The sequence below is a fragment of the Fretibacterium fastidiosum genome (assembly GCF_964642095.1).
In the GTDB taxonomy this organism is placed as follows: Bacteria; Synergistota; Synergistia; order Synergistales; family Aminobacteriaceae; genus Fretibacterium; species Fretibacterium fastidiosum.
In genome coordinates, this window is sequence record NZ_OZ209244.1 from 1,376,859 (window position 1) to 1,829,115 (window position 452,257).

The window sequence follows — 452,257 nt, forward strand, 5'->3', positions numbered from 1 at the left end:
CGATGGAGAGGTTCATCTGGGACGCGCGGACCTTGCCCATCAGCACCGTGCTCTCCTGGGTGGGGATGACGCCCAGGAAGTTCAGGTCCTTGCCGTGGCGCGCGTAGAGGGCCGCCACGATGGGGTTGTGCACGTGGTGCCACGTGGTGTTCTTATCGCAGGCGGAGACGCAGTTGCCGGAAACCATCGCGCCGTCCAGCACCTCGTTGGGGTGCAGCAGCGTCGGAAGGGCGGGGCGGATGTCCGCACCGTAGACGTAGGTGTCGTGCAGAAGCCCCTGGGTGATGTTCATGCAGACGTAGATCACCTTCGGCAAGTTCGGGTGCTTCTCCTTCTCCTCCGGGACGGTGCCCTTCTCGAAGACATCAACGACGTCCGGCTTGGCGTCGCGGCACTTGTCCGCCAGGTACACGCCGAGCTTCAGTCCCGCCTCCCGCAGGACCTGCTCGTACTGATGCTGCTCCAGGTCCTTGATGGGCTCCACCACCAACACCACGTTCTGCGTGGCGGAGAAGGGCGTGTAGACCGCGCCCGGGCCGCTCATGTCGATGAAGCCCTCCTGGAAGGCCACGATGGGCCCGCAGGTCACCACGGCTGCGCCGTCCAACACGAGGGTCCTGCCCTCGCCGCAGCGGGCCATGGCGGTGTTGTTGAAGCCGGGGTAGTAGCCCTTGCGGTCCAGCTTCACGCGGGGCTCCACCACGTCCTTCACGGGGATGATGCGCGTGCTCTCGCCGGGGCGCGCCAGTTCGAGGTCCACCCTGGCGAAGCGGTCCTCCTCGGCGATCAGGGCCTTCGCCTCCTCCTTGTTCACGTAGAGGACGCCGTCCTTGACGCACGTCGCGCTGCCCCACTGGACGTCCTTCACCTTCACCTTGTGCAGTTCCAGTCTCATGCTGCAAGCTTCCTCCTTTTTCTGTTTTGCCGCCCCCCGCCCCGATGGCCGGCGCGATGCGCCGACGCCCGGCTTTCGTGAGGGGTGTGGGCGGGAGGGAACAGGAATCCCTGTGGCTCATGAAACCTATGATAAATTTAGAGGCATCGGGGGGCATTATTCGATGGAATATAAATGGGCGGGATATAGAAAATTTTTTTGTTCTGTTGCATAATATCGCTTGTATGAGACGCCGCTGTGGAGCGGCAGAGAATCGCACGGAGGAGGGGTTCGGGTGCGCAGAAAGACGGCGCAGGCCATCGCGGAGATGACGAGCGAGGTGCTGGGGTACGGCGTGCTGGTGACGGACGAGGATGGGGTCATCATCGGATGCAGCGAGGTCGCCCGTGTGGGGAAGCTCCACGCGCCCTCCCTGCCCGTGCTGGCCAGCGGGATGCCGAACCTGACGTCGAAGGAGGAGGCGCAGACGATGGGGGTGAAGCCGGGCTACACGGCGCCCATCATGCTGTCCGGCCGCGTGGCGGGGACGGTGTCCATCGCCGGGCTGCCCCGCGACGTGGAGCGCTACGGCCGCCTCGTCAAACGTCAGGCGGAGGTGCTCCTGATGGAGCAGGCGTTCCTGGAAAGGCGCCTCAGGCGGCAGTGGGCGGTGCAGGAGCTGGCGGAGAGCATCATGCTCTACCGGCCCGAGGACGGAGGGGGCGAGGCCCTGTTGCAGCGGGGGCAGGACCTGGGCTTTGACCTGGGGGGCTGCCGCATCGCCGTCGTGCTGAACGTCCGGAGTCCGGAGGATCGCCCTTCCGCCGGAGGGGAGAACGCCTTTCGGGAGATGGTCCTGAACCGCATCGTCAACTTCTTCGGCGGTCCGGAGCACCTCGTCTCCCCGCTGAGCAGCCAGCAGATCGTGGCCTTCCTCAGCCTCTCCTGCGGGCGGGGGATGGAGGAGACGGCCCTTCGCCTCTGCGAGGAGCTCGTGGCGCAGCTCCGGGAGGCGGGGGTCGAGGCGGAGGCGGGCATCGGACGTGGGGCGGAGGGGCTGCCGCGCCTGGCGGAGTCCGCCCACCTGGCGCGGGAAGCCCTCTCCACGGGGCGTGCGCTGGGGCTGACGGTCTGCGCCGCGCGGGACCTGAGCGCGGAGATGCTGCTGTCCTACCTCCCGGCCTGGCGCAAGCGTCAGCACATCGAACACGTGCTGGGGGACGGCATGGACGCGACGCTGACGGAGACCTTCCTGGCCTGGTGCCGCAACCCCTTCTCCGCCAACAGGGTGGCGCGGGAGCTGTCCATCCACCGCAACACCCTGCAGTACCGGCTGAAGAAGATCCGGGAGGTCCTGGGGCTCGACCCCTGGAACTTCCACGACGGCTTCGCCGTCTGGTCGGCCCTGATCCTTCGGAAGTTCAGCCGTTCCTTCAGAGCGGAGGGGGCGGGGCGCGCCCCGGAGCCCTGAGCGCGGTATAATAGTTGGCGGAAGCGAATCGAATTATTGAAGCAAACTTTTTATAAGGAAGGGAAGTGAACGCCATGATTCAGAACGTGACGCGGGACGAGGTCGTCGCCCTGCTGCCCCGCAGGAGGCCGGACATGCACAAGGGGGAGCGCGGCCGTCTGCTGGCGGCGGGGGGCTCGGCCCGCTACCCCGGTGCGCCGTCGCTCTCCGCACAGGGCGCGCTGCGGTGTGGCTGCGGCCTGGTGTCGCTGCTCTCCCTGCCCTCCGTCTGCGCCGCCTGCGTTGCGCGCCTGCCGGAGGCCGTGTGCTGGCCCCTGGAGGACCCGGACGAATGGCTTGACGTGGCCCTGTCGGAGGCCTCCTCCTTCGGGGCAGCCCTCCTGGGGCCGGGGCTGGGCCGGATGGAGGCCGCGATGCGCTTTGTGGCGGGGATGTGGGGCCGGTGGCCCGGTCCGCTCCTGGTGGACGGCGACGGCCTCTACGCGCTGGCCCTTCAGGGTGCAAACTGTCGCCTGCGGGAGGACGTGGTGCTGACGCCCCACGAGGGCGAGGCCGCGCGCCTCCTGGGGACGACGCCCGACGCGGTGCGGGAGGACCGGGAGGGCGCGGCGCGGCGCCTGGCGGAGCGCTGGGGCTGCGTCCTCCTGAAGGGTCACGGCAGCCTGCTGGCCTGTCGGGGGCGCTCGACGGTGCAGCGGCTGACCTGGGGCGGCCCGGAGCTGGCCGTTCCGGGGTCGGGGGACGTGCTGTCTGGGGCTATCGGGGCCTTCATGGCCGGCGGGATGGCCCCGCGGGACGCGGCGCTCCTGGGCGGCGCGGTACACGGCATGGCGGGGGAGTGGCTGGCTGCGGGCGGTGTCGACGGCGTCCTGGCCAGCGAGATCGCGGACGCGATGCGCCTCGTGCTGGGGGAGCTCCGGTCGTGAGCTACCGCCATCGCCGGCGCGTGGACTGGGCCGAGGAGATCCGCAAGACGGAGCGCATCCGGCGGCGGGGCCTCTTCACGAGCCTTTTGAGCTTTGCCGTGGCCGCGGCGGTCCTCATCGGGGTGAACCGCACGGGCGGCGTGGACATCAGCGTCCCCCGCCGGGTGATCTCCATCGCCTGCATCGTCGTGGCCTGCTTCGTGCTGCGCGTCACGATGCGCCACCGCGCCCGCGTGGTGCGCGAGCGGCAGGAGAGGGCGCTTCAGGAACGCATCGAGAAGGAGAGGGAGGAATGACGACTCTGGCCCTGAGGTCGTCCTCCGAGGGGGCGACCCGGAACCTGGGCCGGCTCCTGGGCCGCGCCCTGAGGCCGGGGGTCGCGGTGCTCCTTCGGGGGGACCTGGGCGCGGGCAAGACCGTGCTGGTCCGCGGCGTGGGCGACGAGCTGGGGGCGAAGGGCGTTCGCAGCCCCTCCTTCACGCTGGTCAACGAGTATCGGACGCCGGCCCTGCTCCTGGTCCACGCGGACCTCTACCGCCTGGACGCCGGGGGCGCGGACGCCCTGGGGCTGGAGGAGTACGCGGGGCTGCCGGACGCGGCGCTCCTGGTGGAGTGGCCGGACCGCTGGTCCTTCCCCCCGCGGGAGGACGTCCTGGACGTCCGCATCGAGGCGCTGGACGAGGGCACCCGGCGGCTGTCCCTCAGCGCGGCGGGCGCGGGCGCGGAGGGGGTGCTCCGGGCCCTCGCGGAGGCGGCGCGGACCGGGTGTCCGGGCGTCGAGGCCGCGGGTTGGGAGGGGAATCGATGAGGGGCCGCGTGTTGGCGCTGGACTGCAGCCTGAGGCTGACGGGGGTGGCGCTGGGCGAGGAGGGGCGGGAGGTCGCCTCGGAGGCGCTGGACTTGGGCCGGTGCCAGGCGGCGGAGCTGCCACTCATGGCGGCCCGCCTCCTGGAGGGGGCTGGCTGGGCGGTGCAGGACCTGGACCTCGTGGCCGTGACCAGTGGACCGGGCTACTTCACGGGCATCCGCGTGGGGGCGGCCTACGCGGCGGCGCTGGCCTTCGGCCTGGGCGTGGGGCTGGTGCCCGTTCCCTCATTGGAGATGCTGGCCTTGTCCTGCCCGGACCGCACGGCGGTGCTGGCCCTGGTCTACGCCGGACGCGGCTTCGTCTACGCGGCGTCCCACGGCGTGTCGGAGGGCTGTCCCGCGGGGGAGTACGGAGGGGAGTTCATCGCGGAGTGGATGGCCTGCCACCCCGGGGTCCAGGCCATATCGGACGATCCGCAGCGCGCGGCCCGTGCGGCGGACTTGACCTTCCCCATCCGGGCGGTGCGGCCCGACGTCCGGGTGCTGACCCAGGTGGCCTGGGCCCGCCGGGATCGGGCCATTGACCCGAAGGAGCTGAAGGTGGCCTACTGCCGCGCTCCCCAGGGGATGGAGTGAAGGTGGCTCGCCCCCAGCGGGGCCGACGGGCTTTGAATCGAGTTTTTGAAATTGAATCTTAAGGGAGGAAACGCGATCGTGGCGACGGTGGAGATCACGAAGGCGAATTTTGACGACGAGGTCATGAAGTCGGAGAAGCCGGTGCTCCTCGACTTCTGGGCGGAGTGGTGCGGCCCGTGCCGGGCGCTGGCCCCTGTGGTCGAGGAGGTCGCGGTGGAGGCGGAAGCGGTCAAGGTCGGGAAGGTCAACGTGGAGCGGGAGATGGAGCTGGCGCGGCGTTTTGGCGTGAGCAGCATCCCGACGCTCATCCTGTTCAAGGGCGGGGAGGCGGTGGAGCGCACCGTGGGCGTGCAGCCCAAGGCGGCCATCCTCAGGATGCTGGGCCTGTAGGCGAAGAACGACGATCGGGCGGGGCCGTCCCTCCGGGGGCGGCCCCGCTTCACCACGGCGTCCCGGCCCGCGCTCCAGTTCCCCTCTCATAACTCCAATGACCCCCATAACCCTCCATAACTTTCGATAACAAACCTCATCCCCTGCGGGCTGGTATAATAGTCGCGGTCATGGGCCCATAAGGCCCGTGCGAGGACCGAGTTGAGGTTTAGAGGGAGGTCGTCTTAATTATGAGACGTTCTTTGTGCGCGCTGGCCCTGGTGCTGGTCGTGGCGGTCGCGGCCTTCGCCGCGCGGCAGGACTTCCAGCGCTTTTCGGTGGACGTTCCCGATGGGTGGTCGGCGCGGGATATGGGCAACGGCACGGTGGCGATCCTGGCCGACGACCGGTCCGCTGCGGTCAGCGTGACGGTCAACAGCCTGGGGACCTCCACGCTGGAGGAGACGGCCCAGGCCATGGCGAAGGCCCTGGGCGGGACGGACCCGACGGTGGACGAGGACGGAGACTGCCGCTTCACCTTCTGGAACGGGGGCGTGGAGACGCAGGCGTACCTGACGGGCGGGGAGGACGAGTACATGATGCTGGCCGTCACGGGGCAGAGCGACGCCCTGGCGGGCATCCTGGGGACCATCGAGCTCCACTGAGCCGTTCGGGGCGCGTTGCCGGCCGGGGAGGCCTGCGGATTTGGGTTCCCCCCAAATCCGCGGGCAAAATTTTTAACGTGCGTCAGAAACCGGTTTTATGCGTTTTTTGCCTCACCTGACGGGTGAAAGATCAGAATCGGCTTAACCTGTGCTACGACGGGCTTGAGCCTCGATAAAGCCATCGCAACCCGTGGATTTGGGTTCCCGTTCCTCTCTGACTTTTTCTTGATTTTGTGCGACGATTGTGCGTGCGTCTTTGCGTTTGTCTGTTGATCTGAAAAGTGACAGCTCGGAAGCGGATCAGTCGAACAAGTTTGAACAAAAAAGCCCCTCCCGCCCGGAGTGCAGAGCGCAGGGTGGGGAGGGGCTTTTTTTATGTTCCCGGCGCAGGAGGGGGATATTCCGGGCAAAAAGAGGCTGTTTCAGGAAGCTTTTAGGGGGTTGCGCGGCGCAAACGGAAAAAGGAGGGAACGCGATTGAGAAGGGTGAGTTGGCTTGTTGCGTTGTTTTGGGTGTTCAGTTGCGCGGGCGGGGCGTTTGCCTGGGGGCAAAGCGCGCCCCTCTCCCCGGAGTTCCTGCGCTGGCGGGAGGAAGCCGCGCGGGGAAGAGACCGTGCCTCCGGTCCCGCCGGCGAGAGGCCTACGGGTTACGTTCCGTCCCCCGTGGACCTCTCGCACCTGGATGGAGTGGACTACTCCCGCTTCCCGGGCCGGCGATCGAACCGCGGCGATGCGACGCTGCCCGCGTCCTGCGACCTCCGCGCGGAGGGGCGGGTGACGCCGGCGCGAGATCAAGGCTCCTTTGGAACCTGCTGGAGCTTCGCCGCCATCGGGGCGGCCGAGTCGTCGTATCTCACGCAGGGGCTCGGCAGAACCTCGGAGGACCTCGACCTCTCGGAGATGCACCTGGCCTGGTTCACCTACATGGAGCCAGGGAAGGGGTTTACGGGTAGGGCTGGAAATGTCCTTTCCTCTCCGACCTCCGCCGATGTCCTGGGACAGGAAGGAAATAATTTCAAGTCGACGGCGACCCTGGCACGCTGGACGGGGGCGGTCTCCGAGGACAGTCTGCCCTATGGGACGGAACCCGACCAGCCGGCCTCGGACTACCCCAACCGGCTGCACCTGCGGGATGTCTTCTATCTGGGACGTGACCGAAAAAAGCCGGATGACATGGTCTGGAAGACGCTGATCCGGAGGTACGGGGCCATCTCCATTGCCTATTGCAGTGACCCGCAGTATTACACGAGGGGCGGCGTCTCCTTCTACAACAGCAACAGCGACGACGGCGCGAACCATGAGGTGCTGGCCGTGGGCTGGGACGACAATTATCCCAAGGAGAACTTCCGATCCGACCAGCCCCGACCCGCGAGGGACGGCGCCTGGCTGGTCAAGAACAGCTGGGGGCCGGGATTTGGCGAGGACGGCTACTTCTGGATATCCTACGAGGACAAGACCCTGGAGGACGGCGCCGTCTACCGGGTGGTCCCGGCGGATCCCTCGATGCGCCAATACGGGTACGACGACCTGGGGTGGTGCAGATCCTGTTATTTGGGCATGTCCGGACAAGGCTGGATGGGTAACGTCTTCACGGCGGTGGAGGACGAGACGCTGAGGTCGGTCTCCTTCTACACCACGGCGGCGAACGCGCGCTACAGGCTGCGCGTCTATCGCCTGGGAACGGCGTCGGGAACGCCCGTCTCCGGGACGCTCGTCTACGCGGTCGACGGAGCGCTCCCGTTCGCGGGCTACCACACGGTGGACCTGACGGCTCCTGTGCCGTTGGAGGCGGGGGAGCGTTTCTCCGTGGTGCTCCGCATGGAGACCCCCGACTACAGATTTCCCCTGGCTGTGGAGGTAAAGATCAAGGGCTACTCGGACAACGCCGTCTGCAACCCGGAGGAGAGCTATTTTTCCGGGGACGGGGTGAACTGGGAGGACGGTTCTATAAAGGGTATCAACGCCTGCATCAAGGCCTTTACAAAAGTGGCAGCGCCCGCGCTGGAGGCGGAGATCGAGCCCCATACCTTTGATCCAGGCCTGCCTTATCAGGGGACGGTGCGCGTGAAGGGCGTCGCGTCCGTGGATCTGGTGAGCGCGGATGTCACCGCGAAAACGTCCGGCCACTGGTCGACAGGGCCTGCGGCTCGCATCAGCGGCGATGCGGTTGTCCTGTCCGGGACGGTCTCCAGGGATGTCCCGACGACCGGGGTGACCGTGAGCGTCACGCTTGGCGGAGGGGTGGTGCTCTCCGCGGACTATACGCTGATGAAAACGCTGGCGTTTGTCCTGCCCGAGACGATCGAGCCCCCGACCGAGATTGCAGGCGGTGCGCCCTACAGCGGGCTTTTGACGGTGCGGAACCTGGTCTCGTCGGATGTCGCCTCCGTCGATGTCGTCTCGTTCCAGGGGGTCTGGGAGGGCTTGACGGCCTCTTTGAGGGATTCCACGGCGTTCCGGGACACGGATGTGGCGGTGCGGGGGACGCCCAGGGCCGGGTTCCAGTCCTCCATCCTGACGGTGACGGTGACGCTGAAGGACGGGCGTTCTGCGCGAAAAGCCTACACGGTGACGGAGAAGGTCGTGCCTCCGACACCGACGCCAACCCCGACGCCAACTCCGAGGCCGACACCAACGCCGACGCCGAGGCCGACGCCTACACCCGGAACAACACCTGGACCAACGCCTGGACCAACTCCGACGCCCGAGCAAAAGCCTGTCGTGTCGGCCCGCCCCACGGACTGGGTGATCGTGACGGAGGCCGCGGACGCGGAGGGGCGTGTTCCTGTGACGCTTTCTACTGCGGTGACCCTGTACGCGGCCCCGAAGACCCTGTCCGTGGAGGTTGAGGGGTTCATCGAGGGTTCGCTGCGGTACGGCCTGTACGACGGCGGGACGCGGATTCTCTCCGCTGCCTCCCTGTCCGAAAGCGGCCGCACCCATGAACTGCGGATAACGGGTAAGGTCGGTCGGGATGCCCTGAGCAGCGCCGCGGTGACGAAGGTTGTGATCGACGGGAACGCCGCGTCCCTGCCGTCGGGAGGATTGAAACTCTCCGAGATGACCCCGAAGACGGAGCCAAATCCCGGTTCTACCGGGAAATCGAGCGGCGGTGGATGCGACGCCGGGGCAGGCGCTCTTGCGCTGCTCCTCGCGGCATCGCTGGGGCTGAAAAAGAAAGTGTAGGCTCGCAGAGCGAACCCGATCTCTTTTGGACACACCTCAGGGCGGTCCCCAACAGGGCCGCCCTGAGGTGCGTTTTATACCAATTCGCGTTTAATATGGATTGCCTCCCCTGATGAAGCCCCTAAGTTCGACGACGCAAATCAAAGATTTGCTGTCTCACTTATGAAAGGGGAGGTGGTTCGCGTCAGCGAACCGGAGTTCTGCATGCGGAGCCTGCCTACGGGCTGCCTGCTGCGCGGTCTCTGACGGAGCGGAGAAATTTGAAGGAGAAAGGGCTTTAGAGAGAAGGTTCGGGGACGAAGCGGGGCCGGAGTCCACGAAAGACTCCGGCCCCGCTGAGACTTCCCTGCTTTGTATCGCGGAAGATACTGGGGTGAAAGGGCATGAATGCCCTGATATTCCATTGTAAAGATGGCCTGGGGTGAAGCCTTTTCTCGTCATTCCATCGGCTGGCAGAAGATTCTCCGCATTGCGCTGCCCCTCCGGGGATCCATGAAGAAAAGCGCCTCGTTGGCGAGAGACCCGTCATTCCGATACCGCGCAGGGATGAACGAGCCGTCTGCGGTCAGCCACAACGGCTTCCCGTCCCTGCAGGTTTGGGGGCGCCGCCGCGTCCTTGACAGCCGCTTGGTTAAGGGGGTATACTGCCCTTAACATTCAAATAAATATTTGAATGATTAAACGAGCCGCAGGCTCCTGGGGGAGGCGTTGAGCGATGAGGAAGAGCTACAGGATCGAAGTGGACTGTCCGAACTGCGCGAACGAGATGGAGGAGGCGGCGCGGAGGACGCCGGGCGTGAAGGACGTCTCCGTGAACTTCATGGCGCTCAAGATGAGCGTGGACTTCGAGGAGGGGCGGGACCCTGCGGACGTGATGGAGGAGGTTCGGCGGAACTGCAAGAGGGTCGAGGACGACTGCGAGATCTTCGTTGATTAGCGGCGGCGCGGGCTGCCGGGGGGTGGGCTTATGAGTGGAAAACAGAGGAGAAACCTGATCCGCATCCTCGTCGCCTCGGCCATGATGGTCGCGCTCCACTTCGCGCCGGTGCAGGGCCTCCTGCGCTTTGCGCTGTACCTCGTGCCGTACCTCGTGGTGGGGTACGACATCCTCGTCAAGGCGGTGAAGGGCCTCGTCCGCCGCCGGCCCTTCGACGAGTGCCTGCTGATGGCCGTGGCCACGACGGGCGCCATGGCGCTTGCCGTGTACGAGGACGGGGACTACGCGGAGGGCATCGCGGTCATGCTGTTCTACCAGGTGGGCGAGTGGTTCCAGAGCTACGCTGTGGGCAAGAGCCGCCGCAGCGTCAGCGCCCTGATGGACATCCGCCCTGACCACGCGAACGTCGAGCGTGACGGCCGGCTGGAGCGGGTGGACCCGGAGGACGTGCCCGTTGGGACGGTCATCACGGTGCTTGCGGGGGAGCGCGTGCCCATCGACGGCGTGGTGGTCGAGGGCAGCTCCAGCCTCAACGCCAGCGCCCTGACGGGCGAGAGCCTCCCGCGGGACGTCGCGCCGGGGGACGGGGTCGTGAGCGGCTGCGTCAACGGAGGTGGGGTGCTGCGCGTCCGGACGACGAAGGAGTTCGGGCGGTCCACCGTGTCCCGCATCCTGGAGCTGGTGGAGGACGCAGGCTCCCGAAAGTCGCGGTCCGAGGCGTTCATCTCGCGCTTCGCGCGGGTCTACACGCCAGCGGTCGTGATCAGCGCCCTGCTCCTGGCCCTCTTGCCGCCCCTCGTCCGCGCGGCGGCCATGGGACTTGAGCCAGCCTGGGGCAGCTGGGTCTACCGCGCCCTGACCTTCCTCGTCGTCAGCTGTCCCTGTGCTTTGGTCATCAGCATCCCGCTCTCCTTCTTCGCGGGCATCGGCGGCGCGGGGCGCGAGGGCGTGCTCGTCAAGGGCTCAAACCACCTTGAGGCGCTGTCCCGGACGCGGACCGTGGTGTTCGACAAGACGGGCACGCTGACGAAGGGCGTCTTTGAGGTGACGGCCGTCCATCCGGAGAGTCTGGACGAGAGGGGCCTGCTGCACCTGGCAGCCCACGTGGAGCGCTACTCCACGCACCCCGTCGGGAACTCCCTGCGTCGGGCGTACCCCGACGAGGCGGACGACTGCAGCGTGGAGGACGTGCAGGAGGTGCCGGGCCAGGGGGTCCGGGCGCGGGTGAACGGGCGGACGGTCTGCGTCGGGAACCCGGCGATGATGGAGTCCGTGGGCGCGGCGTGGCACCCCTGCAACAGGCACGGCACGATCATCCACGTGGCCATCGACGGGGAGTACGCCGGTCACGTCGTGATCGCGGACGTCGTGAAGCCCAGCGCGCGGGAGGCCGTCGCCGAGCTGCGCCGGGCCGGGGTGAGGCGCACGGTCATGCTGACCGGGGACGATCGGGGGACGGCGGACCTCGTGGCGCGGGAGCTGGGCCTGGACGAGGCTTGGGGCGGGCTCCTGCCCGCGGACAAGGTGGCGCGAGTCGAGGCCCTCATCGAGGAGGGGCGCGGCGGAAAGCTGGCCTTCGTGGGCGACGGCATCAACGACGCGCCGGTTCTGGCGCGGGCGGACGTCGGCATCGCCATGGGGGCCATGGGGTCGGATGCGGCCATCGAGGCAGCCGACGTCGTGTTGATGGACGACGACCCGCTGAAGATCGCAAAGGCCATTCGGATCTCGCGCCGGTGCCTCGGCATCGTCCGCCAGAACATCGCGTTCGCCATCGGCGTCAAGCTCCTGTGCCTGGCGCTGGGCGCGCTGGGGTACGCCAATATGTGGTTCGCCGTCTTTGCGGACGTGGGTGTCATGGTGCTGGCGGTGCTGAACGCCATGCGGGCGCTCTTCGTGAGGAACCTTTAGGCGCGCGGCGCGCTCGGCCCTTCGGGGACCTCTGTCGGGGGTCCCCTTTTTTCTTGAGAAATTCGGCGCAAAATAAGGTAGAATAATGAGACACGCGGATGGTTGGCGCGTCCTGCCGCCCGTGGGGAGCTTAAAATTTCTGGCGGCGGCGGCCGTCCGAGGCGGGGAGTGACCCTTGTCCCATGAGGATACGCAGTGTTTGGAGGGCCGGAGCGGTCCTTCTGGTCCTGTTGACGTTAGTTCTCTCCCCGGCCCGCCGCGGCGCGGCCGCGCCGGAGCCGCGCACCGTCAGCGTGGTGATCTTCCCCACGCTGAACACGACGGGCCTTGAGGTGTGGGAGAGCAAGTACTACCCCTACAACGTGCTGGAGCGGCGGATGTCGGAGTACCTGGAGACGCTCTACAAGCGTTCGCCCCTCATCGAGGCGAGGATCCTGGACGAGTCGGGGGTCAACCAGTGGCTGGCCGGGCCGCGGAGGGGCGACGACATGGCGGTGCAGATGGAGCTCTGCGAGGCGGTCCTGAAGGAGCGGCGCGCGGTGGGCAACGTCGAGACGGGGCGGGTGCAGCTGCGCCTGCGGGTCTACGACTCCGCCCACGTCAAGCAGGTTGCCGTGCGCAGCACGGAGGGCGCCGACCGGCGCTTCACGTTGGACTCGCCGGAGGGGGCTTTCTGGCTGGACGCGGCGGCGGTGTCCCTGTTCGTCCCCTTCAAGAACGGTCTGGACCTCTTCGGCCTCACCGGGGGACAGGACCGGGGGCAGCGGATGAGCCGCCCCACTTGGGATCAGTTCCGCTCCACCTCCCATTGGCAGGCCGTCAAGAACGCCATCGACGAGGCCTATCGCCAGTCCCTGGCTCAGATGATGAACGTCATTCACAGCAACGAGCCGCAGTCCGCCAGCATGGCGAACGACACCTTCTCCCCCGCCTTCTCTACCGTCGGCCGCATCCTGGCCCCCACGGCCCGCTCCACGCGCCGGCGGCGCGAGTACATCATCTCGCTGGGCGGCATGGCCCAGGGCTCGCAGGACTCCGTGAGGGTGGGGGAGGTTCTGGACGTGGTCCGCAGCGACACCTACGTCACCGTGGACCCGGAGCACCCCGTGGCGGTCCTGCCGGAGGTCATCGGAAAGGTGAAGGTGATCCGCGTGTACGATCTGAATGCGGTGGTCCGCGTCATCAAGGACAATAAAAAGGAACCCATCGCCCTCAAGGATATGGTGATCAAGAGGACCGGGGTTTCGGGGAGGCGCTGATGGCCGTGATGTGGAAACTGTTTTCGTTGAACGGCAGGCCGTTCCGCTGCGCGGCGGGAGCGGCGCTGCTTCTGGCGGGGGCGCTGTGCGTCGCGCCCGCCCCGGTTTGGGCCAACGGCAACGCGTCAGCGGACGCCCCGGCGCCGGTCGCCGAGCCCGCCCCGAAGGGGACGGAGGCGCCCGTCCGGAAGTCCGTGCGCAAGGCCCCTCTGAAGAAGGCGAAGCCTGCGCCCAGGGCGCGCAAGGCGGTGCGGAAGGCGACGGCCCTCAGGCCGGCGGTCAGCGCGCTGCAGCAGGGCATCGCCCTCATGGAGCAGGACCGCTGCTCCGCGGCCCTGCCGTGGCTGCGCCGGGCCCTTCAGGAGGACCGCCGGAGCGCTGCGGCGTGGTACTGGTACGGCCTGTGTCACGAGCGGACGGGGCAGTTCTACGAGGCGCAGTACTTCTACACGAAGGCCCTGGAGTGCGACCCGGCCTTTGAACCCCTGTCGCGCGTCGTCGTCTACCCCGGCGACGGGTCGAGAACCCCCCTATGGGACCCCAAACGCCCTGCGCGGGTCTACTCCGTCCCCACGAACGCCCAGGGCATGGCCACGATCCCGCCGGATGCCCCCCAGGCGCGGAAGCTGCCCACCCGTCCGCCCCTCGACCCGCAGCTGCCCAAGGTCCCGCTGTACGTGCCGCCGGAGCCGGGCGCTCAGCCCGCGGACGGCGATGCGTGGCAGCCCTCCCTGTACGTGCCCCCGACGAGGGGCAGCGCGCTGGAGGCGGGGGACGCGCAGCCCGCGTACCTCCCGCCCTCTGCGGGAGCCCTGCCGGGCACGGTGGAAGAGCCTGCCTCGATCGTGCCCCTGCCGGACGTCCAGCCCGTCTATCAGCCGGGCCTGGGCGTGACGCAGGTCCCGGTCGCTGCGGCGCCGCAGGTCCAGGGGGGCGGCGCTCCGGTCTACCAGCCGCCCCAGCCCGAGCCGGAACAACCGAAGCCCGCTCCGCAAAAGCCCCGGCCGAAGAGGAAGCCGGCGTCCAAAAAACAGGCTCCGGTGAAGACCCCGGCCAAGGCTGAGGCCGAGGTGGCCCCCCTCAAGGCCGCGAATGCGCCGAAGGAGGAGCCCGCGGTGCGGAAGGCCCCGGAGCTTCCTGCGCCGGAACCCGTGGCGATCCTGCCCCGGGCGGCGTCCGCGGATCGGGTGCCCCAGGCGGCTGCAGCGGAACCGTCGGCCCCGGCGTCGCCGGAGTCCCTGCCGCCGGTGGGGCAGAGGGCCGAGGGGGCTCAGCCGCTTCCCCCCGTGGGGCAGAAGGCCCCGGCCGAGGATTCCGAGATTCGGTAGCGGTCGAGGAACTAAGGAAACACTGATTAAGTCGTTGAGAACTGTCAACCGTATGGGCTCCCTTCAGTGGCTGAAACTTTATCAGGCCGCGCGAAGCGCGTGGGGATTGGGGCGTAGCCCCATTTTAAAATTATAGGGAAGCGCTGAAGGATACCCCTTGTTTGATGCTCCTTGATTGCTCTCAACAATTTTTGAAGATTAATCAGCGCTTCCCTAAAAAAAAGGAGTGACGATCGGTGAAAGACCTGAGAAGGGAGTTTTGCGCGATCCTCGCGCTGGCGCTCGCCCTGACGGCCCTGTCCGCCGGTTCCGCGTCGGCGGCCCCGGTGGGGGCGATTCTGGTCCATCAGCCCGCCTACGACGGGATGAGCTTTTACGTCTATCAGCCCGTCGGCATCCCGGGCGGCTGGTACGTGACCTACGACAGCTATCCCGTCTGCAGAGGCCGGGACGGCGTCTGGCTCTACGGCGCCGTGAACGGGACCGTCATCACCCCCACCGCCTGCGTGGTGGGCTCCGTGCTCCCCTCGGCGGTGGGGCTCGTCCCCTGGGGGGGCGTCGTGCCGACGGCGGCCGTCATGCTGCCCTCGCCTTGCGCCCCCGCCGCGGTGATCCCCGGCCCCTTCGCGGCCATGGCGGGCGTGCCGGTGCCGGCGGTCGTCCCTCAGCCCGTTGTGGCGCCGGTCTGTGAGCCGGCGCACCCCGTGCCGGCGACCTTCCTGGCCATCGGAGGGTGGCGCGGGAGCGTGGACCGCGTGGGCGTCCTGAGGAAGCCGGCCATCCCCGTGGCGTGGCTGGGCAGGCGCCCGCAGGTCATCTACGCCTGGACGGGCCTTGCGTGGCGTCAGCTGAACGTGAGGGAGGGCGACAGCCCCCTCGCCGTCCTGCGCAATAACGCCTACGACCTGGCGCGGGCTGCGAACCGGGAGGGGGCCGGCTGGAACAACTCGGACACGGCCCTCCTGATCCGCTGCGCTGCGGCGTGGGGCTACGGCTGGATGGGCCAGATCCCGCTGGAGAGGTTTTGAAGGGGCCATGCGGTCGCGTTTAGGGCGCTTTGTCCCCGGCGGGGCGCTTCTGGCCCTCTTCCTGACGGCCCTGCCCCCCGCGGAGGCGAAGGTGTACGTGACGGAGCCCCTGCTGGTGGCCCAGCCCTCCTACGCGGGGATGCAGTTCTACGTCTTCCGGCCCTACAACATGCCGAAGGACTGGTACGTGACCTTCGACGGCTTCCCCGTCCGGAAGAACCCGGACGGCGTTTGGGTCTATGGGACGTCCAACGGGCCGAACCTCACACCGACGAACTACATCGTGGGCTCCGTCGTGCCCTCCATGGCGGGCATCACCCCCTGGGTGCAGCCCGCGCAGATATCCGAGCTGCGCAAGCTCCCGACCCCCGAGATGATCGCCGTGCGGCAGTCCGCCCCGCCCGCCTCGAAGCTGGCCGCCGGGCAGGCCCACTCCACCTGGATACCGGACTGGACCTACAACTCGCGCTTCATGGCGGTGGGGAACTGGAAGGGCAGCGTGGACCGCATGGGAGTGCTGCACAACCCCGCCGTGCCCATCGCCTGGCGCGGGACGTACCCGAAGGTCATCTACGCCTGGACGGGGTGCAGCTGGTATCAGATCAAGCCGAAGGAGTATCAGAGTCCGCTGGGGGCGCTGAAGGCGGAGCTCTACAGTCTGGTGCGGATGGTGAAGCACAACCGGTTCACCTGGTACGAGGAGGACATGCCCGTCCTGGCCCAGCAGGCCACCGCGTGGGGGTACTACTGGATGGGGGAGGTCGTCCCGGAGCGATGAGGGCCAAAGGGATGAAGATTGCCCTCCTGTCGGCGGCTCTGGCGACGGCGTCGGTGCGGGCCCTCGTCCCCTACGCGCCCCCCGCGGTGATCAACGAGTCGGACTGCCCCAGCGCCTTTGCGATGGACGTGCGCCCCAGGCGCAACCCCGGCTCCGTGGGGTCCGTGACCGCGGACGGGTATCCCGTGCTGCTCCGCCCCTCCGGGGCGGCGTGGTACGTCATGCCGCACGGGATGCCCCTTCCGGACCCCGTCGTCCTGCGGGGGTACCCCGGCGCGGACTTCTCTCCGGGCCCCGGTCCCGCCGCGGCGCCCCTTCCGGCGCCGGCCTATTAGGGAAGCGCTGATTAATTTTCAAAAGTTGTTGAAAGCAATCAAGGATCATCAAACAAAGAGTATCCTTTAGCGCTTCCCTGAAATTTTAAAATGGGGCTACGCCCCAAGCCCCACGCGCTTCGCGCGGCCTGATGAAGTTTCAGGCACTGAAGGGAGCCCATACGGTTGACAGTTCTCAACGACTTAATTCAGTGTTTCCTTAGAATGGGCCGGAAGGTTGCGGACGCGATCTTTTCTCGTCATTAAGAAGCAATGAAAGGCGGTGATCTTTAATGCTGGGTGCGATCGTCGGCGACGTCGTGGGGAGCCCCTACGAGTTCGATCGCAACAACGTCAAAACGACGGACTTCCCCCTCTTCTCCCCCCGTTCGAGGTTCACGGACGACACGGTGATGACCCTTGCCGTGGCGCAGGCCCTGATGGACGCCATGCCGGGCAGGGGAAAAGAGACGGACGAGGCGGTGCTGGAGGCAGCTCTGGTGCGGCGGATGCGCGAGTTCGGCAACCGCTTCCCCCACGCGGGGTACGGCTCTCGCTTCGCGATGTGGCTCACCATGCCGGACCCGAAGCCCTACAACAGCTTCGGCAACGGTTCCGCCATGCGGGTTTCCCCCGTGGCGTGGGCGTTCGACGACCTGAGGGACGTGGAGCGCTATGCGGAGGTCACAGCGCGGGTGTCCCACAACCACCCCGAGGGCATCAAGGGCGCCAAGGCGACGGCCGCGGCCGTTCTGCTGGCGCGTTACGACTGTTCTCGCGATACGCTTCGGAAGTACGCGGCGGTCTGGTACGGCTACGACATGAGCCGCACCACGGACGAGATCCGTCCGGACTATCACCATAAGGAGTCCTGCCAGGGGACGGTGCCCGAAGCCCTGACGGCCTTCCTCGAGGCCAGGGGCTTCGAGGAGGCCCTGCGCCTGGCCGTGTCCCTGGGGGGCGACAGCGATACCCTGGCGGCCATCACCTGCTCCATGGCGGAGGCCGCGTGGGACGTGCCGCCGGAGATCGCCGACCGGACGGCCGACCTCCTGGACCCCTTCCTGCGGGACGTGCTGGACCGGTGGGAGGGGTGGCGCGCCGGCGCCCTGCGGAGTCGTTCCCTGGAGTTTTGAGGACCGCCGGGGCAGGCCGTCCGTGCGTTTAAAGTTGTTGATTGGTGAAGCAGATGCGCCTTCGGGCGCGCAGGCAAATTCAGGAAAGGAAAAGGATGTCGTATGGCAAAAAAAGGTGCCGTGTTTCAGTTGACCGCGGAGGAGCGGGACCCCTATTCCTTTGAGTTCACCGTGGGGCGTCACAAGCTCCTGATGAGCCGCACGATGAAGTCGGAGGACCTGCCGGTGTCGGGCTTCTGTCCCGTGGACTTTCTGATGGCCGGCATTGCGGGCTGCGTGGGGATGACGATCCGCGACAGGCTGGAGGCCCGCGGCATCGCCTTCAGCGGGCTGCGGCTCGAGGCGGCGGGAACGCGAACGGAGGATTGGGAGAAGAACGGCCTGAACAGCGTCAGGACGAAGGTGTTCGTCACGACGGACGCCCCGCTGGAGGAGGTGGAGGCGGCCGTGGCGGACGCGGAGGCCTCCTGCACGGTGCGCAGCACCATCGCGGACCCCCCGGCCTTCGAGACGGAGGTCGTCCTGGAGAAGCCGGAGGCGTGAGCGTCATGAGTGCGATCAAAAGGAAGATCGGTCCCCTCGCGCTGGCCCTGTCGCTGGCGGTCGCCCTGCTGGCGCTCCCCGCCGCGGCGGCCTGGGACGCCGGAGGCCGTTGGCTGATCAAGGGCACGGGGTACGGCGAGAAGTCGTCCGTGCGCCTCAGGCTTGCGCTGAACGGCTACATGGACATCAAAACGGCGACGAGCGGCGACGTGCGCTTCATGACGGGCTACGACCTCAACATGAGGCTGGATACGTCCCAGGTTGGGGTCAAGACCTGGACGGAGGAGATTCACGAGACGCTGCGCGTCCCGGTCCTCCTGCCGTCCCTCGACCCCACGGTGAACGAGCCGTTCAGGCTGCCTGCCGTGAGGGCGGAGGGGCTCACCTACGTCGTCACGCTGACGTCCGCCACGTCGGGGACGGTGGACATCTACGGGACGATCGACCTGGACGTCCTGGGCCGGACGGAGGTCAACTCCAAGAGCGCCGTCTGGAAGGAGGGCACCAGTCGGCCGGACCTGGACGAAGACCTTGAGAGCGGCTGCAGCGCGGGGACGCCGTTCCTCGCCCTGGTGCTTCTGGCACCGCTCGCGGGCGTCCTCCGCAGGCGGCGGTAGATCGACGAGTGGGGCGCACGTCCCCGCGGCCTTCGGCCGCGACCGGACGTGCGCCCCGTATTTTTTTGGCGTTTTTCGGCCCTTTCGTGTACAATTATCGAGATATGGCCTGAATATCATCGTGATGAGCGCGTCCTCATCCTCCTCGTCGCATTGCCGCGGAGGGTGAGGGCGGCCCTTGAGGAGGAGAGGTCGGGGTGGCGGAGACGGCGGCGGAACACTCCATGCTGAAGAAGGTCTTGAACTACTCGGACGTGGGCGTTGCCCTGCTGATGGTCCTGGTCGTCGTCATGATGGTCATCCCCCTCCCGACCTGGCTCATCGACGTCCTGCTCTCCGCCAACATCACGCTTGGCGTCGTCACCCTGCTGGTGACCTTCTACGTCAAGCGGGCGCTCGACCTCTCCGTGTTCCCGACGCTGCTCCTGATCGTCACCCTGTTCCGCCTGGCCCTGAACGTCTCCACCACGCGCCTCATCCTGCTGAACGGCTACGCGGGAGAGTTGATCCTGGCCTTCGGAAACTTCGTGGTGGGGGGCAACTACGTCGTGGGCGTCGTCATGTTCCTGATCCTCGTGATCATTCAGATGCTGGTCATCACCAAGGGCGCGGAGCGCGTGGCGGAGGTGGCGGCCCGCTTCACCCTGGACGCCATGCCGGGCAAGCAGATGTCCATCGACGCGGACCTGAACTCCGGCCTGATCGACGAGCAGGGCGCCCGGACCCGTCGCCAGGAGATTCAGAAGGAGGCGGACTTCTACGGGGCCATGGACGGCGCCTCGAAGTTCGTCAAGGGGGACGCCGTGGCGGGGCTGATCATCACGATGATCAACATCGTGGGGGGGCTGTCCATCGGCGTCTTCATGCGGGACATGCCCGTCGAGCGCGCCGCCCAGGCCTACAGCCTCATGACGGTGGGGGACGGGCTGGTGGGGCAGATCCCGGCGCTGCTCTTCTCGACGGCCATGGGCGTCATCGTGACCCGGGCGGCCGCGGCCTCGGAGCTGGGGCCGGACATCGTCCAGGCCTTCACGCGCTACACCCGGCCCCTCTACCTGGGGTCTGCGATGCTCTTCGCCCTGGCCATGATCCCCGGCCTGCCGACGGCGCCCTTCCTGATGCTGGCCCTGCTGACGGGGATCACGGGCTACATGGTGGGGCGCGAGGAGACGGCCTCCGCCGTGGAGGCCTCCTCCCCCTCCGGTGAGCCGGGCGCGCCCGCTCCGGGCGCCGGCGCTCCGGCCGGAACGGGCACGGGGGCACCCGCCGCCGCGGCGGAACCCAAGGCCCCCCCCGCCTCCCCGGAGGAGGTCATGAAGCTCCTCACGGTGGAGCCCATGGAGGCGGAGATCGGCTACGCCATCATCCCCCTCATCGACCCCGCCCAGGGCGGCGACATGCTGGACCGGATCGGGACCATCCGTAAGCAGATGGCCGTGGAGATGGGCATCGTCGTCCCCCCGATCCGCATCCGGGACAACATTCAGATCAAACCCACGGAGTACATCCTGCGCGTCAAGGGCGCGGAGGTGGGGCGCGGCGAGCTCCTGCCGGATCACTACCTGGCCATGAACACCGGAGGCGTCGAGGAGGACCTGATCGGCGTTCCGACGAAGGAGCCCGCCTTCGGCCTGCCGGCCCTCTGGATATCCCCGGACCTCCGCGACAAGGCCGAGGCCATGGGCTACACCGTCGTGGACGCCCCCTCCGTGCTGGCGACGCACCTCTCCGAGGTCATCCGCAAGAACGGGGCGGACCTGCTGACGCGGCAGGAGGTCAAGAAGCTGACGGACATGGTGAAGGAGTCGGCCCCCGCCGTCGTGGAGGAGCTCCTGGCCTCCCTGTCCCTCGGCGAGATTCAGAAGGTGCTTCAGAACCTCATCCGGGAGCAGGTCCCCATCCGGGACCTGGTGACGATCTTCGAGGCGCTGGCGGACTACGGCAAGGCGTCCCGTAGCGTGGACTTCCTGACGGAGCGGGCGCGCGAGGCTTTGTCGCGACTGATCTCCCTCAAGATACAGGGGCCGGACGGCGTCATCACCGCCGCGACGCTCTCCCCCAACTGGGAGCAGCGGATCATGGCGGGAGTGGACGGCGACCTGGCGCGGGGCTGGCAGCTCAACATGGACCCCCGCGACGTGCAGAAGATGATTGCCGCGATCTCCCGCGCGGCGGATGACATGGTGATCAAGAACCTGCCCCCGGTGCTTCTGGTCCACCCGGACGTGCGCCTCATCGTCCGCCGGCTGATCGAGGGGTCGATATCGAACGTTTTTGTGGTATCGTACAATGAGATCGTGCACGGCGTGCAGATCAAGACGATGGGCATGGTGGAGTAGGCCGGGAGGACGGGGGCGCCGGCGCGGCGGTCAACTCGAAGATTGCAGGGGTGGGGACGGACGATGCGGGTGGTCAATCAGATTACTTTCGAGGCGAAGGACGACGCCGACGCGATGCGCCTGGCCGTGGAGCGGCTGGGGCCGAACGCGGTGATCTTCTCCACGCGCACGGTGAGGACCGGAGGCGTGCTGGGCTTCTTTCAGCGCACGGCGCTTTTGGTCACCGCCGGGATCATCGAGGACAACGCGGAGGAGGGCAGGGCGAAGCCCAGGCCCCGGACGAAGGAGGCGCGCGACGACGGCACGACGAGGCGGGAGAACCTGATCGCCTTTCAGAAGCTCATGGAGTTCAGGGACAGGACGTCGGGCGGCGCGGCCAGGGCTCCGGTGGGGGAGGAGGGGTACCGCCCCCATGGCGCGGACGGCAACTCGCCGGAGGGCGACCGGGTGCAGATATCCCAGGAGGGGCTGCGCAGCGCCTATGGGCTGAGGCAGCCGGATGCCGCATCGCCCTCGTCTCCCGCTCCGGCTCCCTCCGCGCCGTCCCTCTCCGCGGGGGACGCGAAGAAGTTGATGGACGAGGTGGGGGCCCTCTCTCAGCGCGTGGAGGCCCTCTTCGCGCGGTTGGCCGCGGACGAGGGGCAGGCCCGGCCTCGGGTCGAGGAGGCTGCGGCTCCGGAGCCTCCGTCGTTTCATGCAGGGCTTCCGACGGCTCCCGTCGCGGAAGAAGCCGGGCTGAGCGCCGAGGACCGGGAGATCGAGCAGCGCCTGCGGGCCTCGGAGGTGGACGAGAAGTACGTCCGGAAGCTCCTGGCCGGCTATGGCGCCACCGACCGCTCCCAGCCCTTCACGGACTGGCTGGCCTTGCAGATCGCCTGCTCCGGGGACGGCGGCGGGGACGCCGTGGGAGGGCGCAAGGTGATGCTGCTGGGGTCCACGGGGGTCGGCAAGACCACGACCATCGCCAAGCTGGCGGCCATTCAGGCGCTTCTGGAGCACCGCAGCGTCCTGCTCCTCACGAGCGACACCTACCGCATTGCCGCGGTGGACCAGCTGCGCACCTATGCTAAGATATTGGGGGTGCCCATCGAGGTCGTCTTCGAGGCGGAGGCGCTGGAGTCCATCCTGAGCGGGCACGAGGGCGCCGACCTCGTGCTGCTGGACACGGCGGGGCGCGCCCAGAGGGACGCGAAGACCCTTGAGGTCTTCGAGTCCCTCTACGAGGCGTTTCAGCCGGATGCGGTGCATCTGGTGCTGGCGGCGAACATGAAGTACCGGGACATGCTGGACGTGACGAGGCGCCTGCCCGACATCCCGATCTCCCACCTGCTCTTCACCAAGCTGGACGAGACGGTCAGCTATGGAGCCATCTTCAACGTTCAGCAGGAGATGGGGCTTCCGGTGTCCTTCCTGACGGCGGGACAGAACGTGCCGAAGGACATCGAGGTGGCCACGGGCGCCCGCATCGCGGATTTCCTGATGACGCCGGAAGGGGAGCGCCTGACGGCATGAACGCCGCCGGGGATCAGGCCGGGGAGCTTCGCCGCCTCGTCAAGGAGAAGCGTCAGGCGGCCCGCCGGCGGGGCCGTCTGCGGACCGTCGCCGTCCTCAGCGGCAAGGGGGGCGTGGGAAAGAGCAACCTGGCGCTGTCCCTGGCCTGCGCCATGGCGGATCGCGACAAGCGGGTCGTCATCATGGACGCGGACCTCGGCCTGGCGAACCTGGACCTCCTCTGTGGGGTCAGCCCGCGGCACGACCTGTCGCACCTGGTGGAGGGCAGCCGCGGCCTGACGGAGGTGCTGACGCCCGTCCCACGGGAGGAGCGCGTGACGCTGCTGTCGGGGGGCGTGGGGCTGAAGGCCATGGCGGACCTCGACGACGACGCGCTGCAGCGGGTGTTCGGTGCACTGGAGGACCTCGAATCCCGTGCGGACCTGCTGATCCTGGACACGGGGGCGGGCATCCACCACGGGGTGCTGGCTTTCGCCCATGCGGCGGACCTGACGCTCCTGGTCACGACGCCGGAGCCCACCTCGGTGCGGGACGCCTACGGGGTCATCAAGTCCCTGGGGTCTGCGGAAGAAGGGGGGGAGCTCCTGCTGGTCGTCAACATGGCGGGCAGCAGGGCGGAGGCGCTGGATGTGGCGGACCGTATCCGCAGGGCGGCTGCGCGGTTTCTGGGGCGCTCTCCCTCCTACCTGGGCTGTGTGCTGCGGGATGCGTGCGTCGAGCGGGCGGTGCGCGGTCGGGGGATATTTTACCGCGCCTCGCCCTCCTCGTCGGCGTCGCGCTGCGTCGGGGAGCTGGCGGATGCGCTGCTTCAATGGGGGGAGGAAGGGCCGGTGCCACGCGAGGCGAGGGGGCTGAGGTCCTTTTTTCTGAGGCTGGCACGGGGCTTTTTTATGGAGAAATGACGATGGCGACAGAACAGGATCACGACAAGAACCTAAAGTTGATCAACTCCCTCATCGGCGCCAAGGCGGAGTTGACCTTCTCGACCGGCCTCTACAAGGGGAAGTACGCCTCGAGGCTCGAGGACGTCAAGTCGGCGAAGGAGGACGAGGGGCCGCTCCTGGGGATGGCGCACCCCATGTTCAAGGGGGCGCTCCTCCCCGTGGCCCGCAGCCTCGAACTCTCGCTGCGCCTCGAGGGCAACGCCTGCTTCTACCAGAGCCCGGCGGAGATCGTGCGCACGGTCGTCAACGTTCCGATCCCCCTGGTGTGGCTTCGACTCGACGCGCCGCTCGAGAGGGTGCAGCGGCGCATGTTCGTCCGCGTGCCCTGCGGGATCAAGGCGCGAGCCTACCTCCTGGAAGTGAACTCGGAGTATGAGGCCGCCGAGGCCGAGAGGCGGGGGGCGCCACTGCCGACCCCGCCGCAGGCCTGGTTCCCGCTCCTCCTGAACGACATCAGCCTGGGGGGCGTGGGCGCTCTGATCCAGAAGGAGCAGGCGGACATGTGCCGCCTTAAGGCGCGCTACCTCCTGCAGATGGCCGTCTCCGGGACGGAGTTCTTCGTCATCTGCGACGTGGTGACGGCCCAGAAGGACGAGGCGGGGCGGCTCTCGGCGGGCCTGTCCTACGAGGGGCTTCCCGCCTTCACGGAGAAGCTGATGGGCGCTTTTATCCGGCAGCAGGAATTGAACGGGCGAGGTTCGTAAGATGACGTCTTCTATTGACAGGAACGGGAGTGGCCGAAGGATCAGGGTGCTGGTGGTGGACGACTCGGCCCTGATGCGGCAGATGTTGGGCGACATCCTGAAATCGGACCCCCGCATCGAGGTGGTCGGGACGGCGCGGGACGGCGTGGAAGCCCTGGCGAAGATCGGAGAGCTCAAGCCGGACATTGTGACGATGGACGTCGAGATGCCCAACATGGGTGGCCTGGAGGCCCTGGAGCGGATCATGAAGACGACGCCGCTTCCGGTCATCATGGTCAGCAGCCTGACCCAGGAGGGCGCGGAGACCACGATGAAGGCGCTGGCCCTCGGGTGCGTCGACTTCGTGGGCAAGCCGTCGGGCTCCATCTCGCTGAACATCCGCAGCGTCGGCTCGGAGCTGATCGAAAAGGTGGTGGCGGCCAGCACGGCCTCCGTCCGCTCGCTGGCGCGGGGAGCGGGCGGAGCGGGGGCGATGCGGCAGCAGCCCCGCCCTCTTTTGGAGTCGCTGGCTGCGGCGCCCCAAGTTCCACGTCCCTCTACCCGGCGGCGGGAGATCGTGGCGATCGCCTCCTCCACGGGAGGGCCCATGGCGCTGTCCGAGCTGATCCCGAAGCTGCCGGGGAACTTTCCCGTCCCCATCGTCGTCACGCAGCACATGCCGCCGGGCTTCACGGCCTCCTTCGCCAAGCGGCTGGACGGGACCTCGGCGCTGAAGGTGGCGGAGGGGGCGGATGGCCTGGCGCTCAAGCCGGGGCTGGTGGTCATCGCGCCGGGCGGGAGCCACCTCGTCTTCAGGCGCAGGAGCGGCGCGGTGGTGTGCGAGCTCATGGATGCGCCTCCGGTGTTGTCTGTCAAGCCTGCAGCGAATATAATGTTCATGAGCGTGGCGGACGAGTTCGGCGGAAACGCCGTCTGTGTCGTCCTGACGGGGATGGGGCGCGATGGGACGGATGGGGCAACGATCCTGCACCGCAAGGGCGCCTGGGTGATCGCGGAGTCGCAGAAGACCTGCGTGGTGTACGGGATGCCGAAGGCGGCGGCGGAGGCGGGCATCGTGGACGAGGTGCTCCCGTTGAACGAGATCCCCGACGCCCTGATCAGAGCGGTGAAATGACGGTCCAGGAGACGGACGTTGCGCTTAAAAACGTGTCGGCGTTCCGGCACAGGGTTTTTGGATATCACGAGTTTGGGGATGGTAGATCATGACGGATATGGACATGAGCCAGTACCTTGGCGCTTTCCTGGATGAGACGGACGACAACCTTCAGAAGCTGGACGACCTCCTGCTGGCCCTGGAGAAGAACATGGTCGATATGGACGTCATCAACGAGATTTTCCGTGCCGCCCACACGTTGAAGGGGATGGCGGGGACCATGGGCTTCAACCAGATGATGGGGCTGACCCATGCGATGGAGGATCGTCTGGATGCGGCGCGCAAGGGGACGAAGCCCCTCGCGGAGGCGGACATCAACCTTCTGTTCTCCGGCCTGGACACGCTGCAGAACATGGTGGACTCCATCCGGAACGGCGGAAACGACGCGCACATCGACGTCTCGCAGATGGTGGCGAAGCTCCGCGGCGAGGCCCCCATGCCGTCCGAGGAACCTGCCGCGCCCGCCGCAGCCGCCGAACCCGCAGCCGCTGCCGCCTCGGAGCTCTCCCAGCAGGAGGCGGAGTGGGTCATGGAGGCCAAAGACTTGAAGATGACGGCGTTCAGCGTTCACGTCACGCTGAAGGAGAACTGCCTCCTGAAGGCGGCCCGCGCCTACATGGCTGTCAACCGCCTCGAGGAGCTGGGCAACCTCTTCAAGACGGAGCCCTCCGTCGAGGGCCTCGAGAACGAGCAGTTCGACCTCGACTTCATGGTCTACCTCGCCTCCTCCGAGTCCGCGGAGGATATCAAGAAGGCGGTGGAGAAGATCAGCGACATCGCCTCCGCCGACGTGAAGGAGATCAAGGCGGCGCCGGCCCCTGCCGCACCGACTGAAGCCGCTGCTGCACCCGCCCCTGCTGCGGTAGCCCCGGCTGCGCCCGCTGCCGCCGCTCCTGCGCCCTCCGCGGCCCCCGCGGCTGCGGCCCCGGCCGGCGCCACGGCTCAGAAGAAGGAGAACGCAGCGAAGAAGGCCAGCCAGACGGTGCGCGTGGACATCGGCCGGCTGGACAAGCTGATGAACCTGGTGGGCGAGCTTGTGATCAGCCGGGCCCGCATCGAGCGCCTGGTGCAGGAGGCGCGGCTCAGGGAGTTCGACGAGCCGCTGTCCCAGCTGGGCCGCATATCGGGCGACATCCAGGAGCTGGTGACGAAGCTGCGCATGGTCCCCGTGTCCTTCACCTTCGACCGCTTCCCGCGCCTGATCCGCGACCTCTCGAAGCAGCTGCAGAAGAACGTGGAGCTGGTGCTCGAGGGCGAGGAGACGGAGCTTGACCGCACCGTGATCGACGAGATCGGGGACCCGATGGTCCACCTGATCCGAAACTCCATGGACCACGGCATCGAGCGCCCCGCCGACCGCAAGGCGCTGGGCAAGCCCGAAAAGGGCACCCTGAAGATCTCCGCCTATCAGGAGGGCAGCGGCGTCGTCATCGAGGTGTCGGACGACGGCGCGGGCATCGATCCGAACCGAGTGAAGGCCAAGGCCGTCGAGCGCGGCATCATCACGCCGGAGCAGGCCGCCTCCATGAGTGACGAGGAGGCCGTCCAGATCGTGCTCCTTCCGGGCTTCAGCCTCTCCAAGGAGGTGACGGACCTCTCCGGGCGCGGCGTGGGAATGGACGCCGTCAAGAGCAAGGTGGAGGCACTGAACGGACAGTTCGACCTCGTGACGAAGCAGAACGAGGGGACCCACGTCTACATCCGCCTGCCCCTGACGCTGGCCATCGTCCTCTCCCTGCTCATCAAGGTGGGGGAGGAGACCTACGCCATCTCCCTCGAGAACGTGGAGGAGACGATCCTGGTCAGGAAGGAGAACATCAAGACGGTGCACGGCGCGCCGGCCACCATCCTGCGGGGCGAGGTCCTCTCCCTGAGCGACCTGGGCGAAGTTTTGGGCGCGGACGGCATCGAGCGGGACCGCGAGGAGTACCCCGTCGTGGTGGTGAAGATCGGCAAGAACAAGATCGGCTTCATCGTCAGCGAGCTGATCGGCCAGCAGGAGATCGTCATCAAATCCCTTGGCAGCTTCCTGTCGAAGATCGACGGGATCACGGGCGGAACGATCCTGGGCGACGGAAACGTGGCGCTGATCCTGGACGTGGCCTCCTTCTACTCCACCAAGGGCTAGTGTGGTGAACGGCCATGCTTGACCTGAGCTCTTTCAACAACATGCAGCTGGACGCCATCCGGGAGGTCGGCAACATCGGCACCGGAAACGCGGCGACGGCGCTCTCCAAGCTCCTCTCGTGCATGATCGACATGGACGTGCCGAAGGCGGAGCTGGTTTCCATCTATGACCTTGCCGGCCACTACGGGGACCCCAACCAGCAGATGGCCGCGGTCTTCGTCCGCTCCCTGGGGGAGTTCAGCTGCAGCCTCATCTTCATCCAGAAGGAGGAGGACGCGGACCTGATGGTGAACCTCCTCCTGAAGCAGCAGTTCGGGGCGGACAACATTCCAAAGGAGCTTCCGCAGGAGATGAGCGACAGCGCCCTGACGGAGGTGGGAAACATCATCCTGAGCTCCTTCCTGAACGCCATCAACCTCCTGATCGGGACGCAGCATCAGATATCCGTTCCGGGCGTGGCCCACGACATGCTCTCGTCCATCCTGGACGTCGTGGCCTCCATCTTCGGCCAGATGGGCGAGACGGCCCTGATGGTCAACACGGAGCTGAAGGTCGAGGAGACGGGGGACAAGCCGATCTCCGGAAACATCATCATGCTCCCGGACCCGGAGGCCCTTGAGCTGCTTTTGAGAAAGCTGCAGGTGCTCTAATTATGGAGAACAGCTACCTGCTTGGAATGGCCGACCTGGTGGTCGCCAACGCGCCTGCAAAGCTGGTGACCCTTGGCCTCGGCTCCTGCATCGGCCTCGTGGTCTTCGACACCGTCGCCAAGGTCGCTGGGATGGCCCACATCATGCTCCCCAACAGCCGCGGGGCTCAGGGCCTCGAAAAGGTTGGAAAGTTCGCGGACACGGCCGTGCCGGCGATCATCGACGAGATGATCCGGAAGGGCGCTTCGAAGTCCCGAATCAAGGCGAAGATCGCGGGCGGCGCTCAGATGTTTGCGCTCCCCGGCGCTCCGGCCGCCTTTCTGTCCGTCGGCGCCCAGAACGTCAAGGAGACGACCGCGGCGCTTTCGAAGATGGGCATCGTGCTGGTCGCCTCGGACACGGGGGGCAACAAGGGGCGGACGGTGGAGTTCTCGACGGAGAACTGGATGCTGAAGATCAAGACCCTGGGGAAGGGCGTCACGGATATCTGAGGAGCCGAGCTCTGATGCCAGCGCCCGGTTCCCGCGTTTTATGGTGGAGGTGACGCCTTGCGTCCGGAGGCCGCCGATGCGGCATTGTGGAAGGAGTACGCTGAGACCCGCTCCGAGGGGTGCCGGGAACGGATCGTGAAGCGCTATCTGCCCCTGATTCGGTACGTGGTGGGCCGGATGGTGGTGACGCCGCCGTCCGGCTTGGACTACGAGGATCTTTTGAGCTTCGGAATCTTTGGCCTCCTCGACGCGATCGAGCGCTTCGACCTGTCAAAGGGCTTCTCCTTCCAGACCTTTGCCGTGCCGCGCATTCGGGGTGCCGTGCTGGATGAGCTGCGCAAGTGCGACTGGTTTTCCCGAACGGGCCGGGAGAAGGTGCAGCGCCTCAACCGGGCGATGGAGAGGGTGCTGAGGGACCGTGGGCACCTGCGGGACGACTGGGTCATGCAGGAGATGGGCGTCGATGAGCGGACGTACCTCGAGGCCCAGGAGCTTGCCAGCCGGAGCTACATCGCCTCCCTCGACGAGGTCTCCATCCTCGAGGACGGAGAGGTCTCCATCGAGGCCACGCTGGCCGACGACCGGGAGGGGGCGCAGGAGCGCCTCGAGTCCGAGAGCGACCGGGAACAGCTCGTCGCTGCGATGAAGCGGCTCACGGAGAGGGAGCGGCAGGTCCTGTCCCTTTACTATTACGAAGGGCTTGCGCTGAAGGAAATCGGGCGCGTGCTGGGCGTGACGGAGTCGCGCGTCTCCCAGATCCATGGGCGCGCGTTGAGCGCGCTGCGGGCGGCGCTTCAGAGCGCGGAACCCAGGAGGGGCGTCCGGCGGCCTTGACCCGGCGCTGCCGGGGCCTCGAAGGCCGGCGTCCGGGGAGTGCGGCAAGGAGGGTGTGCAGTGGGAGATGCGAAAGCGAAGCTGAAGTTGGAGGCGAACGAGCAGGGGGTCTGGCTCTCCGCCTCCGGGGGGGACTTCACGCAGAACGACGTGGCCGGCCTCCTGAGGAACCAGGGGGTGCGCAAGTACGACCTGAAGGCCGTCGAGGCCTTTATCCGCACCAAGGGCGAGAAGCCCTGCAGGATCGCGCCGCGGGACCCCCTGGCGGAGCGGGACGCGGAGGTGATCGTGAAGCTCTCGCAGGACAACATGACCGCCTTCGTCCTGCTGGAGCCGCCCTTCTTCACGAAGCCCTGGCCCACGGCGGAGGGCGTTCGCCGTGCGCTGGAGGCCAGGAACGTGAGCTTCGGGATCGACGATGCCGCCATCCAGGACCTCGTGAGCCGGCGCTTTACGGACGACTACGTGGCGGTGGCCCGCGGCGTCCCTCCCGTGGAGGGCAAGAACGCCCGGATCGAATTGATCCTGGACCCGGACAGGCCGCCTGAGATCCGGGAGGGGGAGAAGATCGACTTCTGGAGCCGCAGCGCGCTGATCAACGTCCATCCGGGCGAGGTGGTGGCGGTGAAGCGCGCGGCGGTCCCCGGCCGGAACGGCTCCACGGTCGTCGGCATGACGCTTGCTGCCGCGGAGGTGAAGGACGCGGATTTTTCCTTCGGAGAGGGGCTGGCGCCGTCGGAGGACGACCCCCTGTCCCTCGTGGCGACGACGGAGGGGCAGCTGAAGAACCAGGGCGGCAAGCTGGTGGTGCTGCCGGAGCTTGAGGTTCGGGGCGACGTGGACTTCAGCGTGGGGAGCATCGACTTCACCGGCGCGGTCCGCATCAGCGGGTCGGTGCGGGAGGGCTTTCACGTCATCGCCAAGGGCAACATCGACGTGCGGGAGATGGTGGAGGGCGCGGAGGTGTACAGCGAGTCCTCCGTGACCATCAACGCGGGGGTCCGGGGCATGGGGAAGGCCACCATTCGGGCCGAGGGCGACGTGAATATCGGCTTTGCGGACCAGGCGACGATCCGCAGCGGCGGGACGATCACGGTGAAGAACGCCCTCCTGCACAGCCGCGTCTACGCGAAGCAGTCGGTCATCGTCCTCGGCGGCCAGAAGTCCCAGGTGGCCGGAGGCCGCATCGAGTGCGGCATGGAGTTCTCCTGTCAGGTGCTGGGCAGCGAGATGGGGACCAGGACGGAAGTCGTCGTGGGCTTTCCGCCGACCCTGATGGAGCGGAGGCGCGTCCTCCTGGCCGAGGTGGACCGCTGCAACGAGAACCTGGAGAAGATCGAGCCGAACCTGCTCTTCCTGAAGAAGCTGGAGGCGTCGGGCCAGATGGACAGCCAGAAGCGGGGTATGCTGATGAGCCTGATGAAGATGAAGTTTCAGCTTCAGGCTGCCGTGGAGAGCATGAGCGTGGAGATCAGGGACATCCAGCACGAGCTGGACGTCCTGAGCGAGAGCGGGATCGTCCGCGTCCGGGATATCTGCTATCCGGGGGTTCAGATCATCATTCGCGGCCTCACGTACCTGGTGCGGGAGAACTGCCGCTACACGGCCTTCGTCGCGGAGGAGGGCGCCGTGACGCTCAAGCCCTTCGACTACCGGCCCGCCGGGAAGGTCCAAAAGAGCTGACTGATATCGCTCTGTCCATACCTTTGAATGAATAGCGCGGGGCCGCCATCGGCGTCCTCCGGCGGAGGCCTCGCGCGCCCAAAGCCTTAGGGGGTGCTTGCATGGTCCAGCCGATCAGCCTTTTGATGTCGCAGTTTAACGTTGAGAACAGCGCACAGTTGACGCGGAGTGCCCTCGCGGCCGCCCAGGAGACAGGGCAGGGGCAGGAGGTGGTCCGCGACAGCCTGAGGCGCACCCAGATGGTGCAGGCCAACGAGGCCGCCGCCGGGGTTCGTAAGGTGCGCCGCCGTACCGACGAGGAGGAGCGCGAGGGCCGCAGGCGCGACGCTCGGGACTCCTTCGGGCGCTCCGAACCGAAGGGGGACGCGGAGGCCGGAGCGGTCCATGAGGCAGCCGCCGCGAAGGTCCAGGGCAAGGGCTTTGACTTCTATGCCTGAGGCGGCACAGCGGGGCACGGGGGCGAAGGAGCTGGAGGTGGGGTTTGCGTGACGGCATCGAATAACGGCCTTGGCTACATCGTGGTCGACGGCGAGGAGGGCCAGTTCCGTGGCGCGTCGTTGGTGGTGGACCTTCGGGGGATCCCCGTGGACTTTCGATACACGGACCCGATCCGCCCGACGAAGCTGGAGCGCATCCTCTACGGCAGCGCGCTGGACGTCTACCTCAGGGAGGAGCTGATCCTGCAGAGCCTGCTGGGGGCGGTGGAGACGAAGCCGCAGGTCTGGATCTGCGACGCGGAGGAGCTTCTGGCGCCGCTCAGGACGCTGGAGAAGGCGAAGTGCGTCATGCTCTCCGCCTCGACCCACTCGCCCCTCGAAAACGTCGGCAGCGTGGAGCCCATGGGGGACTCGAACGTCGTGCTGCTCCAGGCGGACGCGGTGAGCGCGCCCCTGCGCGCCGCGTTTTCCAGTGGCGTGCGGCAGGACGAGGTGCAGCAGACCGCCTCCCTATTGACGGATGCGGCGAAGACCATGGAGCTCCTGGAGCCATTCAGCCGGATCCGCAAGGCGCTGACCTCCCTGGGTGAGGAGTAGGGCGGTGGCGCTGGAGGAGATACGAAGCTATTTCGCCCGTCACGTCCTCGGCCGCCTGAGGGTGCGCTGCGGCACGCCGGCCATGGAGCCCCCCGCGGTGGGGACGCTGCGGCGCTCGGCGGAGGTCCATCCGATGCGCACCCGGATGCAGGTGAAGGCCCCTGCCCTCCTGTCCTTCCACGGCGGGATCGAGTGCTCGAGCCGGGGCTTTCGCTTCTCGCGGGAGCTGGTGCGTGTGCGTGGGGAGAAGGTGCGGCGGCGAGTCCCCACGGTGGCCGCGGTCCAGGCGTCCCTAGTCCGCGGCGCCCGGCCCAGGGACGGGCTGCGGCGGGCCCTGGCCCTCCCCCAGGAGCGGGTCAACCGCCTCACCGCGCGGACTCCCAGGCCCAACCTGCCGGGCGTGGCGGTGCTGGCGTGGTACGGTCCCCTGATCGAGGGAGCTGTGGTAAAATTGGCCCTGAACCGGCAGCGGGGAACGCTGTTTATCTGGTATAATCCTCGCAGCAGGCATTTCAAACCGGCGGGGCTGTTCCTCTGCAGACGCCTCGGCGCCGGGGCGAAGCCGGAGTGGCTCTGGGTGTGACGGGCGGGCCTGTCGCCCGATATTTTGAACTCACTAAATGGGGGTTTGTGTTGCAAATGAGCGAGGAGAAGAGGGAGGATACTTCTTCGGTCAGGGTGGGCGACCTGGTGGACTGCGTCGTGTCGCAGATCATGCCCTACGGGGCGTTCGTCAACCTGACAGAGTCCGGGAAGCGGGGGATGATCCACATCTCTGAACTGTCCTTTAACTTCGTCAAGAAGGTTGAGGACGTCCTCTCCCTGCAGCAGAACGTCAAGGCAAAAGTCATCAAGATCGACGACAAGGGACGCATCGACCTCTCCCTGAAAAAGGCGGAGGAACGTCCCATGGTGCAGGTGCCGCTCTCTCGCGACGAGAAGGACAGCTTCGAGAAGAAGATGGCCTCCTTCCTGAAGGTGAGCGAGGCCAAGATCGCGGACCTGAACAGCAAGTCGAGCAAGTCGGGCGCCCCTAGGTCCGGCCGCAGGAAGCCGGGCGGCGGGCGACCGCGCGGCTGAGGCGCGGTTTTTGCGGTGAAGGTCTATTTCGACCCTGTGGGGAGGCGGACGCCTCCCCTTTTTTACGCGCCTTTGACGGAGTCGGAACTGGAGCGGGTGTGCCGCCAGATGGCCGGGCATCGGTTTGATCCCTCGGTCGTTCTGGGGGGGGCCGCGCCCTGTCCGTTGGGCGGCTTCCGCGTGCTGGTCTGTGCGCCCCTCTCCAGGGCGGGCGGGGTGCTGAAGCCCTTCCCCACGACCTTCTGGCTGACCTGCCCGCACCTGAACCGCCGGGTGGGTACGGTGGAGTCCGCCGGAGGGGTGAGCGCGCTGGAGGCGTGGCTGACGGAGCGCGTGCCGGAGGCGTGGCTGCGTTACAGCCACCTCCACGCCCTGCTGCGACTGGGGTTGCTGGGAGTCAGGGGCCTGAAGGCCCTGCGGGCGTCGTGCCCCCCCATGCTGGAGGCCCTGGCCCGCGGGGGCGTCGGCGGGGTGCGGGGCGGTGGCTCGGTCCGCGTCAAGTGTCTGCACCTGCAGGTGGCCTCGTGGCTGGCGCTGGGGCACCATCCAGGCGCGGAGTGGCTTCAGGAACAGGGGCTGGGCAACCCCTGCGACGGCCGGATCGGGTGCGCGCTGCGGGCACCTCGCACAAAATACGGGATTTCCCCCCAAATCCACGGGCAAAGTTTTTAACGTGCGTCGGGGTCAAGTTTGCACATTTTTTACTGCACCTGATGGGTGCAAGGCTAGAGTCGGCTTAATCTGTACTACGACGAGCTTGATACCTGATAAGGTTGTCGCAACCTGCGGATTTGGGTTCCCCCCCAACCCACAGGCAAAGTTTTTAACGTGCGTCAGAAAGCGGTTTTATGCGTTTTTTGCTGCACCTGACGGGTGAGAGGTCAGAGTCAGGTTAACCTGTGCTATGACGGGCTTGATCCTTGATAAAACTGCTGCAACCTGTGGATTTGGGTTCCCCCCCAACCCGCGGGCAAAAAAACAGCACCTTGCAGGGACTGTTTGCAAAAACAGTGTTAAGCTTAAGTCACCAAACAATAAGCCATCACCTGCGAGGTGCGAAGACCATTATGCCATACAGACGACCAAAAATCGAGGTTAAGACGACAGACAAGATGCAGGACATCACCCCTTTTGCCGGCCTTTTCCCCGTTATCGAACTTTGGAATCGGCTCCATCTTGACGAAGTCATCGATACTTTCATAGGAATCAGGAAGGACAAAGGGTACCGGGACTCCGAGCAGCTTCTGTCGATGGTCCTGCTGAACCTCAGCGGCGGCAGAGCCGTGGAACACCTGAAGTTTTTGAAGGAGCAGGCGGGGCTGAAGAAAGTCTCCCTGCCGTTTCCATCTCCGACGTCGGCCCGGGACTACGCCAGCTGTTTTCATAACGAATCGGAGGACCGGGAGCGGGGTCATGGTCGTTCCTTTATCCCGGCATCGAATGAGGCGCTGAGGGGATTTGAGGAGGTGCACCGCCATCTTCTGAGGTGCGCGTTCGAGGCGTCCGTGCAGGAGGAGTTGACGCTGGACCAGGACGCGACGTTCATCGAGACGGAGACGAGCGGGGCGTTGTACAACTACCAGGGGAAACGGAGTTACGAGGCGTTGAACGTGTACTGTCCGGAGTACGACCTGCCTGTGGCGACGGAATACCGGGACGGGAATGTGAAGCCTGGGCACGGACAGCTGGAGCAGTTGCAGGGGGTATTGGCGCATCTTCCTGCGGGAGTGAGGAAGGTGAGGTACCGTTCGGACAGTGCGGGTTACCAGACGCGTCTTTTGCGCTATCTGGCGGAGGGTCAGGATGCGCGTTTCGGGGTGATCGAGTTTGCGATCTCGTGTCCTGTATACAGGGATTTCAGGGAGGCGGTGGAGGCAGTTTGTGAGAAGGATTGGCGCCCTTTGGGCAACGGCCAGGAATGGGCGGAGGTCGTCTATGCGCCACAGTCTTTGAGTCTCGACAAGAAAGGTCCGACGTACCGTTTTCTTGCCATTCGCGAGGCATTCGAGTTGGAGGGATCGGGAAAGAAGCTTCGACTGTCTCAGGAGCTGCAGGACTCACGGCAGCTGTTCATACCGGAGCTGATCGACGACCTGGAGTCTGAGAACGCCAAGGTGAAGAAGCTGCATCTGACGGAGCTTGGCGGCCACGTATACAAGGTGTTTGGTATCGTGACGAACCTGTTGGATTGGGAGGGAGGAGCGGTAATCCGGTGGTATCGTGAGCGGTGCGGCAAGTCAGAGGAAGTGCACCGTATCCTGAAGGAGGACCTGGGCGGCGGGCACGTCATCTCGCACCGATTTGGGTCGAACGCGTTCTGGTGGAATGTGTCGGTGCTGTCTCTGTCGCTGCACAGTTTGTTAAAGCGTCTGCTTCTGCCTGAAGCGTTGAGGAGTTACCGTCCCAGGACGCTGCGATTTTTGTTTTACACGAGCATAGGGCGTATGGTGCGCCATGCGCGCCGCATGGTGCTGCAGGTGAAAGGGGGAGTTGTGGGGAGTTGGTTTCTGGGAGCGTACCGGAAGCTTGAGAAATTGGCTATCTCGCTGGAATGAGCAGGAGAACGCCGGGCCAATAGCCGAGAGGGGGTGTGGGTGCGAGCCCACGCTGACGGGGTTATTGTGAGAACGGGAAGATATTTCCGTATTTAAAGGCAGCGGAGGGGTGAACAGCCCATTTTTTAAAACTTTTCCTCTGCCTGGCCCTTTACTTTGCCCGCACTTTGCGTTCCCGTGGATTTGGGGTTTTCCCCAACCCGCGGGCAAAAAAACAGCACCTTGCAGGGACTGTTTGTAAAAACAGTGTTAAGCTTAAGTCACCAAACAATAAGCCATCACCTGCGAGGTGCGAAGACCATTATGCCATACAAACGACCAAAAATCGAGGTTAAGACGACGGACAAGATGCAGGACATCACCCCTTTTGCCGGCCTTTTCCCCGTTATCGAACTTTGGAATCGGCTCCATCTTGACGAAGTCATCGATACTTTCATAGGAATCAGGAAGGACAAAGGGTACCGGGACTCCGAGCAGCTTCTGTCGATGGTCCTGCTGAACCTCAGCGGCGGCAGAGCCGTGGAACACCTGAAGTTTTTGAAGGAGCAGGCGGGGCTGAAGAAACTCCCCCTGCCGTTTCCATCTCCAACGTCGGCCCGGGACTACGCCAGCTGTTTTCACAACGAATCGGAGGACCGGGAGCGGGGTCATGGCCGTTCCTTTGTCCCGGCATCGAATGAGGCGCTGAGGGGGTTTGAGGAGGTGCACCGCCATCTTCTGAGGTGCGCGTTCGAGGCGTCCGTGCAGGAGGAGTTGACGCTGGACCAGGACGCGACGTTCATCGAGACGAAGACGAGCGGGGCGTTGTACAACTACCAGGGGAAACGGAGTTATGAGGCGTTGAACGTGTACTGTCCGGAGTACGACCTGCCTGTGGCGACGGAATACCGGGACGGGAATGTGAAGCCTGGGCACGGACAGCTGGAGCAGCTGCAGGGGGTACTGGCGCATCTTCCTGCGGGAGTGAGGAAGGTGAGGTACCGTTCGGACAGTGCGGGTTACCAGACGCGCCTTTTGCGCTATCTGGCGGAGGGTCAGGATGCGCGTTTCGGGGTGATCGAGTTTGCGATCTCGTGTCCTGTATACAGGGATTTCAGGGAGGCGGTGGAGGCAGTTTGTGAGAAGGATTGGCGCCCTTTGGGCAACGGCCAGGAATGGGCGGAGGTCGTCTATGCGCCACAGTCTTTGAGTCTCGACAAGAAAGGTCCGACGTACCGTTTTCTTGCCATTCGCGAGGCATTCGAGTTGGAGGGATCGGGAAAGAAGCTTCGACTGTCTCAGGAGCTGCAGGACTCACGGCAGCTGTTCATACCGGAGCTGATCGACGACCTGGAGTCTGAGAACGCCAGGGTGAAGAAGCTGCATCTGACGGAGCTTGGCGGCCACGTATACAAGGTGTTTGGTATCGTGACGAACCTGTTGGATTGGGAGGGAGGAGCGGTAATCCGGTGGTATCGTGAGCGGTGCGGCAAGTCAGAGGAAGTGCACCGCATCCTGAAGGAGGACCTGGCCGGCGGGCACGTCATCTCGCACCGATTTGGGTCGAACGCGTTCTGGTGGAATGTGTCGGTGCTGTCTCTGTCGCTGCACAGTTTGTTAAAGCGTCTGCTTCTGCCTGTCAAGCGACATGCAAAATTGACCCATGGGCGACATCGAAAACTGACCCCCCTTGAGCCCTGTTCATTGTCCTGCGATATCCTGCTCCTTTCGCATTAAGCCCGAACGGCGCTTTTCAAGCAGCCGATAACTGCCCCCCCGAAGCGTCACCACCGTCGAGTGGTGCAGCAGGCGGTCTAAAGTTGCAGTGGCCACGACGTTGTCTCCAAACACGTCCCCCCATTCCGATACGCTCCGGTTACTCGTCAGAAGAAGGCTGCCCCTCTCGTATCTCCTGGACACAAGCTGAAAAAACAGGTGCGCGCTTTCGCGCTCAAGGGGAAGGTAACCCAGCTCGTCTACTATCAGCAGCTTCGGCTTGCTGAAAAAGGACAACCGCTCCTCAAGACGAAGCTCATTCTTGCTCTTGCTCAGACTCGCCAGCAAGGCAACCGCCGTGGTGAACAGAACCGAGTAGCCCCGCTCTATCGACGCTCTGCCCAGAGCTATAGCCAGATGCGTTTTACCCACTCCGGGCGGTCCCAGAAAAAGCAAACTGTCCCCATTCGCCACCCACCGACAGTGACTCAGCTCCTCAAGCTGACGACGGTCCGCTGAACTCGATCCCCAATCGAAACCATCAAGCGTCCTCACACACGGGAAGTGGGCGATCCTCAGCCCCATCTGGATTCGACGGATGTCCTTATGCCGCGCCTCCTCGCAGCAAAGACGGTACAAAACCTCGCGGTAGCTCAGCCCCTCCTTGGACGCTGCGTCCAACAAAGTATCCAGATTCTCTCGATGTCAGGCGACAGTATAAACTGACCCATAGGCGACAGAGGAAACTGACCCACCCTCAGAGGAAAGATGAGGGGAGGGGTTTTGTATGGTTCAGCGTTCTGCCAAACTGTTGAGTGGAACAACCCTACAGTTGGCAGGTGAGGGAGCTATCAAACATCAGGACGAAGTTTCAGCCATGCTGCGGCTTCATTCTCAGGGATGGAGCATCCACAAATTATCGAGGGAGTTCTCCATGAGCCGGGTTACGGTTCGTAAATACCTCCGCAACGGCGGAGTTGTGAAGTACAACCTTACGGACAAGCGTGTTTTTCAGGGAGCCCTTCGGGGTCACGAGGACTGGCTCCACGAGAAATTTTTTCAGCACGGCGGTAATGCCGACGTTATCCGGCAGGAGTTGGAGTCGGAGAAGGGGATAGCCGTTTCGCTGCGTACGGTAGAGCGTGCAGTGCAGGCGCATCGTGAGGTTTTAGGCCGGGAGGCTTTAGCAACCGTTCGCTTTGAGACGCCCCCAGGCCATCAAATGCAGATAGACTTTGGAGAGAAGAGAGTCCTGATAGGGGGGACTGAGGTCAAGGTGTACTTTTTTGTCTCGAAGCTTGGGTACTCCCGTCGTCTCTACGTTAAAGCCTTCGAGCATGAGAACCAACAGGCTTGGTTTCAGGGGATGGAGGATTCCTTTGCGTATTTTGGAGGAGTTCCTGCGGAGGTTTTGACGGACAATCCCCGGGCTTTGGTCACAGAGCACAACCCCAGGACACGAGAGCTTTTGCTGAACGAGAAGTTCAAAGCGTTTGCAGATTATTGGGGCTTCACCCCACGGGCTTGCGCGCCCTTCCGGGCCCGCACGAAGGGAAAGGTGGAGAACGGGGTCCGTTACGTGAAGCGGAACTGCATCGCGGGTCGGGAGTTCTCAAGCTGGTCGGATATGGAACGGCATATTGCGAACTGGCTTCGTACGGAGTCGGACGGGCGGGTGTTGACAGATGCCTCGGACACGCCGTTGTGCCGTTTTGAGTCGACGGAGAGAGCAGCGCTCCGGCCCGCTCATGGCAGAGCCCCGTTTGTCCAGGTCCGGGAGTATGTGAGGAAGGTGCCCTCGGACGCCCATGTGGTTGTGGACACGAACCGTTACAGTGTGCCGTGGTCGGCCATCGGCAAACGTGTCCAGGTGCAGGTTACAGAAGCGGAGGTCGTGATTTACCAGTCTGACGGTACGGAGTTGGCGCGGCATGTCCTGCAGCCCGGCACGCACCAGAAGAGCACGGACAAGGAGCACCTTAGAGGAATTATGTATTGTGGTGGGGAGGGGGAAAGCTCCTCTTTGCGCGTGGTCACGACAGATTCCTTGAGCCGTCCGCTGAGTGAGTACGAAGAAGCAGTGCAGGCGTCATGAGCAAGGTTATTGACGAGGAGCATTTCATGAGTCTGCTGGGTCGTCTGAAGCTGACTGGCATTCGAGAGAATCTGGATACTTTGTTGGACGCAGCGTCCAAGGAGGGGCTGAGCTACCGCGAGGTTTTGTACCGTCTTTGCTGCGAGGAGGCGCGGCATAAGGACATCCGTCGAATCCAGATGGGGCTGAGGATCGCCCACTTCCCGTGTGTGAGGACGCTTGATGGTTTCGATTGGGGATCGAGTTCAGCGGACCGTCGTCAGCTTGAGGAGCTGAGTCACTGTCGGTGGGTGGCGAATGGGGACAGTTTGCTTTTTCTGGGACCGCCCGGAGTGGGTAAAACGCATCTGGCTATAGCTCTGGGCAGAGCGTCGATAGAGCGGGGCTACTCGGTTCTGTTCACCACGGCGGTTGCCTTGCTGACGAGTCTGAGCAAGAGCAAGAATGAGCTTCGTCTTGAGGAGCGGTTGTCCTTTTTCAGCAAGCCGAAGCTGCTGATAGTAGACGAGCTGGGTTACCTTCCCCTTGAGCGCGAAAGCGCGCACCTGTTTTTTCAGCTTGTGTCCAGGAGATACGAGAGGGGCAGCCTTCTTCTGACGAGTAACCGGAGCGTATCGGAATGGGGGGACGTGTTTGGAGACAACGTCGTGGCCACTGCAACTTTAGACCGCCTGCTGCACCACTCGACGGTGGTGACGCTTCGGGGGGACAGTTATCGGCTGCTTGAAAAGCGCCGTTCGGGCTTAATGCGAAAGGAGCAGGATATCGCAGGACAATGAACAGGGCTCAAGGGGGGTCAGTTTTCGATGTCGCCCATGGGTCAATTTTGCATGTCGCTTGACACTCGAATGCCAGTCAGCTTCAGACGACCCAGCAGACTCATGAAATGCTCCTCGTCAATAACCTTGCTCATGACGCCTGCACTGCTTCTTCGTACTCACTCAGCGGACGGCTCAAGGAATCTGTCGTGACCACGCGCAAAGAGGAGCTTTCCCCCTCCCCACCACAATACATAATTCCTCTAAGGTGCTCCTTGTCCGTGCTCTTCTGGTGCGTGCCGGGCTGCAGGACATGCCGCGCCAACTCCGTACCGTCAGACTGGTAAATCACGACCTCCGCTTCTGTAACCTGCACCTGGACACGTTTGCCGATGGCCGACCACGGCACACTGTAACGGTTCGTGTCCACAACCACATGGGCGTCCGAGGGCACCTTCCTCACATACTCCCGGACCTGGACAAACGGGGCTCTGCCATGAGCGGGCCGGAGCGCTGCTCTCTCCGTCGACTCAAAACGGCACAACGGCGTGTCCGAGGCATCTGTCAACACCCGCCCGTCCGACTCCGTACGAAGCCAGTTCGCAATATGCCGTTCCATATCCGACCAGCTTGAGAACTCCCGACCCGCGATGCAGTTCCGCTTCACGTAACGGACCCCGTTCTCCACCTTTCCCTTCGTGCGGGCCCGGAAGGGCGCGCAAGCCCGTGGGGTGAAGCCCCAATAATCTGCAAACGCTTTGAACTTCTCGTTCAGCAAAAGCTCTCGTGTCCTGGGGTTGTGCTCTGTGACCAAAGCCCGGGGATTGTCCGTCAAAACCTCCGCAGGAACTCCTCCAAAATACGCAAAGGAATCCTCCATCCCCTGAAACCAAGCCTGTTGGTTCTCATGCTCGAAGGCTTTAACGTAGAGACGACGGGAGTACCCAAGCTTCGAGACAAAAAAGTACACCTTGACCTCAGTCCCCCCTATCAGGACTCTCTTCTCTCCAAAGTCTATCTGCATTTGATGGCCTGGGGGCGTCTCAAAGCGAACGGTTGCTAAAGCCTCCCGGCCTAAAACCTCACGATGCGCCTGCACTGCACGCTCTACCGTACGCAGCGAAACGGCTATCCCCTTCTCCGACTCCAACTCCTGCCGGATAACGTCGGCATTACCGCCGTGCTGAAAAAATTTCTCGTGGAGCCAGTCCTCGTGACCCCGAAGGGCTCCCTGAAAAACACGCTTGTCCGTAAGGTTGTACTTCACAACTCCGCCGTTGCGGAGGTATTTACGAACCGTAACCCGGCTCATGGAGAACTCCCTCGATAATTTGTGGATGCTCCATCCCTGAGAATGAAGCCGCAGCATGGCTGAAACTTCGTCCTGATGTTTGATAGCTCCCTCACCTGCCAACTGTAGGGTTGTTCCACTCAACAGTTTGGCAGAACGCTGAACCATACAAAACCCCTCCCCTCATCTTTCCTCTGAGGGTGGGTCAGTTTCCTCTGTCGCCTATGGGTCAGTTTATACTGTCGCCTGACATGCGTTGCGTTTCAGCGTCGCCATAAGGTCCATGACGTTACGACTGGTCAAAATTAATCAATCTTTTTAAGCGCCATTCTGGCTGGGGAATATGCTGATCTTTGCAGCGGGTTTCCCCGTGGTGTATGGCAAGCGGATACTGTACTTCCTGGATAAGAGCTTTTCCGAACGCTCCAAGATCAATGCACCGGAGAAGAGCGACGCTCTGGCAGGCTCCCACGAATAGGTTCTTGAGGATGCGCCGAAATTTCCCCATTGTAGTGCAATGTCTTGTCTTTTGTTATATAATCAGCATAAAAAGTTAAACGTTAGGGGGAGATTGAATGTTGCTCACAAGCCGTGTACATAAAGTGGGAGGTTCGCTGATGATGCCCATCCCATCCAAGATAACGCGAGCACTGTCCTTGACGCCCGCAACGGAAATGCGATTGGAAGTCCAGAAGGGGCGGATCATCGTTACTCCCTGTAAAAGACCGCCGGAATACTCGCTCCAGCAGCTTGTTTCCATGACTGATTTCAGTGATCGTGACGCTGTCTGGCTGGATGGCGAGGCGGAGGGGGCCGAGTTGGTTTGAAACGCGGCGATATCTGTCGGGTGTGCCTGAATCCCGTCTCGGGGCATGAACAACAGGGAATGGCAAGGCCGGTTTTGGTCGTTTCTTCTTCCGTCTTCAATAACGCTGCTAACGTTGCTGTTGTAGTACCTGTTACTCAAGGGGCTGGCGGAAGCGCCTTCTCACAGAACCTGGGCTTTGCTGTACCGCTTTCTTCTCAGGATGTGAGCGGTGATGAAGCGATCTCCGGTATCATTCGGTGTGACCAACCGAGGGTTTTTGATTTAAAATCTCGTGGAGGCAGGAAGGTTGCTGAGGTTTCAGTTCCAGTCATGGAAGAAGTCCTGGCTCGAATTGTGACGCTCTTCGACCCCTCCGACCCGGATTGAGTGGATTCCGAATCTCCAGGCGGACCTGCAAGTTTTCTTCCGTTGCGATTAGTCAAAGTTAGTCAACTCTTTTCCGCACTATTCTGAGAGGGGAGGGTTGTGGTACCATAGTTAACGATAAAAGCATCACTTATCGATAACTATTTCAACTCGCTTTCGTACCCACTGCGGGGGCTGGAGGGAGGAGGACCTGATGGAAGATACGAAGAACGTCCCGGCCGTCTACGAGGGCAGGGGAGACCTGATCGGCAGCTTACCCGCCTACCAGGAGCGGGTACGGCACCTCCTGCGCGCCTCCGTCGCTCCGGAACCCCGCCGAGCCTACGCCTCGCGCCTGAAACGCTTCTTCGCCTGGTGCGAAACCGAAGGTCTCTCAACCGTCTTCCCGACGCCCCAGGAGGTCCTCGCCGCCTACGTGGCCAGCCTGGCCGACAATGGGGCCGCCCCCGCGACGGTCGAGCAAACCCTCGCCGCCATCGCCGCAGCGCATCGAGCAGAGGGGACACCGTCCCCCACCGATTCCCTCCTCGTGAAGAAGACCCTGAAAGGCTATCGCCGGGAACACGGCACCGCCCCCTACAAGAAAGACGCGGCCACCGTCGAGGTCGTGCGGCTGCTCCTGGCCGCAACGGCACGGGACAATTCCCCGAAGAACATCCGGGACGCCGCCATCATCTCCCTGGGTTTCGCCGGGGCCTTCCGGCGGTCGGAGCTCTCCGCCCTAGACATCGAGAACCTGAGGTGGACCGTCCGCGGTGGTGAGGAGGTCTTAGTCATCGACGTTCGGCGGTCAAAGACGGACCCGGAGGGAAGGGGCATGCAGAAGGCGATCTTTCCCGGCCGGGACGAGGCTACTTCCCCGACATCGCTCCTGAAAAGGTGGCTGGCTCTCGTGGAGCCTCGGGAAGGCCCGTTGTTCCGGCGGATCCTCAAAAGTGGCCAGATAACGGGTGACCGCCTGAGTGCCCAAAGCATCAGGCTCGTCGTCCTGCGGGCGGCATCTGCGGCTAGGCTGTCCCTCGATCTCTCCGCCCACTCCCTGCGCATCGGATTCGTCACGACGGCGATCCGGCAGGGAAAGACGGAACGATCCATCATGAACCAGACGGGGCACAGATCTGTCCAGACCTTGCGGGAGTATTTCCACCGTGAGGATGCCATAGAGGACAATGCCGCAAGAGAACTGATGTGAGGCACTCTCAAGCGCTATAATGTCTGAAAAAGACCCTCCCGGAGAAGGCCGGGTTGATTCGGAGTGGATGGCACGTGGCAGATGAGATCAAGTATGCTTTAGGCGGCTTGTTTTTCACATGGGACGACGAGAAGGCCGTAGCGAATTGGCGTAAGCATAAAGTGACATTTGAGCTTGCTGCTGAAGTGTTTTTTGATGAGAACGCTATGGACCTGCCCGATGAGCTTCATGACGGCTTGGAGCCGCGCCGTAGAATAACGGGATTCATCGCTGATTTCTCAAAGGCACTGTTTGTCGTATACGTCGAACGTGAAGATTGGAATGGCATTGAGCTGATTCGTATCATCTCTGCCCGAGTTGCGGAAAGAAAGGAGAGGGAAGCCTATGAGCGACAATTATCCAAGTGACTATCCTCGCAGCCGGGCGAAAGCCATCGCGGCCTTGCGCACGGTTCGGGATGAGGACATCGACTTTTCCGAGATTCCTGAAACAACAAACTTCTCGAATTGGACGCCCGTTGGTGAGAAGTTCAAAAAGGCCGCGGAGCACAACTTGACAGTACTCAATGAGAAAATACGAGCTGGTTGATGGTATAATACGAAGTGAAGTCCCGCCCAGGAGAGGTTGGACGGGGTTGTTTCTTGGGCTGCCGAAGTGAGGCCGATTTCCCCACCTCGGACTTACGCCCTAACGTGAGGGATTACGCTTTGAAAAGCCGAAGAAGTTCGGCGATGGCTGCTATGAGCTTCGCAAGAGCTTGTAGCAGCTTTGTTATTCTCTCCACGCTATCACCCCCTTTCGGGGGGATGCCCCAAGCAGCTTCGCTCGATGTCCTGAGCGCCTCTCCTACCTTCTATTTTACCGTACTATGACCCTCTAAAGGAGGCGTGTGCTCATATTCTCTCCAGGCTTCACCTCAAAAGGGACAAGCAGCCATTTGTTGAGTGTTTCTCTTGTTTTATAGTATCTATACGATACTGTTTATAATATCCTCTTTATGAGATATTATAAACAGTAAGGACTTGTTAAATAGCATTTATTAGATAGTATCTATTTAGAGCGTGTTCACTCAAAAACATTGTCAAAAGGGTGAAGGTATGTCAAAATAGTTGCATGATGGAGATCAGCCAGGTGCAATACGAGCGTATAGCAGATTGTTTCCCTGTCCACCGAGGTAATGTCGCTTACGACAACCTTAGAGTGCTCAATGCCATTCTGTATGTCATGGAAAACGGGTGCAAATGGAGGAGGCTCCCGAAGGTTTGGAAACTGGCATACAATCTACGTGCGCATGAGCCGATGGTACAAGTCCGGTGTTCTGGATAAGGTTTTTGAACGCCTGCAGCACGAGCGACTTCTCCGCATGAGACTTGAAGCGGTATGTTTGGACAGTTCCTGCGTCAAAGTTCATCCTGATGGGACGGGAGCTCTAAAAAAGGGGGGCCTCAATCTATCGGCAAGTCTCGTGGAGGATGGACCACCAAGATTCATCTGGTTGCCGCGGGTCCCGATTGTCCGTTGATTTTTCATCTCTCGCCCGGCAATGCTCATGACGGTCCGGAAGGCCGCAAGTTGATAGAGCGGCTGAAGGAGTTGCTAGCGCCGGGATGCAAATTGTTGATGGATAAGGCCTATTGTGGAGTGGCGACACGTCGTCTTGTGGAAGAATGTGGGTTGGAGCCGGTCGTTCCGCCCAAGAGCAACGCGAAGAAACCCTGGCCGTATGATGTGGAGCTTTACAAGAGACGAAACGAGGTCGAACGTCTTTTCTGCAGGGTCAAAAGGTTTCGTCGCATTGCTACGCGGTACGATAAGTTGGATGTCATTTTCCTGGGCTTCCTGCTTTTTGCTTTTGTTGTCGACTTCTTGCTCTTGTGTTAACACGACCTAATACTATATTTACGGCACAAAAAAGCTGAACAAAACTATAGAGGGGCAGCCGCTTCACAGCGGAGCTGCCTAAATATTAACTGACCCCGGCCGCCTTATGGCGTGTCGGGGCCGCCCGCAGGGCGTGTTTTTGAAATACTGCTTAACAGATAGTATTTTATTAATACTACCTAAATAGAACGTTACCTGTTGCCCCACGTCAAGATCGGCTTCACCTTGTGGCATTGCTCTCGTTTCGCAGGCCCCAGATAGCGGGAATCGAATCCTCGCGGGGAATCGCTAAGGAGCCAGACTTCATCGGAAGCAAGACGAACAGGCAGCGGAAACGTGCTTAAAGGACGACCGGCCTTGTCGAATGACAGAGGGGCACTGTTTTTAATGACTTTCCCTGCCACACGCAGCAGTCCGGATGAGTCGGGTTCAACAAGGTCACCAGATAAACCGGCAACGTGTTTCAGAAAGTCCCGGCTTTCTCCCCAACCGTTTTTGCGCCAGTACCGCTCAGGCATCCAGCCCGTAGACTTGAAGGCTGCGATGGGAACGCGTACGGTATCGCCGCACTGTAGCGTTTCATCCACACGCCACCACAAGCCAACTGGAACGGAGTACGTCATGTTAAGAACCAGTCGGCCAGAACAGAACAGGGCGGCAAGCGCCGCCCCGGAAAAGATGAGGCAGATAGCAATGATGCGAATTCGTATTATCATTTAAACCCAAATGATATACTCGTGCGCTCATCAATAACGTTCCAATAGAGCATATTTCCGCCGTCATAAGGCTCATATTCCCCGTCCTTAAGTTCCATGCTCTTGTACCCGTGATTTTTCACGTCAAAATTTTTGATCATCTCCGTACGCACCTCTTGAGGGATTCCCTCAAGATTGTAGCCAATCCAGCAGGTCTTATTATTGCCATAGAACGACCAGCGTCCATTAGAAAAATCAACCGTAACTTTATCCTTTTCCAGGTAGGGTTTAAAAACCTCCGCCATATGTTCAGGAGTGTCAAGGACGGTTTCCAGCTTCTTTCCATCTCTGTGATCATTGAAATATCCGCTGAAGCCGTTAGAGAGAATACGTGCTATTCTCTGAATGGGTCTGAGAATAGCAGCAAGCTCTTCTGAGGGGACAAGGGAACTGAGCGTTAGATAATATGAAGTGCCCCGCGATTGCAGCGACGTGGATTTACCCATAAACTGCAAGAGCTGACAAAGGACGCAGCAGAGGGAATTACCATAATGCAATAGGGGGCACTTCACATGAAGAGGATAGTCTATATTGGCATGGATGTCCATAGTACGAATTTCACCCAAATCCACGGGCAAAGTTTTTAACGTGCGTCGGAAACCGGTTTTGCACGTTCGCCGCTGCACTTGGCGGACGCAAAAGGGGAATTGTTTCAATCTATGCAACAACGCATTTTATCCTTCATAAAGGCCATCGCAACCTGTGGATTTGGGTTTCACGTTTTGTTCTCTTGAGCCGAAGCTCGGGGGTGAGGATAAGGTTTTCGGCTGCATGCAGAGCGAGGCGGATGTCAAGAACGTGCTCAAGTACATCGAGGGTTTGAAGAAAGAACTTGGGGACGACGTCGAGTTTCTCTGCGGTTACGAGGCCGGCTGTTTAGGTTTTTCGCTGTACCAGCAACTGAAAAAGCAAGGCGTTGAATGTGTCATTCTTGCTCCATCCACGATGATGGCAAGCAAGGGTAAGCGAATCAAGACGGATGCGCGGGACGCAAAGCGGATAGCTCAATGCCTTGCCTATGGGACCTACCGCAGCGTTCATATCCCTTCCAGCGATGACGACGCCGTCAAGGAGTACATCCGTATGCGGGACGATCACAAGATAGCGCTGAAGAAGCTCAAGCAGCAGATCAATGCACTCTGCCTGCGTAACGGGCGTCAGTACACCAGGACCAAGTGGACGCTGGCCCACTTGAGATGGCTGCGTGAAACGGACTGGCAGGAGGCCGTGTTGAAGGAGACGCTGCAAGAATATCTTATGACCTTCGAGCAAATGACGAATAAGCTGGAGGCCTTGGACAGAAGGATCGAGGAACTGGCCCAGGGAGAGAAGTACAAGGAAAAGGTGAAAAAGCTGGTCTGCCTCCTTGGAGTAAAGATGAGAACGGCTCTGGCGAGCATTGTGGAAGTTGGAGATTTTTGTCGGTTCGAGAAGGGCAGCACCTACGCCGCGTACCTTGGGCTGACGCCCGGAGAAAGCTCCAGTGGAGATACCGTGCGCCGGGGAGGGCTCAGCAAGGCAGGGAACGCACACCTTCGTACCTTGTATATCGAGGCAGCACAAGGGATCTGCAAAGGGAGGATTGGACATAAGTCAAAGGAGTTGAAAGCCCGTCAGGCGGGGAGCAGTCAAGAGGTTATAGCCTATGCCGACCAGGCGAACGAACGGCTTCGCCGCAAATATTGTCGTCTTACCCATCGAGAGAAGAAGAGAAATGTGGCGGTAGCCGCCATAGCGCGAGAGCTGGCCTGCTTCATCTGGGGCCTGATGACCAACCACACAGAGCGGAGGGTTGCGTGACATCGAGTAAAGGAGCAGAGGACGAGTCCAAGGAAGGGCTTGCCCAGACCACGGGAAGTGCAGCTCAGAGAGGAGAGGCGGAACGAATCGGGTAACAATATTCCAGTATAAGAGTTGAAAAATTCATTCCCGACGGTATCCGAAAAGAAGTACCGTCTGCTTGAAGGTTCGAGCCATCTGCGATGCAAACTATGTCGGCACAGAAAAATCCTGTGATCCACGCACTTAGACAGCAGGGGTCAAGCGACATGCAAAATTGACCCATGGGCGACATCGAAAACTGACCCCCCTTGAGCCCTGTTCATTGTCCTGCGATATCCTGCTCCTTTCGCATTAAGCCCGAACGGCGCTTTTCAAGCAGCCGATAACTGTCCCCCCGAAGCGTCACCACCGTCGAGTGGTGCAGCAGGCGGTCTAAAGTTGCAGTGGCCACGACGTTGTCTCCAAACACGTCCCCCCATTCCGATACGCTCCGGTTACTCGTCAGAAGAAGGCTGCCCCTCTCGTATCTCCTGGACACAAGCTGAAAAAACAGGTGCGCGCTTTCGCGCTCAAGGGGAAGGTAACCCAGCTCGTCTACTATCAGCAGCTTCGGCTTGCTGAAAAAGGACAACCGCTCCTCAAGACGAAGCTCATTCTTGCTCTTGCTCAGACTCGTCAGCAAGGCAACCGCCGTGGTGAACAGAACCGAGTAGCCCCGCTCTATCGACGCTCTGCCCAGAGCTATAGCCAGATGCGTTTTACCCACTCCGGGCGGTCCCAGAAAAAGCAAACTGTCCCCATTCGCCACCCACCGACAGTGACTCAGCTCCTCAAGCTGACGACGGTCCGCTGAACTCGATCCCCAATCGAAACCATCAAGCGTCCTCACACACGGGAAGTGGGCGATCCTCAGCCCCATCTGGATTCGACGGATGTCCTTATGCCGCGCCTCCTCGCAGCAAAGACGGTACAAAACCTCGCGGTAGCTCAGCCCCTCCTTGGACGCTGCGTCCAACAAAGTATCCAGATTCTCTCGAATGCCAGTCAGCTTCAGACGACCCAGCAGACTCATGAAATGCTCCTCGTCAATAACCTTGCTCATGACGCCTGCACTGCTTCTTCGTACTCACTCAGCGGACGGCTCAAGGAATCTGTCGTGACCACGCGCAAAGAGGAGCTTTCCCCCTCCCCACCACAATACATAATTCCTCTAAGGTGCTCCTTGTCCGTGCTCTTCTGGTGCGTGCCGGGCTGCAGGACATGCCGCGCCAACTCCGTACCGTCAGACTGGTAAATCACGACCTCCGCTTCTGTAACCTGCACCTGGACACGTTTGCCGATGGCCGACCACGGCACACTGTAACGGTTCGTGTCCACAACCACATGGGCGTCCGAGGGCACCTTCCTCACATACTCCCGGACCTGGACAAACGGGGCTCTGCCATGAGCGGGCCGGAGCGCTGCTCTCTCCGTCGACTCAAAACGGCACAACGGCGTGTCCGAGGCATCTGTCAACACCCGCCCGTCCGACTCCGTACGAAGCCAGTTCGCAATATGCCGTTCCATATCCGACCAGCTTGAGAACTCCCGACCCGCGATGCAGTTCCGCTTCACGTAACGGACCCCGTTCTCCACCTTTCCCTTCGTGCGGGCCCGGAAGGGCGCGCAAGCCCGTGGGGTGAAGCCCCAATAATCTGCAAACGCTTTGAACTTCTCGTTCAGCAAAAGCTCTCGTGTCCTGGGGTTGTGCTCTGTGACCAAAGCCCGGGGATTGTCCGTCAAAACCTCCGCAGGAACTCCTCCAAAATACGCAAAGGAATCCTCCATCCCCTGAAACCAAGCCTGTTGGTTCTCATGCTCGAAGGCTTTAACGTAGAGACGACGGGAGTACCCAAGCTTCGAGACAAAAAAGTACACCTTGACCTCAGTCCCCCCTATCAGGACTCTCTTCTCTCCAAAGTCTATCTGCATTTGATGGCCTGGGGGCGTCTCAAAGCGAACGGTTGCTAAAGCCTCCCGGCCTAAAACCTCACGATGCGCCTGCACTGCACGCTCTACCGTACGCAGCGAAACGGCTATCCCCTTCTCCGACTCCAACTCCTGCCGGATAACGTCGGCATTACCGCCGTGCTGAAAAAATTTCTCGTGGAGCCAGTCCTCGTGACCCCGAAGGGCTCCCTGAAAAACACGCTTGTCCGTAAGGTTGTACTTCACAACTCCGCCGTTGCGGAGGTATTTACGAACCGTAACCCGGCTCATGGAGAACTCCCTCGATAATTTGTGGATGCTCCATCCCTGAGAATGAAGCCGCAGCATGGCTGAAACTTCGTCCTGATGTTTGATAGCTCCCTCACCTGCCAACTGTAGGGTTGTTCCACTCAACAGTTTGGCAGAACGCTGAACCATACAAAACCCCTCCCCCTCATCTTTCCTCTGAGGGTGGGTCAGTTTCCTCTGTCGCCTATGGGTCAGTTTATACTGTCGCCTGACACAGGGCTCACGGCGGACCATTAGCCTGTAGGCAGGAGCAATCCTGATCCACGAATAACAGAGTGGCCAATGCCGGAACTTGCAAGTCGGGGCTTTTCCAGGGTGCCGTCAGGAATGAAATAACGTGCCGCTTGTTAAGTTCTTTTTCCCTCTTTCCCTCTTGACTTCGGGCACTTCATAACAGTTTGTGGCTCTGAATACCGAGTTTCTCAAGCGTCTGCTCGTTCTCCTCAGCGTAATACTGTGTCAGCCAGTGCATTTCCTTCCTCTGCTCTGCCTGAAGTTCCTCAAAGACAGTTCGTGCCTCGCGTACACGGGCTTTCAGCTCAATGTTAGCTGCGGCCGGGTCCTCCGGTAGAGGCGCATCTTTTCTGTCTTTGCAGTATTTTTCAACCCACATGTTCGCAGACTTCGAGCCACCAGCGGCTATCATCTGCAACTCCATCGAAGCATCATGAGCCTGCTTCGTCAGCATCTCATTCTCCGCGGCGAGCTCCTCCGGCGTCATCGAGGCAATGGCCGGCGTGTTGATGGACGAGCCGCCGCTGCCTATCAGGGAATACACTCCGGCAGCTAAAATGCCCAGCACCAGGACAAAAACCGCTATATCCTTTCCGCGAAACTTCTGCATGAGTACGATCTCCTCTCTTGCTAATGCTGTTTTTTGAACACGGGTTTTCCGCCGTCGTCGTCCGCGGTCGCACGGCACGTCGGGTAGTTGCCGCAGCCCCAGAAGGGACCGTTCTTCCCGTTCCTCAAGACCATCTTTGCTCCACACTTTGGGCACTTCACGTCGCCTTTTCCGGCCTTGGGAGCCGTCTTCTTCGTGGCCTTTACAGGCTTCTTCTCCCCACTGCCCTGCACAGAAACGGAGCCCGCCTGGGCAATGCTCTCCCGAATCGTCGTCGCCATCTGCTCCATCATGTCCTCAATGGAGAGCGTCCCTTCCTTAATGGCACGAAACTTCGTCTCCCAGAGCGCGGTGAGGTCCGGCAGAGTTATCGCCTCCGGCAAAGCCTGAATCAGGCTGCGGGCAGCGGGAGTGGAGATCAGTTGCTTCTTCTGCTTTTGAAGCTGGCCGAACGTGATGAGGTCCTTCAGGATGCCCGCCTGCGTCGCCGCCGTCCCGATCCCGTCCGTTTCGCGGAGAATCTTCTTGACCTTCGGATCGGCGACAAACTTGTGGACCTCGTTCATCGCCCTGAGCAGGCTGGCCTCAGTAAACCGTGCCGGAGCCTTCGTCTGCTTCTCCTGGAGCTTCGTATCGCGACATTCTCCCTTCTCCCCTTCGCTCACGACCGGAAGGGCAGCCTGCTCTTCCTCTCGGTCCTCCTTGTCATCATTCTTTTCCGGCTCGTCGTTCCTCTCAACTGCCTTCCAGCCCTCCGCCAGCACCCGGCGGCCGGAAGCGACGAACGTCTCTCCCTCCACCTCAGCAGTGATGCTGGTCTGCATATACTCATGGTCGGGCATGAAAAAGACGAGGTAGCGACGGGCGACAAGCTCAAAGATCAGGGGCTCGTCCCCCTCCAGCGGTTTCGACGCCCTGCAGGACGCGGAAGGGATGATTGCGTGGTGCTCCTCCACCTTCTTGCCGTTAAAGACGGGTGTCTTCCGGGCCGTGTTAAGCTCATCAGGGCGCTTCAGGGAGGACAGGGCATCGATCACCGCCAAGACCTTCTCCGCTTCGTCCTGGTGCCCCTCCGGCAGGTACTCGCAGTCGGAGCGCGGATACGTGAGGACCCCCTGCTCGTAGAGCTTCTGGCAGACCTCCAGGACACGGGAGGGGGACAGGTCGTGTTTCCTCGAAGCCGCCATCTGGAGCTTCGGCAGCGAGTACCCCAGCGGCGGCTTAACGCTCTGCTTTTTGCTCTCGTACTTCGTTATAACAGCCGGCTTGCCCTTGAGCCGCGACGCCAGTTCCTCGCCTGTCGCCTTATCGACCAGGCGTCCTTCCTCATCAAGGCCGGTCTGCTCCTCCTTCGGCCTCCAGCCTGCCCAGAAGGCTCCTTCCTTAACCTGTATTTGCGCCTGAAGGGTCCAATAAGGCTTGGGGACAAAGGACTCAATCTCAAGGTCACGGCGCACCACCAGCGCCGTGACGGGCGTCTTGACCCGACCTATCCGGAGCGGACCTCCATCGTAGCCGTTCTTCTCCGCGAGCTTGGTGTAGAGCCGCGTCATGTTCATGCCGTGCAGCCAGTCTGCCTGACTGCGCGCCCGTGCGGCGTCGCGGTCACCTCGGAAGTCTTCGTTGGGCTTGAGCTCGGCCAGGGCCTTTTTCACGGCATCCGGGTTCGTGTCGCTGATGAGGATGCGCTGCACGGGGCCTTTGTACTTGCAGTGCTCCAGAATCTCGTCGATGAGCAGTTGCCCTTCACGGTCGCAATCCCCCGCGTTGACGACAGAATCCGCCTTCTTGAGCAGGGTCTTGAGGTTGTCGAAGAGGTCCCTGCTCTCCTTCTTGACCAGCATCTTCCATTCCTCCGGAATGATGGGCAGGTCAGCCAGGTTCCAGCGCTTGTACTTCTCGTCGTATTGCTCTGGCATCGCCTGTTCCAGGAGATGACCTGCAGCCCATGCCACGACGTCGTTTCCGGCCTCAATGTAGAGCCTTGAGGCCCTCTGCGGTTGAGGCAGCACGGCGGCGATCGCACGGGCCAGGCTCGGTTTCTCCGCTATGAAAAGACGCATCAATATCTCCCCTGTCTCTATCGGTGCAGCGACCTGGACTGCTTCTGTACAATGGGGTCCAGCTTTGCCTTAGCACCGTCCTTGGAGTAGGTGATCTTCAGGTCCTGCCCCTGTTCCGGCACTGTTTCCAGCTTCTCAAGCCTGTGAACGGTGAAGAGCCTGGAGGCGGTTTGCTGGATACACCTGCCGTGTGCTGCGTCTGTGTGAATGATCTTGCCGGTGAACCACTGGCCTTTGGTGTAGGGATGGAGGTTTATCGTTGGCTCCTGGACGCCGGTGTCCTCCGTGATCATACCGGCAAGCTCGCTGGACACGGCTTCGGGCATCAATGCCTCGCGTTGGCGTTCTCGGCAGATGAGGATGACGGCACGAAGGTTCTCCTGCCGTGCCGCAAAAAAGTCCTTCTCCTCTGGCTCGCTGAAGCCGTTTTTCGCACTGCCGAGGTACTTGATCTGCCGGTTGCAGTTGGTCTCAAAGGGCTCGCCTTTAGGCAGGTTATCCGGGTTTACGCCTAGAACTTTAAGGCGCTCGAAGTGGGCCTGATATCCCTTTACGTCCAAGATGTCGTCCAGAGAACCGCGAATGGCCATATTCTCGACGATCTGCTTGTCGTACCGTGCCTCATCGTCCGGCGTGTTTGCGTAGAGCGCCTTTTCGAGGTTGATGCAGAGCTGTTCGGCATCCAACATATCGGAGACGTTGCCGAAACCGGCAACGTCTCGCAATGTGGTGGTGGTGTTCTGAAGCGCGGCAATGGTGAACTTCTTGCGAGGAGTGCGATCCAGTCGCTCTTTTGCCTCTGAAAAATTCGATATGGCCTGATACAGCTTGTTAAGCTCACCCATTCAACCACCCCTCACCGAACAGCTTCACAGCGTCATTGAGGTTAAACCCCAAATCCTTTAGTTTTTGTATGCCCCCCACTTTCTTCATTCCATCTGCCAAAATAGGATTCATAGGTATGGTATTTCTCAAGCAATTAGCAGCTTCCTTCTCCCCACGCTCATCCAGAGCATCCGCTTCATCCATGATCTTGTCCTTGTCCTCATCCGACATCGTGGACACGAAATCCTTCGGCAACAACATTTGTGCATTCCTCCGTTTCAAAGGGCTACTCTCAGTACTATTCTACCGCCACGCTGCTGGGAAAAGGATATCCCTCTGAACAAAGATCATAAAGCGGTAGCCTGGCTTTATCTTAATGGTCGGCTGCCGGTTGACCTCCCGCTGAATGATCTGAGACATAGCCTCTGCAACGGCACTGGCCGCGTTCTCCGCCAGGATGGAGCGCGGGTCTTCCTTGTCGCGGTCACCATTGCTCGTAGGGGCGGCAATCTCAACACCGGCTCCCAAGAGCGACACCAACAACGCCGACGAAATAATGCTGCCCCAGTGCCGGTTCACTACACCTTTGAACCCGGAGTAGCCCGACTGGTCCGCACCGCCCAGGTTGTCCAGGACCAGCGTGGAACCGTGACAGCTCCCCACGGCTAAAGCCTGGGGCTTCCTGCTTCGCAGACCACAGCCTTTCGCAGTTGAAAGGTCTTACACAATCTCCACAGGCGTAGGAGTTCTGCAACTCCGGTTTGGGCGCGTCCCGCCCTACCAGCTCAAATTTTATACTGCCGACAGGAGGCGACAGCCCTCTAATCAGAATATTTCCCCAACCCGCGGGCAAAAAAATAGCACCTTGCAGGGACTGTTTGCAAAAACAGTGTTAAGCTTAAGTCACCAAACAATAAGCCATCACCTGCGAGGTGCGAAGACCATTATGCCATACAGACGACCAAAAATCGAGGTTAAGACGACGGACAAGATGCAGGACATCACCCCTTTTGCCGGCCTTTTCCCCGTTATCGAACTTTGGAATCGGCTCCATCTTGACGAAGTCATCGATACTTTCATAGGAATCAGGAAGGACAAAGGGTACCGGGACTCCGAGCAGCTTCTGTCGATGGTCCTGCTGAACCTCAGCGGCGGCAGAGCCGTGGAACACCTGAAGTTTTTGAAGGAGCAGGCGGGGCTGAAGAAACTCCCCCTGCCGTTTCCATCTCCGACGTCGGCCCGGGACTACGCCAGCTGTTTTCACAACGAATCGGAGGACTGGGAGCGGGGCCATGGCCGTTCCTTTGTCCCGGCATCGAATGAGGCGCTGAGGGGATTTGAGGAGGTGCACCGCCATCTTCTGAGGTGCGCGTTCGAGGCGTCTGCGCAGGAGGAGTTGACGCTGGACCAGGACGCGACGTTCATCGAGACGGAGACGAGCGGGGCGTTGTACAACTACCAGGGGAAACGGAGTTATGAGGCGTTGAACGTGTACTGTCCGGAGTACGACCTGCCTGTGGCGACGGAATACCGGGACGGGAATGTGAAGCCTGGGCACGGACAGCTGGAGCAGCTGCAGGGGGTACTGGCGCATCTTCCTGCGGGAGTGAGGAAGGTGAGGTACCGTTCGGACAGTGCGGGTTACCAGACGCGTCTTTTGCGCTATCTGGCAGAGGGTCAGGATGCGCGTTTCGGGGTGATCGAGTTTGCGATCTCGTGTCCTGTATACAGGGATTTCAGGGAGGCGGTGGAGGCAGTTTGTGAGAAGGATTGGCGCCCTTTGGGCAACGGCCAGGAATGGGCGGAGGTCGTCTATGCGCCACAGTCTTTGAGTCTCGACAAGAAAGGTCCGACGTACCGTTTTCTTGCCATTCGCGAGGCATTCGAGTTGGAGGGATCGGGAAAGAAGCTTCGACTGTCTCAGGAGCTGCAGGACTCACGGCAGCTGTTCATACCGGAGCTGATCGACGATCTGGAGTCTGAGAACGCCAAGGTGAAGAAGCTGCATCTGACGGAGCTTAGCGGCCACGTATACAAGGTGTTTGGTATCGTGACGAACCTGTTGGATTGGGAGGGAGGAGCGGTAATCCGGTGGTATCGTGAGCGGTGCGGCAAGTCAGAGGAAGTGCACCGTATCCTGAAGGAGGACCTGGGCGGCGGGCACGTCATCTCGCACCGATTTGGGTCGAACGCGTTCTGGTGGAATGTGTCGGTGCTGTCTCTGTCGCTGCACAGTTTGTTAAAGCGTCTGCTTCTGCCTGAAGCGTTGAGGAGTTACCGTCCCAGGACGCTGCGATTTTTGTTTTACACGAGCATAGGGCGTATGGTGCGCCATGCGCGCCGCATGGTGCTGCAGGTGAAAGGGGGAGTTGTGGGGAGTTGGTTTCTGGGAGCGTACCGGAAGCTTGAGAAATTGGCTATCTCGCTGGAATGAGCGGGAGAACGCCGGGCCAATAGGCGAGAGGGGGTGTGGGTGCGAGCTCACGCTGACGGGGTTATTGTGAGAACGGGAAGATATTTCCGTATTTGAAGGCAGCGGAGGGGTGAACAGCCCATTTTTTAAAACTTTTCCTCTGCCTGGCCCTTTACTTTGCCCGCGCTTTGCGTTCCCGTGGATTGGGGTTCCCCTTCCGGGCTTGACAGGCACTGCGAGAATGTCTATACTAACAGCAATTAGTTTTAAGTAACTTATGTGTTGTTTGTCGATGCTTTTTGAGAACGATCGAACGGGATACGACGATCGTCCAATTTCGGGAGGTAACATTTTTAGTGTTTAGCAGAGGCGGTGTTTGCTCATTTTCTTCCGCATCTGACGGAGGGAAGATTAGATGCCAGCTTAACCTGTGCAACGAGGGCTTGAGCTCTGATAAAGCCTTTTATAATCCGCAGTGAAAGGTTCGGTAACCGGCCTGACAGGGCGAGAAGAGCTTGTTGCAGGGCTGGGAATTGTTGTGGGCTGTTAAGAGACAAAAGGCTGTTTGTCGTCTTTTTAGATAAACCAGTTGAGCACAAGCGGCAAAGATTTTTATTGATTCTATCATTTTAACGCATTAATGCGAGGGTTTTCTGTGCGCTTGAAATAATATCGAGGAAACAATGTCGTGCAACGGTGGCACGTTACGACAGTGCAACGAGAAAGCCCGCGACTAAAGTCGCGGGCTGAAAGTTACAACGCCGCCAACTTGTCGGCGTTCGCCTTTGCTTTTGTTTCTCTGAATATACTGTATTTGGTAACTGGTAACGTGGGGTGAAATCCCGTGCCAACCTGTCCCCTTTTGGGGGTACAACGTATCTTGAAAACTCGATATATCGGGTTGTTTGGGGAAGTTCCAAACGTAAAATATCCAACGCCCAAGAACAAACTCAGAATACTTGGGGCAAAGAGTGGGGCATCCACTCTTTAAGGGAGAAGACGTAAGACCGGCTTCGGTCGGCTGTCTTTGTCGATCTTAGAATCCCACGAGTTTATTCGTGGGAGTATGTCAAGACAAGCGAGTTGCTGATTTTCCCGGGTGTTATTTGTATTTGATGCCGCTGTAATCCGGCTTAATTGATGACGTGCCCTGGAAGGAGGGGTAGGTGTGTTTCCCTTGCATGTGGCTCCGGTCAATACGAAGCTGAAGGTCATGAAGGCCGGGAGCAATCCAGGGATGTCCAAACGCCTTGAGAGCCTTGGGTTGGGGGAGGGGAGTATCCTCACTCTGCTGCAGGATCGGGACGGGGATGTCATCGTCAAGGTGATGGAGGGCGAGAGCTGCCTGGCTCTGGACCACGAGATCGCGATGACTCTCCTGGTCGGGGAGGCTTAGAGACGGACATTTGGATGTGGAATGGGCACTGGCTGTCAGGACTGGCCCGACTTGGCGGAACGCCTCCGGGTCGGGTGTTTTGACGTCACGTTTTGAATTCTAGCGCAGATTGGGTGGGAACGATGAGCGAAGTGACGCTTGCGGAGCTTGCCCCGGGTGAGTCGGGGATGGTCGTGGGGATTAAGGGCAGGGGGATGTTGGCCCAGAGGCTGGTTGATATGGGGCTCTATCCCGGAGTCGCAGCCAGGGTCGTTCGAAGGGCGCCCTTGGGAGATCCCATTGAGGTTGACGCCGAGGGTGCACTCGTCAACCTGCGCTATGAGGAAGCTCATTTCGTGAAGATGAAGAAGCTTAATAATGGGCAAGATGAATAAAATGGGCAAAAAGATTGTGGCCCTTGCGGGGCAGCCGAACTGCGGAAAATCCACCGTTTTCAACAGTCTGACGGGCGCAAGACAGTTTGTGGCCAACTACCCCGGGGTGACCGTCGATAAGATGATGGGCTGGTACAGGAGGGACGGAGAGTCGGTGGAAGTGGTTGACCTTCCGGGGACCTACAGCCTGACGTCCTATTCGCCAGAGGAGCGTGTCTCTCGCGGCGTCCTTCTGGGCGAGCCGCTTTCAGCGGTCGTGAACGTCATGGATGCCGCGAACCTCAAGCGCAGCCTGTACCTGACAATTCAGCTTCTGGAGATGGAAATCCCCCTCGTGCTTGACCTCAACATGATGGACGTAGCCGAGAACCTGGGGATCACGGTGGACGCCGCAGGGCTCTCAAAGGAGCTGGGCGTCCCCGTCATTGGGACAGCCATCACCCAGGGGCGCGGACGGGAGGACCTGCTCAGAGCGATTGCCGACATGTCCCGCTCCAGTGCGCGGACGAGTCTGGCCACAGCCGAGCTCTACCCCGACCTTAAGGACGCCCTGCGGGAGCTGGAGGCCCTGCTGGCCGGCGCGTCCCTCGGGGAGACCTTCCCCCTTCCCTGGATTGCCGTCAAGTTGATGGAGGCCGACCCCGAGGTCGCGGCCTTGGTGCGCGAGAAGGCCGAGGGCAGGGCTCAGGAGGTCCTTTTGAAGGCGGAGGCCCTCCGGGAGCACTTTGAGCGGGAGAAGGGTATGAGTGCCGACCTCTACGTCTCCGGCCAGCGCAGCCGGAGGGCCGCGGCGATCGCAGGCCGCCATGTGGTCAAGAAGGACGCAGAGAAGGTGCATATCTCCGAGCGGATCGACCGGGCCGTCTGCAACAAGTTCTTCGGCCCCGTCTTCCTGCTGGTCGTCATTTACGGGTTCTACTACCTCTCGTTCATCCAGGGCTACAACCTCACACACTACACCTGGCCCGTCCTTGCGGGATTCCGAAGTCTGGCCGAGAGCGTCCTGCCGCAACCGGGGCTCATTGAGCTGCCCCTGTTGCGGGAGTTCGTCCTCTGGATTGTCGATAATCTGAATGCGCTCTTCAACTACATCCCGATCTTCTTCATCCTCTTCGCGCTGATCGCGGTGCTGGAGGACAGCGGTTACATGCCGCGGATCGCGTTTGTCCTGGACCGCATCCTGAGCCGGTTCGGTCTGCACGGGCAGTCCACCCTCCCGATGATCCTGGGTGGCGTCGTCCTGGGGGGCTGTGCTGTCCCTGCGGTCATGGCCACCAAGGGCATTCCGGATGAGAAGTCGAAGCTGGCGACGATCCTGACGTTGCCCATGCTCAACTGTCAGGCCAAGCTGCCGCTCTACTTCCTTCTTATCGGCATCTACTTCAACGAAACGGTGCGCCTGCCCCTGTTTGGAGAAGTCAACCAGCAGAACATCGTCATCGTTTTTATTCAGACGATCAGCCTGCTCTTCGTGCTTCCCATCGCCAAGATTCTGTCCATGACGGCGCTGAAACACAAGGAGACAGCCCCCTTTATCATGGAGATGCCGCCCTACCACATCCCCTCCCTGCGGGGGGTTCTGGGGCGCGCAATCGAGCGGATATGGCTCTACATTCGCAAGATCACGACCGTCGTCGCGGCCGTGGCCGTCGTCCTCTTTGTCCTGCTCCAGTTTCCCGGACTGACCCCGGAGCGAAAGGCCCACTACGAGGCTGAGAAGGACCGGGCCGTCCAGGCCTTCCTCGACAGGGCGAAAGATAAGAAACTGGGCTCCGGGCTCAGGAGCGAGGACGACGTGCTCCGCCTCATCCTCTACCAACAGGGCTACAAGGAACTGCTCAAGTCCGGGGCATCCGCGGAGAAGAAGAAGGCCTACGGGCTCAAGAACCCCGACTTCTTTGAGATCATCCAGAACAAGAAGGACCCGGAGGCGAAGGCGCTGGAGAAGGAGCTTAAGAAGCTGGTCCTCTTCCGGACCAATACCCTGACGGCTATCCGCAGAGAGCGCATCGACAACAGCCTTCTGGGAAAGATCGGCCGAGCCCTTGAGCCCGCCTCGAGGTACGCGGGCTTCAACTGGCGCGTCAACGTCGCCGTACTCAGTACGCTTGCGGCCAAAGAGAACAGCGTCTCCACCTTGGGGGCCCTCTACATCAAGGAGCCGGGGGAGGCCGGGGGTGCAGGCAAGAATACTGATACCTTGGAACAACGCATGAAGCAGCAGGAGGGGGACCTGACGCCTCTGCACGCGATGGCCCTGATGCTCTTCATGGTCCTCTGCCCGCCCTGTCTGCCGACGATCATGGCCATCCGGGTCCAGACGGGCTCCACTAGGTGGATGCTCTTCGCTTTCTTCATGCCTCTGCTCCTGGGGCTGCTCACCGCGGTGCTGGTGTTCACCGGCGGGTCCGCTCTTGGCCTGAGCGGCTTCCAGGCGATGTGGATGTTCTACCTGATCCCCCTGACCCTGACGGTTCTCCTGGGGCTGATCAAGACGAAGCGGACCTACAGCTGAGCCATGAGTTATGTGCTGCCTTCAGGGAGCCTGCTTTCGGCAGGATCGCGATCCTCAGGGACCGCGTGACTGGCATACATCACAATTATTTTATGTTATGGAGGTTTTCAGAGATGAACAGAAGGTTGTTGTCTTGCGTATTGGCGGCAGTCCTTGTCGTAGCCTTTGCCGGAGTCGCTCTGGCTCACACCCCGCTCTTCTCCTGCTGGGACAATGGTGATGGGACGCTCTCCTGTGAGGGCGGGTTCTCCGACGGCTCCTCGGCCGCGAACATCCCCATCCGGGTGACCAACGAGAAGGAGGAGGTCGTCTTCGAGGGCAAGCTGGATGAGCAGGGTGAGCTGACCTTCCCGAAGCCAGAGGGCGTCTTCTCCGTTACCTTCGACGGTGGCCCCGGCCACACCATCACCTTGAAGGACAGCGAGATTAAGTAGGGTTCGTGAGGCTTGGTTCGTCCGGGGCCTGTACCCCGGACGACGGAAGATCAGGAAATAAAGGAGTGTTCCTTTAGATGAAAAAAATCGTTGTACTCTCCCTGTTCGCGCTGTTTGCCGCGGCGCTTCCCGCGTCTGCCCACTTCCAGATGCTCTACACCCCCGAGACGATCCTGGACAAGGGGGGCGAGGTGCCCCTGAAGCTGGTTTTCACGCATCCCTTCGAGGCAGGGCACACCATGGATATGGGCAAGCCGCAGGAGTTCTTCGTCGTGAACAAGGAGAAGAAGACCGACCTGCTTGATACCCTGAAACCCATCACCTGGACCAGCCTGGAGAACAAGGGCAGGGCCTTCGAGACCTCCTTCAAGCTGAAGGGCATGGGTGACTACGTCTTCTGCCTGGTGCCTGCTCCCTACTACGAGCAGAGTGAGGAGACGTACATCCAGCAGATCACGAAGGTGATCGTGAACAACGGCAGCCTGCCCACGGATTGGGATGCCGAGATCGGGCTGAAGGCTGAGATCGTCCCGTTGGATAAGCCCTACGCGCTCTGGGCTGGTGGGGTCTTCCGAGGTGTTGTGAAGGGCGACGGCAAGCCGGTTCCCTTTGCAGAGATCGAGGTCGAGTACATGAACCACAAGCCCGACATGAAGAAGAACAGCTTTGAAAAGAAGGCAACTGTTGAAGCGCCGCACGATGCCTTCGTAACCCTGACGATCAAAGCCGACGCCAACGGGACCTTCACCTTCGCCATGCCCAAGGCGGGCTGGTGGGGCTTTGCCGCGCTGGGTGCGGGCCCCGACAAGGAGTTTGAGGGCAGGGAGCTTTCTCAGGACGCGGTGATCTGGGTCCAGGCGACCAAGATGTAAAACCCGGTTCAGACCCACGCCGGGAGCGAACGAGGAGAGGGGGCTTGAGAGTCATGGGCGTAGAGGAACTTGCCATTGTCCTGATCGCCCTTGCAGCCGCAGGGTACCTGATTCGCGGCTGGGTCGTCTCCGCTAAGCGAGGGGGCTGTGGTGGGTGCGGCTGTGGATGCGGGGATAAGTGCCCATCCAAAAAAGACTAGTGAGAAGGATTAGCCAGAACCGGCGGGCGGGTCTCTCGCGCTCCGGCATGGTGCGTTGTGTTGTTTGGGAAGTTATTTTTGGAGAAGGAAATTGAAGGAGGAAGATGTCTATGCGCAAGTTCTTTTCCGTGATGGTGGCCGGAGCGCTCTTTGCGGCTTTCCTGGGCGCGACGGCAGAGGCTCATGAGTTCTGGGTGAACGCGGACTACAAGGACGGCCTGCTCAAGGCCGACCTGGGCTACGGGCACGAGTTCCCCGATCCCGAGGTCATCCCCGACGAACGCACGCACCTCTTTGAGCCCCTGAAGCTGATCACGCCGGAGGGCGCGACGGAGATGGCGCTGGCGGGCGACAAGAACTACCACTACGAGGTCAAGGCGGACCTGAAGAAGGGCGACTACCTGGTGATCGGCAACTACAAGCCCACCTTCTGGGCCAAGGGGTCCGAGGGCTGGAAGCAGGCGGACAAGGCCAAGTACAAGGAGATGACGAAGGCCGATGCCACCTACGCCGAGGAGGCGGCGATGTACGCCAAGCTCGTCATGAACCTGGACGGCGCCGACGGCACGGACCTCATCACCAAGCCGGTGGGGCAGCGCCTGGAGCTGGTGCCCCAGGTCAACCCCGCGACGGTGAAGCCGGGGCAGCGCTTCCCCGTGCTGGTGCTGCTCGACGGCAAGCCTGCCAAGACGGCGGAGGTAAAGGCTGTGTACGCAGGTTTTACCGGTGGAGCGAAGGACGGCGACCCCGCCAACGAGTACAAGTGCTTCTGGGGGCGCACCGGCCTCGATGGCATCATCAACATCATCCCGGTGAAGGCCGGCTACTGGAACGCTTTCGTTCAGGTCAAGATCCCCTATGCGGACACGGCCGTGGCCGACGAGACCGTTCTGGTTTCTCGCCTGACCTTCACGATCGCAGAGTAACGGAGTAAAGAACGCTCGAAGGTCAAACGTCGTTTGGCTCCCGCTCCTTTTTGGGGCGGGAGCTTTTGTGTTCAGCCGCTCTTTAGAGGCCGCAGCCTCACAGCCCAAGGACGCCGAACAGGAGGACCCCCATCGCGGCGCTCAGGCCGATCACCTTCGGGATGCTGACCTTGAACTTCATCAGAAGGAGGGAGTCCAGCGCGCCCAGCCCCAGGGAGGGGAGGTGTGCCGCGCCTCCCTCGGCGTAGTTCGTCATGGCCAGGGTGAGCGCCACCCCGGCGATCAGGCCGATGCAGGCCGGCCGCACGCCCACCATGACCTGCTCCAGGCGGCGGCTGCTCTTGAAGCGCTCGAAGAAGATGGCTGCGACGGCCCCCAGCGTGAAGGTGGGGGTCAGCGCGCCGAGGTTGGCCGCGATGGCCCCAGGCAGCCAGGCCGCCCTCATGCCGGCGAACGTGGCGCAGTTCAGCCCCAACGGCCCCGGCGTCATCTCCGCGATGGCGACGAGGTCGGATATCTCCTCGGCCGTCATCCAATGGTGGGCGCTCATCTCGCTCGAGATGAGCGGGATCATGGAGAAACCTCCGAAGCTCGTGAAGCCTATCTTCACGAAGCTCCAGTAGAGCTCAAGCAGGCCGGCCGGTCCCACGCCGGTCCACCCCCTTCCGCTCGTACCCTTCGCAGATCAGGAGCCCGCAGACCGCGCCCAGGAGCACCAGCCAGACGCTGCTGACGCCAGGGAAGGCGTAGAGGGCGAACGTCACCGGGGCCACCGCCGCGCAGGGCGGGAAGCGAAACGCCCCGCGCACCATGGCGGCCAGCGCGCTCAGGATGATGGGGACGACGGCGGCCCTCACGCCCCGCATGGCCGCCAGGACCCAGACGTTGCCCTGCAGCGCGGCGTAGGCGCAGGTGACGCCCATCAGGATAAGGGTCGGGGGCAGGACCATCCCCAGCACGCAGGCCGCGCCGCCCGGAAGCCCCGCGCGCCGGTAGCCGTAGAACATGGCGATGTTGCCGATCATCGTGCCGGGAAGGCTGCGTCCGATGCTGGTGAGGTCCAGAAGGTCCTCGTTCGTCAGCGTGCCCTCCTTCTCGACGTATCGCTCGCGCATCTGTGCCACGATGCTCCACCCGCCGCCAAAGGTGAAACAGCCGAACCGGAAAAACTGAACGAAGAGCTTCCACGCCTCTGCGGCTCCCCCCATCGCTGCACTTCCTCTCAACAGGCCGCCGCCTCGTGCTTCTGGAGGTCGATGACGACGACGGCGGAGGTGACGGCGCGCCGGTCTGCGTCGAAGGGCTTAGCGTAGCCCTTCTCCTCGATCTGCTTCCGCCCCTCGTCCCGAAGCCTCGCGATCTCTCCCGCGCTCCGGGCCAGCTTGAACTCCAGCACGACAACGCGATGGGGAAAGAGGACCAGGACGTCGCTTCGCCCCCGGTTCGTGGGGACCTCCCCGTGGGCCGTGATGCCCGCCCCGCGCAGGAGCATCAGGAACAGGGAGCGGTACAGGGACTCGTCCCGCCGCGCGAGGTCCTGGTAGGGGATGGAGGCCAGGGCCGTGTTGTAGAGCCGGATGGCCTCGGTGACCTCCCCGTTGCTGAGCGCCTTCCACAGTTGTGCGCCGATGGAGCTGTACCCCTCCACGTTGTAGACGTGCTCCAGGTACATGCCGGCGATGGAGTCCAGGACCTCCCGGTTGGGGTAGTCCAGGGTCAGGGACTGCTCCTCCCACTTCTCGATGGTCAGGTAGCCCGCCTGGTAGAGGAAGCTCTCCGGTCGGGCCCGCTCGATCTCCTGGGAGCTTGCGAAGCTCTCCTTGACGACGAGGTGTCGGTACGCCTCCGGGTCCAATATCTCGTGTCGCTTCATGTAGGCGACGATGAAGGAGGGGGAGCCGGATTCGTACCAGTAGTTGGAGAACCGGCCGTTGAAGAAGAAGTTGAGGATGGAGAAGGGGTTGTAGAGGCGGGTTGTGCCGTCGAAGCAGAAGCCGTCGTAGTAGTCCTTCATCCGCATCAGGAGCTCCTGGCGGGAGAGGCGCATCTTGCCGGCTGTGTCGTCGATCCAGTCCGCGAAGTCCCGTTCAAGCTCCTCCTGCGTGTAACCAACAACGTCGCCGAAGCTCTCCGTCATGGAGATGTCCATCAGGTTGTTCATGGCGGAGAAGACGCCGGTCTTCGTGAACCTGGAGATGCCGGTCAGCATGACGAAGCGCAGGTACTCGTCGCAGCCCTTGAGGACGGTGTAGAGGGTGCGGAGCGAGTCGCGCATGGCCTCCGCCGCCTCCAGATTGCCGATCTTGTCCAGGATGGGCTTGTCGTACTCGTCGATCAGGACGACGACAGGGCCGCCCTGCCTGTGGAGGGCGCGGATAAGCTCTTGAAACTTATCGCTGGGCTGTTGGCTGGAGAGCGTCACGCCCGCATCTTCTGCCCTCCAGGTCAACGCGCTGTTAAGGGACCCTTCAAATTGAGCGACGTCACTGACGTTCATCATGCTCATGTCGAGCCGCAGCACGGGCGCGGGGTGTTTTGCCTGCTCTATGGCCCACGCCTCGGCGGCGAGGCCGCGGAACAGCTCTGCCTTGCCGCCGAACAGGGCGTCGAGCGTCGAGAGGGTCAGGGACTTGCCGAACCGCCGAGGGCGGGAGAGGAAGTACCATGCCCCCGCCTCGACGAGTTTCACCAGCCGCGCCGTCTTGTCCACGTAAACGCAGTTCATCCGCCTCAGTTTCTCAAAGTTGTACGTCCCGATGGGCAGCGTCTTTAAATTTCTTTTCATCGCTCCTTCACCTCGCCTTGTCTTGGGGCCGGCCCTTGCCGGACGCCCGTTGTTTTTAATATTATAGCTTTAATCCCGTGAAGAAAAACGTAAGGCGAAGGCGAAGCCAGGACGGTCGTCCGGATCAGGCGGGGAAGCGGAGTGCGCTATAATAGGACAAAATGAGAGGACTTTCCGCGGGGCCGCAGTCGACGGAGAGTTGGCGTATGGTTGGCGTATAATGAATTGAATAGTAATGGATGTTGAAGTCAATCGTTGCAGGTCGAGGAGGTTCACACGATGAAGAAGGTGGGTTTTCCCCTGCGCGTCGCTGCGGTTGTCGTCCTGGCGGCGTCGCTTGCCGCGGAGGGGACGGCTGCGCCGCAGGACGCCGAAACAGCGCTTCCCGCTTCGGGCGACGAGGCCGTCATGGAGGTCGCCGAGCCTGCGCCTGTCGGTGTGCCGGAGCCGAAGCCGTCCGCAGTGGGCTTCGAGATCATGGGCCCGAACGGGGAGCGCACCGTCGTTCCCCTGGACCGACTGGAGGTGCGGGAGGCGACGGGCTCTCTGGAGGGCCTGGACGGAGGGCAGCTTACGCTGGCCGTGGGGGGGCGGAGGTACGTCTGCCCGCTGCTGGCGGAGTGTGCCTTTGCGGACGAGAAGGGCCAGCCGATGAATCGCGCGGCGTTCGCCCAGCGCTTCCTGCGGCGCTACGTCAGGGTGGAGATGGAGAGGACGACGGGGACGGTCCTGTCGTGCCGGGCCATGTGATCGTCCGAGACGACGACGGTCCCATATGCTGAGAAGGAGGCTGTGTTTTGAGGAAACTGCGACCGATTTTGATCTCCGTGCTGGCGCTTGTTGCGCTGTTTGCCCTGACGGGAGCCGCGGCGGCCCGCTGCGTTCCGGGGGAGGTCCTGGCGGTCTTTAAGGGCGAGGGGGAAAGGGTGTCGGCCTCGTCCGTGCGCGCGGGGCGCGAGGCGTTCCGCGCGGCCTCCATTGCCGCCGCCGTGGGCGCGCGCGTGGAGGAGACCTACCCAAACCTCTCCGAGGCGGGAAACGGCGTCTTCGTGCGATTGAGCGGCGCCACCTCCGGGGAGGACCTGGTGCGGAATCTGCTCCAACGGGACGACGTGCTGGCCGCGTCGCTCAACTACGTCGTGCAGGCGTCCGCCAGGGAGCCGAACGACCCCGGCTTCCCCGCCCTGTGGGGGCTGAAGGCCATCAGGGCGCCTGAGGCCTGGGACCTCGCGACGGGGAGCGACGACGTCTACGTGGCCGTGATGGACTCGGGTATCGACACGACCGCGCAGCGCGTCGAGCTGGCGAACGTGGACGGGACCCTGAGCAGGAGTTTCGTGCCGCGCAAGCCCTCGTGGCAGGACGAGGACGGCCACGGCACCCACGTGGCGGGGACCATCGGCGCCAAGGGGAACAACGGCACGGGCGTCGTGGGCGTGAACTGGAACGTGAGGCTGATCTCCCTCCGCACCATGAACGAGAAGGGGCTGGGCTGGACCGGATGGATGATCAGGGGCGTCGAGTACCTGATCGGATTGTTGAAGGACCGGCCGAACCTGAAGCTGGCGGCCGTGAACGCCTCGCTGGGATGGTACGCTCCCGTCCTGAAGCCGGAAGAGCAGGGGAGGGATGTGATGTGGCAGGTGCTCAAGGCCCTGGATAATACGAACAGGGTCGTCCTCGTCGTCGCTGCCGGAAACGAGAGGACGGAGGTTGGTGCCCCGGCGCCACGGGATGGCCCGATGCTTCCTGGGACCGGAGAACCCCTGTACAAGAAGGGGGAGTGCGCCTACCCCGCCTCCTACCGGGGACTGCACAACATGATCGCGGTGGGGGCCGTGAGCACTGACCTCACCTTCGCTGCCGACTTCAGCAACTACAGCGGCGCCTACGTGGACGTCGCGGCGCCGGGCGTGAACATCCTCAGCACGACCTGTGCGGCGAAGGGTTGGCTGTTGTCCAACGATATCCGGGTAGCCGGGATGGCCGGCACCTCCATGGCGGCCCCCCACGTGACGGGGGCGGCGGCCCTGCTGAAGGCCGCGGACCCGACGCGCACGGCGTACCAGATACGGACGGCCCTGATCGAGGGGGCGGCGAAGAACCGGCCCGCCCTCGTCGGGAAGGTGGCGGGCGGTCGCCTGCTGGACGTCAGGGGCGCGCTGGACTACCAGATGGCGCATGGGGATCTGCCGTCGGCCCCGAACCAGCCGTCCATCCCCGACCAGCCGTCGAGCCCTGACCAGCCGCCGAGCCCCGGCCAGCCGGAAACTCCGGGCGGCCCCGACGACGCTCCCGGCTCCAGCATCTCCGCGAGCTACATCCAGCTCGATTCGGACCGCGTCGCCAACGGCGTGGACCTGTCCTTCACCCTGGTGGGGTGCCGCTACGACGAGGCGGCGAAGAGGGCGCAGATCAAGGACCCGCAGGGGAACTACGTGGGGGTTTGGGACCCGGAGGTCCTGATCGACGACACGCCCGTTCAGCACGAGTTCCGCTACGGCGGAGACTCGGCGCGCGTTCGGGTGCCCGCCGTGGAGGTTCCGAAGGACAGGGTCATCAGCCTGCGCGTGCGAGCGCAGATCGTGAGCGGGGACGCCTTGCTGACCACGAGGTATAAGAGCGTGAAGGTGGAGGGCGGCCAGGGGAGCGGCGGCAGCTCCGGCGGCGGGTGCGACGTGGGGCTGGGCGCTTTGGCGTTGGCCCTGCCGCTTCTGGCCCTCTCCGCGCGGCGTCGGGGTTAGCGGGCTGTACCTGCCCGCGAGGGGCAGACGGGGCGGCGGGCCTGAGCCTCAGGCCCGCCCGTTCTGCATCTGGCCGCGCCGCCTCGCGGTGGCTTCGTGGCGTTTGGAGTTTGGACCGAGCAGTTGGGGGGAATACGATGAGAACGAAATTGCCGACGTTTCCTGGAGGGGTGCATCCGCCGGAGGGCAAGGCGCTGACCGAGGAGAAGGCGATTCAGCAGCTGGCGCCGAAGGGCGAGCTGGTCTACCCGCTGTCCCAGCACATCGGGGCACCCTGCGCGCCCCTGGTGGCGAAGGGGGATCGCGTGCTGGTGGGCCAGAGGATCGCGGACACGGATGCCTTCGTCTCCGCGCCGATCTTTTCCTGCGTCTCCGGCACCGTGAAGGAGGTTGCGCCGCGCATGACGATCCCAGGCAGCGTGGCGCCGTGCATCGTCGTCGAGAACGACGGCATGGACGAGCACGCACCGACGCTGTTTGAGGAACTGGGGCACCGGCCGAAGCCGGAGGAGTACGTCAAGCTCATCCGGGCGGCGGGCATCGTGGGCATGGGAGGCGCCTGCTTTCCGACCCACGTCAAGCTCTCGCCGCCCAAAGACCGGGTCATCCGGTGGGTGATCGTGAACGGCGCGGAGTGCGAGCCCTACCTGAACTGCGACAACCGCCTGATGATGGAGCGCCCGGAGCCCATCATCGAGGGGCTGGAGATGTGCCTCAGCCTCTTTTCCGAGGCAAAGGGCGTCATCGCCATCGAGGCGAACAAGCCGGAGGCCATCCGCCGCATGGAGGGCGAGCTCTCGGAGCACGACCACACGCGCATCCGCGTGATGCCCCACAGGGTGAAGTACCCCCAGGGCGCGGAGAAGATGCTGATCGAATCCGTCACGGGGCAGGAGATCCCTCCGGGGGCGCTGCCCGCGGACGTGGGCTGCATCATCCTGAACGCCCGGACGGTGTGGCAGATATGGCTTGCCCTGACCGAGGGGCTCCCCGTGACGGACCGCGTCATCTCCGTGACGGGGGACGCCATTGCGGAGCCGAAGAACCTGCTGGTGCCCCTTGGCATCTCCGTCCGCGAGCTGATCGACGCGGCGGGCGGCTTCTGCGAGCCCCCCGTGAAGGTGCTGGCGGGCGGCCCCATGATGGGCATGTCCATGCGCTCCCTCGACGTGCCCGTGGTGAAGGGGACCTCCGGCATCGTGGCCCTGACGGCCAGGACGGCCCACGTCGAACCTGAATCCAGCTGCCTGCGCTGCGGGCGCTGCGTCGAGGCCTGTCCCGTCCACCTCGTGCCTTCCACGCTGGATCGCCTGGTGCGCCGGCGCGACTACGGCGTCTTTGAGGCCGAGGGCGGCATGAACTGCATCGAGTGCGGCTGCTGCACCTACGCCTGTCCAGCGTCGCGGGCCCTGACCCAGAGCTGCCGAGACGGAAAGGCCGCGGTGACGGCAGAGCGCCGGCGCGCAGCGGCGGCCCAGCAGAAAGCGGAGGCGAAGAGATGACTGCAATGACGGAACGAGACTTGAAGCTGGTGGTGGCGAGTTCACCTCACGTCCATTCGCCGCTCTCCACCCAGAAGATCATGGGCCTGGTGATCGCCGCTCTGCTCCCGGCGGGGGCGGCGGGCGTTCACTTCATGGGCTGGAGGGCCCTGGTCGTGATCGCCGTCTGCGTGGCCGCCAGCGTGGCTGCGGAGTACCTCTGGCAGCGCGCGACGGGGCAGAGGGTGACGGTGTCGGACCTGTCCGCCGTCGTCACGGGGCTCCTGCTGGCCTACAACCTTCCCCCCTCCGTCCCCCTTTGGATGGCCGCCTGCGGGGCCGTGTTCGCCATCATCGTGGTGAAGCAGTTCTTTGGCGGCATCGGGGGGAACGTCATGAACCCGGCCCTGGCCGCGCGCGCCATGATGCTGATCTCCTGGCCCGTCGCCATGACCGACTGGTCCCTGGACGGCGTCAGTACGGCGACGCCCCTGGCCGCGATGAAGGCCCTGAGCGGCGCCGGGGCATCCGCCGCGCCCGGCCCGTCCTGCTCCACGGCGGACCTGCTGCTGGGGAACGTGGGGGGCTGCATCGGCGAGACGTCCGCGGCGCTCCTGCTGCTGGGGGGTGCGTTTCTGGTGTGGCAGGAGGTCATCTCCTGGCGCATTCCCGTGATCTACACCCTCACCGCGGCCCTGCTGGCCGCGCTCTTCCGGCACGGCGGAGGCATGATGCCGCTGCAGGAGGCGCTGACAGGGGGCCTCCTCCTGGGGGCCATCTTCATGGCGACGGACTACACCACGTCCCCCATGACGGCGCGGGGGCAGGTGGTCTTCGCCGTGGGCTGCGGGGTCTTGACGGCCCTCATCCGCCGCTTTGGGGGCTACCCGGAGGGCGTGTCCTATTCCATCCTGATCATGAACGCGACGGTGCCCCTGATCGACAGGGTGACGAAGCCCAGGATTCTGGGGGAGGTTCGGAGATGAACGCGGCAGCTGAGGAGACGAGCCTGCACAAGGCCCTGCGCCTCGGCGGGACGCTGTTCCTCGTCACCGCCGTCACGGGGCTGGTCCTTGGCGGCGTGGAGCGGGGCACCCGAACGGCCATCCTCAAGGCGCGCATGGCGGACCAGGCCGACGCCCTGAGGAACGTCATGCCGGACGCGGAGACGTTCAAGGCCGTGGACGTCGCACCGGAGGACGGGACCGTCGTCGTGACCGGCGCTCAGGAGGCGCTGAAGGGGGACGCGCGCGTGGGGTACTGCCTCACGGTCTCCACCAAGGGCTACGGCGGCCCCATCTCCATGGTGGTGGGGCTGAAGGAGGATGGCTCCGTCAGCGCCATCCGCATCCTGACCCACGCGGAGACGCCGGGCCTCGGCGCGCGCTCCGCGGAGCCGGCCTTCTACCGGCAGTTCGACGGCCGGACGGCCCTGCCCCTGAAGGTGGTGAAGGGCGCCGCGGGGGCGGGGGACGAGATCTCCGCCATATCGGGCGCCACCATCACCTCGACCGCTGTCACGGCGGGGGTGAACGCCGCCGAGGACTACTGGAGCAGGAACTTAAAGGGAGGCGAGAGCAGATGAGCCGGAATCCCATCAGCATCATCAAGAACGGAATCCTGACCGAAAACCCGACCTTCGTCCAGTGCATCGGCCTGTGCCCCACCATCGCCGTCACCTCGAGCGTCGAGAACGGCATCGGCATGGGGCTGGCGGCGACCTTCGTGCTGATCGCCTCCAACGCCGTCATCTCCATGCTGCGGAAGCTGGTGCCGGACGAGATACGCATCCCGATCTTCATCGTGGTCATCGCGGCCTTCGTCACGGTGATCCAGTTTCTGATGGAGGGCTACGCGCCGGCGCTGAACCGGGCGCTGGGCATCTTCATCCCCCTCATCGTGGTGAACTGCATCATCCTGGCGCGGGCGGAGGCCTTCGCCTCCCGGAACGGCGTCATCGCCTCCATCTTCGACGGGCTGGGCATGGGCCTGGGCTTCACGGCCGCCCTGACCGTCCTGGGCGCGGTGCGCGAGGTCCTGGGGGCCGGCACGATCCTGGGCCTGCCCGTCGTCCCCGCGGGCTATCAGCCGGCACTGCTGGTGATCCTGGCTCCGGGCGGGTTTCTGATGCTGGGCATCTTCATGGCCCTGTTCCGCGCCGTTCAGGCGCGCCTTGCGGCCCGGCGCGGGGAGCCGGCTCCGGAGGCCCCTGCGGGCTGCGCCGCCTGCGCCATGAGCGGCAGCTGCCCCGGCGCCCGGATCGAGAAGGAGGATCAAAGATGACGGAACTCTTTCTGCTCTTCGTGAGCTCCATCTTCGTCAACAACATCCTGTTGACCCGCTTCCTGGGCTGCTGCCCCTTCATGGGTGTGTCAAGCCGGCTCAAGACGGCGGTGGGCATGGGGGCTGCGGTCGTGTTCGTCATCGTGCTGGCCTCGCTCATGACCTGGCTGACCTACAACTTCCTGCTGGCGCCCCTGGGCCTGGAGTACCTCTACACCCTGGCCTTCATCCTGGTGATCGCGGCGCTGGTGCAGTTCGTGGAGCTGGTGCTGAAGAAGCTGAACCCGACGCTCTACAAGGCCCTGGGCATCTTCCTGCCCCTCATCACGACGAACTGCGCCGTGCTGGGCGTGGCGGTGCTGAACATGAGCGAGAGGTACACGCTCACCCAGTCCCTCGTCAACGCCCTGGGGTCCTCCCTGGGCTTCCTGTTGGCCATAGCACTGATGGCGGGCATCCGGGAGCGCGTGGAGACGAATGAGGGCATTCCGGCCTGCCTCCAGGGCCTGCCCCTGACGCTGATCACCGCCGGGCTGATGTCCATCGCCTTCATGGGCTTCACCGGAATGGGCAAGTAGGGGAGGGAAGGCCATGAACTTCATGCACGATCTGATCGTTCCCCTGGTCCTGATGGGGGTCATGGGCGCTGTGTTCGGGGCGCTTTTGGCCATCGCCTCCGTGGTCTTTCGCGTGCGGCAGGACGAGCGGGTGGGCAAGATCCGCGCCGTGCTGCCGGGCGCCAACTGTGGCGGCTGCGGGTACCCCGGATGCGACAGCTACGCCGACGGGGTGGTGAACGAGGGCGCCGGGACCAACCTCTGCGTCGTGGGCGGAAGCGCCGTGAGCGCCAGGGTGGCGGAGATCATGGGGGTGAAGGCGGAGGAGACCGTCCCCATGCGCGCCTTCGTCCGCTGTCTGGGCTCCGCCGCACGCTCTCCGCGCAAGGTCCTCTACAGCGGTATCGCGGACTGCCGTTCGGCGGTCATGGTGCCCGGCGGGTCCCCCAACGAGTGTCCCTTCGGCTGCATCGGCTTCGGCACCTGCACGAAGGTCTGCAACTTCGACGCGATCTTCATGGGGCCGGACGGCCTGCCCGTGGTGGACCGGGAGCAGTGCGTCGGGTGCGGCGCCTGCGTCTCGGCCTGTCCCAAGGACGTGTTGACGCTCATCCCGCAGACGTCGGACGTCGTCGTGGCCTGCGGCTCCCACTGGAAGGGCCCTGCGGTGCGTCGGGTGTGTTCCATCGGCTGCATCGGCTGCGGCCTCTGCGCCAGGGTCTGCCCGGCGGGGGCCATCACCATGGACCGGGACCTGGCGGTGATCGACCCCGCGAAGTGTACGAACTGCGGCCTCTGCGCGCAGAAGTGCCCCGCCAAGTGCATCGAGACGGGCCAGTCCCTGGCCGCCTGCGCCAAGACGGCCTAGAGGCGGCAGGGAGGACGCGCCCTGACGGGGTTGCGGCGCTGCGGGCCGGGACCGGAAACTGAACGCACCACTTCAAACACAACCCCTCCGCCTCACTTCGTTCGGCACCTCCCCTTTCAGGAGAGGCAAAAAGAAGAGGCGTGTTTTTCAGGCCCCCCTGGAAGGGGGGCTGGCGAGCCCTGCAAGGGCGAGACTGACGGCCCGTGAGCGGTAGCGAACGGCAGCCGGAAGGCTCCCCGAAGGGGGTGTAGGAGCAGCGAGTGTTTTTCATAAGACGCGCCTGTCTGACATTCCCCGCCAACGCCTCCACAAGGCAATCCATTGCCTTGCTTCGGCACAGCCGACCGACGCAGCGCCGCAATCGCTGACGCGATTGCATAAGCTGCGTCGTCTGGCCGAGCTACGGAAGTCCCCCGGACTTCCTTCGCCCTCAGCCGACCGACCGGCCGCCGCAATCCTCCCGAAAGATCGGCTTGCGTGAGGCCGGTCGTCTGGCTGAAGCGGCCCCGGTCCCCCCTACGGGTTGTTTTTCTTGCCTTTTGCGGCGAAGTGTGCTATGTTCGGGGCGGCGAAGGGGGTGAGCGGAGGCATGGCGGAGGATGGAGCCGAGGTGCGGACGTTCCCTGTGAACCCGCTGAACGACATCCTTTTCAAGTACCTGTTTGCGGCGAAGGAGAACCGGGCGAACCTTCTTCGCCTGCTGAACGACGTTCTGGGGCCGAAGCGGAGGGTGTCGGGCGTGGAGTGTCTGGACCGGGAGAGCGACCCGCCGCGGTTCGGCGGGCACACGTCGTTTCTGGACGTTCTGGCTCGTTCCCGGGACGGACGAATCTTTCACGTTGAGGTCCAGCTTGCGAACGAGGAGAATTTTTTTGAGCGTGTGACGTATTACGCGGCGTGCAGCCTGAGCGACCAGCTGTCGCGCGGGGAGGGATACGATTGCCTGCGGCCCGTGGTGTTCGTGTCGATTCTGAAGCACGGTCTTTTCAAGGAGCGATCGCTGAAGTGGCGCTCCGTGCACCGCATTCTGGACGTGGAGGACCACCGTTGCCGCAGCGACCTGTTGGAGTTTCAATTTTTTGAGCTGGGGAAGCTGCGTCGACTGTACGAGTCGGGTGGGATGGAGCGAGGGGCGGAGACGGGGTTGGAGCGTCTGTTGCGGTACCTTGGACGAATAGGAGGGGAAGCGGAGATGGAACGTCTTGCGGAGCGGGACGCCGGGATCGAGCGTCTGAGGCGTGGTGAGCGGTTGTTTTTCCGTACGCCTGGGAACCTTGCGTTGTACCGAATGCACGAGCGGGAGGAGACGGACTACCACAACACGTTCAGGCTGGCAGAGCGAAAGGCGGAAGCGAAGGGCATGACGAAGGGCATGGCGAAGGGCCGGGTAAAGGGCCTTGCCGAAGGGCTTGCCGAGGGGCTTGCCGAGGGCGAGGCCTTGGGGGAGGCCAGAGGGCTGGCAAAGGGCCTGAACGAGGGGCGGGCGGATGGTATCGCCGCTACGGCGCGGCGGATGCTGAGCATGAGCTTCACGTCCGAGCAGATATCCCAGGCGACCGGTCTTTCCCCTGACGAGGTCGAGGCGCTGCGGTCTGGGACCGGAAACTGAATGTACCCTTCAAAAGCGACCCCTCCGGTCCTTCGGACCACCTCCCCTTGCAGGGGAGGCAAGTAAACGGCGCACTTTAGGCTCCCGGTTTATTAGGCTCCCCTGGAAGGGGAGCTGGCGAGCCCTGCAAGGGCGAGACTGACGGCCCGTGAGCGGTAGCGAACGGCAAGCCGGAAGGCTCCACGAAGGGGAGGCGCTCCTCCCCTGTTCAAACGCCCTTGAACTTTGCTTTATGTGGATTTAGGACGACGACACTCCATTTGCTTTTTAAAACGGTCAGTGTTATACTTTAAAAAGTAAAAATGGAGGGAGTGTTTTTCTATGTCAAAAACTCTTACATCCATAAAAGATCAAATCATTTCCTACAAGGGGCGGCGGGTGCGCTGCCGCATGTCCAAGGGCCGCAACAGGGTGGAGGAGACGGAAGGGATTTTGACGGACGTCTATCCGAAGCTTTTCACGCTGTACAACAACTCGACGGCGAGCACCATCTCCTTCAGCTACGCTGAGGTCCTGACCCATGAGGTGGAGCTTGAGGTCGTCGGCTGAACATCCTGCCAGATGAGGCCCCCGGTTTTCCGAACCGGGGGCCTTTGCGCTTTTTGGGCCGTCGTGGGTGACGATCTCCCTTGAAATTTCAAAGGCGTCGGGTGATATGAACAAAACAGTCCTTCGAGGGCTGCATATTGAGTTCGCCTGTGCTAATATAATCGCTGTCATCGTACTGTAGTCTTTTGCTTTTATATCGAGGGAAGGGAGATTGCGATGAACACGATCGGTCTGGCGTACTTCAGCAATACCGGCAACACGAAGGCCCTCGCGGAGGCCTTCAAGAGCGCGGTCGAGGCGAAGGGCGGTTCGCTCTATTTCTCGGAGGCCGCTGGCGTGGACAAGGCGGCCTTCGCCGCGGCGGACGTCTGGGCGTTCGGCTCTCCGGCCTCGGGCACGGAGGAGATCAACGACACGGAGGTCCTTCCGCTCATCGAAGCGTTGAAGGACCACTTGAAGGGCAAGAAGGTCTTTCTGTTCGGGTCCTACGGCTGGGGCGGAGGCGCGTTCATGGATGCGTGGAAGCAGGACATGGAGGGCAGGGGGGCCGTCATTGCGGCCGAACCCGTAACCTGCCTTGAGGCCCCGGACGGCGCGGCGGAGAGCGCGATGCGGCAGGCAGCGGAGGCCCTGTTGGGCTGAGGCGCGGCGGGAGCAGGCTTTTCAAAATTTCACGACGGGAGAGGGTCCTTGTGAAGGAAGAGAAGGTTTTGTTTGCGGAGGCCCACTGCGACGGGCCCTGCGGCGTGTACGATCCTGCGGCGGCGCGGATCGCGGCGGAGGCGGTGCTCTCCATGACGAAGAAGCTGATCGCGCTGGAGTGCCCCGACCCCAAGGACAAGGCGGCCTTCACCGCGTACCTGAACTCCTTCAGCCGCTATGACACCATCAAGGAGGAGCAGGCCCAGATCGCCAAGGCCGAGCTGCTCATCCTCTGGACGGATTACTTCAAGGCGCCGCACCTGGAGAAATTTCCTCAGCTGCACGACCTGTTCTGGAAGGCGGCGAAGCTCTGCTCCGCCTGCAAGGTCGAGGTGTGCCTGAGCCACGCCGAGGAGCTGATGGACTGCATCAAGGAAGTTCACCGAATCTTCTGGGCCACGAAGGGGCGGGAGGTTGCCTGGTATACAGCCAGCTGAGGCGCCGGCAGAGCTGACGGTCGTCGTCCGGGGGCACAGCATGTACCCCACCCTGAGGGACGGGGAAGCGGTCGTGGTGGACCGGAACGCCTACCGGCAGGAAATCCCGGACGTGGGGGACGTCGTCCTGGCCTCGCATCCTTTCATGAGGGGTGTGTGGATGATCAAGCGCGTCGTCGGCTTTGCCGGTGAAGACCGCTGCGTCCTCCAGGGCGATAATGCCATGGAGAGCAGCGACAGCCGGAGCTTCGGCCCGATCCCCCTTCGGAGCATCCGGGGGAGGGCGACGCGCAAGGCGGACGGCTCGCCTCTGTCCCCGCCTCCGACGCGAGGCGATGCGCTTTGAAGGTTTCGCAAGATGAAACTCGAAGGTCAGGCCGGCGGCGTCAGCCGTCGGCCTGACCGCCCTATGGAGGTCGATGCGTCATGAGTGCAAGAGAACTGAAACAACCGGCCACAGCGTTTGCCTCGCCTCGTTTCTGCAACGTCGGCAATTTTATGCGGATGGAGCGGGTTGCGGACCCCGACGGACTGGACTTCGCCGTCTACGGCATCCCCTTCGACACCGCCTGTTCCTATCGTTCCGGAGCCCGCTTCGGGCCGCAGGGCATCCGGAACATCTCCGTCATGATGAAGACGAACCATCCGGTGCATGAGGTCAATATCTTCGACTACCTGAAGGGGGCGGATATGGGAGACGTCAACGTAGTGCCTGGCTACATCCATCCGACCTATGCCGCCATCGAGGCGTTCGCGTCCGGGATACTGGATGCGGGAGCCCTGCCGATCGCCCTGGGAGGGGACCATTCCATCACCCTGGCGGAGCTGAGGGCGGTGGCCGGAAAACACGGTCCGGTGAGCCTCATCCACTTCGATTCCCACGCCGACATCAACGACGAGGTCTTCGGCGAGAAGTACAATCACGGAACGCCCTTCCGGCGCGCCATCGAGGAGGGCCTGATCGATCCCCACACGTCCATTCAGGTCGGCATGAGGGGGTCCCTGTACGACGCGGGGGAGTTCAAGCTGGCCGCGGACCTGGGGCTGAAGCTGATCCCGACCCACAGGGTGCGCGAGATGGGGATTCCGGCGGTCCTGGACGAGATCAGGAGGAGGGTGGGGGAAAATAAGGCCTTCCTCACGTTCGACATCGACTTCATCGACCCTGCCTATGCGCCGGCCACGGGGACGCCGGAGGTGGGAGGGTACTCCACTTTTGAAGCCATCAGCTTTATTCGCGGCCTGACGGACGTCAACTTCGCGGGGTTCGACGTCGTCGAGGTGGCGCCGCCCTACGACGTTGCCGAGATCACCTCCCTCGCGGCCTGCAACATCGTCTTCGAGTTCCTGTCCGTGCTGGCGCTTCAGAAAAAGGAGGGCAGGAGGACATGACGAGGCGCGAGTGTGGGAAGCGATGAGCGCCTGGCGAACAATTTGAAAATGGAACGACGGGGGCACGAGCCACCGTCGGCTTAACCCGTGCGGCAGCAGGATTACCCCCGACAAGATCGTCTCGGCCCGTGGATTTGGAGGGCCGGGCCGTATGTTCAGACCGCGGGAGGTGTGTTAAAATCCAAGTTCAGCGGACGTTCTCCTGGGGGGCCGTGCGCAGCGGGGCGTTTTTTGAAGCTCCGAGTGATTTCAATTTCTAAGGGGCGATGTTTGGGATGCTGAAGAACCTGAGGACGCACATGAAGTGGATCATGATCACGATCGTGGTGGCCTTCCTGCTCTCCACGTTTTTGATGTACGAGGGGCGCAGCGGACGCCGCGGGCCAAGCCGCAGCGCGGATGGGACCATGACGGACTACGAGGTGGCGGCGGTCGACGGCCGGCCGCTGATGCGCTCCGAGCTCGAGAACCGCCTGCGTGCCTACCTGGAGAACTCCGGCCTGCGCAACGCGGCCTCGCTGGACCTGCCGGCGGTCTATCAGGCGGTCCTGGATCAGTACGTCCTGGAGCGGCAGCTGGAGAGCGAGGTGAAGAAGGCGGATATCGCCATCTCCGACGCCGACGCGGAGCAGGCCATGAAGGCGTACGCCGACTCGGCGTTCCCGACCCGCGAGGCCTTCTACGCGGCGCTGGAGCGACAGGGGATCAGCAGCGCGGAGTACAAGAAAAGCCTGGCCCGCCAGCTGGCCGTGCAGCAGCTGCTGCACATGGCCGTGGGGGACGTCACGGTGAGCGAGGACGAGGCCGTCAAGTTCTACGACTCCATCAAGGACCAGCTCTTCCGCACGCCGGCGGGGGTCAACCTCCAGGTGGCCCGCTTCGGGGCCAGCGCCGACGCCGAGGCGCTGAGGGCCAAACTGCAGGCGGGAACGGACTGGGTCCAGGCGACCTCCGGGGACGCGCTGGCCTCGATGGACGTCCTCAGCGTTACGCGGGAGCCCCTCTTCCTTCCGGAATCGGCCTTCGAGAGCGGCGTCCTGGCGGAGTTGGCCTCCCTGGACGTGGGCGCCGTCAGCCCCGTGTTCTCCCCGGCCAGCGGGGACTTTTCCGTCGCCGTCAAGACGGAGCGCGTCTCGGAGTCCGTCCGTCCCTACGAGGACGTCAGCAGCGACGTCCGGGCCTTCCTGCGCAGCCAGGAGGAGCGCCGTAAGCTGAACGACTACGAGGCGGCGCTCATGGCGAAGGCCGAAGTCGTGATCTACGACGCGTCGCTCTTCCCGGCCTCGGCGGACACAACGGCCAGCGCCGAACCCCAAGCAGTGTCAACCGACGCATCGGCCAGCGCCGACGTCGAGCCGGCCTCTGACGACGCGGCGAAGTAGGCGCCCGGCACAAAACGCGAGAGCTCCCGTCCTCCGGGCGGGAGCTCTTTTTGATGTGAATCAGCGCTTTCCTGGGTTCCCGTCCGCGATCAACTTCCTGACAATTCGCTCTATTTTCCCCGTTTTTTGTTATAATAGGGGCGGTCCTTGGGGCCGTTCCCGGTTCTCTCATCTCATTTCGATCCAATGTAAAATTGGATTAAGGAGGCGTTTTTGGTGAAGTTGAAGTCTGTGTTGTTGGCTTTGCTGGTTTGTGGACTGTTCGCCCTTCCCGCCCTGGCTGCGGAAGCCGATTTCCACATCGGGATCATGACGGGGACCGTGTCCCAGAGCGAGGACGACCTGCGCGGCGCCGAGCTGATGATCCAGAAGTACGGCGACACCGCACAGGGTGGCATGATCACCCACATCACCTACCCCGACAGCTTCATGACGGAACAGGAGACGACGATCGGCCAGATCGTGGGCCTGGCGGACGACCCCAAGATGAAGGTGATCGTGGTCAACCAGGGCATTCCCGGCACGACGGAGGGCTTCCGCCGCGTCCGCGAGAAGCGTCCGGACATCATCCTCCTGATCGGTGAGGGGCACGAGGACCCCAGCGTCACCACCGTGGCCGCGGACCTGGTGGCCCAGGGCGACATCATCAGCCGCGGCTACCTGATCCCCCACACGGCGAAGGAGCTGGGGGTGGACACCTTCGTTCACATCTCCTTCCCGCGCCACATGAGCTACGAGACGCTGGGCCGGCGCCGCGCCATCATGGAGGAGGCCTGCAAGGACCTGGGCATCAAGTTCGTGTTCGAGACGGCTCCGGACCCCACCAGCGACGTGGGCGTGGCCGGCGCGCAGCAGTTCATCCTCGAGAAGATGCCGGCATGGATCGAGAAGTACGGCAAGAACACGGCGTTCTTCTGCACGAACGACGCCCACACGGAGCCCCTGTTGAAGCGCATCGCGGAGCTGGGCGGCTACTTCATCGAGGCCGACATTCCCTCCCCGCTGATGGGGTATCCCGGCGCCTTCGGGATCGACTTCGCCAAGGAGAAGGGCGACTGGCCGGCGATCCTGAAGAAGCTCGAGGATGCGGTGGTCGCCGCCGGAGGCGGCGGGCGCATGGGGACCTGGGCCTTCTCTATGGGCTACACCCACACCGCGGCACTGGCCGAGTTCGGCAAGCGCGTCGTGGAGGGGCAGGCCAAGCTGGACAGCCTGAAGGACCTGATCGCGTGCTACAACGATATCACGCCGGGCGCGACCTGGAACGCGGGCTACTACGTGGACGCTGGGACGGGGGTCCGCAACAAGAAGATGGTCCTCGTGTACCAGGACACCTATATGCTGGGCAAGGGCTTCATGGGGGCGACCTCGGTGGAAGTCCCTGAGAAGTACTACAGCGTCAACAAGTAGCGTGCCGCTCCGCCGACCTCGCACGTTCTCCTGCGAGGTCGGTTTTTTTATGGGAGGACGCCGGGCCCTGACCGGGCGGGGCAATCCTCCCCCACGACCAACCTGACGACTCGCTGCACTCCCCTGTTTTTTTGTTGCGTTATGAGGGGGTCTGGGAGCCGTTTTCGATTCTCCCGTCTCGATTCGATGCAAAATTGACCCAGACAAGGAGGCGTTTTTGGTGAAGTTGAAGTCTGTGTTGTTGGCTTTGCTGGTTTGCGGACTGTTCGCTCTTCCCGCCCCGGCTGCGGAAGCCGATTTCCACATCGGGATCATGACGGGGACCGTGTCCCAGAGCGAGGACGACCTGCGCGGCGCCGAGCTGATGATCCAGAAGTACGGCGACACCGCACAGGGCGGCATGATCACCCACATCACCTACCCCGACAGCTTCATGACGGAACAGGAGACGACGATCGGCCAGATCGTGGGCCTGGCGGACGACCCCAGGATGAAGGTGATCGTGGTCAACCAGGGCGTTCCCGGCACGACGGAGGGCTTCCGCCGCGTCCGCGAGAAGCGTCCGGACATCGTCCTCCTGATCGGCGAGGGGCACGAGGACCCCAACGTGAACACCGCGGCTGCGGACCTGGTGGCCCATGGCGATTTCATCGGCCGCGGCTACCTGATCCCCCACACGGCGAAGGAGCTGGGCGTGGACACTATCGTCCACATCTCCTTCCCGCGCCACATGAGCTACGAGACGCTGGGCCGGCGCCGCGCCATCATGGAGGAGGCCTGCAGAGACCTGGGCATCAAGTTCGTGTTCGAGACGGCTCCGGACCCCACCAGCGACGTGGGTGTGGCGGGTGCGCAGCAGTTCATCCTCGAGAAGGTGCCGGCCTGGATCGAGAAGTACGGCAAGAACGCGGCGTTCTTCTGCACGAACGCCGCCCACACGGAGCCCCTGCTGAAGCGCATCGCGGAGCTGGGCGGCTACTTCATCGAGGCGGATATGCCCTCCCCGTTGAAGGGGTATCCCGGCGCCTTGGGGATCGACTTCGCCAAGGAGAAGGGCGACTGGCCGGCGATTTTGAAGAAGCTCGAGGATGCGGTGGTCGCCGCCGGAGGCGGCGGGCGCATGGGGACCTGGGCCTTCTCTCTGGGCTACACCCACACCGCGGCGCTGGCCGAGTTCGGCAAGCGCGTCGTGGAGGGTCAGGCCAAGCTGGACAGCCTGAAGGACCTGATCGCGTGCTACAACGATATCACGCCGGGCGCGACCTGGAACGCAAGCTACTTTGTCGATGCCGGGACGGGGGTCCGCAACAGGAAGATGGTCCTTCTGTACCAGGACACCTATATGCTGGGCAGGGGCTTCATGGGAACGACCTCGGTGGAGGTCCCCGAGAAGTACTACAACGTCAACAAGTAGTGTGCCGCTCCGCCGACCCCGCACGTTCTCCCGCGGGATCGGCGTTTCATGGGAGAACGACGGGCCCTGACGAGGCTGAGGAGGGGGGATGCCCCTTCTCTCTTCGGCCCCGTCGGGGCTTAATTCTGCGTTTAGAGGTGATTCGTTTGTCCGATACACTCCTCCTGGAATTGCAGAACATCGGGAAAGAATACTACGGGAACCGGGTGCTCTCCAACGTGAGCTTCTCGCTCAGGGCCGGGGAGATCCTGGGGCTCGTGGGAGAGAACGGCGCGGGGAAGTCCACGCTGATGAACATCCTGTTCGGTATGCCGGTCATTGCGCAGACGGGCGGATACGAGGGGACGGTGCTCATGGACGGCAGGCCCGTTCGCTTCGCCTCGCCTCACGAGGCGCTCGAGGCGGGGATCGGCATGGTCCATCAGGAGTTCTCCCTGATCCCAGGCTTCACGGCCACGGAGAACATCCTGCTCAACCGCGAGGTGCTGAACCCCTCCCTGCTGGAGTACGTCTTCAGCAGCCGCATGGCGACGCTGGATCGAGGCAGGATGCGGGGCCGTGCGGAGACGGCCATCCGCACGCTGGGCGTCGACATCAGCCCGGACATGAGCGTTGCGGAGATGCCCGTCGGCTACAAGCAGTTCATCGAGATCGCCAGGGAGATCGACCGCAGCAAGACCCGCCTCCTGTTCCTGGACGAGCCCACGGCCGTGTTGACGGAGTCCGAGGCGGAGATCCTGCTGACGGCGCTCAGGGCGCTGGCGGAGAAGGGGATCGCCATCGTGTTCATCTCCCACCGGCTGCACGAGGTGAAGGACCTGTGCGACCGCATCGTCGTGCTTCGGGACGGGGCGGTGATCCGGGACGCGGACGCCAGGACGGCGACGATTCGGGAGATCGCCTCCTGGATGGTGGGCCGCCACGTGGAGACGGCGGGGGAGGGGGCCTCCGGCCGCCGCCCCGTCCCCCAGACGGAGCCCGTCCTGAAGGTGGAGCACCTGTGGGTGGACATGCCGGGCGAGACGGTGCGCGACGTCTCCTTCGAGGTGCGGAAGGGGGAGATCTTCGGCATCGGCGGCCTGGCAGGGCACGGAAAGCTGGGCATCCCGAACGGCATTATGGGGCTTTATCCGGCGGGCGGGCGCGTGGAGTTTCTTGGGAAGCGCGTCCCCCTGAATCGGCCGCGCCGCGCTCTGGACCGCCGCATGGCCTTCGTGTCGGAGGACCGCCGGGGCGTGGGGCTCCTGCTGGACGAGCGCATCGACTGGAACATCACCTTTACGGCGATGCAGGTCCAGGGTCGCTTCCTCAAGGGGATCCCCCACCTTCTTCAGCTGCGGGACGACCGGGCCATGACGGAGGAGGCGGAGAGGTTCATCCAGGCCCTCGACATCAAGTGTACGGGGCCGAACCAGCGCGCCGGGGAGCTGTCGGGAGGAAACCAGCAGAAGATCTGTCTGGCCAAGGCGTTTGCCCTGCGGCCGGACCTCCTCCTGGTCTGCGAGCCCACGCGCGGCATCGACGTCGGCGCAAAGGAGCTGGTGCTGAACACCCTGAGAAACTACAACGAGGAGCACGGCATCACCATCATCGTCGCGTCGTCGGAGCTCGAGGAGCTGCGCTCCATCTGCGACCGGATCGCCGTCGTGGGCGAGGGCCGCATTGCGGGCGTCCTGCCGGCCTCGAGGCCGGCGGAGGACTTCGGCCTCCTGATGATGGGGCAGAGCGTTGAGGAGGCGGCGGTATGATCAGAAGGTTTATCGAGAACGTGGGCTGGCCGCGCTTCATCATCGGACTCTTCCTGTTGAGCCTCTTCATCGCGGCGCCCTTCGTCGGGGTGCGCGTGGACACGTCGCTCTCGGACGTCCTGGTGCGGTTCGGCATGAACGGGGTGATGGTCCTGGCCATGATCCCGATGGTGCAGTCGGGCTGCGGCCTCAACTTTGGGCTGCCGCTGGGGATCATCGCGGGGCTTTTGGGGGCCACGCTCTCCATCGAGTTCAACCAGGGCGTCCTGGCGTTCGCGGCGGACCTGGCCGCGGGCCGGCCGTGGCTCGCGTTCCTGGCCTCGGAGGCCGCCCGCGCGCCCTTGAGCTTCGCCTCGGCCATCGTCATCGCGGTGCCGATCGCGGCGGTGCTGGGCTTCTTCTACGGCAAGCTGCTGAACCGCGTCAAGGGCGACGAGATGATGATCGCTACCTACGTGGGCTTCTCCTCCGTGGCCTTCATGTGCATCGCCTGGCTCCTCATGCCCTACAGGAGCCCCACCATGATCTGGGGCTACGGGGGCAGCGGGCTGCGCACCACCATCAGCGTGAACGGCTACTGGCTCCACGTGCTGAACGACCTCTTGTCCTTTCAGCAGGGGCACCTCTTCGTGCCGACGGGGACCTTCCTGTTCTTCGCCGTCCTCGCCCTGCTGATGTGGGTCTTCATGAGGAGCAAGACGGGCACCGCCATGACGGCCGTCGGCTCGAACCCGGACTTCGCCAGGGCCTCCGGCGTGAACGTGGACCGCATGAGGACGATCTCGGTGGTGCTCTCCACGATCCTGGGGGCCGTGGGCATCCTGGTCTACGAGCAGAGCTTCGGCTTCATCCAGCTCTACATGGGGCCCTTCTACATGGCCCTTCCCGCCGTTGCGTCCGTCCTGCTGGGCGGCGCGTCGGTGAATAAGGCCGGCATCGTGAACGTCATCGTGGGAACGTTCCTGTTCCAGGGCATCCTGACCATGACGCCGTCCGTCATCAACAGCGTGCTTCAGACGGACATGTCCGAGGTCATCCGCATCATCGTCAGCAACGGGATGATCCTCTACGCCCTGACGAGAAAGGTGAGGGTGAAACGATGAGCAAAGCAGGCAAAAACTGGAACCCCCTGACGTTCCTGGCGGACAACGCGGTCCCCATCGTCTTCATTGCGATCTCCGCCGTGGCCATTCCTCTGTCCGGCTTCTCGTTCAGCCACCTGGTCCAGGAGCTCCTGATCCGGATTGGCCGAAACTCGTTTTTGATCCTGTCCCTCCTGATCCCCATCATGGCGGGCATGGGGCTGAACTTCGGCATGGTGCTGGGGGCCATGGCCGGGCAGATCGGGCTGATCCTGATCTCCGACTGGGCCATCGTGGGCATTCCCGGCATGGCGCTGGCCATGCTGGTGGGGACCCCCATCGCCATCCTGCTGGGGATCCTCTGCGGCAACGTGCTGAACCGGGCCAAGGGGCAGGAGATGGTGACGTCCTACATCCTGGGCTTCTTCATCAACGGGCTCTACCAGCTGGTGGTGCTGTACTTCATGGGCTGGCTCATCCCCATCTCGAACCCCGTCATCCTCCTCTCCCGCCGCTACGGCGTGCGGAACACGGTGAACCTGCAGGGCATCCGCGGCGTGCTGGACAACCTGGTCCCCGTCTCCTTCCCCTTCTTCGGGGGGACGGTGCGCGTGCCCCTGGCCACCCTTCTCGTGATCGCCGTCTTCTGCCTCTTCATCGTGTGGTTCCGCCGCACGAAGCTGGGACAGGACATGCGCGCCATCGGGCAGAGCCAGTCCGTCGCCGACAGCGCGGGCATCGCGGTGAACCGGACGCGCATCATCGCGATCGTGATCTCCACCGTCCTGGCCTGCTACGGACAGGTCATTTACCTGCAGAACATGGGGACCCTCAACACCTACAACAGCCATGAGCAGGTGGGCATGTTCTCCATCGCGGCCCTGCTCATCGGGGGGGCCAGCGTCTCCCGCGCCAGCATCGCCAACGTCTTCGCGGGCGTGGTCCTGTTCCACCTGATGTTCATCGTGGCGCCCATGGCGGGCAAGAACCTGATGGGGCAGGCCCAGATCGGAGAGTACTTCCGCGTCTTCGTCTCCTATGGGATCATCGCCATCGCCCTGGTGCTCCATGCGTGGAAGCGCAACCGGGACCGGGAGGCGTCCCGCCGGAGCCTGCGCGGCCCCGCGGAAGGGAGGGAGGAGGCATGATGCGCTTCCTTCAGAGGGCGCTGGCCCTGATCCTCCTCGTCGCCCTTGGGGTGTGGCTGTTCTACGTCGGGCGCGAGCACCAGGTCCTCCTGGACAACAAGACGATCGAGCTGGAGGGCAGGACCTTCAAGGCCCTTCAAGAGGTCCGCGTCAGCGTGAACGGCGCCGAGCCCGTGGAACTCTACCCCCGCGACCGCGACATGGTGAAGGTCGTGGGCCCCGCGTTCTCCCTGAGGGTGGAGATCGAGGACCCCGGAAGCGACGTGGAACTCGTGGAGCGCGAGGTGCGGGTGGGCTTCGGCAAGGACCTGATGCTGAGCTTCCCCCTGATGGCCGCGAGCCGGGACTTCGTCCTGCCGCCGCCGACCTCGCAGCAGGCCCCAGCCCCGGAGGCGGTCGCCTCGGAGGACGCTTTGGCGTCCGGCGTGGGGGAGGAGGTCCCCGCTGCGCCGACAAACCCCTGACCTGGACGGGACGGCCCCTGCGGGCCGCCCCGTTTTTTGCGTTGCGCGCGGGGCCGGGGCAAAAAACGATTTTCGTCTGGAAACGGGGCCCTTTCTGTGGTATTCTGATTGCGGTTTTCTGGAAGAGAGTATGCGATCATGCAGCCGACGCGGACGTCGAACCAGGGACGTCCATGATCAAGACCCCTGCTCTGAGCAGGGCTTCTTTTAAGGAGGACGTTGTCGGAGATGGGATTTCGCAGCATGGAGGAGCTCTGCGAGGAGCTCAGGGAGAAGCGCGCAGCCGCCTTCAACGGGGGCGGGGAGAAGGCCATTGCCAAGCAGAAGGAGAAGGGGAAGGGGACGGCCCGCGAGCGGATCGATCAGCTGCTGGACCCCGGCTCCTTCGTGGAGATCGATGAATTCGTGACCCATCGCTGCACGAACTTCGGCCTGGAGAAGACCAGGCCCCTTGGCGACGGCGTCGTGACCGGGTGGGGCACCATCGACGGCCGAAAGGTCGTCGTCTTCAGCCAGGACTTCACCGTTCTGGGCGGCTCCCTGGGCGAGATGCACGCGGACAAGATCTGCAAGGTCATGGACCTGGCGATGGAGATGGGCTGCCCGGTGATCGGCCTGAACGATTCGGGGGGCGCCCGCATCCAGGAGGCCATCGACGCCCTGAACGGGTACGGAAAGATCTTCTTCCGCAACACCCACGCGAGCGGCGTCATCCCGCAGTTCTCCGTCATCATGGGCCCCACGGCGGGCGGCGCGGTCTACAGCCCCGCCCTTACGGACTTCATCTTTATGGTGAACAAGACGGGCGTCATGCACATCACGGGCCCCGCGGTCATCAAGGCCGTGACGGGCGAGGAGGTCACCAGCGAGGCCCTGGGCGGTGCCGCCACCCACAACAACATCAGCGGCAACGCGCACTTCATGGCGGCCGACGAGCGGGAGTGCTTCGCCCAGATCCGTAAGGTGCTCTCCTACCTGCCTCTCAACAACCTGGACGATGCGCCCGATAAGCCCACGAACGACGCCGTGGACCGCGCGGACCCCTCGCTCCGGGAGACCGTCCCGACGAACCCCAACGTCGGCTACGACGTCCACGAGGTCCTGCGCAAGGTGCTGGACGACGGCGAGTTCACCGAGGTCCAGGCCGGCTGGGCCCAGAACATCCTGACGGGCTACGGCCACATCGGCGGACGCTCCGTCGGCATCATCGCCAACCAGGCCAGGGTGATGGCCGGCTGCCTCGACATCAACGCCTCCGACAAGGCCAGCCGCTTCATCCGCCACTGCGACGCCTTCAACCTGCCAATTTTGACCTTCGTTGACGTTCCCGGCTACCTGCCTGGGGTGACCCAGGAGCACAACGGGATCATTCGCCACGGCGCGAAGCTGCTCTACGCCTACAGCGAGGCCACCGTCCCCCTGATCACCGTCATCCTGCGCAAGGCCTACGGCGGCGCCTACCTGGCCATGGCCAGCAAGTCGCTGGGCGCCGACGTCGTCCTCGCGTGGCCCCAGGCGGAGATCGCGGTGATGGGCGCCGAGGGCGCCGCGAACATCGTCTTCCGCAAGGAGATCGCCGAGGCCGGCAACCCGGAGGAGACCCGCGCCGAGAAGATCGACGAGTACCGCAAGGCCTTCGCCAACCCCTACGTGGCGGCGGAGCGCGGCCTCGTGGACCGCGTGATCCTGCCGGAGGAGACGCGGCTCTCCATCTGGCAGGCCCTGAACGCGCTCGAGAGCAAGCGCGTCTCGCGGCCCGACAAGAAGCACGGCGTCATCCCTCACTGAGCCGTCGGGAGGTGCAACCCATGAACGCCATGCATTTTGATGGGCTGTCCGGCGCGGCCTACGTCAGCCTCGTGGCCTTTTCCATCGTGTTCATCGTCCTGCTTGGATTGACGCTGGTGATCTTCGCCATGCGCTTCTTTGCCGCCGGCGAGAGGCCGAAGCCGGACGACGGCGCCACGGCGCCCCAGAGGCCCCAGAGCGCTTCCGCCGCCCCCGCAGCCCGGGCCGAGGGCGCTCAGGCCAGGGTGGTGGCGGCCATCACGGCAGCCATCCTGGCCGCCACGGGAGGGATGGGGCGGGTCGTCTCCATCGCGCCTGAGACGGTTGACGCTGTCCAAAAGGGCGCCCGGTGGACCAGGGCCTGGAGGGCGTCGGGCGTCCTGAACCTGATCTCGCGCTCCGTGGACCGGGGCTGGAAGCACTGACCCCGCGCCCGAAAGGGCGCCGTTGGCCCAAAGTCGAGACAAGAGCGAACCTGTGCCCTCGCGAGGGCGCGTCTGCACATTTTGAAGGGAGTTGTATCGGCAGTGAACAAGTATAGAGTTGTCGTGGATGGTACCGCATATAACGTGGAGGTGGAGGAGCTGGGGGCCTGCGCCGCTCCTGCCCCCGTTCCGGCCCCGGCGCCCGTAGCGCCCGCTCCGGCGGCGGCTCCTGCTTCGGCGCCCGCTGCGGCCCCTGCCGCACCGGCTCCGGCTCCCGCCCCTGCGGCCGGCGGCGCTGCCGTGACGGCTCCCATGCCCGGCAAGGTCCTGAGCGTCAAGGTGAACGTGGGCGACCCCGTGAAGAACGGGGACCTGGTCCTGATCCTCGAGGCCATGAAGATGGAGAACGAGATCTTTGCGACCTCCGACGGCACGGTTTCCGAGGTCCGCGTCGGCAGCGGCGCCTCGGTCAACACGGGCGACGTCCTGGTCGTCATCGCCTGATCCGAAAAGGAACGGCGGGGTGGGCCTGCGCGACGCGGAGGGCCTCACCCTCCCGCTTGACCTGGATTGACGCAGGGAGAGGCCCCCTCCCCGATCCCCTGAGGGGATCGGGGAGGGGGCCTCGTCAATTTCTGCGCCGCCGAGACGGGCGGGGATTCCCTCCGGCCTGCAACTCGCGCTATTACGTGCTATCATTAGTGAGGTTCATGAACGGGGGTTCGGTTGGGCCGGCCCTGCCCCGCCCTCGGAGCGGCAGAGCGTCCCCGCCCCGCCGAGGGCTTCCGCAGGATACTTTGTGGAGGTGTTTTATCGATGAAGGCAGCTGTTGGGTGTGATCACGCCGGTTTCGTCTTGAAGCGGGCCGTGCTGGACTTCCTGAAGGAGAGGGGGATCGAGGTTCAGGACTTCGGAACCTTCTCGGAGGACAGGGTGGACTATCCGGACTTCGCCCTGGAGGTCGCCCGTGCGGTCTCGCTGGGGGACGCCGACTGCGGCGTCCTGCTCTGTGGGACGGGGATCGGCATGGCCGTTGCGGCGAACAAGGTGAGCGGGGTCCGCGCCTCGGCCTGCAACGACGTCGAGAGCGCCAGGATGGCGAAGGCCCACAACGACTTGAACGTCATCACGCTCGGCGGGCGCTTCATCAAGCCGGAACAGGTCCGCGGGATCCTGGACGCCTGGCTCGCGACGCCCTTCGAGGGAGGGCGTCACGTGCAGCGCCTCAACAAGATCGCCATGGCGGAGCAAACGACCCTCAGCGTCGGCAGCTCAGGGGAGGGGCGCGTCGCCATCTTCAACCATCCGCTGGTCCAGCACAAGGTGGGCATCATCCGGGACAAGGACACCAACGTCAAGGAGTTTCGGGCGCTGGTCCAGGAGATCGCGGGCCTGATGGTCTACGAGATCACGCGGAACCTCCCCCTCCAGGAGATCGAGGTGGAGACGCCCGTGGCCCGGACGAAGGCCCAGACCCTCGCGGGCAAGACGATCGCCGTCGTGCCCGTGCTGCGGGCGGGACTCGGCATGGTGGACGGCATCCTTCAGCTGATCCCCAACGCGAAGGTGGGGCACATCGGCCTGTACCGCGACCCGGACACGCTGGTCCCCGTGGAGTACTACTGCAAGCTGCCGCAGGACGTGGAGGAGCGCGACGTCTTCGTCCTGGACCCCATGCTGGCCACCGGAGGGTCCGCGTCGGCCGCCATCTCCCTGATCAAGGAGCGGGGCGGGAAAAAGGTCTCGCTGGTCTGTCTGATCGCCGCCCCGGAGGGCATCGAGCGCGTCCACAGGGAGCACCCGGACGTGGACGTCTTCATCGCCTCCCTGGACTCCCACCTGAACGATCACGGCTACATCGTCCCCGGCCTGGGGGACGCGGGCGACCGCCTGTTCGGGACGAAGTAGGGGCGCGCCCTTGCTCGACGTCAGGCTCTTGCTCCTGGGGCTGGGGGGGTTCTTCTGGGGCGGCATGATGACGCCCTTCTCCATCCGCCTGGCGGAGCGGTACGGGATCCTGGACGTTCCGGACCCCCGAAAGCTCCACACGAGGCAGATGCCGCGAGGGGCCGGCCTGGGCCTCTGGTTCGGCTATCTGCTCCTCGCCCTCTGCCTCGTGGGGCGCATGCCCACACTGCGCTGCTCGTCCCTGGGGGCGACGCTGATCTTCCTCTGCGGCTATCGGGACGACATGCACTCCCTGAGCCCGTTCCTGCGCCTGGCGCTCCACTTCGTCGCCTCCGCCCTGGCGGTCCTTCCGCTGCACCTGCCGTTTCTGACCTCGATCCTCGCCCTGGTGTGGGTGGCGGGGGTCACGAGCGCCTACAACCTCATCGACGGGGTGAACGGCCTCTGCATCTCCCTCTTCATGGCGTCCATGGCGGCGCTGTGCTTTCTGGAGGCGGCCCCCGTGGCCGTCTGCATGGGGGCGATGTCGCTTGGCGTCCTGTGCTGGAACTTCCCGGAGGCGCAGACGTTCCTCGGAGATGGCGGAAGCACGCTCCTGGGCTACCTGTTCGCCGTCCACTTCGCGGCCTCGGCGCTGCCCAGGGTGCCGGGGGCCGGGCTGCACGAGTCGATCCTGCTCCTCCTGCTCTTCGGGGGAGTCCCCGTCCTGGACACGATGGCCGCCTTCAGCCGCCGCATCCTGATGGGGCGCTCCCCCTTCTTTCCGGACCGGGGCCACCTGCACCACCTTCTGATGGCCCTGACGGGGTCCCCCCTGTGGTCGGTGGTCGTCCTCCTGGCCCTTCAGGCCCTCTCCCTGCTGGGGGGACTTGCCGTGTACGCACGGCTGCTGTAACGCTGAACGGTGAAAAAATGCGGGGTGCGGTAATGCATAAAGTGACGTGTGTGGTTGGAACAAGGCCTGAGGCCATCAAGATGGCCCCGGTGATTCGCGTTCTTCGCGAGAACGGAAATTTTGACGTGACGGTGCTGGCGACGGGACAGCATACCGACATGCTGGTTCAGGCGCTGTCACACTTCTGCATCAAGGCGGACGTGAACCTCAACATCATGAGGCGCCGCCAGTCGCTGGACCACATCACCTCCTCGGTGCTGACGGGGGTGGGAAGCTTTCTGGACGGCGCGCCCCAGGACATGATCCTGGTGCACGGGGACACCTCCACGACCCTGGCGGCGGCCCTGGCGGCCTTCTACCGCCACATCCCCATCGGCCACGTGGAGGCGGGCCTGCGAAGCCACAACATGGCCCTCCCCTTCCCCGAGGAGGCGAACCGGGTTTTGACGGACCGCCTGGCTTCCCTCTACTTCACGCCCACCGAGAGCGACGCGGAGAACCTGCGGCGCGAGGGCGTGGACCCCAGGAGGATTCACGTGACGGGGAACACGGTGATCGACGCGCTGTTCTGGACCCTGGAGAACCTGGCGCAGCCGGAGGTCCTGCGCGAGCTGCCCCCCGAAACGCCCCTCGTCCTCATGACGGCGCACCGCAGGGAGTCCTGGGGCGAGCCCCTGATGCGCATCTGCAGCGCGGTCTCCGAATTGATTCAGCAGAGGCCCTACGTTCGGGTCCTGGTCCCGCTCCACAAGAACCCGGAGGTCCGGGACCGCATCCAGGAGCGGCTGGGCATGTACCCTCAGATGCTCTTCACGGAGCCCCTCTCCTACCCGGACTTCGTCTCCGCCATGAACCGGAGCCTCTTCATCCTCACCGACAGCGGGGGGATTCAGGAGGAGGCCACCGCGCTGCGCAAGCCCGTCCTGATCATGCGCACCCTGTCGGAGCGTCCGGAGGCGGTCACCCTGGGCACGGGGGTGCTGGTGGGCACGGAGCGCGAGACGATCCTCCGCGAATCCCTGCGCCTCCTGGACGACGCGGCCTATCGCCGCTCCTTCTCGGACCGGGGGATGCCCTTTGGGGACGGCACCGCGTCCCCCAGGATACGGGACGTCATCGGGCGCTTCTTCAACAGCGGCACCGACGAGGACTGGGAGATCGATTTGAAATGAACGTGATGAGGATAGAGGGGGGGCGGCCCCTTCAGGGGACGGTCCGCACTCAGGGGGCCAAGAACGCCGCGCTTCCCGTCATGGCGGCCTGCCTGCTCCTGAAGGGGGGGGCGCTGACGCTCGCCAACGTCCCGGAGCTCTACGACGTGAGCACGATGATGGAGCTGCTGACGGCGCTGGGCGTCACGGCGCGGCGGGAGGGCAAGGAGGTGACCCTCGGCGTCGCCGACGAGGTGTCCTGGGAGGCGCCGGAGTCCCTGGTCCGCAAGATGCGGGCCTCGTCCCTGGTGCTGGGGCCCCTCCTGGCCCGCTGCGGGCGGGCCGCCCTGCCCCTGCCCGGCGGCTGTTCCATCGGCAGCCGGCCCATCGACCTGCACCTCAAGGGGCTCGTCCAGATGGGGGCGAAGATCGAGATACGGAACGGCGTCGTCTGCGCTCAGGCGGACCGCCTGCGGGGCCGGCGCATCTACCTGGACTTTCCGTCGGTGGGGGCCACGGAGAACCTGATGATGGCCGCGGCGTTGGCACAGGGGGAGACGATCATCGAGAACATAGCGCGGGAGCCGGAGATCGACAACCTGGCGGCCGTCCTGCGCAGCATGGGCGTGCCCATCGACATGGAGGGGACGGGCTGCGTCCGCATCAAGGGTGTGGAGGAGGTGCGGTCCTGCCGGGAGCGGGTCATCCCCGACCGCATCGAGGCCTGCACCTACCTCCTGGCCGGGGTGATGACGGGTGGCAGGGTCACGGTGGAGGACGCCATCCCGGCCCACATCGATTCCCTCCTGGCGAAGCTGGAGGAGGCCGGGGTGCGGTTTGCGGTCAACGGCAGCGCCGTGACCGTCTTCCCCGCGGACCGGCTGCAGTCCGTCTCCCTCAAGACGATGCCCTTTCCGGGCTTCCCCACGGACCTCCAGCCCCAGATGGCCGCCGCTCTCTCCCTCGCAGAGGGGACCAGCGTCATCGAGGAGAGCGTCTTTCAGGCGCGCTTCCTCTACGCGGCGGAGCTCAACCGCATGGGGGCGGACATCCGCGTCAAGGGGGACACCGCCGTGATCAGCGGCGTGGAGCGGCTGAGCGGCGCCAACGTCAAGGCGACGGACCTCCGGGCGGGGGCGGCGCTCATCATCGCGGGCCTCGCCGCTCAGGGGCGAACCCAGGTGGAGGACATGGTCCACGTCTGGCGCGGCTACGAGGCCATCGACGTCAAGCTGCGCTCCCTGGGCGCGCAGGTGGAGCTGGCGGAGGACGTGAGGTGATGGAGGTCCCCCGCTCCGACGCCCATGGGGGGCAGCCGGAGGGCGAAACGCCGCGCCGTGGCCTCTCGGCGATCGAGGTCTACGCCTTCGTGGGGCCGGCGGGCACGGGCAAGAGCCAGCGCGCCTCCCACGTGGCGCGCCAGTACGGCATCGACCTGATCATCGACGACGGCCTGGTCGTCGCCAGGGGCCGCATCATGGCGGGGCGCAGCGCCAAGTCGGAGACGAACATGGTGCGGGCCATCCGGCGGGCGATCTTCGACTACGCGCCGCACCGCGAGGAGGTCCTGAAGTACCTGTCGGCCCGCGCGCTCCGCGCCCCCTGCCGGCTGATGATCCTGGCCACGTCGGAGGGCATGGTCCGCAAGATCACCGCCAAGCTGGGGCTCAACGACCCCGTGGCGTTCATCGACATCCACGACGTGGCCACGCCGGAGGAGATATCCCTCGCGCTGCGGGAGCGGCGGGAGAAGAAGCAGCACGTCGTCCCCGTGGCGCGGGCGCAGATCCAGCGCAACTTCGCGGGGAAGCTGGTGAGCCAGATCCGCGGCCTCTTCAAGAGCAGGGACCGCGACGAGGCCCGCAACACCGTGGTCAAGCCGCCCTTCAGCTTCGACGGGAAGGTGACGATCGAGAAGGACGCGATCCAGGCCATGTGCCGGCACCTGCTGGAGCTGGGGGAGCACGTGCAGAAGATCCACGAGCTTGAGATTCAGGCCGACGACGACAGCCTGGAGATCAACGTGGTGCTGGACCTGAGGCTTCGGGACCGAAGCGCCCTCAGCATCGCCCGCCTCCTCCAGAAGAAGACGAGCACGGGCCTGAGCTACTTCACGGGCATGGACGTCCGGCGGGTCAACATCAAGATCAACGAGGTGTCCTTTTAGGGAAGCAGGGGGGTGAACGCATGGACGACAAGGAGCGGGACGCGGCGTGGGAGGCCGCATGGGAAGACCTGCGGGGCCGCGTGGCCGCCTGCAGGCGCTGCGGCCTGTGCGAGGCGCGGACGAACACGGTCTTTGGCCAGGGGGCGGTCCGCACCCCCATCGTGATGGTGGGCGAGGGGCCCGGCGCCGACGAGGACGCTCAGGGGCTGGCCTTCGTGGGACGGGCGGGCCAGCTTTTGACGAAGATCCTGAGCGCCGCGGGGATCGACCGGGAGTCCGTGTTCATCACGAACGTCGTGAAGTGCCGTCCCCCCAACAACCGCACCCCAACTCAGGAGGAGATGCTGAAGTGCGCGGACTTCCTGGAGGCCCAGCTCCTGCTGCTGAGGCCCCGGATTTTGGTGTGCCTGGGGAACACGCCGCTGAAGTGGCTCCTTCGGACGTCGGAGGGCATCACGGCTCTGCGGGGCCGCTGGTTCGATTGGCGGGGCGTTCAGCTCTTCCCGATGTTCCATCCGAGCTACCTGCTGCGCAACGACTCGCGGCAAAAGGGGAGCCCCAAGGACCTGACGTGGCAGGACGTGCAGAACCTCAAGGCGCGCCTGGACGAGATCACAAAGAGGAAAGGAACGGAGGCCAATTGAGCGAGAAGAGAGTGCCGGAACACCTGGCGATCATCCTGGACGGCAACGGAAGGTGGGCCAGGCGCCGCGGGCTGCCGCGGCTCATGGGGCACCGGGCCGGCCTGCGCAAGCTGGAGGAGATGGTTCACCTCGTCAAAAAGGCGGGGATCCGCTACTTCTCGGTCTATGCGTTCTCGACGGAGAACTGGAGCCGTCCGGAGATGGAGGTCGCGGGCCTGATGAGCCTGTTCCGCTACTACATCCGGCGCAAGGTGGAGGCCATCAAGGCGGAGGGGGCCCGCATACGCTTCGCGGGGCGGCGCGACCGCCTGCCCCCGGACCTGCTGGAGCTGATGCGCCACGCGGAGGAGCGGACGAAGGACGAGAGCGTCCTGGATTTCATCCTGTGCATCAACTACGGCGGACGTCCGGAGGTCCTGGATGCCGTCAACGCGCTTTACGCGAGCGGGCACCGCGGGACGGTGACGGAGGCGGACCTGCGGCGCTTCCTCTACCTTCCGGACGTTCCGGACCCGGACCTCGTGATCCGCACCAGCGGTGAGCTGCGGCTGAGCAACTTCTGGCTTTGGGAAGCCGCCTACAGCGAGCTCTACTTCACGGAGGCCTATTGGCCGGACTTCGACGAGGCCGCCCTCAGGGCGGCGCTCGAGGACTATGCGGGGCGGGAGAGGCGCTATGGCGGGCTTAAGGCCTAGCGGCGAGCTTCAGCTGCGCACGGTGAGCGCCCTCGTGATCGCGGCGGGCGTGATCGCGGGGATCTACTTCGGCGGCTGGGCCTGGCTTGGGATATCGCTGGCTCTGGCGCTGCTCTCCCTGGGCGAGTACTACCGTATGCTGTCCAAGCGCATGAAGCTTTCGCGGGGCATCGGCTACATCTGCGCCCTGGCCGTGATGCTGTCGAGCGCCGAGGGCGTGCAGCCCGTCTCCATCACCATGACGCTCTCCCTCAGCGCCTACGTGATCTTCATGATCGAGATGATGCGCCGTCAGGCCACGGGGCAGAGCTTTGCGGTGAACAACGTGGGCGGCACCCTGTCCGGCGTCGTCTTCATCGTGGTGCCCTGGACGTGCATCGTGCTGCTCCGGAGGCTGCCGACGGGCTCCCTCGTCCTGTTCACGCTCTTCGCCTGCACCTGGGGCTGCGACGTCATGGCCTACTTCGTCGGAAGTCGCTGGGGGCGCAGCAGCCTCTGCGAGTACATCAGTCCCCGAAAGACCGTCGAGGGCTTCATCGGCGGCGCCATGGGCAGCCTGCTGACCTGTGCCCTCGTCATCTTTTTGATGGAGCAGCCGCCCTATCCGCTCTTCATCATCGGGGTCATCTGCGGCATCGCGGGACAGCTGGGGGACCTGGCCGAGTCCCTGGTGAAGCGCGAGCTTGGGGAGAAGGATTCGGGGGCGCTGATCCCCGGACACGGAGGCGTCCTGGACCGCTTCGACAGCATCCTGCTGAACGGCCTGCTGACGTACCTCGTCTTCGGCCTGCTCCTGTGAGGACGACCATGACGACGGGCGGGACGGGACGAAAGCGCGTGGCCGTGATCGGCGCGACGGGAAGCGTCGGCAGCGCCATCCTCTCCGTGTGCCGCGCGCACCCGGACGAGGTCGAGGTGCGGGCCCTGGCGGCCCGCAGGCCTTCCGAAAAACTGAGGATGCTCTCGCGGGAGTTTGAGGCTACAATGCTCTGTGCCCATGACGCGCCGCGGGGGACGGAGGGGTTCCTCACGGGCCCGGAGGGGCTGGTGGCCATCGCGGAGAGCCCGGAGGTCGATCAGGTGCTCTTCGCCTCGTCGGGGACGGCGGCCATACCGGCGCTGCAGGCCGCGCTTCGGGCGGGCAAGGAGGTCTCCCTGGCCAACAAGGAGAGCATCGTGGTGGCGGGCCCTTGGGTCATACCCCTCGTCTCCCGGCCCGACCAGCTGCGCCCGCTGGACAGCGAGCACAACGCGATCTGGCAGTGCCTGCACGGCGAGGGAGAGGGACGCGCCGTGAGGTCCATACGCCTCACGGCCTCGGGCGGCCCCTTCAGGACCTGGACGGCGGAGGAGCTGAAGACGGTGACGCCCGATATGGCCCTGAAGCACCCTGTCTGGGCCATGGGGGCGAAGATCACGATCGACAGCGCGACGCTGATGAACAAGGGCATCGAGCTGATCGAGGCGATGTTCCTCTTCGGCCTCGAACCGGCTCAGGTGGACGCGCTGGTGTCGCCGGGTTCCTTTGTCCATGGCCTCGTGGAGTTCACGGACGGCAGCGTCAAGCTCCTGGCCGCGACGCCCGACATGCGTCTGCCCGCGGCCTCCTGCATCTTCTGGCCGGAACGCCGATTTCCCGCGCCGGACTTTGCGCCGCCGCTTCTGGTGCCCCGCACGATCTCCTTTGAGGCACCGGACCCGGTGCGCTTCCCCGCGATGCGGATAGCGCGGACGGCGATGGAGCGGCGCGGCGCGTACCCGGCCCTTCTGGTCGGTTCGGACGAGGTGGCGGTGGATCGCTTTCTGAAGGGGCAGATCGGCTTTACGGACATCGCCGCGGTGGTTGAGGAAACGCTGGAGTCCTGTCCGCTCCCCGCGCCGGGGTCCCTTGAGGAGGCGCTCTTTGCGCTGGAGGAGGGCCGGCGCCGCGCCGCGGCCGTCTGCGACGGCCTGTCGAGGTGCAGGGCGTAAGAGGTCGCCGCCCGTTGGGTTAAAACTTTTGGAGGTTTCGATACCATGTTGATCAGTTTCGTTTCGTTCGTTATCGTCATCGCCGTCTGCGTGGTCGTCCACGAGTTCGGCCACTTCATCACGGCGCGCTGTCTCGGCGTGCAGGTCCACGAGTTCGCCTTTGGCATGGGGCCGGCGCTCTGGCAGCGCAAGAGCACCGGCCCGGAGCCCATGCTGTGGTCGGTGCGGGCGTTCCCCGTCGGGGGTTCCTGCCGCCTGGCGGGCATGGGAGAGGAGGAGAGGGAGGAGGCCGTCCTGCCCGGCAAGGGCTTTAACGAGCAGCCCGGCTGGAAGCGCTTCCTCATCCTGCTGAATGGCTCCCTCTTCAACGTCCTCCTGGCCCTTCTGCTGACGGCGGTCTTCCTCTGGGGTCACGGCGCGCTGGACATGGAGCACACCCGGATCGGCGAGGTCATGCCGGGCTTCCCCGCGGAAGCCGCCGGCATTCAGGTAGGGGACAGCATCACGGCCGTGAACGGCCGTTCCGTTCAGGAGTGGCGCGAGATGTCGGAGGCGCTGCGGGAGGAGGCAGAGCGGGGCGGGGACGTGAGGGTCGAAGTTCGACGCGGTGAGGAAGTCCTCACGATCTCGACGCCCATCCCCATGAGCGAGGAACACGGACGCCCCATGCTGGGGATCACGCCGGCTCTGGTGCGCTACTCCCCGAAAGATGCGGTCCTGAACGCGGGGCAGTACACGTGGCGGATGACGACGCTGATGCTGAGGGGCATCACCGACTGGATCCTGCGCCGGCAGGAGGTGGACGTCACGGGTCCCGTGGGCATCGCCTCCATGTCGGGGCAAGCCATGCGGGCGGGGTGGTGGGCCTTCGTGACGTTCGTCGCCCTCATCAGCCTGAACCTCGGCCTGCTGAACCTGTTCCCCATCCCGGCGCTGGACGGCGGGCGTATCCTTTTCGTGCTGCTGGAGATGGTCTTTCGCCGCCGACTGCCGGAGAGGGTGGAGAACTGGATCCACACGGCGGGCTTCGTCCTGCTCATCCTGCTGATGCTGGCCATCACCTGTCAGGATGTCTATCACCTCTTCTGGACGAAGTGAGCGGGCCGTCGAGGTGAAGCGAAGCGTTCAGATCGGGGCCCTCCGCATCGGCGGGGGGGCCCCCGTTCGCGTCGAGAGCATGCTCAAGGTCCCCCTGTCGAACCGGGAGGCCTGTGCTGCGCAGTGCGCCAGCCTGCTGCGGGTGGGCTGTGAGATGGCGCGGGTGGCCCTGCCGCGTCCAGAACTGGCCCCGGACCTGAAGTGGCTCGTGTCGAACACGGACCTGACCCTGATGGCGGACATCCACTTCGACCCGACCCTGGCCGTGCTGGCCATGGAGGCGGGTTGCCGGGCCATCCGCATCAACCCCGGCAACATGCCCCTCAATCGCCTGAACGACGTCATCCGGACCGCCCAAACCCTTGGGGTGACGATCCGAATCGGGGCCAACGGTGGATCGGTGTCGGGCAGACAGCTGGAGGCCGCGGGGGGCGATCGGGCGGCGGCGCTGTGCATCGCGGTGCGGGAGCAGGCGGAGCTCCTGCTGGGAGCGGGCTTCGAGGACCTGATCCTCTCGGCGAAGTCCTCCTCTGTGCCGGAGTGCGTGCGGGCCAACGTCCTGATCGCGCGCGAGTACCCGGACTTTCCCTTCCACGTGGGGCTGACGGAGGCGGGGCCTGGGGACGGCGGCATCGTGAAGGGCGCGGCGGGCATCTCCGCTCTCCTGGCTCAGGGGATCGGGGACACCATCCGCGTGTCCCTGACGGACGCGCCGGAGCGCGAGGTTCGGGTGGGCTACGAGATCCTGAAGGCCCTGGAGCTCCGGACCCGCGGCGTGAACCTCATCAGCTGTCCCACCTGCGGCCGGCGCCGCGCGGACGTCATGGAGCTGACGAAGTTGATCGAGCCCATGCTGGCGAGCCTGCCGGACGGGACCACCGTGGCGGTGATGGGCTGTGAGGTCAACGGCCCGAAGGAGGCAAGGCACGCCCAGATGGGGATCGCGGGGACGCCGTCGGGCGCGGTGCTGTTCCGGGAGGGCCGCGTGGTGGGGGAGTACCCCTTCGAGACCCTCCCGAACGTTCTGCCCCGCTTCTTCGCGGGGGAGCCCCTGGAGCGGGGCGGCGCGGGACAGGGTGTGGGGCACTGAGGCCCTGGCCGCGGGAACTGGGACGGGACCCCTCGAGACTCCCGCAACGATAAAGAGACGAATTGAAAAAGAGATGAATTGAAGGAGGACATGGACATGGCGGCTGCGGAAAAGCGCGTTTTCAAGTGTGCCTCGTGCGGGCACGTCTTTGAGGAGGGCGCGTCGATGCGCTGCCCCGAGTGTCGGGGCAGGACGCTGATCCTCGAGGCCGGCCCCACCCTGAAGGGGAGGGGCTGCGGGGGGAACTGCGGCGGCGGATGCAGCTGCGGCTGCCACCACTGAGGGGGCCGAAGTCATGGCCACAGGCAAGCAGGAACACACGACGCACCTCCTTGGCGCGGAGGTCGTCGGCAAGACGCACCCGCGCATCGAGTTGCGCGGACGGCTGGACGAGTTGAACGCTCGAATCATTCTGATGCAGGCGCGGGCGCGGGCTGCGGGGGAGCGTCAGCTGGAGGCGGACCTGGAGGAAGTGCGGGTCAAGGCCGTCCGCGAGGCCATGATGGCCGAGGTGACCGACGCGCCCTGCGGCGAGTTGGCCCTGTGGGGACTGACGGAGGAGGAAATCCACCAGCGGTCCCACACGCCGGCGCGCTTCTACGGAAAGGGACACCTCGACCTTCACGCGGACATGGGGCTCTGGGCGGCGGAGATCAACCTGCTGCGCACGCTGGTGCGGGAGACGGAACTCGTCGCGTGCCGCGCCTTCGACGACGGGGCGGGCGGCGTGACGAGGCCGGATGTCGTCAAGATGTTGAACCGCCTCAGCAGCGCGCTCTACATCCTGATCTACAACTACCTGCCTGAGGGGTTCACCCGCTTCTACGGGCGGATCGGGCAGAGGTAAAACCTTAACAAAATCGTGACCGAGGGCCGGTGCGCGCCGGCCCTCGGTTGTTCCCTGGATTATAATACCAATTCGCGTTTAATATGGATTGCCTCCCCTAAGGGGAGGTGGTTCGCGTCAGCGAACCGGAGGGGTTCAGCCAGACGACACGACTTACGGACGCCGACAGGCGGTCGGCGTCGTGTCGGTCGGCTGAGGGCGAAGGAAGTCCGGGGGACTTCCGCAGCTCGGCCAGACGACGCAGCTTATGCAATCGCGTCAGCGATTGCAGCGCTGCGTTGGTCGGCTGTGCCGAAGCAAGGCAATGGATTGCCTTGTGGAGGCGTTGGCGGGGAATGTCAGACAGGCGCGTCTTATGAAAAACACCCCTCCCCTTCGGGGAGCCTTCCGGCTGCCGTTCGCTACCGCTCACGGGCCGTCAGTCCCAGCCCCTTCGGGGCAGCCCCCCTTGCATAAGCAGACGACCGGCGAGGTACGAGCCGTGTCGGTCGCTTAGGTTTTTCATCAGGGGGGCCTTTCTTTCCCTTTAGACGCAAATTGGTATAACTCCGGGTTTGTTTTCCTCAATTTTGTCCGGCCTTTTTCTTAAATTCCGGATTATGCCCTGGTACCACGACCAGTATTGACCGTGTGTGGACGTCTGCCTATAGTAATTACGAAAATATGTGTCTTAACACAAAAATCCGTAATCATCATTCCCGGAGGGCGCATGGAGATCGGGCGGGATTCCTATCTCAACAAACTGACGGACCGCATGGGAAACGGTCTGGTCAAGATTCTCACGGGCGTAAGGCGGAGTACCTGACGCGCCTCCTTGAGAACGTCTACCTGTCCGATATCGTCGAGCGCCGCAGGGGCCGGCAGGAGCAGAACTCCCTTCTGCGCATCGGCGACTCCTTCAGGAAGATCATCATCATCGTCCGAGATAACATCCGCCCGCGGCACGATGAGGCAGGCATTACGACGATCGGCATCTGGAACTTTTTGCTGGATGCGGACAGCCTTGACCTGTAAAATCCGAATCTATAGACAAAGTTTTAATATGCGTCGGGAACCGGTTTTATGTGTTTCCGCCTCACCGGACGGATGAAAGGTCAGAATCAGGTTAACCTGTGCGATGACGGGCTTGATCCTCGATAAAATCATCGCAACCTGTGGATTTGAGTTTTTTCAAGGGGCTTGACGGGAAGTGCAGGAATAGTGTATCATCTTTGGTATACCAGCTGGTATACCAAAGATTCCTTTTTTAAAGAAACACAAACGCTGAATAGATGGAGTTGTCAGTCCCCGTGTGGAGAACGACCGGGCGCACTGCGAAGAGAGAGTGAGTTTTGATGCGGGAGGGCCGCTTGGCTTTCGATGTCTACAAAAAAATAAAAGAAGGCATCCTCTCCCTGGCCTACCCCCCGGGCGCGACATTGCAGGAACGCCAAATTGCAGAGCAGTTCGGCGTCAGCCGAACACCTGTACGCGAGGCCATTCAGTGCCTTGCGCAGGAGGGGTGGCTCGTCATCAGCGCAAGACGATACATTCAAGTGCGCGACGCTTCAACGCTCAATCTTCGCAAGCTTTTTGATGCCCGTCGCCTCTTGGCTGATGACGTCGTGGATATTCTTTTTTCAGGGCGAATGCACGCCGCAGTTTCAAAACGTATGCGGGCCGCCATTGCGGCCATGAACGACGCGAGGGAAAACCTCTTCGCGTTCATCACGGTGGACCAGGCCTTTCACTCGATTGCCTTTGAGGTCCTGGAGAACGAATATCTGCAAAAGTTTTGGCAGAGCGTCAGCGAGGACATGATCTGGTTCGGAATGCTTGCCATGGATGAGCATCGCTATGGGAGTGTTCTGCAGGAGCATGAGGAGATTGTAAGGGCAATGGAGCAGGGGCAGAAGGATGCGGTGAAAGCTGCCGTGACGGCCCACCTGGATTCGACAGAAGCTATCCTGTTCGGCAAGATGTACGACGGCGGAAGCTGCGGCAGAATTTCCCCGCAGGCCCTTGGGTTTAGAAGGGATCTAAAGAAAGGAGTGGCGGTCAGGACATGCGAATGAAATCAGTTGCTCTGCGTAAGGATGGAAGCTCGCATGAGGTTTCATTGCTGTGGGACGCCTGTGTTGCAGCAGGATATACGGGGCGCGATCAAGCTGGTGTCCGTGCACACGTGGAGGAGCTAAAGAAGATCGGCGTCCCATCTCCTGAACGAGTTCCCTCTATGTACTGGATCGAGCCGGAGCGCATCAGTGCTGCATCCTCCGTCTGGGTTGTAGGGAACAAAACGTCAGGCGAGGGCGAGGTCTTTCTGGCCCGCTGCAGCCAGGGGAATTTGCATGTGACCGTTGCCAGCGACCACACGGACAGGGCGCTTGAGACGGTGTCCGTTTCCAAGGCAAAACAGATTGCGACCAAGCTTGTCGGTGCGATCTTCTGGCGTGTGGATGATGTGCGCGACCATTGGGATGAGATCGAGCTGCGGGTCTGGAACGACGGAAAAATCTATCAGGAGGGGACGCTGGGGCAAATGTTGCCTCCTGAAGCACTGTTGGAGCTTGCCGAGGAGGATTCACCGGTTAAGGGTGGGCGCATTTCGCTCTTTAGCGGGACGCTCCCTGTCATTGGCGGAGGCTTAGTTTATGGCAGCCGCTACGTGCTCTCTTTGAGGGACCCCGTTCTGAATCGGGAGCTGTGGCACGAGTATGCGGTCCAGGTCCTTCCGGACCGCAATTAGGAGTAGAGCGACATGAAACTACGCGTTGGTGTCCTGCAATTTGACGTAGTCCTGGGCGATCGGACGAAAAATAGGGCGACGCTTCAGAGATGGCTGAAGTCAGCCTTGGTGCCGTCCGACCTTACGACGGTGCTCGTGATTCCGGAAATCTGGGATGTGGGTTACGCTCTTCCCCGCGCGAAGGAGCTGGCTGACCCTGAAGGGAAGGGGGCGGCGGAGTTTCTTGGCGCCCTTGCCAGACAGTACGGCGTCTGGTTTGCGGGGGGGACGGTGCTTGCTTCCACGCCTGAGGGGTTCGCAAACCGAGGACAGGTTGTCAATCCTCGTGGCGAGCTCGTTGAGTATTACGACAAAGTGCACCTCATCCGCCTTATGGAGGAAGATAAGTACTTTGTTCCAGGGAGGAAAGAGTGCCTCTTTGATGTGGACGGCATCCGCGCTGGCTGCGTGACGTGCTACGACATCCGTTTTTGCGAGTGGGTGCGGACTTATGCGCTGGATGGCGTGCAAGTGCTCTTCGTCGGTGCGGAGTGGCCCATGTCTCGAATTGATCACTGGGAGGCGTTGCTTCGGAGCCGTGCTATTGAAAACCAGATGTATGTCGTCGCCTGCAACCGGTGCGGCGAGTCCGAGGATACGCTCTTTGGAGGACGTTCCATGATCCTTGGGCCAAAAGGCGAGGTACTCTTCCAGGCCGGCGCCGGCGAGGAGGCAGGCTTTGTCATCCTCGATATGGATGAGGTGGAAAAAACGCGCGGGTTCCTGACGGTCTTTAACGATCGAGTGCCGGGAATATACAAGGTGGAGCGATAATGCCGGATTGACTTTAATTTGGGTGAGCACGATTCCTGAAATCCAAGAGGGGAGCGAATGAAGATGAAACGAAGAATGTTGTTGAGCGTTGTTGCGTTGTTGTGCGTAGGTTTTTGGACGAAAGCAGCCTTTGCGGCAGCTGTCAACATCAAGTTGGCGCATGGTGGCAGTTTGGAGCATCAGTACCACATTGGGGCAATGGAATTCAAGCGCCTTGTTGAGGAGGCTTCAAACAAGGAAATTGAGGTTACGATCTTCCCACAGGGGCAGCTTGGGGGGGAGCGCGAACTGGCAGAGAGCGTTCGCATGGGGACTGTCGAGATTGGCGAGTTGGCGGCCAGCAACATGGCAGGGTTTGTGCCGGAGTTGCAGGTGTTTGGCATCCCCTTCCTCTTCACGGGCAAGAATGCCGTCTACTCTGTTTTGGACGGGGAGATTGGCGCCGAGTTGAACGGCTATATGCTGAATAAGGGCTTCGTCAACCTTGGTTATTGGGAAGTGGGCTTCCGCAATATGACGAACAATGTTCGCCCGATCAAGAAGCCGGAGGATGCTAAGGGGCTCAAGATTCGAGTTCAGGAGTCCAAGATATGGATTGAATTCATGAAGGCGCTGGGAGCCGTCGCGACGCCGATCCCCTTTGGTGAGCTTTATTCAGCGCTGCAGCAAAAGGTGACGGATGGCGAAGAAAATCCTATCGCTACGATCTACTCCATGAAGTATTACGAGGTGCAGAAGTACGTTTCCATGACAGCCCACACCTACGAACCCGCACTGGTTATCGTGAACCAGCAGTGGTTTGAGGGACTGGATCCAAAGTATCAGGCGATTTTGAAGGATGCCGCAATCAAGACGGCCACGTTGCAGCGTGTCAAGTTGGCGGAGCTCGAAAAAGAACGTCTGGAGATCATCAGAAAAGCGGGGGTAGAAATCGAGGAAAATCCGGACCACGCCGCTTTTGCCGAATTGACAAAGGACCTCTATAAGGTGATCTCGGACACTGTGCCCGAAGAACTGGTCATGAGAATTCGGGACGCGATTGCCAAGGCCCAATAACAAACGAAACATTTGTTGCTCGCCTTGTGATAAGGGGGGTGTTGCCCCCCTTTTTTCGTTTGGAACTGTCTGTAGAGGAGTGAGTGCGTTGCAGAAGATGCGATGGCTTTTTGCGACTGCATCGGGAATTTGCCTGGCTGTCGTTTTCCTGGTGACATTGGGCCAGGTCGTTCAGCGCTACGTTTTCCATATGCCCATGCCATGGGCGACAGATGTCACAAGAATATCTTTTATCTATTCCGTGTTTTTTGGCATGGGCGTCGGGGTATTTAATAAATCCCATCTCAACATCGACGTCTTGGTAAGACTGCTTCCCAAGCGTATTCAGCCGTGGTTTGCCCTGCTTTCTAACATCATTGTGATGATTTTTCTTGGTGCTGTCTTTCGCTTCAGTATTCCCTTTGCTCAGGCAAATGCCGATCAAGTGACCCCTTATCTTCTCCTGCCTATGGCCTGGATATATTATGTCATTCCCATCACAGTCACCTTTATGCTCATCTTCCTACTGATCGATACCGTTAAACTCTTGCGCAGCATGGCTATGACCCAATCCGTGGATGGAAGGTGACGCTGATGCTCTGGATCGTTGCGCTGTTTGCAGTGTTTCTTCTTGGCGTTCCGATTAGCTTTTCTCTTGGAATTGTCACGCTGGCAGGTTTGGTCGGTTCGGGACTGCCGTTACAGGTGGTCGTCCAGCGTATGTTCACCGGGGCGGATAACTTTGCCTTTGTGGCCATTCCTCTTTTTATTTTAGCGGGCAACTTGATGGCCGTTGGCGGAATTTCAAAGCGTATTACTTCGTTTGCCGATATGTTGGTCGGACATTGGCCGGGCGGCCTGGGGATGGTGGCCATAGTAGCCTCCATGATATTTGCTGCAGTCACGGGATCGGCCATTGCGGCCACGGCAGCAATCGGCGCTATACTCATCAGCGAGATGATTGTGAAAGGCTATTCACGACCCTACGCTGCGGCATTGGTGGCCACGGCTGGCTCCATTGGTCCCATCATCCCCCCAAGCATTCCGCTTGTAGTTTATGGCGTCATCGTCAGTAGCTCCATTGCAAAGCTTTTCATGGGAGGGGTCATCCCCGGCATCCTGATGGGAGTTTTCCTCATGATCGCTAACTGGCGTATCAGCAAGGTTAGGGGATACGTGGGGCGGGAAAAGAAGGCCAAATGGTCTGAGATCCGTCAAGGACTTCGTGACGCGGTGTTAGCCCTTTTAATGCCCATAATCATCATTGGCGGCATCGTAGGCGGCATCTTCACGCCGACGGAATCTGCGGCCATCGCGGTAGCCTACGCCTTGGTGCTGGGTGGGTTGATCTACCGCGAGCTCTCTTGGCGTTCACTCGCCAAGGCTTTCGTTGATGCAGCAGTGACCACAGGGGTCATCCTTACGGTGCTGATGACGGCAAACTTGTTTATCTGGTTTATGACCGTGAAAATGATTCCCCAGTCCATCGCTCAAAGCCTGCTCTCGGTAATCAGCTCAAAGTGGGGCGCGCTTATGGTGATGAACATTATCCTGCTTATTGCGGGAACATTTATTGACACAACAAGTGCAATCACGATTTTTGTGCCGCTTTTTCTGCCTCTAGTGCAGACGTTTGGCATTGATCTTATTCATTTTGGCGTCATGGTGGCGGTCAACCTGACGATTGGCATGTGTACTCCACCGCTTGGAGTCTGTCTCTTCGTCGCTTGCGAGATTGCGGATACCACTTTGACGAAAATGTTTAAGGACCTCATCCTTATGCTCATCCCGCTTCTCATCCTGCTGGCCCTCATTACCTACATTCCAGCCACTGTTCTTTGGCTGCCCAATGTTCTTGGGCTTTAGGAATGGCTAATGCTGGTCCTCACTGTGAGGAGCAGCATGGTATTCGTTTCCTTCAATTTCCTCAGCGCTTGCCTGCCCCCTGAAGAGCGTGAGCAACAATAGAGACAACGAGACGAACCCTAAAACGCTGCGAGTGAGTAAAGTAGACTTCTTCACCAACGTGCTCCTCTCCCTTCCAGTTTTGTTACACCGTGCCGCCGCCTGCGTTTTCAATCCAGCGGCCTCAGCAAACTCGTGAACGAAGGGCCTGCATCGGCCCTTCGTTTGCCCTTCATTTTCTTCAATTTTGTCCGGCCTTTTCCTCCAGCAGCTTCAACGCCCCTGTGGCCTTGAGTTTTTCATTCATTCTTGCGTAGTCGAGGGCCGTTTTGCCCTCGTCGTTCTTTGCCTTTGCGTCCGCTCCCGCCTCCAGCAGCGCCGTCAGGGCTTTGGGGTTGGGGTTGTGTTGGGCCGCGAGCATCAAAGGAGTCCAACCCTCTTTGTTTTTGGCGTTGACGTCCGCTCCAGCCTTGATCAAGGCCCTCAGAACTTCCGGGGTGTTCTCGATCGCAGCAGCCATCAACGACGTCGCACCATATTTGTTTTTGGCGTTGACGTCCGCTCCGGCCTCCATCAAGACCCTCAGGGCTTCCGGGTTTGAGTTGTATCGGGCCGCAACCATCAACGGCGTCCACTCATCTTTCTGTTTGGTGTTGACATCTGCCCCCGCGTCCAGCAGCGCCGTCAGGATTTCCGGGTTTGAGTTGTTGTACGCAGCAAGCATCAAAGGCGTCAAATCAAATTTGTTTTTGGCGTTGACGTCTGCCCCCGCGTCCAGCAGCACCCTCAGGGCTTCCGGGTTCGAGTTGTATTGGGCCGCAAGCATCAACGGCGTCAAGCCATCTGTGCCTTTAACGTTGACCTCCGCTCCCGCGTCCAGCAGCGCCGTCAGGGTTGCCAGGTTTGAGTTGTTGTACGCAGCAAGCATCAAAGGCGTCCACCCATATTCGTTCTTCGCGTTGACGTCCGCTCCGTCTTGAATCAGCTGCCGCACCTTTTCGGGCCCTGCTTTGCCGGCTACCTCCAGGAGCTCTTCCGTCGTTCCGGCGCCTGCCTGCCCCCTGAAAAGCGTGAGCAGCAAGAGAGACAACGAGACAAACCCCAAAACGCTGCGAACGAGTGAAGTGGACTTTTTCCCCAAAGCGCCCTTCTCCCTTCTCCTTTTTCAGCGTCCGGCCTTTTCCGTCAGCAGCTTCAAGGCCCCTGTGTCCTTGAGTTTTTCGTTCTCCCCCGCGCAGTCGAGGGCGTTTTACCCCAAATGGTTTCAATCTTTTTGTTGCGTCTGGCCTGACAATCTGGCAAGTATTATAAACCGTATTCTAACGATGTTGGAAGGTATGGACCACGGCACTGGTTTATGACGGTGAAAAGGATACCCCAGTCCATCGCTCAAGTGCGGAGAAAGTTAACGGAGAACCTTGAGGAGTCCCATCGTCAGCACGGGGAAATAGGTAAAGAGCAAAAGACAGGCCACCATGGCGCAGAAAACTGGCACGATCTCGCGTGAGATGCTTTCTATATTCTCTCCTGAGATGGCTGAGGCGACGAAAAGATTGATGCCGTAGGGAGGAGAGATGAACCCGCAGGCGAGGTTCACGGTGATGATGAGCCCGAAGTGTATGGGGTCAATGCCAATGCTACGCACAACGGGCAGGAGAATAGGCGTCAGGATGATGACTGCGGCGATGTTATCCACAAAACAGCCGAGGACCAACAGGAAAAAGTTGATGATGATCATCAAGAGGAAAGGGCTTTCAGCGAAGCTTGTGAACCACTGGGCGATGTGCGCCGGTATCTGCGCCATGGCAAGATAGTTGGCGAACGCCATGGAGAGTCCAATGAGGAAGGACGTGGCACCGTTGATGAGTGCCGTGCTCTTAAGACAGTCATAGAGCGTTGCCATGGTCAGCTCACGGTAGACGAACTTGCCTATAAAGACGGAATAGGCCACGGCAACGACAGCAGCCTCTGTTGGGGTAAAGACGCCACCGTAGATGCCGCCAAGGATGATGACAGGGACCAGCAACGCCCAGAACGCCTCACGAAAGGCCTTGGCGACGGAGCTAAACTTCGGACGCTCGGCCATGCTGAGATAATGCCGCTTACGCGCCGTGAAGTAGCATACGAGCATTAGAGCAATGCCGATAATAATACCCGGCACAATTCCGGCAATGAACATATCGCCAATGGATGCCTTAGCGACGATGCCGTAGATGACGAAAGGGATACTCGGCGGGATGATGACGCCAATGGTCCCTGCCGCAGCGGTGATGGCCGCCGCAAACCCTGCGTCGTACCTGCGCTCCTTCATGGCTGGAATCATAAAGGAGCCGATGGCGGAAACCGTCGCGGGACCCGATCCAGATATCGCTGCAAAGAACATGCACGCCAGCACCGTCACCATGGCAAGCCCGCCGACGATCCAACCCACGAGGCTCTCGGCAAGGGTGACAAGGCGGCGTGAGATGCCCCCGCTGCACATCAGCGAACCCGCGAGGATGAAGAATGGTATGGCCAAAAGGGGGAAGGAGTCTAAGCCTGTAAACGCCTTCTGCGCAATCATAACCATCGGGATGTTGGACGTAAACAGCATCATGATCCAAGTTGAAAGTCCCAGTGTGATGCCGATGGGGATGCTGAATGCGATGGTGACGATGAGGATGGAGAATATCAGAATGGCCTCCATGTCACTTGCCTCCCTCTAACGGTTCTGTCGTGTCGCCGGATGGCTTCAGCTCCGTCGCCCTGACCTCGCCACTCTCAGCGTGTGAAAGGCCGTTTTTGTGGAGCTTCCATATTTCGACGATGAGGCGCACACACATCAACGCGCACCCTGCCGGGACGGCGGCGTAGGGCCACGTCATGGGCATGCGCATAGCGGCCGAAACCTGTCCTGCACCACGGATGAAGAGGACGAGTTTTGTACCGTACCATGTCAGAAAAAAGCTAAAGGCAAACCAGATCAGAAGGACAAGGTACTCGATCCATATTCGGGATGCCCCCTTGAACAGGTCCACGAGCATCTCCACCCGAAAATGGCTTCTTTCGCGCACGGCGTAGCTGGCGCCAACCCAGGAGAACCATAAAAATATGAAGCGAGCCAACTCCTCGCTCCACGAGAGCGAGTTTGCAAAGACGTAGCGCATCACAACCTGCACAAAAACGACGATGGTCATGATGGCAAGCGTCCAGACGCAGAAGTACTCCTCAAAGTTGTTGAGAAATTTTTTTAACGTCATGAAAAATAACCGTTCCTTTCACCGCGGAATCACCGGAATAAAAAGGCGCCCCCAGGGGGACGGGGGCGCCAATGGAACACGGGGAGCGCCTACTTCTGCACTTGCTTGATGATTTCCATCAAATCCTGTCCCAGCTCATCGGCGAACTGCGGATAGACCTCCGCCGTTGCCGCCACAAAGGGTTTTTTCTCTTCAGCCGTCAACTCGTTGGCGGTCATCCCGGCTTCGGTGACCTTTTTCTTGAAACTTTCCTCCTCTTCGGCCATGGCCTTGCGTTGCGCTTCCGTCGCATCTTTTGCGGCCTTCAACACCAAATCCCGCAGGGCCTCCGGCAGGCCGTCAATGAACGCTTTGTTGGCAATCAACACCTCGAAGGAAAAGACGTGGCCCGTTTCGGAAACGTACTTCTGGACCTCGTAAAACTTTCCGTCATCGATCATCGCATAAGGATTTTCCTGTGCATCCACAGTGCCTTGCTGCAGGGCCGTGTAAAGCTCTCCCCAACTCATGGGTGTGGGGTTGGCGCCGAGCGCCTTGAAGAACGCGATGTGCATCGGGTTCTCCATCGTGCGGATCTTCAGGCCCTTCATGTCGTCCGGCGTGTGAATGGGGTTACGGTTGTTGGTAACGTGACGGAAGCCATTCTCCTGGTAGCCCAGGATCAAGATGCCCTTCTCTGCCGTCAGCCCGTTCAGTTTCTCTCCAAGCACGCCGTCCACTGCGGCAAATGCGGCCTCGCGCGTCGTGAAGAGGTATGGCAGATCAAGCACCTGAATGCGCTTTTCAAAACCGGCCAGGACGGAAGAGGAGGGGATGGCCATTTGAATGGCGCCAAGCTGCACGCCTTCGCACAGCTCACGGTCCCCGCCAAGCTGGCCGTTAGGATAGAGTTCCACCTTAATTTTCCCCGCCGAGCCTTCTTCGATCTGCTTTGCGAAGACATCCTTCATCACCGTCATCGTCGGATGGGATTCAGAGCCGATGTACCCCAGCTTGATCGTATAATCTGCTGCCTGGACCCCTGAGGCTGCAATCAACACCAGAAGCGCCGCGCCAAGAAATTTTTTCATCGTATTTTTCCTCCTCAGTTATAAAATATATAAAGACGTTTTAAGAAGCGAAATCGATTCTTTCTTTGTTAAACTGATCCTTGCGCAATATTTTGTAAAGCTCTTAAGAAAGGCGCTCCAGCTTTTTGTTTCCCTCCACGCAGGGGAGAAGCGCCTCCGACACCTCAATGGTTTCCAAGTTTAACGTGTTTTTAATCCTCACGATTTTGAGGTTTGCCCGGTCCACCCCCCTTGCAAGCTGAAGGGCAAAGCGCACGGCCTCCTCCTCGGATTCCGCCGTGATGGGTATTTTGACGTCCTCAGGCGCCTTAACGGCCAGTGCGTTGGCGTACATGGACGGAAGGTCCAATTTCTCGAGGACGCGGCGCGTGATCACGTCAAAGAGTCCGACACCGATGGCGTTGCCGTGGGACGGGGCTGTGACATCCAGAAGGATCATACGCTTAATTTTCGGCACGGGAAGCACGAACTTCTTGAGGAGAGAACTGCGGCCCAGAACGTTGGGGTCGAACCCGGCGCCGGATATGTCCTTGCCGATCTCCTCGACGACCAACACGTCGATGTCGGGGAGCATCAACGTGGGCATGAGCCCCTTCGCCGTTTGCAGAAGCTCCTTCTCTCGTTCGACGATGTCCTCCACAGGCACAGCCTCGATCATGGCTGTTTCGTCATATGCGTTCTCAAGGATTGCGACGCCGAACCCAACAGGCGCACGAGCCATGACGATGCGCGCTGCCTCGATCAAGGTTTCCGCAAAACCCTCGAAGCTCGCTTCGTGTAAAGCCGAGCATCCCACGTGGTTGCCAAGCCCTATCGTCAACATCTTGCAAAGGCCGCTCTGGATGTCGCCGACGAAATCCGTGTGCAGTTTGACGCGGTTGATGGGCACGATGAGGTCTGCCTCAAGCGCCGCGGAATCGACCCACACCTCCAGCCCGCTTTTTGTCTTTCCGACGCGCGTCGCGTCTGGAGCCGTGATGATGGGAATGCCCATGGCGTTCTCCGTGATGCCGTAAGAATTCAGGATATGAAGTTGGCCCTCCTGAGTTCCCCCTCCGTGGCTTCCCATGGCGGAGACGATAAAGGGGTTGCCGCCCCAGCGCTGAATCTGCACCAACACCTCCTTCACGATCCGTGCAAGGTTTTTGATGCCGCGGCTCCCCACCGCTACGGCCACCCTTGCGCCCGGCTTAATCCTGTCCGCGATGCAGGCTTTTTCAAACTCGCGCCTGATTTGAGCCTCAAGGTCGTCAAGCCTCGGCCTTGAAAAGTGCTGCCGGACGCGGTGCATTTTGGGAAGAGGATAACGATAGGATTCATCGAGCAGTACGGGCATTTTCTCTGAGTCCTTTTCTCTCGTCCCCGCGCAGTGTGGGAGCGCTATTTTCCACTTTTCTGCACGCGGACTTCACCGGCATCCGCGTCAACTTCCACGTAATCACCATCCTGAATGACGCTGAATGGGTCCGCCTCTAGCCTATCGACCATTGTGCAGCCCACCATAACAGCGGCGGAAACGATGACGGGCTCCGTCTCTTTAATGATGATTGCGGACGGGAGATTGTGCTTCCCCCAGAGTTGATAGAACCCATCTACCTGCACCACGGAGCTGCCCTTGCCGGATTTGAGCGCTAAAATTTTGTTTGCGATGCATTTACCTTGAATCGCATGGTTGCGCTCTATGACGTTTCCCGTGATTGGGTCCGTAAGGTAGAAGCACATGGCGTCCCGAGAGACAATAGCTTCTCCCGCCGCTTTTCCTTTAACAATACCGCGGCATTTGTAGACCTTTATCTCGTCAGCCATCATACGAGCCTCCCCTTTATCGCGGCTTCAACGCACTCCGAGAGCCTGCGGATAGCAAAAGGCTGGCCGCGGCGCTCGCGGTAATAGGCACACTTCGGTGAGTCCGTAAGTCCCAGACTCCCCTCGAAGGACTTCCAACATGGCTCGTCGATGCAAGTATTCCCCACCATACGCACGCCAAGAAGCTCCAAGTGCTCGCGAAGGTGCGAGCGTTCCGCCAACTCTACAGCACCCGATTCTGCCAGTATCCAGAAAGCTGTATTATGATTAACTTTTCGCCCATTAAAGAGGCGTTCTACCTCAAGAAGCTGGCTGTAGGTGTAGTGCGGGCAACCTAACATGACGAGATTAATATCGCCTACAGCTGGTGTAAGCCTGTCCTCCTCTGCCTCAAGGTCCTTGTTTGTAAGGACGACCTCTGCTGCAGGAACCTTTCTTCCGCCGAAAGCCGACTCGACATCCGGCGCTTCCGGCGTGATTTTGACCATGTGGTACATCGCTACGGAGCCGCTGGTCGCGGCTTCGGCGCCGAAGTACAGGAAGTCCTCCGGTCCCGGCCTGACTTCTTTTTTAAATTTCAACACGGGAATGCGGGTGCCGGCTATGGGACCGACACAATGCCCTAGCATGCCCCAGTCGTAATGGTCCTTCATCTCAGCCTCGACCTCAATTAAGAAATCCCCGCGTCGGTTTTCGTCGATGTGGTATCCATAATAGGGCGTTTCACCGATTACCGCTGCAGCCAGAGCGCTGATGGAGGACTCTCGATTGGACCGGGCTCCTAGCGCTCCATTGACGTAGGGTGTCGCACTCGATTCGGAAAAGGCAACGTGTTCGCCGAAAAAGGGGACATTGGAGCAGACGCCGGGAGCACAATGGTATGTAAGTTTGGCACCTATCCTCCGGTAGGCATCACCCGTCCGGTTTGCAAGGTCCAACTCTTCCTTCGTGACGTCGTAGAACTTCGTGAGATAATCCGTATCCCAGTAGGGGTTGGTCGTGGGGGGCACGGCGCAGGTCGCCCCTCCATCGGCCAGAAGCTCACACCAGTAAGTGTCCCCCTCCTGTCCGCTGAGCGCCACATGGGCGCGCTTGATTGAAATAAGCTTCTCTGCGTCAAAGGTAAGGGCGAGCGCATAGAGCATTTCCATCGCTTTCTGCTTCCCGACGCCTTCAGCTCCGTCGAGTATTCGCTTTTCTTCGTCAGTAAGACGCATGATCAACTACCTTTCTCCATCTGTTAAACCTACTGTCTGCTTTCAGAACAGAACGGCCTCATAAATCTCCACCTCTTGGGGCGGGGGAACGTTCCGCTTCAAGTAGCAGCACCTTTCTTCGTGGAAAACCTGCTTAGGCAAAAAATAAATTGCCGTTATGCTCATTGACCACTGTTTTTGTTGCGAGTTTTATCGTAGAATCAGTTTAATTAATAATATTAAAATTGTCAAGCCACGTGTCGTTGCCCAAATCCACGGGAACGCAAAGCGCGGGCAAAGTAAAGGGCCAGGCAGAGGAAAAGTTTTAAAAAATGGGCTCTGTACCCCTCCGCTGCCTTCAAATACGGAAATATCTTCCCGTTCTCACAATAACCCCGTCAGCGTGAGCTCGCACCCACACCCCCTCTCGGCTATTGGCCCAGCGTTCTCCTGCTCATTCCAGCGAGATAGCCAATTTCTCAAGCTTCCGGTACGCTCCCAGAAACCAACTCCCGACAACTCCCCCTTTCACCTGCAGCACCATGCGGCGCGCATGGCGCACCATACGCCCTATGCTCGTGTAAAACACAAATCGCAGCGTCCTGGGACGGTAACTCCTCAACGCTTCAGGCAGAAGCAGACGCTTTAACAAACTGTGCAGCGACAGAGACAGCACCGACACATTCCACCAGAACGCGTTCGACCCAAATCGGTGCGAGATGACGTGCCCGCCGGCCAGGTCCTCCTTCAGGATGCGGTGCACTTCCTCTGACTTGCCGCACCGCTCACGATACCAACGGATTACCGCTCCTCCCTCCCAATCCAACAGGTTCGTCACGATACCAAACACCTTGTATACGTGGCCGCCAAGCTCCGTCAGATGCAGCTTCTTCACCTTGGCGTTCTCAGACTCCAGGTCGTCGATCAGCTCCGGTATGAACAGCTGCCGTGAGTCCTGCAGCTCCTGAGACAGTCGAAGCTTCTTTCCCGATCCCTCCAACTCGAATGCCTCGCGAATGGCAAGAAAACGGTACGTCGGACCGTTCTTGTCGAGACTCAAAGACTGTGGCGCATAGATGACCTCCGCCCATTCCTGACCGTTGCCCAAAGGGCGCCAATCCTTCTCACAAACTGCCTCCACCGCCTCCCTGAAATCCCTGTATACAGGACACGAGATCGCAAACTCGATCACCCCGAAACGCGCATCCTGACCCTCCGCCAGATAGCGCAAAAGACGCGTCTGGTAACCCGCACTGTCCGAACGGTACCTCACCTTCCTCACTCCCGCAGGAAGATGCGCCAGTACCCCCTGCAGCTGCTCCAGCTGTCCGTGCCCAGGCTTCACATTCCCGTCCCGGTATTCCGTCGCCACAGGCAGGTCGTACTCCGGACAGTACACGTTCAACGCCTCGTAACTCCGTTTCCCCTGGTAGTTGTACAACGCCCCGCTCGTCTCCGTCTCGATGAACGTCGCGTCCTGGTCCAGCGTCAACTCCTCCTGCGCAGACGCCTCGAACGCGCACCTCAGAAGATGGCGGTGCACCTCCTCAAATCCCCTCAGCGCCTCATTCGATGCCGGGACAAAGGAACGACCATGACCCCGCTCCCGGTCCTCCGATTCGTTATGAAAACAGCTGGCGTAGTCCCGGGCCGACGTCGGAGATGGAAACGGCAGGGAGACTTTCTTCAGCCCCGCCTGCTCCTTCAAAAACTTCAGGTGTTCCACGGCTCTGCCGCCGCTGAGGTTCAGCAGGACCATCGACAGAAGCTGCTCGGAGTCCCGGTACCCTTTGTCCTTCCTGATTCCTATGAAAGTATCGATGACTTAGTCAAGATGGAGCCGATTCCAAAGTTCGATAACGGGGAAAAGGCCGGCAAAAGGGGTGATGTCCTGCATCTTGTCCGTCGTCTTAACCTCGATTTTTGGTCGTCTGTATGGCATAATGGTCTTCGCACCTCGCAGGTGATGGCTTATTGTTTGGTGACTTAAGCTTAACACTGTTTTTACAAACAGTCCCTGCAAGGTGCTGTTTTTTTCCCCGCGGGTTGGGGCAAAGTTTGTGTCGTTGATCAGTGATCATGTCACCCTATAAGTAGTCAGAGAAAATGTCACCCTCCGCCGCGGCAGGCAGGTCTTTTGGTGATACTTAGGTATGAAGCAGAAGCGAGTGGCATTGCCACAAAAAGAGATCAAGCGTATCAAGGTCATGGTCTACATATCGAAGCGATAAACCATCTGCGTCGAGACGCGGCAACGATGCCGCGTCCCGACATAAGCGACCGGCACAGCATCTGCGGCTTACAGCCGCAGAGAGCTGGCCGTCTGCTTATGAGCCTCTGTCGGAGGCAGATCATCAAGCTCAGGAAAAAGTACGCGGCCCAGGGCGAAATGGGCCGTGTTCACGGTAATCGGGACAGACATCCCCCGCACAGGATAGTCATCGGTATCTGGCTCGCGAAGGGCGAGAGCACCTCAAACGATGTGGTGGCATGGCCTGCCTGCGGATATCTATAGACAGGACCCTTTCCCTCCTGGTGGTGTGGGTTGGAGAGCAGCGGCCAGCAGCCTAAGCCTTGACGGCCGCAAGCTGCCCGCAGGCGGCCATGATGTCCGCGCCGCGCTCCTTCCGGACCTCGAACTCGATGTGCAGCTCGGACAGCGCGGCACAGAACGCCTTGACGCGCCCTTCCGGAGAGCGGCGAAGGTCCGGCCGCATGGGGATAGGGTTGTAGGGGATCAGGTTGACGTAAGGGTCCAGGCCGTCCAACAGCGCCGCCATCTCGTAGGCCATCTGAGGGGCGTCGTTGACCCCGTCGATCATCGCGTACTCGATCGTGATGCGCTCCCCCGTACGGCGGCGGTAGAGGCGCAGCGCCTCCACCAGGCGGCTCAGGGGGTACTTTCGGTTGATGGGCATGAGCCGGGACCGCAGCTCGTCGTTCGGCGCGTGCAGGGAGATCGAGAGCCTCAGCGGAATCTCGAAGTCCGCCAGGTCCTCGATGCCGGGCACGATGCCGGAGGTGGAGATCGTGATGTGCCGGGCCCCCAGGTTCCTCATCTTCGGGTGGTTGAGGGCGCGGATGCTCTCAAAGACGTTCCGCTCGTTCAGCAGGGGCTCCCCCATCCCCATGAAGACGACGTTGTTGATCCCCGGCCCCAACCCCGCGTCCAGGACGCGCCGTTCCATCATAAGAAACTGCCCGACGATCTCTCCGGGCGTCAGGTTCCTCGCGAAGCCCAGGGTCCCCGTCGCGCAGAAGGTGCAGGCGAGGGGGCAGCCGACCTGGCTTGAGATGCAGGCCGTCCTGTGCCCTCCGTGGTCCAGCAGCACGGACTCGACGCGCGAACCGTCCGCCATCTGCCACAGGTACTTCCGCGTGCCGTCCCTCGATCGCCGGTCTTGAATCAGGATGGGCAGGGTCATCAGGACCGTCCCGCACAGCCGCTCCCGCAGGGACTTCGAGAGGCTGCTCATCTCGTGGTAGTCGAAGACCTTGTGACCGTAGATCCACTGGCAGATTTGATCCGCTCGAAAGCGCGGCTCGCCCAGCCCCTCCATCACCCTCCTCCAGGCATCGCAGCTCAGGGAGAGGGCGTCATCCTCCGCCGTCAACAAATTATCCGCAGGGCTCTCAGGGTTCTTCATGATTTCCTCGCGATGACGTGTCCTCGCGCCGCTCCTTTTCAAAAAAATTTCTCAAGCGTTGTCTTGAGCGTCCATTATCGTTTATTATAATAACGACAACAAAGTCCCGGACGCCCCACGGGGACGTCCGCCAATTCACCCGGCGCAGACCAGAGGAGGCCATACCATGCCGACGCCATTCGAGGAAAACGGGCTTCAGGCTCCGCCGCAGCGCGGGGCCACGCTTCAGATCATATCCCGGCTCTGTTCTTTGGCCGCCGTATTCCTGGCGGCGTTCCTCGTCGTCTACTACGGCAACGCCCTCCTGTTGAGGCTTCACGGACATCTCCTCGACAGGCAGGGCAACGTCACGACGCTCTCCTTCGCCCTCTCCAGGGTTTTGATCCACGGGCTGCAGAACATGCTGATCGTCGTCGCCTGGCAGGCCGTCGCCCGAAGGCTCTCGCACCGCACGGCGCATTTTGCGGACGCGGTCAACATCGTGGTCCCTCCTGTAGCCTTCATGGCAACCGCGTGGCTCCTGCCGCACCTCTCCCCGAACCTGACGCTCTCCTTTTCCATGAGCCCCGTCCTGGCCTTCCTCCTGCTGTGCCTGTTCCACGCCCTCACCCTGCGCGTGGAAAACGTGCTGGACCGCAGCCTGGCCCTCATCCTCTGGCTCTTCGCCTCCCACAGCCTGGAGATGATCACGGGGGTGCCCTTCCCCCAGTCCGCCCTGCCGGAGGCCGACGCCGCCTTCGTCAGCATGACGGGCTTTACGCTCTTCTTCTGCTTCCTGGCCGGCGCCATGTCCTCGTCCTGGCTGCTGGTCAAGTACTCCATCCGCCTGAGCGTCCTGAAGAACTCCTGGATCGGCGCGGAGCTGAAGCGCGGCGAGACGAGCGTCAGCGGGATCAACATGCTGGACGTCAACAACCTCGTGCACGACATGAAGAACGTCATCGCCGTCATCAAGGGCACGGCAAGGATGATGGACAAAAAGGAGCCCTCCGAGAGAACGGCGCTCCTCCTGAAGGCCGCGGACTACATGGGAACCATGACCCAGGAGCTCCTGTCGGGGGACGAGAAGCACGACCTTGCCCTAAGCGAGCTCTTCCGCACGATCGAGCGCCACAGCAGCGCCTTCCCGTGGAAGGACGAGGTTTCGATGCACGCCGCCCCGGAGGTCGAGGGAGCGCACATCATGGCGAACAAGCTGCGCCTCATCCGGGCCATCTTCAACATCCTGGACAACGCCTGGCGCGGCAACGCGCTGGTGGGCGCCCACGGCATCCTGCTGCAGGTGCGGCTGGACATCCACGGACGCATGGCGGAGTTCGAGATCATCGACAACGGCCCCGGCTACAGCGGAACTCAGGCGGCGGGACAGTCCGGCTGGGGCTCCACGGGGCTGGGCCTGGCCTTCACGCGGCGGGTGATCTCGCTGCACGGGGGCTCCTTGGCGATCACCAGCCGAAAGGACCAAAAGCGCGGGGCCAGGGTGGTTATTTACCTCCCAATCCTCCAGGGCCCGCGGCCTTCGACGCCCGACGCCTGAGGCACAGCCACGCGGCGTAGCCCGCGGCGATGAGGAGCGCCACGCCGACGCAGCCCAGGCTGATGACGTGCAGGTAGCGCCCCAGCCCCTCCTGGTGCCCCCCCAGAAGGTAGCCCACGAGCGTCAGGGCCACGACCCACCCCCCGGCGCCCAGCGCCGTGAAGGCCGTGAAGGTTCCGAGCGGCATTCGGGCGATGCCGGCAGGAAGCGAGATGTACTGGCGGATGACGGGCACCAGCCGGCCGACGAGGGTGCTGACGTGCCCGTGCCGGATGAAGAACCCCTCCGCCTTCGACACGGACTCCTCCGACACCAGGAAGTACCTGCCGTACTTCAGGAGCAGCGGGCGCCCCAGGCGGACCGCCACCCAATAGTTGAAGAGCGCGCCGAGGACGCTGCCCACGATGCCGGCGGCGATGGCTCCCCAGAGGGACATCTCGCCACGCCACGCCAAATACCCCGCGGGGGGCATCACCACCTCGCTGGGGAAGGGGAAGAACGAGGATTCCAGGAACATCAGGGCCGCTATCCCCGCGTAGCCCAGGCGCCCGATCGTCTCCACCAGCCAGGTGACGAAGCCGCCAAAGGCGTCCCGAAGCGGCGCGGCAAAGGCCAGGGCCGCGCAGCAGAGGGCGCCGCACAGCGCCGCGAGAAGGACCAGTTTCTTCCAATGTACGAGCATCTCTTTTCAGCTTCCTCCCGAAACTCGGCAAATTCGACAACCCGGCGGTTATTTTACGCGACCCCTGCGCCGGTCGCCAGAGGCGGACGGCGTATCCCGCCCTCCGGACTTGGGGGGCTGCCGAATATAAGGTGGAGGATTTTTGCCTTTCCCCAAAAGAGCGATTAAGCCGGGGCGCTGCCCCCGATCATCCGGAGGAAGTCCTCCTCGCTGACGATGGGGACCCCTAGCTCCTCCGCCCGCCTCCGCTTGCTCCCTCCGCCCGCGCCCGCCACGAGGAAGCTGGTCTTCGAGCTGACGCTGCCGGAGGCGCTGCCGCCGTGGGCCCTGACCAGCGCCTCCGCCTCGGCGCGCTTCATGGAGGAGAGCTCTCCCGTGAAGACGAAGGACTTCCCTTCAAGCTCCGTGCCCTCGTGCCCGGCGGCATCCCCTGAGGAGAAGTTCAGCCCGCGCTCCCTCAGGCGCTCCACGAGCGCCAGGTTCGCCTCATCGCGGAAGAACGCTTCGACGGATGAGGCGATGACCGGCCCCACGCCCTCGACGTCCGCGATCTCCGCCTCCGAGGCCGCCGACAGGGCGTCCATGCTGCCGAAACGTTCCGCCAGGAGCTCCGCCACGCGCCTGCCCACGAAGCGGATGCCAAGCGCCGCGATGAGCGCGGAGAGCGGACGGTCCTTCGAGGCCTCGAGCGCACCCATCAGGTTCCTGGCGGACTTCTCTCCCATGCGGTCCAGCGAGGCCCAGTCCTCCTCCGGCAGGTCGTAGACGTCGGAGAGCGTCTTGACCCGGCCGCTGTCGATCAGCTGCTCCGCCAGGCGCTCCCCCAGCCCCCGTATGTCGAGCCCCGCGCGGGAGGCGAAGTAGCGCAGGCCCTCCTTCAGCTGCGCGGGGCAGGAGGCGCGGTTCGGGCAGCGCAGCACCGCCTCGTCCGGCAGGCGCACCGCCTCGGACCCGCAGGCGGGGCAGCGCTCCGGCATCTCGAAGGGCCGCTCCGCGCCCGTGCGGCACTCCTTCTCCACGGCCACGACCTCCGGGATGATCTCAGCCGCCTTGCGGACGCGCACCACGTCGCCCACGCGAACGTCCTTGCGCCGAATCTCGTCCTCGTTGTGCAGGCCCGCGCGCTGCACGACGGTGCCCGCCAGCCGCACCGGCTCCAGGTTGGCCACCGGCGTCAGGGCTCCCGTGCGTCCCACGGAGACGTCGATGCTCAAGATCCTCGTCCGCGCCTCCTCCGGCGGGTACTTGTAGGCCACCGCCCAGCGCGGCGCGTGGGCCGTGGCCCCCAGGCCGTCCCAAAGCGTCAGGTCGTCCAGCTTCACCACGGCGCCGTCCGTCACGTAGGGCAGGGAAAAGCGCCTCTCCTGCCATTCGACGATGAACGCCTCCGCCTCGGCCAGCGACGCGCAGCGCCGCCACGCCGGCTGGATGGGCAGGCCGCGCTCCGCCAGCCACTCCAGGGCGTCCCCCTGACGCGTCACGCCGAGGGACGGGGCGTCAACGAGGTAGTAGAGGAAGGCGTCCAGGCCGCGCTCCGCGACGATGCGCGAGTCCAACTGGCGCATCGTGCCCGCGGCGGCGTTTCGCGGATTGGCGAAGGGTGGCTCGCCCAGTTCCTCTCGACGCTCATTCAGCGCATTGAAGCGGTCCCACGTCATCAGCACCTCGCCGCGCACCTCCACGCGCCCCGCCGGAGCGCCCTTCAGGCGCATGGGGAGGGTCCGCAGGGTGCGCAGGTTCTCCGTCACGTCCTCCCCGACGCGGCCGTCCCCCCGCGTGGCCCCCCGGACGAACCGACCGTCCTCGTAGAGCAGCGAGACGGCCAGGCCGTCGATCTTCATCTCGCAGGTGAAGGTCCAGTCGTCCTCCGGGACGTCCCCCCGGATGCGCTCCAGGAACGACGACAGCTCCCCGGCGCTGAACACGTTGTCCAGGGACAGCATGGGGCGTTCGTGGCGCACCTTCTCGAACCCCTCCAGCACCGTGCCGCCCACGCGGCGCGTCGGCGAATCCGGCCGCACCCGGTCCGGGTGTGCGCGCTCGAGCTCCGCCAGCTCCCGAACCAGCGCGTCGTATTCCGCGTCGGGAATCTCCGGCGCGTCCTCGTCGTAGTAGAGGCGCGCATGGTGCGCCAGCTCCTCGTAGAGCTCCGCCATGCGCGCCGCATCGTCCTGCCCGCGCTCCAGTCCGCGGTCAACCCCGCCCACGTCGTTCATGAAAACCTCCCCCAGGGATAAGACGCCACGACGCCCTCGCGCGGCCCTTCTGCCGCCCAGGCCGTCGCCTTGATCCGGCAGGCTGCCGGCTTGTCGTGAGCGACGGTCACTCGCTCAATCGATCCTTTCCGTTGAAAGCCCCGCCGCCGACACGGCTTTCCTCAGCAGGGCGTCGTCAACCGTCCCCTCCGGCGGCATGTAGACCTCTATCCATCGTTTATCCGGCCGAACGAGGACCCCTTCGACGCCCTCCAGGGCCTCCAACGCCGCCTTCGCCTCGACCTCCCTCGCCGCATCTTCAGCCCCCGCCAGCCTGACGACTTTGTAATCCTGGCGCTCGATCTTGAAGACGACCGGCCTCGTTCCGTCGTTGCAGCAGGCGATCATCATCCTCTCGTCGTTGGTCCAGTGCCTCATGATGCTGCCGCCCTGCAGGGCGGTGTAGATGTAGCGGCTGATGCAGTCCCATGCCTCCCCGCACTGACTGCCCCTTCCCATGGTCCAGAAAGTGTCTTCGTCGGCGTATCGGTAGAAGATGAACTCGTCACCGACGTGATAGAAGGGGCAGGGGCCGGATTTTGGGTCGGCTAAGTACTTCTCCTGATATTCCGGAAAACATCTCTTGTCAATCACCGTGACCTTGCATCGATGTTGCATCGCATCCACCCCCCGAATGGCTTTCGAAACGACGGCCCTGATGCCGCGCTTTTCCGCTGAAACGCGGAGTGAAAAAGCTCCGGCCATTGCCGCCGCTGGCTCGTCCCTTGTACAGAAATCCACATCATAAATTATTATACGCGGCAGGGCCGATGGGGCAAAGGGGGCCCGGACCTTCTCAGACAGGGTCGAGGACCGGCGCAGCGGCCCCGCGGCGTCACGCCCCGTCCGGGGCGTCGGGGTGCGGGCGTCGACGCCAGAGTCAGTTTAACCTGTGCAAGGACTGGCTTGATCCTCGATAAAATCGTCGTGATCTGTGGATTGGGGAGCCGAGGCCCCTTCCTCGAAGCCGTGTTATGTCCTATACTTGTCTGTATTCACTGTAATGCCGAAGGGGGTTTGGGTATGGATGAGTTGCGAGCCTATGCCGTCCTTGGAGTACCTGGAGACTCACCGTTCACTGCTGTCCATCAGGCCTATTGCCTTTTGTGCTGTCTCTACAGCGCTGAAAACGACCCGTCCCCTGAGGCTGCAATGAAGTATCAGGAGGTGAGGACGGCCTACGCGGTCCTGAAGGAGAAATTCGAGAACAAGTCTATTTCGACACAACGGAATCACGACGTTTCGGTGCCGCAAGGGAGCTTTTCGGCGGACGCCATAGCGAATTTGATCTTCTTCGAGGCGAGGCGCGAGAAGGAGGAGAAGCGCCGCCGCAGGATCCGGTTACTGGGAGCCGTAGGGGGTTCTCTGCTGTTCCCGATTCTCAGCGGAAGCGGAATGTATCTTCTGTTCGGGCTCCTTTCGATCCCCGCGACATACCTCTTGTGCTCCTTTCTGGAGCAAAACGACATCCTCTCCCAAAGGGGAACGGACGAGGCCTTCTTCTCCCTGCCCTGTCTGAGCTGGTTCCTGTGGCATCTCTTCGTCTCTTTTGAAGCCTACCGTGGCGACGCATCCTTTCTTCTCGTCGTCAAACTCATCGGCAGACAGACCTATTTTATTATGATCGCTTATTTTCTGAGTTTGTGGCTCCGGAGAGGCTGAAAACCGGCTCTTCCTCGGATGGCGGTTTCAGCCGGGGAAGAGCTCATACCAAGTCACGTTTAAAGAAAAGCAGGAAAGGCCCTCCTGCAAGGGGCTGCCCCACAGGGGGGAGGGGCGGCGAGTGTTTTTCGTAAGACGCGCCTGTCTGACATTCCCGCCAACGCCTCCACAAGGCAATCCATTGCCTTGCTTCGGCACAGCCGACCGACACGACGCCGGCCGCCTGTCGGCGTCCGTAAGTCGTGTCGTCTGGCTGAACCCCTCCGCCGCCCCTGGCGGCACCTCCCCTTCCAGGGGAGGCGATCCACGTCGTTAAACGCGAATTGGTGTCAGGTCCAGGTCCCCCTCGCGAATAGCGTAACGGGTCGACTCGGCTATGCTGTTGCAGCCCACGCCCCATGCTGAAGGACAAAACGTGAGCGGTGCCGGACCCGTCGTTTCCCTCTACGGGATGGCCTGGCCGCCGGACAGAACCAGGAGCGTATTGACGAAGGCCTTGAGCTCGGGACACTGCCCGATTGCGATCAATAAATCGTTGTCCCGCAGTATGGCCTTGGCGTCGCGGGGCTTGACGTAACTTTTTTTGCGTTTCCCCGCCTCGAAGATTTCCTTGATATGACAGGCCGGAGGTTTCCCGTGATCGATGGTCTCCGGTTGTCCTTGAGGGGCGGCTTTGTCGTGAAGCGCCAGCTTTTGGATCGTCGTCCAGTAGGGCAACAGCCAGGCCTCGAAGTCATGCTGTGCCGCGTGTGGATGGAACCTCGGCTCGTTCCCGACCCACTGACGCATCTTGGCTTTGGCGTCTGCGGCATCGTTGAAGTCGGGCGGTTGGGTCCCCGTGTAGACGTCCGTCAGAGCGATGACGTGATCCGAGCTCCCTGCAACAAGTTATGCACCAAACGTTTCAGTTTTTCTGCCTTTGGAATGCGGCCGTCCTGAGGAAGGAAATCCAGCCTGGGCATTCGGGAAATTCTTGAGCGCAGAAAAGCGGTGAGGGCTTCCTTGAAAGCGGTCTCCGTCCTGCCCTCCACGATGATCGAGAGCTTCATGCCCGCCCTCCCATGCGCCCCATCCGCCAGACCTCGTCCAGGGAATATTCGTCGAGCCAACGGGCGAGATCCAGGGTATCCGCGGGCGTGATCGTCGCCTCCCCCTCCTCGCCGACATCCATCACGTAGACCTCGTCGGGTTTCAAGAAACGGACGAACCGATCGGAGTGGGTCGTGACGATCAACTGAGTCCTGGCGGAGGCCTCCCGCATCAACTGGGCCAACAGGTCCAGAAGCTCGGGGTGCAGGCTGACCTCCGGCTCGTCGATCATCGTCACCGTCGAGAGCTCGGGGCTCTGCAGCAGGGCCGTCAACCAGAGGAAGCGCAGGGTCCCCTCCGAAAGCTCATCGGCGTATATCGGGCTCTCAAACTTTTTGTCCTTCCAGGACAAAGCCAGCATCCCTGCGGCTGCGGGCGGAAAAGTCAGCTCCTCGAAATCCGGGTAAGCCGCCCTCAGGGCGTCCGTTACCGCATCGAAGCGGGGCCGGTCGCTCTCCCTCAGGGAGTACAGAAACGGGAGAAGGGCCTCACCATTTGCCCCCGGCAGGTCAGCCGGTTTTACGGGTTGAGGCAGTTTGATCGGAGCTCTCGATCCCACGTCCAGGGTATGATACTGCGTTGCGGTCGCCAGGACGCGGCGCAGGGCCTCCGGCTGACGAAACATCCTGGGGACCTGGGAGAGGGCCGTCTCCCCTGGGTTGTAGTCCCAGTCCGGGACGTCCAGGCGCTTCGTCTCCGTGTTGTAGTACTCGACCCTCCCATGGTGGGCGTCGATGTAAAAAAAAGGCCTGGGACGATCCGACTTCTGCTGCGACAGCGTCTCCTGGGTTATGGAAGAGCCGGCTCCCCTGGGCTCCATTTGAAGCCGATACCTCAGAGGCTCGTAACCGGGCACCTCCATATCGACGGCCAACGCCATTTCTTCGCATTTGCCACGAGTCAACAGCTTTGCGACCCCTCCGAATCGGGACAGGGTTTCGCCCAACCTCCCAGCGGCCGAGGCGGAGAGGAGCGTAAGGGCGTCCAAAAAGGAGGTCTTCCCCACCCCGTTCGCACCGATCAGGACCATGAAGGGCCTCACTGGAATATCCAGCGATCGCAGCCTCCGAAATCCCTCTATGGCAATTCTCCTGATCTTGTAGGTCCCGAACGCCGCCTGCTCGTTCATGGCTCTCTCCTTTCATCCGAAGAAAATCCGATCCGCCCCAGGCGCCTTTCGCGGGGGCTCCCGCGACCCGATACATCGCGATGGGGTCAAAGACCCGCTCAAAGAAGACCCGATACGAAAATCCGTCGTTCGTCGTTTTCATCGCCCCCTCTCGTCGTCTCCGGCCCCCTCACTCCCTGCCGAAGCGCCTCAGGAGCTCCTCCGGCCCTAGGACCAGCATCGTGGGCCTGCCGTGGGGGCAGTGGAAGGGCTGAACGCACCGGTGGAGGTCGCGCCACAGCGCGAGGGCCTCCGCGGGGGCCAGAGCGGTGGTGAGCTTCACGGCCGCCTTGCAGGCCATGGTCGCCCATGTGCGCCACAAAAGCTCCTTCGCGTCGCCGTCCCGGTCCGCCTTCAGCGCAGCCAGGGACGCCCTCAGCAGGGCCTCCGGCTCCGGCGCGCCGTCGGGCAGCGCGGGGACGGCGGCGAGGCGCAGGCCGCCCTCGTGGCTCTCCAGGCTGAAGCCCGCCGCTTCGAGGGCGGCGCGGTACTCCTCCGCCTCCAGGGCCAGCGTCGGCGGCAGCGGCGTCGGGAGCAGGAGCTTCTGGACCGCCGCCTCTCCCATCGCCCGATCGCGGATCCGTTCGTAGCCCACCCGCTCGTGCGCCGCATGGGGGTCCATCAGCACCAGCCCATCCGGCGCGTCGAAGACCAGATAGCCCTGGGAGGTCTGGCCCATGTAGACCGGAGCCTCCACCGCCGGAACGCCCTCCGGCTTCGGGCTCGGCTCGCTTTCCTCCCTCCACGGCGCCGGTGCCGTGGGGGGCTCCGCCTCGGGCCGGTCGGCTCCGCCGAAGTCGGGCGGCTCGACGCGGCTGAAGGGGGGCAGGGGAGGGGAGGAGGCAGGGGGCGGGGCAGGACGGGGGGCCGCAGGGCGGGGCGCAGGGCCCTCCCGGAAGCTCCAGCCGCGCTCCATGACGGCGGCGCGGGACCCCGCGCCCAACGCCGGCGCGCCCGCCGGCGGGAACGTCAGAGGGGCCGGGGCGCCCAGCTTCCCCGCCGCCTCCCGCACGGCCTCGAACACCTCCCCCGCGTAGCGGAAGCGCACCTCCGCTTTGGCCGGGTGGATGTTGACGTCCACCAGCGACGGGTCCAGGGACAGGAACAGGGCCCAGTTCCCCGTCAGCTCCCGCGCGGCTGCAGTCACCGCCCCCTTGACGACGGGGTCGTTCACGGCGCGCCCGTTGACGAAGGCCATGACATCGCTGCGGCCCTGCCGCGACTGCAGCCAGGCGACGAGGGACAGGTGTCCGGCCTCGGCCTCCGCCGTCTGAACGGGGGGCTCCGCGCCCCACAACCGCTCCAGGACGCGCCGGCGGTCCCCCGCCCCGTCCGTGGCGAGGACCTCGCGCCCGTCGTGCTCCAGGGCGAAGCTCACGTCCGGCCGGGCCACGGCGTACTCCCGCATGACGGAGGCCGCGCGGCGCAGCTCCCCCGCCGCGCTCTTCATGAACTTGCGCCGCGCGGGGAGCTCCTTGAACAGCTCGTCCGCCTGGACGCGCGTCCCCGGCGCGCAGGCTGCGGCGACGTGCTCCGTCACGTGCCCTCCCGAAGCTCGGATCAGGCCGCCCGCCCCGCCCTCCGGACGGCTGCGGATCTCGAGGTCCGCCACCGCGACAAGGCTGGCCAGCGCCTCGCCCCGATAGCCCAAGGTGCGGATGCTCTCAAGGTCCTCGATGCCCCGGAGCTTGCTGGTGGCGTGCGGCAGAAGCGCCAGGGGCAGGTCCTCAAAGCCGATGCCGCAGCCGTCGTCCTCCACCACGATGCGCAGCCGCCCTCCGTCCCACAGGCGCACCCGCACCCGGCGCGCGCCCGCGTCCAGCGCGTTCTCCACCAGTTCCTTGACGGCCGAGGCCGGACGCTCCACCACCTCGCCCGCCGCGATGCGGGTCCAGACTCCCTCCGGCAGCTCCCGAATCTCAGGCATGGCTCAACGCCCTCACGCTCTTCTCCTTCAGGCGGCGAAGGGCCTCCAGCGCCTGATCCGGCGTCAGGTCCGTCACGTCCAGCTCCGCCAGCTCCTCCACCACGGCGTCCGTCTCCGGCGAGAACAGGAGAAGCTGGCGCCTCAGCGCCTTCTGGGGCAGGGGAGGGGGGACGTCCGCACGCTCAAAGCCCTCGCGCTCGAAGAGCTCCAGGAGCTCGAAGGCTCGGCGCAGCACGGAGGGGGGCAGGCCCGCAAGCCGCGCAACCTCGATGCCGTAGGAGCGGTCCGCCGGGCCGGGCGTCACCTGGTGGAGGAACAGGATCCCCGTCTTCCCCTCGGCCACGGCCATGCTGAGGTTTTTCACGCCTGGAAGCCGGTCCTCTAGGTGGGTCAGCTCGTGGTAGTGCGTGGCGAAGAGCACGCGCGCCCGGGTCTCCGCCTGCAGGTGCTCCAGCACGGCCCAGGCGATGCTCATCCCGTCCCAGGTGGCCGTCCCCCGCCCCACCTCGTCCAGGATCACGAGGCTTCGATCCGTGACGTTGTTCAGGATGTTGGCCGTCTCCAGCATCTCCACCATGAAGGTGCTGCTGCCCCGCACTAGGTCGTCCCGCGCGCCGATGCGCGTGAACACCCGGTCCACGAGGCCTATGACGGCGCTCTCCGCCGGGAGCCAGAGGCCCGCCTGGGCCATGATGGAGAGGAGCGCCGTCATGCGCAGCCAGGTGGACTTGCCCGCCATGTTGGGACCGGTCAGGATGACGACGCGGGCGTCGTCTTTCCCCAGCGTCACGTCGTTGGGGACGAAGGCCGCGTCCGCCATGGCCGCCTCCAGCACCGGGTGACGGCCCCCCCGGACGGAGAACTCTGCGGACTCGTTCACCGTGGGGCGGACGAAGTTTCGCTCCCGCGCCACGACGGCCTCGGAAGCCAGACAATCCAGCACGCCCAGGAGGCGCCCCGTCACCTGCAGGTCGGCGCCGGCCTGCACCACGCACTCCGTCACCTGCCGGTAGAGCTCCCCCTCGACGCGCGCGATCTCCCCCTCGCTGCGCAGCATCCGGTCCTGAAACTCCCTTAGCTCCGCCGTGACGAAGCGCTCCGCGTTGACCAGGGTCTGCCGGCGCTCGAAGTGGGGCGGCACCGTGGTCAGGCCCGTGCGCCCGACCTCTAGGTAATAGCCGAAGGCCCGGTTGTAGCCGACCTTCAGCCGCGGCGTGGCGCAGGCCGCGCGCTCGCGCTCCAGGTAGTCCTCCAGCCAGGCCTCCCCCTTCCCCGCAGCGTCGCGCCAGGAGGCCAGCTCGGGGCTGAAGGAGGACCGGATCACGGGCCCCTGTCCCAGCGCCCGCGGCAGGTCGTCCTCGAGGGCTTCCTCAAGGTATTGGCGAAGAGCCGAGGCGTCGGGGAAGGAGCGGAACAGGCCCGCCAGGGGCTCCGGGAACTCCACGGCGAGGAGGTCCGGCAGGAGGCGCAGGGTGTCGCGGACCGCGGCCAGGTCCCGCGGCGTCCCCTCGCCCAGGGCGAGGCGCGACAGGGCACGCTCCACGTCCCGCATCCCGGCCAGGAGGTCCTGGAGGCGGGAGGACGCGGGCGCGTCGTCTGCGATGAGGCCGATGCAGGCCTGGCGGCGCTCGATGGCGGCGACGTCCATCAGCGGGCGCAGCAGCCAGCCCCGCAGCGTGCGGCGTCCCATGGGGGTGCGGCAGCGGTCCAGGCAGGAGAACAGCGAGGCACCTCCCGCCGCCGTCTCCGGGATCAGCTCCAGGTTGCGCTGGGCGGCCTCGTCGATGACCATGCGCCCCTTCACGAAGAGCGGCGTCACGCGCAGCACGTGGCGCACCGCGCTGAACTGCGTCGCGGAGAGGTAGTCCAGCACGGCCCAGGCCGGCCCCACGCAGGGGTCCTCCTCCTCGACGCCGAAGGACGCGAGGCGCGAGCCGCCCAGGGCGGAGGAGAGCCTGCGGGCCGCGTTCGCCGTCTTGAAGGCCTCCGGGGCGGCGGGGCGCAGGGGCCGCCCCTCCAGAAAGTCCGGCAGGGCGCCTTCCAGGTTGGAGGGGAAGAGCACCTCCCCCGGCGCGAAGGCCGAGAGCAGCGCCGCGGCCTCCTCCTCCGGCAGCGTGCCGGCCTCGAGGCTGCCCGTCTCCACGGCCAGGAGCGCCAGCGCCGCGCGTCCGTTCCGCAGGGGCAGGAGGGCGGCCAGGTGCCCCGCCTCCGTCCCCTCCTCGGGCACGTAGGTGCCGGGTGTCACGACGCGCACCACGCGCCGCTCCACCACGCCCTTCGACGGGACCGCGCCGACCTGCTCGCAGATGGCGGCGCGGTAGCCGGCCTTGATCAGCCGGCCGAGGTAGAGGGAGAGCGCGTGGTGCGGCACGCCGGCCATGGGGATCTTCTTCTCGCTGTCCCGCGCGGTCAGCGCGATGTCCAGCACGGACGCGGCGACGCGGGCGTCATCGAAGAAGAGCTCGTAGAAATCCCCCATCCGAAACAGCAGGAGCGCGTCCGGGTACCGCTCCTTGAAGGCCTTGTACTGATCCAGCCAGGGTGTCATCCTGACGTCTCCGGGGACCGCTTCCTCCCTCGCCACGGTCAGGCCCCCTCCTTCCATGCGTCCTGACCGCTCAGGCGCTCCAGCGCGTTGAGCAGCTTGCCGTTCAGGTCGGGCACGTCGGCCCGAAGGTCGGACAGGAGGGCGCGCACGCGCTGCCGCTCCGTGTGCCCGGCCCAGGGGCAGGCCGCGTGAGCCAGCACCGGCAGGGCCAGGCGCCGCGCCTCGTCGACGATCGCGGGCTCCGTGGAGAGCACCAGGGGGCGGATCACCGTGACGCCGGCCCTCGACATGTGGACGACGGGCAGGAAGCTCCGCGCCCTCCCGGCCTGGAGCAGGTTCATGAAGAACGTCTCCGCGGCGTCGTCCAGGGTGTGTCCCAGCGCCAGCCTGTTGAAGCCGTGCTGAGCGGCCCAGGAGCTCAGGACCCCGCGGCGCATGTTGGCGCAGAAGCTGCAGGGGGAGCGCTCCTGGCGCTCCTGAATGATCTCGACGATGGGTTGGGGCGCCACGGCGTAGGGCACGCCGCGGGCCGCGCAGTAGGCCGCGAGCCCCCTCGTGTCCATGCCCGTCAGGCCCACGGTGCAGGCGGCCAGCTCGAAGGGAACCGGACTGCACCCCCGGAGGTCCGACAGGGCGTGGAGCAGGACGAGGCTGTCCTTGCCCCCCGACAGGCCCACCAACACCCGGTCCCCCGGCTCGATCATGCGCCAGCGCGCCAGCGCGCGTCCGACACGCCTCCGCAGGGCGTGGCACAGCGGCGTGCCCCAGGCCTCCTGCGCGGCCTCCCCGGCCAAAGCTTCACGGTCCAGCTCCAAACGGCAGCAGCTCCTTCTTTTTTAAAGCGAAACTCCCCCAGCGAAACTATGATAACACAGGTGGATTAGAGCCTCGTGGAGCGATACGCGGCGCGCTCCTCCTCCGGCACCATGCTGCCGCCGGTGCTCCAGACGACGTGGACGGAGCGCTTCAGTTGCTCCTCCGTGAAGCGGCGGCAGTACGCCCGCCCCGCTTCGGTCCCGAAGACGGCCTCCAGCGCGGCGTAAGCGGCGCAGGCGCTCGGCTCCATGAACAGGCCCTCGGTCCCCTCCAGCAGGCGCAGGTAATCGTAGAGCCGGCCGTCGCTGACGGTGGCGATGCCGTCCAGCATGTCCCTCATCACCCGCCCCACGAAGCCGGAGGGTCGTCCCACGGCCAGCCCGTCGGCCTGGGTGCGTCCCGTCAGGCCGACGTCCTGAACGGAGATGCCGTTCCCCTTGCCTGTGGCCATGCCCAGCAGCATACAGGGAGCCTGAACGGGCTCGGCGAAGAAGGCGTGCACGCCGTCGCCGAAGAGCTGTTTGAAGCCGAAGGTCACGCCCCCCGGCGCGCCGCCGACGCCGCAGGGAACGTAGAGGAACAGGGGACGGTCCGCCCCCGGCGCGATGCCCAGCTCCTCCAGCTGGACCCTGGTGCGCCCCCCCGCCACGGCGTAGCCGAGGAAGAGCATCCGCGAGCTCTCGTCGTCCACAAAGAAGCTCTTCGGGTCCTCGTCGGAGAGCCGTCGTCCCTCCCGCACCGCAGCGCTGTAATCGCCGTCGTACTCCTTGACCGTGACCCCGTGGCGGCGCAGCAGGTCCTTCTTCCAGCGGCGTGCGTCCGACGACATGTGGACGATGGCCTGGTAGCCAATGGCCGCGGACATGATGCCGATGCTCAGGCCAAGGTTCCCCGTGGAGCCCACCTGCATCTTGTACTGGGCGAAAAAGTCCCGGTGGTCCGCCAGGACGGAGTAGTCGTCGGTCGGGCGCAGGATGCCGGCCTTCAGGGCGAGTTCCTCGGTGCGGCAGAGCACCTCGTAGATGCCGCCGCGCGCCTTGACGGACCCCGCGATGGGCAGGTCGCCGTCCCGCTTCAGGAACAGGCGGCCCGGTACGGGTGCGGAGAGCGCCGCCTGCATCCGGGGCGTCTCCGTGAGGGGAGACTCGATGATGCCGTCCCCCGTCTCCGGGAAGCGGCGTTTCAGGAACGGGGCGAAGCGGAGAAGCCGCGCCGCCGCGTCCTCCACCATGGCCCCGTCCAGCGGGAAGCCGGGATCGGCCTCCGCGAAGGGCTTGACGTCCGGGTTCAGCCACAGAAAATCCCGCGCCTCAACGAGTTCGGATGGAACGTTACGCATTCTGACGACCTCCTCATGGGATTCTGACGACCCCGTCATCGCGGCCGGGCTGCGCGCGCCGGGAGAACGCCCCCTCGCCGGCCCTTCCGCCTCCCCGGTCGGCGGCAGGCAAAATCCGCTTCGGTCGGGGCCTCCGTTTCGACGGGTCGACGGGCCTTTTGGGAAGATCATAGCACATGGACGCCGCGCGGAGGAATCGAGGAGGGCCGCACGGCGCAAGACGGCGGAGCGGCGGGTTATGGCCTTTCCCGCCGCGCTATAGTACAATGCCTCCTGAAGGGTGTCGGCGCAACCCGTTTTCGGCGTTCCATCGCAGCCGACGGACGGGGCCGCTCCTTCGAGGCCGGGCGGTTGGGTGTCTCAATTTCGTTATGGAGAGAAGGGGGATCACAAATGAACGAAGTGCTGCAACGGATCGCGGACGTCGGCGTCATACCCGTCGTCACCGTGGACAACCCGAACCACGCGCTGCCCCTCGGCACGGCCCTGCTGGAGGGGGACCTGCCTGTGGCGGAGGTCACCTTCCGCACCAACGCGGCGGAGGAATCCATCCGCGTCCTGGCCTCGGAGCTGCCGGACCTCCTCGTGGGGGCGGGCACCGTGCTGACCGTGGAACAGGCCCGAAAGGCCGTCTCCGCCGGCGCGAAGTTCATCACCAGCGCGGGCTTCAACCCGGATTTGGTGGGGTACTGCATGGACAACGGAATCCTCGTCGTCCCCGGAGCCAACACGCCGACGCAGGTGGAGCAGGGGCTTCGGGCGGGACTCTCCCTGATGCGCTTCTTCCCCGCGGAACAGTCCGGCGGGCCGGCCATGCTGCGCGCCCTCTCGGCCCCCTACCACGCCATGCATTACATTCCCTCCGGGGGCGTGAACGCCGCGAACCTTCAGGGCTACCTGGCCCTGCCCTGCGTCCTGGCCGCGGCGGGCAGCTGGATGGCGCCGCCCGACCTCATCGCCGCGGAGAGGTTCGACGACGTCGCGCGGCTCTCGCGCCAGGCCGTCATCCAGGCCGTGGGCTTCGAGCTGGACCACGTGGGCATCAACGAGCCGGATGCGGGCACAGCCCAGGACGAGTCCGAGCTCATGTGCGACCTCTTCGGCTTCCCGCTTCGGCAGGGCAACAAGAGCTTCTTCGTGGGCGACGGCTTCGAGTTCATGAAGACGCCCTTCCTCGGAATGCACGGACACATCGCGCTCTCCGTCCTCAGCATGACGCGCGCCCTGGCCTTCCTCGCCCGCAAGGGCATGGGGACGCGCAGCGAGACGGAGCGGCACGATGAGCGGGGGCGGCTGACCTTCGTCTACCTGGACCGCGAGATCGGGGGCTTCGCCATCCACCTGATGCAGCGATGAGGCCGCCGGGCGGATGGCCTCACCGCCCGCTCAATCCGCCACCTTCGCCCGCCCCGCGCGCTTCAGGAGCTGCGTGACGCTCGTCTCGAACAGCGGCATCGGATCGACGTACTGTCCCGCGAGGCACAGGCCATAGTGCAGGTGCGGGCCCGTGACGCGGCCCGAACGCCCGCTGCGCCCGACGACCTGCCCGCGCGCGACGCGCTGCCCCACCTTCACAAGGCTCTCGTTCAGGTGAAAGAAGACGCTCACCACCCCGTTCCCCGAATCCACGTAGACGCTGCCTCCCGCGTAGTAGTGGTCGCCCACCAGGACGACCGTCCCGGCAAAGGGCGCGCGCACCGCCGTGCCCACCGCGGAGCGCAGGTCCGTCCCCGCGTGGTAGCCGCGCGGCGTGCCGTTGTAGACGCGCTGAAAGCCGTAGCTGCTGGTGACCTTCATCATGTCGAGGGGCTTTTGGGCCGGCGTCGTCCATTTGCGCTGCACCGTCATGGTCCCCTTGGCCCGCGCGGCCAGCGCGGCCTCGCGCTTGATGCGGGCCAGCTCCCCCTTCGGCGGGCTCACCATCTTCGGGCTGACCCTCAGCCGCTCCTGGGGGTACTTCCGGGCCCGCAGCGCCACCTTGCCCTTCACGTGAAAGCGCTGCTCCCCCTGGGTGAACTCGAACAGGATGGGGTACTCTCCCGGCTTGACGTCGCGCACGTAGGAGCCCAGCAGCGCGTAGGAGATGCGCCCGTCGCCTCCCGGCTCCACGTCCAGCGATACCGTCCGCTTGAGCCACGTGACCGTCGGGGCGTCGTAGTCGGCGTCCGACGTGATCGACACGGCGAAGGCCTGCCCCACGTCCCAGCTGGTGGGGAAGGAGACGAAAGCGGCCCCCCAGGCGGGGCCTCCCCAAAGCGAGGCCGCAAGGCAGAAAAGCGCGGCGCACCTCGCCAGGGCCCGCCACCCCGCCCCGCAGGCCGCCTCCCTCGAGGAGCCGTCCGACGCGGCCCCGCTGTTTTTTTCCGACCCCAACGCGCTCATTCTGCCTTGTTGTCCTCCCGATTGAGCTCCCGCATCAGCCCGCGGATGATCGCCGTCAGAGGATACGCGGACTCGGCCATGACGGACAGGACCTCGCTCTCCGTCAGCGGCTTCTCCGACAGGCCCGCGGCCTTGTTCGCGACGCAGGAGAGCACCGCGGTCTCGAGCCCCATGGAGTTGGCCACGATGACCTCCGGCACCGTGGACATGCCCACAAGGTCTGCCCCCATCATGCGGGCCATGCGGATCTCCGCCGGCGTCTCGTAGGACGGTCCCTTGAAGGCGGCGTAGACGCCGCGTTGCAGCTGCACGCCCGCCTCGTCCGCCGCCCGGTCCAGCAGCTTCAGGAGGCGCGGGCTGTAGGCGTGGGTCAGGTCCGGAAACTGGGTGTCCCAGCGCAGGTCGAGGGGCCCGGCCAGGGGGTTGTCCCCCATCAGGTTGATGTGGTCCTCCACCGCCGCAATGGTGCCCGGCTCCATCTGCGCACTGATCCCTCCGGAGGCGTTCGTCGCCACGTACTGGCGCACGCCCATCATCCTCGCCACGCGCGCCGGAAACGCCGCCCTGCGTATGGAATGGCCCTCATAGCAGTGTATGCGCCCCTGCATCACCACCACGGGCCGACCCTCCAGCTTCCCCAGCACCACGCACCCCGCGTGTCCCGGCGCGGTGGGCACCGGCCAGTGCGGGATGTCCTCCACGTCTACCGTGCATGGGTCCTCCACCGCCTCCGCAACGGCTCCCAGCCCCGACCCCAGCACCACGGCGGTCAGCGGCTCACAATATACCCTCTGCCTTTGAAGGATGTAGAGGGCGGCGTCAAACGCGCACTCATAGGAGCTCTTGTCATCTCGACCCATTCCATTACCTCCTCGTTGTCCAGAAAAGAAGCCCGCAATCCGTCAGGCGCGGGGGTGAAAGCGATCGTATTCGTCCCGCATCTCGCGGTCGAAGTGGGCGTAGACCTGCGTCGTCATGATGGAAGAGTGTCCCAGCATCTCCTGCAGCGTACGCATGTCCATGCCGCGGGCCAGAAGGTGTGTGGCGAAGCTGTGTCGCAGGATGTGGGGGTATAGGCGGGCGCGTGCGATCCCCGCCATCTCGCCGCGCCGCCGGAGGATGCGCCAGAGGTCCACGCGGCTCAGCCGGCGTCCCCGGCAGGACAGGAACACGAAGGGCAGCCCCCGCCCGTTCAGCTGCGGCCGGGCCGTCTCCAGGTACGTCCGCACGCTGCGGGCGGCGCCCCCAAGGAAGGGGACGACGCGCTCCTTGTCCCCCTTGCCCACCGTCCGCAGCAGGCGGGACTCGAAGTCCAGGTCCAACACCCTCAGACCGCAGATCTCGCTGGCCCGCAGGCCGCAGCCGTACCCCACCTCGACGAGGGCGGCGTCGCGCACGTCCAGGGGCTTTGTCCCCCGGCAGGCCTCGAACAGCCGCTCGACCTCCGCCTCGTTCAGGACGCGGGGCTCCAGTTGAGTTTTTTTAGGCAGCTCCGGGAGGGGAAACTCCCCGTCCTCCCCGCGCTCCATCTCCACGTAACGCCCCCAGGACCTCAACGCCGCGATGGCCCGCTGCTGGGTGGAGCGCGCCTTTCCCTCCGCCTCCAGGCTGCGGCGGAACGCGGAGACGGCGGGTTCCGCCATGGGGTAGGGGGGCAGGGCCGCCTCCTGGCAGAAGCGCAGCCAGTGGCGCAGGTCGGAGGCGTAGCTCTCCGCCGTCAGGCGGCTGCGCCCGCGCTCCGCCTCGAGGTAGGTAAGGAAAGCGTCCACCAGTGCGTCGGCCTCGCGAAAGTCCATGACGTCCCTCCAGCGCGCCCGTTTGGCGCGCGTTTCAATTATACAACGCGGGCCAGGGGACGCCGCACGCTTCGGGGCCTGAACGCAGGACGGACGGGGGATCGATTATTTGGAAGAGCACATCGCTTTTGGTAGGGAAGGCCTCCGCGAAAGCTTTTTCACCTTGCGATGACGGCCGATCCGCAGAAGTCCGGAAGGCAGACGTAGCCGGCATGGGTTTCGGTGCAGAACTCCCTGACCGCCTGACGGACGCCAGGGTACTCCCTGTTGTTGAAATCGTGGATCATGAGGTACCCGCCGGGCGACAGTCGGGGGTAAAAGAACCGAAGCCCCGCCAGGGTCGGTTGATACAGGTCAACGTCGAGGCTGGCGAAGCAGAAGCTCTCATCGATGCCGTCCGCCGTTTCAGGGAACCATCCTTTTTTGACGATGCAGTTTTCTCCGTGTTCCATTTTCTCCAGGACCAACTGAACGGACGTCTGGGAGAAGTCCTGCGATCCCGCTGAAAAATTTTTCTTCTGGTCGACGGCCGTATCGCGTCCGTCAAAGCCCTCAAAGGTGTCGAAGAGGTAGAGCTTTTTGTCGGGGAAAAAGTGGTTGATCCTCCTGGCAAAATCTCCGCGGTAGACGCCCAGCTCGGCTGTGGCCCCTCTGGTCGAGTAACGATAGACCTCCCGCGATATCAGCTCCAGGGCTGCCGCGCGCGGTTCGTAGTCATGAAGCGGTTCGTAGAAGCTGTCGCTCTTGAGCGTGGTGTAAACGGCGTTCCCAAATTTGTCCGCGATCAACTTGTGGAAGAAAAGCGAGGCATCGAACAGCTTACGCTTCCAGGTCATCCGGTGGTCAACTCCTTCGTCGGCACCTTTCGCAATTTTAATGCGACGGCATAAAAATAAACCCGTTCCCTCTGTGCTCTCACACCGGAAGGAACGGGAATGATCGTTGGCGGCCCCAACGAGGTTCGAACTCGTGTTTTAGCCTTGAGAGGGCTACGACCTGGACCACTAGTCGATGGGGCCTTAAACGCTCCGCAGCTTAAAAACGTGTCGCCGCAACAGCGGAGAAAATAATACCACAGGGGGTGCGATAGCGCAAGGGGGAATTTTCATCCGCGGTTGGGAACGAGGCGCTTTTTTCGTTCGGGCTTGCGGGGCGGCGGAAACACGGCGACAAAAAAATGCAGAGACAAGTCCGCCTTGGGGGGGTAAACGAAACTTGTCTCTGCATATCTGATAAGGGCCTTCAGGGGGAGCGGCCTTCGCCGCAGTTGAGATGAAACTTAATCCACACCCAGGCCTCCGGTATCAGCAAATTGAAGCGCCCAGCTCCTTGCAGGCCTCCAGCCCCTCAGCGTTCGGGGCCTCGTTGCAGGTCACGCTCGGCGCGGCGAGGGCAATGCCCGCCGCCTTGCAATCGCTCTCCCAGCTCTCCATCCACTCGCCGCTGCCCCAACCATAGGAGCCGAACAGGGCGACCTTCTTGCCGGCGCACTTGTCCTTCACGCCGTCGAACATCGGCTGGAACTCGGACTCCTCCAACACCTCGGAGCCCATGGCGGGACACCCAAACGCAATGCCGCTGTAGCCGGCCGCCTTGTCCGCGGAGAACTCGCCGCACGTCAGGACGTCAACCTCCGCGCCCTTCGCCTTTGCGCCCTCCGCGACGGCCTTGGCCATTGCCTCCGTGTTGCCCGTCCCGCTCCAGTAAACCACAGCGACCTTGCTCATGTCAGACCATCCTTCCTCTTGACCAAAATCTTAACCGGCGACGATCATTTGCTCCACCGACCGACCCCTCGAGTAGCACCGGCCGTAGATCTCCGTACACCTTCGATACCTCGCGAAGGCCTTCTGGGCCGCAGCCGCGTCGCCGTATACCTTCCACGTTCCGACGCACTTGCACCCCACGTCGCGATGATCCATAAAACCCCGAACGTCGTCGGGAGGATATCCTAAAAACAACCCTATCTCGTGAGGAAACGCCCCTTCACGCCGCAGCCGGCAGATCAACTCCGCCACGCACGCTCCCGGCGTGATGCGTCGGTATCCCCGTTCCCGAAGGATCTTCACCGCTTCCTCGTCCAGGAGGTCGCGATCCAGACGCGACTTCCTGTAGAGGTAGAGCAACACCCTTCCGTTTTTCTTGCTCATCGGCACGAGGACCAGCCCCTTGGGGGACAACATCCGATTGAGCCTTCTCACGTCCTGCCGAATCTCCTCCTCCGACGTGTGTTTGGAGGTGAACAAACTGCCCGTCTTCAAGCCGGCCAGAGTGGGAGCTGCATAGTCGATCAGTTCCTCCTCCGACACCTCCGCCACCCTCCTCGCACCGGGACGTCATCAACTCAAGTTCTTTTTCGTAAATACTAATTAGTTATTTCAAACTTCGAGAAGAAGTATATATTAGCCCTTTCGGTTTGTCAATACGTTTTTGAAAGAAAATTTTTTCGCCGTCAGCGCTTCAGGGAAACACTGATTCATACCAAATCGCGTCTAATGTGGATTGCCTCCCCTGAAAGGGGAGGTGCCGCCAAGGGCGGCGGAGGGGTTCAGCCAGACGACCAGCCTCACGCAAGCCGATCTTTGGGGAGGATTGCGGCGGCCGGTCGGTCGGCTGAGGGCGAAGGAAGTCCGGGGGACTTCCGCAGCTCAGCCAGACGACCAGCCTCACGCAAGCCGATCTTTGGGGAGGATTGCGGCGGCCGGTCGGTCGGCTGAGGGCGAAGGAAGTCCGGGGGACTTCCGCAGCTCAGCCAGACGACCAGCCTCACGCAAGCCGATCTTTGGGGAGGATTGCGGCGGCCGGTCGGTCGGCTGAGGGCGAAGGAAGTCCGGGGGACTTCCGCAGCTCAGCCAGACGACCAGCCTCACGCAAGCCGATCTTTGGGGAGGATTGCGGCGCTGCGTTGGTCGGCTGTGCCGAAGCAAGGCAATGGATTGTCTTGTGGAGGCGTTGACGGGGAATGTCAGACAGGCACGTCTTATGAAAAACACCCCTCCCCTTCGGGGAGCCTTCCGGCAGCCGTTCGCTGACGCTCACGGGTCGTCAGTCCCAGCCCCTTCGGGGCAGCCCCCCTTGCAGGGGGGGCCTTTCTTGCCCTTCTTTTTGAAGATTAATCAGCGCTTCCCTAGATGTCGTAGTAGAACTGGTAATTCACGCTGGTGAGGCGGCCGCCCTCAACGCTGAGGGTCAGGACCTCCATATCCCCGTGCCGCCACGTCAGCTCCGAATCGCTTCGGCTTTCGGGCTTCTCCAGCGCTTCAACGGCCTCGTCGGCGGTCGCGCCCAAGCGAAGGGCCTTGAAGCGCTTGCTGGTGGCCGTAGCGTTGAGTTCCACGAGCGAGCCGTTCAGGTACCCCGCGCTGTGCTCTTTCCACTCCAGGAAGTCCTTCACGATGGGGCCATCTTCGCCGGAAAGCGTTTCCCCATCCTCCTTCTCCGGGGCGCCGAAGAGGGAGCGGGCCTTCGCCGGCGTGATGCCGAAGGCCTGGTTCATGTTCGTCATGAAGCGCGTCCATGGAGAGTCCTGCTGGTCCTCCGGCGCGCAGGGCGTCAGGTATCGGCCCGATATCCATGCCGTCCCAGCCTTCGTGGGGTGCTCCACCTCATACCATGCATCGCCAGCCAGAGACGTCTCCGACAGCACGACGAGGTGGTCGAACTCCTGGGCCTTCCCGATGACCTTTGTGTCCTGGACGCCGGGGTTGTCCCTGAGGCGGACGTCGTTGCCCGTCACGCTCCCCAGGGTGGGGAAGGTCACGAACCGCTCCATGGGGTCCGCCTGGGCCGTCCCCGCCAGGACCAGAGCCGCCAACAGGGCCGCCGCAAAATGCCCTCTTGTTCCGTGCATCACGGTTATCGCCTCCTAAGCGTCGAGGTAGTGGACGAAGCTCATCGACGCGACGCGCCCGCCCTTTACCTTGAAATACAGGAAGGTCGCCGGGTCGAGCTCCCAGAATTGCCCGTCCTCGTCCTCTCCGTTGGGGTCCCCCAGCAGTTCATGGAGCTTCGTTTCGGGGTCCCCGATGCGGACCTCCCCGAAGGGCATGGTCCCCCCTGTGACGTCAACGCGATGGAGGGTGCCGTCCACGTACTCGGCCCTGTGGGTCGGGTACGTCAGGATGACCCGGACCCGGTTCATGGCGCCCGGTTCGAACCAGAACTTCTCCTCTTTTTTCCCCTTTGGGGCGCCGAAGATGACGCGGGCCCGCGCCGGGGTGAGGCCGAAGCTCTGGGCGACCCGGACATGCATGGCGAAGGCCGGCGTCCCCAGGGCGTCGCCCTTGTATGTATCGACGTACTTGCCGAACACCCAGGCCGTGCCCTTCTTTTCGGGGTGCTCGATCTCGTACCACACCGCGCCGTCCACGGCCGTTTCCCCGACGATGACGAAGCGATCCAGGTCGTTCAATCGCCCCGTGATGTTCGAGTCCGTACTCGTGTCCGGGGCCTGCCGCAGCCGGACGTTTTCGCCCGTACAGATTCCGAACGTCGGGTACTCTTCCCCGCCCTCCGCTCCCGCCGCCAGGAGCAGAGCCGTTGCCAGGGCGCACAAAAACCGTTTCGTGTTCATCGCATGATCCCTCCAGACCGTGATCTTTCGCAGGGGGTGTCCGTGCCTCCTGCACGCCCATTATGCAACGTGAACTTCCTCTGCGGCAACACCCGAAAGAGGTGGTCTTTCCCGCCCCCTTTCAGCCCGCGGGCCGTCAGTCCTCCCCTTCGGGGAGCCTTCCGACTTCCGTTTGCTGGCGCTCACGGGCCGTCAGTCTCCCTTCAGGGGGCCTCCCGATCGTCCGGGGCCTGCGCCTCTCCGGGGGCCTCCACGTGCGTTCGGTCGTCGCCCCGTGGCTCCGTCCCATCGACGAAGAATTCGTCCTTGTGTGCGTTCCACAGCCACAGGGCGGCCCCGGCGAAGGCGAAGCCCAGGGCCAGCCCCCAGCCGACGTAGGCGCCCCGGTACTCGCCGCCGAAGACCCCTCCGCCGTACCCCGCCAGGGCGTAGCCGAAGGCGATGACGCTGAACATGGAGAGCGTTGTGATAAAGAGCCTCATGACATCCGTGACCTCCTCCATAGATGGCGAACCTTTCGGGATAATGTACCATAGGCGGGGGTCCCTGTGTACTGCCCCGCCGGCCGATGACGTTCTAAATGATATGATAGCTCGTCGGGATGGGAGAGGGGCGCCGGCTTGGCCGGCATTTTCTTCGAGGAGATGGTGCGAGTGGAAGTTCGGCTTCCGATTTTGGATTTGACGCGGGCGTTTAAGGACGTCCGCGAGGAGGTACAGGCGGCGGTGGACCGCGTGTTCGACGCGCAGTCCTTCATCCTGGGGCGGGAGGTGCGCGCCTTTGAGGAGCACGTGGAGAGCTACCTGGAGCTGCCGGAGGGCGCGGCGGTGGGCTGCGCCTCGGGGTCGGACGCCCTGCTGCTGGCCCTCATGGCCCTGGGCGTGGGGCCGGGGGATGAGGTTGTGACGACGCCCTACACGTTCTTCGCCACGGCCAGCGCTGTGACGCGCCTTGGTGCGACCCCCGTCTTCGCCGACATCGACCCCGACACCTACAACGTGGACCTGCAGGACGTGCTTCGACGCCTCACGCCGCGGACGAAGGCCTTTCTGCCCGTGCACCTCTTCGGGCAGACGGTGCCGATCGAGGAGATCGCGCCCCTCCTGGAGGAGCGGGGGGTTCTGATCGTCGAGGACGCGGCCCAGGCCTTCGGCGCGTGGCGCCGCGTCGGGGACCAGATCCTGCGGGCGGGTGCGTGGGGGGATCTCGGCTGCTTCTCCTTCTTTCCGACGAAGAACCTGGGCGGCTGCGGGGACGGCGGCATGGTGACGGCGCGGGACCCAAAGACGGTCGCCCGCCTACGGCAGCTGCGCGTACACGGCGAGGGCGCCGCGTACTTTCATCGGGAGGTGGGGCTGAACAGCAGGCTGGACGCGCTGCAGGCGGCCATCCTGGACGTGAAGCTCCCGCACCTGGAGGAGTGGAACGAGGCCCGGCGTCAGGCCGCCGACCGCTGGCGTCTGGCCTTTGAGGTGAGGGGGCTTTCGGACCGCGTGCGGGCGCCGAAGGTGTTGCCGGGGAACGGCCACATCTACCATCAATACGTGGTGCGCGTGCCGCGGCGCGACGCGATGATGGCCTGGCTCGAGGAGCGCGGCTTCGTCACGCGGGTCTACTACCCTCTGCCGCTGCACCTTCAGCCCTGCTTCGCCTTTTTGGGCGGGCGCGAGGGCGACTACCCCGAGGCGGAGCGGCTGTCGCGGGAGGCGCTGGCGCTCCCCATCTTCCCCGGCATCAGGGCGGAAGAGCAGGAGGCGCTGGCCGACGCCGTCGGCGAGTTTTTGAGGGTAGAGGGCGCGCAATAGCGGATTTTCCGCGTGCGCCCTTATGCTATACTGACCGTGACGCGGCCCCGTCGCGCGGGGATCGCCGACTGAAACTGCTTATAAGGAGGATGAAGGCCTGTGTTTCCCTATTATATGGATTCGACGGTGCTCTTGCTGCTCCCGCCGCTCCTGCTCTCCCTGTGGGCTCAGTGGCAGGTGAAGTCCGCCTTTGCCCACTACAGCTGCGTGCACTCGCGGGAGAACGTCACGGCGCGGGAAGTGGCGAGGATGCTGCTCTCGCGCTTCGGGATGGGGGACATGCCCGTCAACCGCGTCGCGGGGAGCCTGACGGACCACTACGACCCCACCTCCCGCACGCTGAGCCTGTCTGAGGACGTCTACGACAGCACGAGCATCGCGGCCATCGGTGTCGCGGCCCACGAGGTGGGGCACGCCATCCAGCACAGCAGGTCCTACGCTCCGCTGATGTTCCGGAACAGCATCGTCCCGGCGGTGAACCTCGTGTCGGGCCTGTCCATGCCCCTCTTTTTGCTGGGGCTCTTCATGGGCAGCCCCATGCTGCTCAACGTCGGCATCCTGCTCTTCTGCGGGGTCGTCGTGTTCCACATGGTGACGCTGCCCGTGGAGTTCGACGCCAGCTCCAGGGCGCTGTGGCTGTTGGCGGAGACGGGCGCGCTGGCCCCGGACGAGCTGGGAGGGGCACGCCGGGTGCTGCGGGCGGCTGCGTTGACCTACGTCGCGGCCGCGCTGATGGCCGTGCTCCAGCTGGTGCGGCTCCTGCTGCTCCGCAACTCGCGGAACCGGTAGGCCGATGGGGTCGGCGGCCGCGGCGTCGTGCGTCGAGACGGATGGAGCGCCTGGGTGCTCCATCCGTTTTTCGAGGTGACGGACCTTGCGGGGGATCGAAGCGGCGCTCCAGGTGCTGGAGCAGGTGCGCGCGGGGCGCTTTGCCTCCGAGGCGCTGAGGAGGATCGGCATGAAGCCCGCGGACGCCGCGCTGGCCTCGTCGCTGGTCTACATCGCCCTGCGGCGTCGGGAGCTGTGGCAGGAGGTCTACGGGGGCTTCCTGAAGGAGGGCGCGAAGGGCGGCCACAAGGGCCTTCCTCCTGCGGTTCAGGACGCCCTGCTGGCGGGGACGGCGGGGCTCCTGGAGCTTCGCCGCTTCGCGGGGGGCGTGCTGGTGAACGCCCTGCTGGACGACCTGAAGGCCCGCTCTCTCAAGCGGTGGGTTCCGTTGGTGAACGCCGTGCTCCACAACGTGGGGGAGGAGGGGGCGAAGCGCGTCGAGGCGCTTCGCCGAAGCCCGGCCCTGGAGGATCGGGCCCTTTGGGCCGGAGTGCCCCGGTGGTCCCTGCCCGCCTGGACCCGAACCTGGCAGCGGGCGGACCTGAACCGCCTGTTCGAGCTCCTGCCCCTCCCCCCGGCGGCGGCGCTCCGGCCCGCTCCGGGCCGGAGGGAGGAGCTTCTGGCGCGGCTGTGGGAGGCCGGCGTGGAGGCGGAGCCCTCGGACCTGTCCGAGGCCGTCCGGCTGAAGGACACCCTCCTGCCGACGGAGGTGCCGGGCTTCGACGAGGGGCTCGCCACGATGCAGACGGAAGGATCCATGCTGGTGGCGGACATGGTGCGGCGCTGCTACAGGGGCGGCCTGATCCTGGACATGTGCTGCGGCCGCGGCGTCAAGGCGGCTCAGATCCTGTCCGCCTGTCCGGAGGCCCGGCTCGAGGGCTGGGAGCTGTCGGAGGGGCGGCATCGAAGCGCCCTCCGGGAGGTGCGGCGGCTCGGCGTGGAGGGCAGAGCCCGGCTGCGGTGCGGCGACGCCCTGAAGCTCGAGCCGGAGGAGGCGCCGTCCCTGATCCTGCTGGACGCGCCCTGTTCGGGCAGCGGCACCTGGAGCCGAAAGCCGGAGGCCAAGTGGCGCCTGACCTGGGAGGAGCTGGACCGGCTTGCGGCCGCTCAGAGGGCGCTTCTGGAACGCGCTTTTGCGCTCTCCGCGCCCCGTGGTATTATACTTTACGTCACGTGCAGCCTCCTGCGGGGAGAGAACGAGAGCGTGATGGCGGACTTTTTTGAGGCCCACCCGGAGTGCGCGGAGCTTCCCGCGCGCCCCGAGGGGCCCCCCTTCCGCCGGGGACGCCCGTGGGGGACGTACATCTGGCCTGAAAACCCCTGGCTGGACGGCTTTTACTGCGCGGCGACGATGAGGCTGTCATGAGGATAAAAGAGGACGGAGGCCTGAGACCTTGGGCAAGATGATCCGCTGGACGTTGCTGTTTGTGGTGCTGATAATTCTGGCGTCGGGGGCCGTCGCCTTCTACACGGTGTTCTTTCGGCCCGCGGGGGAGCTGGTCATTCCGCCCCTGAGGGAGCGGACCGTCGTGGACGCCGTGGCGGAGGCGGAGCGGCTGGGGTTCGTCGTGCAGGTCGAGCCGGTGGCCTCGTCGCTTCCGGAGGGCCGCGTCCTGGGACAGTCCCCGGAGCCGGGGACGAGGGCCCGAAGGAGCCAGGTCGTGGTCCTGCAGGTCAGCCGGGGCGGGGAGCTCCACGCCGTGCCGGACGTCCGCGGCCAGACCCTTGCCGGCGCGCAGGGCCGCCTGAAGGAGGAGGGCTTCTCCCTGGGCGACGTCCTCCGCATCCGGGACGGCAGCCAGCCGGGCGGAACGGTCGTCGCCCAGAGCCCCGCGTCTCCGGCGAACGTCCCCGTGTCCCGGAAGATCGACCTCTTGATGAGCGAGGGGGGGGCGGGACCGGAGGGCACCGTGAGGGTCCCCGACGTCAACCGCCTGGGCGAGGGGGAAGCCCGCGCCCTCCTGGAGGCCAGCGGCCTGAAGGTGGAGGCCGTCGAGAAGGTCTACAGTCCCCTCATGCCGGAGGGGCTGGCCATCGAGACCCGGCCTGGGGCGGGGACGTCCCTGGCGGCGGGGGCCGGCGTCCAGCTGAAGATCGCGACGCTGCGGCGGCCGGCCGGCTACGTGGAGGCGAGTCCGACGCCCGATGACGGCAGGAGGGCCGGCGGCATCGTGCGCCGCGTCGAGGTGCCGCAGGGGCCGGAGTCCGCCGAAAGGCCCGCGGCGTCGGGTCCTGCGCCCCTGGTGGTGAAGGTGCCGGGACAGGGGGACGTGTTCATCGGGGACGGGACCGCCACGCCGACCGACACGCCCATCAGGGAGGCCGACCCGAACCTCAGCGTGTTCGACCAGGAGAGGCGGACGCTGCGCCCCGGCGGGGAGGGCGAGGCGGCGCGTCAGGCTGCGCCGGCCCCGACGCCGCAGCAGCGGACGCCCGCGGGGGGCAAGGTGGCCCGGGTGCGCTATCAGGTGCCGCCCCTCACCAGCCCCATGAGCCTCCGCATCGAGGTCACCGACCCGTCGGGAAGGCGCGACGTCCTGAACCGTCAGGCCAGGAGCGGCGAGAACGTGCAGGTCGAGGCTCCCTACACGGGGGAGTGCGTCGTGAGCGTCTACCTCGGCGACAAGCGCGTCTGGCAGGAGAAGCACAAATAGAAAACGAGCCCCGGCGGCTCCGGTCGTCGGGCAGAGTCTTTTCAGGAAGGTGTTAATTCCCATGGATAAGACTGAGGACGGCAGGAACGCGGGCGGGCAGAGCCGCAGGGGCCGAAGGGTCCTCCTTGCGCCCTCCGTGCTGGGGGCGGACCCCCTGCGCATCGCGGAGTCCGTCGAGTCCCTCGGCGGGCGGCACGACTGGCTGCACCTGGACGTCATGGACGGGCACTTCGTGCGCAACCTGTCCTTCGGCCCGGCCGTCGCCGCCGCGATGCGCCGCCGCTGGCCCGACGCCTTTATCGATGTCCACCTGATGACGGACCGGCTGGACGTGGTTCTGCCGCTGTTCCTGAACGCCGGCGCCTCCCTCGTCACCGTCCACGCGGAGGTCGAGCCTCAGCTCCTGCACGCGGAGCTCTCCTCCATCCGAAGGGCCGGGGTTCGGGCGGGGATCGCCATCGGACCCGCGACGCCCGTGGAGAGGATCCGCCCCGTGCTGGGCATCGTGGACCTGGTGCTGGTGATGTCCGTCACGCCGGGGTTCGGGGGGCAGGGCTTCATCGAGGAATCCCTCGACAGGACGCGGGAGCTGGCCGGCCTCAGGGCCTCCCGCGGCTGGTCCTGGCTGATCGAGATGGACGGGGGCCTCAAGGAGGAGAACGTCGGCAGGGCCGTCCTGGCCGGGTGCGACGTGGTGGTCGCCGGAAGCGCCGTGTTCAACAGCCCGGACCCCGCGGCCTGTCTGGACAGGATGAGATCAAAAGTGAAGGAGGCTCTCTCCAATGCCGGATTTGGAGCGAGATAACGCTTTAAGGGAGTTGGGGCGCATGGCCGCAGAGCGGCGCGAGGAGGCGAACCTCACCATCGAGGACGTCTACGAGCGCACGCGCATCCGCCTCGAGTTTCTCCGCGGCATCGAGGAGGGGAACTACGACGGCTTCCCGGAGCCCATCTACATCAAGGGCTTTATCCGCACCTACCTGAAGACCGTCGGAGGCGCGGACCTCCAGGAGGACTTCATGGCGCAGCTGAAGCGGGTGCAGCCCCACAGGCCGGAGCCCGCGCCGAACTTCCTGGGGAGCAGCGGCTTCCCCAAGGGCTTCAAGCCGGTGTCGCACTTCTGGCTGTTCCTGGTGCTGCTGGCCGCCCTCCTGGGCACGGGCGGCTACGTGTGGTACGCCTGGAGCAGCGGCGACCTCTCGCTGAAGAACCTCCTCTCCGATCCCTTCTGGCGCTTCGCTCAGAACGCCTCGGTGGACGAGCGGGGCAGGGAGGCATCCCTGGACGTCCTCTCCGTCGACGCGCTGTCCCTGGACGTGGCCTCCATGGAGGCCGCACCGGTTTCCGCCGCGCCCGTCAAGGCCGAGAAGCCTGCCCCGCAGCCGAAGCCCTCGCTCGCCATCCGGGCGAAGGCGGACGTCTGGATGCGGGTGACCATCGGGGAGGAGCTGGTCTTCTCCCAGACCCTGAAGCGCGGGAACGTGGTCTCCTGGGACCTTCCGGCCCAGGCCCGCGTGGTCTACGGTCGGCCGAACGCGGCTGAGGTGATCCTGAACGGCAGGGAGCTGGGCCCGGCGAACCCGAAGGGGTCCAAGAAGTCGGAGACGTACCTCTACCTGCCCGACGGGACCGTCCGGAAGTCCGGGGGCAAGTAGGTGTCGCGGAACTTTTGCGGGATGGAGCGCTGACTTGAACGTCTTCCTTTTGACGATGGGGTGCGCCAAGAACGCGGTGGACAGCGAGCGCCTTGGAGGGCGCCTCGTGTCCGCGGGACACCGGATCGTGGCCAGCGCGGACGAGGCAGAGGTGGGCATCATCAACACCTGTGGCTTCATCCAGGACGCGGTGAAGGAGAACGTGGACGCGATCCTGGACCTCGAAGCGATGAAGGGAGCCGGGACGCTGAGGCACATCGTCGTGGCGGGGTGCCTCGTGAACCGCTACGAGGCGGAGCTGCGGAAGGAGCTGCCCAGCGTGGACCTGTTCGCGCGGGCCGAGGACTGGGACCGGATCGTGGACTGGCTTGCCGGAGCGGACAGGGGTGCGGTTCCCGGAAGGGTCCGCCGCCGCGTCGCCCTGGGGGAGGGCGCGCCCTGGACCCGCTACCTCAAGGTGGGGGAGGGCTGCGACACCTTTTGCTCCTACTGCGCGATCCCCCTGATCCGCGGGCGGCTGCGGAGCGCGCCGGTGGAGGACCTCGTCGGGGAGGCCCTGGCGCTCTGCCGCGAAGGCGCGCGGGAGCTCTGCCTCGTGGGGCAGGACCTGACGGCCTACGGGACGGACCTCTACGGCGAGCCGGGCATCCGCCGCCTGCTCACGGCGCTGGACGCCGAGCTGCCGCAGGGGGTGTGGGTGCGCCTGCTCTACATGCACCCGGACCGCATGACGGAGGACCTGGTGGACTTCCTCTGCGGGCGCCGGACCGTCCTGCGCTACCTGGACGTCCCCATCCAGCACGTGGACGACGACGTCCTGGCCCGGATGAACCGCCGCACCACCGGTGAGCACATCCGCCGGATATTCCGCCACGTTCGGGAGAACGACCCTCTCTTCGCCATCCGGACGACGATCATGACGGGCTTTCCTGGGGAGACGGAGCGGCAGTTCGGCCGAGTGCTGGACTTCCTGGAGGAGGCGGAGCTGGACCGGGTGGGTGCCTTCGTCTACTCGCCGGAGGAGGGGACGCCGGCGGCCTCCTTCCCCGACCAGGTCCCCCGCAGCACGGCGGAGGAGCGCTACGCCCGCCTGATGGAGCTCCAGGCGGGCATCACCCAGGCCCGGAGCGAGCTCTTCCTGGGGCGGGACCTGGACGTCCTGGTGGAGGACGCCGAGCCACCGGAGGGGGGCTCCGAAGGCGAGGTCTGGGGGCGGTCCTACCGGGATGCCCCGGAGGTGGACGGCGCGGTCTGCGCCGCGGGCACGGCAGCGCGGGGGGACCTCGTGCGGGTGCGCGTGACGGACTGCGAGGAATGCGACCTCTTCGGGACCCTGGAGGCGCGGCTGTGAGGCGCCCGCTTTCGGTGGAGGCAGCCACCCTCTTCGGACTGGGCTTCCGCGTCTGGAGGAAGGGCGGAGAGCTGGGGTCCGGCGCGGGCACGGCGGGGTCCGCCGCAGCCTGCCTGGTCAGCGCCCTCGTCCCCGTCCCCTGGTGGGGGGTCCTCCTGGTGAGCCTGATCGGCCTGTGGGCCTCGGAGGGGGCCTCGCGGGCGCTGGGCGAGACGGACCCGGCCTGCGTGATCATCGACGAGGTGGCGGGCATGTGGCTGTCGCTCCTCCTGCTGCCGCCCTCCTTCATCCTGCCGGGCTTCTTCCTGTTCCGGATCGTCGACATCCTCAAACCCTTTCCCGTCTCGGCGGCGGAGCGCCTTCCGGGCGGCGTCGGGATCATGGCGGACGACCTCGTCGGCGGCGCCATGGTGAACCTGTTCCTTCAGGCGTTGAACAGCTGTTTTCTGCGGTCTGGATGGCTGTACGGCCTCGTGGTCGAGCTTGGGAGGTGAGGCGAATGAACTCCGCGGTGCTGGTGGCCGTCGGCGATGAGCTTCTCGGCGGGTTGAGGCGGGAGGAAAACTGCGCCTTTCTGGCCCGGCATCTGCACGATGCCGGCTGGACCGTGGAGCGGTTGGAGACGATCCCCGACGGGGATGAGGCGATCCTGGACGTCCTCGGCCGATGGGTGGGGAGGACGGACCTGCTGGTCCTGTCGGGAGGCCTCGGCCCCACCCACGACGACCGAACGCGCTCCGCCCTCGCGCGCTACCTGGGGTGTCCCCTCAGGTCCGATTCGCTGTACGATAAGGTGGTCGGCCGCTGTTTTGGGGAGAGGCGGCTGCTCTTTGAGAGGACCCGCGACACCCAGTCCATGATCCCGGAGGCGGCGCGGGCCGTCTACAACCCGGAGGGCTCCGCCCTGGGCATCGCCTTCAGTCGGGACTCCACCCGCGTGCTGGCCCTTCCGGGCGTCCCCATGGAGTATGCGGCCATGGCGCGGCAGGAGCTGCCGGACCTGTTCGCCGGGTCCTGCCGCTGGGCCTCCGTCATCGTCCTGGGCCTGCCGGAGACCGTCGTCGTCGAGCGGATCCCGGAGGTCGTCGGGGACGGAGAGCTCCACGTCTCCGTCCTGCCCGCCTTCCCGCAGGTGGAGCTGGTGATCCGGGGGGACCCCGTGCGCGTGGCCGACGCCGAGGCCCTGGTGCGGTCCCGCTTCTCCGACGCGCTGCCGCTGGGCTGCCGCTCCCTGGCGGAGGCGGTGCTCTGGGAGGCGCGCCGGCAGGGCAGGACCGTCACGGCGGCGGAGTCCTGTACCGGCGGCCTGCTCCAGGGGGCGCTGACCGAGGTCCCCGGAAGCTCCGAGGTCTTCAGGGGCGGCGTCGTGACCTACAGCGACGAGATGAAGGAGAGGCTCCTGGGGGTGCCGCGGGGGCTCCTGGAGGAGTTCGGCGCGGTGAGCCAGGACTGCGCCGAGGCCATGGCCCGCGGCGGGCTGTGGTTCTGTGGGGTGGACTTCTCCGTCGCCGTGACGGGCGTTGCCGGCCCCGGTGGCGGAACGCCCCTCAAGCCGGTGGGCGGCGTGTGGTTTGGGCTGGCGTCCCGCAGGAAGAACGGTAGGGCGGAGAGCAGAGCCTTCCACTGCCTCTTTCGCGGAGGGCGGGAGGAGGTGCGCCGCTCTGCCGTGAGCTGCGCCATGGCGGAGCTCTGGCGGATGGTCCGGGACGGACGGCCGTCGCTGATGCCGTGTTTCGAGCCCGGCGCCCTGGGGGATGCGACGGCGTAGGGGATAAGGCAAATTTCATGCGAAGGAAGTGAGTTTTTTGGCGAAGAAGAAGGCGCCCCAGACCCGTGAGGAGATACTGGATGAGGCGATCGGCGAGATACGATCGAAGTTCGGGGAAGGGGCCATCATGCGCCTTGGCGATGCCGCGCGAGCCAACGTCAGCGTGATCCCGTCGGGGGTGCTGCCCCTGGACGTCGCCCTCGGCATCGGAGGGTACCCGCGGGGGCGCATCATCGAGATATTCGGGCCGGAGGGCTCCGGAAAGACCACCGTGGCCCTCTACGGCATCGCGGAGGCGCAGAAGGCGGGGGGGATCGCCGCGTTCATCGACGCGGAGCACGCGCTGGACCCGCGCCTTGCCGCGACGCTTGGGGTGAAGGTGGAGGACCTCTACCTCTCTCAGCCGGACAGCGGAGAACAGGCGCTCTTCGTGCTGGACTCGCTGGTCCGAAGCGGCGCGGTAGACCTGGTGGTGGTGGACTCCGTGGCGGCCCTGACGCCTCAGGCGGAGATCGACGGCAAGATCGGCGAGAGCCAGCTGGGGCTTCAGGCGCGCCTGATGTCCTACGCGCTGCGGCGCCTCACCTCGGTGGTCGCGAAGACGAACTGCATCGTCATCTTCATCAACCAGCTGCGCGCCCTCATCTCCACCGGCTACGGGGCGGGCCCGACGGAGACGACGACGGGAGGGCGGGCCCTCAAGTTCTACTCCTCCGTCCGGCTCGAGGTCCGGCGCGGCAGGAAGATCGACAAGGGGGATGTGACCATCGGGCACGACCTCTTCCTGAAGGTGGTCAAGAACAAGCTGGCGCCCCCCTTCCGCACGGGGCACACGAGCCTCATCTACGGGCAGGGCATCCCCATGGGCGTCGCCGTGGTGGACATGGCGGTGGACTACGGCGTCATCCACAAGAAGGGCTCCTGGCTGGCCTACAAGGGCGAGACCCTGGGGCAGGGCAAGGACGCCGTGGCGAAGTTCCTGTCGACGAACCCGGCGCTGCAGGAGGAGATCGTGAAGGAGATCCTGGCCGAGGTGGGCAGGGGCATCGGCTTCAAGCCGGAGGGCGCGGAGGACGACGACGGCCTGCCCGCGGACGAGCCCGATGGCGTGCCCGGCCCCATGCCGGCACTGGAGGACGCAGAGGTGCCGGGCGAGGAAGCGGTGGAGGAGGGAATCCTGGACCTCTCCGACGACGAGAAGTGACGGGGCCGGCGCCGCGCCCCTTTCCCAAACGATCTGGAGATGCGTTATAATAAACGACGAGATTTCCCGCCGGGGCCGGCGCGGAAGAACGGATGCCCTGCGTGCGTCCGTAAGGAGGCGAATGGGTTTTGACTGAACAGCTTTTGACGGAAGGGACCTTGACCGGACAGGTCAGGGCCGGGAGCGTGGCGGAAGCGGCCAACGATCCCAGGCAGGATCCCAAGGACGTCGACGTTGAATCTCTGGGCGAGGAGCACATCAACCTCGTCTTTGCGTTGAGCAGCGAGGACTTTGGCGTGGACGTGAACCTCGTCCGTGAGATCGTCCGGGTCCCCTCGTTCATCACGCGGGTGCCGAACGCCCCCGCCTACATCCGCGGAGTCATCAACCTGAGGGGCACCATCGTGCCGGTCTTCGACATGCAGCTCAAGATCGGGATGCCCTCCACGCCCCTCACGGACGAGGCCCGCATCGTCGTGCTCTCCGTCAACGACGTCATGTTCGGAATCATCGTGAATTCGGTCCGGGAGGTGCGCACCATCTACGACACCCAGCTGGAACCGGCGACGAAGCTCTCCTCGGCCATGGACAAGCGTTATGTCCTCTGGGTGGCCAAGCCCACCGACGACCGCCTGATCCTCCTGCTGGACGTCTCCGCGCTCTTCGAGCTGGATCAGATCCTCCAGGAGGAGAACGAATAGCCCTTGATCCGCGTCAACCTCCACACGCACAGCACCAGTTCCGACGGCGCCTTCAGTCCGTCGGAACTGGTGCGTTTGTTGTCCCTCAATAAGGTCGCCGTCGCTGCCCTGACGGACCACGACACCGTCCTGGGGGTTCCGGCCTTCCTTGCCGGATGCCGCCGGCGGGGCATCCGCGCCGTGTCGGGAGTGGAGCTCTCGTCGCGTTTCGAGAACGGGGACGAGCTGCACATCCTTGGTTACCGCTTCAATTTGGAAGCCCCGGCCCTGACCCGTGCCCTTGACGGCTTCATCCGGACGCGGGAGGCGCGCAACGTGGCCATCTGTTCGCGGCTTCAAGGCCTGGGGGTTCCCGTGACGCTGGCGGACGCCGAGGCACGCGCGGGCGGGGGCGCCGTCGGACGCCCCCACATCGCCCGCGCGCTGGTGGACAGGGGATGCGTCCCCACGGTTCAGGAGGCCTTCGCGCGCTACCTGGGCGAGGGAGGGGCGGCCTTCGTCCCCAGGGAGCTCCTTCCGTCAGAGGAGGCGGTTCGGGTGATCCTCGAGGCCGGAGGGCTCCCCGTCTGGGCGCACCCCCTGGCCTCCCTTTCGGACCCCGACGCCCTGGGCCCGGTGATGGACCGGCTGAAGGGCTGTGGCCTGTGGGGCGTGGAGTGTTGGTCCCGAGGCTCTTCCTCTGCGGACGCCCTCCGCTGCATGATGGAGGCCGGCCACCGTGGCCTTTACAGGACGGCGGGCACGGACTTTCACGGGCGGGCCGGAGACGCGACCGGCGTGGCCGGCCGCCTGGTGGAGGACGACTTCCTCCCCTGGGCCCGCTTTTGCGGCGGCCGCTGATCGGGCCGTCCGACTCGAAACTTCGGAGGTGTTGCTGTTGCAGCCCTGTAAATTGGATGAGCGGTCCTGCGGCAAGGCGCTCCCTTCGGGCCGGGGCGGGAGACGGATTCCCCTGGCTCCCCGCGCGGTCGCCTGCGCGGTGAACGCCGCGGGGGCGTGACATGAGTTTTCGCTCGAGGGCCCTTCTGGCCTGTCTCGTCCTGGCGTTCTGCTGCTCCCTGTCGCCCGCTCCCGCCCTGGCCAGCGCCTCCCTCTATCGGGGGGAGGAGGTCCTGGGCTCCGTCGCCACGACGACGGGTCCGCGGGCGGGGGCCTGGGTGTGCCTGGAGGACGTGGGCGCCCTCCTGGGCTTCACGGGGCTGCGGAGCGGGGAGGAACTCCAGCTGGTCCGCGACGACGTCCGCCTTCGGGTGGTGATGAACGCCGCGGTGGCGTGGCGCGACATCTACCTCGTGCCCCTTTCGGACGCCCCCTTCGAGCGGGACGGTCGATGCTGGCTGGATGCGGGGAGCGCCGCTGCCCTGTTTCAGAGGGCCGCCGGGGAGGGCGAGCGGAACCGCCTGCGCTTTCAGGCGGATCGCAATGCCGCGGTGGAGCCAGAGCCTGCGGGGCCGGAGGAGCCCGCCGCCGTTCGCGCGGACGCCCCTCCGCCGGAGTCGGAAAAGGTTGCGGCAAGCCCGGCCTCCGATCGAGGAGGTGCCCCGGTCGCGCAGCAGCCGGCGCGTCGCCAGGAGCGGTTCGAGACCTTCCGGAAGGACGCCCCCGGCCGACGGCCCGCCCACCCCAGCCTGGACGGAGGGGAGCTGCAGGGGCTGCGCTGGAGCACGTCCTCCGGGCGCATCCGCGTCGTTGCGGACGCCAGCGACGGGGCGGACCCCGAAGTGCGGATGGAGGGTGGCGTCCTCCGCGCCCTCTTCGCCTCTGCCAGAGCGGACCTGGAGGGGCTTCCGTCCCCCTACAGGAACGTGGAGGCGGAGCTGAAGAAGGGCGAGGGGGGCGCAGAGCTGACGTTCACCTCCGACAGCCTTCGGGTGGAGAAGATGGTGCTGGACGCCCCCCGCCGGATCGTCTTCGACCTCTTCTTTTCCCCTGAGACGCGCATTCAGGAGGTGCCGCGTCCGGCGCCCGCTCCTGCGGTGGAGGTCGAGACGACGATCACGGCGCCTCAGGAGAGGAAGCCGGTCCCCCAGGCCCCTCCGAAGGGCCCCGCACGAGGGCGGCAGGGGGGGCGGAAGCTGGCGGTGGTGGACCCCGGCCACGGCGGTAAGGACCCGGGTGCCAGCGCCAACGGCGTGAGGGAGAAGGACATCAACCTCGCGATCGGCCTGGCCCTCGAGAAGGCGTTGAACGCGCGCGGCATCGACGTCGTGATGACGCGCCGGACGGACGTCTACCTGACGCTGCAGGAGCGGACGGATATCGCCAACAAGGAGCAGGCGGACGTCTTCGTCAGCGTTCACGCCAACGCGCTGCCCTCGGTGAAGCGCACGTCGGGCTTTGAGATCTACCTCATGGCCCTGCCGACGGACAAGGACGCCCTGACCCTGGCCAGGATCGAGAATCGGGAGCTGGCGGAGGAGAGCCACGCCGGCCAGGCGTCGGACCGCCGGACGGAGGTCCTGCTTCAGATCCTGGGCGACATGCAGCAGAACAACAAGATCAGCGAGAGCACGGGGCTTGCCGAAGCACTGTTTGCGGCCGGAAAGGGAGACGGAATCCCCATGAAGCGGGTCGCCCAGGCGCCCTTCTTCGTGCTGAGGGGGGCCGGGATGCCGGCCGTCCTCCTGGAGACGGGCTTCGTGACGAACGCGACGGAGGCCAAGCTCCTGGCTCATCCGGGCTACCAGGCCCGCATCGCCGAAGCGATGGCTGCCGGGGTCGCAAAGTACCTGAATTAAGACTTGAAGGGGGACTGGGGCGGGCCGCCCCGACCGCGCCGGGACGTTTTCAACGAATCATGTGAGGGAGAGGATCGAGAGATGGTACGCCGAAGCCCCTATCGGGATGAGTACGAGGATGAGATCGGAAGGAGGCCGAAACGCCCCCGCAGGGACCAGCGCCCCACCCAGAGGCGGAAGGACGCCCCTCTCATGCTGCGGGTTCTCTCCTGGCTGGGCGTTATCCTCCTCTGTTTTGTGGCGGGTTACCTCGGCACGTCCTGGGTGATGGACGCCCTGAATGAGAAGCTCCTGCTGAAGCCTGAGAACCGCGTCGAGAACCAGAGCGATCTGGCGAAGCTGAACGCGGCCGTCGAGCGGGACAGGGAAGCCGCCGCCGCCCGGAGCGGAAACGTCCAGCAGGTATCGCTGAAGCTCTATTCCGTGAAGGACGGAAGGATCGCGGAGCCCGTGCGGAAGAGCTTCGTCTCCCGGCTCAAGGAGGACAACATGGCGGAGGCGGTGAAGTCGGTCCTCGCTCTGAGCGGGGTGCCGGGCGCGGACAAGGTTTCCGTCCTGCACGTCTTCCGCAGCGCGGAGACCGCCTACCTGGACCTCTCGTCCGCCTTCGTGTCGGCTCTCGCCTCCATGGGGCAGCGCGAGAGCCTCCTCTTGCTCACGGCCATCGTGCGCACCATGGAGGAGAACTTCGAGCCCGTCGTCCAGGTCCGTTTCCTCATCGACTCCAGGTCCCCAAATCCCGGAGGCCCCGTGGATTTGACGGTGGTCTGGAAGATGCCCTCCCGCTCCTGACGGTCATGTTCGTCGAACGCCTGGTCCTGGCCACGGGCAGCCGGGGAAAGTATCGCGAGTTCGCGGCCATGCTGCCCAGGGAGGTGGTGGGGGAGCTGATCTTTGCGCCGAAGATGGCGCAGATCGAGGTGGAGGAGACGGGGACCTGCTATGCCGAAAACGCGCGCCTGAAGGCCCAGGCCTGGGCCTGGGCCACCGGGCTGCCGAGCCTTGCGGACGACAGCGGGCTTGAGGTGGATATCCTGGGAGGGGCGCCGGGGGTGCTCTCCGCCCGAATCGTCCCCGGTCCGGACCAGGCGCGAAACGACTGGCTCCTGTCGCGCCTCGAGGGGCGTCTCGACCGGCGGGCCCGGTTCGTGGCGGCCCTCGCCCTGGCCATCCCCGATCGCTGGACGCTGATCTCCGAGGGCGAGTGCCTCGGGCGCATCGCGACGGCGCCGGAGGGGAAGGGGGGCTTCGGCTACGACCCCCTCTTTCTCCCCGACGGCATGAGCGCCTCCTTTGCCGCCATCCCCCCGAGGATGAAGAACGCCATCTCCCACCGTGCCGCCGCGCTGAGGAACCTCCTGGAGATCCTGATGCAGTGAGGCTCAGGCAAAATACGGGGCGTGCGCCCGCGGCGCCGTGGGCTTTGTGTGGTAGAATAAAAATGTGGATTTTCCCTGAAGCCATGGGCTGCGGGGAGGACGAATCAGAACGGCGAATATTGGGAGGAATTTCTTTGCGTACTTTGCTGTCAATCGTACACGTTGTTGTCGCGATCCTGATGATGATCGCGGTCCTGGCGCAGCAGCGCAAACAGGGCGGTTTCACCGGCGTGTTTGGCGGAGGCACTCAGGCGGATACGGGGCAGTGGCAGCGATTCACCGGCCTGACGAAGCTCACGATCGGCCTGGCGGGGGTCTTCATGCTCACCTCGCTCCTCCTGGCGGTCCTGTAGCGCGGGCCGCCGCCGGCGAAGGCTGGAATGGACGATTCAGAGAGGGGCGGTGCAGATGCTGGGGTCCCTGAAGGACGTGGCGGACTTCAAGGTTGAAAAGGGGCGGTTCCTGAGCGCGACCCACGAGGAGATCCGCTCTGGCGCGACAACGGACGTTTACTTCGTCAACACGCGGGATATCCTGGCGTCGCTGGGCTGTCTGGACACGCCTGTCGCGGCGGAGATCTTCACGCGCACCCACGGCCTCTTCGCCGGACTGGACGAGCTGATGGAGCTCCTGCGCGGCCTTCCCGTCGAGGTGGAGGCCCTCCCGGAGGGGGAGCGCTTCTCCCCGAAGGAGACCCTGGTCCGCATCCGGGGGCCTTACGGCGCCTTCGGCGTCTACGAGGCCACCATGCTGGGGATACTCGCCAGCTCCTGCGGCTGGGCCACGGCGGCGCGGGAGTGCGTGGACGCCGCGGGCGGCAAGCCCGTCCTCTCCTTCGGGGGGCGGCACCTCCATCCGGCCGTGGCGACGGTGATGGACGCCGTGGCCGTGACCCCCGGAGGCTGCGCCGGGGCCAGCACGGTGCTGGGCGCTAAGCTCCGCGGCCGGGAGCCCTCAGGCACGGTGCCCCACGCGGCGGTGCTGATCGTCGGGGACACGCTGAAGCTGGCGCACGCCTACGACGCAGTGGTCCCCAGGGGGATCGGCCGCGTCTTTCTGGTGGACACCTTCAAGGACGAGTGCGAGGAGTCCCTGCGCCTCGCGGATGCGCTGGGGGATCGGCTGGACGCCGTCCGCCTGGACACTCCGGGCGAACGGGGGGGCGTGACGGTGGACCTGGTGCGCGAGACGCGCTGCCGCCTGGACCGTGCGGGCTTCAACGGGGTCCAGATCGTCGTCTCCGGCGGGCTGACGCCGGCCCGCATCGCGGAGCTGGCCGCCGTTGGGGCGGACGTGTTCGGCGTGGGGAGCTACATCGCCCACGCGGAGCCCATGGACATGACCATGGACCTGAAGGAGGTCAGCGGCGTGCCCGTGGCAAAGCGCGGAAGGCTGCCGGGGATACTTGCCAACGACCGCCTCGTTCGTATACAATAGAAAAGTTTTCGGGTCAAGCGCCAGGGACGGAACTTCGGACGCTGCGCCTTCGAGGGATGGCCCCCTGCCACAAATCCCTCCGGAAGGAGTGCGGCGCCGGCGTTATCGCGGTCCCGGGGCGCGCTGCCTGATTTCGGTTCCATAGATCGTTTTTTGCCTCAGGGCACTTCGCTATCCGCGTTTCACAGCATGACGTCCCTCTCCGGGGCGATTTTGAGGAGGAAGCAAGATGGCAGGCAGCAGTTCCTACCTGGTGAAGCCAGGTCAGGTGGAGAGAAAGTGGTACGTTATCGACGCGGCGGATCGGCCGGTTGGCCGTCTGGCGTCCGCGATCGCCCGCATTCTGACGGGCAAGAACAAGCCGACCTACACCCCCCACGTGGACACGGGGGATTACGTTGTGGTGATCAACGCCGAGAAGGTGAAGATGACCGGCAAGAAGGCCACGCAGTCCAAGTGGCACTATCACACGGGGCACCCCGGCGGCTACAGGGCCATCCCCTGGGCGCGGCTGGTGGTGGAGAAGCCTGAATTTCTGCTGGAGCACGTGGTGCGCGGGATGCTTCCCCGCAATCGTCTGAAGTATGCGAGCAAGCTCAAGGTCTATGCGGGCCCCAGCCACCCCCACGCCGCCCAGGCCCCCGAGACGCTTGACGTATAGTTTTTGGACAGGAGGATACTCAGATGAACAGCACTTTTAGTTGGGGGACCGGCCGCCGCAAGAACGCCCTGGCCCGCGTCAGGCTCTGCCCCGGCAGCGGCGAGTTGAAGATCAACGATCGGACGGTGGAGGACTACTTCCCGCGCCTCGTGTGGCAGTCGCTGGCGACGCAGTCGCTCAAGACGGCGGGCCTCGAGGGCAAGGTGGACGTCTTCGTCAACGCATCGGGTGGCGGCCTGTCCGGACAGGCCGGAGCGGTGAGGATGGGGATCGCCCGCGCCCTCATCCGGATGAACCCGGACCTGCGGCCCGTCCTGAAGAAGGAGGGGTTCTTGACGCGCGACCCCCGCATGGTGGAACGCAAGAAGTTCGGCCAGAAGGGCGCTCGCGGCAAGAGGCAGTTCTCGAAGCGTTAAGCGGTTTCGGGACGACCGTTTCAGGGACGAAAAACACGACAGGAGGAACGCCGCTTTTGGGCGTCCTCCTTTTTTTTTGTTTTTTTGCCCTCATGGCGCCCGCCTTCGACAAAAAAGCGGCGGCCCGCAGGCCGCCGCCCGGATCGATCCCGTCGATCCCGCGTTTCAAATCCGGCTATTGACGTTTCTTCCCCGTGCCGTCCTTCAGCTGGCTGCGCCAGGTGAACTGCTGGCGCGAGGCCGCAGCGCCGCTGAGCGGCAGCTCGACCCACCCCCAGGGGGTCACCAGGATGAAGCGCAGCGTCACGCCCTGCTCGGTCAGCGCGTCCACGTGGGCCGCGTAGCGCACGACGTCGTCGAAGATGAAGGTGTCGCTCACGATCCAGACGCGCTTGCAGTTGGGGCGGTTGAAGAGCGCCGCGTAGTCGATGGCCGTGCGCAGGCCGCTCTCGTAGTCCGGGGGCGGCGTCAGGCTCACGACGATCACGTCCGCCCTGCCGTCGGGGCGGTGGGTGTTGGGGATCAGGTCGACGTACTCCTCCAGCTCCTCAAGGCTCTCGAAGAGCGTGTCCACGCCGGGGCCCTCGTCGTCCTCCTCCTCGCCCTCGAACAGGGCCGAGAAGGGGTCGATGCCACGGTTGGCCGGCGCGTTGATGGTGTCCCGCATCCAGCCCTGGATGCGGGAGAGCGCGTCCAGGATGTACTGCGGGTACTCCGTCATGGAGATCGCCGAGATGAGGTCGTTGACGGTCATATCCCTGCCGGAATCGTTCTTCTTTGGGTCCATGGTGTCCTCTCCTTCCCGGACGGGCCGCGTCCGGATACAGTATAGCACAGAGCCCTGGAATGGCGGCGAAGGGGAGCCCTAGGGCAGGAGCAGCTTCGCCGCGATGAGGAGCGTCCCGACGACGGTGCTCAGGACCGTGTGGACCTCGCTCCGGCGGAGGACCGCCCAGCTGAAGGGACCGCGAACCGTCCCCGGCCACGATCGGGGGAAGAAGGCCCCGACGCGCGTCCGATAGGTGCGATACTCCTCCCCGAACTTCTGAAGGAGAAAGGACTCCTCGTGGGGGATGATGACGAGACTGTAGAGGAGGACGAAGCCTGCGAGGAAGGTGCCCGCAGCCCAGGGGCCGGCCATCAGTCCCCAACCCAGCCCGATGAGGCCGTTGCCGAAGTAGAGGGGGTTGCGCATGAGGGCGTAGGGCCCCCAGGTGACCAGCCGCTCCGCGCCCACGGCCTCCCCCCGGTAGCGCCCGATGGAGCCCGCGGCCCAGAGGCGCCACAGCTGCCCCAGCGCCACGGGCACGAGCCCCAGCGCGACGGAGCGCGGCGTCGGGCGCGCGGCGGCCAGGATCAGGAGGAAGAGGGCCGTCCACAGCCCACCCCTCAGCTGGAAGGCCCGCTCGCGAAGCGTCACGGCCGCGGCCCCTTCGCCCTCTGGTCCTTCAGGACCTCCTCCTCCGGCGCGGCCCCCTGGTGCAGGTCCTCCGAGACGCCCCAGCCCAACATGCGCACCACCACCACCACGCCCATGAAGATCGAGAGATACTCCGTGAAGAAGCGCCAGATGATGGCCATGACGCCTGCCATGTTCCAGGGCATGAGCATCCCGAAGAGGAGGGCGCCGCCCCCCTCCGCGACGCCGCTGGCCCCCGGAGTGGGGACGAAGTAGAGGATGAACATGAACACGGCCTGGATGGCCACGGCCTCGCTGTAGCGAAAGGGGAGCCCTACCGCGTGCATCAGGATGGGCAGGACGGTGAAGAGCGCGAGCAGGTGCATGACGGAGAGGGCCGCCGCCAGGAGCAGGTAGAGCCGGCCCGACCGGGACTGGAAGAGCAGTTTGAAGTTCAGGAGGTAGTTGTCCATCTCACGGTCCAGCCACTGAAACGAGCGGATGATCGTCCGCTGGGAGTGCAGGAGCTTCAGACGCCGGCCCCAGAGAATGAGGGCCTTGGCCAGCCGCTTGAAGGCCTTCGGGCGCGCTATGGTGAAGGCGATGAAGACCCAGGTGGCGATGATGACGACGAAGACGTAGGAGACGATGCCCTTCAGGAAGGGGCTGCGTTGCAGGATCGCCGGGTCCATCGCCAGCACGGTGGGCACCACGACGCTCAGGATCAGGACGGTGAGCATCGTGCGCACCAGCGTGATGGCGATGCCCTTCCCGATGGCGACGCCCTTCTTGTACAGGACGTAGACCTGGAAGGGGCCGCCGCCGCTCTGCATGGGGGTGACGGCGCTGCCGAAGTAGTTGAGCCACGTCAGCACGAGCCCCATGGGAAGGCTGACGCGCTCCTGCGCCGCGCAGGACAGGGCGCAGAACCGTCCCGCGTCGCACAGCCAGGTGAAGAGCACGACGCCGAGCGCTCCCAGGAGCGCGAGCTTATCCGCGTGAAGGAGCGAGCGCAGGGTTTCCGCGTTGACGCTCTTTGCGATGATGACCGAGTTCGCGGCGAAAGCCAGCAGGACGAACACGATAAGGCCTTTTCGAAGGGACAAGCGACATTCCTCCAGCAACAAAATTATGACGGGTCGGAGGCGGGACGGGGACGTCAACCGCCGGGGACGTTCCCTCGGCAAAACCGTTCAGGGGGGTGCCGGGCGCTGCGGCCCCTCCGCCCCCGTTTGCGCTCCCCTCCCGACGCGGGGCGAGGTTATCCGAAAAACCTTCAGTATTCTAGCACAAGCGCGCCGCCCCCGCGACGGCCCTCAACTTTTCGCCCCCGCCGCCGATAACCTTAAAGGGATAGCGGGCGGCGCATGAGGTGTAAAATATCGAGAAGTGGCGGACGAGGATGGATCCGCGCCGCCGTCCGAATTTCACATTCAACAGGAGGTTGCTGTCATGGCTTCTACGACCGTGTCGGGCGTTGCGTCGGGGATCGACTGGGAGGGCATCATCAAGAAGATGACCGAGATGGCCTCCAGGCCCGCGCAGGTTCAGGTGAACAAGCGGAAGAACCTGAACAACAAGAAGACCCTCTTTGAGGAAATGAAGGTCGCGATGCAGAAGATGCACTCCTCGATCTCCTCGCTGAAGCTGCCCTCGACCTACCGGGCCAAGGAGGTGAAGGTGGAGCGCGTGGACTCGAACGGGTCCTACAAGGGCGTGCTGACGGCCTCCGTCACGAGCGACGCGGAGGTCAACGTCTACAACCTCGAGGTCCAGCAGCTGGCCAGAGCCCAGCTGCAGCGGTCGAACTCCTTCTCGGACTCTCTGTCCGAGGTCTTCAAAAAAGGCCCTCTGAATGGCCTGACCAGCACCCGCCTTTGGATCAGCTCCGGGGGGCGGAAGGCCCAGGTGGAGGTCCTCGCCTCGGACACCCTGGATTCGCTGGCCAAGCGCATCAACACGACGATCAAGACCATGAACCCGCCCATGGGGGTCACGGCCTCCGTCGTGGACGGGCGGCTGATCCTGAAGAGCGACAAGACGGGCCTGGGGGAGACGACCTCCAAGGAGGTCATCAAGCGCTCCGCCCTGTCTTGGGACGCCCTCTCCACCCTCCCCATCGACCCCTCCACTCTGTCGAACGGCGACGTCATCGTCACGGGGGACGGCAAGACCTGGACGAACGGCAAGGACTTCGACGTGGTGGGGAAGCAGATCCGCTGGCGCGAGTACGACGACCAGACGGCCAAGGCCGGCGACACCTACCACGTGACCTATAGGACGGGGGAGCGCGACCGCTACTCCAAGGAGGTCACCCGGTCCTCGGGGGACCTCCTGGACCGCACCGTGCTGGACTTCGTCCCCAACAGCGCGAACCTGGCCGCAGGCACGTCCAAAATCACGATCAAGGACGAGGACGGGGCCTCCTATGAGTACGGCACCGCCTTCACCCTGGCGGGCAAGTCCATCGTCTGGAAGGGCGACAACCGACCGGCGAACGGCAAGAAGTACACGGTGACCTACGACCCGGCGGAGAACGAGGAGATCACCCTCCAGGTGAAGCGGGAGGACACGGACAGCGTTAACGCGCCGTATGCGACCCTCGCCGGCGGCACGGCCGTCATCACTCAGGGGGATAAGACGTATCGGGGGGGCGAAGACTTCGACCTCATCGCGTCCACGGGAGGGACGACCCTCGTGCGGTGGCGCCGCGAGGCGGCCTGGAACGCGCCCAAACTCGGCGTTCCGTACACGCTCACCGTCTCCGGGCTGGAGGGAGGGGACAAGACCTTCAGTACGAGTCGCATCAACACGGATTCGCTCAACATGAAGGGCCACGGGTTCTCCACGGCGACCGGCACAGTGACGAGGGTGGAATACGGCTCCTTGTTCAGAAACCTGGACCCGGACACAGGCCATGCCCTCTCTGGCCCCACGGACGGGACCCTGGAGGTCGGTTACGACAATTTGACGGGTAAGTTCACCTGGACTCAGACCTCTGCGCCCACGCCGCGGACCGGGCTCCCCGAGCACGGCAAAGAGCTCACGGTCAACTACAAGCGTCGGGCGAACACCTTCGAGCTGTCCGACAACGGGTCGGGGCTCCTGAGCGCCCTGGGGCTGGACCTGAAGGACGCGGAGCACTTCACGGAGGCGCAGGACGCCGTCATGCTGCTGGACGGGAACAAGGTGACGCGCTCCTCCAACGACATCGGCGCGGACTATGGCAACGAGCTGATCAAGGGCATGACCCTCAGGCTGAAGGGCGTCGGCAAGGTGTCGATGGACGTGGAACAAGACGCGGAGAAGGCGGTCAAGGCCATCGAGAGCTTCGTGGCGAGCTACAACGACCTGATGGGCTGGATCAACACGCGCTCTTCCGAGAAGGAGCTGGACAAATCCGCCAAGGCCACGGTGAACGCCAACGACTTCCGCATGAGATGGGGCGCACTCTACGGCAACTCGCTCCTGCGCGACTGCAAGAGCCGCCTGCGCACCATCGTTTCCCAGGACTACACCTTCACCTTCAAGGAACGGAAGAGCGCGGACGCCCTCTATGGCACGATGGCCCGGAATGGGCTGGCCGGTGAGACGACCCTGCGCGTGAAGGTGGGGGACCGCTCTGCCGATATCCCCGTGAAGCCGGAGGACACCCTGGAGACCATCGCGGAGAGGATCAACGACACCTCGAAGGGAGGGGTGGCGGCGGCCCTGCACTACGACGACGATGGGAAGGCGAAGGACTACGTCAGGGCCTCGGTGGACGGCAATCGGCTTGTGGTCCGGGCGGCCGACAAGACGGAGGTTTCCCTCTCCGGCCAGGCCGCCATGAAGGCCCTCAAGCTGGACTACACCTACAGGGGCGCCTACCAGCTGGGGCTCAAGACGACGAAGGACGACTACGGCAAGAGCGGCAAGCTGGAGTTCGATTCCAAGGCCTTCATGAAGGCCATGACGAGGAACTCCGAGGAGGTCCAGCAGTTGATGGTGTCCTTTGCGGGCGAGATGGACACCTACTGCAAGTCGATGCTGAGGTCCTCCGCGGGAGGGACCTCCGGGACGCTGACCCGCGAGATCGGGGACCTCACCAAACAGATCAGTGACATCGACAAGGACCTGGAGAAGTTCCAGAAGCGCCTGGCGGAGAAGCAGGAGGCCCTGCGCAGGCGGTACGCCGGCGCAGAGAACCGGATCGCCAAGCTGTCGCAGCAGGCCAACACCCTCAACAACATCATTGGGATGATGCAGCAGAACAACAGGGGTTCGGGATCGCAGGCCTCGTAGTCCGGCCCGCCGCAGGGTCCGGATGGCGCAGAAGACGGCACCGCGGCATGGAGGCTCTCCATGCCGCGTTTTTTATGCCTCGGACGGCGGACCTCAAGCCCTCCGCGCTATGTTATCATTATGTGCGGACGGCGCGGAAGAACCGACGTCCTGCGGAGGTGCTTTTGTCTTGAAGGAGTTGGAGCGCGGGGGCGGGCACTATTTCGACGAGATCGTGGAGATCATCGAGCGGCTGCGCGCGCCGGGCGGCTGCCCCTGGGACCGGAAGCAGACCATGGAGAGCCTGCGGTCCTGCATCACGGAGGAGGCCTACGAGCTGGCGGACGCCATCACGCGGCGCGATATGGCGGGCGTGAAGGAGGAGGCGGGGGACCTGCTGCTCCAGGTGGTGTTCATCGCCTCTTTGGCGCGGGAGGCCGGAGCCTTCGACATGAGGGATGTGGTCCGGGGAATATGCGACAAGCTGATCCGCCGCCACCCCCACGTCTTCGGCACGGAGGAGGCCCGCGACAGCGACGCGGTGCTGCGCAACTGGGAGCGCATCAAGGCCGAGGAACGGCAGGAGAAGCACCAGGACCTCTCCATCCTGGCGGGAGTGCCGGAGGGCCTGCCGCCCCTGCTCAAGGCCAGCCGCCTACAGGGCAAGGCCGCCCACGTGGGCTTCGACTGGCCCGATGGCGACGCGGCCCCTCTCTTCGCCAAGCTGGACGAGGAGCTGGATGAGCTGTGGGAGGCCGCGAGCCGAGGGGACTCCCGGGACGTGGAGGAGGAGCTGGGGGACGTGCTGTTCATGACCGTCAACCTGGCGCGCCGACTGAAGGTGGACCCGGATGCGGCGCTGTCCCGCGTCTGCGCCAAGTTCAAGGACCGCTTTCAGCTGATGGAGCGCATGGCCGCCGGGGAGGGGCGGGCGATGTCCGACCGCTCGCTGGCGGAGCTGGACGCCCTGTGGGACCGCGCCAAGGAGCGCCTGCTCCACGAGGGAGAGCGGGGTCGCGGGTCGGCGTCCCCGCGGTGACGCCCCGCGGGTTTTTCTATCGGGTACGGAACGGCGGCGGATTGTCGAGGGCCGCTTTCTTAAAAGACTTAGTAATCGACATAATCGGCGTGGCGCGGGGCGCCGCGGACAGAGCACGGAGGTTTGCGATGGGTGAGGCAAGAAGGGTTCGCATCACGGAGACGGTGCTGAGGGACGCACATCAATCCCTCATCGCCACGAGGATGAGCACGAAGGACATGCTGCCCGTCCTGGAGAGGATGGACGAGGCGGGCTACTGGGCCCTTGAGATGTGGGGGGGCGCGACGTTCGACAGCTGCATGCGCTTCCTGGACGAGGACCCCTGGGACCGCCTGCGCCTGATCCGGTCCCGAATCAAGAGGACGAAGCTGCAGATGCTCCTGCGTGGCCAGAACCTGGTGGGCTACCGTCACTACGCGGACGACGTGGCGCGGGAGTTCGTCAAGCGCGCCGTGGGCAACGGCATCGACATCGTCCGCATCTTCGACGCGCTGAACGACCTGCGCAACGTGGAGACGACGGCGGACCAGGTGAAGAAGGAGGGGGCGCACCTCCAGCTCTGCATCTCCTACACCCTGTCCCCAGTCCACACCCTGGAGGCCTTCGCGGAGATGGCCCAGAGGATGGCGGAGATGGGGGCGGACTCCATCGCCATCAAGGACATGGCGGGCCTGTTGAGCCCCGTGGACTGCGCGAAGCTGGTCCGGGCCATCAAGGAGCGGGTGAGCCTGCCCATCGAGATCCACAGCCACTCCACGACGGGCCTCGCGTCCATGACGTACTACGCGGGGCTGGAGGCGGGCGCGGACATCGTGGATACGGCGATCTCGCCCTTCTCTCTGGGCACCAGCCAGCCCCCCACGGAGTCCATGGTGGCGGCGCTGGCGGGCGGGGAGCTGGATACGGGCATCGACCTCGAGAAGCTGCTCCCCGTGTGCGAGCACTTCAAGAAGGTCCGGGAGAAGTACAAGGCCCTCCTGCCGGCCGTGGCGGGCGTCAACATCAACATCCTGCGTTACCAGATTCCGGGCGGCATGTACTCCAACCTCGTGAACCAGCTGAAGGAGCAGAACGCGCTGGACAAGCTGGAGGACGTGCTGAAGGAGGTGCCGGTGGTGCGCAAGGCCATGGGCTACCCGCCCCTCGTGACGCCCAGCAGCCAGATGGTGGGCACCCAGGCGACGCTGAACGTCCTGACGGGTCAGCGCTGGAAGGTGATCCCCAAGGAGATCCGCCTGTACTTCCAGGGCTACTACGGCCAGCCGCCGGCGCCGGTGGACCCGGAGGTCCGGAAGATCGCCATCGGCGACGAGGAGCCCATCACCTGCCGTCCGGCGGACAAGATCGCCCCGGAACTGGCCGAGGCGCGCAGGGCCGTGAGGGCCTGGTCGCTCCAGCCGGAGGACGCGCTGACCTGGGTCATGTTCCCGGCGGTTGCGAAGGACTTCCTGCCGCGCAGGTTCGGCAGGGTGACGAAGCGCGACATCGGCTTCGGGGACCCCGTGGACGGCATGGCCTACCCGGTATAAAAAACGTCATGGACGAGCTGAGGCAGGGGCGCGCCGCGTCCCCATACGCGGAGACGGTGCCGCTGGCCGGCGAGGGCGCGCTGGCGCGGCTCGTCGGGCCTCACGACGAGAACCTGGAGGCGGTGGAGGCCCGATATCCCGTGTCCCTCTCCGTCCGGGAGGGGGCCGTTCGGGCGTCGGGGCCGGACGAGGAGCCCGTCCGCATCGTCGCCCGCCTCCTGCGCGAGCTGGCGGCGGTGGCGGAGAGCGGGCACGAGGTTCGGGCCGCCGACGTGCGGCACGCGATGGACGCCCTGGCGGAGGGGCGCGAGCCGAAGCTGGAGGCGCTCTACAGCGAGGTCATCTGCACGACGGCGCGGGGCAAGCCCATCCGTCCCAAGACCGCGGGGCAGCGGGCCTACGTCCGGGCTATCCGGGCGAACGACATCCTCTTCGCCGTGGGGCCGGCCGGGACGGGCAAGACGTACCTGGCGGTGTGCGAGGCCGTCTCCATGCTCAAGGAGGGCAGGATCAGCCGCATCGTGCTGGTGCGGCCCGCCGTCGAGGCGGGGGAGAGCCTGGGCTACCTTCCGGGGGACCTGCGCGAGAAGGTGGAGCCCTACGTCCGCCCGCTCTACGACGCATTCTACGACCTCCTGTCCCCGGAGCGCTTCGCGCGCTGCGCGGACAAGGGCGTCATCGAGATCGTCCCCCTGGCCTACATGAGGGGGCGGACCCTGAACGACAGCTTCATCATCCTGGACGAGGCCCAGAACACGACGCCCCCGCAGATGAAGATGTTCCTGACGCGCCTCGGCTTCGGGTCGCGGGCCGTGGTGACGGGAGACGTCACGCAGATCGACCTGCCCCAGGGCCGCCCTTCCGGCCTCCTGAGCGTCCGGGAGATACTGAAGGGCATCGAGGGCATCGGCTTCTTTGACCTGACGGACGCGGACGTGGTCCGTCACGAAATTGTCCAAAAGGTGGTTCAGGCCTACGAACGCTATGAGAAGGACAATGCTTGATTCCGGAGCCGCCGCGGACCGGGCGCGGCGCGCGGCGCTCCTGCGGGACTACCTCGTTCCCGTCCTCGTCCTGCTGATCGCGGGCGTCTCCATCGTGCTGACTCAGTGGGCAATCCTCAGGAACTCGGAGCGCGGCTACCAGACGGGGCGCCCCGCGCCGGAGACCTACCGCGTCGTGTCTCCGATCCGGTACGACGACCACGCGGCCGCGGAAGCGCTGCGCAGGATGGCCAACGAGAGCGTGGTGGGCGTCACCGTGCGCGACGTGGCGGCGAAGGACCGCCTGAATCGGCGCCTTATGGAGCTTCGCGCGGTCCAGGGCCCCGCGCAGGAGGACGTGACTTTCATCCCCGGCCCCCTCCTGAACGCCATCGTCAACCTGAGCGACGACAGGCGGCAGGAGCTGCTGGACCTGACGTCCCGCGTGGGGAACGCCTACATCGACCGGCTGGAGTCGGGCGACGCGATGGGGAACTCCACGAAGGCCGCGATCCTGTGGGCGGAGATCAACCGGGAGAACCCCTCCGCCGAGGACGCGAACCTGGTCTACCAGATCCTTGCGAAGCTCGGCGACCTCGTCTATCACGTGGACAGCAAGCTGACGGAGGGGGTGCGCCGCCTGGCGGAGAAGGGCATCCCGTCCATCGTCCGGCGCCTGGAGCCGGGGGACGTCATCGTTGAGCTGGGGCAGGTCGTCACGCCTCAGATCGCGTCCCTGCTCCACATGCAGGGCTACGCGGAGGACGCCTTCCCCACGGTGCAGCTGATCATCGTCCTGGTCCTGGTCCTGGTCCTTCCGCTGTGGCTCGAGGTCCTGGGGCGCGACGTGGGGCACAACCGCCCCTCGTGGATGTGCGTCGTCTTCACCGTCGCCGTCTCGTGGCTCTGTGGTGCCCTGGCGACCCGCCTCGGCTCCGCCGGGGCCGGCATCCTGCCCGCCGTCCTGACGGTCTGCCTCTGCGTTTCCGGGTCCTTCGCCTTCAGCGTGGCGCTGGCGGGAACGGCGTCGGGGGTCTTCATCATCACGGGGCTTCTGGTTTCGGACCTGATCCTTCTGCTGTCCATGTCGGTGGTCGCCTCCACGGCGGGCTTCTATTTGCTGATGCGCCTGGACTCGCGGGAGCAGCTGACGCGGCGGGTGTTCGCGCTGGCGGTCCTCATGGCCCTGACCAGCGTCCTCATCCGCTGGCTTGAGGGCTTCCCCCTGGATGCGGATTCCTTCCACATCTTCCCGGTCCCTGGCTCCTTCTGGATGGAGAGCGGACGGTTCGTCCTCATCGAGCTGGTGATGTGCGTCGTCATCACCCTGCTGCTCCCGATGGTGGAGAGCTACATCGGGGTGCTGTCGATCCTGCGGCTGAGGGAGCTGAGCCACCCGTCGAGCCCCCTCCTGCGCGAGCTGCAGCGCTCTGTCCCCGGCACCTACCAGCACTGCCTCACGATAGCGACGCTGATTGAGGAGCCCGCCATGGCCCTGGGGATGGACGTCAACCTGGTGAAGGCGGGCGCCTATTACCACGACATCGGCAAACTTCACGACCCTCTTTTCTTCGTCGAGAACCAGGGGGGCGGCTTCAACCCCCACGACGGCATGACCCCGACGCTGTCGGCCTACACCATCATCTCCCACGTCCGCTACGGGCTGGACAAGGCTCAGGAGAACGGCCTGCCGCGCCGGCTCCGGGACTTTATCGCGGAGCACCACGGCACGACCTGCGTCCGCTACTTCTACAACAAGGCGCTGGCCGGGGCCGGAAAGGGGGAGGAGGTGGACCGTTCCTCCTTCTGCTACCCCGGCCCCCGTCCCCAGTCCCGCGAGACGGCGCTCCTGATGATCGTGGACTCCCTCGAGGCCGCGGTGCGCAGCATGGGGCTGGACCAGGAGCTTCAGGAGCAGGGATCGGAGGGGGTGGAGGCCTCCCACGACGGCGGCCGGACGGCGCACCCCAACCGGGGGCGCAGCCAGTCCATCAAGGCGTTGGAACGGACCATCGATCAGGTGATCGCCAGCAAGATGGCGGAGGGGCAGTTCGACGACGTGGACTTCACCCTGAAGGACGTCACCTGCATCAAGGCGGCGCTCCTGCGGGCGCTGCTCAACATGTACCACACCCGGCGGGTCCGGAAGATCGAGCGCCCCCAGCCGGGACGGACGGAGCCGCCCGCCGGGAAGGAGGCACCGGCGCCTTGAGCCGGACCGCCCGATCTGCGGCCGTGCCTTCGAGGCGCGGCCGCGCCTTGTGGTATACTTTCAAAACGGCGCTCCTGCGGGCGCCGGACGAAAGGATTTCGTTGCCGCGTGACTTCGTCTTTTGCGGCCCCCTGGGCCGCGTGAACTCTTTGGGGGGTATTTTCTCTTGAAGTTAGTGTTGAGCGTCGAGGCCCCGGAGGGCGGGGATCCTCAAAATCCCGTTCCCATAGGCGCGTGGAGCGCGTTTGAGCCGGTGCTGGAGGAGGAGCTTCTGGACCTCTTTCCGGAGATGGCCGGCTACGGGAGCGTGGAGGTGTCCGTCTCCATCCTGAGCCCGGATGAGATACGAGCGGTGAACCGGGACTACCGGGAGAGCGACGAGGCGACGGACGTGCTGTCCTTCCCCATGTGGGAGGAGGGCGGGCGCTTCGCGCCGGACCTGATGCTGGCCGGCTCCGTCCTGCCCCTGGGGGACGTGATGATCTGTCCGGGCGTGGCGCGCGCGCGGAACGACGCGGCGTCGGAGGAGGAGGCGCTGTGCCTGGTGCTGGCCCACTCCTTTCTGCACCTCCTGGCCTGGGATCACGACACGGAGGAGCGGCAGGCCGCCATGTGGGTCCGCCAGGAGCGCCTTCGGGATCGCCTTCTGGCCGCGCTGGCCTCCGCCGGACGGGAGGTCCTCTGAGATGGCAGGGATCGACGCGCACGCCCTCGCCGGCGCGTTGAAGGACGGCTTGTGGTTCCTGTTCCTGTTCCTCCTCTCCGCCCTCTTCAGCGCGGCGGAGACGGCCATCACGACGACGGGGCGGAGCCGTCTCCTCCTTCTGCAGGAGAACCGGCCGTTCCTGCGCTCCGTGCTTCAGTGGGTCATCGACGACGTGCAGCAGCCGCTTACGGTCTGCCTGATCTCCAACAACGTCGTGAACATCGCCGCCAGCACGCTGGCCTCCAGCATCGCGCTGCACGTGTTCGGGCCTCGCGCCCTGGTGTGGGTGGTGCCCATCATGACGCTGCTCATCGTCATCTTCGGCGAGATCCTGCCGAAGAGCGCCGCGATGGTCCACTCCGAGGGCATCCTGCTGTTCACGTCCCCGATCCTTCGCCTGCTCTCCTTCGTCCTGCTGCCCTTCGCGTGGCTGATGCGAAAGTGCGTGAACTGCATCGGTTTCCTGCTGCACCTGAACCTGGAGACGAAGAAGGTGTTCGTGACGCGGGACGAGATCGAGCAGGTGGTGAAGATCGGGGAGGAGAGCGGCGCCCTGGAGGCCTCGGAGCGCCGGATGATCGACGGGATCATCGACTTCGACGAGACCCGCGTCCACGAGATCATGGTGCCCCGGACAGACATGCTGACGCTGGAGGCGGAGGACACGCTGGAGGAGGCCGTGAACCTCTTCATCGAGCACGGGCACTCCCGCATCCCCGTCTACGAGGAGAACCTGGACAACGTCGTCGGCATCCTCTACGTGAAGGACACGCTGAAGTGCCTGCGGGACGCGGACCTGAACTGCGAGGTGCGGAGCCTGCTGCGCCGGCCCATCTTCGTCCCGGAGACGATCCGGACGGCGGAGCTGCTGGAGGCCATGCGGCGGGACCACATTCACATCGCCATCGTCGTGGACGAGTACGGCGGCGTGGCGGGCCTCGTGACCATGGAGGACATCCTGGAGGAGATCGTGGGGGAGATCCAGGACGAGTACGACCAGGAGGCCCCCGACGTCCAGAGGATGGAGGACGGCAGCTACCTCGTCCAGGGCAGCACCAGCCTCGAGGACCTGAGCGAGGCGCTGAGCTGCCCCTTCGAGTCCGAGGACGCGGAGAGCCTTGGGGGGCTGGTGCTCCTTCTGTCGGGGGGCTTCCCGCGGGAGGGCGACGAGTTCCTCTATCGGGATTGGCGGATCAAGGTCGTGGACCTCGGTGAGCACCGGATCAAGGTCCTGAGCATGAGACGGAAGGACGACGGGGCTTCCGCCTGAGGGGGAGGAAATCGTGATGGACGGAGAGGCGCTGAGCGGGGGCGCGTGGCCCTTTGGGGATGTGAGGCCGGAGGAGCTTCTGGCGAGGGCGGAGGCCGCCGCGTGGCGCGCCTACGTGCCCTACTCGCGCTTTCGCGTGGGAGCGGCGCTGATCCTGGAGGACGGCACGGTGGTGACCGCCGCCAACGTGGAGAACGCCTCCTACGGCCTCACCCTCTGTGCGGAGCGCTGCGCCGTGGCCGTCATGGTCGCGCAGGGCCGGCGTTCCCCCGTGGCCGTGGCCGTGGTCGGGTTGAGGGCGGATGAGCGGGACCGCCGCGGCGTCGTCCCCTGCCCCCCCTGCGGCGCCTGCCGTCAGACGCTCATGGAGTTCAATCCGGAGCTGCGGGTGGTGCTGGCGTCGGAGGAGGGGCCGCAGGTCTTCATGCTGTCGGAGCTCCTGCCCCATGCCTTCACGCTGAGCGAGGAGGGCCGGCGGTGAGCGGGGCCACGGCGGCGGGCTTTCGGTGCGGCGTGGTGGCGCTGGTGGGGCGCCCCAACGTGGGCAAGTCCTCCCTGGTGAACGCGCTCCTCAGGGCGCGGGCGGCCGTGGTGTCCCCCAAGCCGCAGACGACGCGCAGCGCCGTGCGCTGCATCTACAACGACGAGCGGGCTCAGATCGTCTTTACGGACACGCCGGGGCTCTACTGCCCCAGGGACAGGCTGGGGCGCTTCCTGACGGAGTCCGCCGCGGCGGCGCTGGAGGACGCGGACGCCGCCTGCTGGATCGTGGAGGCGGGGGACCGCAGCCTCCGCCCGGAGGACCGGGAGGCGGCCCGGGCGCTGGCGGACTTCAAGGGCCCCGTCGTCCTGGTGGCGAACAAGGCGGACGCCGCGGACCCCGAAGGGGCCTTTGAGCTCTACGGCGGGCTGCGCCCCTTCGCGGGCCATGCCGCCGTCTCGGCAAAGATGGGGCGGGGGATCGGCGCCCTCGTGGACCTGCTCCTGCCCTTCCTGCCGGAGGGGACGCCCTGGTACGACCCGGATGTCCTGATGGACACGACGGAGCGCTTCATGGCCTCCGAGGCGATCCGGGGCCACGTGCTGGCCCTGCTGCGGGACGAGGTGCCCCACTGCACGGCGGTGGAGGTCCAGGAGTACAAGAGCCCGGAGGAGTACCCGGACCGGAAGCGGCTCTACATCCGTGCGGTCCTCATCGTGGAGACGGAGGGGCAGAAGGCCATCCTGATCGGCGCGTCGGGGTCCATGATCAAGCGAATCGGCCGCGCCGCCCGGACGGATCTGGAGGAGATCACGGGCCTGCCGGTCTACCTGGACCTGTGGGTGAAGGTCTCCCCGCGCTGGCGGCAGTCGGAGGCCGTGCTGCGCCGTCTGGGCTATGCCTGATGCCGCGGCAGGGGCTCCTCTCGGCGTCGGGCACGGTGCTGTCCCGCCGAAGGGCGGGGGAGGGCGGGCTGAGGCTGACGCTCCTGCTGAAGGGACAGGGCCTGACCTGGGCATCGGCCCCCGGAGCGGAGCGGGGCCGCGTGCGCCTGGGCGGCGGGACGGAACCCTTCGTGTGGGGCGTCTTCGGCCTGTACCGCGGGCGCAGCGGTGGGCTCTACATGAACAGCGTGGACGTCGCGAAGGACATGCTCTTCCTCCGGCGCCGGCCCGAGGCCCTGCGGCTGGCCGTGAGCTGGTCCAGGCTCCTGACGCGCCTTTTGATGGCGGGGCACCCGGCGGACGACGTGCTGGCGAACCTCTACTGGAACATGACGCTGCTGGCTGCGCCGGAGGTCCCCGTGCCGGCGGTGCACTGGCGTTTCCTGCGGCGCTGGCTCGTCCTGTGGGGGCTGGCGCCGGACCTGACGCGCTGCGCCCGCTGCGGGGCGAGGCCGGAGCGGGCGGCCTGGACGGAGGAGGGGCTGCTGTGCCCGGACTGCGCACCGGACGCGGCGCGGAACCACCCGGCCTTCACGGCCGGGGAGCTGGCGCTGCTCCTGCGCGTGGCGGAGTCCTCCGTGGACGCGCTGCCCCGCCTCTTTGGCTCTTTGGAGGGCCGGAGACCGACCGAAGGCAGGGAGCCCTTTGCCGTCGCTGCACGCTGTGCGGCGAGCCTGCTGGAGGGAGGAGCGCGGTAGCCGCGCGAGGTGTGGGCCCGCGTCGATGTGTCAATTTAAGGGAGGGCGCTGCCGAACGTCTTTGCTGCGTCGCAGGCGAGCCTGCCTTCTGCGGCCGTCCATGAATTCGATTGGCGCGGCTCAGCGCTTCCCTAAGGAGAGATGAGGTTTATGAACTTTCAGGAACTGTGCTTTCGGCTTCAGCGCTTCTGGAGCCAGAAGGGGTGCGTGGTGCGCCAGCCGTACGACGTCGAGGTCGGCGCGGGGACGATGAATCCCGCCACGGCGCTGCGGGTGCTGGGGCCGGAGCCGTGGCGAACCGCCTACGTGGAACCGTCGCGCCGCCCGGCCGACGGGCGCTACGGCCAGAACCCCAACCGCCTTCAGCACTACTACCAGTATCAGGTCATCATCAAGCCGGCGCCGGCCAACATCCAGGACCTCTACATCGAAAGCCTGACGAGCCTTGGGATCGAGCCCGACGAACACGACATCCGCTTCGTCGAGGACGACTGGGAGAACCCCTCCACGGGCGCCTGGGGCCTGGGGTGGGAGGTGTGGCTGGACGGGATGGAGATCACTCAGTTCACCTACTTCCAGCAGCTGGGCGGCGTGAACATGGAGGCCGTTCCGGCGGAGCTGACCTACGGCCTGGAGCGCATCGCCATGTACGTTCAGAAGGTGGACAGCGTCTACGACCTGAGGTGGACGGACAGCGTCACCTACGGCGACGTGCACCTCCAGGGCGAGATCGAGCACTCCCGCTACAACTTCGAGGTGGCGGACACGGACATGCTCTTCAAGCTCTTTCGGGCCTACGAGGCCGAGGCGGGCCGCATCCTGGACGCCGGCCTGGTGTTGCCCGCCTACGACTTCGTGCTGAAGAGCTCCCACACGTTCAACCTCCTGGACGCCCGCGGGGCCATCAGCGTCACGGAGCGCACCAGCTACATCGCGCGGGTCCGTGCCCTGGCCTGCCGCTGTGCCGCGGCCTGGCGCAGGCAGCGCGAGGACATGGGCTTCCCGCTGATGGGGCGGTTTGATGCCGTCCGGGCCGGAGAATCGTTCTTCGAGGGGGGGAATGCGTGATGGCGCTGAAGAACGTGGTGCTGGAGATTGGAACGGAGGAGATCCCCTATCGTTTCATACCGGACGCGCTGGCCGCGCTGAAGCAGGGGGCCGCCTCCGCCCTGAGGGGGAGCCGGATCGGCTTCAAGGACGTGAACGCTTACGCCACGCCGCGCCGTCTGGTGATGATCGCGTCGGAGGTGGAGGAACAGCAGCAGGCCCTGAAGGAGAGCTTCAGGGGGCCGCCCCTGGCCTCGGCCTACGACGACGAGGGGAACCCCACGCGGGCGGCCCTGGGCTTCGCGAAGAGCAAGGGCGTCTCGGTGGACGACCTTAAGGAGGAGACGGTGAAGGGCGTGCGCTACGTCACGGCGGAGGTCTGCGAGGAGGGCCGCGCCACCCTGAGCGTCCTGCCGGACCTGCTGCGCGGCCTCATCGAGGGGCTGACCTTCCCCAAGAGCATGTACTGGAACGACCCCGGCGTGCGCTTTGCGCGGCCCATCCGCTGGATCCTGGCCCTTGCGGACGACCAGGTGGTCCCCTTCAGCTTCGCCGGCGTGGAGAGCGGGCGGATGACGAGCGGGCACCGCTTCATGGGCAAGAAGGCCATCGAGGTGAAGGACGCTGCGGACTTCATGGGCGCGCTGTTCGAGAACAAGGTCATCCTGGACCAGGACCGGCGCCGCCAGGAGATGCTGGCCGCCGTCACAAAGCTGGAGAACCAGTTCGAGGGAAACCTGAAGGCGGAGCTGCCGCCCGAGCTGGTGGAGGAGAACCTCTACCTGGTGGAGTATCCCGTTCCCTTCGTCGGTTCCTTTGATGCGCGCTACCTGGAGATCCCCGAGGAGGTGCTGGTCACCTCCATGAAGAAGAACCAGAAGTACTTCCCGGTCCGCAACGCGGACAACAAGAAGCTGGCGAACTTCTTCATCGGCGTCAGCAATAACCGGGCGGAGAACATGCAGGTGGTCCGGGAGGGCAACGAGCGTGTCCTGAGGGCGCGCCTCGAGGATGCCGCCTTCTTCTGGAAGGAGGACCTCAAGCGCTCCCTCTCCTCCTACGTCGATCGCCTGAAGGACGTCACCTACCAGGAGAAGCTGGGAAGCATGAAGGAGAAGGTGGAGCGGACGCAGAAGCTGGCGCTCTGGCTGTGCGGGGAGCTGAAGCGGCAGGACCTCGCCCCCCTGGTGGAGCGCGCGGCCTGGCTCTCCAAGGCGGACCAGGTGACGAGCATGATCTTCGAGTTTCCGGAGCTTCAGGGGGTCATGGGCCGGGAGTACGCCCTGCGCTCCGGGGAGGACCCCCGCGTGGCGAAGGCCATCTTCGAGCACTACCTCCCCCGCTCCGCGTCGGACGCTCTGCCGACGGACGACGTGGGGGCCATCCTCGGCGTTGCGGAGCGGCTGCACACCATCACGGCCTGCTACAAGGTGGGGCTTGAGCCCACGAGCGCCCAGGACCCCTACGCGCTGCGGCGCGCGGCCCGCGGCATGAACGAGATCCTCTGGGCCAGGAACCTGGACCTCGACGTGGATGCTGCCGTGGACGAGGCCTGCCGCATCAACGAGGTGGACGGGGACACGCGGGAGCGGATCGGGGCCTTCCTGTCCGAAAGGCTTCGGGTGCAGCTTCAGGATCGGGGTTATGACAAGGACCTGGCCCTCCTGGCCATCTCCGTCGTCGGTCGGATGCCCAACCAGGCGCTGCGCCTGATGGAGGCCCTCACGGGGGTCCGGGAGCAGGAGTGGTTCGTGAACCTGGTGTCCGCGGCGGTGCGCGTGCGCAACATCCTGCAGAAGGCGGGGCGCGAGGCGCGGCGGGGCGAGCGCCTGGAGGCGGACCCCTCCCTCATGACCGTCCAGGCGGAGCGCGAGCTGGACGCCGCCGTCTCGAACCTGGAGCCCTCCGTGCACATCGCCCTGGAGTCCCACGACTGGCAGGCGCTCATGGAGCTCCTGGCGAAGCTCTCCCCCGTGGTGACGACCTTCTTCGACGACGTGATGGTGATGGATCGGGACGAGGCCGTGCGGAACAACCGCCTGATGATCCTGGAGCGGTGCGGCGCGCTGTTCAGCGAGGTGGGCGACATCGGGTCCATCAAGCTGGCGCCCGCGGAGGAGCCGGCGCCGAAGGAATAGGCGGACCTTCACGGTCCGACGGGGGCGGCCGCGTGCGGCCGCCCTTTTTTCAGACCTCGACGGGGAGGGAATGGACTTGGGACAGGACAGGGAGTTCGCCCAGCGGGTGCGCCGCCTGAAGCGCGAGCTCTACGACGAGTACGGCTTCTTCTACTACGTGCCGATGGCGGAGTCCTACGCGGTGCAGCTTCCCGTCACCGTCAGCTGCAGCTATGGGCGCTGCCTGTTCTGCGACCTGAACCAGGGCATGAGGTTCCGCGCGCTCTCCATGGAGGAGATCGCCGCGAACGTCGAGCGCCTTCAGGCCATTCACGAGCGGGACCGCAGGCCCTCCGAACGCTTCCTCCTGGCGGGGGGCAACCCCCTCGTGCTGGGGACGGAGGTGCTCCTGCGCATTGCGGGGATGGTGCGCAGCGCGTTCCCTTCGTGCGCCTACATCTCGGCCTTCGCGCGGGCGGACGACGTGCTGCGCAAGACCCCGGCGGAGCTGGAAGCCCTGCACGGCGCCGGGTACGACCGCCTCTGCCTGGGAATCGAGTCCGGGGCGGATCGGGTGCTGCGCTACCAGGAGAAGGGCGTGGGGCGTGAGGAAAACGCCCGCGCCATGGCGGCGCTGGAGGCGGCGGGGATGTCCTTCTCCGTCTACGTCATGCTGGGCCTGGGAGGGCGGGAGATGTCGGCGGACCACGTGGAGGGGACGGCCAGCCTGCTGAACGCGGCCCGCCCGTTCGAGTTGACGGTGGTGACGCTCGTGATCTTCAAGGGCGCCCGCCTGGCGGAACGGGTGCGATCCCGCGAGTTTCGGCGCCTCTCGCCCCTGGAGGCGATGCGGGAGGGGCGGGACCTCCTGTCCCGGCTGACGCTCTCCACGGTGTGGAACGCCACGCACAAGACGAACCTCTTTCCCATCAAGGGCCGCATCCCATTGCATCGAGAACGGCTGCTGCAGCGCCTGGATGAGGCCGACCGGGAGCTGTCGGGCCCCGGCGCCGGGGAGCGCGATATCCTGCGCTGGCGCAACTGGGGGGTGGAGTAGGGGAAGCCGCCGCTTTCTCCGCGCGGGGGCCTGTGCTAGAATTTTTTAGGGAAATACTGATTAAGTCGTTGAGAACTGTCAACCGTATGGGCTCCCTTCAGTGCCTGAAACTTCATCAGGCCGCGCGAAGCGCGTGGGGCGTAGCCCCATTTAAAAAGGGAAAGGCTGTGTAGGTGAACCAGGGAGGTGGGACGATGGACAGGCCCCAGGCCGTCACGGCGGCGGATCAGGCGTACCGGGAGCTTCGCCGCCGCATCCTGCTGCGGCAGTACGCCGCGGGGGAGCGGCTGTCGGAGGCGGAACTGGCGCGTCAGGCCGGCGTCAGCCGCACGCCGGTGCGCGAGGCGCTGCACCGTCTGGGGGAGGAGGGCTTCGTCGTCGTCGTGCCCAACCAGGGCGTGTGGGTGGCGAACCCGACGCCGGAGGGCATGGAGCAGGCCTACGAGGTGCGGGAGGTGCTGGAGTGCAAGGCCGTCGCCAAGGCGGCCGCCAACGTCACGCCGCTTTTGATCGCGCGGCTTGAGGCGAAGGTCGCGGAGGAGGAGAGCATCATCCAGAACCGGGACATAGACCGCTACATGACGGTGAACACGGATTTTCACATGACGCTGGCCATGGGCAGCGGCAACGGGGTGATGGTGGACTTCATCCGGCGCATCCTCATGATCACGGGGGTCTACATGGCCTTCTTCGACCCGTTCTTCGATGAGACGACCCTGGAGGAGCACCGCCGAATCGTGCGCGTGGTGAGCACGGGCGACGTGGAGGGCAGTGTCGCCGTCATGCGGGAGCACATTCGGCTCCGCGTCCCGGACGCGGAGGGGCGCCTGCCGGGCGGGGCGTGACTGACGGCCCGTGAGCGGCGGCGAACGGCAGCCGGAAGGCTCCCCGAAGGGGAGGGGTAGGGGCGGCGAGTGTTTTTCATAAGACGCACCTGTCTGACATTCCCCGCCAACGCCTCCACAAGGCAATCCATTGCCTTGCTTCGGCACAGCCGACCGACACGACGCCGGCCGCCTGTCGGCGTCCGTAAGTCGTGTCGTCTGGCCGAACCCCTCCGGTTCGCTGGCGCGAACCACCTCCCCTTACAGGGGAGGCGAAAAAACACAACGGGCAAAATTGTATAATAAAGTCAGGCAGTGAGAGGACGTTTAGCGAGGAGGCGGGGACATGAAGGACGCAGAGCGGGAGCGCGACGGTGGGCTGATCGGTCCGGCGTCGGGGCCTGTGACGGAAGGGCAAATCGAGGCGGACCTGGCGCGGGGAAAAATCTACCGCCTCAACGACCGATTCTTCAAGTTTTTGTTTGGCCGTGAGGAGCGTAAGCACCTGTTTCTGGACCTCGTGAACTCCCTCGTGTTCCCGGACGAGAGTGCAGGCTTCACGGGCCTGGAGTACGCCGATCGAGAGCTCTCCGCCACTCGGGAGGCTGGAAAGAGCGTCTACCTCGACATCGTGGCCTGCATGGCGGACGGCACGCAGGTGGAGGTCGAGGTGCAGGTGAGGAACCGGAACGACTATCCCCAGCGCTCCACCTATTACCTGAGCGCGCTGCACGCCTCCCAGTTGAGGGCCGGAGACTCGTACCTGGACCTGAAAAAGACGATCTCGATCCACATTCTGGCGTTCAGCCTGTTTGCGGGAGATCGTTTCCGCCGGGCGTTCAGCCTGTGCGACGAGGAGACGGGCGAGAGGCTGTGTGAGGATTTGAGGCTGGTCTACCTGGAGGTGCCGAAGTACGTCCGGCAGGGGACGCCGCGGAACCGTCTGGAGTACTGGCTGATGTATCTTGCGGGAATGGAGGCGAAGAAGATGCCTGAGGCGATGGTGCAGGACCCGATGATCGGCGAGGCGCTGGATTTGGAGAGGCTGTTTTTGCAGAACCGGGAGGAGCGTCTGCGCTACATTTTGAGCTACAAGGCGATGGTGGACGATCTGACGATCGAGGAGACGATCCGCCGGGCTGCCAGGGCCGAAGGGCTTGCCGAGGGTGAGGCCAGGGGAGAGGCCAGGGGTAAGGCTGAAGGCATCGCCGAGGGTGAGGCCAAAGGCATCGCCACCACGGCGCAGCGGATGCTGGACCGGGGCGTCTCGCCCGAACAGGTTGCCGACTTCACCGGGCTGTCTCTTGACGAGGTCGAGGCGCTGAGGGCCGGGACCGGAAACTGAACGCACCACTTCAGAGGACCAACCCCTCCGCCTCACTCCGTTCGGCACCTCCCCTTGCAGGGGAGGCAAAGCAAAGAGGCGCGCTTTAGGCCCTCGGTTGTTTTGGCCCCGCAGGGGGACTGACGGCCCGTGAGCGCCAGCGAACGGCAGCCGGAAGGCTCCCGAAGGGGAGGGGTGAGTGTTTTTCATAAGACGCGCCTGTCTGACATTCCCCGCCAACGCCTCCACAAGGCAATCCATTGCGTTGCTTCGGCACAGCCGACCGACACGACGCCGACCGCCTGTCGGCGTCCGTAAGTCGTGTCGTCTGGCCGAGCTACGGAAGTCCCCCGGACTTCCTTCGCCCTCAGCCGACCGACCGGCCGCCGCAATCCTCCCGAAAGATCGGCTTGCGTGAGGCCGGTCGTCTGGCCGAACCCCTCCGGCCCTTCGGGCCACCTCCCCTTTCAGGGGAGGCAAAGCAAAGAGGCGCGCTTTAGGCCCTCGGTTGTTTTGGCCCCCCTGGAAGGGGGGCTGCCCCGCAGGGGCGTAACCGACGGCCCGTGAGCAAGGGCGAACGGCTGCCGACGAAACTCGAAGGACAGGCGCCCTTCAAAGCGGGGCGCCTGTCGCTTTTAGAGCTTTCAAAAATTTAGAGCTTTCAAAGAACGCCGGTCAATCGTTGGGGACCGTCAACGACTGGCGCAGCGCCTCCCTGCGCGCCCTGTCCCGGTCCGCGGGGGAGGAGGAGGCGGTGCCGAGGGACCGTTCCCACTCGCTGCCGGCCGGGTTGGGGATCAGGATGAAGGACGTGCCGAAGCGCTCCCCTTCCTGGTCCACGGCGCTGCAGCGCTCTGCGGCCGACTTGTCCTCCAGGTCCAGGGGCAGGTCGTCGACGCTGTCCCCCAGGTAGAGGACGATGTCGTACTCCTCAGCGACCTTTGCGAAGCGGGGCATCTTGTCGAGGGGCTCCGCTCCGCTGGTGCGGGCCAGCAGGTGGTCCTCCCCGGCCTGGGGCAGGCCCAGGGCCTGAAGCCCCTTCAAGGCCTCGTCAACCTGCTCCTGCGTCTCGAGGGGACGGTTCGTCGCGTAGAAGATCGCCACGCCCAACTCGTCCGCGGCCTTCAGGAGGTCCAGGGCGCCGGGCAGAAGGTCCTCCGAGGCGAGGCCGTCCCAGCCCTCCGTTCCGTCAGGGAGCTTCCCCTCGATGAGGCGGTCCGCCATGGAGCGGCTGCGGTCCAGGATCGCCCCCGGACAGTCCACGACGAGGGCCAGGGGGCTGTCCTCCCTCCGGCGGCTGACGAAGGCCCATCGGATGCGCTCCAGCGCTGCGTTGTAGGCCTGATGGCACAGCGCGCGGTACTCGGCGGAGGTCCTCGTCCAGAGGACGGCCGTGAGGGACTGGTCGGCGACCTCACGCTCAGAAACGACGGGAACCGGGGCGGGAGCGGCGGCCTCGACCGGCTTGTCTGCGTCGGCCCGGGGCGTCGGGGCCTGCGTTTTGGCCCGGATGACGAGCAGGGTCGCGACGAGGGCGACGACGCCCCACCACGCGAGGGTCCTCAGGTACTTCCTGTCTTCCCCAATCTTCATGGTAAGATCCTCCTTAAAGTATAAAAATGAAGTATAAAAATGCTGCCTTGCTGGACTGCGGTATGGTATAACTATACCACGAGGGGGAATTTTTGGGGCGGCCGCGGCGAAGCGTCACGGTGCGCCGGAGCCGTGAACGCGAGGGCGTCGGCCCCGCCGCGGCGGGCGTGGAAGGCGGTGGCGGGCGAACTCCGTTCGCGTCTCGCCTTTGGACACGAGATTGAGTTGGAAGGAGGAACCCCTGTGACGGGCCACGGACACCGCATCGTGAACTTCACGCTGGTGGGGGCCGTCACCTGCTCCCTGCCCGCGGCCCTCTGCGCCCTCCTGGGCGCCACCTTTCCGGACTCCAGCGAGTGGCTGTTGTGGGGGCGAAACAGGAACCGCTGGCACCGGAGGTTCACGCACTGGTTCGTCCCGTGGCTTGTGCTCTCCCTCCTGTGCCTGAACCGCGCGGGGTGGCGGACGCCGACCCTGGCGGGTTTGACGGAGGGGGAGTCGGGGGACCTGTGGGCCTGCGCCGGATTCTGGCTGGCGGGGGGCCTGCTGCACATCGCGATGGACGCCTGCTGCGGCAAGGTGCCCTTTCTCCTGCCCTGGCGAAGGACCTTCGGAGCGCACCTCTTCAGGACCTCTCCCAGGCCGGGGGAGCTCAGTCCGGGGGAGATGGCCGTCACGTTCTTCCTGTCGGCTACGGCCCTGGGAGCTTGGGCTGCGCGCTCGGGGCTCCTCTAGACGGAACCGCTCGGCCCGCAGAGTGGCGGCGGACGGAGCGCCCCCCGTGAACTCCCATCTCAAAAAGGTCAGGAGGTCTTTTTCATGCCGTGGATATGGTCGGTCCTCATGCCGCACCCTCCCATCCTCGTCCCGGAGGTGGGGCGGGGCAGAGAGTCGGAGGCGGCGGAAACGCTCGCCGGTCTTGGTCGGGTGGCGGAGGCGGTGCGAGGCCGGGCGCCGGAGGTCCTGCTGGTCCTCTCCCCGCATCAGCCCTGCGCGCCGTGCGCCCTGGGCCTCAACGCGGCCCCGGAACCCGAGGGGTCCTTCGCGGCCTTCGGGGCCCCGCAGGTGCGGATGGGGTTCCGCTCCCCCGCGGAGGACCGAGAGGTGCTGGGAGGCTTTTTGACGCCCCGCGGCATCCCGATCTCCTACCGGTCCTTGCCCGACCTCTCGTCGGATCAGGGGACCATGGTCCCCCTCCACTTCCTGCGCCGCGCCTGGGGAGGCCTTCCGGCGACGCTGACGGCCTCGCCGACGGGGCTCTCGCCGCGGGGGGCCTTCGACATGGGACGGGCTCTGGCGGACTTCGACGACGGTCGGTCCTGGGCGTTGCTGGCCAGCGGCGACCTGTCGCACCGCCTGATCCCCTCCGCCCCTTCGGGCTACGCCCCGGAGGCGGGGCGCGCCTTCGACGACGCGGTGCTCGAGGCCCTGCGTCGGGGCTCTGCGGCGCCGATCTTCGCCCTCAAACTCAAGACGATCAATGAGGCCGGCCAGTGCGGGCTGTGGTCCGTCCTGGCGATGCTGGGCCTCATGGAGGCCCTGGGCGGCACGGCGAGGGTGCTCTCCTACGAGGGACCCTTCGGCGTAGGCTACTGCACCGCGGCGTGGGACGCTCCGGTCCCCGCCCCCGTCCGCCTGGCGCGGGAGACGGTGACGCGCCTCCTCTCCGGCAGGCCCCTGCCGGAGAGGGGCAGCGACGTGTGCGCTTCGCCGCTGTGGGGGCGGACCGCGGCGTGTTTCGTCTCCATCAAGACGAGTCGGGGCGCCCTCCGCGGCTGCATCGGGACCCTCGCGCCGTCGCAGGCGACGCTGGACCGCGAGATCATCGAGAACGCCGTGGCGGCCGCGACGCGGGACCCGCGCTTCCCCCCCATGACGGCGGAGGAGCTGGAGGGCGTCCGCCTGTCGGTGGACGTGCTGTCGGATCCGGAGCCCGTCGAGGGCGTGGAGCAGCTGGACCCCAGGCTCTGGGGCGTCATCGTGTCGAAGGGCTGGCGGCGCGGCGTGCTGCTGCCGGACCTGGAGGGCGTGGACACCGCGGAGCAGCAGGTGGAGATCGCGGCCCGAAAGGCCGGCCTCGGCAGCCTGGAGGGCGTCGCGCTCCAGCGCTTCGGCGTGACGCGGTATCGAGAGCAGGATGCGGTGACGGGCCGCCTTCCGATTTTGTCATAACAACTTGAAATGGGGTCGTCAGATGAAGCTTGCGGTGATCGGCACCGGGTACGTGGGCCTTGTGACGGGGACCTGCCTCGCCCGATACGGCAGTACGGTGGCGTGCGTGGATACGAACGGGGAGCGCGTGGCGGCGCTCCGCAGCGGGCGGGTCCCCTTCTACGAGCCCGGGCTGGACGAGATGATGGCGCGCAACGCCGCCGAGGGGCGCCTCTCCTTCACGACGGAGGCGGCGGAGGCTCTGGAAGGGGCGGATGTCTGCTTCATCACGGTGGGGACGCCCTCGGCCCCGGACGGCAGCGCGGACCTCTCCTTCGTCGAGGGAGCGGCCCGCAGCGTCGGGCGCGGCATGTCGGGCGGCCTGCTGACCGTGGTGAAGTCCACCGTCCCCGTGGGGACGAACGCCCGCGTCCGGGACTGGATTCGGGAGGAGCTCGAGGCGCGGGGGGCCCGGCACGCGCTGAACATGGCCTCGAACCCGGAGTTCCTGCGGGAGGGGGCGGCGCTGCGGGACTTCGTGGAGCCGGACCGCGTGGTCCTCGGCGCGGACTCGCCGGAGGCCGCGGAGACCCTGAGGCGCATCTACTCCTTCCTGGAGCCCTCGAAGCTGCTCTTCATGGACATCGCCTCGGCGGAGATGGCGAAGTACGCGGCCAACGCCATGTTGGCGACCCGCATCTCCTTCATGAACGAGATGGCCTGCATCTGCAGCCGCGTGGGGGCGGACGTGGAGAGCGTGCGCCAGGCCATGGGGCGGGACGACCGCATCGGATCGAAGTTCCTGCGGGCGGGCTGCGGCTACGGCGGCTCCTGCTTCCCCAAGGACGTGCGGGCGCTTCGGGACTTCGCCAGGGCGACGGGCTACGAGCCGAACCTCCTGACGGCCGTGGACGAGGTGAACACGCGCGCCAAGGGGCTCCTGCTGGAAAAGCTCCGCGGGCGCCTGGGGGACCTGTCGGGCCGCGTGATCGCCCTGTGGGGCCTGGCCTTCAAGCCCAAGACCTCCGACACCCGTGAGGCGCCGGCCCAGGTCCTGATCCACGGGCTCCTGGCCGCCGGGGCCTCCGTCAGGGCCAGCGACCCCCGCGCCATCGAGGAGACGCGCGCGGCGCTGGGGGACCTGCCCAACGTGACCTACGTTCCGGACCCCTACGAGGCGGCGCGGGGCGCGGACGCCCTGGCCGTGGTCACGGAGTGGGACCTCTACCGCCAGCCGGACTTCGTCCGGCTCCGGTCGCTCCTGCGCACGCCGATCGTCGTCGATGGGCGCAACGTCTACTCCCGCGAGGAGATGGAGCGGGCCGGCTTCGACTACCTCTCCGTCGGGCGCCCGCCCGTTCTGGCCGCCTCCGGCCCGGCGGGGAGGGCGCTCTAGTGTCCGCGCCGTTTCAGCCCCAGCGCGCGCTGGGAGAGTTCCTGCGCAGCGGCAGGGCGGCGGAAACCTCCGTGGCTGTCCTGGGCGACATCGTTCTGGACCGCTACCTCACGGGGTCCACCCGTCGCGTGTCCCGCGAGGCCCCCATTCCCGTCGTGGTGTGCGACACGCGGGCCGCCGCCGACAACCTGGGGGGCGCGGGGAACGTGGCGGCGAACCTCCGGGGGATCGGGTGCCGCGTCTGGCTTGCGGGCATGGTGGGCGACGACGCCTTCGGCCAGAAGGTGAGGGGGCACGTGCAGTCCTTCAGGATCGAGCCCCGGCTCTGGCCGCGCCGGACCCCCACCCTGGTGAAGACCCGGCTGATCTGTGGTGGGCAGCAGCTGGCCCGATTCGACTTCGAGGATGTTGAGCCCCTGCCTCCGGAGGGCGTGGAGAACGCGCTGGCCTTCCTGAGCAAGGCCATCGACGGTGGCGTGCGCACGGTGATCCTGTCCGACTACGGCCTGGGGTACTGCACGCCGGAGCTGTGCCAGGGCGTCATCTCCATGGCGGCCGAACGGGGCGCCCACGTGCTGGTGGACCCCCGCGGGGTGGACTGGTCCAAGTACCGCGGTGCGACGCTGGCCACGCCGAACCTGGGGGAGTTGAGCGCCACCTGGGGACGCCACGTCCGCAACGATCCGAAGACGGTGGCGGAGGTCGGCGAGAAGGTCCGCCGGAAGAACGGCCTGAAATGGCTCCTGGTGACGCGGTCCTCCCGCGGAATGACGCTTTTGGGGCCGGAGGCCGTCCGCCACATCCGGGCCCATCCGGTGGAGGTCTTCGACGTCAGCGGCGCGGGGGACACCGTCATCGCCATGCTGGCCGCCCTCAACGCCGCGGGCTTTGACGCGGAGCGGGCCTCCTGCATGGCCAATGAGGCCGCGCAATTCGTCATCACGCGGTCGGGGACCTACGCCTTCACGGCCAGGGACTACTTGGAGGCCTATCGATCGCGGACGCCCTACCTCTTCAGCCCCGTTGCGGAGGCAGACGCGGCCGTCCGGCAGGTGCGGGCCTGGCAGTCGGCGGGGCAGCGCGTCATCTTCACCAACGGCTGCTTCGACGTACTGCATGCGGGGCACCTGGACAGCCTGCGCCGGGCCCGGCTTCTGGGGGACAGGCTGGTGGTGGGGCTGAACAGCGACCGGTCCGTGCGGGCGCTGAAGGGGCCGAGCCGTCCAGTGAACCCGCAGGACCTGCGGGGGGAGCTCCTGGCCGCCCTGAGGCCCGTGGACATGGTGGTGGTCTTCGATGAGGACACGCCCCGAGAGCTCCTGTCGCGCCTGCGGCCCGACGTGCTGGCCAAGGGCGGGGACTACCGCGCCGAGGAGCTGCCCGGGCGCGAGTTCGTGGACGAGGTGGTCATCCTGCCGCTCCTGGAGGGGCATTCCACGACGCGCATCCTGAACCACGGAAGGGAGGGCGGCGGGCAGGCCTGAGGGCCTTGCCTCCCGGAGGGCTGTCGTGATAGAATGAAACCCGCAGCGAGCTTTCGCGAAAGAGTTGCACGTGTCCTTTAAGTTCAGTCCCGAGAGGCTGAGAAGGCGGCGGTGCGGCGGTTGTTCCGCGTATTTTGGAGGGAATGGTCGTGCCCTGTCGTCCTGGACGGCGGGGCATTTTTTGTGCCCGTTGCCGGCATTTCGATAGAAGGAGGCCGTCATGAGGGAGAAGGCGCGCATCATGGACGCCCAGGCGATGAGCCGGGCGATCCGGCGCATCGGCTACGAGATCGTCGAGCGGAACCGGGGGACGGAGAACGTCGTCCTGGTGGGGATCCGCCGGCGGGGGGTCCCGCTGGCGCTGGAGATCGCGGACTGCATCAACGCGGCGGAGGGCGCGGAGGTCCCCGTGGGGAACCTGGACGTGGCCTCCTACCGCGACGACCGGCTCCCCGCCGCGGAGAGAGCCGCCGGCGACAGGAGGGGCGTCCCCTTCAGCGCCACGGACCGCGACGTCGTCCTGGTCGATGACGTGCTCTTCACGGGGCGCACGGCGCGGGCGGCCATGGAGGCCCTGATGGCGTCGGGCAGGCCCCGCAGCATCCAGCTGGCGGTCCTGGTGGACCGGGGGCATCGGGAGCTGCCCATCCGGGCGGACTTCGTGGGGAAGAACGTCCCCACGTCCCGGAGCGAGCGGATCGCCGTCCGGCTCCCGGAGTTCGACGGCGAGCGGGGCGTCGTCCTGATGGACGCAGGTACGGTGAGTACGGAAGGAGAGGTGCGTTGAGATGTCACGATTGACGTTGCGGGGCGGAGGGCCGGCCCCGTGTCGGGTGGCGCAGGGAACGGCCGGAGGGCGGACGGGGCGAACCTTTCAGGTGGACCGCCTCATCCGGGCCATCGAGGAGAAGGGGAACCCCACCGCCCTTGGGCTGGACACGCGGCTGGAGTACCTGCCCGCGGCCTTCGCCCGCCCCTACCTGGAGGCGGGCGGAGCGGCCTCCGCGGTGCGGGCCTTCAACTTCGCCCTCCTGGAGGCCCTGCGCGACCTCATCCCCTGCGTCAAGGTCCAGGCGGCGTACTACGAGCTGATGGGGGCGTCGGGCGTGGCCTGCATGGAGGAGACTTTGGCGGAGGCCCGCCGCCTAGGATACGTCGTCATCCTGGACGCGAAGCGCGGGGACATCGGGGCCACGGCCGCTGCCTACTCGGAGGCCTACCTGGCGGAGGGCGCCCCCGCGCCGGTGGACTTTTTGACCGTGAACCCCTACTTCGGCACGGACGGCGTGCAGCCCTTCCTGGAGGACTGCGGGCGGAGCGGCCGAGGCCTTTTCGTCCTGGTCAAGACGTCGAACCCCTCGTCGGGGGAGTTTCAGGACGTCCGGATGGAGGATGGCCAGCCGCTCTTCCTCCGTGTGGGGAGGAGCACGGCCCGCTGGGGCGAGGACCTGATGGGAGAGATGGGCTACAGCGCGGTCGGCGCGGTGGTGGGCGCGACGTACCCGGAGCAGGGCGCGATGCTGCGGCGGGAGATGCCCCGCACCTTTTTCCTGCTTCCGGGCTACGGGGCCCAGGGGGCGACGGGCCGGTCCCTGGCGGGCTGCTTCGACAGCCAGGGTCGCGGCGCGGTGGTGAACGCTTCGCGCAGTCTGATCTGCGCCCACAAGAAGGCGGGCACGGAGGACTTCGTCTCCGCCGCCAGGGATGAGGCCCTCAGGATGCGGGAGGACCTTCGGCAGGCCCTGCGGGGCTGAGACGGACGAAAACTTTACCCAGGGAGGTCGTTTTTCATGGAGAAGACGCAGGAGTTGGCGGTGGAGGTCTTGACGCGCCTCGGGGCGCTGAAGCGCGGGCACTTCCGCCTGACGTCCGGGCTGCACAGCGATTGTTACATGCAGTGTGCGGTGCTCTTCGAGCACCCGAAGGAGAGCGAAAGGCTGTGCCGCGCGCTGGCGGAGGGCTTTGCAGGGCAGAGGATCGACCTCGTGGCGTCGCCGGCTGTCGGGGGCGTCATCATGGGCTACGAGATGGCGCGGGCCCTCTCCGTCCGGAACGTCTTCGCGGAGCGGGAGGACGGAAGGATGACCTTCCGCCGCGGCTTCCACGTGGAGCCGGGGGAGCGCGCGCTGGTGGTGGAGGACGTCGTGACCACCGGCGGTTCCGTGCGGGAGGTCGTCGAGCTCCTTCGCGGGGCGGGTGCCGAGGTGGTGGGCGTGGGGTCCGTGGTGGACCGGTCGGGCGGCAGGGTGGACTTCGGCGTCCCCTTCCACGCCCTGATGACGATGGAAGCGTCCGCCTGGCGGGAGGAGGAGTGTCCCCTCTGCAGGAAGGGGGAGCCCATCGTCAAGCCGGGGAGTCGGCAGCTCAAGAAGTAGTGGCCTCCGCGGCCCGCCGTCCCGACCCGCCTTTTCCAGATTGTTTTTCCGAGGGGTTAGCGTTATATTATCCCCAGCAGGTTCCCGATAGACATCCGGGAACGGGAACGGAGGACGTATGGAGTTGGCAGCAGAAGCAGCGAAGCCCTGGTGGCGTGAAACCATTGAGACCATCGTCTGGGCGTTTGTCCTGGCGATGATCATTCGCACGTTTGTCGTGCAGGCCTTTTGGATCCCCAGCGGGTCCATGATCCCCACGCTCGAGATCGGGGACCGCGTCCTGGTGGCGAAGTTCTGGAACTGGTTCTTTGAGCCGTCCCGCGGATCCATCTACGTGTTCACCTATCCGAAGGACCGGGATCGGGACTTCGTGAAGCGCATCATCGGCCTTCCGGGGGACACGGTGGACATTCGGGACGGCGTCGTCTTCGTCAACGGGCGCCCCACGGAGGAGCCCTACGTCGTGAACCATGACGCCTACAGCATCCGGCCTGGAGAGTTCTTCCAGCGCCCCTTCACGGTGCCGCAGGACAGCTACTTCGTCATGGGGGACAACCGCCCCAACTCTCAGGACAGCCGCTTCTGGGGCTTCGTTCGGAGGTCGGACCTCCACGGCCCGGCCTTCTTCCGCTACTGGCCCCTGACCCGCCTCGGCATCCCCCGCTGACGTGGCCCGAACGGTCTGGTATCCGGGCCACATGGCCCGGGGCGGTCGGAAACTCGCAGAGCTCGTCGAAAAGCTGGACCTTATCCTCGAGGTGCGCGACGCCCGCGCGCCTTTTTCCACGTCCGCGCCCCTCGTCAGCGCCTTTTCGCGACTGAGGCCCGTCCTGCTGGTCCTCGCCAAGCGGGACCTGGCGGACCCGGAGCGCACGGGCGTCTGGCTCGAGGCGCTGGGTTCGGACGCCCGCGCGCTGGACCTCCGAAGGAAGGAGGGCCTTGCCTCCCTGCGGAAGGCCCTCTCCGCGCGCCGCCCCCCCCATCGGGAGCTCCGCGTGGCCGTCATGGGCATCCCCAACGTGGGCAAGTCCATGCTGCTCAATGCGCTGGTGGGCAAGGCCCAGGCCCACGTCGGCGGCATCCCCGGAGTGACGCGGTCCGTCAGCTGGTATCGGAACGGGGACCTGTTGGTGGTGGACTCCCCCGGCATCCTGGACCCCCACGCGGAGCCGGGCGTGCATCAGGTCCTGTCCTGGCTGGGCTGCGCCCGGGCCGAGGTCCTGGGGGGCTTCGAGGCGGCGGCGCTGCAGTTCATCCGCTTCCTGCGGAGCCGGGGGCTGTTCGGGGCCGTGCTGGGGAAGTGGGAGGTCCGGGAGCTGGACGAGACGCCGGAGGAGACCCTTGTGCGCATCGGACGCCGGCTGGGGTGCCTCGCGCCCGGCGGAGCGGTCAATATGGAGCTGGCGGCCCGCCGCCTCATGGAGGCCTTCGCCTCCGGCAGGCTGGGGCCGGCAACGCTTGAGCTGCCCGGCGACCCCATTGGCCGGGCGGGTGCGGATGATTGACTTCGCCCTGCCCCGCCACGCCGACCGGGAGCGGGTGCGCCGCCTGATCGGGGCGCTTCGGGCCCGTGGCCCGGTGGTGGGCACGGACGAGGCGGGGCGCGGCCCGCTGGCGGGGCCGGTGGTGGCCGCCGCGGTCCTCCTGACGGAGGAGCAGGAGCTGGCCCTCCTGAAGCTGGGGCTGAGGGATTCGAAGCGCATGACCCCGCGCGCCAGGGAGCGGGTCTTCGCCGCCATGCAGGCGATGGGCGCGGCCTGGGCGGCTCAGGCGGGGAGCGTGGCCCGCATCGAGCGGGAGAACATCCGGTGTGCCTCCCTCTGGGCCATGGGCCGCAGCGTGGCTCGCCTCTGTGCGGCGCAGGGCGTCGAACCGGCCTGCGTGGTGGTGGACGGCCCGGCCTCCGTCCCCGGCCTCGAGGTGGAACAGTGGCCCTTGGTGGCGGCGGACGCGCTGGCGCCGGTGGTCTCGGCGGCCTCGGTGGTGGCCAAGGTGCTGCGGGATCGCGTCATGACGGGACTGGACGCCCTCTACCCCGGCTACGGGCTGGCGCGGCACAAGGGCTATCCCACGGCGGCGCACCGCGAGGCCGTCCGCCGCCTAGGGCCGTCGCCGGTACATCGGCGCTCCTTCTGCCGGAAGTGCCTTGCGGAGCCGGAGGCGCGGCTGTGGATATAAAGCTAAACCCCTTTTAGCCGCGAGTTCCGCGGTGTTAGCCTGTACCCTTGTTTGGCGAACAGCCAAACGGGGCATGCTATGGAGAGTAAGGCTTTGGTCAGGGGCGTAAGCCTTTGGTAACCCACCCTCGGAGAAGCGGGAAGTCAGCGCTAAAGATACCTACTGAGTAGATTTAGGCAGGTCTGAGGGAACGGAGGGATGACGTATGCCCCCGGTAAACAACCTCATCAACCAGAACCTGACGGACCCGAGCCGGACGAGCGCGGGTCAGATCGCGGTTGGCCAGCAGGCTGAAGCCCTCCAGGCGACGCCTTCGCGGGCCCCTGGCCTGCGCACGGGGACCGTGGTCACCGGCAGGGTGCTGGCGGGGAACCCGGACGGGACGTATGCCGTGCGCATCGACGGCCAGGACGCCAACCCGCCCCTTGAACTGCGGGCCAGGGCGACTCTGACCCTCGTCCCCGGCGAGCGGTTTACCGCCCTGTGGGACGCATCGGGGGGCGGCGTGCCGGTGCTGCGCCTGTCGAAGGAGGAACTGTCGTTCCTGGCCCAGATCCCCCAACGGGACCGGGGGCTGGCGACGGCGCTCCTTTCGCGGGAGATGCCCCTTTCGGGGGAGGTCCTGGCCGTCATCCGCGATGCCTGGCGTCGCATGGGGTCCGACGAGGGCCAGATCGCGCCCCTTGTCGAGCTGTGGGCGCGTGGAGTGTCCCTGTCCGCGGAGAACGTGTCCCTGCTGGCGGGCTACACGGCGCTGGACGCGGCGGCGGCCTCGGAGATGTGGAACCGCATCCGCCGGGAGCTGAGGGAGCGGACCAGGAAGGGACAGGACCCTTTAGAGGCCCTCCGCGAGATGAAGGAGGGCAACGGGGAGAAGGCGCGTTTTTTGCAGGCGCACTCCCTCTTGATGCGGGCCCCGCGAAAGGACGTGAACCCCATGCTGCTGGCCGCGCCCTTCTGGCCCCTGCCGGAGGCCGCGGGCGGCATGACCGCGCGCGTCTTTGTCGGGCGCTCGGCGGAGGAGGAGGGCCAGCGCTACTGGCAGGCGGGCTTCGGCCTGACGGGGTCGGCTCTCGGCGCGGTGGCTGGCGTCGTGGAGACGGACGGGCGCGGCTGCAACGTCCTCCTGACCGCCGAGAGTGCAGCGGCCTGCGGCCTGTTGGAGGCCCGCAGGGGTGAGCTGCGGCAGGAGTTGGCGGGCGCAGCCCTGCTGGTCCGATTCATCGGTATCTCCCGTGGCGCGCCGCAGGAAATGCGAGAGCGCCTGCTGGCCGGACGGGGATTGGACGTGACCGTGTGATGGCGGAAGCGAAGCGGGATCAGGCCGTCGCGCTGAAATACGATCGGGAGACGATGAACGCGCCCACGGTGACGGCCAGGGGCGAGGGCTTTATCGCGCGGAAGATCGTGGAGCGCGCCCTTGAGGCGGACGTCCCCGTCCTGGAGGACGCGGCCCTCGTCTCCGCGCTCCTGTCGCTGGAGCTGGGGGAGGAGATTCCGGCGGAGCTCTACACGGTGGTGGCGCGAGTGCTGACCTGGGTCTACCGAGTAGACCGCGAGGCCGCCGGTGGAGGGCGTGATGAGTAGCGCCGGAGACCTGGGTCGCCTGGCCGAAGGATGGGCCACGGACTACGTTCGCTCCCTGGGCTGGCGCGTGCTGGGTCGCAACGTGAAGAACCGCTGCGGCGAGCTGGACGTGGTGGCGCTGGACGAGGTGGAGCGCGAGCTGGTGATCGTCGAGGTACGATGCCGCACGTTGGGCAGGGTGCAGGCGCCCCTCGACTCCGTGGGGCCGCACAAGCTGCGCGCGCTGATCCGTGCGGGCCGGACCCTGGCGGACGAGATGGGCTGGGACGGCCCCTGGCGCATCGACCTGATCGGCGTCACGGTGGGGCGGGGCTCTGAGGGCTGGAGGCTGGAGCACGTCCGGGACGTGACGCGCGGGATGGAGTTTCCGCTGTGAGCGGGATTCTGGGCGCGACGCTGAAGGGGATGGAGGCCCTGCCCGTCGAGGTGGAGGTCGAGATCACGGGCGGACTGTTCGCCATCTCCATCGTCGGGATGCCGGACGTCGCGGTGCGGGAGTCGAAGGAGCGCGTGCGGGCCGCGCTGCGGTCCCTGGGCCTGACGCTGAAGGGCCGCGTCTCAGTGAACCTTGCGCCGGCAGACGTCCCGAAGGAGGGGGCGCTCCTGGACCTGCCCATCGCCCTCGGCATGATGACCGCTTCGGGCCTTCTGGGGGACCTGCCGCAGGCCGTCTACATGGGGGAGCTGGCGCTGGATGGCCGCCTCCGGCGGGTGCGTGGCGCCGTGCCGGCGGCGTTCCTGGCGCGGAGCCTCGGCGTGCCCCTCTACGTCCCGCGCGAGAACTCTGGCGAGGTGGCCCTGGTGCGGGGCGTGAGGGCTTTCTGCGCGGAGACGCTTGCGGAGCTGGCGGCCTGCCTGCGGGGCGAAGCGGAGCCGTCACCCGTGCCGGGAGCGGAGGTCCCGGACCTGCCGGAGACGGCGGACCCGGACTTCGCCGACGTCAAGGGGCAGGCGGCGGCGCGGCGCGCGGCGGAGATCGCCGCGGCGGGACACCACAACCTCCTTCTGGTGGGGTCGCCGGGCAGCGGCAAGACGCTGATCGCGCGGGCCCTGGCCGGCATCCTGCCTCCGCTGACGGACGAGGAGCTGGTGGAGACACTCCTGGTGCGCAGCACCCTCGGCATCTCCGAGGCGCCGGGACGGGCGCGGCCCTTCCGGACGGTGCACTTCAGCGCCAGCACGGTCTCCATCTGCGGGGGCGGCGCTTCCCTGCGGCCGGGGGAGGTGTCCCTGGCCCATCGGGGCGTCCTGTTCCTGGACGAGTACACGGAGTTTCGGCGGGACCTTACGGAGAGCCTGCGGGCGCCCATCGAGGACGGGCGGATCGTCGTGAGCCGGGCGGCCGGCACGGTGAGCTACCCCTCGCGGGTGTTGCTGGTGCTGGCGGCCAACCCCTGTGCCTGCGGCTTCGCCGGGGACCCCGTCGTGAAGTGTACCTGTTCTTCTCTGGAACTGGAGCGCTACCGGCGCAAGCTGTCGGGCCCCATCCTGGACCGCATCGACCTGCAGATCGACGTGCCGCGCCTGACGCCGGAGGAGCTCCTCTCCTTCTCCGGGACGTCGGAGCCCAGCGCCGCGATCCGGCGGCGCGTCATCGCCGCGCGGGCCATTCAACAGGAGCGCTGGGCGCCCTACGGCCTCGTGTGCAACGCGGAGCTGCCGGAGCGGCTGGTGCGCCGCTGCCTTGTCCTGTCGGCGGACGCGCGGGCCTACCTGTCCGGCATGGCAGAGCGGCTGCACCTGTCGGGCCGCGGCCTGAGCCGCGTGCTGAAGGTGGCCCGCACCATCGCGGACCTGGCGGGGGAGACGGAGCTGACGACGAAGCACCTGGCGGAGGCGCTGATGTACCGCTGCGGCTCCGGGAGTCGCGGTGGATAAGGGCGGATAGAGAGGCCCGGCCCTGTTCCAAGCTTGCCAGAAGTTTTCCCCTGGGGTATAATACACGGGCAGTCAGGGGTGGCGTTCGTCCCCAGGCTGCGACACGACAAGCGGACATAGCTCAGTTGGTAGAGCATCAGCTTCCCAAGCTGAGGGTCGCGGGTTCGAACCCCGTTGTCCGCTCCAGCAGATGATCCGGCACAGTCCGGTTACCTTTAAAACCCCGCTCAAAAGCGGGGTTTTTACGTTTTGACAAAAACTTCCACCTCTTGAGGTCTCCAGGAAGAACTTCAGGACGTCGGAAGAGGTGGACTTTTTTAACGCCAGAGCGTCCAATCTGAACGCGGGTTTGAAGAACTTCAAAGAACTCCAGGAAAAGGCCGTGTTCCTCGAACGCGCCGCCGCCAAGGCGGAAGCCCGAAAGCTGGTTGGAGAAGATGGTCAGGTCTTCCGTCCCAACCCCAAAGGCGACCACTGCTACAGAGGAGAGATTCTGAAAGTCACAAACACGCACGCCATTCAGAGCTCCTCCGTCAACGCTGTCTACCTTCATGATCTGAGAGATTTTCCAGGCGACAGGAAACCCTCCGTTGGCGACGTCCTTGCAATACGATACAGCAACGCCAGGATCGAGTTCGTTGAGCCCATCCCGGACAAGACGCAGGCGAAGGTCAGGCAGCAGGTTCTGGGAAGGTGACGCCTTGCCGCAGGCGTCGCAGAGGGACAAAATTTTAACCTCCGCCGCTTTCCTGATCGGTTTCCTCCCCCCGCTCCTGCCTGTGCAATATTCTGCCCTTTGGGGCCTCGTGCCCCTGCTTGCCCTTGAGGCAAACAGCCGCCACGCCTGATCGGCTGGGGAAGTCCTTTGGTCGCCGCCGGGGTGTTTTTCCCTACAACAGGCTGGCGTGAAGGGGAGCGCAGAGCCCCCTTCGCGTTGGTTAACGAACCTTCCTGCAAACTATACCGCCGCCAATGCTAAAAAACAACTCACCAACTAAAATTTCCTCTTTCATCATGATACATATATACGGTATTCCCTCCATCGTAAAGGCCATCATCCTTGTTGGGATTCTTATACAACTTATACGATGAAGCGGCTTTTATGACAAACTTCCGATCTGCATCAGAAAGATTAACGTTACGACCAATCCAACAGCCATCCTTATCACCGTGGAAAAACCAACTCCCATCCGTGTACTTGTCAATGTTATCACCAAGATACTTTCCCAGTTTTTCCTCAATATGTTCAGGTGTATCAAGTACACTCCCAATATTGTGGCCGTCTATTCCCTTCTGACCATATAATCTACCCAACGCATTATCCAGCGGACCAAATTCGTGTAGAAATGCCAGAGCAGCTTTAAACTCCTCACGCCTTCTCTCAAACTCCTGATTTCCGTATTCAACTTTAGCCTTAAACTTCTCTTCTTCACTGGGCTCATTGAAGTCCTGCCCGGCATGGCCCCAGGCCAAGCCTGTTACAAGGAATGTCGAACACAACAAAATTACCAGTTTTTTTGAAATCAATTCTCAACACGCTCCTTCGTCGTCTTTTTCTTCTGTATTTCTGGCCTGCCGTCCACGTCGTCAAGGAAGTTTCGGCACGTTGAACCGATCCTGTGCGCCCTCTTTGGTGTACCGTTGATATCAGCGGTTAACATTTGAACGAGATATATGAAAGAGGGGGCGCAGAGCCCCCCTTTACGTTGGCTAATGAACTTTCATGTAAACTTTACCGCCGCCATCGTAAAGATTTCCATTCATGTCCTTGTAAAGACCATTTCTCTCGGCCCGCTTCACAAGTTCCTTGCCAATCTCAGAGGCCTGTTTTTTGAAGCCGTCATCAAGGTTATAGCCAATCCACCAATCACTGGTGTTGCCTTGAAAAATCCAGTTACCATCAAGGTATTTTTCGACATTCCTCACTTTCTTTTTCAACACTTCCCTGATGTGCTCCGGCGTATCCAAAGTTTTTGTCAGATCAACTTCTTGCTCTATGTGTTCCATGTAGAATATCAAAAGCATGGCCTTCAAGCTTTTCATGTCATCTACCAAAGTTTTCGCTGCGATAAATTCTTGGGAAGCGTCCACGGGTATCCCCGTCATCATAGCCTTTATCTTGGCTTCCTCCTCAGCCTTCTGTGCTTCAAGTTTCTGCTTCTCGCTGGCCACTATGAAATCACGCCCAAAGACACCAAGCGCCAACCCCACCACAACACCAAGCACACCAAACAAAACGATACGATTCTTGGACATTTTGCTACCTCTCTTTCTTTCGGATCGCTGGCTTGCCGTCAACGTCGTCAAAGAAGTTCCGGCACGTTGAACACTTCCAGAACGGGCCGTTCTCCGGCCTTTTTTCACCACTTGAATGTTTCTGGGACATAGTCATACAAAAACACGATATCTCCTCCATCATATACGTTGGCATCACTTTTGTCTGTGGCCTTAAAAAGATTGGAAAAACGTGCTTGGCTCGCAATCTTCTGGCGTACAGCGTTTGATACACCATCAAGCTTATAGCCTATCCACCATCCCGCAGCGTTGCTCTGAAAAACCCAACGTCCATCAGCGTATATATCTCCCAGTTTCTCTCTGATCCGTTCCGGGGTATTCAAGGCAGCCCCAAGGTCATAGTTTTCACCTATTTCCTTGCCATTTTTCATGCGAAACATTGAAAGGTCAGTACTTGCCTGCTTAAGTCGAACAATGATACTGGTAGCAACCGCCTCCTCGGCCTTCTGTGCTTCAAGTTTCTGCTTCTCGCTGGCCACTATGAAATCACGCCCAAAGACGCCAAGCACCAACCCCATCACAACACCGAGCACACCAAACAAAACGATACGATTCTTGGACATTTTGCTACCTCTCTTTCTTTCGGATCACTGGCTTGCCATCCACGTCGTCAAAGAAGTTTCGGCACGTTGAACACTTCCAGAACGGGCCGTTCTTGCCGTTGAACTTCTCCGCCTTGCCCTTGCAGCCACGCACAGGGCAGGAAACCTTGGGAGACGTTCCTCACGCACAACGGGTTTTCCATCCACGTCCTTATACGTCACGCCAGGAGAACAGGAGCACCGCCAAAATTTCCCGTAAGTGCCACTGAATTGCCGCGCCTTCCGCCCGCAATCCAAGGGACAATCCGCCTCGATGACCTCGCCCGTATAGAGTTTCTTCGGGAGCGGCTGTCCATCCTTGTCCTGTGAAAAAGTGGCCTTGCAGACGGGATATGCCAAAAATGAGTTACCATCCTTCCTCGATACCCGACGCAGGTAACCCGCACACCCCTCCGTGAGGCATCGTGGTCGCCGCTTCGCCCCTGGCATTTCAGGGACTTCTAACGGACATTGTAACATCTGGCCAATCGTTTCAGAAACGTAGCGGACAAAATCATCAAGCTGAAGCTTTCCTTCAGCGACTACTCCTGCTGCGAGGTCACCCTGTTCAACGAAAAGGACAAAGCCAGGCAGCGCGAGGAGCAGTTTCCGAAGGACCTTCAAAACGCCCGCGAGCTGGGAAAACGGCTGGTTGAAAAGGCCGCCTCCCAAAGGGGGACTGACGTCGAATAGAAAAACGCCCCGACAGGATCGGGGCGTCCAAAGGGAACGGCAGCGCGATCGGGTTTAACGAAGGGTTCAGACGAAATGGGACGGAGGGGCTGTCCCTTGAGTTCAACAGCCCCTTCAGCCTCGTTGTGACGCCGCAATCTGCTGCCTCTTTTGCTGCTGCGTTGTAAGGCCAGGTTGGTGGTCGGTGAGTGGAGTGGACTCAAGTGTTGTCTTGAAAGCCTAAAAGCCAGGATATTGCTCTTGCGCTTTCTACAACTTCCCTGGTGCATCGCTTACGTTTTTCTTCGCTCATGTGAATAACCGGCCCCGATACGCTGATAGCTCCTAATGGGGGTGTCGTTGATCAGTGGTAAAGTCACCGATCAACGACACGTCCTGTCGGGCCTCTTGACAGCGAAACGCCTTTCGATACGATAGACGTAGATAACCCGAATAGAGGGGGTGTGGGCAGTCCGGCCCATGGGGCCTGTCCACCTTGCAGCGGCAGACAGAGGAGTTTTTCAGCAAGAAAGTTCTGAGGGCATCGTGAGATGAGCATCGTAAGAGTTTTTCATTCTTCGAACTACCGCGTGACGGACTGGAGCGGCGGGCGGACGACGGAGCTGGCGATCGCCCCGGTGGGCAGCCTTTACGCCGAGCGGAAGTTTCTGTGGCGCTTCAGCACCGCCACGGCAGAGGTGGAGGAGAGCACCTACACCAGCCTGCCGGACTACAACCGCGTGATCCTCTCCCTTCGGGGCCTGCTGCGCCTCTCCCATGATGACACGACCTGGCGGGACTTCGCGGAGTTCGAGCCCTACGCCTTCGACGGGGGTGTCACCACGCAGGCCCGAGGGAAGGTCGTGGACCTGAACTTGATGCTGCGCAAGGGGCGATGCGCCGGGACGATGATCCCCATCGTGGGCGGCCCCGGCCTGAGGACGGACGTGACGGCGGCTCTGGCCGCCGCGCTGCCGGGAGCGGAGGAGCTGCTCATCTTCTGCTTTGAGGGGGCAGCGGAGGTCGTGAGCGGGGACGGGACCTGGTCCCTGGGGGCGGGCGATACGCTGCACGCCTCAAACCTCGACGGGGAGGCGTGGAGCGTCAGGGCGACGGAGAGGGTCAAGGCCGTCGCAGCGGCGGTTCGGTACGAGGGCCGCTGCGCAGAAAACTAAGGGAGGACTGTACATGAAACAGCTTATCGAGTGTGTGCCGAACTACAGCGAAGGGCGCGACGCGGGGAAGATCGAGCAGATCGTGGACTGCTTCCGCGGCAAGGCAGGGGTACGGCTTCTGGACTACCAGACGGACCCCAACCACAACCGGCTGGTGGTCACCGTCATCGGAGAGCCCGCGCCCCTGAAGGAGACCGTTCTGGCGTCCTTCGGCAAGGCCGTCGAGCTCATCGACCTGACGAAGCACGAGGGCCAGCACCCGCGGATGGGGGCCGTGGACGTGGTGCCCTTCATCCCCTGCCGCGGCACGACGGTTGAGGACGCGGACCGCCTGGCGAAGGAGGTGGGGGAGGCCGTCGGGTCCCGCTATCAGATTCCCGTCTTCCTCTACGAGGACTCCGCCACCGCGCCGCACCGCCAGAACCTGGCCTCCATCCGCAAGGGGCAGTTCGAGGGGATGCCGGAGAAGCTGAAGGACACGGCGATGTGGACGCCGGACTACGGCCCCGCGGGGCGGATACACCCCACGGCGGGCGTGGTGGCGGTCGGCGCCCGGATGCCCCTCGTGGCGTTCAACATCAACCTGAGCACGCCGGACCTGGAGATCGCGGACAGGATCGCCAAGCGGGTCCGCAACCTCAGCGGCGGCTATCGCTTCATCAAGGCCATCGGCGTGGACCTGAGCGACAGGCACATGGCACAGGTGTCGATGAACCTGGTGAACTATCAGAAGACGGCGGTATACCGCGCCTTCGAGGCCGTGAAGATGGAGGCCCGGCGCTACGGCGTCAGCGTCGTGGAGAGCGAGGTCGTCGGGCTTTTGCCCATGGAGGCCCTGATCGACTGCGCGGAGTACTACCTGCAGATCTCGGACGAGTTCGACCCCGCAAAGCAGATCATGGAGAACCGACTGCTGGAGGAGGAGTAGGCCTTTTTTTGAGGGCGCGCGTCGGCGTAACCTCTCCTGCTGCGCGTTCGTGGCGGGGGAATCGTCCTCCGAGGCCCCGCCGGACGGGAGCGATGCAGAGGCGTTGGTATCCAGCTCAAAGGCTGGACGAGGCGCCTCTGCGTCCTGCAAGGCGTCGGGCCACGCCGAGAAATGCGGGACGGCGCCGAAGGGCTGGAGCACTTAGCAGGCGGGACGCTCCCTCCGCTTTTCCAGGTAGGCCATCCCCCAGCTACATAACCCCTCTAGGGCCGGCATAAGGCTTTTCCCGTCCTCCTTCAGGTGATAGGTCACGGAGGGTGGCACGCTTCCAAGGGAATGGCGGAAAATCAGGCCTTTTTCCTCCAACTCGCGAAGGCACTTCGTCAGCATGGTGTTGGTCACTCCATGAACGCGGCGCTTCAGCTCGTTGTAGTGCAGGCCGTCCTCGTCGTTCAGACACCAAAGGATCGGCAGCTTCCACTTGGAGCCGATCAACTCCATCACGTAGAGCAGCGGGCAGCGCGCGGCGTAGTCCTCTGTTTTTGAATCCTTTGACCCCTTCATGAGCCCTTCAAACCCCTTCCCAAGTTTTAAGAAAGAAAAAACTGCGTACTTGTTTTTTGCTTCTCATAATAATACACTGAATTCGCGATAAACGTCAAAGGGAAACGCACCAGACGTACGGCAGCGGACACATCAACACATCAAGGTTTGGACCGAGGTGGTCCACCATGTCGTTTGAGCGGAGCGCTGCGGCGTTTTGTTCCAAGGAGCCGAAGAAGAGAGGAAATGCTAGGCCCTGAGGGGGCGGAAAATCTAGGGGGTAAGAAATGAAGGCGTTGTTTGTCAACGGAAGTCCGCGCAAAAACTGGAACACCCACAAGATGCTGGAGAGTGCGATGGAGGGGGCCAGGGAGGCCGGTGCGGAGGCCGAGCTGGTACACCTGTACGACGCTGCCTTTAAGGGGTGCGTCAGTTGCTTCGCCTGCAAGGTGAAGGGCAGCAGGACGAACGGCCTCTGCGCCTTTCGCGACCCGCTGACTCCGACCCTGGAGAAGGCACGGGGGGCGGACGTCATCGTCATCGGCAGCCCGGTCTATCTCGGCTGTCCCACTGCTTCGGCGCGCGCCTTTCTGGAGCGGCTGATGTTCCCTCTGCTCATCTACGGGATCAAGGAGAGGCGGGTCCTGAAGAAGACGGTCCCCACGGCGATGATCTACACCATGAACTGCCCGGAAGGATCGGCAGAGCGGTTTCATTACTCCACCCTGCTGGGGGCGAACGCCGACGCCCTCGAGCGTACCTTCGGCTACAGCGAGGCGCTCTGCGCCTACGACACGTACCAGTTCAGCGACTACTCCCGCTACGAGGTCACCCTGTTCAACGAAAAGGACAAGGCCAGACAGCGCGCGGAGCAGTTCCCGAAGGACCTTCAAAATGCCCGTGAACTGGGAAAACGGCTGGTCGAAAAGGTCGCCTCTCCAGCGGAGTCTGACGTCACATAAAAGGTGCCCCGATCCTGACGGGGTGTCCAAAAGAAATGGAACGTGATCGCGTTTTATAAAGTCTCAACACGAAATGAGGCGGAGGGGCCGCTCTTGAGTTCGATAACCCCTCCAGCCTCGTTGCTATATGCAGTCCGCCGCCTCAAGCGGCCTCGCCTGATGCTCTGGACGCCTCTTTTGCCGTTGCCTCAGCCTTGTAAAGCCAAACGGGTAGTCGGTGACTAGCGTGGATGTCAAGGGTTGTCCTGAAAGCCTAAAAGCCCGGATATCGCCCTCGCGCTTTCTACAACTTCCCTGGTGCATAGCTTACGTTTTTCTTCGCTCATGTGAATAACCGGCCCCGATACGCTGATAGCTCCTATGGGGGTTCCCGAAAAATCTATAATAGAAGCTCCAACGCACAGGACGCCAGGCTCATTTTCTTCGTTGTCGACCGCCCAGCCCCGCTCGCGAGTGATCTGTAATTCCCTGAGTAGTGCGTCATAATGAGTGATCGTGTTTTTCGTAAAAGGTATGACGACAATCCTGTTCCAGATGTCCTTGACCTCATTTTCGGACATCCGCGCCAGGATGCTTTTACCCACGGCAGTGGAGTACATCGGTGCTCGCATCCCCACGAAAGATGCCATGCTCACGATACTTTCCCGCATGTCTTCTTTATATAGATAAACAACCTCATCCCCATCGCGAGCTACCAGATGTATCGCCTCGTTGGTCAATTCCGCAAGACGCTCGAGGTATGGCCTCGAAATCGATACCAGATTCATTCCACCGATAATACGGCTGCCTATTTCAAATAAGCGCATCGTCAATCGGTATTTCCCCGTCTCCTTGTCCTGCTGTGCATAGCCGCGCGCGGTAAGGGAAGACAAAAGACGGTGTGTGGTGCTGATATGAAGCCCTACCTTTGACGACAAATTGGTCAATGTGACGCCATGAGGCTGGTTTGACAGTGCTTCAATCACATCCAACACACGGTCGATAGATCTCACGGGGCTTCCGGAACTGTTTACCAAGGGACGTCACTTCCTTATTTTCTCTTCAGATGCCTCTTGACAATCCGTAAAAACTCTTATAGTATAGCATTATGTTCTACCACTACACGATAAGCTATTTCATTATATGAAATAAGGAGATGACTGGAGTGGGTGATCCCGCACAATGGATTAAACAGGGAAAAATTATCGCAATACTTCGTGGTGTTGAGAGCGAAATTTGCTTAAGGGTCGCAGAAGCGTTATTCAACGGCGGTATTCGTTCTATGGAAATCACGTATGACCAAAAAAGACCGGAGACCTGGGAAAGTACGGCTGGCGCGATTCAAGAGGTCGCACGACAGTTCCCCGGCAAGTTGCTGGTTGGTGCCGGTACGGTCACTTCGCCAGAACTCGTGGATTTAACGGCAAAATACGGCGGGCAATTTATTGTATCACCGGATACGAACGTTGACGTCATTCGGCGCACTCGGGACGTTGGCCTTGTTTCCATTCCTGGCGCGCTCACCCCTTCAGAAATTTTGACAGCGCATCATGCGGGAGCGAATATGGTTAAACTTTTCCCTGCGGCTCAATTTGGTGTGAGCTATCTCAAAGCGGTGCGAAGCCCTATTAACAATGTAGATATTCTCGCTGTCGGCGGCATTAATAAGGACAATATCAATGAGTTTCTTGCTGCAGGGGCCGTGGGCGTTGGTGTCGGTGGCAATCTTGTAAACAGTGAATGGATCGAAACTGGAAAGTTTCATAAGATCACTGAGTACGCCAAGCTGTTGACGGAAGCGGTTGCCGTGTGATTTTCAGGCGCTTTTCCAGGAGAAAATAACAATGAACTTCTTAAACAAAAAGGCGAAAGGATTGGAGCAGGGGGCAATCCGTGCTATGTTTGACAAGGCGATTGGGATGAGTGACGTTATCAGCATGGGTATAGGAGAGCCAGATATGCCCACGCCAAGCCTGATTTGCGAGGCAGCTACTGAAGCCTTGAATAAGGGGATAACGCATTATACTCCCAACGCGGGTGCGTTTGAGCTGCGCGAGGCGATAGCACAAAAATCAACGGTCAAGGAAATAGGCTACGACCCATGGACTGAAATAATTATCACGAATGGCGGAATGGGTGCCTTGTCACTTTTGTTTCTGGTAATCCTTGATGAAGGCGATGAAGTGCTGATTCAGGATCCGCAGTGGCTGAATTATGTCGCACAGGTACAATACTGCGGAGGCAAGGCAGTGCGCGTACCGACAAAGAGTCAGGATAATTTCCAGATGAGTGCCGAAGTCATCGAGTCTCTTATCACGCCCAGAACAAAGGCGCTGATGATTAACTCTCCCAACAACCCTACAGGCGAGGTGATGCCTTGGAGCAATGTGGAGAAAATTGCAGAAGTAGTCCAGAGGCACGATATTCTTGTCATCACTGACGAAGTGTACAATACATTGACTTATGGTGATTCGCTGCCGTATCGGTCCATAGCCTCGTTGCCGGGCATGAAGGAACGAACCGTCGTCGTCAACAGTTTCTCAAAAGCTTACGCGATGACAGGGTGGCGGATTGGTTATGCCGCAGGTCCTTCAGATGTCATTGACCGCATGGTCAAGTGCCAGGAAAATTTTAACGCCTGCGTCAATGCACCTGGCCAATATGCGGCGGTCGTTGCCCTGAATCACCCTGAATTGACAAAAGAGTTGAGGGACGTCTTTGCCGGGCGGCGAAAAGCGTTTCTCGAAGGGCTTTCCAATATCGAAGGGATTCGCTGCAACGAGCCTGAGGGAGCGTTTTATGCTTTTCCGGATATCAGCGCGTTTCGCATGACCAGTCAGAGATTTTGCGAGCGTCTCCTGCTTGAACAGCGCGTTGTGTGCATCCCGGGAAGCGCTTTTGGAGAGTGCGGCGAAGGTTTTATACGAGTCGCTTACACCTGTGGCGAGGAAAAACTGCTGGAGGCTCTTGAGAGACTCCGCACGTTTTGCGCAAAAATTTAACAAAAGGGGTGACAACGATGGCAAAGTATGTGACTTTTGGCGAAATAATGTTGCGGTTGACTCCGCCCGGTCATGACGTACTCTTCCAGACGCCTCGCCTTGAAGCGACATTTGGCGGTGCGGAGGCCAACGTGGCCGTTTCGCTGGCAAACTATGGCGAGGACGTGGCCTTTGTGACGGCCGCACCCGCCAACCCAATCGGGGACGCCATGTTGCGCGAACTACGCGGTTTTGGCGTCGATACGCGCTTCATCAGGCGCTGCGGCGACAGATTGGGCGTCTATTATACGGAAACCGGCTCGAATATGCGCCCTTCAAAAGTGATTTATGACCGCGCGCATTCGTCCGTGTCTGAAGTGGAGCCCGGCGATTTTGACTGGAATATCGTCTTTGACGGTGCAAAGTGGTTCCACACGACGGGCATCACGCCGGCCATCGCGGAGGGGACGGCAAAAACAGCGCTGGGAGCCATGAAGCGCGCGAAGGAAAAGGGGCTGACTGTTTCCTGCGACCTCAACTATCGCAAGAAGTTGTGGAAGTGGGGCAAGACGCCGAAAGAGGTCATGAGCGAAATGGCGCAGTACATCGACGTCATGATCGCCAACGAAGAGGACTGCCAGAAGTGTCTTGGGATTGAACTCGACGTTGACGTGACCTCCGGAAAGCTCGACGCCTCGAAGTATGAGGCACTCGCTCGTAAAATCATGGCGACGTATAAAAACGTTCAATATCTCGCCGTCAGCCTTCGCGAGTCCATGAGCGCGGACTGGAACAACTGGTCCGTAGTGTTGGCGTCGAAAGACAGGTTTTACGTCAGCAAAAAATATGAAATTCGCGATATTGTGGATCGCATCGGCGGCGGGGATTCTTTCGGATCGGGGCTTATCTGGGGCCTGAACAACCTGGACGGTCTGCAGGCCGCTCTCGAGTTTGCAGCTGCGGCATCGGCGCTCAAACACACGATTTACGGCGATTTCAACCGCGTCAGCAGGGACGACGTTTTGACGCTCATGGGAGGGGATGCTTCCGGCAGGGTTCAGAGGTAACGCGCAGAATTTATTCTAGATGGCGGGCATCTTGCGGGGCAATGGATGATTTCGCCACCCCCGTGCCGCGGTATGGACGAGATAATTTTTCATTAGCGTACCTTGCTCAAACGTTTAAGTGAACAGGCTATTAACAGGAGGCGTATCATGAAAAAATTTCTTGTGCTCATTATGACTTTGGCTGCACTGCTGCAAATGACGGGGGCGCTTTCTGCCGCGGAAGATCTGGAGAAAATAAAGATTGGCTTTGCATTTCCCATGTCAGGCTCTGCGGCCATGGCCGGTAGATACAGTAGTCATGGAGCTCAAGTCATTGAAAAAGAGCTGAATGGTAAAATCACTGTCCAGGGGAAAGAGTATGACATCGAATTTGTCTACATGGATACCGAGGGGGCGGAGGAAAAGACCGTCAATGTGTACCAACGGCTTATTGAGGGGGAAGAGGTTATAGCCATTGTCGGCCCCGACTCCTCAAAGTGTGCTTTGGCGGCGGGGCCCGTGGCTCAAAACGCCGGCTGCTCCAATATTCCCACGTTCGCTACAAACACAGCCGTGACGGAGGTTGGAGATTATATTTTCCGCGCTTGCTTTATCGACCCCTTCCAAGGAAAGATTGCGGCGACATACTGCTGGAATGCCGGCTATAAAACAGCCTGCATCATGTTCAACAACGCCGACGCCTACCCCGTTGGTTTGAAAGACGCCTTTATCGAAAATTTTGAGGCCCTGGGCGGTCGTGTTTTGGCTATCGAGGAATACTCCGGGTCCGACGTGAAAGACTACAACGTACAGCTGACCAAGTTGGCGGCCCAAAATGCCGACTGCTTGCTGCTGCCGAACCTGAACGTGGAATTGGGACTTGAGATTCGTCAGGCCCGCACTGCCGGCATTACCTGCCCGATTGTCTGCGGCGATTCTGCTGATACCCCAGAGGTCGCTCAGGTGGCGGGTTCTGCTTCAGAGGGCGTCGCCTATGTATCCGCTTTCTCCGCCGAGTCCACCGCTCCTGCGGCCGCTGAGTTCGTGAAGAAATACACAGCCATGTTCCCCCAGGAGTTGCCAAACTCCAATGCCGAATTGACTTACGAGGCGACGCAGATGGTCCTTTATGCCTTGGAGAACGTAAGAGAAATCAGCCGTGAGGGCGTTCGCGACGCCTTGGCCTCCCTGAAAGGTTTGGAGCAGCCGTCAGGTATAATGAACATGGGCGAGGACCGAAATCCCGTCAAAGGGGCGGTAATCATGCAGTACGACAGCAAGGGCGTTTCTCATTTTGTTTCCGCTGTCAACCCTGATTAAAGAACATTGAAATTAATTTACCCGCGGAATGATTTTTTGTGGTAGACGTTTGAGCAAGGTGCGTGAATGGGAGGGTTAAGAGAGCAGAGGGGGTGTTTCTGTGGCCACCATCCTTCAATTTCTTATTTATGGTTTGCAGCTGGGTAGCGTGTATGCTTTGCTGGCGCTTGGCTACACCATGGTGTACGGGATTGTGGGAATGATCAATTTTGCCCATGGCGATTTCCTGATGATCGGCGCTCTGGGAACATATTTTATTGCAAAACTGTTTGACGGCAGTCAGATTGATGGAACGTATCCAATGCTGATTGTGGGAATCATCATCATTATCGCCATGCTGGGTACCGGAGGAATTGCTGTGGGGACCGAAGTCATTGCATATCGTCCGCTGCGTAACAAGCCAAGGATGATTGCACTGATTACGGCGGTTGGGGTTTCCATGTTTCTGGAGAATTTTCCGCGTGCTCTGCCGTTTATTGGCCCTAATCCACGCTCTTTTCCGACTTTGTTCCAACCCGTAACTTTCAGGGTGATGGGGGCGTCCATCACAACCACACAGATCATCATGATCGTTTTGGCCTCCGTCACGATGATGGCGCTTTATTTTGTGGTCAACCGTACCAAAATAGGCGGTCAAATGCGCGCGGTCAGCATGGACAGGGATGCGGCGTCCCTCATGGGCATCAATGTGAATAAGGTCATATCCATCACGTTCTTCATAGGCGGTGCGCTGGCAGCCGTATCCGGCATCTGCTATGCCAGTGCTTATCCCCAGGTTGACGTGTATATGGGGTCCTGGCTGGGCAACATGTCCTTCGTGGCTGCCGTGCTTGGCGGTATCGGCGATATCCGCGGCGCCATGTTGGGAGGATTTATCCTGGGGATCGCCCAGATTTTTGCAACGGCTATCAACTCCACTTTCGGGTACGCTGTGGGCTTCATTATTCTGATCGTTATTCTCCTGGTAAAGCCCGCAGGCATTATGGGCAAGTTTGTCATTGAGAAAGTATGATATTGAGGCGGGTCGGATGAATATGAAAAAACTGTTTAAAAGCGTATATCCAGCCGCGCTCGTGTTCCTGTTCTACGTTCTTGTAACGCTCCTGCGTTCAATGAGAGTCCTTAACGCCTACTATATCCAGGTAATGATGTTTGCCGGCATCAATATCATGATGACGGCCAGTTTAAATCTGGTCAACGGGTTTACAGGGCAGTTCTGTATCGGCCATGCCGGCTTCATGTCGTTGGGCGCTTACGGCGCCGCAGTAGTCACCACAATAGTATTTCACGGCAAAAGTATTCCTGCGGCGGCTCATGTGCCTGTCTTTTTATTGAGTCTGCTGACGGGAGGGTGCGTCGCGGCTTTGGTGGGCGCGCTGATAGGGCTGCCCTCCCTGAAGCTCAAGGGCGATTATCTTGCTATCGTTACGCTGGCTTTCGGCGAGATCGTCAGGGCAATTTTACGTCTCATCCAGCCTATCGGCGGTGCTCGCGGCATGATAGGCATTCCCAACTATTCCAACCTCGCGTGGATACTGTTCTTCGTGACTGTGACGCTGTACCTGCTGCGCAACTTGATTTACTCCCCATACGGCAGGGCGTTCCTGGCCATCCGGGATGACGAGATTGCAGCTGATGCAATGGGAATCAATACCACCCGTTATAAAATCATTTCTTTCTGCATTGCCGCTTTCATTGCCGGCGTAGCGGGGGGGCTGTATGCGCACGTGCTGGCGTTTATCCAACCTGACTCTTTCAGTTTCACAAAGAGTTCTGATTTTCTGGTCTACCTCTACGCGGGTGGCTCAGGTTCGTTGACCGGGTCTGTCCTTGGGGCTACGTTATTGACCGTGCTGCCGGAGATACTACGCTTCCTTGCGGATTGGAGGCTGGCGGTTTATGCGGTCATTCTGGTCGTTGTGATGTTGTATCGCTCCGAGGGGCTTTGTGGAGGAAAAGAGCTTCCTTTTATGCGCGTTTCCCGTGCCTCCCTATATGAAACGCCGCTGTTCGCTGCAAAAAGAATACGCGAGAAAAGAGCAGAGTCATGAGTCTGCTGGAAGTTAAAAACCTCTCCATTATGTTCGGCGGCCTTTGTGCGGTAGACGACTTTAATTTAGAAGTGGAGAAGGGCGAACTGATTGCCGTGATTGGCCCCAATGGTGCCGGAAAAACCACCGTGTTCAATATGCTCACCGGCATCTATAAGCCCACCTCTGGTGTCATCACACTGGAGGGGGAAAACATGGTGGGACTGAAGCCCTATCAGTTTGCGCAGAGTGGTATCGCCCGCACGTTTCAAAACATTCGGTTGTTTTCCAATGCCACGGTGGCTGACAACGTAAAGATGGCCCATACTATGCGCAACAAACAAAATATCTTCAAATGTCTTCTGCGTACTCCTGGCATGATCCGCAGCGAACGGGCATTGGACGAAAAGGTGATGGAACTGCTGTCGCGCCTGGGCCTAGCGGATAAGGCGGATATCCCGGCTAAAAACCTGCCTTATGGAGATCAGCGGCGTCTTGAGATTGCGCGTGCGCTGATGACCGCTCCAAAGATACTGTTGTTGGACGAACCTGTGGCGGGCATGATCACTGCGGAACTGGAGGATATGGCTCAACTGGTCTCCAAGATTCGGCGGGACTTCGGCCTGACCATTATCCTCATCGAACATCACATGAACTTTGTTATGCCCATCGCTGACCGAATAAAGGTGCTGGATTTTGGGAAAACCATTGCTGAAGGTCTGCCGTCTGAGGTGCAGACCAATCCTCTCGTCATTGAGGCCTACCTTGGAGGGGGATACCAAGATGCCAATGCTTGAAGTACGGGATCTGCAGGTCTCCTACGGTGCCATTCAGGCAGTGCAGGGGGTATCCTTTGAAATGGACAAAGGAGAGATCGTGGCGCTGATTGGCTCCAACGGCGCGGGGAAGTCCACGATTCTACGCACAATATCCGGTCTGGAACACGCTAAAAACGGCTCTATCGTATTCCAAGGTGCAGAATTAACAAAAATGAAGCCTCATAAAATTGTGGAGTTGGGGATATCCCATGTGCCGGAGGGGCGGCGGGTGTTCCCCAGGATGACTGTGACGGAGAACCTCCTCATGGGAGCCACCTTGGCAACGGATAAGCAGGCCGTCAGAGATGACTTGGAGCGGGTGTTTTGCATTTTTCCCCGTTTGAAGGAAAGGGCAGGACAGGAGGCTGGTACACTGTCCGGCGGCGAACAGCAGATGCTGGCGTTGGGCAGGGCGCTGATGACTAACGGGACGCTCCTGATGCTGGATGAACCCTCAATGGGGCTTGCGCCTATCGTCGTTGAAGACATCTTCCGCGTAATCAAGCAGATCAACGAGAACGGCGCCAGCATACTGCTCATTGAGCAGAATGCTTTCCTGGCTTTGACGACCGCCTCGCGCGCTTACGTGCTGGAGACTGGAACTATCACAATGCAGGGTGCTGCAAAGGATCTTTTGACGGATGAGCGTGTAAGGGCGGCCTATCTTGGAGTCTAAGGTAAACAGTCGTGCCCCCATAGGTCAACGTGCTTCAGCTTCAGAGGTGCATTTAAAAAGCGATGGGACACGCACCGTGTGTGAGGCTGTTGCAGGGGATTTTTGGCGATGAGTGGGGTTCTCATTCATTCAGTCATGGGTTTTAACGTCCTGCATGATACATCCCTGTGAAAATCGGCATGGTGTGCTGAAGGTAGGGGCAGGTTATGCCAGTGTATTAAGAGGTGATTGCTATGATTGACGTAATCAAAAAAATCAGGGACATCGGCATAGTCCCTGTAGTGAAGCTGGACTCTTCGGAGCAGGCTGTCCCCCTGGGGAAAGCGCTGATCGCGGGCGGTATCCCCATTGTCGAGGTGACGTTCCGCACAGACGCGGCGGAGGAGTCCATCAAGAAGCTCGTAGCGGAGCTACCCGAAATCATGGTCGGCGCCGGCACTGTGACCACCATCGACCAGGCGAAGCGTGCTTGGGCTGCGGGAGCAAAGTTCATGGTCTCCCCCGGTTTCAACCCCAACGTCGTGCGCTGGTGCATCGAGAACAATATTCCAATAACTCCCGGCGTCAACAGCCCCTCTCAGATAGAGCAGGGCATTGAGTCGGGGCTTTCCGTTCTGAAGTTTTTCCCTGCGGAGCAATCGGGCGGTGTGAATACGCTGAAAGCTTTCGCCGGGCCGTACGGCAGCGTTATGTACATACCGACCGGCGGCGTGAACCTTAAGAACATGTGTTCTTACCTCGCGTTTAAGAACGTCCTTGCAGTTGGAGGGAGCTGGATGGTAAAGCCCGATACCATAGCCGCAGGAAAGTACGATGAGATAACAAAGCTTTGCCGTGAAGCCGTCATAACAGGACTGGGTTTTGAGCTGCGTCACGTCGGGATCAACGACCCGGACGAGGACGCAGCCAGGAGGGACGCTGCACGGATGGAGGAACTGTTCAGTTTTACGTCAAAACCCGGAAATTCGAGCATCTTCGCAGGTGTCGGGTTCGAGTTTATGAAAAGCCCTTACCTGGGGAAGAACGGGCACATCGCCATTGCGACGTACAGCGTTGACCGCGCCGTTGCCTGGCTGGCCAACCTGGGCGTTAAGACGAGGCCGGATACGGAAAAGCGCGACAGCATGGGCTCTCTCACAGTCGCTTACCTTGACGAGGAGATAGGCGGCTTCGCCGTCCATCTGGTAAGGAGGTAGCCGAGCTTTGCGATACCGAATGCAACGGCAGGGGATGGAAGATAAAAAGGTCCGTAGGTGACAGCCATTCACGGTAAATGAGGTTTACAGATTGCAGCAGCGCTGTCATTCTTTCCACGCCCCCTTTCGGGAAGGGGCCCAAGCGCTTCTTCGCCCGATGATTCCGGGTGCCTCTCCTGCGCGTTCTTCGATCGGCGCAGCGGAAACGTCGTCCAGCCCGTAGCCCCTCACCGGCGAGAAGGCCTCAACCAACAAGAAGACCTCAAAAAGCGAGGTCCTGCCTCGCGACAGGCAGGACCTCAAGTCAGGAATAGAGCGCGCCAAAGACGCCCTCCGGTGAGGGAGGCGTGTGCGCGGGGAGCCGTTCGTCCGTCTCAGCGGCCTCCCGCACCGACGGTTGCGTTACTTCTTTGGGTCCTTCGCCATCCGCTCTTGGGAGAGGGACGTTTTGCCTTGCCCAAGAGCCTGTATGGATACAAAATGCGATCCTACCGGCAGCGTCTGCGAAGGAACGGAGCCGCTATGGACAGCAGGAGCAGCCCGCCGAGGCCGGCATTGCATCCGCCGCTCCCGGAGGCCTTTTTCTCCTCGGGTTTCGCCTCGGGCTCCTGCTTCTTCATGGACTTCAGGAGGATTCCCTGGTCGCCCAGGCCGATGGTCCTCTCGCCCTCGACGCCCTCCAGCCTGCAGCGTATCGCCCGGATGCTGGCCGTATCCCACTGGCCCCTGGCCACCTTGCCCGAGATACGAAGCCCGTAGCTCGAGGCCTGGGCAGATGTAACCTCCTGCTCCAGGGCCTCTGCCTCCAGCCCCTCCGCCAAGGCCCTCGCGCTGCCTTCCTGGATGGCCTCGACCGTGAGCGTCCCGGGGACGAACCCGGTGGCGTCCGCCTTCAGGGAACCCGCGACCGGCGGCTTGGGCAGCGATATCCTCACCTGCAGCCTCACGGGCACGTTCCCCGCAGCGTCCGGCTCACCAACGGAGATTCCCCACTGCTCCGGGTCCCTGGGGACGGCGTTGTCGTCCGGGTTTGTCGGCTCATTCGGCCTGGGCGTGTCCGGCGACGGCTTGTCGGGCTTGCCGGGAGAGGGCTCCGTGGGCTTGTCCGGGGCTGACTGATCGGGCTTGTCCGGCGTGGGGTTCTGAGGGTTGGGAGTGGGCCCGGGATTGGGGTTGGGTTGTGGGTTGGGCCCAGGGTTGGGATTGGGGTTCGGGTTCGGGTTCGGGTTCGGCTGCGGCGTGGGATCGGAAGGGTCCTTGAAGCCGCGCATATCCCTGATCATTATTGGGGATGGAGTCAGCGTCGCCTCCATCACGTCATCCCACTCCCTGACCCTGTATCGGATGGAGGCGATCCCGAATTCCTTGAGCCGGGCAGTCGGTATCCTGCCTCTCCAGATGAGCCGCCAACCGCTTCCGTCCTGTGCGTAGTCGAAGTACGCCGCCTGGATCAACTCACTTCCCGGGACGTCAACGACCTGGACGTCGGGACTCGACGGGCTGCGCCACCCCGTATTGAAGGGGACCTCCACCCAGACTCGACAGGTGTCTTCATAAGAGTCCTCGTTGACGTAAACCTTCCAGCTCTCCTTTTTCAAGACCACCGGGGACGGCGGAATGGGCGGATACCCCGCGATCCTGCGGAGAAGCATGGGCGCACCCTGCAGTTTTGCGGCGAAGCTGCGGTTATCGACCTCGTAGGTGAGCCTCCTGAGGACGGTATAGTCCAACAGGTCCTCCGAGATTGTCCCCTCGATGCGGATTCGCCCTATCTCTGAGGAAACGTCCAGGACAGCCTGAACGCTCTCCGGGTCGTTCCTCCAGAAAACCTTTACGGCACCGGGCGCTTTGCCCTTCAAGGGCTTAAGGTCGAAGCTCGCCGTGAGGACGACCTTTTTATATCCCGCCCTTCCGGGCCCCACAGAGATGTTCCAGGAGTCCCGCGGGACCTCGATGGGGTGAGGGGAGGTGGAGCCTCCGGTCTTGAGCCGATCGTACGCACCCTTCACGTCCAGCATTCCCCAGACGGAAATTTTTTGCCCCAGCGCGTTGAGCCCCTTGTGATTGGAGCTCTCCGAGTCGGGGTTCGCGACGGGGTTGATATCCCGGTTCGCCCCCTCCAGGATGGCCGCCTTGAGCTCCGAGGCCTTTTTGTCCGGGAAGGCGGAGGCCAGAAGGGAGACCGCCCCCGCCACGTGGGGCGCCGCCATGGAGGTCCCGTTCCACTGGACGTAATCCTTGTTGTACGGCGAACCGTTCTCGTCCGGCGCAACCTTCGGAATCGTGCTCAGGATGCCGACCCCCGGGGCCGCGATGTCCACGTTCGTGTCGCTCCAGTTGCTGAAGGAGGCCCCTTGATCGTCGCTCCGCATGGCGCCCACGACAACGAGGTTATCGATCCCGATGTAGGAGGCCGGGTAGTTGTAATAGCCCTGGATGACGCTCCTCGAGTAATCCGTGAAGGGCGCCGGCCTGCCGACCTCAAGGCCCTCGTTTCCGGCCGCGACCACGATCACGGTCCGATCCAGGTCGCTCAGCGCCTTGTAGGCCCGCCACATGGGCGATCCAACGTTTTTCCCCGGACTGTTGCGCTCGTATCCTCCAAGCGACAGGTTCACGGCGGGGACCTTCAAGGAGGGGTTCCCTTGCAGGAGCTTCGTCAGGTAGTCGAGGGCCTTCGCGATGTCGGCGTCCGACGCGCCGTCCTTCCCGTCCGGAAAGACCTTGAGCGCGATGATCCCCCCGTTCCAGTTGAGCCCGACCACGCCCTTGGCGTTGTTCCCCGTCGCCGCGATGGTCCCGGAGACGTGGGACCCGTGGCCCTTCCTGTCCTCGATGTCCTTTTCCTCTCCACCGCAGCAGTTGCGGCTGTACTTCAAGCTGAAGCGGTCCTTCAGGTCCTCGTGGTCCCTGGCGATGCCCGTATCGATGACCGCCGTGTAGACGTCCGGACTGCCCGTCGTCGTATCCCACACCTCCGGGGCTCTGATCTTCTTCATCCCCCAAAGGCTGCCGTCCGCATACTGGGGGTCGTCCGGGCTTTTCAAAGGGTAGACCCTGTAGTTCGGAGAGGCGGCCAGGACGTTGGGGTTCTTCTCCAATTCCCGGACTAGCTCCTCCGTTGTCTTATGGTCCGACGCCACCAGGGCGAAGACCTCCCTGCCGGATGCCTCGGACAGCGCGGGATACGTGCTGAGGACCCGGGCCCGGGCGGAGGCCGCCACGCGGTTCAGCTGGCTTCGGGCCCCCCCGTGGGAGACGTCCGCGGCCGTCACGTGCGAGACCCCGCCCTTCAGCACCACCAGGGCCTGCCCCTCGACGTACTCCGAGCGCTCCGATCCCCAGGCCGTTGCCGACAGCAGACAGGCCAGCAGGACCGAGAGCCAACACCTGCAACGCTTCAACATCGAAACACTCCTTTACCCATACTTTCGACAGCAACAAATGCGGCCCCGCCCCCAAAAGCACGGCGGGGGCCGCATGACGTAAACCGTTTTACTTCGCTTTATGTGCCCTGCGGTACGGAAGCAGAACCGCAGCGACCAGCAGGAGCAGCCCGCCAAAGCCGGCGTCGCATCCGCCGCTCCCAGAGGTCTTTTTCTCCTCGGGTTTCGCCTCGGGCTCCTGCTTCTTCATGGACTTCAGGAGGATTCCCTGGTCGCCCAGGCCGATGGTCCTCTCGCCCTCGACGCCCTCCAGCCTGCAGCGTATCGCCCGGATGCTGGCCGTATCCCACTGGCCCCTGGCCACCTTGCCCGAGATCCGAAGCCCGTAGCTCGAGGCCTGGGCAGATGCAGCCTCCTGTTCCATAGCCTCTGCCTCCAGCCCCTCCGCCAAGGCCTTCGCGCCGCCTTCCTGAACGGCCTCGACCGTGAGCGTCCCGGGGACGAACCCGGTGGCGTCCGCCTTCAGGGAACCCGCGACCGGCGGCTTGGGCAGCGATATCCTCACCTGCAGCCTCACGGGCACGTTCCCCGCAGCGTCCGGCTCACCAACGGAGATTCCCCACTGCTCCGGGTCCCTGGGGACGGCGTTGTCGTCCGGGTTTGTCGGCTCATTCGGCCTGGGCGTGTCCGGCGACGGCTTGTCGGGCTTGCCGGGAGAGGGCTCCGTGGGCTTGTCCGGGGTCGGCCGATCGGGCTTGTCCGGCGTGGGGTTCTGAGGGTTGGGAGTGGGGCCGGGATTGGGGTTGGGCCCAGGGTTGGGATTGGGTTGGGGATTGGGCCCTGGGTTGGGGTTGGGCTGCGGCACGGGATTCTCCGGGGCCTTGACGTCCTCGAAGACCTCGAGCAGGATCGTGAACTTATCGTCGTCCAGGTGAACCCGGGCGCTTGCGTCCTCAGAGGCGGCATTGCCCGGGACGATGTCCTTCGAGGCGTTCAGCCAGGAGACCCGGACCTTCGTAAAGCTCTCCCCCGTCGCCTTGTCCTTGGTGCGCAGCTTCTTCCATTCCTTCGCCTCGACGGAACCGATCAGGGATATCCAGCCTTTTTTGAGCGTCCTGGCGGTGAGCTGCGAGGGGTCCAGCTGGATGGTCAGTCGGGGATCAACGCCGTCCAGGTAGTAATAGTCGATGGTCTTGGCCTTGAAGATGGGGCTCCTGTCCGCCGCCTCGGCGCGCGTGCCGGCGACGTCGCCGTCATTGGGAACGACGCCGATGCAGCTGTATTTCCCCAGGCTCAGCTCCACGTTTTTGGAGAGGTCCCTGACGCCCCTGCCCAGAGAAAATGTTCTGGCCAGGGCCCTGTTCCCTATCCCGATATTGATGCGGGCAAGGGGTTCGTTTCCCGATGCCGTCCTCTCCGGAAGGCCGCTCAGACGCAATTCTCCGCCGCGGACATGGATATTCAGGGGACTCGTCCAGTTGAACCTCCTGCCCTCGCCGCCGAACTCCACCGCGCCGCTCAGGTTTTGGCTGCCGCCCGTAATGGCCGAATTGATCGTGAGGGGACCTGATTGAAATTTGCCGCTTGGCAGCTTTTTGTGTGTGTTGACGGCAATGTCCCTGAAGGACAACACCTGCCCCTGCTCGGCCGCCAGCATGCCGCCGAACTTGACCTCGGCCTTGCCGGCCACCTCCAGAGTCTTCGCGGCCACCAGGGTGGCTCCGCCTCCCGTCTCGAAGCCGTCCTCTTCCTTGATGGCTCCGACCGTCACCTTGCCCCCTCCGATGGACCCGGCGCCTGCAAGCTCCAGGACCCCATTGACCACCAGGGTCTCGCCCTCGGCGAAGATTTTGTTCTTTGGGTTGTTGAGGAACAGGGTTAGGTTTCTCCCCGAGTAATCCTTGTTCTGGAACGTAAAGTCCCGGGGATGTCGTTTCCCAAGTCGGGAATCGAGCACCAGGTGAAACTTGCCCTTCAGCAGCCCGTCCACGTGCGAGTCGTTCCCGTCCAGGGTCACCACGACGTAGGGGTAATGGAGCTGTCCGCCCACGGCATAGGGTTTTGCCTCGAACGTGGAGTCAGGCTCGGTGTTCAGCTGGCTGAAGATCTGGCTGCGGTCCACGGCGACGCTGGCGCCCTTCCTGATCCAGAGAGGGTTGTAGAAGTGACAAGTCACATAATTGCTCTCCGTGTGAAGCGCCTTCTCCCTCAGAAGTCCCCGGTTGAAGGACTCGGTGTCCGCCAGGGATCCGCTGCCCTGGAAGGATGCCCAGACCCTGCCCAGGGAGCCGCGGAAGTGGTCGCCGGGGACCTTGAACTCCCCGCCACGGACGATCAGGCTGCCCTCCCGCACGTCCGTGCCGCCCAAATGGTGCGCCCCGTCCAGGGCCCTGGCCTCGAGGCCCTTGTCCCCGGCGTTCGCGAGGTTGGGTGTCCGCGCGTCGGAATCGATCGTCAGCGTCCCCTTGCCCGTCTTGACCAGGCGGACAAAACCCTTGCCCGACGTGGACCCGTAGAAGTCGTTGTCGAACGCCTCGAGCTCCGCCAACTCATCCCCCAGAGCCATGGCCCTGGGCCTCCTGACCTGCCTTTGGCCCAGGCCGTGCCGAAGGGTCAGCTCCTGCTGGTCAGGGGCGTCCAGGATGCCATAGGTGAGGCGCTCGTTCCCCACGTCCTCGCTTTCGACGAACAGCAGCAGGGGTTGTCCCTCGGCCCTTGCTGCCCCCAGGGTTAGGGGAAGGGGACCGTCGGCCGCCAGGGTGGGGGCGTTCGCCGAGTACGGCGCGCTCAGGATGCCGACCCATCCCTGTCCGAGGGCGTCGTTGGCCGCGCTCAGCACGCCGCCTCGGATCAGCGTCCCCCCGCTGTAATGGGTCCTGTACTCCTCCTCCGAAGGGTTGTCCCCGTTCGACCCTCTGACGACGACCCTCCTGCCGGCGTCGGAACTCACGAGGAGCTGGAAGGTTTTGTTCCCCGCATCGCCGTCGAGGGACTTTTGCGCGCCGGGAGCCACGACCAGGGACCCGCTGCCCGCAGCCGTAAGCTGGAGCACCCGCGTCCTGCCGGGCTCGCCCTTGACGGCCCCCTCGAAGCGTCCCCCTCCCCGGATGGTGTTGAAGACGCCGTCGTCGTCCGTGGGCGTCAGGGTGAAATCGGCACCATTCGTCGTCCCCGGGGGGACCTCCAGAACGCTTGCCGTGGCCCAGGCGGTACCGACCGCCAGCGCGCCTGTCAGCGCGAGCCAACCCAACACTTTTCGCTTACCTCTCAAAACGATGTCCCTCCTTACAAGATTGGAACCTCCTCCTCAAGACGAAAGCCAGAGGGAAATGTTCCTTTGCCGCTAAGAGATGATTTTGAAAAACGAACTGAGATTATACATGTTTACTTAAGCATCTACAAGACGAATAATTATTTTTCAAATTTAATTATTTTAAATAAATATTGGTTGGTTTATCCTTTCTTGGATGCGCCGTGTGGCCCGATGCAGGACGGAAGCCTCGATGCCCTGGTGCTCCGTCGTAAGCGCCGGAGGGGACGGTCTGCCATGGAGGCGGACTGCCCTTCGGCGGGATTTCGTTGTACAATCGTCGCGTTAAGAATATCCTGATGGTTGGAGGTTTTTCTGAAAGATGCTTGTCTTGAAAGACGCGAGGGTCGTCACGGTTGCGGGGAGGACGCTCGAGCGCGGCACGGTCCTGGTGGAGGATGGAAAGATCGCGGCCTGCGGCGTGGACGTCGCGGTCCCGGCCGGGGCGGAGGTCCTGGACCTGACGGGGAAGTGGCTGACGCCGGGGCTGATCGACGCCCACACGCACATCTCGACCTTTAACGAGCCCAATACCCTGCCCGCCCAGATCGACGGAAACGAGAAGACCGACCCGGTGACGGCCCAGGTGCGCGGCATCGACGCCCTGAATCCCTTTGACATGGCCATCGAGGAGGCCCGGCGCGCCGGCTTTACCACCTGTTACACCGGTCCCGGGTCGGCCAACGTCATCGGAGGCACCGGCATCAGCTTCAAGACCAGACGGGGGGCGACGGTCTTCGACATCGCCATCCCCGGCTCGGAGCACATGAAGTTCGCGCTGGGGGAGAACCCCAAACGGGTCTACGGCGTCGAGCAGAAGCGAGCTCCCATGACGCGCATGGGCCTGGCCGCCATCCTGCGCCGGACGCTCTATGAGGCGCTGGACTACTCCGAGGAGCTTCGGGCGGGGGAGGCGGATCCCGAAAAGAGGCCGAAGCGCAACTTCGCGCTGGAGGAGCTGGTCCCCGTCGTCCGGGGCCAGAGGAAGTGCCGCATCCACTGCCACCGGGCGGACGACATCGTGACGGCCATCCGCATCGCCGAGGAGTTCCGCCTGGATTTTTCCATCGAGCACTGCACGGAGGGCTACCTGATCCTGGACTTCCTGAGGGAGCACCGCGTGGACTGCGTCATCGGCCCGCTGACGATGCCCCCCGGCAAGATGGAGATATGGGGTCGGAAGCTGACGACGCCCGCGAGGATGGAGGAGGCCGGAATCAACTTCTGTCTGACGGCGGACACCTCCTCCGGGACGAAGTACCTGCCGATGCACGTCGGCCTCTGCATGGCCCATGGCCTGAGCGAGAGGGCGGCCTTCGAGGCCGTCACCCTCCGTCCGGCACGCCTGCTGGGGCTGGGGGACCGGATGGGAAGCATCGAGCCGGGCAAGGACGCGGACCTCGCGGTGTGGAGCGGGCACCCCTTCAACAACTTCACGCTGTGCGAGCGGACCATCATCGACGGCACGGTCTACGACAACCTGAGCTGAAGCGAAAAGACGACGGGAGGAGCGGGACTGAACCCGCTCCTCCCGTGTTTCCTGCCTTTTTTGTGTTACGCGCCGGTACGCCCGTAGAGCTCGCAGAGCGACCGCATCCGCTGCGTGAGGTCGGGCGTGATGGCGCCCGGCTTCATGCGCCACGTCCAGTTCCCCGCCGTGGTGGACGGGGTGTTGATTCGGGCCTCCGGTCCCAGGTCGAGCCAGTCCTGCATGGGGATGACGGCCGTCTCCGCCACGGAGGCCAGGGCCATGCGCGTCATGACCCCGGACACGCTCCCTGCCGTCACCTCGCACCCCAGGTAGGCGGAGAGGTTCGCCCGTTCCCAGGGCGTGGCGTCGGCCATCAGCCATCCGCGGGAGGTGTTGTTGTCGTGGGTTCCCGTGTAGACCACGGTTCCCGGCGTGTGGTTGTGGGGGGCGTAGGGGTTGTCCGATGGGTGCCCGAAGGCGAAGTGGAGGATCGTCATTCCGGGAAGCCCCATGGCGGTGCGGGCCTCCTCCACCTCCGGGGTGAGGATTCCCAGGTTCTCCGCCCAGAAGGGCGCGTTCGGAAACTCGCTCCTGAGGGCGCTGAAGAACTCCCGGTGGGGCACGCTGCGCCACTCCCCGTGCTCGGCCGTCTCGGCGTCCGCCGGCAGCGCCCAGTAGGCGATGAGCCCCCGGAAGTGGTCGATGCGCACGCGGTCGAAGAAGGTCAGGAGGCGGCGCAGGCGTCCGGTCCACCAGCGGAAGCCGTCCCTCCGCATGGCCTCCCAGTTGTACGTCGGGTTGCCCCAGAGCTGCCCCTTGGCGCTGAAGTAGTCCGGGGGGACGCCCGCCACGGAGACGAAGTTCAGGTCCTCGTCCAGGTCGAAGAGGTCCGGGTGGGCCCAGACGTCGGCGCAGTCCCCCATGACGTAGACGGGGACGTCCCCCACCAGCTCCAGCTTCAGCTCCGCCATGCGCCTCCGCAGCACGGACATCTGCCGCGCGAAGACGTACTGGATGAAGTTCTGAAGCCCGATGTCACCGTTGTGGTCTCGACGGAACCGGTCGAGGTCCTGAGGGCGGCGAAACTTCAGCCCGTCGGGCCAGTCGCGCCAGGCGAGCCCGCCCATGGCGCCCTTGATGGAGATGAAGAGGCTCCAGTCCTCCAGCCACTCCCCCTGGCTCTGGCAGAAGGCCTTGAAGTCCGCGCTCTCGCCGCCGCGGTGAAACTGCGCCCACACCCTTTGCAGGAGCGTTGCCTTGAAGGCTCCGGCCGCGCCGTAGTCCACCCGGTCGTTCGAGAAGTTGGGCGCGCTGTCCAGGTCCTCCTGGCTCAGAAACCCGTCCTCCATCAGGCCCTCCGGGCTGATCAGGAGGCCGCTGCCGGCGAAGGCCGAAGCGGGGCTGTAGGGCGAGTGGGCGCACCCCGCGTCCGTCGCGGTCAGGGGCAGGACCTGCCACAGCGATTGCCCCGCCCCCTGCAGAAACTCCGCGAACCGCAGCGCCCCCGGCCCCATGTCGCCGATCCCGAAGCGCGAGGGAAGCGAGGTCATGGGGAGCAGCACACCGCATTTTCTCCTGTCCGTTTTCAATTTATTAAAACCTCCAAGTAGGGCCGGCAGGGCGCAGGGGGAGTTTTTTCCGCCTCACGCGGCCCCGCCGCGCTCCCTCAGTCGAGACGGCCTGAGCTGTGGGTGACGCGCCCGCCGCAGAGGGTCAGGTCCACTCCGATCTCCGCGAGGTCGCCGGGGTGGACGGCGAAGGGGTCCCGATCCAGCACCACGAGGTCCGCGTCGCGCCCCGGCGCGATCTCGCCGCGGCGCCCCTCGTTGTGGCCGCACCAGGCGGCGTTCCACGTGCAGGTGGCGATGGCCTCGGCCACGGAGAGGCGCTCCTGGGGATTCCATGCGCCCTCGCCGCCGCCTGGGGCCGCCCGCGTCACGGCGGCCTGGATGCCCGTCAGGGGGCGCAGGTCCTCGATGGGGGCGTCCGAGCCCGACGCCAGGACGATGCCCCGCCGCATCATGGTGCGCCAGCGGTAGCTCCGGTCCGCCCGCTCCTGCCCCAGCCGCTCCCTGGCCATGGCGCGGTCCGAGGGCACGAAGGAGGGCTGGATGGCGGCGCAGAGCCTCAGAGTCCGCATCCGGTCGAGCTGGTCGTCGTCCGCCACCTGGGCGTGGACGATGATGTGGCGGGCGCTCCACCTCCGCTCCGACTGAGCGCGCTCCAGGGCCTCCAGGCACATGTCGAGCGTCCGGTCCCCGATGGCGTGCAGCGCCGTCTGCATCCCGGACAGGTGGGCGGTGAGGACCAGGTCCTCCAGCTCCTCCTGGTCGAAGAGGACCATGCCCCGTTCGCCCCACGCATCGGCGTAGTCCTGCTTCAGGCAGGCCGTCCTTCCCCCCAGGGAGCCGTCGCAGATGAGCTTCATCGGCCCGATCTGGAAGAAGGGCACTCCGTCACCGCTCCGCCACCCGTCGGAGAGGAAGTCCAGCAGGAGGTCCCGGCTGGGCAGGCGCATCTGCTCCCGCAGGCGGAAGGGCAGGTCCCCCGCTAGGGCCGCGTCCATGAAGAACCGCTCCGCCCTGCGAAAGTCGAAGGAGAAGACGGCGAGGTCGTCGGAGTGGATCTCCGTCAGGCCGAAGCTCGCGGCCAGGGGGCCGCAGGCGTGCAGCAGGCGGGTGAGGTCCTCGTCCGACAGGGGGGGCAGGCATCGCTCCACGAGTTCGACGGCCGCCTCCTTCAGGATGCCGTCGGGCTCGCCGTCCAGCCCCAGCTCCACGGTCCCCCTCTCCACGCGGGTGTCGCGCGTGATGCCTGCGGCCTCCAGCGCCGCCGTGTTGACCGCGGCCACGTGCTCGCAGGCGCGCCACAGGATGACGGGGACGTTGGGGAGGACCGCGTCGAGGTCGTGTCGGGTGGGGGTGGCGCCCCGCAGGTTCTCGGCCGTCCAGCCCAGGCCGCGGTACCAGCCGCCTGCGGGGAAGGGGTGCTCCGCGGCGAAGTTGGCGAGGGTCTCCAGGAGCTCGTCCATGGAGTGGCACCCCCCAAGCTGAACCTGCTCCTGAGCCATCGCCCAGTGCAGGAAGTGCGCGTGGGAATCGCAGAAGCCGGGCAGCACCGTGCGCCCCTGCAGGTCGAAGACCCTCGCGTCCCCGGAGGGTCGCGCGGCGGGCACCATGCCGACCGCCGCCACGCGCCCCGCCTCGACCGTCAGGGAGTCCATGATGCCGTTTGGGGTGTGAATGCGTCCGTTGATCAGGGCAATCCTTTCCGTCTGCCGCATCCGAATGCAGCCTCCTTCGCCCCCGGAGGGGCGCTGAATTTTCCTGACTTTATTATAAACGTCAAAAGGCGTTTTTGAACGCCGGCCCGGCGCCCGAAGTGGCGTGCTGTCCTCACGATCGCCTGACTTGCAAGCGGCGTTTGCCGTCAAAATCCGCGTTTGTGTGATAAGATTGTCAATTATCGCGCCGTCGGTCCGCCCGCTCCCGGCAGGGAGCGGAGGTCCGGCGGAAGACCGGCGCGGCTGTCCCGAAGGACGGGCAGGGCGCGGAATGATTCGGGAGGCAGCTTTTTATCATGAGCAGTCAGGAGAAGGACTATAAGGACACGCTGAACCTTCCCGTCACGAACTTCCCCATGCGGGCCAATCTGGCGAAGAGGGAGCCCGATTTTCTGAAGTTCTGGCAGGAGAAGGACATCTACCACAAGGCCCTGAAGGCACGGGAAGGCGCCCCGGAACGCTTTGTGCTCCACGACGGCCCCCCCTACGCCAACGGCAACATCCACCTGGGGACGGCCTTCAACAAGGTGCTGAAGGACTTCATCGTCAAGTACAAGATGATGACGGGGCGATACGCCCCCTACGTTCCGGGCTGGGACACCCACGGCCTGCCCATCGAGCTTCGGGCGCTGAGGGACAGCCACATCTCGAAGGACGGCGTGGACCCCCTGGAGCTGCGCAGGAGGTGCAGGGAGACGGCGCTGCACTTCCTGAACGTGCAGCGGGAGCAGTTTATGCGCCTGGGGGGCCTCGGCGAGTGGGAGAGGCCCTACGTCACGCTGAACCCCGGCTACGAACGTCATGAGCTCGACGCCTTTGCCGACATGGTGGACAAGAATCTGATCTATCGCGGGCTGAAGCCCGTCTACTGGTGCATCGACTGTCAGACGGCCCTGGCGGCCGGCGAGATCGAGTACTGGGACGAGGAGTCCCCCTCCGTCTACGCCGCCTACCCCCTGCCCGGCGCGACGAAGCGGTTCCCGCAGCTGGAGGGGAAGGACGTCTACGTCGTCATCTGGACCACGACGCCCTGGACGCTGCCCTCCAGCGCCGCCGTCGCCGTCCACCCCCGCTACGAGTACGGGTTCTACGAATGCGGCGACCGGGTGTACTGCCTGGCCGTGGACCTGAAGGGCGCGGTCTGCGCGGCCGCGGGGCTTGCCCTGGGTGACCCCCTCCTCGTCGTCCCCGGTGCGGAGCTGGATGGGCTCAAGGGCACGCACCCCTTCTACGACGACCGCGAGATCCTGATGGTGCTGGCGGACTACGTGGAGCTGGACATGGGCTCCGGCTGCATCCACACCTCCCCCGGTCACGGCGTGGAGGACTACGAGACGGGCATCCGCTACGGGCTCCGGATCGCGAGCTCCGTGGACAGCACGGGGCGCTTCGAGCAGGACGTCCCCGTCGTGGCCGGCATGTCCCTGGAGGAGGGCGGGGCGAAGGCCCTTGAGATGCTGCGGGCCCGCGACCGGCTGTTGGGACAGGGCAGGCTGATGCACAGCTACCCCCACTGCTGGCGCTGTAAGAAGCCCGTCATCTTCCGCGCCACGGACCAGTGGTTCATCGACGTGACGAAGTTCAAGGACGAGGCGCTCCGCGTCATCGACGACGAGGTGCGCTGGATCCCCGGCTGGGGACACGACCGCATCCGTAACATGGTGCAGACCCGCTCCGACTGGTGCATCAGCCGCCAGAGGGTCTGGGGCGTCCCCGTGCCGGCCATGCACTGCAGGGACTGCGGCGCCTTCACGCTGACGGCGGACCGCATCCGGACGCTGGCGGAGAGGGTGAACGGGGACCCGGAAGGGACTTCCATCTGGTGGAGCCGCTCCCTTCAGGACCTGTTCGGGGACCGGGCCCTGTGCGACCACTGCGGCTCGCGCAACGTGGAGAAGGACAGCAACATCCTGGACGTGTGGTTCGACTCCGGCGTCTCGCACCTGGCCGTGCTGAACGAGGACTTCGGCCTCTCCTGGCCCTGCGAGATGTACCTGGAGGGCAGCGACCAGCACCGGGGCTGGTTCCAGTCCTCCCTCCTGGCCTCCGTGGCCATCGAGGGCCGCGCGCCCTACGGCAGCGTCCTGACCCACGGCTTCATCCTGGACGGCGAAGGGCGCAAGATGTCGAAGTCCCTGGGCAACACGATTCTTCCGGAGGAGATCGTGGACGAGAGCGGCGCGGACATCCTGCGCCTGTGGGTGGCCTCCACGGACTACAGGAACGACGTTCGCATCTCGAAGGGCATCATCAAGGGGCTGTCGGAGACGTACCGCCGCATCCGAAACACGGCGCGCTTCCTCCTGGGGAACCTCCACGGCTTCGACCCCGCCAGGGACGCCGTGCCCTACGAGGGGTTGCTGTCGATGGACCGCTGGATTCTGGACCGCCTGCAGCGGACGATCGAGCGAGTGCGGGGCTCCATGGAGGACTACGAGTTCCACATGCCGACGTCGGCCATCCACTCCTTTTGCGTCAACGAGCTGAGCGCCTTCTACCTGGACGTGAGCAAGGACAGGCTCTACGTCGAGGCGGCGGACTCCCTGACCCGCCGCAGCGCCAAGACCGCCATGTGGGAGGTCCTCTCCGCCCTCACCCGGATGCTGGCGCCCCTCCTGAGCTTCACGGCGGAGGAGATTTGGCAGGAGATGCGCTCTCTTGACCCGTCGCTGGCCGAGAGCGTCTTCCTGACGGACTTCCCGACGGCGGACCGTGCCAGGGTGGACGACGGGCTGGACGCGCTGTGGGAGAACGCTCTGACGCTGCGGGGCGCGGTGAGCCGGATGCTGGAGGGCCTGAGGGCGGACAAGACCATCGGCACCTCGCTGGAGGCCGCCGTCCAGGTGAAGCGGTCCGAGGCCACGAACCCCGCCATGGAGGGCTTCACGCCTCAGGAGTTGGCGGACGTCTGCATCGTCTCCCGCTTCGACTTCGTCGATGAGCTGACGCTCCCCCGACGCTTCAAGGACGCGGAGACGGGCATCGAGGCGGCGGGCGGCTTCACGGAGGGCACGAAGTGCCCGCGCTGCTGGAAGTACTCCGACGCGGCGGACGACGAGGGCCTGTGTCCGCGCTGCGCTGCCGTGCTGCGCGGAATGTGCTGACCTCCGTGCCCCGCTGGAACCGTGGCCCCCTGTGCAAGGGGGCCTTTTTTTGAAGGGAGGTGCGCCCACATGGCCGAAGGCGAGGCGTTGGAGACCCTGATGGGGGACGAGGAGGGCGGCCGCCTCGACGTCTTCCTGTCCCACGGGCTTGGCGTCACGCGCTCCTTCGCCCAGAGGCTCCTGAAGGAGGGCCGGGTGGAGGGGCCGGGGGGGCGCCTCAGGCCTGCCGCAAAGGTCCTGCCGGGCGCCGCCTACCGCGTGGCTCTCCCGGAGCCGGAGGGGATGGAGATCGAGCCGGAGCCGGCGGCGTTCGGGGTCGTGTACGAGGACCGGGACCTGGCGGTGATCGACAAGCCCGCGGGGCTCGTCGTACACCCTGCGCCGGGACACTGGCGCGGCACGCTGGTTCACGGGCTCCTGTGGCGCTACCCTGAGATGCGCCTCCTGAGGAACCGACTGAGGCCCGGCATCGTGCATCGGCTGGACGCCACGACGTCGGGCCTCATGGTGGTGGCCCGGCGTCAGGAAGCCATGGAGGAGTTGCAGCGGATGTTTCAGGCGCGCCGGGTGACGAAGGAGTACCTGGCCCTGGCGCAGGGGGCCCTTCCCTCCGATCGGGGGACCCTCTCCGGCCCCATCGCGCGGGACCCGGAGAACCCGCTGCGCATGGCCGTGGTGGAGGGGGGGCGCCCCGCCCTCACGGGCTATCGCGTCCTGTGGCGCCGGGGTGGGGCGTCGCTGACGGTCTGTTCCCTCTTTACGGGGCGCACGCACCAGATCCGCGTCCACATGGCGGCTCTGGGGCACCCGCTCTTCGGCGACGCGCTCTACGGCGCGTCCAGGGGGCGGGAGCTGGGGCGCGTGTTCCTGCACTCGTGGTGTCTGGCCTTCCCGCATCCCGTCACGGGCGTCCCGCTCTCCTTCCGCCTTCCGCTGCCCCGCGAGCTTCGGGAGGGCTTGACCCCCATAGTGCAAAATACCCCAAATCAATGAGGATTAAGTCTTTATGTATGCGGTCGGTTCGTGTAAAATAGCTGGAATAAAAACGAACGAGCGCTTTGCCGCTTTGCTGTGCTGGGGGGATGAGGTTAATCAAATGAAGGTCTATATCAGCGCCGATCTTGAGGGGGCCACGGGCGTGGTGCACGTCGATCAGACGAACCACGAGAGGCCCGTCGAGTATGCGTTCGGCTGCAAAATGCAGCTCCACGACGTCAATGCGGTGATCGAGGGGTTGATGGACGCCGGGGTTGAGGACGTCCTGGTGAACGACGCCCACGACCGGATGATCAACCTGGACGTCTCCGCCCTGAACCAGGGGGTGCGCCTCCTGAGCGGGACCCCGAAGGTCATGGGGATGATGGAGGGGTGCGGGGGAGCCGACGCGGTGATCTTCGTCGCCTACCACGCCATGGCCGGCACGCCGAACGCGGTGTTGGACCACACGGTCAGCGGCCGGCGCGTCTACTCCGTCCAGCTGAACGGACGCGAGGTGGGGGAGACGGGCCTTAACGCCGCCGTCGCGGCGCACTACGGCATCCCCGTGGCGATGCTGACGGGGGACCGCGCGGCCTGCAGCGAGGCCTCGGCGCTGTTGGGGGACGGGCTGGTGACGGCCTGCGTGAAGGAGGCGCACGGCAGGTTCTCGGCGGAGTGCCTCACCCCGGACGAGAGCGCGAAGCTCCTGCGGGCTGCAGCCGTGGAGGCCGTGGAGCGGGTCCGGGCGGGGACCGCGCCGCGGATGGACGTCGGGGACGGCAGCTTTGACCTGCGCATCACCTTCCACACGACGCTCCAGTGCGATCGGGGGGCCATCCTTCCGGGCGTGGAGCGCCTGGGCGGGCGCACGCTTCGCGTCTGCGGCTATGGTATGGCGGAGATGAGGCGGTGGTCCGGAGCTCTCATCGGCCTGGGCAGCGACTGATCATGGCGGTCGGGGAACGGAGTCCCTGATGGAGGGGTGTTATGTCGGATAAGGTAGCGGTGCTGGAGGACCGCATCCTTCAGTTCATCCAACAGAGCCTGGACGAGCTGAACTCGATCCGCAAGGAGGAGGCGTCCCGCCTGGAGAAGGCGCGAAGCCGGATCACCGCGATGTCCATCGAGCTGAAGGAGCTGGCATCGGGGATCGACAGCGCCTCGCGGGAGTATTCGTCCCTTCGGGAGAAGCTGGTGCTCTACTCGAAGCAGGGCCTCATCGCCGAGGAGAAGGAGGCCTACGACCGGGCCTCGGAGTCCATGAAGCTGCACGCCCTGCTTGAGGAACGTTACCGCAACCTGACTCAGCGCCGGGACGAGCTGCAGAAGGAGGAGCGCGCCCTGTCGCGCGTCGTCTCCAAGAGCGAGAGCATGGGGACGCGCCTGCGGATGGTGATGAACCTGGTGGCGCTGCCGGAGGCGATGCCTGCGGCCCAGGCGGCGGAGATCGTCAACGACGGGGCGCTGGTCACGGCCTTTCAGATCGCCGAGCGCGAGGCCCGATCCTTCGCCCAGGAGCTTCACGACGGGCCAACCCAGTCCTTCTCGGCCCTCGGCCTGACCCTTGAGATGGCCCAGGAGCTCATGTCGCGGGGGGAGTACACCGAGGCGGCGGGCGAGCTGAAGCTGGCGTTGAGCCAGCTGCGGGGTGGGCTCAGCGAGGTCCGATCCCTTTTGTTCGGCCTCAGCCCGACGGGGATCGACATGGGGTTCGAGGTGCCGCTGAAGCGCCTGGCGGACCAGGTGAAGCGAAGCTGGGGCACGGAGCTGACGTGGAAGCTGACGGGCAAGCTGGAGGAGGTCCCCCTGCTCCAGCGGGGCAACGTCTTCAAGACCGTTCACCAGGCCGTCGTCAACGCCGCGAAGAGCGGCGCCCCCCACGTGAAGGTCACGATCGGCAACTCCCGGCGCACCGTCCGGGGCCTGATCATCGACGACGGCAAGGGCTTCGACGTGGAGAAGGAGAAGGCGGCGGCGCGGGAGCGGGGCTCCTACGGCCTGCAGAACATGGAGGAGCGGGTCACGGTCCAGGGCGGGGAGTTTACGGTGAGCAGCGTCATCGGCAAGGGGACGACGATCGCCTTCAAGGTGCCCCTGAGGACCGGGGAGGGGGAGTGAGGCGCGGGGTCGATCCTGCTGCACGTCGTCGAGCGCGGCCGTGCTTTCGCCTCCCCTTCGGGGAGCCTTCCGGCTGCCGTTCGCCCCTGCTCACGGGTCGTCAGTCCCACCCCTCCGTAGCAGCCCCCCTTCAACGCTTCGGATTGAGCCGTAGCGGAGTTCCCCTCCGCCCTTCCGCGTAATTCCGCCGTGCCGGTTTGACATTTCGCGCCGGTCGGGGTACTATGAGTCCCGCATCGGCCTCGTGAATGCCTGGCTGTGGGGTCGTGCAAAACTTGATGCGGAGGTGGTATCCTCCTTTGCGGAGGGGAGGTGAAAGGATGGGATGTGAGACGACCAAGCTGGTCTACTCCGACGAGAGGCCCCTGTGGCTCACGTCGGACGGCTCTCTGGTCCCCGCCGTGCGCGGCGAGGACGGGGCGCTGAAGGGTATTGCGCTTTACCTGAAGGATCGCAGCGGCGCGATGCGCCGGCTCTATGCCTAGGGAGCGCGGCCCCAGGCTTCACGGCGGCACGGTCCGCTTCTTTGTTTTTAACGCAGAACGACAGGGCGCAGGCGCCCTTTGACCCGGTTTTTCCTGCTGAATAAAGATGAAGTCTGAGGAACGGGCCAAAGCTCACCGCGAGCCACGGCCCGTTTTACAATTGAGATTTTTTTGAATAAATCCTTGTAATTATCCCAAAACTTGGTATTATTAAAAAATGACTGCAGAGATGATGGACCATCTGATCGACGCCTTTATGGCGTCGGTGCAGAACAGATCGCAATCGGAGCACACGCTGGTCAACTACGCCTCGGACCTCAGGCAGTTCGCGGAGTACCTCGAGGGGTGTGGCGCGTCGGAGGTCCGGTCGGTGGAAGCGCCGATACTGAGGGCGTACCTGCGGGCGCTCTTCGGCTGGGGATACGCCAAGGCGACGGTGGCGCGAAAGCTCTCGTCACTCCGAAGCTTCTTTGCCTTCCTGAAGGAGCGCGGCGTCCTGGAGCGGGACCCGGCTCGAAACCTGCGGGGCCCCGGCGCGCCCCGGCGCATTCCCCGCGCCCTCAGCGAGGAGGTGGTGGAACGCCTCTTTGCTGCGGCGGGGGAGTCGGAGGAGGCGCTGCGGGACACGGCGATCCTGGAGGTCCTCTACGGCTGCGGGCTTCGCGTGTCGGAGCTGACCGGCCTGCGCTGGGAGGACGTGGACCTGGACGAGCGCTGGCTCATCATCCTGGGCAAGGGCAGCAAGGAGCGGCGCGTGCCGTTCGGCCGCTGCGCCCAGCGCGCGCTGACGGCTCTGCGCGGGGAGCAGGCCCTCGGCCCCTTCGTCTTTGTGGGGCACGAGGGAGCGGGCAGCCCCGGCAGGGAGGGACGGAGGGGGCGGACCGGGCAGAAGCCCGTCACGGTCCGCACGGTGCATCGCGTCGTGACGGCCCTGGCGGCCCGGGCGGGGCTTGAGGGGGTGACGCCCCACGTCCTGCGCCACAGCTGCGCGACGCACCTTCTGGAGCACGGGGCGTCCCTGAAGTTCGTCCAGGAGTTTTTGGGACACGAGAGCCTTGCCACGACTCAGATCTACCTCACGGTCAGCGCCTCCTGGATGAAGGAGAGCTACGCGGCGGCCCACCCCAGGGCCCACGTCGGCACGGACGAGGGATGAGCCGCACGGCCGATGGCCTGTGTCGAAACGGGGCGAAACGGATGGCTTGGCATTTTTCTGAAAGGATGATCACGCTGTTTACGGGAACGACGATTGTCTGCGTTCGGGATGGAGCGCGGGTCGCCATGGCGGGGGACGGCCAGGTGACGCTTGGGAGTCAGATCATCAAGTCCGGGGCGCGCAAGGTGCGTCCGCTGCTGGGGGGAAAGATACTGACGGGGTTCGCCGGCAGCACGGCGGACGCCATGACGCTTTTGGAACGTTTTGAGAACTGCCTGGAGCAGGAGAAGGGCGACCTGATGAAGGGGGCCGTGAAGCTGGTGCGCGAGTGGCGCATGGACAAGGCGCTGCGCCGGCTCGAGGCCATGATGCTAGCGGCGGACAGGAGCATGACGCTGCTTTTGAGCGGAGCGGGGGACATCCTGGAGCCGGAGGGCGACGTGGCCTCCATCGGGTCCGGGTCCGGCTACGCGCTGGCGGCGGGGCGGGCGCTGCGGGAGGCCACGGACTGGAGCCCGGATCGCATCGCGCGCCGCGCCATCGAGCTGGCCTCCGAGATCTGCATCTACACGGACAGCGTCGTGACCCTGGAGGTGCTTGGAGAATGAGCGGGCTGAATTCTGCGCTGACGCCCTCGCGGATCATCGAGTACCTGAACCGCTACATCGTGGGACAGGACAAAGCCAAGCGGGCCGTGGCCATCGCGCTGAGGAACCGCCTGCGTCGGCGGGCGCTGCCCCCGGAGATGGCGCACGAGATCATGCCGAAGAACATCCTGATGGTGGGGCCGACGGGGGTGGGCAAGACGGAGATCGCCCGCCGCCTGGCGACGCTTTCCGACGCGCCCTTCATCAAGGTGGAAGCCACGAAGTTCACCGAGGTGGGCTACGTGGGCCGCGACGTGGAGACCATCATTCGCGACCTGATGGAGTTCGGCGTCGCCATGGTGCGCAGGCGGATGCTGGAGACGATGCAGGCCCCCGCCCTGGAGCGGGCGGAGCAGAGGCTGCTGGACGCGATGCTCCCCAAAAAGGAGCGCAGGTTCTCCGTGCCGGACCTCATGAAGGCCTTTGGGGCCTCCCAGGAGGAGGCCGCCGAGGAGGACCGGGAGGAAGAGGGGCAGGCCGAGGAGAACACCAGGACGCGCGCTCGCCTGCTGGAGATGCTCAGGGCAGGCAGGCTGGACGACCGGGAGGTGGACGTCGAAGTGACGGACGCCGTGACGGCGATCCCCGTCATGGGGGCTTCGGGCATGGACAGCATGGGCGTCAACATCAGCGAGATGCTGAGCGGGATCCTGCCGAAGCGCTCCAGGAAGCGCCACATGAAGGTGAAGGAGGCGCTGCGCATCCTCCAGTCCGAGGAGGCGGAGAAGCTCATCGACAAGGAGACGCTGGCGCGGGAGGCACTCGAGATCGTTCAGGAGGGCGGCATCGTGTTCCTGGACGAGCTGGACAAGGTGGTGGTCCGGGGCGGCAGCACGGGCCCGGACGTGAGTCGCGAGGGCGTGCAGCGCGACCTCCTGCCCATCGTGGAGGGCAGCGTCGTCCAGACGCGCTACGGTCCCGTCAAGACGGACCACATCCTCTTCATCGCGGCGGGCGCCTTCAGCGGAGTGAAGCCGTCGGACCTCATCCCGGAGCTGCAGGGGCGGTTCCCCATCCGCGTGGAGCTGGAGCCCCTGAGCTGGGAGAACCTGCAGCAGATACTGACGGAGCCGGAGAACAGCCTCATCCGCCAGTACACGGCCCTCATCTCTACGGAGGGCACGGAGCTGGTCTTCACGGAGGAGGCAACGGCGGAGATCGCCAAGCTCTCCAGCAAGATGAATGCCGAGATGGAGGACATCGGGGCCCGGCGGCTGCACACGATGATGGAGCAGCTGCTGGAGGAGATCAGCTTCAGCGTCTGCGACCGGAGCCCCGAACGGATCGAGATCACCGCGGACCTCGTGCGCGAGCGCCTCGCCCCCCTCGTGGAGAACCGGGACATACGGCGTTATCTCCTGTGATCCCCCTGGTCTTGAGGCAAATTTGGGTTAAAGTTCTCTTTAATTGTGTTGAATTGTTGTGAAATTATTGTTATACTGTAGCAAAAGGACAGCAGGCGGGCGAATCACAGCGTGCGGCATCGCGTGTCGCATTGGCCCTGCTTCTAAGTCTTGACGCAGCGGATGGCCGTGCGGTTCTTCCGCCGGCTGATCCTCAGGAGGAATGCAACAATGGCAAAAAGAACTGAAAAGCGGCGTGGAACGAGGAAAGTGGAGGCTGAGGGGACGGTGGATATCCTGAACGGAACCTCCGTCACGGAGAGCGGGTGGGAAGCGGGGCCCTGTTCGGAAGCGGTGACGAAGGCGATGGAGGACATCCTCGAGAAGACGCGGCAGGTGGGGCGGGCACTGCAGAATCGCCGGGAGGGGGATCTCCTGGACTACGACAGGTTGGCCCGCCTCCTGTCCGAATTCTCTACGGCCAACGTCTACATCGTGGACAAGATCGGCAACCTGCTGGGGCACAACTGGCTTCCGGACTACGAGTCCAAGGCCCTGTCGGCAAGTATGAAGAACGGCGTCATGCCGGAGGAGTTCGTGGTCCGAATGAACCGGTGCAGGGACTCCGAGGTCCACGACGAGGACGCCTTCCTGTTCGATGACGACTACGCGGGCGAGCGGCCGGAGAAGCACCTGATGTACGTCCCCATCATCGGCGCTGCGGCGGAGCGGCTGGGGACGGTGCTGCTGGTCCGTTTCCGCGCCCCCTTCCTGCTTCGGGACCTCCTGCTGGCGGAGTACCTGGGCACGCTGGTGGGCATCGAGATTCTGAACGAGCGCAACCGGACGATCGAGGAGCGCTCCCGCGACCGCATTGCCGTGCAGATGGCGATGCGGGCCCTCTCCTACTCCGAGGTGGCCTCCATGAAGCACATCCTGGCGGAGATCGACGGGCTCGAGGGGGTCGCCATCGCGAGCAAGGTGGCGGACCGCGTGGGGGTGACGCGCAGCGTCATCGTCAACGCGCTTCGCAAGCTGGAGAGCGCGGGGCTCATCGAGAGCCGCAGCCTGGGGATGAAGGGCACCTACATCAAGGTGCTGAGCCCTCTCTTCGTGGAGGAGCTGGGCGTGGCCACCTCCCCCCGCGTGCTGTACTGAAGGGGACGTGGAACGCTTCGTGGTGTATAATGAAGCGAAGGGAGAGGTGAGGACCGTGCTGGGAGATTACACTTGGAGCGTCGTGGAGAAGGAGACGGAGTGCCTTGCGGAGCGCTTCAAGGCGGTGACGAGGAACGTGGCGAACGCCAACACGCCGGGCTACGCCCGCCGGAACGTCTCCTTTGAGGACCAGATGCGCGAGGTCATGGAGAACGGCAGAAAGCTGCACATGACGGTGACGGATGCGGGACACATCCCGTCTCGCCCCCTGCGCATGTCGGACGTCAGGGCCTCGGAGATCAGGGTGTCGGACGAAATCTACCGCCTGGACGGGAACAACGTGGACCCGGAGCGCGAGATGGCCGTGCTGTCGGAGACCCGCATGATGTACGGGGCGATGATGCGCGTTGCCGCGGGCAAGACGGCGCTCTTGAAGTCTGTCATCGCGGGCCGCTAGAGGGAGGCGTTCCTGGATGAAGGTCTTTGACAGCATGGAGGTTGCGGGCAGCGCCCTGACGGCCCATCGTCTGTGGATGGACACGATCTCCTCCAACCTGGCGAACATCAACACGACCCGCACGCTGAGCGGCGGGCCCTATAAGCGGCGCGTGCCCGTCTTCGCGGAGATGCTGGACAGGACCATCGGGGGCTACCGCGACATCGGCGGCGTGCGCGTCACGGCCATCACCGAGGACCGGACGGCCCCGCGGATGACCTATCAGCCGGACCACCCGGATGCGGACAAGGACGGCTACGTGGCCTATCCCAACGTCAACCTGGTGCGGGAGATGACGGACATGCTGGTGGCCAGCCGTGCCTATGAGGCAAACCTCTCCGTCGTCACCACGGCGCGCGAGATGTGGAACGGCGCCCTGGAGGTCATGAGGGCCTAACCCTGCCCAAAAAACCTGAAGAACCGATCAGCCCCGACGAGAGTCGGGGCTGACGTTTGTCCTCGAAGCCTGCTCCAGCCCTACGCCAGTCCCTTGACGACGTCGGTAAAGTCCGACCAGTCCTCGACCTTAAAAGCCCGGATGTCGCGCACGGAATTTTTGAACCACTCAATCCTTGAAAGCGCGTTGATCGCCTTATACACGGCGGTAAGGTTATCCCCGTCCTTCATGGAGAGATAGACGCTGCCCTGTGTCCACTCAAAGCCCGCTTTTTTGAGCTCTTCATTGATCTCCTGATAGGCCCCGTTGTAGGGATCCCCATAATTTTTCTTGAGTTCCGCAACCTTCAGGTCAAACGCGATCGCGTACACGCTCATCCCTCCTTCGGAGTTTCAATGTTGCGGCGGCCTCTCCAGGATCATTTTATCACAAACAATCGCGGACCCAGCGGCCGAACCTCTTTCCGACCGCTCGGCGCTACCGTTCGTAGTGCTTGATCAGCGTCTGAGTCCCCATGTCCCCGAACCCGTCGCGGGCCAGCTCTCCGTAGTCCTCCGTCACCTGAGCCAGGACCTCCAGGTGCAGGCGGCTCTGCGCCGCCTCCTCCGAGGCCAGCGTCAGGTCCTTCAGGAAGTGCTTGAGGAAGAAGCTCGGCTGGAAGTCGTTCGCCGCGATTTTTGGCCAGCAGGCGTCCAGCTGCCTGCTGGCCGCTGCACCGGTGGACAGGGACTTCAGCAGCACTTCGAGGTCCAGCCCCTTGGCCCGTGCGTAGGCGATGGCCTCACACACGCCGGAGAGCGTCCCTGCGATCATGATCTGGTTCGTCAGCTTCGCGTGTTGGCCGCAACCCGCCTTGCCCTGGTAGTTGACGTTGGCGCCCATGGCGCGGAACAGGGGCATGCAGGCCTCGTAGTCCGCCCTGTCGCCTCCCGCCAGGATGGAGAGCGTCCCGTCCCGCGCCCCCGTCTCGCCGCCGGTCACGGGGGCGTCCATCACCCGGAAGCCGCGCTTCGTGCCCTCGGCGTAGAGCCGTTCGGCCAGCGTCGGGCTGCTGGTGGTCATGTCGATGAGGCAGGCGCCCCGTTCCGCGCTGTCCAGGACGTTCCCGGCCCCGAAGTAGACCTCCTCCACGTCGCGGGGGAAGCCCACCATCGTGATGACCTCGCTGCAGCCCTTGACGCACTCTGCGATGGAGCTGCCGAAGGCCGCGCCCTCCGCGATCACGTCGGCGACCTTCGCCCTGTCCCGCGCGAAGATGCGGAGCTCAAAGCCCGCCTTCATCAGGTTGCGCACCATGGACTTCCCCATGATGCCCACGCCGATAAAACCCACTTTTCGCAATGTGATACCCCCTTTGGAATGCGATCCGCGGGGCCGCCCGCACGACGGCCTCAGCCCCTGTCGTGATCAGGTCTTCATCATAGCACAAACGGCCGCCGCGCTCCAAAACGTCCAAACTCCGCGGGCATTTTGCCGGAGGACAGGATAAAATAAGAACCATCGGTCGCCTGGGCGGCTGGAACTTTGGAGCGGAGGGATTGCCTGTGAGGAAGAGACGTCCTGTGCTGGGGAACCTGGAGGAGGCCGGTGCCCTGTGGCGAAGCGGCGGAGCGGTGCTGGACCGCGCGGGAGGGGCAGCGCGCGCCTGGATGTGTCCCGCGGGGCGGACCCTCGCGGTGCTTCCGGACCTGCGGCAGGCCTCGGAGCTGGTCGCGGACAGTCGGGCCCTGTTCCCGGACCGGCCGGCCATGCTGCTGTCCGAGCTTCCCCTCACCTCCCAGTCCGTCAACAGCCGTCCCCTGCTGCTGGAGCGGGGCGAGACGATCCGTCGCTGGGCGGCGGAGGGCGGCGTGCTGGCCGCCACGCCCGGCGCGCTGATGGCCCCCTGCCTCCTGGGGGAGTCGGAGCTATCCGTCCGTAGGGGAGAGGACTACGCCAGGGACCGCCTCGCCGCCTGGCTGGAGCGCAACGGATACCAGCGGACGGACCTCGTGTGGTCGCCGGGGCAGTACGTCCTTCGCGGCTTCATCATGGATGTCTTCGACCCCGCCCACGCCCTGCCCCTGCGCTTTGAGTTCTTCGACGAGAACCTCGACCGCATCGCGGCGTTTCACCCCTCCACGCAGAAGAGCGCCGCGGAGCTGGAGGACGTGAGCCTCCACGGCATGGCCACGGCGACGGAAGGCGTCCCTGCGGAGATGCTGCCCGATGACGCGCGAATCCTCCTCTTCGACCCCCAGAAGTTGGAGGCCCAGGCGATCTCCTTCCACTGGCTCTGGCAGGAGCTGTCGGCAGGGGCGGAGGGGAAGGTCGTCAAGGACTGGGGGGAGATCATCAAGGTGCTGGCCCGGCTGCCGCACCTCAGGATCACGGACGCCGCGGAGGCCGCGGACGCCGAGCTGGACGTCCGCCCCCTGCCCCCCTTCAAGGGGGACTTGAACGCGGTCCTGCGCCTGTGCCGGGACTTTGAATCCCAGGGCTGCCGCGTCGCGGCCCTCACGACGAACCCCCGTTTCCTGGACCGGGGAAAAGGGCCCTTCAGCGTCCTGGGGGATGGGCTTGAGCTCCGGGAGGCCCCCCTGACGTCGGGCTTCGAGGATCGCTCGTCCGTTCGGGCCTTCATCTCCGACCGGGAGCTCTCCGGCGTCTCCGCCTCCGGCACGACCTCGGAATGGCGCGCTCCCGTAGAGTGGCGGGACCGCCTCTCCGAGGGGCAACTCGTCGTCCACGAGGACTACGGCGTCGGAGCCTTTCGCGGCATCCGTGAGGTGGTCACTGCCGGCGTGACCTCGGACGCCCTGATCGTCGAGTTCGCGGACGATCAGCGCCTGCTCGTCCCCGTCCTGCAGGCCCACAGGCTGACGCCTCTCGCAGAGCACGAGAACGAGGAGACGCAGCTGGACTCGCTGCGCGGCACCCGCTGGCGAAAGAGCGTGGAGAAGGACAAAGAGCGCGCCAGGGAGGAGGCGAAGGCGCTCCTCGAGATCTACGCGCGCCGCGAGCTGGAGAGGCAGGAGCCCTTTGCCGCGCCGGAGGAGCTCTACGACGACTTCGTCCGTGCCTTCCCCTTCAACGAGACGGCGGATCAGCTCCGTGCGACGGCGGAGATCATGGCGGACCTGTCGAGCCGCTTCCCCATGGACCGCCTGCTGGTGGGGGACGTGGGCTTCGGCAAGACGGAGGTGGCTCTGCGCGCCGCCTTCCGCGTCGTGGCGTCGGGCCGTCAGGTCTGCGTCCTGGCACCGACCACGATCCTGGCACAGCAGCACTTCTCCACCTTCCAGTCACGGCTTGCGGGCTTCCCCGTCAGCGTGGGGCTGCTCTCGCGCTTCGTGTCACGGAAGGAGGCTGCCGCGACGCTGGCCCGCGCGGAGGCGGGGGAGGTGGACGTCGTCATCGGCACGCACAAGCTGCTGCAGAAGGGCGTACGCTTTAAGGACCTGGGGCTTTTGGTCATCGACGAGGAGCACCGCTTCGGCGTCATGCACAAGGAGGGGCTGAAGCGCGCCTACGGCGCCGTGGACATCCTGAGCCTCTCCGCCACGCCCATCCCCCGCACCCTGGCCATGGCCCTGAGGGGGCTGCGCAGCATCTCGGTCCTCTCGACCCCGCCGGAGGACCGCCTGCCCGTGACGACCTTCGCCGGCCCCTGGCAGGCGCCCCTGGTGCGCAAGGCCGTGGCCTATGAGCTGAACCGCGGCGGACAGGTCTATTTCGTGGTGAACCGAATCTCGCGGATGGAGGAGCAGGCCCGCACGCTCTCGGCCTTCTTCCCCGAGGCGAAAGTCCAGATCGCCCACGGCCAGATGGCGGGGCGCGAGCTGGAGCGCACGATGATGGACTTCTACGCCGGAAAGATCGACGTCCTGGTGGCGACCACCATCATCGAGAGCGGCCTGGACGTGGGGCGGGCCAACACCATCATCGTGGACGACTCCCAGGAGCTGGGGCTGGCTCAGATGTACCAGCTGCGCGGGCGCGTGGGCCGGCGGGGCGAAAACGCCTTCGCCTACTTCTTCTACCCGGACCGGGAGGTTCTGCCGCGGGAGACGGCGGACCGGCTGGAGGCCATCTCCACCATGACGGACCTGGGGTCGGGCTACGCCATCGCCCGGCGCGACCTGGACATCCGGGGCGGCGGGGAGATCGGGGGCACCAGCCAGCACGGAAGCGCCAGGAGCGGCAGTTTCCACGTGTTCTACAGGATGCTGGAGCAGGAGCTTCGCCGTCTGCGCGGCGAGGAGACGAGGATGACGGACCTCAGCTTCGATCATGGTGGCTCCGTCCCCACGTTCTACATCCCCCAGGAGGACGTGCGCGTGACGATCTACCGCCGGCTGCTCCAAACGGTGGGGCTGGACGAGCTGGCTGCCCTGATGGAGGAGGTCCGCGACCGCTTCGGCGCGCCGCCCAGGGAGGTGCGCCTCCTGGCGGCGATGACGGCCCTGCGCAACTTCGGAGGCCGCTTTGGCCTGGAGGAGGCCTCGGTCCGGCAGGACGGCACGACCGTTTCGGGCGACATGGGGCTCCTGGCCCCCTTCCTTGGAGCGGAGCGGGGCTGGACGGTGATGCGCGCCCGGGCCGCCGGCCCCGGAGGCCTCGTCGGGGCGGAGGCCCTCGTTGGCGCCATGAGGCGCGCCGGGGAGGGGATGGCCGGAAGACCGGCCGCTCCCGCTGGAGCCGTGAGCGGCGAGCCCGTGGGCGCGGAACCAGGCGCCGCGGGCCGCGTGGAGCGTTGAGAAAACCGCAGGTTCGCCCTTCGTTTTGGGAGGCGACACGGGATTATTGCAGGCTGATAACGGGCTCATTACAGGGAGGGTGAGGGGTATGACGTATTACGTCGGCGTCGATGTCGGCGGCACGAGCGTGAAGATCGGCGTCGTGAGCTCAGCGGGGTCCATCGTCAGCGAGGTGGCGATCGCGACGGGGGCGGAACGGCCCCAGGAGGTCGTGCTTCAGGACATCCTGGAGGGCGTGAGGCAGGCGGTCGCGGCCAGCGACCTGGGGTGGGGGAAGGTGCGCGCCGTGGGCGTCGGCTGTCCGGGGATGGTGCGCGCCGAGGAGGGCACGGTGCTCTACAACAACAACCTGGGTTGGCGCGATTTTCTGCTGGGCCCGATGCTGACGGAGGCCCTTGACCTGCCCGCGCGGGTGGAGAACGACGCCAACGCCGCGGCGCTGGGCGAGGTCGTAGGGGGCTGTGCCAGGGGGGCGACGAGCGCCATGATCATCACGCTGGGGACGGGCGTCGGGTCGGGCTTCGTCATCGACGGGAGGATATGGGCGGGGTACAACTCCGCTGCGTGCGAGTTCGGGCACATGGTCATCGTCCGCGGGGGCCGTCCCTGCACCTGCGGCCGCAGGGGGTGCTTTGAGGCCTACGCCTCGGCCACGGGGCTCATCGCGATGACGAACGAGGCCATCGCAACCGACCCGGAGGGGGCGATGGCGGAGATGGCGCGCCGCGAGGGGCGCGTCGGAGGACACACCTCCTTCGTCGCCGCCGAGGCCGGGGATCCGGCTGCCATGCGGCTGGTGGACGAGTACACGGACTACCTGGCCTGTGGGGTGGCGAACCTCGTCAACGGCCTTCAGCCGGAGGTCGTCGGCGTCGGCGGAGGCGTGGGCAAGCAGGGCGAACGGCTGCTGGTCCCCCTGCGTCGGAAGGTCTCGGCGGAGCTCTACGGCCGCGATTACGAGGACGATCGGGCGACGCGCCTGGTCTCCTGCACGCTGGGCTACAAGGCGGGGCTGGTGGGCGCGGCGATGGCGGCGAAGGTTGCCTACGGGGAGTGAGCCCTGGGCTGGCAGGGTGGGGAACGGGAAACCGAAAAAATCGCAAAAGGTTGTTGACAAGTTCGGGAAATACGGGTAGAATACACGCTGTTGTGGTAACGGGGCTGTAGCGCAGCTGGGAGCGCGCTTCCCTCGCACGGAAGAGGTCGGGAGTTCGAATCTCCTCAGCTCCACCATTTTAGTTCGGGGCGTAGCGCAGTCTGGTTAGCGCACCTGCTTTGGGAGCAGGGGGTCGAAGGTTCGAATCCTTTCGCCCCGACCAGCGCTGACCAACGGTGATGCCGCGGGAATAGCTCAGCTGGCTAGAGCGATGGCCTTCCAAGCCGTAGGTCGCGGGTTCGAATCCCGTTTCCCGCTCCATTGAGATACGAACGCGCTTGTAGCTCAGCTGGATAGAGCAACGGCCTTCTAAGCCGTAGGTCGCGGGTTCGAATCCTGCCGGGCGCGCCATTGATATGGTGAGCGTAGTTCAATTGGCTAGAGCACCGGGTTGTGGTCCCGGGGGTTGGGGGTTCGAGTCCCCTCGCTCACCCCAATAGTTAATAGTGCGCTCGTAGCTCAGTTGGATAGAGCGACGGACTTCGGATCCGTAGGCCGCGGGTTCGAATCCTGCCGGGCGCGCCATTCAAATAACGTGGACTGTTAGCTCAGTTGGTAGAGCAGCTGACTCTTAATCAGCGGGTCGTGGGTTCGAGTCCCTCACAGTCCACCATTACCTTTTTCATGAACGTCCAAAGTCGTCCAAAAAGCCCGCTGTCAAGCGGGTTTTTCTTTTGTCTTCACTCCATGAAAGTCCACCCTGATGCCAATTCGCGTTTAATATGGATTGCCTCCCCTGAAAGGGGAGGTGCCGCCAAGGGCGGCGGAGGGGTTCAGCCAGACGACACGACTTACGGACGCCGACAGGCGGTCGGCGTCGTGTCGGTCGGCTGAGGGCGAAGGAAGTCCGGGGAACTTCCGAAGCTCAGCCAGACGACACGACTTACGGACGCCGACAGGCGGTCGGCGTCGTGTTGGTCGGCTGTGCCGAAGCAAGGCAATGGATTGCCTTGTGGAGGCGTTGGCGGGGAATGTCAGACAGGCGCGTCTTAGGAAAAACACTCGCCGCCCCTACACCCCCCCTTCGGGGAGCCTTCCGGCTACCGTTCGCTGCCGCTCACGGGCCGTCAGTCCCCCACTTCGGGGCAGCCCCCCTTGCAAGGGGGGCTTTCTTGCCCTTTAGACGCAAAATGGTATCAGTTCGGGCTCTACCCGGAGGGGGCGATGTGCCCCCGGTTTCGACCTCTCCACTCGGCTTCGGTCTCGCCTCCACCTCACCTCCCCCGATTCCCCACCTCTCATCGCGCCTGACTCCCGCTCCCCGGTGGGGGAGACCTCTTTGCCCGTCGCCTGGGCCTCACCCTGTCAATGTGCCACTGCCTTGCTCGATGGTTATATATTGCAGTTATCTGTAATCAAATCTATCAATAGTATTGCTTAATAATTACAGACATCTGTATTTTATAATGTTGCTGAGAGGTGATTACAATGTTGCGCGAGGAGTATCTAACAACAGCGGAAGCTGCAACATTGACAGGGAAAGGAGCAAACATGATTGCAAAACTCTGTCAAGCTGGCCGTCTGCCTGGAGCTGAGAAGATGGGGAATAGCTGGGTCATCCCTAGGGAATCGGTTTTGAAATATCAGCCCTCCAAGCGTGGAGTGAAGCCCCGCTCTGAGCGGGTGAAGGCGGAGCGGGCGGCCTTGCGGGAGGAAGTCGAGGCCGCGATCTCAGCGGCCAGGGGGGAGGAGGGATAGGGGATGGCAACCTATACGGCTTGCTACACGAAGATAGAGGCGGGCTATATGGGGCAGCTCCTCGAATGGCCGGAGGTCATCACGGAGGGGAGCACCCTGGAGGAGTGCCGGGCTATGCTGCTGGACGCCGCCCAGGAGATGACGAGGGCCTACCTGGAGACGGGGCAGGTCCCTCCTCAGGCTCAGGTACTCTTCGAGCCTCTCCCTGTGGCCATGGAGAAGGTGTCGCATGTCGGTTAACCGACGCGATCTCGTGAGGCACTTGGAGCAATACGGATTTTTTCTGCAGCGGGAGGGCCGCAATCACAGCATCTACAACAACGGCAAGGGCAAGATGGTCCCGGTCAAGCGCCACACGACCTTCGACCGCATCACGGCAAACGCCCTGTGCAAACAGGCCGGTATCCTGGCGATCTTTTGATTTTGGAGGAGGGGTAAGGGATGGCGACGCATACTTTCACGGCGGTCATTCACCGGGAGGACGATTGGTATGTTGCGGAGTGTCCTGAGGTGGGGACGGCCAGTCAGGGGGCGACGCTGGAGGAGGCCATCGCCAACCTGAGGGAGGCCACGGAGCTTTACTTGGAGGAGGAGGCATACACTCCGAGAGGGCGGCCCCTGGTGACGACGTTCGAGGCTGTGGCTCATGCCTGAGCTGCGGGGTTTCTCGGGACAGGCGGTCGTCGGGATTCTCCAGAGAATGGGCTTTGACCTCCGTCGGAGCAGGGGCTCCCATGTTGTCTTGCGTCGGGATGGGGCTGTCTGCGTCGTCCCCATGCACAACGAGCTTGCCGTGGGAACGCTCAGGAGCGTCTTGAGGCAGGCAGGCGTATCCTCGGAGGAGTTTTTGAAGAACTCTTGACCTCCCCCACGCGGCCACAGGAGAGAGGTCTACAGGTAGGCCAAGGAGTGACCCTTAGGAGACGCTTGTTAACGTTAACATCCCCGCCGAATTACGCACAGGGGCAAGGTCTAAGCTGGAAGCCTGGAGAGCGTTCCGGGGAACATGAAGGGGGGATAGAGGGATGGCTCAATTCGTGCTGGAGCTGCCGCAGGAGCTGCGGGAGCGTATCGAGACCCGAAGCGGCGCGGCCAATCAGAAGCCGGAAAAGTTCATGTTGATGGCCATCGAGCAGTACCTTGAGGACTTGGAGGACTACGAGGACGCCGTGAGAATTTCCGAGGAAGTCAGGAGCGGCAGGATGAAGACCTATAGCCTGGAAGAGGTGAGGGCTCACCTTGGCTTGGACGATTAGGCTTTCCAAGGAGGCGGAGAAGGCTTTAGAGCGCTTGGACAAATCTGCGCACACACGGATAATCGATTTCCTGAGTACCCTATCCTCCGCACCTTCTCCACGAGAAAAGGGGGCGGCCCTGGCCGGTCAGTTCTCGGGGTATTGGCGCTACCGCGTGGGAGACTACCGGCTGATCTGCGAGCTCCGTGACGGGGAGCTTGTCGTCCTCGTCCTGAAGATCGGCCACAGGAGAGAGGTCTACAGGTAGGCCAGGGAGCAGGGGGCTGGACACAGGAACGCATCGGCAAAGCTCTGGGGGTTAGCAAGATGACTGTGTCAAGATGGCTCCCCGTAACAAATGTTACAAATCAAAATTCAGACAATTGCCTATCTCCAACCCCAACCCAGAACCTGGAAGCGATACCCAAGGAGCTGTTGCAAAAGCGCGGTATCCCTTGGCGTAAGGAGGATTGAGGACGTGGCGGCTCGGCTCGTTGGGGAATCCATGGGTGGTGAGGGATTATTTTTTTTGTTTGCCTTCGACGTGACAGAGAAGACTCAGAAATCTCCGAAGTTTAATATACCGATTCAAATCGGCTTTGTTTATGTCAGACGAGGCGATACAGAAGAGCGATATTGTGACAACACAATAGGCTCCATTACTGCTCACAATCCGTATTGGAACGACCCCACGACGGAGTTTGCCCAGGAGGAGATTGAGCGAATCGTCAACCTGCCCCCCTTGAGTGGAGACGGTAAGTCTCTCACCCCCGAGGAGCTGGAGTGGAACCGAAAACAATTCCCGCACTGACCCCATGGGGGGACACGGAGGAGAGGACGCGGCATGAAGAAACAGACACCCCGAAAATGGACCGAGGAGGATCGGCAGACGATCTTAAGAACAATGGCCCGACTCACGCCGGAGCAACAAGCCCAATTTTCCGAGGATGTCAGGCGTGGGGAACGTTCTTTCACCATTGAGGAAAGATGGCTACTGGATGAGTTTTACGGTACACAGCCCGGTCAGCTCGCGATGGTAGAAGGGCGAAATAGCGCCGACTCATGTAGGTAATGCTTGAGCTTGCTCGTGCCCAAGATTTCCTGATGGAGATACCTTGATGATGAAGACACAGACAGATGAGTTTCGAGGAAGGGTGGAGGCCGAGGTCTTCACGTCCACGGAGGCGGCAGACTACTTGGGGATGAGCCGCCAGAATCTCTCTCGTCAGACCAAGGCCGGGCGCATCCCCTGCATTCGGGGGAAGCTGTACCTCAAGGGTGACCTTGATGAGTACAATGCAACGGCTCGAGGCGGCCCGGAGAGGAAGGGTGGGGACAAAAAGCGGGGCGGTCGTGAAGACCCACCTATACCCGGCCTGTAGACCCTACTGAAAAAACAACGACCCCCCTGAGGTTGTGGCTAGGAATACCGTTGGAATTTCCGACGGAACCTCCCCAGCCTTAGAAGGACTGGACGAAGACGAACGGGCTATGTTTTTCTTAGGGCGTCGAGGGGATGAATCCCTTTCACCCCCTTGACGTCCCTCACGGTTCGTCAGGGACTGGCCAAGGGGGCTCAAGTGTCGTCATTTTGACGACGGTTGGAGGGCGGTCCCTGCTCCCCTTGGCCAAGAGACAACCGAAGTCAGAACGACTGCGGTTGAGGTAGGGCTGAGCCTCCTCTCCTGTGGTCACGCAGCCACAGGAGAGGGCGCCCTAAACGTGGACGCCCTTTTTGCTTAGTCCTAACCCGATGTTCTGTCTTGTATGGGAATGTACGGTTATGTATAATCATAGACAAAGAACTAAGGGGAGGTGAAGTGATGGCGAAGGCTTTGGACGTTGCAGAGTATTTATTGTCTAAAGCAGATACCACAGAGAACGACATGACACACATGAAGCTGCAAAAGCTCCTGTACTACTGTCAGGGGTTCTCCTTGGTCCTCCTTGGGCATCCGCTCTTCCCGGAGGTTATTGAGGCGTGGCTTCATGGCCCCGTAGTGCCGGTCGTTTATCAAGCGTTCAAGCGTTACGGGAAAGCTCCTCTTGAGAGAACGGGGCTGGGGGCCATTGATGCCCTTACCTCCGAGGAGAAGGCTTTGATTGACGATGTTTACTTCGTCTATGGAGGCTACTCCGCTGCGAAGCTGCGCAACTTGACTCACAGTGAGGCCCCCTGGCTCAATGCGGAGGGCAAGGCCGACAATACCATCACTACAGAATCCATGAGCGCTTTCTTCCCGACGTTGCTTGAGGAGATGGCATGAGCGTGAGGCTCAAGAGGCGTATAAACTCGAAGATTGCCGAACGAAAAGACCCCGGAGGTTCGTTTGCGGACGAGCCTCCGAAGTTTTCTTTGCGGTATCTTCAGGAGAGCCATAGCATTGTCTGCTGCACGACGGAGGAACGATTGGGCTTTGTCGATGCCATGCACAAGCGGCGAGATATCCCCTGGAGCCAGCTCGAAACGATGCCTCACGGAGGGTTAGGGTGCGAGGTCATCCGGCATGGTCTGAGGGTTGCACTTCCCAGCAGCGCTAAGGGTAAGTCAATCCTGTCCTTTCGCTTCTCGGGCAAGAAGGCTATGGTCGGGTTCCGGGAGAGGGACGTATTTTATATCCTCTGGTTCGACAGGGACTTTTCCGTGTACAGTTATGGGTAGCCCCCTTGTCGCGTTGCTCTGAATGAAGGAGTCTGAGCCTTGGCGAAACAAAGGGCAAGCGGATGAAAAAAGGCCCACAAAATGGCCTACAATTAAAGAATGGAAATCTATATTTCATTGTCTTGAGCTGATTTATGGGTATAATTCGCTAGCCTCACAGACCACCATTTCATTTTAGCGAACGTCAAAAACTGTAAAAAAACGCTGAGAGGCGGGTTTTTCTTAGTCTTTTAGGAAACCCCCGGCTCAGCCAGGGGTTTTCTAAAAGACTAAGAAAGTTCGTGCCGCTTACAACCATGTGGAAGATCTGGTTGAGCGGCGCGAGATGATGCAGGTCTGGGCGGATTGGCTGGAGGGGTTGAGCAGAGATTGATTTTACACCTCTCCATCTTTGGCATATAATGAACCCGATGTCAATATAAATGGCACTGTCTTTATTAGCCGTTGGAGGAGGGCTGCGAAATGCCATATTACACGATAGGCTACGAGGGCGTGAAGCTCGAGGGGTTCATCCTTTGCCTGGAGCAACATGGTATACAGGTCCTGGCGGATGTTCGGGAAAAGCCTTATTCCCGTAAACCAGGGTTCTCGCAACGCGCACTGCGGGACGCCGTAAGCTCCCACGGGATTCGATATCAGCATTTTCAAAGATTGGGATGTCCTCCCGATATTCGCAGCGCCTATCAGGAGGATGGAGACTGGGGGCGCTACCGCATGGCCTTCAATCGGTATCTGACATCCAACCTAGATGCAGTGAAGGAACTTGCCCTGTTTACCAGGGACTTTCCCTGCGCCCTGATGTGCTTCGAGGCCGACCCCAACCGCTGCCACCGTCTTCTCATCGCACAGCAGATCGAGAAGCTGTACCATGAACCGATCCGGAACCTACACCCGGCAGACGTCACTCGTCAAATAGGCCTTTTTGAAAAAACAGTTCCCTGTACTGCCTAGGCGGAAGAAACACGCTTATGGCAAGCCATTGATCGGGGTGTCGGTGCATATTGCCCATCAGGATCATGGGGCCGAGCTTGTTTGCTTCGGCCTCATATTTGTTCCGGAGGAACCTCTCCCAGTCATCGCCGTGCTCTCTCACGCAGCGCCAATACAACGCCCCAATCTCCCAATCCGTGATCTTGAGGCGAACTTCTTTCACTCCACCTTCGGCAACAGGAGCTTCAAAAAAGTAATAGAAATTGTAGGGAACCTTCTTCAGCGCTGGAGGAAGATCCAGCGCTTTTCTCGAAAAAAGGGGATTATCGCTTTGCAGCAGGGCTTCTTTTTCTTTCGGGGTCCAGTCCTCCGCGCCCTTTTTGATCTCCAGACTCACAGGGCTATCAGGAACATACAAAGCGAGCGAGACCTCTTCAGGAACGGCTGGTGTGCAGCGTTTCCCCTGGTCAGGAGGGAGAAATCCCCGTATCCGTGGAACTCGCTTTAGCCACTCCATTCTGGCTCGCCAGCCTGTTCCACTCTTCATGAGCTCTTGAAGCTGAATCGTATCGAAGTTACCCCGACGGCTTTCCTTGCGGTTGTCACCTACCGCCGCCTCCGCCTCAATCATGATCCACTGCCATTTTTTGAACCGTTTCTCTTCACCGAGAAAACGAAACGGGACAGGGAAAATCCTGCGCATCTCCCCCGCCTCCGTTATTCCGGCAACACAGGTGGTTTCTACATAGCCCCTGCTTGGCTCTGGGCAGGTTTTGACAAGGATGAGAATTCTTTCTCGAGGCATCATAGACCTCCCTAAACGCCCCTGCGAATATCACCGTAATTCTGAAAGGAGCCCCCAGAGCACCGAGATAAGCGCCAGGACCGCGATTAACCAGAGCACCATCCGCTGTTTTTTCACTCCCGCTTTTTTCTCCTCATGAGTAAAGATTCTTCCGCACCCCGGACACGCCACCGCCTTATCGGAGACTTCTTTGCCACAATCCTTACACTTGAAAATTGCCATAACATTACCTCCTCTGCAATAAATGACACACAACTATCTCGTGGCCACCTTCGACATGCGGCGCACAATGAAGATCATTCCCAGACGTTGCCACCGTACTGCAGCCCCGCCAGTGCCGAGAGAGCCGATGCATGGGAAGCTATTGCTCCTGTTCCCAAGGCGGGATTATGGCGTGGCCGCGCTCCTTATTCCCCCCTTCTAACTCCTTGTCGTTTGATGCTGGAATGGAAGGGGGGAGAAGGCTTCTCTCTCCCTCTATTCCTCTATTCTTCAAAAGTACTGCTATCGAAATAGCGAAGGTTATTCCCGTCCCATATGCTGACCGGCTAGGACGCAGTTCTTTATATAAGTTGTCAAAAACGTATGTTTGCGCAACTGTAGATAAAAGCATAAAAAGAAAAGATAGCAAAAAAGTCTTGAAATATGAATATCGCTTCTTGAACACAAATCGCATGATTAAAGCCGGGGTAGCTCCCAAGGTCCCAATCAAGACAATATCCCAAAATGAAAAATATACACGAGGCATTGTATCCTGAACACTCGGTAAAGATGGAAACGGACTGTAACGTTCGGGCGTTTGATGTTCTCTCGAAATCGTAGACCCCCGTATTTGAGAGTTATCAGCATGAGGTGGCACCAGTTCCCAACGGGAAAAAATTTCCTTCACAAGGCCGTGCCATCTATTCTCAGCGTCAGGGGGATAGGTCAAAACGAAAATCAATACCTTATCGTCATGCCTCAAAGCCGCACATTTCAAACGCATATAAACTCCCTTTGCGACCGCAACCTCATAAGTCGCCATCGGAGAGGTCTGCGTTTGAAGCTCAAACGTTTTTTTCTCAATGCGGCGCAAAGAAGATTTGTAGGCCGGTTGCAATCCTTGGGCAAACCCCTCTAAGAAATGTGAAAGGAGATATGAAAGGTCTCCCCCTAGCAAAGAGCCCCCCGAATCTTCCGACCACAGGGCCAGAACCTGCAGGGTAGAAAGCGGCTCACCGTCATTCTCAGCCGGAATTCTGACATTGAGACACCGTTGTGTGTTAAGCACAGCATTGTAATTGTAAAGCGCATCTTTTTGCACAGGGTTGTCTTGAAAGACTACAAGCCAAGACGCTGGGATAAAAATTGTCCCCGCATTCTGCAGTGGTATTCCCTGCCAGGCATCATTTTTAACGTCAGGGAAGGAAGCAGCAGCAATCTCTTTTACGCTCTGTCCCGGCTGCCACAGTTCCAAGGCGCGTTCAAAAACGGGGAACCAGTGTCGTTCCCCCCGAATTCCGTAAGTGGCTGAAAGTCTGTAAAGAATCCCCTTGTGCTCAACATAAGCCTCCAACATTCGCGACCCTCCGCCAGGCCCAAATGTTGCATCAAAACGCCAAACCTTACCGTATTTTTCTTTTTGAAACCTCACTGGGCCGACCCGGCTTCCAGGAAAATTTTTCAAGACAAAGGCTCTTGTCTGGTCTATCATAAACCTTGCCCCATCTTTTCTAAGGTTTACGATTCTACCTTCCTGTGAAAACCATATGCGGGAAGAAACAACGGAGCAGACAATCCCCTCGTTTTCCTGTTTTGCATTAATCAAGGATTGCGTGTAATAGGACACAGATTGATTTTGTTGGGGTTGCACTTCGACTTTAGCGTCATTCCAAAAGTTCACAACAGCCCATTCCCCGGGCAAAAAAAGAGTACCTTTATCTGGCTGGGGATAGGCAGTCCACTCGTCTGAGGAGGAATTTGCAAAAACGACAGAAGAAAGGGCGACAGAGATAAACACAGCCAATAGGATTTTCTGCGCACACCTGTTCATTAGGCATCCCTTCCTTTAATCACGTGGCCCGTGCAATGTTGCTGGAGCGATGCTGTCTATTTATCCCCATAATGAGTGCGGCACTGCACAATCTCGATCGTATCGTTCAAGACGCGATAAACCAGACGGTTCTTCTCGTCAATACGGCGGCTCCAACCCAAATCCACAGGTTGCGATAGCTTTATCGGCGCTCAAGCCCGTCGTTGTACAGGTTAAGCCGATACTGACCTTTCACCCGTCAGGTGCAGCAGAAAATGTGCAAAACCGGTTTCCGACGCACGTTAAAAACTTTGCCTGTGGTTGGGGGTCCAATACCCGGAGTAGTTTCCGATCAAAGGCTCCGGGTTTCCGATGCCGTCATAACCGTTGCGTTCAATGTCCGTAATCAGCTTATTGATGCGGCGAAGGGTTTTCTTGTCCTGCTCAAGCCAGTAGAGGTAATCTTCCCAGGCTCTTTCGTCCCATTGCTTTTTCATCTTTCGTCATTCGCAGTTTATGAGCTCATGGGTAACTCCCTTCCCCGCCTTCATATCGTTGATTGCCTCCAGAAGCAGCTTCTGGTTGTGCTCGTTATAAAACGCATCGTTCGAGAGCTCTTTTATACGCCGATCCAAATCCATCCTTATGGACGCCTGAACAGTCATCACGTCTATCACCATCCTCATAAAAACTACCTTAACACTCTTTCCCTCGCATCACACAGACCGGGCAATGCCACCAGAGCGAGGCAAGGTGGAGGGCTCTTCTTTCAAGCTCTTTGTCATCATCGCCACGACTAATTTTTCAAACAGCTCTCGATTCTCCGGAGTATCCGGCAAGTCCAGACGCTCACCATTCGGACGCTCATAAATAAGACGAGCTACCGCTTCGGAGTCTCCAAGGGCGCCATGTTCCGACGTTACAAGAGAAGAGTCATTCCCATCGGTTCCCACCAATTCCAACAATCTGCTTGTGTAACGTTTAGGGTCATTCATCTCGCCAAGGAGATAGGCCGTTGAGGTGTCGAGGGCCTGGGCAAGTTTTTGGAGCATATCCGTATCCGGGATTCTCTTCCCCTGCTCCCAGCGACGCACAGTATCTACAGACACGCCAAGCGCTTCTGCTAGCTGAGTTTGAATCCAATCCTTTCGTTTCCGTGCCATAACAATACGTTTTGAAATCATGCCATTCAGCAATAAGCAAATCAAGAAGCAAAACGGCGACCTTAAAATGCCGAACGGCTTTAATACCCATTTACAATGCTGAATAGCGTGTTATCATTCTCTTATAGGCTTTTCGTGACAATGAAGGGCAGGGAAATCCATCACGATATAGTCGCCCTCTTTCCCGATCAATAGCTCCTCGCTCAATGTATGAAACACCAATTTTTCTTTATCCGTTTCATAATAATGGAACAAAACGTATGATGCTGCAAGCGTCGCATGACCGCACAGTTTCACCTCGCCTCCCGGCGTAAACCATCTAAGCTCATAGCCATCATTTGTCTTTACGGTAAATGCTGTCTCAGAAAAATTATTTTCTTTTGCGATGTTTATCATTAACTTGTCTGATGGCCATGTATCCAATACACATATGGCAGCTTGATTTCCATGGAATATCTGTTCTGTAAAAGCATCAACTATATATTGTTTCATTTTTCTGTACCCTCTTACAAATTTCGATTTATCACTCTGTTGCTTGATCTGATTATATCATTCTATTCTCTGTTTTTCTACCTGTTTCCCCTCTTTATTGGGCCTTGACTTGAGGGTCACGATAGTACATATTATTAAGAGTTGAGTTTTCGTGATCGTCACTGATACGGCGCCGGCAACTCAGGTGCAGGGACGATTCAAAGACTATTGCGGCGGGCTGGATCGAACGAACAAGGCCTTTGTCCCTCACCTGACGCAGCAGCCCGCGAGGACGCGAAATATTTTGGAGGCCCGAATTTTATGGAAAAGATTCGTCTCGGTGAATTAAATAAGGCTTTACGCCAATGCGGCATAGGACTTGACCTCGACGAAATCGACAATACCCCCTGTTTCGGAGTGTATCATGTCCATGACTGGAATCATGGCTATGATGGCTTTTATGGAATAACGGTATATGAGGATGGAAGCTATACGAAGGGTACTGCAGGGTTTCATGGAACAAGACGACAGTTTTACAGGGATATGCAGGAAACGATCAACTTCCTGCTTGAATATTTCCGTTTCAAAAAGATTCAGGAGTTGATTATAGCGCCATGCTTCCAATACACGCAGTTTTCGTTCAATGCGGAACGTAACGATATTTACGAAGAAATTTATGCTTTTTTGCGAAAAAACAACGTCCGAAAAAACGAACGCTCCGGTGTAAAAATAAACCTCAAAGACGATATTGGGCCGCTGGAGATGACCGTAGAAGGAGCTTTCAGGGGCGTTTCGGAATTGTGTTTGTTTGCGCCAACTCATAAGATGCTTATCGCTCCGAACCACCATTTCGGTTTTACATTTTTTACTCAGCAAAAATCACTTGAAATGGAAGTCATCACTGAATTGTTGGGCGGCTATTTGAATTTGCTCTACCTCGAGGACCAGGAGAGCCAATGAGCTTGACGAGCGCAAACGGCGAAGAAGAGGGGCAGCCGGAGCCTGACCTTTCCTTGAAAAATTCTAAAGGGGATGGGAGGGGGCGAATTTTTTGCTTTACGGCACGCAGGCGTTCCGCAATGGACGGTCGTGCCCGAAGGGCTTGTGAGCTTTGGCCTGATGTGGCGAACCGCTCCCAAAAACACCTTGCGTGATGGGGTAGACTATACTCATGGCTTTTTGCAGGGCCACGGTCTGCCCCCTGATTGCGGGGTGGGAAGGGAGACGCGCAGGATGAATGAGACGGACGCACCGAAGGCGATTCAGGTCCGAGGCGCCAGGGTGCATAACCTGAAAAATATCGACGTGAACATACCGCTGAACCGAATCGTCGGGATCGCGGGCGTGTCCGGTTCCGGCAAGTCGTCGCTCGCGCTCGGCGTCTTGTACGCCGAGGGATCAAGGCGCTACCTGGAGGCGCTGTCCGCCTACACGCGCAGGCGCATGACGCAGGCGGCGAAGGCGGACGTCGACGAAGTGCTCTACGTGCCGGCTTCCCTTGCGCTGCACCAGAGGCTGGGCGTACCGGGCATTCGGTCCACCTTTGGAACGGGAACGGAGCTCTTGAACAGCGTCCGGCTGATGTATTCCCGGCTGGCGAACCACGTCTGTCCCAACGGACACCCTCAGGAGCCCACGCTTGCGGTCGCGGCGGAGCAGGAGCTGGTTTGCCCCGTCTGCGGCGCACGGTTCCACGCGCCGTCGGCCGAGGAGCTTTCCTTTAACGGTCAGGGGGCCTGCGAGCGCTGCGGGGGCACGGGCATGGTGCGGACGGTGGACGAGGCGACGCTTGTGCCGGACGAGTCCCTGACTATAGACGAGGGCGCAGTGGCCCCGTGGAACAGCCTGATGTGGTCCCTCATGACCGACGTCTGCCGGGCGATGGGAGTGCGCACGAATGTGCCGTTTAAAGATCTGTCGGGTAGGGAGAAGGACCTCGTCTATCACGGCCCCGCCGAGAAGCGGCACATCCTGTACAAGGCAAAGAACTCCAACGTGGCGGGCGAAATGGACTTCACATACTACAACGCCACCTATACGGTGGAGAACGCGCTCGCCAAGGTCAAGGACGAAAAGGGCATGAGGCGCGTGGAAAGGTTCCTCAAGGAGGAAATCTGTCCGGAATGCGGCGGCAGCAGACTGTCAGAAAGGGCGCGGCAGCCCAAATTGCGCGGAGTGTCCTTGGACGTGGTCTGCAGGATGCCCCTGTCGGAGCTCCTCCAGTGGGTTGAGGCCGTGCCGGGCTCCCTTCCGCGAGAAATGCAGCCCATGGCGAACAGCATCTGCGAGTCCTTCCGCACGGCGGCGCGACGGCTGATGGATTTGGGGCTCGCCTACTTGTCCCTTGACCGTGCGGCGTCCACGCTCTCCACGGGGGAACGTCAGAGGATGCAGCTTGCCCGTGCGGTGCGAAACCGGACGACGGGCGTGTTGTACGTGCTGGACGAGCCGTCCATCGGGCTGCATCCGGCCAATATCGCAGGGCTAAACGCCGTCATGCACGATCTTGTGGCGGACGGCAATTCCGTCCTGCTTGTCGATCACGACATGCAGGTCCTGAAGGAGGCCGATTGGCTCATCGAGATGGGGCCGCAGGCGGGCGCTGAGGGCGGCAGGGTCATCGCGGAGGGCACGATCGCGGACATAGAGAAGGACGCAGCCTCCCAGATCGGGGCGTTCCTTGCGGGGGGGCGGAGGGTTGAACGGGAACGCCCCCTCCGTCCCAACGGAACGTTTGCCGAAGGGACGATACGCCTTGTGACTTCCGCGATCCACACCGTCAAGCCGCTTCGGGTGGCCATTCCCAGGGGACGGCTGACCGTGGTGACGGGCGTGTCCGGGTCCGGCAAGACGACGATGGTGCTGGAGAGCCTCGTGCCCGCGCTGGAGGCCGTGAGGCAGGGGAAGAGGGCGCCCGAGCACGTCGTTGAGGTGGCGGCCGAATGCATCGAGCACGTCAAACTGATCGATGCAACGCCCATAGGCGTCAATGTCCGCTCTACGGTGGCGACCTACGCGAACGTCCACGATGAGCTGCGGAAGGCCTACGCGCGCACGCAGGACGCGAAGCGGCACGGCTATAAATCCGGGGACTTTTCGTACAACACGGGGAGCCTGCGGTGCCCCGTCTGCGATGGGACCGGCTCCATCAGTCTGGACGTGCAGTTCCTGCCGGACGTGGAGGTTCCGTGCCCGGATTGTCACGGGTCGAGGTATGCAAAGGCGGCCTGCCAGGTCAGGCACACGAATGGTGCTGGCGTTTCCCGTTCCCTGCCGGAGCTGATGGATATGGACGTGAGCGCCGCGCTTGAGTTCTGCAGGGAGATGAAAACCATCCGGTCAAAGCTGCGGGTGCTGCAGAGCCTCGGCCTTGGCTACCTCAGGCTGGGCGAAGATACGCCGGGCCTTTCCGGCGGCGAAGCCCAGAGGCTGAAACTGGCGAGCGAGATGGGAAGGGAGCAGGCCGATTCCGTGTTCGTCTTTGACGAGCCCACGATCGGGTTGCACCCGCTGGACGTGCAGACCCTGCTCAACGTGTTTCAGACGCTCATAAGGAACGGGGCGACCGTGGTCGTCATCGAACACGACCTCGACGTGATCCGCAACGCGGACCACGTCATCGACATGGGGCCGGGAGGCGGGGAAGCGGGCGGTACGATCGTGGCGACCGGCACGCCGCACGAGATCAGGGAGGACGCAAGGAGCGTGACCGGAAGGTACTTGTAGCCGCGGCGGCAGGGGCGCCCGAGGGCTTTTCCTAACGTGATGTCGATCGGCAGTGTGGCGAGCCGATGGCCGGAGGCCGTGGTCTGGAGTGGACTGGAGGCGCTTTCCATGGCCGGGAGGATGAAAATGGAATGGGCGGACGGGGTCGCCCGCAACATAGAACGGATCGGAGCGCTGTTCCCCGGCTGTGTAACGGAGGCGCGGGGCGCGGACGGCAGGCTCCGGGCGGCGATCGACTTCGAGCGGCTTCGTCAGGAGCTCTCCGACGAGGCGATCGCGAGGGACGAGGCCTATGCGTTCACGTGGGTGGGAAAGAGGGCGGCCATCGCCGAGGCGAATCGGCCCATCCGAAAGACGCTTCGCCCCTGCCCGGAGGACAGCGTGGATTGGGACGCGACGGAGAACCTCTACATCGAGGGGGACAACCTCGATGTGCTGAAGCTCCTGCAGGAGAGCTACTTCGGAAAGGTCAAGGTGATCTACATTGACCCTCCGTACAACACGGGGTCGGATCGCTTCGTCTACTCCGACACCTTCGCCGTCAGCGAGGAAGAATACCTGGAGCGAAGCGGCGCGAAGGGCGAGGATGGGACGGTCCTCTTCAGGGAAAACAACTTCGCCAACCCAAGGTTTCACTCGGACTGGCTCTCCATGATGTACCCCCGGCTCTTGTTGGCACGGAACCTGTTGAGCGACGACGGGGTGATCTTTATCTCGATCGACGAAAACGAGGTCAGCAACCTTCAGAAGCTCTGCAATGAGGCGTTCGGCGAGAGAAACTACGCGGCGACCTTCCTCTGGACCAGGACCAACACTCCGCCCGCGCTCTCCTGCAAGTGCCGAAAGACCGTGGAATACGTGCTGGCATACGAGAAGAGGCGAAGCGCGCTCAAGTACTTCGGCGCGCCCCTCGACGGCGGCGACGCCCCCCTCCTGAATGCCGGGAATCCCGAAAAGGCGCTCCGGTTTCCTTCGGGCAGTATTCACTTCCCCTTCCTCCGCGACGGGGTCATTCCCGCTGGCGAGAAGGGCAGGGTCTGGCTGCTGGACGAACTGCGCGTGGAGGACGGCGTGAACGCCAACGCGGTCCGCCTCGCCGGGGAGTTCAAGTGGGAGCAGAGGACTCTGGAGGCGGAGGTCAGGCGCGGGACCTGTTTCGTCGTCAAGTCCGACCGGTTCGCCATCCGCTTTCAGAGGCGGAATCTGGAGGACGCCTACAAGACGCCGACCAACCTTCTGAACGTCGAACTCAATCGGGAGGCCGCCGTAGGGACGAACGAGACGGCGCTTCGGGAGCTGGAGGAGCTGGGCCTTGGGAAATGCTTTGACTACGCGAAGCCGCTTTCCCTGGTTCAGGCGGTGGCCAGGATGGTCTGCGCTCAGGATAAGGAAGCCCTTGTGTTGGACTTCTTCTCCGGTTCCGGGACCACGGCGGACGCCATCATGAGGATGAACGCCGAGGACGGCGGGCGCAGGAGGTTTATCATGGTCCAGATTCCGGAGCGCACGGCCCCGGACACCGTCGCGTTCAAGATGGGGTTTAAGGACATTGCCGAGCTGGGCAGGGAGCGCATCCGTCGTTCCGGCGCGCGAATCGGGGCAAAGGAGCCGGACGGCGCGAGAAGGACGGACGTCGGGTTCCGCGTCCTTCGGCTGGACGAAAGCAACATGCGGGACGTCTACTACGCTGCCGGAGAGTATCGCCAGAGCCTGCTCCCCGCGCTCGCGTCCAACGTAAAGCCGGATCGCACGGACATGGACCTTCTCTTTGGCTGCCTGCTGGAGTGGGGGCTTCCACTCTCCATGCCGCACCACAGCGAGGAGGTGGAGGGCTGCAGGGTCCACACATGGAACGAGGGAGACCTGATCGCCTGCTTCGCCGAGGACGTGCCGGATTCCGTCGTCAGGGAGATCGCGAGGCGCAGGCCGCTTCGCGCCGTGTTCCGCGACGCGGGCTTCAGGGACAGCCCGTCCAGGATCAACGCCGTGGAGCTCTTTAAGGCGCTGGCGCCGAACACGAGGCTCAAGGTCCTCTGAGGGAGGGGCTGCGGTGAAACTTCGGTTCCGACGCCAGAAGTTCCAGGAGGACGCGGCCAGAGCGGTTGCGGACGTGTTCGCCGGGCAACCGTATCGGACGCCGGCGAACAGGACGGACAGGGTCGTGGGAGAGGCGCTGTTGCCGCGTCCGGCGGGCTGCGACGGGTGGAGCAACCCGCCCGTCGTCCCGGAGCTGACGGACGCGCGGGTCCTGGAGAACCTGCGGAGGGTGCAGCGCGCCAACCGGATCAAGCCGTCCGAGAAGCTGGAGGGGCGCTACAACCTGACGGTCGAGATGGAGACGGGAACCGGCAAGACCTACACCTACATCAAGACCCTCTATGAGCTGAACGGGCGGTACGGCTGGAGCAAGTTCATCGTCGTCGTCCCCAGCGTCGCGATCCGCGAGGGCGTCTACAAGTCCTTTCAAGTCATGCAGGACCATTTTGCGGAGGAGTACGGTCGGAAGGTTCGATACTTCATCTACGATTCCTCGCAGATGACGGAGATCGACCGGTTTGCGTCGGACCGCTCCATCGACGTCATGATCATCAACGCGCAGGCCTTCAATGCGAGAGGAAGGGACGCGCGGCGCATTCACATGAGGCTTGACGAGTTCCGATCGCGAAGGCCGATTGAGGTCATCGCCGGAACCCATCCGATCGTGATCATCGACGAACCGCAGTCCGTCGAGGGCAGGCGGACCAGGGAGGGGCTGAGGCAGTTCAACCCCCTGATGACCCTGCGCTACTCTGCGACCCATCGGCCCGACAGCCTCTACAACCTGGTCTATCGGCTGGACGCGATGGAGGCCTACAACGAGCGACTGGTGAAGAAGATCGCCGTCAAGGGCATCGTGGAGACGGGGGGCGCCGCGACGGAGGGCTACGTCTACCTTCAGGGCGTCAACCTGTCCAGGGCAGCCCCCACCGCAACGGTTCAGTTCGATTGCAGGGGGACGTCGGGGGTTCGGCAGGTCACGAGGACGGCGGGCGTCGGCTATGACCTCTACGAGCGCTCCGGCAGGCTGGAGGAGTATAGGGACGGCTTCGTCGTGAAGTCCGTCGACGGCCGGGACAACTCCGTGGAGTTCCTGAACGGCGTCAGGCTCTGCGCCGGAGAGGCGGTTGGCCGTCTGAACGAGGATCGGCTGCGCCGCATCCAGATCCGTGAGACGATCCTCTCTCACATCGAGCGGGAGCGGCGGCTGTTCCGCCGGGGCATCAAGGTGCTGTCCCTTTTCTTCATCGACGAGGTCGCGCACTACCGGGAGTACGACGCCGATGGGCGGCCTCAAAACGGCCTTTTTGCGCGGATGTTCGAGGATGAGTATCGGGACGTCGTCTCCGTGACGCGGGGCGGTCCGGGCGAGGAGGAGTACATGGAGTATTTGGGGGCGATCGCGCCGGACAGCACCCACGCCGGATACTTCTCCATCGACGGGAGGGGACGCATGACCAACGGCAGCCTGAGCGACAGGCGTGAATGCACCTCGGACGACATCGACGCCTACGACCTGATCATGAGGGACAAGGAGCGCCTTCTTGATGGTGACCCCAGGAGGTCGCCGGTGCGCTTCATCTTCTCCCACTCCGCCCTGCGCGAGGGTTGGGACAACCCCAACGTCTTTCAGATCTGCACGCTGAAGCGAAGCGGAAGCGAGGTCCGTAAGCGTCAGGAGGTGGGGCGTGGCCTGCGCCTCTGCGTCAACCAGGACGGGGAGCGCATGGACGCGGAGGCCCTCGGAGATGAGGTCCATGACGTCAACGTGCTCACGATCATCGCCAGCGAGAGCTACGACAGCTTTGCGAGAGGGCTGCAGGCAGAGCTTGCGGATGAGGCCGCGGGCGCGGCTGAGGCGGTCGTTGCGCCCCCTCGCTCCGTCTTGGACGTCCGTGTGCTGCAGCCGGAGGACGCCCGCAGCGCAGAACCGACCATGGGGCCGGAAAAGCATGCCAAGGCAGAGTTGCAGGCACAGTGGTCCGGCGTCGACGAGAAGCCGGTCTGCGCAGTGGACTTCGATGCCGATGCGCTGATCTGGAGGGCGGTCCGCGCGCTGAACGGGGGGCTGCGCCTCCCAAAGGCCCTCGTCCGCGTCGAGTCCGGCGTCCTGGGGACGATGGTGTCGAAGGAGGGCCTGTGGTCCGGAACCTCGTTCGCGAGGGAGGGGGTCGAGGTCTACGAGGCCTCTGGTGGGGCGGGAGCTCGGAACGTGAAGTACGACCTGATCGGCAGGCTGGTCGAGGCCACCGACCTCACCAGACGGGATGTCGTTACCGTCCTCACCGGAATTGCGGCGCCCGTCTTCGAGCAGTTCAAGGACGCCCCGGAGGAGTTCATCCTGAGGGCCGCATCCCTGATCAACGGCGAAAAGGCCACGATGACGGGCAGACGAGGCGCTGTCTGCGACGTGGCGGACGGCGCCTCGGGCGTTACCGGGGTAACGGATGTAGATTGAGCCGCATCGCAGCGGACGAAGGCACAACAAAAATATCCTCCGACGTGCTGAAAAACGATCCACTGCACGTTCACGTCAAGTTTGATGTCGCTTCGCCCAATCCGCGCTCCTTAGTACCTTGCTCCATAGCGCTGCCTTGCCAGGCTGGTGTGCTTTTTTATGAAGTCCCCCTTGGCTTCGGTGTAGCCGTCCCGATCGTGTTCAAACCGTCTCCACAGCGATAACTTCAACGCCTCGTAGGCCTTTGCGACGGCGGGGAATTCCCGCAGATAATCTCTGAAGTACAGCTCGTCGTTGTCCCCCCAAAGGCGAACGTGAAGGTGAAAGACCTTCTGAGCGAAGCCGCTGGGAGTGTACCCCTTGTTCATCGAGACCCGATGAGCGCTCCGGCTCATGCACAGCCAGTCCTTTTGGAGGAGCCGCTTTTCTACGTTGTTCAGGTCCTCCTCGCTCCCGACTTCAAGGAGGATGTCCACGATGTTTTTTGCCCAGATGTCGGGGACGGCCGTGCTCCCGACGTGGGAGAGCCGTTTGACCGTTTCGCGCGGGAGCAGCGCCGTGAGTGTGCTCTTTTCCTCGGCGTACCAATCGTCCCACTCCTCATGATGCCGGACGAGGAAGATGGGGAACAGCTGCCACAGCTCCTTCAGGCTCATTTCCTCTAATTTTCTGTCCATTTTTGCCTTCCCGTTTGTCCGTTGTCAAAAACTTGATTTAGAATTGGCTTCGTGAGTAACGCACGGTTACGATACGCACCTCTTGTTTCTCCTTATGCACACGATGATTTACCTCATCGCAGGGAAGCTACAGATAGGGATACACACTTAAAATAGCGAAGAACCCCTTAGCTTTAGTGCAATTTTAAATAAATCATGTCAATTAACGGTTGCCCATCTTCATATATAGGGTGGTCGTAATTGTCTATAAAAAAATTTTTAACGATATGCGATTTCTTAAAACCACATCTTTCATAGAAACGGAGGATCGTTGGGCAATTGCCTGTTCCAACGTATAACTCGCCGTTCAATTTCCTGTAGTAATCAGCGACAACAGAAATCAGTTTTTGTCCATATCCGTTGCGTTGATATTGGGGAACGGTTACAAGATTTTTAATTTCGTATACGCCGAGTTGTTCCTGTGTCACGATACAAATCGCCTTAATATCGTCATCATACAAGGCAAACATATCACCGCGGTATAAATATTTTTCTATCATACTTACTGACTCATCCGCGATGAGAAGCAAATCCATATACTTCGTTTTATCACCATCGATAATTTTTACAGATACCATGCACTATTACCCCTATTTTTGTAGACTTTATGTAGCCCATTATACCTTTTAAAATTTCAGCTTCGGATCGGTCTCCCTATTTTCATCTGCTGACGCCACTCTGGTGCCACGCCATCATTGGACCAATACTCTTCAACGAATGATATTTTCTCATCCCGATAGGTAAAAAAGCTAACGACATGAAATGCTGCCGATGAGTCCCGTGCAAAAACCCTTGTCACGGTGATGCACCCTGCGTCAGTGTTTTCAATGAGTTCAACTTCACCGTCCCACTCGCCTGGATAATCACAATTGACGCGTATAAACTCATCCGCCGAAAACTTTTCGTTTGTGCATGGCCAATGGATTTCAGCCTCAGGGCAAAAATATTTTTTTAGTTCTTCGCGGTTTTGTTTCAGAATGTCTTTCCAAAATAATTTAATATCCATGTTATTTCTCCCTTAGATTGGACCTTAGTCAAGCAAGAGGACAGAGGAAGCGATACTTCCCTTTCCCGTGTCCGGACACCGCCTCAATGATTCTGTGCTCCGCCATTTCGCGTAAGAGCGCTGAACTTCTTGTCGGCTTCAGTCCAAGTATTCTCTGAACATCCGACCTTCCAAATGCGTTCTGAGTGCCTAAATCCTCTCGTAATTTCTGAATATGAGAAGCGGTCTTGGCTGTGAATACATCTTCAATGCTCACTTTTTTTGTATCAATATTCGCTTTTTCGGAGTCAATGTTCGCTTTTTCCGGTTCTTTGAATTTGCCTCTGATGTGCAATGTCCGGTTATGAAGCGGATGGTTCTCGTTCAACAGGAGATTGCGGAGGAAAACCTCAAGGTACTCCGTCGTTTCGTGAATGCCGTTTTTCAGGTCATTGTAGTTTGCCCTGACCAGGGAATTCCGAAAATACCACGCGTTCTCGGCAAAAATGTCGTTAGTCACGTCAAAGCCCAGCGTGCGCAGATATTTGATGAAGAATACGGCCGTCGTTCTGGTGTTGCCCTCGCCAAACACATGGATCTGCCACAATCCGGATACGAATACCGCGAGGTGGTGGATGATCTCATCCATCGAGAGATTTTTATAGGAAAACTTCTTCTCCTCCGAGAAATCATAGTCGAGCGTCGCACGCAGCTCCGTGGCGCTGCCATAAAGCACGGTCGCACCATCGAGCACCCATTCTTTCTTCGTCATGTTGTAATCCCGAATGCGCCCGGCATGAGAATAAATGCCGGAAAACAGCTTCCTGTGAATGGAAAGATACTCGTTCGGCGTAAAGCTGAAGGCACGTTCGGAAAGAAGCGCGGCGATCCGTGCGGACACCTTGTCGGCCTCCTCGGTGCGGTCTGACGCGTCACGGGGGGGATTTTTCTCATAGTAGGCCTGCAAAAGCGCATTTGCCTCTTCAAAGGAAATCTCGCCTTCGATATTCCGAACGGCAGTATGCACCAGATATTCTGATGTTTTCAGTCCGTCGACTGCCTGCAGGCCAATAGCAGTATGCCACGCATAGCGCTTGTCCCGCTTTTCCGGTTCGGATTCTTTGATATATTCTCTAAACGGATCTTGGTTCACTCCACATCACCTCGCTGTCACTTTTTGTCCCCACAAGAAATCGAGTACTTTTGCAGGTGTCATCCCTTATTATAACGGCACGATTACGTCGTACAATCTGGTCCTCGTTATTCTGTGTGGGTAAAGAACGATTCAGTCAAATTCAGCTGTCTGGCGACGGGGTAAATCATATCGATAAAGGTCTGGTTGTTTCGATACCCCGTACCACGATTGGGCTCCTCAAGAACCGCATTGTTACCTGAGAGGTAACCCATTGCAGTATCCCTTCCCGAGGAGGAAGTGCTGAGCCTGCTGAGACGTTACGAGTCCTTTGAGAATATCTTTGAAGGGGCCTGTTCAGGAGTGGCCTCTTCATCAAAACGTTGCCCGACGCTCCAGCCAGAACCCCAACGACAGAGAGGACAATCGCTCCATTCCTTTCTATTAACGGTTATTCTGATTCTATTTCTTTGAGTGTCTTGCCATTTTTATCTTTCCAGTGGGCGGGGCCGCTCATGCTATAGCCCGTCACAAAAATCGCTGCGGATGATGAGCTTGAAAAAAGTATATCTTCCGTTGTTACAAGGTCTGAGCTGACATGACCGGCATCAAAGTGTTTCTGGCGAAGTTTTGCCATCCCTTTTGACAGTGATTTATCGGAGCTCTTAGCATTGATCTTTGCTCCAGCAAGGACAACGAAGCCTTCTGCTGTAACAGCCCCCACGGCATCTGTTTTTCCTGTTTTAAGGTAGAGGAATTTCTCTTCTTCCCCATCGCCGGAATGCCCCTGTCGTAGTGGCTCTAAGACCTTATATCCAAGCGTGTTAATAAGAACCTTAATATTTTCCAGGAATTCTTCCATTGCCGCGATCTGAGACTCTTTCAGAACGGTATTCTTATAGGTGTTTTTTGTAAGAATATCATAACGATTGCTTGCCAGTGCAAGCTCAACGAGTCTATTCTCTAAATAGCGGATCAGAGCCTTATTCAGATCACGACCAACAAAGATGAGTGCCGTGTTCCAATAATACTTTTCTTGTTCTGTCGTAGCATCTCGAAGATGCTGTAGCAAGCGTTCCTTTACATTTTCAGCCTCTCCGATGTAGACAGAATCTTTGTTGTTCTCATCGTCTTTACAGAATAAGAAATAAACGCCTGGCTCTTGTATATCTTTGCGCATGCAATCAGCTACCTCAATTCGAGGTATCTTTACTGCCTTACCGTTCCAGTTGGACAATTCCGCAGTGACAATACTTTCCGCTGTCCCATTAACGAGGAACAATTCTATTGATCGTCCATGCACAGTGATATTCCCCTTTGCTTGAGTTGATCAGAAGGATGCCTGTTGCCAGGAGTTCTTTTGATTTCTTAATGACGCCGCTTCGTCTGGCCATTTTGTTTTTAGATTTATCATCTTATTCACAACCATTCACAACAGCAGGGGATAAACGGAGCCTGTTCAAGCTTTAGCGATACATGACTTCAGCTGACCTGATTCCTTGTCAATCAGTTTATGTTACGAATAGGAATTGTCAGTATGCAATATGTTCTCAAGCACAAAGCCTTTGTTTGAGCTGAATACGCTCATTGCCGTACCAAAAAGCAAACGATATTGCTCTGTAGGCAAGGCGATGCGCGTTAATGAGGTGTCTCACATATCATTGCCCCTTTCCATCAATAAATCTTAAATATTGCTTATACTTGTGCAGCATCATGTTCTTGGAGTACTGCTCCATGTAGTCGTAGTCGGGCTCACCATCATTGTTGACAGGGAGCATTACCTTAGTTTTTGTCAATCTTCTCCCCGTCCAACTATGGCCATGAGAAAAAATGGCTTTGTTTGAGGAAAGGCATCGCGCAATAAATAGACCATTATATAAATTCTGATGTTTTGAATATCCAACTGATGTTTTTCCTGACATTCCAACAAAAGGCATTGGTACATAATGTGCAAGTCCTGCTGCGCCATCTCCCAGCTGTACGAAAACCATGCCATTTCCCTTAGAGGCCCATTCGTTATTTGCCACCTTGGAACAAATTTGACACCCGATTATAGATTTTGCTGCTGCAATATACGGCAACCCTTCACCGTCAACTAGACCGGACGTTGTTTTTCCTTTGGTAGGCTCAATAGTGGGGAACAACGAATCAACGCTAAACGCCTCCCACTCCTTCTCCTCAAGAGAAGGAATCTCAACGTAATCGCCCAACTCGTCATCGTCCCTTCCCTTCGTGTCCTCGAACAGGTACTCGCGGTTCTGCATGACCATAGAAAACTCAAACGTCAGATAATCACCGATAGTCTTCTCAAAGTCGGCATCGGTTGGAATCTCATCATTGAAATAGTAAAACGAGTGAAGCCACTCATCCGATGCTTCAACGGTCGTTTTGACACAGAACTTTGAAGGAGCCTCAATGCGTCCATTCCATACATCTAGAAGATGCTGTTTCTTATCCTTTGCAGAATCTCCCTCGACTAAACCGACATGCGCCCTTGTCTCGAAACCGTCATTTCTGAAGTCGATAAACTTGCATACCTTGTCCTCAGGATGTGGCTCGTGTGCCGTAAACAACGCGATAACAGGATTCGTACCAACGCCATAGAAGGTCTCGGTATTGCAAGTGATCACACCCTCAAGGGTGTGATTCTTCAAGATAGACTCCTTGAATACTTTTTCCTCGGCACTCTTTCCCGTCATTGAAGACTGAGGAACAATAACAGCCGCCCGCCCTCCCTCTGTCAGGGAGTCCAGCAAATGCTCTACGAACGAAAGCTCGTACTGGGACGGGTCAGCCTTCGTACCCTGCGAGTACGGTGGATTCATAAGACCAATTGTCGCACCCTTCATCTGCACCTGAGCGGGATTCTTCTTCAGGAAGTCTGTGCATTCGAGGTTGCTGTTCCCGTCATGGCGCAGGATCATGTTCGCTGCCGCGACAGCAAACATATTGCTCTGGAGCTCAAAACCGTGAAGCTGTTTTTTCTTGATGTCCTTCCTCTGGGCATCGCTGTCAGACATGGACAGCATCTTGTGCATGGCCGAGATCAGAAAACCTGCCGTCCCGCAAGTAGGGTCTAGGACGACATCATTCACCTGTACATCGACCAGATCGCACATCAGGTCGGTGATGTGGCGCGGGGTCAATATGATGCCAAGCGTCTGCCCGTCTCCACCGGAATAACTCATGAACTCGCCGTAAAAGCGACCGATGAAGTCTTCAGAGGTTTTTTGATATTTGATGTTCCGAAACACGCGGTCATACAGAAACTTCGTGTAGAACTTCAACGGCGTCTTGCCGAGAACGTCGTTGACTTCGTTCAGCCTGAAGCTGGTATTCAAGATGCTAAACTCCGATAGGAGTTTGTCCTTCTTCGCATCTGGCCCCACGTTCGAACGTGTCAGCCTCGTGTTGATGGCTTTCATCAGCTTATCGCCGTCGTGGTTCTTATCCACCTGACTGCCCGTCAAGTTGTCGATTTTGAACTCTTCATGTTTTACCTCGTCCAACGCAAGCAAGATTCCGGCCACGACGAGGGGCTTGTCCTGGTCTTTCAATGTGCCGTACGTGCGCAGGTACTCGTGCAGCTCCGCCGCGTCCTTGAGAATCTGCTCCGTCGTCTTCTCGACGTCCGTCGCCTCCTCCAGCACATAACGTGTATAATACTCGCCGATGTTACTTGGAGAGAACCATACGAAAGATTCAATGTCGGGCAACTGCTTGTATCCTTCGCGGTCATCCACATACAGAGGTGTTATGACGTGATGCTTCTCGTCGCCAGAGACACCGAGCGCGAACACCTTCTTAAAAGAACTATTCTGTGCAATGTGCTTACCGTAAAAATATGCGCCGTTTACGGCATATTCTGTAATCGACTTCGTATCCGTGTCAATAATCTTCTTGTCGGTCAATTTCAGCTGTTTGTCTGTATCGGCCTTGTCCTCAATAACAAGAACGAAATCGCCAATCACGGCTACATACTCAGGATAACCGACATTGCCTGTACCGCGTTTCGATGCCGTCTTCAGGGCTTCGTTAATTTCTTTGATATTGCTTCCTTGTGCATCAAAGTTGATACCGCACTCATCCAGCTGCTTAGCAACCCATAAATCCGTTCTGACTTCCTTCTTTGCCATCCATTGCCACCTCGTATCTCCAGTTGTCAATTTTGGGACCACTATACGGCTTTTGCCCCTTTTTCTTCGATTCCCTCCTCTGGGTTTACAATACAAAATGCGACAGCAAAGGGTGAGCGGAGTCTATTCAAATCTTAGTCCTTATCCCGCGCCATCAGGACAACCGTCTCCACGTGAGCCGTCTGAGGGAACATGTCGAAGGCGCGGATGGTTTGAAGCCGGTAGCCGTGTCCGGCCAGGATTTTGCAATCGCGGGCCAGCGTTGCGGGGTTGCAGGACACGTAGACCACCCGCGGCGCCCCAAAGCGGGCCACGGCCTCCAGCACCGGTCGGGCGCAGCCGTCGCGCGGCGGGTCCATCACCACGGCCCCGTACCCTCCGTGAAGCTCCTCCACCACGTCCTCCGCTCGGCCGCAGAGCGTCCGGACGTTCAGGCCGTTGGCCTTCAGGTTGCGCTCCGCCATCTGCACGGCGCTGCGCCATTCCTCCACGCTGGTGACGGCGCCGCGCTCCGTCAGGTAGCAGGTCATGGACCCGACGCCGCTGTAGAGCTCCAGGAGCTCCTTTGCGTCCTCCGCCTGCTGGACGGCGTAGCGAAAGAGGCGCTCCGCCTGTCCCGTGTTCACCTGAAAGAAGGAGGTGGTGTCGAAGGCCAGGGTCCATGGACCCAGCTTCTCCGCAATGCGGCCGTCCCCCGACAGGGCCTCCGTGTGGGGCCCCAGGATGACGTTGCCGGGGCGCGAGTTGTGGTTCAGCGTCAGCGTCGTGGGGCGGGCTCTGGCTCCCAGGGCGGCCAGAGCCTTGATGCCTCGCGCGGCGAGGCGTCCGTTCAGGACGAAGGACAGGAGGGTCTGGCCCGTGTTGAGCCCCGCGCGCATCACGATGTGGCGCAGCTTGCCCTCCTGCGTCCGCTCGTCGTAGCCGTCGAAGGGCAGGTCCTTCAGGCCGCCCAGCACGGTGCGGTAAAGGGCGTTCAGGGGCGCGGCGTTGACGGGGCACTCCTGCAGCCGCTCCAGTCGGTGGGTGCCCGCGCGGTAGAAGCCCGTGACGATCTGACCGTGGAGGGACTGCACAGGGAAGGAGGCCTTGTTGCGGTAGCCCCAGCTCTGGGGCGAGGGCACGCACTCCAGCCCCTCGAAGAGGTCGGGGGAAAAGCCGCCGATGCGCGTCATGGCGTCGCGGACCAGAGCGGCCTTCAGCTTCAGCTGCAGGGGATAGGCCGCGTGCTGAAGCTGGCACCCGCCGCAGCGCCCGTAGTGGGGACAGCGCGGCTCGGCGCGGCCCTCCGCGGGGCGCTCCACCGACAGCGTCCGCGCCGTGGAAAAGTCCCGGTGGCGGCTCGTGACCTCCGCCGTGACCGACTCCCCCGGCAGGGCGCCTGTGACGAAGACCACGCCGTTTGCCGTGCGTGCGATGCCCGCGCCGTCGCTGGATAGCGCACTGACCTCGAGGCGCACCCTGGGCCCTCTTTCGCCTCGCGTCCGTCGCCCCGCCTCCGCGCCCCGACCGCGCCCTCCCTCAGCGCCTCCGCTGCCGTTCCGCCCGTCCCGCATGAGACCGCCCTCCCAATGGCATTGATGGTGTAATGATACAACAAAAAGGCGTGAGACGCCCTGAAAAAGCAAAAAAAGCGCCGGCCCCCGATGGGGAAGCCGGCGCTTTTAATGTAAGATGGTTTGGTTTACTTGAAGAACTTCTCCCAGTAGCCGGCCAGGAAGACGAGGAGGACGATGACGGGGGCCACGTAGGTCAGGTAGCCGCGCAGGAACGTCGGGAACTTCACGCCCTGGCCCGTGTTGACCTCCCTGATGAAGGCGTCCCAGCCCCAACCGTAGCGCGAGACGCAGAACGTCACGTACACGATGGCCCCGATGGGCAGCAGGTTGTAGCTGAGGAGGAAGTCCTCCAGGTCCAACACTCCGGATCCGGCGCCCAGGGGCTGGAAGCCGGACCACCGGTTGAAGCCCAGAGCGCAGGGCAGGGCCAGCACGAAGAGCCCGCAGCCCGTGACGAGGGCGGCGAGGGGGCGGCTCCAGCCCAGCTTGTCCATGAAGCAGGCCAGGATGTTCTCGAAGACGGCGATGACGGTGGAGAGGGCGGCGAAGCTCATGAAGAGGAAGAAGAGGGTGCTCCAGAGCTGCCCGCTGGGCATCTGGTTGAACATGTTGGGCAGCGTGACGAAGATCAGGCCGGGGCCTGCGCCCGGCTCGATGCCGTAGGCGAAACAGGCGGGGAAGATGATGAGCCCCGCGCAGAGGGCCACGCTCGTGTCCAGCGTCGAGATCAGGAGGGCCTCGCCCATCAGGGAACGGTCCTTGCCGATGTAGCTTCCGAAGATAGCCATGCTGCCGACGCCAAGCCCCAGAGTGAAGAAGGCCTGTCCCAGCGCGGCGTAGACGGTGGTCCAGAGGCCGTTGGCCGTGAGGTTTGCGAAGTTGGGCTTCAGGTAGAACTCGAGGCCGCGCTCCGCCCCGGGCAGGGTGACGGAGCGGATGGCCAGCGCAACCATGATGACGAGGAGGCTGGCCATGATCGCCTTCGCCGCGCGCTCGACACCCCGCCTGAGGCCGGAGCAGCAGACGGCGGCGCTGACGCCCACCGCCAGGGCCAGCCAGCGCACCATGGCCGCCGGGTCCGCAAGGAGGCTGGCGAAAGCGCCCCCCACCTGGTCCGGGGTGAGCCCCGCCAGGTCCCCTCTGGCGGAGTAGCAGGTGTAGGCCAGCATCCAGCCCGTCACCACGGTGTAGAACATCATGAGGAGCGTGCAGCCGATCCAGCCGGCGTAGCCCCAGACGGACCAGGCGCGGTGCCGGGGGCAGAGGGCGGCGAAGGAGGTCACAACGCTGCGTTGGGACGCGCGCCCCACGGCGAACTCCATCACGAGGAGCGGCAGCGCCAGGGCCAGCAGGCAGACGATGTAGATCAGGACGAAGGCCGCCCCGCCGTAGCGGCCCGTGATGAAGGGGAAGCGCCACACGTTGCCGAGGCCGATGGCACACCCCGCCGAAAGAAAGATGAAGCCCAGCCGGCTGCCCAGAGTTTCCCGTTTCTTTTCCGTCATTTCCATCATAAGACCTCGATTTTTTGAAAGCAAAGAGAGCCGGCTACTTCACGAACTTTTCCCAGTAGCCCGCCGCAAAGATGGAGAGCACGAGCAGGGGCACCACCCAGGTGAAGTAAGGGCGGAGGAAGGCGGGGAACTTGATGCCGCGCCCGGCGTCCGCCTCCTGGATGAACCCGTCCCATCCCCAGCCCCATCGCGAGACGCAGAAGAGCAGGTAGACGAGGGACCCCAGGGGCAGCAGGTTGTTGCTGACGATGAAGTCCTCCAGGTCCAGCACCCCGGACCCGGCGCCCAGGGGCTGGAAGCCGGACCATCGGTTGAAGCCCAGGGCGCAGGGGATGGAGAGGAGGAGGATCGCGACGCCGGTGAAGAGCGCGGCGGCCTGCCGATTCCAGCCCAGGCGGTCCATCAGGCCCGCGATGATGTTCTCGAAGACGGCGATGACGGTGGAGAGGGCAGCGAAGCTCATGAAGAGGAAGAAGAGGGTGCTCCAGAGCTGCCCGCTGGGCATCTGGTTGAACATGTTGGGCAGCGTGACGAAGATCAGGCCGGGGCCGGCCCCCGGGTTGACGCCGTAGGCGAAGCAGGCGGGGAAGATGATGAGCCCCGCGCAGAGGGCCACGGCCGTGTCCAGCGCCGTCACCAGGAGGGCCTCCCCCGTCAGGGAGCGGTCCTTGCCGATGTAGCTGCCGAAGATGGCCATGCAGCCGATGCCGAGGCTGAGCGTGAAGAAGGCCTGTCCCAGCGCGGCGTAGACGCTGCTCCAGAGGCCGTTGGCCGTGAGGTTCGCGAAGTTGGGCTTCAGGTAGAACTCGAGGCCGCACTCCGCCCCCGGCAGGGTGACGGAGCGAAGGGCCAGCGCGATCATGATGGCGAGGAGGCCGCACATCATGACCTTGGTCACGCGCTCCACGCTTTGGCGCAGGCCGGTCCAGCAGACGGCGGCGCCGATGAGCGACGTGAGCGCCGTCCAGCCGAGGAGCTCCTTCGGGGCCGACAGCAGCGTGCCGAAGGCGTCGTTCACGGCCTCCGGCGTGGCGCCCGCGAACCTCCCCGATGCGGAATACCAGACGTAGGCCAGCATCCAGCCCGTCACCACGGTGTAGAACGTCATGAGCATGACGCTGCCGATCCAGGCTCCATAGCCCCAGAGGCCCCAGACGCGACGCTCCGGGCACAGGACCTTGAAGGACCGGGTGGAGCTCTTCTGCGAGGCGCGCCCCACGGCGAACTCCATCACCATGACGGGAATGCCGAGGAGCAGCAGGAAGGCAACGTACATCAGGACGAAGGCCGCCCCGCCGTACTGCCCCGTGATGAAGGGGAAGCGCCACACGTTGCCGAGGCCGATAGCGCACCCCGCCGACAGGAAGATGAAGCCCAGCCGGCTGCCCAGAGTTTCCCGTTTCTTGCCGTTCTCCATGACGAATACCTTCCTCTCAAGTCTGGCGTTAAGGGGGACAAAATCGGCTCCGCCGTCTTTTTGAGCCTGCGCTGCAGGGGCTCGGACGCCCTCGAAATCGGGGGGCTTTCCGGCTCCGTGCAAGGGCTCTCCCTTAACGAAAACAGAATTTCCCTATTATACAACAGGTCGGTATTTTGAAGGATGATGCGACGCTCAAGAGAAGGGTATAATACCTGATATTTTTTCTATATTTTATTTGGGAGGGGATCTCAATGGCGGAGGCGGTTAAGGCGGCGGAGCCCTTTGAGGTGACGAAGGCGACGACGATGGGAGAGATGCTGGCGCATGACATGGGCATTGCCCAGGTCCTGATGCGGAGCGGGATGCACTGTGTGGGGTGCCCCTCGTCGATAGGGGAGTCCCTTGAAGATGCCTGCGCGGTTCACGGCCTCGATGCGGATCAGGTCCTGGCCGCCATCAAGGAATACCTGGCGGGCAGGTAGCCGGGGGACATGAAGCAAAAGGGGCAGCCGTGGGGCTGCCCCTCGCCATTATGTGAGCGGTTCTACGCGCCTTCGGATGCCTTCCTAGCGAGGGCGTTCTTCAGCCAGTCCCGGCCGTCGACGAAGCGGGAGACGATGAAGGACGCCACGTAGTCCCCCGATGCGTTGATCATCGTGGCGGGGGGGTCCACCAGGTTGCCGATGGTGATCGCGATGGGGTAGGCCAGGGGTAGGTGGTCCGGGAAGAAGAGGGAGCACAGGACGAACTCGCCGATGTAGCCGCCTCCGGGGATGCCGGACATGGCGACGGAGGAGACCACGGACACCAGGATGACCCGAAGGAACGTGTCCACGCCGCTGAACTCCATACCAAAGACGCCGAACAGGAAGGCGATCTTCAGGGTGCAGGAGAAGCAGGAGCCGTCCATGTGCATGGTGGCCCCCAGGGGCAGGACCATCTCGGTGATGTCGCGGGAGATGCCGCTGTCGTCCGCGGCCTCCATGTTGGCCGGGATCGTGGCGATGGAGGAGCAGGTGCCGAGCGACGTGACGGCGGGCTTCAGGATGTGGCGGAACATCACCCGCGGCCCCGCCGCGCCGCCGCCGAACCAGGCCATGAGGGGAAAGGCCGTCAGGATGTAGACGAAGCACAGAGGGTAGTAGACGACGAGCGCCCGGCTGTAGTCGCCGATGAGCTGCGGTCCGTAAGTCGCCACGAGGGAGGCGAAGAACCCGAAGAAGGCGATGGGCGCGTAGTAGGTCAGGAGCTTGATGACCTTCAGCATGCACTCCGTCATGTCGGCCAGGGCCCTCGCGGTGAGGGTCGCGGGGCCGCCCGCCATGCTGACCCCGAAGCCGAAGAGGATGGAGAAGACGATGAGGGGCAGCATGGCCCGGCGGCTGAGGAGGGCGGAGAAGTCCGGGACGGTGAAGAAGTTGACGACGAGCGTGGCAAGGCTTGCCTGATCGCCCACCTCGGCGGCTTTGAGCTCCGTCCAGGGGACCGGCACGGGCGGGTAGAGCTTCATGAGGGCGATCGTGATGACGGAGGCGATGGCCCCCGTGACGACGAAGGTGGCGATGGTGACGCCCATGATCTTTCCGGCCCGCGCGCGGCTTTTCATGTTGGCGATGGCGCCCGCGACGGAGCAGAACACCAGCGGCACGACGATGCAGAACAGCAGGTTGATGAAGACGGTCCCCAGGGGTTCAAGCGCCGCGGCGCCGGGCCAGGCCCAGCCGACGGCACACCCGGCCGCGATGGCGCCCAGCATGGCGATCAAGAGCGCGTAGTTCTGAAAGACGGACTCCCTTTTTGGCATGATGACGATCTTCCTTTCCTTTTAATCGCGTTTTGACTTCTCAAGTGAACGAGGGCTTTCCGCGGGCGACCCCGCCGCCTCCGACGGGGCCGTCGCCGACCTGCTGTTTATGATGGGGTGTCGAAAGGGCTTCGGTCGACGAAAAAATATACCGATCCATATTACCACATTATCCCATAGAAAATCCGACGCCGTGAATCTCTGCGTGAAGGTCCATTGGATCAGACTACGGAAGTTTCCGCTTCAAAACAGGTCGCGGAGCAGGCTGACGAAGAAGATGGCCAACACCGTGAGCATGATGGGCTTGACCGCCCTGGCCCCGCCATGCTCGAAGGATCGGGCCCCAAGGTAGTTCCCGGCGAGGCCGAAGCATGCGGCAAGCAGGCCGAGGGGGAAGAGCACCCGGCCGTTGATCAAGAAGACGGTGAGGGCTGCGAGGTTGCTCGCCATGTTGATGGACTTGGCGACGCCGTTGGCCGTGTTGAGGCTCAGGTGGGCCGCCGCCGCCAGCAGGAGCAGCATGAACGTGCCGGCTCCTGGGCCGTAGAAGCCGTCGTAGGCTCCCAGGGCAAAGGCGATGGCTGCGCTGGTCAGGACGGTCCGCGCCTGGGGCAGGGGAGGACGCTGGTGCACCAGCGCGCGTCCCTTCAGGACGTAGAGGGCCGTGACCGGCAGCAGGAAGAGCATCACGAACTTGAAGATGCGGTCGTTGAGAAAGAGCGCCAGGTGCGCCCCAAGGTTCGAGCCCATCAGCGAGGCCGCCACGCAGAGGCAGGCGAGCTTCCACGGGATGAAGCCGGCGCGGGCGTATCGAGCCGTCGTCAGGGCGGTGCCGATGCAGGAGCTCAATTTGTTCGTCCCGAGCGCGAAGTGGACGGGCAGCCCTGCGAACAGGTAGGCGGGCAGGGTGATCAGCCCGCCCCCGCCCGTTATGGCGTCCACGAAGCCTCCCAGAAAGATCAGCGGACAGACGATCGCCGCCTGCTGCCAGAAGGGCAGTGCCTGGTACAGATTCGGTCCCATGATGATAACCTCCCAAAAAGTGAATTTTATGCCCTATTTTACCCCTTAGCCTTCGTTCATCCATCCCCTCTGCGGGGGCGTTGCCTGATGTGCTATGATGAATTTTAGAAGGTTATCGGGCCTTGAGAGGGAGTGGACGAGATCGAACGGACGGACCTGCTGGAAAAACTGCGCGGAGGGGAGGCCCTGAGCCTTCGGGAGGAGCTCCTGCTGACGATGCGGCTCAGCGTCCCCGCCATGCTGTCGTACCTCGCGACCATCGTGATGGAGTACGTCGATGCCGCGATGGTGGGGAGCCTGGGAGCCCGCGGGGCGGCTGCCGTTGGGCTGGTGTCCAGCAGCACGTGGTTGATCATCGGCCTCTGCGGGGCGGTCAGCTCTGGCTTCTCGGTGCAGGTGGCGCATCGCGTGGGCGGAGGGCGCGGAGCGGAGGCGCGGAGCGTGGTGCGCCGCGGCCTGATGACGGCGCTGGCCTTCAGTTTCCTTCTGGCCGCCGTCGGGGCGGCGTTGAGCGGCTCCCTGCCACGATGGCTTGGCGGGGAGGAGGACGTCTGCAGAGATGCAGCCTCCTACTTCTTCATCTACGCCCTGGGCCTGCCCGCGCTTCAGATGAACTACATCGCGGGCGACATGCTGCAGAGCAGCGGCAACGCGCGCCTGCCGAGCACGATAAACGCCCTCATGTGCGTCCTGAACGTGGCCTTCAACGCGCTCCTGATCTTTCCCTCAAGGGTCGTGCCGCTGTGGGGCGTGGGCGTCCGGCTTCCGGGCGCGGGGCTGGGCGTGACGGGGGCGGCGCTGGGGACGCTCCTCGCCGAGGCCGTCAGCGCTGCGCTGATGCTGTTCTTCCTCCTGGTGCGCTCGCCGGCGCTGCGGCTGCGGCGGGAACCGCCGGCGGGCCGGCTGAAAGAGGACCTCGTCAGGGCGCTCAAGATCGGCCTTCCCCTCGCCCTGGATGGGGTCGCGATGGGAAGCGCCTACGTCGCCTGCACCGCGATCGTGGCGCCGCTGGGCACGACCGCCATCGCGGCGAACACCTTTGCCGTCACGGCGGAGGGTTTATGCTACATGCCGGGCTATGGCATTGAGCTCGCCGCCGCGACGCTGGTGGGGCAGGCCCTGGGGGCCGGACGGGGGGAGCTGGCCAGGCGGCTGGGCTGGATGGTCGTCCTGCTGGGGATGACCGTCATGGCCCTCGGTGGCATCTTGCTCTACCTCCTGGCCCCGCAGGTGATCGGCACCGATGACGACCGACCCGGAGATCCTGTCCCTGAGCGTGGAGGTGCTGCGCGTCGAGCTGCTGGCGGAGCCACTGTATGGGGCGCACATCGTCGCTGCGGGCGTCTTTCGCGGGGCGGGGGACACCCTCTTTTCCAGCCTGATGACCCTCGCCAGCATGTGGGGCGTGCGCCTTCCGCTGGCGGCGTTCCTGGCCCCCCGCAGGGGCCTTCGCGGGGTGTGGCTGGCCATGTGCGTCGAGCTCTGCGGGCGGGGAGCGATCTTCCTGGCGCGGCTGGCCGGCCCGCGCTGGCAGAGGCGGGGCCTCGCCGCAGCGACCGAAAGGAGTGGGGGGACGCGGGACTGACGGTCGCCCGTGTGACGCCCCTACTCCTTCTCCTTCCCGCGCCAGAAGACGCGCAGCGGCGTGCCGGTGAAGTCCTGAAGCCGCCGCAGCTCGTTGCGGACGTGGTTTTCAAAGGCCGTGTTCACGATGTCCGGTTCGTTGACGAAGAAGATGAACGTCGGCGGTTCCGTGTCGGCCTGGGAGCAGTAGTAGATGCGGAGGGAGCGGCCCTTGCGGTTCGAGGGCAGGCGGTCGAAGGCCAGCACGTCGCGCATCAGGCGGTTCAGGACGTTGGTGGGGATGCGGCGGCGGCGGGCCTCCCGCACGGCGAGGACCGTCTGGGCGATTCGCTGCAGCCCGCGGCCGCTCCTGGCGGAGGTGAAGAGGATGGGCGCCCAGCTCAGGAAGGGCATGTCGTCCCGGATGCGCTTCGTCAGCCTGTCGCCGGGCCGCTCTCCCGTGACCAGGTCCCACTTGTTCAGGATGAGGACCAGCCCCTTCCCCTTCTCCACGACGTGGGCAGCGATCTTCTTGTCCTGGTCCGTGCAGGGGTCCTGCGCGTCCATCAGGAGTAGCGCTACGTCGCAGCGGTCCACGGCGGCCAAGGTGCGGACGAAGGAGTAGTACTCCAGGGCGGAGTCCATGCGGCCGCGCCGGCGAAGGCCCGCGGTGTCCACGATGCGGAAACGCTGCCCCTCCAGGGTGACGGCGGTGTCCACCGGGTCCCGCGTGGTCCCCGCCACCGGGCTGACCAGCGAGCGCTCGGCGCCGGCCAGGCCGTTCAACATGGAGGACTTGCCCACGTTGGGCTTGCCCACGATGGCGAGGCGAACCTCGTCCGTGGCCTCCTCCTGCAGCTTTTCATCGGGAAGCAGCTCCGTCAGCAGGTCCAGCAGGTCCTCGAGGTTGCGCTTGTGCAGCGCGCTGATGGGCACGACGTGCTCAAAGCCCAGTTCGTAGGCCTCGTTTGCGCTGTCGTCGTGCTTGATGTCGTCCAGCTTGTTGGCGGCTACGATGACGGGCTTGCGGCTGCGCCTCAGGAGGTGGGCCACCTCCTCGTCCGCCGCGGTGACCCCGGCCTGGCCGTCCAGCACCATGACGACGGCGTCACATTCCTCGATGGCCGCCTCCACATGGGCGCGGATGCCTGCGCTGAAGGCGGACTCCTCCCCCAGGATTCCCCCCGTGTCGATGACGTAGAACGACCGGCCGCGCCACTCCGCCTCGCCGTAGATGCGGTCCCGCGTCACGCCCGGCGCGTCGTCCACGATGGACTCCCGCCGCCCGATCAGGCGGTTGAACAGCGAGGACTTGCCGACGTTGGGCCTGCCGATGATCGCTGCGATGGCCATGCTACTTCTCGCCCTGCCAGTCCATGTACCGGCGCAGCTCGTCGTCCTTCAGTCCGTCCCCCAGGCCGATGGCCAGGCGGATTCGGGCCTGAAGCGGGGTGAGCCCCCGCGCGCTGAAGAGCCCCATCTCCAGGAGCTGTGCCGCGCTGCCCTCGAAGTTGTCCATCGGCTGGACGTATCCCATGGGGCAGCGCGTGGCCAGCACGACGGGCACCCCCTCGCGCAGGATCTTGCGCAGGAGGGGGGGCCAGGAGGAGGGGACGTCTCCGTCGCCGAAGGCGGAGATGACGAGCCCGTCCAGTTCCTCGATGCGCTTGTCCAGGATGGCCTTCAGGATGAGGTCACCGTCGCCCAGCGAGGCGCTGACGATGGCGATGTTGCGGGCCGGGACGGTGTCGATGCTCTTCGCCTGGCGGGCGCGGGGGGCGCGAAGGGGGAAGAGTCGCCCGGAGGGCTGCAGGAAGATGCCCAGGGGGGTCTCCGGAAAGGCCAGGACGCCCGCGCTGCGCGAGTTCGAGATGCTGATGACGTCGGCCGGGGCGTAGACGGCGTCTCCCATGCAGATCAGCGCGCCCTTGCCGGCGCAGAAGCCGGACAGGGCGGCGCGGACGGCCTGTCCCAGGCGCAGGGACGTCTCGCTGTTCGGCGTGTTTGCGTGGAAGATGGAGCCCGTGAAAACCAGGGGCGGGTTGAAGCCCCACACGAGGTCCGCGAAGTAGGCCAGCTCCGACATGCCCTGGACGTCGCAGGTGACGACGACCCCCCTTGCGCCCTCGTCGTTGACGTAGCCCGCCGCCATGTGCATGATGTCGCTGCACATCCGCAGGCTGCAGTTGGAGATGGGCTGGGAGCTCCACTCCTGAAACGACGTGAGGTCCTTCAGGTCGTCGGGCAGGAGGGCCGCCAGCTCCGCGTTTGAGAGGAGCGTCTCCTGCCGCTGTTCCTTGTCCTTCTCGGCCTCGGAACGGTGAACGATCCTGCCCCCGGCGAGGAGCACGACGATCTTGTCTCTGTTCTCCATAAGCGATACCTTCCTGTCTCTGCGGGATGGCCCGGCGTCAGTACCCCAGGCCCTCCCCTGCGATAATGACGTGAACGGCGCGTCCGCGGGGCGGCGCCTCCAGGATCAGCATGGCGCGGCAGGCCCGCGAGGGGGCGCGGCAGTCGACGCAGCGCCCCGCTTTGGTGCAGGGCGTCTCCTCCCCCAGCCGCAGGGCGTTGGGGATCACGGCGGACCGGGCCCGGCGGATGCCGTCCTCCAGGGTGGAGGCCAGTTTGTTGAGGCCGATGACGAAGATCAGCTCCCCGCGCCCCCAGGCCATCGCGGCCACCCGGTTCCCCATGCCGTCGATGCTGATGATCTCTCCGGCCTGCGTGAGTGCGTTGGCGCTCGTGAGGAAGAAGTCCGCGGCGTTCTCGTCCAGCCGCGCCTGAGCGCACTCCTGAGAGGACATGTCGCCCCAGTGCTGGATCACCCGGCAGCCTCGCGCCCGAAGCGCCTCCATGGCACCGACCTCACGGACGGTCACGGAGCCGGGGACCCCGACGCTGGCTCCGGCGGGGATCAGGTCCAGAACGGCCTCCAACGCCTGCTCCTTCGTCGGGGCATAGAGGGCGTCGAAGCCCCTCTTCTTGAGCTCGCCCACGACGGCCCCGCCGACCGCCGAACCGGCGCGCGCCAGCGCCGCAGAAAATGCGTCCTTCATAAAAAGCAGTCCCTCCTGAGTTCTTCGTTGGGCCGACGGGAGCCTACGAGCGCCCTCCCGGCCCCGGCCTGCGGCCGAGCTGTTCCTCGACCTCGCCGCGCAGGGTCTCGATGGTCGGGTCCCCCGGACACGTCTTCCGGGCGTCGTCCAGGACCTTGAGGGCCCTGTCCGGCTCCCCCCTGTTCCGCCATGCGTCCGCCAGTCCCAGCCACGGACGCGGGTCGTCGCTCCGGATCTCAAGGGCCTGAGAGAAATAGGAGGTGGCCTCGTCGTAGCGCTTCAGGTTCAGGGCCACCGTCCCGACCTCGATGCGCTTCTCGTAGGCGGGGCGAAGGTCCTGCTTCGACTCCGTGGACGCCTTGATGGCCTCCAGCATACGCCGCATCGCCGTGTCCGCCTCCTCCGAGGAAGGGCGAAGGTCCAGGGCGACGCGGTAGGCGCGGAGGGCGTCCTGTGCCTTCCCCTGCCTCTCCAGGAGCTGTCCCAGAAGGATGTAGACGTCGTAGTCGTTCGGGGCGTACCGGGTCGATTGCAGCAGGTGCGCCACGGCGCCCTCCGCGTCGTCCAGGGCCGCGCGGACGGCCGCCTTCTCGTAGAGCGCCCGCGCCCGCCCCGCCGTGTCGTCCTGGGAGAGGACCTGAAGGCAGCGCTCCAGGGCCAGGTCCGCCGTCTGAAAGCGCCCGGCCCCTATGGCGGACCGCGCGAGCCCCATCAAGAGGGTGGGGGAATCGGGGAACTTCAGGTGGGCGTCCTCGTAGGCGTCGATGGCCGCCTCGTACCGCTCCTCGCGGTAGAGCCGCTCCGCCCTGTCGCTCAGCCAGTCGTAGGAGGTGCTTCGGACGTATCGGACGGTTCCGTAGGCGATGAGCGCGACCAGCAGGAGCGCGGTGCAGAGGACGGCCCGGCGCCTCGTGCTCCGTCTGCGCCCGCTCTCCTGCCCGCGGAGCTCCTCCGCGCGGTCCCGGCGCATCTGGATGACCTGGTGCAGCCTTTTGGAGAAGAGCAGGTCGCGCTCCAGCTCCTCGTCCGACAGCTCCTCCTCGTCGGGGCTCCAGTCGACGGGACGGGAGATCGCGTGGGACGGGACCTCCGTCTCCTCTCTGCGGGGCTCCTCGGGTGCGGGGCCGTCCTCGCCTTCCCCCTCTTCCCCGGCGTCTTGAGGTTCAAGGGCGCTCTCCTCTTTCGGGGCGTCCTGGGGGGCCGCCCCCTCCTCCGGCTCGGAGGGATCGGGAACCTCCCGGGGAGTGGGGAGGGGCTCCCCCTCGGGCGGCGCGTCCGGCGCCGCGCCCTGGACGGCGTTCAGATTCAACGCGGCGACGGACTCCAGGTCCATGGGCGTCGTGCCCAGGGGGGACCTTTCCGCCGGTGGGACGCTCCCCTCCTGGTCCGGCGCGCCCGGCGCGGGGCGCCGCGAGGGCGGCGTCGGCCACCGGAGGGGTGCCCGCTGCCGCTCGGAGGGAGCTTCTGGGGGTGAGGCTTCCACGTCCTCCGCCTGAGGCGTGGGTTCGGCAGGTCGTTTGGGGAAGTCGGCATCGGGGCGCGCCGCGCTGTCGGCGCCCCCGGACCCCGCTGTGGGGGGCGCCAAAAGGAACCCCTGCGCCCCCTCGTTGGAGGCCGCGTCATTCAATGCGTTCGTGCCGTTCAGCCAATCCGTCAGATCCTGTTTCACCGCGCTCACCTCACAGGTCAGTTTATCAGCATTTTTGCGAGTTGGCAACGCCTCTGCCCGCTTGAAGCCCCCGTGGCGTCACGGCCCCCCGGCCGCGCTCCGCGGTCCGCCCCGCGCCTGCGGCGCCGGGCACTTCAGGCCTTTCTATGTAGGGAGAAAAGCAGGCCAGCGTGTTATAATTTCAAGTCAAACAGGCCGTATGGGCGGCGACCGGCCGGAGGGATTGGGATACGAGACGTCGGCGCCGGGGAGGGAAGACGTGTGGCGGAGTCATCGATTTTTCGGCGCGTCGTGCTGGTGCGCCACGGGCAGACGGAGTGGAACGAGGCGCGGCGCTTCCAGGGAAAGACGGACATATCGCTGAGCGACGTCGGCCGCCGGCAGGCTCAGGCCCTGGCGGAGCGCCTCTCGTCCTGGCGTGCGGAGGCCGTCTACTCGAGCCCCCTCTCCAGGGCCCTCGATACCGCCCGGGCCGTGGCGGAACGCCACGGGCTTGTCCCCGCCGTGCTGGAGGAGCTTCACGAGGTGAACTTCGCGGGGTGGGAGGGGCTTTCCATCTCCAGCTTGAAGGAGGAGCGCCGGGAGGATTTCGCGCGCTGGCGGGAGGACCCCTTCTTCAACCCGCCGTCCGGCGCGGAGGGATGGGAGGACATACGCCTCCGGCTCGAGCGGGCCGTGGGTAAGATCCTGGCCGGGCCGGAGACGCGGATCGTCGTCGTGTCCCACGGCGGGGTGATGCGGGCGCTCTACGCGGTGCTGGTGGGCTTCGACCCGCACCGCGTGTGGAACATGGACGTGACGAACTGCGCCATGACCGGCGTGGAGCTTCGGAACGGCAGGGCCTGCATCCGCTTTGCCAACGACGACCTGCACGTCCGCGGCGGCCGCGCGGGCCGGACCCTGCCGGTGTGGGACGAGGCCGGCAGCCTGGTGTGAGCGATGCGAAAACCCGAAACGGCTGAAAAGAGCTCAAGGTCCCTGTCCCCTGAGAGGGAACGGGAGCTGTGGTGTCTCTGCCGCGGGGGGGATGCGGCGGCGCGGGAGGAACTGATCGTCGCCTACCGCCCGCTGGTCTTCTGGATCGCGGGGCGGCTCCGGGCGTCTCCGTCCCTCAAGCAGGACCTCGTCCAGGAGGGGATGCTGGCCCTGATCCGCGCGGTGGACCGCTTCGACCCCGGGCGGGAGCTGCGCTTCTCCACCTACGCCTACCACCGGATTCACGGCCAGATGGTCAACCTGCTGGAGCGCTCGGAGCGGCGCGCCCCCATTCCGGTGCCGGACGAATGGCTCACGGCGGCCCAGCCGGAGGAGGACGACGACAGGCAGGACTGGCTGGACGTCGCGGACAGCATCGCCCGGCTTCAGGGTCGCGAGGCGGAGGTGGTGTCCGCGCTCTTCTTTGATGGCAAGGAGCCCCGCGATGTCGCGGCGGAGCAGCGGATGGACATCAGCCACGTCTATCGCCTGCGCCGGACGGCGGTGGCGAGGATTCGGGCGTGGCTTGGGCTGGACGGCCATGCCATAAAAGAGGCGGGGGATGGGATAAAGTAAGAGCGGCCTTTGACGGGCGTTCGCGGGGAGGTGCGGGATGGTTCAGGGCGGCATGGACAGGCGCATAGCCGGCATCATTCGATGGCTGGAACGGTTTCAGAGCTCCTACCGTTCCGGGGCCATCGAGAGTGCCCTGATGGATGCGGAGTGTGCCAGGGCGGACCTGGAGGACCTTCGATCCGACGTGTGGCGGAGCGTGGGGGTGGTTCGGCCGAGCCGCGTCCGCCGAGCGGTCGTCGGCTGGCTGTCCTCGCTGGTGCTCCTGGCCGTGCTGGCCGTCCCGTCCCCCCTGTCGCGGGAGGAGGGGCTGCCCCCTCGCCGCGAGGTCCGGGCCGCGGTGCAGGAGCCTGAGCGGAGGGTTGAAACGCCCCCTCCGGCCCCGGCCGAAGCTGCCCCCGCCCCTGCGACATCCCACGCGGTCAGGGCCGAGAAGCGGCCCGCCTCCGGCAGGAGGACGCGGACGGCCACGGCAGCGCCGAAGCCAGAGGGGGCTGCCGCGGTGCGCCCCGCCCCTCGGGACGGGGACGCGGTGCCCTACGACAAGATGTTCCTGCTGCTTCAGACGGGAGCCAGGGCCCTGCGGAACGAGGGGCCGGCGATCCGAATCGACAAGGCGCGATGAGGACGGCTGAATGCGGACGCGCCAGGCTTTTTGATATCGTAACGTTTTAGGGATGTCTAAAATATTGAAAGGTTTTGAGGGAACTCTGAAAGGAAGTGGAAGACCTTTGAGCTGCACTTTGATGAGGGGCTCCGCGGGAGGACGTCCCGGATCGGCATGGAGCTTCCTGGCGGTGGCTCTGGCGATGGTGCTCTTATGCCTGCCCGCAGAGGCGGAGGCCGTGTCCGTCGCGAGGGTGAGCGTATCGGGGAACAGCCAGGTCACGTCGGACTACATCCTGGGCGTCGTCTCGACGAAGGCAGGGCAGACGCTGGATCGGGACGTGCTGCAGAAGGACATTGAGGCGATCTACAACCAGGGCTTTTTCTCCTTCGTGGACGCAGACCTCGCGCCGGAGCAGGACGGGGTCGCCGTGACCTTCTCCGTCAGGGAGAACCCGATCGTAGAGTCCATCGTCTTCGAGGGCAACACCGTCTACACGAGCGAGCAGCTGATGAAGGAGGTCTTCTCCCAGGTCGGGACGGTCTTCAACCGCGTCTTCTTTCGGAACGACCTGGATCGGATCCAGAACCGCTACCACACGGATGGCTACGTCATGGTGCGCGTGTCGGACGTGCAGGTGCAGGGCGGCGACATCCGCGTCAAGATCCTGGAACCCAGGGTGGGGGACGTCATCATCCAGGGCAACACCCGAACGAGGACGCGGGTGATCCGGAGGGAGATCAAGCTGAAGGAGGGGGACCTCTTCAACGTCACGCGCTTCCGCTACCAGCTGGGGAAGCTGCAGGGGCTGGGCTACTTCGAAGACGTCAACGTTGCCTTCGACAGCCCTGAGAACCGGGACGACGTGGTGGACCTCATCCTGACCGTGAAGGAGAAGCGCACGGCCTCCGTGGGGGTGAACCTGGCCTACGGCAGCGAGAGCGGCTTGAGCGGCGGCCTGACCTACGGGGACACCAACCTGTTCGGTAAGGGCCTCAACTTCGAGATCGGCTTCGACGAGGGCGACGAGGCCAGCTACTGGCTGTCGCTGTCCAGCCCCTATATGGACTCCGAGACCTGGGCGTGGCGCGCGGGGGCGCGCTACCGCACCTACGACGACCGCTATTACTACCGTCAGGGAGAGCGCCAGTTCGAGTTCGACGAGAAGAACACCCAGTTCTACGCAGGGATCGGCAGGAAGTTCAAGAATGAGGACTGGAGCTGGTTCCTGACGCTGCGCCACGAGGACACCAGCTACGACGACGTCCACAACGCCGTGCCGGGCTACATCGACGACCTCACGATGTGGGAGGGCGTCAATCAGACGGCCGAGCTTCAGTTCACGCTGGACAAGCGCGACCCCTACCTTCCCTATCCGAGGGGCCTCGTGTGGGAGACGACCCTGGAGAAGGCCTTCGAGGGGCTGGGCGGCGAGTTCGACTACATGAAGTACTGGACTCAGCTGCGCTGGTACGCGCCCTTGAACAAGCTGGTGGAGGGGGTCGTGGACGTCGAGGGGACGTGGACCGACGAGAACCCCATCATCCTGGCCGCGCGGCTTCGCGTCGGGTCGGCCACGAACGACGAACTGCCCGCCTTCGCCCGCTATTCCCTCGGCGGGATGAACACGCTTCGCGGGTACAGCAGCCGCTCCTTCGAGGGCAGCAACGTCCTCCTGGGCAACTTCGAGCTTCGGCTCCCCGTGCAGGACAACTTCACGCTGGTGGGGTTCTTCGACGTCGGGAACGCCAGCAACTCCATGGACTGGGGCGACCTCCACGACAACTACGGCATCGGCGTCCGGGTGAAGACCCCCTTCGGCAACCTGCGCGTGGACTACGCGCACGGCGAGGACGAGAACAAGACGTACTTTGGCTTCGGCGATATGTTCTAGCCGTTTTGGGCGAGGGCGCGGCGCCCGCCGCCGGAGGCCCTTGAGGGCGGCGACGGCGCTCCTTTTTCTGTCCGCGCTACTCGTCCCCGTCCCCGCGCGGGCGGCCCTGAGCGTCTCCGGGCTTCCGGCCTGGCTTGAGCCCGCAGTCCGCCGCAGCCTCGAGGCCGTCTGGAGCGAGATCCCGAAGGGCCCCGGCGTGGACCGGGAGGGAACGCTTTCCACGGTGGCGGGGCAGCTCTTCGCGGGCTACGGCGTCGAGGTGCGCCCCGGAGGTGAGGCTCCTGCCGTTCGCTTCGTCCCGGAGGCTCGGACGTCCTGGGACGTGGAGCTGCGGCTCCCTGAGTTTCGAGGGGCGCTCTCGGACTGGTTTCGCGCGGACGTGAGCGGGCTTTCGGAAGAGGTCGCGGCCCTGCTGCACCCGCTGCCGGAGGCGGCGCTCGCGTGGGCGGACGAGGCCCTTAGAGGGCGGATCGCGGAGGCCCTGGAGGCCAGGACGCCGGGCTGGGACTTCTCCCTTCAGGTCGCCTTCTCGCCCGCGGGCGGGACGTTGACGATCTCCTTTCGCCCCAGGGCGCCCCTCGTGCTGGCGGTGGCCCCCTCCATCTACTCGGGGACCATCCCCATGATGTTTCAGTCCGACCTTCAGGCCAAGCTGGTGACGGCCTTTTCCCCGCTGATCGGGCTCCCCGTGCCCTGGGTGGCACGCCACCGGGCGGACGCGGAGAGGATGGCGCGGGAGTTTCTGGAGGAGCGCCACTCCGTGGAGAACATGCGGGCGCGGGCGGAGGCGACGTTCGTCGCCGCGCCCGTGGCGAAGCTGGACGCCAGGGTGGACAGCGACCGGTTCCTCTTTCAGGTCTGGGTGTCGGCCTACGCCGGGCTGGAGGGCCGCTACCCGGAGGCGGGGGCCTTCTTCGGCTGGAACACGGCGAACCTCACCGGGGTGGACCTGGAGCTCTACGGGGAAGCCGTCGTCGGGCTGGAGGCCTTTGAGCTGACGCGCCGTCTGGGCCTGCGCCTGCGCCTCTTCGGGGACCTCTGGGCTGGAGCGGAGGTGCAGTGGCCGGAGGAGGAGTGGTTCGGCCGCCTGCAGTGGGGGCCCGCCCGGATGCGCCGGCCGTACCTCTGGTGGCGCTGGAGCCCGGAGCTGGGGCAGGAGGGCGCGCTGGGCTACCGCGTTGACGAGCACATCTCCATCGAGGTCTACTACGACGGCACGAGCGACGATCGGGTGGGGCTGCGGGGGCTCTGGTCCCTGTGATCCGCGCAGAAGGAGGAAGTGCGATGAAGGAGGTCACCCTGAACGCCCTGGCCCGGGAGCTTGGGTTGAAGGTCGTCGGCAGGGGGGAAAGGACGGTGTCCCTGGCCGCGGCGCCCGGCACGGCGAACGAGAGGACGATCTGCCCGGTGTGGGAGGAGCGGTCTCTGCCGCTGGTGGGGAAGGACGTGCCCATCCTGGCCCCCCTCGCCCTGTTCGAGCAGGGGCGGGACGGGATCGCCTCCGACCGCCCGCGGGAGGCGCTGCCGAAGCTCCTCGCGTTCTTTGAGCCGGAGCGTCCCGTTCGCCGCGGCGTACACCCCACGGCGGTGGTGGACCCGGACGCCTCCCTGGACCCCGACGCCTGGGTGGGGCCTCACGCCGTGGTGGGGCCGGAGACGGTGGTCGAGGGCGGAGCGGAGGTCGGCGCGGGGGCCTTCGTCGGCGCGCGATGCCGCGTGGGGGCCGGGACGATCCTGGAGCCCGGAGCCGTCCTGTTGGACGGGGTGCGCGTGGGGCGGAACTGCATCCTGCACTCCGGCTGCGTCCTGGGCTGCGACGGCTTCGGCTTCCTGCCCTCGCCGGACGGCCCCGTGAAGGTCCCTCAGATCGGCGGGGTGGAGATCGGCGACCGCGTGGAGATCGGGGCCTGCTCCACCGTGGACCGCGGCACGATGGGGGACACGGTCATCGGCGACGGGACGAAGATCGACAACCACGTCCAGGTGGGGCACAACGTGCGCGTAGGGCGCGGCTGCATCCTCTGCTCCATGTCGGGCATCGCGGGCAGCTCCGTCCTCGAGGACGGGGTGACGCTCTCCGTGCAGGCCGGGATCACAGACCACGTCACGATCGGTCGAGGCGCCGTGCTGGCGGCCCGGACGGGCGTCACGAACGACGTTCCCGCCGGGGCCGTGATGTCCGGCTTCCCGGCGCGGCCCCACCAGGAGGCCCGGCGTGCCCTGGTGCTGGCTGCGGACCTTCCCGCCCTCTTCAAGCGGCTCCGAAGCCTGGAGCGTCGTCTCGAGGGCCGTTCTGGGGAGCGGGAGGGGCTGAGGGAGGAAAAAAGGTGAGCCCCCTGGACGCAGCGGGCGCGGGGCGGTATCGCCGTCTGGTCCGCCCCCTCTCCTTCAGCGGCGTGGGCCTGCATTCGGGGCTTGAGTGCAGTCTGCGCATCCTGCCGGCCGAGGGAGGCATCGTCCTGGCCTCGGAGGGACAGGAGGCCCCCCTCGAGGCGTTGGCCCTGTCCGGAAGCGGACGCGGGTCGGACTACCTCTTCCCGGACGGCCGCAGGGTCCGGACCTGCGAGCACGTCCTGGCCGCCTTGACGGGCCTCGGAGTTTGGGGGGCCCGGCTTGAGGTGGACGGCGGGGAGATGCCGGCGCTGGACGGCTGTGCGGCCCGCGTCGGCGCGGCCGTTATGGAGAACTCGGAGCCCTGCGGGGAGGCCCCGGCCCCCCTGAGCCTCTCCGCCTCACTCCGGGTGGGGGACGAGTCCCGCTTCGTCGTGGCGTTCCCCGCGGAGGGGCTTCACGTCACCTGCGTCGTCCGCTACGATGCGCCCGTGATCGGCGTGCAGATGCTGGAGTTTTCCTGGAGCGCGGAGGGCTTCCTGGAGCGGGTCGCCCGTGCCCGGACCTTCGCCATGGCGCGGGAGATCGAGGCGCTGCGGGCGCAGGGGCTGGCTCTGGGGGGGACGCTGGACAACGCCATCCTGGTGGAGGGGGCCTCGGCGCGGGCGTCGGGGGGGCTGCACTGGCCGGACGAGTTCGTCCGGCACAAGGCGCTGGACCTCATCGGCGACCTGGCGGCGCTGGGGCGTCCGCTCTGTGCCCACCTGGTGGCTGTGAAGGCGGGGCATGAGCTGCACCTGCAGATGGCGGAGCGCCTTCGGGCGCTGGTGAAGAGACAGGCGTGATCCCCCGTGGGATGGGCCCTGCGAGGAGGTATGGGGTTTTGGACATCATTGAGATCATGAACACGCTGCGGCACCGCTATCCCTTTCTGATGGTGGACCGCATCACGGAGTACGACGAGTCGCACGTCACGGGCTACAAGAACGTCACGATCAACGAGCCCTTCTTTCAGGGCCACTTCCCCGGGGACCCGACGATGCCCGGCGTGCTGATCCTGGAGGCCATGGGGCAGGTGGCCTCCGTGCTGGTGGCCGTCCGGCTGGGGAAGGAACAGACGGGGAAGATCGCCTTCCTCGCCGGGGTGGACAAGGCACGCTTCCGCAAGCCCGTGCGACCGGGGGACCGGCTGGTCACGAAGGCGGAGTTGACGCGGCTCAGGGGCGTTGCCGGCAGGGCGAAGGTCACGGGCTACGTGGACGACGAGGTGGTGGCGGAGGGCGAGTTCATCTTCATGGTGGGGTCGACCCTGAACAGGCGCGAGGAGGGTGAGAAGTGAGCGTCGACGTCCATCCCTCGGCCATCGTCGCGCGGGGGGCGGAACTGGGGGATGGCGTCCGCGTCGGCCCGTACTGCTGCATCGACTCCCGCGTCGTCATCGGGGAGGGGACGGTGCTGAACGCCTTCGTCACGGTCCACGACGGCGTGACCGTCGGCCGAAACTGCCACGTCTACGAGTACACCGCCCTGGGCGGCGATCCCCAGGACCACAGCTACAGGGGAGAGGCGTCCCGGGTGCGCATCGGCGACGACAACGTCATCCGCGAGAACGTCACCGTCAACCGGGCGACGGGCGAGGACAACGAGACGGTGGTGGGGAACGGGTGCCTCATCATGGAGGGCGTCCACCTGGCGCACAACGTCCACGTCGGAAACGCCGTCACCATCGCCAACAAGGTTGGGCTCTCCGGCTTCGTCCAGGTGGGGGACCACACGGTGTTCGGCGGCATGGCCGGCGCCCATCAATTCGTCCGCATCGGCTGCTACTGCATGGTGGGGGGGCTCTACCGCGTGGCGAAGGACATCCCCCCCTACACGCTGGCGGCGGGCGAGCCCCTGCGCATCGAGGGGCTGAACTCGGTGGGGCTGAAGCGGGCCGGGTTCTCCGCCGAGACGCGGAAGGCCATCCGGGCCTTCTATCGAGAGCTTTACCGCAGGGACTGCCGCTTCACGGATTCCCTGGAGGAGTTGAGGAGAAGGCGGGACGCCTTCATCCCGGAGGTCCAAAACGTCATCGACTTCTACGAGGGGAGCCGCCGTGGCGTCACGTTCTGGGGACACGGCTCGGAGTCGGACTGAGCCGTCGTGCGCAGGACGCGCTCTCCTGAAGCCTCAGGTGGGTGCCAGGGCATGGATTTTGGATAGAGTTCCCAATGAGGAGGTTTTTGCAACCATGGAAAAGGTCACTGAGGCCGCGCGCAAACCGGTGAATCTTCCAGCCCTCATCAGCGATTACTACACCCTGGAGCCGGACCCGGAGGCCCGGTCCCAGCAGGTGGCGTTCGGCACGTCGGGCCATCGCGGCTCCTCCAGGCTTCGCAGCTTCAACGAGGCCCACATCCTGGCCATCGCCCGGGCCGTGGCCGAGCACCGCAGGGAGGCGGGCATCCTGGGGCCGCTCTACATCGGGGCGGACACCCATGCCCTGTCGGAGCCCGCGCTGCGCACCTGCGTGGAGGTCCTGGCGGCGAACGGCGTGGACGTCGTGCTGCAGGAGGGGTTTGCCCCGACGCCGACGCCCGTCATCTCGCGCGCCATCCTGGCGCACAACCGCGAGGTTGGGGCAGCCGTGGCGGACGGCCTGGTGATCACGCCGTCCCACAACCCTCCGGAGGACGGCGGCATCAAGTACGACCCGCCGAGCGGGGGCCCCGCGTCCCCGGAGATCACGTCGCGGATCCAGCGGCGCGCCAACGAGTTGATCCGCGGGGGAGTTCGCTCCATCGAGAGGGTCCCCTTCGAGCGCGCGGTGAAGCTGGAGACGACGCACTTCGAGGACTACGTCATGCCCTACGTTCGGGCCCTGGCCTCCGTCCTGGACATGGAGGCCATCGCACGCTCCGGCCTGCACGTCGGCGTGGACCCCCTCGGCGGGGCGGGGATCGAGTACTGGGACCCCATCGTCGAGGTCTACGGCATCGAGAACCTGGAGGTCGTCAACCGGACGATCGACCCCACCTTTTCCTTCATGCCCCTGGACCACGACGGCAAGGTGCGCATGGACTGTTCCTCGCCCTGTGCGATGGCGAACCTGCTGAAGATGAAGGACCGATTCGACGTGGCCTTCGGCAACGACACGGACTACGACCGACACGGCATCGTGACGCCCGCGGGGCTGATGAACCCCAACGCCTACCTGGCCGTGGCGGTGCGCCACCTGTTTGGGACGCGCAAGGGCTGGCGGGCGGACGCCGCGGTGGGCAAGACGGTGGTGTCGAGTTCCATCATCGACCGGGTGGCGGAGGGGATGGGCCGCAGGCTCTGCGAGGTCCCCGTCGGGTTCAAGTGGTTCGTCGAGGGGCTCCTGGACGGCTCCATGGGGTTCGGCGGCGAGGAGAGCGCCGGGGCGTCCTTCCTCTGCCGCGACGGCTCGGTGTGGACGACGGACAAGGATGGCATCATCCTGGACCTGCTGGCCGTAGAGATCGCGGCCGTGACGGGGAAGGACCCGGCGCAGCATTACAAGGAGATCACGGAGCGGTACGGAGAGTCCTGCTACGCCCGCATCGATGCGCCGGCCTCGCCGGAACAAAAGGCTGCGCTGGCGAAGCTCTCCCCCGATGCGGTGCGGACCGACGCGCTGGCGGGGGACCCCATCGTGGCGCGGCTCACGAAGGCGCCGGGCAACGACGCACCCATCGGCGGCCTCAAGGTCGTCGCGGAGGGCGGCTGGTTCGCCGCGCGTCCATCGGGGACGGAGGACCTCTGCAAGATCTACGCGGAGAGCTTTAAAGGGCCGGATCACCTGAAGCGCATCCAGCAGGAGGCTCAGGAGATCGTGGCGTCGATCGCCTGAGGCGGGGTGCGCGATGCGAGTCGATAAGTTCCTGAAGATGGCCCGCCTGGTCAAGCGCCGCAGCGCGGCTCAGGAGATGGCGGAGCTGGGGGCGGTGCGCATCGACGGGCGGCCCTGCAAGCCCGCCTCGGAGGTGCGCGAGGGCAGCGTCCTGGAGGTGGCCTACATGAATCGGGTGCTGAAGGCGCGCGTGCTGTGCGCGGAGGAGGCGCTCCTGAAGCGGCCCGGGACCGTGAGCTGGGAACAGGTCGAGGAGCGTCCGGTCTCTCCGGACGAGAACCCCTGGGGAGAGTGAGCCCGCGGGAGCGTGCCCGAAGGACCGTAAAAGTTGTAGAATAGTGCGGCGTTCTTGAAACGCGCGGACTTCGGGTCCGTGCGGTCGTCTTTATCTTAAATCATTCTGGAGGTATGTCTCATGAAGAAGATCATCAGTTGCGACAAGGCCCCTGCGGCGATAGGTCCCTACAGCCAGGCCATCCAGGCCGGAGAGTTCCTCTACGTGTCCGGACAGATCCCGGCCAACGCCAAAGGTGAGGTCGTCCAGGGCGGCGTCGAGGAGCAGGCGAAGCAGTCCCTGGAGAACGTCAAGGCCATCCTTGAGAGCGCCGGCTACGGCCTGAAGGACGTGGTGAAGACGACGGTCTTCGCGACGGACATGGCGAACTTCGCGGCCGTGAACGGCGTCTACGCCAAGTACTTTGACGCGGAGGCCCCGGCTCGGTCCTTCGTGGCCGTCAAGGCGCTTCCGAAGGAAGTTCTGGTGGAGATCGAGGTGGTGGCCTGGAAGAGGTAGCTCCAGGCCCTCCGCGCCCTCGAAATCTGTTATAATCAAACTTCGCGAGCCTCCTGAGGCTTGAGGTTCTGCCTCTCGGCGGAAGATCGTTGCCCGCCGGGAGGTGCTGTTTTAAAAATTCAGGGGAGGTATTTTCATGGCAGACACAGCAGCAGCGCCGGAGGCGGCGCAGCAGACGACGGCGGTTTCGCCCTGCGGGTCGCTCTTCGGGGGCGGCGCGTCGGCGCCGTCGGGAGAGGGAGGCGCCGCCCCCCAGCAGCAGGCCAGCCTGATGGGGATGCTCTTTCCGCTGGTCATCTTCGTGGTCATTTTCTACTTCTTCATCATCCGTCCCCAGAGGAAGCGTCAGAAGGAACACGAATCCCTGCTCTCCGGCATCGGGCGGGGGGATCAGATCGTCACGATCGGGGGCTTCCTGGGCACGGTGAAGGAGGTTCGGGACGACACCTTCCTCATCGAGATGGGAGAGGGCGTCCGCGTCCGCATCCTGAGGTCCGCGGTCCAGACGAAGCGGACGCCGGCCCAGGGGCAGCCCGCAGCCGAAGAGAAGAAGGACTAGGAGAGCGTTGGCATGGGGCGGCCTCGCAGCCGCCCCCGGAACGCCGCGCCCGCCCGTGGGGCGGCTGGCTTTTTTTGATGCAGGGGGATAAGCATGAATCGTAGGGATCGACTGCGGCTGTGGGTCGTGTTGATCGTGATCGTTGCCGCCCTGGCCTACTCGTGGCCGATAAAGGGGCGGATCAACCAGGGGCTTGACCTGAGGGGCGGGGCTCACATCGTCCTTCAGGCGAAGGACACGCCGGAGAACCCGGTGGGGCCGGACAGCATCGACCGCCTTCTGGCCGTGCTGCGCAACCGCGTGGACCAGTACGGCGTGGCGGAGCCCATCATCCAGAAGAGCGGCGAGGACAGGATCATCATCGACCTGCCGGGGATCCAGGACCCCAAGGCGGCCCTTGAGCTGATCGGCAAGACGGCGCAGATGGACTTCCGGGAGGTGATGGACGTCACCGCCTCGACCCTTTCCGCGCCTGAGCGGAAGAACTATGACAGCGACCTTCAGTTCAGCCAGGCCCAGGAGCGCTGGCGCGCTGCGGTGGAGGCTCAGAGCAACTCCAGCGCGGACCTCGCCGCGCGGGCCAGGGGCATCGAGGGCGCCATCGTGGCTCCGAGCGAGGAGGAGGAGGGGGAGGCGGCCCGCTTCTACCTGTTGGGGAAGAGCCTTCTGTCGGGAAAGGACCTGGAGACGGCCTCCGTCAATCCGGACAGGCTGGGACGCATGGGCGTGTCGCTCTCCTTCAGCCCCGAGGGGGCGAAGCTCTTTGAGGAGGCCACGGCCCGCCTCGTGGGGAAACAGATCGCCATCGTGCTGGACAACGTCGTGATCTCGGCCCCCGTGGTCCAGGACCGCATTTCGGGCGGAGAGGCCCAGATCACGGGACGCTTCACGGCCGAAGAGGCCTCGCGGCTGGCCATCATGCTGAAGGCCGGTGCGCTGCCCGTGGCGGTGGAGATCGCGGAGAACCGCTCCGTCGGGCCCAGCCTGGGGGCGGACTCGGTGCGGCAGGGGATGCAGGCCGGCCTCTTTGGCGCGGCCATGGTGCTGGTGTTCATGCTCATCTACTACAGGTTCCGGGGGCTGGCTGCCGACGTGGCGCTGGTGGTGACGATCCTCCTGATCTTCACCGGGCTGATCGCGTTCCACGCCACGCTGACCCTCCCCGGCATCGCGGGCATCATCCTGACGCTGGGCATGGCCGTGGACGGCAACGTCCTGATCTACGAGCGCATCCGCGAGGAGGTCCGCTCGGGCAAGACGCCCATCGCAGCCCTGGACGCCGGCTTCCGCAAGGCGCTGGTGACGATCCTGGACTCGAATATCACGACGCTCATCGCGGCGCTGGTCCTGTTCCACTTCGGATCGGGGTCCGTCCGCGGCTTCGGCGTGACGCTCTCCATCGGCCTCGTGGCCAGCGTGTTCGCCAACGTCGTCGTGACGCGGGCCCTGCTGCAGCTCTTCGTCAGCCGCCGGCAGAACGCGCTGAAGCGCAGCTAAGGAGTGGATTGCGATGAACAGAAACTACAACTTTATGGCGCTTCGCAGGCCCGCTCTGTCGCTGAGCGCCGTCCTGGTCCTGGCAAGCCTGGCCTTCCTCTTTACCCGGGGCTTGAACCTCGGCATCGACTTCACGGGGGGCAACGTGATCCAGCTGGAGTTCGACAACCTGCCCGAGGTGGCGGAGGTCCGCAAGGTCGTTTCCGGCGTCGTGGCCCAGGAGGCCATGATCCAGAAGTTCGGCGAAAAGGGCGTCATCATCCGCACGAACGAGGACACCGAGGAGAGCCGTGAGCAGGTGATCTCCGTCCTTCAGAAGGCCTTCCCCGACATGAAGGTCTCGGGCTACGAGAAGGTGGGGCCCGTCGTGGGAGGCGAGCTCCGCCGTCAGGCGGTCATTGGCGTCTCCATCGCGCTGGTCGCCATCCTGATTTACATCACGGTGCGCTTCCGCTTCCGCTTCGCGGTGGTGAGCGTGGTGCCCCTGGTGCACGACGTCCTCATCGCCCTGGGGTTCTTCAGCCTCACGCAGATGGAGGTCTCCTCCTCCTTCATCGCGGCCATCCTGACGATCGTCGGTTACTCCCTCAACAACACGATCATCATCCTGGACCGCATCCGTGAGAACTGGCGCGACCTGGGCCGCGACGGCATCGAAAAGCTGGTGAACGACTCCGTCAACCAGACCCTGGCGCGCACGATCAACACGACGCTGACGACGCTCTTCCCGGTCATCGCCCTGTGTGTGTGGGGTGGACCCGTGCTCCAGGCCTTCAGCTACGCCATGCTCGTGGGGATCATCGCGGGCACCTACAGCTCCATGTTAGTGGCGACGGGCGCCCTCATCGAGTGGTACAAAGCCCGCCCCGAGTCGCGGTAGGGGCGCGTTGACGAAAGATTTCGGGACCCGCGTCGGCGGGCCCCGATTTTTTTGAGAGGAGATCTTTTGTAATGAAGACGATGAAAATTTTCCTTGAACTTCTCTGCGCCGCCGCGGCGGTGTGCTGTCCGCTGCTCCTTCCCCGCGCGGCCTGCGCGGCGGAGGAGGAGGCGCCCCGCCGACCCGTGGCGGTGTTCAGCACCAACATGGGGCAGTTCAAGGCGGAGCTCTACACGGACCTGGCGCCCGTCACCGCCGGTAACTTCATCGACCTGGCCCGGCGCGGCTTCTACAACGGCGTGATCTTCCACCGCGTGATCGACCGCTTCATGATTCAGGGCGGCGACCCCACGGGCACGGGCACGGGCGGCCCCGGGTACAAGATCGAGGACGAGTTCGGACCGGGCCTTGCCCACGATGCCCCCGGCGTCCTCTCCATGGCCAACGCGGGCCCCAACACGGGGGGATCGCAGTTCTTCATCACGCTGGTCCCCACGCCGTGGCTGGACGGCAAGCACGCGATCTTCGGCCGGATCGTCGAGGGGATGGAGGTCGTCGAGGCCATCGGGCACGTGGAGACCGCCCGGGGAGATCGACCCGTGAAGGACGTCGTGATGCAGTCCGTCGTCGTCGAGGAGCCGAAGGAGTAGCGCCTGAGAGGCGCTTTTAGGAGGGATTTCGATGTCGAAGGTTTACGTCACGCGCATGCTGCCGCGCCCCGTGATGGAGGAGCTGGGCAGGGTGTGCGAGTACGCGGCGAACGAGGAGGACCGTCCGGCCTCGCGCGAGGAGCTTCTGAGCGGGGTGAAGGGTTGTGACGGCGTCATCAGCATGCTGAACGACGCCATCGACGCCGAGGTCATGCAGGCGGCGGGGCCGCAGTGCCGTATCTTGGCCAACTACGCCGTCGGGTACAACAACATCGACCTGGCGGAGGCCCGGAGGCTGGGGATCGCCGTCACCAACACGCCTGGCGTCCTGACGGATGCCACGGCCGACCTGGCGTGGGCGCTGCTCTTTGCGGCGGCACGGCGCGTCCCGGAGGGGGACCGCCTCGTGCGCCACGGGAGCTTCAACTGGGCGCCGGAGTTCATGCTGGGGGCCGACATCACGGGCCGCACCCTGGGGGTGATCGGCGCGGGGCGCATCGGGCTGAACTTCGCCCGGAAGGCCCGCGGCTTTGACATGAAGGTGATCTACGCGGGGCGCCACCGCTCCTCCGAGTTCGAGGCGGAGACGGGAGGAACCTTCGTCACGAAGGAGGAGCTCCTGCGGACGGCGGACTTCGTCTCGCTGCACGTGACGCTGACGCCCGAGACGCGCCACCTGATCGGGGAGCCGGAGCTTGGGATGATGAAGCCGACGGCCATCCTCATCAACGCCTCGCGCGGCCCCGTGGTGGACGAGAAGGCGCTGGTGCGCGCGCTTCGTGAGCGCAGGATCCTGGCGGCGGGGCTGGACGTCTACGAGAACGAGCCGGAGGTGGAGCCGGGGCTCAAGGAGCTGGACAACGTGGTCCTGACGCCCCACGTCGGCACCGCGACGGTGGGCACCCGGACGGAGATGGGCTTCATGGTGGTGCGCAACGTGGCCGCCGCCCTGGCCGGGCAGGAGCCGCCGAACCTCGTGAGGGCGTAGATCGAGAGGGGACGGGCTGCGCCCGTCCCCGTGTATGGACTCAGGTCAGCGGTCGCCTGCGCGGACCGATGAGGGGGCCTGCCGGCACCTCACGCCAGGAAGCCGTTGATGATCTCCTCTTCCGCCTGCTGTTCGGTCAGCCCCAGCGTCATCAGCTTGATCAGCTGTTCGCCCGCGATCTTCCCTATCGCCGCCTCGTGGACCAGCGAGGCGTCCACGTGATGCGCCTCGAGGGAGGGCACGGCGAGGATCGTCCCCTCGTCCATGATGATGGAGTCGCACTCCGTATGGCCCTTGCACGGGGCGTTCCCGACGATGCAGGCGTCAAATCTCTGATAGGATCGGTCCCTGGCGATGGAACGAGAGACGACGTCGGCGCTGCCGCCCTCCTCCTGGAGGGTCACCTTGTAGGTGCTGACCGCGTGCTGCTCTCCGTGGGTCATCAGGCGCTCGCGCACGACCAGCCGCGCGTCCTTCTTCAGCTCGGCAAGGGTGGTTCGGTTGGTGGAATCGACGCCCTTGATCTGCGCCATTTCCATCTCCACGGAGCTGCCCTCCTCCATGTACACCTCCGTGACCGGGTTCAGGATGCGCTTGCCCGTGCCGTCCCCGGAGCCGTAGTGCTTTTCCACGTACTTGACCTTCGCATTTTTGCCGACATAAAACCGGTGAACGCCATCGTGTTCCGAATCCTGCACGCCGCAGTTGTCGATGCCGCACCCCGCGACGATGGTGACGTCGCTGCCCTCGCCGACAAAAAAGTCGTTGTACACCGTCTCCTTCAGCCCGCTCTGGGAGAGGACCACCGGGATGTGGACGCTCTCGCGCCTGGTTCCGGGCTTGATGTGGATGTCGATCCCGCTGCCGTCCTCTTTTGAGACGATGTCGATGTTCGCCGTGTTGTTCCTGCCGGCGAGCCCTCCGTTGGCGCGAACGTTGTAGGCTCCCATCGGGACGTCATGGAGGTCCGCCACCTCGCGAAGCAGACGCTTCTGCACCTCCGTCAGTTTTTCCATCACACGCCCCTCCTCAATCTGCTGCACGGGCCCTGCGCGGCTTCCGTCCCCACCAGGTCCGGAAAGACCTCCGCTTTCGTGCCGTGCCGTTCTATCGTCCCGTCGGTGAGGACCGCGATCTCGTCCGCGATGTTCAGGATGCGCTCCTGGTGGGAGATGATGATGATGGAGCTGTCCCTGATCCCCCTGCGCATGGACTCGAAGATGCGAATGAGGTTTTGAAAGCTCCACAGGTCGATCCCCGCCTCGGGCTCGTCGAACACCGTCAGCCGGGAGTGCTTGGCGAGGACGGTGGCGATCTCGATGCGCTTGAGCTCCCCGCCGGACAGGGAGGCGTTCACCTCCCTGTGGATGTAGTCGTGGGCGCACAGCCCGACCTCCGAGAGGTAGTCGCAGGCGTCCGAGACCGAGAGGTCTTTACCGGAAGCCAGCCGCAGCAGCGCGTGGACCGTGATGCCCTTGAAGCGCACGGGCTGCTGGAAGGCAAAGCCCATCCCCTTCCTTGCGCGCTCCGTTATCCCCATGTTCGTGATGTCGAGGCCGTCCAGGAGGATTTGACCTTCGGTCGGCTTTTCGATCCCGACGATCAGTTTGGCAAGCGTGGATTTCCCGCTTCCGTTTGGACCGGTGATCGCGACAAATTTGTTGTCGTCCACGATAAGGTTCAGGTCGTGGACGATCTCTTTCCTGACCCCGTCGTTGTCGACGGAGAAGGACAGGTTCCGCAGTTCCAACATGACCTCGCCCCCCGCGATAGTCTTTGGATGATAATTATTTTACCGGTTCATTCCAGGACCAACAGCAGGGCCATCTTGAACCGGCCGTCCGCCTTGACGTAGTGCCGTCCATTCTTTTGGAAGCGAAAGTTCTCGCCGGCGCGGAGGGGGTACTCCTTCCCCTCGTACCCGATGATCGCCTTGCCGTCCAGGGCGAAGACCAACGCTTCGCCGGGCGCGGAGTGCTCAGACAAGCCGGTGCCCTCGTCAAAGCTCATCACCACGAACTTCATCTTCGGGGAGCTCAGGAGGTCCAGGTTCACGATCTTGCCGTCCTGATAGGGGATGAGGTCCTTCAGCTCAAAGACTTCCTTGTCCTTCAAAACAGGGTTCATCACGGTCTCCTTTCTCAACGACACCTCGACGTACACGCTGTCTGCTTCGGCCTTGATCCCCACGGGCATCCCCACGGGCGTCACGTAGCCCTGTCCGGCGCCAAGGGGGATTTCCCTTCCCGCCACGACGCACATGCTGCCGTGGACGACCAGCCAGAGCTTGTGGTCCGGATAGCTTTCAGGGCTGATGTCCGTCCCCTCCGCCATGGAAAAGACGAACGTGTCCTGGATGACCTTGCCGGACAGGGTGCAGCCGGGGACGGCAGGGTTCTCCGCTGCAAGGCTGAAGGGGCCAGTCTTCATACGAACGCCTCCCTTTTGTGATTCTTGACTTTTCCAGTATAATACAAAGGGAGTAAGGTTTCCATATCTCGAGATACGGATTCAGTATAGGGAAAAAGGCTGACCCAAATCCACAGGTTGTGACGACTTGATCGAGGCTCAAGCCCGTCGTCGCACAGGTTAAGCCGATTTTGATTTTTCACCCGTCAGGTGCAGCGAAAAACGCGCAAAACCTGTCTCCACCACACGTTAAAAACTTTGCCTACGGTTTTGGGGCTGACCCCCACAGCGCGACGCTCGCGTTTTCCGCTCGCCGCTCAGCCCGTCGTTTGGGAGGCCCTAATACAGGCGCATCATGTCGACCGGCACCCCGTAGGCGATCGAGGTGATCCTGCCGCCTTTGCACTCGATGAGGAAGGCGGAGTTTTGCTCCAGGTAGCCGATGGAGGCGGTTCCGGAGGGGGGCAGCTCGTTCTCGTACTCCAGATATTCCGAGTCGAAGTCCTCGGGGTAGTCGGAGCGGTTCAGGCAGCCTTTGAAGTAGCTTTCCAAAACCTCGGTGCCGGCTCCCACGCGGATCCCGCCGGGGAAGACGATGTCGGGATCTCTTATTTCAATCCCGTAGGGGTGGTACTTTCCGCCCTTCTGTTGAGAGGCCCCCGAGACGGTCGTCCCGTTCTTCTTCCACTCCAGGAACCACAGGTCGTCGATGTCCTTCTCCTCCAGGGGGCAGTACCGGGATGGCTCTGCGGAGGGCTTGTCGTCCCGAATCGTCCTCTCCGCCAGGGAGATGGCCTGTTTCTCCAGGGCCAGGCATCGATTGAAAAACACTTCCGTCCAGTGCTCCGCGGCAACCCCGCGGGACGCGGAGAGGACCAGGCAGGACAGGGCCGCCATCGACAGCAGGCACTTTTGCAGCAGCGAACTCCTCATGACATAACGCCTCCTGAACTCAAAGTCTGTGTTGTCGGCAAAGGGCCGTCACGGCTTAAACTTAACGGCACAGCGCCACTTTGTCAAGATCGCGCTCGTCGTTTCGGGCAAGGCTGAGCGCCACGACACAGCGTTTGGTGGCCGGAGCGGTTGTGTTTTCGGCCCTCCAAAATGGAATTTGCGGTAAGATATATGCAATAGTACGGAGAGGTGCGATCCCACGAAGTCCTGAGGGCGTCGTGCTGAGGTTTAAAATCAGTGCAAAAAGGAAGTGCGCGCATGAAATTCTTTCACCTGTCGGATCTGCACATCGGCCTGAAGCTCATCAACCGGGACCTTCGGGAGGATCAGGAGTACGTCCTTGACCAGATCGTGAGGGCTGCCGGGGAGGTGAGCCCCGACGCCGTCGTCGTCGCCGGAGACATCTATGATAAGGCGATCCCCTCCGTCGAATCGGTGGAGCTCTTCGACCGCTTCGTCTCGAAGCTTGCGGGAGCGGTCCCCACGGCGGAGATCATGATGATCAGCGGCAACCACGACAGCGGCCCGCGGGTCAACCTCTTTCGAAGCGTGCTGCAGCGGCGGGGAATCCACATGGTGGGTCTCCCGCCCCGGACCCCAGAGGATTTCATCGAGAAGGTGGTGCTTTGGGACGAGTTTGGCCCCGTGAACTTCTACCTGCTCCCCTTCGTGAAGCCCTCCATGGTGAGGCTCGTCCTGGATGCGGGCGCAGACGCATCGGGCGGCGGGGATGAGGCTGCGGACGCAACGCCGCGGGGCCTTTCCTACGACGAGGCGCTGCACCGGCTGATCGATCGGGAGACGATCGACCCGGAGCAGCGGAACGTCCTGGTGAGCCACCAGTTCTACCTGCCCTCCGGGGCCGTCCCGTCGGGAGTGGAGCGCATGGACTCCGAGGTGCGCACCGTCGGCGACATCGACGGGGTGAGGTCGGACGTCCTGGAGCGCTTTGACTACGCGGCGCTGGGGCACATGCATAAGCCGATGGAGGTCGGCAACGAGCGCTGCCGCTACTGTGGAACACCTCTGGCCTGTTCCGTAAGCGAGGCGGGGCAGCAAAAGGGCATCATCGTGGTGGAGTTGGGGGAAAAGGGCTCTGTGAAGACCTCCGTCCTGCCCCTGACCCCGCTCCGCGAGGTCCGCGTCATAACCGGCGCCTTTTCCGAGGTCCTGGGCCAGGGGTGCGAGGACTACGTGACGGTGGTCCTGACGGACAAGGAGGACCTGGACGTCCTCGACATGCAGGATCGCCTTCGCGCCTGTTTCCCGAACCTCCTCGAAATCCGGCGGGAGCTCCCGCAACGGGCGGGCGACCGTGCCGGGCGGGGGGCGGCGGAGGCGGAGATGAGCCCCTTTGAGCTTTGTGGCTCCTTTCTGAAAGAACAGTGGGGCGGCAGGGAGCTGGACGAGGAGGAGCGCTCGCTCCTTCAGGATGTGATCAACAGCGTTCAGGAGGCGCACTGAGATGAGACCGCTGACACTCACCATGAGGGCGTTTGGCTCCTACAACAAGGAGACGACGGTGGACTTCACCCGGCCGAACCAAAAGCTCTTCCTCATCACCGGGGACACCGGCGCGGGCAAGACCACGATCTTTGACGCCATCGTCTTCGCCCTCTACGGGGAAACGAGCGCAAGCGGCAGGAGCGGGGGCAGGCGGCAGGGCGAGGACCTGCAGAGTCAGTTCGCGGACCTGGATACCGAGCCCTTCGTGAAGTTGACCTTCTCGGAGGTCCACGGTGGAGAGAAGAGGCACTACACCGTGACCCGCACCCCTCGCTGCCACCAGTCGCTGAAACAGAAGGCCGGCTCCAGGCCCAAGGGGGAGACCGTCTCCCTCTCGATGCCGGACGGCCTGGTGTACACCGGGAATCTGCGGGAGACGAACCAGAAGATCGGAGAGATCGTCGGGCTGACGAAGGAGCAGTTCATGCAGGTGGCCATGATCGCCCAGGGGGAGTTCATGGAGCTGCTCTGCGCTGGAGCGGACAAGAAGAAGGACATCTTTCGGAAGCTCTTCCGCACCCGGCTCTATCAGGACGTCGTGGATGAGTTGAAACGCCGGTTGGACGATGCGGCCAAACGGGTGACGGAGATCCGCAGCGCCTTTCAGGCCGAGGCGGGACACGTCGTGATCCCGGAGGAGCTCGATGGCATGGAGCGGCTGAAGGAGATACGCTCTCGCCTCCTGACCTCCGAGGGAGGGACGGTCATGGACATGGAGGCCCTTCTGGCGGAGCTCAGCGCCCTCTGCAGCAGGCTCAAGGAAGGAGCTGCCCTCGCTGCGTCGGAGCGGTACGAGGCGGGCAGGCGGCGGGACGAGGCGCGCGACGCCTACACCGGGGCTCAGGACCTCGCACGGGCCTTTGAGGAGCTGGAGAGGTCGGAGAGGGCGCTTGCCGAATGTGAGGCCGAGGAGGGGCGAATTCAGGAGGCAGGCCGCTTGATGATCCAGATCAACGCTGCCTGCGAGATTCAGCCCCTGCATCAGAGGATGGGCGACGCGGAGAAGGCCGCGGCGGAGACGGAGAGAAAGCTGGCGGATTTGAAGGGGTCCCTTCCGGACCTCAACCTGGACCGCCAGCGGGCGGAGGCCTCCGAGGCAGAGGCCCGGTCCGTCCAGGCGGCGGGGATCGAGGAGTTCACGCGAGTGTCCGAGCGCGTGAGCAGGGCGCTTCAAGTGCTGGAGCGGATCCGCGCCACAACGGAGAGGTTCGAGGAGTGGCGCGCTGCGCTCAGCGCGGCGGAGATGACCTCGCTCCAGGCCAAAGACGCTCTGATGAATTTCGAGGCCAGGGAAGCGGCGTGGCGGGCGCGGGAGAAGGAGCTGGAGGGTGCGGACCTGCGCCTGGCGCACTGGGAGGTCCGACGAAGGGAGGCGGAGGACCTCATGGTGGAGGTGTCCCTGGCGGAGGACGCCGGACGGGACGCCCAACGGCAGAGGGCGGAGACGGAGCGGCTGCAGGGGGAGTATGCCTCCGTCAGGGAGGAGTACAACCGCAAGAGGGACGAGTACGTCCGAAGACAGGAGGAGTTCCTGGACGCCCAGGCCGGGTTCATCGCCTGGGAAAAGCTGAGGCCGGGCGAGCCCTGTCCCGTGTGCGGCTCCCTGGATCACCCGCGCCCCTGCCTGCTGCCGGAGGGCAGCCGGGATTTGACCCGGGAGGTCGTCGATGCGCTGGCCGAGGAGGTCGCGAGCCTGCAGCAGGACCTGACGAAGCGCTCCACGGCGTCGGGCTCCGCCCTGAGCCTCCTGGAGGAGAAGGAAAGGACCTTGAAGGGGGCCTTGGCACGCCTGCAGGAGCGCCTGGCAAGGAGCGTTCCGGAGGCGTCGGAAGCGCCGAGCCTGGATCAGGTGCGGGCGCTGTTGGAAAGCTGGAGGGCCGGGATCCGGGCGGAAGGGGTTGCGCTTCAGGAGGGCGCGCAGGCTTTGAGCCGCATCAAGGAGTCCCTGAAGAGCGTGGACGAACAGCGGCAGGCACTGACGATCGCCGTCGATCAGGCGGTTCGGACGGCTCATCAGGCGGAGAGCGCCCTCGCCGCCGCCGAGGCGGAGCTCAGGGGCCTCGAAGGGCAGCGGGACTACGCGACCGTGGCGGACGCGCAGTCGGCCCTCGACGAGGCCAGGGTCGCGAAGCGGAAGGCGGACTCGACCTTCGAGGCCGCTCGCGAGGCGGCGCAGGCGGCGCGGAGCTCGCTGGAGAACGCGGAGGCTGCGATCGCCCGGTTCGCGGAGGAACTGCCCCTTCAGAGGGAGGAGGCGGAGCGGCGCAGACAGGCCTACGAGGCGCTCATGGACGAGAAGAAGCTGTCCGAGGCGGATTGGATGGAGACCGTTCGCCGGTACGGTCGGGAAGACGTGGGCGAGCTGCTGGATGAGGTGGAGGCGCACCGCAAGAAAAAGGCGGCTGCGGAGGGCGCGCGCGACGCGGCCCTGAAGGCCGTGAACGGACGTGAGAAGCCCGTCATGGAAGACCTGGAAAGAGCCAGGGACAAGGCGGAAGAGGAACTGGAAAAGGCCCGGGCCGCCTGGGCGCGACTCGACAGGGCCTTTGAGGCGGACGACGCCGCCCTCTGCGCCCTGTCGCCGAGGATGGAGGAGCGGAAGCAAGTTGCGCGGGAGCACGCCCGGCTCAACGGGCTGCACCGGGGGCTGGGGGGCAGGGAGTCGGGTGCCCGCATGGACATTGAGACCTTCGTGCAGCGGCACTACCTGCAGCGAATCCTGCACGCGGCGAACACCCGCTTTCAGGACATGACCGCGGGGCAGTTCGAGCTCCGCCTGGTGCAGGAGGACCAGGCGGGGGAGGGGAGGAATCAGGGGCTGGACCTCGTGGTCTATTCCTCCGTCACCGGCAGGGAACGGAGGGTCTGGACGCTCTCCGGCGGCGAGTCCTTCGTGGCGGCCCTCTCGCTGGCTCTGGGGATGGCGGACCTGATCCAGGAGAGCGCCTCGTCGATCAGCCTGGATATGATCTTCATCGACGAGGGCTTCGGCTCCCTGGACGACCGAACGCGAAATCAGGCGGTCAGGGTGTTGCAGCGGATAGCGGGCAGCCGCCTCATCGGCATCATCTCCCACGTGACGGAGCTGAAGCAGGAGATCGAGGACCAGCTGATCGTCAGCAAGGACTCGGAGGGCAGTCGGGTCCGTTGGCAGATCAGCTGACGGGCTGCTGGTGGAGAGGAGGCTTCAGCCTGGCGTGCGCGTCGGGGGCCGTCGCTGCGCGGGGCCGGGGCGGTCGGCGTGGACGGACCCCCGACGCAGGGCCTATGCTCCCCGAAGACAGCGTCGGATCGCGAGGGCGACGCCGCCCTCCTGGTTGGACCTCGTGATGAAGTCCGCCGCGCGCTTGACCCCCTCCGGGGCGTTGGCCATGGCGACGCTGACGCCCGCCGTCCTGAACAGGGCCAGGTCGTTTTCGGAGTCGCCGCAGGCCATGCTTGCCGACAGCGGAACGTTCATGAGCTCCATGAGGCGCGACAGCCCGCTGCCCTTGTCGACGCCCGCCCGGTTGAACTCCCAGTTGTGGTTGCCGCCGCAGACGTAGGTGATCTCCGGGTGGGCGGCCAGGATGCGCTCCGCCTCCTCCCGCCCCGGAAGGGCGTCGCCCTGCCGGCAGAAGTTGATGGTGACCTTCTGGACGCGAAGCGCCTCGCGCTCAATGCGCCCCAGAAGGTCGCTTTCGTAGATGCGCGTGCGCCTGATGTAGGCCTTGGCGCTTTCCGGCAGGACGGTTCGCTCCAGGAGGTCCCGACGGTCCTCGCGGGCGTAGGCGTCCCCGTCGACGAAGACGTCGTAGTAGAGGTTCAGGGGTTCCAGGTCGCGCAGGACGCCCAGCGCGGTCCGGGTGTCCATGCAGTCGTCGAAGAGGAGCTTTCGGTCCGGCAGCGTGTAGACGGCGGCACCGTTGACCGTGAGCGCGCAGTTCACCCCGAGGGGTGCCACCTCCTCTACGGGCACGCCGCAGTAGGGGCGCCCCGTCGAGATGATGACCGTGACGCCCTGGTCCGAGGCCTCGCGGATGGCTGCGGCGTCCTCGCGCGATATCTCGCCTCTCTCGTTGAACAGCGTCCCGTCGAGGTCGAGGGCGATCAGCCTGACGGCGGGCAGGGGCTCCTCGCGATCGGACAGGAGGAGGGGAGCCGACGGGCCTCCCCCCTCCTGCGCCCTGTCCGCCCTATTCAACGGTGACGCTCTTGGCCAGGTTCCTGGGCTTATCGACGTCCAGCCCCCGCGCGCAGGCCAGGTAATAGCCCAGGAGCTGCAGCGGGATCACGGCGAGGCTCGAGGTGAAGTGCTTGTCCGTCTGGGGCAGAAGGAAGACGAGGTCCGCGTCGTCCCTGAGGGCGTCGTTCCCGCGGTTGGTGACGCCCAGGAGCCACGCGCCGCGGCTCTTGACCTCCATCAGGTTGCTGGCGGTCTTCTTGTAGAGCTCGCACTGCGTCATGAGCCCGACCACCAGGACGCCCGGCTCGATCAGGCTGATGGGGCCGTGTTTCATCTCGCCGGCCGCGCAGGCTTCGGAGTGGACGTAGCTGATCTCCTTCATCTTGAGGCTGCCCTCCATGGCCAGCGCGTAGTCCAGCCCGCGCCCCAAGAAGAAGGCGTCGCGCGCGTCCTTGAAGCGCTCCGCCACGTTCTTGATGCGCTCTTTCTCGTCCAACACCGCGTCGATCTTCTCCGGCAGAGTCTCCAGCTCGCGCAGCAGGTCGCGGTAGCGGATGGCGGAGATCGTGCCCCGGACGTTCGCGAAGTGGATGGCCAGGAGGTAACAGGCGATCAGCTGGGCGCTGTAGGCCTTGGTCGTCGCCACGGCGATCTCGGGCCCCGCCAACGTGTAGAACACGCTGTCCGCCTCCCGCGCGATGGTGCTGCCCAGCACGTTGACGATGGCCAGCGTCCTGATCCCGTTCTCCTGGGCCAGGCGCATGGCGGCCAGGGTATCCGCCGTCTCGCCCGATTGGCTGATGACGATGGCCAGAGCGGAAGGGGCCAGCGGGATTTTGCGGTAGCGAAACTCGGAGGCCAGCTCCACGCGCACGGGGAGTTTCGTCAGGTCCTCCAGGACGTACTGGGCCGCGACGCCCGCGTGGTAGGCGGAGCCGCAGGCCAGGATGTAGACTTGACTGAAGTTTCTGATCGCGTCGTCCGTCAGGCCCGTGGCGCTCATGTCCAGCCGCGTTCCCTCCTTCAGCGCGGAGCGGAGGGTGTCCCTCACGGCGCGGCCCTGCTCGTGGATCTCCTTCATCATGAAGTGCTCGAAGCCGCCCTTCTCCGCGGCCTGAGCGTCCCACTTGATCTCCGTGGACATCTTGCTCAGGGGGGCGCCGTCCTTGTCGTAGAAGCGGATGTCCCCCTTGCAGATCTCGACGATCTCCATGTTGCCGATGTAGTACACCGTCCGGGTGTGCTGGAGGATGGCCGAGACGTCGGAGGCCAGAAAGGACTCGCCGTCGCCCCTGCCCACGATGAGGGGGTTGTCCTTGCGCACGCCCCACACGGCGTTGGGAAACTCCCTGAACATGAGGACAAAGCAGTAGGAGCCGCGGATGCGCTTCATCGCCTTCGTGAGGGCCGCGATGGGGTTGTTTCCGCTTTTTTTATAGTAAAGGTCGATGAGTTTGACGGCCACCTCCGTGTCGGTCTGGGAGTAGAACGTGTACCCGTTCCTGAGCAGGTCTTCCCTCAACTCCTGGTAGTTCTCCACGATGCCGTTGTGGACCGCCACGACGGTCATGTCGTCGCTCCAGTGCGGGTGGGCGTTCTCCTCCGAGGGGACGCCGTGGGTCGCCCAGCGCGTGTGCCCGATGCCGCAGGTTCCGGACAGCGCCCTGCCGGAGTTGATTCGCCCCGCCAGGGCCTTCAGCCGCCCCTTCGCCTTGACGACCTTCACGTCCTCACCGTCGCGGACGGCCAGCCCGGCGGAGTCGTAGCCCCGGTACTCGAGCTTCTCCAGTCCATCCAACAGAACGGGTGAGGCCTGTCTGCTCCCGCTGTAACCAAGAATGCCGCACATAGAAATGCCCCCAGTCAATCGAGATCGGGCGCCCTGTGGCGCTAACGTTGGACCCAGCCGCTTGTGCGCCCTGTTGCCCCGGCGCGTTCTCTCATTATATCCAAATTGTCCCTGAAACAGGAGGAAAATTCTCGGGACCGCCCCAAAGAGCGGCCTCGATTTCGAGGGAGTGGGGTGTGGGGAGGTTCACGCCTCCGCGGCGGCGTGGGCTTTCAGCCAGCCCAGGATGAGCTCCATCGCCCTGTCCCGCTCCGGCCCGTGGAGGAGGTCGTGCCAGGCGCCCTCCAGGATGGTCAGCGTCCCGTCCGGCGAGGCGGAACGGACCCGGAGGTTCTCCGCGGACGCGGGTGGCACGATGCGGTCCTCCGAGCCGTGGAGGGCCAGGAAGGGCAGCCGGTGGGCGGGGAGCGCAGCCGTGAGGTCGTCCATGCCCTTCACGAAGACCTCGACGAGCAGCCGGTTGACGAAGGCGTGGAGCACCCAGGGGTCTCTCTCGTACTCGTGCCGCGCCGCCTCGTCCGGGGTCAGGAGGTCCTCCCCGACGGAGGGGGAGCAGCGCATCAGCAGGCGCTGTACCTGAGGGCGCCGGAAGTTTCGATAGCGCCCCGTCTCCAGGGTGGGCGCTCCGATCAGGACCTGCCCGGATATCCCTTCGGGCCGCTGGACGCCAAGCAGGAGGGAGAGGAGCCCTCCCATGCTGTACCCGACGGTAAAGAGCGGGCCGGGCCGCTCCGCCAGGGCGGCGTCCGCCATGAGGCGCACGTCCTTCACCAACAGCCGGTAGTCCCGGACGTCGGCCCGCGCCCCGCCAGAGCGGCCGTGCCCCCGCAGGTCAAAGCGCGTCACGCGCCACCCTGCGGTGGCCATCGCGGCCGATGCGGCGTCGAACCGCCGGCAGTGTCCTCCCAGCCCGTGGAGGAGGAGAACGCTTCCCAACGCTGCCCCTGGAGCTTCGTCCGTACAGCGGTAGAGCTCCGTCCCGTCGAAGGATCGAATCAACGCCTCATGCATTGCCCCTCAACCTCCCGATTGAAATTGCATTTGACAGTACGGCTTTTTATGTTATATTAACATAGTTCCTTTGCGGGCTTGTAGCTCAGTGGATAGAGCGACGGCCTCCTAAGCCGTAGGTCGGCAGTTCGAATCTGCCCAAGCTCGCCATATAGGGATTGCAGGGGTTTACAGGGGAAAAGCAGCAAAAATAAAGAAAATAGGCCGTCGCTCATGGGGAGCTTTGCAGTGCAAAGATTCCTGTCACCTCGCTTCCAAAATGTCCGTTTTTCCATTCGGGAGAAACGGCTTTTTGTCTTTTACCGTGTAATTATAACAGTCCATCTGGAAGGGGCGTGTAAGCGACAAAGTGGACACACAATTGGTGATGGAGACGGCGGAAGAAGCGTACCTCAATGAGGGGGATTTGCATTGAATGATAAGAGTCTGCTCAGCGTCACAGAAGTTGCAGCGATTATGGAGCTGGGGAGAAGCCAGATTCTGAGGTTGTGCAATCAACACCGTTTGTATGGAGCCCAGAAGATCGGCAACACGTGGGTTATTCCCCGGTCGTCTGTCGAGGCATACGAGCCCGGCCCCCAAGGGTTTGCTGCCGTATGGGGGCGCCGCAAGGTGGAGCGGGCGGCTTTGCGAGAGGAAATCGAGGTCGCGATCTCGGTGGCCAAGGGGGAGGAGGGGTAGGGATGATTCAAGCTGTGGCAGCGAAGAGGAAGAGCCTGTATCGCCAACTCCAAAACCTGACCGAGGAGGACTTGGACAGGGTGAGCCATTATGCGGCATTCCTGCAATACCTGGAAGCCCAGGAAGACGAGGAGGATATCGTATGGATCGAGGCCCACAAGGACGACCCGACGGTTCCCCTGGCGGACGCGCTTAAAGCCCTGGGGCTTGACTGAATTTTACGATGCTTTATGCCCTTGAGGTCAAAAAGAATGTCCTGAAAGCAATAGCCCGCCTCGATTCGAGCGTCCAACGGCAAATCATCGAAGTTTTGAAAGGCCTTGTGTCCTGTCCTTATCCAAGTGGGAGCCGCAAGATACAGGGACGAGCTGATACCTGGCGCGTCCGGGTCGGGAAGTTTCGGGTCGTCTATGAAGTGCATGACGAGCGTCTTGTCATCTGTGTTGTCCGAGTTGCACACAGAAAAGATGTCTACAAAAACCTTTAGCGAGCGCTTGGGCAAATCCGCCCATACGCGGATAGTGAATTTTCTGAGCGCCCTGTCCTCCGCACCCTATCCACGAGAAAAGAGGGCGGCCCTGACCGGTCAGTTCTCGGGGTATTGGCGCTACCACGTGGGAGACTACCGGCTGATCTGCGATCCGGGACGGGGAGCTTGTCGTCCTCGTCCTGAAGGTCGGCCACAGGAGAGGGCGTCCTAAACGTGGACGCCCTTTTTGCTTGGCGGAGCTCCTCCCTCAAACCTTCCTCACCCTGTGGCGTCCGGGGGGCCAACCTCTCGGCTCGACGGAAGTCCAGAAACAGGAGGACAAGTTTTTGCATTGCAGGGGTCCCCTTAGCCGGTCTCGCCGGGCTCTTCATTCCTGCTGGATGCCGGGTTTGTCCTTTGCCCTGCGCTCAGCGCGTCCGACGCCCTCCTCGCCCTCCGGGGGCCGATGGACGACGTCGGCGATTGAGATGAGCTGGCGTCGCCGCGGGCAGCCCTCGATGTGGTCGTTGACCACCCCGCAGGACTGGAGGTGCGAGTAGACCGTCACTGCCCCAAGGAACTTGAAGCCGCGCGCCTTCAGGTCCCGGCTGACGGCTGCGGACAGGGCGTTGCTGGCGGGGATGTTCCCCGCCTGGTGTCCGTCGTAGAGGATCGTCCTGCCCTCGGTGAAAGCCCACAGGTACTCGCTGAAGCTGCCGAACTCCTCCCGCACCTTCTGGAAGCAGCGGGCGTTGTCGATGATGGCCTGGATCTTGCGCGTGGCCCGGATCATGCCGGGAGTCTCCATGGCGCGGGCCACGTCCTCTCCGGTGAAGGCCGCCAGGCGGTTCCAGTCGAAGCCCGCAAGGCATTGGCGAAAGACCTCGCGCTTCTGCAGCACCGTGTTCCAGCTCAGCCCGCACTGCATGACCTCCATCATCAGGTGCTCAAAGTGCTTCCCGTCCTCGTGGACGGGGACGCCCCACTCCGTGTCGTGGTAGCGGCGCATCTCCGAGTTCATCAGGGCCCAGGGGCAGCAGCCCGTCTCCATCGCACCGTCCGTCGTGCTCACTTGCGTTTCGCCTCCTCGTCGTACCCGTTCTGTCATACGGTGAGGATGACCCACCGTTCAGGCGTCGCCTCCGAGCATCGCGCTCAGGGCCTCCTGCGCCTGTTCGTAACTTTGAAACCGGATGGCCTGCATCCCGAAGTCCCGCGCCCCCTGGACGTTGGGCTCCAGGTCGTCGATGAAGACGCATCGGCCCGGCGTCAGGGCGTATCGCTCACAGAGGGCGGCGTAGATGGCCCGGTCCGGCTTCAGGAGCTTCACGTCGCAGGAGAAGACGCCGCCGTCCAGGGCGGGCAGGAAGTCCAGCACGCCGGGGTTGGCGTCCATGATGAGGCGCGAGTAGTTGGAGAGGAAGAGGACGCGCCGGCCCGTCGACTTGACCGATTGAATCCACGGGACGGCGTAGTCCAGCCGGCTCACGCAGCCCCCCACGTGCTCCATGAGCGTGCGGATCTCGCCCTCCCGGCGGGGCGCACCGGCGATGAAGCCCTCGACGATCGACTCCGTGCTCAGCACGCCCCGGTCCAACTCGTCCCACAGTCCCGTCCCCCAGAGCGCCTCGTTGATCTCCTGGATGGCCCTCTCGTCCCGGACCCAGCGATGGACGTAGCCGTTCCAGTCGAAGTTCGCCAGCACCCCTCCGATGTCGAAGATCACCGTGTCGATCGCAGCCGTACTCATCGTCTCACGTCCCCGTCCGCATAGATTTTTGAACGCAGTATAACACGACGTCCCGACGGACGTCAGGCTCGAAATAACGAGCCGGATACGGTACAATAATTTAAAAGGGAGTTTTATCCGCGTCCTGTGGGGGCGCGGCACCGTCGTCGTTCTTAATCTTGGATTGGGAAACTTGAATAAAGAAAGGAGCTGGTTCAAATGACCGTCGTCATGAAGGGGGCCGAGGTTGCGGTCGGGATGAAGGAGGCGCTCCTGGCGGAGCACGCGGAGCTGAAGGGGATGGGCGTGGATCCGAAGCTGGCCATCGTGAGGGTGGGGGCCAGAGGGGACGACCTGGCCTACGAGCGCGGAGCCCTGAAGCGCTTTGCCGGGCTGGGCATCACGACGCAGGTGTACGAGTTGCCGGAGGACATCGAGCAGGCGGATTTCGACGCGGAGTTCGGGAAGGTCAACGCGGACCCGAAGGTCCACGGCATCCTCCTGTTTCGCCCGCTTCCAGGCGGCCTGAGCGACGAGGCGGCGCGCCGGACCATTGACCCCCGCAAGGACGTGGATGGAATGAGCCCCATCAGCTCGGCCATGGTCTTTGCGGGCGCGAGGGACGGCTTTGCCCCCTGCACGCCGGGCGCGGTGATGGAGATGCTGGCGCACTACGAGGTGGACCTCAAGGGAAAGAACGTGACCCTCGTGGGGCGCAGCATGGTGGTGGGGCGCCCGCTGGCGATGCTGATGCTGGCAGCGAACGCCACGGTGACGATCTGCCACACGAAGACCGTGGACATGCCGGCCGTCTGCCGTCGCGCGGACATCGTGGTCGCCGCGGCGGGGAAGGCGGGCATGATCGGCGCGGACTGCGTGACGGACAGGAGCATCGTCGTGGACGTGGGCATCAACGTGGGGCCGGACGGCAAGCTCTGCGGCGACGTGGACTTTGAGGCCGTGTCGTCCATCGTCAGCATGGTGAGCCCCGTGCCGGGTGGCGTGGGGGCCGTAACGACGTCCGTCCTGGCCAGAAACACGCTGCGGGCCGCACGGCTTTTGACGAAACGCTGAGGGCCATGTCCCTGTCCGTCCGCCAGGTGCTCCAGCGGGTGAGCGAAGGGACGATGAGCGTCGAGGACGCGCTGCTGCACGTGAAGGAAAAGCCCTTCGAGGACCTGGGCTTCGCCAAGGTGGACCTGCACCGCAGGGTCCGCCAGGGTGCGGCGGAGGTCATCTACGGCGCGGGCAAGACGCCGGAGCAGATAGTGGGCATCCTGGAGGCGATGCGGCGGAACGGACAGGGGCCCGTCCTCATCACGCGCCTGTCGCCGGAGGCCGCGGAGGCCGTCGGCCGGTCCTGCGCGCTGGACTACCACGAGGAGCCCCGCGTCGGCATCGTGGGAGACCTGCCGCAGCCCGATGGGATCGGGCGCATTATTGTGGCCACGGGGGGGACCAGCGACATCCCCGTGGCGGAGGAGGCCGCGCTGACGGCCGAGGTGCTGGGCAGCGAGGTGCAGCGGCTCTACGACGTCGGCGTGGCGGGTCTCCATCGCACCCTCTCCCACCTGGAGGACATCATGAGCGCCAGCGTCCTCATCGCGGTGGCGGGCATGGAGGGGGCCCTGGCCAGCGTGCTGGGCGGCCTGGCGGAGTGTCCGGTCATCGCCGTGCCCACCAGCGTGGGCTACGGGGTGTCCTTCGGCGGTCTGGCGGCGCTCCTCGCGATGCTGAACTCCTGCAGCAGCGGCGTGACGGTGGTCAACATCGACAACGGCTTCGGGGCGGGGTACTGCGCCAACCGAATCAATCACATGGGCGTTAAGAGATGAAATAGCGGGGCCAGGCCCCGCTATCTTTCATCCTGTCTTCTTCTGTCCCGCTCGCCCTCCGGCCCGCAGCCCGTTCCCCAGTTGGGGGTGAGGCGTTTGCGGCGGTCCACGCCGCCGGGGGCGCCTTTGTCGCTGACGCGGCGCTCCTTCTCCATGGAGGGGTCGTAGATGACGCAGCAGGCGCGCCCGCTGTGCTTCGCCTGGTAGAGGGCCAGATCGCTCCGGTGGATGAGGTGGTCGATGGCCGAACCGGTCTCGCTCTCGGTCGTCTTGGTGATTCCACCGCTGATGGTGAGGTTCGCCATTTTATCGGAGCTGTGGAAGTAGGCGGCCATGTCCTGAATGAATTGGTCCACCCGTCCCTTGAGGTCCTCCACCGACAGGTCCCCAAAGAACACCATCATGAACTCGTCCCCGCCCAGTCGGGCGATGAAAGCGTCCGGGAAGGTGTGCTGCATCATCTCAGCGGTGGCGGCGAGCGCCGCGTCGCCCGTCTGGTGCCCCCAGGTGTCGTTGACCTCCTTAAAGTGGTCGAGGTCCAGGTAGACGCAGATGACGTGTTCCTCGTCCTGGTGGGACTGCATGTAGTTCTGGAAGTACCAGCGCGAGGCCAGACCGGTGAGGGCGTCCTGCCGGGCGATCTCCAGGAGCTGCTGCTGAAACTTCAACTCCTTCGTCATGTCCCGTGCGACGCTGACGGTGCCGATGATCGTACCGTCCTCGTCGAAGATGGGGGTCTTGTAGGTCTTCAACCGGCGCAGGCCCTCCGGTCCCCTGACCTCCTCGTCGAAGACACAGGTCTTTCCCTGACGGATGACCTCTTTGTCCGTCTCGGGGCAGGCGTACTCGTCCTTCGCCCCCTCATCTTCCGGCATCCTCCAGATGTAGTAGTGTCCGCGTCCCTGGATTTCCTCTTTCGTCTTCCCGACGAGCTGGCAGAAGGCGTCGTTGACCTTGACGTGGGCGCCCTTCAGGTCCTTGTACCAGATGAGGTCCGGCAGGGGATCGATGGTCTGATTCAGCTGATTTTGAGCTGTCCAGAGGTCCTTCTCCGCCTGGATCTCCCGCAGGATGCGTTGAAAACGAAAACGCAGCATCGCGGGGGAGAGAGGCTTTACCCACACGTCGTCCCACAGTGCCAGGTCCTTTTCGGACAGGTTCTTCGGACGGGAGGTGCAGAGGATACGCTTTGCACCCCCATCAATGGACGCGCACAAATCTCCCTCCGAGAGCCCCGCGCTCTCGTCGAGGATGACGATCTGGCGATCCCTCCGAGGCAGACCTCCCAGCGGCTTCAAGGGCTGGAAGTAGTGGATGAAGCGCGGAAGCGGCGCCACCCCCTTCAGGACGCTCAGGGAAACGTCGTCAAGCCCGTAGCAGCTGATGATGAGCTTGCAAGAGTACAATCCTGCTCCGCCTCCTTAAAATTTGTCCGAAAGTTTTTCGCGGTTCATGATTACCGACCAACTTGCACGTTGATTTATTATTATGCCAGATATCTCGAAAAAAGCAAAAAGACACCGTCGGGAACCTGTTGTTCGTGGCGCGGCGTCCCCCTGGAGGTCGATCTTTGAGATTGCTGGAACGGCTGCTCGTGCGAGGGCGGAGATGAGCACGAACGGGCGGGTTTTGCTTGACAAACTGATGCGGCGGAATTACAATTTTTAGGAGGGGAATTGTATCGTCACTTTGTAAAATTCTGGAGGAGGACTCTTTATGTCTATTCGTGGAAAACTGCGCTTGATCGCAGGAGCAATTTTCCTGGTGATCCTCTTGATGACCAGCGTGACTTACGTTCGATCGGGAGCAATGCTCGACAGTTTTCTGAAGAGTTCTGGCACCGAAATTGCAGTTGGGGCTGCAAACATCGTCCAGGGTGAACTTAACCGCTACATCGCTACCATAAACGTTGCTGCAGCCGCCATGCGCCAATCCTACATCGACGCAGAGAACCCTGATGCCGGGGCAAGGAACGTTGAGGCGATCTGCGAAAAGATTCTGAAGAACGCTGAGGACAAGAACATCCTGAACCTCTACCTGGCGCTCGAGTCCACCGGGTTATTGGCCATCGCAAGCTCCGAGGGCAAGTGGGTGGCCCCGGCGGGGTATGACGCCCGGACGCGGGGTTGGTATCAGCAGGCTGTGGCCGACCGCGGGGCGACCAAGTTCAGCGCTCCCTATGTCGAGGCTGCTTCAGGGAAGCTGGTGATTGCAGCCACAAAGGCCGTTTATGACGACTCCGGCAAACTGGTGGGCGTGGCATCTATTGAGGTGGATTTGGACAAGCTGAGCGCTTTTGTGGTTAGCCAGAAGGTCTTCGGTCAGGGATCGGGCGCCCTCGTGCAGAAGGACGGCACGTTCATTGCCCACAGCAACAAGGACTACGTTTTGAAGGCCAACCTCCTCAATGGGCAGGAGTTCGATGCGTCCGTCCATCAGTTTGCGGTCAAAGTCGTGGGCGGTGGGACGGGCTTCGCAGACTACCTCAACAACGGGGAAAGGCGGCGCGTCTTTTACGCGCCTGCAGGCCACGACTTCTTCTTTATCGTGTTCTTCCCGATATCGGTGATTCACTCGATGGTGCATGGCCTGACGGTCTTCCTCGTCCTCATCGCTGCGGCGGCGCTCCTCGTCATCGGCTTTCTCATCTTCGCCATCATGCGCAGCCTCTCCCGCTCCCTCAAAGGCATGAGTGCTGCGACGGTCGAACTGGGCAGGGGCGACCTGACGGTCCGCTTCGACGAGACGGGACGCGACGAGTTGTCGGGCATGTCCAGGGAGCTCAACGCGATGATCGCTTCCGTGTCCGAAACGCTTCGCAACATCCGGATCGAGGCTGACGAAACCTCGAGACAGGCCGATACTCTTGCGGCCCTGTCCGAGGAGACCCTCGCATCGATGAAAGAGGTTTCGGCTTCCATCGAGCGCGTCAACGGCGTCGTCAGCTCCGCCTCCTCCGCGACGGAGGAGACCCGTGCATCCGTCTCGGAGATTGCCGACAGCGCTCAGTCCAGCGCACAGAGCGCTACCGAGAGCGCCGAACAGGCTTCCCGCGTGGCGGACGTCTCCAAGAACGCCGTGGATGAGGTCGGGGCCGTCGTCACGGGCATGAGGGAGGCAAAGGACAAGTCCAGCCATAGCATCGCCCAGATTCAAGAGCTTGGGGAGTCGGTCAACGCGATATCCTCCTTCGTGACCACGATCACCTCCATCGCCGATCAGACGAACCTTCTCGCCTTGAACGCCGCCATCGAGGCCGCGAGGGCGGGAGAAGCGGGGCGGGGATTCGCCGTCGTCGCCGAGGAGGTGCGCAAGCTGGCCGAGGAATCGGCTCATGCGGCTCAGGAGATCGAGAAGTTGATAGCGGGCCTTCAAAAGCACTCTGAAAGCTCCGTCGAGGCGACGAAGGAGACGGAGAAGCTCCTGATCGAGACATCGGCGACGGCGGAGGTGACGCAGCAGAAGCTGAACGGCGCCATGGACGCCATTGCCCGTCTGAACGATGCCATTCAGAACATCGCCGCGATATCCGAGGAGCAGGCCGCCTCTTCCGAGGAGATGACGTCGGCCATACAGCACGTCGCAGACGCCAATCACGGCGTGGTTGAGGCCGCCGATTCGATTCAAACCGCGACCCGCGAGACGACCAGGGCCGCCGAATCCATCGCCGGCGCCGCACAGGGCCTGGCCTCCACGGCGGAGAAGCTGCAGGGCTTCATCGGCTCGTTCTTCCTCGAAAAACAGGGCGATATCGTTCCGAAAAAAAATCGATGACGTCCGAATCCTGAAGCGAGGCCCCCGACGGGCTAAAAAAGTCCGTCGGGGGCTTTTTCATCTGCTGAAGCGCCAACCTTCACCTGGATGGCCCGCGGCGCGGACGCTCCCCGCCTTCGGCCCCGGGAGGCCTGAAAGCTGCTTCCACGAGGCTTGGGGCGGTTGCATTTAGCCGGTTGATCTGTTAATTTAGTATGAAGAAGGGAGGGATTTTGGAATGCAGAGCAACTTTTTGAGCCCCGCGGAGGTCGCGGAGCTGGTTGTGGGCGTGGGGCAGCGGAAGGCGGAGATGTCCGTGACGAACCAGCTGATCCTCGGCGTGATGGCGGGGGCGTTCATCGCGTTTGGGGCGGCCGGGTCCTGCGTCGCCGTCCACACGGTGGAGTCCGCCGGAGTGGCAAAGGCCCTGGCGGGCGCGCTCTTCGCCGCAGGGCTCATCATGGTGGTGGTGGCGGGGGGCGAGCTCTTCACGGGGAACTCCCTCATGCTCATGGCCCTGGCCGAGGGGCGGATCTCCCCGTGGCAGCTCCTGCGCAGCTGGCTCGTCGTCTACGCCGGGAACTTCGCGGGCGCGCTTCTCACCGCCGGGTTGGTGTGCCTGTCCGGGCAGTGGGGGATGTCGGGGGGGCTCTTGGGGGCCTCGGTCATCAAGACGGCCGCCGGCAAGACGGCCCTGTCCTTCCAGAACGCCTTCTTCCTGGGCATCCTCTGCAACTGGCTGGTCTGCCTTGCGGTGTGGATGAGCTTCGCCGCGCGGGACATCGCGGGCAAGGTGCTGGTGATCTTCTTTCCCATCTGGATCTTCGTGACGTCGGGCTTTGAGCACAGCGTGGCCAACATGTACTACATCCCCGCAGGCATCCTGGCCGCGGCGGACCCGGCCCTGGCGGAGCGGGCAGCTTCCGTCGGGCTGTCGCCGGAGGCCCTGGCGAACCTGAACTGGGGCGCCATGCTTCAGGCGAACCTCCTGCCCGTTACCCTGGGTAACGTTGTGGGCGGCGGCGTCCTCGTGGCCTTGGCCTGCTGGTTCGTCTACCGGCGGGACAAGCGGTAGGGCCGAAGACAACGCAAAAGGGGCCGGAACGCTCCGGCCCCTGAAAATTGAAAAATCCCCGCATGTACCGTGTCCTGAAAGTCTTGACCCGCTCCCATAACGAATGGGACTGTCTCGCCTCAGTTCAGTCAGCGTAAGCCGTCATCCCCGACGAGAACGTTCGTCCCCGCTGGAATCGAGTGTTGGCTCAAGACATTATCACGATCACGCATACCGCAGGGGTATTGCGTTCCATCACGCTGTTATTATATCAGAAAATCCACGAAAATCTCCCTGGAACACCCTTAGGGCCTCAAGAAACATGGGGTAACTCGCGAGTGCTGTCGGGGGCAACCGGGCTTGGTTCAGGGGAGGCAATCCTATTAAACGCGAATTGGTATCAGGCACCAGGGGGGATCATACGTTTGAGTGTCCTCAACGACCTGGCCGGTGTTCCCCTCCGCGAGGTTGACGGTTTTTCCGTGCGGGGGCGCGCTCGATTCCTGCCTTCTGCGGAATGAGCCCGCCTGTCGGCACGCTATAATAACGGTCGGCCCCGCGTCCTGCCCAAAACGGCGGCGGGGTTTTTCGGAAAGCTAAGATGTCGGACGAGACGAATGAACGCGAATTGAGGAGGCTGTGACGATGACCTTGAAGCTCTTCAGGCGTGCCAGGATCTACACGCCCACGTTGGGGGCCGCGCCGGCGGCGGGAGCGGAGCAGGGACGGATCCGTTCCGTTGAGGACGGCGCCTTCCTGGTGGAGGACGGACGCTTTGCGGCGGTGGGGAGCGCTTCGGAGGTGGAGGGAAGCCTCTCCGGACGGACGCCGGACCAGGAGTTCGACCTGGGAGGGGCGGCGGTGGTGCCGGGTCTGGTGGACCCGCACACCCACGCCTGTTTTGCCGCGCGGCGGGAGGCCGAGTTCTCCATGCGTCTGGCGGGGAGGCCCTACCTGGACATCCTGAAGGCGGGCGGCGGAATCCTTTCCTCCGTGCGCGCCGTGCGCGCTGCCTCGGAGGAGGAGCTCTTCTCCTTCTCCCGAGACCTGCTTCGGCGGACGCTCCACTACGGGACCACGACGATCGAGATCAAGAGCGGGTACGGCCTGGACCTGGACTCGGAGCTGCGCATGCTGCGCGTCATCGGGCGCCTGGGGCGTGAGACGGTGCAGACGGTGGTGCCGACGTTCATGGGGGCCCACGCCGTGCCGGAGCCCTTCAAGTCGGACCCGGATGGCTACGTGCGGCTGCTGACGGAGGAGATGCTGCCGGCCGTAGCGGAGCAGGGGATCGCCCGCTTCTGCGACGTGTTCTGTGAGGAGGGGGTCTTCTCCATCGAACAGAGCCGCAGGATCCTGCTGAGGGCGCGGGAGCTGGGCCTTGGACTCAAGATCCACGCGGACGAGGTGAACGACCTGGGCGGCGCGTCCCTGGCCGGCGAGCTCCGGACCGCCTCCGCGGAGCACCTGTTGGCGGCCTCCGACGAGGGAATCCGGGCCATGGCGCGGGGTGGGGTCGTGGCGGACCTGCTGCCCGCCACGGCCTACAGCCTTCGGAAGCCCTTCGCCCGCGCGCGGAAGATGATCGAGGAGGGGGTCCCCGTGGCCCTGGCGACGGACCTGAACCCCGGCTCCTGCTACTGCGAGTCCATGGCCTTCGTCATCAGTCTGGCCGTCATGGAGATGGGACTGACCCCGGAGGAGGCGCTGACGGGCGCGACCCTCAACGCCGCCTGGTCCCTGGGGATGCAGCAGGAGGTGGGCTGCATCGAGCGCGGCAGGATGGCGGACTTCCTGGTGCTGGACGGGGAGACGCCCGCGACGTTTGCCTACCTGTCCGGAGCCCGGCCCATCCGCTCCGTCTGGAAGCTTGGGGAGCGCGTAGCGTGATCCCTGCCCGATGCGGCGCAGGCGGCCTGTAAGGGTCATGCGATTTCATTTTTCGGGGCTGCGCGCCCGGTCGCGGGCGCTCTGCCTCGCGGCAATCCTTTTTCTGGCGATCCCCTGCAGAGCGGAGGCCGTGACGCGCGGCGCCTTTCTGGCGGCGCTGCTGGACGCTCGGGGGCTCTCCTCGAACGTCCCCGTGGGGAAGAACGCCGTCGCCTTCGTGCAGGAGACGGGGATCGTGACGGATGGGATAGGGGGCCCGAACGCCCAGGTGACGCGCCGTGAGGCCCTGCGCTGGTGCATCCAGTCTCTGGGGCTGGCCTTTGAGGCGGGAGCGCTGTCCGACGTGTCGGCGGGGTTCTCGGACGAGAAGGCGCTCACGCCCTTCGAGCGGGGCTGCCTCGCCGTGGCGGTGAACATGACGCCGGCCCTCCTGTCGAGGGACCGGAGCTTCCGTGGTGCCCAGCGCTTGACGGAGAAGGAGATGCGCTTCCTTCTGGATCGGGTGAGCCAGGCCAGTGAGGGACTGAGCCTGGAGGTGACGCTCACGCCCGTGGAGGGCCTGACGCTCCTGTTGCACCGGGATGGGGTTCCTACGGGCGTGCCGCGTTGGCGCGTCTATGCCGACGGCTTCGAGGACAAGGCGGCGGCGGAGTCGGCTCAGGCGTTCTTCAAGTCGAAGGGCTTTGAGATGTCGATGCTCCAGCCGCAGTACGAGTGGTTTCTGCGCTCCCCCGTGCTGGAGGATTATGGGGCCGCGCGGCGCCTGGCGTCCCTGATCCGGCAGCGAAAGCTTGCCGTGTGCCTCCTTCCCTCCGTCTCGAACTCCAACACGGATATCCTGCCGCGCTACTGGGCCCTGCTGACCATCGACCCCGGCCTCTGGCGAATGGTCCCTGCGGCCTCGTCCGAGGGGCCCGCTGCGCTGACGCCCCTCAGCCGGATCGTGAAGGACAACGGCCTGAGCGCCGCCATCAACGCGGGGTTCTTCGCCGTGACGGGGCGCAGGCAGGGGTACCCCATCGGCCTCCTGAGGCGGGACGGCGCGGAGGTGCACAAGCTCTACAACGGACGCGGCTGCCTGGGCTGGAACGACGAAAACGAGGCCGCCTTCGGCCTGCCCTCCCTGGTGAACGGGGAGCTGGTGGGCGCGGGAGGGGAGAGCTGGAGCGACATGCCCTTCGCCATCCAGGCCGGACCCCTTCTCCTGAGCGACGGCGTCGTGCAGGGAAACGATGAGGGGTTCTCCAATTCGCTGCTCTCCGCGCGCCACCCGCGCTCCGTGGTGGGGCTGACGGCGGATGGGGAGTGGTTCTTCCTGGCGGTGGACGGCCGCAACGGGCTGCACGCCGCGGGCGCTACGATGAGCGAGCTGACGGACATCCTGCGCTCCTATGAGGTCCCCTACGCCCTCAACTTGGACGGCGGCGGGTCCACGGAGCTCATCGTGAAGGGCCGGCTCTTCACCTTCCCGTCGGAGGGCAGGGAGCGTCCCATCAGCTACGCCCTGGGGGTGGTGCCCGCCCCCCGGTGAGCCGGCTTCGCGACGCGAAACGCAGGACGAAATCGTGGCAAAGACAAACGCCGAGCGAGGCGTTATGTGCTAGAATAGCAAGAATCGAACGGGACGGTGCTGCGGTTGTAAGCCCCGTTACTTTGAAGGAAAGTGGAGTGTTCTAATGAAGAAGTTGCTGTTGTGCGCGCTGCTGATGGGCCTGCTGGCTGTTACCGTTTCCCCGGCGCTGGCCTGGGAGAAGCAGAAGGACCTTGGTCAGGACCACGTGAAGATGAAGTGGTACCTCCTGGACTACGGCGTGAAGGATAACGTCCCCTTCGCCATCGCCCGGAAGTACTACACGAACACCTCGATCAAGAGCCAGACGGTGGACCTCCTGATGTCCAAGTACAACATCTCCCCCGAAGTGGCCGGCAGCCTGTATTTCACGGAGTACGGCTACGAGTACACGCCGGACGGCAAGCAGTTCGCGGTGACCTACCTGCGCCACTACGACATGCTGGGCAACGAGATATACGCCACCGTCTACGACGGATCGAGCGATGCCCTGAAGAAGGTCTTTGCCAACGTGGACCCGAAGTCCACGCCGGGCAAGGGCGCGGCCTACGCCCTGGGCAAGAAGCCGGCGGCCGAGAAGCAGCCGGCCGCCGCCAAGAAGGCACCGGCCAAGCGCCCCGCCAAGAAGGTCAAGGTGAAGAAGTAGGCGACGCCGAGGCCCTGCCTCGGTCGAACCCCAACTCCATCCAAAACGACAAGGGCCGCGGGAGACCGCGGCCCTTGTCGTGCGCTGCGGTTTAGAGGGTGTTTGCCGTCAGGGCCTGGTCCCAGCCGTTTTTTCTGACGTAGAGGATCAGCAGGACGGAGCAGAGCAGCCAGCCCGCGGGGTAGCTGAGGGCGATTGGGGTGATCGAGTCCGTCAGGCGCGAGGCGACGAGGAGGTAGACCTGGCGAAACAGGACGAAGGAGCCCAGCATGAAGTACATGGGGGTCCTGGCGTTTCCGACGCCGCGCAGCGCTCCGCCGTAGATGATGTAGACGACGTTCAGGAGGTCGAAGACGCTGTTGAGGCGCAGGAAGAGCACCCCGTAGCGGAGGACCTCATCGTCCCGGTTGAACAGGGCGACCATCCATGGGGCCGAAGCGTAGATGACGGCGACGATGAGGGCGGTGATGCCTGCGGAGATGCCCAGGCTGGCGCGCACTCCGGCGCGGACGCGATCCGGGCGCAGCGCTCCCGCGTTCTGTCCCGTGAAGGTCGTGACGGCCATGCCCATGCTCTGAATCGGCAGGAAGACGAAGGCGTCGATCCTGATGTAGATGCCCCACCCCGACGCGCTGGCGGCGCCATAGGCGTTGATGTAGCCCTGGACGAAGACGTTGGAGAAGGAGGTGAGGGCCAGCTGAACGCCCGACGGCAGCCCCAGGTCGAGAATCCTTCGCAGGATGTGCCGGTCCACGCGCATCTCGCCCCAGGTTATGCTGTGGCATTCCCTGCTGCGGAACAGGAGACGAAAGACGACGAGGCCTGAGACGAGCTGCGACAGGATCGTGGCCCACGCGACGCCTGCGACGCCCGCCTTGAAGGAGATGACGAACAGGAGGTCCAGCGCGATGTTCAGGACGGAGGAGAGAATCAGGAGGAACAGGGGGCGCAGGGAGTCCCCCACCGCGCGCAGGATGGCGGAGCCCATGTTGTAGAGCATCAGCCCGATCAGGCCCAGCATGTAAATTTGAAGGTACGTCGCGGCCTCCGGCATGATGGAGGCCGGGGTGTTCATGAAGCGCAGGAGTGCGGGCGTCGCCACATACCCTGCGGCGGACAGGACCAGCGACAGGACGACTGTGGCAACGACGGCGGTATGAACGGCCCGGCGCAGGTTGAGCACGTCCCCGGCCCCGAAGTACTGTGCGATGACGACGCTGGCCCCCATCGTCATCCCGATGAAGAGGCTGATGAAGGTAAAGACGATGGGAACGGTGGACGTGACGGCGCCCAGCGCGTCCGCGCCGACGAAGTTGCCCACGACGACGCTGTCCACCGTGTTGTAGAGCTGTTGAAAGATGTTCCCCACGAAGAGCGGCACGGCAAAGTCCACAAGCTGCCTCCAGATCACGCCCTCCGTCATGTCCATGACGGTCCTGCTCGGCATCTTCGTCCTCTCAAGGAATGGATTGGGGACGCCCTGACCGCCCCCTCCGTTTCATTATAGCCTGCAAACGGGAAAGGACAAGGGGCGTCCCCACGGACGGCCCGGCGCCGGCCGGTCCCTGAGCGGCGGGCGCCGGCGAAGGGCCTCAGGGAGGGAGACGGCGCGCGGTCAGCTCGCTTCCGCTGGAGCGTCAAGCCACGCGGCGATCCTTTCGGCGTCCGCCCGACGGACCCTCAGCCCCTTGTGGACGTGTCCGCGACAGGCGGCGGCGATGTCTCGAACGCCCCTTTCCGGGCCCGTCATGCTGCTGGTGCAGAAGGGGTAGACCTCCTTTCCGCTGAGGTCGCAGGCCTCCAGGAAGGAGATCACGGCCATGGGACACGTCCCGAACCAGACGGGCCATCCCAGCAGGACCCGATCGTAGGGCGCGGGGTCGGGGGGCATGACGGCGAGGCGCGGCCGTTCGCCGGACTTGAACTCGCGCCGTCCCTCGAAGAGGGTCTTGAAGTAACTCGGCGGGTACGTCTTGTCCACCTTGATCTCGAAGAGGTCCGCGCCCTCCAGCAGGGATGCGATCTCCTCCGCGGCCTTCCTCGTCCTTCCGCTCTTGGAAAAGTAGACGATCAATGTCTTCATGAATCAGACCTCCCATAGAAGATTGATAGAAACTGCTGGCTCCTCACTGTTCTATGTGGGTAAGGAACTATTCTGTCAAATGTAACTGTCCGGCGACGAGGTAAATCATATCACTGAAGATCTGTTTGTTTCGATACCCCCGTGCCTTCGCTTTTGCCGCCTGCACCAGGCTGTTGGTCCCCTCAAGAACCGCATTGTTGACCTGAGAGGTAAACCATTGCAGAATCCCCTCCCATTTACCCACACATAATAACGAGGAACCAAAAGAAGGGGGTTGCCCCGGAGTGGTTGGTCAGGGCAGCTCGGAAGAGTAGTCGCCCTCAGTAGCCATCGAAAGCCGGGGCCCGACATCAGACGATCTGGAGAAAAACCAACACTGCCATGACTGTGACGTAGAGCCCCCCCGACAAACAAGCACAGTGCATGCGGCGGCGAATCGTACCGGACACCTCCAGCATCCAGATGGCCTCCCTTCGGGTCATCCCCGTAAGCGAATACCTTCGGTTCCTCCGTCTCTGCGCCCACCACGCCCATGCGTGCGTAAAGAAAGAAAAAACAAAGAAAATCATGCAGAAAAACAAAAGATAACCGCAGAATGTCTCATAAAATTCAAAGTATCCTGAACTTGAGGTAAGGAAGTAAAGGCCCAGCAGAAGACAACCGAAGACAGCGAAAAGGGACCGTATCGCCCGTCTGCCCAGCCGACTCCTTTGGTATTCCAGCGTTTCTCCGAGGGAAAGCACTCGCGACTCGCCGATTTCCGGTTCGCCCTCAGGGCGATCGGGCCTCGGCGGAAAGCTCCTGACGCAAAAGAGATAGGGGCCTGTGACGAGGAGCATGGCGAGGTATCCCCAGAGCAACGACATAAAAATGCAGCCCAACCCATCCCCCAGGTGGCCGAAGTACGCGAAGGTGGTCGCGACGTTCAGCAGGACCAAAAGGAAAAAAGAAAAAAACAGAACGATGTTCTTGACATAGGCTTTTTTTGTGCGCGCTTTTCTCGTTTTCATGAGTCCTCTCCTCTCGTTCCGAGTCAAGAGCGGTCCCCTGCTCCCTCAGCACGGCATGGCAGCAAAAAACACGCAAGGAGAAACAAAATCACGGCTCCGTTCAGGGCACTGCATCCGCCGCCGCGCCTTTCGTCCCCCTGGTCGCTGCTGCCCGAACCACCCGTCACCTTGACGACGAAACTCCCCGTCGCCCTCACGCCGTCCTTCCGCTCGAAGCCGTAGGCAATTCGATACCGGCCCTCCGTCCGGGGATGGAAGTCCGCCGTCAGGGCCAATCTGTCCGCCGAAAGACGCGCGCCGTCTATTGTGGCCTCGGCCTCGTTCCGCCCCTCCTCGGCCGACAGCAGGGATGCGGACAACACGTGCCGCTCCACCGCATTGGCAAAACGGAAGGCGAGCGAGACGCTCCTTATGCCCTCAACCAGGGACGTCCCGCCGGGACCAAGGGGCCTGCCATCAACGAGGACGGCGGAGACCCCCGGCGGCAGGGGAACGGGCTCCTCGGGATCGGGCGTCTCCGGGCCTCTCGGAGGACGCCCCGGCCTTCCCGGGCCGCCTCCGCCACTGCCGCCATCACCGTCATCCCCCGGATCCGTATCGACGTCGTCATCTCCGCCGGGGTCGCCTCCGGGAATGGGCCTGGGCTTGCTTCCCGCATCGTCTCCGGGTTTCCCCGGCTGAGAGCCCGGACCTTCCCGCCGTATGACCTTCACCGTAATGGTCCTGCCAATCCTGTCCGGATACACGTCGCTGCTCAGGGTCAGCGTAAAGGTCCCGGGCCTCAGCGTCCTGACCGTACAACCCGTCGCATCCTGCCGGACGAGTCGCGCCACCTGGTCGGGGCCACGCCTGCTCCAGCTGGCCGTTGAATCGTACCCCTCCGGCAAGCGCAGCGTTCCCTCGAAAAATATCTCCTCGTTCTCAAACACCGTGTGGCCGGACTGCACAAAGCCCGCTCCCGCAAACACAGGCTGCACGACGCTCAGGGCGAGCGTCCTCCGTTGGGCCTCCACCAGGCGTATCAGCGCCGGCGGAACGGCGTTGCAGACCTGCAGGCGACCGCTGGAAGAGCCGTAATCCCGGTCGGTAATCACGCGAACGACATTGTAGCGCCCTTCGGGGTCCGGAAGTATCCTGAATTTATCGCTGTTGTCCACGCTCCAGGCAAAATACTTCGCCATCATCGTGCCAAGCTCCCCGGGAGTGATGTCGGCGCTGTACTCCGTCTCGATCCCCTCGAGGATGTGCTGTGGACCCTCGATGTCCCCGATGCTCAGGATTGGCAGCGTCATGTGCGCACACACAGGATCAGGGGCACGGGCCGTTTCGGGGTCGTAGATCACGTCGAACGTCACCTGGTCCATCCTCCTGAACGGCTCCGTGACCGCATCCCCCCAGAAGGGCGACTTTCCCTCCAAGTCGAAGCTCCCCTCCGGGTCGTTGGGTTTCGACAGGCGGGTGACGTACGCGCCGCCGTCATTGTCAGCGGTCGTGACCACCTGGTAGTGTCCCAGTTCGTTGCAGAACACTTCCCCGGTGTAGATGCCGTCCCGATCGGCGAGGTCCGGCGCAACGCCGTCGTCCCTCATGTGTATGCTCTCGCTCCATCCGGCCGGATGGATGACCCTGGCAACGACTGAGAGCCCCGTAAGGAGTTCCTCGCCCTCATATGTGCTGCACTGGAGCCGAAGCCGTTTTCCGTTCTCGGCGGAGTTGAAGACGCCCCCGGATACGCCGGCCGCCTCCAAATGATGGAACAGTGCCCCCCGATAACCCCGCCCGCCTTCTTCCTCTTGCCGGACGGAGACTTCGTCTTTTCCGACGGCGTCCCGTTTGCCATCCTCATCCAAAGTTTCTCCGGCCTCCAGCCCTCTCGATTCGCCAACGATATAGAAGGAGACCTGTGCCTCTTTGTATCCAGCCCCCTCGCACTCCAGGCGCCAATACCCCACCTGGGAGGGTTTCACCTTCACGCGGACATTCAAATTGTTATCCATCCCGGTAATCATGCCCCCAATGGGGAACCTTTTTCCGCCCGGCGCCACCAACGTGCATTGCAGAGACCTTCGATAGGGATTGACGATATTGATGAAAGCCGAAAAAGCGCCGATCCGGCTGTCCAGAAGGAAGGGCGAACTTGTGAGCCTTTCGCCCCGCACCTTCGCATCCCTTTTCTCCTGTATGGCCTCCGGCATCGAAGGGCCGGCCTCTCCTGCGACGGAATCCGGACTTCTCCATTGGGTGTTGCTCTGTACTGTCCGGGGAGGCGAGGTTCCGAGGGCCGAATGGCCGGAGAAAACATCCCCAAAGTCGTCGGCGCACAAAAGCTGCAGGTGCCCGTTCCAGGGGTTCAGCAGCAGGTAGGGCTCCTCCTGAAAGGAGCGCCACGGGGCATTGCCGATATAGCGGATCCTCTCCGGCGAGAGGGGAACAGAACTCTTACGGACATAGCCCCCGGTCTCACGGCTCAAGCGCTGGTAGAGCTCGATGCTGCGGTTCCTGAGGCTCACAAAAGACAGGGGGATAAAAAAGCTACGGCTCTTCGCGGCCAGGGCCTCGAAGGTCGTCTTTCCGGAGTGTTTCTCGGAGTCCTCCGGCTTCTGGGCGACGAGGACGACGATATCGCCCAGAAGAATGTGCCTGGCATCCATGTACGCTTGAAGGCGGTCGATGGCGTCCGACAGGACGTCATACAAGGGGATGTCGATACCCGTCTGAGTATCCTGAGGGCGCAGCAGGGTGCGCAGCTTGTTCTGCGTTTCCATACTCAATCCATCTCTGATGATGGCATTTTCCGGTAGAACCCCGCCTCCATTGGGTCCGTCTGCTATCTTTCGGAAAGGAACGACCTCATGAACACCGTCCCTGTCGAAGGTGAAGACGCCGACATCCGCCCCGGCCGGGATCGCCGTCAGCATCATGTCCACCAGGTTACATACCTCGGGGGTATAGGGCCAGGTCAGGCCAAATATAAATTCCAGTAGGTTTCCCGAGTTTTCGACCAGGATCATCCGGGCACGCTGATTCCTCGTGGTGCCCCACTCGATCTTCAGGTCGTCGATCGCGGGACTTTTCTCCCGGAACTCCGCCTCCGTCGAACCGATCCGAGGGAAGCCGTTCCTGTGGGTGATGTCGAAGCTGGCTGTGGGCTTCGCGGAGACGAGGTCCCTGTAGAAGCGGCGCTTGTAGGAGCGCAAAAGGGCCCAAGCAGGCAGCTCCTTGCTCACCAGCGTGCTCCAGCACGAGACGGTCCTGGGATAGAGCCTCCGCTGGGCCGTCTGATACTCCTCCGGGCACTTTGTGCCGTCGAAACCGTAGTGCTCGTCCGTAGAGAAGTTCAGCGCCATCGCTCTTTCATAAGGGAAGAGATTCCCATCTAGAGCAAATCCACTTATTTGATCCCTCATGATAGAATGCGCTGTATCAATAGATTGTTGCTCATCATCACTATATACAATGATATCTACCATATGGTCCCCTGTTCGAGGACTATTGGGATATATCCATCTCGGCCACCAATTAAAAGCATCTCCTTCATACTCGTCGAACAGTCCGTAGACGTAATGGCCGCACTCGTGGGCCAGCGTGTACCCCGTGTCGATCGGCCCTTGATCGGACGAGAAGTTATCGCGTCCCCCGAGAAACTCGCTGCTCATCTTGATGGCATGTTTGGGGCTGACAGCCTCCTGCCGGTAGGGGACGTAGGCCCCGGCCTCCGTCTCGGCATGGGTTTTTCCATTTTCATGGTAATTCTCCAGCCACCTGACATGAGCGAACTCCCTGTTCCCCTTGCCCTGCACGATCTTCACGCGGCCCAGGCGGTGCCGGCCGTTCGTCATCTCGTACACCGCCACGGACCAGTGCCGCATCGCCTCGGTAAAGGCGTCCCGGGAGGCGGTGTTCATGTACTCGAAGCTGTCTATCGTCATGTTGATGGGGCTGACCGTGTCGTACTCCTCGATCGCCGCGCCTGCCGGCGTGGCGCAGAGCGCCAGCCCCAACAGTGCACAGAACCCAAAAGCCCTTCTCATCGTATTCACCTCCATAACGTGCCACACGACTACACCACGCGGATCAGAACCCAGACGACATCCCAAGCCCCATCCTCCCGGCGCTTGACGCAGGGGATGCAGTACAGGCCACGGGGGGCGTAGATTCCTCCCAAGCCTTCCGTGGAAAGCACTTTGAAACGGTCGCCCTCCACAGTGAAATAACCTCCGGTAAAAAACATGGCCATGGGATTATACCCCGACTCGCCCAGAGGGACGCTGCCCAACTCGTAAACCTCCACGGCCCTCTTCACCTCGATATAGCGCACCCTGTCCGAGCTTGCGATCCCCTCCGGAACCTGCCCCGAGACGACGGCCCGCAGAACCGCAGGTCCCTCCTCGCCGGGGATTCTCACCTCCTTCGTCGCATCGTTTTCTCCATCCACACGGACGAACAGGCCGCCTTCCCTCAGTAAAAGCAGTGTGCCCGATCCATACTTGAAAAGCTCGTAGGAGGGCATTTCTTTGACAACCCCTTGCGGTATCCTCCCTTGCGGCACCCTCATCCCTTCAAGCTCTCCTACCAGAGCCACCATTGAATCATGGCGCCTGTCGCTCACCTTACCCATGAAACAAGGCGATCTATGAAGAAAATAACCTTTTGTAGCAACGTACCCGACAATTCCGCCGACCCAACGCTCTCCGGACACGCGGCCTACAACTCCGGAGAACCCTACCAAAGCAGTGTTCCAAACGTTCGCACAGGAGCTGGCGCTGGCCATCCCCCCCTCGCAGCCGCTCCATTTTCTGGACTCCCTAGCCCACCGGCCGATCAGACCACCGACCTCCTCCCTGCCCGTGACCTCGCCGCGGTAGAGGTTGAACTTACAAAAATTCCAATCGAGATAACCGGCCAGGCCACCCACGCGGTCCCTTCCCCGCACCGAGCCCGATACACCACAGTTTTCTATGCGCGTGTAATCTCCGTCGCCGACGAGCCCGCCGACGCAGTCCCGCCCCTCGACGTCCACGCTCTCCAGCGTGACGCTTGACAAACGCCCCTGTTCCATCACCCCGACGAGCCCCTGACCGTCGCGGTCCCCTCGGATCGTCAGGTTGGAGACGACGGCTCCGGTGCTCTCCAGATGTCCCGTGAAGGGGTTTTCCCTCGTCCCTATCGGCACCCAGTCCCGGCCCGACAGGTCGATGTCACTCGAGATATGGAAATGGGCCCCCTTCGCCCCCCCTCCGTTGACCTGTTTCGCCATCAGGGCCAGCTGCTCCGCCGTCTCGATCACGTAGGGGTCGCCCGGACCGCCGGAGCCCCCGGCAAAACCGCCCGCCGCATGGTCGATCCAGTACTCCCGCCCCGGAACCCGGACGAACTCCCAGTTGCCCCGGTCACGAAAGGTCAGGTACGTCACGGGCCACGCCATCAGCGCGGCGAACAGAAATACAATCGCTCTCCTCCTCAACATCGTCACCACCTTTTTCCTCACACCACGCGGATCAGAACCCAGACGACATCCCAAGCCCCATCCTCCCGGCGCTTGACGCAGGGAACGCAGTACAGGCCACGGGGGGCGTAGATTCCTCCCAAGCCTTCCGTGGAAAGCACTTTGAAACGGTCGCCCTCCACAGTGAAATAACCTCCGGTAAAAAACATGGCCATGGGATTATACCCCGACTCGCCCAGAGGGACGCTGCCCAACTCGTAAACCTCCATGGCCCTCTTCACGGCCCTCTTCACCTCGATATAGCGCACCCTGTCCGAGCTTGCGATCCCCTCCGGAGCCTGCCCGGAGATGACGGCCCGCAGAACCGCAGGCCCCTCCTCGCCGGGGATTCTCACCTCTTCTCCATCCACACGGACGAACAGGCCGCCCTCCCTCAAAAGCAGTGTGCCCCATCCATAGAAAAGCTCGTAGGAGGGCATTTCCTTAATAGCCTCTTGTGGTGCACCCTTAATCCCTCCTATCAGAGCCACCATTGAATCGTGGCGCCTGTCGCTCACCTTACCCATGAAGCTGGGATTTCTAAAAGAATTGTGTCTTTCAGTAATGTACCCGACAATTCCGCCGACCCAACGCTCTCCGGACACATGGCCCACAACTCCGGAGAACCCTATCAGGGTGGTTTTCCAAATATCTTGTACATTGGCGCTGGCCATCCCCCCCTCGCAGCCGCTCCACTTCCTGGACTCCCTCGCCCACCGGCCGACCAGACCACCGACCTCATCCCTGCCCGTGACCTCGCCGCGGTAGAGGTTGAACTCACAAAAATTCCAATCGAGATAACCGGCCAGGCCACCCACGCGGTCCCTTCCCCGCACCGAGCCCGATACACCGCAGTTTTCTATGCGCGTGTAATCTCCGTCGCCAACGAGTCCGCCGACGCGGTCTCGCCCCTTGACGTCCACACTCTCCAGCGTGACGCTCGACAAACGCCCATGTTCCATCACCCCGACGAGCCCCTGCCCGTCGCGGTCCCCTCGGATCGTCAGGTTGGAGACGACGGCTCCGGTGCTCTCCAGATATCCCGTGAAGGGGTTTTCCCTCGTCCCTATCGGCACCCAGTCCCGGCCCGACAGGTCGATGTCACTCGAGATATGGAAATGGGCTCCCTTCGCCTCCCCTCCGTTGACCCGTTTCGCCACCAGGGCCAGCTGCTCCGCCGTCTCGATCACGTAGGGGTCGCCCCAACCGCCGGAGCCCCCGGCAAAGCCGCCCGCCGCATGGTCGATCCAGTACTCCCGCCCCGGAACCCGGACGAACTCCCAGTTGCCCCGGTCACGAAAGGTCAGGTACGTCACGGGCCACGCCATCAGCGCGGCGAACAGAAATACAACCGCTCTCCTCCTCAACATCGTCACCACCTTTTTCCTTAAACCACGCGGATCAGAACCCAAGTCACATCCAGGGTATCGTCATCGAGGAACTTGACGCAGGGGATGCAGTACAGGCCCCGGGGGGCAAAAAAGTTCTCACAGTTCTCGTCTATGGGCAGCTTGATGTGGTCCGCGGCCATTCCGGAATACATCGATATAAAAAACCTGATCCCATGCCAGCCAACGGGACCTCCGATATCGGTAAAGGCCAATTCGGGGATTCCCGATGCCCTCTTCACCTCGATATAGCGCACCCTGTCCGAGCTTGTGAGCCCATCTGGAACCTGCTCCGAGACGACGGCATGCAGGACAGCAGGTCCCTCCCGGCTGGGGACCCGCACCTCCCTTACGGTGCCCTTTTCCCCGCAAACACGGACAAACAGGGCGTCCTCTCTCAGAAAAATCCACGCTCCCGGCTTGCTCCACACGAGATCATAGGGGAAATTCTCCCGGTAGTCCCAATCCGGTATACTGCCCCCGCCTCCCACCATGGCAACAGTCGATCCATGGCGATCGTCAGCCACCCTGCCCGTAAAAAAACCGTTCAAGATGCTATACCCATTTGCCGCTACATAGCCAATGAGGCCACCAACACACTTTGCCCCTCTGACGCGACTGATAACACCGACACCCCGAATAAAGGCGCTGTTCCAAACGTTCGCACAGGAGCTGGCGCTGGCCATTCCCCCCTCGCAGCCGCTCCACCTTCTGGACTCCTTCGCCCACCGACCGATCAGACCGCCGACCTCCTCCCTGCCCGTGACCTCGCCGCGATAGAATCCATCTATGCAATAGCTCCAGTTCGTGTCCCCGGCCAATCCCCCTACGCGATCCCTTCCCCGCACCGAGCCCGATACGCCGCAGCTCCCGATGATTATGTAATCCCCGCCCCCGACGAGCCCGCCGACGCGGTCCCGCCCCTCGACGTCCACGCTCTCCAGCGTGACGCTCGACAAACGCCCCTGTTCCATCACCCCGACGAGCCCCTGACCGTCGCGGTCCCCTCGGATCGTCAGGTTGGAGACGACGGCTCCGGTGCTCTCCAGATGTCCCGTGAAGGGGTTTTCCCTCGTCCCTATCGGCACCCAGTCCCGGCCCGACAGGTCGATATCACTCGAGATATGGAAATGGGCCCCCTTCGCCCCCCCTCCGTTGACCCGTTTCGCCACCAGGGCCAGCTGCTCCGCCGTCTCGATCACGTAGGGGTCGCCCCAACCGCCGGAGCCCCCGGCAAAGCCGCCCGCCGCATGGTCGATCCAGTACTCCCGCCCCGGAACCCGGACGAACTCCCAGTTGCCCCGGTCACGAAAGATCAGGTACGTCACGGGCCACGCCATCAGCGCGGCGAACAGAAAGGCAATCGCTCTCCTCCTCAACATCGTCACCACCTTTACCTTCCCCATCAGAAGCGGCCTCCCGCTCCTCCGGACCGGCCAAATAGTAAGAGGCACACAAGGAGGAACAGAACAGCGGCGCCGTACAGGGCATTGCATCCGCCGCCGCGCTCCACAATCGTCGTATCGCTCCCCTCGCCATAGTACTCCGCCACCCGGATGGTGTAGCGCTCGCTGCGGGCCGTACCATCCCCGCCGTCCGTGTAGTCCAGGCGGGCCGCGTAGTATCCCGGTTCCCTCAGCACGGCAAGGCCCTCCCACTCCAGCCGATCGTCCGAGTGGCGGATGTCCGGCCTGAACTCCCTGCCGTCCTCATCCGTCAGCGTCATATCGACGGCCCTGGGAGCCTTCGTGAATACAGCAATCATAGACAATGTCTTGTCCTGATAATATGGAGGGTCGGACAGGCGAAACACCTTCAGAGACACGTCCGATACCCGGACCTCCCTCGAGTCCTCGTAGCTCCTTCCGGCAGAGTCCGTCATCCTGAAGTCGAAAATATAACTGCCCTTCTCCGCAAAGGTCAGTCTTTTGCCTATCGTCCCCCGGACGGAGTCCGATATCGCGATGGGAAGTTCTTTCTCAACCGCCTCGGGATGTCCCTTACGGCGGATCGACACGGTGCTGTAGGCACAGGGCCGAGAGTATGTCGCGACGTACGTGTTTTCCATGTTATTCTTCGTGCTGTTGGGGCTCAGCGCAACGACATACAGATCGTCCTCGCCGTCCCGAGGCGTGGGTTCCCCAGGCCCTGGGCGCTTCAGGCGGACCGACAGATCCAGATACTGCAACGGCCTGTTTGCAACCGAAGCCCGGACCATGCCGTCGCCTCCCTCCAGCGTATCGACCACCGCAAACGCGCGTCCGTTGTCCTCCGTTATCCTCACCTGGGGCAGCCGTCCAAGATTGCTGCCCTGCATCAACTCGAAACGGATTTCCACGTCCTTCAGGCAGTTCGTCACGCTGTCTGAGCCGGTCTCTATCTTCTCCACCAGTTTCACCTTGATCGAGCCCGTGTCTTTTGGGCGGAACGCGATCGTCGTGGAATTCCGGATGTTTCCCGGAAGAAGCGAAACCTGCCCGAACCCCCAGGCGCCGACGGAGGCCCCTTTCGAATAGTCATGTGGAACGCCGCGTGCATCGGCTCGGAAATTCCAGGGGTAATCTGTCAGCATAGCCGGCAGGTCGGCGGAAACCCTCCCCTCGGCTGGACCGGCGTATCTTATTGGAATCGTGGGCGCATGGCCCCCGCGATCCTCGGCCTCCGGGGGCCATGACTCGAAAACCTCTCCGACCGTGCCGTCCGACATGCCAGCGGACGGTGCTTCAACCAGGTTGCAGTTTTCATCCAGGACAACGCCGTCTGCGCTGTCCTCGAGCCCATCCGCCAGCAACGAGGCATAAAAGAGTGGCTGCACCCCGAAAATGGCGGAATCGCTCCGCCTCGCGACGTTGCCGAACAACGTACTGTTGCACAGTGTCAGGGCCTGAGCCTTCACCGCGCCGCCGGCCGATTGCGTCTCGTTATCGACGAGAAGGCAATCCTCCAGCACGAGGCATCCTCCGGGTGCCCACTTCCTTATCGAGGGGAAAAATGCATGATGTACGGCAAAGGGAACCTCTTCCACGACAGCATGCCTCGCCGCCGACCGGCATATTGTGAAATCCGGAGAGACGACGACATCGCCAAGCTGATTGCCGACAATCGTGTTGTGTACCGAGGGCCACGGCGAGGGATGGGAGACAGCCGCTGCTCCCCCGCGGTCCGCGCGGTTCCAGCCCACGAACGTTCGCAACAGCGTCAAGTTGACGCCGTCCGCCAGCAATGTGCCGGGACCACTTCGGGATCTCCCCCGAAACAGACAGCGCTCCATCCGCGAGTCTCGACCGTAGGAAACGCCTAAGTCGATAACTACGGCGCTCTCCCCTCCAACGATGTCGACAAAGGAACAGTCTTTGAGGACGAAACCGCTGCAGTTACAGAGCAGGCCCCCATTGCACTCCCCCGTATTCCGAGGGTCCCCCCTGCCGAACCCCTTCAGTACAAGCCCGTTGGCGAGGAAATCCCCAGCGGCGTGCAGATGACGGTAGCCCCCGTCGCGAAGGCCAAGAACCAGACGCTCTCCCTCACGACCCGTGCTGGCATCGATTTTCAGCCCTCTTATCGAACTCGCATCGAGCACGCCGCACAGATCGATCTCATGGACCGACGGCGCAAATTGGATGACATCCCCCTCCGTCCCCAGCAACCGGATCGTCCATAAGATAGACCGAAGGCTTCCGGCGGGTGGATCGTTCATGTCGTCCCCCGGGTCGGTCACCCTGTAGGTTGCAGCTCCGGCGGGGAGCGCCGCCAGGGACAGCGGTACCATCAACAGAAGAAGGCAGGCTGCACGTCTCCCGCCTCTTTCCACCTTTCTTTTAACGACAACGAAGAAAAGCACGAGAAAAAACGACGAAATGAAAAATGGAAAGGAGCGACAGCCTCCGCCACTCTTTTCGATAGCGATCTCCCCACCGCCGCGATCGTAGGTATCGACATAAACGGGGATGGACTCTCTGCATACCCTCCGAGTGGAGGGATCGACGAACGTCAGGACGACCTCGTGAACCCCGGACGAACGGGGCGTCGGATACCCGATTGCCTCCAGATCGCCGCTGTTCAGCATGACATCGGCACCCTGGTAATCACCGTCCTTCAGGATACCGATATCTACGCTGCCGGGCAGGGATGCGAAGATCGCCGCAACCTCGAAGCTCTGCCCTACGTAATAGGGGGCCTTGGAGGCCCGAAAGTCCCTCAGAGGTTTCGGCGCCGGACGGCAACGAACGGGAAAGGAAAAGAAGGAGGTTGCCCCGGAGTGGTCAGTCAGTGCCGCCCGGAAGCGGTAGTCGCCCTCAGCCGGAAGGGACAGGGGCCGGCGCGTCGCCGCATAGATTCCGCCTTCGACCGACAAGGGCAGGTTCTCATGGAGGACCCGGCCAGAGACGTCCTCGACCGCTAGCAAAGTCGCGCTCTTCATCGCCTCGACCGTCACGACCGTATAACGGCAAGGCGCGCCGACATAGGCATCAGGCGGGGAGAAAAGACGAACCTGCATTTCCGCGGAAACTATCCGTCCCCCCCAGAACACCGACAACACTGCTGCAAGAAAAACACATCGCCTCTTCATGACCGCACCTCCGTCAATCCTTCATATAATCCCCAAATCCACGGGAACGCAAAGTGCGGGCAAAGTAAAGGGCCAGGCAGAGGAAAAGTTTTAAAAAATGGGCTGTTCACCCCTCCGCTGCCTTTAAATACGGAAATATCTTCCCGTTCTCACAATAACCCCGTCAGCGTGGGCTCGCACCCACACCCCCTCTCGGCTATTGGCCCGGCGTTCTCCTGCTCATTCCAGCGAGATAGCCAATTTCTCAAGCTTCCGGTACGCTCCCAGAAACCAACTCCCCACAACTCCCCCTTTCACCTGCAGCACCATGCGGCGCGCATGGCGCACCATACGCCCTATGCTCGTGTAAAACAAAAATCGCAGCGTCCTGGGACGGTAACTCCTCAACGCTTCAGGCAGAAGCAGACGCTTTAACAAACTGTGCAGCGACAGAGACAGCACCGACACATTCCACCAGAACGCGTTCGACCCAAATCGGTGCGAGATGACGTGCCCGCCGCCCAGGTCCTCCTTCAGGATACGGTGCACTTCCTCTGACTTGCCGCACCGCTCACGATACCACCGGATTACCGCTCCTCCCTCCCAATCCAACAGGTTCGTCACGATACCAAACACCTTGTATACGTGGCCGCCAAGCTCCGTCAGATGCAGCTTCTTCACCTTGGCGTTCTCAGACTCCAGGTCGTCGATCAGCTCCGGTATGAACAGCTGCCGTGAGTCCTGCAGCTCCTGAGACAGTCGAAGCTTCTTTCCCGATCCCTCCAACTCGAATGCCTCGCGAATGGCAAGAAAACGGTACGTCGGACCTTTCTTGTCGAGACTCAAAGACTGTGGCGCATAGACGACCTCCGCCCATTCCTGGCCGTTGCCCAAAGGGCGCCAATCCTTCTCACAAACTGCCTCCACCGCCTCCCTGAAATCCCTGTATACAGGACACGAGATCGCAAACTCGATCACCCCGAAACGCGCATCCTGACCCTCCGCCAGATAGCGCAAAAGACGCGTCTGGTAACCCGCACTGTCCGAACGGTACCTCACCTTCCTCACTCCCGCAGGAAGATGCGCCAATACCCCCTGCAACTGCTCCAGCTGTCCGTGCCCAGGCTTCACATTCCCGTCCCGGTATTCCGTCGCCACAGGCAGGTCGTACTCCGGACAGTACACGTTCAACGCCTCGTAACTCCGTTTCCCCTGGTAGTTGTACAACGCCCCGCTCGTCTCCGTCTCGATGAACGTCGCGTCCTGGTCCAGCGTCAACTCCTCCTGCACGGACGCCTCGAACGCGCACCTCAGAAGATGGCGGTGCACCTCCTCAAATCCCCTCAGCGCCTCATTCGATGCCGGGATAAAGGAACGACCATGACCCCGCTCCCGGTCCTCCGATTCGTTATGAAAACAGCTGGCGTAGTCCCGGGCCGACGTCGGAGATGGAAACGGCAGGGAGACTTTCTTCAGCCCCGCCTGCTCCTTCAAAAACTTCAGGTGTTCCACGGCTCTGCCGCCGCTGAGGTTCAGCAGGACCATCGACAGAAGCTGCTCGGAGTCCCGGTACCCTTTGTCCTTCCTGATTCCTATGAAAGTATCGATGACTTCGTCAAGATGGAGCCGATTCCAAAGTTCGATAACGGGGAAAAGGCCGGCAAAAGGGGTGATGTCCTGCATCTTGTCTGTCGTCTTAACCTCGATTTTTGGTCGTCTGTATGGCATAATGGTCTTCGCACCTCGCAGGTGATGGCTTATTGTTTGGTGACTTAAGCTTAACACTGTTTTTGCAAACAGTCCCTGCAAGGTGCTGTTTTTTTGCCCGCGGGTTGGGGTAATCCGTATAGTCCGCCATTGGTCCGCTCTCCGGAATGTACCTCATTTGCAATCGAAGATTTGCAATCGAAGCCGCCGTACGTCTCGTTATTCTCCGACAAAAACGTCTGCGAAACCGACCGAACTGTCTCCACACATGCAAAGGCGCGGAGCATCCCCTTCGGGTTGCTCCGCGCCTTTGCATTTCCATGGAATTCCGTATATTTACTCAGGTCGTACCCGGATCCCGCGCCGCCCCCGAATTTATAACGATTCCAGACAATACATATTTCCACTTCTATTTTCCCATGTTAGGCTCCAGGGAGAAATATGTCAAGGACTCGTGCACCTCCCAAATCCACAGGCAAAGTTTTTAACATGCGGTGAGGTCAGGTTTTGCGCGTTTTCTGCCGCACCGGACGGGTGCAAGGTCAAAGTCGGCTTACCTGTACAACAACGGGCTTGAGCCTCGATAAGGCCGCCGAACCTGCGGATTTGGGGAGCCGTTCCGGGCTTTGACTTTAGTCCATTACGTTGTAAAATAAAAGACAAGGCAAAGGGCAGGGGGACGCCCACGACGAGACGTCCTATGGCCCGGCGTTTCCCGTTCACGAACAGGAAGTTCCAGTCACGACAAGACGAGGTGAGGTGTAATGGTTCAGGTTGAAAACAGCGTCACGGTCTCAGGCCTCCTGCACTTTATCAGCAGGAAGAAGGATCAGAAGTACATTCCCTTTTCCATCCGTCACGAGAACCCATGGCCGGATGGGACGACCCGCAAGGACTTTTTAACGGTGCGCGCCTTTCCCGCCGAGCTTCAGGAGAAGCTGAAGAACCTGGCGGAGGGGACCCCCGTCTGGGTGGATGGGGTCCTCCGTTCCTCGCGGGGGAGCGGAGAGCTCTACCTTGCCGCACTGAAGCTGGACGTTATAGAGGCACAGAGCTGACGGAGGCCGCCCCGGCGTCGGGGCAGGCCTCCGCGTTCTCCGGGCGGTATGCCTGAAATCATTATAATACCAATTTGCGTCTAAAGGGCAAGAAAGGCCCCCCTGCAAGGGGGGCTGCTCCGAAGGGGCTGGGGGGTGTTTTTCATAAGACGCGCCTGTCTGACATTCCCCGTCAACGCCTCCACAAGGCAATCCATTGCCTTGCTTCGGCACAGCCGACCAACGCAGCGCCGCAATCGTTGACGCGATTGCATAAGCTGCGTCGTCTGGCTGAACCCCTCCGGTTCGCTGACGCGAACCACCTCCCCTTTCAGGGGAGGCAATCCATATTAAACGCGAATTGGTATAAGATAAGCAAATTTTAAGGAGGTTTTTCCCTTGAGCTGGGAGAATAAGGTGAGGCTGGCGGGGCAGGTGCACTTCATCAAAGCGCAGGCGGAGGGCGAGACGGGCACGGGAAAGTACGTGCGTTTTGCCGTGAAGCAGGACAACCACGAGTTGGACGGCTCGCCGCGAAAGGACTTCCTGGTGGTGCGCGTCTACGATCAGGCGCTGAGGGACGTCCTGTCGGGCAAGAAGGACGGAGACCCCGTGGCGGTGGAGGGCACGCTTCGCTCCTCGCGGGGGAGCGGCGTCAACTACGTCCGGTGCAGCGCCATTAAGTGAGAGGGGCGGGCGGAGCGCCACCGAAGGGCGTTCCGCCCGCCTCGACCGCACCCCGGCGTGCGTTACAGCAGCTTCTTGAGGGCCTCGACGGCGTCCTCGTAGTTGGGCTCGTCCGTCACCTCCGGCACCACCTGCACGTAGCGCACCACGTCGTCCTTGTCCACGATGAACACGGAGCGCGTCAACAGGCGCAGCTCCTTGATCAGCACGCCGTAGGCCGTCCCGAAGGACGCCGTGCGGTGGTCGGAGAGGGCGATGGCGTTCTCGATCCCCTCGACGGCGCAGAAGCGCTTGATGGCGAAGGGAAGGTCCATGGTGAGGTTCAGGACGACGACGTCGCCCGGCTCCTGAGCCGCGTCCTCATTGAACCAGCGGAGCTGAAGGCTGCAGACCGGCGTGTCCAGGGACGGCGCGACGGAGAGGACCTTCACCTTCCCCGCGTAGTCCTTCAGGCTCTTTTCGGCAAGGCCGCTGTCCAGGACCACGAAGTCCGGTGCCTTGTCTCCGACCCTGGGCGTCGTCCCCAGAAGCGTCAGGGGCTTGCCCTTCATGGTGATGATTCCCGTTCTTTCCTGCATTGCGATGACCTCCCCTTAATTTGAAATTTGCTTATTCCCCACAGCACCCGCCGCTGCATCCGCTGCATCCGCCGCTGCAGATGCCGGTCTGCCATGCGTTGACCACGGGCACGAAGACGTCCAGGATCGCGGGGATCTGGTCCGTGCCCTCCTCCGTGCCCGTCAGTTCGAGTTCGGCCATCACCGCCTCCGGGGTCTCCGCCCCGTCCAGGATGAGCTGGACGATGTCCTTCAGCAGGATGTTCTTCTCCGGACAGACGGGGGTGTCCGCCGGTGCCTTGATCCACTCCATGATAAAACCCTCCTCACGGTCTTTGTCGGCTGCGGCCTCGCGACCTCGTGCCTGCGAAGCATTGTATCGTAAACGGGGCCTCGTGCAAAGGGCGCGGGCTAAGGGCTTTTACCTGACTTTGATCGTTCAGCTTATATTTAAGGGGGACGTCGGTCAATCTTAAAAGTGGTGGGAAGCGATCGGAGATCGTCAAACCAGGGGTGTCCTTCAGCGCCTGAACTGCCCCACGCGCTTCGCGCGGCCCGATGGAGTTTCAGGCGCTGAGGGGAGACCTGCGGTTGACCGCTCTCGACGATTTGGCCAGCGTTTCCTCAGCGGAGCCGGAAGGGCTTTGGCATAAACGGTCGGTGCCTGTATAATCATGAGGAGGACCCGACGCAGGTGACAGGGCGTCAGGCAGGAACCTTTGGGGCGAGGAGGCGAAGATGATGACGTTTGTCTGGCTGGGGGCTGGGATCGTCTTTTTCGGCTTGGGGTTGTGGCAGTGGGCCCGCGGAGGCTCCGGTCTGTGGCAGATACTGAACCTTCGGCGGAGGGAGAAGACCCTGACCGCGGAGGAGAGGCTCGAGGCCGAGGGCACGGTGCACCGGCTGGAGCGCGCAACGGACCGCGCTCTCTTGCTGAGCTTCAGGATTTTGGGCTATCTGGCGATCGTGCTGTGGCTGGTGTTGGGAGTCAGCCTGCTCATGGATTTTCTTGGGGTCGACTGGACCAGCCGCTTTCGGGCACGGCAGTATTGGAATGCCGACACGGAGGCGCTTCCCGACCGCAACACGGTCCTGCGCTCCATAGGGTCGAAGCTGAGGAAGTAGCGGCGGCGTCTGAGGTCAAGGTCGGTCGGGCAAGGGTGCCCGACCGGCCTTTTTCATAGCGGCTTTCCGTCCTGCGGGCCCCGACGGGCGATCTTCGTCAGGAAGAGCCAGCCCTGCCACAGGCCGAAGAGGAGCGCCGCCGGGATGGCGGCGACGGAGAGCCAGCCGGGGTACCCCTCCGCGTCTAGCCACCGCGACAGCCAAACGCCAAGAAAGGCATAACCGGCCACCACCAGGCCCGTCGAGAGGACGCGGCCGAAGAGCGCCACGTCCCGAAGCCCCTTCCCCTTCATCGTGCCGCCTCCTCCGGATAGAGCATCCTGAGACACGTCTCCAGCGCCTCCAGCAGCTGAGCGTCGTCCACGCCCTGCAGGCCGTCCAAGACGATGCGTCCCGCGCCGCTGCGCCGTCCGACGCGGATCTTGATGCCCCGTCGCCGAAAGTCGCGGAGCGGCCGAGGAAGCCGCAGGGCCTGGAATCGCCCGCGGGGGGGCGCCGGCAGCTCTGGAGCCACTGGCTCGTCCTCCTCCGGAAGGCGGACGGCCTCCTCCAGCTGACGCACGGTCATGGCTCCATCGGCAGCGCGCAGGCCCAGAGCCACGCACCTCGCGGCGGACTCCGCGCCCAGGAGCGCCCGGGCGTGCCCCTCGGTGATGCGCCCTGCCGCCAGGAGCCCCCGCACCTCGTCCGGCAGCTTGAGGAGCCGCAGGCGGTTTGCCACGAGGGCCCGGCTCCACCCCAGACGGTCGGCGCACTCCTCCTGGGTCAGGCTGCTGCGCTCGATCATGGCCGCGAGGGCGGAGGCGACCTCGATGGGGGAGAGGTCCTTCCGCTGGACGTTCTCGATGAGGGAGAGCTCGCGCGCTTCGGCCTCGGAGGCGGTCAGGATTCGGGCGGGGACCTCCCGCAGGCCCGCCAGGGCCGCCGCACGCCAGCGCCGCTCCCCGGCGACGATGCGGAGGCCTCCGTCCTCCTCCCTCCGCAGGAGGAGGGGCTGGAGGATGCCGTGGAGCTCGATGGACGCGGCCAGGTGCTTCAGCTCCTCCTCGTCCATCTCCTTCCGGGGCTGTTCCGGGTCCGGCCGGAGGTCCTCCAGGCGTACCCGGTAGATCTTCTCCAGGGCGGCGTCGCCCGCCCCGCTCCCCAGGAGGGCCGAGAACCCCTTGCCTAGGGCTTTTCGCTCAGCCATCGCTGGATGACCTCCTTCGCCAGGGCCTCGTAGGCGCGGGCCCCCGTGCTGTTGGCGTCGTAGTAGGCGATGGGTGAGCCGTAGCTCGGCGCCTCGGACAGGCGGACGTTGCGGGGGATCACCGCGTCGAACACGACGTCGCCGAACTGGCGGCGCACCTCCGCCATCACCTCGTTGCCCAGGCGGGTGCGCGAGTCGTAGAGGGTCAGGAGGATGCCCGATATCTCAAGCGACGGGTTCAGCGTCTCGTGGACCAGGTTCACCGTGCGGACCAGCTGGGTGACGCCCTCCAGCGCGTAGTACTCGCACTGAATGGGCACCAGGAGGCGGTCGCAGGCCGCCAGGGCGTTGAGGGTGAGGATGCCCAGGGAGGGGGGGCAGTCGATCAGGACGAGGTCGTATCCGCAGACCTTCTCCAGTTGGCGCTTGAGCTTGGACTCCCGGCTGATGGCGCTGGCCAGCTCGATCTCCGCACCGGCCAGGTCCAGTGACGAGGGCAGCAGGCTGACGTTCTTCCAGGCCGTCGTCAGGATGGCGTCCTGAATGGGGACGTCGCCGATGAGGACGTTGTAGACGCTCCTTCCCAGGGCCGAGGCGTTGACCCCAAGCCCGCTCGTCCCGTTGGCCTGGGGGTCCATGTCCACGAACAGGACGGAGTAGTCGTGTCGGCCCAGCTCGGCCGCCAGGTTGATGCAGGTGGTCGTCTTCCCCACGCCGCCCTTTTGATTGGATACAACGATCGTTGGAGCCTGATCGGACGTTGGCACTACAGCCACCAGCCTTTCATTGAAGCCGCGCCTGCGGGGCGCGGGTACGCGCGGGGACAGGGCCAAGCCTTCTCCCACAGGACGAGGCGGCGGGAGGACTCCGGCCCTCCGTACCCGTAGATGAGGGGCGCCCTGAGTCCCAGCCCCTGCCAGCGGCCGCGCACCTCCGCCAGCTCCGCGTCGAGCTTCGGCCCCTTGAAGGTGAGGAGAACCCCGCCCACCTCCACGAAGGGGGACAGGAGCTCCGCCGTGACGCCCGCGCTGGCTACGGCTCTGGCCCCAGCCAGGGCAAAGGACTCGCGCCGAGTGCGGGCGGCTTCCTCGCTTCGAGTGCAGAGGACCGTCACGTTGGAGAGCGCGAGGGCCTCCGCGATCTCCTGCACGGCGCGGCACTTCTTGCCGACGCTGTCCAGCAGGAGGATCCGGAGGTCCGGCCGGCAGATGGCCCAGACCAGTCCGGGAAGCCCGCCGCCGCTGCCGAGGTCGAGGACCTGTCCCGTGGGCGGCAGAAAGGGCACGGACTCAAGGCAGTCCGCGACGTGCAGGCTGTAGAGCTCCTCCGCGCCGCGCGTGCCCGTCAGGCGCGCCGTCGTGCAGGACGCCAGAAGGTCCGCGTAGCGGCGCAGGACCGCCCGATGCGTCTCCTCGATCTCGGCGGGGCCGGGACCCTGTGCGGGCGTGGCCCCGCCGAAGGAGGCCCTCTTTTTGTCCTTTTCTTCCCTCTCGCCCAAACCGTCCGCCCCCTGAAATTCGACCTCGGCCAGTGCCATCTATTCTATCATTAGTTCCGTCATTGCCGCCTGCCGTTTGTTGCCCCCGGCGTCCGCGGACGGCGGGGGGAGGCCGCGCGGACGCAGCCTCCCCTTCTAGCTTTCCACCGTCCCTGCCGTATCCTACCCGGCCCGCTCCTCCTCCATCAGCTTCAGGACGTCCGGAAAGAGCTCTAGGCTGCGGCGCAGGACGCCGTGCATCTGCGCGATGGCCATGCCGTAGTTGACGATGGGCGCGCCCGCGGCCTCCGCCTCTCCGATACGGCGCTGCATCTCCCGTTCGTTCAGCATACAGCCGCCGCAGTGGAGGACGAGGGAAACGCCCGACAGGTCCCTGGGGAAGTCCCCGCCGGAGGCGAAGTCGAAGCAGGGCCTCGCGCCGGCGTACCGCTCGATCCACCCCGGCATGAGGACGACCCCGATGTCGCCGCACTGGCGGTGGTGCGTGCAGCCCTCGGCGATCAGCACCCGGTCCCCGGTCCTGAGGCGCGAGAGCCGCCCCGCCCCACGGGCCAGGGCCGCCAGGTTCCCCTTGTACCGGGCGAAGAGGATGGAGAAGGAGGTGAGGGGCACGCAGGGGGGCACGTCCTGCGCGGCGCGGGCGAAGACCTTGGAGTCCGTGACGGCCAGGCGCGGAGGGCGGGTGAGCCCGGAGAGCGCCTCCGCGACCTCCGTCTCCTGACAGGCCACGACGATGGCGTGGGCGTCCAGGACCTCCCGGACCGTCTGCTGCTGCGGCAGGATCAGGCGCCCCTTCGGGGCGGAGCCGTCCTGGGGCATGATGAGGAGCACCGTGTCGCCGGGGGAGAGGAGGTCCGCAATGAGGCGCTTTTTGTCCTCCACGCTCCGGGCGAGGGCGGCAATCCGCTCCTTCAACTCTTCGACGTTCTCGCCGGTGACGGCGCTGACGCAGAGCTCGTCCCGGCCCGGCGCGGGGCGCTCCTCCGGCCTCAGCAGGTCCGCCTTGGTGCGGGCGATGAGGAAGGGGATGGCCCTCTCCTTCAGGAGGGCCAGCAGCCTGTGGTCGTGCTCCGTGAGCGGGCGCCGGGCGTCGGCCGCCAGGACCGCGGCGTCCGTCTCCGCCAGGATGCGGAGCGTCCTCTCCACGCGCAGGGCCCCAAGCGCCCCCTCGTCGTCCAGCCCCGGCGTGTCGATGATGAGCACGGGGCCAAGGGGCAGGAGCTCCATCGCCTTCCTCACCGGGTCGGTGGTGGTGCCCCCAACGTCCGAGACGATGGAAAGGTCCTGCCCGGTCACGGCGTTGACGAGGCTGGACTTGCCCGCGTTCCGAACCCCGAAGAAGGCCACGTGAACCCGCTCGCCCGACGGGGTGTCGTTCAGCCCCATGGCGTCCCCTAGAAGCGGAAGTCCCGCCGGTTGGAGTTCCGGATGGCCTCGATGTTCTCGCGTGCCGTCGCTCGCACCCTTTCGCGGGGGATGCGGTTCAGCTCGCGCGCCACCATCTCGTAGCCGATGCGCTTCGTCTCCGGGCTGGCGTAGTCCTCCAGGTACTCCGTCAAGGTCATCAGGGCGTTGGGATGGCAGCAGTTCAGGATCTGGCCGCTCTTGCACAGGCTCATGAACCGGTCTCCCGTGCGGCCCGCGCGGTAGCACGCCGTGCAGAAGGAGGGGATGTGCCCGCTGTCCATCAGCCAGCGGACGACCTCGTCCAGCGTGCGCTGATCGGAGACGTCGAACTGCTCCGTGTCGTGGGGGCGCTCCTCCTCCGTGTAGCCGCCGACGGAGGTACGGGACGCGCCGCTGACCTGGGAGATGCCCACCTGCAGCAGTCGTGCCCGCACCGCCTCGGACTCGCGGGTGGAGACGATCATGCCCGTGTAGGGCACGGCCAGCCGGATGCAGGCGGCGATCTTCGTGAAGGTGTCGTCGGAGATGGAGTTGTCGAAGACGTCGGGGTCGATGCCGTCGGCCCGCTTGACGCGCGGCACGCTGATGGTGTGGGGTCCCACGCCGTGAACCGCCTCCAGGTGTTCCGCGTGCATCAAAAGCCCGGCGAACTCGTAGCGGTATTTGTCGAGCCCGAACAGGACGCCCAGCCCCACGTCGTCGATGCCGCCGTCCATCGCCCGGTCCATCGCCTCGGTGTGGTAGTCGTAGTCGTGTTTGGGACCCGTGGGGTGCAGCTCGAGGTAGCCCTTCTTGTGGTAGGTCTCCTGGAAGAGGATGTAGGTGCCGATGCCCGCGTCCTTCAGTTTGCTGAAGTTCTCCACCGTGGTGGCGGCGATGTTGACGTTGACGCGCCGGATGTCGCCGTTCTTGTGGTGGACGCCGTAGATGGTCCTGATGCAGTCCAGGATGTACTCGATGGGGTTGTTGACCGGGTCCTCACCGGATTCGATGGCCAGCCGCTTGTGCCCCATATCCTGCAGCGCGACGACCTCGCGTCGGACCTCCTCCTGCGTCAGCTTCTTGCGCGGGATGGTCTTGTTCGCCGTGTGATAGGGACAGTAGAGGCAACCGTTGACGCAGTAGTTGGAGAGGTAGAGCGGCGCGAAGATCACGATGCGGTTTCCGTAGAACGCCAGCTTGATCTCCTCCGCCACCTCGTACATTCTCGCCACCTTGTCCGGCATCTCGCAGGCCAGGAGCACGGAGGCCTCCCGGTGGGTGAGGCCGCTGCACTGACAGCCCCCCGCGGTCCGACGCGGGCGCGCCTTCTCCAGGAGCTCGTCGATCAGGCGGACGTTCTCCTTGTTGCGGTCCGCGTAGTCCAGCGTCTCCAGGATCTCCTCGTCGTTGATGAACTCCGTTGCGCGGAGCGACTTTGGATCGTAAACAGCCATGGATGATCACCCCTTCTTTCAGGTCAGAACGTCGTCTTCCCTGTTAGATATTTTTAGGGAAACACTGATTAAGTCGTTGAGAACTGTCAACCGTATGGGCTCCCTTCAGCGTATGAAACTTCATCAGGCCGCGCGAAGCGCGTGGGGCTTGGGGCGTAGCCCCATTTTAAAATTTTAGGGAAGCGCTGAAGGATACCCTTTATTGATGTTCCTTGATTGCTTTCAACAATTTTTGAAGATTAATCAGCGCTTCCTTAACTATTATTAAGGTTTAGACGCTTTGAGGCGGCGACGCGCTCGCGTTCCATCGCGGGCGAATCAGGCGGGCCAGGCCTCCCGCTTGACGTCGCCTCGGTCCATGGAGAGGCGCCGGCCGATGCCGGCCATCCTGCGCGCGAGGCGCGCAAGGCCCTGAGCGGACTCCTCTCCGGTGCAGAGCTTGCCGTCGTAGATCGCGTACTTCTTCCGCACGGAGGCGGGGGAGAGGTTCGGCATCACGACGTTGGCGCCGGCCCGAATCCCCATCTCCCGACCCATGGGGTGGACGGTCCCCAGCGCCGTCGTGGCGGGCAGCAGGACGGGCGGGTGGATGAGCCGGATGATGGAGAGGAGGTAGCAGGTCAGCTCCGCGCTTCCCGCCGGGCGGCCTCGGAACTCCGTGTCCGCCTGCGGGATGAAGGGGCCGATGCCGCACATCTCCGGCTTGAACGCTTCGATGAACTTCAGGTCCTTCGCCAGCTCCGCCGCGGTCTGAAAGGGGGACCCCACCATGAAGCCGCAGCCTGCCTGATAGCCGATCTCCTTCAGGTCCCGAAGGCAGCACATCCGGTTTGCAAAGGACATCTCGGGCGGGTGCAGCCTTGCGTAGTGGGCCGGGTCCGCCGTCTCGTGGCGCAGGAGGTAGCGGTCCGCGCCGGCGTCGAAGAGGCGCTGAAAGCTCGCCCTCCCGCGCTCGCCCAGGGAGAGCGTCACCGCAGAGCCGGGGCAGCGCGCCTTGATCTCCCGGACGAGCGCGCAGAGCACGGCGTCGGTGAAGTGGTCGTCTTCGCCGCCCTGCAGGACGAAGGTGCGGAAGCCGAGCTCGTAGCCCTCGCGGGTGCAGTCCAGGATCTCCTCCGGGGGCAGGCGGTAGCGCCGGGAGCGTCCGTTGTCGCGCCGGAGCCCGCAGTAGAGGCAGTTGTTTCGGCAGAAGCTGCTGATCTCGATCAGGCCGCGGGCGTAGACGTCCTGCCCGTAGATGCGGTCCCGCTCCCCGGCGGCCAGCGTCCGGAGCAGGGCCGCGCCCTCCTCCGTGCGGCGGACGATGAGGCGCTCGTACTCGTCCAGGCTCAGGCTTCGACGCTCCGCCAGGGCCCGGATCAGCGGAAGGCAGTCCCCTCCCGCGTCACTCACGGAAGACGACGTTGGAAAAGGCCGTCTTGACGCTGACGCCGTTCAGGCTGCCGACCCGCCCCGACAGGGCGGAGATGGTGTCCTGCGGCGCGTCCAGCGCGATGGAGATGATGTGGACCTTCCGGCGGCGGTAGGGCAGCCCCATACGCCCGATGATGTGTTCCCCGAACTCGTGCAGGATTCCGTTCAACTCCTCGACGGAGTCCACGTTCTCGACGACGATGCTCATGACGGCAACTCTTGTCTCCATGGACGATCCCCCCCTGAAAAATTGTGCCCATGATGTGATGAAGGAACGGCCGCGAAATGAGAAAGCCGCGCCCCGTGACGAAGGGCGCGGCGGAACGTACGGGATGAGCCCTTCTTCTCAGGCGCCTCTCGCGGGCCTTTGAACTCAGGAATACCTTTATTGTGTCACAGGACGTTTGAAAAAGCAACCGAAAAGGGCGCGCCGCGTGCTATAGTTGAGGCGCAGACCGCCGGGCTTCGGAGACGGCCCGGACAGGGGAAGCGCGGGGGGTGTGGGCGATGAACTTTTTCGAGGCGTTGGACGCGGCGGCACGGAGGGTGCCGGACTGCGGCGTGGCCCGCCTGGTCCTGGGCTGGCACGCCAGCTTCGCCCTGGCGGAGGACGGGCGGTGGGGCGTCGGGTTCGTCCCGGACTCCATGAAGGAGGCCCACAGGGCGCGGGCCGTACACACGGAGGAGCTGATCCGCGCGCCTCTGGCGCGCCTGGCGGGGCTCTACGTCTCGCCCTTCCCCCAGGAGTTCGCCGCGGCGTCGGCAGCCTGCGCGGCGCTCCTGCCCTTTGGGGCCGGCGGTTCCCCGCTGGACCTCGCCATGACCTGCGCCCGGGGCGACCGCGTGGCCGTGCTGGGGTACGAGCGCGACCTCCTGCCCTTCATGCGCGACTGGGGCTGGCGCGTCGCGGTGTTCGATGACCGGGGCATCGGGCCGGACTGCTTCCCCCAAAGCGACTTCTCCCGAGGCGTTCGGGAGGCGGAGTGGGTGTGGCTGTCCCCGGAGGCAATCCGCGACCGGTGGCTGCTCTCCACGCGGGAGGAGCTGACGAGGAAGAAGGGCTGCTTCCTCCAGGGCCCCGGCCTCCCCGCCCTGCCCGGAGCCTTTGCACCCCTCGGCGTCACGCACCTCGTCGTTCCGAGGGGGGACGCTTCGCCCGAGGCGGCCATGGCGGCGGAGGCCCACGTCGCAGCGGGCGGCAGCCCGTGGCTCAGCGGCGCGCTGACCTGGAGGGTCTACCCGGCGCAGGGCGGGGGCCGCCGCGCGGCGAACGACCCGGCGGAATCGTGCGGTGGGGGCTCAGGCGCTCCTTTTGTGAAGTGAAGAAAGGGTATAATAAGCAGGGGAAGCGGACGATCTTGTACGGAGGGGGCGGTTTTTCGTGCTACAGCGTTCTTATTGGCTGAATGGACGGGAGGATGTCGCCGCGGCGGTCGAGAGGGCGAAGTCCGAGGCCTCGAAGTTGCCGCGTCTGGATTCCGTACTGGCGGTCGTTTTTCTGAAACGCACGGCGGTCCCGCTCTGGGGAAATATCCTGGGGAGCGTTCGAAGCGCGTTCCCCGGCGCGGAGGTCTGTGGGGCCACGGTGGACATGAGCGTCACCGACGGGACCCGATGGCTCTCGCCGGAGTGGGGTGAGGACTCCGACGTCCTTGGCTCCCTCACCTTCATGTTCTTTGAGCGCTCCTCCGCGCGGGCCATGGTGCTGCCTGACGACCCGGTCACAGCGGGCACGACGCTGCGACAGGCGCTGGATGAGGACGCGGACGCCAGAGCCGTCGGCCTCCTGATCAGCGACATGCGCGTAGACTTCAACCCCCTCTTTCGGGAGATTTCCCACGTCCGCCCCGAGATCGTCTTCTTCGGCGGGACGGCCTGGGCCTGGAGCGAACCTGAGGGACGCCGGCTGTTTTGCGGGGATGTGGCCCTCACGCGCGGCATCGTCGTCGTCTTCTTCAGTGGTCGGGAGCTGCACGCCTGCGAGAACTCGTCCTTCGGCTGGGTGCCCATGGGCCCTGAGCTGATGGTCACACGCATGAAGGACGACTTCACGGTCTGTGAGCTTGATGGGAAGCCCGCCGGCGAGGTCCTGGAGTACTACCTGGGCTGGCGGGAGAGCTGGGACCCGCTGGAGGACGCCATGGCCTTCCCCCTGTGCTTCGAGCGCGGAGGGCAGCTGGTGGGGCGTCACATGAACGCCTTCCTCGACGACGGGAGCGTCCAGCTGGATGCGGACCTTCGGGTGGGGGAGAGGCTTCGCATCTCCTGCGGCGCCCCCTTCGCCATCCTTCGGGAGGCCGTGGCGAACCACAGGCGAATGGTGGACTTTCGCCCGGAGGCGATTGCTGCCGTCAGCTGCGCTGGCCGGCACCAGATGCTGCGGGAGAACCGGGGGCAGGAGTTCGACGTTCTCCGCCAGCTGGCGCCCTCTGCAGGCTTCTACTCGTACGGCGAGGTCCAGCGAAACGGTGGCGAGATTTCGATCACGAACCTGATGCTGGTCACCGTCGGCTTTCGGGAGGGGGAGCCCACAGGGGCGGAGCCCGTGATCCGGGTGGCGCCGCTGCACCTTCAGAAACAGACCTCCGTCATCGCCCACCTCCTGCACATGGTGGACGTCATGACGCAGGAGTGGGAGGACGCGCGGGGCCGCCTCGTCGTCCTGGCGGAGCGCGACGCGCTCACGAGCCTCCTGAACCGCCGCGCCATGGAGGAGTCCCTGCGGCAGGTCCTGCGCGAGAGGGCGAAAAAGCCCCAGGACGTCGCCGTGTTGATGATCGACCTGGACGACTTCAAGGGCATCAACGACACCTACGGGCACGCGATGGGCGACAAGGCGCTGGTGGCGCTGGCGGATATCCTGCGGAACAGCACGCGGCGCAACGACGCGATCTGCCGCTGGGGTGGGGACGAGTTCTTCGTCATCCTGACCGGCGCGAGCCGCGCCGTCGCGGAGCGGATCGCCGAGCGCATCCGGTCCGCGGTGTCGATCCTGAACCTCCTGCCGGATGGGAGGCGGCTCACCCTGAGCGTCGGCGTGGCCTCCGTCGTTCCCGGCGACACGCCCACCCAGCTCTTTCACCGCGTGGACGAGGCGCTCTACGCCTCCAAGCGGATGAAGGGCAAGAACCGCGTGATGTTCCGCTGAGGCTCCTTGTCCTCCGTCCGGCATCGGGTTTAGAACAGCAGGCACGTTTTTGTCTTTCGTGTAGATTGGAGTGACGGGCATGAACAGGATCATCACCATCGGCCGCGAGTTTGGCAGCGGGGGGCGGGAGCTGGGCCGCCGCCTTGCCGACGCCCTTCAGTTCGCCTATTACGACCGCGAGATCATCACGGAGCTGGCCAGGCGCACCTCCCTCTCGGAGGAGTACGTGCAGCGGATCGTGGAGCATCGGCCCACCGCGGCGTTCCCGATCCACGTGGGGCGCAGCTTCTACCCCATGGTCAACCCGATGTGGGAACAGGGACAGGCCGTCTATCAGGAACAGCACCGCCTCATCAAGGAGATGGCCGCAGCGTCGAACTGCGTCATCGTGGGGCGCTGCGCGGACTACATCCTGCGGGACATGCGGCCCTTCCGGATCTTCGTCTACGCGGAAATGGCGAGCAAGATGCGGCGATGCCGCGAGAAGGGCGAGGACGCGAAGGCGATGTCGGACAAGGAGCTGACGCAGCACATCAACGACATCAACAGGGGCCGCGCGAAGTACTACGAGTTTTACAGCGGGCAGGAGTGGGGCGGACGCCTGAACTATGACCTCTGCGTCAACACGACCCAGCTGGACCTCGCCGAGGTCGTCGCCGCGATCGCGAAGCTGTTTTGACAGTCGGGGCAGAGATGAAAAATGAGAGCGGGGGAACGGCTGTTGCAGCCGTTCCCCCGTTCGGTTTCAAAGCCCGCAGGGAATAGGGCTGATCCTAATCCCCCGACGTGATGGCGACCTTCTTGTGGGCCCTGTCCTCCTGCTTCTCGTCCACCTCGATGGTGAGGACCCCGTCCTTGAAGGTGGCCTTCGCGCTGTCGGGGTCCGCCTCGACGGGGAAGGAGATCACGCGCTCCACCTTGCCCCAGCTGCGCTCGGACCGGAAGTAGCTCTTGCCCTCCGTGCCCTCCGTCCGCTCGCTCCTCTTCTCCGCGGAGAGCGTCAGACGGTCGCCGTAGACGTGAAGCTCCACGTCCTCCGGCTTGATGCCGGGCAGCTCCGCCTCGACGCAGAGCTTCCCGTCCTTGCGGTAGAGGTCCGTCTTCGCGGAAAGCCCGCCGCTCCCCTCGAAGGGGAACAGCCCCATCTGCTCTGCAAGACGATCCATGCTGTCGAAGATCGACGCCGCAGGTCCTCCAAAACGGCCATAGACTACCGGTGCGTATCCGTTCCTCATCGTAAACAACCTCCTGAAAGAAGTATTTTTTATCGTTTTTCCGTCGGAGAGGAGGCGTTGCCTCCCCGGCTCCATCCTCCCTCGACGTGAGTTATCATAACACTGACCTTTAATGACTATATCGTCAAAATCGATGAATGCGTACCTCCGTCGTTTCGCTGACCTTTGCTGACTTTTTGCTTTTCGCGCCGCTACGATGTGGATCGTCCGGATATTTGCTATACTTTTCACGATGCTGTGCCGCCGGAGTGGAGGTGCCGTGCGGCGTCCCCCGACGACGAGGGGGCGATCTGCTTATTCTGGGAGGACTGTAGACTTTGCGTATTTTTTTGCCTGGCGCGGGAGGCTTCATCGGGAGCCATCTGATCGAGAAGATCCTGAACGAGTCCGATTACGAGGTCGTGGCCTTCGACCTCTGCGGCGAGAGCCTGAAGCGCTTCGAGGGGCGGGATCGCTTTACCTTTCATCAGGGGGACATCTTCAGGGAAAACGACTGGATCGAGGCCCAGGTGGCCGCCTGCGACGTCGTCCTGCCCTTTGCGGGCGTCGCGAAGCCCGCGTACTACCTCAGCAGCCCCCTGTGGACGTTCGAGCTGGACTTTGAGCAGAACCTCAAGGTGGTGCGCATGTGTGCGGAGCACAGGAAGCGCGTGATCTTCCCCTCGACCTCCGAGGTCTACGGGCTGTCCAGCGACTCCGTGCTGCTGGAGGACGAGAGCCCCCTCATCGTCGGCCCCATCTGCAAGATGCGCTGGATCTACAGCTGCGGCAAGCAGATGATGGATCGCGTGATCGCGGCCTACGGCCTGGAGCGCGGGCTCCAGTACACGCTGTTCCGTCCCTTCAACTGGGTTGGGCCGAGGCTCGACACGATGGAGGACGCCCGCTGTCGCAAGGCCCGGTCCATCACCCAGATCATCTACGACGTCCTGTACCGGGGGGAGGTCACCCTGGTGGGCGGCGGGGAGCAGCGCCGGAGCTTCACCTGGATCGGGGACGGGACGGATGCGCTCATGGCCCTTTTGCGAAACGAGGGGGGACGGGCGGACGGCCAGATCTTCAACATCGGCAACCCGGACAACAACTTCTCCATCCGGGAGCTGACGGAGCTCATCCTGGACGTGATGCGCCAGGACCCGCGCTTCGCCCCCCGCGCCGAGAAGGTCCGCGTCGTCTCCGTCCCCGCGGAGGAGTACTACTCGAACGGCTACGACGACATGAGGAACCGGGTCCCCTCCATCGAAAAGATGAGGGAACGGATGGGCTGGAGGCCGAAGGTGGGGCTGCGGGAGGCCGTGCGCCTGACGCTCGATGCGTTTGAGGTGCCCGCGGAATGAGGCCGGGCGGCAGGGAGGGGCCTCGCTTCCTCCGCTGGCTGGCGGCGGCGCGTCCCCTCATCCCATGGGCCGTCCTGGCCCTGCTGGCGGTGGCCGTCTACTTCTGGGGTCTGGGGCGGTACGGCCTCATCGACCCGGACGAGGGGCGCTACGCCGAGATCCCCCGTGAGATGATCGAGTCCGGCGACTTCGTGACGCCGCGGCTGAACTACGTCAAGTACTTTGAGAAGCCCGCGCTGCACTACTGGCTGACGGCGGCGTCCTTCGCGGCCTTCGGGCAGAACGAGGCGGCGGCCCGGCTCTTTCCCGTCCTGTTCGGGCTGGGAGGGTGCCTGCTGACCTTCGTCGCCGCGAGGCGCATGACGGGGAGCGCCCGCGCGGGGGCCGCCGCCGCCGCCGTGCTGGTCAGCTCCGTGCTGTGGTACGCGCTCTCGCGGCTCAACGTCATCGACATGACGCTGACGTTCTTCTTCACGCTGGCCATGCTGGGCTATTGGCTGTGGTTTCGGGGTGGGGAGGGTGCCGGCCGCCGGCCGCTCCTGCTCTTCTACGCCGCCATGGCGTTGGCGACGCTCTCCAAGGGGCTGATCGGCGTCGTCCTCCCCGGCGGGATCGCCGTGCTGCACCTGGCCAGCCTGAGGCGGTGGAGGGCGATCCCGCGCCTGTTCTCGCCCTGGGGAATCGCGCTGTACTTCGCGGTCGTCCTGCCGTGGTTTCGGGCCGTCTGCGCCGCCAACCCGGACTTCTTCGACTTCTTCTTCGTCCACGAGCACTTCACCCGCTACCTGACGACGGAGCACGGCCGCTACGAGCCCTTCTGGTTCTTCGTCCCCATCCTTCTGGGGGGCCTCGTGCCCTGGACCGGGATGCTCTGGGACGCCTTTCGCGCCGCGCGGGGACGGGGCGGGCTCCTGAGGCGGGAGGACGGCCTGTTCCTGAGCCTTTGGTTTGCCGTTCCCCTGGCCTTCTTCTCCCTGTCGGGGTCCAAGCTGGTCCCCTACGTCCTTCCGTGCCTGCCCCCCCTGGCCGTGCTCATCGGCGCAGCCGTCGAGGGGATACTGAGGGGCGGTGCTCCCGCCATGCGGGCCGGCCGCCGATTCGCCTGCCTGAACGCCCTGATCCTGCTCCCCATCGTCCTGGCCGGCGCGGTCTACCCCGCGCTTCGTCCGGAGGACGCCTACCTTCGGGCGGCGACGAACCCCTTCTGCTTTGTGCTGACGGCCTTCTGCCTGGCCTCCTTCGTCCTGCTCCGCGCCCGGACGCGAGGCTTTCTGCTGCTCTGCCTCCTGGCGCTGACGGCGCTCTTCGTGGCCGGGACGGGTTTCGACCTGATGGCGGCCCGCGACTCGAGGCGCCCCATCGCCGCCATGCTGCGCGAAAGGCTGCGGGCCGACGACACCGTCGTCGCCTACGGGGACTTGATGCAGGGGCTGTCGTTCTACCTGGGCCGCCGCATCGCGATCGCCGGCGGTCGGGGAGAGCTGGACTTCGGCGCAGCGCAGGAGGAGGACCCGCGCTGGTTCCTGAACGCGGAACAGCTCCGCAGGCTGTGGAACGGGCCGGATCGCGTCCTGCTGGCCGCGAGCCGGCGCAGGCTGGAAGAGCTGACGCGGGACCTGGGACGCGAGCCCGTGCGCCTGGGGGAGACGGAAAAGGAGATCCTGTTCACGAACTTCTGAAAAACGCATTGTCTTTAGGGGACGACGGGGCTGTGCCTTGAGGGACGGCGCCGTCCGAATTCCTCCGCGACGGCGGATTTCGTGGGCTTTGCGCCATTGACGCCTTTTGCACCAGGGAGGGCTGCTTGAGATTGAGTGATACGACCGCATCCATGAAAGAAAGCAAGGACATTTCCATCATCATTCCCGTCTATAACGAGGAGGACAGCCTGCCCCGGCTCTTCGATCGGCTCTTTCCGGTCCTGGAGGGCATGGGGCGGACCTATGAGGCCGTCTTCGTGAACGACGGCAGCGGCGACGCCTCCCTTCCGCTCCTGCTGAGGGAGTGGAAACGGCGGCCGGAGGAGGTTCGCGTCATCGACTTCAACGGCAACTTCGGCCAGCACATGGCCATCATGGCGGGGTTTAACGCCGCGTCGGGGAAGAACGTCATCACGATGGACGCGGACCTGCAGAACCCCCCGGAGGAGATTCCCCGCATCGTGGCCTGCCTCGAGGAGGGGCACGACGTGGTGGGGACGGTCCGTCGGCACCGTCGGGACACGCTGTTCCGCCGCACGGCCTCGCGCGTCGTGAACTGGCTGACCAATCGGATCACGGGCCTGTCGCTGCACGACTACGGCTGTATGCTGCGGGGCTATCGGCGTGATATCATAGACATCATCAACGAGTCGGCGGAGACGACGACGTTCATCCCCGCCCTCGCGCAGAAGTTTGCGGTCAACCCCGTGGAGATCGAGGTGGCGCACAGCGAGCGGGAGAGCGGGGCCTCCAAGTACAGCCTGTTTCGCCTCATCCGCCTGAACTTCGACCTGATGACCAGCTTCTCCCTCGTCCCGCTGCAGGCCGTCACGATGATGGGGCTGGCCGTCTCCGTGTTGAGCCTCTGCTTCGCCGTGTTCATGCTGATCCGGCGCCTGTGGGTCGGCCCGGAGGCCGAGGGCGTCTTCACGCTCCTGGCCCTGAACTTCCTGCTGATGGGGGTGACGATCTCCTGCGTCGGCATCACCGGGGAGTACATCGGCCGCCTCTATCAGGAGGTGCGCCGCCGGCCGCGCTACATCGTGCGCCGCTTCTACGGCCTGGACGGAGAGGCCCCGGAGGCGGGGGAGGGGCGGTGAGCGAGGTGAGCGAAAAGAGGCCCTGCCGCGCCGTGGTGTTCGCCTACAGCTCCGTCGGCTGCGAGTGCCTGAAGGTCCTGCTGGAACAGGGGGTGGACGTCCGCCTCCTCTACACGCACCGGGACGACCCCGGCGAGGTCCGATGGTTCGATTCCGTGGGCGACCTGGCCAGGGCCCGCGGCCTTTCCGTGCTGACGCCGGACGCGCTCTCGGGGGAGGTGGAGCGGGTGCGGGCGGCTGCACCGGACGTGATCTTCTCCTTCTACTACCGGTCGCTGATCCCCATGAGCGTCCTGAGCCTCGCGCCGTTGGGGGCCTTCAACCTGCACGGCTCCCTCCTGCCCCGCTACCGGGGCAGGGCCTGCGTCAACTGGGCCGTGCTGAACGGAGAGCCGGAGACGGGGGTGACGCTGCACCGCATGACCGCGCGGGCGGACCGAGGCAACGTCGTGGACCGGATTGCCGTCCCCATTGGGCCGGACGAGACGGCCATCGAGGTCTTTCAAAAGCTGGTCCCCGCGGCGGGCGCCGCCCTGCGGCGCAGCCTGGGGGCAATCCTGGCCGGAGAGGCCGGGGGGACGCCCCAGGACGAGAGCCGCGCCACGACCTTCGGGCGGCGGCGTCCGGCGGACGGGCTGATGGACTGGACGCAGGACGCGCAAGCGCTGCACAACCTCGTCCGCGCCGTGGCCTGGCCCTTCCCTGGGGCGTTCACCTTCCTGGGAGGGCGGAAGCTCATGGTGTGGCGCACGCGCCCGTCGGAGGGGACGTCCGCGGCCTCTCCGGGCACGGTGCTGCGCTCGCGGCCACCCCTGGTCGCGGCAGGGCGGGGCGCCCTGGAGCTCCTGCAGGCCCAGTGGGCCGACGAATGGGGCGAGAGAAAAAAGGACGGGCTTGAGGGGGACGACGCCTGCCCGCACCTTGAGAGAGGCATCCTTTTGGGGGGAACGCTGAAGTGACGGTAGAGAACTGCACCCTGGCGATAAAGATAGACATCGACACGCTGAAGGGATATCGGGAGGGGCTGCCGAGGCTCCTCGACATACTGAAGGCGCACGGCGTCCGTGCGTCCATCTTCTTCTCCATGGGGCCCGACGAGTCGGGGAAGGCGCTGCGACGCATCTTCCGAAGGGGGTTCCTCGCCAAGATGCTGCGCACCCGCGCGCCCTCCACCTACGGGCTCAGGACCCTGTTCTACGGAACGCTGCTGCCGGCGCCGATGATCGTGTCCTCCGAGCCCTCCCTGCTGTGCCGCGCCCTGGACGAGGGGCACGAGTGCGGCATCCACGCCTGGAACCACGTCCTGTGGCAGGACCGTCTGCCCCGCATGACCCCCGACGTCATCCGCCACGAGCTTGGGATGGCGGTGGAGCTCTTCCAGAGGGTTTCGGGCGCGCGCCCCTCCTGCTGCGCCGCGCCCGGCTGGCAGGCCACGCCGGACAGTCTGGCGGTCCAGGACGAGCTGGGCTTCGCCTACTGCAGCGACACCCGCGGCAGCGCTCCGTTTTTGCCCCGGATGGGGGGACGGACGTTCCAAACGCCCCAGGTGCCCTCGACCCTCCCCACGCTGGACGAGGTGCTGGGGCGCGACGGGGTGTCCGCCGAGAACGCCGCGGACCATTACCTCGACCTCCTGGAGCCGGGGCTGAACGTTCTCACGATCCACACGGAGATGGAGGGCGGCGCGATGAGCGGCGCCTTCAGCGCCTTCATGGACGCCTGCAGCGAGGGGGCCCTGACCTTCATGACGCTGGGCGAGGCCCTGGCCGCCTCCCGGCCCCTCCCGGAGGCGGACGTCGAGATGCGCCCCATTCCCGGCCGCGCCGGGACCGTGGCGACTCAGGTCGTCTGAGCCGCTGTCTCGAGGCCCGCGGCCCCGCCGCGGGCCTCGAGGATAATGGACTTTTAGCGCGCCGCGTGATACCATAACGACGTTTATTATCGGAAATCACAGAACTTCTCGAATTGTGTGTTTTAACGAAAACAGGTTTTAATTACACGTTGCTTTAGCGTTTTATCCTAAAACACCCTGGGGGGTATCCAAATGCGGAGGTATATCTTTCAACGAGTTTGGGCCAGCTTCCTGACGCTATTCGTCGTCGTGACCCTGACCTTCTTCATGATGCGCGCCATTCCGGGCGGGCCGTTCACGGACGAGAAGGCGATCCCGCCCTTCATCCTGGAGAAGATCATGGCCCGCTACCACCTGAACGACCCATTGTACGTGCAGTACGGGCACTATCTGTGGGACGTTCTGCACTTCGACCTGGGCCCCTCCTACCGGTACGAGGGCATGACGGTGAACCAGCTCATCGCCTCCGGCTTCCCCGCCTCGCTGATGGTGGGGAGCATCGCCATCCTGCTGTCCCTCGTCGTCGGCATTCCCGCCGGCATCGTCTCTGCCCTGCGGCGGGGGCGCTGGCAGGACCGCACGGCGATGGTGCTGGCCACGCTGGGCATCACCATACCCAACTTCGTCATCGCGACGATCCTCGTCTACTTCTTCGCCTACCGCTGGGGCTGGGTGACGGTGGGCTTCTGGGAGGGGCTGCCCACGGCCCTGTTGCCCGCCATCACGCTGGCGGGGTACCCGACGGCCTTCATCTCGCGCCTGACTCGCAGCAGCATGTTGGAGGTCCTCCAGCAGGACTACATCCGAACGGCCTACTCCAAAGGCCTTCGGGAGCGGGCCGTGGTCTACATCCACGCGCTGCGCAACGCCATCATCCCCGTGGTCACCTACCTGGGGCCCCTCATCGCTGGCATCCTGACGGGCAGCTTCGTCGTGGAGCAGGTCTTCGGCGTGCCGGGGCTGGGCACCTTCTTCGTCACGAGCATCTCCAACCGCGACTACACCACCATCATGGGCGTCACGATCTTCTACAGCGCGCTTCTGGTCTCGCTGAACCTCGTGGTGGACATCTGCCTCGGGTTCATCGACCCGCGGATCAAGCTGAATTGACGGAGGGGACGGATATGAGCAGCATGGAACGAGCGGTTCCCGATATCAGCGATCCCCGGCTGTTCGAGCCGGTGTCGCCGGAGGAGAGGACGCGCGCGGAGTTCGTCCGCCCCTCCCTGAGCTACTGGCAGGACGCCTGGCGGCGCCTCTGCCGGGACAGGGTGGCGATCCTGGGGCTGGTGGTCATCCTCATCATCCTGGCGATGGCCGTCGTCGGCCCGTGGCTTTCGCCCTACACCTACGACGGGCAGGACTTCATGGTGTCGAACGAGCCCCCCAGCCTGAAGTTCTGGTTCGGGACGGACATGTTCGGACGGGACATCTTCGTCCGGGTGCTCTTCGGCGCGCGGATTTCGCTGGCCGTCGGCTTCGTGGCGAGCTTCATCAACCTGTTCATCGGCGTCATCTACGGCGGCATCGCCGGCTTTGTGGGCGGACGGACGGACAACGTCATGATGCGCATCGTGGACGTCATCTACAGCGTCCCGACGATGATCTACGTCATCCTCCTCATGGTGGTGGTGGGGCCGGGGCTGAAGAGCATCTTCATCACCCTCGGCATCTCCTACTGGGCCTCCATGGCGCGGATCGTGCGGGCCGAGGTGATGCGGATCAAGAACGAGGAGTTCGTCCTCGCCGCGCGTGTGCTGGGGGCCTCCAGCACACGGATGCTCCTGCGCCACCTCATCCCCAACGCCATGGGCCCCATCCTGGTGACGCTGACCTTCTCCATCCCACGCGCCATCTTCACCGAGGCGTTCCTGAGCTTCGTGGGGCTGGGGGTCAGCGCGCCCATGGCGAGCTGGGGCGTGCTGAGCAACGACGCGATCGGCTCCCTTGCCATCTACCCGTGGCAGCTCTTTTTTCCGGCCGCGGCGATCTCCGTCACCATCCTGGCCTTCAACTTCCTTGGTGACGGCCTCCGCGACGCGCTGGACCCGCGCCTGAGAAAGTAGGGGAGGGAGAACGATGAACGATCGCATGAACGCCATGAACTCATCGGACTTCCTGCTGCGCGTGTCGGACCTTCGCACGTCCTTCTTCACGCCGGCGGGAGAGGTCAAGGCCGTGGGCGGGGTATCCTTCAACGTGAAGCGCGGCGAGGTGCTGGGCATCGTGGGCGAGAGCGGAAGCGGCAAGAGCGTCACCATGCTCTCCGTGCTGGGGCTTTTGGGGACGTCGGGCCGCGTCGTGGGGGGCAGCATCGACTTCGACGGCCAGGAGCTCACGAGGATGCGACTGCGGGACCTGGAGGAGCTTCGCGGGAAGCGGATATCCATGATCTTTCAGGACCCCATGACGAGCCTCAACCCGGTGCTGACCGTCCGCTGGCAGATGGAGGAGTCCCTGAGGCGCCACAGGATCCCCTGCGACCGGCACGACCGGGCGGTGGACATGCTGAAGCGGGTGGGCATCGTCCCCGCGGAGCGGCGCCTGACCCAGTACCCCTTCCAGTTCAGCGGCGGGCAGCGGCAGCGCATCATGATTGCCATGGCCATGATCTGCAACCCGGACCTCCTGATCGCGGACGAGCCGACCACCGCCCTGGACGTGACGGTGCAGGCCCAGATACTGGAGCTGATGAAGGAGCTTCAGGGGCAGTTTGGGACCTCCATCATCCTGATCACCCACGACCTGGGCGTCATCGCCGGCATGGCGGACCGCGTGCTGGTGATGTACGGCGGGAGGATCATGGAGCGGGGGACGCGGCGGGAGATCTTCTACGAGCCGGCCCACCCCTACACCCGCGGCCTGCTGCGCTCCGTCCCCAACCCCGAAGAGCTGGTGAGGCAGCGGCTCATCCCCATCGAGGGGCAGCCGCCGGACCTGCTGAACCCGCCTGCGGGCTGTCCCTATGCGCCGCGCTGCCCTGAGGCCATGCGCGTGTGCATGGAGTACTCGCCTGATCGGACGGAGCTCACGGGATCGCACAACGCGGCCTGCTGGCTCTTGAACCGTCCGGCGGGGTCGGCCGCCGACAGGAAGGAGGGAGCGCGATGACGATGGAGGGGAAGGGCGTCCCGATGCTGGAGGTCGTCGGCCTCAAGAAGTACTTCGAGGTCGCCGCCGGCACGGTGCGCTCGGTGGACGGCGTCACCTTTGACATCCGGCCCGGCGAGACGCTGGGGCTGGTGGGGGAGTCCGGGTGCGGCAAGACGACGACGGGGCGGACGATCGTGCGCCTCTACGACCCGACGGGGGGGACGGTGCGCTTCATGGGGCAGGACATCACCCGCCTGTCCCAGGGGGCGATGCTGCCGTGGCGCAAGCGGATGCAGATGATCTTTCAGGACCCCTACGCCTCGTTGAACCCCCGCATGACGGTGGGGGACATCGTGATGGAGCCCATGGCCATCCACGGCATCCCGAAGGACGAGCGGGGCGACCGGATGCGACGCCTGATGAAGCTGGTGGGGCTGAACGGCGAACACGCCAACCGCTATCCGCACGAGTTCAGCGGCGGGCAGCGGCAGAGGATCGGCATCGCCCGCGCCCTGGCCGTGGAGCCGGAGTTCATCGTCTGCGACGAGCCCATCTCGGCGCTGGACGTCTCCATTCAGGCGCAGATCGTCAACACACTGGAGGACCTGCAGACCGAGCTGGGGCTGACGTACCTCTTCATCGCCCACGACCTCTCCATGGTGAAGCACATCAGCAGCCGCATCGCCGTGATGTACCTGGGCGACATCGTGGAGCTGGCGGAGAGCAACGAGCTCTACACCAACCCGCTTCACCCCTACACCCGGTCCCTTCTGTCGGCCATCCCCATCCCGGACCCGGACCGGTCGGACGCCCGGCGGCGCATCATGCTGGAGGGCGAGATTCCAAGCCCCCTGAACCCGCCCGCCGGGTGCAAGTTCCACACCCGATGCCCCAACGCGAAGCCGGAGTGCGCCGAGGCCGATACGGTGCTGCGGGAGCTCCGTCCGGGGCACCTGTGCGGCTGCCCGATGATGTAGGCCGTCCGACGTCGGACGAGTGGGGAAGCGATACATTTTATGAAGGATCAAGAGAAGAGGATCTTCGACTGGCTCTCGGCCCATAAAGAGGACATCGTCGCCGACCTGCTGGCGCTGGTCCGCTCGGAGTCCCCTACGGGGGACAAGGCCGCCGTGGACGCCTGTGGAAGGGTTCTGGCCTCGCTCTATCGGGACCGCCTTGGCGCCGTGTCCCGGACGGTCCCGCAGACGGAGGCGGGAGACCACCTGGTGACGGAGGTCGGGGAGGGGGAGCGCACCCTCCTGATCGTCGGGCACATCGACACGGTGCATTCCGTGGGGTCCGTGCCCGTCCGTCGGGAGGGGGACGTGCTCTACGGCCCCGGGGTCATCGACATGAAGGGCGGCGACATCGCCGTCGTCTGGGCCCTGAAGGCGCTGAAGGACCTGGGCCTCCCCCTCGGCAAGAGGGTCCGCATCGTCAACAACTCCGACGAGGAGACGGGCTCCGAGAGCTCACGGGGCCTGCTGCTTGACAGCGCGCGGGGGGCCTGCGCCTGTATCGTCCCGGAGCCGGCCACCTGCCCCGACGGGAAGGTCAAGCCCAGCCGCAAGGGCGGTGGGGAGATCGTCGTCCGATGCCGCGGCAAAGCGGCCCATGCCGGCAACAACCCCCAGGAGGGTGTCGACGCCAACGTGGAGTTGGCGCATCAGATCATCTACCTCAAGGGGCTGTCGGACTACGAGGGGAAGGGCAGCACCTACAGCCCCGGCGTCATATCGGGCGGCAAGGCCGTCAACGTCGTCAGCGACTACGCGGAGGCGACCGTGGACTGGCGCATGTGCGTCCCGGAGGAGATCCCCCGCACGAGGAGCCTCCTCGCGGAGCGGAAGGCTGTCCTGCCCGGCGCACAGGTAGAGTTCGAGGTCAGGGTAGGGCACCCGCCGCTGGCGGAGAACGCACGGAACCTCGCCCTGCTGGAGCTCTTGAAGCAGTGCGGGGCGGACCTTGACATGAGGATCGAGGCGGCTCCCATGGTGGGCGGCTGCTCGGACGGCAACGACATCTCGGACGCCGGGGTCCCCACCATCGACGGCATGGGCATGGTGGGAAACTTCATCCACAACCCGCAGGAGCAGCTCTTTCTGGAGCACCTGGTGCCCCGCGTCGCCCTCCTGGCCTCTCTGATCCTGAGGGTGTGAACCGTGAGCGCCCTGTCCGAATCGGACGGGCGGTCGTGAACGGAGGCGATCGATAAATCTGCGCGTATCGGGTCGCGCGAGAGCGCGAGGTTTGGGCAAGGCCCGTTTTTTCAATATTCTTAAGGAGGTCGTGTGTTGATGAAGGGAAAGAAGTGGTTTCTTGCGCTGGCGGCCGTGCTGTGCCTGATGGGGACGGCGTGGGCCGGGGAGAAGGAGATCGTCTACAACCTGAGCATCGAGCCCCGGACGATCGACCCCGTGCTGAACAACGCGGTGGACGGCTCGAACGTGATCTTCAACCTTTTTGAGGGGCTGGTGCGTATCGGCTTCGACGACGCACCGGAGGCGGGGTGTGCCGAGAAGTGGGAGGTCTCCGAGGACGGGATGTCCTGGACGTTCCACCTGCGGAAGGGCCTGAAGTGGTCCGACGGCAAGCCCATGACGGCGGAGGACTTCCGCTATGGCTTCCTGCGGGCGATTACCCCGGAGAACGCATCGCCCTACGCCCACTTAGGCTTCTTCATCAAGAACGGAGAGGCGTTCTTCAACGGCAAGGCGAAGGCCGAGGAGGTGGGACTGGTCGCGGTGGACGACGTCACGTTCCGCATCGACCTGGAGTACCAGACGCCCCTGATGTTGGACTACCTGTCCTACCACATCTTCTATCCGGCGCGGGCCGACGTGATCGAGGCGGACCCCCGCGGCTGGACGTCCAAGCCCGAGACGGCCCTGGGCAACGGACCCTTCATGCTGGCCGACTGGCAGCACAACAGCGAGATGACTCTGGTGAAGAACCCCCACTACTGGGACGCGGACAACGTGAAGGTGGACAAGCTCCGTTTGGTGATGATCACGGACTCCAACACGGCCCTCGCGGCCTTCAAGGGGGGAAAGGTGGACCTGATCGATAGCATCCCGCCGCAGATGACGCCGCAGCTCATCAAGAGCGGCGAGGCGAAGGTGGCCCCGACGCTGGGCACCTCCTTCTCCGTCTTCAACGTCACGCGGGCCCCGTTCGACAACCCGCTGGTCCGTCGCGCCTTCACGCTGGCGGTGGACCGCACGGTCATGGCGGAGAAGGTGGCCATGGGCGGCCAGAAGCCTGCCGTGGCCTTCATCCCCTACGGCATCCCCGGCGTGGAGCCGGAAAAGGACTTCCGGGCGGAGGGCGGAGCCTTCCTGCCCGATCGAGCCGACGTGGAGCAGGCGAAGAAGCTCCTGGCCGAGGCGGGCTATCCGGACGGCAAGGGCTTCCCCAAAGTTGTCTACAAGTACAACCTGAACCCTATCAACAAGGCCATCGCGGAAGCGCTTCAGGCCATGTGGAAGCAGAACCTGGGCGTCGAGGTGGAGCTCTCCAACGAGGAGTGGAAGGTCTTCATCAACACCCGCATGAAGCATGACTTCGACATCGCGCGCCACGCCTACCTGGTGGACTTCTTCGACGCGGGCAGCCTCCTGGAGCTGTGGCAGGCGGGCGTTCCCGAGAACGTCGCCGGCTACGCCAACGACGAGTACGATGCCCTGATCAAGGACTCCCTCAAGCAGATGGACCGCGCGAAGCGCGTCGAGGCCATGCACAAGGCCGAGCAGATCCTGATGCAGGACCTGCCGGTGCTGCCGCTCTACTTCTACTCGACGCCCTACATGCAGAGCGCTCGGGTAAAGGGGATCTACATGTCGCCGCGCAAATGGGTGTTCTTCCGCGGCGCTGAGGTCGTGGAGCCGTAGCGATAGGACGAGAGCCGAGGCCTGCGCTCGACCCTCGCTGGGGGGTCAGGGTCGCCTGGCCCCCGTCTGTCATCCAAATTGTTTTTCGAAGGAGGTTGTGTGTTGATGAAGGGAAAGAAGTGGCTTCTTGCGCTGGTGGCCGTACTGTGCCTGATGGGGACGGCGTGGGCCGGGGAGAGGGAGATCGTCTACAACCTGGGTATCGAGCCGCGGACGATCGACCCCGTGCTGAACAGCGCAGTGGATGGCTCCACGGTGCTCTATAACATCAGCGAAGGTCTGGTGCGCATCGGCCTTGACGACGCGCCGGAGCCGGGGTGCGCCGAGAGCTGGGAGGTCTCAGAGGACGGCCTGTCCTGGACGTTCCACCTGCGGGAGGGCCTGAAGTGGTCTGACGGCAAGCCGCTGACGGCGGAGGACTTCCGTTGCGGCTTCCAGCGCGTGTTCAACCCGGAGAACGCCTGCCCCTTCGCCTACGTCGGCTACTTCATCAAGAACGGCGAGGAGTGCTTCAAGGGCACGGCGAAGCTGGAGGAGCTGGGCGTGACGGCGGTTGACGAGAGGACGCTGCGCCTGGACCTGAAGCACCCCAGCCCCCTGATGCTGGACTACCTGTCCTACCACATCTTCTTCCCCGCGCGGGCTGACGTGGTGGAGCAGGACCCCCGTGGCTGGTCCGCGTCGGGCTCCTTCCCCTGCAACGGGCCCTTCATGATCACGGAATGGAAGCACAACAGCGAGCTCACGGTGGTGAAGAACCCCCACTACTGGGATGCCGACAAGGTGAAGCTGGACAAGGTCCGCATGGTCATGATCAACGACGTCAACACGGCCCTGGCGGCCTTCAAGGGGGGGAAGGTGGACTACAACACCCTTGTCCCTGCTCCAATGCTCCCGCAGCTCCTGGAGAGCGGCGAGGCCAAGGCGCGAAACACGCTGGGCACGTACTTTTACGTTTTCAACACGGCCCGCAGGCCCTTTGACGACGCGCGCGTGCGCAGGGCGTTTGCTCTGGCCGTCGACCGCACGGCCATCGTCGAGAAGGTGACGAGGGGTGGACAGAAGCCGGCCAACGGCTTTATTCCCTACGGCATCCCGGGCGTGGACCCCAATGACCCGGCGGCGGACTTCCGCGCTGAGGACAAGGCAGAGTACCTCCCCCCGCGCGCCGACGTGGAGCAGGCGAAGAAGCTCCTGGCCGAGGCGGGCTATCCGGACGGAAAGGACTTCCCCAAGGTGCAGTGCAAGTACAACAGCAACCTCGGGAACAAAGCCATCGCGGAAGCGCTTCAGGCCATGTGGAGGCAGAACCTGGGCGTTGAGGTGGAACTCTATAACGAGGAGTGGAAGGTGTTCATCAACACCCGTAATAAGAAGGACTTCGACATCGCGCGCCACGGCTACCTGGTGGACTTCTTCGACGCGGGCAGCCTCCTGGAGATGTGGCAGACGGGCGTTTGGGAGAATTCTGCCAGCTTCAGCGACGCGGAGTATGACGCCCTGATCCGGGATTCCCTTGAGCAGATGGACCGCGCGAAGCGCATTGAGGACATGCACAAGGCCGAGCAGATCCTGATGCGCGAGATGCCGGTCTGCCCGCTTTACTTCTACACGACGCCCTCCATGCAGAGCGCCCGGGTGAAGGGAATCTATCACTCTCCGCGCAACTGGGTGTTCTTCCGCGGCGCTGAGGTCGTGGAGCCGTAGCGCGAGGACGAGAGCGGAGGACTGGCGCTAAAAAACTGAAGGGGGTCGGACAGAGTCGACCCCCTTCAGTTTTTTTAGCCGGACTGCAGCGTGACGGTGCGGCTGGACGCCCAATAGGCTGATGTTCGCCCCGTGCCCCGGATTTACTTCCTGTTGGACGGGTCCGATTCTCCCCCGGCCCTTCGGGTTGCCTTTCGCCGCTCCAGTTCGTCCAGGATGGCCTTGCGCAGGCGGATGGACTGCGGCGTGACCTCGACGAGCTCGTCCACCTCGATCCACTCCATGGCCTTCTCCAGCGACATGCGGCGCGGGACGTCGAGCTTTGTGGTCAGCTCCTTGGTGGCGGAACGGTGGTTCGTCTGCTGCTTCCTCTTGGTGGGGTTGCAGGGCATGTCCCCCGGCCGGCTGTTCTCTCCCACGATCATGCCGTTGTAAACGGGTTCCAGGGGGGAGATGAAGAGCGTCCCCCGCTCCTGCAGGTTCTCCAGTTGGTAGGCCGTGGCCTCTCCGGTGTCCAGGCTCACCAGGGAGCCGCGGCTCCGCGTGACGAGGTCCCCCGCCCAGGGCGCGTAGCCCGAGAAGCAGCTCGACATGATGCCCAGGCCGCGGGTGTCGGTCAGGAACTCCCCCCGGTAGCCGATGAGGCCCCGCGTCGGGATCTCGATCTCGATGCGCAGCAGGCCGCGGTCCTGATTGACGACGTTCTTCACCTTGCCCTTGCGCTGGGACATCTTCTCGAAGACGATGCCCTGGTACTCGTCCGGGACGTCGACGGTCACCAGCTCGTAGGGTTCCATCTTCACGCCGTCCCGCGTTTCCATGATGACCTCCGGCTTCGAGACGCAGAACTCCATCCCCTCACGCCGCATCTCCTCGATGAGGATGCTCAGCTGCAACTCGCCGCGCCCCGATACTTTGACGCCGTCCGGACGGCCCAGGTCCTCCATGCGCAGGGAGACGTTGACGTGCATCTCCCGCTGGAGGCGGGCCTTGAGCTGCCGAAGCGTTACGGCCTGTCCCTCCCGTCCCGCGAAGGGGCCTGTGTTGACCAGGAAGAACATGGATACCGTTGGCTCTTCGATGGACAGGGGCTTCAGGGGACGGTCCGCGATGGCCTCTGCGGCGAAGGTGTCGCCGATGTCGATCTCCGTCGGTCCGGTGAGCCACACGATGTCGCCGGCCCCCACCTCGTCCACCTCGACGCGCTCCAGTCCGCGGGTCACCCACAGCTGCACCACCCGGGCGTTCTCCTGCCCTGTGGTCGTCCAGTCCGTGCCCGTGTGGTCCGTGGTGTTCCACTTCGTGGAGACCCGCACGAAGGGGTCCCCTTTGCGGATATGTCCCTGCAGGATCTTACCGCAGCCGATGCGGCCCACGTACTCGTTCCACGCCAGCGTGCTGACCTGCATGAGGAAGGGCTTGTCCGGGTCCACGTTGGGGGCCGGCACGTAGTCGATGATGGCCTGGAAAAGGTCGTCCATGTTGTCGCGCCGCGGGTCGCTCAGGTCCTTCACGGCCCAGCCGGCGAGCCCCGAACCGTAGAGGACGGGGAAGTCCGCCTGTTCGTCCGTTGCGCCCAGCTCAAAGAAGAGGTCGAAGGTCTTGTTGAGGGCACCGTTCGGGTCCGCGCCCTCGCGGTCCACCTTGTTGATGAACACCAGGGGCTTCATGCCAATGGAGAGCGCGTGCTGCAGCACGTAGCGCGTCTGGGGCATGGGGCCCTCGTTGGCGTCCACGATCAGGATGACGGAGTCCACGGTGGAGAGGATGCGCTCCACCTCTCCCGAGAAGTCCGCGTGCCCCGGCGTGTCGATGATGTTGATGAGGTACCCGCCCCATTCGACGGTGCAGGGCTTGGAGCGGATGGTGATGCCGCGCTCGCGCTCGATGGCGCCCGAGTCCATCACGCGCTCCGCAACCTGCGTGTGGGCGCTGAAGGTCTGAGCCGCCCTGAAGATGGAGTCGATCAAGGTCGTCTTGCCATGGTCAATGTGGGCTACGATAGCCAGGTTTCTGATCTTTTCTGCCTGCATAGGTCCTTGCCTTCCCAAAATGAAAATAGGTTCCCCCTGCGGGGAACGTTTCCCCTTTTCGTTCCTCAAAAAAACGCACTGCATTGTACCGCAAAAGGCGCCCCGCCGCCAAGCGCTTTTTGTCAGTTTGTCCGAACCCGCAGGATGCGGCGGCCTTTGGGGTGCTGCGCGGCCATTCAGGACGGGGTCATGGGCTTTGAGGGCGCGCGGAGGGGAGGCCGCTCTGCTGTTTTTGCGGTGCCGGCGCAGAAGGCCAAAAAGCAAAGTAAAAGAGGAGCCGGCCGGCTCCTCTTTTACTCAATTTCACCGAACGGCATGGCCTTCGCCCGAAGGTCCGTGCTACATGGACGCCTGCGAGATCATCCAGATCGCCTTGCTGTAGCTCTCGATGAAGTCGTCCATCTTGGTGGAAACGAGGTGGTTGTCGGAAGCGTCCGCGTCCTTCTTGATGGCCTTGACGCTCTCCAGGAGGTGCTTGAAGTCGCCGAGGATGGACGCATAAACCGCCTTCACGTCGCCGACAAAGCCCTCGGAGGCGTCCTTGACCTTCGCGTGCCTGGCGAAGGCCGCCATGGTCGACACCGGACGGTACCCGACCATGAGCATGGTCTCGGCGACCTCGTCGATCTGCGGCCGGATGTCGTCGTAGTACTCCTCGAGCTTGGCGTGGGTCTGGAAGAAGGTGGGGCCGCTGATGTACCAATGGTAGCTCTGCAGCTTGTGATAGAAAAACACGAGGTCCGAGAGTAGCGCGTTCATTTTGGCTTCCATAATGTTAATCTCCTTAAGTTTTTTTGGCCGATGGCCGAAATTTTTTAACCGATCTCGTCCAGAAGCTGCTGGACGCCCTTCTTGCCGAACGTCACCCTGTCGTCGTCGATCACGAGGCAGGGGACGCTCATCACGTTGTAGCGCTCCTTCAGCGCTCCGAAGTGGTTGATGTCGTACACGTCCGCCGTCACCGAGGGGTTCAGCGCCGCGATCTGCTGCGCGGCCGCCACCAGCTCCGGACACATCGTGCAGGAGAGGGAGACCAGGACCTTCATGCCGACCTTCCGGTCGATGGCCCGGATGCGCGCCCGCGTGGTGTCGTCCAGGGACTGTCCCGGCCCCGCGGCGTTGTAGAGCCCCAGCATGAAGGAGGTGAACTCGTGCCCGCCCGGGACGCCGTGGAAGGCCAACCCCGTATCCGTGCCGTCCGCCTTCAGGACCCGGACGCAGGGCAGCTCGGCTTCGGGGAGCCCCGTGCCCGTCCTCACGGTGAGCTTGTCCGTCATTCCCGCCAGCTCCGTCATGTAGCCTTGCAGCTCGCGCGAGACGGGGCGGTCGTCGAGGAAGAGCTCCAGGATCAGGTTCTGTTCCATCCGGGCGAAGACGGCCTCCATCTGCTGACGCATGTCCTCGGAGAACAGGCCGCCCTCCGCGGGGGCTTCGCGCTTCGCCTCCCGTGTCGGCGCAGCGGCGGTGCGAACCGGCTTTTTGGGGTGGATGCCCGTCTTGGCCTGCATGGCGGCGGCGTACCGCTCCAGCTCCGTCGCGGCTGTGGCCCCGTCGCCCACGGCGGTCACAACCTGACGCAGGTTCTTCACGCAGACGTCCCCTGCAGCGTAAACCCCGTCCAGGCTGGTCTTCTGGCTGCGGTCGGTGACGACGTAGCCTTGGGGGTTGAGCTCCACCTTGCCCTTGACGAGGTCCGTGGCCGGGACGTACCCGGCGAACACGAAGACGCCGAAGGTGTCGCCATCCTCCGCGGAGAAGACCGTCTCCGTGCCAGTCTTGGAGTTTTTGTAGCGGATTCGGCGGAGGGCGGTATCGCCCGAAACCTCCACCACCTGCGTGTTGGTCAGCACCGTGACCTTGGGGTGCTCCAGCGCCCCACGCGCCGTGGCCTCGGCGCAGGTGAAGGCGTCCTCACGCACGAGCACCGTCACGTGGCGGGCGTAGCGGGTCAGGAAGACGCTCTCCTCCGCCGCGGCGAACCCGCCCCCGATGACGAAGACCTCCTTGCCCGTGAAGAACTCGCCGTCGCACGTGGCGCAGTAGGCCACGCCGCGGCCGCGGAACTCCGTCTCGCCGGGGAAGCCCAGCACGCGGGGGTGCGCGCCGGTGGCGATCAGCACCCCGAAGCAGGAGAAGACGCCCCGGTCCGTGTGGACCTTCTTGACGTCCCCGTCCAGCTCCAGGTTCGTGACGTCCGCCATCAGGAACTCCGCCCCGAAGCTCTCCGCCTGGGCGCGCATGGTATCGGTCAGGGCCCTGCCGTCCGTCCGCCCCGCTCCGGGGTAGTTGACGACCTCGGAGGTGATGGTGATCTGGCCTCCGAAGGTCTCCTTCTCGACGACCAGCACCCGGTAGCAGGCGCGGGCGAGGTAGAGGCCCGCCGTTAAACCGGCAGGGCCTCCTCCCACCACGACGACGTCGTAAAAGTTCCGGTCGTCCATTAGAGCTTGCCGACGAGGTCCAGGCTGGGCTTCAGGGTCTCCGCACCGGGCTGCCACTTGGCGGGGCAGACCTGGTCGCCGTGCTCGGCCACGAACTGGCTGGCCTGAAGGCGGCGGAACAGCTCGTCGGCGTTGCGGCCCACGTTACCGGCGTTGACCTCGTACACCACGATCCTGCCCTGCGGGTTGACGATGAAGCTGCCGCGCTCCGCCAGCCCCGCGTCCTCGATCAGCACCTCGAAGTCCCTGCTCAGCGCGTGCGTGGGGTCCGCCAGCATCGGGTAGGTGATCTTCCCGATGCGCTCGGACTCGTCGTGCCACGCCTTGTGGACGAAGTGGGTGTCCGTGGAGACCGAGTAGATCTCGCAACCCGCCTTTTGGAAGTCGGCGTACTTGTTCTGCAAGTCCTCGAGCTCCGTGGGGCAGACGAAGGTGAAGTCCGCGGGGTAGAAGAAGAAGACGCTCCACTTGCCCAGGATGTCCGCCTTCGTCACGGTCTTGAACTCGCCCTTGTGGTACGCCTGAACCTTGAAATCGCTCACTTCTTTGTTGATCATCGACATGAAAAAATCCTCCTTAAAATTGAAATTGAATTTTGTTCTGGCCGGCTGCCCGGCTCTCCCTCTATTAAGAGGCGGAACCCGCTCCGCGCTCCCTCCCGGTCGAATCGCTCCTTTCCTCACGCTCCGCGGAAGCTTCCTTCTCGCGGCACTTCTTGCAGATCCAGGAGATCTTCAGTTCGTAGAAGTCGACCTCAAGCCCGGTCTCCGCCCTCAGGCGGTCCGTCAGGTCCCCGATGAAGACGTCCGTCAGCTCTCCACAGCGCCGACAGATCATGTGGTCGTGCCGGATGGTCCTGTCGTAGCGGTCCGGCTGTCCCTCCAGCCTCAGCCTCCGAATCGCCCCCTGAGCGCAGAGGGCGTTCAGGTTGTTGTAGACCGTCGCCATGACGATGGCGGGGTGCCGCCGCTTCATCTCCCAGAAGATCTGTTCGGCCGTAAGGTGCCCACCCGGCCTGCTGACGATGTCCAGGATCCCGCTGGCATACTTTGTCATGCCTCACCTCCTTCCTGGAATTAGTTTAAATCTAATTTAATCGATGCTCCTCGTTTTGTCAAGCCCCATTCTGCAAAAAATTTGCAAGTTTGGACGAAAGCGGCGATGCGCCGGACGGCAGGGGCGATTGCCATGCACCTTGCCTGATGTGATGGCTACACGCCTTCGCTGCGGCCCGCAGAAGCCGCCTCATCATGTCGCGTCGTATCAGTCACATATTAATGAAGCATGTTTAATGAAGTACGAATGGAAGTACGAATGATTTTGAATGGAATTACGGGTTGAGAAAGGGCGGGATACGTCGTCCGCCTCTGGCGGCCGGCGCCGGGGTCGCGTAAAATAGCCGCCGGTCTGTCGAATTTGCCGAGTTTCGGGAGGAATCTTAAAAGAGATGCTCGTACATTGGAAGAAACTGGTCCTTCTCGCGGCGCTGTGCGGCGCCCTCTGCTGCGCAGCCCTGGCCTTTGCCGCGCCGCTTCGGGACGCCTTTGGCGGCTTCGTCACCTGGCTGGTGGAGACGATCGGGCGCCTGGGCTACGCGGGGATAGCGGCCCTGATGTTCCTGGAATCCTCGTTCTTCCCCTTCCCCAGCGAGGTGGTGATGCCCCCCGCGGGGTATTTGGCGTGGCGTGGCGAGATGTCCCTCTGGGGAGCCATCGCCGCCGGCATCGTGGGCAGCGTCCTCGGCGCGCTCTTCAACTATTGGGTGGCGGTCCGCCTGGGGCGCCCGCTGCTCCTGAAGTACGGCAGGTACTTCCTGGTGTCGGAGGAGTCCGTGTCGAAGGCGGAGGGGTTCTTCATCCGGCACGGGCACGTCAGCACCCTCGTCGGCCGGCTGGTGCCCGTCATCCGCCAGTACATCTCGCTTCCTGCCGGCATCGCCCGAATGCCGCTCGGAACCTTCACGGCCTTCACGGCGCTGGGCGCCGGGGGGTGGGTCGTGGCCCTGACGCTCGTGGGCTACCTTCTGGGGGGGCACCAGGAGGGGCTGGGGCGCTACCTGCACGTCATCAGCCTGGGCTGCGTCGGCGTGGCGCTCCTCATCGCCGCGGGCTACGCCGCGTGGCTGTGCCTCAGGCGTCGGGCGTCGAAGGCCGCGGGCCCTGGAGGATTGGGAGGTAAATAACCACCCTGGCCCCGCGCTTTTGGTCCTTTCGGCTGGTGATCGCCAAGGAGCCCCCGTGCAGCGAGATCACCCGCCGCGTGAAGGCCAGGCCCAGCCCCGTGGAGCCCCAGCCGGACTGTCCCGCCGCCTGAGTTCCGCTGTAGCCGGGGCCGTTGTCGATGATCTCGAACTCCGCCATGCGTCCGTGGATGTCCAGCCGCACCTGCAGCAGGATGCCGTGGGCGCCCACCAGCGCGTTGCCGCGCCAGGCGTTGTCCAGGATGTTGAAGATGGCCCGGATGAGGCGCAGCTTGTTCGCCATGATGTGCGCTCCCTCGACCTCCGGGGCGGCGTGCATCGAAACCTCGTCCTTCCACGGGAAGGCGCTGCTGTGGCGCTCGATCGTGCGGAAGAGCTCGCTTAGGGCAAGGTCGTGCTTCTCGTCCCCCGACAGGAGCTCCTGGGTCATGGTTCCCATGTAGTCCGCGGCCTTCAGGAGGAGCGCCGTTCTCTCGGAGGGCTCCTTTTTGTCCATCATCCTTGCCGTGCCCTTGATGACGGCGATGACGTTCTTCATGTCGTGCACGAGGTTGTTGACGTCCAGCATGTTGATCCCGCTGACGCTCGTCTCGCCGCGCTTCAGCTCCGCGCCGATCCAGGAGTTCTTCAGGACGCTCAGGCGGATGGAGTACTTGACCAGCAGCCAGGACGAGGACATGGCGCCGGCCAGGAAGCAGAAGAAGAGCGTAAAGCCCGTCATGCTGACGAAGGCGGCGTCGGCCTCCGGCAGGGCGGACTGGGGGAAGGGCACCCCCGTGATCATCTCCAGGCTGTGGGAGGCGAAGAGCCAGAGGATGAGGGCCAGGCTGCGGTCCAGCACGTTTTCCACGCGCAGGGTGAGGGCGTGGAACAGGCACAGCAGGAGGAAGGCCAGGACGGGGCTCATGGAAAAGGAGAGCGTCAGGTTCGGGGAGAGGTGCGGCAGGAGCCACGCGGTTGCCATGAAGGCTACAGGAGGGACCACGATGTTGACCGCGTCCGCAAAATGCGCCGTGCGGTGCGAGAGCCTTCGGGCGACGGCCTGCCAGGCGACGACGATCAGCATGTTCTGCAGCCCGTGGATCAAAACCCTGGAGAGGGCGAAGGAGAGCGTCGTGACGTTGCCCTGCCTGTCGAGGAGATGTCCGTGAAGCCTCAACAGGAGGGCGTTGCCGTAGTAGACGACGAGGAACGCCGCCAGGAATACGGCGGCCAAAGAACAGAGCCGGGATATGATCTGAAGCGTGGCCCCGCGCTGCGGCGGAGCCTGAAGCCCGTTTTCCTCGAATGGCGTCGGCATGGTATGGCCTCCTCTGGTCTGCGCCGGGTGAATTGGCGGACGTCCCCGTGGGGCGTCCGGGACTTTGTTGTCGTTATTATAATAAACGATAATGGACGCTCAAGACAACGCTTGAGAAATTTTTTTGAAAAGGAGCGGCGCGAGGACACGTCATCGCGAGGAAATCATGAAGAACCCTGAGAGCCCTGCGGATAATTTGTTGACGGCGGAGGATGACGCCCTCTCCCTGAGCTGCGATGCCTGGAGGAGGGTGATGGAGGGGCTGGGCGAGCCGCGCTTCCGGGCGGATCAAATCTGCCAGTGGATCTACGGTCACAAGGTCTTTGACTACCACGAGATGAGCAGCCTCTCGAAGTCCCTGCGGGAGCGGCTGTGTGGGACGGTCCTGATGACCCTGCCCATCCTGATTCAGGACCGGCGATCGAGGGACGGCACGCGGAAGTACCTGTGGCAGATGGCGGACGGTTCGCGCGTCGAGTCCGTGCTGCTGGACCACGGAGGGCACAGGACGGCCTGCATCTCAAGCCAGGTCGGCTGCCCCCTCGCCTGCACCTTCTGCGCGACGGGGACCCTGGGCTTCGCGAGGAACCTGACGCCCGGAGAGATCGTCGGGCAGTTTCTTATGATGGAACGGCGCGTCCTGGACGCGGGGTTGGGGCCGGGGATCAACAACGTCGTCTTCATGGGGATGGGGGAGCCCCTGCTGAACGAGCGGAACGTCTTTGAGAGCATCCGCGCCCTCAACCACCCGAAGATGAGGAACCTGGGGGCCCGGCACATCACGATCTCCACCTCCGGCATCGTGCCCGGCATCGAGGACCTGGCGGACTTCGAGATTCCGCTGAGGCTCTCGATCTCCCTGCACGCGCCGAACGACGAGCTGCGGTCCCGGCTCATGCCCATCAACCGAAAGTACCCCCTGAGCCGCCTGGTGGAGGCGCTGCGCCTCTACCGCCGCCGTACGGGGGAGCGCATCACGATCGAGTACGCGATGATCGACGGGGTCAACGACGCCCCTCAGATGGCCTACGAGATGGCGGCGCTGTTGGACGGCCTGGACCCTTACGTCAACCTGATCCCCTACAACCCTATCCCCATGCGGCCGGACCTTCGCCGCTCTCCGGAAGGGCGCGTCAAGGCGTTCTGTGCCGCGCTGTCCGAGCTGCACATCGAGTTCGAGGTCCGGAAGGAGCGCGGCGCGGACATCATGGCCGCCTGCGGGCAGCTTGCGGCCGTCAAGGCTCAGGGACCTGTCCGCTGACCGCCGTCCCGCGCCGCGGGGCCGCGGATGGCCAGGAAAGGAGGGGAAGGGCGCCAGCCGCGGCGCGAAATTTTTGTCGGAGTTTCCACTGGGGGCCGACATTTAGCTTGACATCCAAGACTTTATTTTGCTATGATACCTCTCACGTCTTGTGCGCGGGAGGTATTGTCATGCCCTTAAACGAATTGGCCGCGGGCACGAGGGTCGTGGGGGAGAAAGAGGTCCTGCGCGCCCTTGGGCGGGACGGGCTGCGAAAGCTTTTCGTGGCGAAGGACGTTGAGTCGGAGAGGCTGCGTCCGCTTCTGGAGGGGGCGCGTGCGCTGGGCGTGGAGGTCGAATGGGCCGATTCCCGCCTCGTTCTGGGGCGCGCGTGCGCAATCGACAGGTCGGCATCGGCAGCAGGGCTGCTGAAGCCTTGATCTCATAGATGTCGCTGGGTTTTTGAAGACGTTTCATTTTTTGAGGAGGAGATTCTGTGCCAACGATCAACCAGCTCGTCCGCCTCGGGCGCGACGAAAAGAGGACCAAGAGCAATTCTCCTGCGCTGCAGGCCAACCCCGCGCGCAGGGGGGTGTGTACCCGCGTGTACACGATCACCCCGAAGAAACCCAACTCGGCTTTGCGCAAGGTGGCGCGCGTGCGCCTTACCAACGGCATTGAGGTGACGTCCTACATTCCGGGCATCGGCCACAACCTGCAGGAGCACTCCGTCGTGCTGGTGCGGGGCGGTCGCGTGAAGGACCTTCCCGGCGTCAGGTATCACATCATCCGCGGCACGCTGGACTGCGGCGGCGTGGAGAACAGGAAGCGCAGCCGCTCCAAGTACGGCGCGCGCAGGCCGAAGGCCAACTAGGGGGAGAGATCGCCATGCCTCGTAAGGGTCATGTAAAAAAGCGCGAGTCAGTGCCGGATATCCGGTTCGGGAGCGAGGCCGCATCCCGCTTCATCAGCAGCCTGATGCTGGGGGGCAAGCGCAGCATCGCGGAGAGGATCTTCTACGGCGCGCTGGACAGCGCAGCGGAGAAGCTTGGCGTTGAGCCCTTCGACGTCTTCGACAAGGCGATGGGCAACGTCGCCCCTCAGATCGAAGTGCGGCCCCGCCGGGTGGGCGGCGCCACGTACCAGGTCCCCGTCGAGGTGACGCCGGAGCGCGGCGTGCAGCTCTCGATCCGCTGGATCGTCTCCTTCGCCCGTTCCAAGAAGGGAATGCCCATGCAGGATCGCCTGATGCACGAGCTGATGGACGCCTACAAGAACGAGGGCAGCTCCATCAAGAAGCGCGAGGACACCCACAGGATGGCGGAGGCGAACAAGGCTTTCGCGCATTACCGCTGGTAGTGAAGATTTTTTTGTGATTGATTGGGTAGGTGCGTTTTTTGGATATTCACAAGCTCAGGAACATAGGAATAGCGGCCCACATCGACGCGGGCAAGACGACGACGAGTGAGCGTATCCTCTACTACACCGGCAGCAGCTACAAGGTCGGCGAGGTGCACGAGGGGACGGCCACGATGGACTGGATGGAGCAGGAGCGGGAGCGGGGGATCACGATCACCTCGGCGGCCACGACCTGCAGCTGGAAGGGCTATACGATCAACCTTATTGATACGCCCGGACACGTGGATTTTACGGTCGAGGTGGAGCGCTCCATGCGCGTGCTCGATGGAGCGGTCGCCGTCTTCTGCGCCGTGGGTGGCGTAGAGCCTCAGTCCGAGACGGTGTGGCGTCAGGCGGATAAGTACCACGTGCCCCGCGTCGCCTTCGTGAACAAGATGGACCGCATCGGTGCGGACTTCAACGCCGTGGTGGCCGCCATCCATGAACGCCTTGGCGCCTGCGCCATCCCCCTGCAGCTCCCGATCGGCGCGGAGGACGACTTCGCCGGGGTGGTGGACCTGATCGATCAGAAGGCGCTCCTCTTCAGCGGCGTCCTGGGGCAGGAGCCCAGGGAGGCCCCGATTCCGGCGGAGCTGGCCATGGCGGCCAAGCAGGGGCGCGACGCCATCGTGGAGGCCCTCTCCGACTTCAGCGACGACATCATGACGCTCTACCTGGAGGGGCAGGAGGTCGGCTCCGAGCTGATCCGAAAGGTCCTCCGGGAGGCCACCATCGGCCTCAAGGCCGTTCCGGTGCTCTGCGGCTCCGCCTTCAAGAACAAGTGCGTGGAGCCCCTCCTGGACGCGGTGGTGGCGTACCTGCCGAGCCCCCTCGACCTGCCCCCGGTCACCGGCACCTCGCCGACGGACCCGGAGAAGGTGCTGGAGCGCCACTCCGACAACGGCGAGCCCTTCACGGCGCTGGCCTTCAAGGTAGCGGTGGACCCCTTCCTGGGCAAGCTCTTCTTCCTGCGGGTGTACTCCGGAAAGCTGGAGAAGGGGAGCACCGTGTACAATTCCACGTCGGGACAGCGGGAGCGCATCGGCCGCATCATGCGGATGCACTCCAACAAGCGCGAGGACATCGACGCGATGGAGGCGGGCATGATCGTGGCCGTCCCCAGCCTGAAGCTCACCAAGACGGGCGACACCCTCTGCGATGAGGCCCACCCCATCGTCCTGGAGAGCCTGGTGTTCCCGGAGCCGGTCATCTCGCTGGCCGTCGAGCCGGCGACGCAGGGCGACAAGATCAAGCTGAGCAAGGGCCTGATCGCTCTGGCCGACGAGGACCCCACGTTCCGCGTCCGGACGGACGAGGAGAGTGGTCAGACGGTCATCTCCGGAATGGGGGAGCTCCACCTGGAGATCATCGTCGATCGCCTGAAGAGGGAGTTCGGCGTGGACGTCAAGGTCGGCAACCCCCAGGTCGCCTACCGGGAGGCCATTCAGCGCGCGGCACGGGCGGAGGGCAAGTACATCCGGCAGTCCGGCGGCCGTGGCCAGTACGGACACGTGGTCTTCGAGATGGAGCCCCTGCCCGACGGCAAGGGCTACGAGTTCGAGGACCGCATCGTGGGTGGCGTGGTGCCGAAGGAGTACATCGCTGCCGTCGAGAAGGGCCTTGAGGAGGCCATTCAAAGCGGCGTGCTGGGCGGCTACCCCGTCGTCGGCGTCAAGATCGCCCTGGTGGACGGCAGCTACCACGAGGTGGACAGCTCCGAGATGGCCTTCAAGATCGCCGCGTCCATGGGCTTCAAGGAGGCCATGAGGAAGGCGGGGCCCATCCTCATGGAGCCCATCATGTCCGTCGAGGTCGTGACGCCTGAGGACTACGTCGGTGACGTCATCGGGGACATATCCTCCCGCCGCGGGCGTATCGAGGGTATGGACATGCGGGCGAACGCGCGTATAATAAGAGCTTATGTGCCTCTCGTGGGGATGTTCGGCTACGCGACGGACCTGAGGAGCAAGACGTCGGGCCGCGCGACCTACTCGATGCAGTTCGACCACTACGAGCAGACGCCGGCCGAGGTTGCGGAGAAGGTCCTTCAGGGCCGCAAGGCCGGCGAGTAACCTTGAGTAAGCAACGCATTGACAAAATAGATTCAGTATCTTAACCAGGAGGAATCGGAGATGGCAAAGGAGAAGTTTGAGCGGACGAAGCCGCACCTGAACATTGGTACGATCGGGCACATTGACCACGGGAAGACGACGCTGACGGCGGCGATCACGAAGTGTCTTGCGACGCAGAATTTTGCGGACTTCACGGCGTACGACATGATCGACAAGGCGCCTGAGGAGCGTGAGCGCGGGATCACGATCAACATTTCGCACGTGGAGTACCAGACGGAGAAGCGCCACTACGCGCACATCGACTGCCCGGGACACGCGGACTACATCAAGAATATGATCACGGGAGCGGCGCAGATGGACGGAGCGATCCTGGTGGTGAGCGCGGCGGACGGGCCGATGCCCCAGACGCGGGAGCACGTGCTGCTAGCGCGCCAGGTGAACGTGCCTGCGCTTGTGGTGTTCATGAACAAAACGGACCAGGTGGACGACCCCGAGCTTCTGGACCTGGTGGAGATGGAGATTCGGGAGCTTCTGAACAAGTACGAGTTCCCTGGCGACGATACGCCGATCGTGCGTGGTTCTGCCCTTGAGGTGCTGGAGAAGGGGAACGGGACGCGCGAGGACCCGATCTGCAAGCCGATCTGGGACCTGATGGACGCGTGCGACAGCTACATTCCGGACCCGGTTCGTGACACGGACAAGCCGTTTTTGATGCCGATCGAGGACGTGTTCACGATCACGGGGCGCGGCACGGTGGTGACGGGTCGCGTGGAGCGCGGGAAGGTGAAGGCCGGCGAGGAAGTGGAGATCGTCGGGATGTCTCGTGACACGAAGAAGACGGTGGCGACGTCTCTTGAGATGTTCCGTAAGATCCTGGACGACGCGGAGGCTGGAGACAACGTCGGGATACTGCTCCGTGGCATTGACAAGGACCAGGTGGAGCGTGGCCAGGTGTTGGCGAAGCCCGGTACGGTGACGCCGCACACGAAGTTCAAGGGCGAGGTGTACGTTCTGAAGAAGGAGGAGGGCGGGCGCCATACGCCGTTCTTTGCGGGGTACAAGCCGCAGTTCTACTTCCGGACGACGGACGTGACGGGTGACATCAAGCTGCCGGATGGTGTGGAGATGGTGATGCCTGGTGACAACGCCACGTTTGAGGTGTCTTTGATCGTGCCCATCGCCATGGAGGAGGGGCTGCGCTTCGCGGTGCGCGAGGGCGGCCACACGGTGGGCGCAGGCGTCGTCACCAAAATCCTGGAATAACGCTGCAGGAAGAGGGACGCTCAAGTGGCTAAGAGGATCCGCATTCGTTTGAAGGCGTTTGACCACAGAATTCTCGACACGTCTGCGGCCCAGATCGCGGAGACGGCGGCCGGCACGGGGGCCAGGGTTTCTGGCCCCATCCCGCTGCCCACCGAGATCGGCCGGGTGACGATCCTGAAGTCGCCCCACAAGGACAAGGACGCGCGGGAGCAGTTTGAGATGAGGACGCACAAGCGCCTCATCGACATTATCGAACCGACGCAGAAGACCATGGATGCGTTGATGCAGCTTAATCTTTCCTCTGGAGTGGACATCCAGATAAAGCTCTAGCCCTGGGGCTGAGGCCGACGGAAAGCGCTTAGGCTGAAAGGAGAGAAAACGATGGGTATAGGGATCCTGGGGAAGAAGATGGGCATGACTCAGATTTTCGACGCTGAGGGACAGGCCGTTGCGGTGACGGTCATCGCGGCGGGGCCGTGTCCGGTCGTGGCCGTCCGAACCCCCGAACAGAACGGGTACTCTGCCGTTCTTCTCGGCTTTGGGGCCGTGAAGCCCCACAAGCTGTCCAAACCCGTAAAGGGCCTGTTCGACAAGAACAAGGTCGAGCCCAAAAGGACGCTTCGCGAGTTCCGCCTCGACAAGGCGGAGGGCTACGAGGTGGGGCAGGAAATCAGGGTGGATTTGTTTGAGGCGGGCGAGAGGATAGACGTCAGCGGAGTCAGTAAGGGTAAGGGCTTTGCCGGAGTCATGAAGCGGTATCACTTCGGCGGCCAGCAGTTCAGCCACGGAACCTCGGTGGAACATCGCCATGGTGGCTCGAGCGGCGCTATCTCCTACCCGGGGCGCGTGTTTCCGGGGAAGAGGATGCCCGGACACATGGGAAGCGACAAGGTCACGGTCAAGAACCTGACGGTGATGGCCGTCGATCTGGAGAACAACCTCCTCCTTGTCAAGGGGGCCGTGCCGGGCGCTAAAGACGGCCTGGTCGCCCTGTACAAAAAGTAAGGGATAGGGGAAGGAGGTAACCGATTATGCCAACGATTAAAGTGGTTGATTTCAGCGGCCAGAGCGCCGGCGAGATGGAGCTCTCCGAGGTGGTGTTCGGCGCGCCGATCCACGTTGCCGCCATGCATCAGGTGGTGGTGGCGCACCTCGCGAACTGCCGCCAGGGGACGCACGCGGTGAAGACCCGCGGCGACGTCAGCGGCGGTGGCAAGAAGCCCTGGCGCCAGAAGCACACGGGCCGCGCCCGTCAGGGGAGCACCCGTTCTCCCCTCTGGGTCCACGGCGGCGTCGCTCACGGCCCCAAGATGAGGGACTACAGCCAGAAGGTGAACAAGAAGGTTCGTCGTCTGGCGCTCTTGAGCGCCCTCTCCGTGAAGGTCCGCGACGCGCAGATGCTGGTGGTCCGGGGCATGGAGATGGAGGCCCCCTCAACGAAGACGATGAAGGGCTTCATGGACGCCATCGGCGCCGAGAAGGCCCTCGTGATCTATAGCGGCAACGGCGAGAACGTGGCCCGCTCCGTCCGGAACATTCCCGGAGCCAGGTATCTGAACGTTGCGAGCATCAACGTTTACGATCTTCTGAACTCCAGGACGCTGGTTGTGACTCCGGAGGTCGTCGCCCGCCTTGAGGAGGTTTACGCGAGATGAGTCTTTCAGCTCACGATATCATTATTCGCCCCGTCGTCACGGAGAAGAGCAGCGCTCTGATGGAGCTCAACAAGTACACCTTCGAGGTTCGCCGGGACGTGAACAAGATTCAGATCCGCAAAGCGGTCGAGGAGGCCTTCAAGGTCAAGGTCTTGAGCGTCAACACCATCAACGTCAAAAGCAAGCCCAAGCGCATGGGCGCTTCCGTTGGAAGGACGCGCTCCTGGAAAAAGGCGATCGTATCCCTTCCCCAGGGGCAGCGCATCGAGTTCTTCGAGGGCGCTTCGATTTAGAAAGGGGTAAGTCGATATGTCAATCAAACAGTTCAAACCCTATACCCCTGGCCGCCGTCAGATGACCATTCAGGGACGTGAGGACATCACGGCGGACAAGCCGGAGCGTTCCCTGACCCGTGAGCTGCGCAAGCACGGCGGACGCAACAACACGGGGCGCATCACGATGCGCCACATCGGCGGCGGGCACAGGCGCGCCTACCGCATCATCGACTTTCGCCGCGACAAGATCGGCGTCCCCGGCAAGGTTGCGACGATCGAGTACGACCCCAACCGCAACGCCCGCATCGCCCTGATTCACTACCTGGACGGCGAGAAGCGCTACATCCTTCTCCCCAAGGGCCTGAAGGTGGGGGACACGATCCTGGCCGGGCCGGAGGCGGACATCACGCCGGGCAACGCCCTGAAGCTGAAGGACATTCCGGTGGGCGCCGTCGTTCACAACCTCGAGCTTCAGCCGGGCCACGGCGCGAAGCTGGTCCGCTCCGCAGGGACCTCCGCGCAGCTCATGGCCAAGGAGGGGAAGTACGCCTACCTCCGCATGCCGAGCGGCGAGCTCCGCCTCTTCCTCCTGGAGTGCATGGCCACGGTGGGGCAGGTCGGAAACGAGGAGTATGAGAACATCTCCCTGGGCAAGGCGGGGAAGACCCGCTGGAGCGGCCGTCGTTCCTCCGTCCGCGGCATGGTGATGAACCCGGTGGACCACCCGTTGGGCGGCGGCGAGGGAAAGAGCAAGAGCAACAAGCATCCCGTTTCTCCTTGGGGTACGCCGGCTAAGGGATATCGTACGCGCAGACACAAGGCCTCCGACAGGCTGATCGTGCGCCGCCGTTACGATAAGTAACAGACGAGGAGGACGTTAGAGGATGGCTCGTTCTACTAAAAAGGGACCTTTTATCGAACAGAGGCTCCTGGCTAGAATTGAGGATATGAACATATCGGGAAACAAGAAGGTCATCAAGACCTGGTCCCGTCGCTCCACGGTGGTCCCCCAGATGATCGGGCACACCATCGCCGTGCACAACGGCCGGATGCACCTGCCGGTGTACATCAGCGAGAACATGGTGGGGCACAAGCTGGGGGAGTTTGCCCCGACGCGCAAGTCCGCGCGCCACGCCGGGCAGGAGCGCGCCGCCAAGGGCGTTAAGTAGGAGGGGGCCGCTGATGGAAGCTAAGACGATGGCAAGGGCCATGGCTCGCCAGGCCCGGATCGCCCCGACGAAGGTGAGGCAGGTCCTCACCCTGATTCGAGGCAAGGGCGCCGAGGAGGCCCTCACGATCCTTCGCTTCAGCCCCCAGAAGGCTGCGCGGATCGTGTACAAGGTCCTTCAGAGCGCGGTGGCGAACGCAGAGCACAACTACGGGATGGATATGGATAAGCTGTACGTCCTCACGGCCTTCGCGGACCAGGGACCCGTGATGAAGCGCTTTCGTCCCGTCTCCATGGGGCGCGCTCATCCTTATGTGCATCGCACATCCCATGTGACCGTTACGGTTGCGGAACGTTAGGAGGGTTTATTCGTGGGACAGAAGGTTCATCCCGTAGGATACAGGCTTGGTGTCGCGTCGGACTGGCAGTCCAAATGGTACGCGGGGCGCAAGGAGTACGCCGCGAAACTCCATGAGGACCTCAGGCTTCATGACTGGATCATGAAGAAGTGGGAGGGAGCCGCCATCTCCCGCGTCGAGATCGAGCGCGTGGGGCACGTGATTCGCTTCACGATCTGGACGGCGCGCCCCGGCGTCGTGATTGGCAAGGGCGGCACGGAGATCCAGACGATCAAGGACGAGCTTCAGGCCATGACCGGCGGCAAGGTGATGGTGAACGTCCATGAGCTGAAGAACCCCGACGTGGAGGCCCAGCTGGTTTCGGAGAGCATCGCCTCCGCCCTGGAGCGCCGCGTCTCCTTCCGCAGGGCCATGAAGCAGGCCATCTTCCGTGCGACGAAGGCGGGCGTCCTGGGGATCAAGGCCCAGGTGGCGGGACGCCTCGGCGGCGCGGAGATCGCGCGCACGGAGTGGTACAACGAGGGGCGTCTTCCCCTCTCCACGATCAAGGCGGACATCGATTACGGCTTCGCCGAGGCCCGGACGATGTACGGCGTGATCGGCTGCAAGATATGGATCTACCGCGACCGCGAGCACGAGCGTCCCATGATGATGCGCGGGTCGCGCCGCGATCGCGACAAGGCAAGGGGGTAGTCCTTTATGCTTATGCCCAGCAGAGTCAAATACCGCAAGTCGCACAGGTCTCCGCTGCGTGGCGTCTCCAAGGGAGGCACCACGGTCGCCTTCGGCGACTGGGGAATTCAGGCGCTTGAGAACGTGTGGCTTACAGCGCGGCAGATCGAGGCGACGCGCGTCGCCATCTCCCGAAAGATGAAGAAGGGCGGAAAGATATGGATTCGGGTTTTTCCGGATCGCCCCTACACGAAGAAGCCCCTGGAGACCCGTATGGGAAAGGGAAAGGGCGCTCCCGAGTTCTGGGTTGCCGCCGTCAAGCGGGGCCGCGTGCTCTTCGAGTTTTCGGGGATATCTCCTGAGCTTGCGGCGGAAGCCTTCAGGACGGCCTCGCACAAACTGCCCGTCAAGGTGCGCATTGTATCACGGGAAGGCATGGGTGGTGAAAACTGATGGATGCGACGAAACTTCGCGAACTCACGCTGGATGAGCTTCAGGAGAAGTACAGCCAGTACAAGGAGGAGCTCTTTAACCTTCGTTTCCAGAACGCAGTCGGACAGCTCAAGAACACGAGCCGCATCCGTGACGTTCGCAAGACTATAGCCAGAGTGCTGACCATCGCGGGGGAAAAGCGCCAGGCGATGGCCTCAGATGCCGCCAGGAGGTAGGTTTCCATGGAGCCTTATAAGGAGACGGCTCCCGCGCACCGCAAGGTCCGCGTGGGAATTGTCGTGAGCAACAAGATGGACAAGACGGTTGTGGTTAAGGTTTCCCGCCTTGCGGAGCATCCCCTCTACGGGAAGCGGATCCGCCGCGCGAAGAAGTACGTGGCGCACGACGCGGAGAACACCTGCCGGGTGGGCGACGAGGTTCGCATTCGCGAGACCCGGCCCCTGAGCAAGACGAAGAGATGGGAACTGGTTGAGGTCATGCGGCGTGCTCCCGTCTTCGATTCTGATACGCCCGGAGAGGAGTAACTTATGATTCAGCTGACGACAGTACTGAACGTTGCTGACAATTCGGGCGCGCGGAAGCTCTTCTGCATTCAGGTCATGGGGGGCAGCAAGCGCAAGTGGGGCACGATCGGTGACGTCATCGTCGCCTCGGTGAGGGAGGCCATCCCCAACAGCAACATCGCGAAGGGATCGGTCGTCAAGGCCGTGATCGTTCGGACCCGCAAGGAGGTTCGCCGCCGCGACGGCTCCTACGTCCGTTTTGACGACAACGCGGCGGTGATCATCGACGCCAACGGCGAGCCCAAGGGCACGCGCATCTTCGGGCCCGTCGGCAGAGAGCTGCGCGCCAAGAAGTACATGCGCATCCTCTCGCTTGCGCCTGAAGTGGTTTAGGAGGCTGTTCCATTATGTCAGTAAGGCTTAAGAAGAACGACCGGGTGCGCGTGATATCCGGCAAGGACAAGGGGAAAGAGGGCAAGATCCTGCGCCGCATCCCGGACCGCGACCTGGTGGTGGTGGAGGGCGTGAACCTGGTCTCGCGCCACATGCGCCCGACCCAGAAGAACCCCCAGTCCGGAATCCACAAGCAGGAGGCGCCCATCTACGCCTCGAAGGTCATGCTGGTCTGTCCCCATTGCGGCGCAGCGGTGCGCGTGGGCTCCTCCTTCCTGGAGAGCGGCAAGAAGGTTCGAGTCTGCAAAAAATGCAGTGAGATCATCGACAAGGCCTGAGTGGGGAGGGGTTAGAAATGGTTCCGCGCATGTTGGAAAAATACAAGAAGGAGATCTCTCCCGCCCTGCTCAAGGAGTTCGGATACAAGAACGTCATGCAGCTCCCCAGGGTCGAGAAGGTCGTTGTGAACATCGGGGTTGGCGACGCGAAGCTGGACATCAAGTTCATGGATGCCGCCATCGCGGAGCTCCGCGCCATCACGGGCCAGCAGCCCCTCCTGAAGCGCGCCAAGAAGTCCGTTGCGGGCTTCAAGGTCCGCGAGGGGATGCCCGTGGCCTGCTCGGTGACGCTCAGGGGAACCCGTATGTGGGAGTTCCTGGATCGCCTCATCTCCCTTGCGCTGCCCAGCATCAAGGACTTCCAGGGGGTCTCCCGCAGGGGCTTTGACGGGCGCGGCAATTACAACCTCGGTCTCCGGGAGCAGCTGATCTTTCCGGAGATCAGCTACGACAAGGTGATCCGCTCAAGGGGCATGAACGTCTCCATCGTGACGAGCGCGTCCACGGACGAGGAGGCCCATGCGCTCCTGAAGGGCATGGGAATGCCCTTCAACAACCGCTGAAGAGGGGGCACGATCTGAAATGGCAAGGAAAGCGTTGAAGTACAAGGCAAAGCTGCCCCCCAAGTTTGAGGTTCGGCAGCACAACCGCTGCCCGCTCTGCGGCAGAATCCACGGATATATGCGCATGTTTGATATGTGCCGCTGCTGCTTCCGCAAGCTTGCCCGCGAGGGCAGAATACCCGGCGTTGTCAAGTCGAGCTGGTAGCCTAAGGGGGCAACGGAATGTACGTTAACGATCCTATCGCGGATATGCTCACGAGAGTGCGCAACGCGAACATGATTTACAGCGAAAGCGTGGATGTTCCCGCAAGCAAGATGAAACTGGCCATCGCCAGGATCCTGAAGGACGAGGGGTACATCAAAAACGTCAAGACGATCACCGATCCGAAGAAGCCCTACGCCTCCATCCGCATCTTCCTCTCCTACGGGCCGGAGCGCGAGCGGGTGATCCAGGGGCTGCGCCGCATCAGCAAGCCCGGTCGGCGCCTCTACGTGGGAAGGGACAAGCTTCCGGTCGTCATGGGCGGCCTGGGGCTTGCGATCCTCTCCACCTCCAAGGGGCTCAAGACCGGCGCCGAGGCCATGAAGCTGGGCCTGGGCGGCGAAGTCCTGTGCTACGTGTGGTAAGGGGGCTTCTCTATGTCTCGTATTGGACGAAAAGCGGTGGCCCTGCCCAAGGGAGCCGCGGTCTCCGTCAAGGGAGATAAGATCGTAGTCAAGGGCCCCAAAGGCGAGCTCTTCGCGCCCCTCATGCCGGGCATCGCCGTGGACGTTGACGGCGAGAAGGTGCAGGTCACCCGGTCGGGCGACGACAAGCAGACCTGTGCGTGGCACGGCATGACCCGCGCCCTGATCGCGAACATGGTCACCGGGGTGACCGAGGGCTTCCAGAGGACGATGGAGATCGTGGGCGTCGGCTGGAGGGCTCAGCTGCAGGGCAAGAAGCTGGTCATGAACCTGGGCTTTTCGCATAACGTCGAGTTCACCCCTCCGAGCGGCGTCGAGATCGTGGTGGAGAACCCGATCAAGATCGTCGTCAAGGGAATCGATAAGGAGCTGGTGGGGCAGACCTGTGCGCTCCTGCGTCAGTACCGCCCGCCGGAGCCCTATCATGGCAAGGGCATCCGCTTTGAGAACGAGCACATCATCCGCAAGGCCGGAAAAACGGGTGCGAAGTAGCTAGGGAGCGCAGAAGATGAGAAAACGAAGCAGAAACGATATGCGCATTGTGCGGCATGAGAGGCTGCGCCGCACGTTGGCCGGCACGGCGGAGAAGCCGCGGATGGCCGTTTTCCACAGCCTGAACCACCTTTATGTTCAGATCATCGACGACGACCTGGGACGCACTCTGGCCTCCGTCTCCACCCTCGAGAAGGCCCTGAGGGGCGAGCTCAAGGGGACCTGCAACGTGGAGGCCGCCAGGGTCGTCGGCAGGCTGGCCGCGGAGCGCGCGAAGGCGAAGGGGATCGAGACGGTGGTCTTTGATCGCGGCGGGCATCAGTATCATGGCAAGGTCAAAGCCCTGGCTGACGCGGCGCGCGAGGCCGGCCTTAAGTTTTAGGATCAGGAGAGCAGGCTGAACATGATCAAAAAGCGAATCGATGCTAAATCACTGGACCTCAAGGAGCGCGTTGTCGCCATAAACCGCGTCAGCAAGGTCGTCAAGGGCGGAAAGCGCTTCAAGTTCGCGGTCCTCGTGGTGGTGGGCGACGGCGACCGTTACGTCGGGGCCGGAATCGGCAAGGCCAAGGAAATCGCCGAGGCCGTGCGCAAGGGGATCGAGAAGGCCAGCAAGGAGCTCGTCGCCATCCGCAGGAACGGCGACACGATGCCGCACCCCGTCACCGGGTGCTTCGGCGCGGCGAAGGTCCTCCTCAAGCCCGCCCCCGCCGGAACGGGCGTTATCGCGGGCGGAGTGGTGCGCGCCATCATGGAGCTCGGAGGGGTGAAGGACGTCGTCACCAAGGTGGTGGGGCGCACCTCCAACTCCATCAACGTGGCCTGGGCCACCCTCGAGGCGATCAAGGAGACCCGGACGGCGGACGAGATCTACAAGCTCCGCGGCAGGAAGCCGGCAGAGCCGGCGTCCGCCTCCGCGGATTAGGAGGTTTGACCATGGCTAAGATTAAGGTCAAATGGGTCAAGAGCGCCATCGGTTTCGCGGAGCGCCAGAAGCGGACGATCAAGGCTCTTGGCTTCAAGAAGCTGCAGTCCACGGTGGAGCATGAGGACACCCCTCAGATCCGCGGAATGATCGAGCACGTCCGGCACCTTGTGGTCTGGACTGTGGAAGACTGAGGAGGGGGACGGGTATGAACCTTCATGATCTCAGGCCCGCACCGAACTCCCGCACCAAGGCGAAGCGCCTGGGGCAGGGCATCGGCAGCGGGACGGGCAAGACCTCCGGCAAGGGCAACAAGGGACACAAGGCGCGCACGGGCGGCGGCGTTCGTCCGGGGTTTGAGGGCGGCCAGATGCCCCTCGTGAGGCGGACGCCCAAGCGCGGCTTCAACAACGCCCGCTTTGCGCGGACCTATCAGATCGTCAACGTCGGGTCCATCGAGGACAAGTTCGAGGCCGGCCAGGAGGTCACTCCCGATACCCTCATGAGGGCGGGACTGATCTCGGGCGCCTCCCTTCCCGTCAAGGTCCTGGCGAAGGGAGACTTGCTGAAGGCCCTCACCGTGAGGGCGAACGCCTTTAGCAAGGGGGCGGAGGAAAAGATCAAGGCGGTTGGCGGGAAGGCTGAGGTGATCTGACGTGTTCGGGTCTCTCGGCGACGCCTTCAAACTGCCTGACCTGAAAAGACGCCTTCTCTTCACCCTCGGCATCCTCTTCATCTTCCGGCTTGGGGCTCATATCCCAACGCCGGGAGTGGACACCGCCGCCATGGCGAACCTCTTCAACAGCGTCGGGGGCGGGGTGATGGACTTCCTGAACCTCTTCTCCGGCGGCGCGCTGAGCCAGTTCAGCATCTTTTCCCTCGGTGTGGCGCCCTACATCAACTCAAGCATCGTGATGCAGCTCCTCGTGGTGATCTTCCCCGCCCTGGAGAAGATGCAGAAGGACAGCGCGGACGGCCGCAAGAAGCTCATCCAGTGGACGCGGTACGGCTCGATCGTCTTTGCGGTCGTGCAGGCCGTGGGCATGACGGCGTGGATCGGCAGCCAGGGGATCTTCTCAGGCACCTTGGGGGACGCCTTCATGATCGTCACCACCCTCACGGCCGGCTCCCTGGCGGTGATGTGGCTGGGCGAGGAGCTCTCGGACCACGGGATCGGCAACGGCATCTCCCTCCTGATCTTCGCCGGCATCGTCGCCCGTATCCCGGAGGCCTTCATCCGCGTGGGGACGATGCTGCGCCTCGGCGAGATGAACTTCCTGGCGCTCCTTGCGGGGCTCGTGCTGATGATCGTCGTGGTGGCGGGCTGCATCCTCCTGCAGGAGGGGCAGCGCCGCCTTCCGGTGCAGTACGCCAAGCGCGTCGTGGGGAACAAGGTCTATGGCGGACAGAGCACCTTCATCCCCCTGAAGATCAACCAGGCGGGGGTTATCCCGATCATCTTCGCCTCTTCCATCCTGATCTTCCCCTACACCATCGCCAACTTCTTCAGCGACAGTGCCGTTGGGGCCTTTATCCGTGACCTCTTCGCGGCGGGCAGGATATTCTCCTTCTACACGCTCTGCTACGTCGTGCTGGTCGTCTTCTTCTCCTACTTCTACACGGCGGTGGTCTTCAACCCGACGGACATCGCCTCCAACATGAAGAAGTACGGCGGCTTCATCCTGGGCATTCGCCCCGGTCAGCCGACGTCGGACTACATCAGCCGCGTGATGGAGCGCATCACCATGGCGGGGGGCATCTTCCTGGCGATTGTCGCCATCATCCCCAACGTGATGACCTCCATCGTGGGGACCCGAAGCTTCTACTTCGGCGGGACGGCGGTCCTGATCGTCGTGGGCGTCGCCCTGGACACGATCAACCAGATCGAGGCCCAACTCCTGATGCGGCATTACGACGGGATACTGAAGAAGTCCGGCGGAAAGGCCGGAAGCCTGCTTCGCATGTAGGGGGCGGGACGAGATGCGACTAGTCCTTTTAGGCGCTCCCGGCGCCGGCAAGGGGACGCAGGCCGCCCTGCTGAAGGAGCGGGAGGCGTGCGTCCACGTCTCGACGGGAGACATCTTGAGGAAGAACCTGGGGGAGAGGACGCCCCTGGGGCTGGAGGCCAAGAAGTTCATGGACCAGGGCGTCCTGGTGCCGGACGACCTCGTCCTGAAGATGGTGTCCTCCCGGCTCCTGGAGCCCGACGCGGCGGAGGGCTTCCTCCTGGACGGCTTCCCCAGGACGGTGCCCCAGGCGGAGTTCCTGGAGTCCTTTCTGACGGAGCACCACGCGAAGCTGGACGCAGTGCTCCTGTTCTCCATCGCTGACGAGGCCCTCGTCCGCCGCCTCTCCAACCGGAGGACCTGCCGCTCCTGCGGGGGTATCTTCAACCTCCTCACGATGGGCGGGGCCGCGGGCGCGAAGTGCCCCTCCTGCGGCGGCGAGCTCCATCAGAGGGACGACGACCAGGAGGCGGTGATCCGAAACAGGCTCAAGGTCTTTCACGAGCAGACGGAACCCCTGATCGCCTGGTATCGGGACCGGGGGCTCCTCTCCGAGATCGACGCCGCAAGCGCCCCGGAGACCATCTACGCAGGGGTAAAGGCTGCGTTGAACCGGCATGCTGCACCTTAAGACTCCCGAAGAGATCGACCTGCTGCGCAAGGCAGGCAGGGTCGTGGCGGATATCCTGGACCACATCGGCACGGTGGTCCGTCCGGGCGTCTCCACGGGAGAGCTGGACCGCATCGCGGACGAGCACATCAGCGCCTGCGGCGGGACGGCCGCCTTCAAGGGGTATCGGATGACGAGCAGGACGCCTCCCTTTCCGGGGATCGTCTGCGCCTCCATCAACGACGAGATCGTCCACGGCATCCCCTCGGATGAGCGGAAGCTCGAGGAGGGGGACATCCTCAGCATCGACGTGGGGGTCTGCCTGAACGGCTACTTCGGGGACGCGGCCTGCACCTACCCGGTGGGGGCTATCAGCCCGGAGCGTCAAAGGCTCCTGGAGGTGACGGAGACCTCCCTGAACAGGGCCATTGAGGCGGCCCGGGTGGGGAAGACGGTGGGCGATATCGGCTACGCGGTGGAGTCCTATGCCGTGCCCCTGAAGTACGGCATCGTCCGGGATTACACGGGACACGGGGTGGGGCGAAAGCTGCACGAGGCCCCGCAGGTCCCCAACTTCGGACGTCCGGGACGCGGCGTCATGCTGCAGAGGGGGCTGACCCTGGCCATCGAGCCCATGATCATGTCGGGGCGCGAGGCGGTCCGGGTGGGCGAAAACGGCTGGACGGTCCTCACTGCCGACGGTTCTGACGCGGCGCATTTCGAGCGGTCCATCGTCGTCCTGGACGACGGACCTGAGATATTGACCCCATGGACAAGCCGGATGGGCCGTTAGGCCCGGACCCCGTTTCCTGCCGTCTTGGGCAGGTGGTCCGATCCACAAAGGGAAAGGACCGGGGCAGGCTTTACGTGGTCGTCGGTTTCCTGGACGGAAATCGACTGGCTTTGGCGGATGCGGAGCGGTTCAATGTTCTGCAGCCCAAGAAGAAGAATCCAAGGCATGTTCAGGTGACGCCGCAGTGCGCGGCGGAGTTGGTCGCTTTGATAGAGGCGGGTAAGAACATCGACCGAGGCCGCTTCTGCCAGATTCTCGCAGGGCTCGGGATGCGCTTAGATTGAGATTTCAGAACGGAGAGGCAGGGCAGCATATGGCAAACGCAGGCGGCAAAGAGGAAGTCATCGAGGCTAAGGGAGTGATCTCGGAACCTCTCCCCAACGCCATGTTCCGCGTGGAGCTGGAGAACGGGCACAAGCTTCTGGCGCACGTTTCGGGGAAGATGAGGATGCACTTCATCCGCATCCTTCCGGGGGACAGGGTGCTGGTCGAGGTGTCTCCCTACGATTTGAGCCGGGGAAGGATTATATATCGCTATAAATAAGGGCTGACCTTATTTCGAGTTCTTTTTTCGAGGAGTGGGAGCAATGAAGGTTAAACCGTCGGTCAAGCCGATCTGTGAGTTCTGCAGGGTGATCCGCCGTCATGGCGTCGTTCACATCATCTGCAGCCGTAACCCGCGTCACAAGCAGCGCCAGGGTGTGAGGAGGTAGTCGAATGGCTCGTATTTCAGGTGTGGACCTTCCGCGCGAGAAGCGCATCGAGATTGCCTTGACGTATATCTTCGGCATCGGAGTGCCCTCCGCCAGGAAGATTTTGGCGGCGACGGGCGTGAACCCCGACGTCCGGGTGAAGGACCTCAGCGAGGATGACGCTCAGAAGCTGCGCCGCGAGATTGAGGAGCACTACGTCGTGGAGGGAGACCTGCGCCGTGAGGTCAGCATGAGCATCAAGCGCCTGATGGACATCGGGTGCTACAGGGGACTTCGGCACCGCCTGGGACTTCCCGTCCGCGGTCAGAAGACGAAGACGAACGCAAGGACGCGCAAGGGCAAGCGCCGCACGGTGGCCAACAAGAAGGTTGCCACGAAGTAGCGGCCGGGCCTGAACGGAATTTTTAGAGGAGGCGAAACTCGCGTGGCGAAGAGAACGGCAGTCCGCAAGGGCAAAAAACGTGAGAAGAAGAACATAAACTATGGAGTGGCCCACATCTACTCCACCTTTAACAACACGATCCTCTGCATCAGCGACAAGGAGGGGAACGTCATCTCCTGGTCCAGCGGCGGCAACGTGGGCTACAAGGGGACCCGCAAGTCCACCCCCTACGCGGCGCAGATCGTGGCCCAGCAGGTGGCCAAGGGCGCTCAGGATCATGGCGTGCAGGAGATCGACGTCATCGTCAAGGGCCCCGGCCCCGGCCGCGAGTCCGCGATCCGCTCCCTGCAAGCGGCGGGACTTCAGGTCAACCTCATCAAGGATACGACCCCCATTCCTCACAACGGCTGCCGGCCGCCGAAAAGACGCCGCGTCTAACCGCCCCTTGATCGGCGGCTGGAAGTTGATGGGCGCGATTGAATGCGGCCCCTGGCGTCTGCGAAGAATAGGAGCGTAAACTATGTTGGAAACCTTGGAGATCTTGCGCCCGGTGCTTAAGCTGGAGGAGAACACTCCGACTTACGGGCGCCTGTACCTGGAGCCCCTGGAACGCGGGTATGGAATGACGTTGGGAAATGCGCTTCGAAGGGTGCTCCTCTCTTCGATCCGGGGCGCTGCGATCACGTCGGTGCGCATTGACGGGGTGCTGCACGAGTTCAGCACGGTCCCTGGCGTGCGGGAGGATGTGATGGAGATCCTGATGAACCTGAAGCACATCCCCGTCCGCTCCAAGAGCAAGGAGGTTCGCGTGGTCTCCCTGGACGTTGAGAGGGCGGGGCTCGTGACGGCCGGAGACATCCCGGAGAACGGCGAGATCGAGTTTATCGACCCGAACGCGAAGATCTGCACCATGGAGGAGGGGGCCCACCTCAGCATGGAGCTCTACATCGAGCAGGGGACGGGCTACCTCTCCGCCGAGCGCCCCAGGCCGGCCTATCTCCCCGTGGACGCGCTGCTTACGGACGCGATCTTCTCCCCCGTGCTCCGCGTGAACTACGGCGTGGAGGCGGCGCGGGTCGGGCAGAGGACCGACTTTGAACGGCTGGCGATGGACGTCTGGACCAATGGGATCATCGCCCCGGACGCGGCGGTGGGCGAGGCGGCCCAGATCATCGAGAAGTGTTTCAGCTACATCGTGGCCAGCGTCGGCCAGGCCGGGCCGGACGGCGTCGGAGGCGGCGCCTACGACATCGACCTGGGCGCGGACAGGAGGATCGGGCCGGCGGGGAACGAGGAACTTCTTGCCAGGCCGGTCCGCGAGCTGGAGCTCTCCATACGCAGCGAGAACTGCCTGCTGCGGGGTGGGGTCCAGACGATTGGGGATCTTCTTCAGAAATCCCGCGAGGACCTCTTGAAGATCCGCAACCTCGGAAAGATATCTCTGACCGAGATTGAGGAAAAACTGGAAAGCGCGGGGTTAAAGCTGCGCGAGAAAAAGGAAAAAGCAGGTAAGGAGGATTAACCTATGAGACACCGTGTGGATCATAGAACGCTCGGCCGATACGGCAGCCACAGGATGGCGATGTTGGGCAACATGGCGGCCAGCCTGTTCCTGAGCGGACAGGTCAGGACCACCGTCACCCGCGCCAAGGAGCTTCGCCGCGTTGCCGAGAAGCTCATCACCCGCGCTCGCGGCGGCTCGGTGCACGACATTCGCGTCGTGTTCTCCCGTATGCCCCACAAGGAGGCCGCGACGAAGCTCTTCAAGGAGGTGGCCCCCCGCTACATGTCCTTCGACAAGGGCGGCTACACCCGCATCGTCAAGTTGGGCGTCCGCGCGGGCGACGGCTCCGAGATGGCCGTCGTCCAGCTGATCGAGAAGTAAGCGCGCCGTCCTTGAACCTTGAACGGATCGAAGGCCTCCCACCCGCCCATGCTTGAGCTGCGCTCCGTCTCCTTTTCCTACGACGGAGCGCGCCAGGCGCTCGAGGACGTCTCACTCAGGGTCGGCCGCGGCGAGAGGGTCGCCGTCCTGGGCCACAACGGGTCCGGAAAATCGACGCTCGTCAAGATCATGGGCGCCCTGCAGGTTCCATCGCGGGGCGCCTGTTTTATATCCGGACGCGACGCGCAGGACCTCCCCTTCCGGGAGCTGCGGGGGCTGGTGGGGGTCGTCTTTCAGGACCCGGAGAACCAGATCGTCGGGGCGGTGGTGGAGGACGACGCAGCCTTTGCGCCGGAGAATCAGGGCCTGCCCCCGCAGGAGATTCAGGCCCGCGTGGACTGGGCCCTCGAAAGGGTCGGGATGCGGCACAAGCGCAGGGCGATGGTCTCCGCCCTGTCGGGCGGGGAGAAGCAGCGCGTCGCGCTGGCCGGAGCCCTGGCCGCCCGCGTGCGCTGTCTGATCCTGGACGAGCCGACCTCGATGCTGGACCCGGAGGGGCGCCTGGAGGTGGAGGAGGTCCTGCGGCGGGTACACGCTTCGGGCGTCACCCTGATCCAGGTAACGCACCAGCTGGAGAACTTCGAGGACGTGGATCGGGTCCTGCTGTTGTCCAGGGGCCGCCTTGCCTGGCAGGGGCCACCCGATGCGTTCTGGTCCATGGCGGAGTCGCTGGGGTTCGAGCTCCCTCCCCTTCGTCGGCTGACGGAGAGGCTTCGGAAGCTGGGCCTTGACGTTCCGTCGGCCGACGCCGAGGTCATCTGCCGCGCGCTGGAGGGGCGGGTGGGGAACCTGCCTCGGTGGCGCGATGGGGTTTCCCCGGCCGGGCGGACGCCCTTCATCGAGGTGCGCCGCCTCGCCTTTCGCTTTGACGACGGATCGGACGGCGTGGCGGCGCTCTCGGACGTCTCCGTTGATGTGCCCCAAGGCGGCTGGCTCTCCATCGTCGGGCGGACGGGGAGCGGGAAGTCCACCCTCGCACAGCACATGAACGGCCTCTACAGGGTTCAGGCCGGCCGCATCCTCCTGGAGGGGGAGCCCCTGCCCCAGAGCGGGGAGGCGCTTTACCGCTTGAGGCAGCGCGTGGGCCTCGTCTTCCAGATGCCAGAGAGGCAGCTGTTCTCGCCCACCGTCCGCGAGGAGCTGGCCTTTGCGCCGGCGAACGCGGGGTTCGAGGGGGAGGCGCTCGACGAGGCCGTCCTTGGGGCGCTCAGGGCCGTGGGGCTGAGGGAAGACTTCCTGTCCCGAAGCCCGTTCCAGCTTTCGGGAGGGGAGCAGCGGCTGACGGCCATCGCCTCGACGCTGGCCGCCGGGCCCGACTGCGTCGTCCTGGACGAGCCCCTGGCGGGGCTGGACGCCGCCTACCGCCGCGGCATCCTGGCCCTTCTGACGCGGCTGCGAGACGAGGGCAGGAGCGTCGTCACCATCACCCACGACCTGGACATGGCGCTCTGCTTCAGCGACCGGGTGCTGGTCATGGACGGGGGGCGGAGCCTGGCGGAGGGCACGCCGCAGGAGGTGCTGCCGTCCCTGATGGAGGCGCTCCGGCCCGACGTGTGGCCGGGGGCCCTTCAGGTGTCCGCCCGCCTCCGGGCGCGGCATCCGTCCTTCCCCCTGGTCTGGCGGGTCGAGGCGCTGTGGGACCTCCTGAGGCAGGGGTTCTCCCCCGACTTTGAGCGCCCGTCCCCATCGTCGGCGAGAGGGGGAGCTTGAGTTTGCGTTTTTCCTCCATGGTCATGGGGCAGTACGTCCCCACCGATTCCATCGTTCACAGGCTGGACCCCAGGGCGAAGCTCCTGGGGCTCCTGTGCCTCGTGTCCGGGGCCTTCGCCGCGGGGGACGCCCCCGCCGTGGCCCTCTCTACCCTGACGTTCGCGGCTCTCCTCCGCCTCTCGCGCCTGTCGCTCGCGGCCGTGCTGCGCTCCGCCCGCCCCGTCTTCTTCCTCGTCGCCTTCACCTTCGCCTTCAGCGTGGCCTCGATCTGGCTGGGGGAGGGCGACCTCCTCCTGGGCCTGCGGACGGGGGGATTCAGCGCCTTCCGCCTCCTGATCCTCATGCTCTTCGCCGTGCTCCTCCCCCTGACGACGGCGCCCTTGGAGATGGCGGACGGGCTTGAGGAACTCCTGAGCCCCCTCGCCCGGCTGGGATTCCCCGCCGGCGAGTGCGCGATGATGGTGGGCATGGCCCTCCGCTTTATCCCCCTCCTCATGGAGGAGACGGACCGCATCATGCGCGCGCAGATCTCCCGCGGGGCCCGGCTGGACCAGGGAGGGGTCCTTCGCCGCATCGTGGCCTTCTTCCCCGTGCTCATCCCGCTCTTCGTCATCGTCTTCCGCAGGGCGGACGACATCGCGCTGGCCATGGAGGCCAGGGGCTACGGGGGCGGGGCGGGAAGGACGAGACGGCGCCCTTTGCACTGGAAAAAAAGCGACACAGGCGCTACAATCTTATGTGCGTGTTTTGCCGCCTCGCTCCTCCTGTGGAGGGCGTTTCGCGGCTGAGGTACGGGTGCGGACCGCAGACCGCGGGCGCCCAGGGGAGGGAGGGCTCTCGGTGACGGAATGGCGGTACGCCGTTCAGCTGGCCTACGTTGGGAGCCGCTACTGCGGCTGGCAGCGTCAGGCGGACGCGATGGGCGTTCAGGAGGCCCTGGAAACCGCCCTGTCGCGCCTCTCGCCCGCGCCCGTCAAGGTCACGGGAGCGGGCCGCACGGACCGGGGCGTCCACGCCCTGGGGCAGGTGGCGTCCTTCGCCCTCGGCCGGAGGTGGCGGGAGGAGCGGCTGCGCCTCGCGGTGAACTTTCATCTGCCGGAGGACGTCCGCGTGATGAGGCTCTTCTCCGTGCCCCCGTCCTTCAGCGCCCGTTACAGCGCGCTCTGGCGCGAGTACCGCTACTTCGTGTGGCACGGCTGGGTCTGCCCGCCCCACATGAACGGCCTCGTCTGGTGGAGGACGGCCCCCTGGGACACGGACCTCGCACGGGACGCCTGCCGCGCGCTGGAGGGGGAGCACGATTTCCGCGCCTTCTGTCAGACGGGGGAGTGCCCGGAACGGAGCGTGCGGAGGCTCGACCGCGTCCGGCTCCAGCGGTGGGGACCGATGACGGTGCTGACGGTTCGGGCGCCGTCGTTCTTGATGAACATGGTGCGCATCATCGCGGGCAGCGTCGATGCCGTGGCGCGGGGGGAACGCCCCCTGGCCTGGCTGGAGAGCCTGCTGCAGGGGGCGCCGCGAAAGGACGCGGCCATGACCGCCCCGGCCTGTGGGCTGTGGTTCTGGCGCGCGGCCTATCGGGAGATTCCGCTCCTGCCGCCCATGGGCGGAGAGGGCGCGTTCTTCGGCCCCTGGCCGTCCGACCTGAATGAGGACGAGGACGGATAGGGTTGGGAGCAGGGGCTTTGGCGTGCCCGTCGAACCTCCCCCGGAGCGGCCGGGCACGGCCGGCACCGTGATGGATGCACGAAATTTGAAGGATCGCGTTCCAACGAGGGAGCGCTTGTGAGGAGAGGACTCCCGAGGGGGTTAGGCGATGTTTGGGACGGATATCGGTATCGATCTGGGGACCGCGACGGTCCTGATCTACGAGAGGAAACACGGCGTCGTGCTGCGGGAGCCGTCGGTGGTGGCGGTGGATCAGGACACGGGCAACATCCTGGCCGTGGGTTACGAAGCGAAGAACATGGTGGGCCGCACGCCGGGGAGCATCGTCTCCGTGCGCCCGCTCCGCGACGGGGTGATCGCGAACTACTCCATGACCGAGGCGATGCTGCAGCACTTCATGCGCCGCGTGACGAAGGGATGGCAGCGTTTCTTCCGCAACCGCGTCATGATCTGCGTGCCGTCCGGCGCGACGGACGTGGAGCGGCGTGCCGTGCTGGAGGCGGCCCTCGAGGTGGGGGCCAGCGAGGCCTACCTCATCGAGGAGCCCATGGCCGCGGCCATCGGGGCGAGCCTCAACGTGGAGGAGGCCCGCGGCAAGATGCTGGTGGACATCGGCGGAGGGACGACGGACATCGCCGTGATCTCCCTGGGGGGTGTGGTCGTCTCGAAGTCCCTGCGCCTCGGCGGCGACAAGTTCGACGAAGGGATCATGCGCTACCTTCGCCGGCAGTACAACCTGGCGATCGGCGAGCAGACGGCAGAGAACCTAAAGATCATGATTGGCACCTGCGTCCCGCTGGAGGAGGACCAGCGCATGGTGATCAAGGGACGGGACCTGGTGCAGGGCCTGCCCCGCCAGGTCGAGGTGACCAGCTCCGCCGTCAACATGGCGATCGGCGAGATGGTCCAGACCCTTGTGGACGGCGTGAGGAACGTTTTGGAGCTAACGCCCCCGGAGCTTTCAGCCGACATCATAGACAGGGGCATCGTGCTGACCGGCGGCGGCTCCCTCCTGCGGGGCCTGCCGGAGCTGGTGGCCCAGCAGACGGGCATCAACTGCTTCACGGCGGAGAACCCGATGGAGTCGGTGGCCCTGGGGACGGGGCGGGCGCTGGCGGAGATCGACAGCCTGCGGAAGCTCCGGCAGAAGCGGGATCCTGGTGAACCTCAAGAAGGGGCGCCGGCGTCGTTATTGACTTAGGGAAGCGCTGCTTAAAAAGTTGTTGAAAGCAATCAAGGAGCGTCAAACGAAGGGTATCCCTCAGCGCTTCCCTAAAATTTTAAAATGGGGCTACGCCCCAATCCCCACGCGCTTCGCGCGGTCTGATGGGGTTCCAGGCGCTAAGGGGAGACAATACGGTTGACAGTTCTCAACGACTTAGGCAATGTTTCCTTAGGGGGCGTGATCTTTTGAACCGAGGGCTCTACGCGGCCTGTTCCGCCATGTTGGTGCAGGAGACGAACCTGGACGTGACCACGAACAACCTGGCCAACGCGGACACGAGCGGCTACAGAAAGCGGGTTTCGACAAACGCGGAGTTCAGCGCCTACATGGACCGTCACGAGAAGGTCTCGGAGGACGCCGAGACGAAGATCATGACGGCGCCGCCCTTCACCATGAACTGGAAGGGCAGGCAGACGATCGGCACCCTGGCCCTGGCGACCGTCTACTCCGAGGACGTCACGGACATCCGGCCCGGCGTGGTGAAGACGACGGACGACCCCCTGGAGCTTGCCATCGACGGCGACGGCTTTTTCGCCGTGCAGGACAGCAGGGGCAACACCTTCTACACCCGCGCCGGCAACTTCACGCTGGATAGCGAGGGCGTCATCATCACGCACAACGGCATGACGCTCCAGGGCGAGGGCGGCGGCATCGAGGTGGGGCAGGCCACGAGCGTGTCCGTCACCCGGACGGGACAGGTCGTCGCGGACGGCGAGGCCGTGGGGGCCATTCCCCTCTACACCTTCCAGAACCCGACGTACCTGCGGCAGGCGGGGCAGAACCTCCTTCAGCCCACGGTGCAGTCCGGGGACCCGGAGGCCGTGGAAAACGCCCGCCTCATCTCGGCCGCGCTGGAGCAGTCGAACGTCAGCGTCGTCGAGGAGATGGTGCGGATGACCGAGGCCCAGAGGGCCTACGAGGCAGCCTCCAAGGCCCTGATGACCCACGACGAGCAGACGGGAAAGCTGATCACGTCCTACAGCAGAGGATAGCGGAGGACGATTCGGGAAGCGCCGCAGGGCGTTTCCGTGACCCGAAAAAGGGGGATGCAACGATGTTACGAGCGCTCTGGAGCAGCGCGTCCGGCATGATCGCCCAACAGACGAACCTGGACGTCGTCTCGCACAACCTCGCGAACGTCAACACGCAGGGGTACAAGAAGCGCAGGGCCGACTTCGAGGACCTGCTCTATCAGGTGTGGCGCGAGCCGGGGACGCCCGTGGAGCCGAACTCCACCGTGCCGACGGGCGTGCAGGTTGGGCTTGGAACGCGTGTCACCGCCACGCCGAGCTTCATGACGCAGGGCCACTTTCAGATCACGGACAACAAGATGGACTGGGCCATCGCAGGACAGACCATGGCGGGGGAGAACGCCTTCTTTCAGGTGACCCAGCAGGACGGCACGATCGCCTACACCCGCGCCGGCGCGTGGGAGATCGACGGCGACGGCCAGATCGTCAGCGAGGACGGGCTTTTGCTGGAGCCGGCCATGGTGGTCCCGGAGAACGCCACCTCCGTGCAGCTGACCCGGACGGGCCGCGTGATGGTGACGATCCCCGGCCAGACGGAGCCGCAAGAGATCGGCCAGCTGGAGCTGGCGCGCTTCATCAACCCCGCGGGGCTTCGGGCCCTGGGCGACCGCCTCTTCCTGGAGACGAGCGCGAGCGGCGCGCCCATCGTGGGGCAGCCGGGGCAGAACGGGATGCCCACGGTGCGCCAGGGCGTGCTGGAGATGTCCAACGTGCAGGTGGTGGAGGAGATGGTGGGCATGATCATCGCCCAGAGGGCCTACGAGGCGAACTCCAAGGGGATTCAGACGGCGGATGAGCTCCTGCGGATCGCCAACGGCTTGAAGCGCTAGCGCGGAGGGGACCGTGTCCTGTCCTTCAGGGCGGAGGCCTCTCCGCCTTTTTTTTATCCGAGCGGCGTTTGGGAGCTGTCTTTCGGCCCTGTCCCTCCTCATCTGCCTCGCCCTGTGCGCCCCCGCGGCACAGGGGGCCCATGGCCTCAGCGTGCGCGTCACCCTTCCCGCCGTCCTCCACACGGCGGACAGCGCGTTCACGCTGGGGGAGGTGGCCGGGATCGAGGGGCCACAGGACGCGAAGGAGGCCCTGTCCGCCCTGCTCCTGTCCGAGGAGGGTGGAGTGCTCACGCGGGAGCAGGTGCTTCAGGCCATCCGGGCCAGCGGGCTTGAGGGCGTTCGTGTGGAGCTCACCATGCCCGCCGTGGTGCGGGTGGAGCCTTCGGGGGGCGAGGTCGGCGCCCCTCAGGCCCCCGCCCCCCGCTCTGACGTTTCCCTGTCATCTATGATAAAATCACTGGCAGGGTGGGACGGCGCGGTGGAGGTCGCCGCTTCGGGCCCCGTCCCGGCGGGACGCCTCGTGGCGCCGGCCTCGATGGTGCCGGGGACGCCGGCGGCGACCCTGCGGTTTCAGGACGAGGCGGGGCGGCTGCGCTCGCTGGCCGTGCGGATGACGTGGCGCCAGGACGTTCAGGTCGCGGCGCGGACCCTTCAGAGGGGGCGGCCGATCCGGCAGCAGGACCTCATGACGCGCCAGGTGCAGATCGCCCGTCCGGGCGTCTACGCCGAGCGGGCGGAGCAGGTTTTGGGCTTTATCCCGCGCCGGACCCTGAATCAGGGGGAGCCCGTTCTTCTGGAGCTCCTGACCTCTCCGACCCTCGTCAGGAAGGGACGGCCGGTGAAGGTGGTGGCCCGGCTGGCCGGCCTCACGGCGACGGCAGAGGGCGTGCTTCTGGACGACGGCGAGCCGGGGGACGTGGTCCGCGTGCGGCGGACGGACCGGAAGAACGCGGTTTTGGAAGCGCGAATCATTGATGAGAACACGGTGGAGGTGACGGTCCCATGAAGATTTGCTTTAGGCAGGGGAGGGGCGCTGCGCTCACGGCCCTTGCGCTCTGCGCCCTTTTGGGGACGTTCCTTGCCGGGGCGGCCGACGCCGCCTCGCTGTGGGACGACCGGACGAACTGGATCGTTGACGTGCGACCGGGGCGAGTGGGGGACGTGGTGACCGTCCTGGTGAACGAGAGGACGAACGCCAAGGACGAGGCGACGATGGACCTCAAGAAGTCCTCCAGCAATTCCGTCAGCGACGGGACGGGCATCCTGAAGTTCATTCGGGCTCTCTCCCTGACCAGCAAGAACAGCAGCGCCGGCGATGGCTCCTTCGAACGGAAGCACCACGCCACGGCCACGGTGGCCTGTCTTGTGACCGAGGTACTGCCGAACGGGAACCTGGTCATCGAGGGGACGCGCGACGTCCGCACGAGCGAGGAAACTTTGCAAATTCAGCTGGTGGGCGTCATCCGCCCCCAGGACGTCAACAGCGACAACCAGATCAACAGCTCTCTCGTGGCCAACGCGGAGCTGGCGGTCAAGGGGCGCGGCGCCATCGCCCGCACCCAGAAGCCGGGGATCATCTCACAGATCCTGCAGGCCGTGTTCTAAGGAGAAGCGGCGAATGAAGTGCTTTCGAGCTCTCGGTTTCGTCTTGGCGTGCCTCCTCGTCGGCCTGCAGACCGCGGGGGCGACGGCCTCCGTCAACCTTCAGGACATGGACTTCACCAAACTGCACCCCAGGGTCCGCATCAAGGACATCGCGGATATCGAGGGCGCACGGGACAACCAGCTGACGGGGGTCGGGCTGGTGACGGGCCTGCGGGGGACGGGTGACAACTCCGCCATGACGACCCACATGATGCGGAACATGATGCGCAACTTCGGCGTGACGCTGGCCCCGAACGAGGTAAAGACTCGAAACGTCGCGGTGGTTTCGCTGACGGCGACGCTTCCGCCCTACGCGCGTCCGGGGCAGAGGATCGACGTGAGCGTCAACGCCATCGGCAACGCTCAGAGCCTTCAGGGAGGGACCCTGATACAGGCCCCCCTTCACGCTGCGGATGGCAACGTCTATGCGGTGGCCCAAGGCTCCGTGCTGGTGGGGGGATGGGCGGCGGACGGAAGCTCCGCTTCGACGACGAAGAACGTCCCCACGGTGGGGCGCGTCCCCAGCGGGGCGATCGTGGAGAGGGATGTCCCCTCGGACTTCACCCTGGGGGGGCAGATGGCGCTTCTCCTGCGCGACCCGGATTTCACCACGGCTCAGCGCGTCGCCGACGCGATCAACCAGAAGTTCGGGGCCATCGCGTCCCCCGTGGACGCGGGGCGGGTGGCCGTCAACCTTCCGGGGCAATACCTGGCGGCTCCCACGGCCTTCCTCGCCAACGTGGAGCGGCTTGAGATCACGCCGGACATGGTGGCCAGGGTGGCCGTGAACGAGAGGACGGGGACGGTGGTGATGGGCGGCAACGTGCGCATCAGCTCGGTGGCGGTGGCGCACGGGAACCTGACCGTGTCCGTGAAGGACGACCCGAACGTCGTGCAGCCGGAGGCGTTCAGCGGCGGAGAGACGCGCGTTGAAATCCGGACGGACATCACGGTGAACGAGGACGGGGCCAGCATGATCGCGATGCCGGCCACCACGACGGTCCGCGACATGGTGCGCGTGCTGAACGCCATAGGGGCGACGCCGAGGGACATCATCACGATCCTTCAGGCGATCGACAAGGCGGGCGCGCTGCACGGCCAGCTGGTGAACATGTAGGAGGGGACGGGGAGATGACGATCGACGCCCTGCGGGAGAGCGCCTCCCGCGCGGGTCGCGCGCGGAGGACGGAGGTCGATCCGGAGGTCCACCGGTCGAAGGAGGCCGGGCGGCTCCGGGAGTCCTGCCAGCAGTTCGAGTCCATCCTGTGGGCGAAGCTGTGGAAGGAGATGCGGAACACGGCGCGCTCTTTCACCACCTCAAAGGACCGGCCCTGGAAGCAGATGGAGGACCTGTCGTTGGAGATGGCCTGCGACGAACTGGTGGAGAGGTCGGGAGGCGCGGGCCTGTGGAAGATGCTCTACGACAGCATGATCGAGCGCGTCGCCGCGGAACAGGAGCGGGAGCGAGCGGACGGCGAAGGGCAGGACGCCGGGGACGCGGAGGCCCCCGTCTCCTTTGACGCCCGCGCATGAGGCCCTGCCCTGGTGGAGCGAGGGCCTTCGCTTTGGGTGCTTCGGATGTGGCCGTTGCTGTCGCTGGGGGCCCGGAGCGGTTTTCTTTTCCGAGGAGGAGGGGCGTGCCGTCGTGGAGTTCCTCGGCATCGACCCCTCGGACTTCAAGCGCCGCTTCGTCACGATGCGGTGGGGAAGCCCCAGCTTCGCCGAGCGGTCGAACGGCCACTGCGTCTTCTACGATGCCGGGAGCGCGCGGTGCCTCATCTACGCGGTGCGGCCCGAACAGTGCCGCTCCTTCCCCTTCTGGCCGGAGCTCCTCCAGTCGCGCGCGGCGTGGGACGCCGAAGCCCGCCGTTGTCCCGGCATGAACGAGGGCCCGCTTCGCAGCGCGGCGGAGATCGAGGAATGGACCCGCAGCGCCCGAAATTGGCTTGCGGCGCGGGAGGGCGGCCGGTGACGGGATGACGTTAAAACTCTCGAAGCCAATTGACAGAAGTCCCCAAGTGTCCTACACTAAAATTGTCTGTGGATTCAAACTTAAGCCGTTGCTCTTGGAAGGTGTTTTCTTCGTTATGCTGTTGTGTGTTGTGGGAAGCCCGAGTTTTGGGCGGAGTTCGTCATGAACCGGCAGGTCATAAGGAGGAAATTGAGATGCAGTCTTGGTTGGGTCCTGTTTTTGGCGAGTTTTTCGGTACGTTGGTGCTCATCGTGTTCGGCGACGGCGACGTCGCGGCGACGGCGCTGAAGGGATCGAAGGGCGAGGGAGCGGGCTGGGTCCACGTGAACTGGGGCTGGGCATGGGCCGTCGTGATGGGCATCTTTGCCGCCCAGGCGACGGGATCGCCCCAGGCGGACATCAACCCTGCCGTCACCCTGGCGAAGTTCATGGCCGGGACCTACGCGGCGAACGAGGCCCTGGTGGTCATGGCCGCGCAGTTCGTCGGCGCTTTCCTTGGGGCGGTCATCGTCTACTTCGCCTATCTGAACCACTGGGAGGGGACGGCTCCGGACGCGCAGCTCGCCGTGTTCTGCACGGGGCCGGCCAGGAGGAATTACCCCTGCAACTTCCTGACGGAGGTCATCGCCACGTTCTTCCTGGTGACAGGCATCATGTGCATCTTCTCGAAGGGCGTCGGCGGGCAGGGCGGCTGGATGGGCGCCTTCATGGTGGGTGGCCTGATCTACGTCCTCGGCGCTGCGCTGGGCGGCCCCACGGGCTACTCCATGAACCCCGCGCGCGACTTTGGTCCCCGCGTGGCACACTTCGTCCTCCCGATGGCCGGCAAGCGCGATTCCGATTGGGGCTACGCCTGGGTTGGCACGATCGGCCCCTGGGCCGGTGCCGCCGTTGCGTTCTTCTTCTGCCGCGCTTTTGGGTTGATGTAGCGTTTTTCGGGGCCGGGGGCTTTTGTCCTCCGGCCCTCTTTCGTCCATGGAGGCCGGCTGCCGCACTCAACGGGGCGGGAGGTCGGTCCGTTTGCGTAAAGGAGGTTTTGTCATGTCGGAGAAGAAGTACGTGGCCGCGATCGACCAGGGCACGACCAGCACCCGATGCATGATCTTCAACAAGAAGGGCCTGCCCGTGTGCTCGGACCAGATGGAGCACGCGCAGATCTACCCCCATCCGGGCTGGGTCGAGCACGATCCGATGGAAATCTGGTCCCGCACCCAGGACGTCATCCGCAACGCGCTGGAGCGCGGCGGCATCTCACCGGCGGAGATCGCCGCCATCGGCATCACCAACCAGCGCGAAACGACGGTCGTGTGGGACAAGGCGACGGGCCGTCCCATCTATAACGCCATCGTGTGGCAGTGCGTGAGGACGCAGGACTTCTGTGCCCAGTGGCAGAAGATGCCCGGCTGGGAGCAGACCGTCACGGGCGAGGGCAAGGTGAAGGACCACACGGGGCTCCTGATCAACCCCTACTTCTCCGGGACCAAGATCAAGTGGATCCTGGATAACGTGCCCGGCGCGCGGGAGCGCGCGGAGCGCGGCGAACTGCTGTTCGGAAACACGGACTGCTGGCTGATCTGGAACCTCACGGGCGGTCCCAACGGCGGCGTGCACGTCACGGACGTGTCGAACGCCTCCCGAACCCTTCTGATGAACATCGAAACGCTGCAGTGGGACAAGGCCATGCTGGACTTCCTGGACGTCCCGGAGGCCATGCTGCCGAAGATCATGCCGTCGAGCGGCGTGTTCGGCATGACGGCGAAGAACGGGCCCTTCGGGGCGGAGATCCCCGTGTCGGGGGACCTGGGCGACCAGCAGGCGGCGCTCTTCGGGCAGGCGTGCCTCAAGAAGGGCGAGGCGAAGAACACCTACGGCACGGGCTGCTTCATGCTGATGAACATCGGGGAGAAACCCATCCAGTCCATGAACGGCCTCCTGACCACGGCGTTCTACAGCCGGGAACAGGGCAAGTGCGTCTACGCCCTCGAGGGGTCCATCGCCATCGCCGGAGCGGCCGTCCAGTGGCTGCGCGACAACCTGAAGCTCGTCGATGCCGCGCCGGACACGGAGTTCTTCGCCTCCAAGGTGGAGGATTCGGGCGGCGTCTACTTCGTCCCCGCCTTCTCCGGCCTCTTCGCGCCCCATTGGGACATGACCGCGCGGGGCGCCATCGTGGGACTCACGCGCTACGTCCAGAAGTCGCACATCATCCGCGCGACGCTCGAGAGCATCTGCTACCAGACCCGCGACGTCATCGACGCCATGCAGAAGGATTCGGGCGTCAACCTCACCAGCCTGAAGGTGGACGGGGGCGCTGTGAAGAACGACCTCCTGATGCAGATGCAGGCGGACATTTTGGGCGTCGAGGTGGTGCGCCCCGTCGTGAACGAGACGACGGCCCTCGGCGCCGCCTATGCCGCAGGCCTTGCCGTGGGCTTCTGGAAGGACGAGAACGAGATCCGGGCCAACTGGGCCGTCGACCGTAAGTTCGCCTCGCTGTCGCTGCCGGAGAAGCGCGAGAAGATGTACGCCGGCTGGAAGAAGGCCGTGGAGAAGTCCCGCGGCTGGACGGAGTAGGTCGGCTCCGGCTGTCCCGCGCCGCCGGCCGCTTCCTGCGCGGCAAATGAAGGTCAACGAACGGGCAGCCCGCTCAACCCTGGGCTGCCCGCCTTTGTAGCACAGGCAATGTGGGGAGGGGGTAACACAATGTCCCGCGAAGAGTTTGACGTCGCCATCATAGGCGGGGGCGTCGTGGGGGCGAGCCTGGCGCGCGAGCTCACCCGCTGGAGGGTGCGCGTCGTCGTCCTGGACAGGGCAGCGGAGCTGCCGTCGGGAGCCAGCCGCGCCAACAGCTCCATGATCCACGGCGGCTTTGACGATTCGCCGAACACCCTGAAGGCGCGCTTCTGTCCGGAGGGGAACCGCATGTACCACGCGCTGAAGGACGAGCTGGACTTCCACCTGGACGAGTGCGGTTCCTACGTCTGCGCCTTCGACGACAAGGACATGGCGCACCTGGAGAAGCTCCTGGTGCAGGGCAGGGCGAACGGGGTCCCCGGACTGGAGATCGTGACGAGGGAGAGGCTGCGCGGGAACGAGCCTAACGTTTCACCCGACGTCAAGGCGGCTCTGTGGTCGCCGACGGCGGCCATCGTCAACAACTTTGAGGCGGTCGTGGCCTTTATGGAGAGCGCGAAGATCAACGGCGCCGTCCTTCGGCTCGAAACGCGGGTTACGGGCCTGATGCTGGACGACCGGGGGGAGGTGCGGGGCGTTGAAACGGACCGCGGCCCCGTGTACGTCCCGATCGTGGTCAACGCCGCGGGGGTTCACTCCGAGGAGGTCGCCTCCTGGGCGGGCGAGCCGGACTTCCACATCACACCGACCCGCGGCGAGTACTTCCTGCTGGACCGCACGGCGGGGGACTTCGTCACGAGCTTTCTCTTCGCCTGCCCGTCGGAACGGGGCAAGGGCGTCACCGTGGCCCGCACGGCGGAGGGCAACCTGCTGGCGGGCCCCACCGCCACGGTCCAGAAGGACAGGGACGACACCGCGACGACCCCGGAAGGACTGGCGCAGGTGCTGGAGGGGGCGCGGCGCCTCGTGCCCAACTTCCCCGTGAACCTGAACATCACCACCTTCGCCGGCGTCCGGGCCAACACGGACACGGGGGACTTCGTCATCGAGGCGCTGAAGGCGCCCCGCGGCTTCGTGAACGTGGCGGGGATCAAGTCGCCGGGTTTCACGTCGGCCCCGGCCATCGCCGTCCACGTGGCGGAGATGATCCGCGCGGAGCTGGGGGACCGAGCGTCGTTTGAGCCCAACCCCCATTTCGTTCCGGAGCGGCGCGGCATCCCCCGGTTTGCGGAGCTCCCGATGGAGGAGCGCGCACGGCTGGCGAGGGAGGACCCCGCCTGGGGACAGATCGTCTGCCGCTGCGAGACGGTGACGGAGGCTCAGGTGCTGGAGGCCATCCGGCGCGGCGCGCGGACCGTTGCGGCCGTCAAGATATGGACCCGCGCGGGGGCGGGCCGCTGCCAGGGCGGCTTCTGCTGCCCGCGGGTGGCGGAGATACTGGCGCGGGAGCTTCAAATCCCCTTGACCGAGGTCACGCGGCACGGCGGGAACTCCCGGCTCCTGCTGGGCGGGGCGAAGGAGTTCCTTCTCGACGAGGGGCGAGGAGAGGAGGCGCGGTCATGAACGGCAAGGACAGGATCGACGTCCTGATCGTGGGGGCGGGACCGGCCGGCATCGCGGCGGGGATCGGGGCGCGCCGGGCCGGCGCGGAGCGCGTCGTCGTGGCCGAGCGGGACTGGGACCTTGGCGGCATCCTTCAGCAGTGCATCCATCCGGGCTTCGGGCTGCGCACGTTCAAGGAGGAGCTGACGGGGCCGGAGTACATGCACCGCTTCGTTCAACAGGCACGGGAGGCGGGGGTGGAGTTCCTCACCAACACGATGGTCTTTCGGATGGACCCGGACGGGGGGCTCTGGACGATGAACCGGGAGCGCGGGATCGAGCGCCTGACGGCGGGCGCGGTGGTGCTGGCCATGGGATGCCGCGAGCGCCCTCTGGGGGCCATCCGCGTTCCGGGCACCCGACCCGCCGGGATCTACACCGCCGGAACGGCACAACGCTTCGTCAACATGGAGGGCGGGATGCCGGGCAGGCGGGCGGTCATCCTGGGGTCGGGGGATATCGGCCTGATCATGGCCCGCCGCATGGTGTGGGAGGGCGCGTCCGTCGAGGGGGTCTACGAGGTCATGTCCTGGGCGGGTGGCCTGAGGCGCAACATCGCGCAGTGCCTCGACGACTACGGCATCCCCTTCCACCTGGAGACGACGGTGACCCGCGTGCACGGCCACGACCGCCTGGAGGGGGTGACGGTGGCGAAGGTGGACGAACGCCGCGCGCCCATCCCCGACACCGAACGATTCGTCCCCTGCGACACGCTCCTGCTGGCCGTGGGGCTCATCCCGGAGAACGAGCTCTCGCGCATGGCGGGCCTCGCGATCCACCCCGTCACGGGTGGCCCCGTGGTGAACGACCTGCTGCAGACCAGCCGCCCCTCCGTCTTTGCGGCGGGCAACGTGTCGATCGTCTACGACCTCGTGGACAACGTGAGCGACGAGGGGCTGAGGGCCGGGGAGAACGCGGCGCGCTACGCCCGCGGCGAGCTGTCCGCGGCGCGGGCCATTCCAGTGCGCGGCGGCGAAAACGTCCGCCTCTTCCTGCCCCAGTGCGTGACGGGGGAGACGGACGTCACGATCTACATGCGCGTCACCCACCCCATCGAGGGAGCGTGTCAGGTAACGGCGGAGCCGGGGCTGTTCTCCCGGCGCCTGCGCTACGCCCGCCCCGGAGAGATGTGCGAGGCGCACATTGAGGCGCAGCGGGTCCGCGCGGCGAACCCCGAAGAGATCGTGGTGGACGTCCAGCCGGCCTGATACCAATTCGCGTTTAAAGAAGGGCAAGAAAGGCCCCCCTGCAAGGGGGGCTGCCCCGAAGGGGCTGGGGGGTGTTGAGTAGGCTAAGAGCGAACCCCTCCGCCGCCCTTGGCGGCACCTCCCCTTTCAGGGGAGGCAATCCACATTAGACGCGATTTGGTATGAGCCAGTGCGTTGACGGGACCGGAAGGGATCGGTGGTGCTGGAATGACGAGGGAACGGAAGTTTATCTGCGTCTCCTGCCCTCTGGGCTGCGGGTTGACCGTGGCGTTGGACGGGGACGCGATCGTGAGCGTGAGCGGCAACAGTTGCCCGCGGGGCAAGACCTATGCTGAGTCCGAGGTGAAGAACCCCTGCCGGGTGTTTGCCTCCACGGTGCGGGTGAAGGGCGGCCGGCTGCCCGTCTGTCCCGTGCGGAGCCGGACCCCGGCGCCCAAGGGGAAGCTCCTGGACATCGCGCGGGCCGTGGGGGAGCTGGAGGTCCCGGCGCCCATCGCAATCGGACAGACGATCCTGAAGGGCGCCTGCGGCACGGACGTGGACATCGTCGCGAGCCGCGACCTGTCCGCTTTGTAGGCCCATCTGCGGGCGGGGGGAGCGCGCCGTGTGCGATGGTCGTTTAAGGGGGCGTCGGTTGACGGGGCGGGGGCGCTAAACCGCACCCTTCGTGTCTCCCTCCCCCTGCGGGGCCGCATGGCCCAGGAGGCGCGCCTGCTCCCGGACCCGCCGGCGCACCATCTCGACGAAGCGCTCCGGCCCCAGCACCCGGACGAGGGGGCCGAACGCCAGGACGCGGATCAGGAGCTCTTTCTCGTCCTGGGTGTCATAGAGGATGTGGAGCAGGCGCTCCCCGCTGGGTCCGGTTTGGGGACGGCAGGGGAAGCTGGCGAAGTGCAGAAGGGCCCGCTCCATGGCCTGCCGTTCCTCCGTCAGCAGCAGCACGACCGGCTCCGTCCGCGCTGAAGGGAGGGCCGCGCCCTCGGCTGCAGCGTACCTCGTGCCGAGGACGGCGCACTGGATGCGCGCCAGGTTGATCGTCTCTTCCCAAGCCGGTAGCCCTGGGTCGGCGCGCCGGGCGAGGAGGCGGAACCGGTCGTCCTTCAGGGAGTATTGAAGCCTTCGGGGCAGGAAGTTCCCGCGGACCTCGCGACCGTGCCCCGACGTGAAGCGCGCCCACAGGAGCCGCCCCTCCCGAAGGGACGTCAGGACCGTGCGAAAGACGCTGCGGTATTCCTCGTCCCGGAAGGGATCGGGGTCGTGGGAGCGGTCGAAGGCGCAGAGGTCCGAGGCCCGGAAGAGCGGCGCAGCCCCGCTCAGCCGGGCCTTCGCGCGGCGCAGGGCCTCCGGCTCCAGAAAGAGCCCCATCCGTTCGTCCTCCAGCAGCGCGGCGAGCCATCGCCGTTCCAGCGTGGAGAGCGGGCGGCGAACGGAGCGGAGACGGGGGACGAAGGCACGGTCGGCCCCCCTTTGAAAGAGCGGCCATTCCCCCTCCGTCAGGGGAGGGAGCATCAGGGCGGGGGTCTCGGCGAAGCCCCACCGGGCGACGCGCCGTCGGATCGCCTCCAGGGTCAGGGGGCCTTCCCGGTCGGCCCGCTCCAGCAATCGGGCCGCGATGACGTAGTAGCGCCCGAAGGCCTCGTGAAAGAGCGCGTCCGCTGCCCTGCACCGCCCGCCGTCGCTTGCGGCGTTCCCCTTCGAGCCGCTGCGGGCCGTTCTTGGCACCGAACCCTCCTTCGGCATCGGGCCGCAGGGGACGGACCCGCCGTCGCCGGAGTAGAGCGCCTCCATGCGGCGGAGGTCGTCGTGGAAGCGCCGCAGCATCCGTCGGTTGTCGCCTTTCAGGCTCAGAATCCGTCCCGTGAACGTCCGCAGGAAGGGAAGCATCTCCATGGAGTCCGACGCCCGCCGCTCGTAGACGATCGTCCCGTCGGGCCGCTCCGTCACACTCCCCCCGCGCCCCTCTCGTTTTAGGCGCTCTGCTACGTAGCGCTCCCTCCGTCCCTCCGTGGTCAGGACCATGCGCACCCGCTCCTCTCGAAGTGGGTAGGGAAGGCTGGCTCCCCACAGGCGGGGGAGGAGGGCGTCGAAGGCCTGCCGCTTGGCCTCGAAGTCGGGGACAGGCTCCCCCAGCCGCGCCGAATCCACGCGGTCCAGCCGGATCAGGGTGAAGCGCCCGCCCCGGTGCAGGACGCCGTAGCGCCGCCCGCTCTGAAGCCCGAACAGGGCCTTGACCGGCGTCCCGGAGACGGTGCGGTCGCGGAGCTTCAGGACGACCTCCCGACCCTCGGCCGTGGCCGTGAGCAGGGTCAGGAGGACCGCGTCGTCCAGCGTGTGGACCAGGAAGTCGTGCTTGAAGCGAAAGAGGACGTTGACCCGCCCCAACTCGTCCTGGATGCGGGCGCCGATCTGTCCGAAGGGAGCCGCCTCCGTGAATAAATCGACGGCCTCCAGCAGGTCCCCGCCCAGGTCCTCCGCACACAGGGGCGCGAGTCGGAACCGCTGGCGGCGTCCCGAATCGACCTCCTCCACAAGCCCCAACTCCGCGTACTCCTTCAGCTTCAGGCGCACCGTCGCGGTGCCGAAGACCTCGCCCCAGCGCTCCGCCAGGGCGTCAGTCGCCTCGTCCGCCGCGAGGGACGCACCGTCGCTCAGGAGGTCCAGCAGCAGGAAGTGGAGCAGAATGTCGTTTCGGGTGAAGCTCTTGGTCGCCCACAGGGCGTAGAGCGGGTTGCGCGGTTCGTCCGCGGCGTCCAGGCAGAGGGAGACGGCGCGGCCGCCCGGCGCGGGGGTGCGGCGCATCGAGTCGCCAAGCCAGCTCTCGATGCGCCGCCGCTCGTTGTCGTAGCTTCGCCTCGCCTCGTACTCCTCGCGGGTCCGGTAGCCGAACAGGTAGAAATCCCGAAGATAGCGGCGCGCCCGATCCAGGCTTTTGACAAGCTCCGAAAAACGCATCTCCTTTCCCCCTTCGTCCTGAAACGGGGCCTCCCGGCCCCTTTCGTTCAGCATACCATGCCGCCTCCCCCCGCGTATCCCAAAGTTCGCAAGTTTTTTTGAATGAACTTTTTGCCCCGATCGGTTATCCTGTATTCAGCGCGTCGGGGGACCTCAAAAAAGTCCGGCGGCGCCCTTGAGCACTGCTCCTGGGCGTTCCGCTGAGCCGCCGCGAGGAATCCTGGGGTTGCGGGTTCGAATCCCGCTCCGGTCGGGAGGCCGGATAGCTCAAAGGCAGAGCGCAGGGCTGAAGTTGCGGGTTCGAATCCCGCTCCGGCCGGGAGGCCGGGTAGCTCAATGGTAGAGTTGCGTAGAAACAAAACGACGAAGTCGGAACGATGGGATATGGCGCTTTGCCGGTTCGGTCGCAGTTTGGGCCGGACGCCCCTGAAACCGTCTCGAGGCGTCCGAGGCCCCGTCCCGGACCTGCTGTGGCCCAGGCCTCCCCGGTGGGGACGGCTCCGGCCCGGCGCGTCCCGGACGGAACGGAGCCCCACGGGGACAGAGGGGCGACGCCGTATTCCATCAATATTCAAGGACGCTGATTGACGAAAGGCGCGTCCCGGAATGAATTTTAAGGAGGAAAAAATGAAGATCACAGTCGGCGAGAACGAGCGCGCGTTTCTCTTTCGCAACGGTCGCTTCGTGAGGATGCTGGGAACGGGCAAGCACCGACTGTTTCGCTTTCTGGGAGAGGAAGTCCGTCGGCTGGACGTGAACGACGAGCCCCTGAACGCCGACATCCCGCTGCCGGTCTACCTTCGTGACGAGAACTTCGCGCGGGAGGTAGAGACGGTGCGGGTCTCCGACGGGCACGTGGCCCTGCACTACGTGGACGGACGCTTTGCGGGCGTGCTGGAGCCGGGGGAGCACACCTACTGGAAGGTGTTCAGGAGCCACGACTTCAAGCTGGTGGATACGGAGGACGATACCGCTACCCTGCCTCCGCTGGTCCAGGAGGCCATCCCGAACTCGCTCTGTGAGCGGGTGGAGGTCGATGCCCACGAGGTCGCCCTGCTGTACGTGGACGGACGCTTTGAGCGCCTGCTGGAGCCGGGACGGTACTTCTTCTGGAGAAACGGCAGGAACATCGACTGGACGCCCTGCGACCTGCGCATCCGCCAGGTGGACGTCGCGGGCCAGGAGATTCTGACCCTGGACAAGGTGGCCCTTCGTCTCAACTTCGTCTGCACGTACCGAGTCCTGGACCCGGTGCGCCTGTATCGGGAACAGGAGGACCCGGAGCGCCAGCTCTACGCGGCCCTTCAGTTGGCCCTGCGCGAGGTGGTGGGACACCTGCGGTTCGACGAGCTCCTGGAGCGCAGGAACGACCTGGGCTCCCTGGTCCTGGAGGCCCTGCCCCATGACGGAATCGTGGAGTTCGTCTCCGCGGGGCTTCGGGACATCGTCCTGCCAGGCGAGATCCGGGAGATCATGAACACGGTGTTGGTCGCAGAGAAGAAGGCCCAGGCCAGCGTCATCACCCGACGCGAGGAGGTGGCCTCCACCCGCAGCCTGTTGAACACCGCAAAGCTCATGGAGGAGAACGCCACACTCTTCAAGCTGAAGGAGCTGGAGTACCTGGAACGCATCTGTGAGAAGGTAGGATCCATCTCGCTGGACAACGCCTCCGGGATCCTGGAGCAGTTGCGGACCATGACCGCCCTCAGCGGGACGAAGTCCGACGAAAGGTAACTGGATTTTTAAGGTAACGCCAGGGATGGAGAGGGTGCCTCTCTCGTGGTATCTCTCCCTACAACCCGCGAGCGATGGCTTTGAATGCTTCTATATTACACGTGCCCGGCCAGCCCGGTTGTCTTTGCTGAAACACCATGTAGTAGCGGAAGTCTTTCCCTGCCGCGCTGGCCCATTTGTCCCCGGTCCAGGCTTTTTCCCGTGAGTCCGCGTTCTCCAAGTGGTCGCCCTTCGCCTCGATCATCAAGACTTTGCCACTTTTGGTCATTGCGATGAAGTCCGGGTAGGCGTGCAGGGGCCCGTTGATCTGAAACTCCCGCTTGGCGATGTTCCGGTGCCACCACAACAGGTTATCCATACCGGAAAGCTCCATCACCATGTCCCGCTCGTAGCCGTTCATGTCCTCCTCGGCGGTGTAGAGGGACTTTGCGATCGCCGCGGTGTGACGGACCGGAGAGATGACCTCCCGCAGACGAAAGGAGGGACGGCAGATGATCTTTCCCTGATTCAGCAGAAGCTCAAAACGCTTCCTTCGGTGTTCCGTCAGCAGCGCGTTGATCTTTTCCTGAATCTTCCTGAAGTACGGGAAGGGCGATTGCTCCATGTCCCCAAGCTGATCTGAGTCCATGTTCTCCACGACGCGCTCGACGTACTTTCTCAGGTCAACGTCGCTGATGCAGTTGATCTTTGACGAAAGCTGCTCGAAGATCGTCTGCCGACACACGGCTATCCTCACGGTGGAGGGCTGGGAGCTGAACCACTTTTTGAACTGGAGGCTATCCGCTTCGGAGAGCTTCCAGGCCCTGGGAGCCTCGCCCTTCGCCCCCACGTCCACGCCGCCGATCTGGGTGTTCATCGTGCTGAAGTCGATCATCGTGTCTTTGTTCCGCAACGTGAAGTCCACCGTCAGGTCCTCCGGCTCCACGATCTCATAGTTGGCGTAGTCCCCCTCGTCCAGGGAGAGCAGGAGCATCTCCTTCTGTATCATGAACTGCGGAAGGATCAGTTTCTGCGCCGTCTCCCGATACTCCTCCCGCATCGCAAAATACTCCATCTTCTCCCGCACCTCCACCGGAACGCGCGACAGGCCGCCGCCGTTTTTGCCGTCCCCGCCTTCCTCCTTCTCCATCTCCGCCTCGTATTTCGCGTTTTGCTCCAGCGCGCGGGCTAAGAGGTCATGACCGGGAATTTCGTCGGATATTTCAGGTTCCGACGAGCGATCCTCGTCCGGTTTCATCGCCTCCGCCACCCTGGTTTTCAGCGCGACGACGTCCACGTCCTGGTCCTCATTTGCCTCTGGAGTCTCATGGGCGCCCGATGGGTTCATTGAATCCGCTTCGGGGGAGATGTGGAGCTGCAGGGCGGAAGGTTGCGTGTCCGCCTCGGCGGCGGGCGCAGAGTCCTCCGCGCGGTAGTCCCGACTGCTGAAGCCTGCGTTGTTCAACCCTGCCACCACGCGCTCCAGCGTGTCGTAGAAGTCGGCCGACGACGTGATGACGTAGGAGAGGTTCAACACCTCGCTCTTGTTTTTTCGCGCGTGCGGAAGGCGCAGGACGCGCCCCAGTATCTGCTCCACGTCGACCGGCGAAGATCGGTTTGCCACCGTGGCCAGCACGTAGGCAAAGGGGCAGTCCCAGCCCTCCTTCAGCGCGTTGACCGTGATGATAAAGCGCACCGGGCAGTCCTGCGAGAGCAGGTCCACGCCCCGCAGCTCGTCCCGGTCGGCGGTCTTTATGGCGATCTGCGCCTCCGGGATGCCCGCATCCACCAGCGTGTCCCTGATCTTCTGGTATGTCGCGTTGTCCGTGCTGTTCTTCGGCTGGGCCTGAAACAGGGCGATGGGGCGGATGTACGCCCCGGACTTCTCCGAGGCGGCGGCCCGCTCCAGCTTCTCCCGGATGCTGATGGCGTCTGCGTACACGTCGCCCTGGGTTCGGCGGTTATAGACGATGACCGGTAGCTTCACCATGTGCTCTCGCTTCAGCTGCACGGCGTCCACGAAGGAGATCACGTTGCTCCTTTCCTTCGGTGTGGCCGTCAGCTCCAGCACGAAGCAGGGGTTGAAGTTCGCCAGCATCTCCCGGCTCAACTCGCTTTGGGCGTGGTGGCTCTCGTCCACGATCACCATTGGATTCATGCGGCGGATGACCTGTATCAGCGCCGTGTCGTCGGCCTCCGCCGATGCGCCGCCGCTTTCGGCCTCCTGCTCCCTGTAAAATCTGGCGAAGGGAGCCAGGTTCCCGTTCTCCTGATAGGCCTTTCGGCCCTCCTTATTCTTTGTCCGGAAGGAATCATAGGACAGCACGAAGACGGAGAGCTGCTCCGTCACGGCCACGGGGTTGAAGTTCTGGCCGTTCAGAAGTTCCTGTTTCGTATAGACCTCAACGCGGCCGCTGAAGTCCAGGTTCAACTGCTGGCGGTAGGGGTGGCTGGCGGTGGAGAGCGCCTGATGCGTCTGCGTCAGGATAGCGTCCGATGGCACGAGCCACGCTACGGCCCGCACGCGACGGGCGGGCATGGCATTGAAGACCCGGCGCACCGCGTTGGCAGCGATGAAGGTTTTGCCGCCGCCGGTGGGCACCTTCAGGCACACTTCCGGCACACCCTCCAGTCCGACGCGGTAGGTCGCCATTCCGCTTTTTCCGCCATCGGTCACGGGCACGCCCCGCTCCTCCCACAATCGGCGGTAGGCCTCCCTGCTGTTCTGCGTTTCGTTCAACAAGTCAAGGAAACGCGACAGATCGGCGAGGACATCCTGTTGATACGATTTCAACTCCATCTTTCGCGCCCCCTATATCTTCGTTATGTCCCGCGGGATTTTCTTAAATAAGACTCCGTATTTTTTCAGCTTGGCCGCCGACAAGGTGCAGATGTCCGCGTAGATGACTCTGGCAGCCGGCCCCGCCGGGAGCGTCCGCAAAAAGGCTTCGTCCAGGGCCGTGGGGCGGTCCGGCTCGTAGTAGAAATAGTACTCCGTCCCGTTCCATTCCCCCAGGCGCCAGGGGCTGGCGTCCGTTGGCGCCCCGGCCCAGGGCTGGCGCGTCTCCGTGTACCACACGTACTCCATCAGGCGCTCCGTCGGCGTCCTGGGGTTGATCAGGCCCTCCGCCGTCATCACCGTCGGGCCCAGCTCACAGAAGGTGAAGTCTCCACCCGTGCCTTCCGTGCCGCCGTAGCCGTTGATGACCCGGCGCACGCGCTCCGCCGTGATGCTCTCGGCGTAGTCCATCATCTCGACGAGGATGAACCGCCGCCGCCCGCCGTCGGCTTTGTTCATATTCAGCACGGCGTGGGCCGTGGTGCCGGACCCGGCGAAGGAATCCAGGATGATGGAGTCGGGGTCGCCCGCTATCTTCAACACGAACTCTACCAGCCGCCGGGGTTTCGGTGTGTCAAAGGTGGCCCGGCCGTCGAAGATGGCCAGCATCTCCTTCTTCGCCTCGTCGGTGTGCCCCGTCTCCGCGTAGGTCCACAGATTCGTCGGCAGACGTCCGCCCACGCTGTCGAGGTATGTCTTTCTCGTGATGCCGCCTTTGCCGCCCTTCGTGAAGTAGAACCGTGGCCACTGGCCCCGCTTGTACACCTTTCGCGCATCGGCGGCGGCCTTCTCCGGAGGAACCGCCAACACGATGGCCTGCACTCCGGGGCGCACCTCCTCCGCCGCCACGCCGCACACGATCGCCCGTGCCTCCTCGTCGTGGAGGTCTTGCAGCTTGTAGGCCGTCCACCCGCTCATGATCTCCAGCATCTGGTCCTGTCCGAAGGTCCAACAACGTCCATTTGTTGGGTAAATCATCTCGCCGGTAAAGGGGTGCTGGATGGCGTACACCATGCCCTGATGGGTGGCCGCGCCGGGCGCAAAGGGGTTATCAGAGCGCCACAAGGCTACGTCGTTGTCTGGGTTCCTATATTTTGCGTCCATCTCTTCCGTCCTTGGGAGTTTGTTTGGATTCCAGCCGGGACGCCGGCTGTAGGTCAGGATGTGTTCCACCTCGTTGACGATGCCCTTGGAGTCGTTGCGGGTGGAGTAGGTGCGCTGCCATGAGATATTGGACACGAAGCAGTCCGGGCCGAATATCTCATCACACACGGCCTTCAGGTTGGAGTATTCCGCGTCGTCAATGCTGATGAAGATCGCGCCGGCAGGGCTCAACAGGCGGTGCAGCAGCCGAAGGCGCGGGTACATCATGCAGAGCCATTTGTCGTGTCGGCTCAGGTCCTCGCCCTCTTTTCCCACCACCGCCCCCAGCCAGCGACGGATCCTCGGGTCGTTCACGTTGTCGTTGTACACCCAGCCCTCGTTGCCGGTGTTGTATGGCGGGTCGATGTACACGCACTTAACGCGACCTTCGTAGCGCGGCAGAAGGGCCTTGAGGGCCTCCAAGTTGTCGCCGCGTATGATGAGGTTGTCGCTCTCATCGGCCCCCACGGTGTATTTCTTCTCCAGCACGCGGAAGGGGACCTCCTGGTGGTGGTTGATCACCTTGTCCTTCCCGATCCATTCAAGCGTTGGCATGAGCTGTACCTCCGTTGGTTCGTTCGTTCCGCTCCAGATACGAGCCGTGCGGCCTGCTCTGACCGTGGCCGTGACCCCGCGTCGGCCTCTTCAGTCGGATGCCTCCCCCGTAAGGAGTAAACTCGATTTTATCACCAACCTTTGCTGTGTGATCGCCCCGATCGCCGGCACAAGTCGCCTCCCTTTTCCGGGGAGGCGACGACGTATTCTGGTTCGGGGAAGGTTGATTGATTGAACGCAGAGTTTCGTCAACGCAGGTTTTTGCGTGTTGACCCTGGGTTACGCGCAAAATGCGCTGCAAATTTGGGGTTTGTGACCCGTTGTTGCTATAATAAAGCCAACGAATACGTTGCCTGCTGGGGGTGATGAACATGGATGATGACAAGGGAGAGAAGTCGAGGGGCGTTCCGGTGATGACGACGCACGAACGGCAGGAGATGCTGAACCTCCAGGAGCAGGGGGAGCTGCCGGAGAACATCGACCGCTCCACCGACCTGTACTTCCGCTTCCTGCTGGGGACGCCGGCGCGGGGCCGGCTGCTTCGCGATATGCTGAACGCCTTCTTCGGCGCCCTGGGCTATCCCCTGCTGCAGACGGTGACCCTCACGGACACCGAGCGCGAGCCCGAGGCGCTGGGGGCGAAGTACACGCGCCTCGACCTGACGGCGCTGGACGATCTGGGCCGCACCCTCCACATCGAGATGCAGCGGGAGAACTACACCCACTTTCAAAAGCGCTGCCTCTTCTACCTGTGCCGGAACTACACGAGGTCGCTCAAGAGGGGCGAAGGGTACGCGAGCCTGTCCCCGATCGTCTCCATCTCCCTGTTGGGATTCGACCTTTTCGAGGGAGAGCGTGGGCTGTGGGACTTTGCGCTGATGAACCCTGATACGGGGCGTCGCCTGATGGAGGCGGACGACCTTCTTCTGTTCTACGTCGAGCTGAACAAGGCGTCGCGCCCCCTTCGGGAGCTGCGGGCGAAGCTGAAGGCGAGGCCGGGGCACGTTCTGAGCCCCGAGGAGCGTGCGCAGGTATGGGGAGGCTACATCAACAACGAGAGCGAGGGGTTGGCCCTGCTGCGCGAGAGCTTGTCGGGGGATACCGTTTTTTCGGAGGTGAGCGAGGTGGAGCAGGAGTACTGGAGTTCTCCGGAGAACCGCTACTATCAGCTGCGGGAGATGATGACGCAGCTGGATTATAAGGCGATTCGTGAGGACCGTCTGGCGGAGGCGACGAGGGCAGTCCGTGAAAAGGCTTGGGCCGAGGGTGTAGCCGAGGGCAGAGCTAAAGGCGAGGCTAAGGGCTGGACTAAAGGCAAAGCTGAGGGCAAAGCTGAAGGCAAGGCCGAGGGCATAGCCGAGGGCGAGTTACTGGGCAGGCAGGAGACGGCGCGCGCCATGCTGCGGGAAGGGATGTCCCCGGCTTCTGTCGCGCGCTTCACCCGCCTTTCCCCGGGCGAGGTCGAAGCCCTGAAGGGGAGTTGAGAGGACGGACGATCGGCGGATTCGCGTGGCCGTTTTCAGGGAGTGATGAACGTGGATGATGGCAAGGGAGAGAAGGCGAGGGTCGTTCCGGCGATGACGACGCACGAGCGGCAGGAGATGCTGAACCTCCAGGAGCAGGGGGAGCTGCCGGAGAACATCGACCGCTCCACCGACCTGTACTTCCGCTTCCTGCTGGGGACGCCGGCGCGGGGCCGGCTGCTTCGCGATATGCTGAACGCCTTCTTCGGCGCCCTGGGCTATCCCCTGTTGCAGACGGTGACCCTCACGGACACCGAGCGCGAGCCCGAGGCGCTGGGGGCGAAGTACACGCGCCTCGACCTGACGGCGCTGGACGACCTGGGCCGCACCCTCCACATCGAGATGCAGCGGGAGAACTACACCCACTTTCAGAAGCGCTGCCTCTTCTACCTGTGTCGGAACTACACGAGGTCGCTCAAGAGGGGCGAGGGGTACGCGAGCCTGTCCCCGATCGTCTCCATCTCCCTGTTGGGATTCGACCTTTTCGAGGGAGAGCGTGGGCTGTGGGACTTCGCACTGATGAACCCCGGGACGGGGCGTCGTCTGATGGAGGTGGACGACCTTCTTCTGTTCTACGTCGAGCTGAACAAGGCGAAGCACCCCCTTCGGGAGCTGCGGGCGAAGCTGAAGGCGAGGCCGGGGCACATTCTGAGTCCCGAGGAGCGCGCGCAGGTATGGGGAGGCTACATCAACAACGAGAGCGAGGGGCTGGCCCTTCTGCGCGAGAGCTTGTCGGGGGATACCGTTTTTTCGGAGGTGAGCGAGGTGGAGCAGGAGTACTGGAGTTCTCCGGAGAACCGCTACTATCAGCTGCGGGAGATGATGACGCAACTGGATTACAAGGCGATTCGGGAGGACCGGCTGGTGGAGGCGACGAGGGCGGTCCGCGAGAAGGCTTGGGCTGAGGGCGAGGCTAAAGGCTGGACTAAAGGTAAAGCTGAAGGTAAAGCCGAGGGCGAGCTGTTGGGCAGGCAGGAGACGGCACGCGCCATGCTGCGGGAAGGGATGTCTCCGGCTTCCGTCGCGCGCTTCACCCGCCTTTCCCCGGGCGAGGTCGAGGCCCTGAAGGAGCGTTGAGGGGACGGACGATCGGCAGATTTGCGTGGCCGCTTTCAGGGGGTGATGAGCATGGATGAGGACAAGGCGAGGGTTGTTCCGGCGATGACGACGCACGAACGGCAGGAGATGCTGAACCTCCAGGAGCAGGGGGAGCTGCCGGAGAACATCGACCGCTCCACCGACCTGTACTTCCGCTTCCTGCTGGGGACGCCGGCGCGGGGCCGGCTGCTTCGCGATATGCTGAACGCCTTCTTCGGCGCCCTGGGCTATCCCCTGCTGCAGACGGTGACCCTCACGGACACCGAGCGCGAGCCCGAGGCGCTGGGGGCGAAGTACACGCGCCTCGACCTGACGGCGCTGGACGATCTGGGCCGCACCCTCCACATCGAGATGCAGCGGGAGAACTACACCCACTTTCAAAAGCGCTGCCTCTTCTACCTGTGCCGGAACTACACGAGGTCGCTCAAGAGGGGCGAAGGGTACGCGAGCCTGTCCCCGATCGTCTCCATCTCCCTGTTGGGATTCGACCTTTTCGAGGGAGAGCGTGGGCTGTGGGACTTTGCGCTGATGAATCCCGGTACGGGGCGTCGTCTGATGGAGGCGGACGACCTTCTTCTGTTCTACGTCGAGTTGAACAAGGCGAAGCACCCCCTGCGGGAGCTGCGGGCGAAGCTGAAGGCGAGGCCGGGGCACGTTCTGAGCCCCGAGGAGCGCGCGCAGGTATGGGGAGGCTACATCAACAACGAGAGCGAGGGGTTGGCCCTGCTGCGCGAGAGCTTGTCGGGGGATACCGTTTTTTCGGAGGTGAGCGAGGTGGAGCAGGAGTACTGGAGTTCTCCGGAGAACCGCTACTATCAGCTGCGGGAGATGATGACGCAGCTGGATTACAAGGCGATTCGGGAGGACCGGTTGGCGGAGGCAACGAGGGCGGTCCGCGAGAAGGCCTGGGCCGAGGGCGAGGCTAAAGGTAAAGCTGAGGGCGAACTGCTTGGCAGGCAGGAGACGGCGCGCGCCATGCTGCGGGAAGGGATGTCCCTGGCTTCCGTTGCACGCTTCACCCGCCTTTCCCCGGGCGAGGTCGAGGCCCTGAAGATTTAGGAAGGTGCTGAAGGATACCCTTAGTTTGAACCAAAATCCTCAGGCAAAGTTTTAACGTGTAGCGGAGATAGATTTTGTGCGTTTTCTGCCGCACCTGCCAGGCGCGGCAGAAAACGTGCAGGCCTGCCCTCACTCTATGTTAAAAATTTCCCGTAAAATTAAAACTTTCGACCCTGTCAACCGCCAGAGAAAAAGCCATCCTTGAGACACTCTTCGCTGAGCCAGGGTGACCGTTTTTCCTGAAAAGACTGCTTCCAGGGATGGTTTGGGACGGGCGTGTGGGTTTTTGCAGGTTCGCCCTCATTTCCTTTTGTCGCATTGCTCGGAGCGGCACGCTCCGCCTTCTCGACCTCCCTCATCTCGATACGACATCCCTTGTGAATGACCCATATCTTTCCTGAGAGACTCTCCCTGACCTCCACATCGGAACGGGCCATAAAGGCTTTCTCAGGGGTGTTGGGGGCATAGGTTCGTCCTTTGTAAGAAATGCTTCCGCCGCAATCCATCTTACGCATCTCCCGGTGAGCGAAAAGGAAATCCACATCGACCCTTTCTGCAGGCTCAACGTAGGCGCTCTCCTGTTCTGCGGGCAGAACCGCTTCCTGCCCGCCAGCAGCTCCATGACCTTGATGCGCTTGATCTCTTTTTGTGACAATGCCACTCGCTCCTGCTTCATACCTAAGTATCACCCAAAGACCTGCCTCCCGCGGAGAGGGGTGACATTTTCTCTGACTACTTATAGGGTAACATGATCACTGATCAACGACAAACTTTGAGGCCCTGCTTGACAGAAACGACAGGGGTAGGTATACTATCTTTCGTGCTTGAGGGCGGATAGTTCAGCGGTAGAACACCTGCCTTACACGCAGGGGGTCACAGGTTCGAACCCTGTTTCGCCCACCATTGAAAAAGCGGGGTCGTAGCTCAGTTGGTTAGAGTGTCGGCCTGTCACGCCGAAGGTCGCGAGTTCGAGTCTCGTCGGCCCCGCCAGTTCAATATTTCGTGGGCGGGATAGCTCAGATGGTAGAGCAACGGACTGAAAATCCGTGTGTCCCCAGTTCGATTCTGGGTCCCGCCACCAGGTCAGCGAAAATGCGGAAGTAGCTCAGAGGTAGAGCACAACCTTGCCAAGGTTGGGGTCGCGGGTTCGAACCCCGTCTTCCGCTCCAAATTTTAAAGAGTGAGGTCCTGCAGGAAGCGGGACCTCTGTTTTTTTGAGAACTGTCCTAATGGAAGAAGAGGAGCGATGGGAGGGTTTTTGATCAATTTTGAATGAACCCGATGCCCTTCTCCTTTAAAAGCCTGAAATTTTTTTTAGCGGACCTCGTTTTTTTACGGATTTTCATATACAATCAACAAGGTGTCCCAACAGGGTATCCTCGGTGCGCTTTATGTGAAGGCTGGGGCGTCTCTCCTTCGGGGGGGGAAGGGGCTATAGCGATGATTGAGGTGCATCGCCTGAACGGCGAACGTTTTTTGCTGAACTCTGATATGATTGAGACCATCAACGTGACGCCTGATACCGTGGTGCGGCTTTTGAACGGCCACCGCTATATCGTGCGCGAGGGGATCGACGAGGTCTGCGAAAAGATCATTGCGTTTCGGAAGTTGGCGGGGTACACCTGCATCGTTGCAAATTCTGCGGACGAGGTGGAGGATTCCGAAGGAGCGGGATCGTGATGGAGCATGCTGCTGGACTAGGGGTGAATAGGCTTTGGATTTAACGAGTATCGTTGGATTTCTCATATCTTGGATTCTGGTTCTCGCTGCCATGGCTGGGGGAGGAAACTTCGGCGCCTACATCGACGTTCCCTCCATGATGATCACGATCGGCGGCGCGGTGGGGGCAACGATCCTCTCAAACCCCTCGGACAGGCTGAAGGCCATAGGGGGCGGACTGAAGAGCGCCTTCGTCTCCCACGAGCCCAACCTCGTGGGGATGGTACAGATGATCGTCAGCTTCGCCGAGAAGACCCGCAGGGAAGGCCTGCTTGCCCTGGAGAGCGACGTGGCGGAGCTGGACAACGAGTTCCTGAAGAAGTCCATCCAGCTGGTCGTGGACGGCACGGACCCGGAGCTGGTGCGGGCGATCCTGGACACCGAGATCGGCGTCCTGGAGGACCGCCACTCCGCCAACAAGTCCGTGTTCGACACCCTCGCGGAGTTCGCCCCCTCCTACGGGATGATCGGGACGCTGGTGGGCCTCATCGCCATGCTGGGGAACCTGGCGGACGTCAGCTCCCTGGGCCCCAACATGGCCGTCGCCCTCATCACGACGATGTACGGGTCCATGATGGCCAACATGTTCGGCATCCCCATCGGCAAGAAGCTCGCCGCCCGCTCCGCCCAGGAGGTCGTGGCCATGGAGCTGATGGTGGAGGGGATCCTGGCCATCCAGGCCGGCGAAAATCCCCGAATCGTCGAGGAAAAACTGAAGGTCTACCTTCCCCCCAGGCTTCGCAGCAGCTTTGACAAGAAGGAGGGCGAGTAGCCTTGGCGCGCCAGAAGAAGCCGGAGCCGCCGGGGCTGAGCGCCCCCTTCTACATGGGCACCTACGGGGATATGGTGACGCTCATCCTGTGTTTCTTCATCCTGCTGTTCGCCATGTCCTCCATCGATGCGCAGAAGTTCCAGAAGGCGCTGATCTCCCTCAGGGGCTCCCTGGGGGTTTTGAAGGGCGGCGTGACGACCGAGGAGTCCATGGAGCCCAACCAGAGCGGGGAAGAGGGAGTGGACGCGGGGTCGTCATCCAGGGTGGAGCTGGATACCCAGCACGTCGCCTACACGATCAACAGCTACCTGCGCTCCGAGGGGCTGGGCAAGTCCATTCAGGTGACGATCAACCAGCGCGGCGTGTCCGTCTCCATCTCGGATCAGTTCCTCTTCAACTCCGGCAGCGCGGAGGTGAAGCCGGAGGGGCGGCGGGTGCTCTTCAAGATCGCCTCCCTGGTGCGGGACAAGGTCCCGGCGGTGGCCGTGGAGGGGCACACGGACGCCACGCCTCTTCTGGGGGGTATCTATCGCGACAACTGGGGGCTCTCCGCGATGCGGGCGGCCGTCGTGGCGTCCTACCTGGAGCAGGATGGAGGCTTCGACCCGCTGAAGCTCCAGGCCGTCGCCTTCGGCCCCAACCAGCCGATGGTGCCCAACGACACGCCGGAGCACCGCGCCCTGAACCGCAGGGTCGAGATCGTGTTCCTCTCGGAGTATCCCAAACGCTAAGGGGTTGATGGATCAACATGAAACGAATGATTGTCTTTGTCGTTATCGGTTTGGTGATGTTCGGCGTGGGCTTTGGAGGAGGCCTGATGCTGGGGAGGACGATGGCGTCCGGCGAGGGCGGAGCCGCCAAGGCCCGCGAGGTCGCGGAACCGGGGCCCATCGTGACCATCGGCGAGTTCACCAGCAACCTGGCCGGCGCCGGAAGGCACGTCGTGAGCTTCACCGTGTCCCTGGAGCTCGTGAACAAGAAGGAGGAGATCGCCGCCGCCGTTCAGAACATGGGGTGGCTCGTGAGGATCAAGAACGAGATTCTCCTCATCGCGAAGGACAAGACCTACGACGACCTCAACAGCGCGGAGGGGACGGTCCAGTTTCAGGGGGACATCAAGAGGGTGCTCAACTCCATCCTTCCGAACGTGGGGGGGGAAGCCCCCATCGCCCAGGTGCTCTTCGAGTCTTTCGTGCTTCAATAAACAAAAAAACAATGTAACATAAAAGGCAACGGAGAAAGATTTTGGGTTTGTTTTGTGGGGACTGCGAAAAACGGCGGCAGGTGTGATATCCTGATACGTAGTTTTTCTTCTTCGGGGCGGTGACCCCGGAAGGCAGGTGAGGACTTCTGACTCCTGATGTGTTGTCACAAAGCGAGATCGATTCGCTCTTGAGCGCTCTCACGAGCGGTAACGTGGATATCGACTCCATGGCTGAAAAGGCCGACGAGCGGAACCTCAAGGTCTACGACTTCAAGAGGCCGGATAAGTTCAGCAAGGACCAGCTTCGAGCCATTCAGATGATCCATGAGGCCTTCGGCCGACAACTGACGACGGCCATGTCCACGCTGATCCGCTCCATCGTCTCGGCAGAGGTGGCCTCGGTCGATCAGCTGGCCTACGAGGAGTTCCTGAACTCCCTGGTGCAGCCGACGGTGATCGGGATGATCGAGATGCATCCCTTTGACGGCAACATGCTCCTCGAAATCAACCCCAACCTCGTGTTCGCCATCATCGACAGGATGCTGGGCGGGAAGGGAAACTTCACGGGCAAGCTGCGGGAGCTGACCGACATCGAGAAGACCGTCATCGAGCGCGTGCTGATGCGGATGCTGGAGCTTCTGGAGGACAGCTGGAGCACCGTGGTGGACGTTCGTTTCCGCTTCGAGAGCATGGAGAGCAACCCGTTCTTCGTGCAGATATGCTCTCCGCGCGATATGGTGCTCCTCGTCATCCTGAAGCTGAAGGTCGGCGACATCGAGGGGATGATGAGCCTCTGCTTTCCCTACTTCCTGATGGAGCCCATCGTGGACAAGCTGTCCTCACAGCAGTGGTTCGCCTCGACGAACCATGAGCGGGACGAGGAGGAGCAGCGGAACCTGATCTCGTCGCTGCATCGCGTCAAGATTCCCCTGGCGCTGGAGCTGGGGCACACGATCCTGAGCCTGGCGGACGTCTATGCCCTTCAGGCGGGGGACGTGATCAAGCTTGACGAGACGAAGGACAGCGATGTCGCCGTTCGGGTGGGCAACCGGGTGAGCTTCATGGCGAAGCCGGGGACCGTCGAGGGGCGTCTTGCGGTGGAACTGACCCGGATCCTGAAGCGGTCTGCGGACGAGTCGTCAGAGGGAGAGGAAAAAGATGGATGATCTGCTTAGTCAGGATGAAATTAACGCCCTGCTTTCCGGCGGCGACCTGGGCGGTGGGGCCGATTCAGACCTCTCCATGGAGGACTCCCACCTGCTCGGCGAGGTGTCTTCGATCTTCGCGGGCGCCGAGAGCAGCGTCATCGGCATGTTGTCCGGCAAGGAGGTGGACACTGCCGTCGACGACGCGGAGGTCGTGACGCAGGCGGACTTCCGGGGAAGCCTGCCGGCGGGCCCCTTCCTCTTTACGGCGACGTTCGGGGGCTTTGACGACATCCCCCTGGCGTTGGCGGTGGAGCAGAGGGGCGCCCTGACCCTTGCGGACCTCATGATGGGCGGAGAGGGAAAGGACCTGCCGGACGAGCCCAGCGACCTCTACCTGAACGCGGCCCAGGAGGGGCTGAGCCAGGTGGTTGGGTCCTCCTTCACGAGCCTGAGTGGCCTCCTGGGCGGAAAGCGCCTGATCCCGGAGAACACGACCTCCGGGCTGGCGTCGGGGGACTGGCTGGCCTTCTCCTCCATGGCGCCGGAGACGAAGCTTTGGATGAGCCCGGTCGAGGTGAAGATCAACGGGCTGGATCCCTTCAAGATATGGGTTGCGCTGCCCCTGGACTCCGCCCTCAAGATGGTGGGGCTGATGCGGGAGATCATTGGCGAACAGGAGCCGCAGCAGCCGGAGGAAGCGGCAGCGCCCGCTCCTTCGCCCGCCGCGGGCGTTTCGGCGCAGTCCGGCGGCGGGATGAGGGCGCCCATGGGCGCTCCAGCCCCTCGGGCCTCTCAGCAGCCCACTCCCATCGTGGACGTGCATCCGGCGGCGTTCCAACCCCTGGGGGGTGCCGCTGCCGGTGGTGCGGTGAGCCCCATCGACATGATCGCGGACATCCCGGTCCGCGTGACGGTGGAGCTTGGCAAGACGCGCAAGAGCGTGTCGGAGGTCCTGGCCCTGACGAGCGGGTCGGTCATCGAGCTGGACAAGATGGCGGGCGAGCCGGTGGACATCCTGGTGAACGGAAAGCCGATCGCAAGGGGCGAGGTCGTCGTCATCGACGAGAACTTCGGCGTGCGCATCACGGACATCATCGGAGCCGCGGCGGGCGCGCGTTCGACCTCCTAGCACAGGCTAAGGGCTCGCGCCGCAGAGGCTTTCGTCCCATCGTCGGGCTTTTTTGCGGCGGGCGCTTGCCGGGCGATTTTTCATGATATAATCAATGCGTTGTGCGGTTGGTTCTGTCAGTGGGGCGTCGCATTTATCTTCGTTTTTATGAAGACCTTTTCTCTATAAGGCGCAGGGACCGAGCCCCTGTGCAGGAGATTTTTGACGTAAGCGAGGGATTACAGGATGGGCAAGAAAGTTCTTATCGTCGATGACGCGGCCTTTATGCGAATGATGCTGAAGGATATCCTTCAGAAGAATAATTTCGAGGTGGTCGCCGAGGCTGAAAACGGCAAGGCGGGGGTCGCCGCGTATCAGAAGTACAAGCCTGATATCGTGACGATGGACATCACGATGCCGGAGATGAACGGCATTGACGCCGTTAAGGCCATCAAGGCCCTTGATCCCGACGTCAAGATCGTGATGGTTTCCGCGATGGGGCAGCAGCCCATGGTCATCGAGGCGATCCAGGCGGGAGCCAACGACTTCATCGTCAAGCCCTTCCAGCCGGAGCGCGTGATCGAAGCCATCACCAAGGTCCTGTCCTGAGCCGGAGGGACGTTTTTACTGCTGCCCCGGCGACGAAGGCCTCCGGGGCCACGGTTTTGTGCGTGCTGTCGCGGTGTAGATCGCGGATGGGAGCGGTTGAAGCCTTGTGGAGAAGTCGGCGCCTGAGGGGGAATCGGTGATCTCGGATCCCAGCCTTGTGGCCTATTTGGCTAGAGTGTCGCTTGCCTTGGTTGTTCTGGCGCTTTCCGCCGTCCTTCTGGTGCGTTTTGTGCGGGGGAGGCGCGGGGGGGTAAGAGATGACGGGGCCGTTAAGCTTTTGGCGTCCTTACCCGTGGGTAAGGATGTCTTTTTTGTGTTGCGCTGCGGACCCGACGTCGTCGCGTTTACCTCCGGGGCGAGTGGAACTTGTCTGATGGGCAGGTGGAAGTATGAGGAATGGGTTGGCGCGGGAGACGCTCCAGCGGAACGGACGGAAGATGGCGCGCGCTAGGGGGCTTTTCCTCGTCCTGACGCTCGCGGCGTTCCTCGCCTTTTGCGGAGGGTTTGCCCTTCCGGCCTGGGCCGCGGATTCGGAGGCGCTTTCCGGGGTGCCGCTCCCGACGATACAGTTTGGCGTCACGCCGGCGGACTCCCCGCGGGACGTGGCACTCTCCCTGCAGATACTGGCCCTGATGACGGTGGTGAGCGTCGTCCCGGCGATCTTCCTCATGGTAACGAGCTTCACCCGCATCATCGTGGTCCTGGGCTTCGTGCAGCGCGCGATAGGGCTTCAGCAATCGCCGCCCCAACAGGTCATCGCGGGGCTCTCGCTCTTTTTGACGCTCTTCACCATGTACCCGGTGTGGGACCGGGTCTATCAGGAAGGGCTTGCCCCGTATCTTTCGGGCGCCGCCAGCGCCCCTCAGGCGTGGCAGAGCACGGTGACGCCGATCCGCGAGTTCATGTTTCGCTATACGCGCCAGGAGGAACTGTCGCTCATGGTGTCCATGTCGGGGACCGAGCGCCCCGCGTCGCAGGACGCGGTGCCGACGCGCGTCCTGATCCCAGCCTTCATGCTGAGCGAGCTCAAGACGGCCTTTCAGATGGGCGTCGTCATCTACATCCCCTTCATCGTGGTGGACATGGTGGTCTCAAGCGTCCTGCTTGCGATGGGGATGATGATGCTCCCCCCCATGATGATCTCCCTGCCCTTTAAGATCCTGCTCTTCGTCATGGCCGACGGCTGGAACCTGGTCGTCCTGAGCCTTCTGAAGAGCTTTGCCAACGTCCCCTGACGCAGGGCGGCCAGCGCGCCCGTTCCCCCAGAGGTCCGTGTGAGAGAGGAGGCGCCCGAAGATGGCGGAAACGGCCCTGAGCCTTTTTGATCTCCTGAGCCAGTCCATCTGGACCATGTTGGTCGTGTCCCTGCCCGTGCTCCTGGTGGCCATGAGCGTGGGGCTCTTGATCGGCATCCTTCAGACGGCCACCTCCATACAGGAGCAGACGCTGATCTTCATCCCCAAGATCCTGGCCGTGTTCATCTGCATCATCCTCCTGTCCCCCTGGATGGGGCAGAGGATGCTCGTGATGACGCGGGAGATATTGGGCCAGCTGGAGCGCTTTATCCAGTGATGCGGGGCGGCGCTTTTTCATGAGGGGGATCGAGCTGCCGGCTCAGCTCTTGATCGTCTGTCTCCTCCTTCACCTTCGCTTTGTGGGGCTCGTGTTCAGCGCCCCCGTGTTCACCTCCGTCATGGCCCCGACGCCCGTGCGCTACCTCTTTGCTGCGCTCCTGACGTTCTCGGCGGCGGGGGGCCTGGGCGGTGCGGAGGTCCCGCTCTTCTACTTCGACAGCGTCTTCTCCATCGCCCTCCTGGGCGTTCGCGAGGTCCTGATCGGAGTGGCTCTCGGATTCCTCTCCGCGCTGCCGCTGGTGGCGCTGCGCGTGGCGGGAGAGCAGGTGGGGACGGTGATCGGCTTCTCCATGGCCCAGGTGCTGGACCCGACGACGCAGACCGAGAGCTCCATCATCGGACAGCTGGAATTCCTGGTGGGCTTGTGGTTTTATTACCACTGGAACGGGCACCTCCTCATGATTCAGGCGGTGATGGAGAGCGTGAGGCTGGCCCCCGTGGGGCGCCTCCTGCCGTTTCCGCCGGATTTGATCGAGGTGGGGACCTGGCTTCAGGACCTGTTCATTCTGGCGATGCGGATCACCCTTCCCTTCTTTTGTTCGCTGGTCCTGGCGGACGTCGGCCTGGGCTTTCTGGCGCGGACGGTCCCTCAGATGAACATCTTCGTCCTGGGGCTTCCGATCAAGGTGGCGCTGGGCTTTATGGTCCTTGCCGCAGTTCTGCCGCTGACCGTTGACCTCATCTACACCCAGTTTGAGCGCTGGATCGAGTTTGCCCTGGAGGGGGTGCTGCCTTGGAGCGCTGCGCCGTGAGCTGCCGCGTCGCCTTCGACATCCAGTTTTTCGCCCAGGAGCGCACGGAGCCCGCGACGCCCCGGAAGCGCGAGAAGGTGCGCTCCGAGGGCAGGGTGTGCATGAGCAAGGACCTGACGGCCGCCGTGGGGCTCCTGACGGGGCTTTTGGGGCTGGCGGTCCTGGGGGCCTTCACGTGGCGCGTGATGAGCCGTCTTCTGAGGCTTTCCCTGAGCTTCATCGGGGATGCGACCCTGGAGCGGGACGGATGGTTTCACTACCTCTCCTGGGAGGTCGTGAAGGACTTCTTCATCTCCTGGCTCCCCCTGGGGTGCCTGATCGCCTTTTTCTCCGCTGCCGCCGTCATCTGCCAGGTGGGCTGGACGATGACCAGCGAGCCCTTCAAGCCCAACCTGGGGCGGCTCAACCCCATCAGCGGCATGAAGAAGATCATCTCCCTGCGCTCCGTCGTCGAGCTCTTGAAGGGGCTCTTGAAGGCGGGGGTCTTCGCCGTCGTGATCTACTCCGCAATCAAGAACTACCTTCCCGCCTCTTCGAGGGCCATGCAGATGCCTCTCGCGCACGGCGCCGCCTCCTTCTGGGACATGCTGTGGACGCTCTCCATGCGGCTTGCGGCGATGTTGTTGGCGATGGCGTTGGTCGACTACCTCTACCAGCACTGGGAGTTCGAGCGCTCCATCCGCATGAGCCGGCAGGAGATCAAGGAGGAGTACAAGCAGATGGAGGGGGACCCGCAGATCAAGAGCAAGATCCGCCAGAAGCAGCGGGAGCTGGCCAAGAAGCGCATGATGGCGGACGTCCCCAAGGCGGACGTCGTCATCACGAACCCGACGACGCTGGCGGTGGCCCTCCTCTACGATCGAAGGCTGATGAAGGCGCCTCAGGTCGTGGCGAAGGGCAAGGGCTTCGTGGCGCAGAGGATTCGAGAGCTTGCGGAGGCTGCGGGCGTCCCCGTGGTTGAGAACAAGCCCCTGGCCTGGGCGCTCTACGGGGGCGTCGAGGTGGGGGAGGAGATATCTCAGGACCTCTACCGCAGCGTTGCGGAGATCCTGGCGATGGTCTACCGGCTCAGGGCGTCGTAATCGAAGTGAAAAAAGCGGCGGAAACGCGCGTTTCTGTTGTATAATCATGGTGTAGCCCCGTTGACGTTTGCGTTTGAAGCGTTATCTGCTCTGAAATTCTATCTTTAAATTTTATCTTCTTACGATGATGAAGGGAAATCATTCAAACATGAAAAAGACGGTATGGCTTGTGTTGGCGCTTGCGATATGCCTCGTTCCCCACGCGGCCTTTGCGGCCGACTTGCCGGAGCTCGCGAGGTGGACGCGCACCAGCGACTTCGCGGATCGCGACGAGGCGCAGAGGGTGAAGGTGAGCGTGGTCTATTACTCCAACGAGTACGTTGAGGCCCTTGTGAAGGCCGAGGCGGAGAAGAACCTCTGGACCCGGGACGAGACGGAGAACTACAAGTACACGCTCCTGAAGACGCTGAACTTCCACGACGCCATCGCCTTTCAGCTGACCCTTTACGTGGAGGGCCTCCCCATGTACGCTCAGCCCTTCGATCGCCACATCAGCCTGTGGATCGGCAACAAGCGCTACAACCCTACGGACTACGACAAGCGGTTCAACGTCAAGATCCTTGGGGAGCGGGACGGGATGATCTGGTTCCCGCGGTACGACCCCAAGACGGGCGCGGAGCTCCTCAAGGGGGCGAAGGACATCCGCCTCGTCCTGGACGGCGCCATCAGTCAGGCGATCTCCCCCCGTGGCGACGCCATGTGGGTCTGGGACATCACGAAGGACGTGGAGGGGGCCCTGGGGAACGGCAGGGCCATGGACCGGCTTGAGCTGGATCGTCTGATCAAGCGCCTCGAGAAGCTGAACCAGGAGCGCGGTGCGCTTCAACTTCAGGTGGATTCCATCGACCAGGAATTGAACAAGGTCAATTCCCGCATCGATGAGCTGCAGGGCAGGTAATTTCAGGAAAGGAAGGGAACGCCATGGATCGTATCGCCGTATTGACCAGCGGAGGGGATTCGCCCGGCATGAACGCAGCCATCCGCGCAGTGGCCCGCACCTGTCATTACAACGACAAGGAGTGCATCGGCGTCATGCGGGGCTATGAGGGACTGATCGAAGGGGACTTCAAGGTGCTGGACCGGGCCTCCGTGGGGGGCATCATCCATCGGGGTGGCACGATCCTCAAGACCGCGCGCAGCGATCGCTTCAAGACCCAGGAGGGGCGCGAGGCGGCCCTCCTGAAGATGAAGGAGGCGGGAATCGAGGGCCTGGTCGTGATCGGCGGGGACGGGTCCTTCCATGGCGCGAAGGCTCTGCACGAGATGGGGATGCCCGTCATCGGCATTCCCGGCACCATCGACAACGACGTGGCGGGGACGGACGAGACCATCGGCTTCGACACGGCGGTGAACACGGCCCTCGAGGCGATCATGCGCCTGAGGGACACGGCCTCCAGCCACGACCGCCTGTTCATCGTCGAGGTCATGGGGCGCAACGCCGGCTTCCTGGCGCTTGAGACTGCGGTGGCCTCCGGCGCGGAGTACGCCGTCGTTCCGGAGATTCCCCTGAGCATCGGCAACCTCTGCAAGCTGCTTCGAGAGTCCCATGCGGAGCACAAGAGCCACACCCTCATCATCCTGGCGGAGGGGGTCATGTCCGCCACGGAGATGCGGGACAAGCTTCAGGATACGGGAGGGTACGACGCCCGGGTCACGGTGCTGGGGTACATCCAGCGGGGTGGAAGCCCCACGTCCTTTGACGTCGTCCTCGCCACCCGCATGGGGGCCTTTGCGACGGACAACCTGCTGATCGGAAAAAGCGGCTTTATGGTGGGGAACGTGAACCACAAGCTGGTCCTGAGCGACCTGGAGCGCTCCTGGACCGAGCACAAGAACCTGAGCCCGGAGCTGCTGAACCTGATCCACAAGATGAACTGACATGGGTTCCGGGGAAGGAGCGTCCGCGGCGGCGGACTGCGGAGGCCTCGACGTCGGGGCGCTCCTGCGGATCGTCGCCTCTGACCTGGGGGGACGAAAGGTTCCCGCCCTCTCCCGCCCCTCCGCCTGGGAGGAGGCCCTGGCCCTCTGCCTGGCGGCCGAGGGCGTGGCGATCGTGACGGGGTTCTTTATCGCGTCGGCCGGCGCCCCGGAGACGGACGGACCGTCGGGAAGCGTCGTCTTGGGGCGGGCCCTGGAGCTCCTGGGCCGGAGGGTGCGGCTGGTGACGGACTCCCGCAACAGCCTCGTCCTGTCCGCCTGCTCCACCGCGCTGGGCGGTCCCCCCGTCGCGGCGATGGATCGCCCTCACCCCGACGCGCTGGAAGGGGCGGACCTCCTGGTCTTTCTGGAACGTCCGGGGCGCGCCGGAGACGGACGGTACTACAACATGAGGGGGAGGGACATCTCGGCCTCCGTCGTGCCCCTGGACGACCTGGCCGCCCACGCGCTGGAGCGTGGACTTCCCGTCATAGGGATCGGTGACGGGGGCAACGAGGCCGGAATGGGCGCCCTTTACGAGCCGCTGAAGCGGCTGATCCCGGAGTATGCGCGTTGTCTGTCCCGCGTGCCTGCAACCGTCTGCCTCCCCGCGGACGTCTCCAACTGGGGCGGGTACGCGCTGGCCGCCCTCCTGTCTGCCGCCTCGGGCCGGTGGGTGGGCCTGTCCCCCGGCGAGGAGGGGCGGGTCCTGAGGGCCGCCGTCGGCGCGGGGGCGGTGGACGGCACGACGGGCCGCAGCGCCCTCTCCGTCGACGGGTTTCCGCTGGAGCGCCTGGAGCGGGTGGCGGTGCAGCTTGAGGATTGGTATCGCTCTGGAAAAGACGTTCTCAATAAAGACAAAAACAATGCCTGAAGCGTGATGTCCGGTGAAGCACAAATCCTTTTTTCCTCTGCTTTTGATATCCTTTGCGATGGCGCTCACGATCCTGTCCTTTTGGGTGGTTCGGAAGAACAGCCTCAATCCGCGGCAGGGCTTTACGATCTCCAACGTCTCGGTCAGCGTCGATTTTGACGACCGCCGCTTCCTGGCAGGGACGGCCTCGCGCTTTCCCTATGGGGCAAGGCAGGTGTTCGTGCGCTTCGATTACAGCAGTCTTGAGACGAACAGCTCGATGGACCTCTCCTGGGACTGGGGGCAGAAGCGGGTGCAGGCTGAGACCTATGAGCTCTCCGCGCCGTCGGGCACGCGGATGTACTGCCTGCTGAAGGAGGACGGCTCCCCTCTGCCGCGGGGGGTGTACACCGTCACGATCCAATGCCTGACCGAGATCATGCCGCACTTTCATTTTGAGATCTATTGACGCTGCGCCCGGTCCGGGGACGGCACGGATTGAGCGCGACGAAGGATCGGCGATTTTTTCAAAAGGGGCGTTCCGTGAAATTTTAAATGGGGCTGCGCTCCCCTTCGGGGAGCTTTCCGGCGGGCAGTTCCCAACGATTTAGCTAGCGTTTCTTTCTAAATACAAAATCGCGTCTAATGTGGATTGCCTCCCCTGAAAGGGGAGGTGCCGCCAAGGGCGGCGGAGGGGTTCAGCCAGACGACCGGCCTCACGCAAGCCGATCTTTCGGGAGGATTGCGGCGGCCGGCCGATCGGCTGAGGGCGAAGGAAGTCCGGGGGACTTCCGCAGCTCAGCCAGACGACACGACTTACGGACGCCGACAGGCGGTCGGCGTCGTGTCGGTCGGCTGAGCCGAAGCAAGGTAATTGATTGCCTTGTGGAGGCGTTGACGGGGAATGTCAGACAGGCGCGTCTTATGAAAAACACCCCTCCCCTTCGGGGAGCCTTCCGGCAGCCGTTCGCTGACGCTCACGGGCCGTCAGTCCTAGCCCCTTCGGGGCAGCCCCCCTTGCAGGGGGGGCCTTTCTTGCCCTTCTTTAAACGCGATTTGGTATAAGGTGTTCGCTTTAAGGTGAAATTTTTTTGAGGTGAAAGACGATGAAGCACAACGAACAGAACTTGGAGCGGTTATGGTGAAGGTTCTTGACGAGAAGGCGGCGACCCCTCGCAGGAGGGGACGGCCGCCGCGCGTGAAGGAGCCTGCGGAGGCCCTTGAAGAGGTGAAGGCGACGCAGCCTGAGGAGGCGGAAGGTTCCTCCCCGGCGGAGGAGAGCGCGGTGGTGAAGGTGCGCCGCCCGCGGGGCAGGCCGCCGAAGAACGCGGCGAAAAAAATTGAGGAAGCGGAGACCTCCCAACAGCTCCTGCTCCTTCCGGACGCCCGGAGGGTGGAGGCGGTGGAGCCCTCCGAGGCGTCGAAACCGGAGGTGCCGGCGCCCGACGAACCGGTGGATGAGATGGAGGAGACGACGGCGTATGGGGCGGAACCTGATTCCGCGTCCGAGGCGCAGGTCGTCCAGCCCGTCGAGGACGGGGAATCACCGGCCCCTCTCGAGCCGGCCCCCGACGAGCCGGCGGAGGCACGGGCACCTTACGCCCGTGCGTCGGTTCACGAGGTGACGCCCCATCCGAAGCCCAAGCACACCTACTCCTACCTTGCGGCCCAGACCCTCACGGACCTTCGGAAGATCGGGCGGGAGTTCAACGTCGCGGGTCCCACCACGATGCACAAGGACGACCTGATCATCTCCATCCTGAAGGCCCAGGCGGAGAGCATGAACTACCGCTTCGGTGGCGGGACGCTCGAGATCCTGCCCGAGGGGTTCGGCTTCCTTCGTCCCAAGGGGATGCTGCCGACGGACAACGACGTCTACCTCTCGCTGTCCCAGATTCGGCGCTTCGGGCTTCGGAACGGGGACGTCATCTGGGGCCTGATCCGCCCGCCGCGGGACCAGGAGCACTACGAGGCGCTCCTGCGCGTGGAGACGGTGAACTTCTCGGACCCCGAGTCCTCTCGACATCGTCCGATGTTCGCCCACTTGACGCCCATCTTTCCCAACGTCCGAATCAACCTGGACTCCGGCCCTGGGGACTGGGCAACGCGCCTGGTGGACATGTTCGCCCCCATCGGCCTGGGGCAGCGCGCGCTGATCGTCTCGCCCCCCAAGGCGGGCAAGACGACGCTCTTGAAGCGCATCGCCAAGGCCATCTCCGCGAACTCGCCGGACATTATCCTGATGGCCCTCCTGATCGACGAACGCCCCGAGGAGGTGACGGACATCTCCCGCTCCATCGACGGAGAGGTGATCGCCTCGACGTTCGACCGCCCTGCGGACGAGCACATTCGAGTGGCCAACCTCGCCATCGAGAAGGCGAAGCGCCTGGTCGAGGCAAAGCGCGACGTCGTCATCCTCCTGGACTCGATCACGCGCCTGGCCCGCGCCTCGAACCTGACGGTCCCGCCGTCGGGCCGTACCCTGTCGGGAGGCCTGGACCCCTCCGGGCTCTACTTCCCGAAGCGCTTTTTCGGCGCTGCCCGAAACTTCGAGGAGGGCGGGAGCCTGACGATCATCGGGACGGCCCTGACGGATACGGGCAGCCGCATGGACGACGTCATCTACGAGGAGTTCAAGGGAACGGGCAACATGGAGCTGCACCTGTCGCGCAAGCTGGCGGAACAGCGGATATTCCCCGCCATCGACATCACGCGGTCCGGGACGCGGCGGGAGGAGCTCTTGATCCCCGAGGACGAGCTGGCCCGCCTCTGGGCTCTGCGGAAGCGAATCGTTGGGGTGGACGAGGCCGGGGCGCTGAACCTGATCCTCGACAAGCTCAAGCAGACGAAGGACAACCACGAATTCCTGATGTCCATAAAGCTGGCCTGACCCGACGCCTGGGGCGCGGGACGGAACTTTCGCGCGCGTCGGGCGATTATGCGGCATCTTGTGCTATAATTCACGTATCGTACTTTGTCTTATGACGAGCTTTGTGCCGGAACCGCATCCGCGCGCGGCGAAGGCATGTCGGGAGGAGTTGTCTTTGAGGACATTCGATCGTCGAACGCCGGATCGAAAGGTTTTTCCTGCTGAAGGCAAGAAGCGCAGAGGAAGGGAAAAAAAGGCTTCGCTGGACTTTTGTTGGGGTTTTTGCGTCGTCGTCTGTTTCACCTTTGGTCTGGCTTCGTTTTTGATGTTCTCCGCCTGGGAACGCTTTTCCGGCGTGGCGTGGGGCGGAGTCGAGGATCGGGAAAACGAGGGGGTCGTGGCGGAGGAGGGCTTCCTCGCGTTCGACGTGAGCGACATGCAACGCGATGACCTCCTGGCCGCAGCGCCCCTGGAGGTCATCGGGGAGGACGATCGGGAGGAGCCGATGGCCTCCCTCCCCGCCGAGCCGGCGGAATCCGAGGTCCGTGCCGAGGTCAGCGAGCTTCCGCTGAAGGAGGACTTCGGCCCCCTTCCCAAGTACCTGTCGGATTACGAGAGCATCGTCCTGAGCGCTCAGGACGACGGTACCCGCTTAGCGGAGGACGTCATCCCGTCAGACCCTGTCCCCCAGTTTGTGGAGGTGGGCACCGACTGGAAGGAGCACGTCGTCAAGTCGGGCGAGACGCTCTCGGACATCGCTCTGACCTTTGGCGGGCTCACCGCTCAGGACATCCTGAGGGCCAACGGGCTTAAGGACGCCAATCGCCTGGCCGAAAATCAGCTTCTCCTGATCCCTAAAGACGCGGACAAAATTGAAGAAACCCTTGAGGAGGTTCGCACGCGGCAGGCCCGCGTGGCGGCCCTGCGGGAGAAGGTCGAGCCTCTGAAGGTCTCGTCCTACGTGGTGGCCCAGGGAGACAGCCTGTGGTCCATCTCGAACTCCCAGAACATAGAGCTGGACACGCTTGTGGGCAGCAACGTCTTCAAGGCGACCCTGCACCCCGGACAGACCCTCCGCATCCCCAACCAGGAGGGAATCTTCTACACCCTGCGCAAGGGGGAGAAGATCGAGGCCGTCTGCAAGCGCTACGGGGTCGAGCTGGCCAAGCTGCGCCAGGTGAACCACACCGTTGACGTGGTTGCCCTGAAGCCGGGGGATGAAATCTTCCTTCCCGGCGCAAGGCCGGAGGCCCTGGCCGTCACCCACGAGGAACCCCTTAAGGCGGAGAAGTCCGCCCCTGCCAGGAACGCTGCGCCCAGGGTTGCGAAGAACGCGAAGCAGAAGGAGGCGCCTGGGGCCGTTAAGGCCTCCCGCTCCTACCGATGGCCGATCATGGGGCGGATCAACAGCCCCTTTGGCTGGAGGCGGCACCCCATCACGCGTCGTCAGGACTTCCATACGGGGATCGACATCAAGGCCAGCCGGGGTGCGGCAATTCGTTGCGCCCGGGACGGTCGGGTGGCCTATGCGGGCTGGATGGGCGGCTACGGCAAGGTGGCGGTCATCGAGCATCCGGGCGGGCAGTCCACGCTCTACGCACATTGCAGCACCCTCCTGCTGAAGCAGGGGGCGGCGGTGAGGCAGGGAGAGAATATCGCAAGGGTTGGAACGACGGGACGCTCAACGGGGCCGCATCTCCACTTTGAGGTTCGCAACGGGAACAGCCCGGTCAACCCTCTGAAATATCTGAAGTGATTCCACATTGTAAAGAAGACGGGGGTCAGAGCCTTTCTGGCCCCGTTTTTTATTTTGAGGCCGCCCCGGCCACTCGGCGGGGCACTGAAAGAAACACTGACTAATACCAATTTGCGTCTAAAGGGCAAGAAAGGCCCCCCTGCAAGGGGGGCTGCCCCGAAGGGGCTGGGGGGTGTTGAGCCTGAGAAACAACCCCTCCGGTTCGCTGACGCGAACCACCTCCCCTTTCAGGGGAGGCAATCATTAAACGCGAATTGGTATAAGTCGTCGAGAACTGTCAACCGTTAAGTCCAAGGGGGCATCGAGGAATGGTGAAGTACGTCTTTATCACTGGCGGCGTGGTCTCCTCGCTGGGGAAGGGGATTACGGCCGGATCCGTGGGCACCCTGCTGAAAAAGCGGGGCCTGAAGGTCTCCATCCTCAAGGTGGACCCTTATTTGAACGTGGACGCCGGCACGATGAACCCCTTTCAACACGGTGAGGTGTTCGTGACGGACGATGGCGCCGAGACGGACCTGGACCTGGGGCACTACGAGCGCTTTATCGACGAGACGCTCAGCGAGCAGAACACGATCACGACGGGAAAGATCTACTCCAGCGTCATCGCGAGGGAACGCCGGGGGGACTATCTGGGGGGGACGGTGCAGGTGATCCCCCACATCACGAACGACATTCAGGAGCGCCTCGTGCGCGCCGGAGAAGGGCTTGACGTCCTGATCGTGGAGATCGGCGGCACCGTTGGCGACATCGAGAGCCAGCCCTTCCTGGAGGCGATACGCCAGATGGCGAACCGCGTCGGGCGGGAGAACGTCGTCTACTGCCACGTCACGCTGATCCCGTGGCTCGAGGCGGCGCAGGAGCTCAAGACGAAGCCCACCCAGCACAGCGTCCAGGAACTGCGGCGCATCGGCATCCTGCCCAACCTTCTCGTGTGCCGCACCAGTCACCCCATGGACCAGGGCATGAAGAACAAGATCGCGCTCTTCTGCACCGTCCCTTCCGAGGCGGTCATCGAGGTCATGGACGAGCCGACGATCTACAACGTGCCCATGGCCCTGCACCGGCAGAGGTTGGATGACCTGATCCTCCGCTACCTGGAGCTCCCCTGCGACGCGGAGCCCGACCTCTCGGACTGGAGCCGCGTCGTGGACCGCTTCATGAACCCACAGGAATCCGTGGACATCGCGCTGGTGGGCAAGTACGTCCAGCACAAGGACGCCTACCTCAGCGTGGTGGAGGCACTCCACCACGCGGGCATCCACCACGACGTGCGCGTCAAGGTCCACTCGGTCGAGGCGGAGGACCTGGACTCCTGCGACCTCGCGGGCGTCCTTGGCTCCATGGACGGCATCCTGATCCCCGGCGGGTTCGGTCCTAGGGGCGTGGAGGGCATGATCCGCGCCATTCAGTACGCGCGGGAGAACCGGGTCCCCCTCCTGGGGATCTGCCTTGGGATGCAGATGATGGTGGTGGAGTACGCGCGCAACGTCTGCCACCTGCACGGCGCCCACAGCAAGGAGATGGACCCCTCCACCCTGCACCCCGTCATCCACCTGATGGAGGAACAGCGGAACATCGACAGGCTGGGGGGGACGATGCGGCTGGGGGCCTACCCCTGCGACCTGACGGAGGGGACGCTGGCCGCCCGCGCCTACGGGACGCTCCACATCTCGGAGCGCCACCGCCACCGCTACGAGTTCAACAACGCCTATCGCGAACGCCTGGAGGGGGCTGGGCTGAAGGTGGCCGGGGTCTGTCCGAAGCAGGACCTGGTGGAGCTGGTGGAGCTGCCGGGGCACCCCTGGTTCGTGGGCGGGCAGTTCCACGGGGAGCTGAAATCCCGACCGATCCGGCCCCATCCACTCTTCGCCGGCTTTGTGGGCATGGCCCTGGAGCGCCAGCGCGCGGACCGCGGTTAGCCCTTTGGCCCAAGAGACAATGAGGGAGGTATATTGACCTTGAAAAGAACGTTTTTGCTGTTGGCGGCCGCGTTGCTCCTCTCCATGGCCGTCCCCTGCGGCGCGGGGGCCAAGGACGGGGACAAGAGCTCCTCGGCGCAGATGATGGAGCACATCGAGACGATCGTGTACGGCGACACCTCCAAGGGAGGCCTCACGGAGCGGCTCTCCTCGGTGGAGGAGGCGCTGTTCGGCCGCAGCCTTCCGGGCACCATCGCCGAGCGCCATGCGGCGATCCTGAACTTCCTCGAGGTCGGCACGGAGGACCAGCCCTCAATGATCTTCAAGCTGGGGGTCGCGGAGTGGATCGTCAACAAGAAGATCTACGCCTCCCGATCGGCCGTCAGCCGCCTCGAGACGCTGGAAGCGGACCTGGACGGGGAGGTCCAGCACGGCAAGCCCATCGCGATGCGGGTGGAACACCTCCTGTCCACGCTGGTGACGGACCCCGTCACCTTCCGTGTGGTCACCCTTCCGGGCAACGTGCCGCTGAGGCTGCGCTTTATGGACGAGCTGAGCCCGGCCAAGAACAGGGAAGGGGACCAGGTTCGCATCGAGCTGACGAACGACCTGGTCGTGGACCAGTGCCTTGTGGCCCCCGCCGGTTCCCTGGTCCTGACGGAGGTCCGCGAGGTGGTGAAGCCCCGCGTGTTCGGCGTTCCGGGCGAGGTGCGCCTGACGTTCAACGGATTGAAGCCCCTGGGGCCCCAGCGCCCCCCGGTGGCCGTCGGCGAAGCGGCGAAGAAGGCCATTGACGAGGCCCGCAAGACGGGAGACCGCGGCGAGGGCGCCATCGTCGGCGCCGGGGCGGCTAGCATTGCCGGCGCTGCGCTGCTGGGGCCCGTTGGGCTGATCGGCGGCCTCTTTATCCGCGGCAACTCCATCCGGATCCCGGAGGGCTCCATCACCTTCGTGCAGACTTCGGGCGACGTGGAGGTCTACGCCTACCCCATCCCCGACAGCCTGCGCGTAGACCCACTGTCCGCCATTCAGCAGAGCGTCCGGGGGGGCGACGCGCCGCGTCCGTCGGACCCATCGCAGGCTCCCTCTTACGACCCGGACCGCGACACCATCATCAAGAGCGACAAGATCCTGAACCCGGAGAGGACCCGTCGAACCGCCCCGCCGGAGACGACGGAGGACGGAGGAGCGCCGGGCAACTTTGATCTGCCGCCGGAGCAGAAGGTGCGCTGACGCCTTGATTCAGTGGGTGTCCAGTGTCTGCCCGCGGCGCCTGAGGGGAGGGCGATGGAGGTCGTCCCTCCTTGTCGCGGTGCTGTTGGCCCTTGGCTTGACGTGCTCCCGCCGGGCAGGGGCCCAGGAGGCTCCGGACGAGGCGTTTCGCATCCTGGAGCGGTGTACGGCGGCGCACTGGGGGCAGGACTGCTACGTTTGGGTGCTCCACTACCCGGAGGCGCTGATTGAGCCCTGGGTGGAGGCCGAGGCGGCCCGCCGGGGCATGACGGAGGTCCAGAAGGAGGCCTATCGGAGCGCCTTCGTCGCGGACCTTCGCCTGGACAGCTCGGAGGCCTTTCTGGTGAGCGTCTACTCCTTCGGGGCGGCCCCCGTGAGCCTGACGCCGGTGCCGGACAACGTGGCGCTCCTGACCTCGTCGGGCGAACGCCTTCGCCCCGTCCGCTACGACTCCGCCTTGGACGCGCCCGCGTCCGGCGTCGTGCAGGGGCTCGTGTTCTTCCCCAAACAGGCGGACGACGACCTTGCCCTGGTGATCCGGGGGATCGGGGGAGGGGGCGAGCGTGTCTTCGCCTTCAGCCCCCTGGAGGTCAGGGAGCCTGAAGCCCCGGAGGCCCCCGCGGCCCCGGAGGTGGTGGTCGTGGACCTCCCCTCCAGGGGAAAAAAGTCCGTCCGCAAGGTGACGCCCAGGCCGCCGTCGGGGGAGCAGCCGAAGGTCATCAAGCCGAAGGAGCCCATCCCGCCCGCTGCCCCGCGTCCCATCCCCCCGCTGCTCTCCGAGGACTCGCGCGGCATGGCGGACTTCGTGAGGTCCGTTCGGGAGCGGGGTGCGGCTTCCGGGGACGCCCCCTCTTCGGGCCGCAGCGGGGGAGGGACGCCCAGGCAGCTGAATGAGGAGAACTCCTACGTGAGCCGCGAACAGGTGCTGCGGCAGTTCCTGAGCCTGTGGGCCGCCAATCGCGCCGGGGAGATGTACGACATGCTCTCGGACGCCTCCCGGCGGGTCATCTCCCGCGAGAACTTCGCGAAGGAGGTGGCGCGGGCCGCGGAGTTTCGCGCCGGCCTGAAGGAGGAGTACCGCATCGAGTGGATCGGCGAGGAGCGGGCGAAGGTGATCACCGACCGGAGGGTATTGATGTTCCGCTCCCTGGTGACGCGCACCCTGGGCATCGTGCGCGAGGGGATGGCGTGGAAGGTCGTCTGGTGAGGTCGGGTTCAGGCGTCTTGCCGGAGAGGGGGCAGCCATGAAGGTCAGTCGGGTAAAGGTCGGCATGGGCGTCCTCGTCGTCGGCATCGTGGCGCTCGTGCGCTACGCGATGCGGGACATGCGGCTCGACGTGGACCTCCTGCGGGAGGGGCTGATGAACATACCGGGCCTCGTCATGGAGAACATGCAGCTGGCTCGCGAGGTGTCGGGCGACGTCTGGCACGTCCGCGTCCCCTACCTGGAGCGCAGGGGAGAGCTCGTCGCCGTCCGGTCGGTGGACGTCCGCCGGCAGATCAGGGAGGGCGGGGAGTGGTATCTTTTCGGCGCGGAGGGCGTCTACTCCAACGACGAGAGGACGGCCTGCGTCAACGGCCTCCTGGGGACGCTCGAGGCGCCCGCCCGAATCTGGAACCTGGAGAGCCCCCGGCTGCTCTGGTCCGAGGCCAGCGGCGACTTCGTCTTTCCCAGAGGGCTGACGCTCTACGACGACGAGTTTCTCCTGTCGGCTCCGGAGGCCAGCATGGACCGGACGGGAGTGGTCCTATTGGAAAAAGGAGGTCAGCTCCAATGGACGAAACCCTTGGGATGACGGGGGCAAAGGGCGTCTCTGTCCGGGGCCTTGCGGCCGCGGCGCGGACTTTGGCGCTTGTGCTCCTCTTGATGGCTTCAGCGTCCCTTCCCGCTCAGGGGGCGGACGAGAAGGTGGTCCTGAACGCGGACCGCGTCTCCTTCAACGACGCGACGGGGCAGGCCAGGGCGGAGGGGAAGGCGAGCCTGAGCTACCAGGGGACGACGATCCAGGCGGAGCGCATCGACTACGACGCCGAGACTCAGAAGGTGCAGGCCATGCCGCTGCCGGGGGAGCGGGTGATCATGAGCCGGGAGGGCAGGTCGCTGCTGGGGGACCACCTGGACTACGACCTGGTGAACCAGGAGGGGGTGATGACCGGCGCCGCCACGAAGATGCCCCTCCAGGACGGGACGCTCTACGTCTACGGCGGGGAGATCAACGTCATGCCCTGGGACATGGCCGTGGAGCGCGGGGTCGTGAAGGGACGGGTCGGTGGCTCCGAGGACTACGTCGCTCAGTGGCGGCAGGTTTCTCTGACGACCTGCGTGCTGGACCATCCCCACTACCACCTGGAGTCGAAGAGCATCTCCTTCGTCCCCGGCAAGCGCATCGTGGCGAAGAAGCCTCGAATCTACCTGGGCAGGACCTACATCATGACCTCCCCGCTGGACTACGTGGTGCAGATCAAACGGCGGGCGGTGCGCTACTCCGTGCTCCCCTACGTTCAGCACAGCGACTCCCGCGGCACCGGTGGCGGCCTGACGGGAACTTTGGCATGGGAGACGGGGTCCTTCTCGCTGGGCTTCGCCTGGGCGGGCAGGAGCGGGGCCGAGTGGCTCTTCTCGGTGGAGCAGGACCTGGGCCACAACTTCAGCCTCCTGGCCCAAATGGAGTACTCGTGGGACGA

The 452,257-nt window shown here is 63.8% G+C and carries 440 protein-coding genes, 15 tRNA genes and 3 pseudogenes (2 of these 458 only partly in view); 334 read left to right on the forward strand and 124 right to left on the reverse strand.

Features of this window, described 5'->3' with window-relative positions; all coding sequences use genetic code 11:
- Nucleotides 1-895 carry the 5' portion of a glycine/sarcosine/betaine reductase component B subunit gene (locus tag ACK28C_RS05930; protein WP_409152601.1) on the reverse strand. 392 nt of this gene lie to the left of the window's left edge, so 895 of the gene's 1,287 nt are visible here — the first part of the coding sequence; its start codon is at nt 893-895; the stop codon falls past the left edge of the window.
- A 274-nt stretch (nt 896-1,169) separates the two neighbouring features.
- Between ACK28C_RS05930 and ACK28C_RS05935 the strand changes: the two genes are divergently transcribed.
- The 35 genes from ACK28C_RS05935 (at nt 1,170) to ACK28C_RS06105 (ending at nt 37,607) form a co-directional block, all read left to right on the forward strand.
- Nucleotides 1,170-2,345: a CdaR family transcriptional regulator gene (locus tag ACK28C_RS05935; protein ID WP_409152602.1), complete on the forward strand. Its 1,176-nt coding sequence runs from the start codon at nt 1,170-1,172 to the stop codon at nt 2,343-2,345.
- 74 nt (nt 2,346-2,419) lie between these two features.
- Entirely contained in the window at nt 2,420-3,271 is an 852-nt protein-coding gene (locus ACK28C_RS05940) for an NAD(P)H-hydrate dehydratase (protein ID WP_409152603.1), read from the forward strand.
- Complete coding sequence (locus tag ACK28C_RS05945; protein ID WP_208873413.1) at nt 3,268-3,567, forward strand: hypothetical protein; 300 nt, start codon at nt 3,268-3,270, stop codon at nt 3,565-3,567. Before ACK28C_RS05940 ends, ACK28C_RS05945 begins: the two co-directional genes overlap by 4 nt.
- Complete coding sequence (tsaE, locus tag ACK28C_RS05950) at nt 3,564-4,079, forward strand: tRNA (adenosine(37)-N6)-threonylcarbamoyltransferase complex ATPase subunit type 1 TsaE (RefSeq protein WP_015556771.1); 516 nt, start codon at nt 3,564-3,566, stop codon at nt 4,077-4,079. The genes ACK28C_RS05945 and tsaE overlap by 4 nt, the downstream gene beginning before the upstream one ends.
- Complete coding sequence (gene tsaB / locus ACK28C_RS05955) at nt 4,076-4,714, forward strand: tRNA (adenosine(37)-N6)-threonylcarbamoyltransferase complex dimerization subunit type 1 TsaB (protein ID WP_015556772.1); 639 nt, start codon at nt 4,076-4,078, stop codon at nt 4,712-4,714. Before tsaE ends, tsaB begins: the two co-directional genes overlap by 4 nt.
- A 45-nt stretch (nt 4,715-4,759) precedes the next feature.
- Entirely contained in the window at nt 4,760-5,104 is a 345-nt protein-coding gene (gene trxA / locus ACK28C_RS05960) for a thioredoxin (protein ID WP_243440638.1), read from the forward strand.
- 230 nt (nt 5,105-5,334) lie between these two features.
- A complete protein-coding gene (locus tag ACK28C_RS05965; RefSeq protein ID WP_015556773.1) occupies nt 5,335-5,748 on the forward strand; it encodes a hypothetical protein in 414 nt (137 codons plus the stop codon).
- Nucleotides 5,749-6,233: 485 nt separating this feature from the next.
- Nucleotides 6,234-8,933, forward strand: a complete 2,700-nt coding sequence (locus tag ACK28C_RS05970; RefSeq protein WP_243440722.1) for a lectin like domain-containing protein — start codon at nt 6,234-6,236, stop codon at nt 8,931-8,933.
- A gap of 715 nt (nt 8,934-9,648) precedes the next feature.
- The gene (locus ACK28C_RS05975; protein ID WP_015556775.1) at nt 9,649-9,870 is read left to right on the forward strand and encodes a cation transporter; all 222 of its coding nucleotides are present in this window, start codon (nt 9,649-9,651) and stop codon (nt 9,868-9,870) included.
- 30 nt (nt 9,871-9,900) lie between these two features.
- Nucleotides 9,901-11,781 (forward strand): heavy metal translocating P-type ATPase, encoded by a 1,881-nt coding sequence (locus ACK28C_RS05980; protein WP_409152604.1) that lies wholly within the window; start codon nt 9,901-9,903, stop codon nt 11,779-11,781.
- A gap of 182 nt (nt 11,782-11,963) precedes the next feature.
- Entirely contained in the window at nt 11,964-13,040 is a 1,077-nt protein-coding gene (locus ACK28C_RS05985; RefSeq protein ID WP_015556776.1) for a hypothetical protein, read from the forward strand.
- Nucleotides 13,041-13,048: 8 nt separating this feature from the next.
- Entirely contained in the window at nt 13,049-14,368 is a 1,320-nt protein-coding gene (locus tag ACK28C_RS05990; protein ID WP_409152642.1) for a tetratricopeptide repeat protein, read from the forward strand.
- Between the two features lie 236 nt (nt 14,369-14,604).
- Nucleotides 14,605-15,396, forward strand: coding sequence for a hypothetical protein (locus tag ACK28C_RS05995; protein WP_409152605.1), 792 nt, complete (start codon nt 14,605-14,607; stop codon nt 15,394-15,396).
- Nucleotides 15,397-15,403: 7 nt separating this feature from the next.
- The gene (locus ACK28C_RS06000) at nt 15,404-16,174 is read left to right on the forward strand and encodes a hypothetical protein (RefSeq protein WP_409152606.1); all 771 of its coding nucleotides are present in this window, start codon (nt 15,404-15,406) and stop codon (nt 16,172-16,174) included.
- An 11-nt stretch (nt 16,175-16,185) separates the two neighbouring features.
- Nucleotides 16,186-16,509, forward strand: coding sequence for a hypothetical protein (locus tag ACK28C_RS06005; RefSeq protein ID WP_208873423.1), 324 nt, complete (start codon nt 16,186-16,188; stop codon nt 16,507-16,509).
- Nucleotides 16,510-16,781: 272 nt separating this feature from the next.
- Nucleotides 16,782-17,624, forward strand: coding sequence for an ADP-ribosylglycohydrolase family protein (locus ACK28C_RS06010; protein ID WP_409152607.1), 843 nt, complete (start codon nt 16,782-16,784; stop codon nt 17,622-17,624).
- 102 nt (nt 17,625-17,726) lie between these two features.
- Nucleotides 17,727-18,167: an OsmC family protein gene (locus ACK28C_RS06015; RefSeq protein ID WP_409152608.1), complete on the forward strand. Its 441-nt coding sequence runs from the start codon at nt 17,727-17,729 to the stop codon at nt 18,165-18,167.
- 5 nt (nt 18,168-18,172) lie between these two features.
- Nucleotides 18,173-18,784: a Synerg-CTERM sorting domain-containing protein gene (locus ACK28C_RS06020; RefSeq protein WP_409152609.1), complete on the forward strand. Its 612-nt coding sequence runs from the start codon at nt 18,173-18,175 to the stop codon at nt 18,782-18,784.
- Nucleotides 18,785-18,981: 197 nt separating this feature from the next.
- Nucleotides 18,982-21,123, forward strand: coding sequence for a flagellar biosynthesis protein FlhA (gene flhA, locus ACK28C_RS06025; RefSeq protein ID WP_409152610.1), 2,142 nt, complete (start codon nt 18,982-18,984; stop codon nt 21,121-21,123).
- 42 nt (nt 21,124-21,165) lie between these two features.
- Nucleotides 21,166-22,635 carry a flagellar biosynthesis protein FlhF gene (flhF, locus tag ACK28C_RS06030; RefSeq protein ID WP_409152611.1) on the forward strand — a complete coding sequence of 490 codons (1,470 nt, stop codon included), beginning with the start codon at nt 21,166-21,168 and terminating at the stop codon, nt 22,633-22,635.
- Complete coding sequence (locus tag ACK28C_RS06035; RefSeq protein ID WP_409152612.1) at nt 22,632-23,537, forward strand: P-loop NTPase; 906 nt, start codon at nt 22,632-22,634, stop codon at nt 23,535-23,537. The genes flhF and ACK28C_RS06035 overlap by 4 nt, the downstream gene beginning before the upstream one ends.
- 2 nt (nt 23,538-23,539) lie before the next feature.
- Nucleotides 23,540-24,283 carry a flagellar brake protein gene (locus tag ACK28C_RS06040; protein WP_208873427.1) on the forward strand — a complete coding sequence of 248 codons (744 nt, stop codon included), beginning with the start codon at nt 23,540-23,542 and terminating at the stop codon, nt 24,281-24,283.
- A 1-nt stretch (nt 24,284) separates the two neighbouring features.
- Nucleotides 24,285-25,397, forward strand: a complete 1,113-nt coding sequence (locus ACK28C_RS06045; protein WP_208873428.1) for a chemotaxis response regulator protein-glutamate methylesterase — start codon at nt 24,285-24,287, stop codon at nt 25,395-25,397.
- A gap of 88 nt (nt 25,398-25,485) precedes the next feature.
- Nucleotides 25,486-27,564: a chemotaxis protein CheW gene (locus tag ACK28C_RS06050; protein ID WP_409152613.1), complete on the forward strand. Its 2,079-nt coding sequence runs from the start codon at nt 25,486-25,488 to the stop codon at nt 27,562-27,564.
- A gap of 14 nt (nt 27,565-27,578) precedes the next feature.
- Nucleotides 27,579-28,214 (forward strand): chemotaxis protein CheC, encoded by a 636-nt coding sequence (locus ACK28C_RS06055; protein WP_409152614.1) that lies wholly within the window; start codon nt 27,579-27,581, stop codon nt 28,212-28,214.
- Between the two features lie 2 nt (nt 28,215-28,216).
- Nucleotides 28,217-28,705: a chemotaxis protein CheD gene (locus tag ACK28C_RS06060; RefSeq protein ID WP_409152615.1), complete on the forward strand. Its 489-nt coding sequence runs from the start codon at nt 28,217-28,219 to the stop codon at nt 28,703-28,705.
- Between the two features lie 57 nt (nt 28,706-28,762).
- A complete protein-coding gene (locus ACK28C_RS06065) occupies nt 28,763-29,539 on the forward strand; it encodes a sigma-70 family RNA polymerase sigma factor (RefSeq protein ID WP_208873430.1) in 777 nt (258 codons plus the stop codon).
- A 60-nt stretch (nt 29,540-29,599) separates the two neighbouring features.
- Entirely contained in the window at nt 29,600-31,222 is a 1,623-nt protein-coding gene (locus tag ACK28C_RS06070; protein ID WP_208873431.1) for a DUF342 domain-containing protein, read from the forward strand.
- Between the two features lie 101 nt (nt 31,223-31,323).
- Nucleotides 31,324-31,659 (forward strand): hypothetical protein, encoded by a 336-nt coding sequence (locus ACK28C_RS06075; protein ID WP_015556780.1) that lies wholly within the window; start codon nt 31,324-31,326, stop codon nt 31,657-31,659.
- Between the two features lie 48 nt (nt 31,660-31,707).
- Entirely contained in the window at nt 31,708-32,256 is a 549-nt protein-coding gene (locus tag ACK28C_RS06080) for a hypothetical protein (protein ID WP_208873432.1), read from the forward strand.
- Nucleotides 32,246-32,839 carry a hypothetical protein gene (locus ACK28C_RS06085; protein ID WP_208873433.1) on the forward strand — a complete coding sequence of 198 codons (594 nt, stop codon included), beginning with the start codon at nt 32,246-32,248 and terminating at the stop codon, nt 32,837-32,839. Before ACK28C_RS06080 ends, ACK28C_RS06085 begins: the two co-directional genes overlap by 11 nt.
- Before the next feature lie 56 nt (nt 32,840-32,895).
- Nucleotides 32,896-33,336, forward strand: coding sequence for a S1 RNA-binding domain-containing protein (locus tag ACK28C_RS06090; RefSeq protein WP_015556782.1), 441 nt, complete (start codon nt 32,896-32,898; stop codon nt 33,334-33,336).
- A gap of 72 nt (nt 33,337-33,408) precedes the next feature.
- Entirely contained in the window at nt 33,409-34,008 is a 600-nt protein-coding gene (locus ACK28C_RS06095) for a DUF501 domain-containing protein (protein ID WP_208873434.1), read from the forward strand.
- A 395-nt stretch (nt 34,009-34,403) separates the two neighbouring features.
- Nucleotides 34,404-35,891, forward strand: coding sequence for a hypothetical protein (locus ACK28C_RS06100; RefSeq protein WP_409152015.1), 1,488 nt, complete (start codon nt 34,404-34,406; stop codon nt 35,889-35,891).
- Nucleotides 35,892-36,194: 303 nt separating this feature from the next.
- Entirely contained in the window at nt 36,195-37,607 is a 1,413-nt protein-coding gene (locus tag ACK28C_RS06105; protein WP_409152616.1) for a hypothetical protein, read from the forward strand.
- On the opposite strand, the gene istB (ACK28C_RS06110) is transcribed toward ACK28C_RS06105, so the two are convergent.
- The gene (istB, locus tag ACK28C_RS06110; RefSeq protein ID WP_409152643.1) at nt 37,572-38,279 is read right to left on the reverse strand and encodes an IS21-like element helper ATPase IstB; all 708 of its coding nucleotides are present in this window, start codon (nt 38,277-38,279) and stop codon (nt 37,572-37,574) included. The two genes, ACK28C_RS06105 and istB (ACK28C_RS06110), sit on opposite strands and share 36 nt — an antisense overlap.
- A 94-nt stretch (nt 38,280-38,373) precedes the next feature.
- Here istB (ACK28C_RS06110) and istA (ACK28C_RS06115) point away from each other — a divergent pair, with 94 nt between their 5' ends.
- A complete protein-coding gene (gene istA, locus ACK28C_RS06115) occupies nt 38,374-39,681 on the forward strand; it encodes an IS21 family transposase (RefSeq protein WP_409151924.1) in 1,308 nt (435 codons plus the stop codon).
- A complete protein-coding gene (gene istB / locus ACK28C_RS06120) occupies nt 39,678-40,460 on the forward strand; it encodes an IS21-like element helper ATPase IstB (protein ID WP_409151923.1) in 783 nt (260 codons plus the stop codon). The genes istA (ACK28C_RS06115) and istB (ACK28C_RS06120) overlap by 4 nt, the downstream gene beginning before the upstream one ends.
- 130 nt (nt 40,461-40,590) lie before the next feature.
- Here istB (ACK28C_RS06120) and istA (ACK28C_RS06125) read toward each other — a convergent pair whose 3' ends face one another.
- The gene (gene istA, locus ACK28C_RS06125) at nt 40,591-41,898 is read right to left on the reverse strand and encodes an IS21 family transposase (protein WP_409151924.1); all 1,308 of its coding nucleotides are present in this window, start codon (nt 41,896-41,898) and stop codon (nt 40,591-40,593) included.
- Nucleotides 41,899-42,305: 407 nt separating this feature from the next.
- Here istA (ACK28C_RS06125) and ACK28C_RS06130 point away from each other — a divergent pair, with 407 nt between their 5' ends.
- From ACK28C_RS06130 to ACK28C_RS06155, 6 genes and pseudogenes are all read left to right on the forward strand, one after another.
- The gene (locus tag ACK28C_RS06130; RefSeq protein WP_409152617.1) at nt 42,306-42,557 is read left to right on the forward strand and encodes an AbrB/MazE/SpoVT family DNA-binding domain-containing protein; all 252 of its coding nucleotides are present in this window, start codon (nt 42,306-42,308) and stop codon (nt 42,555-42,557) included.
- Nucleotides 42,554-42,925 carry a type II toxin-antitoxin system PemK/MazF family toxin gene (locus tag ACK28C_RS06135; protein WP_409152618.1) on the forward strand — a complete coding sequence of 124 codons (372 nt, stop codon included), beginning with the start codon at nt 42,554-42,556 and terminating at the stop codon, nt 42,923-42,925. Before ACK28C_RS06130 ends, ACK28C_RS06135 begins: the two co-directional genes overlap by 4 nt.
- A gap of 193 nt (nt 42,926-43,118) precedes the next feature.
- Complete coding sequence (locus ACK28C_RS06140) at nt 43,119-44,117, forward strand: site-specific integrase (RefSeq protein ID WP_409152619.1); 999 nt, start codon at nt 43,119-43,121, stop codon at nt 44,115-44,117.
- A gap of 74 nt (nt 44,118-44,191) precedes the next feature.
- Nucleotides 44,192-44,524, forward strand: a complete 333-nt coding sequence (locus ACK28C_RS06145) for a BrnT family toxin (protein WP_208872982.1) — start codon at nt 44,192-44,194, stop codon at nt 44,522-44,524.
- Entirely contained in the window at nt 44,502-44,705 is a 204-nt protein-coding gene (locus tag ACK28C_RS06150) for a hypothetical protein (RefSeq protein WP_015556421.1), read from the forward strand. Before ACK28C_RS06145 ends, ACK28C_RS06150 begins: the two co-directional genes overlap by 23 nt.
- A 528-nt stretch (nt 44,706-45,233) precedes the next feature.
- Nucleotides 45,234-45,998: pseudogene (locus tag ACK28C_RS06155) on the forward strand (IS5 family transposase).
- Between the two features lie 191 nt (nt 45,999-46,189).
- Here the strand turns inward: ACK28C_RS06155 and ACK28C_RS06160 are convergent.
- Both ACK28C_RS06160 and ACK28C_RS06165 read right to left on the reverse strand, forming a co-directional pair.
- Nucleotides 46,190-46,714, reverse strand: a complete 525-nt coding sequence (locus ACK28C_RS06160) for a S26 family signal peptidase (RefSeq protein ID WP_409152620.1) — start codon at nt 46,712-46,714, stop codon at nt 46,190-46,192.
- Nucleotides 46,711-47,325, reverse strand: a complete 615-nt coding sequence (locus tag ACK28C_RS06165) for a hypothetical protein (protein ID WP_409152621.1) — start codon at nt 47,323-47,325, stop codon at nt 46,711-46,713. Before ACK28C_RS06165 ends, ACK28C_RS06160 begins: the two co-directional genes overlap by 4 nt.
- A gap of 130 nt (nt 47,326-47,455) precedes the next feature.
- Between ACK28C_RS06165 and ACK28C_RS06170 the strand changes: the two genes are divergently transcribed.
- Nucleotides 47,456-48,553, forward strand: coding sequence for an IS110 family transposase (locus ACK28C_RS06170; protein WP_409152623.1), 1,098 nt, complete (start codon nt 47,456-47,458; stop codon nt 48,551-48,553).
- A 301-nt stretch (nt 48,554-48,854) separates the two neighbouring features.
- Here the strand turns inward: ACK28C_RS06170 and istB (ACK28C_RS06175) are convergent, their stop codons facing one another.
- From istB (ACK28C_RS06175) to ACK28C_RS06205, 7 genes are all read right to left on the reverse strand, one after another.
- A complete protein-coding gene (istB, locus tag ACK28C_RS06175) occupies nt 48,855-49,637 on the reverse strand; it encodes an IS21-like element helper ATPase IstB (protein WP_409151923.1) in 783 nt (260 codons plus the stop codon).
- Nucleotides 49,634-50,941 carry an IS21 family transposase gene (istA, locus tag ACK28C_RS06180; RefSeq protein WP_409151924.1) on the reverse strand — a complete coding sequence of 436 codons (1,308 nt, stop codon included), beginning with the start codon at nt 50,939-50,941 and terminating at the stop codon, nt 49,634-49,636. The genes istB (ACK28C_RS06175) and istA (ACK28C_RS06180) overlap by 4 nt, the downstream gene beginning before the upstream one ends.
- Before the next feature lie 259 nt (nt 50,942-51,200).
- Nucleotides 51,201-51,656 (reverse strand): hypothetical protein, encoded by a 456-nt coding sequence (locus ACK28C_RS06185; RefSeq protein WP_015556422.1) that lies wholly within the window; start codon nt 51,654-51,656, stop codon nt 51,201-51,203.
- 20 nt (nt 51,657-51,676) lie between these two features.
- Entirely contained in the window at nt 51,677-53,719 is a 2,043-nt protein-coding gene (locus ACK28C_RS06190) for a DNA topoisomerase 3 (RefSeq protein WP_015556423.1), read from the reverse strand.
- A gap of 17 nt (nt 53,720-53,736) precedes the next feature.
- Nucleotides 53,737-54,564 (reverse strand): hypothetical protein, encoded by an 828-nt coding sequence (locus tag ACK28C_RS06195; RefSeq protein WP_015556424.1) that lies wholly within the window; start codon nt 54,562-54,564, stop codon nt 53,737-53,739.
- Nucleotides 54,557-54,805, reverse strand: a complete 249-nt coding sequence (locus tag ACK28C_RS06200) for a hypothetical protein (RefSeq protein WP_015556425.1) — start codon at nt 54,803-54,805, stop codon at nt 54,557-54,559. The genes ACK28C_RS06195 and ACK28C_RS06200 overlap by 8 nt, the downstream gene beginning before the upstream one ends.
- A gap of 42 nt (nt 54,806-54,847) precedes the next feature.
- On the reverse strand, nt 54,848-55,207 hold the full coding sequence (locus tag ACK28C_RS06205; protein WP_208872986.1) for a TrbI/VirB10 family protein: 360 nt from the start codon (nt 55,205-55,207) through the stop codon (nt 54,848-54,850).
- A gap of 283 nt (nt 55,208-55,490) precedes the next feature.
- Here ACK28C_RS06205 and ACK28C_RS06210 point away from each other — a divergent pair, with 283 nt between their 5' ends.
- The 7 genes from ACK28C_RS06210 (at nt 55,491) to ACK28C_RS06240 (ending at nt 63,674) form a co-directional block, all read left to right on the forward strand.
- The gene (locus tag ACK28C_RS06210; protein ID WP_409151925.1) at nt 55,491-56,978 is read left to right on the forward strand and encodes a hypothetical protein; all 1,488 of its coding nucleotides are present in this window, start codon (nt 55,491-55,493) and stop codon (nt 56,976-56,978) included.
- A gap of 1,147 nt (nt 56,979-58,125) precedes the next feature.
- Nucleotides 58,126-58,353 (forward strand): ferrous iron transport protein A, encoded by a 228-nt coding sequence (locus ACK28C_RS06215; RefSeq protein WP_208872988.1) that lies wholly within the window; start codon nt 58,126-58,128, stop codon nt 58,351-58,353.
- Nucleotides 58,354-58,475: 122 nt separating this feature from the next.
- Entirely contained in the window at nt 58,476-58,727 is a 252-nt protein-coding gene (locus ACK28C_RS06220) for a FeoA family protein (protein WP_015556426.1), read from the forward strand.
- 1 nt (nt 58,728) lies between these two features.
- The gene (gene feoB / locus ACK28C_RS06225) at nt 58,729-61,242 is read left to right on the forward strand and encodes a ferrous iron transport protein B (protein ID WP_208872990.1); all 2,514 of its coding nucleotides are present in this window, start codon (nt 58,729-58,731) and stop codon (nt 61,240-61,242) included.
- A 113-nt stretch (nt 61,243-61,355) separates the two neighbouring features.
- Nucleotides 61,356-61,676, forward strand: coding sequence for a hypothetical protein (locus ACK28C_RS06230; RefSeq protein WP_208872992.1), 321 nt, complete (start codon nt 61,356-61,358; stop codon nt 61,674-61,676).
- A 77-nt stretch (nt 61,677-61,753) separates the two neighbouring features.
- On the forward strand, nt 61,754-62,548 hold the full coding sequence (locus tag ACK28C_RS06235; protein ID WP_015556428.1) for a DUF4198 domain-containing protein: 795 nt from the start codon (nt 61,754-61,756) through the stop codon (nt 62,546-62,548).
- Between the two features lie 310 nt (nt 62,549-62,858).
- Entirely contained in the window at nt 62,859-63,674 is an 816-nt protein-coding gene (locus ACK28C_RS06240; protein ID WP_015556429.1) for a DUF4198 domain-containing protein, read from the forward strand.
- Between the two features lie 97 nt (nt 63,675-63,771).
- Here the strand turns inward: ACK28C_RS06240 and ACK28C_RS06245 are convergent, their stop codons facing one another.
- The 3 genes from ACK28C_RS06245 to ACK28C_RS06255 are packed head-to-tail and all read right to left on the reverse strand — an operon-like array spanning nt 63,772 to nt 66,459.
- A complete protein-coding gene (locus ACK28C_RS06245; protein WP_208872996.1) occupies nt 63,772-64,323 on the reverse strand; it encodes a chromate transporter in 552 nt (183 codons plus the stop codon).
- Nucleotides 64,301-64,882 (reverse strand): chromate transporter, encoded by a 582-nt coding sequence (locus ACK28C_RS06250; RefSeq protein ID WP_015556430.1) that lies wholly within the window; start codon nt 64,880-64,882, stop codon nt 64,301-64,303. Before ACK28C_RS06250 ends, ACK28C_RS06245 begins: the two co-directional genes overlap by 23 nt.
- A gap of 14 nt (nt 64,883-64,896) precedes the next feature.
- On the reverse strand, nt 64,897-66,459 hold the full coding sequence (locus ACK28C_RS06255; protein ID WP_015556431.1) for an ATP-binding protein: 1,563 nt from the start codon (nt 66,457-66,459) through the stop codon (nt 64,897-64,899).
- Between the two features lie 279 nt (nt 66,460-66,738).
- Here ACK28C_RS06255 and ACK28C_RS06260 point away from each other — a divergent pair, with 279 nt between their 5' ends.
- The 43 genes from ACK28C_RS06260 (at nt 66,739) to ACK28C_RS06470 (ending at nt 108,850) form a co-directional block, all read left to right on the forward strand.
- Nucleotides 66,739-67,209: a hypothetical protein gene (locus tag ACK28C_RS06260; protein WP_015556432.1), complete on the forward strand. Its 471-nt coding sequence runs from the start codon at nt 66,739-66,741 to the stop codon at nt 67,207-67,209.
- Between the two features lie 47 nt (nt 67,210-67,256).
- Nucleotides 67,257-69,203, forward strand: coding sequence for a S8 family serine peptidase (locus tag ACK28C_RS06265; protein WP_208873000.1), 1,947 nt, complete (start codon nt 67,257-67,259; stop codon nt 69,201-69,203).
- Between the two features lie 137 nt (nt 69,204-69,340).
- Nucleotides 69,341-70,705 (forward strand): electron transport complex subunit RsxC, encoded by a 1,365-nt coding sequence (gene rsxC / locus ACK28C_RS06270; RefSeq protein ID WP_208873002.1) that lies wholly within the window; start codon nt 69,341-69,343, stop codon nt 70,703-70,705.
- 5 nt (nt 70,706-70,710) lie between these two features.
- Nucleotides 70,711-71,670 (forward strand): RnfABCDGE type electron transport complex subunit D, encoded by a 960-nt coding sequence (locus ACK28C_RS06275; protein WP_015556433.1) that lies wholly within the window; start codon nt 70,711-70,713, stop codon nt 71,668-71,670.
- On the forward strand, nt 71,667-72,269 hold the full coding sequence (locus ACK28C_RS06280) for an RnfABCDGE type electron transport complex subunit G (RefSeq protein WP_015556434.1): 603 nt from the start codon (nt 71,667-71,669) through the stop codon (nt 72,267-72,269). The genes ACK28C_RS06275 and ACK28C_RS06280 overlap by 4 nt, the downstream gene beginning before the upstream one ends.
- Complete coding sequence (gene rsxE, locus ACK28C_RS06285; RefSeq protein WP_015556435.1) at nt 72,266-72,967, forward strand: electron transport complex subunit RsxE; 702 nt, start codon at nt 72,266-72,268, stop codon at nt 72,965-72,967. The genes ACK28C_RS06280 and rsxE overlap by 4 nt, the downstream gene beginning before the upstream one ends.
- Entirely contained in the window at nt 72,964-73,545 is a 582-nt protein-coding gene (gene rsxA, locus ACK28C_RS06290) for an electron transport complex subunit RsxA (RefSeq protein WP_015556436.1), read from the forward strand. Before rsxE ends, rsxA begins: the two co-directional genes overlap by 4 nt.
- Before the next feature lie 13 nt (nt 73,546-73,558).
- Nucleotides 73,559-74,392, forward strand: a complete 834-nt coding sequence (locus ACK28C_RS06295; protein ID WP_015556437.1) for an RnfABCDGE type electron transport complex subunit B — start codon at nt 73,559-73,561, stop codon at nt 74,390-74,392.
- A gap of 577 nt (nt 74,393-74,969) precedes the next feature.
- Nucleotides 74,970-76,001, forward strand: coding sequence for an Rpn family recombination-promoting nuclease/putative transposase (locus ACK28C_RS06300; RefSeq protein ID WP_409151926.1), 1,032 nt, complete (start codon nt 74,970-74,972; stop codon nt 75,999-76,001).
- Between the two features lie 321 nt (nt 76,002-76,322).
- Nucleotides 76,323-76,550 carry a Veg family protein gene (locus tag ACK28C_RS06305; protein ID WP_208873004.1) on the forward strand — a complete coding sequence of 76 codons (228 nt, stop codon included), beginning with the start codon at nt 76,323-76,325 and terminating at the stop codon, nt 76,548-76,550.
- Nucleotides 76,551-76,766: 216 nt separating this feature from the next.
- The gene (locus tag ACK28C_RS06310; RefSeq protein WP_015556440.1) at nt 76,767-77,192 is read left to right on the forward strand and encodes a flavodoxin domain-containing protein; all 426 of its coding nucleotides are present in this window, start codon (nt 76,767-76,769) and stop codon (nt 77,190-77,192) included.
- A 50-nt stretch (nt 77,193-77,242) separates the two neighbouring features.
- A complete protein-coding gene (gene sodN / locus ACK28C_RS06315) occupies nt 77,243-77,689 on the forward strand; it encodes a superoxide dismutase, Ni (protein ID WP_208873009.1) in 447 nt (148 codons plus the stop codon).
- Nucleotides 77,667-78,035: a S26 family signal peptidase gene (locus ACK28C_RS06320; protein WP_208873011.1), complete on the forward strand. Its 369-nt coding sequence runs from the start codon at nt 77,667-77,669 to the stop codon at nt 78,033-78,035. Before sodN ends, ACK28C_RS06320 begins: the two co-directional genes overlap by 23 nt.
- A gap of 80 nt (nt 78,036-78,115) precedes the next feature.
- Nucleotides 78,116-79,081 (forward strand): agmatinase, encoded by a 966-nt coding sequence (gene speB / locus ACK28C_RS06325; RefSeq protein ID WP_015556442.1) that lies wholly within the window; start codon nt 78,116-78,118, stop codon nt 79,079-79,081.
- Nucleotides 79,082-79,356: 275 nt separating this feature from the next.
- Entirely contained in the window at nt 79,357-80,463 is a 1,107-nt protein-coding gene (locus ACK28C_RS06330) for a SurA N-terminal domain-containing protein (protein WP_015556443.1), read from the forward strand.
- Nucleotides 80,464-80,676: 213 nt separating this feature from the next.
- On the forward strand, nt 80,677-81,873 hold the full coding sequence (locus ACK28C_RS06335) for a DUF3798 domain-containing protein (RefSeq protein WP_409151927.1): 1,197 nt from the start codon (nt 80,677-80,679) through the stop codon (nt 81,871-81,873).
- 217 nt (nt 81,874-82,090) lie between these two features.
- Nucleotides 82,091-83,287: a DUF3798 domain-containing protein gene (locus tag ACK28C_RS06340; protein ID WP_409151928.1), complete on the forward strand. Its 1,197-nt coding sequence runs from the start codon at nt 82,091-82,093 to the stop codon at nt 83,285-83,287.
- Between the two features lie 146 nt (nt 83,288-83,433).
- Nucleotides 83,434-85,035, forward strand: a complete 1,602-nt coding sequence (locus ACK28C_RS06345) for a sugar ABC transporter ATP-binding protein (RefSeq protein ID WP_208873013.1) — start codon at nt 83,434-83,436, stop codon at nt 85,033-85,035.
- Complete coding sequence (locus ACK28C_RS06350) at nt 85,032-86,138, forward strand: ABC transporter permease subunit (RefSeq protein ID WP_015556444.1); 1,107 nt, start codon at nt 85,032-85,034, stop codon at nt 86,136-86,138. The genes ACK28C_RS06345 and ACK28C_RS06350 overlap by 4 nt, the downstream gene beginning before the upstream one ends.
- Nucleotides 86,135-87,265: an ABC transporter permease gene (locus ACK28C_RS06355; RefSeq protein ID WP_015556445.1), complete on the forward strand. Its 1,131-nt coding sequence runs from the start codon at nt 86,135-86,137 to the stop codon at nt 87,263-87,265. Before ACK28C_RS06350 ends, ACK28C_RS06355 begins: the two co-directional genes overlap by 4 nt.
- Nucleotides 87,262-87,729: a DUF6672 family protein gene (locus ACK28C_RS06360; protein ID WP_015556446.1), complete on the forward strand. Its 468-nt coding sequence runs from the start codon at nt 87,262-87,264 to the stop codon at nt 87,727-87,729. Before ACK28C_RS06355 ends, ACK28C_RS06360 begins: the two co-directional genes overlap by 4 nt.
- A gap of 228 nt (nt 87,730-87,957) precedes the next feature.
- A complete protein-coding gene (locus tag ACK28C_RS06365) occupies nt 87,958-89,517 on the forward strand; it encodes an acyl-CoA carboxylase subunit beta (protein WP_015556447.1) in 1,560 nt (519 codons plus the stop codon).
- A 20-nt stretch (nt 89,518-89,537) separates the two neighbouring features.
- Nucleotides 89,538-89,942 carry an OadG family protein gene (locus ACK28C_RS06370; protein ID WP_015556448.1) on the forward strand — a complete coding sequence of 135 codons (405 nt, stop codon included), beginning with the start codon at nt 89,538-89,540 and terminating at the stop codon, nt 89,940-89,942.
- Nucleotides 89,943-90,044: 102 nt separating this feature from the next.
- The gene (locus ACK28C_RS06375) at nt 90,045-90,446 is read left to right on the forward strand and encodes a biotin/lipoyl-containing protein (protein ID WP_409151929.1); all 402 of its coding nucleotides are present in this window, start codon (nt 90,045-90,047) and stop codon (nt 90,444-90,446) included.
- A gap of 312 nt (nt 90,447-90,758) precedes the next feature.
- The gene (gene upp / locus ACK28C_RS06380) at nt 90,759-91,850 is read left to right on the forward strand and encodes a uracil phosphoribosyltransferase (RefSeq protein WP_015556449.1); all 1,092 of its coding nucleotides are present in this window, start codon (nt 90,759-90,761) and stop codon (nt 91,848-91,850) included.
- Between the two features lie 10 nt (nt 91,851-91,860).
- Nucleotides 91,861-92,745, forward strand: a complete 885-nt coding sequence (locus ACK28C_RS06385) for a glycosyltransferase family 4 protein (protein ID WP_208873015.1) — start codon at nt 91,861-91,863, stop codon at nt 92,743-92,745.
- Nucleotides 92,746-92,777: 32 nt separating this feature from the next.
- Complete coding sequence (gene wecB / locus ACK28C_RS06390) at nt 92,778-93,917, forward strand: non-hydrolyzing UDP-N-acetylglucosamine 2-epimerase (protein ID WP_208873017.1); 1,140 nt, start codon at nt 92,778-92,780, stop codon at nt 93,915-93,917.
- Nucleotides 93,914-95,176 carry a UDP-N-acetylglucosamine 1-carboxyvinyltransferase gene (murA, locus tag ACK28C_RS06395; protein ID WP_015556451.1) on the forward strand — a complete coding sequence of 421 codons (1,263 nt, stop codon included), beginning with the start codon at nt 93,914-93,916 and terminating at the stop codon, nt 95,174-95,176. The genes wecB and murA overlap by 4 nt, the downstream gene beginning before the upstream one ends.
- Nucleotides 95,176-96,063, forward strand: a complete 888-nt coding sequence (locus tag ACK28C_RS06400) for a hypothetical protein (RefSeq protein WP_409152644.1) — start codon at nt 95,176-95,178, stop codon at nt 96,061-96,063. The genes murA and ACK28C_RS06400 overlap by 1 nt, the downstream gene beginning before the upstream one ends.
- A gap of 20 nt (nt 96,064-96,083) precedes the next feature.
- Entirely contained in the window at nt 96,084-96,707 is a 624-nt protein-coding gene (locus tag ACK28C_RS06405; RefSeq protein ID WP_015556452.1) for a uracil-DNA glycosylase family protein, read from the forward strand.
- Nucleotides 96,704-97,402 carry a polyprenyl diphosphate synthase gene (gene uppS, locus ACK28C_RS06410; protein ID WP_208873019.1) on the forward strand — a complete coding sequence of 233 codons (699 nt, stop codon included), beginning with the start codon at nt 96,704-96,706 and terminating at the stop codon, nt 97,400-97,402. Before ACK28C_RS06405 ends, uppS begins: the two co-directional genes overlap by 4 nt.
- A complete protein-coding gene (locus tag ACK28C_RS06415; protein ID WP_208873021.1) occupies nt 97,383-98,201 on the forward strand; it encodes a phosphatidate cytidylyltransferase in 819 nt (272 codons plus the stop codon). The genes uppS and ACK28C_RS06415 overlap by 20 nt, the downstream gene beginning before the upstream one ends.
- Complete coding sequence (locus ACK28C_RS06420; RefSeq protein ID WP_243440595.1) at nt 98,198-99,373, forward strand: 1-deoxy-D-xylulose-5-phosphate reductoisomerase; 1,176 nt, start codon at nt 98,198-98,200, stop codon at nt 99,371-99,373. The genes ACK28C_RS06415 and ACK28C_RS06420 overlap by 4 nt, the downstream gene beginning before the upstream one ends.
- Before the next feature lie 45 nt (nt 99,374-99,418).
- Nucleotides 99,419-100,471, forward strand: a complete 1,053-nt coding sequence (gene rseP / locus ACK28C_RS06425; protein WP_015556454.1) for an RIP metalloprotease RseP — start codon at nt 99,419-99,421, stop codon at nt 100,469-100,471.
- Between the two features lie 13 nt (nt 100,472-100,484).
- The gene (gene ispG, locus ACK28C_RS06430) at nt 100,485-101,561 is read left to right on the forward strand and encodes a (E)-4-hydroxy-3-methylbut-2-enyl-diphosphate synthase (RefSeq protein WP_243440596.1); all 1,077 of its coding nucleotides are present in this window, start codon (nt 100,485-100,487) and stop codon (nt 101,559-101,561) included.
- A 96-nt stretch (nt 101,562-101,657) separates the two neighbouring features.
- Complete coding sequence (locus ACK28C_RS06435) at nt 101,658-101,843, forward strand: hypothetical protein (RefSeq protein ID WP_208874002.1); 186 nt, start codon at nt 101,658-101,660, stop codon at nt 101,841-101,843.
- Nucleotides 101,844-101,856: 13 nt separating this feature from the next.
- A complete protein-coding gene (locus ACK28C_RS06440) occupies nt 101,857-102,408 on the forward strand; it encodes an ethanolamine utilization cobalamin adenosyltransferase (RefSeq protein ID WP_015556455.1) in 552 nt (183 codons plus the stop codon).
- Nucleotides 102,409-103,757: 1,349 nt separating this feature from the next.
- The gene (locus ACK28C_RS06445) at nt 103,758-104,462 is read left to right on the forward strand and encodes a GntR family transcriptional regulator (protein ID WP_208873025.1); all 705 of its coding nucleotides are present in this window, start codon (nt 103,758-103,760) and stop codon (nt 104,460-104,462) included.
- Nucleotides 104,459-105,136, forward strand: a complete 678-nt coding sequence (locus ACK28C_RS06450; RefSeq protein WP_243440598.1) for a DUF2848 family protein — start codon at nt 104,459-104,461, stop codon at nt 105,134-105,136. Before ACK28C_RS06445 ends, ACK28C_RS06450 begins: the two co-directional genes overlap by 4 nt.
- A 12-nt stretch (nt 105,137-105,148) precedes the next feature.
- The gene (locus tag ACK28C_RS06455) at nt 105,149-105,949 is read left to right on the forward strand and encodes a carbon-nitrogen family hydrolase (protein ID WP_015556458.1); all 801 of its coding nucleotides are present in this window, start codon (nt 105,149-105,151) and stop codon (nt 105,947-105,949) included.
- A 57-nt stretch (nt 105,950-106,006) separates the two neighbouring features.
- Nucleotides 106,007-107,005, forward strand: a complete 999-nt coding sequence (locus ACK28C_RS06460) for a DctP family TRAP transporter solute-binding subunit (RefSeq protein ID WP_015556459.1) — start codon at nt 106,007-106,009, stop codon at nt 107,003-107,005.
- Between the two features lie 97 nt (nt 107,006-107,102).
- Complete coding sequence (locus ACK28C_RS06465) at nt 107,103-107,573, forward strand: TRAP transporter small permease (RefSeq protein ID WP_409152645.1); 471 nt, start codon at nt 107,103-107,105, stop codon at nt 107,571-107,573.
- Nucleotides 107,574-107,578: 5 nt separating this feature from the next.
- Nucleotides 107,579-108,850 (forward strand): TRAP transporter large permease, encoded by a 1,272-nt coding sequence (locus ACK28C_RS06470; protein ID WP_409151930.1) that lies wholly within the window; start codon nt 107,579-107,581, stop codon nt 108,848-108,850.
- 280 nt (nt 108,851-109,130) lie between these two features.
- Here the strand turns inward: ACK28C_RS06470 and ACK28C_RS06475 are convergent, their stop codons facing one another.
- The 9 genes from ACK28C_RS06475 to rlmN (ACK28C_RS06515) form a co-directional block, all read right to left on the reverse strand.
- Nucleotides 109,131-109,979: an ankyrin repeat domain-containing protein gene (locus ACK28C_RS06475; RefSeq protein WP_409151931.1), complete on the reverse strand. Its 849-nt coding sequence runs from the start codon at nt 109,977-109,979 to the stop codon at nt 109,131-109,133.
- Between the two features lie 315 nt (nt 109,980-110,294).
- Entirely contained in the window at nt 110,295-111,575 is a 1,281-nt protein-coding gene (locus tag ACK28C_RS06480; protein ID WP_015556460.1) for a TRAP transporter large permease, read from the reverse strand.
- A gap of 1 nt (nt 111,576) precedes the next feature.
- Complete coding sequence (locus ACK28C_RS06485) at nt 111,577-112,128, reverse strand: TRAP transporter small permease (RefSeq protein WP_015556461.1); 552 nt, start codon at nt 112,126-112,128, stop codon at nt 111,577-111,579.
- 89 nt (nt 112,129-112,217) lie between these two features.
- A complete protein-coding gene (locus tag ACK28C_RS06490) occupies nt 112,218-113,198 on the reverse strand; it encodes a TRAP transporter substrate-binding protein (RefSeq protein WP_015556462.1) in 981 nt (326 codons plus the stop codon).
- 103 nt (nt 113,199-113,301) lie between these two features.
- The gene (locus ACK28C_RS06495; protein ID WP_015556463.1) at nt 113,302-114,534 is read right to left on the reverse strand and encodes a lactate racemase domain-containing protein; all 1,233 of its coding nucleotides are present in this window, start codon (nt 114,532-114,534) and stop codon (nt 113,302-113,304) included.
- A 44-nt stretch (nt 114,535-114,578) separates the two neighbouring features.
- A complete protein-coding gene (locus ACK28C_RS06500) occupies nt 114,579-115,004 on the reverse strand; it encodes an aconitase X swivel domain-containing protein (protein WP_015556464.1) in 426 nt (141 codons plus the stop codon).
- Nucleotides 115,004-116,221 (reverse strand): aconitase X catalytic domain-containing protein, encoded by a 1,218-nt coding sequence (locus ACK28C_RS06505; RefSeq protein WP_015556465.1) that lies wholly within the window; start codon nt 116,219-116,221, stop codon nt 115,004-115,006. The genes ACK28C_RS06500 and ACK28C_RS06505 overlap by 1 nt, the downstream gene beginning before the upstream one ends.
- Nucleotides 116,222-116,654: 433 nt before the next feature.
- Nucleotides 116,655-117,959, reverse strand: a complete 1,305-nt coding sequence (locus ACK28C_RS06510) for a hypothetical protein (RefSeq protein WP_409151932.1) — start codon at nt 117,957-117,959, stop codon at nt 116,655-116,657.
- An 808-nt stretch (nt 117,960-118,767) separates the two neighbouring features.
- Complete coding sequence (gene rlmN / locus ACK28C_RS06515) at nt 118,768-119,847, reverse strand: 23S rRNA (adenine(2503)-C(2))-methyltransferase RlmN (RefSeq protein WP_208873044.1); 1,080 nt, start codon at nt 119,845-119,847, stop codon at nt 118,768-118,770.
- A 166-nt stretch (nt 119,848-120,013) separates the two neighbouring features.
- Here rlmN (ACK28C_RS06515) and ACK28C_RS06520 point away from each other — a divergent pair, with 166 nt between their 5' ends.
- Complete coding sequence (locus ACK28C_RS06520; protein ID WP_015556466.1) at nt 120,014-121,384, forward strand: HAMP domain-containing sensor histidine kinase; 1,371 nt, start codon at nt 120,014-120,016, stop codon at nt 121,382-121,384.
- Here the strand turns inward: ACK28C_RS06520 and ACK28C_RS06525 are convergent.
- The 3 genes from ACK28C_RS06525 to ACK28C_RS06535 all read right to left on the reverse strand — a co-directional run bounded on the left by ACK28C_RS06525 (nt 121,332) and on the right by ACK28C_RS06535 (nt 125,026).
- Nucleotides 121,332-122,066 (reverse strand): DedA family protein, encoded by a 735-nt coding sequence (locus ACK28C_RS06525; RefSeq protein ID WP_015556467.1) that lies wholly within the window; start codon nt 122,064-122,066, stop codon nt 121,332-121,334. The two genes, ACK28C_RS06520 and ACK28C_RS06525, sit on opposite strands and share 53 nt — an antisense overlap.
- A 164-nt stretch (nt 122,067-122,230) precedes the next feature.
- A complete protein-coding gene (ligA, locus tag ACK28C_RS06530) occupies nt 122,231-124,282 on the reverse strand; it encodes an NAD-dependent DNA ligase LigA (RefSeq protein WP_015556468.1) in 2,052 nt (683 codons plus the stop codon).
- Between the two features lie 114 nt (nt 124,283-124,396).
- Nucleotides 124,397-125,026 (reverse strand): TIGR04076 family protein, encoded by a 630-nt coding sequence (locus ACK28C_RS06535; RefSeq protein WP_015556469.1) that lies wholly within the window; start codon nt 125,024-125,026, stop codon nt 124,397-124,399.
- Nucleotides 125,027-125,344: 318 nt separating this feature from the next.
- On the opposite strand from ACK28C_RS06535, the gene ACK28C_RS06540 reads away from it, so the two are divergent.
- Nucleotides 125,345-125,983 carry a J domain-containing protein gene (locus ACK28C_RS06540; RefSeq protein WP_015556470.1) on the forward strand — a complete coding sequence of 213 codons (639 nt, stop codon included), beginning with the start codon at nt 125,345-125,347 and terminating at the stop codon, nt 125,981-125,983.
- A gap of 444 nt (nt 125,984-126,427) precedes the next feature.
- Here ACK28C_RS06540 and ACK28C_RS06545 read toward each other — a convergent pair whose 3' ends face one another.
- The 7 genes from ACK28C_RS06545 to dsdA form a co-directional block, all read right to left on the reverse strand.
- Nucleotides 126,428-126,844: a DUF4276 family protein gene (locus tag ACK28C_RS06545; RefSeq protein WP_208874004.1), complete on the reverse strand. Its 417-nt coding sequence runs from the start codon at nt 126,842-126,844 to the stop codon at nt 126,428-126,430.
- A complete protein-coding gene (locus ACK28C_RS06550; RefSeq protein WP_015556472.1) occupies nt 126,835-127,032 on the reverse strand; it encodes a hypothetical protein in 198 nt (65 codons plus the stop codon). Before ACK28C_RS06550 ends, ACK28C_RS06545 begins: the two co-directional genes overlap by 10 nt.
- Nucleotides 127,029-128,201, reverse strand: a complete 1,173-nt coding sequence (locus tag ACK28C_RS06555) for an AAA family ATPase (RefSeq protein ID WP_409151934.1) — start codon at nt 128,199-128,201, stop codon at nt 127,029-127,031. Before ACK28C_RS06555 ends, ACK28C_RS06550 begins: the two co-directional genes overlap by 4 nt.
- A 169-nt stretch (nt 128,202-128,370) precedes the next feature.
- Complete coding sequence (gene mutL / locus ACK28C_RS06560) at nt 128,371-130,167, reverse strand: DNA mismatch repair endonuclease MutL (protein ID WP_409151935.1); 1,797 nt, start codon at nt 130,165-130,167, stop codon at nt 128,371-128,373.
- Nucleotides 130,160-132,751 carry a DNA mismatch repair protein MutS gene (gene mutS / locus ACK28C_RS06565; protein WP_409151936.1) on the reverse strand — a complete coding sequence of 864 codons (2,592 nt, stop codon included), beginning with the start codon at nt 132,749-132,751 and terminating at the stop codon, nt 130,160-130,162. The genes mutL and mutS overlap by 8 nt, the downstream gene beginning before the upstream one ends.
- 2 nt (nt 132,752-132,753) lie before the next feature.
- Nucleotides 132,754-133,530 (reverse strand): tRNA 2-thiocytidine biosynthesis TtcA family protein, encoded by a 777-nt coding sequence (locus tag ACK28C_RS06570; protein WP_409151937.1) that lies wholly within the window; start codon nt 133,528-133,530, stop codon nt 132,754-132,756.
- Nucleotides 133,531-133,595: 65 nt separating this feature from the next.
- Nucleotides 133,596-135,041, reverse strand: coding sequence for a D-serine ammonia-lyase (gene dsdA, locus ACK28C_RS06575; RefSeq protein WP_409152646.1), 1,446 nt, complete (start codon nt 135,039-135,041; stop codon nt 133,596-133,598).
- A gap of 222 nt (nt 135,042-135,263) precedes the next feature.
- Between dsdA and eda the strand changes: the two genes are divergently transcribed.
- A complete protein-coding gene (eda, locus tag ACK28C_RS06580; RefSeq protein ID WP_015556474.1) occupies nt 135,264-136,226 on the forward strand; it encodes a bifunctional 4-hydroxy-2-oxoglutarate aldolase/2-dehydro-3-deoxy-phosphogluconate aldolase in 963 nt (320 codons plus the stop codon).
- Between the two features lie 30 nt (nt 136,227-136,256).
- Here eda and ACK28C_RS06585 read toward each other — a convergent pair whose 3' ends face one another.
- The 10 genes from ACK28C_RS06585 to ACK28C_RS06630 all read right to left on the reverse strand — a co-directional run bounded on the left by ACK28C_RS06585 (nt 136,257) and on the right by ACK28C_RS06630 (nt 144,103).
- Nucleotides 136,257-137,252, reverse strand: a complete 996-nt coding sequence (locus ACK28C_RS06585; protein WP_015556475.1) for a M23 family metallopeptidase — start codon at nt 137,250-137,252, stop codon at nt 136,257-136,259.
- Nucleotides 137,249-138,112, reverse strand: coding sequence for a purine-nucleoside phosphorylase (locus ACK28C_RS06590; protein ID WP_409151938.1), 864 nt, complete (start codon nt 138,110-138,112; stop codon nt 137,249-137,251). The genes ACK28C_RS06585 and ACK28C_RS06590 overlap by 4 nt, the downstream gene beginning before the upstream one ends.
- 42 nt (nt 138,113-138,154) lie before the next feature.
- Nucleotides 138,155-139,048: a tyrosine-type recombinase/integrase gene (locus tag ACK28C_RS06595; protein ID WP_409151939.1), complete on the reverse strand. Its 894-nt coding sequence runs from the start codon at nt 139,046-139,048 to the stop codon at nt 138,155-138,157.
- 158 nt (nt 139,049-139,206) lie between these two features.
- Complete coding sequence (locus ACK28C_RS06600; RefSeq protein ID WP_409151940.1) at nt 139,207-139,884, reverse strand: TylF/MycF/NovP-related O-methyltransferase; 678 nt, start codon at nt 139,882-139,884, stop codon at nt 139,207-139,209.
- Nucleotides 139,885-139,991: 107 nt separating this feature from the next.
- Nucleotides 139,992-140,067: transfer RNA gene (locus tag ACK28C_RS06605), tRNA-Glu, on the reverse strand.
- 285 nt (nt 140,068-140,352) lie between these two features.
- Nucleotides 140,353-140,775 carry a flavodoxin gene (locus tag ACK28C_RS06610; RefSeq protein WP_015556477.1) on the reverse strand — a complete coding sequence of 141 codons (423 nt, stop codon included), beginning with the start codon at nt 140,773-140,775 and terminating at the stop codon, nt 140,353-140,355.
- 30 nt (nt 140,776-140,805) lie between these two features.
- A complete protein-coding gene (locus ACK28C_RS06615) occupies nt 140,806-141,357 on the reverse strand; it encodes a DUF3793 family protein (RefSeq protein ID WP_208873063.1) in 552 nt (183 codons plus the stop codon).
- Between the two features lie 818 nt (nt 141,358-142,175).
- The gene (locus ACK28C_RS06620) at nt 142,176-142,898 is read right to left on the reverse strand and encodes a hypothetical protein (protein WP_409151941.1); all 723 of its coding nucleotides are present in this window, start codon (nt 142,896-142,898) and stop codon (nt 142,176-142,178) included.
- 15 nt (nt 142,899-142,913) lie between these two features.
- The gene (locus ACK28C_RS06625) at nt 142,914-143,621 is read right to left on the reverse strand and encodes an SH3 domain-containing protein (protein ID WP_409151942.1); all 708 of its coding nucleotides are present in this window, start codon (nt 143,619-143,621) and stop codon (nt 142,914-142,916) included.
- 203 nt (nt 143,622-143,824) lie between these two features.
- Nucleotides 143,825-144,103: a hypothetical protein gene (locus ACK28C_RS06630; RefSeq protein WP_409151943.1), complete on the reverse strand. Its 279-nt coding sequence runs from the start codon at nt 144,101-144,103 to the stop codon at nt 143,825-143,827.
- 171 nt (nt 144,104-144,274) lie between these two features.
- Between ACK28C_RS06630 and ACK28C_RS06635 the strand changes: the two genes are divergently transcribed.
- The 20 genes from ACK28C_RS06635 to rpsI all read left to right on the forward strand — a co-directional run bounded on the left by ACK28C_RS06635 (nt 144,275) and on the right by rpsI (nt 162,218).
- A complete protein-coding gene (locus tag ACK28C_RS06635; RefSeq protein WP_409151944.1) occupies nt 144,275-145,426 on the forward strand; it encodes a DegT/DnrJ/EryC1/StrS family aminotransferase in 1,152 nt (383 codons plus the stop codon).
- Between the two features lie 99 nt (nt 145,427-145,525).
- Nucleotides 145,526-146,215: a zinc metallopeptidase gene (locus ACK28C_RS06640; protein WP_409151946.1), complete on the forward strand. Its 690-nt coding sequence runs from the start codon at nt 145,526-145,528 to the stop codon at nt 146,213-146,215.
- A gap of 85 nt (nt 146,216-146,300) precedes the next feature.
- Complete coding sequence (locus tag ACK28C_RS06645; RefSeq protein WP_409151947.1) at nt 146,301-147,620, forward strand: RsmB/NOP family class I SAM-dependent RNA methyltransferase; 1,320 nt, start codon at nt 146,301-146,303, stop codon at nt 147,618-147,620.
- A 37-nt stretch (nt 147,621-147,657) separates the two neighbouring features.
- Nucleotides 147,658-148,908, forward strand: a complete 1,251-nt coding sequence (locus ACK28C_RS06650) for a PASTA domain-containing protein (RefSeq protein WP_409152647.1) — start codon at nt 147,658-147,660, stop codon at nt 148,906-148,908.
- A 61-nt stretch (nt 148,909-148,969) separates the two neighbouring features.
- Nucleotides 148,970-149,713, forward strand: coding sequence for a ribulose-phosphate 3-epimerase (gene rpe, locus ACK28C_RS06655; protein WP_409151948.1), 744 nt, complete (start codon nt 148,970-148,972; stop codon nt 149,711-149,713).
- Nucleotides 149,691-150,563 carry a helix-turn-helix domain-containing protein gene (locus ACK28C_RS06660; protein ID WP_409151949.1) on the forward strand — a complete coding sequence of 291 codons (873 nt, stop codon included), beginning with the start codon at nt 149,691-149,693 and terminating at the stop codon, nt 150,561-150,563. Before rpe ends, ACK28C_RS06660 begins: the two co-directional genes overlap by 23 nt.
- A gap of 34 nt (nt 150,564-150,597) precedes the next feature.
- Complete coding sequence (gene rimO / locus ACK28C_RS06665) at nt 150,598-151,914, forward strand: 30S ribosomal protein S12 methylthiotransferase RimO (protein ID WP_409151950.1); 1,317 nt, start codon at nt 150,598-150,600, stop codon at nt 151,912-151,914.
- Nucleotides 151,911-152,408, forward strand: a complete 498-nt coding sequence (locus ACK28C_RS06670) for a phosphatidylglycerophosphatase A (RefSeq protein WP_409151951.1) — start codon at nt 151,911-151,913, stop codon at nt 152,406-152,408. The genes rimO and ACK28C_RS06670 overlap by 4 nt, the downstream gene beginning before the upstream one ends.
- Nucleotides 152,409-152,413: 5 nt before the next feature.
- Nucleotides 152,414-153,682 carry a nicotinamide-nucleotide amidohydrolase family protein gene (locus ACK28C_RS06675; RefSeq protein WP_409151952.1) on the forward strand — a complete coding sequence of 423 codons (1,269 nt, stop codon included), beginning with the start codon at nt 152,414-152,416 and terminating at the stop codon, nt 153,680-153,682.
- 37 nt (nt 153,683-153,719) lie between these two features.
- Entirely contained in the window at nt 153,720-154,886 is a 1,167-nt protein-coding gene (gene recA / locus ACK28C_RS06680) for a recombinase RecA (protein WP_208873529.1), read from the forward strand.
- A 128-nt stretch (nt 154,887-155,014) separates the two neighbouring features.
- Nucleotides 155,015-155,587, forward strand: a complete 573-nt coding sequence (locus tag ACK28C_RS06685; RefSeq protein WP_243440649.1) for a chemotaxis protein CheW — start codon at nt 155,015-155,017, stop codon at nt 155,585-155,587.
- A gap of 3 nt (nt 155,588-155,590) precedes the next feature.
- Nucleotides 155,591-156,427 (forward strand): PHP domain-containing protein, encoded by an 837-nt coding sequence (locus ACK28C_RS06690; protein ID WP_409151953.1) that lies wholly within the window; start codon nt 155,591-155,593, stop codon nt 156,425-156,427.
- A gap of 37 nt (nt 156,428-156,464) precedes the next feature.
- Nucleotides 156,465-156,587, forward strand: coding sequence for a hypothetical protein (locus ACK28C_RS06695; protein ID WP_409151954.1), 123 nt, complete (start codon nt 156,465-156,467; stop codon nt 156,585-156,587).
- A 1-nt stretch (nt 156,588) separates the two neighbouring features.
- Nucleotides 156,589-158,325: an N-acetylmuramoyl-L-alanine amidase gene (locus tag ACK28C_RS06700; protein WP_409151955.1), complete on the forward strand. Its 1,737-nt coding sequence runs from the start codon at nt 156,589-156,591 to the stop codon at nt 158,323-158,325.
- Nucleotides 158,326-158,406: 81 nt separating this feature from the next.
- Nucleotides 158,407-159,117, forward strand: a complete 711-nt coding sequence (locus tag ACK28C_RS06705) for a GerMN domain-containing protein (RefSeq protein WP_015556840.1) — start codon at nt 158,407-158,409, stop codon at nt 159,115-159,117.
- A 5-nt stretch (nt 159,118-159,122) separates the two neighbouring features.
- Complete coding sequence (locus ACK28C_RS06710) at nt 159,123-159,704, forward strand: non-canonical purine NTP pyrophosphatase (protein ID WP_015556841.1); 582 nt, start codon at nt 159,123-159,125, stop codon at nt 159,702-159,704.
- Nucleotides 159,705-159,838: 134 nt separating this feature from the next.
- Complete coding sequence (gene secG / locus ACK28C_RS06715; RefSeq protein WP_208873533.1) at nt 159,839-160,057, forward strand: preprotein translocase subunit SecG; 219 nt, start codon at nt 159,839-159,841, stop codon at nt 160,055-160,057.
- A gap of 55 nt (nt 160,058-160,112) precedes the next feature.
- Complete coding sequence (locus tag ACK28C_RS06720; protein WP_409151956.1) at nt 160,113-161,141, forward strand: nicotinate phosphoribosyltransferase; 1,029 nt, start codon at nt 160,113-160,115, stop codon at nt 161,139-161,141.
- Nucleotides 161,142-161,370: 229 nt separating this feature from the next.
- Nucleotides 161,371-161,802: a 50S ribosomal protein L13 gene (gene rplM, locus ACK28C_RS06725; RefSeq protein ID WP_015556842.1), complete on the forward strand. Its 432-nt coding sequence runs from the start codon at nt 161,371-161,373 to the stop codon at nt 161,800-161,802.
- A gap of 23 nt (nt 161,803-161,825) precedes the next feature.
- Complete coding sequence (rpsI, locus tag ACK28C_RS06730) at nt 161,826-162,218, forward strand: 30S ribosomal protein S9 (RefSeq protein WP_015556843.1); 393 nt, start codon at nt 161,826-161,828, stop codon at nt 162,216-162,218.
- Nucleotides 162,219-162,393: 175 nt separating this feature from the next.
- On the opposite strand, the gene ACK28C_RS06735 is transcribed toward rpsI, so the two are convergent.
- The 3 genes from ACK28C_RS06735 to ACK28C_RS06745 form a co-directional block, all read right to left on the reverse strand.
- Nucleotides 162,394-163,005 carry a hypothetical protein gene (locus ACK28C_RS06735; protein ID WP_015556844.1) on the reverse strand — a complete coding sequence of 204 codons (612 nt, stop codon included), beginning with the start codon at nt 163,003-163,005 and terminating at the stop codon, nt 162,394-162,396.
- A 78-nt stretch (nt 163,006-163,083) separates the two neighbouring features.
- Nucleotides 163,084-163,638, reverse strand: coding sequence for an isoprenylcysteine carboxylmethyltransferase family protein (locus tag ACK28C_RS06740; protein WP_208873535.1), 555 nt, complete (start codon nt 163,636-163,638; stop codon nt 163,084-163,086).
- Entirely contained in the window at nt 163,635-164,723 is a 1,089-nt protein-coding gene (locus ACK28C_RS06745) for a lysylphosphatidylglycerol synthase transmembrane domain-containing protein (RefSeq protein WP_243440650.1), read from the reverse strand. Before ACK28C_RS06745 ends, ACK28C_RS06740 begins: the two co-directional genes overlap by 4 nt.
- A gap of 346 nt (nt 164,724-165,069) precedes the next feature.
- On the opposite strand from ACK28C_RS06745, the gene fliD reads away from it, so the two are divergent.
- The 15 genes from fliD to ACK28C_RS06820 all read left to right on the forward strand — a co-directional run bounded on the left by fliD (nt 165,070) and on the right by ACK28C_RS06820 (nt 184,132).
- On the forward strand, nt 165,070-167,901 hold the full coding sequence (gene fliD, locus ACK28C_RS06750; protein WP_409151958.1) for a flagellar filament capping protein FliD: 2,832 nt from the start codon (nt 165,070-165,072) through the stop codon (nt 167,899-167,901).
- Between the two features lie 169 nt (nt 167,902-168,070).
- Entirely contained in the window at nt 168,071-168,919 is an 849-nt protein-coding gene (mazG, locus tag ACK28C_RS06755; protein WP_243440651.1) for a nucleoside triphosphate pyrophosphohydrolase, read from the forward strand.
- A gap of 128 nt (nt 168,920-169,047) precedes the next feature.
- The gene (locus tag ACK28C_RS06760; RefSeq protein WP_409151959.1) at nt 169,048-170,448 is read left to right on the forward strand and encodes a pyruvate carboxylase subunit B; all 1,401 of its coding nucleotides are present in this window, start codon (nt 169,048-169,050) and stop codon (nt 170,446-170,448) included.
- An 8-nt stretch (nt 170,449-170,456) separates the two neighbouring features.
- Nucleotides 170,457-171,452 carry a PhoH family protein gene (locus ACK28C_RS06765; RefSeq protein WP_409151960.1) on the forward strand — a complete coding sequence of 332 codons (996 nt, stop codon included), beginning with the start codon at nt 170,457-170,459 and terminating at the stop codon, nt 171,450-171,452.
- Nucleotides 171,445-173,643: an HDIG domain-containing metalloprotein gene (locus ACK28C_RS06770; RefSeq protein ID WP_409151961.1), complete on the forward strand. Its 2,199-nt coding sequence runs from the start codon at nt 171,445-171,447 to the stop codon at nt 173,641-173,643. Before ACK28C_RS06765 ends, ACK28C_RS06770 begins: the two co-directional genes overlap by 8 nt.
- Nucleotides 173,644-173,818: 175 nt before the next feature.
- The gene (ybeY, locus tag ACK28C_RS06775; protein WP_409152648.1) at nt 173,819-174,328 is read left to right on the forward strand and encodes an rRNA maturation RNase YbeY; all 510 of its coding nucleotides are present in this window, start codon (nt 173,819-173,821) and stop codon (nt 174,326-174,328) included.
- Nucleotide 174,329: 1 nt separating this feature from the next.
- On the forward strand, nt 174,330-175,619 hold the full coding sequence (locus ACK28C_RS06780; RefSeq protein ID WP_409151962.1) for a hemolysin family protein: 1,290 nt from the start codon (nt 174,330-174,332) through the stop codon (nt 175,617-175,619).
- 16 nt (nt 175,620-175,635) lie between these two features.
- Complete coding sequence (locus ACK28C_RS06785; protein WP_409152649.1) at nt 175,636-176,100, forward strand: cytidine deaminase; 465 nt, start codon at nt 175,636-175,638, stop codon at nt 176,098-176,100.
- A complete protein-coding gene (gene era, locus ACK28C_RS06790) occupies nt 176,097-177,005 on the forward strand; it encodes a GTPase Era (RefSeq protein WP_409151963.1) in 909 nt (302 codons plus the stop codon). The genes ACK28C_RS06785 and era overlap by 4 nt, the downstream gene beginning before the upstream one ends.
- Nucleotides 177,005-177,742 carry a DNA repair protein RecO gene (locus ACK28C_RS06795; RefSeq protein WP_409151964.1) on the forward strand — a complete coding sequence of 246 codons (738 nt, stop codon included), beginning with the start codon at nt 177,005-177,007 and terminating at the stop codon, nt 177,740-177,742. Before era ends, ACK28C_RS06795 begins: the two co-directional genes overlap by 1 nt.
- A 150-nt stretch (nt 177,743-177,892) precedes the next feature.
- Entirely contained in the window at nt 177,893-178,810 is a 918-nt protein-coding gene (gene glyQ / locus ACK28C_RS06800; RefSeq protein ID WP_409151965.1) for a glycine--tRNA ligase subunit alpha, read from the forward strand.
- Entirely contained in the window at nt 178,810-180,927 is a 2,118-nt protein-coding gene (gene glyS / locus ACK28C_RS06805) for a glycine--tRNA ligase subunit beta (RefSeq protein ID WP_409151966.1), read from the forward strand. The genes glyQ and glyS overlap by 1 nt, the downstream gene beginning before the upstream one ends.
- A gap of 70 nt (nt 180,928-180,997) precedes the next feature.
- Nucleotides 180,998-181,963: a radical SAM protein gene (locus ACK28C_RS06810; RefSeq protein WP_208872981.1), complete on the forward strand. Its 966-nt coding sequence runs from the start codon at nt 180,998-181,000 to the stop codon at nt 181,961-181,963.
- Between the two features lie 194 nt (nt 181,964-182,157).
- Nucleotides 182,158-182,808 carry a GntR family transcriptional regulator gene (locus tag ACK28C_RS06815; protein WP_409151967.1) on the forward strand — a complete coding sequence of 217 codons (651 nt, stop codon included), beginning with the start codon at nt 182,158-182,160 and terminating at the stop codon, nt 182,806-182,808.
- Between the two features lie 325 nt (nt 182,809-183,133).
- A complete protein-coding gene (locus tag ACK28C_RS06820; RefSeq protein ID WP_409151968.1) occupies nt 183,134-184,132 on the forward strand; it encodes an Rpn family recombination-promoting nuclease/putative transposase in 999 nt (332 codons plus the stop codon).
- Between the two features lie 654 nt (nt 184,133-184,786).
- On the opposite strand, the gene ACK28C_RS06825 is transcribed toward ACK28C_RS06820, so the two are convergent.
- Entirely contained in the window at nt 184,787-185,704 is a 918-nt protein-coding gene (locus ACK28C_RS06825) for a 5'-nucleotidase, lipoprotein e(P4) family (RefSeq protein WP_409151969.1), read from the reverse strand.
- A gap of 243 nt (nt 185,705-185,947) precedes the next feature.
- On the opposite strand from ACK28C_RS06825, the gene ACK28C_RS06830 reads away from it, so the two are divergent.
- The 16 genes from ACK28C_RS06830 to ACK28C_RS06905 all read left to right on the forward strand — a co-directional run bounded on the left by ACK28C_RS06830 (nt 185,948) and on the right by ACK28C_RS06905 (nt 199,450).
- Entirely contained in the window at nt 185,948-186,439 is a 492-nt protein-coding gene (locus tag ACK28C_RS06830) for a metal-dependent hydrolase (protein ID WP_208872979.1), read from the forward strand.
- An 84-nt stretch (nt 186,440-186,523) separates the two neighbouring features.
- Nucleotides 186,524-187,876, forward strand: a complete 1,353-nt coding sequence (gene amrA, locus ACK28C_RS06835; protein WP_409151970.1) for an AmmeMemoRadiSam system protein A — start codon at nt 186,524-186,526, stop codon at nt 187,874-187,876.
- Nucleotides 187,877-187,898: 22 nt separating this feature from the next.
- Entirely contained in the window at nt 187,899-189,251 is a 1,353-nt protein-coding gene (locus ACK28C_RS06840) for a UDP-glucose/GDP-mannose dehydrogenase family protein (RefSeq protein WP_015556418.1), read from the forward strand.
- On the forward strand, nt 189,251-190,735 hold the full coding sequence (locus ACK28C_RS06845) for a PfkB family carbohydrate kinase (protein ID WP_409151971.1): 1,485 nt from the start codon (nt 189,251-189,253) through the stop codon (nt 190,733-190,735). The genes ACK28C_RS06840 and ACK28C_RS06845 overlap by 1 nt, the downstream gene beginning before the upstream one ends.
- A 220-nt stretch (nt 190,736-190,955) precedes the next feature.
- Nucleotides 190,956-191,522, forward strand: a complete 567-nt coding sequence (pyrR, locus tag ACK28C_RS06850; protein ID WP_409151972.1) for a bifunctional pyr operon transcriptional regulator/uracil phosphoribosyltransferase PyrR — start codon at nt 190,956-190,958, stop codon at nt 191,520-191,522.
- Between the two features lies 1 nt (nt 191,523).
- A complete protein-coding gene (gene pyrF, locus ACK28C_RS06855; RefSeq protein WP_409151973.1) occupies nt 191,524-192,489 on the forward strand; it encodes an orotidine-5'-phosphate decarboxylase in 966 nt (321 codons plus the stop codon).
- 36 nt (nt 192,490-192,525) lie between these two features.
- Nucleotides 192,526-193,110 carry an orotate phosphoribosyltransferase gene (gene pyrE, locus ACK28C_RS06860; protein WP_015556416.1) on the forward strand — a complete coding sequence of 195 codons (585 nt, stop codon included), beginning with the start codon at nt 192,526-192,528 and terminating at the stop codon, nt 193,108-193,110.
- A 118-nt stretch (nt 193,111-193,228) separates the two neighbouring features.
- Entirely contained in the window at nt 193,229-193,777 is a 549-nt protein-coding gene (gene lepB, locus ACK28C_RS06865; protein WP_015556415.1) for a signal peptidase I, read from the forward strand.
- Between the two features lies 1 nt (nt 193,778).
- Complete coding sequence (locus ACK28C_RS06870; protein WP_409151974.1) at nt 193,779-194,615, forward strand: GTPase; 837 nt, start codon at nt 193,779-193,781, stop codon at nt 194,613-194,615.
- On the forward strand, nt 194,608-195,288 hold the full coding sequence (locus tag ACK28C_RS06875; RefSeq protein ID WP_409151975.1) for a ribonuclease HII: 681 nt from the start codon (nt 194,608-194,610) through the stop codon (nt 195,286-195,288). Before ACK28C_RS06870 ends, ACK28C_RS06875 begins: the two co-directional genes overlap by 8 nt.
- A 205-nt stretch (nt 195,289-195,493) precedes the next feature.
- Nucleotides 195,494-196,588, forward strand: coding sequence for a flagellar hook-length control protein FliK (locus ACK28C_RS06880; protein WP_015556413.1), 1,095 nt, complete (start codon nt 195,494-195,496; stop codon nt 196,586-196,588).
- Nucleotides 196,588-196,875: an EscU/YscU/HrcU family type III secretion system export apparatus switch protein gene (locus ACK28C_RS06885; RefSeq protein ID WP_015556412.1), complete on the forward strand. Its 288-nt coding sequence runs from the start codon at nt 196,588-196,590 to the stop codon at nt 196,873-196,875. The genes ACK28C_RS06880 and ACK28C_RS06885 overlap by 1 nt, the downstream gene beginning before the upstream one ends.
- Nucleotides 196,868-197,251: a YraN family protein gene (locus ACK28C_RS06890; RefSeq protein WP_015556411.1), complete on the forward strand. Its 384-nt coding sequence runs from the start codon at nt 196,868-196,870 to the stop codon at nt 197,249-197,251. The genes ACK28C_RS06885 and ACK28C_RS06890 overlap by 8 nt, the downstream gene beginning before the upstream one ends.
- Nucleotides 197,248-198,753 (forward strand): YifB family Mg chelatase-like AAA ATPase, encoded by a 1,506-nt coding sequence (locus ACK28C_RS06895; RefSeq protein ID WP_208872970.1) that lies wholly within the window; start codon nt 197,248-197,250, stop codon nt 198,751-198,753. The genes ACK28C_RS06890 and ACK28C_RS06895 overlap by 4 nt, the downstream gene beginning before the upstream one ends.
- Before the next feature lie 110 nt (nt 198,754-198,863).
- Nucleotides 198,864-198,939, forward strand: a tRNA-Gly gene (locus ACK28C_RS06900).
- Nucleotides 198,940-199,102: 163 nt separating this feature from the next.
- Nucleotides 199,103-199,450 (forward strand): hypothetical protein, encoded by a 348-nt coding sequence (locus ACK28C_RS06905; RefSeq protein ID WP_409151976.1) that lies wholly within the window; start codon nt 199,103-199,105, stop codon nt 199,448-199,450.
- 290 nt (nt 199,451-199,740) lie between these two features.
- On the opposite strand, the gene ACK28C_RS06910 is transcribed toward ACK28C_RS06905, so the two are convergent.
- From ACK28C_RS06910 to ACK28C_RS06920, 3 genes are all read right to left on the reverse strand, one after another.
- Entirely contained in the window at nt 199,741-200,280 is a 540-nt protein-coding gene (locus tag ACK28C_RS06910) for a hypothetical protein (RefSeq protein WP_208872968.1), read from the reverse strand.
- A gap of 183 nt (nt 200,281-200,463) precedes the next feature.
- Nucleotides 200,464-201,009, reverse strand: a complete 546-nt coding sequence (locus ACK28C_RS06915) for a hypothetical protein (RefSeq protein WP_015556410.1) — start codon at nt 201,007-201,009, stop codon at nt 200,464-200,466.
- A 104-nt stretch (nt 201,010-201,113) separates the two neighbouring features.
- Nucleotides 201,114-201,611: a hypothetical protein gene (locus ACK28C_RS06920; protein WP_015556409.1), complete on the reverse strand. Its 498-nt coding sequence runs from the start codon at nt 201,609-201,611 to the stop codon at nt 201,114-201,116.
- Nucleotides 201,612-202,852: 1,241 nt separating this feature from the next.
- Here ACK28C_RS06920 and ACK28C_RS06925 point away from each other — a divergent pair.
- On the forward strand, nt 202,853-203,476 hold the full coding sequence (locus ACK28C_RS06925) for a HutD family protein (RefSeq protein WP_409151977.1): 624 nt from the start codon (nt 202,853-202,855) through the stop codon (nt 203,474-203,476).
- A 13-nt stretch (nt 203,477-203,489) separates the two neighbouring features.
- Entirely contained in the window at nt 203,490-204,404 is a 915-nt protein-coding gene (ftcD, locus tag ACK28C_RS06930; RefSeq protein WP_409151978.1) for a glutamate formimidoyltransferase, read from the forward strand.
- A 201-nt stretch (nt 204,405-204,605) separates the two neighbouring features.
- Here ftcD and ACK28C_RS06935 read toward each other — a convergent pair whose 3' ends face one another.
- A complete protein-coding gene (locus ACK28C_RS06935) occupies nt 204,606-204,968 on the reverse strand; it encodes a helix-turn-helix domain-containing protein (protein ID WP_015556408.1) in 363 nt (120 codons plus the stop codon).
- Between the two features lie 266 nt (nt 204,969-205,234).
- On the opposite strand from ACK28C_RS06935, the gene ACK28C_RS06940 reads away from it, so the two are divergent.
- A complete protein-coding gene (locus ACK28C_RS06940; protein ID WP_015556407.1) occupies nt 205,235-205,909 on the forward strand; it encodes a flavodoxin family protein in 675 nt (224 codons plus the stop codon).
- Between the two features lie 233 nt (nt 205,910-206,142).
- Here the strand turns inward: ACK28C_RS06940 and ACK28C_RS06945 are convergent, their stop codons facing one another.
- Complete coding sequence (locus ACK28C_RS06945; RefSeq protein ID WP_409151979.1) at nt 206,143-206,901, reverse strand: IclR family transcriptional regulator; 759 nt, start codon at nt 206,899-206,901, stop codon at nt 206,143-206,145.
- Between the two features lie 152 nt (nt 206,902-207,053).
- On the opposite strand from ACK28C_RS06945, the gene ACK28C_RS06950 reads away from it, so the two are divergent.
- The 9 genes from ACK28C_RS06950 to ACK28C_RS06990 all read left to right on the forward strand — a co-directional run bounded on the left by ACK28C_RS06950 (nt 207,054) and on the right by ACK28C_RS06990 (nt 215,955).
- Nucleotides 207,054-207,701 carry a bifunctional 4-hydroxy-2-oxoglutarate aldolase/2-dehydro-3-deoxy-phosphogluconate aldolase gene (locus tag ACK28C_RS06950; protein ID WP_208872963.1) on the forward strand — a complete coding sequence of 216 codons (648 nt, stop codon included), beginning with the start codon at nt 207,054-207,056 and terminating at the stop codon, nt 207,699-207,701.
- A 31-nt stretch (nt 207,702-207,732) separates the two neighbouring features.
- Nucleotides 207,733-208,890, forward strand: a complete 1,158-nt coding sequence (locus tag ACK28C_RS06955) for a pyridoxal phosphate-dependent aminotransferase (RefSeq protein WP_015556406.1) — start codon at nt 207,733-207,735, stop codon at nt 208,888-208,890.
- Between the two features lie 17 nt (nt 208,891-208,907).
- Nucleotides 208,908-209,936: a sugar kinase gene (locus tag ACK28C_RS06960; protein WP_015556405.1), complete on the forward strand. Its 1,029-nt coding sequence runs from the start codon at nt 208,908-208,910 to the stop codon at nt 209,934-209,936.
- A 147-nt stretch (nt 209,937-210,083) separates the two neighbouring features.
- Entirely contained in the window at nt 210,084-211,235 is a 1,152-nt protein-coding gene (locus tag ACK28C_RS06965; protein ID WP_015556404.1) for an ABC transporter substrate-binding protein, read from the forward strand.
- A gap of 100 nt (nt 211,236-211,335) precedes the next feature.
- Nucleotides 211,336-212,247, forward strand: a complete 912-nt coding sequence (locus ACK28C_RS06970; protein ID WP_208872961.1) for a branched-chain amino acid ABC transporter permease — start codon at nt 211,336-211,338, stop codon at nt 212,245-212,247.
- A gap of 16 nt (nt 212,248-212,263) precedes the next feature.
- Entirely contained in the window at nt 212,264-213,286 is a 1,023-nt protein-coding gene (locus ACK28C_RS06975) for a branched-chain amino acid ABC transporter permease (RefSeq protein WP_208872959.1), read from the forward strand.
- Complete coding sequence (locus tag ACK28C_RS06980) at nt 213,283-214,062, forward strand: ABC transporter ATP-binding protein (RefSeq protein WP_015556402.1); 780 nt, start codon at nt 213,283-213,285, stop codon at nt 214,060-214,062. Before ACK28C_RS06975 ends, ACK28C_RS06980 begins: the two co-directional genes overlap by 4 nt.
- The gene (locus ACK28C_RS06985; RefSeq protein ID WP_208873996.1) at nt 214,055-214,759 is read left to right on the forward strand and encodes an ABC transporter ATP-binding protein; all 705 of its coding nucleotides are present in this window, start codon (nt 214,055-214,057) and stop codon (nt 214,757-214,759) included. The genes ACK28C_RS06980 and ACK28C_RS06985 overlap by 8 nt, the downstream gene beginning before the upstream one ends.
- A gap of 233 nt (nt 214,760-214,992) precedes the next feature.
- Nucleotides 214,993-215,955 carry a bifunctional 4-hydroxy-2-oxoglutarate aldolase/2-dehydro-3-deoxy-phosphogluconate aldolase gene (locus tag ACK28C_RS06990; RefSeq protein WP_015556400.1) on the forward strand — a complete coding sequence of 321 codons (963 nt, stop codon included), beginning with the start codon at nt 214,993-214,995 and terminating at the stop codon, nt 215,953-215,955.
- A gap of 488 nt (nt 215,956-216,443) precedes the next feature.
- On the opposite strand, the gene ACK28C_RS06995 is transcribed toward ACK28C_RS06990, so the two are convergent.
- Nucleotides 216,444-219,362, reverse strand: a complete 2,919-nt coding sequence (locus tag ACK28C_RS06995) for a S8 family serine peptidase (RefSeq protein ID WP_409151980.1) — start codon at nt 219,360-219,362, stop codon at nt 216,444-216,446.
- 88 nt (nt 219,363-219,450) lie between these two features.
- Nucleotides 219,451-222,612 carry a hypothetical protein gene (locus tag ACK28C_RS07000; RefSeq protein ID WP_409151981.1) on the reverse strand — a complete coding sequence of 1,054 codons (3,162 nt, stop codon included), beginning with the start codon at nt 222,610-222,612 and terminating at the stop codon, nt 219,451-219,453.
- Nucleotides 222,613-222,973: 361 nt separating this feature from the next.
- On the opposite strand from ACK28C_RS07000, the gene ACK28C_RS07005 reads away from it, so the two are divergent.
- Nucleotides 222,974-224,140: an amidohydrolase gene (locus ACK28C_RS07005; RefSeq protein ID WP_409151982.1), complete on the forward strand. Its 1,167-nt coding sequence runs from the start codon at nt 222,974-222,976 to the stop codon at nt 224,138-224,140.
- Between the two features lie 65 nt (nt 224,141-224,205).
- On the opposite strand, the gene malQ is transcribed toward ACK28C_RS07005, so the two are convergent.
- Together malQ and ACK28C_RS07015 are read right to left on the reverse strand one after the other, a co-directional pair.
- Nucleotides 224,206-225,711 (reverse strand): 4-alpha-glucanotransferase, encoded by a 1,506-nt coding sequence (gene malQ / locus ACK28C_RS07010; RefSeq protein ID WP_208872950.1) that lies wholly within the window; start codon nt 225,709-225,711, stop codon nt 224,206-224,208.
- 77 nt (nt 225,712-225,788) lie between these two features.
- The gene (locus ACK28C_RS07015; RefSeq protein ID WP_409151983.1) at nt 225,789-227,405 is read right to left on the reverse strand and encodes an amidohydrolase; all 1,617 of its coding nucleotides are present in this window, start codon (nt 227,403-227,405) and stop codon (nt 225,789-225,791) included.
- Between the two features lie 296 nt (nt 227,406-227,701).
- Between ACK28C_RS07015 and ileS the strand changes: the two genes are divergently transcribed.
- The 11 genes from ileS to flgC all read left to right on the forward strand — a co-directional run bounded on the left by ileS (nt 227,702) and on the right by flgC (nt 239,287).
- Complete coding sequence (ileS, locus tag ACK28C_RS07020; RefSeq protein WP_409151984.1) at nt 227,702-230,509, forward strand: isoleucine--tRNA ligase; 2,808 nt, start codon at nt 227,702-227,704, stop codon at nt 230,507-230,509.
- Nucleotides 230,510-230,578: 69 nt separating this feature from the next.
- Nucleotides 230,579-231,502: an RluA family pseudouridine synthase gene (locus ACK28C_RS07025; protein WP_409151985.1), complete on the forward strand. Its 924-nt coding sequence runs from the start codon at nt 230,579-230,581 to the stop codon at nt 231,500-231,502.
- 103 nt (nt 231,503-231,605) lie between these two features.
- Nucleotides 231,606-232,433, forward strand: a complete 828-nt coding sequence (locus tag ACK28C_RS07030) for a M55 family metallopeptidase (protein WP_409151986.1) — start codon at nt 231,606-231,608, stop codon at nt 232,431-232,433.
- Between the two features lie 41 nt (nt 232,434-232,474).
- Nucleotides 232,475-233,605 carry a histidine kinase gene (locus ACK28C_RS07035; RefSeq protein WP_015556399.1) on the forward strand — a complete coding sequence of 377 codons (1,131 nt, stop codon included), beginning with the start codon at nt 232,475-232,477 and terminating at the stop codon, nt 233,603-233,605.
- A 320-nt stretch (nt 233,606-233,925) separates the two neighbouring features.
- Complete coding sequence (locus ACK28C_RS07040) at nt 233,926-234,090, forward strand: hypothetical protein (RefSeq protein ID WP_015556398.1); 165 nt, start codon at nt 233,926-233,928, stop codon at nt 234,088-234,090.
- A gap of 217 nt (nt 234,091-234,307) precedes the next feature.
- On the forward strand, nt 234,308-235,246 hold the full coding sequence (locus ACK28C_RS07045) for a tyrosine-type recombinase/integrase (protein ID WP_279369723.1): 939 nt from the start codon (nt 234,308-234,310) through the stop codon (nt 235,244-235,246).
- A 65-nt stretch (nt 235,247-235,311) separates the two neighbouring features.
- The gene (hslV, locus tag ACK28C_RS07050) at nt 235,312-235,854 is read left to right on the forward strand and encodes an ATP-dependent protease subunit HslV (RefSeq protein WP_015556396.1); all 543 of its coding nucleotides are present in this window, start codon (nt 235,312-235,314) and stop codon (nt 235,852-235,854) included.
- The gene (hslU, locus tag ACK28C_RS07055; protein ID WP_015556395.1) at nt 235,851-237,257 is read left to right on the forward strand and encodes an ATP-dependent protease ATPase subunit HslU; all 1,407 of its coding nucleotides are present in this window, start codon (nt 235,851-235,853) and stop codon (nt 237,255-237,257) included. The genes hslV and hslU overlap by 4 nt, the downstream gene beginning before the upstream one ends.
- 210 nt (nt 237,258-237,467) lie before the next feature.
- Nucleotides 237,468-238,394: a GTP-sensing pleiotropic transcriptional regulator CodY gene (gene codY / locus ACK28C_RS07060; RefSeq protein WP_015556394.1), complete on the forward strand. Its 927-nt coding sequence runs from the start codon at nt 237,468-237,470 to the stop codon at nt 238,392-238,394.
- Between the two features lie 19 nt (nt 238,395-238,413).
- Complete coding sequence (flgB, locus tag ACK28C_RS07065) at nt 238,414-238,851, forward strand: flagellar basal body rod protein FlgB (protein ID WP_243440590.1); 438 nt, start codon at nt 238,414-238,416, stop codon at nt 238,849-238,851.
- Nucleotides 238,852-238,867: 16 nt separating this feature from the next.
- A complete protein-coding gene (gene flgC / locus ACK28C_RS07070; RefSeq protein WP_015556393.1) occupies nt 238,868-239,287 on the forward strand; it encodes a flagellar basal body rod protein FlgC in 420 nt (139 codons plus the stop codon).
- Nucleotides 239,288-239,367: 80 nt separating this feature from the next.
- On the opposite strand, the gene ACK28C_RS07075 is transcribed toward flgC, so the two are convergent.
- Both ACK28C_RS07075 and ACK28C_RS07080 read right to left on the reverse strand, forming a co-directional pair.
- A complete protein-coding gene (locus ACK28C_RS07075) occupies nt 239,368-239,664 on the reverse strand; it encodes a virulence-associated protein D (RefSeq protein WP_015556392.1) in 297 nt (98 codons plus the stop codon).
- Between the two features lie 100 nt (nt 239,665-239,764).
- Nucleotides 239,765-240,619 (reverse strand): NAD(P)-dependent oxidoreductase, encoded by an 855-nt coding sequence (locus ACK28C_RS07080; RefSeq protein WP_243440711.1) that lies wholly within the window; start codon nt 240,617-240,619, stop codon nt 239,765-239,767.
- Between the two features lie 212 nt (nt 240,620-240,831).
- On the opposite strand from ACK28C_RS07080, the gene ACK28C_RS07085 reads away from it, so the two are divergent.
- From ACK28C_RS07085 to ACK28C_RS07190, 22 genes are all read left to right on the forward strand, one after another.
- Entirely contained in the window at nt 240,832-244,026 is a 3,195-nt protein-coding gene (locus tag ACK28C_RS07085; protein ID WP_208872939.1) for a DEAD/DEAH box helicase, read from the forward strand.
- Between the two features lie 88 nt (nt 244,027-244,114).
- A complete protein-coding gene (locus ACK28C_RS07090) occupies nt 244,115-245,083 on the forward strand; it encodes an ROK family protein (RefSeq protein WP_015556391.1) in 969 nt (322 codons plus the stop codon).
- Nucleotides 245,084-245,183: 100 nt separating this feature from the next.
- Nucleotides 245,184-245,259, forward strand: a tRNA-Ala gene (locus ACK28C_RS07095).
- A gap of 8 nt (nt 245,260-245,267) precedes the next feature.
- Nucleotides 245,268-245,345, forward strand: a tRNA-Pro gene (locus ACK28C_RS07100).
- A 21-nt stretch (nt 245,346-245,366) separates the two neighbouring features.
- Nucleotides 245,367-245,443, forward strand: a tRNA-Gly gene (locus tag ACK28C_RS07105).
- A gap of 13 nt (nt 245,444-245,456) precedes the next feature.
- Nucleotides 245,457-245,533 (forward strand) — tRNA-Arg (locus ACK28C_RS07110).
- 8 nt (nt 245,534-245,541) lie between these two features.
- Nucleotides 245,542-245,618, forward strand: a tRNA-His gene (locus ACK28C_RS07115).
- A 12-nt stretch (nt 245,619-245,630) separates the two neighbouring features.
- Nucleotides 245,631-245,707 (forward strand) — tRNA-Arg (locus tag ACK28C_RS07120).
- Nucleotides 245,708-245,719: 12 nt separating this feature from the next.
- Nucleotides 245,720-245,795, forward strand: a tRNA-Lys gene (locus ACK28C_RS07125).
- Nucleotides 245,796-246,610: 815 nt separating this feature from the next.
- Nucleotides 246,611-246,880 (forward strand): helix-turn-helix domain-containing protein, encoded by a 270-nt coding sequence (locus ACK28C_RS07130; RefSeq protein ID WP_015556390.1) that lies wholly within the window; start codon nt 246,611-246,613, stop codon nt 246,878-246,880.
- Nucleotides 246,881-246,883: 3 nt separating this feature from the next.
- Nucleotides 246,884-247,120: a type II toxin-antitoxin system HicB family antitoxin gene (locus ACK28C_RS07135; protein ID WP_015556389.1), complete on the forward strand. Its 237-nt coding sequence runs from the start codon at nt 246,884-246,886 to the stop codon at nt 247,118-247,120.
- Between the two features lie 13 nt (nt 247,121-247,133).
- The gene (locus ACK28C_RS07140; protein WP_208872935.1) at nt 247,134-247,301 is read left to right on the forward strand and encodes a type II toxin-antitoxin system HicA family toxin; all 168 of its coding nucleotides are present in this window, start codon (nt 247,134-247,136) and stop codon (nt 247,299-247,301) included.
- Between the two features lie 20 nt (nt 247,302-247,321).
- Nucleotides 247,322-247,534: a type II toxin-antitoxin system HicB family antitoxin gene (locus tag ACK28C_RS07145; RefSeq protein WP_015556388.1), complete on the forward strand. Its 213-nt coding sequence runs from the start codon at nt 247,322-247,324 to the stop codon at nt 247,532-247,534.
- Nucleotides 247,527-247,742: a type II toxin-antitoxin system HicA family toxin gene (locus tag ACK28C_RS07150; RefSeq protein WP_015556387.1), complete on the forward strand. Its 216-nt coding sequence runs from the start codon at nt 247,527-247,529 to the stop codon at nt 247,740-247,742. Before ACK28C_RS07145 ends, ACK28C_RS07150 begins: the two co-directional genes overlap by 8 nt.
- Nucleotides 247,743-247,905: 163 nt before the next feature.
- Nucleotides 247,906-248,136 carry a hypothetical protein gene (locus tag ACK28C_RS07155; protein ID WP_015556386.1) on the forward strand — a complete coding sequence of 77 codons (231 nt, stop codon included), beginning with the start codon at nt 247,906-247,908 and terminating at the stop codon, nt 248,134-248,136.
- Entirely contained in the window at nt 248,120-248,383 is a 264-nt protein-coding gene (locus ACK28C_RS07160) for a type II toxin-antitoxin system RelE/ParE family toxin (protein WP_208872933.1), read from the forward strand. The genes ACK28C_RS07155 and ACK28C_RS07160 overlap by 17 nt, the downstream gene beginning before the upstream one ends.
- A 32-nt stretch (nt 248,384-248,415) precedes the next feature.
- Nucleotides 248,416-248,589: a hypothetical protein gene (locus ACK28C_RS07165; RefSeq protein ID WP_208873989.1), complete on the forward strand. Its 174-nt coding sequence runs from the start codon at nt 248,416-248,418 to the stop codon at nt 248,587-248,589.
- A gap of 4 nt (nt 248,590-248,593) precedes the next feature.
- Nucleotides 248,594-248,926, forward strand: a complete 333-nt coding sequence (locus ACK28C_RS07170; protein WP_409151987.1) for a hypothetical protein — start codon at nt 248,594-248,596, stop codon at nt 248,924-248,926.
- A gap of 307 nt (nt 248,927-249,233) precedes the next feature.
- Entirely contained in the window at nt 249,234-249,497 is a 264-nt protein-coding gene (locus ACK28C_RS07175; protein WP_409151988.1) for a helix-turn-helix domain-containing protein, read from the forward strand.
- Nucleotides 249,498-249,938: 441 nt separating this feature from the next.
- The gene (locus ACK28C_RS07180; RefSeq protein ID WP_409151989.1) at nt 249,939-250,382 is read left to right on the forward strand and encodes a Panacea domain-containing protein; all 444 of its coding nucleotides are present in this window, start codon (nt 249,939-249,941) and stop codon (nt 250,380-250,382) included.
- Nucleotides 250,383-250,384: 2 nt separating this feature from the next.
- A complete protein-coding gene (locus tag ACK28C_RS07185; protein WP_409151990.1) occupies nt 250,385-250,777 on the forward strand; it encodes a hypothetical protein in 393 nt (130 codons plus the stop codon).
- A gap of 462 nt (nt 250,778-251,239) precedes the next feature.
- Nucleotides 251,240-251,728 carry a DUF488 domain-containing protein gene (locus ACK28C_RS07190; protein WP_208872928.1) on the forward strand — a complete coding sequence of 163 codons (489 nt, stop codon included), beginning with the start codon at nt 251,240-251,242 and terminating at the stop codon, nt 251,726-251,728.
- Here ACK28C_RS07190 and ACK28C_RS07195 read toward each other — a convergent pair.
- The 8 genes from ACK28C_RS07195 to ACK28C_RS07230 all read right to left on the reverse strand — a co-directional run bounded on the left by ACK28C_RS07195 (nt 251,679) and on the right by ACK28C_RS07230 (nt 256,178).
- The gene (locus ACK28C_RS07195; RefSeq protein ID WP_409151991.1) at nt 251,679-252,515 is read right to left on the reverse strand and encodes a hypothetical protein; all 837 of its coding nucleotides are present in this window, start codon (nt 252,513-252,515) and stop codon (nt 251,679-251,681) included. The genes ACK28C_RS07190 and ACK28C_RS07195 overlap by 50 nt on opposite strands.
- 27 nt (nt 252,516-252,542) lie before the next feature.
- Entirely contained in the window at nt 252,543-252,734 is a 192-nt protein-coding gene (locus tag ACK28C_RS07200; protein ID WP_015556384.1) for a zinc-ribbon domain-containing protein, read from the reverse strand.
- 139 nt (nt 252,735-252,873) lie between these two features.
- Nucleotides 252,874-254,544, reverse strand: a complete 1,671-nt coding sequence (locus ACK28C_RS07205) for a hypothetical protein (protein WP_208872924.1) — start codon at nt 254,542-254,544, stop codon at nt 252,874-252,876.
- Between the two features lie 56 nt (nt 254,545-254,600).
- Nucleotides 254,601-254,729, reverse strand: coding sequence for a type II toxin-antitoxin system YoeB family toxin (locus ACK28C_RS07210; RefSeq protein WP_208873988.1), 129 nt, complete (start codon nt 254,727-254,729; stop codon nt 254,601-254,603).
- A 96-nt stretch (nt 254,730-254,825) separates the two neighbouring features.
- Nucleotides 254,826-255,020 (reverse strand): Txe/YoeB family addiction module toxin, encoded by a 195-nt coding sequence (locus ACK28C_RS07215; RefSeq protein WP_015556383.1) that lies wholly within the window; start codon nt 255,018-255,020, stop codon nt 254,826-254,828.
- 6 nt (nt 255,021-255,026) lie between these two features.
- Nucleotides 255,027-255,209: a hypothetical protein gene (locus tag ACK28C_RS07220; protein WP_208872923.1), complete on the reverse strand. Its 183-nt coding sequence runs from the start codon at nt 255,207-255,209 to the stop codon at nt 255,027-255,029.
- Nucleotides 255,210-255,239: 30 nt separating this feature from the next.
- Nucleotides 255,240-255,719: a helix-turn-helix domain-containing protein gene (locus ACK28C_RS07225; RefSeq protein ID WP_409151992.1), complete on the reverse strand. Its 480-nt coding sequence runs from the start codon at nt 255,717-255,719 to the stop codon at nt 255,240-255,242.
- A gap of 81 nt (nt 255,720-255,800) precedes the next feature.
- The gene (locus ACK28C_RS07230) at nt 255,801-256,178 is read right to left on the reverse strand and encodes a PhzF family phenazine biosynthesis protein (RefSeq protein ID WP_208872921.1); all 378 of its coding nucleotides are present in this window, start codon (nt 256,176-256,178) and stop codon (nt 255,801-255,803) included.
- A 300-nt stretch (nt 256,179-256,478) separates the two neighbouring features.
- On the opposite strand from ACK28C_RS07230, the gene ACK28C_RS07235 reads away from it, so the two are divergent.
- The 4 genes from ACK28C_RS07235 to ACK28C_RS07250 all read left to right on the forward strand — a co-directional run bounded on the left by ACK28C_RS07235 (nt 256,479) and on the right by ACK28C_RS07250 (nt 264,378).
- On the forward strand, nt 256,479-257,117 hold the full coding sequence (locus ACK28C_RS07235) for a hypothetical protein (RefSeq protein ID WP_015556382.1): 639 nt from the start codon (nt 256,479-256,481) through the stop codon (nt 257,115-257,117).
- A gap of 273 nt (nt 257,118-257,390) precedes the next feature.
- A complete protein-coding gene (locus ACK28C_RS07240) occupies nt 257,391-259,883 on the forward strand; it encodes an excinuclease ATPase subunit (RefSeq protein ID WP_015556381.1) in 2,493 nt (830 codons plus the stop codon).
- A 39-nt stretch (nt 259,884-259,922) separates the two neighbouring features.
- Nucleotides 259,923-261,920 carry a site-specific DNA-methyltransferase gene (locus ACK28C_RS07245; protein WP_208872919.1) on the forward strand — a complete coding sequence of 666 codons (1,998 nt, stop codon included), beginning with the start codon at nt 259,923-259,925 and terminating at the stop codon, nt 261,918-261,920.
- Between the two features lie 13 nt (nt 261,921-261,933).
- Nucleotides 261,934-264,378, forward strand: coding sequence for a DEAD/DEAH box helicase family protein (locus ACK28C_RS07250; RefSeq protein WP_208872917.1), 2,445 nt, complete (start codon nt 261,934-261,936; stop codon nt 264,376-264,378).
- Nucleotides 264,379-264,488: 110 nt separating this feature from the next.
- On the opposite strand, the gene ACK28C_RS07255 is transcribed toward ACK28C_RS07250, so the two are convergent.
- The 9 genes from ACK28C_RS07255 to ACK28C_RS07295 all read right to left on the reverse strand — a co-directional run bounded on the left by ACK28C_RS07255 (nt 264,489) and on the right by ACK28C_RS07295 (nt 275,834).
- Nucleotides 264,489-265,034, reverse strand: coding sequence for a GrpB family protein (locus tag ACK28C_RS07255; RefSeq protein WP_015556379.1), 546 nt, complete (start codon nt 265,032-265,034; stop codon nt 264,489-264,491).
- A 194-nt stretch (nt 265,035-265,228) separates the two neighbouring features.
- On the reverse strand, nt 265,229-265,672 hold the full coding sequence (locus tag ACK28C_RS07260) for an N-acetyltransferase (RefSeq protein ID WP_015556378.1): 444 nt from the start codon (nt 265,670-265,672) through the stop codon (nt 265,229-265,231).
- Between the two features lie 56 nt (nt 265,673-265,728).
- On the reverse strand, nt 265,729-266,100 hold the full coding sequence (locus ACK28C_RS07265; RefSeq protein ID WP_208872907.1) for a nuclear transport factor 2 family protein: 372 nt from the start codon (nt 266,098-266,100) through the stop codon (nt 265,729-265,731).
- A 28-nt stretch (nt 266,101-266,128) separates the two neighbouring features.
- On the reverse strand, nt 266,129-267,232 hold the full coding sequence (locus tag ACK28C_RS07270) for a Fic family protein (RefSeq protein WP_208872905.1): 1,104 nt from the start codon (nt 267,230-267,232) through the stop codon (nt 266,129-266,131).
- A gap of 430 nt (nt 267,233-267,662) precedes the next feature.
- Nucleotides 267,663-268,448, reverse strand: coding sequence for a GIY-YIG nuclease family protein (locus ACK28C_RS07275; RefSeq protein ID WP_409151993.1), 786 nt, complete (start codon nt 268,446-268,448; stop codon nt 267,663-267,665).
- 421 nt (nt 268,449-268,869) lie between these two features.
- Complete coding sequence (locus ACK28C_RS07280) at nt 268,870-271,347, reverse strand: class I SAM-dependent DNA methyltransferase (protein ID WP_015556375.1); 2,478 nt, start codon at nt 271,345-271,347, stop codon at nt 268,870-268,872.
- Between the two features lie 134 nt (nt 271,348-271,481).
- Complete coding sequence (rlmD, locus tag ACK28C_RS07285) at nt 271,482-272,900, reverse strand: 23S rRNA (uracil(1939)-C(5))-methyltransferase RlmD (RefSeq protein WP_409151994.1); 1,419 nt, start codon at nt 272,898-272,900, stop codon at nt 271,482-271,484.
- A gap of 128 nt (nt 272,901-273,028) precedes the next feature.
- Entirely contained in the window at nt 273,029-274,417 is a 1,389-nt protein-coding gene (locus ACK28C_RS07290; RefSeq protein WP_015556374.1) for a sodium-dependent transporter, read from the reverse strand.
- 34 nt (nt 274,418-274,451) lie between these two features.
- Nucleotides 274,452-275,834: a sodium-dependent transporter gene (locus ACK28C_RS07295; protein WP_015556373.1), complete on the reverse strand. Its 1,383-nt coding sequence runs from the start codon at nt 275,832-275,834 to the stop codon at nt 274,452-274,454.
- Nucleotides 275,835-276,088: 254 nt separating this feature from the next.
- On the opposite strand from ACK28C_RS07295, the gene ACK28C_RS07300 reads away from it, so the two are divergent.
- Nucleotides 276,089-276,319: a DUF1858 domain-containing protein gene (locus ACK28C_RS07300; protein WP_015556372.1), complete on the forward strand. Its 231-nt coding sequence runs from the start codon at nt 276,089-276,091 to the stop codon at nt 276,317-276,319.
- 62 nt (nt 276,320-276,381) lie between these two features.
- Here ACK28C_RS07300 and ACK28C_RS07305 read toward each other — a convergent pair whose 3' ends face one another.
- From ACK28C_RS07305 to ACK28C_RS07315, 3 genes are all read right to left on the reverse strand, one after another.
- Nucleotides 276,382-277,641, reverse strand: a complete 1,260-nt coding sequence (locus tag ACK28C_RS07305) for a dicarboxylate/amino acid:cation symporter (protein WP_015556371.1) — start codon at nt 277,639-277,641, stop codon at nt 276,382-276,384.
- 243 nt (nt 277,642-277,884) lie between these two features.
- Nucleotides 277,885-278,664 carry a TSUP family transporter gene (locus ACK28C_RS07310; protein WP_015556370.1) on the reverse strand — a complete coding sequence of 260 codons (780 nt, stop codon included), beginning with the start codon at nt 278,662-278,664 and terminating at the stop codon, nt 277,885-277,887.
- Nucleotides 278,665-278,768: 104 nt separating this feature from the next.
- Nucleotides 278,769-279,020 carry a hypothetical protein gene (locus ACK28C_RS07315; protein ID WP_409151995.1) on the reverse strand — a complete coding sequence of 84 codons (252 nt, stop codon included), beginning with the start codon at nt 279,018-279,020 and terminating at the stop codon, nt 278,769-278,771.
- Between ACK28C_RS07315 and ACK28C_RS07320 the strand changes: the two are divergent.
- Together ACK28C_RS07320 and ACK28C_RS07325 are read left to right on the forward strand one after the other, a co-directional pair.
- Nucleotides 278,950-279,840: pseudogene (locus ACK28C_RS07320) on the forward strand (MATE family efflux transporter); the annotation flags it as partial. The gene ACK28C_RS07315 and the pseudogene ACK28C_RS07320 overlap by 71 nt on opposite strands.
- Nucleotides 279,841-279,907: 67 nt before the next feature.
- A complete protein-coding gene (locus ACK28C_RS07325; protein ID WP_015556369.1) occupies nt 279,908-280,249 on the forward strand; it encodes an MATE family efflux transporter in 342 nt (113 codons plus the stop codon).
- A gap of 20 nt (nt 280,250-280,269) precedes the next feature.
- Here the strand turns inward: ACK28C_RS07325 and der are convergent, their stop codons facing one another.
- From der to ACK28C_RS07345, 4 genes are read right to left on the reverse strand one after another with little or no spacing between them, the layout of a single operon-like run.
- Nucleotides 280,270-281,580 carry a ribosome biogenesis GTPase Der gene (gene der / locus ACK28C_RS07330; RefSeq protein WP_409151996.1) on the reverse strand — a complete coding sequence of 437 codons (1,311 nt, stop codon included), beginning with the start codon at nt 281,578-281,580 and terminating at the stop codon, nt 280,270-280,272.
- Between the two features lies 1 nt (nt 281,581).
- Nucleotides 281,582-282,601: an asparaginase domain-containing protein gene (locus ACK28C_RS07335; RefSeq protein ID WP_409151997.1), complete on the reverse strand. Its 1,020-nt coding sequence runs from the start codon at nt 282,599-282,601 to the stop codon at nt 281,582-281,584.
- Nucleotides 282,602-282,638: 37 nt separating this feature from the next.
- Entirely contained in the window at nt 282,639-283,286 is a 648-nt protein-coding gene (locus ACK28C_RS07340) for a lactate utilization protein (RefSeq protein ID WP_409151998.1), read from the reverse strand.
- A gap of 43 nt (nt 283,287-283,329) precedes the next feature.
- Nucleotides 283,330-284,955, reverse strand: a complete 1,626-nt coding sequence (locus tag ACK28C_RS07345; RefSeq protein ID WP_409151999.1) for a tetratricopeptide repeat protein — start codon at nt 284,953-284,955, stop codon at nt 283,330-283,332.
- Between the two features lie 261 nt (nt 284,956-285,216).
- On the opposite strand from ACK28C_RS07345, the gene ACK28C_RS07350 reads away from it, so the two are divergent.
- The 17 genes from ACK28C_RS07350 to ACK28C_RS07430 all read left to right on the forward strand — a co-directional run bounded on the left by ACK28C_RS07350 (nt 285,217) and on the right by ACK28C_RS07430 (nt 300,558).
- Entirely contained in the window at nt 285,217-285,891 is a 675-nt protein-coding gene (locus tag ACK28C_RS07350) for a histidine phosphatase family protein (protein ID WP_409152000.1), read from the forward strand.
- A gap of 3 nt (nt 285,892-285,894) precedes the next feature.
- On the forward strand, nt 285,895-286,506 hold the full coding sequence (locus ACK28C_RS07355; RefSeq protein WP_409152001.1) for a sigma-70 family RNA polymerase sigma factor: 612 nt from the start codon (nt 285,895-285,897) through the stop codon (nt 286,504-286,506).
- 37 nt (nt 286,507-286,543) lie between these two features.
- On the forward strand, nt 286,544-287,128 hold the full coding sequence (locus tag ACK28C_RS07360) for a hypothetical protein (protein WP_409152002.1): 585 nt from the start codon (nt 286,544-286,546) through the stop codon (nt 287,126-287,128).
- 106 nt (nt 287,129-287,234) lie between these two features.
- Nucleotides 287,235-289,004 carry an outer membrane protein assembly factor gene (locus ACK28C_RS07365; protein ID WP_208872895.1) on the forward strand — a complete coding sequence of 590 codons (1,770 nt, stop codon included), beginning with the start codon at nt 287,235-287,237 and terminating at the stop codon, nt 289,002-289,004.
- Nucleotides 289,005-289,044: 40 nt separating this feature from the next.
- Nucleotides 289,045-290,265: a hypothetical protein gene (locus ACK28C_RS07370; protein ID WP_409152003.1), complete on the forward strand. Its 1,221-nt coding sequence runs from the start codon at nt 289,045-289,047 to the stop codon at nt 290,263-290,265.
- A gap of 23 nt (nt 290,266-290,288) precedes the next feature.
- Nucleotides 290,289-291,335: a UDP-3-O-(3-hydroxymyristoyl)glucosamine N-acyltransferase gene (gene lpxD, locus ACK28C_RS07375; protein ID WP_409152004.1), complete on the forward strand. Its 1,047-nt coding sequence runs from the start codon at nt 290,289-290,291 to the stop codon at nt 291,333-291,335.
- On the forward strand, nt 291,332-292,180 hold the full coding sequence (locus tag ACK28C_RS07380) for a UDP-3-O-acyl-N-acetylglucosamine deacetylase (RefSeq protein WP_409152006.1): 849 nt from the start codon (nt 291,332-291,334) through the stop codon (nt 292,178-292,180). The genes lpxD and ACK28C_RS07380 overlap by 4 nt, the downstream gene beginning before the upstream one ends.
- A gap of 38 nt (nt 292,181-292,218) precedes the next feature.
- Nucleotides 292,219-292,674: a 3-hydroxyacyl-ACP dehydratase FabZ gene (gene fabZ, locus ACK28C_RS07385; protein WP_243440584.1), complete on the forward strand. Its 456-nt coding sequence runs from the start codon at nt 292,219-292,221 to the stop codon at nt 292,672-292,674.
- Entirely contained in the window at nt 292,671-293,474 is an 804-nt protein-coding gene (lpxA, locus tag ACK28C_RS07390) for an acyl-ACP--UDP-N-acetylglucosamine O-acyltransferase (protein ID WP_208872891.1), read from the forward strand. The genes fabZ and lpxA overlap by 4 nt, the downstream gene beginning before the upstream one ends.
- Nucleotides 293,475-293,568: 94 nt before the next feature.
- Nucleotides 293,569-295,191 (forward strand): phosphoglucomutase (alpha-D-glucose-1,6-bisphosphate-dependent), encoded by a 1,623-nt coding sequence (gene pgm, locus ACK28C_RS07395; protein ID WP_409152007.1) that lies wholly within the window; start codon nt 293,569-293,571, stop codon nt 295,189-295,191.
- A gap of 13 nt (nt 295,192-295,204) precedes the next feature.
- Nucleotides 295,205-295,486: a S4 domain-containing protein gene (locus tag ACK28C_RS07400; protein ID WP_015556365.1), complete on the forward strand. Its 282-nt coding sequence runs from the start codon at nt 295,205-295,207 to the stop codon at nt 295,484-295,486.
- Nucleotides 295,487-295,606: 120 nt separating this feature from the next.
- Entirely contained in the window at nt 295,607-295,984 is a 378-nt protein-coding gene (locus tag ACK28C_RS07405) for a RidA family protein (RefSeq protein ID WP_015556364.1), read from the forward strand.
- A gap of 136 nt (nt 295,985-296,120) precedes the next feature.
- Nucleotides 296,121-296,543 carry a preprotein translocase subunit YajC gene (yajC, locus tag ACK28C_RS07410; RefSeq protein WP_015556363.1) on the forward strand — a complete coding sequence of 141 codons (423 nt, stop codon included), beginning with the start codon at nt 296,121-296,123 and terminating at the stop codon, nt 296,541-296,543.
- 93 nt (nt 296,544-296,636) lie between these two features.
- The gene (gene secD / locus ACK28C_RS07415; RefSeq protein WP_015556362.1) at nt 296,637-298,040 is read left to right on the forward strand and encodes a protein translocase subunit SecD; all 1,404 of its coding nucleotides are present in this window, start codon (nt 296,637-296,639) and stop codon (nt 298,038-298,040) included.
- A gap of 13 nt (nt 298,041-298,053) precedes the next feature.
- Nucleotides 298,054-298,920 carry a protein translocase subunit SecF gene (secF, locus tag ACK28C_RS07420; RefSeq protein WP_015556361.1) on the forward strand — a complete coding sequence of 289 codons (867 nt, stop codon included), beginning with the start codon at nt 298,054-298,056 and terminating at the stop codon, nt 298,918-298,920.
- 71 nt (nt 298,921-298,991) lie between these two features.
- On the forward strand, nt 298,992-299,570 hold the full coding sequence (locus ACK28C_RS07425; protein ID WP_015556360.1) for a peptidylprolyl isomerase: 579 nt from the start codon (nt 298,992-298,994) through the stop codon (nt 299,568-299,570).
- Nucleotides 299,571-299,601: 31 nt separating this feature from the next.
- Entirely contained in the window at nt 299,602-300,558 is a 957-nt protein-coding gene (locus ACK28C_RS07430; protein WP_015556359.1) for a D-glycerate dehydrogenase, read from the forward strand.
- Nucleotides 300,559-300,647: 89 nt separating this feature from the next.
- Here the strand turns inward: ACK28C_RS07430 and ACK28C_RS07435 are convergent, their stop codons facing one another.
- From ACK28C_RS07435 to ACK28C_RS07450, 4 genes are all read right to left on the reverse strand, one after another.
- Nucleotides 300,648-301,574, reverse strand: coding sequence for a SufD family Fe-S cluster assembly protein (locus ACK28C_RS07435; protein WP_015556358.1), 927 nt, complete (start codon nt 301,572-301,574; stop codon nt 300,648-300,650).
- Complete coding sequence (locus tag ACK28C_RS07440; protein WP_015556357.1) at nt 301,574-302,311, reverse strand: ABC transporter ATP-binding protein; 738 nt, start codon at nt 302,309-302,311, stop codon at nt 301,574-301,576. The genes ACK28C_RS07435 and ACK28C_RS07440 overlap by 1 nt, the downstream gene beginning before the upstream one ends.
- 47 nt (nt 302,312-302,358) lie before the next feature.
- Nucleotides 302,359-302,988 carry a cupin domain-containing protein gene (locus ACK28C_RS07445; protein WP_015556356.1) on the reverse strand — a complete coding sequence of 210 codons (630 nt, stop codon included), beginning with the start codon at nt 302,986-302,988 and terminating at the stop codon, nt 302,359-302,361.
- A 318-nt stretch (nt 302,989-303,306) separates the two neighbouring features.
- Nucleotides 303,307-303,900 (reverse strand): hypothetical protein, encoded by a 594-nt coding sequence (locus tag ACK28C_RS07450; RefSeq protein WP_015556355.1) that lies wholly within the window; start codon nt 303,898-303,900, stop codon nt 303,307-303,309.
- A gap of 279 nt (nt 303,901-304,179) precedes the next feature.
- Between ACK28C_RS07450 and ACK28C_RS07455 the strand changes: the two genes are divergently transcribed.
- Together ACK28C_RS07455 and ACK28C_RS07460 are read left to right on the forward strand one after the other, a co-directional pair.
- A complete protein-coding gene (locus tag ACK28C_RS07455; protein WP_015556354.1) occupies nt 304,180-305,385 on the forward strand; it encodes an exonuclease SbcCD subunit D in 1,206 nt (401 codons plus the stop codon).
- A 1-nt stretch (nt 305,386) separates the two neighbouring features.
- On the forward strand, nt 305,387-308,590 hold the full coding sequence (locus tag ACK28C_RS07460) for an AAA family ATPase (protein WP_015556353.1): 3,204 nt from the start codon (nt 305,387-305,389) through the stop codon (nt 308,588-308,590).
- Nucleotides 308,591-308,692: 102 nt separating this feature from the next.
- Here the strand turns inward: ACK28C_RS07460 and ACK28C_RS07465 are convergent, their stop codons facing one another.
- From ACK28C_RS07465 to ACK28C_RS07475, 3 genes are all read right to left on the reverse strand, one after another.
- Nucleotides 308,693-309,610: a Cof-type HAD-IIB family hydrolase gene (locus tag ACK28C_RS07465; RefSeq protein ID WP_208872889.1), complete on the reverse strand. Its 918-nt coding sequence runs from the start codon at nt 309,608-309,610 to the stop codon at nt 308,693-308,695.
- Complete coding sequence (gene glmS, locus ACK28C_RS07470; protein ID WP_409152008.1) at nt 309,603-311,390, reverse strand: glutamine--fructose-6-phosphate transaminase (isomerizing); 1,788 nt, start codon at nt 311,388-311,390, stop codon at nt 309,603-309,605. Before glmS ends, ACK28C_RS07465 begins: the two co-directional genes overlap by 8 nt.
- Nucleotides 311,391-311,627: 237 nt before the next feature.
- Entirely contained in the window at nt 311,628-312,452 is an 825-nt protein-coding gene (locus tag ACK28C_RS07475) for an alpha/beta fold hydrolase (RefSeq protein WP_015556352.1), read from the reverse strand.
- A 74-nt stretch (nt 312,453-312,526) separates the two neighbouring features.
- Here ACK28C_RS07475 and ACK28C_RS07480 point away from each other — a divergent pair.
- The 4 genes from ACK28C_RS07480 (at nt 312,527) to ACK28C_RS07495 (ending at nt 313,620) form a co-directional block, all read left to right on the forward strand.
- Nucleotides 312,527-312,602 (forward strand) — tRNA-Arg (locus ACK28C_RS07480).
- Between the two features lie 261 nt (nt 312,603-312,863).
- Nucleotides 312,864-313,133 carry a helix-turn-helix domain-containing protein gene (locus ACK28C_RS07485; protein ID WP_208872885.1) on the forward strand — a complete coding sequence of 90 codons (270 nt, stop codon included), beginning with the start codon at nt 312,864-312,866 and terminating at the stop codon, nt 313,131-313,133.
- Between the two features lie 2 nt (nt 313,134-313,135).
- A complete protein-coding gene (locus ACK28C_RS07490) occupies nt 313,136-313,348 on the forward strand; it encodes a hypothetical protein (protein WP_015556351.1) in 213 nt (70 codons plus the stop codon).
- 8 nt (nt 313,349-313,356) lie between these two features.
- Nucleotides 313,357-313,620: a type II toxin-antitoxin system RelE/ParE family toxin gene (locus ACK28C_RS07495; protein WP_208872883.1), complete on the forward strand. Its 264-nt coding sequence runs from the start codon at nt 313,357-313,359 to the stop codon at nt 313,618-313,620.
- 370 nt (nt 313,621-313,990) lie between these two features.
- Here the strand turns inward: ACK28C_RS07495 and ACK28C_RS07500 are convergent, their stop codons facing one another.
- Nucleotides 313,991-314,674 (reverse strand): DNA-3-methyladenine glycosylase I, encoded by a 684-nt coding sequence (locus ACK28C_RS07500; protein WP_208872881.1) that lies wholly within the window; start codon nt 314,672-314,674, stop codon nt 313,991-313,993.
- 57 nt (nt 314,675-314,731) lie between these two features.
- Nucleotides 314,732-315,352 (reverse strand): HAD family phosphatase, encoded by a 621-nt coding sequence (locus tag ACK28C_RS07505; RefSeq protein ID WP_015556350.1) that lies wholly within the window; start codon nt 315,350-315,352, stop codon nt 314,732-314,734.
- Between the two features lie 198 nt (nt 315,353-315,550).
- Between ACK28C_RS07505 and ACK28C_RS07510 the strand changes: the two genes are divergently transcribed.
- Together ACK28C_RS07510 and larB are read left to right on the forward strand one after the other, a co-directional pair.
- The gene (locus ACK28C_RS07510) at nt 315,551-316,405 is read left to right on the forward strand and encodes a bifunctional 5,10-methylenetetrahydrofolate dehydrogenase/5,10-methenyltetrahydrofolate cyclohydrolase (protein ID WP_015556349.1); all 855 of its coding nucleotides are present in this window, start codon (nt 315,551-315,553) and stop codon (nt 316,403-316,405) included.
- Between the two features lie 5 nt (nt 316,406-316,410).
- Nucleotides 316,411-317,166, forward strand: coding sequence for a nickel pincer cofactor biosynthesis protein LarB (larB, locus tag ACK28C_RS07515; RefSeq protein WP_015556348.1), 756 nt, complete (start codon nt 316,411-316,413; stop codon nt 317,164-317,166).
- Between the two features lie 20 nt (nt 317,167-317,186).
- Here larB and ACK28C_RS07520 read toward each other — a convergent pair whose 3' ends face one another.
- On the reverse strand, nt 317,187-318,572 hold the full coding sequence (locus ACK28C_RS07520; RefSeq protein ID WP_208872879.1) for a sensor domain-containing diguanylate cyclase: 1,386 nt from the start codon (nt 318,570-318,572) through the stop codon (nt 317,187-317,189).
- A gap of 310 nt (nt 318,573-318,882) precedes the next feature.
- Between ACK28C_RS07520 and ACK28C_RS07525 the strand changes: the two genes are divergently transcribed.
- The 5 genes from ACK28C_RS07525 to ACK28C_RS07545 all read left to right on the forward strand — a co-directional run bounded on the left by ACK28C_RS07525 (nt 318,883) and on the right by ACK28C_RS07545 (nt 326,079).
- Nucleotides 318,883-320,940, forward strand: coding sequence for a methyl-accepting chemotaxis protein (locus ACK28C_RS07525; RefSeq protein WP_208872877.1), 2,058 nt, complete (start codon nt 318,883-318,885; stop codon nt 320,938-320,940).
- A 217-nt stretch (nt 320,941-321,157) separates the two neighbouring features.
- A complete protein-coding gene (locus ACK28C_RS07530; protein WP_015556346.1) occupies nt 321,158-321,994 on the forward strand; it encodes a formate/nitrite transporter family protein in 837 nt (278 codons plus the stop codon).
- Nucleotides 321,995-322,618: 624 nt separating this feature from the next.
- Complete coding sequence (gene hutI / locus ACK28C_RS07535; protein WP_015556345.1) at nt 322,619-323,863, forward strand: imidazolonepropionase; 1,245 nt, start codon at nt 322,619-322,621, stop codon at nt 323,861-323,863.
- A gap of 37 nt (nt 323,864-323,900) precedes the next feature.
- A complete protein-coding gene (locus tag ACK28C_RS07540) occupies nt 323,901-325,394 on the forward strand; it encodes a phosphodiester glycosidase family protein (protein ID WP_015556344.1) in 1,494 nt (497 codons plus the stop codon).
- 145 nt (nt 325,395-325,539) lie between these two features.
- A complete protein-coding gene (locus tag ACK28C_RS07545; RefSeq protein WP_015556343.1) occupies nt 325,540-326,079 on the forward strand; it encodes a hypothetical protein in 540 nt (179 codons plus the stop codon).
- 91 nt (nt 326,080-326,170) lie between these two features.
- Here ACK28C_RS07545 and ACK28C_RS07550 read toward each other — a convergent pair.
- The 10 genes and pseudogenes from ACK28C_RS07550 to ACK28C_RS07595 all read right to left on the reverse strand — a co-directional run.
- A pseudogene (locus ACK28C_RS07550) lies at nt 326,171-327,535 on the reverse strand (MATE family efflux transporter); the annotation flags it as partial.
- 159 nt (nt 327,536-327,694) lie between these two features.
- Nucleotides 327,695-328,162, reverse strand: coding sequence for a flavodoxin (locus ACK28C_RS07555; RefSeq protein ID WP_015556342.1), 468 nt, complete (start codon nt 328,160-328,162; stop codon nt 327,695-327,697).
- A gap of 67 nt (nt 328,163-328,229) precedes the next feature.
- Nucleotides 328,230-328,406, reverse strand: coding sequence for a transposase (locus ACK28C_RS07560; RefSeq protein ID WP_208872873.1), 177 nt, complete (start codon nt 328,404-328,406; stop codon nt 328,230-328,232).
- Between the two features lie 106 nt (nt 328,407-328,512).
- Complete coding sequence (locus ACK28C_RS07565; RefSeq protein WP_409152009.1) at nt 328,513-329,172, reverse strand: hypothetical protein; 660 nt, start codon at nt 329,170-329,172, stop codon at nt 328,513-328,515.
- 23 nt (nt 329,173-329,195) lie between these two features.
- The gene (locus ACK28C_RS07570) at nt 329,196-333,203 is read right to left on the reverse strand and encodes a hypothetical protein (RefSeq protein ID WP_409152010.1); all 4,008 of its coding nucleotides are present in this window, start codon (nt 333,201-333,203) and stop codon (nt 329,196-329,198) included.
- 29 nt (nt 333,204-333,232) lie between these two features.
- Nucleotides 333,233-334,639 (reverse strand): hypothetical protein, encoded by a 1,407-nt coding sequence (locus tag ACK28C_RS07575; protein ID WP_409152011.1) that lies wholly within the window; start codon nt 334,637-334,639, stop codon nt 333,233-333,235.
- 17 nt (nt 334,640-334,656) lie between these two features.
- Complete coding sequence (locus tag ACK28C_RS07580) at nt 334,657-336,027, reverse strand: hypothetical protein (protein WP_409152012.1); 1,371 nt, start codon at nt 336,025-336,027, stop codon at nt 334,657-334,659.
- Nucleotides 336,028-336,044: 17 nt separating this feature from the next.
- On the reverse strand, nt 336,045-337,451 hold the full coding sequence (locus ACK28C_RS07585; RefSeq protein ID WP_409152013.1) for a hypothetical protein: 1,407 nt from the start codon (nt 337,449-337,451) through the stop codon (nt 336,045-336,047).
- Complete coding sequence (locus tag ACK28C_RS07590; protein WP_409152014.1) at nt 337,451-340,111, reverse strand: hypothetical protein; 2,661 nt, start codon at nt 340,109-340,111, stop codon at nt 337,451-337,453. The genes ACK28C_RS07585 and ACK28C_RS07590 overlap by 1 nt, the downstream gene beginning before the upstream one ends.
- Before the next feature lie 723 nt (nt 340,112-340,834).
- Entirely contained in the window at nt 340,835-342,322 is a 1,488-nt protein-coding gene (locus tag ACK28C_RS07595) for a hypothetical protein (protein ID WP_409152015.1), read from the reverse strand.
- Between the two features lie 743 nt (nt 342,323-343,065).
- Between ACK28C_RS07595 and ACK28C_RS07600 the strand changes: the two genes are divergently transcribed.
- Nucleotides 343,066-343,359, forward strand: a complete 294-nt coding sequence (locus ACK28C_RS07600) for an OB-fold nucleic acid binding domain-containing protein (RefSeq protein ID WP_409152016.1) — start codon at nt 343,066-343,068, stop codon at nt 343,357-343,359.
- A gap of 378 nt (nt 343,360-343,737) precedes the next feature.
- A complete protein-coding gene (locus ACK28C_RS07605; protein ID WP_208872862.1) occupies nt 343,738-344,025 on the forward strand; it encodes a DNA-binding protein in 288 nt (95 codons plus the stop codon).
- A gap of 62 nt (nt 344,026-344,087) precedes the next feature.
- Here ACK28C_RS07605 and tpx read toward each other — a convergent pair whose 3' ends face one another.
- The gene (gene tpx / locus ACK28C_RS07610) at nt 344,088-344,603 is read right to left on the reverse strand and encodes a thiol peroxidase (protein WP_015556341.1); all 516 of its coding nucleotides are present in this window, start codon (nt 344,601-344,603) and stop codon (nt 344,088-344,090) included.
- A gap of 31 nt (nt 344,604-344,634) precedes the next feature.
- Entirely contained in the window at nt 344,635-344,895 is a 261-nt protein-coding gene (locus tag ACK28C_RS07615; RefSeq protein ID WP_015556340.1) for a hypothetical protein, read from the reverse strand.
- 425 nt (nt 344,896-345,320) lie between these two features.
- Between ACK28C_RS07615 and ACK28C_RS07620 the strand changes: the two genes are divergently transcribed.
- Nucleotides 345,321-345,707 (forward strand): hypothetical protein, encoded by a 387-nt coding sequence (locus ACK28C_RS07620; protein ID WP_208872860.1) that lies wholly within the window; start codon nt 345,321-345,323, stop codon nt 345,705-345,707.
- A 53-nt stretch (nt 345,708-345,760) separates the two neighbouring features.
- On the opposite strand, the gene ACK28C_RS07625 is transcribed toward ACK28C_RS07620, so the two are convergent.
- The 8 genes from ACK28C_RS07625 to ACK28C_RS07660 form a co-directional block, all read right to left on the reverse strand.
- Entirely contained in the window at nt 345,761-346,000 is a 240-nt protein-coding gene (locus tag ACK28C_RS07625) for a hypothetical protein (RefSeq protein WP_015556338.1), read from the reverse strand.
- Entirely contained in the window at nt 345,997-346,896 is a 900-nt protein-coding gene (locus ACK28C_RS07630) for a ParB/RepB/Spo0J family partition protein (protein ID WP_409152017.1), read from the reverse strand. The genes ACK28C_RS07625 and ACK28C_RS07630 overlap by 4 nt, the downstream gene beginning before the upstream one ends.
- On the reverse strand, nt 346,875-347,663 hold the full coding sequence (locus ACK28C_RS07635) for a ParA family protein (protein ID WP_279369720.1): 789 nt from the start codon (nt 347,661-347,663) through the stop codon (nt 346,875-346,877). Before ACK28C_RS07635 ends, ACK28C_RS07630 begins: the two co-directional genes overlap by 22 nt.
- Nucleotides 347,663-348,433, reverse strand: a complete 771-nt coding sequence (rsmG, locus tag ACK28C_RS07640) for a 16S rRNA (guanine(527)-N(7))-methyltransferase RsmG (RefSeq protein ID WP_208872854.1) — start codon at nt 348,431-348,433, stop codon at nt 347,663-347,665. The genes ACK28C_RS07635 and rsmG overlap by 1 nt, the downstream gene beginning before the upstream one ends.
- 123 nt (nt 348,434-348,556) lie before the next feature.
- Nucleotides 348,557-349,780: a [FeFe] hydrogenase H-cluster maturation GTPase HydF gene (hydF, locus tag ACK28C_RS07645; protein ID WP_015556337.1), complete on the reverse strand. Its 1,224-nt coding sequence runs from the start codon at nt 349,778-349,780 to the stop codon at nt 348,557-348,559.
- A gap of 8 nt (nt 349,781-349,788) precedes the next feature.
- On the reverse strand, nt 349,789-351,237 hold the full coding sequence (gene hydG, locus ACK28C_RS07650; RefSeq protein ID WP_015556336.1) for a [FeFe] hydrogenase H-cluster radical SAM maturase HydG: 1,449 nt from the start codon (nt 351,235-351,237) through the stop codon (nt 349,789-349,791).
- A gap of 318 nt (nt 351,238-351,555) precedes the next feature.
- Complete coding sequence (hydE, locus tag ACK28C_RS07655) at nt 351,556-352,629, reverse strand: [FeFe] hydrogenase H-cluster radical SAM maturase HydE (RefSeq protein ID WP_409152018.1); 1,074 nt, start codon at nt 352,627-352,629, stop codon at nt 351,556-351,558.
- Complete coding sequence (locus ACK28C_RS07660) at nt 352,622-352,879, reverse strand: TM1266 family iron-only hydrogenase system putative regulator (protein ID WP_409152019.1); 258 nt, start codon at nt 352,877-352,879, stop codon at nt 352,622-352,624. Before ACK28C_RS07660 ends, hydE begins: the two co-directional genes overlap by 8 nt.
- Nucleotides 352,880-353,157: 278 nt before the next feature.
- Between ACK28C_RS07660 and ACK28C_RS07665 the strand changes: the two genes are divergently transcribed.
- The 3 genes from ACK28C_RS07665 (at nt 353,158) to ACK28C_RS07675 (ending at nt 356,477) form a co-directional block, all read left to right on the forward strand.
- On the forward strand, nt 353,158-353,973 hold the full coding sequence (locus ACK28C_RS07665; protein ID WP_409152020.1) for a hypothetical protein: 816 nt from the start codon (nt 353,158-353,160) through the stop codon (nt 353,971-353,973).
- Between the two features lie 58 nt (nt 353,974-354,031).
- The gene (locus ACK28C_RS07670) at nt 354,032-355,798 is read left to right on the forward strand and encodes a diguanylate cyclase domain-containing protein (RefSeq protein WP_208872848.1); all 1,767 of its coding nucleotides are present in this window, start codon (nt 354,032-354,034) and stop codon (nt 355,796-355,798) included.
- A gap of 79 nt (nt 355,799-355,877) precedes the next feature.
- The gene (locus ACK28C_RS07675) at nt 355,878-356,477 is read left to right on the forward strand and encodes an AAA family ATPase (protein WP_015556334.1); all 600 of its coding nucleotides are present in this window, start codon (nt 355,878-355,880) and stop codon (nt 356,475-356,477) included.
- A gap of 94 nt (nt 356,478-356,571) precedes the next feature.
- Here ACK28C_RS07675 and ACK28C_RS07680 read toward each other — a convergent pair whose 3' ends face one another.
- A complete protein-coding gene (locus tag ACK28C_RS07680; RefSeq protein WP_015556333.1) occupies nt 356,572-357,033 on the reverse strand; it encodes an Hsp20/alpha crystallin family protein in 462 nt (153 codons plus the stop codon).
- Between the two features lie 317 nt (nt 357,034-357,350).
- On the opposite strand from ACK28C_RS07680, the gene ACK28C_RS07685 reads away from it, so the two are divergent.
- The 12 genes from ACK28C_RS07685 (at nt 357,351) to ACK28C_RS07740 (ending at nt 371,712) form a co-directional block, all read left to right on the forward strand.
- On the forward strand, nt 357,351-358,370 hold the full coding sequence (locus ACK28C_RS07685) for a bifunctional UDP-4-keto-pentose/UDP-xylose synthase (RefSeq protein ID WP_208872847.1): 1,020 nt from the start codon (nt 357,351-357,353) through the stop codon (nt 358,368-358,370).
- Entirely contained in the window at nt 358,367-360,049 is a 1,683-nt protein-coding gene (locus ACK28C_RS07690) for a phospholipid carrier-dependent glycosyltransferase (protein WP_015556332.1), read from the forward strand. The genes ACK28C_RS07685 and ACK28C_RS07690 overlap by 4 nt, the downstream gene beginning before the upstream one ends.
- A 152-nt stretch (nt 360,050-360,201) precedes the next feature.
- Entirely contained in the window at nt 360,202-361,170 is a 969-nt protein-coding gene (locus tag ACK28C_RS07695; protein WP_208872845.1) for a glycosyltransferase, read from the forward strand.
- Between the two features lie 5 nt (nt 361,171-361,175).
- Nucleotides 361,176-362,129 (forward strand): formyltransferase, encoded by a 954-nt coding sequence (locus ACK28C_RS07700; RefSeq protein WP_409152021.1) that lies wholly within the window; start codon nt 361,176-361,178, stop codon nt 362,127-362,129.
- Nucleotides 362,126-363,022 carry a polysaccharide deacetylase family protein gene (locus tag ACK28C_RS07705; RefSeq protein ID WP_243440581.1) on the forward strand — a complete coding sequence of 299 codons (897 nt, stop codon included), beginning with the start codon at nt 362,126-362,128 and terminating at the stop codon, nt 363,020-363,022. The genes ACK28C_RS07700 and ACK28C_RS07705 overlap by 4 nt, the downstream gene beginning before the upstream one ends.
- Nucleotides 363,023-363,214: 192 nt before the next feature.
- Nucleotides 363,215-364,132, forward strand: a complete 918-nt coding sequence (locus ACK28C_RS07710) for an ABC transporter permease (protein ID WP_015556331.1) — start codon at nt 363,215-363,217, stop codon at nt 364,130-364,132.
- Between the two features lie 23 nt (nt 364,133-364,155).
- The gene (locus ACK28C_RS07715) at nt 364,156-365,088 is read left to right on the forward strand and encodes an ABC transporter permease (protein ID WP_409152022.1); all 933 of its coding nucleotides are present in this window, start codon (nt 364,156-364,158) and stop codon (nt 365,086-365,088) included.
- Nucleotides 365,089-365,101: 13 nt separating this feature from the next.
- A complete protein-coding gene (locus tag ACK28C_RS07720) occupies nt 365,102-366,133 on the forward strand; it encodes an ABC transporter ATP-binding protein (RefSeq protein ID WP_015556329.1) in 1,032 nt (343 codons plus the stop codon).
- A 2-nt stretch (nt 366,134-366,135) separates the two neighbouring features.
- Nucleotides 366,136-367,092 (forward strand): ABC transporter ATP-binding protein, encoded by a 957-nt coding sequence (locus ACK28C_RS07725; protein ID WP_409152650.1) that lies wholly within the window; start codon nt 366,136-366,138, stop codon nt 367,090-367,092.
- Nucleotides 367,093-367,131: 39 nt separating this feature from the next.
- Nucleotides 367,132-368,274: a M20/M25/M40 family metallo-hydrolase gene (locus ACK28C_RS07730; RefSeq protein ID WP_015556328.1), complete on the forward strand. Its 1,143-nt coding sequence runs from the start codon at nt 367,132-367,134 to the stop codon at nt 368,272-368,274.
- 138 nt (nt 368,275-368,412) lie between these two features.
- Complete coding sequence (locus ACK28C_RS07735) at nt 368,413-370,005, forward strand: peptide ABC transporter substrate-binding protein (protein WP_015556327.1); 1,593 nt, start codon at nt 368,413-368,415, stop codon at nt 370,003-370,005.
- 105 nt (nt 370,006-370,110) lie between these two features.
- Nucleotides 370,111-371,712 (forward strand): peptide ABC transporter substrate-binding protein, encoded by a 1,602-nt coding sequence (locus ACK28C_RS07740; RefSeq protein WP_015556326.1) that lies wholly within the window; start codon nt 370,111-370,113, stop codon nt 371,710-371,712.
- Nucleotides 371,713-371,855: 143 nt separating this feature from the next.
- Here the strand turns inward: ACK28C_RS07740 and typA are convergent, their stop codons facing one another.
- The 5 genes from typA to ACK28C_RS07765 form a co-directional block, all read right to left on the reverse strand.
- A complete protein-coding gene (typA, locus tag ACK28C_RS07745; protein ID WP_015556325.1) occupies nt 371,856-373,745 on the reverse strand; it encodes a translational GTPase TypA in 1,890 nt (629 codons plus the stop codon).
- Nucleotides 373,746-374,084: 339 nt separating this feature from the next.
- Nucleotides 374,085-374,516, reverse strand: coding sequence for a DNA starvation/stationary phase protection protein (locus ACK28C_RS07750; RefSeq protein WP_015556324.1), 432 nt, complete (start codon nt 374,514-374,516; stop codon nt 374,085-374,087).
- A gap of 44 nt (nt 374,517-374,560) precedes the next feature.
- A complete protein-coding gene (locus ACK28C_RS07755; RefSeq protein WP_015556323.1) occupies nt 374,561-376,186 on the reverse strand; it encodes an FAD-dependent oxidoreductase in 1,626 nt (541 codons plus the stop codon).
- A complete protein-coding gene (gene ahpC / locus ACK28C_RS07760; RefSeq protein ID WP_015556322.1) occupies nt 376,186-376,749 on the reverse strand; it encodes an alkyl hydroperoxide reductase subunit C in 564 nt (187 codons plus the stop codon). Before ahpC ends, ACK28C_RS07755 begins: the two co-directional genes overlap by 1 nt.
- Before the next feature lie 64 nt (nt 376,750-376,813).
- On the reverse strand, nt 376,814-377,242 hold the full coding sequence (locus ACK28C_RS07765) for a transcriptional repressor (RefSeq protein ID WP_015556321.1): 429 nt from the start codon (nt 377,240-377,242) through the stop codon (nt 376,814-376,816).
- A 391-nt stretch (nt 377,243-377,633) separates the two neighbouring features.
- Here ACK28C_RS07765 and ACK28C_RS07770 point away from each other — a divergent pair, with 391 nt between their 5' ends.
- Nucleotides 377,634-378,368, forward strand: a complete 735-nt coding sequence (locus tag ACK28C_RS07770; RefSeq protein ID WP_015556467.1) for a DedA family protein — start codon at nt 377,634-377,636, stop codon at nt 378,366-378,368.
- On the opposite strand, the gene ACK28C_RS07775 is transcribed toward ACK28C_RS07770, so the two are convergent.
- Nucleotides 378,316-379,686 (reverse strand): HAMP domain-containing sensor histidine kinase, encoded by a 1,371-nt coding sequence (locus tag ACK28C_RS07775; RefSeq protein WP_015556466.1) that lies wholly within the window; start codon nt 379,684-379,686, stop codon nt 378,316-378,318. The genes ACK28C_RS07770 and ACK28C_RS07775 overlap by 53 nt on opposite strands.
- A gap of 166 nt (nt 379,687-379,852) precedes the next feature.
- Here ACK28C_RS07775 and rlmN (ACK28C_RS07780) point away from each other — a divergent pair, with 166 nt between their 5' ends.
- From rlmN (ACK28C_RS07780) to ACK28C_RS08040, 53 genes are all read left to right on the forward strand, one after another.
- Nucleotides 379,853-380,947, forward strand: a complete 1,095-nt coding sequence (gene rlmN, locus ACK28C_RS07780) for a 23S rRNA (adenine(2503)-C(2))-methyltransferase RlmN (RefSeq protein ID WP_409152023.1) — start codon at nt 379,853-379,855, stop codon at nt 380,945-380,947.
- Nucleotides 380,948-381,117: 170 nt separating this feature from the next.
- Nucleotides 381,118-381,366, forward strand: coding sequence for a 50S ribosomal protein L7ae (locus ACK28C_RS07785; RefSeq protein WP_015556320.1), 249 nt, complete (start codon nt 381,118-381,120; stop codon nt 381,364-381,366).
- A gap of 56 nt (nt 381,367-381,422) precedes the next feature.
- Nucleotides 381,423-381,800, forward strand: coding sequence for a 30S ribosomal protein S12 (rpsL, locus tag ACK28C_RS07790; protein ID WP_208872839.1), 378 nt, complete (start codon nt 381,423-381,425; stop codon nt 381,798-381,800).
- 14 nt (nt 381,801-381,814) lie between these two features.
- Nucleotides 381,815-382,285 (forward strand): 30S ribosomal protein S7, encoded by a 471-nt coding sequence (gene rpsG / locus ACK28C_RS07795; protein ID WP_208872836.1) that lies wholly within the window; start codon nt 381,815-381,817, stop codon nt 382,283-382,285.
- Between the two features lie 29 nt (nt 382,286-382,314).
- A complete protein-coding gene (gene fusA / locus ACK28C_RS07800) occupies nt 382,315-384,396 on the forward strand; it encodes an elongation factor G (RefSeq protein WP_409152024.1) in 2,082 nt (693 codons plus the stop codon).
- Between the two features lie 60 nt (nt 384,397-384,456).
- Nucleotides 384,457-385,659, forward strand: coding sequence for an elongation factor Tu (gene tuf / locus ACK28C_RS07805; protein ID WP_298779972.1), 1,203 nt, complete (start codon nt 384,457-384,459; stop codon nt 385,657-385,659).
- A 24-nt stretch (nt 385,660-385,683) separates the two neighbouring features.
- Nucleotides 385,684-385,989 (forward strand): 30S ribosomal protein S10, encoded by a 306-nt coding sequence (gene rpsJ, locus ACK28C_RS07810; protein WP_208872833.1) that lies wholly within the window; start codon nt 385,684-385,686, stop codon nt 385,987-385,989.
- A gap of 51 nt (nt 385,990-386,040) precedes the next feature.
- Entirely contained in the window at nt 386,041-386,664 is a 624-nt protein-coding gene (gene rplC / locus ACK28C_RS07815) for a 50S ribosomal protein L3 (RefSeq protein ID WP_015556319.1), read from the forward strand.
- Between the two features lie 26 nt (nt 386,665-386,690).
- Nucleotides 386,691-387,314 (forward strand): 50S ribosomal protein L4, encoded by a 624-nt coding sequence (gene rplD / locus ACK28C_RS07820; RefSeq protein ID WP_015556318.1) that lies wholly within the window; start codon nt 386,691-386,693, stop codon nt 387,312-387,314.
- Nucleotides 387,311-387,607 (forward strand): 50S ribosomal protein L23, encoded by a 297-nt coding sequence (gene rplW, locus ACK28C_RS07825; RefSeq protein WP_015556317.1) that lies wholly within the window; start codon nt 387,311-387,313, stop codon nt 387,605-387,607. The genes rplD and rplW overlap by 4 nt, the downstream gene beginning before the upstream one ends.
- A 16-nt stretch (nt 387,608-387,623) precedes the next feature.
- Nucleotides 387,624-388,451 carry a 50S ribosomal protein L2 gene (gene rplB / locus ACK28C_RS07830; RefSeq protein ID WP_015556316.1) on the forward strand — a complete coding sequence of 276 codons (828 nt, stop codon included), beginning with the start codon at nt 387,624-387,626 and terminating at the stop codon, nt 388,449-388,451.
- 22 nt (nt 388,452-388,473) lie between these two features.
- A complete protein-coding gene (rpsS, locus tag ACK28C_RS07835; protein ID WP_208872831.1) occupies nt 388,474-388,758 on the forward strand; it encodes a 30S ribosomal protein S19 in 285 nt (94 codons plus the stop codon).
- A gap of 13 nt (nt 388,759-388,771) precedes the next feature.
- Nucleotides 388,772-389,116 (forward strand): 50S ribosomal protein L22, encoded by a 345-nt coding sequence (rplV, locus tag ACK28C_RS07840; protein ID WP_015556314.1) that lies wholly within the window; start codon nt 388,772-388,774, stop codon nt 389,114-389,116.
- 12 nt (nt 389,117-389,128) lie between these two features.
- Nucleotides 389,129-389,809 carry a 30S ribosomal protein S3 gene (gene rpsC, locus ACK28C_RS07845; RefSeq protein WP_208872829.1) on the forward strand — a complete coding sequence of 227 codons (681 nt, stop codon included), beginning with the start codon at nt 389,129-389,131 and terminating at the stop codon, nt 389,807-389,809.
- 6 nt (nt 389,810-389,815) lie between these two features.
- Complete coding sequence (rplP, locus tag ACK28C_RS07850) at nt 389,816-390,241, forward strand: 50S ribosomal protein L16 (protein ID WP_015556313.1); 426 nt, start codon at nt 389,816-389,818, stop codon at nt 390,239-390,241.
- Complete coding sequence (gene rpmC, locus ACK28C_RS07855) at nt 390,241-390,456, forward strand: 50S ribosomal protein L29 (protein WP_015556312.1); 216 nt, start codon at nt 390,241-390,243, stop codon at nt 390,454-390,456. Before rplP ends, rpmC begins: the two co-directional genes overlap by 1 nt.
- Nucleotides 390,457-390,462: 6 nt before the next feature.
- Entirely contained in the window at nt 390,463-390,765 is a 303-nt protein-coding gene (gene rpsQ, locus ACK28C_RS07860) for a 30S ribosomal protein S17 (protein ID WP_015556311.1), read from the forward strand.
- 3 nt (nt 390,766-390,768) lie between these two features.
- On the forward strand, nt 390,769-391,137 hold the full coding sequence (gene rplN / locus ACK28C_RS07865) for a 50S ribosomal protein L14 (protein WP_015556310.1): 369 nt from the start codon (nt 390,769-390,771) through the stop codon (nt 391,135-391,137).
- 14 nt (nt 391,138-391,151) lie between these two features.
- Complete coding sequence (gene rplX, locus ACK28C_RS07870; RefSeq protein WP_015556309.1) at nt 391,152-391,475, forward strand: 50S ribosomal protein L24; 324 nt, start codon at nt 391,152-391,154, stop codon at nt 391,473-391,475.
- 17 nt (nt 391,476-391,492) lie between these two features.
- Nucleotides 391,493-392,038 carry a 50S ribosomal protein L5 gene (gene rplE, locus ACK28C_RS07875; protein ID WP_015556308.1) on the forward strand — a complete coding sequence of 182 codons (546 nt, stop codon included), beginning with the start codon at nt 391,493-391,495 and terminating at the stop codon, nt 392,036-392,038.
- A gap of 19 nt (nt 392,039-392,057) precedes the next feature.
- On the forward strand, nt 392,058-392,243 hold the full coding sequence (locus ACK28C_RS07880) for a type Z 30S ribosomal protein S14 (protein ID WP_015556307.1): 186 nt from the start codon (nt 392,058-392,060) through the stop codon (nt 392,241-392,243).
- A 17-nt stretch (nt 392,244-392,260) separates the two neighbouring features.
- A complete protein-coding gene (gene rpsH, locus ACK28C_RS07885) occupies nt 392,261-392,665 on the forward strand; it encodes a 30S ribosomal protein S8 (RefSeq protein ID WP_015556306.1) in 405 nt (134 codons plus the stop codon).
- 12 nt (nt 392,666-392,677) lie between these two features.
- A complete protein-coding gene (rplF, locus tag ACK28C_RS07890) occupies nt 392,678-393,217 on the forward strand; it encodes a 50S ribosomal protein L6 (protein WP_208872827.1) in 540 nt (179 codons plus the stop codon).
- A gap of 16 nt (nt 393,218-393,233) precedes the next feature.
- Entirely contained in the window at nt 393,234-393,599 is a 366-nt protein-coding gene (gene rplR, locus ACK28C_RS07895; RefSeq protein WP_208872825.1) for a 50S ribosomal protein L18, read from the forward strand.
- Nucleotides 393,600-393,620: 21 nt separating this feature from the next.
- Nucleotides 393,621-394,142, forward strand: coding sequence for a 30S ribosomal protein S5 (gene rpsE, locus ACK28C_RS07900; RefSeq protein WP_015556305.1), 522 nt, complete (start codon nt 393,621-393,623; stop codon nt 394,140-394,142).
- Between the two features lie 11 nt (nt 394,143-394,153).
- Nucleotides 394,154-394,336 (forward strand): 50S ribosomal protein L30, encoded by a 183-nt coding sequence (rpmD, locus tag ACK28C_RS07905; RefSeq protein ID WP_015556304.1) that lies wholly within the window; start codon nt 394,154-394,156, stop codon nt 394,334-394,336.
- Nucleotides 394,337-394,350: 14 nt separating this feature from the next.
- Nucleotides 394,351-394,797 (forward strand): 50S ribosomal protein L15, encoded by a 447-nt coding sequence (gene rplO, locus ACK28C_RS07910; protein WP_015556303.1) that lies wholly within the window; start codon nt 394,351-394,353, stop codon nt 394,795-394,797.
- 1 nt (nt 394,798) lies between these two features.
- Nucleotides 394,799-396,109, forward strand: coding sequence for a preprotein translocase subunit SecY (gene secY, locus ACK28C_RS07915; RefSeq protein ID WP_208872823.1), 1,311 nt, complete (start codon nt 394,799-394,801; stop codon nt 396,107-396,109).
- 13 nt (nt 396,110-396,122) lie between these two features.
- Complete coding sequence (locus ACK28C_RS07920; RefSeq protein WP_015556302.1) at nt 396,123-396,779, forward strand: adenylate kinase; 657 nt, start codon at nt 396,123-396,125, stop codon at nt 396,777-396,779.
- A complete protein-coding gene (gene map, locus ACK28C_RS07925; protein ID WP_015556301.1) occupies nt 396,766-397,551 on the forward strand; it encodes a type I methionyl aminopeptidase in 786 nt (261 codons plus the stop codon). The genes ACK28C_RS07920 and map overlap by 14 nt, the downstream gene beginning before the upstream one ends.
- 74 nt (nt 397,552-397,625) lie before the next feature.
- Nucleotides 397,626-397,835, forward strand: coding sequence for a hypothetical protein (locus ACK28C_RS07930; RefSeq protein WP_409152026.1), 210 nt, complete (start codon nt 397,626-397,628; stop codon nt 397,833-397,835).
- A gap of 29 nt (nt 397,836-397,864) precedes the next feature.
- Nucleotides 397,865-398,095: a translation initiation factor IF-1 gene (gene infA, locus ACK28C_RS07935; protein ID WP_015556299.1), complete on the forward strand. Its 231-nt coding sequence runs from the start codon at nt 397,865-397,867 to the stop codon at nt 398,093-398,095.
- Nucleotides 398,096-398,138: 43 nt separating this feature from the next.
- Nucleotides 398,139-398,264: a 50S ribosomal protein L36 gene (rpmJ, locus tag ACK28C_RS07940; RefSeq protein ID WP_208872819.1), complete on the forward strand. Its 126-nt coding sequence runs from the start codon at nt 398,139-398,141 to the stop codon at nt 398,262-398,264.
- A 4-nt stretch (nt 398,265-398,268) separates the two neighbouring features.
- Complete coding sequence (gene rpsM / locus ACK28C_RS07945) at nt 398,269-398,646, forward strand: 30S ribosomal protein S13 (RefSeq protein ID WP_015556298.1); 378 nt, start codon at nt 398,269-398,271, stop codon at nt 398,644-398,646.
- Between the two features lie 42 nt (nt 398,647-398,688).
- Nucleotides 398,689-399,084: a 30S ribosomal protein S11 gene (gene rpsK, locus ACK28C_RS07950; RefSeq protein ID WP_208872817.1), complete on the forward strand. Its 396-nt coding sequence runs from the start codon at nt 398,689-398,691 to the stop codon at nt 399,082-399,084.
- Nucleotides 399,085-399,166: 82 nt separating this feature from the next.
- On the forward strand, nt 399,167-400,168 hold the full coding sequence (locus tag ACK28C_RS07955; protein WP_015556297.1) for a DNA-directed RNA polymerase subunit alpha: 1,002 nt from the start codon (nt 399,167-399,169) through the stop codon (nt 400,166-400,168).
- A gap of 3 nt (nt 400,169-400,171) precedes the next feature.
- The gene (gene rplQ / locus ACK28C_RS07960; protein WP_208872815.1) at nt 400,172-400,531 is read left to right on the forward strand and encodes a 50S ribosomal protein L17; all 360 of its coding nucleotides are present in this window, start codon (nt 400,172-400,174) and stop codon (nt 400,529-400,531) included.
- A 48-nt stretch (nt 400,532-400,579) separates the two neighbouring features.
- A complete protein-coding gene (locus tag ACK28C_RS07965; RefSeq protein ID WP_409152027.1) occupies nt 400,580-402,301 on the forward strand; it encodes an ABC transporter ATP-binding protein in 1,722 nt (573 codons plus the stop codon).
- Nucleotides 402,298-403,089: an energy-coupling factor transporter transmembrane component T family protein gene (locus ACK28C_RS07970; RefSeq protein WP_409152028.1), complete on the forward strand. Its 792-nt coding sequence runs from the start codon at nt 402,298-402,300 to the stop codon at nt 403,087-403,089. The genes ACK28C_RS07965 and ACK28C_RS07970 overlap by 4 nt, the downstream gene beginning before the upstream one ends.
- A 52-nt stretch (nt 403,090-403,141) precedes the next feature.
- On the forward strand, nt 403,142-403,969 hold the full coding sequence (truA, locus tag ACK28C_RS07975) for a tRNA pseudouridine(38-40) synthase TruA (RefSeq protein ID WP_409152029.1): 828 nt from the start codon (nt 403,142-403,144) through the stop codon (nt 403,967-403,969).
- A 148-nt stretch (nt 403,970-404,117) separates the two neighbouring features.
- Nucleotides 404,118-405,170 (forward strand): rod shape-determining protein, encoded by a 1,053-nt coding sequence (locus ACK28C_RS07980; RefSeq protein WP_409152030.1) that lies wholly within the window; start codon nt 404,118-404,120, stop codon nt 405,168-405,170.
- A gap of 209 nt (nt 405,171-405,379) precedes the next feature.
- Nucleotides 405,380-406,186 (forward strand): flagellar hook-basal body protein, encoded by an 807-nt coding sequence (locus ACK28C_RS07985; RefSeq protein ID WP_208872810.1) that lies wholly within the window; start codon nt 405,380-405,382, stop codon nt 406,184-406,186.
- 62 nt (nt 406,187-406,248) lie between these two features.
- The gene (gene flgG, locus ACK28C_RS07990; protein ID WP_015556294.1) at nt 406,249-407,055 is read left to right on the forward strand and encodes a flagellar basal-body rod protein FlgG; all 807 of its coding nucleotides are present in this window, start codon (nt 406,249-406,251) and stop codon (nt 407,053-407,055) included.
- A gap of 151 nt (nt 407,056-407,206) precedes the next feature.
- The gene (gene flgA / locus ACK28C_RS07995; protein ID WP_208872808.1) at nt 407,207-408,061 is read left to right on the forward strand and encodes a flagellar basal body P-ring formation chaperone FlgA; all 855 of its coding nucleotides are present in this window, start codon (nt 407,207-407,209) and stop codon (nt 408,059-408,061) included.
- Nucleotides 408,058-408,660, forward strand: coding sequence for a flagellar basal body L-ring protein FlgH (locus tag ACK28C_RS08000; RefSeq protein ID WP_015556293.1), 603 nt, complete (start codon nt 408,058-408,060; stop codon nt 408,658-408,660). The genes flgA and ACK28C_RS08000 overlap by 4 nt, the downstream gene beginning before the upstream one ends.
- A 13-nt stretch (nt 408,661-408,673) precedes the next feature.
- Nucleotides 408,674-409,816 (forward strand): flagellar basal body P-ring protein FlgI, encoded by a 1,143-nt coding sequence (locus tag ACK28C_RS08005; protein WP_015556292.1) that lies wholly within the window; start codon nt 408,674-408,676, stop codon nt 409,814-409,816.
- A gap of 14 nt (nt 409,817-409,830) precedes the next feature.
- Nucleotides 409,831-410,232 carry a hypothetical protein gene (locus ACK28C_RS08010; protein WP_015556291.1) on the forward strand — a complete coding sequence of 134 codons (402 nt, stop codon included), beginning with the start codon at nt 409,831-409,833 and terminating at the stop codon, nt 410,230-410,232.
- The gene (locus tag ACK28C_RS08015) at nt 410,216-410,671 is read left to right on the forward strand and encodes a YkgJ family cysteine cluster protein (RefSeq protein WP_243440579.1); all 456 of its coding nucleotides are present in this window, start codon (nt 410,216-410,218) and stop codon (nt 410,669-410,671) included. The genes ACK28C_RS08010 and ACK28C_RS08015 overlap by 17 nt, the downstream gene beginning before the upstream one ends.
- 194 nt (nt 410,672-410,865) lie before the next feature.
- A complete protein-coding gene (locus tag ACK28C_RS08020) occupies nt 410,866-411,600 on the forward strand; it encodes an MIP/aquaporin family protein (protein WP_015556290.1) in 735 nt (244 codons plus the stop codon).
- Nucleotides 411,601-411,712: 112 nt separating this feature from the next.
- The gene (gene glpK / locus ACK28C_RS08025; RefSeq protein ID WP_015556289.1) at nt 411,713-413,245 is read left to right on the forward strand and encodes a glycerol kinase GlpK; all 1,533 of its coding nucleotides are present in this window, start codon (nt 411,713-411,715) and stop codon (nt 413,243-413,245) included.
- A 129-nt stretch (nt 413,246-413,374) separates the two neighbouring features.
- The gene (locus tag ACK28C_RS08030) at nt 413,375-414,868 is read left to right on the forward strand and encodes an NAD(P)/FAD-dependent oxidoreductase (protein ID WP_015556288.1); all 1,494 of its coding nucleotides are present in this window, start codon (nt 413,375-413,377) and stop codon (nt 414,866-414,868) included.
- A complete protein-coding gene (locus ACK28C_RS08035; RefSeq protein WP_409152031.1) occupies nt 414,865-416,115 on the forward strand; it encodes an NAD(P)/FAD-dependent oxidoreductase in 1,251 nt (416 codons plus the stop codon). Before ACK28C_RS08030 ends, ACK28C_RS08035 begins: the two co-directional genes overlap by 4 nt.
- 207 nt (nt 416,116-416,322) lie before the next feature.
- The gene (locus ACK28C_RS08040) at nt 416,323-416,691 is read left to right on the forward strand and encodes a DUF1667 domain-containing protein (RefSeq protein WP_015556287.1); all 369 of its coding nucleotides are present in this window, start codon (nt 416,323-416,325) and stop codon (nt 416,689-416,691) included.
- Between the two features lie 75 nt (nt 416,692-416,766).
- On the opposite strand, the gene ACK28C_RS08045 is transcribed toward ACK28C_RS08040, so the two are convergent.
- On the reverse strand, nt 416,767-419,121 hold the full coding sequence (locus tag ACK28C_RS08045; protein ID WP_015556286.1) for a WYL domain-containing protein: 2,355 nt from the start codon (nt 419,119-419,121) through the stop codon (nt 416,767-416,769).
- A 202-nt stretch (nt 419,122-419,323) separates the two neighbouring features.
- On the opposite strand from ACK28C_RS08045, the gene ACK28C_RS08050 reads away from it, so the two are divergent.
- Nucleotides 419,324-419,386: transfer RNA gene (locus tag ACK28C_RS08050), tRNA-OTHER, on the forward strand.
- 308 nt (nt 419,387-419,694) lie between these two features.
- A complete protein-coding gene (locus ACK28C_RS08055; protein WP_208872805.1) occupies nt 419,695-420,801 on the forward strand; it encodes a slipin family protein in 1,107 nt (368 codons plus the stop codon).
- A 58-nt stretch (nt 420,802-420,859) separates the two neighbouring features.
- On the opposite strand, the gene ACK28C_RS08060 is transcribed toward ACK28C_RS08055, so the two are convergent.
- Together ACK28C_RS08060 and ACK28C_RS08065 are read right to left on the reverse strand one after the other, a co-directional pair.
- Entirely contained in the window at nt 420,860-423,580 is a 2,721-nt protein-coding gene (locus ACK28C_RS08060) for a DEAD/DEAH box helicase (RefSeq protein WP_015556284.1), read from the reverse strand.
- A 12-nt stretch (nt 423,581-423,592) separates the two neighbouring features.
- Nucleotides 423,593-425,317 (reverse strand): site-specific DNA-methyltransferase, encoded by a 1,725-nt coding sequence (locus tag ACK28C_RS08065; protein WP_015556283.1) that lies wholly within the window; start codon nt 425,315-425,317, stop codon nt 423,593-423,595.
- A gap of 371 nt (nt 425,318-425,688) precedes the next feature.
- Here ACK28C_RS08065 and ACK28C_RS08070 point away from each other — a divergent pair, with 371 nt between their 5' ends.
- The 3 genes from ACK28C_RS08070 to ACK28C_RS08080 are packed head-to-tail and all read left to right on the forward strand — an operon-like array spanning nt 425,689 to nt 428,997.
- Complete coding sequence (locus ACK28C_RS08070) at nt 425,689-426,801, forward strand: Rpn family recombination-promoting nuclease/putative transposase (protein ID WP_409152032.1); 1,113 nt, start codon at nt 425,689-425,691, stop codon at nt 426,799-426,801.
- A gap of 51 nt (nt 426,802-426,852) precedes the next feature.
- On the forward strand, nt 426,853-427,917 hold the full coding sequence (locus ACK28C_RS08075; RefSeq protein WP_409152033.1) for an Rpn family recombination-promoting nuclease/putative transposase: 1,065 nt from the start codon (nt 426,853-426,855) through the stop codon (nt 427,915-427,917).
- 51 nt (nt 427,918-427,968) lie between these two features.
- Nucleotides 427,969-428,997, forward strand: coding sequence for an Rpn family recombination-promoting nuclease/putative transposase (locus tag ACK28C_RS08080; protein WP_409152034.1), 1,029 nt, complete (start codon nt 427,969-427,971; stop codon nt 428,995-428,997).
- 176 nt (nt 428,998-429,173) lie between these two features.
- Here ACK28C_RS08080 and ACK28C_RS08085 read toward each other — a convergent pair whose 3' ends face one another.
- Nucleotides 429,174-429,686, reverse strand: a complete 513-nt coding sequence (locus tag ACK28C_RS08085; RefSeq protein WP_409152035.1) for a hypothetical protein — start codon at nt 429,684-429,686, stop codon at nt 429,174-429,176.
- Nucleotides 429,687-429,825: 139 nt separating this feature from the next.
- Here ACK28C_RS08085 and ACK28C_RS08090 point away from each other — a divergent pair.
- From ACK28C_RS08090 to ACK28C_RS08215, 26 genes are all read left to right on the forward strand, one after another.
- Nucleotides 429,826-429,900, forward strand: a tRNA-Val gene (locus ACK28C_RS08090).
- Between the two features lie 10 nt (nt 429,901-429,910).
- A tRNA-Asp gene (locus ACK28C_RS08095) sits at nt 429,911-429,987 on the forward strand.
- 15 nt (nt 429,988-430,002) lie between these two features.
- Nucleotides 430,003-430,078 (forward strand) — tRNA-Phe (locus tag ACK28C_RS08100).
- A gap of 13 nt (nt 430,079-430,091) precedes the next feature.
- A tRNA-Gly gene (locus tag ACK28C_RS08105) sits at nt 430,092-430,166 on the forward strand.
- 322 nt (nt 430,167-430,488) lie between these two features.
- Nucleotides 430,489-430,677: a flagellar FlbD family protein gene (locus ACK28C_RS08110; protein ID WP_409152036.1), complete on the forward strand. Its 189-nt coding sequence runs from the start codon at nt 430,489-430,491 to the stop codon at nt 430,675-430,677.
- A 34-nt stretch (nt 430,678-430,711) separates the two neighbouring features.
- Nucleotides 430,712-431,488 (forward strand): motility protein A, encoded by a 777-nt coding sequence (locus ACK28C_RS08115; protein ID WP_208872804.1) that lies wholly within the window; start codon nt 430,712-430,714, stop codon nt 431,486-431,488.
- Nucleotides 431,489-431,490: 2 nt separating this feature from the next.
- A complete protein-coding gene (locus ACK28C_RS08120; RefSeq protein ID WP_208872803.1) occupies nt 431,491-432,219 on the forward strand; it encodes a flagellar motor protein MotB in 729 nt (242 codons plus the stop codon).
- Nucleotides 432,220-432,236: 17 nt separating this feature from the next.
- On the forward strand, nt 432,237-432,692 hold the full coding sequence (fliL, locus tag ACK28C_RS08125) for a flagellar basal body-associated protein FliL (protein WP_015556280.1): 456 nt from the start codon (nt 432,237-432,239) through the stop codon (nt 432,690-432,692).
- A 158-nt stretch (nt 432,693-432,850) separates the two neighbouring features.
- A complete protein-coding gene (gene fliM, locus ACK28C_RS08130) occupies nt 432,851-433,858 on the forward strand; it encodes a flagellar motor switch protein FliM (RefSeq protein ID WP_341523455.1) in 1,008 nt (335 codons plus the stop codon).
- Nucleotides 433,851-434,969 carry a flagellar motor switch phosphatase FliY gene (gene fliY, locus ACK28C_RS08135; RefSeq protein ID WP_409152037.1) on the forward strand — a complete coding sequence of 373 codons (1,119 nt, stop codon included), beginning with the start codon at nt 433,851-433,853 and terminating at the stop codon, nt 434,967-434,969. The genes fliM and fliY overlap by 8 nt, the downstream gene beginning before the upstream one ends.
- 225 nt (nt 434,970-435,194) lie before the next feature.
- The gene (locus ACK28C_RS08140; RefSeq protein ID WP_015556279.1) at nt 435,195-435,557 is read left to right on the forward strand and encodes a response regulator; all 363 of its coding nucleotides are present in this window, start codon (nt 435,195-435,197) and stop codon (nt 435,555-435,557) included.
- 389 nt (nt 435,558-435,946) lie between these two features.
- Entirely contained in the window at nt 435,947-436,792 is an 846-nt protein-coding gene (gene fliP, locus ACK28C_RS08145; protein WP_243440578.1) for a flagellar type III secretion system pore protein FliP, read from the forward strand.
- 61 nt (nt 436,793-436,853) lie between these two features.
- The gene (fliQ, locus tag ACK28C_RS08150) at nt 436,854-437,129 is read left to right on the forward strand and encodes a flagellar biosynthesis protein FliQ (protein WP_015556278.1); all 276 of its coding nucleotides are present in this window, start codon (nt 436,854-436,856) and stop codon (nt 437,127-437,129) included.
- A gap of 19 nt (nt 437,130-437,148) precedes the next feature.
- A complete protein-coding gene (locus tag ACK28C_RS08155; RefSeq protein WP_015556277.1) occupies nt 437,149-437,943 on the forward strand; it encodes a flagellar biosynthetic protein FliR in 795 nt (264 codons plus the stop codon).
- Nucleotides 437,925-439,025 (forward strand): flagellar biosynthesis protein FlhB, encoded by a 1,101-nt coding sequence (gene flhB / locus ACK28C_RS08160; protein ID WP_409152038.1) that lies wholly within the window; start codon nt 437,925-437,927, stop codon nt 439,023-439,025. Before ACK28C_RS08155 ends, flhB begins: the two co-directional genes overlap by 19 nt.
- A gap of 148 nt (nt 439,026-439,173) precedes the next feature.
- Entirely contained in the window at nt 439,174-439,923 is a 750-nt protein-coding gene (locus ACK28C_RS08165) for a hypothetical protein (RefSeq protein WP_015556276.1), read from the forward strand.
- 23 nt (nt 439,924-439,946) lie between these two features.
- On the forward strand, nt 439,947-440,903 hold the full coding sequence (pfkA, locus tag ACK28C_RS08170; RefSeq protein WP_015556275.1) for a 6-phosphofructokinase: 957 nt from the start codon (nt 439,947-439,949) through the stop codon (nt 440,901-440,903).
- Nucleotide 440,904: 1 nt separating this feature from the next.
- Nucleotides 440,905-441,816 carry a DUF4392 domain-containing protein gene (locus ACK28C_RS08175; RefSeq protein ID WP_409152039.1) on the forward strand — a complete coding sequence of 304 codons (912 nt, stop codon included), beginning with the start codon at nt 440,905-440,907 and terminating at the stop codon, nt 441,814-441,816.
- 85 nt (nt 441,817-441,901) lie between these two features.
- Nucleotides 441,902-442,264: a hypothetical protein gene (locus tag ACK28C_RS08180; RefSeq protein ID WP_409152040.1), complete on the forward strand. Its 363-nt coding sequence runs from the start codon at nt 441,902-441,904 to the stop codon at nt 442,262-442,264.
- A 1,152-nt stretch (nt 442,265-443,416) separates the two neighbouring features.
- Nucleotides 443,417-444,685, forward strand: coding sequence for a transcription termination factor Rho (gene rho, locus ACK28C_RS08185; protein ID WP_279369743.1), 1,269 nt, complete (start codon nt 443,417-443,419; stop codon nt 444,683-444,685).
- Nucleotides 444,686-444,839: 154 nt separating this feature from the next.
- A complete protein-coding gene (locus tag ACK28C_RS08190; RefSeq protein WP_208872800.1) occupies nt 444,840-446,420 on the forward strand; it encodes a LysM peptidoglycan-binding domain-containing M23 family metallopeptidase in 1,581 nt (526 codons plus the stop codon).
- A 308-nt stretch (nt 446,421-446,728) separates the two neighbouring features.
- Entirely contained in the window at nt 446,729-448,339 is a 1,611-nt protein-coding gene (locus ACK28C_RS08195; protein WP_015556273.1) for a CTP synthase, read from the forward strand.
- A gap of 39 nt (nt 448,340-448,378) precedes the next feature.
- Entirely contained in the window at nt 448,379-449,572 is a 1,194-nt protein-coding gene (locus ACK28C_RS08200; RefSeq protein WP_409152041.1) for a hypothetical protein, read from the forward strand.
- A gap of 85 nt (nt 449,573-449,657) precedes the next feature.
- Nucleotides 449,658-450,779, forward strand: a complete 1,122-nt coding sequence (locus ACK28C_RS08205; RefSeq protein ID WP_208872795.1) for a hypothetical protein — start codon at nt 449,658-449,660, stop codon at nt 450,777-450,779.
- 37 nt (nt 450,780-450,816) lie between these two features.
- A complete protein-coding gene (locus ACK28C_RS08210; RefSeq protein ID WP_015556272.1) occupies nt 450,817-451,368 on the forward strand; it encodes a hypothetical protein in 552 nt (183 codons plus the stop codon).
- On the forward strand, nt 451,347-452,257 hold the 5' portion of the coding sequence (locus tag ACK28C_RS08215) for a hypothetical protein (protein WP_409152042.1). Its footprint extends 805 nt past the window's final position; the window shows 911 of its 1,716 coding nt (coding positions 1-911); the start codon lies at nt 451,347-451,349; its stop codon lies off the right edge, out of view. The genes ACK28C_RS08210 and ACK28C_RS08215 overlap by 22 nt, the downstream gene beginning before the upstream one ends.

Excerpts from the sequence above, each read along its gene's own strand:
- ACK28C_RS07530 (WP_015556346.1), top strand. The coding sequence starts at position 321,158 with ATGCAGAGCAACTTTTTGAGCCCCGCGGAGGTCGCGGAGCTGGTTGTG.
- ACK28C_RS07980 (WP_409152030.1), top strand. The coding sequence starts at position 404,118 with ATGTTTGGGACGGATATCGGTATCGATCTGGGGACCGCGACGGTCCTG.
- ACK28C_RS06055 (WP_409152614.1), top strand. The coding sequence starts at position 27,579 with ATGCTTGACCTGAGCTCTTTCAACAACATGCAGCTGGACGCCATCCGG.
- ACK28C_RS07735 (WP_015556327.1), top strand. The coding sequence starts at position 368,413 with ATGAAGGGAAAGAAGTGGTTTCTTGCGCTGGCGGCCGTGCTGTGCCTG.
- codY (WP_015556394.1), top strand. The coding sequence starts at position 237,468 with ATGGCAAAAAGAACTGAAAAGCGGCGTGGAACGAGGAAAGTGGAGGCT.
- ACK28C_RS06450 (WP_243440598.1), top strand. The coding sequence starts at position 104,459 with ATGAAATCAGTTGCTCTGCGTAAGGATGGAAGCTCGCATGAGGTTTCA.
- ACK28C_RS07245 (WP_208872919.1), top strand. The coding sequence starts at position 259,923 with ATGTCGATCGGCAGTGTGGCGAGCCGATGGCCGGAGGCCGTGGTCTGG.
- rsxC (WP_208873002.1), top strand. The coding sequence starts at position 69,341 with ATGAGAACGAAATTGCCGACGTTTCCTGGAGGGGTGCATCCGCCGGAG.
- ACK28C_RS06160 (WP_409152620.1), bottom strand. The coding sequence starts at position 46,714 with ATGATAATACGAATTCGCATCATTGCTATCTGCCTCATCTTTTCCGGG.
- ACK28C_RS07025 (WP_409151985.1), top strand. The coding sequence starts at position 230,579 with ATGGCCGAAGGCGAGGCGTTGGAGACCCTGATGGGGGACGAGGAGGGC.
- ACK28C_RS07565 (WP_409152009.1), bottom strand. The coding sequence starts at position 329,172 with ATGAAAACGAGAAAAGCGCGCACAAAAAAAGCCTATGTCAAGAACATC.
- ACK28C_RS07555 (WP_015556342.1), bottom strand. The coding sequence starts at position 328,162 with ATGAAGACATTGATCGTCTACTTTTCCAAGAGCGGAAGGACGAGGAAG.
- ACK28C_RS06885 (WP_015556412.1), top strand. The coding sequence starts at position 196,588 with ATGGCGGAAGCGAAGCGGGATCAGGCCGTCGCGCTGAAATACGATCGG.
- ACK28C_RS07220 (WP_208872923.1), bottom strand. The coding sequence starts at position 255,209 with ATGAGGATGGTGATAGACGTGATGACTGTTCAGGCGTCCATAAGGATG.
- typA (WP_015556325.1), bottom strand. The coding sequence starts at position 373,745 with ATGCAGGCAGAAAAGATCAGAAACCTGGCTATCGTAGCCCACATTGAC.
- ACK28C_RS07295 (WP_015556373.1), bottom strand. The coding sequence starts at position 275,834 with ATGGAGAACGGCAAGAAACGGGAAACTCTGGGCAGCCGGCTGGGCTTC.
- ACK28C_RS07475 (WP_015556352.1), bottom strand. The coding sequence starts at position 312,452 with ATGCATGAGGCGTTGATTCGATCCTTCGACGGGACGGAGCTCTACCGC.
- ACK28C_RS06150 (WP_015556421.1), top strand. The coding sequence starts at position 44,502 with ATGAGCGACAATTATCCAAGTGACTATCCTCGCAGCCGGGCGAAAGCC.
- ACK28C_RS07090 (WP_015556391.1), top strand. The coding sequence starts at position 244,115 with ATGACGTATTACGTCGGCGTCGATGTCGGCGGCACGAGCGTGAAGATC.
- tsaB (WP_015556772.1), top strand. The coding sequence starts at position 4,076 with ATGAGGGGCCGCGTGTTGGCGCTGGACTGCAGCCTGAGGCTGACGGGG.
- ACK28C_RS07620 (WP_208872860.1), top strand. The coding sequence starts at position 345,321 with ATGATGACGTTTGTCTGGCTGGGGGCTGGGATCGTCTTTTTCGGCTTG.
- ACK28C_RS07725 (WP_409152650.1), top strand. The coding sequence starts at position 366,136 with ATGGAGGGGAAGGGCGTCCCGATGCTGGAGGTCGTCGGCCTCAAGAAG.
- ACK28C_RS07315 (WP_409151995.1), bottom strand. The coding sequence starts at position 279,020 with ATGATCAACCACGTGCTGCTGGACACCAGCCCAACGGCAGCCGCCCCG.
- rsxA (WP_015556436.1), top strand. The coding sequence starts at position 72,964 with ATGACGGAACTCTTTCTGCTCTTCGTGAGCTCCATCTTCGTCAACAAC.
- ACK28C_RS07290 (WP_015556374.1), bottom strand. The coding sequence starts at position 274,417 with ATGATGGAAATGACGGAAAAGAAACGGGAAACTCTGGGCAGCCGGCTG.
- ACK28C_RS08070 (WP_409152032.1), top strand. The coding sequence starts at position 425,689 with ATGGATGATGACAAGGGAGAGAAGTCGAGGGGCGTTCCGGTGATGACG.
- ACK28C_RS06875 (WP_409151975.1), top strand. The coding sequence starts at position 194,608 with ATGATTGACTTCGCCCTGCCCCGCCACGCCGACCGGGAGCGGGTGCGC.
- ACK28C_RS07425 (WP_015556360.1), top strand. The coding sequence starts at position 298,992 with ATGAAGACGATGAAAATTTTCCTTGAACTTCTCTGCGCCGCCGCGGCG.
- ACK28C_RS07435 (WP_015556358.1), bottom strand. The coding sequence starts at position 301,574 with ATGGAAAAACTGACGGAGGTGCAGAAGCGTCTGCTTCGCGAGGTGGCG.
- ACK28C_RS07575 (WP_409152011.1), bottom strand. The coding sequence starts at position 334,639 with ATGTTGAGGAGGAGAGCGATTGTATTTCTGTTCGCCGCGCTGATGGCG.
- ACK28C_RS06485 (WP_015556461.1), bottom strand. The coding sequence starts at position 112,128 with ATGACGTTAAAAAAATTTCTCAACAACTTTGAGGAGTACTTCTGCGTC.
- ACK28C_RS08020 (WP_015556290.1), top strand. The coding sequence starts at position 410,866 with ATGCAGTCTTGGTTGGGTCCTGTTTTTGGCGAGTTTTTCGGTACGTTG.
- ACK28C_RS08210 (WP_015556272.1), top strand. The coding sequence starts at position 450,817 with ATGAAGGTCAGTCGGGTAAAGGTCGGCATGGGCGTCCTCGTCGTCGGC.
- ACK28C_RS07510 (WP_015556349.1), top strand. The coding sequence starts at position 315,551 with ATGACCGTCGTCATGAAGGGGGCCGAGGTTGCGGTCGGGATGAAGGAG.
- pgm (WP_409152007.1), top strand. The coding sequence starts at position 293,569 with ATGGAAAAGGTCACTGAGGCCGCGCGCAAACCGGTGAATCTTCCAGCC.
- ACK28C_RS08030 (WP_015556288.1), top strand. The coding sequence starts at position 413,375 with ATGTCCCGCGAAGAGTTTGACGTCGCCATCATAGGCGGGGGCGTCGTG.
- ACK28C_RS07265 (WP_208872907.1), bottom strand. The coding sequence starts at position 266,100 with ATGGATATTAAATTATTTTGGAAAGACATTCTGAAACAAAACCGCGAA.
- ACK28C_RS06360 (WP_015556446.1), top strand. The coding sequence starts at position 87,262 with ATGATGCGCTTCCTTCAGAGGGCGCTGGCCCTGATCCTCCTCGTCGCC.
- ACK28C_RS07445 (WP_015556356.1), bottom strand. The coding sequence starts at position 302,988 with ATGAAGACTGGCCCCTTCAGCCTTGCAGCGGAGAACCCTGCCGTCCCC.
- ACK28C_RS06415 (WP_208873021.1), top strand. The coding sequence starts at position 97,383 with ATGGCGGGCTTAAGGCCTAGCGGCGAGCTTCAGCTGCGCACGGTGAGC.
- ACK28C_RS06140 (WP_409152619.1), top strand. The coding sequence starts at position 43,119 with ATGGAAGATACGAAGAACGTCCCGGCCGTCTACGAGGGCAGGGGAGAC.
- ACK28C_RS08175 (WP_409152039.1), top strand. The coding sequence starts at position 440,905 with ATGGGTTCCGGGGAAGGAGCGTCCGCGGCGGCGGACTGCGGAGGCCTC.
- ACK28C_RS05985 (WP_015556776.1), top strand. The coding sequence starts at position 11,964 with ATGAGGATACGCAGTGTTTGGAGGGCCGGAGCGGTCCTTCTGGTCCTG.
- ACK28C_RS06625 (WP_409151942.1), bottom strand. The coding sequence starts at position 143,621 with ATGAACACGAAACGGTTTTTGTGCGCCCTGGCAACGGCTCTGCTCCTG.
- ACK28C_RS08010 (WP_015556291.1), top strand. The coding sequence starts at position 409,831 with ATGACGATCGACGCCCTGCGGGAGAGCGCCTCCCGCGCGGGTCGCGCG.
- ftcD (WP_409151978.1), top strand. The coding sequence starts at position 203,490 with ATGAAACAGCTTATCGAGTGTGTGCCGAACTACAGCGAAGGGCGCGAC.
- mutL (WP_409151935.1), bottom strand. The coding sequence starts at position 130,167 with ATGCCTGAGATTCGGGAGCTGCCGGAGGGAGTCTGGACCCGCATCGCG.
- rlmD (WP_409151994.1), bottom strand. The coding sequence starts at position 272,900 with ATGCGGGACGGGCGGAACGGCAGCGGAGGCGCTGAGGGAGGGCGCGGT.
- ACK28C_RS07665 (WP_409152020.1), top strand. The coding sequence starts at position 353,158 with ATGAACTTTTTCGAGGCGTTGGACGCGGCGGCACGGAGGGTGCCGGAC.
- ACK28C_RS07545 (WP_015556343.1), top strand. The coding sequence starts at position 325,540 with ATGAAGAAGTTGCTGTTGTGCGCGCTGCTGATGGGCCTGCTGGCTGTT.
- ACK28C_RS06720 (WP_409151956.1), top strand. The coding sequence starts at position 160,113 with ATGCTGGGGTCCCTGAAGGACGTGGCGGACTTCAAGGTTGAAAAGGGG.
- ACK28C_RS07450 (WP_015556355.1), bottom strand. The coding sequence starts at position 303,900 with ATGAGGAGTTCGCTGCTGCAAAAGTGCCTGCTGTCGATGGCGGCCCTG.
- ACK28C_RS07190 (WP_208872928.1), top strand. The coding sequence starts at position 251,240 with ATGCCATATTACACGATAGGCTACGAGGGCGTGAAGCTCGAGGGGTTC.
- rpmJ (WP_208872819.1), top strand. The coding sequence starts at position 398,139 with ATGAAGGTTAAACCGTCGGTCAAGCCGATCTGTGAGTTCTGCAGGGTG.
- ACK28C_RS06100 (WP_409152015.1), top strand. The coding sequence starts at position 34,404 with ATGCCATACAGACGACCAAAAATCGAGGTTAAGACGACAGACAAGATG.
- amrA (WP_409151970.1), top strand. The coding sequence starts at position 186,524 with ATGCCGTGGATATGGTCGGTCCTCATGCCGCACCCTCCCATCCTCGTC.
- ACK28C_RS08040 (WP_015556287.1), top strand. The coding sequence starts at position 416,323 with ATGACGAGGGAACGGAAGTTTATCTGCGTCTCCTGCCCTCTGGGCTGC.
- ACK28C_RS07625 (WP_015556338.1), bottom strand. The coding sequence starts at position 346,000 with ATGAAGGGGAAGGGGCTTCGGGACGTGGCGCTCTTCGGCCGCGTCCTC.
- rplM (WP_015556842.1), top strand. The coding sequence starts at position 161,371 with ATGGCAGGCAGCAGTTCCTACCTGGTGAAGCCAGGTCAGGTGGAGAGA.
- ACK28C_RS06200 (WP_015556425.1), bottom strand. The coding sequence starts at position 54,805 with ATGTTGTTGCCGAAGGATTTCGTGTCCACGATGTCGGATGAGGACAAG.
- ACK28C_RS07730 (WP_015556328.1), top strand. The coding sequence starts at position 367,132 with ATGAAGGATCAAGAGAAGAGGATCTTCGACTGGCTCTCGGCCCATAAA.
- rplN (WP_015556310.1), top strand. The coding sequence starts at position 390,769 with ATGATTCAGCTGACGACAGTACTGAACGTTGCTGACAATTCGGGCGCG.
- ACK28C_RS08065 (WP_015556283.1), bottom strand. The coding sequence starts at position 425,317 with ATGCCAACGCTTGAATGGATCGGGAAGGACAAGGTGATCAACCACCAC.
- ACK28C_RS06540 (WP_015556470.1), top strand. The coding sequence starts at position 125,345 with ATGGATGAGTTGCGAGCCTATGCCGTCCTTGGAGTACCTGGAGACTCA.
- ACK28C_RS07710 (WP_015556331.1), top strand. The coding sequence starts at position 363,215 with ATGCGGAGGTATATCTTTCAACGAGTTTGGGCCAGCTTCCTGACGCTA.
- ACK28C_RS06235 (WP_015556428.1), top strand. The coding sequence starts at position 61,754 with ATGAAAAAAATCGTTGTACTCTCCCTGTTCGCGCTGTTTGCCGCGGCG.
- hslV (WP_015556396.1), top strand. The coding sequence starts at position 235,312 with ATGATCACGCTGTTTACGGGAACGACGATTGTCTGCGTTCGGGATGGA.
- ACK28C_RS08155 (WP_015556277.1), top strand. The coding sequence starts at position 437,149 with ATGAGGGGGATCGAGCTGCCGGCTCAGCTCTTGATCGTCTGTCTCCTC.
- rplV (WP_015556314.1), top strand. The coding sequence starts at position 388,772 with ATGGAAGCTAAGACGATGGCAAGGGCCATGGCTCGCCAGGCCCGGATC.
- yajC (WP_015556363.1), top strand. The coding sequence starts at position 296,121 with ATGGCAGACACAGCAGCAGCGCCGGAGGCGGCGCAGCAGACGACGGCG.
- ACK28C_RS06610 (WP_015556477.1), bottom strand. The coding sequence starts at position 140,775 with ATGAGCAAGGTCGCTGTGGTTTACTGGAGCGGGACGGGCAACACGGAG.
- rpmC (WP_015556312.1), top strand. The coding sequence starts at position 390,241 with ATGGATGCGACGAAACTTCGCGAACTCACGCTGGATGAGCTTCAGGAG.
- ACK28C_RS07030 (WP_409151986.1), top strand. The coding sequence starts at position 231,606 with ATGAAGGTCTATATCAGCGCCGATCTTGAGGGGGCCACGGGCGTGGTG.
- fliP (WP_243440578.1), top strand. The coding sequence starts at position 435,947 with ATGAGGAATGGGTTGGCGCGGGAGACGCTCCAGCGGAACGGACGGAAG.
- ACK28C_RS06935 (WP_015556408.1), bottom strand. The coding sequence starts at position 204,968 with ATGAAGGGGTCAAAGGATTCAAAAACAGAGGACTACGCCGCGCGCTGC.
- ACK28C_RS06525 (WP_015556467.1), bottom strand. The coding sequence starts at position 122,066 with ATGCTCGTACATTGGAAGAAACTGGTCCTTCTCGCGGCGCTGTGCGGC.
- ACK28C_RS06490 (WP_015556462.1), bottom strand. The coding sequence starts at position 113,198 with ATGAAAAAATTTCTTGGCGCGGCGCTTCTGGTGTTGATTGCAGCCTCA.
- ACK28C_RS08110 (WP_409152036.1), top strand. The coding sequence starts at position 430,489 with ATGATTGAGACCATCAACGTGACGCCTGATACCGTGGTGCGGCTTTTG.
- rpsE (WP_015556305.1), top strand. The coding sequence starts at position 393,621 with ATGATCAAAAAGCGAATCGATGCTAAATCACTGGACCTCAAGGAGCGC.
- ACK28C_RS08165 (WP_015556276.1), top strand. The coding sequence starts at position 439,174 with ATGAAAAAGACGGTATGGCTTGTGTTGGCGCTTGCGATATGCCTCGTT.
- ACK28C_RS06130 (WP_409152617.1), top strand. The coding sequence starts at position 42,306 with ATGTTGCTCACAAGCCGTGTACATAAAGTGGGAGGTTCGCTGATGATG.
- ACK28C_RS06765 (WP_409151960.1), top strand. The coding sequence starts at position 170,457 with ATGGACGAGCTGAGGCAGGGGCGCGCCGCGTCCCCATACGCGGAGACG.
- ACK28C_RS06310 (WP_015556440.1), top strand. The coding sequence starts at position 76,767 with ATGAACACGATCGGTCTGGCGTACTTCAGCAATACCGGCAACACGAAG.
- ACK28C_RS08035 (WP_409152031.1), top strand. The coding sequence starts at position 414,865 with ATGAACGGCAAGGACAGGATCGACGTCCTGATCGTGGGGGCGGGACCG.
- ACK28C_RS06460 (WP_015556459.1), top strand. The coding sequence starts at position 106,007 with ATGAAGATGAAACGAAGAATGTTGTTGAGCGTTGTTGCGTTGTTGTGC.
- ACK28C_RS07180 (WP_409151989.1), top strand. The coding sequence starts at position 249,939 with ATGGCGAAGGCTTTGGACGTTGCAGAGTATTTATTGTCTAAAGCAGAT.
- ACK28C_RS06350 (WP_015556444.1), top strand. The coding sequence starts at position 85,032 with ATGATCAGAAGGTTTATCGAGAACGTGGGCTGGCCGCGCTTCATCATC.
- ACK28C_RS07150 (WP_015556387.1), top strand. The coding sequence starts at position 247,527 with ATGCCTGAGCTGCGGGGTTTCTCGGGACAGGCGGTCGTCGGGATTCTC.
- ACK28C_RS07215 (WP_015556383.1), bottom strand. The coding sequence starts at position 255,020 with ATGAAAAAGCAATGGGACGAAAGAGCCTGGGAAGATTACCTCTACTGG.
- ACK28C_RS07695 (WP_208872845.1), top strand. The coding sequence starts at position 360,202 with ATGAAAGAAAGCAAGGACATTTCCATCATCATTCCCGTCTATAACGAG.
- rpsM (WP_015556298.1), top strand. The coding sequence starts at position 398,269 with ATGGCTCGTATTTCAGGTGTGGACCTTCCGCGCGAGAAGCGCATCGAG.
- rpsQ (WP_015556311.1), top strand. The coding sequence starts at position 390,463 with ATGGAGCCTTATAAGGAGACGGCTCCCGCGCACCGCAAGGTCCGCGTG.
- ACK28C_RS06250 (WP_015556430.1), bottom strand. The coding sequence starts at position 64,882 with ATGGGGGGAGCCGCAGAGGCGTGGAAGCTCTTCGTTCAGTTTTTCCGG.
- ACK28C_RS08080 (WP_409152034.1), top strand. The coding sequence starts at position 427,969 with ATGGATGAGGACAAGGCGAGGGTTGTTCCGGCGATGACGACGCACGAA.
- ACK28C_RS06660 (WP_409151949.1), top strand. The coding sequence starts at position 149,691 with ATGCCGGATTTGGAGCGAGATAACGCTTTAAGGGAGTTGGGGCGCATG.
- ACK28C_RS06355 (WP_015556445.1), top strand. The coding sequence starts at position 86,135 with ATGAGCAAAGCAGGCAAAAACTGGAACCCCCTGACGTTCCTGGCGGAC.
- ACK28C_RS06510 (WP_409151932.1), bottom strand. The coding sequence starts at position 117,959 with ATGGTCCTGCTGAACCTCAGCGGCGGCAGAGCCGTGGAACACCTGAAG.
- ACK28C_RS06305 (WP_208873004.1), top strand. The coding sequence starts at position 76,323 with ATGTCAAAAACTCTTACATCCATAAAAGATCAAATCATTTCCTACAAG.
- infA (WP_015556299.1), top strand. The coding sequence starts at position 397,865 with ATGGCAAACGCAGGCGGCAAAGAGGAAGTCATCGAGGCTAAGGGAGTG.
- ACK28C_RS07045 (WP_279369723.1), top strand. The coding sequence starts at position 234,308 with ATGACTGCAGAGATGATGGACCATCTGATCGACGCCTTTATGGCGTCG.
- rpe (WP_409151948.1), top strand. The coding sequence starts at position 148,970 with ATGGATAAGACTGAGGACGGCAGGAACGCGGGCGGGCAGAGCCGCAGG.
- ileS (WP_409151984.1), top strand. The coding sequence starts at position 227,702 with ATGAGCAGTCAGGAGAAGGACTATAAGGACACGCTGAACCTTCCCGTC.
- ACK28C_RS07505 (WP_015556350.1), bottom strand. The coding sequence starts at position 315,352 with ATGAGTACGGCTGCGATCGACACGGTGATCTTCGACATCGGAGGGGTG.
- ACK28C_RS07540 (WP_015556344.1), top strand. The coding sequence starts at position 323,901 with ATGCGATTTCATTTTTCGGGGCTGCGCGCCCGGTCGCGGGCGCTCTGC.
- ACK28C_RS06815 (WP_409151967.1), top strand. The coding sequence starts at position 182,158 with ATGGACAGGCCCCAGGCCGTCACGGCGGCGGATCAGGCGTACCGGGAG.
- ACK28C_RS06585 (WP_015556475.1), bottom strand. The coding sequence starts at position 137,252 with ATGAGCGCGTTGGGGTCGGAAAAAAACAGCGGGGCCGCGTCGGACGGC.
- rsxE (WP_015556435.1), top strand. The coding sequence starts at position 72,266 with ATGAGCCGGAATCCCATCAGCATCATCAAGAACGGAATCCTGACCGAA.
- ACK28C_RS06705 (WP_015556840.1), top strand. The coding sequence starts at position 158,407 with ATGGTACGCCGAAGCCCCTATCGGGATGAGTACGAGGATGAGATCGGA.
- ACK28C_RS06960 (WP_015556405.1), top strand. The coding sequence starts at position 208,908 with ATGGCAAAGTATGTGACTTTTGGCGAAATAATGTTGCGGTTGACTCCG.
- flgG (WP_015556294.1), top strand. The coding sequence starts at position 406,249 with ATGTTACGAGCGCTCTGGAGCAGCGCGTCCGGCATGATCGCCCAACAG.
- ACK28C_RS07920 (WP_015556302.1), top strand. The coding sequence starts at position 396,123 with ATGCGACTAGTCCTTTTAGGCGCTCCCGGCGCCGGCAAGGGGACGCAG.
- hydF (WP_015556337.1), bottom strand. The coding sequence starts at position 349,780 with ATGGGGCTGAACGACACCCCGTCGGGCGAGCGGGTTCACGTGGCCTTC.
- ACK28C_RS06190 (WP_015556423.1), bottom strand. The coding sequence starts at position 53,719 with ATGCGTCTTTTCATAGCGGAGAAACCGAGCCTGGCCCGTGCGATCGCC.
- ACK28C_RS07335 (WP_409151997.1), bottom strand. The coding sequence starts at position 282,601 with ATGGAGAACAGAGACAAGATCGTCGTGCTCCTCGCCGGGGGCAGGATC.
- map (WP_015556301.1), top strand. The coding sequence starts at position 396,766 with ATGCTGCACCTTAAGACTCCCGAAGAGATCGACCTGCTGCGCAAGGCA.
- ACK28C_RS06770 (WP_409151961.1), top strand. The coding sequence starts at position 171,445 with ATGCTTGATTCCGGAGCCGCCGCGGACCGGGCGCGGCGCGCGGCGCTC.
- ACK28C_RS06240 (WP_015556429.1), top strand. The coding sequence starts at position 62,859 with ATGCGCAAGTTCTTTTCCGTGATGGTGGCCGGAGCGCTCTTTGCGGCT.
- ACK28C_RS06015 (WP_409152608.1), top strand. The coding sequence starts at position 17,727 with ATGGCAAAAAAAGGTGCCGTGTTTCAGTTGACCGCGGAGGAGCGGGAC.
- ACK28C_RS06550 (WP_015556472.1), bottom strand. The coding sequence starts at position 127,032 with ATGAAGCTCTCGATCATCGTGGAGGGCAGGACGGAGACCGCTTTCAAG.
- ACK28C_RS07075 (WP_015556392.1), bottom strand. The coding sequence starts at position 239,664 with ATGAGCGTGTACGCGATCGCGTTTGACCTGAAGGTTGCGGAACTCAAG.
- fliL (WP_015556280.1), top strand. The coding sequence starts at position 432,237 with ATGAAACGAATGATTGTCTTTGTCGTTATCGGTTTGGTGATGTTCGGC.
- ACK28C_RS06795 (WP_409151964.1), top strand. The coding sequence starts at position 177,005 with ATGCCGCGGCAGGGGCTCCTCTCGGCGTCGGGCACGGTGCTGTCCCGC.
- ACK28C_RS07260 (WP_015556378.1), bottom strand. The coding sequence starts at position 265,672 with ATGGTATCTGTAAAAATTATCGATGGTGATAAAACGAAGTATATGGAT.
- rplO (WP_015556303.1), top strand. The coding sequence starts at position 394,351 with ATGAACCTTCATGATCTCAGGCCCGCACCGAACTCCCGCACCAAGGCG.
- speB (WP_015556442.1), top strand. The coding sequence starts at position 78,116 with ATGAGTGCAAGAGAACTGAAACAACCGGCCACAGCGTTTGCCTCGCCT.
- ACK28C_RS06995 (WP_409151980.1), bottom strand. The coding sequence starts at position 219,362 with ATGTTGAAGCGTTGCAGGTGTTGGCTCTCGGTCCTGCTGGCCTGTCTG.
- ACK28C_RS08060 (WP_015556284.1), bottom strand. The coding sequence starts at position 423,580 with ATGGAGTTGAAATCGTATCAACAGGATGTCCTCGCCGATCTGTCGCGT.
- ACK28C_RS06700 (WP_409151955.1), top strand. The coding sequence starts at position 156,589 with ATGAGTTTTCGCTCGAGGGCCCTTCTGGCCTGTCTCGTCCTGGCGTTC.
- hydG (WP_015556336.1), bottom strand. The coding sequence starts at position 351,237 with ATGGCTGTTTACGATCCAAAGTCGCTCCGCGCAACGGAGTTCATCAAC.
- ACK28C_RS07630 (WP_409152017.1), bottom strand. The coding sequence starts at position 346,896 with ATGGCTGAGCGAAAAGCCCTAGGCAAGGGGTTCTCGGCCCTCCTGGGG.
- ACK28C_RS08000 (WP_015556293.1), top strand. The coding sequence starts at position 408,058 with ATGAAGATTTGCTTTAGGCAGGGGAGGGGCGCTGCGCTCACGGCCCTT.
- ACK28C_RS07765 (WP_015556321.1), bottom strand. The coding sequence starts at position 377,242 with ATGACAAAGTATGCCAGCGGGATCCTGGACATCGTCAGCAGGCCGGGT.
- murA (WP_015556451.1), top strand. The coding sequence starts at position 93,914 with ATGAACGTGATGAGGATAGAGGGGGGGCGGCCCCTTCAGGGGACGGTC.
- ACK28C_RS07600 (WP_409152016.1), top strand. The coding sequence starts at position 343,066 with ATGGTTCAGGTTGAAAACAGCGTCACGGTCTCAGGCCTCCTGCACTTT.
- ACK28C_RS07130 (WP_015556390.1), top strand. The coding sequence starts at position 246,611 with ATGTTGCGCGAGGAGTATCTAACAACAGCGGAAGCTGCAACATTGACA.
- ACK28C_RS07325 (WP_015556369.1), top strand. The coding sequence starts at position 279,908 with ATGACGACCGACCCGGAGATCCTGTCCCTGAGCGTGGAGGTGCTGCGC.
- rsmG (WP_208872854.1), bottom strand. The coding sequence starts at position 348,433 with ATGGCACTGGCCGAGGTCGAATTTCAGGGGGCGGACGGTTTGGGCGAG.
- glyQ (WP_409151965.1), top strand. The coding sequence starts at position 177,893 with ATGAACTTTCAGGAACTGTGCTTTCGGCTTCAGCGCTTCTGGAGCCAG.
- ACK28C_RS06955 (WP_015556406.1), top strand. The coding sequence starts at position 207,733 with ATGAACTTCTTAAACAAAAAGGCGAAAGGATTGGAGCAGGGGGCAATC.
- ACK28C_RS06735 (WP_015556844.1), bottom strand. The coding sequence starts at position 163,005 with ATGGACCCAAAGAAGAACGATTCCGGCAGGGATATGACCGTCAACGAC.
- ACK28C_RS06000 (WP_409152606.1), top strand. The coding sequence starts at position 15,404 with ATGCGGTCGCGTTTAGGGCGCTTTGTCCCCGGCGGGGCGCTTCTGGCC.
- der (WP_409151996.1), bottom strand. The coding sequence starts at position 281,580 with ATGGCCATCGCAGCGATCATCGGCAGGCCCAACGTCGGCAAGTCCTCG.
- ACK28C_RS07690 (WP_015556332.1), top strand. The coding sequence starts at position 358,367 with ATGAGGCCGGGCGGCAGGGAGGGGCCTCGCTTCCTCCGCTGGCTGGCG.
- ACK28C_RS07400 (WP_015556365.1), top strand. The coding sequence starts at position 295,205 with ATGCGAGTCGATAAGTTCCTGAAGATGGCCCGCCTGGTCAAGCGCCGC.
- rpsS (WP_208872831.1), top strand. The coding sequence starts at position 388,474 with ATGGCTCGTTCTACTAAAAAGGGACCTTTTATCGAACAGAGGCTCCTG.
- ACK28C_RS06760 (WP_409151959.1), top strand. The coding sequence starts at position 169,048 with ATGGGTGAGGCAAGAAGGGTTCGCATCACGGAGACGGTGCTGAGGGAC.
- ACK28C_RS06435 (WP_208874002.1), top strand. The coding sequence starts at position 101,658 with ATGGCGGCTGCGGAAAAGCGCGTTTTCAAGTGTGCCTCGTGCGGGCAC.
- ACK28C_RS07200 (WP_015556384.1), bottom strand. The coding sequence starts at position 252,734 with ATGGCAATTTTCAAGTGTAAGGATTGTGGCAAAGAAGTCTCCGATAAG.
- ACK28C_RS06940 (WP_015556407.1), top strand. The coding sequence starts at position 205,235 with ATGAAGGCGTTGTTTGTCAACGGAAGTCCGCGCAAAAACTGGAACACC.
- ACK28C_RS06555 (WP_409151934.1), bottom strand. The coding sequence starts at position 128,201 with ATGAACGAGCAGGCGGCGTTCGGGACCTACAAGATCAGGAGAATTGCC.
- ACK28C_RS06505 (WP_015556465.1), bottom strand. The coding sequence starts at position 116,221 with ATGCGTCTTACTGACGAAGAAAAGCGAATACTCGACGGAGCTGAAGGC.
- ACK28C_RS07955 (WP_015556297.1), top strand. The coding sequence starts at position 399,167 with ATGTTGGAAACCTTGGAGATCTTGCGCCCGGTGCTTAAGCTGGAGGAG.
- ACK28C_RS07495 (WP_208872883.1), top strand. The coding sequence starts at position 313,357 with ATGCTTTATGCCCTTGAGGTCAAAAAGAATGTCCTGAAAGCAATAGCC.
- ACK28C_RS06090 (WP_015556782.1), top strand. The coding sequence starts at position 32,896 with ATGAGCGAGGAGAAGAGGGAGGATACTTCTTCGGTCAGGGTGGGCGAC.
- ACK28C_RS07580 (WP_409152012.1), bottom strand. The coding sequence starts at position 336,027 with ATGTTGAGGAGGAGAGCGGTTGTATTTCTGTTCGCCGCGCTGATGGCG.
- rplP (WP_015556313.1), top strand. The coding sequence starts at position 389,816 with ATGCTTATGCCCAGCAGAGTCAAATACCGCAAGTCGCACAGGTCTCCG.
- ACK28C_RS07230 (WP_208872921.1), bottom strand. The coding sequence starts at position 256,178 with ATGAAACAATATATAGTTGATGCTTTTACAGAACAGATATTCCATGGA.
- ACK28C_RS06880 (WP_015556413.1), top strand. The coding sequence starts at position 195,494 with ATGCCCCCGGTAAACAACCTCATCAACCAGAACCTGACGGACCCGAGC.
- ACK28C_RS07135 (WP_015556389.1), top strand. The coding sequence starts at position 246,884 with ATGGCAACCTATACGGCTTGCTACACGAAGATAGAGGCGGGCTATATG.
- ACK28C_RS07005 (WP_409151982.1), top strand. The coding sequence starts at position 222,974 with ATGCTTGTCTTGAAAGACGCGAGGGTCGTCACGGTTGCGGGGAGGACG.
- ACK28C_RS07355 (WP_409152001.1), top strand. The coding sequence starts at position 285,895 with ATGCGAAAACCCGAAACGGCTGAAAAGAGCTCAAGGTCCCTGTCCCCT.
- ACK28C_RS06480 (WP_015556460.1), bottom strand. The coding sequence starts at position 111,575 with ATGGAGGCCATTCTGATATTCTCCATCCTCATCGTCACCATCGCATTC.
- hslU (WP_015556395.1), top strand. The coding sequence starts at position 235,851 with ATGAGCGGGCTGAATTCTGCGCTGACGCCCTCGCGGATCATCGAGTAC.
- ACK28C_RS07755 (WP_015556323.1), bottom strand. The coding sequence starts at position 376,186 with ATGGACGACCGGAACTTTTACGACGTCGTCGTGGTGGGAGGAGGCCCT.
- ACK28C_RS06405 (WP_015556452.1), top strand. The coding sequence starts at position 96,084 with ATGGACGACAAGGAGCGGGACGCGGCGTGGGAGGCCGCATGGGAAGAC.
- ACK28C_RS07770 (WP_015556467.1), top strand. The coding sequence starts at position 377,634 with ATGCTCGTACATTGGAAGAAACTGGTCCTTCTCGCGGCGCTGTGCGGC.
- ACK28C_RS06975 (WP_208872959.1), top strand. The coding sequence starts at position 212,264 with ATGAATATGAAAAAACTGTTTAAAAGCGTATATCCAGCCGCGCTCGTG.
- ACK28C_RS06220 (WP_015556426.1), top strand. The coding sequence starts at position 58,476 with ATGAGCGAAGTGACGCTTGCGGAGCTTGCCCCGGGTGAGTCGGGGATG.
- ACK28C_RS07675 (WP_015556334.1), top strand. The coding sequence starts at position 355,878 with ATGAACAGGATCATCACCATCGGCCGCGAGTTTGGCAGCGGGGGGCGG.
- rlmN (WP_409152023.1), top strand. The coding sequence starts at position 379,853 with ATGAAGAACCCTGAGAGCCCTGCGGATAATTTGTTGACGGCGGAGGAT.
- ACK28C_RS07785 (WP_015556320.1), top strand. The coding sequence starts at position 381,118 with ATGCCCTTAAACGAATTGGCCGCGGGCACGAGGGTCGTGGGGGAGAAA.
- istA (WP_409151924.1), bottom strand. The coding sequence starts at position 41,898 with ATGGTTCAGCGTTCTGCCAAACTGTTGAGTGGAACAACCCTACAGTTG.
- tpx (WP_015556341.1), bottom strand. The coding sequence starts at position 344,603 with ATGCAGGAAAGAACGGGAATCATCACCATGAAGGGCAAGCCCCTGACG.
- ACK28C_RS07525 (WP_208872877.1), top strand. The coding sequence starts at position 318,883 with ATGTCTATTCGTGGAAAACTGCGCTTGATCGCAGGAGCAATTTTCCTG.
- ACK28C_RS07460 (WP_015556353.1), top strand. The coding sequence starts at position 305,387 with ATGAGACCGCTGACACTCACCATGAGGGCGTTTGGCTCCTACAACAAG.
- ACK28C_RS06925 (WP_409151977.1), top strand. The coding sequence starts at position 202,853 with ATGAGCATCGTAAGAGTTTTTCATTCTTCGAACTACCGCGTGACGGAC.
- ahpC (WP_015556322.1), bottom strand. The coding sequence starts at position 376,749 with ATGTCGATGATCAACAAAGAAGTGAGCGATTTCAAGGTTCAGGCGTAC.
- ACK28C_RS06255 (WP_015556431.1), bottom strand. The coding sequence starts at position 66,459 with ATGAAAAGAAATTTAAAGACGCTGCCCATCGGGACGTACAACTTTGAG.
- ACK28C_RS06915 (WP_015556410.1), bottom strand. The coding sequence starts at position 201,009 with ATGTCCAAGAATCGTATCGTTTTGTTTGGTGTGCTTGGTGTTGTGGTG.
- dsdA (WP_409152646.1), bottom strand. The coding sequence starts at position 135,041 with ATGATCTTCCCAAAAGGCCCGTCGACCCGTCGAAACGGAGGCCCCGAC.
- ACK28C_RS07205 (WP_208872924.1), bottom strand. The coding sequence starts at position 254,544 with ATGAACAGGTGTGCGCAGAAAATCCTATTGGCTGTGTTTATCTCTGTC.
- ACK28C_RS06045 (WP_208873428.1), top strand. The coding sequence starts at position 24,285 with ATGACGTCTTCTATTGACAGGAACGGGAGTGGCCGAAGGATCAGGGTG.
- ACK28C_RS06825 (WP_409151969.1), bottom strand. The coding sequence starts at position 185,704 with ATGAAGATTGGGGAAGACAGGAAGTACCTGAGGACCCTCGCGTGGTGG.
- ACK28C_RS06500 (WP_015556464.1), bottom strand. The coding sequence starts at position 115,004 with ATGGCTGACGAGATAAAGGTCTACAAATGCCGCGGTATTGTTAAAGGA.
- flgC (WP_015556393.1), top strand. The coding sequence starts at position 238,868 with ATGAAGGTCTTTGACAGCATGGAGGTTGCGGGCAGCGCCCTGACGGCC.
- ACK28C_RS07340 (WP_409151998.1), bottom strand. The coding sequence starts at position 283,286 with ATGAAGGACGCATTTTCTGCGGCGCTGGCGCGCGCCGGTTCGGCGGTC.
- ACK28C_RS06600 (WP_409151940.1), bottom strand. The coding sequence starts at position 139,884 with ATGACCTGGAAGCGTAAGCTGTTCGATGCCTCGCTTTTCTTCCACAAG.
- rpsH (WP_015556306.1), top strand. The coding sequence starts at position 392,261 with ATGTACGTTAACGATCCTATCGCGGATATGCTCACGAGAGTGCGCAAC.
- tsaE (WP_015556771.1), top strand. The coding sequence starts at position 3,564 with ATGACGACTCTGGCCCTGAGGTCGTCCTCCGAGGGGGCGACCCGGAAC.
- ACK28C_RS07255 (WP_015556379.1), bottom strand. The coding sequence starts at position 265,034 with ATGAGCCTGAAGGAGCTGTGGCAGCTGTTCCCCATCTTCCTCGTCCGG.
- ACK28C_RS07590 (WP_409152014.1), bottom strand. The coding sequence starts at position 340,111 with ATGCTGAACAGCGGCGATCTGGAGGCAATCGGGTATCCGACGCCCCGT.
- rlmN (WP_208873044.1), bottom strand. The coding sequence starts at position 119,847 with ATGAAGAACCCTGAGAGCCCTGCGGATAATTTGTTGACGGCGGAGGAT.
- ACK28C_RS07615 (WP_015556340.1), bottom strand. The coding sequence starts at position 344,895 with ATGGAGTGGATCAAGGCACCGGCGGACACCCCCGTCTGTCCGGAGAAG.
- rseP (WP_015556454.1), top strand. The coding sequence starts at position 99,419 with ATGTTGATCAGTTTCGTTTCGTTCGTTATCGTCATCGCCGTCTGCGTG.
- ACK28C_RS07175 (WP_409151988.1), top strand. The coding sequence starts at position 249,234 with ATGATGAAGACACAGACAGATGAGTTTCGAGGAAGGGTGGAGGCCGAG.
- ACK28C_RS07720 (WP_015556329.1), top strand. The coding sequence starts at position 365,102 with ATGAACGATCGCATGAACGCCATGAACTCATCGGACTTCCTGCTGCGC.
- pyrF (WP_409151973.1), top strand. The coding sequence starts at position 191,524 with ATGTCACGATTGACGTTGCGGGGCGGAGGGCCGGCCCCGTGTCGGGTG.
- ACK28C_RS07715 (WP_409152022.1), top strand. The coding sequence starts at position 364,156 with ATGGAACGAGCGGTTCCCGATATCAGCGATCCCCGGCTGTTCGAGCCG.
- ACK28C_RS07570 (WP_409152010.1), bottom strand. The coding sequence starts at position 333,203 with ATGAGAAGGGCTTTTGGGTTCTGTGCACTGTTGGGGCTGGCGCTCTGC.
- ACK28C_RS07305 (WP_015556371.1), bottom strand. The coding sequence starts at position 277,641 with ATGCCAAAAAGGGAGTCCGTCTTTCAGAACTACGCGCTCTTGATCGCC.
- ACK28C_RS07455 (WP_015556354.1), top strand. The coding sequence starts at position 304,180 with ATGAAATTCTTTCACCTGTCGGATCTGCACATCGGCCTGAAGCTCATC.
- rplE (WP_015556308.1), top strand. The coding sequence starts at position 391,493 with ATGGTTCCGCGCATGTTGGAAAAATACAAGAAGGAGATCTCTCCCGCC.
- upp (WP_015556449.1), top strand. The coding sequence starts at position 90,759 with ATGAAGGCAGCTGTTGGGTGTGATCACGCCGGTTTCGTCTTGAAGCGG.
- ACK28C_RS07155 (WP_015556386.1), top strand. The coding sequence starts at position 247,906 with ATGGCTCAATTCGTGCTGGAGCTGCCGCAGGAGCTGCGGGAGCGTATC.
- fliQ (WP_015556278.1), top strand. The coding sequence starts at position 436,854 with ATGGCGGAAACGGCCCTGAGCCTTTTTGATCTCCTGAGCCAGTCCATC.
- ACK28C_RS07235 (WP_015556382.1), top strand. The coding sequence starts at position 256,479 with ATGGAAAAGATTCGTCTCGGTGAATTAAATAAGGCTTTACGCCAATGC.
- ACK28C_RS05965 (WP_015556773.1), top strand. The coding sequence starts at position 5,335 with ATGAGACGTTCTTTGTGCGCGCTGGCCCTGGTGCTGGTCGTGGCGGTC.
- rplQ (WP_208872815.1), top strand. The coding sequence starts at position 400,172 with ATGAGACACCGTGTGGATCATAGAACGCTCGGCCGATACGGCAGCCAC.
- rpsG (WP_208872836.1), top strand. The coding sequence starts at position 381,815 with ATGCCTCGTAAGGGTCATGTAAAAAAGCGCGAGTCAGTGCCGGATATC.
- ACK28C_RS05980 (WP_409152604.1), top strand. The coding sequence starts at position 9,901 with ATGAGTGGAAAACAGAGGAGAAACCTGATCCGCATCCTCGTCGCCTCG.
- pyrR (WP_409151972.1), top strand. The coding sequence starts at position 190,956 with ATGAGGGAGAAGGCGCGCATCATGGACGCCCAGGCGATGAGCCGGGCG.
- ACK28C_RS06785 (WP_409152649.1), top strand. The coding sequence starts at position 175,636 with ATGGACGGAGAGGCGCTGAGCGGGGGCGCGTGGCCCTTTGGGGATGTG.
- ACK28C_RS07405 (WP_015556364.1), top strand. The coding sequence starts at position 295,607 with ATGAAGAAGATCATCAGTTGCGACAAGGCCCCTGCGGCGATAGGTCCC.
- rplW (WP_015556317.1), top strand. The coding sequence starts at position 387,311 with ATGAGTCTTTCAGCTCACGATATCATTATTCGCCCCGTCGTCACGGAG.
- rplF (WP_208872827.1), top strand. The coding sequence starts at position 392,678 with ATGTCTCGTATTGGACGAAAAGCGGTGGCCCTGCCCAAGGGAGCCGCG.
- ACK28C_RS05990 (WP_409152642.1), top strand. The coding sequence starts at position 13,049 with ATGTGGAAACTGTTTTCGTTGAACGGCAGGCCGTTCCGCTGCGCGGCG.
- istA (WP_409151924.1), bottom strand. The coding sequence starts at position 50,941 with ATGGTTCAGCGTTCTGCCAAACTGTTGAGTGGAACAACCCTACAGTTG.
- ACK28C_RS07240 (WP_015556381.1), top strand. The coding sequence starts at position 257,391 with ATGAATGAGACGGACGCACCGAAGGCGATTCAGGTCCGAGGCGCCAGG.
- ACK28C_RS06455 (WP_015556458.1), top strand. The coding sequence starts at position 105,149 with ATGAAACTACGCGTTGGTGTCCTGCAATTTGACGTAGTCCTGGGCGAT.
- ACK28C_RS06040 (WP_208873427.1), top strand. The coding sequence starts at position 23,540 with ATGGCGACAGAACAGGATCACGACAAGAACCTAAAGTTGATCAACTCC.
- ACK28C_RS06185 (WP_015556422.1), bottom strand. The coding sequence starts at position 51,656 with ATGCAGAAGTTTCGCGGAAAGGATATAGCGGTTTTTGTCCTGGTGCTG.
- ACK28C_RS07430 (WP_015556359.1), top strand. The coding sequence starts at position 299,602 with ATGTCGAAGGTTTACGTCACGCGCATGCTGCCGCGCCCCGTGATGGAG.
- secD (WP_015556362.1), top strand. The coding sequence starts at position 296,637 with ATGAATCGTAGGGATCGACTGCGGCTGTGGGTCGTGTTGATCGTGATC.
- ACK28C_RS07300 (WP_015556372.1), top strand. The coding sequence starts at position 276,089 with ATGGCGGAGGCGGTTAAGGCGGCGGAGCCCTTTGAGGTGACGAAGGCG.
- rpsI (WP_015556843.1), top strand. The coding sequence starts at position 161,826 with ATGAACAGCACTTTTAGTTGGGGGACCGGCCGCCGCAAGAACGCCCTG.
- ACK28C_RS06990 (WP_015556400.1), top strand. The coding sequence starts at position 214,993 with ATGATTGACGTAATCAAAAAAATCAGGGACATCGGCATAGTCCCTGTA.
- rplX (WP_015556309.1), top strand. The coding sequence starts at position 391,152 with ATGTCAGTAAGGCTTAAGAAGAACGACCGGGTGCGCGTGATATCCGGC.
- eda (WP_015556474.1), top strand. The coding sequence starts at position 135,264 with ATGAACGAAGTGCTGCAACGGATCGCGGACGTCGGCGTCATACCCGTC.
- rplB (WP_015556316.1), top strand. The coding sequence starts at position 387,624 with ATGTCAATCAAACAGTTCAAACCCTATACCCCTGGCCGCCGTCAGATG.
- ACK28C_RS06275 (WP_015556433.1), top strand. The coding sequence starts at position 70,711 with ATGACGGAACGAGACTTGAAGCTGGTGGTGGCGAGTTCACCTCACGTC.
- ACK28C_RS06370 (WP_015556448.1), top strand. The coding sequence starts at position 89,538 with ATGAACGCCATGCATTTTGATGGGCTGTCCGGCGCGGCCTACGTCAGC.
- ACK28C_RS07490 (WP_015556351.1), top strand. The coding sequence starts at position 313,136 with ATGATTCAAGCTGTGGCAGCGAAGAGGAAGAGCCTGTATCGCCAACTC.
- ACK28C_RS07035 (WP_015556399.1), top strand. The coding sequence starts at position 232,475 with ATGTCGGATAAGGTAGCGGTGCTGGAGGACCGCATCCTTCAGTTCATC.
- ACK28C_RS06210 (WP_409151925.1), top strand. The coding sequence starts at position 55,491 with ATGCCATACAGACGACCAAAAATCGAGGTTAAGACGACGGACAAGATG.
- ACK28C_RS06520 (WP_015556466.1), top strand. The coding sequence starts at position 120,014 with ATGCCGACGCCATTCGAGGAAAACGGGCTTCAGGCTCCGCCGCAGCGC.
- ACK28C_RS07740 (WP_015556326.1), top strand. The coding sequence starts at position 370,111 with ATGAAGGGAAAGAAGTGGCTTCTTGCGCTGGTGGCCGTACTGTGCCTG.
- ACK28C_RS06495 (WP_015556463.1), bottom strand. The coding sequence starts at position 114,534 with ATGCCCGTACTGCTCGATGAATCCTATCGTTATCCTCTTCCCAAAATG.
- ACK28C_RS07660 (WP_409152019.1), bottom strand. The coding sequence starts at position 352,879 with ATGGAGACAAGAGTTGCCGTCATGAGCATCGTCGTCGAGAACGTGGAC.
- ACK28C_RS06010 (WP_409152607.1), top strand. The coding sequence starts at position 16,782 with ATGCTGGGTGCGATCGTCGGCGACGTCGTGGGGAGCCCCTACGAGTTC.
- ACK28C_RS06005 (WP_208873423.1), top strand. The coding sequence starts at position 16,186 with ATGAAGATTGCCCTCCTGTCGGCGGCTCTGGCGACGGCGTCGGTGCGG.
- ACK28C_RS06920 (WP_015556409.1), bottom strand. The coding sequence starts at position 201,611 with ATGTCCAAGAATCGTATCGTTTTGTTTGGTGTGCTCGGTGTTGTGATG.
- glpK (WP_015556289.1), top strand. The coding sequence starts at position 411,713 with ATGTCGGAGAAGAAGTACGTGGCCGCGATCGACCAGGGCACGACCAGC.
- rplD (WP_015556318.1), top strand. The coding sequence starts at position 386,691 with ATGCCAACGATTAAAGTGGTTGATTTCAGCGGCCAGAGCGCCGGCGAG.
- ACK28C_RS08055 (WP_208872805.1), top strand. The coding sequence starts at position 419,695 with ATGAAGATCACAGTCGGCGAGAACGAGCGCGCGTTTCTCTTTCGCAAC.
- ACK28C_RS06470 (WP_409151930.1), top strand. The coding sequence starts at position 107,579 with ATGCTCTGGATCGTTGCGCTGTTTGCAGTGTTTCTTCTTGGCGTTCCG.
- ACK28C_RS06295 (WP_015556437.1), top strand. The coding sequence starts at position 73,559 with ATGAACTTCATGCACGATCTGATCGTTCCCCTGGTCCTGATGGGGGTC.
- ACK28C_RS07145 (WP_015556388.1), top strand. The coding sequence starts at position 247,322 with ATGGCGACGCATACTTTCACGGCGGTCATTCACCGGGAGGACGATTGG.
- lpxD (WP_409152004.1), top strand. The coding sequence starts at position 290,289 with ATGAAGGAGGTCACCCTGAACGCCCTGGCCCGGGAGCTTGGGTTGAAG.
- ACK28C_RS08195 (WP_015556273.1), top strand. The coding sequence starts at position 446,729 with ATGGTGAAGTACGTCTTTATCACTGGCGGCGTGGTCTCCTCGCTGGGG.
- ACK28C_RS06710 (WP_015556841.1), top strand. The coding sequence starts at position 159,123 with ATGTTCGTCGAACGCCTGGTCCTGGCCACGGGCAGCCGGGGAAAGTAT.
- ACK28C_RS07015 (WP_409151983.1), bottom strand. The coding sequence starts at position 227,405 with ATGCGGCAGACGGAAAGGATTGCCCTGATCAACGGACGCATTCACACC.
- ACK28C_RS06840 (WP_015556418.1), top strand. The coding sequence starts at position 187,899 with ATGAAGCTTGCGGTGATCGGCACCGGGTACGTGGGCCTTGTGACGGGG.
- istA (WP_409151924.1), top strand. The coding sequence starts at position 38,374 with ATGGTTCAGCGTTCTGCCAAACTGTTGAGTGGAACAACCCTACAGTTG.
- rplR (WP_208872825.1), top strand. The coding sequence starts at position 393,234 with ATGAGAAAACGAAGCAGAAACGATATGCGCATTGTGCGGCATGAGAGG.
- hutI (WP_015556345.1), top strand. The coding sequence starts at position 322,619 with ATGACCTTGAAGCTCTTCAGGCGTGCCAGGATCTACACGCCCACGTTG.
- ACK28C_RS05975 (WP_015556775.1), top strand. The coding sequence starts at position 9,649 with ATGAGGAAGAGCTACAGGATCGAAGTGGACTGTCCGAACTGCGCGAAC.
- rplC (WP_015556319.1), top strand. The coding sequence starts at position 386,041 with ATGGGTATAGGGATCCTGGGGAAGAAGATGGGCATGACTCAGATTTTC.
- ACK28C_RS06985 (WP_208873996.1), top strand. The coding sequence starts at position 214,055 with ATGCTTGAAGTACGGGATCTGCAGGTCTCCTACGGTGCCATTCAGGCA.
- glyS (WP_409151966.1), top strand. The coding sequence starts at position 178,810 with ATGGCGCTGAAGAACGTGGTGCTGGAGATTGGAACGGAGGAGATCCCC.
- ACK28C_RS06060 (WP_409152615.1), top strand. The coding sequence starts at position 28,217 with ATGGAGAACAGCTACCTGCTTGGAATGGCCGACCTGGTGGTCGCCAAC.
- ACK28C_RS07360 (WP_409152002.1), top strand. The coding sequence starts at position 286,544 with ATGGTTCAGGGCGGCATGGACAGGCGCATAGCCGGCATCATTCGATGG.
- larB (WP_015556348.1), top strand. The coding sequence starts at position 316,411 with ATGTCCCTGTCCGTCCGCCAGGTGCTCCAGCGGGTGAGCGAAGGGACG.
- ligA (WP_015556468.1), bottom strand. The coding sequence starts at position 124,282 with ATGAACGACGTGGGCGGGGTTGACCGCGGACTGGAGCGCGGGCAGGAC.
- ACK28C_RS06820 (WP_409151968.1), top strand. The coding sequence starts at position 183,134 with ATGAAGGACGCAGAGCGGGAGCGCGACGGTGGGCTGATCGGTCCGGCG.
- istB (WP_409151923.1), top strand. The coding sequence starts at position 39,678 with ATGAGCAAGGTTATTGACGAGGAGCATTTCATGAGTCTGCTGGGTCGT.
- ACK28C_RS07880 (WP_015556307.1), top strand. The coding sequence starts at position 392,058 with ATGGCAAGGAAAGCGTTGAAGTACAAGGCAAAGCTGCCCCCCAAGTTT.
- ACK28C_RS06195 (WP_015556424.1), bottom strand. The coding sequence starts at position 54,564 with ATGGGTGAGCTTAACAAGCTGTATCAGGCCATATCGAATTTTTCAGAG.
- lepB (WP_015556415.1), top strand. The coding sequence starts at position 193,229 with ATGGAGTTGGCAGCAGAAGCAGCGAAGCCCTGGTGGCGTGAAACCATT.
- ACK28C_RS06535 (WP_015556469.1), bottom strand. The coding sequence starts at position 125,026 with ATGGCCGGAGCTTTTTCACTCCGCGTTTCAGCGGAAAAGCGCGGCATC.
- ACK28C_RS06595 (WP_409151939.1), bottom strand. The coding sequence starts at position 139,048 with ATGGACTTTCGCGAGGCCGACGCACTGGTGGACGCTTTCCTTACCTAC.
- ACK28C_RS06630 (WP_409151943.1), bottom strand. The coding sequence starts at position 144,103 with ATGAGGCTCTTTATCACAACGCTCTCCATGTTCAGCGTCATCGCCTTC.
- ACK28C_RS07310 (WP_015556370.1), bottom strand. The coding sequence starts at position 278,664 with ATGGGACCGAATCTGTACCAGGCACTGCCCTTCTGGCAGCAGGCGGCG.
- ACK28C_RS06650 (WP_409152647.1), top strand. The coding sequence starts at position 147,658 with ATGATCCGCTGGACGTTGCTGTTTGTGGTGCTGATAATTCTGGCGTCG.
- ACK28C_RS07440 (WP_015556357.1), bottom strand. The coding sequence starts at position 302,311 with ATGTTGGAACTGCGGAACCTGTCCTTCTCCGTCGACAACGACGGGGTC.
- ACK28C_RS07595 (WP_409152015.1), bottom strand. The coding sequence starts at position 342,322 with ATGCCATACAGACGACCAAAAATCGAGGTTAAGACGACAGACAAGATG.
- ACK28C_RS06230 (WP_208872992.1), top strand. The coding sequence starts at position 61,356 with ATGAACAGAAGGTTGTTGTCTTGCGTATTGGCGGCAGTCCTTGTCGTA.
- ACK28C_RS08005 (WP_015556292.1), top strand. The coding sequence starts at position 408,674 with ATGAAGTGCTTTCGAGCTCTCGGTTTCGTCTTGGCGTGCCTCCTCGTC.
- ACK28C_RS08045 (WP_015556286.1), bottom strand. The coding sequence starts at position 419,121 with ATGCTGAACGAAAGGGGCCGGGAGGCCCCGTTTCAGGACGAAGGGGGA.
- istB (WP_409151923.1), bottom strand. The coding sequence starts at position 49,637 with ATGAGCAAGGTTATTGACGAGGAGCATTTCATGAGTCTGCTGGGTCGT.
- ACK28C_RS07195 (WP_409151991.1), bottom strand. The coding sequence starts at position 252,515 with ATGATGCCTCGAGAAAGAATTCTCATCCTTGTCAAAACCTGCCCAGAG.
- ACK28C_RS06050 (WP_409152613.1), top strand. The coding sequence starts at position 25,486 with ATGACGGATATGGACATGAGCCAGTACCTTGGCGCTTTCCTGGATGAG.
- pyrE (WP_015556416.1), top strand. The coding sequence starts at position 192,526 with ATGGAGAAGACGCAGGAGTTGGCGGTGGAGGTCTTGACGCGCCTCGGG.
- ACK28C_RS06890 (WP_015556411.1), top strand. The coding sequence starts at position 196,868 with ATGAGTAGCGCCGGAGACCTGGGTCGCCTGGCCGAAGGATGGGCCACG.
- ACK28C_RS06020 (WP_409152609.1), top strand. The coding sequence starts at position 18,173 with ATGAGTGCGATCAAAAGGAAGATCGGTCCCCTCGCGCTGGCCCTGTCG.
- ACK28C_RS06590 (WP_409151938.1), bottom strand. The coding sequence starts at position 138,112 with ATGGGTCGAGATGACAAGAGCTCCTATGAGTGCGCGTTTGACGCCGCC.
- ACK28C_RS07750 (WP_015556324.1), bottom strand. The coding sequence starts at position 374,516 with ATGGAAGCCAAAATGAACGCGCTACTCTCGGACCTCGTGTTTTTCTAT.
- ACK28C_RS06465 (WP_409152645.1), top strand. The coding sequence starts at position 107,103 with ATGCGATGGCTTTTTGCGACTGCATCGGGAATTTGCCTGGCTGTCGTT.
- tuf (WP_298779972.1), top strand. The coding sequence starts at position 384,457 with ATGGCAAAGGAGAAGTTTGAGCGGACGAAGCCGCACCTGAACATTGGT.
- ACK28C_RS05940 (WP_409152603.1), top strand. The coding sequence starts at position 2,420 with ATGATTCAGAACGTGACGCGGGACGAGGTCGTCGCCCTGCTGCCCCGC.
- ACK28C_RS07680 (WP_015556333.1), bottom strand. The coding sequence starts at position 357,033 with ATGAGGAACGGATACGCACCGGTAGTCTATGGCCGTTTTGGAGGACCT.
- secF (WP_015556361.1), top strand. The coding sequence starts at position 298,054 with ATGAACAGAAACTACAACTTTATGGCGCTTCGCAGGCCCGCTCTGTCG.
- ACK28C_RS08140 (WP_015556279.1), top strand. The coding sequence starts at position 435,195 with ATGGGCAAGAAAGTTCTTATCGTCGATGACGCGGCCTTTATGCGAATG.
- ACK28C_RS07040 (WP_015556398.1), top strand. The coding sequence starts at position 233,926 with ATGGGATGTGAGACGACCAAGCTGGTCTACTCCGACGAGAGGCCCCTG.
- ACK28C_RS06400 (WP_409152644.1), top strand. The coding sequence starts at position 95,176 with ATGGAGGTCCCCCGCTCCGACGCCCATGGGGGGCAGCCGGAGGGCGAA.
- wecB (WP_208873017.1), top strand. The coding sequence starts at position 92,778 with ATGCATAAAGTGACGTGTGTGGTTGGAACAAGGCCTGAGGCCATCAAG.
- ACK28C_RS06365 (WP_015556447.1), top strand. The coding sequence starts at position 87,958 with ATGGGATTTCGCAGCATGGAGGAGCTCTGCGAGGAGCTCAGGGAGAAG.
- ACK28C_RS06780 (WP_409151962.1), top strand. The coding sequence starts at position 174,330 with ATGGCAGGGATCGACGCGCACGCCCTCGCCGGCGCGTTGAAGGACGGC.
- ACK28C_RS07775 (WP_015556466.1), bottom strand. The coding sequence starts at position 379,686 with ATGCCGACGCCATTCGAGGAAAACGGGCTTCAGGCTCCGCCGCAGCGC.
- ACK28C_RS06965 (WP_015556404.1), top strand. The coding sequence starts at position 210,084 with ATGAAAAAATTTCTTGTGCTCATTATGACTTTGGCTGCACTGCTGCAA.
- feoB (WP_208872990.1), top strand. The coding sequence starts at position 58,729 with ATGGGCAAAAAGATTGTGGCCCTTGCGGGGCAGCCGAACTGCGGAAAA.
- fliY (WP_409152037.1), top strand. The coding sequence starts at position 433,851 with ATGGATGATCTGCTTAGTCAGGATGAAATTAACGCCCTGCTTTCCGGC.
- ACK28C_RS06620 (WP_409151941.1), bottom strand. The coding sequence starts at position 142,898 with ATGCACGGAACAAGAGGGCATTTTGCGGCGGCCCTGTTGGCGGCTCTG.
- ACK28C_RS07585 (WP_409152013.1), bottom strand. The coding sequence starts at position 337,451 with ATGGGGAAGGTAAAGGTGGTGACGATGTTGAGGAGGAGAGCGATTGCC.
- rpmD (WP_015556304.1), top strand. The coding sequence starts at position 394,154 with ATGGCTAAGATTAAGGTCAAATGGGTCAAGAGCGCCATCGGTTTCGCG.
- ACK28C_RS07280 (WP_015556375.1), bottom strand. The coding sequence starts at position 271,347 with ATGGCAAAGAAGGAAGTCAGAACGGATTTATGGGTTGCTAAGCAGCTG.
- ACK28C_RS06980 (WP_015556402.1), top strand. The coding sequence starts at position 213,283 with ATGAGTCTGCTGGAAGTTAAAAACCTCTCCATTATGTTCGGCGGCCTT.
- pfkA (WP_015556275.1), top strand. The coding sequence starts at position 439,947 with ATGGATCGTATCGCCGTATTGACCAGCGGAGGGGATTCGCCCGGCATG.
- ACK28C_RS06105 (WP_409152616.1), top strand. The coding sequence starts at position 36,195 with ATGCCATACAAACGACCAAAAATCGAGGTTAAGACGACGGACAAGATG.
- ACK28C_RS06280 (WP_015556434.1), top strand. The coding sequence starts at position 71,667 with ATGAACGCGGCAGCTGAGGAGACGAGCCTGCACAAGGCCCTGCGCCTC.
- fliD (WP_409151958.1), top strand. The coding sequence starts at position 165,070 with ATGGCTTCTACGACCGTGTCGGGCGTTGCGTCGGGGATCGACTGGGAG.
- ACK28C_RS06035 (WP_409152612.1), top strand. The coding sequence starts at position 22,632 with ATGAACGCCGCCGGGGATCAGGCCGGGGAGCTTCGCCGCCTCGTCAAG.
- ACK28C_RS06440 (WP_015556455.1), top strand. The coding sequence starts at position 101,857 with ATGGCCACAGGCAAGCAGGAACACACGACGCACCTCCTTGGCGCGGAG.
- ACK28C_RS06260 (WP_015556432.1), top strand. The coding sequence starts at position 66,739 with ATGAAGAAGGTGGGTTTTCCCCTGCGCGTCGCTGCGGTTGTCGTCCTG.
- ACK28C_RS07965 (WP_409152027.1), top strand. The coding sequence starts at position 400,580 with ATGCTTGAGCTGCGCTCCGTCTCCTTTTCCTACGACGGAGCGCGCCAG.
- ACK28C_RS06675 (WP_409151952.1), top strand. The coding sequence starts at position 152,414 with ATGAACTCCGCGGTGCTGGTGGCCGTCGGCGATGAGCTTCTCGGCGGG.
- ACK28C_RS06075 (WP_015556780.1), top strand. The coding sequence starts at position 31,324 with ATGGTCCAGCCGATCAGCCTTTTGATGTCGCAGTTTAACGTTGAGAAC.
- ACK28C_RS06330 (WP_015556443.1), top strand. The coding sequence starts at position 79,357 with ATGCTGAAGAACCTGAGGACGCACATGAAGTGGATCATGATCACGATC.
- ACK28C_RS06810 (WP_208872981.1), top strand. The coding sequence starts at position 180,998 with ATGGACTTGGGACAGGACAGGGAGTTCGCCCAGCGGGTGCGCCGCCTG.